General features: G+C 42.9%; 302 protein-coding genes, 3 tRNA genes, 10 pseudogenes and 2 riboswitches (1 of these 317 only partly in view). Of the genes and pseudogenes, 125 read left to right on the top strand and 190 right to left on the bottom strand.

Translation table 11 applies throughout. From position 1 onward, the window contains the following. The 8 genes from FDF36_RS12375 to FDF36_RS12340 all read left to right on the top strand — a co-directional run. Positions 1-276: hypothetical protein (locus FDF36_RS12375; RefSeq protein WP_409013155.1), on the top strand; the 276-nt coding region annotated here is incomplete at its 5' end. Positions 277-1,245: 969 nt separating this feature from the next. After that, positions 1,246-1,758, top strand: coding sequence for a ferritin-like domain-containing protein (locus tag FDF36_RS12370; RefSeq protein ID WP_005782541.1), 513 nt, complete (start codon positions 1,246-1,248; stop codon positions 1,756-1,758). A 238-nt stretch (positions 1,759-1,996) separates the two neighbouring features. Next, entirely contained in the window at positions 1,997-3,775 is a 1,779-nt protein-coding gene (gene sppA, locus FDF36_RS12365) for a signal peptide peptidase SppA (RefSeq protein ID WP_220391517.1), read from the top strand. An 8-nt stretch (positions 3,776-3,783) separates the two neighbouring features. Continuing rightward, positions 3,784-4,914 (top strand): tetraacyldisaccharide 4'-kinase, encoded by a 1,131-nt coding sequence (gene lpxK, locus FDF36_RS12360; RefSeq protein WP_220391516.1) that lies wholly within the window; start codon positions 3,784-3,786, stop codon positions 4,912-4,914. Then, a complete protein-coding gene (locus FDF36_RS12355; protein ID WP_005789915.1) occupies positions 4,853-5,662 on the top strand; it encodes a purine-nucleoside phosphorylase in 810 nt (269 codons plus the stop codon). The genes lpxK and FDF36_RS12355 overlap by 62 nt, the downstream gene beginning before the upstream one ends. A gap of 27 nt (positions 5,663-5,689) precedes the next feature. After that, entirely contained in the window at positions 5,690-6,724 is a 1,035-nt protein-coding gene (thiL, locus tag FDF36_RS12350; RefSeq protein WP_005789917.1) for a thiamine-phosphate kinase, read from the top strand. A gap of 118 nt (positions 6,725-6,842) precedes the next feature. Further along, positions 6,843-6,915, top strand: a tRNA-Phe gene (locus tag FDF36_RS12345). A gap of 237 nt (positions 6,916-7,152) precedes the next feature. Further along, positions 7,153-8,379, top strand: a complete 1,227-nt coding sequence (locus tag FDF36_RS12340; protein WP_220391515.1) for a site-specific integrase — start codon at positions 7,153-7,155, stop codon at positions 8,377-8,379. A gap of 65 nt (positions 8,380-8,444) precedes the next feature. On the opposite strand, the gene FDF36_RS12335 is transcribed toward FDF36_RS12340, so the two are convergent. The 5 genes from FDF36_RS12335 to FDF36_RS12315 form a co-directional block, all read right to left on the bottom strand. After that, positions 8,445-8,747 carry a helix-turn-helix domain-containing protein gene (locus FDF36_RS12335; protein WP_220391514.1) on the bottom strand — a complete coding sequence of 101 codons (303 nt, stop codon included), beginning with the start codon at positions 8,745-8,747 and terminating at the stop codon, positions 8,445-8,447. 6 nt (positions 8,748-8,753) lie between these two features. After that, a complete protein-coding gene (locus FDF36_RS12330) occupies positions 8,754-9,050 on the bottom strand; it encodes a helix-turn-helix domain-containing protein (protein ID WP_220391513.1) in 297 nt (98 codons plus the stop codon). A gap of 260 nt (positions 9,051-9,310) precedes the next feature. Further along, complete coding sequence (locus tag FDF36_RS12325) at positions 9,311-9,604, bottom strand: helix-turn-helix domain-containing protein (RefSeq protein ID WP_065762710.1); 294 nt, start codon at positions 9,602-9,604, stop codon at positions 9,311-9,313. Positions 9,605-9,685: 81 nt separating this feature from the next. Continuing rightward, entirely contained in the window at positions 9,686-9,979 is a 294-nt protein-coding gene (locus tag FDF36_RS12320) for a DUF3876 domain-containing protein (protein ID WP_065762709.1), read from the bottom strand. Then, positions 9,966-10,280 (bottom strand): helix-turn-helix domain-containing protein, encoded by a 315-nt coding sequence (locus FDF36_RS12315; protein ID WP_065762708.1) that lies wholly within the window; start codon positions 10,278-10,280, stop codon positions 9,966-9,968. Before FDF36_RS12315 ends, FDF36_RS12320 begins: the two co-directional genes overlap by 14 nt. 216 nt (positions 10,281-10,496) lie before the next feature. On the opposite strand from FDF36_RS12315, the gene FDF36_RS12310 reads away from it, so the two are divergent. From FDF36_RS12310 to FDF36_RS12265, 10 genes are all read left to right on the top strand, one after another. Then, positions 10,497-11,042 carry a TetR/AcrR family transcriptional regulator gene (locus FDF36_RS12310; RefSeq protein WP_065762707.1) on the top strand — a complete coding sequence of 182 codons (546 nt, stop codon included), beginning with the start codon at positions 10,497-10,499 and terminating at the stop codon, positions 11,040-11,042. A 52-nt stretch (positions 11,043-11,094) separates the two neighbouring features. Continuing rightward, positions 11,095-11,613 (top strand): DinB family protein, encoded by a 519-nt coding sequence (locus tag FDF36_RS12305; RefSeq protein WP_065762706.1) that lies wholly within the window; start codon positions 11,095-11,097, stop codon positions 11,611-11,613. Between the two features lie 112 nt (positions 11,614-11,725). After that, entirely contained in the window at positions 11,726-12,262 is a 537-nt protein-coding gene (locus tag FDF36_RS12300; protein WP_065762705.1) for a TetR/AcrR family transcriptional regulator, read from the top strand. 1 nt (position 12,263) lies between these two features. Next, positions 12,264-12,722: a DUF2867 domain-containing protein gene (locus tag FDF36_RS12295; RefSeq protein ID WP_220391512.1), complete on the top strand. Its 459-nt coding sequence runs from the start codon at positions 12,264-12,266 to the stop codon at positions 12,720-12,722. Between the two features lie 30 nt (positions 12,723-12,752). Beyond that, positions 12,753-13,388 (top strand): RteC domain-containing protein, encoded by a 636-nt coding sequence (locus FDF36_RS12290; protein ID WP_065762703.1) that lies wholly within the window; start codon positions 12,753-12,755, stop codon positions 13,386-13,388. Positions 13,389-13,533: 145 nt separating this feature from the next. Further along, complete coding sequence (locus FDF36_RS12285; protein WP_065762702.1) at positions 13,534-13,866, top strand: helix-turn-helix domain-containing protein; 333 nt, start codon at positions 13,534-13,536, stop codon at positions 13,864-13,866. A 284-nt stretch (positions 13,867-14,150) separates the two neighbouring features. Then, positions 14,151-14,735, top strand: coding sequence for a BfmA/BtgA family mobilization protein (locus tag FDF36_RS12280; RefSeq protein WP_220391511.1), 585 nt, complete (start codon positions 14,151-14,153; stop codon positions 14,733-14,735). Positions 14,736-14,739: 4 nt separating this feature from the next. Further along, positions 14,740-15,711, top strand: a complete 972-nt coding sequence (locus tag FDF36_RS12275; RefSeq protein ID WP_220391510.1) for a DUF5712 family protein — start codon at positions 14,740-14,742, stop codon at positions 15,709-15,711. A 152-nt stretch (positions 15,712-15,863) separates the two neighbouring features. Next, the gene (locus FDF36_RS12270) at positions 15,864-16,706 is read left to right on the top strand and encodes a hypothetical protein (RefSeq protein WP_217491295.1); all 843 of its coding nucleotides are present in this window, start codon (positions 15,864-15,866) and stop codon (positions 16,704-16,706) included. Positions 16,707-16,714: 8 nt separating this feature from the next. Further along, positions 16,715-17,977, top strand: a complete 1,263-nt coding sequence (locus FDF36_RS12265) for an AAA family ATPase (protein ID WP_065762699.1) — start codon at positions 16,715-16,717, stop codon at positions 17,975-17,977. A 268-nt stretch (positions 17,978-18,245) separates the two neighbouring features. Here FDF36_RS12265 and FDF36_RS12260 read toward each other — a convergent pair whose 3' ends face one another. Genes FDF36_RS12260 through FDF36_RS12250 form a run of 3 tightly spaced genes read right to left on the bottom strand, consistent with a single transcriptional unit; the run spans position 18,246 to position 20,015 of the window. Further along, entirely contained in the window at positions 18,246-18,884 is a 639-nt protein-coding gene (locus tag FDF36_RS12260; protein ID WP_005814750.1) for an HAD family hydrolase, read from the bottom strand. Further along, a complete protein-coding gene (locus FDF36_RS12255; RefSeq protein WP_017142035.1) occupies positions 18,862-19,485 on the bottom strand; it encodes a sugar O-acetyltransferase in 624 nt (207 codons plus the stop codon). The genes FDF36_RS12260 and FDF36_RS12255 overlap by 23 nt, the downstream gene beginning before the upstream one ends. A gap of 20 nt (positions 19,486-19,505) precedes the next feature. Continuing rightward, positions 19,506-20,015 (bottom strand): nitroreductase family protein, encoded by a 510-nt coding sequence (locus FDF36_RS12250; RefSeq protein ID WP_005797736.1) that lies wholly within the window; start codon positions 20,013-20,015, stop codon positions 19,506-19,508. Between the two features lie 112 nt (positions 20,016-20,127). On the opposite strand from FDF36_RS12250, the gene FDF36_RS12245 reads away from it, so the two are divergent. After that, positions 20,128-20,967 (top strand): AraC family transcriptional regulator, encoded by an 840-nt coding sequence (locus FDF36_RS12245; protein WP_032601237.1) that lies wholly within the window; start codon positions 20,128-20,130, stop codon positions 20,965-20,967. 33 nt (positions 20,968-21,000) lie between these two features. Here the strand turns inward: FDF36_RS12245 and FDF36_RS12240 are convergent, their stop codons facing one another. Together FDF36_RS12240 and FDF36_RS12235 are read right to left on the bottom strand one after the other, a co-directional pair. Then, positions 21,001-25,068, bottom strand: a complete 4,068-nt coding sequence (locus FDF36_RS12240) for a hybrid sensor histidine kinase/response regulator transcription factor (RefSeq protein ID WP_220391509.1) — start codon at positions 25,066-25,068, stop codon at positions 21,001-21,003. 217 nt (positions 25,069-25,285) lie between these two features. Next, a complete protein-coding gene (locus tag FDF36_RS12235; protein ID WP_220391508.1) occupies positions 25,286-27,235 on the bottom strand; it encodes a glycoside hydrolase family 97 protein in 1,950 nt (649 codons plus the stop codon). A gap of 219 nt (positions 27,236-27,454) precedes the next feature. Between FDF36_RS12235 and FDF36_RS12230 the strand changes: the two genes are divergently transcribed. Next, entirely contained in the window at positions 27,455-29,419 is a 1,965-nt protein-coding gene (locus FDF36_RS12230) for a sialate O-acetylesterase (RefSeq protein WP_220391507.1), read from the top strand. A 113-nt stretch (positions 29,420-29,532) separates the two neighbouring features. Here the strand turns inward: FDF36_RS12230 and FDF36_RS12225 are convergent, their stop codons facing one another. The 5 genes and pseudogenes from FDF36_RS12225 to FDF36_RS12205 all read right to left on the bottom strand — a co-directional run bounded on the left by FDF36_RS12225 (position 29,533) and on the right by FDF36_RS12205 (position 38,575). Further along, positions 29,533-31,125 (bottom strand): MGH1-like glycoside hydrolase domain-containing protein, encoded by a 1,593-nt coding sequence (locus tag FDF36_RS12225; RefSeq protein ID WP_220391506.1) that lies wholly within the window; start codon positions 31,123-31,125, stop codon positions 29,533-29,535. A gap of 5 nt (positions 31,126-31,130) precedes the next feature. Continuing rightward, positions 31,131-32,117 (bottom strand): glycoside hydrolase family protein, encoded by a 987-nt coding sequence (locus FDF36_RS12220; protein WP_220391505.1) that lies wholly within the window; start codon positions 32,115-32,117, stop codon positions 31,131-31,133. A gap of 86 nt (positions 32,118-32,203) precedes the next feature. Beyond that, positions 32,204-34,069 carry a RagB/SusD family nutrient uptake outer membrane protein gene (locus FDF36_RS12215; RefSeq protein WP_220391504.1) on the bottom strand — a complete coding sequence of 622 codons (1,866 nt, stop codon included), beginning with the start codon at positions 34,067-34,069 and terminating at the stop codon, positions 32,204-32,206. Positions 34,070-34,089: 20 nt separating this feature from the next. Further along, positions 34,090-37,157, bottom strand: a pseudogene (locus tag FDF36_RS21470) (SusC/RagA family TonB-linked outer membrane protein). 217 nt (positions 37,158-37,374) lie between these two features. Next, positions 37,375-38,575, bottom strand: a pseudogene (locus FDF36_RS12205) (glycoside hydrolase family 76 protein). Positions 38,576-38,956: 381 nt separating this feature from the next. Between FDF36_RS12205 and FDF36_RS12200 the strand changes: the two are divergent. From FDF36_RS12200 to FDF36_RS12180, 5 genes are all read left to right on the top strand, one after another. Then, positions 38,957-39,493 carry a GNAT family N-acetyltransferase gene (locus FDF36_RS12200; RefSeq protein WP_220391503.1) on the top strand — a complete coding sequence of 179 codons (537 nt, stop codon included), beginning with the start codon at positions 38,957-38,959 and terminating at the stop codon, positions 39,491-39,493. A 285-nt stretch (positions 39,494-39,778) separates the two neighbouring features. Beyond that, entirely contained in the window at positions 39,779-40,105 is a 327-nt protein-coding gene (locus tag FDF36_RS12195; protein WP_220391502.1) for a cupin domain-containing protein, read from the top strand. A 261-nt stretch (positions 40,106-40,366) separates the two neighbouring features. Next, a complete protein-coding gene (locus FDF36_RS12190) occupies positions 40,367-41,224 on the top strand; it encodes an AraC family transcriptional regulator (RefSeq protein WP_220391501.1) in 858 nt (285 codons plus the stop codon). 302 nt (positions 41,225-41,526) lie between these two features. Beyond that, positions 41,527-43,422: a fimbrillin family protein gene (locus FDF36_RS12185; RefSeq protein WP_220391500.1), complete on the top strand. Its 1,896-nt coding sequence runs from the start codon at positions 41,527-41,529 to the stop codon at positions 43,420-43,422. Between the two features lie 172 nt (positions 43,423-43,594). Further along, the gene (locus tag FDF36_RS12180) at positions 43,595-44,194 is read left to right on the top strand and encodes a hypothetical protein (protein ID WP_220391499.1); all 600 of its coding nucleotides are present in this window, start codon (positions 43,595-43,597) and stop codon (positions 44,192-44,194) included. Positions 44,195-44,430: 236 nt separating this feature from the next. Here FDF36_RS12180 and ric read toward each other — a convergent pair whose 3' ends face one another. The 4 genes from ric to FDF36_RS12160 form a co-directional block, all read right to left on the bottom strand. After that, positions 44,431-45,159 (bottom strand): iron-sulfur cluster repair di-iron protein, encoded by a 729-nt coding sequence (gene ric / locus FDF36_RS12175; protein ID WP_220391498.1) that lies wholly within the window; start codon positions 45,157-45,159, stop codon positions 44,431-44,433. A gap of 161 nt (positions 45,160-45,320) precedes the next feature. After that, positions 45,321-45,785 carry a MaoC family dehydratase gene (locus FDF36_RS12170; protein WP_005775901.1) on the bottom strand — a complete coding sequence of 155 codons (465 nt, stop codon included), beginning with the start codon at positions 45,783-45,785 and terminating at the stop codon, positions 45,321-45,323. A 63-nt stretch (positions 45,786-45,848) separates the two neighbouring features. Continuing rightward, positions 45,849-46,244 carry a thiol-disulfide oxidoreductase DCC family protein gene (locus FDF36_RS12165; RefSeq protein WP_220391497.1) on the bottom strand — a complete coding sequence of 132 codons (396 nt, stop codon included), beginning with the start codon at positions 46,242-46,244 and terminating at the stop codon, positions 45,849-45,851. Between the two features lie 9 nt (positions 46,245-46,253). Further along, positions 46,254-47,114, bottom strand: a complete 861-nt coding sequence (locus FDF36_RS12160) for a DUF6845 domain-containing protein (protein WP_220391496.1) — start codon at positions 47,112-47,114, stop codon at positions 46,254-46,256. A 657-nt stretch (positions 47,115-47,771) separates the two neighbouring features. Between FDF36_RS12160 and hdhA the strand changes: the two genes are divergently transcribed. After that, positions 47,772-48,551, top strand: coding sequence for a 7alpha-hydroxysteroid dehydrogenase (gene hdhA / locus FDF36_RS12155; RefSeq protein WP_220391495.1), 780 nt, complete (start codon positions 47,772-47,774; stop codon positions 48,549-48,551). A gap of 454 nt (positions 48,552-49,005) precedes the next feature. Next, entirely contained in the window at positions 49,006-50,172 is a 1,167-nt protein-coding gene (gene pncB, locus FDF36_RS12150) for a nicotinate phosphoribosyltransferase (RefSeq protein WP_220391494.1), read from the top strand. Positions 50,173-50,195: 23 nt separating this feature from the next. Here the strand turns inward: pncB and FDF36_RS12145 are convergent, their stop codons facing one another. Then, entirely contained in the window at positions 50,196-51,407 is a 1,212-nt protein-coding gene (locus FDF36_RS12145; RefSeq protein WP_220391493.1) for a TlpA family protein disulfide reductase, read from the bottom strand. A 748-nt stretch (positions 51,408-52,155) separates the two neighbouring features. Beyond that, positions 52,156-54,420, bottom strand: a complete 2,265-nt coding sequence (locus FDF36_RS12140) for a monovalent cation:proton antiporter family protein (protein ID WP_220391492.1) — start codon at positions 54,418-54,420, stop codon at positions 52,156-52,158. A gap of 177 nt (positions 54,421-54,597) precedes the next feature. Next, positions 54,598-54,815, top strand: a riboswitch (cobalamin riboswitch). Positions 54,816-54,953: 138 nt separating this feature from the next. Here FDF36_RS12140 and accC point away from each other — a divergent pair. The 4 genes from accC to FDF36_RS12120 all read left to right on the top strand — a co-directional run bounded on the left by accC (position 54,954) and on the right by FDF36_RS12120 (position 60,379). After that, positions 54,954-56,468, top strand: a complete 1,515-nt coding sequence (accC, locus tag FDF36_RS12135) for an acetyl-CoA carboxylase biotin carboxylase subunit (RefSeq protein ID WP_220391491.1) — start codon at positions 54,954-54,956, stop codon at positions 56,466-56,468. Between the two features lie 6 nt (positions 56,469-56,474). After that, positions 56,475-56,975, top strand: coding sequence for an acyl-CoA carboxylase biotin carboxyl carrier protein subunit (locus tag FDF36_RS12130; protein ID WP_220391490.1), 501 nt, complete (start codon positions 56,475-56,477; stop codon positions 56,973-56,975). A gap of 17 nt (positions 56,976-56,992) precedes the next feature. Next, entirely contained in the window at positions 56,993-58,528 is a 1,536-nt protein-coding gene (locus FDF36_RS12125) for an acyl-CoA carboxylase subunit beta (protein WP_220391489.1), read from the top strand. Between the two features lie 237 nt (positions 58,529-58,765). Beyond that, a complete protein-coding gene (locus FDF36_RS12120; RefSeq protein ID WP_220391488.1) occupies positions 58,766-60,379 on the top strand; it encodes a serine hydrolase in 1,614 nt (537 codons plus the stop codon). Between the two features lie 395 nt (positions 60,380-60,774). Here FDF36_RS12120 and FDF36_RS12115 read toward each other — a convergent pair whose 3' ends face one another. The 3 genes and pseudogenes from FDF36_RS12115 to FDF36_RS12105 form a co-directional block, all read right to left on the bottom strand. Then, positions 60,775-62,268, bottom strand: coding sequence for an IMP dehydrogenase (locus FDF36_RS12115; protein ID WP_005802512.1), 1,494 nt, complete (start codon positions 62,266-62,268; stop codon positions 60,775-60,777). Positions 62,269-62,498: 230 nt separating this feature from the next. Beyond that, positions 62,499-62,785: pseudogene (locus tag FDF36_RS12110) on the bottom strand (YciI family protein). Positions 62,786-62,808: 23 nt separating this feature from the next. Beyond that, positions 62,809-63,654: an AraC family transcriptional regulator gene (locus tag FDF36_RS12105; protein WP_005802510.1), complete on the bottom strand. Its 846-nt coding sequence runs from the start codon at positions 63,652-63,654 to the stop codon at positions 62,809-62,811. A 150-nt stretch (positions 63,655-63,804) separates the two neighbouring features. On the opposite strand from FDF36_RS12105, the gene FDF36_RS12100 reads away from it, so the two are divergent. The 3 genes from FDF36_RS12100 (at position 63,805) to FDF36_RS12090 (ending at position 69,647) form a co-directional block, all read left to right on the top strand. After that, positions 63,805-64,920, top strand: a complete 1,116-nt coding sequence (locus FDF36_RS12100) for an efflux RND transporter periplasmic adaptor subunit (RefSeq protein WP_149919444.1) — start codon at positions 63,805-63,807, stop codon at positions 64,918-64,920. 82 nt (positions 64,921-65,002) lie between these two features. After that, positions 65,003-68,209, top strand: a complete 3,207-nt coding sequence (locus tag FDF36_RS12095; protein ID WP_005790313.1) for an efflux RND transporter permease subunit — start codon at positions 65,003-65,005, stop codon at positions 68,207-68,209. A gap of 10 nt (positions 68,210-68,219) precedes the next feature. Continuing rightward, positions 68,220-69,647 carry a TolC family protein gene (locus FDF36_RS12090; RefSeq protein WP_220391487.1) on the top strand — a complete coding sequence of 476 codons (1,428 nt, stop codon included), beginning with the start codon at positions 68,220-68,222 and terminating at the stop codon, positions 69,645-69,647. 148 nt (positions 69,648-69,795) lie between these two features. Here the strand turns inward: FDF36_RS12090 and FDF36_RS12085 are convergent, their stop codons facing one another. Next, on the bottom strand, positions 69,796-71,076 hold the full coding sequence (locus tag FDF36_RS12085; protein WP_005790318.1) for an O-acetylhomoserine aminocarboxypropyltransferase/cysteine synthase family protein: 1,281 nt from the start codon (positions 71,074-71,076) through the stop codon (positions 69,796-69,798). Between the two features lie 169 nt (positions 71,077-71,245). Between FDF36_RS12085 and FDF36_RS12080 the strand changes: the two genes are divergently transcribed. Beyond that, positions 71,246-72,286: an N-acetylmuramoyl-L-alanine amidase family protein gene (locus FDF36_RS12080; protein ID WP_220391486.1), complete on the top strand. Its 1,041-nt coding sequence runs from the start codon at positions 71,246-71,248 to the stop codon at positions 72,284-72,286. Between the two features lie 181 nt (positions 72,287-72,467). Continuing rightward, complete coding sequence (locus tag FDF36_RS12075) at positions 72,468-73,424, top strand: homocysteine S-methyltransferase family protein (RefSeq protein WP_220391485.1); 957 nt, start codon at positions 72,468-72,470, stop codon at positions 73,422-73,424. 35 nt (positions 73,425-73,459) lie between these two features. Here FDF36_RS12075 and FDF36_RS21465 read toward each other — a convergent pair. Then, positions 73,460-73,631 (bottom strand): annotated as a pseudogene (locus FDF36_RS21465) (HPP family protein); the annotation flags it as partial. A gap of 156 nt (positions 73,632-73,787) precedes the next feature. On the opposite strand from FDF36_RS21465, the gene FDF36_RS12070 reads away from it, so the two are divergent. The 4 genes from FDF36_RS12070 (at position 73,788) to FDF36_RS12055 (ending at position 75,680) form a co-directional block, all read left to right on the top strand. Beyond that, the gene (locus FDF36_RS12070) at positions 73,788-74,051 is read left to right on the top strand and encodes a hypothetical protein (RefSeq protein ID WP_220391484.1); all 264 of its coding nucleotides are present in this window, start codon (positions 73,788-73,790) and stop codon (positions 74,049-74,051) included. Positions 74,052-74,202: 151 nt separating this feature from the next. Continuing rightward, the gene (locus FDF36_RS12065) at positions 74,203-74,343 is read left to right on the top strand and encodes a hypothetical protein (RefSeq protein WP_220391526.1); all 141 of its coding nucleotides are present in this window, start codon (positions 74,203-74,205) and stop codon (positions 74,341-74,343) included. A gap of 35 nt (positions 74,344-74,378) precedes the next feature. Beyond that, entirely contained in the window at positions 74,379-75,128 is a 750-nt protein-coding gene (cfiA, locus tag FDF36_RS12060) for a CfiA family subclass B1 metallo-beta-lactamase (RefSeq protein WP_220391483.1), read from the top strand. 225 nt (positions 75,129-75,353) lie between these two features. Further along, complete coding sequence (locus FDF36_RS12055; RefSeq protein WP_220391482.1) at positions 75,354-75,680, top strand: DMT family transporter; 327 nt, start codon at positions 75,354-75,356, stop codon at positions 75,678-75,680. A 9-nt stretch (positions 75,681-75,689) separates the two neighbouring features. On the opposite strand, the gene FDF36_RS12050 is transcribed toward FDF36_RS12055, so the two are convergent. Next, positions 75,690-76,376, bottom strand: coding sequence for an HAD family hydrolase (locus FDF36_RS12050; RefSeq protein WP_220391481.1), 687 nt, complete (start codon positions 76,374-76,376; stop codon positions 75,690-75,692). A gap of 71 nt (positions 76,377-76,447) precedes the next feature. Next, on the bottom strand, positions 76,448-77,239 hold the full coding sequence (locus FDF36_RS12045; protein WP_220391480.1) for a histidine kinase: 792 nt from the start codon (positions 77,237-77,239) through the stop codon (positions 76,448-76,450). Positions 77,240-77,622: 383 nt separating this feature from the next. Here FDF36_RS12045 and FDF36_RS12040 point away from each other — a divergent pair, with 383 nt between their 5' ends. Next, positions 77,623-78,600 (top strand): lytic transglycosylase domain-containing protein, encoded by a 978-nt coding sequence (locus tag FDF36_RS12040; protein WP_220391479.1) that lies wholly within the window; start codon positions 77,623-77,625, stop codon positions 78,598-78,600. A gap of 44 nt (positions 78,601-78,644) precedes the next feature. Beyond that, positions 78,645-79,538 (top strand): ion transporter, encoded by an 894-nt coding sequence (locus FDF36_RS12035; RefSeq protein WP_220391478.1) that lies wholly within the window; start codon positions 78,645-78,647, stop codon positions 79,536-79,538. Here the strand turns inward: FDF36_RS12035 and FDF36_RS12030 are convergent. Then, positions 79,528-85,368, bottom strand: a complete 5,841-nt coding sequence (locus tag FDF36_RS12030) for a DUF4011 domain-containing protein (protein WP_220391477.1) — start codon at positions 85,366-85,368, stop codon at positions 79,528-79,530. The genes FDF36_RS12035 and FDF36_RS12030 overlap by 11 nt on opposite strands. A 118-nt stretch (positions 85,369-85,486) precedes the next feature. Beyond that, positions 85,487-85,858 carry a ribosomal maturation YjgA family protein gene (locus FDF36_RS12025; RefSeq protein ID WP_220391476.1) on the bottom strand — a complete coding sequence of 124 codons (372 nt, stop codon included), beginning with the start codon at positions 85,856-85,858 and terminating at the stop codon, positions 85,487-85,489. Between the two features lie 225 nt (positions 85,859-86,083). Here FDF36_RS12025 and FDF36_RS12020 point away from each other — a divergent pair, with 225 nt between their 5' ends. Then, positions 86,084-86,752, top strand: coding sequence for an MgtC/SapB family protein (locus FDF36_RS12020; protein ID WP_220391475.1), 669 nt, complete (start codon positions 86,084-86,086; stop codon positions 86,750-86,752). A gap of 1 nt (position 86,753) precedes the next feature. Here the strand turns inward: FDF36_RS12020 and FDF36_RS12015 are convergent, their stop codons facing one another. Genes FDF36_RS12015 through FDF36_RS12005 form a run of 3 tightly spaced genes read right to left on the bottom strand, consistent with a single transcriptional unit; the run spans position 86,754 to position 89,696 of the window. Further along, positions 86,754-87,527 (bottom strand): TIGR03915 family putative DNA repair protein, encoded by a 774-nt coding sequence (locus FDF36_RS12015; protein WP_220391474.1) that lies wholly within the window; start codon positions 87,525-87,527, stop codon positions 86,754-86,756. A gap of 7 nt (positions 87,528-87,534) precedes the next feature. Then, entirely contained in the window at positions 87,535-88,800 is a 1,266-nt protein-coding gene (locus tag FDF36_RS12010; RefSeq protein WP_220391473.1) for a putative DNA modification/repair radical SAM protein, read from the bottom strand. After that, complete coding sequence (locus FDF36_RS12005) at positions 88,797-89,696, bottom strand: helix-turn-helix transcriptional regulator (protein WP_220391472.1); 900 nt, start codon at positions 89,694-89,696, stop codon at positions 88,797-88,799. Before FDF36_RS12005 ends, FDF36_RS12010 begins: the two co-directional genes overlap by 4 nt. A gap of 171 nt (positions 89,697-89,867) precedes the next feature. Here FDF36_RS12005 and msrB point away from each other — a divergent pair, with 171 nt between their 5' ends. Beyond that, positions 89,868-90,953, top strand: coding sequence for a peptide-methionine (R)-S-oxide reductase MsrB (gene msrB, locus FDF36_RS12000; RefSeq protein ID WP_220391471.1), 1,086 nt, complete (start codon positions 89,868-89,870; stop codon positions 90,951-90,953). A gap of 333 nt (positions 90,954-91,286) precedes the next feature. Here msrB and FDF36_RS11995 read toward each other — a convergent pair whose 3' ends face one another. Beyond that, positions 91,287-92,645 carry a transposase gene (locus FDF36_RS11995; RefSeq protein WP_220390143.1) on the bottom strand — a complete coding sequence of 453 codons (1,359 nt, stop codon included), beginning with the start codon at positions 92,643-92,645 and terminating at the stop codon, positions 91,287-91,289. Positions 92,646-92,837: 192 nt separating this feature from the next. Continuing rightward, complete coding sequence (locus tag FDF36_RS11990; protein ID WP_005780999.1) at positions 92,838-93,014, bottom strand: histone H1; 177 nt, start codon at positions 93,012-93,014, stop codon at positions 92,838-92,840. A 148-nt stretch (positions 93,015-93,162) separates the two neighbouring features. Between FDF36_RS11990 and FDF36_RS11985 the strand changes: the two genes are divergently transcribed. The 4 genes from FDF36_RS11985 (at position 93,163) to FDF36_RS11970 (ending at position 98,191) form a co-directional block, all read left to right on the top strand. Further along, positions 93,163-93,804 carry an AlbA family DNA-binding domain-containing protein gene (locus FDF36_RS11985; RefSeq protein WP_220391470.1) on the top strand — a complete coding sequence of 214 codons (642 nt, stop codon included), beginning with the start codon at positions 93,163-93,165 and terminating at the stop codon, positions 93,802-93,804. A gap of 35 nt (positions 93,805-93,839) precedes the next feature. After that, positions 93,840-95,219, top strand: coding sequence for an alanine/glycine:cation symporter family protein (locus FDF36_RS11980; RefSeq protein ID WP_220391469.1), 1,380 nt, complete (start codon positions 93,840-93,842; stop codon positions 95,217-95,219). A gap of 100 nt (positions 95,220-95,319) precedes the next feature. Further along, complete coding sequence (locus FDF36_RS11975; protein ID WP_005790373.1) at positions 95,320-95,958, top strand: hypothetical protein; 639 nt, start codon at positions 95,320-95,322, stop codon at positions 95,956-95,958. A 133-nt stretch (positions 95,959-96,091) separates the two neighbouring features. Next, positions 96,092-98,191 (top strand): KamA family radical SAM protein, encoded by a 2,100-nt coding sequence (locus tag FDF36_RS11970; protein WP_220391468.1) that lies wholly within the window; start codon positions 96,092-96,094, stop codon positions 98,189-98,191. Positions 98,192-98,281: 90 nt separating this feature from the next. Here FDF36_RS11970 and FDF36_RS11965 read toward each other — a convergent pair whose 3' ends face one another. Beyond that, complete coding sequence (locus FDF36_RS11965; protein WP_005790376.1) at positions 98,282-99,607, bottom strand: nucleobase:cation symporter-2 family protein; 1,326 nt, start codon at positions 99,605-99,607, stop codon at positions 98,282-98,284. A 6-nt stretch (positions 99,608-99,613) separates the two neighbouring features. After that, positions 99,614-100,321 carry a nucleoside-specific channel-forming Tsx family protein gene (locus tag FDF36_RS11960; RefSeq protein ID WP_220391467.1) on the bottom strand — a complete coding sequence of 236 codons (708 nt, stop codon included), beginning with the start codon at positions 100,319-100,321 and terminating at the stop codon, positions 99,614-99,616. 106 nt (positions 100,322-100,427) lie between these two features. Here FDF36_RS11960 and FDF36_RS11955 point away from each other — a divergent pair, with 106 nt between their 5' ends. The 3 genes from FDF36_RS11955 to FDF36_RS11945 all read left to right on the top strand — a co-directional run bounded on the left by FDF36_RS11955 (position 100,428) and on the right by FDF36_RS11945 (position 101,512). Continuing rightward, the gene (locus tag FDF36_RS11955; protein WP_220391466.1) at positions 100,428-101,018 is read left to right on the top strand and encodes a uracil-DNA glycosylase family protein; all 591 of its coding nucleotides are present in this window, start codon (positions 100,428-100,430) and stop codon (positions 101,016-101,018) included. 2 nt (positions 101,019-101,020) lie between these two features. Continuing rightward, a complete protein-coding gene (locus tag FDF36_RS11950; protein ID WP_005790381.1) occupies positions 101,021-101,374 on the top strand; it encodes an arsenate reductase family protein in 354 nt (117 codons plus the stop codon). A 65-nt stretch (positions 101,375-101,439) separates the two neighbouring features. After that, positions 101,440-101,512: transfer RNA gene (locus FDF36_RS11945), tRNA-Trp, on the top strand. 124 nt (positions 101,513-101,636) lie between these two features. Here the strand turns inward: FDF36_RS11945 and FDF36_RS11940 are convergent. The 12 genes from FDF36_RS11940 to FDF36_RS11885 form a co-directional block, all read right to left on the bottom strand. Beyond that, positions 101,637-102,053, bottom strand: a complete 417-nt coding sequence (locus tag FDF36_RS11940) for a hypothetical protein (protein ID WP_220391465.1) — start codon at positions 102,051-102,053, stop codon at positions 101,637-101,639. A 134-nt stretch (positions 102,054-102,187) separates the two neighbouring features. Beyond that, a complete protein-coding gene (locus FDF36_RS11935) occupies positions 102,188-102,460 on the bottom strand; it encodes a 5-formyltetrahydrofolate cyclo-ligase (RefSeq protein ID WP_220391464.1) in 273 nt (90 codons plus the stop codon). Continuing rightward, positions 102,453-102,695 carry a hypothetical protein gene (locus FDF36_RS11930; protein WP_220391463.1) on the bottom strand — a complete coding sequence of 81 codons (243 nt, stop codon included), beginning with the start codon at positions 102,693-102,695 and terminating at the stop codon, positions 102,453-102,455. The genes FDF36_RS11935 and FDF36_RS11930 overlap by 8 nt, the downstream gene beginning before the upstream one ends. Continuing rightward, positions 102,685-102,873 carry a hypothetical protein gene (locus FDF36_RS11925; RefSeq protein ID WP_220391462.1) on the bottom strand — a complete coding sequence of 63 codons (189 nt, stop codon included), beginning with the start codon at positions 102,871-102,873 and terminating at the stop codon, positions 102,685-102,687. Before FDF36_RS11925 ends, FDF36_RS11930 begins: the two co-directional genes overlap by 11 nt. Next, positions 102,870-103,238, bottom strand: a complete 369-nt coding sequence (locus FDF36_RS11920; RefSeq protein ID WP_220391461.1) for a hypothetical protein — start codon at positions 103,236-103,238, stop codon at positions 102,870-102,872. Before FDF36_RS11920 ends, FDF36_RS11925 begins: the two co-directional genes overlap by 4 nt. Then, positions 103,235-103,426, bottom strand: coding sequence for a hypothetical protein (locus FDF36_RS11915; RefSeq protein ID WP_259281424.1), 192 nt, complete (start codon positions 103,424-103,426; stop codon positions 103,235-103,237). Before FDF36_RS11915 ends, FDF36_RS11920 begins: the two co-directional genes overlap by 4 nt. A gap of 310 nt (positions 103,427-103,736) precedes the next feature. Continuing rightward, positions 103,737-104,813: a type I restriction endonuclease gene (locus tag FDF36_RS11910; RefSeq protein ID WP_220391459.1), complete on the bottom strand. Its 1,077-nt coding sequence runs from the start codon at positions 104,811-104,813 to the stop codon at positions 103,737-103,739. A gap of 159 nt (positions 104,814-104,972) precedes the next feature. Beyond that, the gene (locus FDF36_RS11905) at positions 104,973-105,395 is read right to left on the bottom strand and encodes a hypothetical protein (protein WP_220391458.1); all 423 of its coding nucleotides are present in this window, start codon (positions 105,393-105,395) and stop codon (positions 104,973-104,975) included. A gap of 15 nt (positions 105,396-105,410) precedes the next feature. Further along, positions 105,411-105,899 carry a hypothetical protein gene (locus FDF36_RS11900; RefSeq protein WP_259281423.1) on the bottom strand — a complete coding sequence of 163 codons (489 nt, stop codon included), beginning with the start codon at positions 105,897-105,899 and terminating at the stop codon, positions 105,411-105,413. A 47-nt stretch (positions 105,900-105,946) separates the two neighbouring features. Next, complete coding sequence (locus FDF36_RS11895) at positions 105,947-106,882, bottom strand: hypothetical protein (protein ID WP_220391457.1); 936 nt, start codon at positions 106,880-106,882, stop codon at positions 105,947-105,949. 189 nt (positions 106,883-107,071) lie between these two features. After that, positions 107,072-107,485 (bottom strand): DUF5053 domain-containing protein, encoded by a 414-nt coding sequence (locus tag FDF36_RS11890; RefSeq protein WP_220391456.1) that lies wholly within the window; start codon positions 107,483-107,485, stop codon positions 107,072-107,074. Between the two features lie 77 nt (positions 107,486-107,562). Then, a complete protein-coding gene (locus tag FDF36_RS11885; protein ID WP_220391455.1) occupies positions 107,563-107,733 on the bottom strand; it encodes a hypothetical protein in 171 nt (56 codons plus the stop codon). A 764-nt stretch (positions 107,734-108,497) separates the two neighbouring features. Here FDF36_RS11885 and FDF36_RS11880 point away from each other — a divergent pair. Continuing rightward, a complete protein-coding gene (locus FDF36_RS11880; RefSeq protein ID WP_170817521.1) occupies positions 108,498-108,650 on the top strand; it encodes a hypothetical protein in 153 nt (50 codons plus the stop codon). A gap of 232 nt (positions 108,651-108,882) precedes the next feature. Here the strand turns inward: FDF36_RS11880 and FDF36_RS11875 are convergent, their stop codons facing one another. Together FDF36_RS11875 and FDF36_RS11870 are read right to left on the bottom strand one after the other, a co-directional pair. Continuing rightward, a complete protein-coding gene (locus FDF36_RS11875; RefSeq protein WP_220391454.1) occupies positions 108,883-110,052 on the bottom strand; it encodes an energy transducer TonB in 1,170 nt (389 codons plus the stop codon). Then, entirely contained in the window at positions 110,049-110,672 is a 624-nt protein-coding gene (locus tag FDF36_RS11870; RefSeq protein WP_220391453.1) for an RNA polymerase sigma factor, read from the bottom strand. The genes FDF36_RS11875 and FDF36_RS11870 overlap by 4 nt, the downstream gene beginning before the upstream one ends. Before the next feature lie 63 nt (positions 110,673-110,735). Here FDF36_RS11870 and FDF36_RS11865 point away from each other — a divergent pair, with 63 nt between their 5' ends. After that, positions 110,736-112,562 carry a vWA domain-containing protein gene (locus FDF36_RS11865; RefSeq protein ID WP_220391452.1) on the top strand — a complete coding sequence of 609 codons (1,827 nt, stop codon included), beginning with the start codon at positions 110,736-110,738 and terminating at the stop codon, positions 112,560-112,562. A gap of 203 nt (positions 112,563-112,765) precedes the next feature. After that, positions 112,766-113,080, top strand: coding sequence for a hypothetical protein (locus FDF36_RS11860; protein WP_220391451.1), 315 nt, complete (start codon positions 112,766-112,768; stop codon positions 113,078-113,080). 78 nt (positions 113,081-113,158) lie between these two features. On the opposite strand, the gene FDF36_RS11855 is transcribed toward FDF36_RS11860, so the two are convergent. From FDF36_RS11855 to queD, 6 genes are all read right to left on the bottom strand, one after another. Continuing rightward, positions 113,159-114,031 carry a pyridoxamine kinase gene (locus FDF36_RS11855; protein WP_220391450.1) on the bottom strand — a complete coding sequence of 291 codons (873 nt, stop codon included), beginning with the start codon at positions 114,029-114,031 and terminating at the stop codon, positions 113,159-113,161. A 70-nt stretch (positions 114,032-114,101) separates the two neighbouring features. After that, positions 114,102-114,680 (bottom strand): LutC/YkgG family protein, encoded by a 579-nt coding sequence (locus FDF36_RS11850; protein ID WP_220391449.1) that lies wholly within the window; start codon positions 114,678-114,680, stop codon positions 114,102-114,104. Further along, positions 114,677-116,062, bottom strand: a complete 1,386-nt coding sequence (locus tag FDF36_RS11845) for a lactate utilization protein B (RefSeq protein WP_220391448.1) — start codon at positions 116,060-116,062, stop codon at positions 114,677-114,679. Before FDF36_RS11845 ends, FDF36_RS11850 begins: the two co-directional genes overlap by 4 nt. Next, a complete protein-coding gene (locus tag FDF36_RS11840) occupies positions 116,059-116,799 on the bottom strand; it encodes a (Fe-S)-binding protein (protein WP_220391447.1) in 741 nt (246 codons plus the stop codon). The genes FDF36_RS11845 and FDF36_RS11840 overlap by 4 nt, the downstream gene beginning before the upstream one ends. Before the next feature lie 132 nt (positions 116,800-116,931). Next, the gene (locus FDF36_RS11835) at positions 116,932-117,477 is read right to left on the bottom strand and encodes a 7-carboxy-7-deazaguanine synthase QueE (protein WP_220391446.1); all 546 of its coding nucleotides are present in this window, start codon (positions 117,475-117,477) and stop codon (positions 116,932-116,934) included. Further along, entirely contained in the window at positions 117,464-117,796 is a 333-nt protein-coding gene (queD, locus tag FDF36_RS11830; protein ID WP_195666055.1) for a 6-carboxytetrahydropterin synthase QueD, read from the bottom strand. The genes FDF36_RS11835 and queD overlap by 14 nt, the downstream gene beginning before the upstream one ends. Before the next feature lie 116 nt (positions 117,797-117,912). On the opposite strand from queD, the gene FDF36_RS11825 reads away from it, so the two are divergent. Then, positions 117,913-118,275: a YbaN family protein gene (locus FDF36_RS11825; RefSeq protein ID WP_005790413.1), complete on the top strand. Its 363-nt coding sequence runs from the start codon at positions 117,913-117,915 to the stop codon at positions 118,273-118,275. Here FDF36_RS11825 and FDF36_RS11820 read toward each other — a convergent pair. After that, complete coding sequence (locus FDF36_RS11820) at positions 118,242-118,808, bottom strand: 5'-methylthioadenosine/S-adenosylhomocysteine nucleosidase family protein (protein ID WP_005790416.1); 567 nt, start codon at positions 118,806-118,808, stop codon at positions 118,242-118,244. The two genes, FDF36_RS11825 and FDF36_RS11820, sit on opposite strands and share 34 nt — an antisense overlap. A 119-nt stretch (positions 118,809-118,927) precedes the next feature. On the opposite strand from FDF36_RS11820, the pseudogene FDF36_RS11815 reads away from it, so the two are divergent. After that, a pseudogene (locus FDF36_RS11815) lies at positions 118,928-119,188 on the top strand (acyltransferase); the annotation flags it as partial. A 77-nt stretch (positions 119,189-119,265) separates the two neighbouring features. On the opposite strand, the gene FDF36_RS11810 reads toward FDF36_RS11815, so the two are convergent. The 5 genes from FDF36_RS11810 to FDF36_RS11790 form a co-directional block, all read right to left on the bottom strand. Beyond that, positions 119,266-119,748 (bottom strand): PepSY-like domain-containing protein, encoded by a 483-nt coding sequence (locus FDF36_RS11810; protein ID WP_220391445.1) that lies wholly within the window; start codon positions 119,746-119,748, stop codon positions 119,266-119,268. 109 nt (positions 119,749-119,857) lie between these two features. After that, the gene (locus tag FDF36_RS11805) at positions 119,858-120,613 is read right to left on the bottom strand and encodes a copper homeostasis protein CutC (protein WP_005797842.1); all 756 of its coding nucleotides are present in this window, start codon (positions 120,611-120,613) and stop codon (positions 119,858-119,860) included. A gap of 91 nt (positions 120,614-120,704) precedes the next feature. Beyond that, positions 120,705-122,240 carry a ribonuclease Y gene (gene rny / locus FDF36_RS11800; protein WP_005808123.1) on the bottom strand — a complete coding sequence of 512 codons (1,536 nt, stop codon included), beginning with the start codon at positions 122,238-122,240 and terminating at the stop codon, positions 120,705-120,707. Between the two features lie 109 nt (positions 122,241-122,349). Beyond that, a complete protein-coding gene (locus FDF36_RS11795; RefSeq protein ID WP_005781039.1) occupies positions 122,350-122,643 on the bottom strand; it encodes a cell division protein ZapA in 294 nt (97 codons plus the stop codon). A gap of 15 nt (positions 122,644-122,658) precedes the next feature. Beyond that, positions 122,659-122,952 (bottom strand): hypothetical protein, encoded by a 294-nt coding sequence (locus tag FDF36_RS11790; RefSeq protein WP_032537687.1) that lies wholly within the window; start codon positions 122,950-122,952, stop codon positions 122,659-122,661. Positions 122,953-123,291: 339 nt separating this feature from the next. Here FDF36_RS11790 and FDF36_RS11785 point away from each other — a divergent pair, with 339 nt between their 5' ends. The 6 genes from FDF36_RS11785 (at position 123,292) to FDF36_RS21260 (ending at position 129,466) form a co-directional block, all read left to right on the top strand. Next, positions 123,292-125,580, top strand: coding sequence for an NADP-dependent malic enzyme (locus tag FDF36_RS11785; protein WP_193683796.1), 2,289 nt, complete (start codon positions 123,292-123,294; stop codon positions 125,578-125,580). Then, complete coding sequence (locus tag FDF36_RS11780; protein WP_002562412.1) at positions 125,577-125,753, top strand: hypothetical protein; 177 nt, start codon at positions 125,577-125,579, stop codon at positions 125,751-125,753. The genes FDF36_RS11785 and FDF36_RS11780 overlap by 4 nt, the downstream gene beginning before the upstream one ends. Before the next feature lie 164 nt (positions 125,754-125,917). Beyond that, positions 125,918-127,252, top strand: a complete 1,335-nt coding sequence (locus FDF36_RS11775) for an NADP-specific glutamate dehydrogenase (protein WP_122130318.1) — start codon at positions 125,918-125,920, stop codon at positions 127,250-127,252. Positions 127,253-127,476: 224 nt separating this feature from the next. Continuing rightward, complete coding sequence (yhdJ, locus tag FDF36_RS11770; RefSeq protein WP_220391444.1) at positions 127,477-128,337, top strand: adenine-specific DNA-methyltransferase; 861 nt, start codon at positions 127,477-127,479, stop codon at positions 128,335-128,337. Positions 128,338-128,340: 3 nt separating this feature from the next. Then, the gene (locus FDF36_RS21265) at positions 128,341-129,030 is read left to right on the top strand and encodes a hypothetical protein (protein WP_259281422.1); all 690 of its coding nucleotides are present in this window, start codon (positions 128,341-128,343) and stop codon (positions 129,028-129,030) included. A 1-nt stretch (position 129,031) separates the two neighbouring features. Next, complete coding sequence (locus tag FDF36_RS21260) at positions 129,032-129,466, top strand: hypothetical protein (RefSeq protein ID WP_259281421.1); 435 nt, start codon at positions 129,032-129,034, stop codon at positions 129,464-129,466. A 260-nt stretch (positions 129,467-129,726) separates the two neighbouring features. On the opposite strand, the gene FDF36_RS11760 is transcribed toward FDF36_RS21260, so the two are convergent. Beyond that, complete coding sequence (locus FDF36_RS11760; RefSeq protein WP_122130324.1) at positions 129,727-130,047, bottom strand: hypothetical protein; 321 nt, start codon at positions 130,045-130,047, stop codon at positions 129,727-129,729. A gap of 199 nt (positions 130,048-130,246) precedes the next feature. On the opposite strand from FDF36_RS11760, the gene FDF36_RS11755 reads away from it, so the two are divergent. Next, the gene (locus tag FDF36_RS11755) at positions 130,247-130,705 is read left to right on the top strand and encodes a helix-turn-helix domain-containing protein (RefSeq protein WP_005808133.1); all 459 of its coding nucleotides are present in this window, start codon (positions 130,247-130,249) and stop codon (positions 130,703-130,705) included. A 1,390-nt stretch (positions 130,706-132,095) separates the two neighbouring features. Here the strand turns inward: FDF36_RS11755 and FDF36_RS11750 are convergent. The 5 genes from FDF36_RS11750 to FDF36_RS11730 form a co-directional block, all read right to left on the bottom strand. Then, entirely contained in the window at positions 132,096-132,998 is a 903-nt protein-coding gene (locus FDF36_RS11750; protein WP_220391443.1) for a DNA cytosine methyltransferase, read from the bottom strand. 2 nt (positions 132,999-133,000) lie between these two features. Further along, positions 133,001-134,068: a HindVP family restriction endonuclease gene (locus tag FDF36_RS11745; protein ID WP_220391442.1), complete on the bottom strand. Its 1,068-nt coding sequence runs from the start codon at positions 134,066-134,068 to the stop codon at positions 133,001-133,003. Positions 134,069-134,286: 218 nt separating this feature from the next. Continuing rightward, positions 134,287-134,493: a hypothetical protein gene (locus FDF36_RS11740; protein WP_220391441.1), complete on the bottom strand. Its 207-nt coding sequence runs from the start codon at positions 134,491-134,493 to the stop codon at positions 134,287-134,289. A 32-nt stretch (positions 134,494-134,525) separates the two neighbouring features. After that, on the bottom strand, positions 134,526-134,864 hold the full coding sequence (locus tag FDF36_RS11735) for a hypothetical protein (RefSeq protein WP_220391525.1): 339 nt from the start codon (positions 134,862-134,864) through the stop codon (positions 134,526-134,528). Positions 134,865-135,082: 218 nt separating this feature from the next. Next, a complete protein-coding gene (locus FDF36_RS11730) occupies positions 135,083-138,052 on the bottom strand; it encodes a PEP/pyruvate-binding domain-containing protein (protein ID WP_220391440.1) in 2,970 nt (989 codons plus the stop codon). Positions 138,053-138,410: 358 nt separating this feature from the next. Here FDF36_RS11730 and gdhA point away from each other — a divergent pair, with 358 nt between their 5' ends. Both gdhA and FDF36_RS11720 read left to right on the top strand, forming a co-directional pair. Beyond that, complete coding sequence (gene gdhA / locus FDF36_RS11725) at positions 138,411-139,748, top strand: NADP-specific glutamate dehydrogenase (protein ID WP_220391439.1); 1,338 nt, start codon at positions 138,411-138,413, stop codon at positions 139,746-139,748. A 170-nt stretch (positions 139,749-139,918) separates the two neighbouring features. Further along, positions 139,919-141,082, top strand: coding sequence for a M24 family metallopeptidase (locus tag FDF36_RS11720; protein ID WP_220391438.1), 1,164 nt, complete (start codon positions 139,919-139,921; stop codon positions 141,080-141,082). Between the two features lie 83 nt (positions 141,083-141,165). On the opposite strand, the gene FDF36_RS11715 is transcribed toward FDF36_RS11720, so the two are convergent. The 3 genes from FDF36_RS11715 to FDF36_RS11705 form a co-directional block, all read right to left on the bottom strand. Next, positions 141,166-143,931 (bottom strand): caspase family protein, encoded by a 2,766-nt coding sequence (locus FDF36_RS11715; RefSeq protein WP_220391437.1) that lies wholly within the window; start codon positions 143,929-143,931, stop codon positions 141,166-141,168. 3 nt (positions 143,932-143,934) lie between these two features. After that, positions 143,935-146,037 carry a WD40 repeat domain-containing protein gene (locus FDF36_RS11710; protein WP_220391436.1) on the bottom strand — a complete coding sequence of 701 codons (2,103 nt, stop codon included), beginning with the start codon at positions 146,035-146,037 and terminating at the stop codon, positions 143,935-143,937. 263 nt (positions 146,038-146,300) lie between these two features. After that, a complete protein-coding gene (locus FDF36_RS11705; RefSeq protein ID WP_220391435.1) occupies positions 146,301-147,746 on the bottom strand; it encodes a CCA tRNA nucleotidyltransferase in 1,446 nt (481 codons plus the stop codon). A gap of 172 nt (positions 147,747-147,918) precedes the next feature. Between FDF36_RS11705 and FDF36_RS11700 the strand changes: the two genes are divergently transcribed. From FDF36_RS11700 to FDF36_RS11690, 3 genes are all read left to right on the top strand, one after another. Further along, positions 147,919-148,761, top strand: a complete 843-nt coding sequence (locus FDF36_RS11700) for an outer membrane protein assembly factor BamD (protein ID WP_193683808.1) — start codon at positions 147,919-147,921, stop codon at positions 148,759-148,761. Between the two features lie 149 nt (positions 148,762-148,910). Then, positions 148,911-149,738, top strand: a complete 828-nt coding sequence (locus tag FDF36_RS11695; RefSeq protein WP_022010979.1) for an AAA family ATPase — start codon at positions 148,911-148,913, stop codon at positions 149,736-149,738. A gap of 8 nt (positions 149,739-149,746) precedes the next feature. Further along, the gene (locus FDF36_RS11690) at positions 149,747-150,697 is read left to right on the top strand and encodes a DUF4435 domain-containing protein (protein WP_220391434.1); all 951 of its coding nucleotides are present in this window, start codon (positions 149,747-149,749) and stop codon (positions 150,695-150,697) included. Positions 150,698-150,831: 134 nt separating this feature from the next. On the opposite strand, the gene FDF36_RS11685 is transcribed toward FDF36_RS11690, so the two are convergent. From FDF36_RS11685 to FDF36_RS11605, 18 genes are all read right to left on the bottom strand, one after another. Beyond that, the gene (locus FDF36_RS11685; RefSeq protein WP_220391433.1) at positions 150,832-151,272 is read right to left on the bottom strand and encodes a cold-shock protein; all 441 of its coding nucleotides are present in this window, start codon (positions 151,270-151,272) and stop codon (positions 150,832-150,834) included. 480 nt (positions 151,273-151,752) lie between these two features. After that, entirely contained in the window at positions 151,753-152,622 is an 870-nt protein-coding gene (locus FDF36_RS11680) for a nucleotidyl transferase AbiEii/AbiGii toxin family protein (protein ID WP_005821574.1), read from the bottom strand. Next, entirely contained in the window at positions 152,613-153,182 is a 570-nt protein-coding gene (locus tag FDF36_RS11675) for a type IV toxin-antitoxin system AbiEi family antitoxin domain-containing protein (protein WP_005781128.1), read from the bottom strand. Before FDF36_RS11675 ends, FDF36_RS11680 begins: the two co-directional genes overlap by 10 nt. Before the next feature lie 81 nt (positions 153,183-153,263). Beyond that, entirely contained in the window at positions 153,264-153,383 is a 120-nt protein-coding gene (locus FDF36_RS21540; RefSeq protein WP_350338497.1) for a DUF6804 family protein, read from the bottom strand. 111 nt (positions 153,384-153,494) lie between these two features. Beyond that, positions 153,495-154,217, bottom strand: coding sequence for a CpsB/CapC family capsule biosynthesis tyrosine phosphatase (locus tag FDF36_RS11670; RefSeq protein WP_220391432.1), 723 nt, complete (start codon positions 154,215-154,217; stop codon positions 153,495-153,497). A gap of 19 nt (positions 154,218-154,236) precedes the next feature. Beyond that, positions 154,237-155,001, bottom strand: coding sequence for a glycosyltransferase family 2 protein (locus FDF36_RS11665; protein WP_220391431.1), 765 nt, complete (start codon positions 154,999-155,001; stop codon positions 154,237-154,239). Then, complete coding sequence (locus tag FDF36_RS11660; RefSeq protein ID WP_259281420.1) at positions 154,988-155,971, bottom strand: glycosyltransferase family 4 protein; 984 nt, start codon at positions 155,969-155,971, stop codon at positions 154,988-154,990. Before FDF36_RS11660 ends, FDF36_RS11665 begins: the two co-directional genes overlap by 14 nt. A gap of 58 nt (positions 155,972-156,029) precedes the next feature. Next, the gene (locus tag FDF36_RS11655; protein ID WP_220391429.1) at positions 156,030-156,869 is read right to left on the bottom strand and encodes a glycosyltransferase family 2 protein; all 840 of its coding nucleotides are present in this window, start codon (positions 156,867-156,869) and stop codon (positions 156,030-156,032) included. A gap of 11 nt (positions 156,870-156,880) precedes the next feature. Further along, positions 156,881-157,957, bottom strand: a complete 1,077-nt coding sequence (locus FDF36_RS11650; protein ID WP_220391428.1) for an EpsG family protein — start codon at positions 157,955-157,957, stop codon at positions 156,881-156,883. Continuing rightward, positions 157,954-158,670: a glycosyltransferase family 32 protein gene (locus tag FDF36_RS11645; protein WP_220391427.1), complete on the bottom strand. Its 717-nt coding sequence runs from the start codon at positions 158,668-158,670 to the stop codon at positions 157,954-157,956. The genes FDF36_RS11650 and FDF36_RS11645 overlap by 4 nt, the downstream gene beginning before the upstream one ends. After that, the gene (locus FDF36_RS11640; RefSeq protein WP_032543698.1) at positions 158,667-159,287 is read right to left on the bottom strand and encodes a CatB-related O-acetyltransferase; all 621 of its coding nucleotides are present in this window, start codon (positions 159,285-159,287) and stop codon (positions 158,667-158,669) included. Before FDF36_RS11640 ends, FDF36_RS11645 begins: the two co-directional genes overlap by 4 nt. Positions 159,288-159,289: 2 nt before the next feature. Further along, positions 159,290-160,342, bottom strand: coding sequence for a glycosyltransferase family 2 protein (locus FDF36_RS11635; protein ID WP_220391426.1), 1,053 nt, complete (start codon positions 160,340-160,342; stop codon positions 159,290-159,292). A 79-nt stretch (positions 160,343-160,421) separates the two neighbouring features. Continuing rightward, positions 160,422-161,594: a glycosyltransferase family 4 protein gene (locus FDF36_RS11630; protein WP_259281419.1), complete on the bottom strand. Its 1,173-nt coding sequence runs from the start codon at positions 161,592-161,594 to the stop codon at positions 160,422-160,424. A gap of 4 nt (positions 161,595-161,598) precedes the next feature. Continuing rightward, complete coding sequence (gene wecB, locus FDF36_RS11625) at positions 161,599-162,753, bottom strand: non-hydrolyzing UDP-N-acetylglucosamine 2-epimerase (protein WP_220391424.1); 1,155 nt, start codon at positions 162,751-162,753, stop codon at positions 161,599-161,601. 228 nt (positions 162,754-162,981) lie between these two features. Then, positions 162,982-164,451 carry an O-antigen translocase gene (locus FDF36_RS11620; RefSeq protein WP_044302021.1) on the bottom strand — a complete coding sequence of 490 codons (1,470 nt, stop codon included), beginning with the start codon at positions 164,449-164,451 and terminating at the stop codon, positions 162,982-162,984. Positions 164,452-164,700: 249 nt separating this feature from the next. Then, complete coding sequence (locus FDF36_RS11615; protein ID WP_220391423.1) at positions 164,701-165,795, bottom strand: MraY family glycosyltransferase; 1,095 nt, start codon at positions 165,793-165,795, stop codon at positions 164,701-164,703. Positions 165,796-165,846: 51 nt separating this feature from the next. Beyond that, the gene (locus tag FDF36_RS11610) at positions 165,847-166,332 is read right to left on the bottom strand and encodes a UpxZ family transcription anti-terminator antagonist (protein WP_005808198.1); all 486 of its coding nucleotides are present in this window, start codon (positions 166,330-166,332) and stop codon (positions 165,847-165,849) included. Positions 166,333-166,376: 44 nt separating this feature from the next. Next, on the bottom strand, positions 166,377-166,916 hold the full coding sequence (locus FDF36_RS11605) for a UpxY family transcription antiterminator (protein WP_005781154.1): 540 nt from the start codon (positions 166,914-166,916) through the stop codon (positions 166,377-166,379). 731 nt (positions 166,917-167,647) lie between these two features. Between FDF36_RS11605 and FDF36_RS11600 the strand changes: the two genes are divergently transcribed. The 4 genes from FDF36_RS11600 to FDF36_RS11585 all read left to right on the top strand — a co-directional run bounded on the left by FDF36_RS11600 (position 167,648) and on the right by FDF36_RS11585 (position 170,972). Further along, positions 167,648-168,040 carry a hypothetical protein gene (locus tag FDF36_RS11600; RefSeq protein ID WP_005781156.1) on the top strand — a complete coding sequence of 131 codons (393 nt, stop codon included), beginning with the start codon at positions 167,648-167,650 and terminating at the stop codon, positions 168,038-168,040. Positions 168,041-168,111: 71 nt separating this feature from the next. Then, a complete protein-coding gene (locus FDF36_RS11595) occupies positions 168,112-170,271 on the top strand; it encodes a VapE domain-containing protein (RefSeq protein ID WP_220391422.1) in 2,160 nt (719 codons plus the stop codon). 223 nt (positions 170,272-170,494) lie between these two features. After that, the gene (locus FDF36_RS11590; RefSeq protein WP_252734245.1) at positions 170,495-170,689 is read left to right on the top strand and encodes a hypothetical protein; all 195 of its coding nucleotides are present in this window, start codon (positions 170,495-170,497) and stop codon (positions 170,687-170,689) included. Then, entirely contained in the window at positions 170,667-170,972 is a 306-nt protein-coding gene (locus tag FDF36_RS11585; RefSeq protein ID WP_005797912.1) for a helix-turn-helix domain-containing protein, read from the top strand. Before FDF36_RS11590 ends, FDF36_RS11585 begins: the two co-directional genes overlap by 23 nt. A 54-nt stretch (positions 170,973-171,026) precedes the next feature. Here the strand turns inward: FDF36_RS11585 and FDF36_RS21255 are convergent, their stop codons facing one another. Both FDF36_RS21255 and FDF36_RS11580 read right to left on the bottom strand, forming a co-directional pair. Beyond that, on the bottom strand, positions 171,027-171,155 hold the full coding sequence (locus FDF36_RS21255) for a hypothetical protein (RefSeq protein WP_259281418.1): 129 nt from the start codon (positions 171,153-171,155) through the stop codon (positions 171,027-171,029). 61 nt (positions 171,156-171,216) lie between these two features. Beyond that, complete coding sequence (locus FDF36_RS11580) at positions 171,217-171,462, bottom strand: DUF4248 domain-containing protein (RefSeq protein WP_032541817.1); 246 nt, start codon at positions 171,460-171,462, stop codon at positions 171,217-171,219. A 267-nt stretch (positions 171,463-171,729) separates the two neighbouring features. Here FDF36_RS11580 and FDF36_RS11575 point away from each other — a divergent pair, with 267 nt between their 5' ends. After that, positions 171,730-172,200, top strand: a complete 471-nt coding sequence (locus tag FDF36_RS11575; protein WP_005781170.1) for an HU family DNA-binding protein — start codon at positions 171,730-171,732, stop codon at positions 172,198-172,200. Between the two features lie 31 nt (positions 172,201-172,231). After that, a complete protein-coding gene (locus FDF36_RS11570; protein ID WP_220391421.1) occupies positions 172,232-172,327 on the top strand; it encodes a smalltalk protein in 96 nt (31 codons plus the stop codon). Between the two features lie 169 nt (positions 172,328-172,496). Here the strand turns inward: FDF36_RS11570 and rpiA are convergent, their stop codons facing one another. The 3 genes from rpiA to FDF36_RS11555 are packed head-to-tail and all read right to left on the bottom strand — an operon-like array spanning position 172,497 to position 174,353. Continuing rightward, complete coding sequence (gene rpiA, locus FDF36_RS11565; RefSeq protein WP_220391420.1) at positions 172,497-173,198, bottom strand: ribose 5-phosphate isomerase A; 702 nt, start codon at positions 173,196-173,198, stop codon at positions 172,497-172,499. A gap of 29 nt (positions 173,199-173,227) precedes the next feature. Beyond that, positions 173,228-173,368 carry a hypothetical protein gene (locus FDF36_RS11560; RefSeq protein WP_005808208.1) on the bottom strand — a complete coding sequence of 47 codons (141 nt, stop codon included), beginning with the start codon at positions 173,366-173,368 and terminating at the stop codon, positions 173,228-173,230. Beyond that, entirely contained in the window at positions 173,349-174,353 is a 1,005-nt protein-coding gene (locus FDF36_RS11555) for a DUF3843 family protein (protein WP_220391419.1), read from the bottom strand. Before FDF36_RS11555 ends, FDF36_RS11560 begins: the two co-directional genes overlap by 20 nt. A 72-nt stretch (positions 174,354-174,425) precedes the next feature. Here FDF36_RS11555 and FDF36_RS11550 point away from each other — a divergent pair, with 72 nt between their 5' ends. Further along, complete coding sequence (locus FDF36_RS11550; protein WP_220391418.1) at positions 174,426-174,935, top strand: GNAT family N-acetyltransferase; 510 nt, start codon at positions 174,426-174,428, stop codon at positions 174,933-174,935. A 25-nt stretch (positions 174,936-174,960) separates the two neighbouring features. On the opposite strand, the gene ruvA is transcribed toward FDF36_RS11550, so the two are convergent. Continuing rightward, positions 174,961-175,563, bottom strand: coding sequence for a Holliday junction branch migration protein RuvA (gene ruvA, locus FDF36_RS11545; protein ID WP_005821598.1), 603 nt, complete (start codon positions 175,561-175,563; stop codon positions 174,961-174,963). Between the two features lie 158 nt (positions 175,564-175,721). On the opposite strand from ruvA, the gene FDF36_RS11540 reads away from it, so the two are divergent. The 5 genes from FDF36_RS11540 (at position 175,722) to FDF36_RS11520 (ending at position 182,247) form a co-directional block, all read left to right on the top strand. Continuing rightward, complete coding sequence (locus FDF36_RS11540; RefSeq protein WP_005821599.1) at positions 175,722-176,621, top strand: diaminopimelate dehydrogenase; 900 nt, start codon at positions 175,722-175,724, stop codon at positions 176,619-176,621. Between the two features lie 128 nt (positions 176,622-176,749). Next, complete coding sequence (trhA, locus tag FDF36_RS11535) at positions 176,750-177,400, top strand: PAQR family membrane homeostasis protein TrhA (RefSeq protein WP_220391417.1); 651 nt, start codon at positions 176,750-176,752, stop codon at positions 177,398-177,400. Positions 177,401-177,523: 123 nt separating this feature from the next. Then, positions 177,524-177,706, top strand: a riboswitch (cobalamin riboswitch). A 33-nt stretch (positions 177,707-177,739) separates the two neighbouring features. Beyond that, positions 177,740-180,133, top strand: a complete 2,394-nt coding sequence (locus FDF36_RS11530) for an anaerobic ribonucleoside triphosphate reductase (protein WP_220391416.1) — start codon at positions 177,740-177,742, stop codon at positions 180,131-180,133. Between the two features lie 7 nt (positions 180,134-180,140). Continuing rightward, entirely contained in the window at positions 180,141-180,605 is a 465-nt protein-coding gene (gene nrdG, locus FDF36_RS11525) for an anaerobic ribonucleoside-triphosphate reductase activating protein (RefSeq protein WP_005781186.1), read from the top strand. Positions 180,606-180,840: 235 nt separating this feature from the next. Continuing rightward, positions 180,841-182,247, top strand: coding sequence for an MFS transporter (locus FDF36_RS11520; RefSeq protein WP_005808227.1), 1,407 nt, complete (start codon positions 180,841-180,843; stop codon positions 182,245-182,247). Between the two features lie 7 nt (positions 182,248-182,254). Here FDF36_RS11520 and phnW read toward each other — a convergent pair whose 3' ends face one another. Together phnW and phnX are read right to left on the bottom strand one after the other, a co-directional pair. Further along, positions 182,255-183,343, bottom strand: a complete 1,089-nt coding sequence (gene phnW, locus FDF36_RS11515; RefSeq protein WP_005808229.1) for a 2-aminoethylphosphonate--pyruvate transaminase — start codon at positions 183,341-183,343, stop codon at positions 182,255-182,257. Between the two features lie 6 nt (positions 183,344-183,349). Continuing rightward, positions 183,350-184,141, bottom strand: coding sequence for a phosphonoacetaldehyde hydrolase (gene phnX, locus FDF36_RS11510; protein ID WP_188521189.1), 792 nt, complete (start codon positions 184,139-184,141; stop codon positions 183,350-183,352). A gap of 193 nt (positions 184,142-184,334) precedes the next feature. On the opposite strand from phnX, the gene FDF36_RS11505 reads away from it, so the two are divergent. After that, a complete protein-coding gene (locus FDF36_RS11505; protein ID WP_005808233.1) occupies positions 184,335-185,213 on the top strand; it encodes a hypothetical protein in 879 nt (292 codons plus the stop codon). 103 nt (positions 185,214-185,316) lie between these two features. Here the strand turns inward: FDF36_RS11505 and rseP are convergent, their stop codons facing one another. The 7 genes from rseP to tsaB form a co-directional block, all read right to left on the bottom strand. After that, the gene (rseP, locus tag FDF36_RS11500) at positions 185,317-186,672 is read right to left on the bottom strand and encodes an RIP metalloprotease RseP (RefSeq protein ID WP_220391415.1); all 1,356 of its coding nucleotides are present in this window, start codon (positions 186,670-186,672) and stop codon (positions 185,317-185,319) included. 19 nt (positions 186,673-186,691) lie between these two features. Next, positions 186,692-187,858 carry a 1-deoxy-D-xylulose-5-phosphate reductoisomerase gene (locus tag FDF36_RS11495; protein WP_220391414.1) on the bottom strand — a complete coding sequence of 389 codons (1,167 nt, stop codon included), beginning with the start codon at positions 187,856-187,858 and terminating at the stop codon, positions 186,692-186,694. Between the two features lie 2 nt (positions 187,859-187,860). After that, positions 187,861-188,721 (bottom strand): M23 family metallopeptidase, encoded by an 861-nt coding sequence (locus tag FDF36_RS11490; protein ID WP_005821606.1) that lies wholly within the window; start codon positions 188,719-188,721, stop codon positions 187,861-187,863. A 66-nt stretch (positions 188,722-188,787) separates the two neighbouring features. Then, entirely contained in the window at positions 188,788-189,330 is a 543-nt protein-coding gene (rimM, locus tag FDF36_RS11485; RefSeq protein ID WP_220391413.1) for a ribosome maturation factor RimM, read from the bottom strand. Then, positions 189,327-190,631: a UDP-N-acetylglucosamine 1-carboxyvinyltransferase gene (gene murA / locus FDF36_RS11480; RefSeq protein ID WP_005808243.1), complete on the bottom strand. Its 1,305-nt coding sequence runs from the start codon at positions 190,629-190,631 to the stop codon at positions 189,327-189,329. The genes rimM and murA overlap by 4 nt, the downstream gene beginning before the upstream one ends. A gap of 47 nt (positions 190,632-190,678) precedes the next feature. Beyond that, complete coding sequence (locus FDF36_RS11475) at positions 190,679-191,296, bottom strand: DUF4290 domain-containing protein (RefSeq protein ID WP_005781202.1); 618 nt, start codon at positions 191,294-191,296, stop codon at positions 190,679-190,681. 49 nt (positions 191,297-191,345) lie between these two features. Further along, positions 191,346-192,035: a tRNA (adenosine(37)-N6)-threonylcarbamoyltransferase complex dimerization subunit type 1 TsaB gene (gene tsaB, locus FDF36_RS11470; RefSeq protein WP_005808245.1), complete on the bottom strand. Its 690-nt coding sequence runs from the start codon at positions 192,033-192,035 to the stop codon at positions 191,346-191,348. A 200-nt stretch (positions 192,036-192,235) separates the two neighbouring features. On the opposite strand from tsaB, the gene FDF36_RS11465 reads away from it, so the two are divergent. From FDF36_RS11465 to nadD, 5 genes are all read left to right on the top strand, one after another. Beyond that, positions 192,236-193,519, top strand: a complete 1,284-nt coding sequence (locus tag FDF36_RS11465; RefSeq protein ID WP_259281417.1) for a sensor histidine kinase — start codon at positions 192,236-192,238, stop codon at positions 193,517-193,519. Next, a complete protein-coding gene (locus tag FDF36_RS11460) occupies positions 193,516-195,144 on the top strand; it encodes a histidine kinase (protein WP_220391411.1) in 1,629 nt (542 codons plus the stop codon). The genes FDF36_RS11465 and FDF36_RS11460 overlap by 4 nt, the downstream gene beginning before the upstream one ends. Before the next feature lie 587 nt (positions 195,145-195,731). Next, on the top strand, positions 195,732-196,610 hold the full coding sequence (locus tag FDF36_RS11455) for a YicC/YloC family endoribonuclease (RefSeq protein ID WP_005781209.1): 879 nt from the start codon (positions 195,732-195,734) through the stop codon (positions 196,608-196,610). A gap of 12 nt (positions 196,611-196,622) precedes the next feature. Beyond that, positions 196,623-197,237, top strand: a complete 615-nt coding sequence (gene gmk / locus FDF36_RS11450; RefSeq protein ID WP_195316841.1) for a guanylate kinase — start codon at positions 196,623-196,625, stop codon at positions 197,235-197,237. Between the two features lie 32 nt (positions 197,238-197,269). After that, on the top strand, positions 197,270-197,860 hold the full coding sequence (gene nadD / locus FDF36_RS11445; protein ID WP_005821613.1) for a nicotinate (nicotinamide) nucleotide adenylyltransferase: 591 nt from the start codon (positions 197,270-197,272) through the stop codon (positions 197,858-197,860). Here nadD and FDF36_RS11440 read toward each other — a convergent pair. Then, entirely contained in the window at positions 197,832-198,887 is a 1,056-nt protein-coding gene (locus FDF36_RS11440; RefSeq protein ID WP_005781214.1) for a metallophosphoesterase, read from the bottom strand. The two genes, nadD and FDF36_RS11440, sit on opposite strands and share 29 nt — an antisense overlap. Before the next feature lie 101 nt (positions 198,888-198,988). Between FDF36_RS11440 and FDF36_RS11435 the strand changes: the two genes are divergently transcribed. Next, positions 198,989-199,885, top strand: coding sequence for a 1,4-dihydroxy-2-naphthoate polyprenyltransferase (locus tag FDF36_RS11435; protein ID WP_005781215.1), 897 nt, complete (start codon positions 198,989-198,991; stop codon positions 199,883-199,885). On the opposite strand, the gene rfbB is transcribed toward FDF36_RS11435, so the two are convergent. From rfbB to FDF36_RS11420, 3 genes are all read right to left on the bottom strand, one after another. Then, positions 199,882-201,021 carry a dTDP-glucose 4,6-dehydratase gene (gene rfbB, locus FDF36_RS11430; RefSeq protein ID WP_005821615.1) on the bottom strand — a complete coding sequence of 380 codons (1,140 nt, stop codon included), beginning with the start codon at positions 201,019-201,021 and terminating at the stop codon, positions 199,882-199,884. The genes FDF36_RS11435 and rfbB overlap by 4 nt on opposite strands. A 19-nt stretch (positions 201,022-201,040) precedes the next feature. Beyond that, positions 201,041-201,904 carry a glucose-1-phosphate thymidylyltransferase RfbA gene (rfbA, locus tag FDF36_RS11425; RefSeq protein ID WP_005781220.1) on the bottom strand — a complete coding sequence of 288 codons (864 nt, stop codon included), beginning with the start codon at positions 201,902-201,904 and terminating at the stop codon, positions 201,041-201,043. Between the two features lie 176 nt (positions 201,905-202,080). Then, complete coding sequence (locus FDF36_RS11420; protein ID WP_005808255.1) at positions 202,081-202,572, bottom strand: metallophosphoesterase family protein; 492 nt, start codon at positions 202,570-202,572, stop codon at positions 202,081-202,083. 56 nt (positions 202,573-202,628) lie between these two features. Between FDF36_RS11420 and FDF36_RS11415 the strand changes: the two genes are divergently transcribed. Both FDF36_RS11415 and FDF36_RS11410 read left to right on the top strand, forming a co-directional pair. After that, positions 202,629-204,704, top strand: coding sequence for an RNA degradosome polyphosphate kinase (locus FDF36_RS11415; RefSeq protein ID WP_220391410.1), 2,076 nt, complete (start codon positions 202,629-202,631; stop codon positions 204,702-204,704). Positions 204,705-204,769: 65 nt separating this feature from the next. Further along, complete coding sequence (locus FDF36_RS11410) at positions 204,770-207,019, top strand: inorganic phosphate transporter (protein WP_220391409.1); 2,250 nt, start codon at positions 204,770-204,772, stop codon at positions 207,017-207,019. A gap of 68 nt (positions 207,020-207,087) precedes the next feature. Here the strand turns inward: FDF36_RS11410 and FDF36_RS11405 are convergent, their stop codons facing one another. After that, entirely contained in the window at positions 207,088-207,486 is a 399-nt protein-coding gene (locus FDF36_RS11405) for a response regulator (RefSeq protein WP_220391408.1), read from the bottom strand. Positions 207,487-207,594: 108 nt separating this feature from the next. On the opposite strand from FDF36_RS11405, the gene FDF36_RS11400 reads away from it, so the two are divergent. The 6 genes from FDF36_RS11400 to FDF36_RS11375 all read left to right on the top strand — a co-directional run bounded on the left by FDF36_RS11400 (position 207,595) and on the right by FDF36_RS11375 (position 216,028). Next, positions 207,595-209,229 (top strand): ABC-F family ATP-binding cassette domain-containing protein, encoded by a 1,635-nt coding sequence (locus FDF36_RS11400; protein WP_220391407.1) that lies wholly within the window; start codon positions 207,595-207,597, stop codon positions 209,227-209,229. Positions 209,230-209,347: 118 nt separating this feature from the next. After that, positions 209,348-209,623 carry a hypothetical protein gene (locus tag FDF36_RS11395; RefSeq protein WP_122130366.1) on the top strand — a complete coding sequence of 92 codons (276 nt, stop codon included), beginning with the start codon at positions 209,348-209,350 and terminating at the stop codon, positions 209,621-209,623. A gap of 124 nt (positions 209,624-209,747) precedes the next feature. Then, positions 209,748-210,152, top strand: a complete 405-nt coding sequence (locus tag FDF36_RS11390) for a DUF6769 family protein (RefSeq protein ID WP_220391406.1) — start codon at positions 209,748-209,750, stop codon at positions 210,150-210,152. A gap of 170 nt (positions 210,153-210,322) precedes the next feature. After that, positions 210,323-211,561, top strand: a complete 1,239-nt coding sequence (locus FDF36_RS11385) for an efflux RND transporter periplasmic adaptor subunit (RefSeq protein ID WP_220391405.1) — start codon at positions 210,323-210,325, stop codon at positions 211,559-211,561. Between the two features lie 76 nt (positions 211,562-211,637). After that, a complete protein-coding gene (locus FDF36_RS11380; protein ID WP_220391404.1) occupies positions 211,638-214,724 on the top strand; it encodes an efflux RND transporter permease subunit in 3,087 nt (1,028 codons plus the stop codon). Positions 214,725-214,849: 125 nt separating this feature from the next. Next, on the top strand, positions 214,850-216,028 hold the full coding sequence (locus FDF36_RS11375; protein WP_220391403.1) for a TolC family protein: 1,179 nt from the start codon (positions 214,850-214,852) through the stop codon (positions 216,026-216,028). 145 nt (positions 216,029-216,173) lie between these two features. Here FDF36_RS11375 and FDF36_RS11370 read toward each other — a convergent pair whose 3' ends face one another. The 3 genes from FDF36_RS11370 to FDF36_RS11360 are packed head-to-tail and all read right to left on the bottom strand — an operon-like array spanning position 216,174 to position 218,943. Then, complete coding sequence (locus FDF36_RS11370; RefSeq protein ID WP_005821622.1) at positions 216,174-216,920, bottom strand: hypothetical protein; 747 nt, start codon at positions 216,918-216,920, stop codon at positions 216,174-216,176. A gap of 35 nt (positions 216,921-216,955) precedes the next feature. Then, a complete protein-coding gene (locus FDF36_RS11365; protein ID WP_220391402.1) occupies positions 216,956-218,374 on the bottom strand; it encodes a methyltransferase RsmF C-terminal domain-like protein in 1,419 nt (472 codons plus the stop codon). Beyond that, a complete protein-coding gene (locus FDF36_RS11360) occupies positions 218,371-218,943 on the bottom strand; it encodes an ORF6N domain-containing protein (RefSeq protein WP_080720228.1) in 573 nt (190 codons plus the stop codon). The genes FDF36_RS11365 and FDF36_RS11360 overlap by 4 nt, the downstream gene beginning before the upstream one ends. A 119-nt stretch (positions 218,944-219,062) precedes the next feature. On the opposite strand from FDF36_RS11360, the gene FDF36_RS11355 reads away from it, so the two are divergent. The 6 genes from FDF36_RS11355 to FDF36_RS11330 all read left to right on the top strand — a co-directional run bounded on the left by FDF36_RS11355 (position 219,063) and on the right by FDF36_RS11330 (position 223,663). Then, complete coding sequence (locus FDF36_RS11355; protein WP_220391401.1) at positions 219,063-219,683, top strand: DUF6249 domain-containing protein; 621 nt, start codon at positions 219,063-219,065, stop codon at positions 219,681-219,683. Next, entirely contained in the window at positions 219,680-220,228 is a 549-nt protein-coding gene (locus tag FDF36_RS11350; protein WP_005808274.1) for an RNA polymerase sigma factor, read from the top strand. Before FDF36_RS11355 ends, FDF36_RS11350 begins: the two co-directional genes overlap by 4 nt. Then, entirely contained in the window at positions 220,212-220,541 is a 330-nt protein-coding gene (locus tag FDF36_RS11345; protein ID WP_220391400.1) for a DUF5056 domain-containing protein, read from the top strand. Before FDF36_RS11350 ends, FDF36_RS11345 begins: the two co-directional genes overlap by 17 nt. Before the next feature lie 474 nt (positions 220,542-221,015). Beyond that, positions 221,016-222,290, top strand: a complete 1,275-nt coding sequence (gene cls, locus FDF36_RS11340; protein ID WP_005821631.1) for a cardiolipin synthase — start codon at positions 221,016-221,018, stop codon at positions 222,288-222,290. Between the two features lie 66 nt (positions 222,291-222,356). After that, the gene (locus FDF36_RS11335) at positions 222,357-223,151 is read left to right on the top strand and encodes a thymidylate synthase (protein ID WP_220391399.1); all 795 of its coding nucleotides are present in this window, start codon (positions 222,357-222,359) and stop codon (positions 223,149-223,151) included. A 17-nt stretch (positions 223,152-223,168) separates the two neighbouring features. Beyond that, positions 223,169-223,663, top strand: coding sequence for a dihydrofolate reductase (locus tag FDF36_RS11330; RefSeq protein ID WP_032531964.1), 495 nt, complete (start codon positions 223,169-223,171; stop codon positions 223,661-223,663). A 2-nt stretch (positions 223,664-223,665) separates the two neighbouring features. Here FDF36_RS11330 and FDF36_RS11325 read toward each other — a convergent pair whose 3' ends face one another. Beyond that, positions 223,666-224,142 carry an Lrp/AsnC family transcriptional regulator gene (locus FDF36_RS11325; RefSeq protein ID WP_005781250.1) on the bottom strand — a complete coding sequence of 159 codons (477 nt, stop codon included), beginning with the start codon at positions 224,140-224,142 and terminating at the stop codon, positions 223,666-223,668. 150 nt (positions 224,143-224,292) lie between these two features. Between FDF36_RS11325 and FDF36_RS11320 the strand changes: the two genes are divergently transcribed. Beyond that, a complete protein-coding gene (locus FDF36_RS11320) occupies positions 224,293-225,573 on the top strand; it encodes an IgA Peptidase M64 (RefSeq protein WP_220391398.1) in 1,281 nt (426 codons plus the stop codon). Positions 225,574-225,966: 393 nt separating this feature from the next. Here FDF36_RS11320 and FDF36_RS11315 read toward each other — a convergent pair whose 3' ends face one another. From FDF36_RS11315 to FDF36_RS11275, 9 genes are all read right to left on the bottom strand, one after another. Then, complete coding sequence (locus tag FDF36_RS11315) at positions 225,967-226,431, bottom strand: ExbD/TolR family protein (RefSeq protein ID WP_005781259.1); 465 nt, start codon at positions 226,429-226,431, stop codon at positions 225,967-225,969. Beyond that, a complete protein-coding gene (locus FDF36_RS11310) occupies positions 226,431-227,021 on the bottom strand; it encodes an ExbD/TolR family protein (protein ID WP_220391397.1) in 591 nt (196 codons plus the stop codon). Before FDF36_RS11310 ends, FDF36_RS11315 begins: the two co-directional genes overlap by 1 nt. Positions 227,022-227,057: 36 nt before the next feature. Beyond that, on the bottom strand, positions 227,058-227,528 hold the full coding sequence (locus tag FDF36_RS11305; RefSeq protein ID WP_220391396.1) for a hypothetical protein: 471 nt from the start codon (positions 227,526-227,528) through the stop codon (positions 227,058-227,060). Positions 227,529-227,534: 6 nt separating this feature from the next. Then, positions 227,535-228,359, bottom strand: a complete 825-nt coding sequence (locus FDF36_RS11300; RefSeq protein WP_005808294.1) for a MotA/TolQ/ExbB proton channel family protein — start codon at positions 228,357-228,359, stop codon at positions 227,535-227,537. 78 nt (positions 228,360-228,437) lie between these two features. Continuing rightward, positions 228,438-228,525: transfer RNA gene (locus FDF36_RS11295), tRNA-Ser, on the bottom strand. A 161-nt stretch (positions 228,526-228,686) separates the two neighbouring features. Next, complete coding sequence (locus FDF36_RS11290) at positions 228,687-229,463, bottom strand: TatD family hydrolase (protein WP_220391395.1); 777 nt, start codon at positions 229,461-229,463, stop codon at positions 228,687-228,689. Between the two features lie 3 nt (positions 229,464-229,466). Then, positions 229,467-230,177, bottom strand: a complete 711-nt coding sequence (locus tag FDF36_RS11285) for a hypothetical protein (RefSeq protein WP_220391394.1) — start codon at positions 230,175-230,177, stop codon at positions 229,467-229,469. 7 nt (positions 230,178-230,184) lie between these two features. Continuing rightward, positions 230,185-231,159, bottom strand: a complete 975-nt coding sequence (locus tag FDF36_RS11280) for a polyprenyl synthetase family protein (RefSeq protein WP_220391393.1) — start codon at positions 231,157-231,159, stop codon at positions 230,185-230,187. Between the two features lie 80 nt (positions 231,160-231,239). Next, positions 231,240-231,923: an energy transducer TonB gene (locus FDF36_RS11275; protein WP_220391392.1), complete on the bottom strand. Its 684-nt coding sequence runs from the start codon at positions 231,921-231,923 to the stop codon at positions 231,240-231,242. A gap of 155 nt (positions 231,924-232,078) precedes the next feature. On the opposite strand from FDF36_RS11275, the gene cmk reads away from it, so the two are divergent. The 3 genes from cmk to pfkA all read left to right on the top strand — a co-directional run bounded on the left by cmk (position 232,079) and on the right by pfkA (position 234,807). Next, complete coding sequence (gene cmk, locus FDF36_RS11270) at positions 232,079-232,768, top strand: (d)CMP kinase (protein WP_220391391.1); 690 nt, start codon at positions 232,079-232,081, stop codon at positions 232,766-232,768. Positions 232,769-232,880: 112 nt separating this feature from the next. Beyond that, entirely contained in the window at positions 232,881-233,753 is an 873-nt protein-coding gene (locus FDF36_RS11265; protein WP_220391390.1) for a 4-hydroxy-3-methylbut-2-enyl diphosphate reductase, read from the top strand. Positions 233,754-233,826: 73 nt separating this feature from the next. Then, positions 233,827-234,807: a 6-phosphofructokinase gene (pfkA, locus tag FDF36_RS11260; protein ID WP_220391389.1), complete on the top strand. Its 981-nt coding sequence runs from the start codon at positions 233,827-233,829 to the stop codon at positions 234,805-234,807. Between the two features lie 57 nt (positions 234,808-234,864). Here pfkA and FDF36_RS11255 read toward each other — a convergent pair whose 3' ends face one another. The 6 genes and pseudogenes from FDF36_RS11255 to FDF36_RS11230 form a co-directional block, all read right to left on the bottom strand. Beyond that, on the bottom strand, positions 234,865-235,734 hold the full coding sequence (locus FDF36_RS11255; RefSeq protein WP_220391523.1) for an SDR family NAD(P)-dependent oxidoreductase: 870 nt from the start codon (positions 235,732-235,734) through the stop codon (positions 234,865-234,867). After that, positions 235,734-236,961: pseudogene (locus FDF36_RS11250) on the bottom strand (NADH:flavin oxidoreductase). Before FDF36_RS11250 ends, FDF36_RS11255 begins: the two are co-directional and overlap by 1 nt. 14 nt (positions 236,962-236,975) lie before the next feature. Beyond that, positions 236,976-237,737: a DUF1295 domain-containing protein gene (locus tag FDF36_RS11245; RefSeq protein ID WP_220391388.1), complete on the bottom strand. Its 762-nt coding sequence runs from the start codon at positions 237,735-237,737 to the stop codon at positions 236,976-236,978. A 201-nt stretch (positions 237,738-237,938) separates the two neighbouring features. Beyond that, on the bottom strand, positions 237,939-239,282 hold the full coding sequence (locus tag FDF36_RS11240) for a citrate/2-methylcitrate synthase (RefSeq protein WP_005790680.1): 1,344 nt from the start codon (positions 239,280-239,282) through the stop codon (positions 237,939-237,941). Between the two features lie 12 nt (positions 239,283-239,294). Then, on the bottom strand, positions 239,295-240,485 hold the full coding sequence (icd, locus tag FDF36_RS11235) for an NADP-dependent isocitrate dehydrogenase (RefSeq protein WP_220391387.1): 1,191 nt from the start codon (positions 240,483-240,485) through the stop codon (positions 239,295-239,297). A 162-nt stretch (positions 240,486-240,647) separates the two neighbouring features. Next, entirely contained in the window at positions 240,648-242,891 is a 2,244-nt protein-coding gene (locus tag FDF36_RS11230) for an aconitate hydratase (protein ID WP_220391386.1), read from the bottom strand. Between the two features lie 258 nt (positions 242,892-243,149). On the opposite strand from FDF36_RS11230, the gene FDF36_RS11225 reads away from it, so the two are divergent. After that, a complete protein-coding gene (locus FDF36_RS11225; protein WP_220391385.1) occupies positions 243,150-245,054 on the top strand; it encodes an AAA domain-containing protein in 1,905 nt (634 codons plus the stop codon). Between the two features lie 113 nt (positions 245,055-245,167). Here the strand turns inward: FDF36_RS11225 and FDF36_RS11220 are convergent, their stop codons facing one another. The 10 genes and pseudogenes from FDF36_RS11220 to FDF36_RS11180 form a co-directional block, all read right to left on the bottom strand. Continuing rightward, positions 245,168-247,090 carry an LruC domain-containing protein gene (locus tag FDF36_RS11220; protein ID WP_220391384.1) on the bottom strand — a complete coding sequence of 641 codons (1,923 nt, stop codon included), beginning with the start codon at positions 247,088-247,090 and terminating at the stop codon, positions 245,168-245,170. Between the two features lie 200 nt (positions 247,091-247,290). Continuing rightward, the gene (gene ilvC, locus FDF36_RS11215) at positions 247,291-248,334 is read right to left on the bottom strand and encodes a ketol-acid reductoisomerase (RefSeq protein ID WP_005808312.1); all 1,044 of its coding nucleotides are present in this window, start codon (positions 248,332-248,334) and stop codon (positions 247,291-247,293) included. An 86-nt stretch (positions 248,335-248,420) separates the two neighbouring features. Beyond that, positions 248,421-249,005 (bottom strand): porin family protein, encoded by a 585-nt coding sequence (locus FDF36_RS11210; protein ID WP_195316827.1) that lies wholly within the window; start codon positions 249,003-249,005, stop codon positions 248,421-248,423. Between the two features lie 16 nt (positions 249,006-249,021). Next, positions 249,022-249,765 carry an acyl-[acyl-carrier-protein] thioesterase gene (locus FDF36_RS11205; protein WP_220391383.1) on the bottom strand — a complete coding sequence of 248 codons (744 nt, stop codon included), beginning with the start codon at positions 249,763-249,765 and terminating at the stop codon, positions 249,022-249,024. Then, the gene (gene ilvN / locus FDF36_RS11200; RefSeq protein WP_195316825.1) at positions 249,762-250,328 is read right to left on the bottom strand and encodes an acetolactate synthase small subunit; all 567 of its coding nucleotides are present in this window, start codon (positions 250,326-250,328) and stop codon (positions 249,762-249,764) included. Before ilvN ends, FDF36_RS11205 begins: the two co-directional genes overlap by 4 nt. A gap of 13 nt (positions 250,329-250,341) precedes the next feature. Continuing rightward, positions 250,342-252,039 carry a biosynthetic-type acetolactate synthase large subunit gene (ilvB, locus tag FDF36_RS11195; protein WP_005821655.1) on the bottom strand — a complete coding sequence of 566 codons (1,698 nt, stop codon included), beginning with the start codon at positions 252,037-252,039 and terminating at the stop codon, positions 250,342-250,344. Between the two features lie 55 nt (positions 252,040-252,094). Next, positions 252,095-253,897: a dihydroxy-acid dehydratase gene (gene ilvD, locus FDF36_RS11190; RefSeq protein ID WP_032543952.1), complete on the bottom strand. Its 1,803-nt coding sequence runs from the start codon at positions 253,895-253,897 to the stop codon at positions 252,095-252,097. Positions 253,898-254,510: 613 nt separating this feature from the next. Then, positions 254,511-256,586: an FISUMP domain-containing protein gene (locus FDF36_RS11185; protein WP_220391382.1), complete on the bottom strand. Its 2,076-nt coding sequence runs from the start codon at positions 256,584-256,586 to the stop codon at positions 254,511-254,513. Positions 256,587-256,602: 16 nt separating this feature from the next. Next, positions 256,603-256,791, bottom strand: a pseudogene (locus FDF36_RS21535) (hypothetical protein); the annotation flags it as partial. A gap of 159 nt (positions 256,792-256,950) precedes the next feature. Next, positions 256,951-257,976, bottom strand: coding sequence for an AraC family transcriptional regulator (locus FDF36_RS11180; protein WP_220391381.1), 1,026 nt, complete (start codon positions 257,974-257,976; stop codon positions 256,951-256,953). Positions 257,977-258,097: 121 nt separating this feature from the next. Between FDF36_RS11180 and FDF36_RS11175 the strand changes: the two genes are divergently transcribed. The 7 genes from FDF36_RS11175 (at position 258,098) to FDF36_RS11145 (ending at position 262,178) form a co-directional block, all read left to right on the top strand. Beyond that, positions 258,098-258,778 (top strand): MBL fold metallo-hydrolase, encoded by a 681-nt coding sequence (locus tag FDF36_RS11175; protein WP_220391380.1) that lies wholly within the window; start codon positions 258,098-258,100, stop codon positions 258,776-258,778. Between the two features lie 121 nt (positions 258,779-258,899). Next, positions 258,900-259,139 carry a hypothetical protein gene (locus tag FDF36_RS11170; RefSeq protein WP_220391379.1) on the top strand — a complete coding sequence of 80 codons (240 nt, stop codon included), beginning with the start codon at positions 258,900-258,902 and terminating at the stop codon, positions 259,137-259,139. Then, a complete protein-coding gene (locus FDF36_RS11165; protein ID WP_409013156.1) occupies positions 259,102-259,512 on the top strand; it encodes an RteC domain-containing protein in 411 nt (136 codons plus the stop codon). Before FDF36_RS11170 ends, FDF36_RS11165 begins: the two co-directional genes overlap by 38 nt. A gap of 129 nt (positions 259,513-259,641) precedes the next feature. After that, on the top strand, positions 259,642-259,992 hold the full coding sequence (locus FDF36_RS11160; protein WP_220391377.1) for a helix-turn-helix domain-containing protein: 351 nt from the start codon (positions 259,642-259,644) through the stop codon (positions 259,990-259,992). Between the two features lie 254 nt (positions 259,993-260,246). Beyond that, positions 260,247-260,831 carry a BfmA/BtgA family mobilization protein gene (locus tag FDF36_RS11155; RefSeq protein ID WP_220391376.1) on the top strand — a complete coding sequence of 195 codons (585 nt, stop codon included), beginning with the start codon at positions 260,247-260,249 and terminating at the stop codon, positions 260,829-260,831. Between the two features lie 4 nt (positions 260,832-260,835). Next, positions 260,836-261,777, top strand: a complete 942-nt coding sequence (locus FDF36_RS11150; protein WP_220391375.1) for a DUF5712 family protein — start codon at positions 260,836-260,838, stop codon at positions 261,775-261,777. Further along, entirely contained in the window at positions 261,774-262,178 is a 405-nt protein-coding gene (locus FDF36_RS11145) for a GNAT family N-acetyltransferase (protein ID WP_220391374.1), read from the top strand. The genes FDF36_RS11150 and FDF36_RS11145 overlap by 4 nt, the downstream gene beginning before the upstream one ends. A gap of 205 nt (positions 262,179-262,383) precedes the next feature. Here FDF36_RS11145 and FDF36_RS11140 read toward each other — a convergent pair whose 3' ends face one another. From FDF36_RS11140 to FDF36_RS11115, 6 genes and pseudogenes are all read right to left on the bottom strand, one after another. Next, the gene (locus FDF36_RS11140) at positions 262,384-263,625 is read right to left on the bottom strand and encodes a site-specific integrase (RefSeq protein WP_220391373.1); all 1,242 of its coding nucleotides are present in this window, start codon (positions 263,623-263,625) and stop codon (positions 262,384-262,386) included. Between the two features lie 3 nt (positions 263,626-263,628). Further along, complete coding sequence (locus tag FDF36_RS11135; protein WP_220391372.1) at positions 263,629-264,873, bottom strand: site-specific integrase; 1,245 nt, start codon at positions 264,871-264,873, stop codon at positions 263,629-263,631. Positions 264,874-265,151: 278 nt separating this feature from the next. Further along, positions 265,152-267,122 (bottom strand): annotated as a pseudogene (locus FDF36_RS11130) (FISUMP domain-containing protein); the annotation flags it as partial. 18 nt (positions 267,123-267,140) lie between these two features. Further along, positions 267,141-269,297 (bottom strand): FISUMP domain-containing protein, encoded by a 2,157-nt coding sequence (locus tag FDF36_RS11125; protein ID WP_220391371.1) that lies wholly within the window; start codon positions 269,295-269,297, stop codon positions 267,141-267,143. 5 nt (positions 269,298-269,302) lie between these two features. Then, the gene (locus FDF36_RS11120; RefSeq protein ID WP_220391370.1) at positions 269,303-270,610 is read right to left on the bottom strand and encodes an OmpA family protein; all 1,308 of its coding nucleotides are present in this window, start codon (positions 270,608-270,610) and stop codon (positions 269,303-269,305) included. Positions 270,611-270,641: 31 nt separating this feature from the next. Next, the gene (locus FDF36_RS11115) at positions 270,642-271,490 is read right to left on the bottom strand and encodes a helix-turn-helix domain-containing protein (RefSeq protein WP_005781301.1); all 849 of its coding nucleotides are present in this window, start codon (positions 271,488-271,490) and stop codon (positions 270,642-270,644) included. 327 nt (positions 271,491-271,817) lie between these two features. Here FDF36_RS11115 and FDF36_RS11110 point away from each other — a divergent pair, with 327 nt between their 5' ends. Further along, positions 271,818-272,408, top strand: a complete 591-nt coding sequence (locus FDF36_RS11110; RefSeq protein ID WP_032539742.1) for an FKBP-type peptidyl-prolyl cis-trans isomerase — start codon at positions 271,818-271,820, stop codon at positions 272,406-272,408. A 93-nt stretch (positions 272,409-272,501) separates the two neighbouring features. Here the strand turns inward: FDF36_RS11110 and FDF36_RS11105 are convergent, their stop codons facing one another. Together FDF36_RS11105 and FDF36_RS11100 are read right to left on the bottom strand one after the other, a co-directional pair. Continuing rightward, on the bottom strand, positions 272,502-273,020 hold the full coding sequence (locus tag FDF36_RS11105) for a hypothetical protein (protein ID WP_005781307.1): 519 nt from the start codon (positions 273,018-273,020) through the stop codon (positions 272,502-272,504). A gap of 108 nt (positions 273,021-273,128) precedes the next feature. After that, positions 273,129-274,415 (bottom strand): L-cysteine desulfidase family protein, encoded by a 1,287-nt coding sequence (locus FDF36_RS11100; RefSeq protein WP_005808324.1) that lies wholly within the window; start codon positions 274,413-274,415, stop codon positions 273,129-273,131. 175 nt (positions 274,416-274,590) lie between these two features. On the opposite strand from FDF36_RS11100, the gene FDF36_RS11095 reads away from it, so the two are divergent. From FDF36_RS11095 to FDF36_RS11085, 3 genes are all read left to right on the top strand, one after another. Beyond that, positions 274,591-275,718 carry a glycoside hydrolase family 43 protein gene (locus FDF36_RS11095; RefSeq protein WP_220391369.1) on the top strand — a complete coding sequence of 376 codons (1,128 nt, stop codon included), beginning with the start codon at positions 274,591-274,593 and terminating at the stop codon, positions 275,716-275,718. Positions 275,719-275,868: 150 nt separating this feature from the next. Beyond that, positions 275,869-276,963, top strand: a complete 1,095-nt coding sequence (locus FDF36_RS11090) for a PCMD domain-containing protein (RefSeq protein ID WP_005821667.1) — start codon at positions 275,869-275,871, stop codon at positions 276,961-276,963. A gap of 10 nt (positions 276,964-276,973) precedes the next feature. Then, complete coding sequence (locus tag FDF36_RS11085) at positions 276,974-277,756, top strand: porin family protein (RefSeq protein ID WP_005781314.1); 783 nt, start codon at positions 276,974-276,976, stop codon at positions 277,754-277,756. A 426-nt stretch (positions 277,757-278,182) separates the two neighbouring features. Here FDF36_RS11085 and FDF36_RS11080 read toward each other — a convergent pair. From FDF36_RS11080 to FDF36_RS10995, 19 genes and pseudogenes are all read right to left on the bottom strand, one after another. Beyond that, a pseudogene (locus FDF36_RS11080) lies at positions 278,183-279,064 on the bottom strand (transposase); the annotation flags it as partial. Continuing rightward, positions 279,063-279,200 carry a hypothetical protein gene (locus FDF36_RS21530; RefSeq protein ID WP_005821669.1) on the bottom strand — a complete coding sequence of 46 codons (138 nt, stop codon included), beginning with the start codon at positions 279,198-279,200 and terminating at the stop codon, positions 279,063-279,065. The gene FDF36_RS21530 and the pseudogene FDF36_RS11080, both read right to left, overlap by 2 nt. Before the next feature lie 147 nt (positions 279,201-279,347). Continuing rightward, positions 279,348-279,743, bottom strand: coding sequence for a calycin-like domain-containing protein (locus FDF36_RS11075; RefSeq protein ID WP_005781318.1), 396 nt, complete (start codon positions 279,741-279,743; stop codon positions 279,348-279,350). 35 nt (positions 279,744-279,778) lie between these two features. Further along, positions 279,779-281,350 carry a DUF4925 domain-containing protein gene (locus FDF36_RS11070; RefSeq protein ID WP_122330222.1) on the bottom strand — a complete coding sequence of 524 codons (1,572 nt, stop codon included), beginning with the start codon at positions 281,348-281,350 and terminating at the stop codon, positions 279,779-279,781. A 394-nt stretch (positions 281,351-281,744) separates the two neighbouring features. Further along, positions 281,745-283,292, bottom strand: coding sequence for an arylsulfatase (locus tag FDF36_RS11065; RefSeq protein ID WP_259281415.1), 1,548 nt, complete (start codon positions 283,290-283,292; stop codon positions 281,745-281,747). A gap of 27 nt (positions 283,293-283,319) precedes the next feature. Next, complete coding sequence (locus FDF36_RS11060; protein WP_220391368.1) at positions 283,320-284,261, bottom strand: endonuclease/exonuclease/phosphatase family protein; 942 nt, start codon at positions 284,259-284,261, stop codon at positions 283,320-283,322. A gap of 64 nt (positions 284,262-284,325) precedes the next feature. Then, a complete protein-coding gene (locus FDF36_RS11055) occupies positions 284,326-285,249 on the bottom strand; it encodes an alkaline phosphatase family protein (protein ID WP_220391367.1) in 924 nt (307 codons plus the stop codon). 13 nt (positions 285,250-285,262) lie between these two features. Further along, positions 285,263-287,719 carry an outer membrane protein assembly factor BamB family protein gene (locus tag FDF36_RS11050; RefSeq protein ID WP_220391366.1) on the bottom strand — a complete coding sequence of 819 codons (2,457 nt, stop codon included), beginning with the start codon at positions 287,717-287,719 and terminating at the stop codon, positions 285,263-285,265. 101 nt (positions 287,720-287,820) lie between these two features. Then, positions 287,821-289,614 (bottom strand): RagB/SusD family nutrient uptake outer membrane protein, encoded by a 1,794-nt coding sequence (locus tag FDF36_RS11045; RefSeq protein ID WP_220391365.1) that lies wholly within the window; start codon positions 289,612-289,614, stop codon positions 287,821-287,823. Positions 289,615-289,626: 12 nt separating this feature from the next. Further along, positions 289,627-293,073, bottom strand: a complete 3,447-nt coding sequence (locus FDF36_RS11040) for a SusC/RagA family TonB-linked outer membrane protein (RefSeq protein WP_220391364.1) — start codon at positions 293,071-293,073, stop codon at positions 289,627-289,629. A 161-nt stretch (positions 293,074-293,234) separates the two neighbouring features. Further along, complete coding sequence (locus FDF36_RS11035) at positions 293,235-294,260, bottom strand: FecR family protein (protein WP_220391363.1); 1,026 nt, start codon at positions 294,258-294,260, stop codon at positions 293,235-293,237. Positions 294,261-294,334: 74 nt separating this feature from the next. Next, entirely contained in the window at positions 294,335-294,907 is a 573-nt protein-coding gene (locus tag FDF36_RS11030) for an RNA polymerase sigma-70 factor (RefSeq protein WP_165016189.1), read from the bottom strand. 941 nt (positions 294,908-295,848) lie between these two features. After that, positions 295,849-297,690 carry a RagB/SusD family nutrient uptake outer membrane protein gene (locus tag FDF36_RS11025; RefSeq protein WP_220391362.1) on the bottom strand — a complete coding sequence of 614 codons (1,842 nt, stop codon included), beginning with the start codon at positions 297,688-297,690 and terminating at the stop codon, positions 295,849-295,851. A 20-nt stretch (positions 297,691-297,710) separates the two neighbouring features. Further along, entirely contained in the window at positions 297,711-300,926 is a 3,216-nt protein-coding gene (locus FDF36_RS11020; RefSeq protein WP_032541827.1) for a SusC/RagA family TonB-linked outer membrane protein, read from the bottom strand. An 877-nt stretch (positions 300,927-301,803) separates the two neighbouring features. Further along, entirely contained in the window at positions 301,804-303,126 is a 1,323-nt protein-coding gene (locus tag FDF36_RS11015; RefSeq protein WP_220391361.1) for a BT_3987 domain-containing protein, read from the bottom strand. 26 nt (positions 303,127-303,152) lie between these two features. Further along, positions 303,153-305,039 (bottom strand): RagB/SusD family nutrient uptake outer membrane protein, encoded by a 1,887-nt coding sequence (locus tag FDF36_RS11010; RefSeq protein WP_005781348.1) that lies wholly within the window; start codon positions 305,037-305,039, stop codon positions 303,153-303,155. A gap of 29 nt (positions 305,040-305,068) precedes the next feature. Further along, the gene (locus FDF36_RS11005; RefSeq protein WP_220391360.1) at positions 305,069-308,521 is read right to left on the bottom strand and encodes a SusC/RagA family TonB-linked outer membrane protein; all 3,453 of its coding nucleotides are present in this window, start codon (positions 308,519-308,521) and stop codon (positions 305,069-305,071) included. 128 nt (positions 308,522-308,649) lie between these two features. Continuing rightward, a complete protein-coding gene (locus FDF36_RS11000) occupies positions 308,650-309,849 on the bottom strand; it encodes a FecR family protein (protein ID WP_220391359.1) in 1,200 nt (399 codons plus the stop codon). 98 nt (positions 309,850-309,947) lie between these two features. After that, entirely contained in the window at positions 309,948-310,526 is a 579-nt protein-coding gene (locus FDF36_RS10995; protein WP_005781354.1) for an RNA polymerase sigma factor, read from the bottom strand. A gap of 260 nt (positions 310,527-310,786) precedes the next feature. On the opposite strand from FDF36_RS10995, the gene aroC reads away from it, so the two are divergent. Both aroC and FDF36_RS10985 read left to right on the top strand, forming a co-directional pair. Continuing rightward, a complete protein-coding gene (gene aroC, locus FDF36_RS10990) occupies positions 310,787-311,863 on the top strand; it encodes a chorismate synthase (protein WP_005808404.1) in 1,077 nt (358 codons plus the stop codon). Positions 311,864-311,875: 12 nt separating this feature from the next. Beyond that, entirely contained in the window at positions 311,876-313,240 is a 1,365-nt protein-coding gene (locus FDF36_RS10985) for a dipeptidase (protein ID WP_220391358.1), read from the top strand. Positions 313,241-313,347: 107 nt separating this feature from the next. Here the strand turns inward: FDF36_RS10985 and FDF36_RS10980 are convergent, their stop codons facing one another. From FDF36_RS10980 to FDF36_RS10965, 4 genes are all read right to left on the bottom strand, one after another. Next, on the bottom strand, positions 313,348-314,400 hold the full coding sequence (locus FDF36_RS10980; RefSeq protein WP_005781360.1) for a linear amide C-N hydrolase: 1,053 nt from the start codon (positions 314,398-314,400) through the stop codon (positions 313,348-313,350). A gap of 67 nt (positions 314,401-314,467) precedes the next feature. After that, positions 314,468-317,899 carry a proline dehydrogenase family protein gene (locus tag FDF36_RS10975; protein WP_220391357.1) on the bottom strand — a complete coding sequence of 1,144 codons (3,432 nt, stop codon included), beginning with the start codon at positions 317,897-317,899 and terminating at the stop codon, positions 314,468-314,470. 245 nt (positions 317,900-318,144) lie between these two features. Further along, entirely contained in the window at positions 318,145-318,867 is a 723-nt protein-coding gene (locus FDF36_RS10970) for a DUF4396 domain-containing protein (protein WP_005821700.1), read from the bottom strand. Between the two features lie 89 nt (positions 318,868-318,956). Beyond that, the gene (locus FDF36_RS10965; protein WP_220391356.1) at positions 318,957-321,107 is read right to left on the bottom strand and encodes a DNA topoisomerase 3; all 2,151 of its coding nucleotides are present in this window, start codon (positions 321,105-321,107) and stop codon (positions 318,957-318,959) included. 124 nt (positions 321,108-321,231) lie between these two features. Between FDF36_RS10965 and FDF36_RS10960 the strand changes: the two genes are divergently transcribed. Then, a complete protein-coding gene (locus FDF36_RS10960) occupies positions 321,232-322,623 on the top strand; it encodes an alpha-L-fucosidase (protein WP_005808417.1) in 1,392 nt (463 codons plus the stop codon). A 139-nt stretch (positions 322,624-322,762) separates the two neighbouring features. Here the strand turns inward: FDF36_RS10960 and FDF36_RS10955 are convergent, their stop codons facing one another. Next, complete coding sequence (locus FDF36_RS10955; protein WP_220391355.1) at positions 322,763-324,424, bottom strand: IS1182 family transposase; 1,662 nt, start codon at positions 324,422-324,424, stop codon at positions 322,763-322,765. Positions 324,425-324,767: 343 nt separating this feature from the next. On the opposite strand from FDF36_RS10955, the gene FDF36_RS10950 reads away from it, so the two are divergent. After that, on the top strand, positions 324,768-325,415 hold the full coding sequence (locus FDF36_RS10950; RefSeq protein ID WP_101603710.1) for an RNA polymerase sigma-70 factor: 648 nt from the start codon (positions 324,768-324,770) through the stop codon (positions 325,413-325,415). Between the two features lie 21 nt (positions 325,416-325,436). Here FDF36_RS10950 and FDF36_RS10945 read toward each other — a convergent pair whose 3' ends face one another. The 15 genes and pseudogenes from FDF36_RS10945 to FDF36_RS10875 all read right to left on the bottom strand — a co-directional run bounded on the left by FDF36_RS10945 (position 325,437) and on the right by FDF36_RS10875 (position 358,291). Next, complete coding sequence (locus FDF36_RS10945) at positions 325,437-327,107, bottom strand: RagB/SusD family nutrient uptake outer membrane protein (RefSeq protein WP_220391354.1); 1,671 nt, start codon at positions 327,105-327,107, stop codon at positions 325,437-325,439. 28 nt (positions 327,108-327,135) lie between these two features. Continuing rightward, positions 327,136-330,423: a TonB-dependent receptor gene (locus FDF36_RS10940; RefSeq protein WP_220391353.1), complete on the bottom strand. Its 3,288-nt coding sequence runs from the start codon at positions 330,421-330,423 to the stop codon at positions 327,136-327,138. Positions 330,424-330,454: 31 nt separating this feature from the next. Continuing rightward, positions 330,455-331,504 (bottom strand): FecR family protein, encoded by a 1,050-nt coding sequence (locus FDF36_RS10935; protein ID WP_259281414.1) that lies wholly within the window; start codon positions 331,502-331,504, stop codon positions 330,455-330,457. A gap of 318 nt (positions 331,505-331,822) precedes the next feature. Further along, on the bottom strand, positions 331,823-333,928 hold the full coding sequence (locus tag FDF36_RS10930; protein ID WP_220391351.1) for a glycoside hydrolase family 2 protein: 2,106 nt from the start codon (positions 333,926-333,928) through the stop codon (positions 331,823-331,825). Positions 333,929-333,997: 69 nt separating this feature from the next. Next, on the bottom strand, positions 333,998-334,783 hold the full coding sequence (locus FDF36_RS10925; protein WP_220391350.1) for a beta galactosidase jelly roll domain-containing protein: 786 nt from the start codon (positions 334,781-334,783) through the stop codon (positions 333,998-334,000). Between the two features lie 6 nt (positions 334,784-334,789). Beyond that, on the bottom strand, positions 334,790-337,576 hold the full coding sequence (locus FDF36_RS10920; protein WP_220391349.1) for a glycoside hydrolase family 2 protein: 2,787 nt from the start codon (positions 337,574-337,576) through the stop codon (positions 334,790-334,792). 157 nt (positions 337,577-337,733) lie between these two features. Further along, positions 337,734-340,643, bottom strand: coding sequence for a glycoside hydrolase family 2 TIM barrel-domain containing protein (locus tag FDF36_RS10915; protein WP_220391348.1), 2,910 nt, complete (start codon positions 340,641-340,643; stop codon positions 337,734-337,736). Positions 340,644-340,657: 14 nt separating this feature from the next. Further along, complete coding sequence (locus FDF36_RS10910) at positions 340,658-342,106, bottom strand: TolB family protein (RefSeq protein WP_220391347.1); 1,449 nt, start codon at positions 342,104-342,106, stop codon at positions 340,658-340,660. Between the two features lie 12 nt (positions 342,107-342,118). Next, positions 342,119-343,900 (bottom strand): annotated as a pseudogene (locus tag FDF36_RS10905) (DUF6057 family protein). A gap of 134 nt (positions 343,901-344,034) precedes the next feature. Continuing rightward, a complete protein-coding gene (locus tag FDF36_RS10900) occupies positions 344,035-345,702 on the bottom strand; it encodes a RagB/SusD family nutrient uptake outer membrane protein (RefSeq protein ID WP_101603728.1) in 1,668 nt (555 codons plus the stop codon). A 30-nt stretch (positions 345,703-345,732) separates the two neighbouring features. Next, on the bottom strand, positions 345,733-348,810 hold the full coding sequence (locus tag FDF36_RS10895) for a SusC/RagA family TonB-linked outer membrane protein (RefSeq protein ID WP_220391346.1): 3,078 nt from the start codon (positions 348,808-348,810) through the stop codon (positions 345,733-345,735). Between the two features lie 363 nt (positions 348,811-349,173). Further along, entirely contained in the window at positions 349,174-350,760 is a 1,587-nt protein-coding gene (locus tag FDF36_RS10890) for a glycoside hydrolase family 43 protein (RefSeq protein ID WP_220391345.1), read from the bottom strand. 154 nt (positions 350,761-350,914) lie between these two features. Next, positions 350,915-353,407 (bottom strand): beta-galactosidase, encoded by a 2,493-nt coding sequence (locus FDF36_RS10885; RefSeq protein WP_220391344.1) that lies wholly within the window; start codon positions 353,405-353,407, stop codon positions 350,915-350,917. A gap of 44 nt (positions 353,408-353,451) precedes the next feature. Further along, on the bottom strand, positions 353,452-355,647 hold the full coding sequence (locus FDF36_RS10880; protein WP_220391343.1) for a GH92 family glycosyl hydrolase: 2,196 nt from the start codon (positions 355,645-355,647) through the stop codon (positions 353,452-353,454). Between the two features lie 322 nt (positions 355,648-355,969). After that, on the bottom strand, positions 355,970-358,291 hold the full coding sequence (locus FDF36_RS10875; RefSeq protein ID WP_101603739.1) for a beta-galactosidase: 2,322 nt from the start codon (positions 358,289-358,291) through the stop codon (positions 355,970-355,972). Positions 358,292-358,508: 217 nt separating this feature from the next. Here FDF36_RS10875 and FDF36_RS21250 point away from each other — a divergent pair, with 217 nt between their 5' ends. Beyond that, positions 358,509-358,763, top strand: coding sequence for a hypothetical protein (locus FDF36_RS21250; RefSeq protein ID WP_259281413.1), 255 nt, complete (start codon positions 358,509-358,511; stop codon positions 358,761-358,763). A 5-nt stretch (positions 358,764-358,768) separates the two neighbouring features. Further along, the gene (locus FDF36_RS21245; protein ID WP_259281412.1) at positions 358,769-359,011 is read left to right on the top strand and encodes a hypothetical protein; all 243 of its coding nucleotides are present in this window, start codon (positions 358,769-358,771) and stop codon (positions 359,009-359,011) included. Here FDF36_RS21245 and FDF36_RS21240 read toward each other — a convergent pair. Beyond that, the gene (locus tag FDF36_RS21240) at positions 358,968-359,327 is read right to left on the bottom strand and encodes a hypothetical protein (RefSeq protein WP_259281433.1); all 360 of its coding nucleotides are present in this window, start codon (positions 359,325-359,327) and stop codon (positions 358,968-358,970) included. The genes FDF36_RS21245 and FDF36_RS21240 overlap by 44 nt on opposite strands. On the opposite strand from FDF36_RS21240, the gene FDF36_RS21235 reads away from it, so the two are divergent. After that, a complete protein-coding gene (locus FDF36_RS21235; protein ID WP_259281411.1) occupies positions 359,254-359,700 on the top strand; it encodes a polysaccharide lyase family 8 super-sandwich domain-containing protein in 447 nt (148 codons plus the stop codon). The genes FDF36_RS21240 and FDF36_RS21235 overlap by 74 nt on opposite strands. Before the next feature lie 174 nt (positions 359,701-359,874). Here FDF36_RS21235 and FDF36_RS10865 read toward each other — a convergent pair whose 3' ends face one another. From FDF36_RS10865 to mutA, 3 genes are read right to left on the bottom strand one after another with little or no spacing between them, the layout of a single operon-like run. Next, complete coding sequence (locus FDF36_RS10865) at positions 359,875-360,075, bottom strand: hypothetical protein (protein WP_220391524.1); 201 nt, start codon at positions 360,073-360,075, stop codon at positions 359,875-359,877. 18 nt (positions 360,076-360,093) lie between these two features. Continuing rightward, positions 360,094-362,241, bottom strand: coding sequence for a methylmalonyl-CoA mutase (scpA, locus tag FDF36_RS10860; RefSeq protein WP_005781369.1), 2,148 nt, complete (start codon positions 362,239-362,241; stop codon positions 360,094-360,096). 1 nt (position 362,242) lies between these two features. Next, positions 362,243-364,141 (bottom strand): methylmalonyl-CoA mutase small subunit, encoded by a 1,899-nt coding sequence (mutA, locus tag FDF36_RS10855; protein ID WP_220391342.1) that lies wholly within the window; start codon positions 364,139-364,141, stop codon positions 362,243-362,245. Between the two features lie 248 nt (positions 364,142-364,389). On the opposite strand from mutA, the gene FDF36_RS10850 reads away from it, so the two are divergent. Then, a protein-coding gene (locus FDF36_RS10850) for a putative transporter (protein ID WP_122200534.1) crosses the window boundary here: on the top strand, positions 364,390-365,616 show its 5' portion. 438 nt of this gene lie beyond the right edge of the window; the window shows 1,227 of its 1,665 coding nt (coding positions 1-1,227); the start codon lies at positions 364,390-364,392; its stop codon lies off the right edge, out of view.

Below are 365,616 nucleotides of genomic sequence, written 5' to 3'. Positions count from 1 at the left end.
TTGTACTACTTGTATTGTTTATCAATGTTTCAAAGAACTCTTCTTTTTAAATTCTGCTTCGTTTCAAAAGCGGGTGCAAAGGTAAAAGGTTTATTTCAAACTACCAAATGTTTTGGGAAGTTTTTTTCAATGCCCGCCTTTTATTTCCAAGCCTCTCTGTGCGAAAGGGAAAGAAGTGTCGGACAAAGACCCTCACTCTGCGAATCGGACTGCAAAGATAACGACTTTTATAATAATGATCCAAATAAAAAGGAAATTATTTTTGTTATCCGTTAAGGCAGGTCCTACGCCGTTGCAACATGTCAAAATATAAATGCTTTCCGTCTCCTGGAAAGCGGGTGCAAAAGTACGGCATTGGGAGATATAAGCCAAATATAAAAGGGTATTTTTTTGAAAAAATTTTGATTCGGAACATAAAGGGCTGAGGGAGAGGAGATTGTAAAAAAGGATTATGGGGGACGCGAAGAAAAAGAGGGAAAGGGACACATTATTATATTATATAAGGGGGAGTTTGCAGGGGACGGAAGGAAAGGATGTGTGCTGCGAAAGGGAGGGAAAGGGACGTTTCGGGGAGGAAATTGAGGAGAAAATAGGGGGTTAACGGGAGCTTGACGGGAGTTAAACAGAAAATACGACGGGGTTAAACAAAAAACCTGGTGGGAACCTTGGCGGGAGTTGAACGGAAATCAAACAGGAATCAAACAAAAATTGAACGGAAGCACGCGTTAACATTGTTAATGCGGTTGGGGAGAGATTTATTTCGAGGGCGGAAAGAACAAAGCTTTTACTTCGAAAAGACTTGTTATTTGAAAACAAAAGGCTTGATTTAACAGAGGGTTAAATCAAGTAATAGGAAGAGGAAAAACAAAAGGGGGAAAAGAATTGAGAATGAAGGAAATAGAGAGATAAGAGGGTGTTTCCTGGAAAAAGGGATAAGGGGCGGACGGAAAGGGATAGTTGCGATTAGAGCAAGTACAGAGGCAGCGGATTTTCAAAGATAAGGTTTGGAGCGGAAGCGGGAGGAATACAATTACAAAAGACAGGAGAACAGCAGGACAAGCACAAGTTCAGGAGAAAACGGTATCAAGGATTGGATCATAGATCTAAGAATCGGATATAAAAAACACGTCTTCAAATACCCCTAAAGCAAATGCCTTCCTGTTAAAATCACCCTTTCAGAAAACAAAATCCCCTACCCCATGTTACATAACCAACTTAATTTTTATAACCTAAACCAAAAGAATTATGGCTAAAGAAAGTGTAAAAATCCTGCAAGGAAAGCTCGATGTAAAAAGTTTAATTGATCAGCTGAATGCTGCATTATCTGAAGAATGGTTGGCATACTATCAATATTGGGTAGGTGCATTGGTAGTAGAAGGTGCTATGCGCGCTGATGTACAAGGGGAATTTGAAGAACATGCTGAAGAGGAGCGTCATCACGCACAATTGATTGCTGACCGAATCATCGAATTGGAAGGAGTTCCGGTACTCGATCCGAAAAAATGGTTTGAACTGGCTCGTTGTAAATACGATTCTCCAACAGCATTCGATTCTGTCAGCCTGCTAAATCAGAACGTCTCTTCCGAACGTTGCGCTATTCTCCGTTATCAGGAGATTGCTAACTTTACAAACGGTAAAGACTATACTACATGCGACATCGCAAAGCATATTTTAGCTGAAGAAGAAGAGCATGAACAAGACCTACAGGATTATCTGACTGACATTGCCAGAATGAAAGAATCGTTTCTTAAGAAATAAATATTAGTTTCTTCAGAAATAGAAAGAGGAAATATCCCATCTGAGGCTGTTTCCTCTTTTTATTGTTTATTCTCCATACAATAATCTCTTCTTTACTCTCCAGTTATACTCAAATATTCACATTTTATATGCCGCAACCGTGACAAAACAAAAAACTATGCGACTTATGGGATGAATTTCAACTCAATTATTTATCTTTGTTAGCTTTAAAAAAGCTGGCATAAAAACAATATGTACAATGAAAGATTTCTTTAAATTTACGCTTGCTACAGTGACCGGCATCGTGTTGTCGGGCATTGTTTTATTCATCATCGGAGTCGTAACGCTTGTCGGAATCATTTCGTCATCGGATACAGAAACTGTGGTAAAGAAGAATTCTGTGATGATGCTCGACTTGAAAGGTACACTGGTTGAGCGCACTCAGGAGAGTTTAGAAGGTTTACTGGGTAAATTTACCGGTGAAACGGCCGATACATACGGACTGGACGACATACTGGCTTCGATCAAAAAAGCCAAAGAAAATGATAACATAAAGGGCATTTATATACAAGCCTCATGGCTGGATGCTTCGTACGCTTCGCTACAGGCGATACGTAAAGCATTGGATGACTTTAAGGAGAGTGGCAAATTTGTCGTAGCATATAGCGACAATTATACGCAAGGACTTTATTATCTTTCGAGTGTTGCCGACAAGGTGATGCTCAACCCCAAAGGCATGATCGAATGGCGCGGACTCGCTTCAGCACCTATTTTCTATAAAGATCTATTACAGAAACTGGGAATTGAGATGCAGGTATTCAAGGTAGGTACTTACAAGTCGGCAGTGGAGCCTTTCACCGCCACAGAGATGTCTCCAGCCAACCGAGAGCAGGTTACAGCTTTCATCGGTTCTATCTGGAATCAAATATTGGATGGTGTTTCCGCTTCACGTAAAATAGGAAAAGATTCACTGAATATGTATGCTGACCGCATGCTGATGTTCTATCCGTCAGACGAAAGCGTAAAATGTGGACTGGCCGACACGCTGATTTATCAAAATGACGTACGCGACTATTTGAAAACACTTGTGAAAATCGACGAGGACGATCGCCTGCCCATCTTAGGACTCGAAGAGATGGTTAACATTAAAAAGAATGTTCCTAAAGACAAGGGTGGGAATATTCTGGCTGTATATTATGCTTCCGGTGAGATAACCGATTATGCCGGATCAGCAGCGTCTGATGAAGGTATTATAGGTAGCAAAATGATTCGTGACCTGCGTAAACTGAAAGAAGATGACGATGTAAAAGCTGTTGTATTACGCGTAAACTCTCCGGGAGGAAGTGCTTTTGCGTCCGAACAGATCTGGCATGCCGTAAAAGAGCTGAAGGCTAAGAAACCGGTCATCGTCTCGATGGGCGACTATGCCGCATCCGGTGGATATTATATCTCTTGTGCTGCCGACAGTATCATAGCCGAGCCAACCACTCTGACGGGTTCTATTGGAATCTTCGGCATGATTCCGAACGTTAAAGGATTAACCGAAAAAATCGGATTGACATATGACGTAGTAAAAACCAATCAATTCTCAGACTTCGGCAATCTGATGCGCCCGGTAAACAGCGATGAAAGAGCTTTGCTACAGATGATGATCGGCCAAGGATATGATTTATTTGTAAGTCGTTGTGCCGAAGGACGCCATATGTCTAAAGATAAAATTGAGAAAATAGCTGAAGGACGTGTATGGACCGGAGAGATGGCTAAAAAAATCGGATTGGTAGACGAATTGGGTGGAATAGGTAAAGCACTGGAGATAGCTGCACAAAAAGCCGATTTAAAAGGATACACCATTATATCCTATCCTGCCAAAAAGGATATTCTGTCTACGTTGCTTGATGTCCAACCCGGTAATTATGTAGAATCCCAAGTGCTGAAAAATCAACTGGGAGACTATTATAAAGATTTCAGCCTGCTGAAAAATATAAAAGAACGCGCCATGATTCAAGCACGCGTTCCGTTTGAACTGAATGTGAAATAGCAAACTGCATGGAAGAAAACTCTATCAAGATACATAAATGGCTATATCCTGCTTCATGGTTATATGGAGCAGGAGTAGCATTACGAAATAAACTCTTTGACTGGGGAAAACTTCAGTCAAAGAGTTTTAATGTTCCTATAATTTGTATCGGGAACATCGCAGTGGGCGGTACGGGTAAAACGCCGCACACAGAGTATCTGATAAAGTTGCTTCATGATGAATTCCAAGTGGCTGTATTAAGCCGGGGGTACAAGCGCCATACCAAAGGATTCGTACTATCAACAGCAGAAAGTGACGCCCGCAGTATTGGCGACGAGCCTTATCAAATACAATCGAAATTCTCCGATATCCGGGTAGCAGTTGACGAAGACCGCTGCCATGGCATCGAAAGGTTACTCACACTTAAAGAGCCTCCGGTCGAAGTTATCTTGTTGGACGATGCGTTTCAACATCGATACGTGAAAGCAGGACTAAATATTCTTCTGACAGATTATCACCGTCTGTTCTGCGATGACACCTTGATGCCTGCGGGACGCTTACGGGAATCTGCACAAGGCAAAAATCGGGCACAGATAGTCATCGTAACCAAATGTCCGCCGGATATCAAACCTATTGACTACAATATTATTACGAAAAGGTTGAATCTGTTCCCCTACCAGCAGTTATATTTCTCGTCTTTCCGATACGGAAACCTGTGGGCAGTCTTTCCCGACTGTGCCACTGTACAAGAGAGAAAATTATCCTCTTTACAGACAGAGGAACAGATACTGCTAATTACCGGTATTGCATCTCCCGACACGATCATCCGTGAATTGGAAATACATACACGGAACATCGACTTACTCGCTTTTAGCGACCATCATAACTTCAACCAGCGAGACTTGGCGCAAATAAAAGAGAGATTTGGTAAATTAAGAAAAGGGCAACGCCTGATTGTCACAACCGAAAAAGACGCTACACGCCTGATGTGCCATCAGGAGCTGGATGAAGGGCTGAAACCATTTATTTATGCCCTACCCATTGAAGTAGAAATATTACAAAATCAACAAGATAATTTTAACCAACACATTATTGGCTATGTTAGAGAAAATACAAGAAACGGCAGCCTTCCTGAAAGGAAAGATGCACACAAGTCCTGAAACAGCAATCATTCTGGGAACCGGACTTGGCAGTCTGGCAAACGAAATTACCGAAAAGTATGAAATAAAGTACGAAGATATTCCCAACTTTCCCGTGTCTACCGTAGAAGGGCACAGCGGTAAGCTCATTTTCGGTAAATTGGGTAATAAAGAGATTATGGCAATGCAGGGACGCTTCCATTACTACGAAGGTTACTCTATGAAAGAAGTGACTTTCCCGGTACGCGTGATGCGTGAACTGGGTATCAAAACATTGTTTGTGTCCAATGCCAGTGGTGGCACCAATCCTGAATTCGAAATCGGTGATCTGATGATTATCACTGATCATATCAACTATTTCCCCGAACATCCGTTACGTGGTAAAAACATCCCGTACGGCCCCCGTTTCCCGGATATGAGCGAGGCATACGATAAGGAACTGATCCGCAAGGCAGATGCCATTGCAGCAGAAAAAGGCATTAAAGTACAGCACGGAATATACATCGGTACACAGGGACCCACATTCGAAACACCTGCAGAATACAAACTGTTCCATATCTTAGGAGCTGATGCGGTAGGAATGTCTACTGTCCCCGAAGTGATTGTAGCCAACCACTGCGGCATCAAAGTTTTCGGCATTTCTGTCGTAACAGATCTTGGGGTAGAAGGAAAGATTGTAGAAGTATCACACGAAGAAGTTCAGAAAGCAGCCGATGCTGCCCAACCGAAGATGACCACCATCATGCGCGAACTGATAAACCGTGCATAGATACTTCCTTATCATAAAATAAGATATATGAGAACAGAGATAGCAACCTTAGGTGAATTCGGACTGATCAAGCATCTCACCGAAGGAATTAAATTAGAAAATGAATCAAGCAAATATGGAGTAGGCGACGATGCAGCCGTCCTCTCCTATCCTGCCGACAAGCAAGTATTGGTGACTACCGACCTCTTGATGGAAGGTGTACATTTCGACCTAACCTACACGCCGTTAAAGCATTTGGGATACAAATCTGCTGTGGTTAACTTCTCCGACATCTATGCGATGAATGGAACGCCCAAACAGATCACAGTTTCACTTGCTCTCTCCAAACGCTTCAGTGTGGAAGATATGGATGAATTTTACTCCGGACTCCGTCTGGCATGCCAACAATATAAAGTCGATATTGTAGGTGGTGACACCACCTCTTCTTTGACAGGGTTTGCCATCAGTATCACTTGTATTGGTGAAGCCGACAAAGATAAAGTAGTTTACCGTAATGGCGCCAAAGATACCGACTTGATCTGTGTCAGTGGCGACTTAGGTGCCGCCTATATGGGGCTGCAACTGTTAGAACGCGAAAAAGCAGTCTTTAAAGGCGAACAGGATGCTCAGCCGGATTTCTCCGGAAAAGAGTATTTGTTGGAACGACAGCTCAAACCGGAAGCCCGCAAAGACATTATTGAGAAACTGTCCGCCGCAAATATCGTTCCGACTTCTATGATGGATATCTCTGACGGACTTTCTTCGGAGCTATTGCATATATGTACTCAAAGTAAAGCAGGTTGCCGTGTCTACGAAGAGCATATCCCTATCGATTATCAAACTGCAGTTATGGCAGAAGAGTTCAATATGAACCTCACCACCTGTGCCATGAACGGTGGTGAAGATTATGAACTTCTTTTCACTGTTCCCATTGCCGATCACGAAAAAGTATCGGAAATGGAAGGTGTCCGCCTGATCGGACATATTACAAAGCCCGAATTAGGCTGCGCACTGATCACACGCGATGGTCAGGAATTCGAGTTAAAAGCTCAGGGATGGAATCCACTACAGGAAAATAAATAAAAAATTCCGAAAGAAAAGCACTGATAATAAACAGAATAGCTTTTTATCAGTGTTTTTTATTACCCTAAGGTTTGCAAAATCAAAAACTTTCACTACCTTTGCAACCGCAAACAAGAAAGGTGCCATAGCTCAGTTGGTAGAGCAAAGGACTGAAAATCCTTGTGTCCCCGGTTCGATTCCTGGTGGCACCACTTTTAAAAGACTTCAAATTTGGTAAATCCCTGAAAATTAAACATTTCAGGGATTTTCTTTTTCCTAAAACTCCCACATTTTTAGCAAAATTATGCAGTTCCGTTGGTCTAAATCGTGACCAATTTGGGTCTTGAAGAAATTGACCACGAATTGTATCATAAGTCATTGATTGTCTTATCGTTTGATTCTTGCTATTCTGCACGATTCAGTAACTTTAAACCATTAATTTTTAGAGTATGAAACGACAGACTTTTAATGTGCTTTTCTTTATTAGGAAAACCAAATTAAAGAAATCAGGTGAAACGCCCATCATGTTGCGCATTACTATTGAGGGGCAACTCACCGAATTGCAACTCAAACGGGATGTAATGCCTACACAATGGAATCAAGCCAAAGAACGTTGTACCGGTAGGGATGCTACATCAATGGAGATTAACCGCTATCTCGAATCGGTTAAACTACGATTGTTAGACATTCATAGGGAAATGGAAGATGCAGGAAAACTTATCAATCCGATGGAAGTAAAACGTAGATTTCTTGGGCTGAATGAAAAGCACATGATGTTCTTTGAAGTTTTTCAAGAGCATAACGACAAATGCCGTGAACTGATTGGCAAGGATTATGCCAAAGTAACTATCTCCCGATTTGATACTTGTTTACGGTATTTCAAAGAGATGGCTTTGAAAAAGTACCATCTAAAGGATATTCCCATGAAAGAAATAAGTCATGCCATCATTCAAGATTATATTCACTTCCTGAAAGCTCAAAAAGACTTGCAAGAAAATACGGTAATCCGTTATATGAAAGTAGTGAAGAAAATCACCAACATGGCATTGGCTAATGATTGGATGGAGAAAGACCCGTTTATCAATATCCGTTTCCACGAGCAGGAAGTACACAAAGAGTTTTTAACCAAAGAAGAATTAGAAACTATGCAAAACAAAGTTTTTGACGTTCCTCGTTTAGATTTAGTACGTGATATTTTTCTATTTCAATGCTTCACGGGTTTAGCTTTCATAGATGTATCTGAATTAAAAGCAGAACATCTTGTAACTGATAATCAGGGGAATTTATGGATTAGGAAAGCAAGACAGAAAACGAAAGTCATGTGCAACATTCCTCTTTTGGATATACCTTTAGCCATATTGGAGAAATACAAGGGGCATCCACTGGCGAAAAAGAAAGGAACATTGTTACCCGTTCCATGCAACCAAAAGCTAAACAGTTATTTGAAAGAAATTGCTGATTTATGCGGTATCAAGAAAAATTTAACCACGCATACCGGACGACATACATTTTCGACCGTTGTCGCTTTAGCTAATAATGTATCATTAGAAAATGTAGCAAAAATGCTCGGTCATACCAATACAAAAATGACGCAGCGATACGCAAAAGTATTAGACCAAAGTATTCTTCGAGATATGCAGAATGTGCGGGAGAGCTTCTCTACTAAAACCACCTAAAGATGAAAACGGCTACCTAATCCATTAGAACGGTAGCCGTTTCTCTATCTTCATTCTATTAAAAACTAAAGAGGATAATCTTCTATATTATAGGCTGAACGAAACCTATCTTCTAAAACCTTCCTGATATCCGATTCACGGAACAGCACTTTGCCCGGAAGTTGAATAAAAGGGAAAATGCCATCATCCCGATAATACTGCAAAGTTCTACGGCTGATTTTGAGGATAGAACAAAGTTCTTCACTTGTCAAATACCGTTCACCCTCAAACATAGGCTTATTATTCTTCAATGCATATTCTATATAAGGTAAAGCCCTATCTAACGATTGCAATAATTCTTGGCTATCCTCATTCCTATATAAGTCCATAAGCAATTATTCTTTAGTGGTTACTTTTATTCTACCTGAATCCAATAGTTTTTGTACTTCGGCAACCTTATAATATACCTTCTTGCCAACAGTCGAAAAAGAAAGTTTGCCACTCTCACGTAAAGACTGTAATGTTCGTAAAGGAATATTTAAGGAAGCTGCCAATGTCCTACCCTCTATCCATTCTTTCTCAATACACATATTAGAGGAAGATAAAGAAGTATTATCTGCCAATGATATAATCTGTTCCAACTTCTTTCTAAAAGAATCGAAGGAAACTCTTTCTATTGCTACTATATCCATATATAAATTACTTTTTAAAATTCATTATCTCAATTTTTTTTAAAGTAAGTTTTCCAGCACTCAATATGAAGCATTGACAAAGGTAAGTTCCGTATTTAGCCTGTTCAAGTCCAAGCCTTCGGTTTAGATAAAAATCTTCCTCTCATTGCATTCGAGCGTATTTTTATCTAAAGACTTGCACAGACTAAATACTTCACTGGAAAAGTCAATGATTCAAATTAAATTCCGAAAAACAATGTTTTCGAAGATGGCAGATTAGGTTATTCCTTCCAGCTTTCAAAGTAATACTTTTGCAGTAGTTTGTCAATATCACTTTGCCGATAGATGATTTTACCTTTTATCTGGATGAAGGGGATTAGCCCTGTATCTCTCCACTCTTGCAGGGTTCGCAAACTGACATTCAGTTTTTTAGAAACCTCATGATTGGAAAGAAAACGTTCTCCGTTCAGGTGAGGTTTATAGTGCTTGACAATTGATTCAATACCGTTCAGCATTGAATCGAGCGAAGAAATAAATTCTTTGATTTGCGGTGTATCTTTATTTATTAATTCCATGATTGAAAGATTGTTTTATTGAAATATTGATTTCAAGATTGCTGGATGGCTAATCAGTTGAATGACTAGCTGGTTGATTGATTAGTTACGCAGATAGTCACCTAACGATGAAAGGTTAAGCACATCTTTCACTGGATCATAATCTATGTAAATCCGTTTAGGAGCAGGAGCAATAAAATACAAGCTACCTTCTTTCTGTATTTCATATGTGGCGGGTGAAGCCTGTTTGGTAGTTTCCGATACATAAATAATAGAGAGAAGATAATCTTTATCGTTCCGGTAGATGATAACCGTAGGATTCAGATTTACGCTTTCCCACGTGCCAACAATGGAAAACAGGTTGAAAGACGGATAATCTTCTTTAGTTCTTTTCATAAAGCGTAATTTGTTTGGGTGATTGATTTTGTGTTTCACTGTCCGCAATAATTCTTTCAATATCGGAAGACTTATAATAAATCTTGCTCCCGATTTGTGAATAAGCCAATCTTCCACTACTTCGGTAATATTGCAGTGTACGTTTACTAAAGCCCAACAACAGACACACTTCCTGACTATCCAGCCAGTTTTCTACTTTTTGAGTATGAGTGCTGCATAAACTTTCTATCCGTTTGGCAAACTCCGTGAACCCCTCGCAGACAAACGAGAATGTTCTTTTTTCAATGGTTACTACTTCCATACTTTTAATTTTAAATGGTTTATAAAACGTGTTGATTCTATTTCACCAGCAAATGAAAGAAGAATCAAGAGCCGTTTTCTAAACTGTCTGAAAGTGGTATGAAGTGGTTATAACTGGCTGGATAAATGAAGATAGAAATTATACACTGTGAACATACAAGATGTTAAAATCGCAGATTTTATACTTACTACTAAGTAAATTGCATATATTTACGTCATGAATGATACAAGAAGTGAAATAATACGGTTAGGAAGTGAATTAATTCGCTCTATTGGCTACAATTCTTTTAGCTATGCAGACATATCTAAAGCATTGAATATAAAGAATGCAGCTATTCATTATTATTTCCCTTCAAAGTCGGATTTGGGAGTAGAGATAATAAGAGAAAATCTGAATGCTTTCAACGAATTAACTAAGGCATGGGAAAGTTTGGATTATAAATCGCAGTTTTCCAATTACATTCATATGCATGATAGTTTTATCAATAATCATTGGGTTTGTATAGTTGGCTCACTTTCACCATCTTATGATACTTTACCTGAAAACATGCAAAAAGAGTTGCAGGAATTAGTAAACACGATTCTGAAATGGCTTACAGCTTTATTAGATAATGGTTTAAAAAACAATGCTTTTTCATTTGTGGAAACACCAAGAACAAAGGCTTTTATGGTTCATTCTGTATTACTATCTTCTTTGCAAATGAATAAAGTATTAAGAAATGATGTGTATAAATCAATACAGGAAGGATTATTAAATATCTAATATTTTTTTGCCTCAAAGACTTACTTACTAATAAGTATATAAATTTATAGAAATGAAAAGAATTGATTTTTTAAGAGAACAGATTATCGAATCGAGGAATTTTGTAAATCGTTTGATTTCCGAAATACCACAAGATTTATGGTACACAATTCCTCAAAACACAGATTCAAATTTTGCTTGGCAAGTTGGTCATTTAATGATTAGTCAAAACTTCCATGCTATCACATGTATCACAGGAAGAAATACTAAAATCGCAGAATTGATACCTATTGTTGATTATGTGAAAATCTTCAATGGTATGGGAACCCTACATAGGTCAGTAGAAAAAAACTTGATACCAGCATATGAGCTAAAGGATCAGTTTGATGCCATTCACAAAATATGCATAGATAATTTATCCCAATTAAACGATGATATATTATTTGAGCAATTAGAACCTATTCCGTTTAAGCATCCAGTAGCTAATAATAAATATGAAGCATTATCTTGGTGTTTCAAACATGAAATGTGGCATAGTGCAGAAATGGAAGACCTAAAGCGTATGCTCGGCTATCCTATCAAATGGCTTTAAAGATAGTTGCATCTTAAATACAGGAAATGATAATAAAAGAGACAAACAAGCTATTGTTTATTCTAATAAAGTGATTACATTTGCATACCATACTACATGGTATGTTTAAATTATGAAGAAAGTAGATAGAAATCAATGGTTCGTAATAGGACTAAACATTTTAGAAAATGAGGGATTTTCTAAGATTACAATAGACAATTTATGTACCTTACTGGAAATTACAAAGGGAGCATTCTATCATCATTTTAAGAATATTGATGGGTATGTTGATGCTCTCATGAAGTATTGGTTGGAGGTAAATACATTTGGGTTTATTCGTGAAGTGGACAAATTGAACACTCCCAAAGAGCAACAGCAGAAATTAGCTGATATGGCAGCATACGCTTCTATCCGAAACGAAAGTGTAATACGGGCGTGGGGGTATTCTAGTCCAATTGTGCGAAATTATGTAGCGCAAGCGGACAGTATCAGGTTGGAATATGCAAGCAAGCTGAATAAAGCAACCGGATTAGATGCTAAACAAGCAATGGATTTGGCAATAATACAATACTCCATGCTGATTGGCATGCAGCAAGTTTGTTCAGCTCTACCAGCGGAACAGTTCAAAGAGTTGCAGGATATGGTTATTAATAAATTTAAAGAGCAGTAAAATGAAAAACATACCAACAAATGGCTTGATTGAAAAGTATCTTCCTGCCGATTATGTGGATTACTATTCAAGAGAAATAGTTTGTAATCAGAAAATAACACCTGAAAAATTTCGTAATCTTGCTTTTAACCAACTTCCTAAATGGATAGATTGGTTAATGAATTTACGAAACACTATTGTAAAACCATTGGAATTGGATACAAAGAGTAAATTTACAGATATGGTGTCTGATAAAAATGAGCATGAAGAGATTTTTGGAATGACTGACAGCCACTTGGATTTTCATGTTTCAATGTGGTGTGGTGAGTATAAAAATCGCAAACAGGAACTTAGGATTACAACTATTGTCAAATATAACAATAGGCTTGGACGAATATATTTTTTCTTTATTAGACCATTTCACAAAATTATCATTTACTTTCTATTGAAACGAATAAAGAATAAATATAAAAGGCAATAAACAAGAAATATAACGCGTGTTCGATTACTTATGCCAAAATGGAATCTTTCAGATCAGAATATATATAGTCTTCTCAACTCTTCTTGCACAAAAGAGAATTTTGATGAAGCCCAATTACTTATGGCATATAGAGAATTTGTAGAATCCGTGATTACCTTTTTGAATAATGAATCAGATTACAAAACTTTAATTAGAGAACTAAATCTTACCTACATAGAATTTGAAGCACTAAAAAATAGTTTAGAAATCAGAAGAGATTTCTGTTACGAAGCAAAAAGTATAACATGTAATAAGATACTTTCATTTATTAATAAAGAACTAGATCTACTTCATCATCAAATGGAATTTCGCAAATTCTTTATTAACATTGAAGCTGGATGGAAATCTACCTTACACCTAAATAAAGATATTGCAAAGTACATCGACATAATGGAAATCGTATGTGGACTTTATTATCTAAAATGTATTACAACAGTTGATGGGAAGGAAATACATTTTAGTGATTTAGCCAATGCTTTTGAAAAGCTGTTTAACATAAAATTCAGTGATATTTATAAAAAAGAAGAAGAAGTAATCAAACGCAAGCCAGATAAACGGACAGCCTTTTTGGATAAACTGAGAGCTGCAATCATTGAAAAGTGTAAGGAAGAGGGATATTTTCCATAGGAATTCAATACAGATATTCAGGGTATTAAGTATTATTTATCGGGGAATAGGTGATCTATGCCCCGAATTTATTTGCATCCATTTTCAGAACTTTGCTTCATCAATCGATTGAAAATCATGAATGTTCAACTTAAAATGAAGCAAAATGTATATAGACAACGAAAACTTTGAGAAATGGATGGAGAAGCTATCCAAAAAACTCACTGAAATAGGGCAAGACTTAAAATCCCTAATCAATACCGATAAAGTATTAGATGATAATGAAAAGATACTCGATAATCAGGATTTAGCCTTTCTTCTGAAAGTATCTTTCCGAACGCTTCAACGTTACAGGGTAAGCGGACAACTACCCTACTTTACCATCGGAAAGAAAACCTACTATCGAGCGAATGATATTCGGGCTTTCGTTCGTGAACGTGCCGACTTTCAAACCTACAAACAGTTTGAAAAAGCTAATCAATTAGAGAATCAACCGTGAAAGCAAAAGGTAGCAAATTTAGGAATGAAGCAGTGCTGTTCCTTCCTTGTGCTACCACCCTAATTTAGCTGAAACAGCTACGCCTTTCGGCTTTGCTCGTTTCGCAAAATTGAGCAAGAGGGAACTGGACAAGTCCTGTTCTTCCCTCTTGCCCTGCGGGGCAAAGCCTTCGGCTTTAGCGTGTTACAAGAACACGCTGTAATGACACCTGTAATAAGCATTTTCTTTGCGACGCTTATTATCAGGTATTTATCTATTCATATTTCTATAAAAAAGTAATTATCATGCCCAATAGCAGTCGAAAAACGATATTCACTACCATTTCCATAGACAAGGAAACGGCAGCTTTGGTAGAGAAGATATGCAAACGCTATTCACTGAAAAAGAGCGAAGTTGTAAAGTTGGCGTTCGGGTATATAGATAAGGCGCATATCAACCCATCCGAAGCACCTGAATCCGTAAAATCGGAACTGGCGAAAATAAATAAGAGGCAGGATGATATTATCCGTTTCATTCGTCACTATGAGGAAGAGCAACTGAATCCGATGATACGGGCAACAAATTCTATCGCTTTGCGTTTTGATGTTATCGGCAAAACTTTAGAAACCCTTATTCTCTCTCAACTGGAAGCCAGTCAGGAGAGACAAACAGCCGTACTAAAAAAGTTAAGTGAGCAGTTCTGTAATCATGCAGATGTGATAAACAACCAGTCGAAACAGATTAATGCACTTTACCAAATACATCAACGGAATTATAAAAAGCTACTTCAACTGATACAACTCTATTCGGAACTGTCCGCTTGTGGTGTGATGGATAGCAAAAGGAAAGAAAACCTGAAAGCTGAAATCAGCAATCTGATAAATATATAGGATTATGCACATAGACTTTGCTCCACCATCAAACGGAACATATAATAACTCAGGGAGTAGCCGACAGCTTACTAACTACCTCGAACATGAAGATTTAGAAAGAATGGAGAAAGGTATTTATACCGAAGGCTTTTTCAATCTGGAAGATGATAACATCTACAAATCAACCGTTATAAAAGATATAGATAGCAATATCGGGCAACTCTTAAAGACAGATGCTAAGTTTTTTGCTATTCATGTTAGCCCATCGAAAAATGAACTTCGAGAGATGGGTAATACAGAACAAGAACAAGCCGAAGCTATGAAACTGTATATCCGTAAGGTGTTTATCCCTGAATATGCCAAGAATTTTAATAAAGGGCTATCCGATACGGATATAAAGTTTTATGGGAAGATACATTTTGACCGTAGCCGTTCAGATAACGAACTGAATATGCACTGCCATTTGATAGTAAGTCGTAAAAACCAAGCGAATAAAAAGAAATTATCACCGCTAACCAACCATAAGAGCACCAAGAAAGGGACGGTAACAGGTGGCTTTGACCGTGTGAACTTATTCCAAAAGGTGGAACAAGGTTTTGATAAACTATTCAAATACAGCCGCCAACAGACAGAATCATTCAATTACCACAACATGATGCAGAATGGCTCTATATTCGAACAACTTAAACTACAGGAATATGAACTTCAATCCAACGAAAGAAAAACAGAAATCAATGAGAATAGCAATCAAAAGAACTTGTTTTCTATCAATATTGAAAACAAAAAAGCAAATAATCAAGCTTTCTACACAGATACCCATATCGCTATTCCCCCTCAAAGCAAGGCTACTATCAATCCATCTTTCGATCAGAAAAGTGACGAAATATCTGGTTCGTTCATATCTATAGTATCACAAGGAGCAAACTTTCCATTAAAATCAGAAGAAAAAATAGTAAAATCGAAAAAGAAAAAAAAGAAAGGTCGAAAAATGTAATATTCTATCAATCTACATATAAATCTGTACGTCTAAGTTTCCATCAAATAAATAAAGAAGAAAATATTGGCAAATTAGAGTTTAATAGCTAAATTTGTATACCTTTACCTATACAGGTTAAGCGATTAATTAATCAACAAAGAACACTGTTTATGATTTTCAACATTTACTACATCAATTTTCCTAAAGTATATGAAATAAAAATGATGCTTAGCAACATTATATCTAAAGCAAGAGAAGTAACAAAGGGAGAAGGTAAAGAAAGCGAGGATGAATTAAAAGCAAAATTTGGATTTAAAATCCTTGATTTCTTTAACACCGGGATTGAAGGTGGAGAAAAAGCAAAAAGTTCTGATTCTAGAAAAGTATTAGAAACCTTTGAAATTAAAACAACTAAGTCTATCATTTTAAATGAAGTTGTTGAAAAAAGCAATAATATTACATCTTTTGATAATATTAATGAAGGAGAACTTATAATGGTAGATAATGTTCACTTATCATTAGAGAATGAAGCAGAACTTAGAACTATAAAACTATTCACTAGTGGAGCATTTAAAGATATGGCTTTACCGGGAGCTAATGGTTTTGACATAACAAATCTTTTTAATTCTATGTTTAAAGATTATGCTTACAAAATTAAAGGTTCTATTCCTGAAGAATCTGAGAAGTTATTGATAAAAATACCTTTAACTTTTGAAAATGAATTTGAAAGTTCATATAGTGTCGATGACTTATTTGTAGGAAAAGTATCCATACTAGGATTATATAAAGGGAAAATAAAAATTGATAATTTAAGAAATTCTTTTCAGTTCTTTCAAGAAATAGGTAGCTTACAAAATATAGCTAAAACAAACTCTGAAGATGATGAAATACAAGAGAGCCAATACCCCCTTAAAAATCCTGAAATTAACTATTTTATAAGTTCAGGAGATGGATTAGATTATCATTATATTGATTTGCTTGCTATTGTTCAAAATGTGAACATACTTCACTAATTGAAAAGATGAAAGAATTATTGCTTTTTTTTGAAAAAGATGTTTTTTATGAATATAAAAAGCACAAGTTAGAAGAAGGTTATACTATAATTAGTATAGGTGAATTTCTTAAAGATATCGCAAATAGTGCTTTATATAATGAGTTTGATTATACAACACAAATTATTGATATATCTGCACTTGCCTCAGGTTATAAAGAATTTCAACTACTCGGCGAACAACTTTTAAATCAATTTACTAATCCAGAAACAATCTTCATAGCAGATAAAAGACATGAAGATATTCTCAAACATGAATTAAGATATTGTTTTTTAAATTTTGACGACATTAAAATTCAAGGAAGAACTAGAGACCAAGTAGATGACGGGAACTCTAAATGCAATTTTATTTCATCCAAACATAAAAAAATAATAGATCTGAACGAAAATGAGTTAGAGGTTTTCTTTGAAAAATTTAGAGAGAGTCTATATGGTCATGAGAAATTCAAAGATGATTTCTATGACCTTGTAAAAAACTTCAGGATCTTCAACAAATTAGGGGAACATAAGATTCTATCTTTATTTCTTATGGGAGAGTCAGGAGTTGGAAAAACCGAAGTTGCTAGAACTATCTACAAATGCTTAGGCGGAAAGAAGAAACTAGCCAAAGTTAACTTTGGAAACTATAGTAGTGAATTTTCTCTAAGTTCTTTAATTGGAAGCGCAAGAGGATATATTGGTAGCGAAGATGGAGAAATCTTTATTAGAGTAAGAGACACTGATATGGGTATTATCTTAATCGATGAATTTGAAAAATCAAATGCTGCCCTTTTTAATTACTTCCTAGATGTATTAGAGAGTGGAAAAATAGTGAGTTCTCTTGCAGATGAAATTGATCTCAATGGATTCATTATAATTTTTACATCAAATATAAGCAAAGAGAACTTTCAAAATAAAATATCTCCAGAATTGCGTTCCAGATTTGATTACAAAGGATTATTCACTTTATTATATAATAAAGACAAACAAAAGTTTGTTGAATTTAGAGTGAAAAGTATTATAAGAAAATTCAACTTAGAATTTGAACACAAATTAAATGAAAACTTATATGAATATTTTCAATCACAGATAAATGTAAGCAAATATAATAACATGAGAGATCTAAACAAAAGAATTAAACGTATATTTGTTGAGTATGTTTCCAAAGAGCTTTATCAAGATGCAATTATAATAGAAAATCCTTCCACTAAGAAGAAATTTCTAAGAAAAATATTAGGTTTATCCTCTGAATAATATGCAATAGTTACAATAAAATGTATACATTTGTTTCGTAATCGTTCTTATAGCGAGCAAAACGATAAAAGATAATCGTGTGCTAAATCATGTGGATTTCCAAATGGAAGAAACTATAAAACGGTGATAATCAGCAGAGAGAAGATAATAGTTCTCTTGCTGGTGGCACCACTTCAAAATAAAAAACGTTGTGAATCATCTTTCGCAACGTTTTTTATTTATCTCCACAAACTATATTAGTAACCTTTTTATGGTTCAAACTAGTACTTCAACAAAGTAGAAAATCCCGTAATAACCGAACTGAACTAAAGACATAACCTGAATTATATTTTTCTAACTGCTCACAGTCTGTCGATGCAGCCCATGCCGCTGACAAACACTGTATCTTTACGGAATTGCATGCCTCGATATCAGAAACCGCATCTCCTACATATATCATTTCATTCGACTTAAAGCCATAATATAATGATATGGCCTTCATTGCTTCTGATTTTCTGTTCTTTTCAGAAGAGCCGGTTTCTATTCGGTCAAAACACCCATCCATACCAAATTGTTTCAATGTAATATCACAACTTCTTATACCTTTCCCCGTAATAAGAACTACTATTACATTTCTTTCATGTAATTGCCCGATCAATGTTTTCATCCCTTCAAATGGCTTGGGACATAAAATGGCATGCATTTCTTCATAAATTACATAGAAATCATTTAATGCCTTCTCCCGACTATCACCGGAAACCACTTGATTGATCATACCTTCTTCATTTAATCCGAAGGTCCGCGCTATCTCGTCATCTGATAATTCATGATCTACATAAGGAGTAGTCGCCTCTCTGAATGCTGCTAAACATAGCGGAATAGTATCTCCTATCGTACCATCCAGATCAAAAGCTACCAGCCGGATCATAATTTTCAGATTTATTGATTTGACGAATCACCCTACATGGGTTTCCAACAGCCAGACTGTTTGCAGGAACATTTGTGGTAACAACACTTCCGGCACCAATAACACTTCCCTTACCAATAGTAACCCCGGGCAATATAATAACTCCACCACCGATCCAGCAACCATCTTCAACAGTGACTGGAAGGGCAAATGTATGACGGACATATCGAACTCCCTCCGGTGCCTCAACAGGTGTTAACCGTTCATTCAAATCAATGGGATGCGTTGCCGTATAAATCTGGACATTAGGAGCAATCAGTACATTATTACCAACTGTAATCTTATTGCAATCGACAAACACACAGCCTATATTTACCGTAACATTATCACCAATATGAATATTACATCCATAATCGCAGAGAAAAGAATGTCCTACGGAAACCTCTGTTCCGATACTACCGAACATTTCTTTCAGAATCGCATATTTTTCTTCTTTTTGTTCATAAGACAGTGAATTGTATCTCATCAACAAACGGTGAGTTTTTCCTTTTAGTTCTAGAAAAACCGGAGCATGGCAATCATACCATTCACCAGCCAAGCATTTCTCCATCTCTGTTTTCATTCGTTCCCTCCCATGCGGATTTATAAGAAAGTAACAATTTCATCCTTGTCCTTTCGGGTAGTAAAGTGATCAGGTTGCTCTTGGATATATCCCAATGATACAATAGCTACCGGATATCTTTCGGACGACAACCCGAAATTAGCTTTAAACAATTCCGGATCAAAGTTGCACACCCAACAACTTCCCAGCCCTATTTCGGCTGCGGCTAAACAGATATGCTCTGTAGCAATAGCAGCATCGATATCCGCATGATTTTTGTTATCGGATTTACGTACCCATGCTATCGATTTATCGGCACAAACAACAATGTATACCGGTGCCCGTGCGAACCATTCTCTATTATAACATTGCCGTAAATTCTGTTTTTGTTCTTCACTGACCACCACCATGAAATGCCAAGGCTGATAATTAACTGCAGAAGGAGCTAAACGGGCACATTCAATGATATAGTCGATTTTATCCTGTTCGACCCTGTCTGACTTATAATTTCTTACCGAGAAACGTTTTTTTGTAAGTTCTAAAAAGTTCATATCCTATCAATTTTTAATATTTAAAGCAAAGTTATACCATTTTCAGGTCTATTATTATGTATTACTTTTCGTTATATCGGTAAAATTACGTTTTTTAGACTATATTTGTCTTATGAAAAGAGAAAACTTACATCAACCGTTTGAGATTAGTTTCAGTGAGTTTGACGAGTCAATGCTAAAAGAACACGACCATACTTTTTTTGAGTTGGTCTACATCTTATCGGGTACAGGTATCCAATGGATTAACAATAATAAATTTTCTTATCACGACGGACACCTATTTATGATAACTCCCGGAGACTCACATTCATTTGAAATACATTCCACTACTAAGTTTATCAATATTAAGTTCAATGATATCTACATTCATTCCGCTGTTTTCGGTACAGAAAACATAAAACGATTAGAATTTATCTTACAGCATGCCAACCACCAACCTGGCTGTATTTTACGAAATCGAACAGACAAACTACTCGTAAAACCTATGATTGAAGCCATCATCAGGGAATACGTCAATAGAAACTTATATAGCAAAGAAATCATAACGCAACTGATAAACACCATAATAATAGTCGTTGCACGCAATATCGCCATGTTTCTGCCTGAACAAGTAAATGAATGCTCCGAAGAGAAATCACTCGGTATACTGCAATATATCCAGACCTACATTTATCAATCCGAGAAAATCAAAACGAAAGCTATCAGTCAACATTTCGGCATTTCAGAGAATTATTTGGGACGTTACTTTAAAAAACACACAAACGAAACAATGCAACAGTACATACTGAATTATAAACTGAAACTGGTAGAAAACAGATTATTGCATAGTGAAATGAGAATCAGTGAGATTGTAGCAGAATTAGGTTTCACCGATGAAAGCCATTTAAATAAACTATTAAAAAAATACAGAGGTTGCAGCCCCACAAATTTCAGAAAGAATAATGCAGTATAGCCCCAATAATAAGTTATACAAGTTTCAGACGCCCTATTCGTCTGATATGCCCGATATCTTCTCCTTCTTTACATTTTCCTTTTGTTGCTCTCTATACTGTCGCGGAGGCATGCCATACCTTTTCGAGAACAGTTTATAGAATGTTCCGCGGTTGTTGAATCCGGTCTGGTCCATAATCTCTTCAATAGTAAGATTCTTGGCTATTAACAGTCGTTCTGCCATTGTTAGACGGTATTCCTTAATGATATCAGCAGGAGACTGTTCAGTTATCGGTTTTAGTTTCCGGTAGAACTGGCGGGTACTATACCCCATCTCACTACTTAGCAATTCCACTTGTAAATCGGGATTTGCAATATTCTTCTCTATAATCTCGAGCATTTTATCCAGGAACTCCTGATCTTCTTTATGTATACAATTGCCATGTTCCATAGTGAAGGAACTGAAAATAGAGCTATAATATTCTTTCAAGTCTGCCTCCCGTTTGATGAGACGATAAACGATTTTCTCCAGATACTTCACGTTAAAAGGTTTGGTAACATAGGCTTCTGCTCCTGACTCGATGCCCTTTACCTGATCGTCTTCGTGATGTAGGGCGGAAAGGAGGATCAGTGGAATGTGACTCCATAATTTGTGTTGCTTTATCTTCTGAGCAAACGACAGTCCATCGATACCGGGCATCATGACGTCTGAAATAATTAAGTCGGGTTGCTTCTGCTCCAGACTGCTCAATGCATCTTTTGCATTATCAAAAGAGCACACATTGTATTTGTCTGCAAAAAGTTCTGAAACGAACCATAACATGGAATTATCATCATCAATAACCATGATGGTCCGTTTACCCGTATCAAACTCTATGGCAGTCTTTTCTAAAACAATAGGTTCCTCCGTAGCCGTATGTAATAGTCCGGTTTCATAAGTAGTTTGTGTAGTTTCCCGTTCAGTTATGGGAAGATTGGGCAAGGTAACGGTGAATGTTGTCATTTCATAGAGAACACTATTTACGCTGATTTCCCCATTCAACTGCGTAATCATGCTCTTACAAATAGCTAATCCAAGTCCTGTACGAGAATTCTTACCGTTCATCTCAACAGAATCCAATATTTTATAACGATCGAATATTTTGGATAAATTTTCTTTGGCTATCCCTTTTCCAGAATTGGATATACAAAAAATTAACGACTGGTTTTCCACTTTCAACTCTATTGTGATAATTCCTTTGTCAGGCGTGTACTTAAAAGCGTTGGATATTAAATTGCTGACAATCTTATTAAAGCAACTGATATCCGTATTCCATTCAATGTCCGGAGAAATATGCAACTGATAATTCATTTCTTTATTTTCAGCCAGTTCTTCGAAAGATTCCGCTATGCTTCTAACCTTTTCCGACACGGATAACTGTTGAATAGAAAGTACTTTATTGCCGGTTTCCAATCTGCGAAATTCAAGTAACTCTAAAATCAGATTATTCAGTTTTTCAGTATTTTGTTGTATCATCTTTGCATACTTCTGAGTGTATGCGTCAATCTCCGGATTGGCAAGTATCTTCTCACAAGGACCATAAATCAAGGTCAGTGGCGTACAGAATTCATGAGTGATATTAGTGAAAAAACGCAATTTTGATTCGTAGATTTCTTCTTTCTTCTCTCGGTTCATCTTGTCCAACATACGGTGTTGTTTGCGACGGTATATATAAATGAGCCTATATATCCCTGCAGTGCACAACAGTGCAAATAGAATGAAATATACCATATAGGCCAGCGGACTGAGATACCACGGCGGAGTGATATGGATAATGACGGATTGTGTTTGGCTTTCTTGCCCGTTTATATTGTTTTTGTATTTTACTAATAAAGAATATTCACCCGGAGCAAGATTAGAGAAAATAGCGCTGGTGGATATTCCGTTTTCTATCCATTGGTTGCTCATTTCTTCAAGCTTATAATAAAAAGAATAGTTGTTGCCATTGATGTAATCAATAGCCATAAAATTTAGCTGAAAGAAGTTTTGACTGTAATCCAGTTGAAGGATTGTTTTACCCTCCTTTTCATAAAGAAACTTATGAATATTGTGTTCTTTGCCAAAGATAGACAGTCCTTTCAGGGCGATTTGCGGCATATACTCTTCGGTGATACAGTCATTTGTCTGAATGGAAATAAAACCATTTGTACCTCCAAAAAACAGTGTTTCCGAAACGACATCTTTATAGAAAGCACCATCACTGAACTCGGTGATTTCCAATCCATTTCCACTGTTATAGGTTTGCCCTGTACGAGTCTCGGGGTTGAAGCGTATCAATCCCTGGTTGGTACTCAACCAAAGATCGCCTTGGTGGTCCTCTAAAACTCCGTGTACAGTGTTATTTAAAAATAAGTCCGCTTTCGTATATAAGGAATCATCTTGTTCAAGATGCAATAACCCCGAGCTAGTTCCTAACCAATAACCTTTTGCGTTTTTGTAAATAGCAAAAATGTCGTTAGCTGTCTGACTGCTTACAATACTGTCAAAACGATGCGGAATCATTTCCCCTGTCTCTACATTCATGCGGTATGCACCGCAACCACGATTACCAAACCAAAGTATGGAGTCGTTTTCCTGGTAAGAAGTAAAGAAATAGTTCGAAGCCATACGCCCGTTATCAATAACAGTACGGGAAGCAGATTTTACAGTAGGAGTAGCAGTAGAAGCATCAAAGATAACTTTTACAATGCCTTCACCTACCGTAGATACCCATAAGGTCGTATCATTCGGTTGTTTTATAGAATGCACATACTTCACTTTTTCTCCATTGGCAATGATAGGCAGTTCTTTTAATTGCCTGCTTAAGTACGAATAATAATTAATTCCATTTTCGGTTCCGATCCACAATTTATCTTTGCATCCGGGAGCAAAACAATAGACGGAATTATCTGCCAGCGCACTATTATATGGTGTAATCCGATCAGACGACATAGGCATACTGTTATCCGGAGTATACTTTTTAATGCGGAGTATCCCACTTCCTTTGGTTCCTATCCAAAGCGTTTGCTCCTGATCGTAGTAAAGAGCCCTAACCGGATTACTTATTTGATATACAGGAGTGTCTAAAAGAGTATTGGTAATAGAAAAGGTGTCATTATAATACATGTATACACCTTGTCCGTCTGTTCCTATCCATACAATATCTTGAAATTTATCTTTCATCAGACAGAAAATACCGGAATGTATTTCTGTTTTCTGTATCTGATATTTCATCTTTTGAGAGGACATATATTTTAGAACAATGAGACCACTGTTTTTGAAACCGATGTAGTAATCGTTTTTTTGCTTGATGATGGAAGATACTTCCCCATGCACTTCAATCTGACCTTTCAGATCGGCTATATAATATGCTTGCCGGTTATTAAAATCATATTCGTAAAGAGCGTAGGTTTCGTCAATAAAGTAGGCCATATCTTTCTCGGAAAAGGCATGATATAATTTACACGAATGCGTAAAAAGATTCTTACGGGTTAATGTTACTCCCTGTTTTGTATTCTCAATACGATAACTTTGAGTCTCTTCATTGGAGGTAAATATCCATAAAATATCGTTCGAATCTACAGTCATAGAGAGTACATGACTAAATTCAAGATTGGGAATTTCCAATCGCCTGAAAGATTGTGCTTCTCGTTGATAATAATAAAGATAGCCATCATCTTTCAGAATGAAAAGCATGTCATCTTTATTGTTAGCCATGAAGTATTGCCCTTTGAATTCAGTGAAACTCTGACTGGTCTGTTGCTTGGTATCTAAACGATTCAATCCATAATTAGTCTGTACCCATAATATGTCCTTCTCTGATTCAATGATTTGATTTATCAAGTTTCCGGAAAGTAGGGTTTTGGAAGAGTTTATTGGGGTATACAAATGTATGTCGGTTCCATCAAAGATATTCAGTCCATCGCAAGAACCAATCCAAATGATGCCCCGATCATCTTGATAAAGAGAGAGAATAGCACTATTTGAAAGTCCATTTCTATTAGAAAATTGTCTCAAACTGTATGCATGAACCTCCAAAGGCAGGCAAAATAGTAAGCAAAGAAAATACAGTAGTAACAAGTATGTTCGATAAATGTATTTCATGTTAGATATAATGCATTAGTTAGGTTCACAAAGATAATACATGCCGGATAAATAATTCTCAAGTGCATGATAAATGTTTTCTCTCAAAGAGATTGCCATTTCTATCAAAATAGTATCCGAATCCGAACTTGCTCCATTACTTCTCCCTGCAAAGCAACATGAAAGGAGAGAAATGATGCAGCCAGTCCGGATCGGATAAAAGATCGAGATAGAATTATTACTCAATAACAGAGGCAAATCCTCCGTTACGTGCCAGACGCACTATTATTTTATCTCCTTTTTTAAGAGTATATTCTTTTTTTCTGTAATCCATAGCTTGTCGGTTAGCATTAACCCCATCCTCAAAAGAAGTCATCCGATAAGATTGCCCTTCTTTCAGGAAGTCAAAATCCAATTCAAAGGTTCTCTCTTGCTGTCGGTTGTTAGTCATGCCACCGATATACCACTTATCTCCTTTACGTTTTGCCACAATCACATATTCCCCAGCCTTAGCTTTCAAAGCAATGGTTTCATCCCATGTCTGCGGGACTTGAGTAATATATCGGGTACATTCGTCATTGCGATAGTAAAGTGTAGGATTGTCCGCCATCATCTGCAACCCACTTTCGAAAATGACAAATAAAGCCATTTGGTAAGCTCGTGTACCTATACTGGCTGAATTAGGGCGTTCGGAACAATAAATTTCCGGTTGCATGCTAAGCATGGCACCCGGCGTATAGTCCATTGCACCAACCGCATTTCTCATAAAAGGCAGATATATGCTGTTGTCCGGTCGGCATCCCCCCATTTGTTCCATTCCTCTTACGCCTTCATAAGACAATACATTCGGATATTTATATTCCAATCCGGCAGGCTTAAATGCCCCGTGGAAATCGACAAACAGATGGTGCTTGGCAGCCTCTCGGGCTACTCTTTCATAATAGTTCACCATCCACTGGTCACTTCTATCCATAAAGTCGATTTTGACTCCTATTACACCCCATTTCTCGAAAGTCTCAAACAGCCCGAAATTGTTTTCTACAGTGAGCCATGTCAACCAGAGCACAATACCTACATTTTTTTCTTTGCCATAGCGGATGAGTTCATGCACATCTACCGCAGGATTTGGTGTATAGGGATCACGGGTACTCATAGCCCAGCCTTCGTCCATAACAATATATGATATACCGTAATTAGCGGCAAAATCAATAAAATATTTGTAAGTATCGAGATTGCAGCCTGCTACAAAATTAACATCCGGTCCGTAGGGAGTAGCACCGTTCCACCATTCCCAGCTTGCCAATCCGGGCTTAATCCAGGAAGTATCTTCCAATATGTTCTTTTCGGCCAATCTATAAGACATCGTGTTTTCAATGAGTTGACCATCATCTGTACTAATGACAAAATAGCGCCAAGGAAAATTACGCTTTCCACTGGTTTGTGCTATATAGTCGGCTTCCTTCAGTATTTTAACACTCCGATCACCGTCTTCTCCAAATTCAAGAGGTACTTTAGGAAATACAGAAACCATACCATTGCTGCCATTACTTTTCAGAAAAACAGCCGGATAATCGGTTAGTGATGTTTCACTGATTAATATCTTACTTCCTTTTTGAGTATCAATCAGAATTGGCAATAAAGCCATTGAGGCAGATGATTTCCATTCTTTGCTATACAAATGGGTGTATTCTTCTTCATAAGCCGTTTTAAAACTTCCGGACTGTTGCATGTGTAGCAGATAATTATCAGGGAAGTTCACTTGCAGGGTCTCATTCTTCACATTGATCATTCCTTTTTTATTGGTTATAAAACGGTAGGCAATTCCATCATTAAAGGCACGAAACTCTACGGAATACCCTCCTTTGAAGTCTAGAAGAAGTTGGTTGTACCGGTTACTTACAGACGAAAATTTCAATGGAATAACAGGCTTTAAAGACTCGTCTATATTCTTATGGCTTACTTTAGTGAATTTAGGATTCGTTCCCAATCTCTGGTCACCGATTTCCATTGCAAGGTGACACTGCTTTAACAATGTCTCATTCCGGCAGATGACATCGTAGTAGATTTTATCTGAAAGATTCACTGAAATCTGAATATTCCCATCCGGCGAAGCCAGCTTGTGTATGTTCTGTCCCTGGACATACAAAGAAATACTGAAAATTAATAGTAGCAGTAATTGTTTTTTCATACTAAATGATGTGTTTTATAGTTTTATTGTTTGCAAAATTAGCACATAAATAGAATTTTCTGTTCTGCATTTGTGACATATATGTATCCATTTATGTCATTATGGGTTCTATATACTTTAATGTCATGTATTTGGGTGCGTTTTTAAGTATAGATTTCTATCTTTGTACAAATGAATAAAACTAAAATAGTGTGTATATCAAAGTAAGAACTAAAGGGTATGAAAAACAAATGTATGCTAGTTGTAATTTTACTGATCTTGTCAGGTACAGCATTTGCAAAAATTGTGTTACCACCTATTTTCTCTGATAATATGGTGTTACAACAACAGACGAATGCTCCCATTTGGGGTGAAACGCAGCCTATGAAAACCGTAAAAGTAACCACCTCATGGGATGGGAAGACGTATGTGGTTCAGGCTGATAAAACAGGAAAATGGAAAGTAACTGTTCACACGCCTGTTGCCGGAGGACCATACGAGATTGCCTTGACAGATGGTAAGAAAGTAAGTTTAAAAAATGTGATGATTGGCGAAGTATGGATATGTTCAGGACAATCGAATATGGAGATGCCATTAGGGGGATGGGGAAAGATTAAGGATTACCAGAAAGAAATCGCTGAAGCCCGACACTCTAATATACGACTCCTGCAAATAGAACAGATCAACAGTACCCAACCGGAAACGAATATTAAAGTCCGTAATGACAGTTGGCAGGTTTGTTCACCGATAACCATCCCAGAGTTTTCTGCTACGGCTTATTTCTTTGGCAGAGAAATCTCAGAGAAACAAAATGTTCCGGTTGGCTTGATACATACTTCTTGGGGAGGCACAAACGTTGAATCCTGGATAAGTGGAGAAGTCTTGAAGGAGATGCCGGAATTTGTGGAAACAGTGGAGTCCATTCAGAAGATGCCGGGTGATAAGAAAATACTCAAAGCAGAATATTTAAAGGAGCTCACTGCCTGGAATAACCGTGTGGACGAAGGTTTTGCTGAAGGAAAACCGGTGAGAGCTGCTGCATCATTAGATGACAAAGGTTGGGAAAGTATGAATTTTCCGGGTGAAGTAGGCCCACAATTGGCCGGCTTTGATGGAGTTATGTGGGTTAGAAAAGATATCGAAATTCCCGCTAATTGGGCAAGTAAAGATGTACAACTATCCCTGGGGGCTATTGATGATAATGATATTACTTATTGGAATGGAATAGAAATAGGCCGTACAGATGGGCCGACTCTTCAACGCAAATACATCATTCCGGGGAAAATGGTAAAGGCGGGAAGAGCGATATTAGCCATTCGGGTATTGGATACAGGTGGTAACTGTGGCATTTGGGGAGACCTCTATCTTCGCTCTACGAATGATGAACAGATTAGTTTGTCCGGTGATTGGAAATATCAGGTTGCTGCGGATACTCATAAGGTAGGGGCACTTCCGGTAGACAGATCTGTAGATCCCAATTTACCGACTTCCCTTTATAATGCAATGATTCATCCACTGATATCCTACGGTATTCGAGGAGTAATTTGGTATCAGGGGGAGAATAATTCTTCCAGAGCCTATCAGTATCGGGAACTTTTCCCATTGGTAATAGAGAATTGGCGCCGGGATTGGAAACAGGATTTTCCATTCTATTTTGTGCAACTGGCCAATTTTATGCATGAAGTTTCCCAACCGGCAGAATCAGAGTGGGCAGAGCTTCGTGAAGCACAAATGCGTGCATTGGCAGTAGGCAATACCGGTATGGCTGTAATAATAGACAGAGGTGACGCCAACGACATTCACCCTAAAGATAAACAAACCGTAGGACATCGACTGGCTTTGATTGCCCGTGCCAAAACATATGGGGAAAAACTGCCTTATTCCGGCCCGATCTATCGCTCCCATCAGATTGTAGGAAATAAGATAATTCTTTCTTTTGATCATACCGATGGTGGATTGAAAAGTAGCGATGGCAAGGAGTTGAAAGGCTTTGCTATAGCCGGGCGCAATCATGAATTCCATTGGGCCAAAGCTGAGATAGACGGAGACAAAATTATAGTCAGTGCACCTGAAGCGGTACCTTATCCGGTTGCTGTGCGATATGCTTGGGCCAATAATCCGGTCTGCAATTTGTATAATGGAGCAGGGCTTCCGGCTTCACCTTTCCGAACAGATGACTGGAGAGGAATTACACAAAAGGATTAATTGTTCTCCTAAAATACCCTCATCTTTTGTCACTGTTAAACGAAAGGTATGAGGGTATTTTGTAAATGATGATATATGGTCTCCAAGAGTATCCTGAATGCTACATAAATAAATTACCGGATTACTACTTTCTGCACCGTTGTCGTGTGAGATAAACATTTATCGTCCACGTAAACCATAAAACCTTTTCCCCTACCATATTTTTTTCCTTTCTTATCAAAAATAATGGTAATGGCTTTACCTTGGCAATATACATTGTCCAAGCAGAAATAGTCCCAACACCCATCAGGAACAAGAGGGTTTATGATAATACTTCCATCTTCCTGCGGACGAACTCCCATTAATCCTGAAATAATCAAATTACAAAAAGAAGAGTGGTTATAATCTTTCCCTCTTTCTACACCACCTTTAGAATCATCCCAAGTTCCGTTTTTCCATGATTTCAGGCGAGTCCTCGATATCCAGTCTCCCGTATAGGGATTGATATTTTCATCAATCCAACAAATCGTATCGTTATTGACTGATAAAACACGATGACTATTACTGTATATGCTCAAAAGACTTAAATAATCTTTTTTAGTGATGATAGGAGAATCATAACTATTGAAATAGTTAGCCATTGCTGTCAGTGTCATGGAAGTCAGATAGGGCCAGCTGGGACCATTCCATTGACATTCGTGTCCTTCGTATGAAATCTTGAAATCAGGGCAACGCTGTTCTACAGTAGTTGGGCCATAGGCTGCTTCAAATCCCTTGGAATCAAATAGTTGTTTCCATGCTATGGAATAGTCATCCGGCGGTATATTATAGAACCAGGGAATGTATCCAAGAAGTTCACGTGCATAAGAGAATTCCATCTTGCCATTTAGAGGTATAACCTTGTAGAAATCAGCCTGTTTATCCCATAGCCTCCGGTTTATCATTCCTTTTAACTTATCAGCCTTCTTCTGATAGGTCCGGGCTTCCATGTCACGATCTACTATTGAAGCTATTTTTGCCAACGCAACGGCCTCACCGTACATATAACTGTTAATGGTAGGGCGATAACCACGTCCACCTTCTGACAAATGTCCGGAAACAGACATCTCCATTCCATCCCTGTCGTCAACCTGCCAGAACATTCCAGTCGAATCCCGCTTCTCTTCTTCCCACTTTGCAAAGTTATCTTTTAGCTTGGGATACAAATCGGCCAGTAGCATTTTATCATTGTGAATTAAATAGTAATTGTAGATAGCGTCTGCAGCCCCAAAGCTGTATAACCTCGGATTCCCGTTACCAGAAAACCAGAAAGAAGCATAATCAGATAAAATTTCAGCGTTTCTCAGCCACCGCCCCTCGTAGAAATGATGGTTAGCCGCACAACTGATGGTATTATACTTTCCGGCCCAAGGAACATCCGGCAAGAATTCAGTAATAACGAACCCGTCAGGAGTCTTCTTTATATGCTTTCTATAGGTCCACCATCGAAAATAATATGTTTTCTCCAGCTCCTTATCCGGACACTCAAAAAATGGAATATTCTTTCTTAAAAAATCAGATGCGCCACAGTTAGGGATATCTTGTTTATACAATTCATTATCTTCACGATTGAATCGATTAACGTAAGACTCGATTACTTCCGGAGCATCTTTAATGAGGAAGTTTTGCCCCTGCATGTGCAGGGGCAAAACTATACCTAAAGCTATAAATAACTTCTTTATTTGCATATAGTTTAGAAATTTAAGTCATGATTGTCATAAATAGCCAAACCAATCTGTTCCAAATGTTCATTCCGCCCATTGTACCAAAGCATCCAGCAGTCTTTCTCTTGAATGGCAAATGGCTTGTAAGTGGCACTGGCATCCCACCCACCTTCCGTAGGAGAAATGATCGGGTTTTCGGAATATCTTTCCCAATCATTGATTCCGTCTTTGGAACGTGCCATTCCTATCTGCGCAAAATTAATGTCATAGAAACCGATATAAAACATTAAATAATCACTTTCGCGTTCTATCACCTGACATGCGGTAACCTTATGCTGTTCCCAGCTTTGTGCAGGATCGGCTTTAAATATCGGATTTTTGTCCCATTTAGTCCAATGTAACCCGTCTTTACTCGTTGCATAACCGATAGCATCGGGTTCATATTGTTCTCCTCCGGAATACCACATTTTAAAAATATTCTCGTGTTTATCCCAAATTACATGAGGACACATGACCGCAACTTTCTCCCAAGGCTGTTCCGCTGACAAGACCGGTTCTTTGCTTTGCCGTTCAAAGTTATAGCCGTCTTTACTTATAGCATATCCAATCCATGACTTACCGTCATTCTGTCCCGTATACCACATGTGATACAGTCCGTCTTTGTAAACAACAACCGGACGATTCATGTCAGCCTCCCAACTACTGCCTTCAACAGGTGGCAAAACTATTTGCGGCGCACTCCAGTTTTTCCCATCTTTACTTGTGGACAATGCAATACTTTTTTGGGGGCGCCAAGAACTGTACATCTTATAAGAGTCACTATCTTTCAGTACACAAATATCGAATACCGTACCTAACTCGCCACCACCCAAAACAGGGTTATTTTCGTATTTTACCCATTTTCCTGTGGCCTCCTCTTTTTGCGTCGTTTTCTTTGGGGTTGTAGTACAACTACAAATTCCGATGATGACGGTGAAGCTAATCAATGTCTGAATTACATTTTTCTTCATGTTCATTCTCTGTTTTTTAACTTTGCTTTTCCCCCTCCCTACAGAAAGGGAAAAACAAAGGTATGGATATTACATTAAATTTTTAACTATTACTATTTTTCCCAGCCGGGATTCTGTTTCAGGTCAGGATTCAACACCAATTGTTCAGTAGGAATCGGCTGAAGATATGCTTTTGTTGGGTCGAAATGAAAATGTCCGTCCGGAATATGGCGTTGATAAGGTTCAAAATAACCTTCACCGTCCACCCAGTAGTTGTCCTGATTACGTTCGGGACTCCAACGCCCCACCTTTTCCATGAAATCTGCCTTATTGATTGCGGCGGGAATGTGGAAGTCGTTTTGGAAATACTTCACTAACCAATCCAGTTTTTCAAACTGAGCAGCGTTTGCCCCCTGTATTCTATCGTGATTCCATAAATGGTGGGCACGCCAACGCTTTAAGTCATCGTGGCGGTAACCTTCACATGCTAATTCTATACGGCGTTCACGTCGAATCTCCTGTAGCAGATTGGAAACCGGTACTCCCTCATAACCTCTTGCTGCCGTAAAGTCTCCCTTCGGATCGATATAGCCTACGGAAAGTGTGAGATGTGGCATACCTACCCTGTCACGCAGTTTATTGATGGTAATGTCTAAATCATTCTGTGTGATGTTACCCAGTTCGGCTCTTGCCTCTGCATAAATCAACAGTGCTTCAGCATAGCGAAAAATGATACTTCCTTTGATACTTCCCGAAATGGTCTCCTGCTCGTTGGCATCGGGATCAGCGCCTTTGGCCAGTTCATATCCAGTGGAACACTTTTCCACACCGGAAAGGGTAATATTCGGCTTTATGAACACAACCGTCGTATCTTTCCCGTTGATAGTTCTCGGACGTCCGGGAGTAAACATTGTTTGTGCCAAGCGTGGGTCACGGTTGGCAACCACGTTCAATAAATTAGTATCCCCTGCATAATTTTCGGCCAAGCTTATGGGCAATGCCTGTGTACCGTCTTCGCTGATGCAGAGATAAGAATCAACCAATGCTCTGGTCAATCCTACACCGGCACCATTACGTCCAGGATTACGGTTATCATTGTGCCAAAATCCCAGTGAACGATCAAATTTCTTCCATAGCATAATCTCCTTGCTGCTTGAATAGTCCCAACGGTTGAACAATGTGTGATAGCCGTCTTCCACGCCCATGTTGTCCAAGTCGAACAACTGGCTGTCAATGACCAGCTTCGCCATTCTGGCTGCTTCTTCCATATAAGCCTGTACATTACCCTCTCCGGCGAAAGGAGTACCGGCATGATACTTCTCCCAAGTGGCCTCAAACAGGGCGATTCGGGCCTTATATAACATAGCTGCCTCTTTTGAAACACGTCCGGTCTCCTGCTGACTGTATGTCGGCAATCTGTCTATGGTGTCATCCATGTCATTCAGAATCTTATCTGCCAACTCGTGTCGCTTCAGGCGAGGACCGTACAGTTCTCCTGATTCAAGATCTAATGTTTTATCAATCCAGGGAGCACCGCCAAACTTCCGCAGAAACTGTTCGTAGTAGAGCATAGCCCTGAAAAAGTAAGCTTCACCAATGTATTTGCGAGCTTTTTCCGGTTCAGGAGACTTGTCACAGTTATCCAACAAAAAGTTGACACTGCGTATTTTTCCCCATTCAGTAGTTCCCCAGCCTTCGCCACTGGAAGGAACCTGATGTAAACCTTCGATCAAGTCTTTGTTATCTTGATAATTGTCACTAAGCAGGTTATCCGAACCTCGGTCAATATGGTAAATATAGTTGTTAGGCGAGCCCCAAAATGAGGTATAAAACTGATTTACGTACAGTTTGCATTCATCTGCCGTATAGGTCAGATTGACATCTGCAATCTGATCCAGTGGGTCTCTTACCAACCAGTCTTCACAAGAAGAGATTGCCATGCCGGTAAATAGGCAAAGTGTATAGATTAACTTTTTCATATCTTTGTATTTTTAGAGTTTTAGAATGTAACGTTAACACCAAAGGAAATGGACTTGGAGATTGGATATGCACCGCCCCACGGAGCTTCGGGATCGAAGTTCTCGTTGATACCGGAGAAAGTCAGCAGGTTATCTCCACTGAAGTAAATGCGTACTTTTTCCAGTCCTATCTTACTAATAATAGCTCCCGGTAACGAATATCCCAACTGAATATTCTTCAGGCGGCAATAAGCACCGGTATCCATGTAACGGGTCTGTTTCTGCAAATTCTTACTGGTGCTCCACAAATAGAGTCTTGGTAACCATGGATCCGGATTACTTCCATCCTCACGCCAGCAGTCCAGTGTGTTTTTCCATACATTGGAACCCCATTGCCCGCCTCCGAGTCCAAAAGCGACGGGACCTTCCAGCCATAAGTCACGTTTCATGGTTCCCTGCAAGAACATTGAGAAGTCGATGCCGTTCCAGTCTGCATTGAAACCGAAACCGAAGTTATAACGGGGAGTATCATTACCAATAATAGAGAGGTCTCCATGGTCTTCCAGCGTCTGATTTCCGTCGTTAATGTTAGGATCATCATCCAGATTCACATACTTGATGTCACCTACAACCCAGTCACCACCAAACTTGTTCTGTACACCAGAATCGTTAATGGCTTTCGCTTCAGCAGGATCGGTCATTATATGATCGGTGGTATACCCCCATATAGTCCCCATCTTCTTACCTACGTAGTAGTCATATATCAACCCTTTGGGATTTGAATATTTCAAAACAGTTCCTTGGTAATCAGAGAGATTGAACGATACACTGTAGTTGAATGATTTAGATGCGAGCGAGAACTGGTCTCTCCATCCGAGTGTCAGTTCCCAACCCTCATTACGTATATCGGCATTGTTCGTATCAGGAGAATTTACACCCAACACGGCTGGCAAGGTGACACCCTTTGTAATAAGTCCGATAATATCTCTTCTGTACCAGTCGAACGACATAGTAAGCCGATTGTTCAGTGCGGCGATGTCAACGCCAAAGTCCAATGTACGATTCTTCTCCCATGTGTTATAGGCAATCATATTAGGAGCACCAAAAGCCCTGATTCGCTTGTCACCCATAATATAATCGGTCGTAGCGTTATAAGGTACAGTAGAGATATACTAGTAATTTTTTCCCCGCATATTGCCCAGTTCTCCCCAAGATCCTCTTAAACGTAATTCGGAAAGTATCGAAGTATAAGGTTCGAAGAAAGCTTCCTTAGCTATATTCCAACCGGCGGAAAAAGCAGGGAAAGTCCCCCACTGGTGTCCTTCGGCATAACGTGAAGAACCGTCTCTGCGCAAGTCGAACTCAAAGAGATAGCGGCTCTTGTAGTCATAGTTGAAACGACCGAAGAAACCGAGAGTAGCATAATGATCCAGAGAGTCCCAAGCCTCTATCTTTCCTGTACTGGTAGAGATGGATGGTTGGCCCGGTAATACCATCCCCATTTTATTGGCGTAAAGACCAAAGTTCTTTTTATATTCCGACTGCATACCGGCCTTATCTTGAAATTGTGTCCTTTGAACTCTTTTTCATACGTAGTATAAGCGTTCATTGATGTGAAGTCATCATTGTTAGATTCCTGCCATACACGCGTATCTTCAGATCCAAATCCACCTTCAAGGTAAGGCTCGTTGCTCACCGAGTAGGAATAAATGAGGCCTTTGGAGTAACTACGTTTGTTCATCCATTTGTTGTAGGTGAAGTCGGCATTGATAGTCCAACCTTTCAGGGGCTTGATGACTACGTTAGCAGTGCCCCAGAAGTTATCGGTGTATGAGGTCTGGGGATTGGCATCGGCAATGAATACCATACGTCCGGCCGGAGAGAAATGTCCATTAGGATCACGTACAGGAATAGTAGGCCACACTACTTGTGTCCAACCAATCATGTCGTTGACACTGCCCCCCGGATTCATGCCGTAAGCGGGAGATACACTCTTTTCGTGTGAATAACGCACATTTAAGCCCACGGTCAGCCACTTCGTCACGTCAGTCGTGATTTTGGCCAACGCATTGTAACGTTGATAATGATCATCGTAATATCTCAGTTTGCCTTCGTCTTTCAAATATCCCAGAGACATGACGTATGTAGTCTTGTCGCTACCACCCCGAATTGAGATGTTGTGTTGTTGGTTGAGCTGGTTATTTTTGAACATAGCTTTTTGCCAGTCTTCGTTGGCATTTGAACGTCCGTCTCCCCAATCAGCCCAACGGTCCGGATTATCCTCGTTGCGGCACGTTGTTGGGAATACTGGTCGGATCATAATAATATTGTTCAATACGTTCCATCGTCTCCAGATCAATAATACCACTACCGCCTCCATTGATGTCAGCTTCTCTAAAAAGTCTGGAAAACTCTAATGAACCGGCTGTTTTAGGCAGTACCGTTGGACTGTTGAACGAGAAATTATTGTTATAGTTGATGACAGTCTTTTCATTCTTCTTACCTGACTTAGTGGTAACCAGTATGACACCGTAGGCAGCCTGTGCACCGTAGATAGCACTTGCAGCAGATCTTTCAATACAGTCAACGTCTCTATGTCATTGGGATTCAAATCATCGAAATAACCCGTTACACCATCTATGATAACCAGTGGACTGTAGGCTGCACCCAGTCCGGCATAACCTCGGATATTGAACGATGCCTTCTTACCAGGACCACCGTCTCCATTGGAAATATTCAAGTTGGCTATCTTGCCCTGAAGCGCAGCAGCAGCATTTGTCACGGGACGGTCTTCAAGTTCCTTCGCCCCCACTGTGGCAATAGCGCCCGTGAGGTTGGCTTTCTTTTGTACACCATAGCCCACTACCACTACTTCATCCAGCAATTCCGCATTGTTTTCTAATGTAATATTTAAAAAGTTACCAGTTACTTTCACTTCCTTAGATAAATAACCGATAAAAGATACTGCAATAGTAGAACCTTTTACAGCATCAATGGCAAAACTGCCGTCTATACCAGTAATCACTCCAGTTATGGTCCCTTTTACAACCACATTGGCACCGATTATGGGTTCGCCAATATTGTCTATAACCTTACCTTTTACTTGTATGACCTACTCTATAGCAGCCATCGCTTCCATACTTCCAAGAAGTAGCAATACCATTAGAGGTATTAAAATGTGTTTTTTTATTTTCATAATACTAACTTTGATTAAAAAGACATTTATTTTTCAACATCTGACATTTCCTTGTTTATGTAAACAGGAGGAATAGAGTTAAGAAGAGTTTTCTTTTATCATACAAATTCTTTTTAATAAATGTTTATATTTATTTAATTATTGCCAACCGAGCATACATCTCCACCATAGCAGCTTGCGTTAACAGCCACTTACGGTCATCATGTGTTCTACCGCTGAAATCAGTATCGAAAAATCCCTTTTTATCACGTACATGTCTCCAAGCGTAATCCATGTTCTGATTGAAAGTGTTGATATACTTCTCATTATGGTCAATTAGATAAAGTTCAATAAATCCCCTCAGCATAATAGCGGTGAACCATACATCTCCTTTTTTGAGGAGTTTGAAAGCTTCTCCTTCTTCCGGTATAAAATTTATAAAAAAAATAGTTACAACATGCTTCTGCTATATTTTGAGCATCCTTCAAAAAACTTCTATAACCGGTAAATTGATATAACAAAGTGGCAGACTGCATCATTTGTCCACTATTGTAGGCATATTTAGATCTATCAATTTTCCCATCCAGAAAGATGTTATCAAAGTATAAATAATCCGTTGAATCTTGCAGCCTTTTTTTTGTCCATTCATATAGTCTCCGCCCTTTTATCAGATAAGAACTGTCTTGGGTAGCTTTGAACATTTTTAATGCAAAGACTGATGCCGGTGCGTTAGAACATGTATTTTTAGATATTTTTTTTTGTTCACACCAATAGATACCTCCACCTAATTTGTCATCAGCTCCACTCTCTACAAATTTCCAGATAAGCTGTGCTTTCTTTAGGTATTTTTCTTCTTTTGTATTTAGATAAGCATCTGTAAAGTCAATACCTAACCAGATATTATCATCATAGAAACGATCGGATTGAGGAGCTGTACTTATGTAGGAAGCATAACCCGTAGGATTTCTACTGGTATCTAAATATTCTTCAAGTCCAGGCAGCACTTTGTTGTCGAGCAATGTCTTATAGCTTTTATCTCCGGTTACTGACAATAGTGCATTTACAGCGGAAAACATCCCGGAATAAGGCCACAAGTAAGAATATTGATTGGGGATTTCCTTTTGTTCTTCAGAAGCCAAATACATAGCTGTGTAGTCGCTCACATTGGAAGGATAATTCTCTCGCAATAAACATGTTCCTGATACTGAATAATTTGCATATATGGAGTCAAGTGTTTGTATAGCCCGTTTCAAAGTTAAGCCACCATCTATAGTAGTTTGTTCTTGTGTATCGCATCCGGTCATTGTCAATGCACAAATGAAAATAATAAAAAATGTTTTTCTTGAATTCATCATTGTTTCTCTGTTAGATTATTATTGTGTATAGCTACTTTCTTTTAAAGAGGATATTTTTTAGTAGATATCCTCTTTTCCTTAGTTTATAAAACCTCTTTTACCTATTAATTTCTTTAATAACTATTGAAATCTGCCTGCAAAAGTATGAGATGTATTGAAAGATGTTTTATAAATCCATGACATAAAAGTATGCCTATATCTAATGACATAAATTTGGATAATTATGTCCCAAAATCATAAAAGAAAGAATGAAGAAATAGTAAAAAAAGGGGGTGAAGAGAGAGGATAATAACACAAACCGTGCAAGATTAGAAATAAAAAGACCATCTTTGCAGAAGAATCCAATTTTATTGTTCTCCAGATACAAATTATAATCTAATGGAAACCAAAATTTTAGAAACAAAACGCCTCCTTCTCCGCCCTTTCCGGGAAACGGACTTACAGGAACTCTTTGAATGCTGCCAGAACCCGAATTTGGGAAATAACGCTGGTTGGGAACCTCACAAAAGTATCGAAGACTCCAAAGAAATCCTGCATACGGTATTTATGGGAAATGAAGGAGTCTTTGCTGTGATTCTGAAAGAAAACAATTCCCTGGTGGGTTCTATCGGCATTATTCCTGATCCCAAACGGGAGAATCCCCGGACACGCATGTTAGGATACTGGCTGAAGGAGTGCCATTGGGGAAAAGGAATAGCTTCGGAAGCAACACACGTCGTATTGGATTATGGATTTAACGTACTGGGGCTGCATTTGATCTCGGCAAACTGCTATCCGCATAATACCCGCTCCCGACATTTGCTGGAACGGCACGGATTTGTATACGAAGGTATCCTTCACGAAGCGGAAACGACTTATGACGGACATGTATACGATCATTTATGCTTCTACCTGAAAAAGACAATGTTACGATGACACCCGCAAATAAAGGACGGACTGGATAGTCCGGTTGTACCTATATGTACGTAACGGGTAAATAAACGGATATAAAAAACTCGGGGAAAGACACCGGAGCATCTGTCCGATAGCTAAATAGCTTTATAAATCGGGAGCTATTCGTTGGGCGTAGCTATATGCAGAGTTTCATTCGGAAAATCAATGACTTAATAATGAATATGCGGCAAAGGTAAAAAAAACAGATAAACAATCTTTTTCTTCAAACGTTCTATCTTCGTATCTACTCAAAAAACAATATTGAATATGGAACAGTCTTTTAAAAAGGGAGCCGTACTCCATCTACCTTCATTAGTGGAATATTCCGAAGGAGGAATTATCAGTAAACAGTTGATCAAGAGTCCTGCGGGGAATATCACTCTATTCTCGTTCGACAAAGGAGAAGGACTTAGCGAGCATCGTGCCCCGTTCGATGCTTTGGTACAAATATTGGAAGGAAGTGCGAATATGATAGTAAACGGTCAGGAATTTACGGTAAAAACCGGAGAAAGTATCGTGTTTCCAGCCAACGCACCGCATGCACTGACAGCTATTGAAAGGTTTAAGATGTTGCTGACAATGATTAAAGAGTAGGATCCTCTGATAAAACATTCAGAATTGAGACAGAAGAATAATGTATCCGGAAGTTTATTCCTGATTTTTTAATCTCTTTGTAGAGATCAAATCTTACCTCAATGCGATGAATGTCAAAATAGAATAAAGCTAATGCTTTTTTACGAAGCAGAGGCGTAGAAGAAATTGATTGGTAGCATTTATATTTGTATTCAGCAACATCGGACAAGTGTTCTCTTTCTTTTCGTCCTATCTTTGCAACATTGAAATACCAATTGAATCATGGAAGGAAAAAAGACAACGCAAGAAGAATATCAGAAATGTGTAAATGCAGTAGTAGATTATATCAATCTCCACTTAGGTGAAGAAATTGATCTGAAATCATTGGCCAGGATTTCCCATTTCTCCCCTTTCTACTTTCACCGCATCATGAAAGCGTTTTTGGGTGAACCTATCGGTACCTTTATTGTCCGGACACGAACTGAAGCGGCAGCACGCTTATTACGTTATTCATCAACTTCTATATCCGATATTGCCTATCGGATCGGATATGCTTCTCCGTCGTCTTTCTCCAAAATATTCAAGCAGATGTATGGTATTTCACCAACAGAATATCGTAATAATAAAAACTTTGTAATTATGAAACCAGCCATTATCAAACCGGATCTGGAATTGAAAAAGGAAATCAGAGAACTCCCGCAACGAAATGCAATTTATATCCGCCTCTTCGGTGATTATAAACTAAATGACTATTCAGGTACATGGATGCGTCTGATTCAGTTTGTGAAAGAACAAAATCTTCCGATGGGAGATCCTTCCCCTCTTTGTATTTACCATGATGACCCTAAAGTGACCCCAACTGATAAGCTTCGTACCGATGTATGTATGTTGTTACCAATAAGTGCAACTCCCAAAGGAAATGTCGGATTCAAACAATTACCTGCCGGACGCTATGCAACCTTCCTATACAAGGGTTCATACGATCAGTTACAAGCTGTATATGATACAATTTACGGCAAATATTTACCCGAAATGGAGTGTACCCTGAGAGATGAACCCAGTGCCGAAAGATACCTTAATGATCCTTCATCTACCCCTCCCGAAGAGTTATTAACCGAAATCTACATTCCAATCAAGTAAATCTTTGAAAAAATATAGGCTGGCAAGGTATTCTCGCATCTTGCCAGCTTATAGGTATCACTACAATAAGCATGTTCAATACAAATAATACATACCAATCTGAACTCCCCCAACTATAATGTCTTTTATACTTTCATTTTTTTCTCATATAATAATGTAACAATCTTACCTAATTAAACAATTATTATATAAATACAAAATATTATCATAATTCATAGTGATAATTATATTAATAATATTAGTTTTGCTGCTACATAAACCAAAACGAACCCCAATTAAATAAATAAACCAAAAACTAAATCATGAAAAACAAATCAATTACATCTATTATGATGAAATTCATAATCATTCCTCTTTTGTTTACTACTTCCTGCGTAAATGAAATTTCAGAAGATCCTGTGGATATTCCTGGAGAGATCCCCATCCGTCTTTCTACACAAATTTTATGCAACCACACGCGCGCTATTAATAATGAATTTCAAGAAAAAGATGCCATTGGTCTGTATGTATTGACACAATCATCAGCCATTAACCAGAAACGATACATTGATAATATGCGTTTCACATGTTCCCAAGCAACCGGTTTCCAACCAGAGGAAACTATCTATTATCCCAAAGGAGACGGTAAATGTGATTTTATAAGCTATTACCCTTTTCAAGAAACAGGTATTAATCAAGACCAAAGTATAATGCAAGTCCAAATACATGCCGACCAAAGTTCTATAAGCAACCACTCACTCTCGGACTTTATGATCGCAACAAATAGCGACATCACCCCCAGCCAAAACATGGTATCCATGGAGTATAAGCACAAACTCTGCAAACTGAGAATCACCATAAAACCAGCTCCGGGAGAAGATATAGATGAACTTTTAAACGACAATCCAACCCTATCATTAAATGGATTCCATTCGGACGCATCATATGATTTTATTACCAATCAATTCGAGCCATCGGGACAAACAGTTAGTGTCACACCTCATGGTAAATGGGAAATAGAGAATAATGCTCTGACAGGAAAAGAAGTTATACTAATACCTGAAAAAATAGAGGCTGACAACCATTATATAAATATAGACATAGACGGCAAAAGCTATAGTTGTCCTTTTCCTGACAATTTTCAATTAGCCAGTGAAAAAAATTGTTCCATAGCCATTATTTATAAATCGTCCGAGGGTATCCAAATTAACAATTTCGATCATAGTATCAAAGACTGGACAGAAGGAGATTCAGGTGAAACCTCTGCTCAGGAAACATCAGGCGTAATTCACCTGTCGGTTCTAAAATTTAGCAAAAGTAATGTTTATAAAGCAATTAGTGAAGGAACCCAGGTAGCCGAAATCTGTAAAGAGTATCTATTGGCAGATAATATAGACTCACAAGCCATTGTTGCCTATCCTGTTCTGAATGGAGAAACAGATTTAAACAACGGAATAGTAATTTGTTTACTTGACGAAACAGCAGCCGTTCATGGAGGCAAAGTTTCTTGGAACAAAGATAATAATGTATTAGCCTACACGCCCGGAAATCAAAGCATTATCAATGATTTCTATATAGCCAAAGATAATTCAATATCAATATCCAAACCGGAAAATCCGCTATCTGTACGATTGCAAGAAGATGTCTTGACTGATACCCGAAGTACAGAAACTAAAAGCTACACAATCGTAAAGATAGGTACACAATATTGGATGGGACGTAGTTTGGAAGCGACACGCTATACAGACGGTAAAGCAATAACCTTAAAAAAGGATTTTGCAACAACAGAAGCCGGGTATTATACCGGTAAATACACTGATGCCACCCAAAGTTTTTATTTCTATAATAATACCGCTGTTATTTCAGGTAAATTATCGCCCCAAGGATGGAACATTCCTACCGAAACCGATTGGGAACTATTAAAGCAATATATAAAGAATGATGCTTCTAAACTGAAATCCGGGCCATGGGTTAGTGACAATAGTGGTAAAAAATTTCCCATACTTAACACTACGGGATTCAATGGAATGCCGGAAGGATACGCATATAAAGATGATGATGGATTTTATGCAATGGGAACCAGAGCTGTTGTATATTGGTCTACCAATTCATCTGGAAATCAAACAAATAAAGCAATCTATTTACTGCATACTACTAATGAAATAAAAGAAGGTAACATAGTAGACAGAGCTCTGTCCGTCAGGTGTATTCGCAAATAATAAATACCATACAGAATCTAAAGTTTAGGTCAGTAACGGTGATAGCGATCTACCTAAACTTTAGATTCTGTATTTTATCGTTAAATTATTCTCTTCATCGAATAGGGAATCTTCGTATTGTTTCTGTCTTTATAATCAAGAAATCAACTATAAAACCAAAAACAGAAAACATATGCAGAAAGTACTATTTATCACCACAATCCTACTTACATTATTCGCCCTCTCTATCCGTGCTGAGCACAATCCTCGAAAAAGACCAGACGCATCTGCCCAATTCCAAACCGTCTCTGGTCACAGCATCAGTTTAAATGGCATCGGACTGGCCTATAGTTATGAATATGCTTTTGCTCCCAAAGGTACTGTTATTTTTAGCGCAGGAGCTTCTTATGCTTTTGGAAGAGTATTGCAGCTCAAAATGGAATCACTTCGAGAATTTCATATTGATACCAAAGACTATCATTTAGTGACCGGAGATTTAGCCATAGAACCACGTTTTTATTATAACCTGAAGAAAAGGCATCGCAATGGCAAACGTACTTGGGGCAATTCCGGCGGGTATTTATCTGCCAATTTTGGATATTCTTTTCCAATAGCTATTACCAACGGAGTGAAAGTAGCCCATATATATGTTATCACCCCTTATTGGGGATTCCGTCGCGTATGGAAGCATTTTCTATTCGATCTATCAGGTGGAGTCGGCTATATCGGATCTTCAAATGGAACTTCTGCCATTTATCCGGCTTTAAGAATCGGCTTAGGATACAGATTCTGACCCTCCTATTTTAATTGCAGAATAAGTAACCAAAGTGCCTTATACAAAAAATGGCTACTCATCCCGAGCAACCAATCTTTTGTTAACCTTAAATCTAATACTTATGAAAAAAACACAATACAAATATACCGAATTTCAATCAATTAGCAAATATCAGATCAAAAATATTCCGTATTATAACACCGTTTAATATTCACTCCTATTTTGTTAATACTTTGTGCCAAAAGCGTTAACAATTAACACATTCGTTCACAATTCTCTTGTAACTCTATAGCCTTGGGGAAAACAATATTGTTCTCCAAATGAATGTGATGGTGCAGATTATCTTCAAACGTCTTCAACATCTCAAGTAGCAGCCTATAACTACCACAAGCATCACCGGGGACTAAATATCCATGAGTTAACCCGGAAATCCTGCGAAAACGTTCTCCTTCGGCATCATGTTCACTCATCATTACCGAAATAGGACTACTTACACTACCACAATGGAAAGCCGGAATAGGATGATGTTGAGCCACCGCATCAAATAAATCATATATATAAGGAAACAAAACCATCTCCTCCTTGGTAAGATGATTGTTCAGATCTATCCAAGATTCCTGAAACAGTTCACGTACTTCATTAAGTTCCGGGTGCCTTCCGGCATGTGCATCACAAACCCGATCAAGCAACTGGAGAATTTGCGGTCCCTGATAACGGATATTGCGATGATGAAACTTCAATATGTAGTCTACTAATAAATCTATAGGCCAACTTTTAAAATCAAGAGTTAAAGACTGTTCCGATTCTATTTGCTTCAATTCTTCAAGCAAACAATCTGTATCTATCCCCGTCTTCCCGCAAGCATCAGTCAAGGAGACATCCCCATTACAACAGAAATCAATGCCATACTTATTGAATACCTTTGCGTGGTCAAAACGATCGGCTACAATCTGGCCGACTGTCATAAGTTTATAATCTTTCATATTTTCCTCTTTTATTATTCAGAGGACAAAGGTCGGGAACAGAAAACAAATAATTTGTAACCAATGTTACAGGAAAGATTTTTTTGTCTTTCGAAGCAATATGAAGTATAAAACAATGGCATACACAGTCTTCTATAACTTGTGTATGCCATATTCTTTTCTTAATTAAAATAATACAGAAAGATAGCGATACCTTCGAGTGCTTTCTTAGGCTGATCTTTAATCTCAATCGCAAATTTAATTTCAGCTTTAGCCACACCACGCAAGTTAGTAAGAGAATGCAGACTTGCTTTCAGTCTCACACTTTGACCTGACAGTACCGCTTGCCCAAACTTCATCTTGTCCATACCATAATTAATCATCATCTTCAAATTATTTACTTCAATAATCTGGTTCCACAAATGAGGAAGTAATGACAATGTCAGATATCCGTGAACGATGGTGCTATGATAAGGGCTCTCCACCTTAGCACGCTCCGTATCCACATGAATCCACTGATGATCTAATGTTGCATCAGCAAAAAGGTTGATACGTTCCTGAGAAACTTCCAGATAGTCAGAGACTCCAATCTGCTGTCCCACTAATTTCTCAAAATCTTCATAAGAATTAATAATTACTTTATCCATATTTCTTCATTTAAAAATGTACATTTTTGCTACAAAGATATATTTTTTTTAGATAAGTTAAAATTAATCCGGTCTTTTAGATTCTTCATCTGAAAAACTTGCCGGCTTTGCACATGAATCCACTTTCCCAAATATCCGATACCGGTATTTGGAAACCAATAGATACAATGCATCCCTTACTTTTACCGGAATCAGGATCAATGGATAAAAACACTGCCAGAATCCTCCCAGATCTTTTAATATATAAAGTATAGCCGTAGATTTGGAATAACGATCACCTTTCCGGAAATAATAGAGAGTCTTATTGCTACTTTCAACAGCATGCCGGCCCAACAAAATTTTACCCGCTTCAGATTGCATTGAAACAAAACGGAACAGCTTTCTTTTATCCCTCTTTACAATAAAAGCAACTGTCCCGTTACAGAGATTACATATACCATCGAAAAGTATAATATTCATTCTATATTTCTAAATAATGGAAGTCTCGTATGCACTGGTCAACATATCATAATCGGCATCACTGTATTCTCCTTTTTCCCGAGCCTTCTGCACCTGTTTGATAAATGTTTCTACCTGTGAAAGGAAAGTCTGATAAGACTTCATCTCACTTTCATGACCATTCACGGCAGGAAGTTTTTTGGCAGCATCGAGTTGCCTGGTAAGTTCAGCTACTTTCAGGTCGATGCGGGGTCCATCCATCCTATGCTTACGTGCATACAGGTTCAAAATGCTCTGCATCGTAGCAGACATCTTCCGTACAGACATAATCTGTTCTTTCAGCGGGCTGTCCGCCAGAAGCACCTGTTCAGCCTGTTCGGTAAACGGACTCAGAATATCAAAAACATTCTGCTTGTATTCAGACATCTGTGTGCTCAACTGATAATTCGCATCCAACAGTTGCTTTGCTTTGGTTACATCTTTCTTTTTCAAGTAAGAAAGATAGGTATCGAAATTAGCGTAAAACTCTGCTCTCGCCTTAAACAATCCGGTATAGTTCTGCACCAGATTCTGGCGGGTTTCTTCATTGAAGCAATCTCCGGGATTCATCACCGTTACCGAATCTTTTGCAACAACTATCGGAGGAGCGATGGCAGTAAGAGCCGGTACTTTTCCTTTTTGTTCCATATAATCTAAAACGGCATTTACATCTTTTTCCTTCACCATATCTTTCAATACTCCGAGAGAAGTATTATAATACTTGATTACTTCTGTCGCATTTTCGATATCTGCCGTACTGGCAATAGGAGCTTTGCTCTTGCTTCCACCCGAACAAGAGGCCAACAGAAAAGCACTCACAAGTGCTCCAAAAAACAATAGATTCTTTTTCATAATGTTTCCTTTAATAATTAGTAAATAGAACAAGCCTATAGATAGCTGATATTGCACTAATAACAATATAAAAGCCGTTTTGCTCTTAAAATCATCTATAAATTACCAAGGGAACAGAGAAACTTAAGAAATAAATATCATCGAAAGAAAAACCACATTACTGCATAAAACAAAAAATGGCTACTCATCCCGAGCAACCAATCTTTTGTTAACCTTAAATCTAATACTTATGAAAAAACACAATACAAATATACCGATTTCCAACTAATTAGCAAATTTACGAGTAATATCTACCTCTATTATAACATGGTTTAATGTTATCGGCATCTTATTAACATTTCACACTTACATCGTTAACTATTAACAAGTTTCATTATTCATTTTCAGACATTGCCGTCCACTAAAAAAGCAGACGGTAAGAATTAAATAAGCTCGGTTCACCAGAACCGCATTATCCTTTGTCATTATTAAAATCGGTTGTGTTAAAGAGATAGCTAAGTATGGTTTTCTTCTTCAACATTTAACAGACTTATAAAGATTTAGTAAAAACATATAGATGCTAAAGTCAGGCAAATGGTGCTAAAGAGGGTTTATTCGGATAACAAATTCTCCAACAAACTGTTTTTGAGGATAATAATCCTCAAAAATAATCCTATTATGAACAGATTTGAAAATAAAACAGTTGTTATCACAGGTGCTGCCGGTGGAATTGGCGAAGCAACCACACGCCGCATTGTATCCGAAGGAGGGAAAGCTGTTATAGCCGACCATTCAAAAGAAAGAGCAGAACGACTTGCAGCCGAACTTAATGCTTTAGGAGCAGATGTACGCCCGATCTATTTTTCTGCAACAGAATTGCAGAGTTGCAAAGAGTTGATCGCCTTTGCCATGAAAGAATACGGACAGGTAGATGTATTGGTTAACAACGTAGGAGGCACAAATCCTAAACGGGATACTGACATTGAGACACTTGATATGGATTACTTCGACGAAGCCTTCCACCTTAATTTATCTTGTACCATGTACCTGTCCCAACTGGTTATCCCCATAATGAGCACACATGGCGGTGGCAATATTGTAAACGTAGCCTCAGTCAGTGGAATTACAGCTGACGCAAACGGTACTCTTTATGGAGCAAGTAAAGCAGGGGTTATCAATCTGACCAAATACATTGCAACACAAACAGGAAAGAAAAACATACGATGCAATGCTGTAGCCCCGGGACTGGTTCTCACACCTGCAGCATTAAACAACCTGAATGAAGATATACGGAATGTATTTCTCGGACAATGTGCGACACCATATTTGGGAGAGCCGCAAGACATCGCAGCAACAATTGCTTTTCTGGCTTCCGAAGACGCACGATACATTACCGGACAAACAATAATAGTAGACGGCGGACTGACCATACACAATCCAACGGTAAACCTAACATAAAAGATTCTCCTTTTTACCACACACATATTATAGGGACTGTGTCAAAACTCACCACAGAGTACACAGAGTAACACAGAGACGATTTTAGGTTGTTGATTATCAATAAAAAGACTCTGTGATACTCTGTGTTACTCCGTGGTGAAAGAAGTTTCGACACCCCCTCAAAAGATGATAACGATTGGAATTTGCATACTGGCAATATTACTCAACGGATGCAATAAAGATATATTATAGAAATGCAACGAGAACCGCTAAACAAAAAAAACTGAAATAACGGGCGTTTTACTCCGTATAGAATATAGCAGGCTAATGTCCTACTCGCCAAGAAAAAAATTCATAAAGTGCTGATACCCTAAAAACTTCCTTTTATAAAACCTAAACCTTTGGACAATTGTTAGTATCTTCGCCCTACAATTTAAATCTGAAATATCGTTTTACCAATTAAAAGAATCCAATGATTATTCGTACCATACTCGATACAGACCTTTATAAATTCACCACCTCGTATGCTTATATCAAACTATTCCCGTATGCAATGGGCACTTTCAGCTTCAAAGATAGGGATGGAACCAAATACAGTGATGAGTTTGTAGAAAGACTGAAGACAGAAATCAGTCATTTATCTCGCGTAGCACTGACCGGCAAAGAACTGGAATACATGGTGAAGAACTGCCGTTTTCTCCCCAGAGTCTATTGGGAATGGCTTTCCTCTTTCCGTTTCCAACCGGAAAAAATAGAAGTCCGTTTGGACGAGGATCGACACCTAAACATTGAAATCAGTGATTACCTTTATAAAGCAACGCTTTATGAAGTACCTTTACTTGCCATCGTTTCCGAAATAAAGAATCAATCGTCCGGCAATATCGCCAGCATGGAAGACATCTTGTACAAACTGTCCGAAAAGACAGAGCTATCCAACGAGCATCAGCTGCTTTTCTCTGAATTCGGAACCCGAAGGCGCTTCTCATTCGACGTGCAGGATCAAGTCATCGGACACTTGAAACAAACAGCACGCTATTGCATCGGTACTTCCAACTGCCATTTCGCCATGAAATATGGCATGAAGCCCATGGGCACGCATCCCCATGAGTGGTTCATGTTTCATGGAGCACAATTCGGTTATAAACATGCCAATTACATGGCCCTTGAAAATTGGGTGAATGTATACGACGGAGACCTTGGCATCGCCTTGTCCGACACTTATACATCTGCCATCTTTCTAAGTAACCTAAGCCGTAAACAGGCTAAGTTGTTTGATGGCGTGAGGTGTGATTCCGGTGATGAATTCCGGTTCATCAATCAGCTGACCGCACGTTATAAAGAGTTAGGCATCGATCCGACTACCAAGACAATCGTGTTCAGCAACGCACTTGACTTTGACAAAGCACTGGATATCCAGAAGTATTGCCGGGGAAAGATCCGTTGCTCTTTCGGCATCGGTACAAACCTGACCAATGATACGGGATTCAAGCCATCGAACATCGTCATGAAGTTATCGCAATGCAAGATGAACCTGAATCAGGAATGGCGCGAATGCGTGAAACTATCAGATGACATAGGAAAACATATCGGCAGCCCGGAAGAAGTGCGTGCCTGTTTATACGATTTGCGGTTGAAGTAACCCTCAACCGCAAATACATTTTATCATAACAATGCTTTGATAGCATCTATAATCTCTTTATCGGTCCGCTCCATTCCATATCCTTGGATGACCTTTCTGATCACCCGATCCTGATCTAATATAAAGAAGAAAGGTGCCGCACCATAAGTCCGGTATGACTTGACAATGCCTTCATCGCCACATAAGAATCTATAGTTTATTTGATTCTTATCCGCATAGGTTCGCAGCGAATGCGGTTTACGTCCCCAGGTTTCTATAGAAACCACTTCAAATTCACCGGCGTCGAACTTCCCTTTCAATCCGTTCAGAAAAGGAATGGATGCATGGCAAGCACCGCAGCCGATACCGGTGAGGTTCACCAACAGCACTTTACTTTTAAACTCGGATAACGCCACCGGCTTCTCGTACATGTCTTTCAACATCCAGTCAGGAGCTTTCTGTCCGACAAGATCTGTCGCCATAAGTTGAGTGGTCTTTTTTTTCTCACCAGACTTGCGGATCTCATAGTCTTGAGGCAAATAATCATATAAGTTAAAATCGGCTATCGACAATTGATTCAACACTACATCCGAACAAGTAGTAGCAGCAATCTGATGCGACATTTCCCTGCGTACTTTATAAGGCAAACCGTTCGTCTTACTAATCCACAATTCGTAAATCGAGGTCGGGTCTCCAAAGTCAAAAGGAGGCTTCGGTATGTAGTACGCTTTTCCAAAAAATTCAACCTGTCTGTCTTCATGTATCACCAACTTGAAGTAATACGCTTCTCCTAAATCCTTCCATTCGGTTGTGATGCTATCCCCCGTACTCAAAGCATATCCGATGATATTCCGGCTGTAACAGAAAAACGGAGGACCCACCAACCTGAAAGGAAGTTTTCTGGTCGTGAAATCATCTATCATAATCCCTTTATGCTCATGAAAACTTATCATTTTCACTTTTCCATCATAACCAAATTCAAATCGCGTCGTATCTTTGGCGTTAAGAGCCACATAACTTGCACCGATAGTCGAATCAGAAGGATTAGTGTATTCTTTAATAAACCGAAAAGAATTAGTTATAGCAATCGTATCACCGGGTTGCCAGGACTGAGATTGTTCATGGTAAGAAGCTGATTCTATCTTATCAAGATTACTTAGAACTTTTTTCAAATAGGTTCTCATATCCACATCATTCTTACCACAGACATTCATGACTAATAAGAATGAAATAACAGATAACAAAATGGACTTCATAGTATTTTATATTTTAGATATACGCAAATATAGCCAATGAAAACAGAAATCAACAAACGGTATCTCAACTTTTACATTTAATAATAATATTATAATATCTACTAACTTTTCATAGAAAAGAAAGACTTCAATCATCCAAACACAAATAGACGCAGATCTTTCTATTTTAAGATCAGAAAGAAATTATTTATCTCTTTTTAATAACACACCCTCTATTCAAAACTTATATAATAGAAGGATACAACGCATAGATATGACATTTACATACAGAAATTTGTATCATATTGAGTAAATATACTATTTTACGTACCAAAAGACTTAACTCTTTCCGAAAAAGAAGTTAATGTTTTCCCGGTAAGAAGTTAGTCTTTTCTTCAGAAGAAGTTAGTCTTTTGTCCGGAAGAAATTAATAAAGCAAAAGAAGAGGTAAAATGCATGCTTTCTGAAGTTATCAGAGACCTCAGAGGGAGCATTTAGTAACTATCATTTTAGAGAACAGAGTTGAGTTACATCAACAGAATGTTCTTATACCGAAAGATTATCAATCCATAATATCAGATAAAAAGCCAAGATCACATCATTTTAATTTTGACTGATGGTAAAATAACAGCTTTTTCGGGAGCAATCGCAAAGAAGCCCGGAAAGAAACGAATACAGCCCGTATTAAAAATACAAAATGACAGTTCGCTGTGTATCTGTCAAAATGAAAATTTTTATCTAAGCTGTTTTTGTTTCCTCCCGTCTTTATTTACACATGCTTTTTCCGCATCAGGAGCTGTCTGATCTTCTCCCTGTCACCCACTATCCATACCAGGTCCCCCAAACGGAAAACCGTACTTTGATTCATGGAAATCAACACGTCCTCCCGTTCAATGGCAACGATAAGACTATCATACTGTTCCACCAACCGGGACTGGGCAATACTTTTATTCAGGAGCGGAGATTCTTCATCTACCGTGAAAGAGTGAAGCGTCACCTCTTGCCGCACATGCTTTTCGTCCGGAAAATCCTGCCGGATATCGAGTTCCGAACGAAATTTCTGTAACTGGCCGTCTGTACCGACCACGATCAACTTATCCTGCGGATAAATGCACTCGTCGCTTTGCGGAATGTATATCCTCCGTTCTCCCCTGACAATCCCCACTACATTGACACCAAACTCACGCCTGAAAGGAAGTTCCCCTAACGACCTCCCTATATAAGATGAATAAGGAGATACCCAAACGGAGGTCAACTCGATATCTTTATCACTAAACTCATTGTTGAAACGACTCTTCAGCGGATAGCGATTCCGGGCTGCCTCCTCCCTTCCGTTCAGATTGGTCAGGAAGTGGTTCTCCAAATGCGAATATTGAGTGAGGTTCTCCCTGAGAAGAAGTATCAGTCCCAACACGGCAACAGCTATGACAATACCTATCCCGTAATTGAGACTAAAATAACTGATGACGACTCCCGCTATGAAAAAAACGGCTACCGAGACACGGAACAGAATCAACGCTACCAGCCTCCCGTGATTGTAATTGTCGTCATTCCACAACTTCAGAAATACGTCCGGAGAATTATACTTATCTGAAACAAGAGCCCACAAAAAAGGAGTCATCAGCAAAAGGGTGAGCAGGCACATCACTACACTCAGCCACCGTCCCGGAGAATCAAACATTCCGTTTATCGTCGGGTATACGGTCTGAACGGACAACAGCCAAATAGCAGTAAGGAGGACACTGTAAATAATCACTCTCCCGACAATCGTTTTCAGTAACCGTTTCCAGTCACTGTCATGATTGACAGTCTTCTTGCCGGAAGCATAGCGGTCCAGAAATTCACGGGTCTGAGGGGGAAGTACTTTATAAAGCCATTCGGAAAACGGATTTGCCAACCGGATAAAATAGGGAGTGGTAAAGGTAGTGATAACGGATACCGCAACGATAATCGGAGGAACAAACGGGTCCAGCACCTTGAGTGAGGCTCCCAATCCTGCGATAATAAAAGCAAATTCTCCTATCTGGGCCAGACTAAACCCGGACTTGACGGAGACCTTCAGAGGTTCGCCGGATAACAAGACTCCCAATGAAGAGAAAATCGATTTACCCACAAGAGTCACCAATGTAATGATAACCACCGGCCAGGCATACTGAAGCAGAACAGACGGATTGACCAGCATACCGACAGATACAAAGAAAATAGCTCCGAAAAGATCTTTCACCGGCTGTATGATGTGTTCTATATGTTCGGCCTCAACCGTCTCAGCAAGAATAGATCCCATAATGAAAGCACCCAGCGCAGCCGAAAAACCGGTACGGGTAGCCAGCACGACCATTGCCAGGCAAAGCCCGAGAGAGACAATCAACAGAGTTTCATTATTCATCAACCGCTTTGCTTTTTTCAAGAAGAACGGAAGGATGAATATACCGACCAGAAACCACAAAATCAGGAAAAAAGCAACTTTCAGGACACTCATCAAGAGTTCTTCACCCACAAACTCTTTGCTCACTGCCATAGTAGAAAGGATGACCATCATCAGGATAGCGATCAGGTCTTCGACCACCAAGGTTCCGAATACAATGCCTGTAAACCGTTGGCTGCGTAAACCAAGATCATCAAAAGCCTTAATAATAATCGTGGTAGACGACATGGACAGCATCCCACCCAGAAACACAGAGTTCATCGTACTCCACCCCAACAGATGTCCTACCATAAAACCGATCAGTAACATACTGATCACTTCGGTTGTTGCCGTAATAAACGCTGCCGATCCGACATTCATCAATTTTTTAAAGCTAAATTCGAGTCCGAGAGCAAAAAGCAAAAAGACAACTCCTATCTCAGCCCAGGTATTGATGTTCTCCATATCGCCAACAGTCGGGAAGATACGGACATAAGGCCCGGCCAGCAATCCGGCAACGATATATCCCAGAACCAGAGGCTGCTTCAGCCATTTAAATAAAAGAGTAATGATACTTGCGGACATCAGTATTAGGGCAAGGTCAGCAATCAAGGTAGGCAAATGTGACATAGTATGTATATTTCGTTAGTACTTCATTCCGTTTTATGCTCGTTTATTGTACTCAAAGAACAATTGGCAGTCCGTTTGTGTTCCGTCTATATGACATTTATTTTGAAAAAGCTATAAAGGAATTGCACAAAACCGAACTTTTCGTGCAAAAAGTATCCATCTTATTCAATATTTCTCTATATTTGTCGCCGAATTGGTTCGGAATCCGTGGTCAACGGATGAAGATTAAAAGGGAATCGGGTGTAAATCCCGGACAGTCCCGCTGCTGTGAAACTCTGTATAGCATCTTATCAATCAGCCAATTTCGTACCACTGACAGAAAAAGCAAACTCTGTCGGGAAGGTCCGGTAAGATGTAGAGTCAGTCAGAAGACCTGCCATTCATGAATAAGAGCATTCTCTCCTCGTGGGTTAGGAAAGAGAGCATCGTTGTTAAGCCCCAAATCGTAGAAATACTGTGTTTTCACCGGGTGGATGTATGTCCGCAGGGTGGAAAAGCACAAATATGTGTATGCATTTAATTGAGAAATGAGTATGATTAAAAGAATCTTAGTCGCCAACCGCGGCGAAATAGCCGTGAGAGTGATGCGCTCCTGCCGGGAGATGGAAATAACGAGCATTGCCGTTTTCTCGGAAGCGGACCGAACAGCGAAACATGTGCTCTATGCCGATGAAGCTTACTGCATCGGTCCGGCAGCATCGAAAGAAAGTTATCTGAATATAGAAAAGATTATCGAAGTGGCAAAGTCGTGCCGCGCAGACGCCATCCACCCGGGATACGGGTTCTTGTCCGAAAATGCAACCTTTGCCCGTCGTTGCCGTGAAGAGAGGATCATCTTCATCGGTCCGGACCCGGAAACCATGGAGGCGATGGGAGATAAAATCTCGGCACGTATCAAGATGATAGAAGCCGGGGTACCGGTAGTTCCGGGCACTCAAGACAACCTGAAGAGTGTTGAGGAAGCAGTAGAACTCTGCAACCAAATCGGCTATCCGGTAATGCTGAAAGCCTCGATGGGCGGTGGCGGAAAAGGAATGCGACTGATTCATCATGCAGACGAAGTGGCCGAAGCCTATACAACAGCCAAGAGCGAATCGCTTTCCTCGTTCGGAGACGACACGGTCTATCTGGAGAAGTTTGTGGAAGAACCCCATCACATCGAGTTCCAGATTCTGGGCGACAAGCATGGAAACGTGATTCATCTGTGCGAACGTGAATGTTCGGTGCAACGCCGCAACCAGAAGATTGTGGAAGAGAGCCCTTCGGTGTTCGTCACTCCTGAACTACGCCGGGATATGGGCGAAAAGGCAGTAGCCGCTGCCAAGGCCGTGAACTACATCGGCGCAGGAACCATTGAATTCCTGGTGGACAAGCACCGCAATTATTACTTTCTGGAGATGAACACCCGCCTGCAAGTGGAACATCCCATCACAGAAGAAGTAGTCGGCGTAGATCTGGTAAAAGAACAAATTAAGGTAGCCGATGGACAGGTGCTGCAACTGAGACAGGAGGACATCCAGCAACGGGGGCACGCCATCGAATGCCGCATCTGTGCAGAAGATACGGAAATGAACTTCATGCCCAGCCCGGGTGTCATCAAACAGATTACGGAGCCAAACGGCATCGGGGTGCGCATCGACAGCTATGTATACGAAGGTTACGAGATCCCGATCTATTATGACCCAATGATCGGCAAACTGATTGTATGGGCAACCACACGCGAATACGCCATCGAACGGATGCGCCGTGTGCTTCACGAATATAAACTGACAGGAGTAAAGAACAACATCAGTTACCTGCGCGCCATCATGGATACTCCCGACTTTGTGGAAGGACATTACGATACGGGATTCATCAGCAAAAACGGAGAAGTGCTCCAACACTGCATCACCCGTACCAGCGAACGTGCAGAGAACATCGCACTGATTGCCGCTTACATGGATTACCTGATGAACCTGGAGGAGAATAACAGCGGACTGGCTGCGGACAACCGCCCGATCAGCAAATGGAAAGAATTCGGATTGCACAAAGGGGTATTAAGAATATAGAAGAGTATGGAAATACATATAGGAAATCGCGTGGCCGAGATAGAACTGGTCAGCAAAGAAGATAACAAAGTGGTACTCACCATCGACGGAAAAACGTTCGAAGCGGACGTTGTCATGGCAGAGAACGGGAATTGCAACATCCTGATGGATGGGCGAAGCTCCAACGCCCAACTGATTCGCAAAGAGAACGGAAAGAGTTACAAAGTGAATACACACTACAGTAGTTTCAACGTCGAGATTGTGGACAGTCAGGCAAAATATCTGCGGATGCGCAAGAAAGGTGAAGAAATACAGAACGACCGCATCATTTCGCCCATGCCGGGCAAGGTAGTGAAAATTCCCGTCAGCGCAGGACAGGAGATGAAAGCCGGAGAAACTGTCATTGTCATCGAAGCGATGAAGATGCAGAGTAACTACAAGGTGACTTCGGACTGCCGGATTAAAGAGATTCTGGTACAGGAAGGTGATAATATCACCGGAGACCAGACGCTGATAACGTTAGAATAACGAATAATAGAAAGACAATGGAAGAAGTAAATAAAGCCTATACCACGTTCGAAGAGCGTGACCGTATCGCTTCCCAAGGCGGAGGCGCTGCCAAAATTGAAATACAACATGCGAGCGGAAAGATGACTGCCCGCGAACGCATCGATATGTTGCTGGACAAGGGCACATTTGTGGAACTCGACAAACTGATGGTGCACCGCTGCACCAACTATGGCATGGACCGTAACAAGGTTCCGGGCGATGGTGTGGTGTCGGGTTACGGAAAGATCGACGGCCGTCAAGTGTTTATCTACGCTTACGACTTCACCGTTTACGGCGGTTCGCTCTCGGCATCGAATGCTAAGAAGATAGTCAAGGTACAACAACTGGCTTTGAAGAACGGCGCGCCTATCATCGCGCTGAACGACTCGGGCGGCGCACGTATCCAGGAAGGAATCGAAAGCCTGTCGGGCTATGCCGACATCTTTTACCAGAACACGATGGCAAGCGGCGTGATTCCGCAGATTTCGGCTATCCTCGGTCCATGCGCCGGAGGTGCCTGCTACTCTCCGGCACTGACGGATTTCATTTTTATGGTGAAGGAGAAAAGCCACATGTTCGTCACCGGACCGGATGTGGTAAAGACGGTGATCCACGAAGAAGTCAGCAAAGAAGAACTGGGCGGTGCCATGACGCACAGCAGCAAGAGTGGTGTGACGCATTTCATGGCAAACACCGAGGAAGAATTGCTGATGTCGATCCGCGAACTGCTATCCTTCCTCCCGCAAAACAATATGGACGAAACGCGCAAACAAAACTGCACCGATGACATCAACCGCGAAGACGCATCACTCGGCAGCATCGTCCCCGCCGACCCGAACGTACCGTATGATATGAAAGAGATCATCGAACGGGTTGTTGACGAAGGCTACTTCTTTGAAGTGATGCAGAACTTTGCCAAGAACATCATCATCGGTTTTGCCCGCTTAGCCGGACGCTCGGTAGGTATCGTGGCCAACCAGCCGGCATACCTGGCGGGTGTGCTCGACATCGATGCCAGCGACAAGGCAAGCCGTTTCATCCGCTTCTGTGACTGTTTCAACATTCCTCTGATTACGTTCGAAGACGTTCCGGGCTTCCTGCCGGGATATACGCAGGAGAACAACGGCATCATCCGCCACGGTGCCAAAATAGTGTATGCCTTTGCCGAGGCCACAGTGCCCAAGCTGACTGTGATCACCCGCAAGGCCTATGGTGGCGCTTACATCGTGATGAACTCCAAGCAGACGGGAGCAGACGTGAACTTTGCCTACCCGAGTGCGGAAATTGCCGTGATGGGTGCCGAGGGAGCCGTAAACATCCTGTTCCGCAAGGCGGACGCAGAGACCAAAGCCAAAGAACTGGATGCCTACAAAGAGAAGTTCGCCACTCCGTACCAGGCTGCCGAACTGGGATTCATCGACGAGATCATCCTGCCGAAGCAGACCCGTAAACGCCTGATACAGGCATTGGAGATGACGGAAAACAAAATGCAGACGAATCCGCCGAAGAAACACGGAAACATGCCGCTGTAAACGGCTGGCGGATAAAGCAATCATGAGAGAGAGGAGGGTGAATACGAGTTTCGACACCTCCCCTCTCTCTTTTTAAATACCTATGTTATACGGCGTTAGACAGAAACTATCGAGAGTTTTTTTCGCATTCGGGAATAATCGCCTATTCAACATGTGATATCGCTATTTCCCGTTAGCTGAAAGCCGTCTATCTTTGCGACATCAGATTGAGACAACTAAAAGAAGACCCAAAACGTTATGAAAAAGAATTTATTAATTTTAGTCGTACTGCTGACATCGGCAACGATATCGGCACAGAACGGAGGAACCATTATGAAGAAGTATGAGAACCAACTACCGCAAGCCGGCAGAGGAAACGTGCATGTTGCCTACCAAGGCAAAGCCATCGACCAAATGATTTACGATTTTATGGAAGAACAGGGAATACCGGGCATGACACTTGCCATCGTACAGGCACCTTATATTCCGCGTGTAGCAGGCTACGGAGTGACGGACCTTGAAAAAGGAAACCTTGCCGCTGCCAAGAATCTTTGGCCCATCGGTCCCATCTCACAAGGATATGCAGCCGTGGCAGTGATGCAGCTCTACGAAAAAGGAAAACTAGACCTGAACGCCCCGATCGGCAAGTACCTGAAAGATATACCTGAAAACTGGAAACCGATCAGTATCCTTCAGTTGATGCAACACAGTTCGGGCATTGCGGACTATCGTAATGAAAAGGGATTCGATGTATCGGCCGATTATCGCCCGGAACAACTGATCGAAACGGTAGCCGCCATTCCGCTCACCTTCGAACCGGGGACAGACGTGAAACAGAGCGCCACAAACTTTCTGCTACTGACTTCTATCATCGAAAAGGCCGGCAAGATGCCGTATCACGACTTTGTGAAAAAGTATCAGATCGACTACCTGGGACTGAAACAGACATTCTTCGGCGAAGACCTGGCGAAAGTAAAACAGGAGGACGTGACCCTCACCGGCAACGTGCATCAGACATTCAAAAAAGATAAAGACTACATCAATCCCTCGGAAACGACTACCGGATATGTGGAAAAAGAGGGTCGCCTTGTCGCCGCACCGGCTGTCAGCCCGACGGCACTGAAAGGATTCTCCGACATCTGGGCATCAGCCGAGAATGTGAGCCACTGGGACATCGGATTGGCGGGAAGTGCATTGATCGAAAAGCCCGAAAACCGTGACATGGTGTACAAGCCAACCCGGCTGGCCAACGGCAAGGTAGTACCTGCCATGGCAGGATGGCAGTTCTATAACCACAACGGCCTGATGGACATCAAAGGCAACGTATCGGGCCATTCGGCTTTCCTGAGTCGATTTACGGACGCCTCGGAACTAGTGTGCGTTACCCTACTGGCCAATAAAGAGGGGGTAGACCTGACAAATCTGGGACGCCGTATCGCAGCCGCTTTCGACAGTGATAAGATGGGTACGGGAGCCAACGACAACCTGCTCTATACTTATGAAAGCCAGTTCAGCGTGCCCGAAACCATGACGCGCATCGAGCAGACCCTCCACACGATGGGCGTTCCCGTCTTTGCCAAGTTCGATCACGGGAAAAACGCCGAAGAAGTGGGATTACAACTCCGCCCCAACCAGGTCATCGTTTTCGGTTCACCGAAAGTTGGCACAAAACTGATGCAGGACAACCCGAGTATCTCGATCGAACTGCCGCTGAAGATCTCCGTTTGGGAGGACAAGAACGGAAGCGTATGGATCACTTTTCCACAGATGAGGACGATGGCGGCCGAATACGGGCTGGAAGCCGAACCAGTAATCGGAAAGATGCAAGAACTACTGGAGAAAATCGTAATTAAAGGGGCAAGCGTATACTAACTTCCTGCTGTAGGGATAAACGCTTTTCCTGCAGAAAATTATTTATAAAATATTTGGAGGAAACACACAGTAAAAGTCACAAGCGGCTATAGAACAACGCAGCATGACTTCTCCCGTACTTTTTCACTGTACTCAGGCATACAAAACAGGTTTCATTCTTTTGAGTAGGTTTGTTTATCCGAAAAGATAATATTTTTGTCTTCCGGGAACAATCGTTGAGAAATAAAACAACCGACATTTTGCGTTCAGTGAACATCTGATACGGAACAGGCGGATTGAAACGGACCTCCGGAGGGTATGTACCCCACCTGGAATCCGCATCAGTCCGCCTGTTCTACATTTATCTGTATATCCGTATTCTTAACTCGCTATTGCGAGAAACGGAATGACCGTCATTATCCTTTTTCCTTCAGGATCACATCGTGCGCTCCACCCTCTACGATACTTGTGGATGAGACCAGCGTGATCTTGGCATTTTGTTGCAAATCGGGAATGGTAACAGCACCGCAACTGCACATCGTAGCCTTGATCTTACTCAGAGTGGCCGCCAGATTGTCTTTCATCTTGCCGGCATAAGGCACGTAACTGTCTACACCTTCTTCAAACTTAAGCGATTCCGTTCCACCCATATCGTAACGTTGCCAGTTCTGGGCACGATTTGAACCTTCGCCCCAATACTCTTTCACGTAGTTGTTCTTGATGCAGAGCTTCTTGGTAGGCGATTCGTCAAAACGTGCGAAATAACGACCCATCATCAGGAAATCGGCTCCCATGGCAAGGGCAAGCACCATGTGATAGTCGTGCACCAATCCGCCATCACTACAAATAGGTACATAAATACCCGTCCGTGCCTGATATTCGTCGCGGGCACGAGCCACATCTTGCAGGGCAGTCGCCTGCCCGCGTCCGATACCTTTCTGCTCACGGGTGATACAGATAGATCCACCTCCGATACCCACCTTCACAAAGTCGGCACCAGCCTCTGCCAGATAGAGGAAACCTTCTTTATCTACCACATTGCCGGCACCTACCAGCACTTTATCTCCATATTGTTGCTTGATCCATTGCAGGGTCTCATACTGCCATTCCGAGTAACCATCCGAAGAATCGATACAGAGCACATCTACTCCGGCTTCTACCAAGGCAGGGACACGCTCCTGATAGTCACGGGTATTGATACCGGCACCTACCAACAATTTCTTGTCGGGACTCGACACCTCGTTCGGATTCTCCTTGTGGCTGTCGTAGTCCTTGCGGAAAACAAAGTAAGCCAGACGTCCTTCTTTGTCGATAATAGGAAGTGTATTGAGTTTATGATCCCAGATAATCTGGTTGGCCTCGCTCAGTGTCAGTCCCACTTCACCCACAATCAGCTTCTCAAAAGGAGTCATGAAGTCTTTGATCTTTTTATCCAGCGGGTCTCTGGAGATACGATAGTCACGGCTGGTTACCAATCCCAGAAGATGTCCGTTTGGCGAACCGTCATCCGTTATTCCGATAGTAGAGTGACCGGTCTGGCGCAACAGCCGGAGTACGTCTTCCAACGTATGTTCCGGCGTCAGATTCGAATCACTGGTCACAAAACCGGCTTTAAATTTCTTCACTTTCCGCACCATTTCTGCCTGACTGGCGATGGGTTGCGAACCGAAGATAAACGAGAGTCCTCCGTTACGCGCCAACTCGATGGCCAGTTCGGGACCGGAAACCGATTGCATAATTGCCGAAACGAAAGGGATGTTCAATTCGATTGCTGCTTGTGTGCCTGCCGCATGTTTCACCAGCGGGGTGCGCAAAGAGACATTGGAGGGTACACACTGTTTGGTGGTAAGACCGGGAATAAGTAGATATTCACCGAAAGTTCTTGAAACTTCTTCTACGTAAACTGCCATAAGATAAGTTATTTTTTGGCATGCAAAATTACATCTTTCTTTTTAATTATGTGACTGGGGAAGGGAGATTTTTTCAATAATCCTCTCAAAAGCTTGTTTTTAATCACATCGGGGCAATAAAGAGGAGACTCACTCCTGAAAGCACGCCATGTAAACCACCTCCTTACAATATCACATTCTCCTGATGTCTGTCCATTCAACTACGGATATTATTGAACACAATCTTCATATCAACCTATTTTTAAAAGTTCCTTGAATCCTTCTACCGACTTATTCGGTTCAAACTCTATCACCCGATAGTCTGCCACAGCATTAAAAGGGTCCTCCCCGATAATCTTTTCTACTTCTGCCCGGCTCTGAGCACGGCAAAGAATCACTCCCCCGTCCGGGGCACCTGCGGCCCGGAAGCAAGAAAGACTCCGGCAGCATAATACTTGTCCAGATAGCAACAGTGTGCTTCCAACAATTCGATCACCTTTTCGATAGATGCTTTATAAGTCAATATTAATAACATAATGCCAGTTTGACCTGACAGAAACCTTATCCTGCCAATTCCGCCCTGTACTCCATCGGCGAAACCCCTTCGTGCCGCTTAAAATACCTACCCAGATACGACTGGTCGGGAAAATTCAGCCGGTCTGCTATCTCCTGAATACTGAGATCGGTCGATTGGAGGAGTACCTTTATTTCAAGTGCCGTAAAATCATCAATCACTTTTTTGGCCGAATGACCTGTCAGCGAACGACAGATGCTCGTCAGGTACTTAGTAGAAATACAGAGTTTGCCTGCATAGAAAACGACATCCCGTTGCGAACAGCAATATTCGTGCACCAGAGCAACGAACTTATGAAAAAGTTCGTTCGGACGACTGCCGCCCTCAATCTCTTTATGGGTGAAAAGGCGGTGTACTTTGTCGTATACATCAAGCAGGAAACTTTGCAGGTGATTACGCGCTATCTGGTTGCGGAAACGATGATCGGTATCGGCATAAATAGCAGACGTAGCATGCAGGAGACCGTTAATGGGGGCGGTAAATTCGGAAGGAAGTGTGTAACAGGGCTTCTCTTTTATAAAATGAAAGAAGGAGGGTTCAAAACGGATACAGGCCTCACGAAACATTTCAATATGTGAAGCAAAAAAGGAGACCCGAAAATCATCGCTCTTCTCATCAAGGCTGATAACAGCACCCGGAAGGAGTACAACCTGGGTATTTACCGTTATCTCGTATTTCTTCAGATCGATGGCCATTGTACCACGGCCGGCACGGCAATAAAGGATAATGGCACAATTGAGTTTATGCAAACGGTTGTAAAAGGGAGAAAAATCATCGGTCCCTGCCACAAACGGCTGGTCGAGCGTGAGAGTAAGCGGATTTCTTTTTTCCATATCATGTTCTTTATTTTGCCTACAAAAGTAGGTCTTTTTAGTGAATTAGCCCGCATACTGTTCCGATAATGAACAATACTGGGGCGGGTATGAAAAGCAGTCGACAGTGAAAACGCTCTACCTTTGCCGCGACAAAATTAAATAGGAATTATGATTGAAAAGGTTAGTAAAGTAAAGCAGGCTATATTATTCGCCTGCTGTTTGGCCGCCACCGGATGCAAACAAGCACCGCAGGCAACTGTAGAATCGGGATACAAAGTAATAACCCTTGCGCCTACCGACCGGACGCTATCGAGTACGTACTCAGCAACAATACGCGGACGCCAAGACATCGAAATCTATCCACAAGTGAGCGGTACACTGACACAGGTGTGTGTCAGCGAAGGAGAACGGGTAAAACGGGGACAGTCGTTGTTCATCATCGACCAAGTGCCTTACGAAGCTGCCCTGCAGACAGCATTGGCAAACGTGGAAGCAGCCAAAGCCTCACTGGCTACAGCACAACTGACATATGACAGCAAACAGGAATTATATAAGCAGAATGTGGTTTCGGCCTTCGACCTGAGTACGGCCAAAAACTCTCTTTTGGCAGCACAAGCGCAATTGGCACAGATGAAGGCTCAGGAGGTGAACGCCCGGAACAACTTATCGTACACATTGGTAAAAAGTCCGGCGGACGGAGTGGTGGGAACACTGCCTTATCGGGTAGGAACGTTGGTGAGTGCCAGTCTGCCTGAACCGCTGACTACCGTTTCGGACAACTCGGACATGTACGTCTACTTCTCGATGACGGAAAACCAACTCTTAGGACTGATCCGACGCTACGGATCGAAGGAAGAAGCACTGAAACAAATGCCGGAAATCGGCCTCCAACTGAATGACCGATCGGACTATCCGCAACAAGGACGAATCGAGACAATCAGCGGAGTGATAGACCGGAACACCGGAACAGTCAGCCTGAGAGCAGTGTTTCCCAACCGGGAAGGATTGTTGCACAGCGGCGGCGCGGGCAATGTGATTGTACCGACAGAAAAAGCGGGTGCATTGGTCATTCCGCAAGCCGCCACATTTGAGGTACAGGATAAAGTATTTGTATATAAGGTTGTGGACGGAAAAGCGCAATCCGCTCCGGTACAGGTGACACGTGTGAACGGCGGGCAGGAGTACATTGTGGAGAGCGGTTTGCAGCCCGGCGACGTGATTGTGGCAGAAGGTGTAGGATTGCTTCGCGAAGGAACAGAGATAAAAACAATAAATGGTGAATGATGAACCGAACTGCCACAGCCGCCCATCCAAGTAAGCCGGCTTTTAATATCCACTTATTAAACGTATTACTAACAAGAATATTATGAATTTACGAACTTTCATTGAACGGCCTGTCCTATCGGCTGTTATATCCATAACCATTGTCGTGGTCGGGATTATCGGATTGTTTACGCTACCCGTAGAACAATATCCGGACATTGCCCCGCCCACCATCATGGTGAGCACCAGCTACTTCGGTGCCAGCGCAGAAACTCTGCAAAAGAGTGTTATCGCACCACTCGAAGAGGCCATCAACGGTGTGGAAGACATGACCTACATGACCTCCAGCGCTACCAATGCCGGAACAGTCTCTATCACCGTCTACTTTAAACAGGGGACTGACCCGGACATGGCGGCGGTGAATGTACAGAACCGAGTTTCCAAAGCTACCGGACAGCTCCCCTCGGAGGTAAACCAAGTAGGTGTCACCACTTCGAAGCGGCAGACGAGTATCCTGCAAATGTTCTCGCTCCACAGCCCGGACGACTCGTACGACGAAGCCTTCCTGGCCAACTATATCAGCATCAACCTCAAACCTGAGATTCTCCGTATCTCGGGCGTCGGAGACATGATGATTATGGGAGGAGATTATAGCTTGCGTATCTGGATGAAACCGGACGTAATGGCACAATACCGGCTGATCCCTTCGGACGTATCGACTGTCCTGGCGGAACAGAACATTGAGTCGGCCACCGGATCGTTCGGTGAAAATTCCGATGAAACGTATCAATATACCATGAAATACAAAGGACGCCGAATCACACCGGAAGAATTCGGTGAGATCGTGATCCGTTCCACCGACGACGGACAGGTGCTGAAACTAAAAGATATCGCCACAATCGAACTGGGACAGGAAAGTTATGCTTACAGTGGTACGACGGACGGGCATAACGGTGTCTCGTGTATGCTCTTCCAGACAGCCGGCTCCAATGCCACAGAGGTGAACAACCAAATCAACCGATTCCTTGAAGAGGCAAGGAAAGAACTTCCCCAAGGAGTGGAACTGACACAACTGATGTCGTCCAACGACTTCCTGTATGCCTCCATCCACGAAGTGGTGAAGACACTGTTGGAAGCCATTCTGTTGGTTATCCTTGTCGTGTATGTCTTTTTGCAGGATATCCGCTCAACACTGATTCCACTGGTGGGGATCATTGTATCACTTATCGGTACGTTCGCTTTCATGGCGATAGCCGGATTCAGTATCAACCTGATTACGTTGTTTGCCCTGGTACTGGTCATCGGTACGGTAGTGGACGATGCCATTGTGGTGGTCGAAGCCGTGCAAGCACGGTTTGACGTGGGATACAAATCATCCTATATGGCAAGTGTCGATGCCATGAAAGGAATCAGTAATGCCGTCATCACCTCCTCATTGGTGTTCATGGCAGTTTTTATCCCCGTATCGTTCATGTCCGGCACATCGGGTACGTTCTATACTCAATTCGGACTGACAATGGCCGTTGCGGTAGGTATCTCGGCAGTAAACGCCCTGACACTGAGTCCGGCACTTTGCGCCCTGCTACTGAAACCGTACATCAATGAAGACGGTACCCAGAAACAGAACTTCGCCGCCCGTTTCCGTAAAGCATTCAATGCAGCTTTCGATGTTGTGGTAGAAAAATACAAAGGCATCGTTCTCTTCTTCATCAAGCGCCGGTGGCTGACAGGATCACTCCTGATAGCTTCCATCGCCTTACTGGTAGTACTGATGAATACAACAAAAACCAGTCTTGTGCCCGATGAAGACCAGGGCGTCGTATTCGTCAACGTCAGTACGGCCGCAGGCAGTTCGCTACGGACGACAGACGATGTAATGAAACGTATCGAGGAACGCATGGAACAGATTCCACAAGTGAAGCATGTGCAAAAGGTGGCAGGATACGGATTGCTGGCCGGACAAGGAAGCTCCTTCGGTATGCTGATCTTGAAACTGAAACCATGGGACGAACGCCCCGGAAAAGAAGATGATGTGCAGGCAGTGATCGGACAAGTGTACGGACGGACGGCAGACATCAAGGATGCCAGTGTATTCGCCATCTCACCGGGTATGATTCCGGGCTACGGAATGGGTAACGCACTTGAACTTCACATGCAGGATAAGACCGGAGGAGACGTCAATGAATTCTTCCAGACCACACAGCAGTATCTGGGAGCCCTCAACCAACGTCCGGAAATCGCCATGGCCTACTCTACATTCGACGTGCGCTATCCGCAGTGGCTGGTCGAAGTCGATCCGTCGAAATGCAAGCGTGCCGGTATCACACCGGACCAGGTATTGAGTACTCTTTCCGGATACTATGGCGGACAGTATGTGTCCAACTTCAACCGATTCTCAAAGGTGTACAAGGTGATGATCCAGTCCGACCCGCAGTACCGGCTTGACGAAGCGTCACTGAACAATACATTCGTACGCATGTCTAACGGAGAGATGGCTCCCCTCAGCCAATTCCTCACACTGACCCGTACGTATGGCGCCGAATCACTGAGCCGTTTCAATATGTACAACTCTATTGCCGTAAATGCCATGCCGGCCGATGGCTACAGTACGGGTGACGCCATCCGTGCCGTTCAGGAGACAGCTTCCACTTCCCTGCCCAAAGGTTATGGATACGATTACGGAGGCATCACCCGCGAAGAGAATCAGCAAAGCGGTACGACGGCCATCATCTTCGGCATCTGTTTTCTGATGATCTACCTGATCCTGAGTGCACTCTACGAAAGCTTCCTGATCCCGTTTGCCGTCCTCCTGAGCGTACCCTGCGGTCTGATGGGTTCATTCCTTTTCGCACGCATGTTCGGGCTGGAGAATAACATCTACCTGCAAACGGGACTGATCATGCTCATCGGATTGCTTGCCAAAACCGCCATCTTGCTGACGGAATATGCCGCCGAACGCCGTAAGGCAGGCATGGGACTGATTGCTTCTGCATTGAGTGCCGCCAAAGCCCGCCTGCGCCCGATATTAATGACGGCATTGACCATGATCTTCGGTCTACTCCCGCTGATGGTAGCCAGCGGCGTAGGTGCAAACGGTAACCGCTCGTTGGGAACAGGTGCTGTAGGTGGCATGGTCATCGGTACACTGGCACTGCTGTTCATCGTACCGTCGCTGTTCATTGCCTTCCAATGGCTACAGGAACGGATACGTCCCGTACAGATAGAACCAAGTCATGACTGGCAGATTCAGACAGAGCAGGAAGTGAGTGAACACGAAAAAGAAGAAGCTAAGAATCGCCCTCTAAAATAAATAAACAAGCATGAAAAAGTTAATCATATCCCTTGCCGCTATCCTCGCCCTAAGCAGTTGCGGCATCTACTCCAAATACAAACCCGTCACGGAGATTCCCGACGGACTTTACGGACACGAAGGAACAGACACCCCCGGGTTGACTTCCGCCGATCCGGAAATCCAACGAAGTGATACTGCCGCCAACTTCGGCAACCTCAGCTGGCGGGAGGTTTTCACCGACCCGTATCTGCGCGTACTGATCGACTCTGCCCTCGTGCGCAACACCGATCTGCGCACTGCCCACTTACGGGTGAAAGAGGCTGAAGCTACCTTGCTTTCCGCACGCCTCTCCTATCTGCCGGCTTTTTCACTTTCTCCGCAAGGTACGGCAAGCAGCTTCGATGGCGGAAAAGCTACTCAGACCTATTCACTGCCCGTCAGTGCCAGTTGGGAGATCGATATCTTTGGCCGACTGACCAATGCCAAACGTCGTGCCCAAGCTGTCGTGGCCCAAAGCCGAGATTATGAACAGGCGGTGCAGACCCAACTGATTGCCGCCGTGGCCAACAACTATTTTACCTTGTTGATGCTCGACGCCCAGATCGAAATCTCCACCGCTACGGAAGCTGCCTGGAAAGAGAGCGTCGCCACCACCCGTGCCATGAAAGCAGCGGGAATGGTGACCGAAGCTGCCTTGTCGCAAACCGAAGCTACCTATTATAATATATGTACGACTCTGCTCGATCTGCAAGAACAGCTCAACCAAGCCGAGAACGCCCTTTCTTTGCTGCTGGCGGATGTCCCCCACCGTATCCCCCGCGGACGTCTGGCCGACCAACAGCTCCCGGAGAATCTATCGGTAGGCGTACCCCTGCAGATACTCTCCAACCGGCCCGACGTACGCAGTGCCGAACAGTCGCTGGCACAGGCATTCTACACTACCAATGCCGCCCGTTCCGCCTTCTACCCCTCGATCACACTGAGTGGCAGTGCGGGATGGACCAATTCGGCAGGTGCCATGATTGTCAACCCCGGTAAGTTTCTTGCCACAGCAGTAGCCTCTCTTACCCAGCCCTTGTTTAACCGCGGAGCAAACATCGCCCAACTCCGCATAGCCAAGGCTCAGCAGGAAGAGGCACGCCTCAGCTTTGAGCAGACCTTACTCAATGCCGGGAGTGAAGTCAACAATGCTCTGGTACAATATCAGACGGCACGAGACAAATCGGCCTATTTCAACCGTCAGGTAGCCTCTCTGGAGAATGCTGCACGCAGCACGCAACTACTGATGAAGCATGGTAACACGACTTACCTGGAAGTGCTCACCGCACAGCAGACACTGCTTAATGCGCAACTCTCCCAGGTGGCCAACCACTTTACCGAAATCCAGGGAGTCATCACCTTGTATCAGGCATTGGGAGGAGGCAGGGAAACTGCCTCCGGAGAAAGAAATTCTTAACAGAAGAATACAGCCTAACTTTTCAACCTTTCTTAAATGATGACGACTGTCTGTCCGGTACCTTGTGTACCGGGCTGCACAGAAAAAGCCCGTACTACCTCTTCTCTAACAAAAAGGATGTACGGGCTTTCCTGTTTTAAACGGTATCTTATGCGTTCAGCGCCTGTTCGATGTCCGCGATAATATCATCCGCATTTTCGATTCCCACCGACAAGCGGATCAGATCCGGACGAACACCGGCTTCTATTAATTGTTCGTCTGTCAGCTGGCGATGCGTATGACTGGCGGGATGAAGCACACATGTGCGTGCATCGGCTACATGGGTAACGATGGCCGCCAGCTTCAGCGAATCCATAAACTTGATGGACAACTCACGACCGCCTTTCAAGCCGAAAGAGATCACACCGCACGAGCCATTCGGCATATACTTCTGCGCCAGTTCGTAGTATTTGTTGCCCGGCAGACCGCAATAGTTTACCCATGCCACCTTGTCGTTCTGCGCAAGATATTCGGCTACCTTCTGTGCATTGCCACAGTGCTGAGGCATGCGCAAATGCAACGTCTCCAAGCCCAGATTCAACAAGAAAGCGTTTTGCGGACTTTGAATACTGCCCAGGTCACGCATCAATTGCGCGGTTGCCTTTGTCATATAAGCGCCCTTGCCGAAAGCCTTGGTATAGGTCAGTCCGTGATACGATTCATCCGGTGTGCAGAGTCCCGGGAACTTGTCCGCATGGGCTTCCCAATCGAAGTTTCCGCTGTCTACGATGCAGCCGCCTACACTGGTGGCATGCCCGTCCATGTATTTAGTAGTGGAGTGAACCACGATATCGGCTCCCCACTCAAACGGACGACAGTTGATCGGTGTCGGGAATGTATTATCAACAATCAAAGGCACACCATGACTATGGGCAATGCGGGCGAATTTCTCAATGTCGAGCACTTCAAGTGACGGATTGGAGATGGTCTCGCCGAACAGTGCTTTCGTATTCGGACGGAAAGCCGCCGAAATCTCTTCTTCACCAGCATCGGGGCTGACGAAAGTGACATCGATACCCAATTTCTTCATCGTTACGCCAAAAAGGTTAAACGTTCCACCGTAGATGGCCGACGAACAAACAAAATGATCGCCCGCCTGGCAAATGTTGAATATGGCATAGAAATTGGCAGCCTGTCCACTGGAAGTCAACATAGCTCCCACACCTCCTTCGAGAGCGGCAATCTTGGCGGCTACAGCGTCGTTCGTCGGATTTTGCAGACGGGTATAAAAGTAACCGCTGTCTTCAAGATCGAACAAGCGGGCCATCTGCTCACTGGTTTCGTATTTAAAAGTAGTACTTTGATAGATGGGCAGCACGCGCGGCTCGCCCTTTTTCGGAGTCCATCCTGCTTGTACGCACAGGGTTTCGGGCTTGAATTGTTTTGCCATAATGATATTGAGTTTACGATTATATTGCCTTAAAAAAGTTATATCGACGCAAAAGTAGAGAAAATTATTGGTTTAAAAGGCTATCTTTGCGAGCGAAAAAGCAAAAATTCACCTTAGAAGTCAAACAATAGCACAGCAGCCCGAGCCTGCATCTTTTATACGTAGCGATATGAAAAGAAAACTCTGTCTTCTCCTGTTCTTCTGTCTTTTATTGACTGCCCCGGCTTTGCGGGCACAGCAGAAAGCCACTCCCAGATCCGGTGAAGGTATCTCTACCTTCCTCCTGCGCCACAACCGCGCCCCGAAGAAATACTACAATGATTTCATCGAACTCAACAAAGCCAAACTAGGGAAGAGCAGAACTCTTAAAATGGGTGTCACTTACCTGATTCCCCCTGTCAAGGAAGCGTCAGCCGCCATTTCCGGAAAAACGACGGAGGCAGCAGCCGAAAAGACATCCGCACATCACCCGCGCCGTACGGAAGTCAACGAGCCGCTCTTCGGGAAGTGGCTTTCAAATGTCAAGGTCACTTCCAATCGCCTTGCCGGTACCTGCTTCTATGTTGTCAGCGGACATGGCGGTCCCGATCCGGGCGCCATCGGACGCGTTGGCAAACACGAACTCCACGAAGACGAATATGCCTACGACATCGCCCTTCGCCTTGCCCGCAATCTGATGCAGGAGGGTGCCGAAGTCCGTATCATCATTCAAGATGCCAAAGACGGCATCCGTGACGAGGCTTATCTCTCGAACAGTAAACGTGAAACCTGCATGGGCTCTCCCATCCCGCTGAACCAGGTACAGCGCCTTCAGCAGCGTTGCGACAAAATCAATGCCCTTTATCGTAAAGACCGCAAGAAGTATAAATACTGCCGCGCCATCTTCATTCATGTGGACAGTCGCAGCAAAGGTACCCAGACCGACGTCTTCTTTTACCACTCCAACCGCAAAGCCGAGAGTAAGCGCCTCGCCAAAAACATGAAGGAAACCTTCGAGTCCAAATACGGCAAGCATCAACCTAACCGGGGGTTTTCGGGCACCGTAAGCGGACGCAACCTCTATGTTCTGGCCCACACCACGCCCGCCTCTGTTTTTGTTGAGTTGGGTAACATCCAGAATACCTTCGACCAGCGTCGCCTGGTGATCCCCTCCAACCGGCAGGCACTTGCCAAATGGTTAATGGAAGGATTTAGGAGGGACTGTAGATGAATGCTTTGAACGATCAACGATGAAGAGAGAGGTTTTATAAAGAACTATAAATAAACGAAACCTCTTGTTTTTCTGAAAGATTACAAAAGGATGTGAATCTACTGAGGACAGATGACCAGGGTGAGCCGATAAATCCTATATTTGTTGCCGGATGTAAAGTAAAACTTCTAAAGTCATTTTTATGGAACAGCTATCTTTTATAGAATTATTCCGGACTTCTCCTTTTATTCTCACCGAAGGTGCTATCGTAGAACGTTTGCGTCACGAGTTTCACATTCCATTGGACAAATATATTATGCACGCCGCACTGATCTACAACGACTCCCATCGTGAGGTTCTGGCATCCGTCTACCGACAATACCTGCAAATAGCCACTGAATTCCGCCTGCCACTGATGCTAATGACTCCCACCCGCAGAGCGAACATCGAGCAAATAGCTGAGTCCGACTACCGACATAAAAATGTACTGGCAGATAATATGACCTTTCTTTCCCGCTTTCGTGACAAGGCCTCCACTCCCGTATATATCGGTGGATTGGCCGGATGCCGCGGCAATGCGTATGACGGCCGCTACTATCTGTCGGTAGAAGAAGCTATGGAGTTTCATTTCCCGACAGTCCGCACGTTGGCACAGTCGGGAGCGGACTATCTGTTTGCCGGCATCATGCCGCAATTGACAGAAGCCATCGGGATGGCCAATGCCATGGCTGCAACAGGACTACCTTACATCATCAGTTTCATGGTATGTCGTGACGGGCGTCTGATAGACGGTACTTTCATTCACGATGCTATCGATGCCATCGAAAAGGAAACTTCTACCCGTCCCCTTTGCTATATGGCCAACTGCATACATCCCGATGTACTGCATCAGGCATTGCGACATCCTAGAAATGATACCCCCTTGGTACGACAACGTTTTCAGGGTATCCAAGCTAATGCCTCTAACCTCAGTCCGGAGGAACTGGATGGATGCGATCATCTGATTTCTTCTTCACCGGAAGAGTTGGCAAGCAGGCTGATGACACTACTGTGGGACTTTCCGTTAAAAATCTGCGGAGGCTGTTGCGGAACCAACCAACAGCACATGCACCGCTTCGCAGAAATGCTGGCTTACCACCGTGACAACAGATTATGGTAATTACCCGCCTCAGCAAGTAGAAATTATCTGCTAACGCCAGACTTCCAAACTCGCTTATCAATCACCCACAAGCCGACAGTGGGCGCTACCATCTCCAGAAAGATAATCTCTTTCTCACCCGTCCATTCCCATTCGGTCATAACGACCATCAAGCATCACTACGAAAACAGAGAATACATCATATCTGACTTTTTTCGTTTTGTCTATCATGAAGTCTAATAAAGATCCGCAGAGATAGCCATTTCTCAAGATCCATTCCTCCTTAACAACTATCGAATGGAAATTTAACCATAAAAATTCGACTATCATTCAATCATAATCGTCCCCAATTTGTTATTACACTAAGTTTAACATTAAATTCTTATGATCATGTCCGATTTTACTCCAAAACCGTCCGACAAACTGACAGCAAGTGAACGTAAAGAACTGGATACCTCCGAATTCGGTATTCCTGAATTAAGAGAGTTCCCCATCCACGATGCCGCCCATGTACGCGCGGCAGAAGCCTACTTCAGGTATGCGCCCGAAAAGTATAAAGCGCAGTTGGCACGAAACATCCTGGCCAAAGCACATCTTTTGGGAGTGAATGTAAAGAGCTCCACAATTTTGGAGTGGGCGGAAAAATAACAGGGGACAAAAGAGATAGGGGTATTAGTAGTAAAAGCAGAAAGTTTTAGAAGGCCTAAAAAGCAATAGGTTACGGATAAGCAAAGAGAATCCCGAATTATTTTCTATTTTTATATTCGTTATGCTACTTCACTGATAAAAACTACTGTATATGAGTTTCTCGGGATTTGTTTTTGATATGATCAGGCGCAATAAGGAAAACAGGGATCTGCTTACTTTGCGCCGGGAACGGATGAAGGACCTTCAAGGTACTAAACTTTCCCAACATCGGGAAAACAACCATAAGATGTAGATGTTAGTTTGAATAAAGCATATAAAAAGAATAAAATGAAAACAGTATTTATCCTTATCTCCATGCTTTTCCCTGTTGCAGTTATGGCACAGAAAAGCGTAAAAATATCCGATGACATCAGTATCACCCAACTCTCTGACAAAGTGTACACTTATGTATCCCTCGCCGAAATCGAAGGATGGGGCATGGTACCTTCCAACGGAATGATTGTTATCAACAACCATCAGGCAGCGTTGCTGGACACACCGATCAATGACGCACAAACGGAAACGCTGGTCAACTGGGTGGCGGACTCTTTGCATGCCAAAGTCACCACGTTTATCCCGAACCACTGGCACGGCGATTGTATTGGAGGACTGGGTTACCTGCAAAAGAAAGGTGTCCAATCATACGCGAACCAAATGACGATAGACCTCGCCAAGGAAAAAGGATTGCCCGTACCGGAACATGGATTCACCGATTCACTGACCGTCAGCCTGGACGGCATGCCTCTCCAATGTTATTATTTAGGAGGCGGACATGCGACCGACAATATCGTGGTTTGGCTGCCGACAGAGAATATCCTTTTTGGCGGATGTATGCTTAAAGACAATCAGTCGACAAGCATCGGCAACATCTCGGACGCGGACGTGACGGCATGGCCGAAAACTCTCGATAAGGTAAAAGCCAAGTTCCCCTCAGCCCGCTACGTCGTGCCCGGACATGGCGACTATGGAGGAACCGAACTGATAGAGCATACCAAGCAGATCGTGAACCAATATATAGAAAGCACCTCAAAGCCATAGCCCGAATTGTAGGCATCTACCCGGTATTCTATGAACGAAGAGGCAAGAACTTTTATCCCGTCCACAGAGTATAGCACCGGCCACAAACGAGACATAAAAATATCAATTGAACAACACAACAGATCCTTGTTTCATCTACGGCGTAGCACGGATAAGTCTTTTTTTATCAATTATTAAGCGTTTCTTCCCGATTATTAGCGATCTTTGCCATCAAAAATAAACGATATGAATTGGATTATCCTAACGATTGCCGGATGCTTTGAGGTACTGTTCACTTTCTGTATGGGGAAAGTGAAAGAAACAACTGGAACGGAAATGTACCTGTGGTTCACCGGATTTCTGATCTCGACCCTGATCAGCATGCTACTACTGGTGAAAGCCACCCAGAATCTACCTATCGGCACAGCTTATGCCGTATGGACAGGGATAGGCGCTGTGGGCACGGTGCTCGTAGGTATCCTTGTGTTCAGGGAACCCGCCAGTTTTTGGAGGCTCTTCTTTATAGTGATGCTGATCAGTTCAATAATCGGGCTGAAGATGGTTTCGCATTGAGGGGGAAGTTCATCCCCTCAGCACCTCCGGTAATTCCGCCAACGAACGGATCATCAAATATTCCTGTTCCGTTTCGGAGATCTCCTCATGTTTCCACATTGCCTCAGCCGGCACATGGATAGCATGCCCGCCCAACGATAACACCGGAAGCACATCTGATTTCAGCGAGTTGCCAACCATCAAAAAAGATTGCGGAGCAACATCCAGTGAAGAGATCAGTCGCTGATAATCCTGCGGCGCTTTGTCTGTCATAATCTCCGTATGATCGAAATAATGCGCAATCCCCGAACGGCGTAGTTTTCGTTCCTGATCCAGCAAGTCACCTTTGGTCGCTACAACCAGTTTATAATCATCCTTCAGAGTCTCAAGTGCTTCCGGCACTCCGCTGAGCAGACGGATAGGCATCTCTAACAGTTCTTTTCCCATCTCTACAATGCGTCCGATAACTTCTGCCGACACGCGGTTACGACTAATCTTTACGGCAGTTTCTATCATAGAGAGCGTGAACGGCTTAGCTCCATATTTATAGATTTCCATATTCTCCATCTCTATGCCAAACAGGCGGGATGAAATCTCTTCTGCTGTTCCGTATTCGCCAAGCAACCGGCAAAATTCACTCTCAATCTTGTCGTAAAACACCTGATTGTCCCATAACGTATCGTCTGCGTCGAATGCGATCACTTTTATTTGCTGCATGTCTCTTTCTTTTTAACTTTGCAAAGGTACGTTTATAGATTGATATTGACAACGGAAATATTAGCCTTTGATTATGAAAAGAGTAATGACATGAAATTTGCATTCTCCTCCTGTTCTCCATCTTCTTTATTATGGGTACCACAACTGTTCTCCATCAACAAATCACGATATATCAGACAGAGCCGCATAGGCGAATGATAAGGTTCATATGTGCTGACCGGAAGTTGTGACACCGTATGTAGGGCATCTGCTATTTTCATCGCCATCCGTTTATTCTCCTGCATCCGACGAAAACAGTCTTCCCGTTCCTCAAGGCTCTCAGCACGTACCATTTGCGACGCAAGCTCCTCCATAGTATTGAGGGGTTTCCGGAGTTCTTTACTGACATGAGCAAAAAAGGCTGCGCGCAAACGGTCTGCCTGTTCGACACGCTCCTTTTCGATATGCAGACGGTTGCCCTCCATCACCTGTGCAGTAATATTCTTAACGTATCCTTTCAGATAGTAAAATCCATTACCCAATGGTTGACAAGTTACAACATGATTTTCAAGATAAAAGTCTTCTCCGTTACCATGAATCTTATACCGTATTCCCTCCTGAGGAGGACGCCCGGCATGAATATCAGCCATGAACCGAGTAACAGTTTGCGCATCTTCACTGTTCATCAATTTCAGATAATCCAACGGATCGACATACTGTAATTCATCATGCCGATGAATGGTATCGGCAAATCCGATATAACGCAATTTTCCCGTTTCGGTACTGTATGTCCACATACCAACTCCTGCAATTTTCAGCATTTCCAGCAATACCTTTTCCCTGAAAAGGGCATCAAGGCTCTCTTTACGATGTTTTTTCGTCATTCTATAATGATTATGTATACTTAGATGGTCCTGAGTCGTTTTTATAGCTAAATCTATCTTATAAGCCGATAGTCTATTTAATTGCATAGTACATCTCCGAAAGATGTTTGTTAAAATACAACAATTGGGAAAAGAAAAGGTTCGGTAAAGAACCGGTACTTTCCAAGTGAAAGACGATCATAAAAAAAATCATGCAGATTATCTCCTGCCAATATTAGAAAACAACCAACATAAATTGATATCTTATACTATGGAAACGACAACAAAAACAAGTATAGGTACCACTACAGTCGACATCCGTTACATATAATTAACGTATGAACATCTTCCTGGGTTTAATCCTTTTGTTTATCTTTACCCCACTAATTAACAAAAGAATTGTCATGAAACATATATCTATTAACTATATTCTCACTACTACACTTACTTTAGGTATCGGCATCAGCATCCCTTTTCTCGTAAGCAGCACTTGTATCAACGAACAACACTCCGTACAGTCCGAAGTCCCTTATTGCGTCACCCCTCCCACTGTTCCCGAACTGGCCGTATTTGATGGTGACACAATCGACCTGCATCGTTACGACCGCCGGGAACGTATGGACCGTGAACTGATGTCCTTCACTTACATGCACTCCAGTACTATGCAGATGATTAAACGAGCTAACCGCTACTTTCCTGTCATCGAACCATTGCTGAAAGCCAACGGCATCCCAGACGATTTCAAATATTTGATGGTAATAGAAAGTAGTCTCAATCCGATAGCACGTTCTCCGGCCGGTGCTGCCGGTTTATGGCAATTTATGCCCGCTACTGCCCGCGAATTCGGGCTTGAAGTAAACGAAAATGTAGACGAACGCTATCACATTGAGAAAGCTACCAATGCCGCCTGCCGCTATTTCAAACAAGCTTATGCCAAATATGGGGATTGGATGGCTGTCTCCGCTTCTTACAATGCCGGACAAGGGCGTATCTCCTCCCAACTCGACAAACAATTGGCCGATCATGCCATGGACCTCTGGCTTACCGAGGAAACCTCACGCTATATGTTCCGCCTACTGGCTGCCAAAGAAGTATTCGGCAATCCACAACGTTTCGGTTTTCTACTGAAACGGGAACATCTCTACCCTGCCATTCCTTACAAAGAAGTGGCGGTATATACAGAGATAAGCGACTTGAGCGACTTTGCACAGAAACAAGGCATCACCTATGCACAACTTCGCGATGCCAACCCTTGGCTTCGCGGTTCATCACTAAAAAACAAAACCGGGAAGAAATACGTTTTACATATACCCACGCAAGAGGGCATGAATTATGATCCTCGTAAAACAGTTCCTCACGAACAGAAATGGGTGATTGACTAATGGTTAATCAAACGAGTACATTGGTATATTAATATATTGGCACATTGAAACGTGATTCTTGGCTCCATCGTTTTTTGCACAATCAGCCGCTAAAGCATAAGCTGTATGTCATTATCTTCGAATCCGATACACCCGCAGGGAAAGCATTCGACGTAACCCTTATCATATGTATTCTGCTGAGTATCCTACTTGCCATAATCGAAAGCCTGCAAGGTCTGCCTTCCTGGCTTTCCACTCCCTTCATCGTGCTTGAATATCTTTTTACAGGCTTCTTCACATTTGAATATATCACCCGCATCTATTGCTCGCCCCAGCCACGGAGATATATCTTCAGCTTTTTCGGTATCATCGACCTTCTGGCAACATTGCCGCTCTACCTTGCCTTCTTCTTACCCGGCGCACGCTATCTGCTGATTATCCGTGCTTTCCGGATTATCCGGGTATTCCGAATATTCAAGCTTTTCAATTTCTGGCTTGAAGGTGAACGCCTGCTCACTTCCCTCCGCGAAAGCAGCAAAAAAATCGCTGTCTTTTTTCTCTTCGTTGTCATCCTCGTCATTGCTATCGGTACTCTGATGTATATGATTGAAGGAACTCAACCTAATACACAATTTAATAATATTCCCAACAGCATATACTGGGCCATCGTCACTATGACTACCGTAGGCTATGGAGATATCACTCCTGCCACTGCCCTCGGCAAATTTCTTTCTGCTTGCGTGATGCTGATCGGTTATACTATCATCGCTGTTCCTACAGGCATAGTCTCTGTATCCATGATGAAAGAATATAAGAAGTTAAAAGACTTACAATGTCCTAACTGTCACAAAACGGGCCACGAAGAAAATGCAACTTATTGTAAATACTGCGGACATAAATTGAATAACTATAAAACTCACCGACAAGAAAATTCGACAAATAACCAGACTATTTCATAAGTATCTTATCCCCTTCGATCTTTACCTCTTCTCCGTCCAACAGAATTTGCACTCCCCTGCGCATAGCAGTTTCCACATTCAGTCCGAAACGAGAAAATCCCAGTAACCGGGCAGTTACCCTCATCAGATCGGCTAAAGGTAAAGCAACCTGTTGTTCCAATATACTTCGAACCGCATTGGCCACCTCGCGAGGAGGTAAATCTACAGCCTCACGCTTGGAATCCACACGGAATCCGGTATATGACTCTGCATCTTCTTTGGTATTCCAGTAGAAAATCAATCCATCAATATCCTGCTTGTAATAAGGAGTCTTATCCAATATACTATCCATCCAAACAATCAAACGGGCTGTCTTCCGAAGAACGCCATAAGCGTCAAAGATTCTGTTAATTAGTAATGAACGGCTAATCGGAGCTTCCGTACACATGACCTCTTCCAATTGTTTTATGATGCGGGACTCCCGACGTGGCATCATCAATTCCCAAGCGGACAGATTTACAGAGCTTAAAGGAGTCTTTTCATAAATCTCCGGTTTCACAGACTTCACTAAACAACGTTGTGCGCTACATAGTAATCCTGCTTTCTGCACTTCACCCGATACCGGAGCCAAAGCAGTTACCTGAGCGGGAAGTCCCAATCTACCACACTGGGCACTCTTCAGCTTCTCCTCTATATAATCAATAACTTTCTGCGAATCTTCCCACCAATCCATAGTCCATACTTTACAAATGTTCCATCCCAACATTTTCAGCACACTACCTTGTACAATCTCCCTATCACGAGCTGTCTTCGCAGTTCGATAATTCTCTCCGTCACACAAGACTCCGAGCAGATAACGAGAGGGATCATCGGGATCGATAATACCTACATCTACTCTGAATCCGGAACATCCGATTCTGGTTTTTACCTGATGCCCTTTCTCCCGAAGTGCCGTAGCAATGAGTGTGCTTATTTCGGAATCTTCGGATGCAGTTGCGTAAGAATGATTCAAAACTCCGGTACCCTTACCGGCATATTCGAGGAAATATTTCAAACCTGCCACTCCTATAGAGGATGTCTTTTTCAGATCAATCTGATCGGCTCTTAACGTAGAAAAGACCTTCATCTCGTATCGGGCACGCGACACCGCTACATTCAAACGACGTTCACCACCATCCCTGTTCAACGGCCCGAAATTGAGACTTACCCTTCCGTTAACATCCGGACCATAGCCTACAGAAAAAAGAATAACGTCCCGTTCATCTCCTTGCACATTCTCCAAATTCTTAATAAAAACAGGCTCTTCACGATTGAAAGCAAGATTCTCTAAATCCGCATCCTGCAAAACGGCATCTGATAACATATCTTCTATCAAAGTCTGCTGTACGGAGCTAAAGGTTACAACACCAATACTCTGATTTCTCAATTCCGGATCGGAAAGTCTGCGAACAATTTCATCTACTACCGCCTGTGCTTCAGCTTGATTCTGACGACTTTTACCCTTATCGTAATAACCCTCAATGGGTACTAAAGTAACTTTAGCAGCCAGATCATCCGGAGACGGAAAAGTCAGCAACTTATTATCATAATACTGAGAGTTACTGAAAGCAATCAAACTTTCATGTTTACTTCGATAGTGCCACAACAAATACTTAGAAGGCATGGATAGAGCCAAACAATCATCCAAGATACTCTCCAGATCTTCTATCTCTATGTGTTCTTCATCAACTGAATTACTGGTAAAGAAATTGGTCGGAGGCATTTGTTTCGGATCGCCTACAACAACTACATGATTTCCACGGGCAATGGCACCTACAGCTTCGCAAGTGGGCATCTGTGAAGCCTCATCAAATACAACCAAATCAAATTTATCATGGTTTACATCGATATACTGTGCTACTGACATAGGACTCATCAGCATACACGGACACATGCGTGATAGCAGATTGGAAATCGAGTCAAATAACTTACGAATAGACATTCCACGTCCGTTACTGCGAATACACTTCTGCAAAATCCCTACTTCGGAACTTTGAGCAGCTGCAAGTACAAACGATGGGATGTTAGAAGCCAGTTTCGTATAAAGTTCTTTTTTTATCAATTCTTGATACCGCGTGTTCAATTCACGAAAACGCCGGATACTATCATTAAATAGCTCCCCGTTAAAAAACTGCAGTACCTGCTCCTTTCCAATAGCATATTCAGTAAAACTACGATAAAATCCTTTCAGATAAATATTCATCATCCGTTCAGTAGGCAGATTACGTTCTGTATATGCTGCAAATACAGAGTTCAGGCCACACGCTTCGAACCGACGGGATACATTCAACCAACGATACCAATCTTTCAATTTCTCTGTGTTTTTCACCCAAATCCCACATTGTCGTAACGCTCCTGCCAACCAGTCGTCTTCACCAGTATGAAGCACTTCTGTGGAAACACCCAACAATTGTAACATCGATTTTTCCAATTGCTTTATGCACCCCCAATCATGCACCAAACCTTCCAACAACTCCCGGTTCATTTGCCGGAACAAGGAATAACCCTCAGAGAGTTGTTCCGCCAACTTCTCCTTAACTCGCCGTACGGACACAGTATCATCTACTACTCCCATCAGAAGCCTGTTTAACTGGAGTATAGCTTCACTCATCACTTCTATATCGTCCCATCGTTCCTCACCGGGATGGGCTTTATTTCCAAATAAGTCCTGAAACCAACGACTATTGTTATCTACTTCCTGTTTTTGCTGCTGATAAAAGAGCAATTGTTGCAAAGCGGGAAGAACATGTTTTTTGCCGACACGGCCCTGAGACGAAAAGAGAGACAGCTCCTTACAAAAACTTCGTTGCTTCAACAAACGAGGAAGAAACCAACTTTGTGTGATTTCTTTCCATTCCTCAAGTTTTTGCTGTGCCGGAAAAGTGAGAAAAGTGTCTTCAAATGTTTGTTTTAACAAACCACAGAGCTCATCTCTTTTTCGTCCATGCTCAATGATCCGCCGTATCTTATCAACATTCTCATCAAGATCGGTTAACAATATCAAATTACCGGTCATGCCGGGAAGTTGCATCAAGGTTTGAATGAACAGAATGAAGTTATCCAATAGTTTCTCCGTACATTTATTCTCTATTCCATAATTAAAAAAGCATTTGTTCATCTTCCCTTGCATCTCCTGCAACAGAATCATATAGTCCTTTAAAAGTTTATCCGCTTCTTCTTTCAGTTGAGAAGAATACTCCATTATATTAATTCCTGTGAGGGGATGATTATGGGAATGTCCACTCACTTTTCCAACTCCGATCAACTCTTCCACAGCATGATTCCATTCGTTAAGTTGTTCTTTAGTCAACGAAGCAAGCAAAGAAGCAGGTATCATTATTTCTTCTGTTTCGTCAATGGAACTATAACGAGTGATGGCCTCGTAGACAGATATACCACAAGGATATATCCAGTGTAATGCCTCTACATATCTATTAATCTGTTGACGCATTTTAAACAGCCTTTCCGCCTCTTCCTTAAACTCTTCCGGCTCCTTATAACGAAAGATTTCAGTTGACTCTTTCAACTGACCCAGTACATCTGTTTTTCGTGCTTTATTAGAATGCAATTCCAAGCAAAATGGGGCTAAGCCTATATTCGTAAGCCTTTTCTGAACAACGGAGAGTGCAGCCATTTTTTCAGCCACGAACAATACTCGTTTGCCCTGATACAGTGCATTTGCTATAATATTCGTAATAGTTTGCGACTTACCGGTTCCCGGAGGTCCATGTAAAATAAAACTTTTCTCATTCACGGCTTCATAAACCGCCTCGAGCTGCGAGGAATCGGCACTGACAGGCAAGGCGATATCAGCAGGTGTTAAAGTACGATCCAGTTCTATGGCATTGGCATCAACCTCTGCAACCTCCCATTCCATTTTGCCACTTATTAAACTGCCGACAATCTTATTTTTACTCAACTCTTCAGCATTTGAATGAATATCATTCCACATGATGAACTTACTGAATGAAAAAGTACCCAGAATCGCCTGTTCTTCTATGTCCCAGCGTTTTTCGTTCATCACCGCTTTCCGAAAGATTGAGAAAATACGTTTCACATCGGCCCCATTTTCATCTTTCGGCAATGAATCGAGCCCAGAGATAGTGATGCCAAAATTTTGTCTCAACATCTCTAATAAAGTGATGTTAAGCATAGTCTCTTCTTCACGGGCACGGATAATATATCCTTTGGACACCGACTTACGAATCATCTCAACGGGCAGCAACAATATTGGAGCATAGCGAGGACGCTCACTATGTTCGGTTTCATACCACCTCAGCAGCCCCAAGGCAAGGTATAAAGTATTCGCACCGTTTTCTTCCAGTGCTATCCTGGAAGAACGATATAAATAAGTAAGCGATTTCTTCAGATCCTGTTCGGTAAGATAAGTTCTCAACCTTTTTTGAGTCAACTCCTGCTTAATCAGACCGGTCATCGGATCAGACTCCGTCAAACCGCCATAAAGCCCGAAGTCGTACAATGGATTATCCCAGTCAGCGGGTTTACCTAAAATCTGAAATTCCATTCCGTCCGAGAAGGCATCTTCCATCTTATCTATGTCCACAGAAATCACTTGAAGAGCATTACGGGTAATACGCAAGTTTAGAAAATTATTACGTAGACTCAGATCAAGTAGCTTGCGTTCCCATAAAAGTTGTTTGGTAAATTCCACATTACAATCCTGATTATCCAAATCGTATTGCTTAATCTCTTCCGGCGCACAAGCGGAGCTAATGTGCAACCCACCTTCAGGAACCTGAGCCACATCTGGACTCGCAGTCCATGCTTTCCCATGCATAACCCGTTGAGGTAAAGGTAGAATATGAACAAAACGGCTGCGAGCAACATCTATAAAACAAGTAAAATCATTCACTGCTAACATTTTGTCATTAGCCAACCCGACCGCAGTATCAAAAGTCACATTGTTTCCATCGTTCATACAAGTAGCTTCTAACAGAATAACTTCGTTGATACCGTCTGCCGTTCGTTTGGTCAACAACGAAGGGTCATCATTTACCGCATCAGGAAATGTTACGTCAATTAGCCAGCACCCTACAAAAGCATGTCCCTTAATGATCACTAGTAACGGATGCAGCCCCATGGCTTCGACACATGAAGCATACAACAGCGACATATCCAGACAAGTCGCTAACTTACCGGAAAGCACATTGTCCGAAAGCCTGACTCGCTGACCGGCATCACCAAAACTGGGCGGAGGCGTACAGTAAGCAATATGCTGTTCTTTAATGGACTCGTACAAAGCAGCCAACTGTAACTTTATCCGATTGGGATTACAACTCTGATAAGCATCTAATGAAGAATTACCAGACCACTCTTTCAATATAGATGATGCCCGTAAAATGATTCCTGTGAGTATAGGGTGATTGGGAACCACAAATGCAGACAAAAGTTCGGGCAACACCTGAATGCCTCCCCATTGATCAAAAGCCAAGATATCAATAGGATATTTCTCCCGAAAAAATTCGTCCGCCCCATTAGAGACTACCAGAACGATACTACCGGACAGACGTTCGGTTTGCTGAATAAAAAAAGAAGGATCCAACGTCAGATGTAATCCGGTTATTTTGATAATCTCACCGGAAGCTAATTTTTCTACCATTACCGGTGAGACTGATGCAAATTCAGGTTCCAGAGTCAGAGATACCTTTAAATCCGTAAGCGGACGTTCTGTATTATTTTTAATAGAAAGCAACCGGATGACAGGTATCCGATTTTGCTGCATGGAATAATTGATAACAGGTAAATAAATAAATTCCACATCCAATTGTGAAGAAGGATTCTCTTGACTCATAATAAACGAGATTAATTAATTCACATTCAAACAATAACACGTGGCAAAATTACATATTTATTTATAAAAGAGGCTCCTTTAATTTAAAGAATTTACAAAACATGCAGAAATATATGTATCATTTTCTTTTCTTATCCAAAAAATGTTCTGCTATCAGAATAAATACATACCCAACGACATAACTGATTATATCTTTCAAATCGAAAGTGGAACCTATAATTATACGGATTATATGATTCGATATTCCCAACACATCCACCAACTGAAAATACTGAAGTATCTCTATAAAACAAGCAAAAGAAAGCACATAGAAAGGCAATCTCAGCAGTCCTTTCGGAATAAAAATCCGTACAAAGCAATAAATCAACACGACAACCAATGCGTCACCCATATAAGGACGTACAAAGCTATCGCGAACATATATACCAATTATAATTTCAACCGCCAGTATGACGACAAAACAAATCGCATAGAAAACCCTTTTATTCATAATGTCTCTTTTGAGCTTTATCTATCACAGGATATACTAAGAACACAAAAATCGATTGTTGTTTATCAATCTACAAAAACCTTGTGCACTTTACCTGCTTTATGATGTCAGTTTTTCCGATAGAAATAATCTTTTGACTGCGAATATACGTTATTTCTAAAAAACAATTGTATCTTTAGGTGATGAATAAACAATTGAAATAAAGTATAGAAAGGAAATTTAAGTATGATGTTGAACCTTGACTTTGTATTAAGACTATTAGTCGCCGGAATCTTGGGTGCCATCATTGGCCTGGACAGAGAATACCGTGCTAAAGAAGCCGGCTATCGCACCCACTTTCTGGTGTCATTGGGTAGTGCACTGATTATGATTGTTTCCCAATACGGCTTTCAGGAAATAATAAAAGAGGATAGCGTTACACTTGATCCGAGCCGTGTAGCAGCACAGGTAGTCAGCGGTATCGGATTTATCGGTGCCGGAACAATTATCTTTCAAAAACAGATAGTCAGGGGACTGACCACAGCAGCAGGAATCTGGGCAACAGCAGGAATTGGTCTGGCAGTAGGGGCAGGCATGTACGTCATAGGTATTGCTGCCATGGTACTGACCCTGATTGGTCTTGAAGTATTAAGTTATCTATTCAAAAGCATAGGGATGAAAAGTTCAATGATAACCTTTTCGACCGACAACAAACAAGTGCTAAAAGGAGTAGCCGACCGTTTTAACTCTAAAGATTACCTCATAGTGTCGTATCAGATGGATACACAGAAGCATGGAGGCATAGAAACCTATCAGGTAACAATGGTCATCAAATCCAAACGGAACAATGACGAAGGACATTTACTATCTTTAATACAAGAATTTCCCGAAGTGACTGTAGAACGAATTGAGTAAATTACTGCTGTTTTTCAGTGATGTATTTCCAATAACGTACCGGCATGTCCTGTTTATGTTTGCGTGGATTCAGTCTTTCTTTGATTGTGATAGATTTAAAATAAGTCTTCCAGAGTTGCTGGAAAAGTTTTTCATCTTTATCCATCAAACTTTCGTCCAGCATGCCGGTAATCAGGTGTGCCGCTTGGGTATCATCATCAAATGTCACCTCCTCTACCGTATACAAGTCATAATAAAATCCATATCGACGTTTCATGTCATAAATCAGCCACCGTTGATCGGCAAAACGATCTTTAAAGTGACCTATCGTCAATGGTAAAGCATTGTGCTGAGGTTCGAAAGCAGCAAAAAAAGTACCATCCACCGCTTTTTGGAAACGTACGAATTGTAACATGCGCAAACGTTCCCAATCTACCCGCTTCCATATTTTGGAAAGGGCAAGAACGTCCGGATCACCGAAATTAGTTTCAATGGAGACAGGAGAGTCAATGGCTTTTCGGATGTATTGGAACAGAAGCATGCCTACCTCCGGTAACTCTGAAAGCCAACACCAGGTAATGGCCGAAAGAGCCGATGCCGATATTTTCTTCTGTAATCCTCGCCAGACACGTCCTGCCTTTTCGTCATCAGTAACAACTGTAAAAATTTCATCAAAGAAGAGAGGCAAAGCGTCTCCTTCCGAGAGTAAAACATCGGGAAAGGTCTTGCGATTATAAGCATCGAATACTGCTGTCAGCAAACCATCAAGCGTTTTATCGTAAATAAAAAGAATCATAACAATCTCAATCGTTAAAAACGAATGACAACTGATTTTCATCCGCCTTTTTCTTAGCAGATTTAGGCAGCAACAAGCTACGTACGGTCTGTGGCGTCATTTCATTTACAGTCCGCATGGGTAATTCGCTGCAAGTAATAAAATATTGTGCTTTTTTCATAACCACACCTATTTTTTTAAGTTGATAATATCCCAACTTCGAATAACGACGGGAAGCTATAATTAATTTTGCCGACTTTACCCCAATCCCCGGAACACGGAGTATCATTTCATAATCCGCCTTGTTGATATCGACAGGAAACTGCTCGGGATGACGTAATGCCCACGATAACTTGGGATCTATTTCCAGATCAAGATCAGGATAGGTGTCATCAACAATCTCATTGACTTTGAACTGATAGAACCTCATCAGCCAATCTGCCTGATAAAGACGATTCTCACGCACCAAAGGAGGCTGTTTAAGTGCAGGTAAACGAGTATCGTATGTATTTACTGATACGTAACCGGAATAATAGACACGCTTCATCGTGGGACGCTGGTAAAGAGCGGAAGAAAGAAAGAGAATATCCTTGTCACTTTCAGCCGTAGCACCGACAATCATCTGTGTACTCTGCCCCGCAGGAGCAAAGCGGGGCGCATACCGGAACTTTTTTCGTTCTTCACTACTTTCCAGTACGCCCTGTTGAATATAAAGCATCGGTGCAAATACACTTTTATGATCTTTTTCGGGAGCCAGCAGTTTCAAGTTCTCTTCTTTGGGAATCTCCACGTTCACGCTAAGCCGATCGGCATAACGACCGGCTTCGTTCACCAATTCCCGGCTGGCTCCCGGAATACTTTTCAAATGAATGTACCCGTTAAAGCGATGCACTTCACGCAAATCTTTCGCCACACGTACCAAACGCTCCATTGTATAATCGGGGTTTCGCACCACACCGGAACTCAAAAACAACCCCTCAATGTAATTTCGACGATAAAACTCAATCGTCAAATCTACCAGTTCGGACACAGATAACGTAGCTCTGGGCAAATCATTACTTCTCCGATTAATACAATAGGCACAATCGTATATACAATAATTGGTAAGCATCACCTTCAGTAACGAAATACAACGTCCGTCTTCCGCAAAACTATGGCAAATTCCCCATCCACCCACTGTATTACCCAATGTACCGGGCTTGTTGGCACGCACCGTGCCACTTGAGGCACAGGAAACATCGTACTTGGCCGACTCTGCCAGTATCTTCAATTTTTCGAGAACATTTGCATTCATAAGCGGTAAAGAGTTTGCATGTTTTGTATCTCGGCTTTTATTTTATCCCGCAGCGACTGAGGTTCCAGCACCTCTACTGCCGCTCCTTTGGATAATAACTCCTGAATAAAATCATAAGTATGCGAAATATAAAGTTCAAAATCGACATAGCTCTCTGTAACGGCAATCTCCTTTTGGCTAAAATGCAAAGGAAGATTTCTCAAGTATGGAGCCTGCAAAATGGTAGTTCTGAGTACTGTACGCTGAGGAACCAGATTTTCGTCACGGATAATACCAAAACTATCCCTAAAATGATCCTGAGGAGTAAATTTACGTGGAAAATTGAACGTCTCTCCCGAAAGAGCGACTTTCTTGACCCGATCGAGTGAATAAGAACGGAAAGCTTTATATTCCCGGTTTATTCCTATCAAATACCAGCGATGACGAAACAATTTCAGGAAATAAGGTTCAAGCAGCACATCTTTGGAATGCTCCCAGTTGTACGCCTGATATTCCATAGCAAGCACATGGCCGCTACGCATAGCATCAATAACAATATCCATGAGTTGCACCCCTGAAGGTACTTCCTCAAATACAATCCGGTTCTTCATATCCACATTTTCCTGCAATACATTGTTCAACGAAAAACTATTCAGTAACCACATCTTCAACTTATCACCCAACATTCCTTCGGCGTCTGCTATATAATAGGTGTTGTTCCGTTTATCACATTCAATGTTAATGTCGAACATTTCTTCAATGGCCTGTCGATGGTTATGAAAAGTCCGCAAAGGTATGTCAGAACGATTATCATCTCCCGCTCTCCAACGACGATTGATTTCGGCAAATGTCACAGGAGCATTCCGGAAGATAGTATCCACCAGCCAGATTAGTTTATTGAATTGTTGTTTTGCCATACTAAACTTGATTTCTACTGCAAAGCAAGGAAATGTTTATGCCAAAAATAAGCACAATCCTCCAAAAGATCAAAAGATAATCTCTTTTTAACCACTTCATTGCAGGATACAACAGTTCTTAATAATCCGAAAACGATCTTCGTTTGTTATTTATAAAAGAGACTGAAAATTATGAATAAGAAGTTTACTATATTTGTCGTGCTATTGGCCGGTATCATTTACACCAGCCATGCACAAGGCGTACAATGGATTTATCAACAAAAACAGGAGAAAAAAAATATGAAGAATCTGAGTGAAATATATTTTGCAGGCGGTTGTTTTTGGGGAACGGACCATTTCCTGAAACAGATTAGGGGAGTAAAATCAACCCAGGTCGGATATGCCAATGGAAACATAGCTAACCCGACTTACCAACAGGTATGTACAGGAAAGACCAATTTTGCAGAAACCGTTAAGGTGGAGTATAATCCACAAGAAGTTCCCCTAAAACTATTGATCGACCTCTTTTTTAAGACAATAGATCCTACAAGCCTGAATCGACAGGGAAATGACAAAGGTTCGCAATATCGTACCGGTATTTATTATACTGATGAAGCTGACTTGCCGACTATCCGGACAGCCATCGACGAATTGGCTAAAGAGTATTCCAAACCTATAGTCATAGAAGTGAAACCCTTATCCAATTTTTACAAAGCCGAGGAATATCATCAGGATTACCTGGATAAGAATCCCGGAGGATACTGCCATATTAACCCTGCACTATTCGAGTTGGCAAAAAAAGCAAATGCACAGGCTGAGCAGCCCCAGACAAATTACAAAAAACCGGATGATGCCACACTTCGTAGTAAATTGACGACCGAGCAGTATGCTGTCACACAAAAGAATGCAACCGAACCAGCTTTTCATAACGAATACTGGAATGAAAAACGAGATGGCATCTATGTAGACATCACTACCGGTGAGCCTCTTTTTGTATCAACAGATAAGTTTGATTCGGGTTGTGGTTGGCCCAGTTTCACCAAACCGATAGAAAAAGAAGTGATAAAAGAGAAGATGGATACATCATACGGAATGATACGCACAGAAGTACGGAGTAAAACGGGAGATGCACATTTAGGACACGTCTTCACGGATGGACCTAAAGAGAAAGGAGGATTACGTTATTGCATCAACAGTGCATCCTTACGCTTCATTCCAAAAGAGAAAATGAAAGAAGAAGGATATGGAGAGTACTTGAAACTTCTGCCTCAAAAATAAGTCACCAATAGACATCAAAATCATTGTCGGAATCCCAGTACACACCCAAAGAGGATATCCACAAGATTATCGTTTCTGAAATATAGACGGATTAAGATTCTGTAAAATAGGGATATTCAGTAAATGTCCGTATTTCTTATAAATTAAGAGAACAGTTTTACTTTACGTGAGCTTTTCTCTTAATTTTTTCCTGTAAAGTCTCCAGTCTTCTATCTTTTTTATAGAATATTATTTACATATTCTTATATTTTCTCCCCAACGGTACATTATGTATATGTCTTTTTAGGGGAAGTTAAAAACCTCTCCTGTTTTCCTTTTGTTATTTTAGTCTGATTATGCAGCCGCTCTTTTTTTCTTTTCAACCTTTTCTATCATGCATACTGCATTGGCCGTATGTATTCCAAAGAAAATCCAAAGCATTTCCGTTTTCCTGTTTCTAGCTTTAATTCTGGCCAGTGAGTAATGTTGTTTCTGCGTTCCAAAACTTCCTTCCAGGCGGGTCGCTCTTTCACGGCTGAGTTCCGACCGTAAGATCTTCCGAAGTGGCTCATCTTTGGACGCTCTGCCCTTACGCTTAAAGGAAGTACTTATATGATATTTAGTACAAAATTTCCGGTTGGCATTATTAGCATAGATTGAATCCGCTGCAAGCGCCTTAACCCTAACCCCGGTCAGTTGTTGTTGCAGATGAATACAGTCTTTCAAATGTACTCCTTCGTTAAAAGCCTTAAAGGAGATATGTTCAATAAAGGAGATTCCATCTATCTGTATATTGTTGACTTTGGCTCCGAATTCAACGGATTTGGTTTCCTTGCCTCTGATAATGGGGCGAAGGTAATGCCGGTCGATACTCACAATACGGTTGGGCACTTTTTTGCCTGCAAATAAATTCTTCCCTTGCTCAAGGACCGTCCGTATGACCGAGAAACGTCTTTGGTAATCAGAGGATAGTGTAAGCCTGTGCCTGTAGGATAAATGAAGCTGCTCCAGCTGGTCCAGTAACTTTTCCAATAACTGAAGTAGTCTGCGTTTAATCATACGGGTCTGTGATTTCCTGCGTTTACGCAGTTTGCTAGAAGCAAGGTAGGCACGGCTTACATCAAGATACTTGTTACGGGGACGTTGCATGTGCAATGTCCGGCAATGTTTGCACAGATGACGATGAAGCCATACAATACCTTCCCATAAGAGTTTGACATCAGTAGGAAAGCGCAGATGACTTTCATAACAGGTGGCATCGGTCATACAGACATGAAGGTTCTCAAGATAAGGTTTCCAATGCTCTGCCAAAATAAGCTGGAGGGACTCAATATCAAGGCGAGCCGCTAGTTCCTGACGAATCGCACTAACGATTTTAGGATTGGTTAGCGGATGAAGCGGATCGATCTGAACACCACAAAATAACTGGTAATGAATATTACCGTTTAAATGGTCAATCAGTTGTGAATCGGAAAAGTTGGTATAAGACTTCAAGACCATCAAGGCTATTTTACCTTCGGGAGAAAAATAACTTTTACGCCCCAAAGCAGAGGACTTCAAATGCATTTGTCGGGCCAGTTCCGAGAAAGGGAATAAAGAATGGAGGCGACCTAATTCACTCGTTGCAAAACTTTGACGATATTTTTTAAGCATATCGAACTCACTAAAACCTAAACAAGGTTCGATTTCTGATATTTTTTGTATCTTTACCATGTGTTTTTATTTTAGATTACCCCCGTTTTGGCCGTCAAACCGTTTTTTAGGGGGAATGCTTAAAGATACAAAAAAGGCAACTAACTCGCAATGAATTAGTTGCCTTAAATTTTCTTATTTTAGGAATATCCCAAAATAAAAAAGCCGGTTTCAAAATTGAGACCGACTTTTCCATTTTTTCTATTCGTAAGATTACTTCTTTGATTCTTCCAAAGATACTTTACGGAATTCTTTCATTGCTTTTTCGATTTCCAATGAAGCTTTACGGGCACGAGTTCCTGCAGCTTTGTTACCATTTTCAATCTGAGCATTTGCATCTTTGTTGAACTCAGCTACCAAAGTAGCAATCTTTTCTACTAATTCTTTCATAATCCTTATTTATTTCTTCGTTAATAATGATGGGCAAAAATACATCCTTTCCCGAAATAAACGCATAAAAACGATATTTTTTTTGAAATTATCAGCTAAAAATCAGCAAAAAAATAAGGTTTAGTCTTTTTTATCTACTTTTGCAGGCATGAAACCGCTTACAGATACTGATTACATACACGCATTGATAGCCGAAGGGGAACACCAACAGCAAGACTTTAAGTTTGAAATATCCGATGCCCGTAAAATCGCCAAAACACTGTCAGCTTTTGCTAATACCGATGGAGGACGACTGTTGATAGGCGTTAAAGACAATGGAAAAATAGCCGGTGTGCGTTCGGATGAAGAAAAATATATGATAGAAGCAGCTGCCCAACTTTATTGCCGGCCGGAAGTTGATTATTCCATGCAAACATTTCACGCCGAAGGACGTTCTGTATTAGTCGTACAAATAGATGAAAGTGAACACAAGCCCGTTTTTGCAAAAGACGAAAACGGCAAATCACTGGCATATATCCGGATCAAAGATGAAAATATCCTGGCTACTCCGGTACATTTGCGCGTCTGGCAGCAGAGCGGCAGTCCGGCAGGAGAATTGATCCGCTATACCGAACGGGAACAACTGTTGCTGGACTTACTGGAAGAAAATACTTCGCTTTCTCTTAACCGCTATTGTCGGCAAGCAGGTATTTCCAGACGGGCTGCAGAGAATTTACTGGCTAAGTTTATCCGGTTTGATATCGTAGAACCGATATTCGAGAACCATAAATTCTACTTCAGGCTAAAATAAAAAAATTTGCCCCTGATACCAATTAACTAATAGATATGAATCTAATTAACGATATATTATGGACCTACATCCTGATTGCAATGCTGTTGGGATGCGCCATTTGGTTCACGATTAAAACCCGTTTTGTGCAATTCCGCATGATCGGCGAAATGCTACGTCTGTTGAAAGACTCCGCCGGAAAAGGAAAACACGGAGAGAAACATATTTCTTCGTTCCAGGCCTTTGCCATATCACTGGCAAGCCGTGTCGGTACAGGAAATCTGGCTGGCGTAGCTACGGCAATTGCTATCGGCGGACCGGGTGCCATATTTTGGATGTGGATCATTGCCCTTTTAGGGGCATCGAGCGCTTTTGTAGAATCTACCCTCGCACAATTGTATAAGGAAAAAGGGAAGGAGTCTTTTATCGGAGGTCCTGCCTACTACATGAAAAAAGGGTTGAAAAAGCCATGGATGGGAATTCTGTTTGCCATACTGATTACTGTCACTTTCGGATTTGCCTTCAACTCAGTACAAAGTAATACCATTTGTGCAGCTGTAGAACATGCGTTTGGCATCAGCCATGTGCCTATGGGCATCATCCTGACCGGACTGACTCTATTGATTATTTTCGGAGGTATCCAGCGTATTGCTAAAGTAAGCAGCATCATCGTCCCTGTCATGGCACTGGGATATGTAGGATTGGCACTGGTCATTGTACTCATCAATATCACACATCTGCCGGATGTTATCGGAACCATTGTCAGTCATGCTTTTGGCTGGCAACAGGCTTTAGGAGGAGGTGTAGGAGCTGCATTGATGCAAGGCATCAAACGCGGGCTGTTCAGCAATGAAGCCGGTATGGGTTCGGCACCGAACGTAGCTGCAACCGCATTCGTATCACACCCGGTGAAACAAGGACTGATCCAGACCTTAGGAGTTTTCACAGATACTCTTATTATCTGTTCATGCACAGCATTCATCATTCTTTTCAGTGGTGCTCCGCTCGATGGTTCGACCAATGGAGTACAACTCACTCAACATGCATTGAACAACGAAATAGGAAGCATAGGAGGTATATTTGTGGCAGTTGCCCTTTTCTTCTTTGCGTTTAGCAGCATCATCGGCAATTACTATTATGGAGAAGCAAATATCCGATACCTCACCCACAAACGATGGATAGTTTACCTTTACCGTTTATTGGTAGGGGGGATGGTATGGGTGGGAGCCATGTCCACTCTCGATTTTGTATGGGGACTGGCAGATATCACCATGGGGTTAATGGCCATCTGTAACCTGATAGCGATCGCCTTTCTGGGAAAATATGCTTTCCGATTGCTGCAGGACTATCGTGAACAGAAAAAGTCAGGCATCAAAAGCCCGGTATTCACCAAAAACAAGATGAAGGATATTGAAAAAGATATTGAGTGTTGGTAAAGCGCCTCAAAAAGAATAGATGTTATCCGTGTAATCTGTAGTAATTTAACAACTTATTTAGTAAATTTGCAACCTCAATCTATAATTGACAAAATGACTTATGAGCATATTCGCTAACTTATTTAAAAAACAGGCCGACGCTGACGCAAAAGTAGTAGGCAATGTAGAAGATTTCGTATCACTGACACGTGTATATTTTCAATCTGTAATCGCAGTAAATTTAGGTATCACGAACATCCGTTTTCTGCCGGATGTAGCCAACTTCAAACGTTTATTCAAAGTAGCCACACAAGGTGGCAAATTAGGACTTGCCGAGAAATCGGCTTCCCGCAAGATGCTGATGCAGGATTACGGCATCAGTGAATCGTTTTTTAAAGAGATAGACACCTCTATCAAGAAAAACTGCCGCACGCAAAATGACGTACAGGCATATCTTTTCATGTACCAAGGATTCTCAAGTGACCTGATGATGCTGATGGGTAACCTGATGCAATGGAAGTTCCGTATGCCGGCGATATTCAAAAAGGCTTTGCGCTCCATGACAGAAAAAACGGTACACGATGTATGTACCAAAACAGTATGGAAAGCTGATGACGTACACAAAACGGCTGCCGCAGTACGCCAGTACAAAGAACGTCTCGGATTTTCGGAACAATGGATGTCAGAGTACGTATACAACATTGTTTTACTGGCTAAAAAAGAGCCGAAACATAAGGACGAAGAAGCGAAAGCAAAATGAAAAGCGGAATGTTATTAAACAAAAAAGAATCGTAAAGAATAGCATGAATAGCAAAGCGGAGGTTTTCTACCTCCGCTTTTTTTGTTATATTTATGCAAATATTTCAATTTTAACAATCTAAAAACAATCGCGTATGAAACAAAAGAAAATGCTTTCACTCACACTTTCCCAAATACGGCAACTATACTGTCAGGAGTTACCTGAACTCACAGCAATGGCTCAACAAAGTCTTGACGACACCGACTTTAAAAACCACCTGCAAGAGTTCCTCACTTCTTACATATCGGAAGGGAACAAGGCGGGTGAGCAAATTCGACTCCTTATCAACTACGACGGAAAAACAGTTCATGAACTGTCTAACGAACAGGATATGCAAATACAAACCTTATCCCTTCTCCGACGCTTCTTGACCGGGAATTTGGAAAATGCAGAAATACCTACTGACTTGTTCCTGGACCTATACTATCTCTTTAAAAGACTGGAAGAGCCGGAATCCCCACTCCCCTCTCCACAACGAATCAAAAATCGAACCGAACGTTGGGCTACCGGACTGGACGAAGATGTGATAGAGTTACGTTCCGAGAATCAGGAACGAATGTTGCATCTGCTGATACAAAAAATAGAAAACCGGAAGTCCAAACCATCTTCACGTTTTCACTTTGAAGAAGGAATGAGCTATGAAGAGAAATATCAACAGGTTTGTCAGTGGTGGAACGACTTTCGCTTCCATCTTTCAATGGCTATCAAAACTCCTACTGAGTTGAACCGTTTTCTCGGGAACTCCCTTTCCAGCGAAACAATGTATTTGTTGTCACGAGCCCGCAAAAAAGGAATGCCTTTCTTTGCCACTCCTTACTATCTTTCTTTACTCAATACCAGTGGAGAAGGTTATAATGATGAAGCCATCCGCAGCTACATTCTTTACTCCCCCCGTCTGGTAGAGACCTATGGTAACATTCGTGCCTGGGAACGTGAAGACATTGTAGAAGCCGGTAAACCGAATGCCGCCGGATGGTTATTGCCGGATGGACATAACATCCACCGTCGTTATCCGGAAGTAGCTATCTTGATCCCCGACACAATGGGACGGGCTTGTGGAGGATTGTGCGCTTCATGTCAACGCATGTACGACTTCCAGAGCGAACGATTGAATTTTGAGTTCGACGCACTTCGTCCTAAGGAAAGCTGGGACAAAAAGCTACGCAGGTTAATGTCTTATTTTGAAGAAGATACCCAATTACGAGATATATTGATTACCGGAGGAGATGCTCTGATGAGCCAGAACAAAACCCTGAAAAATATTCTTGAGGCTGTTTACCGCATGGCCGCACGTAAAAGAAAAGCAAACCAGGAACGCCCGGAAGGAGAAAAATACGCAGAATTGCAGCGTGTCCGTTTGGGATCAAGATTATTGGCTTATCTACCTATGCGTATTAACGATGAATTAATAGAGATTCTGAGAGAATTTAAAGAAAAGGCTTCTGCCATCGGAGTGAAACAATTTATTATTCAAACTCATTTCCAAAGTCCTTTAGAGGTTACTCCCGACACCCGGGAAGCTATCCGGAAAATTCTTTCTGCCGGATGGCTGATCACGAATCAGCTGGTATATACCGTAGCTGCATCCCGACGGGGACACACCACAAGGCTGAGACAAGTACTCAATTCACTGGGAGTAGTTTGTTATTATACCTTCTCCGTCAAAGGATTCAATGAAAATTATGCCGTATTCACTCCCAACAGCCGATCGATGCAAGAGCAACATGAAGAAAAAGTATTTGGCAAGTTGACGCAGGAACAGGCTGACGAACTGTACTCTCTTCTCGAAACAGGTGAGGACATCGCCATTCGAATACGTCGTTTCATGAAGAAACACCATTTGCCCTTCATGGCAACAGACCGAAGCGTACTTAATCTGCCCGCTATCGGCAAGAGCATGACATTCAATCTCGTGGGAATAACAGAGGAAGGCAAACGTATCCTTCGTTTCGACCACGACAGTACCCGCCGTCATAGCTCTATCATTGACAAACTGGGAAAAATATATATCGTAGAAAATAAATCACTCGCAGCTTATCTAAGGCAATTAAACAAAATGGGGGAAGATCCGGAAGATTATGCCAGCATTTGGAGCTATACGGAAGGAGAAACAGAACCTCGTTTCAAGTTATATGAATACCCTGAATTTGAATTCCACACAACAGAACGGATGAGCAATCTGGAAGTATTATAAACAATAAACAGTGAACAATAAACAGCCTCCTAATATATAATGTGTATCCTGTTTATTATTCACTGTTCATCACTCTTTGCCGAGCGTCCGTTATTCCTCGTTTTCCTCTTTCACCCGAATTACGATATTCGCTATGATAGCAGTCAAACCACCGGTCGTGATGCCAGACGAAAAGATACTACGAATGGCTTCCGGAGCCTGGCTTAACACATCGGGCATCAATTCCACTCCAAGTCCCAATGAAAGACTGACAGCCAATACTAATGTTTCCTTCCGTCCGATATTTTGTGATGCAACAATGCGGATTCCGGCTGCTGCCACAGTTCCGAACATTAACAAAGTAGCTCCGCCTAACACAGGGTCCGGCATCAGTGAGAAAACAGCTCCCACAATCGGAAATAGCCCCAAAAGAATCAACATTGCAGCTATATAGTAACCCACATACCGGCTGGCCACTCCTGTCAATTGAATGATTCCATTGTTCTGAGCAAAAATAGAATTAGGGAAAGAGTTAAATATACCTGCCAGAAAAGAGTTAAAACCATCGGCCATCACACCCCCCGAAACTCGTTTGAGATAGTCGTCACCCTCGATCTTCAAACCGGAAATCATCGAATTGGCCGTTACGTCTCCGGTTGCTTCGATAGCTGTAATCATATATACGAGCCCGATGGCAATGAAAGAAGACACATTAAAATCGAGTCCGTATTTAAAAGGCTGGGGAATATTGAAACTCATCAGCATCTCTACATTCAAAGCACTCATATCTACTTTTCCCAAAACAAAAGCAAGGCCATATCCCAGGCAGAGTCCCAACACAATGGAACTCATGCGCAAATACTTATTCTTGCAACGGTTAAAAAACAGCACGCTGAGCAAAACCGCACCTGCAATCGAAAGATTCTCCCAAGAAGCAAACGTACCATTATCCATCGCAGTATAACCACCTCCACAAGAGATAATGCCTACTTTTATCAAACTTAACCCGATAAGCAGCACCACGATACCCGAAACCAACGGGGTAATGATATTACGCATATATTTGAAAGTGCGGCTGATAATCATTTCAATGGGAGCAGCCGCCATACAGACACCAAAAATAAGAGGAAGTCCACCGACAAGTCCCGTAGCAATGATAGGACCGATAAACGAAAAACTTGTTCCCTGAATACAAAGCAGCTTTGCCCCTATAGGGCCAAAACGGCGGCACTGGATAAAAGTAGATACCCCCGAAGCAAAGAGAGACATCGAAACCAAGAAACCGGTTTTCTCCACATCCAGTTTCAAGGCACTGGCGATAATCAACGGTGGAGTAATAATAGCTACAAAAATAGCAAGCAGATGTTGCAATGCCGCAAATAATGCATCTTTAAAAGGCGGACGGTCTTCAATACCGTATATCAAGTCTGTTTTCATCAGGTTTTAGTTTATTGTCCATTTCAGTGCCAGTGTAGGGATGACATAAAAACCATCACGTCCACCGAAATTATTACTCAGCTCAATTTCTGAGCCCACACTCAGCTTAAATTTATCACTGATACCTTTTATACGGTTCAGATTCACCCAAAACTGGGGCTCGGTAAGAAAAATAGTCTTCCCATAAGCAGTCTCCTCACGCCACCAGTCAGCAAAACCGGAGAAAGTAAGCAAGTTATTGCTGAAATTCATATACCAGGTTCCGGTCAGCTGAAAGTTATTGGGAGAACGGTGTTTCTGAATGTACTTATACATGGCCGACAATGAAAAGCCACGTGAGAAAGCAGTATTATTATAAGTATAGGTAACTCCACCCAAGTAAGCGTTCTTATAAGAAAAACCTTTGGCAAGACCTCCATTATACTCCACATGTACCGAGAACGGATTCTTCCAGAATTTCAATTCACGGGCTATTTCCCAATAAGCAGCCGCTACTCCGTCAGAAGTATAGTCCATGTCCACAAAGAAATAAGTACTACCCCACTTATCGGGATGAAACTTCTCCACGGTAGAGGTTAATACAGGACGGTCTTTTAAATCTTTATCATACAAAGAACGTCCGAAATCATAGTGCAACTGAATGTTTTGTGCCCTTAATCCGATGCCAACGGATAACAAAAACAGGCAAAAAAGAGCAATAGCAGTCCTTCTCATGTTGAATGTTTTTTTATTAAGGCGCAAAAGTAATTAAAAATCGTGGGAGTACGTTTCTATCAAATAGATATTATCACTATTTTTGCTCCCGATCAAATAGTAAACAATGGACATAGAAATAGAAAATCATCCGTTAGAGCCCTTTCTCCCCGCCAATGCCCGATTGCTGATGCTGGGAAGTTTTCCACCTCAAAAGAAACGATGGTCGATGGATTTTTACTATCCGAACCTGAACAATGATATGTGGAGAATCGTGGGATTGCTGTTCTTTAACAACAAAGACTACTTCCTTAACGAAACCCGGAAAGCTTTCTGCCGCGAACGCATTATCAGCTTTCTCAACGATAAAGGAATAGCTTTATTCGATACCGCTTCGGCCATCCGACGCCTACAGGACAATGCCTCAGACAAGTTCCTGGAAGTGGTGCAGCCCACTGATATAAGCCGACTTCTCGGACAACTCCCGGAATGCAAAGCCATTGTCACAACAGGACAAAAGGCGACAGATACACTCCGGACACAATTCGAAGTGGAAGAACCCAAGGTGGGCGATTTCTCTGAGTTCGTCTTTGATGGACGCCCGATGCGCTTATACCGCATGCCTTCTTCTTCACGAGCCTATCCGTTGGCACTCGACAAAAAAGCGGCAGCATACCGTACCATGTATCAGAATTTACAAATGCTTAATATAGAATAAATATGAAAACTCTCTTTTTGCAATATCCCGCATGCAGCACTTGCCAGAAAGCTAAAAAGTGGCTGACAGAAAACAACATTGAGTATACTAACCGCCTTATTGTGGACGATAATCCCACAGTAGAAGAATTGAAAGCTTGGATTCCACTAAGCGGACTACCCGTTAAGAAGTTTTTCAACACCAGTGGTGTAGTATATAAAGAGCTGAAACTCAGCAGCAAGCTTCCTACAATGACTGAAGAAGAACAGATCGCCCTTTTAGCTACCAATGGCAAATTAGTGAAACGCCCGCTGGTAGTGACCGAGCGCTTCGTATTGGTAGGATTTAAACCCGAAGAATGGGAAAAATTAAAATAATTAGCAACTTCTTTGCATAAAAGCTTGCAAATTCAGAAGTTTATTCTACCTTTGCAGCCGCAAACACGGGAGTAGCTCAGTTGGTAGAGCACCGGTCTCCAAAACCGGGTGTCGGGAGTTCGAGCCTCTCCTCCCGTGCAAGGATAAATAGCTGTAAATAAATGATTTACAGCTATTTTGTTTTAGAAGTGGGACAAAATCAGGACACTTTAAAAACAATTGATTTTCAAACATTTACGTTCTTCACACTTAGCCATGGGAATTAACTATTTGGTGTTTCATATTGAAGTGCCTGCTCCAGTTCCTGCCGGATAGAGTTCCGGATCTCGTCATTGAAACCATATCGGATTTGCGGAAAAGTCTCGTGATAAAGAACTCCCCAGATTGCACGATTGTAGAGAGCCAGGTTACTACGGATGTGACGGGAAATACAATCGGAACCACGGCGATAGTTAATGTCAAGGAAGCGAAGGTAGGGGAAGATGCGAATGAAGAACTCTTCCCTGGAATCGGACTCAGTAAAACTAAAAGGTCGCCGGCTGAGATGTGCTTTGAGCTGTCCGGATTGAGTCTTTAGGTTGTCCTGAACAACATTCTCCTGAATGGCATAAATTTGGTTTATACCTTTGGAAATGGTGTCATGAATAAAACGTTTTCTGATTAAATCGTCAGTAATCATAATGCGCTGAAGTTATTTTTCAGCGAATGTAGGAAGGAATACAGGAGGGGAAAGGACACAAAAAAGCCGGGAACTACCGACCGGCTAATCTTTTGTGTAACGGAACTCAAACGATGGTAGTTCCCAGGCTACTTCTATTTATTACTACGTTCCTGAAGCATCCAGCGAAAATCGCATCCGGATGCTCCCGGACGGTTTTGGAATTTGAAGCCGGCAGCAGTCATTGCCTGGAAGAGTTGCTCCTTCGTAATATTGGCTGAAGGATCCAGACGTTTGATAGCGGTATAAACTTCATCGGTAGAAAACCAATGCGTGGTGTGACGAGGGTCCGGAGCCGGACGATAGATTGCTTGCAATCCAGCTATATAGATGCTGATATCGGTGATTTTCTGTTCTTGATTATCCATGATTAATAGGTTTTTTAAAAGATGATATATGTTGTGCAAGATGACGAAGGTTGCGCACAATACGGAGACAATCCTTATCTGAATCTAAAACGGCTGGAATATCTTCAGCAATGACGATATCTATAACCTCGTTGATTTGATTCAAAGTTTCATCGACATAATTTTCTTGCTGAAGAAACTTAACGGTTTGAATGGCTTCGGGAGTAATAATTGCTCCATCAACATTAGTGTTCATGGTCAACCTCCTTTTCTTTTTTAAGCGCACCCTGTAATAGAAATATTACTTCTTCAGATTCTTCACGATTGAACGCTACAATTTCGTTTCCATCAATTTTGATTAAAAATAATTCAGATTTGCCATTGATCCGATAGGTTGCAATCTTATCGACAGCTAATTCCTTGCCTGAAGTCATGATTGGCCTCCTTTCTGACTATCAAGTAAAATGGTTTCTTTAGAATTATCTTCTGAAAATGCGTATGTACTTTTTACGACGCAATAATTGAGATTAAATACAGTATCAGGGCATCCGCACGACATTACCCTCGCAGAGATACAACCGAAAATTTGACTGTTATCGCCACTAAAAATGATTGGTTTAAGTTTGGGATGTTCAGCATTAATTTCATTTACCTTAGCTTCAATTTCCATTTTCAAAGCATCGAGGGAACATTCATCCAAGATAAGAATGTGTTCGAACCGCCGGATCCAGTCAATGAGTTTCTTCCAAGCCCGGTTTTTAGGTGATATGATAGAAAGACTGTTTGTAAAGTACATCATGACTGACCTCCTTTCTGCATGGAAATGGTTAAATACTGACCTCGAGCGAGGCGGATGGAGGTGGTACCGTCATCGGAACGGTTAACGAAGAACTCGCTACCTTCTTGAGATAGCATGCCTGAAAGCTCACTTAAGAATGCTTGGAGCTTAGACACCGGAACTTTTCCGGATTGGGATTTCTTTTTCATATTCATTGTACTGTTTAGCTTTTTAGTCGAGAACCGCTCGACTTCGGAAACGCAGAACGGCTGCGCTTTCCCGTGTCGCTAAACAGTACAATGACACTCCTTGGCAAGAGCTATCTAATGTAAATTGGGAAAGGCAGCCGTATACTTATAAGTATCGGATATGGGCATAAAAAAGCCCATAGTCAAAATGAGCAAATCTCGTGCTCTATTCAAGGAATCAGTCCTTGCACTGTTTAGCATTGCAAAGATGGAAAGAATATTTAAGAATACAAAAAGAAAAGCGGAGTTTTTTAAACCCCGCTCAAGAAATTCATTTTCCATCATATACATTAATAATATCTGCCAATTCTTTAGAGAAATTATATATATCATTTAACGAAGTGATTTCATGTTTAGTCTCTTTTTTATTTTCATCAAACGTAGAGATATATTTTTTTGAGATACCATTAAAATACATACGGCAAATTGGTTTTCGGTTGTTATCATCCAACAAGATAGCGAAGTACGTTTGTGCATCTCTATAAACGATCCTTGATATATCAACAAAAGGTCGCAGAATAGATTTAACTACTAAATAACTTTCTATTTCTTCTTCTGTAGTAATTATTTTGTCATCTTTGCTCTCCGCCGTAAATGGCTCAGTCTCAGAATGCATTTCTTGCTGTTCTTGAGCTACTTCAGTTTTAAGAGCAGATTTTAAACGGTCGGATATAAGATCATTAATATAAGTACTTATTGACTTTTTTGTAAGCATAGTAAACTGCTCAAGCAGTTTAGACGTGATCATTCCATCATAAACCTGCTTTGCGAAGAATTTTACAAAATCAGCAGATGGATTCGCAAATTCATTCGCAATAATAGCCTTCAGTTCCCCAGTATACTTCAACTCACTGGCAGAACTTAATACATTTTCTACGTCAAAATAAGATTTGTGAAACTTCTTCAATTCTTCAATCTGAGCATCCTTTATGTCTGTTATATCAACCTCAAGGAAAGGTTTACTATCCATCTTATTAGGTTCTATTAAATCGGTATAAAAACGGTAGATTATACCATTTGTCAATAGTCCAAACTTTGCTTCTGAAACATTAAAGTATCGAATCAATTGATTATCATGCAAGCTAAGATCTTGTGCCCAATGCTTACATTCAATCAGCAATATTGGCGTTCCATCCTTCATAACAGCATAATCAATCTTCTCACCTTTCTTCATCGCAATATCACAAGTCATTTCAGGAACGACTTCCAAAGGGTTAAACACATCGTAACCAAGTGCATTTATAAAAGGCATAATAAATGCATTTTTAGTAGCTTCTTCTGTTTGTATACTATCTTTAAGTTTTAAAACTCTATCAGATAGTTGCTTAATACTGTCTTTAAAATCCATAGTATGAGATAATTAAAAATCCTCTGCCAGCGTGCGCCCACTGGAAGTTACTCCAAAATCTGGTTAAATGCAGATTACACGCTGGCAGAAGACCTAAACAAAACTTTTATTGGGCAATGCAATATGGGAATAATATCTGAAAAGGCAAAAAGAATATGACTATTTTTCCATACCATTCCAATTAGATAGTTCTTTTGCTTGATTATCCAAAGACTGAAACAGTTCTTCATCAATACTTTCTTTCACAAGTGTCCGGAATGTCTTTAGATATTTTATGTACTCCTTAGCCTTATACTTAGTTGGAATCTCTTTTTTAACTATTGTCCCCCTAATCTGGCGTATTTGCTGATTTATGATATCAACAAAAGCAAGATTATAACTCCGAGCATCAGAGGTTCTAATGTATCTTGACTTCAATTCTTCTGAGTGGTTTTTATCTAAATCTGCGTGCAAAACACACAACCGATCTTTCATTTCCCTTGCAGCCTGAAGTAGAATCCTTCTCCAATCCAATAATATTGTTATATCGGTTTGTTTGAGTACATCATCCGATGTTATATTTAAAATTTTGTTTTCAACCATATCATAAACAAGCAATTAGTAGTAAAGATCGTCACTTCCTTTTTCATCTCTCACCCTTTCTTTATGCTTTTTTTCTTTTTTAGATTGATCATCGACCTGATCATCTTTAAAATTTCTACGAGTATAGATACCAGAATCCATCTCAGTATCTCCACTGAGTTCCTTACTTAACAAGTAATGATAAACATTTTGTTTGGACACACTGGAATTCTCTGTTACCACGTATGCTTGCTCAAATCGCCACCCAAACTGAGACATATAATTGAGAGCATCAACCATCGAGTTGAACTTGATTTCTTTCCCTGATTTGTCAACCAGAAACTTATCAGTACTACCAGTCCAGAAATGTTTGGCCTGACCAAAATCAATTTCAATTTTCACTTTGGTACCAGTGAGGTTACCAGTGCCCACAATTTCACAATAAGCACGTGCAGGATTCCAAGGATCCTGGGCAAACGAACTGATGCTAAAGAGTAGTATCGAAATAAATAGTAGTTTTCTCATAATAATTATTTTTATTTATATATCATAGCAATAATCTATAGATATATTTATACCTCTTTTTTTTCTTTATCATCTGAATGTTGCTGTTTCAATAAGCTTAATGCTCCAGTGTAATATTCCAATATTTTATCTAATTCTTCGGAAGCTTGAAGTTCTTCATGTAATCCACTAAGATATCCATATTCCTCATCTATCTCAGTTGTAAGAACCTCACATTGAATAGGTTCTTCAGATATCTCATTACAGAAGTCTATATATTCATCTATAATTGCACTTACCTGATTTATTTTAGTACCTTTCTCTTTTTTGCTTCTACTTTCTTGTTCTAAAGCTTCCATTCGCAAACGTTCCTTTTCAGCTTGTTCCCTCCGCTCAACAGCTTCTTGTTCATCACGTCGTTCTTTATTAGTCATAAAATTAACAGGGACACGACTAATTGCATCCGCCTTGGGTTTGTCGGTACTCTTGTCAATCCATTGCTGACACGTTAAACAATACTCTGCCTTTTTACCATCGTTAGGCTTATATACATCATCAGCATCATAATACCATTGTACATTACTCCAAGTGATTGTATTCAATTCTTCACGTGTCAAATTGTTTAAGGAATTAAAAGACAGAACTCTATATAAGGACTTTGGTTCTGCACACTGATACAGAGGATTGCCTGTTGGAGACACACCTTCATTCATATTCCGCAAAATAAAACTTCTTCCTGCATCATATGGACTTTGAGAAGTAACAGTAGCATCCAATTTTCCTTTATCAGCAGTAGTTATGCTACAAGTAGCTCTCACATGCGCTGCTCTTTGCAAAATATTCCCTTTTGAATATACATTATTATTCATCTTCTGAATCAATTCTGCCTGCCGAATTGAAAAAATGCGATTATCTTCAAAAGTAACACCTTGTTTCTTCAATTGAGAACCTAATAATGATGATTGTCTCTGCCGATCACCTCTTCTGGGAATAATTGTTTTCATATCAAAATAGTACTGATAAATATACATCAAAGATAATCATAAAACTGTCTTACAATACAAAAATTAGACTAAAAAATAAATATGAAAAAGGAGCTTCCAACTCGTGAAAGCTCCTTTGCTTTTGAAAGAAGATATTAGAATACCCTCTTCCACTGTCATCAAGGTCTCGCGATCGACCGAGAAGTATCGTTAATAAGATAAATGCAATGAACTGATTCTTGATCCGATATCTTTTAAAGCATTATTCAGTATTTCAAGTTCTTCTTGAGTAAAACGAACAACTTTACCATGTACTTCATTCCCATTCAGACGCTGGTAAAACCATGATGTTGATTTTCCAAAATAGTGCTTTGCCAGATAAGATACGGAAATAGCCGGAAGCACTTCTTTCATCTGATTACGAATAATCGTCTCCTTTATGTCAGCAGCTTCACGATGCAAACGTTCAAAATCTTCTGAAATGGCTTTCTGAAGTTCAGTATTATCATCCTCAGAAAGCGAATTCCAAAAAGCATCCATAGCACGTTCAGCTTTTTCACGCTCTTCACCACGACTGTTAATCCAAGCTTGCTTTAGCTCTAAAAATGTTTCTTTTACTCCCATAACTTCACCTTTCTTTATAAAAGAGTCCCTAAATAATGAAGATGGGCTCCCTACCCCGTCGAGTGGGGAACCCTTTTCTACAACAATGCAGATAAACGCTGAATCTCCAAGCGGAGAAGTTCGATTTCTGCATCCAGTACCGACTTCCTAAAACCTATCTGAATAAGACGGTTGTAGTTTCGGAGGTAGTAGTTAAGATTCTCTATTAACTCTTCTACCCGCGCTTTTAGCGCTTCTCCATCAGTCATTCAAAGAGCTCTTTTGTTTGACATGACAAAGATAACAAATTTATTATCGACAGCAAAATAATATGATAATATTTTTATTATCAGGCTATTTTTTAACACTTATATAACCTGATGCTAATAAATCATAGAAAAGGTCTGAAAGATGAATATTCCAGACCAAATTATAATCCAATCTATTAGTTAGCACACAGGTATATTATCTCCGTTATCCATCAACATGGTATTACCGTAAATACATACAACTTTTGAAGTACATACAGTCCGTTCATAACCATTACAAGTGTATATTTTCTTTTGGTAAATCACTTTTTATCCTTTTTTGTAATTTTTCTTTTCAAACATGGTTCATTATCTTTTTATTATTGTACAGCTAAGATAACACTATAAATGCGGACATCGAAGCAGCTATCCATTTATTATCAGATATTTAGCTTTGTTTAGCTGAAGCTAAACAGGATAGAAAAAAGCTCCGAATCTCACGATCCAGAGCTAATAAATATACTTCGTTTTCATTATTAATAATGAAAAAACTGTTATTGATGCACAAATATACTATTTACTTCTTGACTTAAATATCAGCCAACAGACAATAATAATAGCCATTATCAGACCACCGAATGCCCAGCCACCAAGTTCCATCTTCATGGACTCCCAACGAGTTAACTTCCTTTCAACGGGATAAGGCACCTGAACTGAATCAACTTTAACGAATGAATCCACCCGATTAATGAATAGGTACTTATAGGGTGATTAATGATATATCTATGAATGTGGGACATCATGTCAATGGTAATGGAAATAATGTATCTGGAGATATTGCATTAAGTGAATGCCAGAGAGAATTATCGCACTTGAAGCAACTGCTTGAAGAGAAAGAAAGAACTATCCAAATTCTGCTGAAACAGATCAATGACTAAGCTCACAATAAAAGATATTGAATATAATATTCTAATAATAAACATATTAATTCAATTTCGCAGGGACAAAATCGGGACATCCAATAACAAAACGAGTATTAATCGAAGTACGTATCTTTTTGATTATCAACAGTTATAAAGTATTGAGAGAGTAGAAAGAAAGTTCGAGCCTCTCCTCCCGTGCAGAAAAATCCCGCTTAGGTCACATGATTTAGGCGGGATTTTTCATTTATCAAAAACGGATACTGATTTCTACCGGTTCCTCACCTATTGTCCAGTCAGGTCCTTCCTCGATCAAGCGAATGGCTTCCTCATCAGCCGAAGCACAAAGTCCCTTTTTAACAGTAATATCTTGTGGACGTCCTTCCTTATCGACCCGAAAAGTAAGAATAACTTTTCCCTTGGCACGCGCGCAGTCTTTATCGGACGGATGAACCAGACTCTCTTTCAGATACTTCCGAAATGCCTTTCTACCTATGGTAGGTTGGGGAGTACCGGACATTTTCAGACTCGCTACAGCTCCCGTTATACTCCCTTTCGGCTGCGAACCGTACCCTACCACTACCACCTCATCAAGCGTGGCTTGATCTTCGTTCATCGCTATTAATAAGCTTTTAGTCGTATCAACCGGAAGCGTAACGGATTCATAACCAATATAATCGACTGCGAGCTCCCGATTTCCACCTGTCTTCAATGCAAAATTACCATTTACGTCTGAGATAGTTCCCTGATTAGTCCCTTTCAGCTTAACGGTAGCACCGACAATAGGATAACCGTTGGAGTCTGTCACTGTGCCATGTACTTTGCCTACAACCGCTACCTGAGCAGTAAGGCTGCTGTCATTAACCGGAATAGATTTCATAGCCGAACTTGTAGTAGCAGCCAAAGGTTCTTCGGCAATAGTGGTTTCCAATGCCTCATCGATCCATTCCCGTGTCATGGCCTGAGGCACTTCTGTGTGGGGAGATACAACAACTTTCTTCTCTCTATTCCCGGTAATCAATCCTTTCTGAATAGTTGCAGAATCTTTTCTCACCGTCGCCACCAAATCCTCTTTCCTTTCTTCCTTTTGTACAGACAAAGGTTCCAACTGAGATACTTCTTCCATCGCTATCCGTGCTTCATCCGGTAAAGAATCCTCCTGAAGCAGGAAATAAGAACCGATACAAACTCCGATCAGAAGGCTGGCAGCCACACTCCAAGCAATGGTATGCCTGCGTTTTTGCGTTGTACGCATATTCACCCGGCGACGCAACAACTCTATTTGCTCATCGGCTCCACTCTCCATCCGGCTATACCCTTCCAATGCATCGGCCAAAAAAGGATCACGCATCGCTTCTTTCTCCAATCGATGTGCTTCTTTCCCCTTACGGAATCCCCGTATGTAATCCGATAGTTTCATCCCTTAAGCTGATTTTTAATGCAAATCTTTAAATTCCGTTTTCCATTTTGGATATAGCTCTTCACGTTATTTAACGTAAAGCCGGTTTGTTCAACGATATCGGCATAAGACATCTCTTCCATAAAGAAGTGCCTGATGCTGATGCGTTGAGGTTCGGAAAGTTTCTTAAGGCAATGGTACAAAGCTTCCAATTGCGCTTCTTCACCTTCCTCTTCACATAACAGATGCAGAAATTCGTCAGATTCCACAATATGGACCGTATAATCCAGCGGAATCTCTTTGTTTTCTCTCCGCAATATTTGCAGGCAATGATTCTTTACTACCCGGTATACCCAAGCCCGAAAGGTCTTTATTTCATAATTGGCTACTTTAGGAAGTAGTTCTTCGAAAAGCTCCATCACGGCATCTTGCGCCCGGGGTTCATCCCTGAGATATTTCAAACACACGCCATATAACAAAGGAATATAACGATTATAAAGTTCACCGAAATACTCTTTCCTACCGGACTTCACATAGTATTGTAGCAGTTCGTCGTCCGTATGTTGCGATATGTTCTTTTTGAAAAACAGGACTTTTTTTTGCAAAGTTAAAAAAAAGAGGAATCTGTTTATGGAATCCATGAAAGAATTGCATCCATTGAGTAAAACAAGAAATTAAATTCATTCACTTAAAACAATAAAAGTATGAAAACGAATCGATTCGGAGCTTTTATGCTCGTAATGTTAGCAGCAATTATTTCATGGAATACAGCCAATGCACAGCCTTTCACAGTGAAAGGTATCGTGACAGATGCCGAAAGCGGAGAAGCGATAATAGGCTGCTCTATAGCGATAGACGGAACCCGGAACGGAACTGTCACCGGAACGGATGGCACGTATTCCATACATGTAAGTAAAGGGGCAACACTGGTATTCTCTTTCGTAGGATATCGCACTCAAAAAATAAAAGTAGCCTCTGCCCGGATAGATGTCGCTTTGAAAGCGGATACGCAGACACTGGAAGAATGCATAGTAGTAGGTTACGCAAACGAAGCACGGAAAATGGTTTGTGGTGCCACTCCTCTCTCTATGGTCCGAAGCATGCCATGCTACGGAAAAATCTCTTCCGAAGAATATAAAGAGATACAGGAAAACGGATTTAAACAAGTTTTGGACACTCCGTTATCTACTTTCTCAATCGATGTGGATGCAGCTTCATACAGCAACATGCGTCGTTTCCTTAATAAAGGAGAACTTCCTCCGACAAATGCCATTCGCACGGAAGAATTGATAAATTACTTCTCTTACAATTATGCCCGCCCAACCGGAAACGATCCGGTGAGAATTACAACAGAAGTAGGCACATGTCCCTGGAACGAGCAACATCGGTTAGTCCGCATCGGACTGAAAGCCAAAGAGATACCGACCAAGAACTTACCGGCATCGAACTTGGTCTTCCTGATCGACGTATCCGGTTCCATGTATGGTCCCGAACGCTTGGATCTGGTAAAGTCGTCTTTAAAACTACTGGTCAACAATCTGCGTGAAAAAGATAAAGTATCCATTGTAATATACTCGGGTGCTGCCGGAGAGAAGCTGGCTTCTACACCGGGAAGCGACAAACAAAAAATACGTGAAGCCATTGACGAACTGGAAGCAAGTGGTTCTACCGCAGGAGGTGAAGGGATCATGCTGGCTTATAAAATAGCCCAAAAGAACTTTATATCCGGAGGTAACAATCGTATCATACTCTGCACCGATGGTGATTTCAATGTGGGCGTATCATCGGACAAGGAACTTGAAAAGCTGATTGAACAAAAGCGTAAAAGCGGTATATTCCTCACCGTATTGGGATACGGAATGGGCAACTACAAAGACAGCAAGATGCAGACTCTCGCCGAAAAAGGCAACGGAAACCATGCCTACATCGATAACTTACAAGAAGCCAACCGAGTATTGGTGAACGAATTCGGAGCAACTTTACACACTGTTGCCAAAGACGTAAAGTTACAGGTAGAGTTCAATCCGGCACAAGTGCAGGCCTACCGACTGATAGGCTACGAGAGCCGTTTGCTTGCAGATGAGGATTTTAATAACGATACAAAAGATGCCGGAGAAATGGGAGCCGGACATACAGTGACAGCTTTCTACGAAGTAATTCCCACGGGAGTAAAGAGTGATTTTGCAGGAAAAATAGACGATCTCAAATATCAGAAAAAACAAAAACCATCTACGCCTCTCAATGGATCTGACGAGTTATTAACCATTAAGCTACGTTACAAAGCTCCGGACAGTAACACCAGCAAGAAGATAGAATTGCCGTTGATTGACCATAAAAGCAACTGGGTCTCTGCCGATTTCCGCTTTGCAGCCGCAGTAGCCATGTTCGGACAACTACTGAGAGACTCGGGATTCAAAGGAAACGCCACTTATGACAAAGTGATCTCTTTGGCAAAAACCGGATTAGAAAATGATGAAAAAGGATACAAAAGAGAATTCATACGGCTTGCAGAAACTGCCAAAAGTCTCTGAAACTGTGGAAGTTTTCCACGGTATCCACACCTCAAAGTACTATTTTTCCACAGATTGAGCTTTGAGGAACGACCAATAAACATCTATTTATCAACACAATAACACATCAATCATTGCTTTGGCATGAAGCTTGTACTATTATTATCGTAAGCAAGTTGCTTACAGAAAAACAAACTTCATTTATTAACTCAAAATTTACAATTATGAAAAAGGTATTAGTAGCAATAGCATTGGTTATGGGATTAGGTAGCTCAGTAGCATTCGCACAGAACGTAGAAAACGCTAACGCAGTGGTAACAACCGCACAGGCTCCTCAAGACGAATATACAAAGATTGAAGTCAAGGATCTGCCTGCAGCAGTAACCGAAGCTCTCGGAAAAGCTTATCCTGAATCGACTGTCAAAGAAGCGTCAGTAGCAACTAAAGAAGACGGCAAGCTTTACAAAGTAGTCGTTACCCAGCAAGACGGAACAGACGTGACTGTGGTAATGAATGAAAAAGGGGAAGAAATTAAATAAAAACGCACGTTTAAAAAACAAAAAGCACTGTTTCCAATCAGGGAGCAGTGCTTTCCCCGTTTAGAGAGAAGCGTAGGGTTAAATCAACTCGTAACTACTGCTCTGGATAGGCATATCAAGATTATGAAGTACTTTCTCCAACAAAATACCTTCACGATTGTCGTACTCGTAACCGAAAGTAGCACGAATGCCCTGCAAAATAAACTGTGTAGCACGGTCCAAAGCAATGGGAAGGCTGTCACCCTGCAACAAGGCTCCGGTAATGACACTTGTAAACGTATCTCCCGTACCCGGATAATGGGCGGGCAAATAGGGACATGTGATTTTCCAGTAACGGTTTCCTGTCCGGTTATAAGCATAGACCGAAGTTTTGTGAGGTTCATCCAACACAGGTACACTGGTGATAATAACCACTTCCGGTCCTTTGTCCGACAAACAACGCAAATACCCTTTCAGTTCCTGATCGGTATTACTCTCTTTATACGGCCGGCCGAGCAGATAGAAAAGTTCCGTCAGATTGGGGGTGATCACATCGGCATGTGTGACTAAATGCTGCATTTCCACCACCATCGATTCATTGAAATTGGAATAGAGCTTACCATTGTCTCCCAAAACGGGATCTATTACAGTCAGACTATCTTTTCTGCGAAAATCACGAATAAAATCAGATACAATCTGAATCTGTCGGGGCGATCCCAGATAACCGGTATAAATAGCATCAAACTCCACTTCCAACCGTTTCCACTCAGCAATGATACGAGGCATCTCGTCCGTCAGATCAAGAAAAGTAAAATCAGGATACTGCGTGTGGTTAGACAGGATGGCCGTAGGCAACGGACATACCTGAAACCCCATCGATGACAGAATGGGAATGACGACCGTCAGAGAGACCCTTCCCATACCGGAAAGATCGTGAATGGCCGCCACCTTCTTTACTTTATTTGCAAACATACACTTGTATCAATCAAAACCAATATTCATCCAAGTAACCCGCAGTCGTATCTTCTCTGACACTACTTCGTTACTTTAATATTACCAATACATCTCTCGCTCCATGAGCTCCCATCACCAATGCCTGTTCAATGTCGGCAGTCTTTGAGGGTCCCGAGATAAATGTACCGAATTTATATTTTTCATCTTTTATCCGTTCGTAAGCCTGGTGCATATTGCTCACAATACGATTTTTGTCCAGAACAATCACCAGCTTCTCGGCAATAAAATAGAGTGCCTTGTATTTCACTGTTTGAGGAATCCAGACAGCCGCATTCTCGGCTACTCCGATTTCACCTTTGACAACGGCTATATCGGTTCCGTTCAGATCCTGCGCACGACCTAACAAATCAGGATTGAACGTAGCACACGTGATTTCGTCCAAATCGGAAGCAATACTGGCGGCATCAGGGTAAGTACGGCGAATGACAGCATTGATATCTTCTCCCTCACCGAGCACAATAGCCTCACCACCGACGGCAAAACTCATTTCACAGAATTTGGCGACCACGTCCGGATAAACAGTTGCATTGATCTGCCAATCGGGATATTCGTAGCGGCTCTTCGTATTTTTACGGATACTCGCTAATATGTCTTCTTTACTACTCATTTGTTTTCCTCCTTTCCCTGCACTTTATTTTTCTTCCACATCTCGTTAAACGATTCACTGGCGAATTTAGGAAGTTCTCGTCCTTTCCCCCACGCATCCAAATCGTTATACTTCATAAAACGTGGCAAATGGTTAACTGCCGGAGCAGCCCAAAGCGCCGCATTGAAAAGTGTAGGATGATCCATCAATACCTTCATGCCACCGGACATTATTTTCTTACCCGTATTAGCTTTTCCAATCTTATCCAGATCCTGCCGCCATTTATAAATCTGTTCGGCCAAGTCCACCTTTGCCGGACAAACATCCGAACAAGACATACAGAGAGAACAGGCTGACAGATTATCGTAATACTTTTCCGGATCATGTGCCATTCCCAGATTGATACCGATAGGTCCGGGAATAAAGTAAGTGTAGGAATATCCCCCGCTCCGGCGATACACCGGACAAGTATTCATACAAGCACCACATCGGATACAGTTCAAAGTCTTGATATGGTCGGGATGGGCCAGCAGGGCACTCCGTCCATTATCTACAATAATAATATGATATTCACCTCCTTCACGGGGATTCCGGTATTGAGAGGTATAAGTAGTGATCGGCTGTCCCGTTGCCGAACGTGCCAACAGACGGGTAAACACTCCCAGAGCCTCCATGTCCGGCACAATCTTTTCCATGCCGAAAGCAGCAATATTCAGTGTCGGGCACGATGTACCCATATCGGCATTTCCTTCATTGGTACAAACCACAATATCTCCGGTAGACGCCACAGCAAAGTTGGCTCCCGTCATAGCGGCTTCTGCATTCAGAAAGATATTTCGTAAGTTCTTTCGGGCGGCATGGGTCAGATAAGTGGGATCAAAATTCCCTTTCTCCGTTCCCATTTCTTTCTCAAAAAGTTCTCCTACCTGCTCACGCTTGATGTGGATAGCCGGAAGTACAATATGACTCGGTGCCAGATTCATCAATTGCAGGATACGCTCACCGAGATCGGATTCCACCACATCGATTCCTTTCTCTATCAGAAACGGGTTCAGTTCGCACTCTTCTGCCAACATCGATTTGCTTTTCACAAAATGCTTTACCCCGTGACTGCTCAATATTTCATAAACGATGGCACGATACTCTTCCGCATCTTTTGCCCAGTGAACGATGGCTCCATTGGCTGTAGCATTCTTCTCAAACTCCAGCAAGAGTTCCTCAAGGTGGCTGTTGGAGTAGAGTTTCAACGCACATGCCTTATCACGCAATTCTTCCCACTCGGGTACTTCCTTACTCATCTTGTCTCTCTTGGCACGAACCATCCAAAGGGTCTCGTTGTGCCATGCTGCCATCACCGGATTTTCCAGGAATTTTTCGGCAGCTTTTGCATGCTTGGTACTCATAATTGTGATGCTAATATTTCTACAACATGAATCATTCGGATAGGCAGGTGCTCACGTTCGATGATACCCTGCATATGCATCAGGCAGGAGCTATCCGCTCCGGTGATGTATTCGGCACCGGTCTCCATGTGATGCCGTATCTTATCGCGTCCCATACAGACTGAAACAGCCTGCTCCTCGACTGCAAACATACCTCCGAAACCACAACATTCGTCCACATGGGAGGGCTCAAAAACTTCAATTCCTTCGACCATCTGAAGTAAATCACGCAATTTATTAAAATAAGGTATATTCAGTTCGCTCGGAGCTGAAAGGAAAAGTTCACGTACACCGTGACAACTGTTATGGATGCTGACTTTATGGGGAAAGCGGGCAGGAATTTTCGTAGGTTTTATCACATCATGAATGAAAGCGCAAAGGTCATATATCTTATCCGCACTCTGGCACTGATGGCCTTCTTTGGCCAGAATTCCGGGATGATTTTCTTTCACAAAAGCCACACAACTGGCGGAGGGACCGACAATGTAATCGTACTTTCGGAATAAATCATCGAAACGGATAGCCATTTTTAAAGATTCATCTTGAAAACCGGCGTTCGCCATGGGCTGTCCGCAACAAGTCTGGTCAAGAGGATAATCGACATCCACCCCTAAGCTCTTCAATAATTTATATGATGCCACCCCTACCTGCGGATAAATGGCATTGATATAACAGGGGATAAATAAACCTACTTTCATAATATATCATTAATTAGTTACAAGTCACGAGTCATAAGCTACGAGTCACACACGATCAATAACACACAAGACACAACGTAGCTGCCTATATCTTGCAGCTTATCACATGTAGCCTGAATCAGATCCCACAGCTCATAGAATATTTATCAGTTTGTGCGTTTGCAGGCTAAGTCTCCATTTAGGATGTCGCATCACGCAATCCACCGTTTCCGCGGTGTTATTACAAGAACAAGGCTGAAGGAAAAAATGTTCGGCAGGAAGTTGTTCATAAACGTCAATATTTTGTCCTTCGTAAACAACTTTAACTTCATCCATCCGGTTTAAAGCTAAATTGACACCCTGCTTGGGAGAGCAAGTCACCCAATCGATAGCAGCAGGCAAGGGTTTCGTACCATTGGTTTCGATACATACATACTTGCCTGCACGGTGCAAGAGGTCTATAAAAGCATCGTCAATCCATAAAGAGGGCTCTCCTCCGGTAAGAATCACCATGACAGCCGGATACTTCCCGATTTCATTTACAATATCTTCGTCTGTCATCATTTCACCCTCTTCGTGCCGGGTATCACAGAAGTCACATTTCAGATTACAGCCCGAGAAACGTATAAAAACAGCAGGGATACCCGTATGATACCCCTCTCCCTGTAAACTATAAAAAATTTCGTTAATCTTTCTCATAAATCACCGTATTTGCTTCCGATTCCTGCACTTCAACCTTATAACATTGAGGTATTTGCTTGCATACCCAACGGGCAATATTTTCTGCTGTGGGATTAAAAGGAAGTACCTCATTCAGATTCCGGTGGTCCAGTTTTTCCTTAACGACCTGCTTAATCTGGGTAAAATCCACTACCATTCCATCTGCATTGAGCCGCTCAGAACGGCAGTAGACAGTGATAATCCAGTTGTGACCATGAAGACTGGCGCATTTGCTCCGGTACGGAAGAATCAGCTTATGTGCAGCCGATATCTCCATTCTTTTGATTACTGTAAACATTGTTATAGATATTATTAATGGTTACTGCACCTAATGTCACCTCGGTGCGGGCACAAAGATAATACAAAAGATAGTTTTCATTCAGCGAGAAAAGTTATTTTTCCTATTTTTGCCGAATGAAAACTATCTGTATTATATTAGGTACCATTTCGCTGGGGCTCGGCATTCTTGGCATTTTTCTGCCATTATTGCCCACTACCCCGTTTCTGCTACTCACTGCCGCCCTCTATTTCAAAGGGTCTCCCCGGTTATACCAATGGCTTCTGAATCACAAATACTTTGGTACTTATATACGCAACTTCCGGGAAAATAAAGCGATCCCGTTACGCGCCAAAATCATCTCACTGCTGCTCATGTGGGGCACAATGCTTTATTGCATTTTCTTCCTGATCCCACTGGTCTGGGTCAAGATACTCCTCTTCCTGATAGCCGCAGGCGTGACTTATCATATACTTTCTTTTAAAACATTGAAAAAGTGAGATAAGCCTGCACGGGCATCTTCCAAACGGTCTTCCCAGTGCTTCACAGAATTCTGTCCTATCACATCCGAAACATACTTAACCGAAATAAAAGGAATTTCTTTGGCTCTGCATACAAAAGCCTGCGCATAAGCCTCCATATCAACCACATCTCCCTCAATATCCGTCAGCTCGGTCAGGAAGCTATCACCGGTATTGCAGGTTGCCGATTCGGTCCAGTGTTGGCAAAAGCCCCTGGCAGCAAGCAATTCCGACGAATCAATACGGTATTCCATTCCCAATCCGGTCATCTTATGCATGTCCCGATCGACAAAATGACGGCAGACAAAAACATCCCCTACCTGATGATTAATAGTTCCGGCTGTTCCCTGATTGATCACAATATCGGGCTTCACTTGCTGGATAGCCTCGGACAAATGAAAAGCCGATTTCACTTTTCCAATACCGGTCCGCACATAATATACCTCCACGTCGGGCCACTTGATTTCTGTAAATTCGCCTTGTACGGCATAAGTCACCAATATCTTTAACATGATTACTTTTTTTGAATTTCATACATTTATATCGCTGCAAAAGTAATCAATTAAAGCCAAATTGACCAGATATTATCTTTAATTGGTCAGAATCTACATATACCCGGCTCCTTATGAAAACATTCATACTATTACAAAAGGTTGTCATCACCAACTCTACTGTCATTAAAGTATTGGCCAATATGACCCAGTGTGGTTTCGGCATCTACATGGTACACTATTTTGTCGTAGGTCCCTTCTTCCTTTTAATAGGACCTTCGTCATTGCCCATCCCTTTGCAGGTTCCACTGATGGCTATCTGCATATTCCTTTGCAGTTGGGCATTTACTGCACTAATTTATAAGCTGATGCCACGAAAAGCCGTTTGGTTTATGGGATAAAGAACAAGCATTTACGGGTGAATGGAAAGATATTCGGACTCCTTCCATCCACCCGTAAATCCATAATATGAAGAAAGCTACAAAAAAGTACCGGGTCCCAATATATCATCCATATAACTCACATTGCGAGTACGCAGCAATGTCCCATTCGGACTATAGAACAGTTGATACTGGATGTCTACATTTTGCTGTCCCACCTTAATGACAATAATCGGTTGCCATTTCGGAAATTCTACGTAAGTGACGTCCTCTACCTGCCAGCCGGAATAGGGTCCGGAAGCATATGCATTATATACCGTGGCAGAAAGTTCATCGGTATCTCCCCACTCTGTCTGCGTCATCTGCCATTGTCCCTGTACATTGAACCAGACATTCTTTTCATAACCATTCATCATAAAATCGGCACAATAGTAACCACCGTCCTGCGACCAGGCGATTCCATCAGCCTTGGGATACATTTTTTTCAGGGCTGTCTGCACTTTGGCAGGTGCATTATCCGCAAAAACCGACACAGCCACTACCAACAAAGCCATCAACAAGCTGAATCTCAATTTTATCATAGCTAAAGCATTTTAATCGGGTGAATACCTTTCGCTAACTAACAGTTTGCAGGGATGGTTTGTTTCGAAAAAACGGCCGACACCCATTCGAACCGGCTCAAATACTCTTTTAAAGAGAAGAAGTAATACTCTCAATCGTATCTTTCACGCGTTTCACTGTCGTCACGTTCCGCTCATACTCACTGATGTGGACAGTTCCTCCCATGGATACCGCCTCATTCTTATACTCCATTCCGCTCTTAATGCTTTCACGAGCCGAGAAATGGAATTCTTGAATACCGGTCTCTTTTGCAATCCGGCAGATATTCTTTTCGTTCACCCCACAACCTGCAAGGAGAGTAATTCTGCCGTTCGCCCTTTCACGGAGTTCCTTCAACAAAGGTATTCCAAGTTCCGCCGTTGCCTGTTGCCCCGAAGTCAGGATACGGTCGCATCCCAGATCAATTATCTGTTCCAAAGCTTCAGACGCATCACGGCAGACATCAAATGCCCGATGGAAAGTGACAGATAAGCCTTTCGAGGCCTCCATCAATTGTTTCATCACCGGTACGTCTATCCCGCCATTTGTAGTCAGGCAGCCAAACACCACCCCGTCGGCTCCAAGTTGACGAGCCATTTCTATATCCTTCAGCATGGTCTTTACCTCGACAGGAGAATAAAGAAAATCGCCGCCGCGCGGACGTATGATGACATGCAGCCGGGTGGTCGTCAGTACCTCGCGTGCCATTGCTATCTCGCCATACGACGGAGTAGTTCCGCCTTCGGGGATACCGGCACAAAGTTCCACACGGTTTGCTCCACCTTCCTGTGCAGCAATGCAACTCTCTACAGAGTTGGTACAAACCTCAAATAAGTAATTCTTCATATTTTATCCATATTAAAAACAACTGTTGAACGGAGAATTAAAAAAGGGCGAATTGCTTCGCCCTTATCCTAAACATTTTCTTTTTCAATCTTTACTTTGCAAAGCTCACCGCACGTGTTTCGCGGATAACGGTTATCTTCACCTGTCCCGGGTAGGTCATCTCATCCTGAATCTTCTTCGCAATTTCACCCGACAGATTCTCCGTCTGCTTATCGTCTATCTTATCCGCTCCGACAATGACGCGAAGTTCACGTCCTGCCTGAATGGCATAAGTCTTGGTCACACCCGGATAAGACATAGCCAATTGTTCCAGATCGTTCAGACGCTTGATATAAGCTTCAACAATTTCGCGGCGTGCACCCGGACGTGCTCCGGAGATGGCATCACACACCTGTACGATAGGCGCAAGCAGGCTGGTCATCTCTACTTCATCGTGGTGGGCACCGATAGCGTTACAAATATCCGGTTTTTCCTTGAATTTCTCAGCAAGTTTCATACCCAGCAAAGCGTGTGGCAATTCCGGTTCTTCATCGGGCACCTTACCAATATCATGCAACAATCCGGCACGTTTTGCTTTCTTCGGATTCAAGCCCAGTTCAGAGGCCATCACAGCACAAAGGTTGGCAGTCTCACGTGCATGCTGCAACAGGTTCTGTCCATAAGATGAACGATATTTCATCTTACCGATGATTCGAATCAGTTCCGGATGCAATCCGTGGATACCTAAGTCGATAGTAGTACGTTTACCTGTTTCAATAATTTCTTCTTCCACTTGTTTACGCACTTTGGCAACCACCTCTTCGATGCGTGCCGGGTGGATACGTCCGTCAGTAACCAACTGGTGCAATGCCAGACGGGCTATTTCACGACGAACGGGGTCGAATGCGGAAAGAACAATTGCTTCAGGAGTATCGTCTACTACGATTTCAACTCCGGTAGCAGCTTCAAGAGCACGGATATTACGGCCTTCACGTCCGATGATACGTCCCTTGATTTCATCCGATTCAATATGGAATACAGTTACAGAATTCTCGATGGCAGTTTCCGTAGCCACACGTTGTATCGACTGTATCACGATGCGTTTAGCCTCTTTACTTGCGGTCAACTTGGCATCGTCCATGATATCATTGATATAAGACTGCGCCTGAGTCTTTGCCTCTTCTTTCAACGACTCTACCAAGCGTTCTTTTGCCTCTTCGGCCGACAAACCGGAAAGTGCTTCCAGTTTTTCAATTTCCTGATGCTGGAGTTTGTCCAGTTCCTCTTTCTTTTTATCCACGATTCCCAACTGTGCTTCCAGATTCTCTCTGACAGCATCGGCTTCGGCTCTTTTACGCTGAATCTCTTCCTGACGCTGGCTCAGCACCATTTCACGTTGTTTCAGCTTATTTTCGGCCTGTTGGATCTTTTGGTTACGCAGGGCTACCTCCTTCTCCAAATCTGCTTTCTTATTGAGAAACTTCTCTTTTACTTCCAGCAGTTTGTTCTTCTTAATCACTTCTGCTTCTGTCTCTGCTTCTTTCAGGACATTATCATATTTGGCCTTCAGTCCGTATTTAAACAATACGTACGATAAGATTCCTCCTACGATGAAGCATGCAATGGATGCTACTATTGTTACTAACATTGTAATTTAATTTAAATATAAATAAAAACGCACTGCCAAATACTCGAAAGCTTCTTCTTCCGGGCATCTTTAGCAGTGCGTGGATTTTCTTTTATAAAAATGGAAACAGTTATTCCTCGTTCCTGAAATACTCTTCCAGCATTTCTGTAAGTTCTTCTATCTTGGCCGTATACGGTTGGGTATCATTACGTTGCAGCAGATGCAGCTTTTCCAGTGAAAACTGATATGCCACCATAGCTATAATCTTTTCCGGAGCTATGTTCCTGTAGTGCTCCCGATACGCATTGAGCCTGATATTTACCTGCTTTGCCGCTTCTCTTACGGTCTCTTCCTCGTCACGGTTGATGGTGAGGGGATAATAAGAATCTGCTATTTGCAGGTTTATTTTTATTTTATCGTTCATACATCCTTTTTTATGTTATTCATTCAACAAAGCGATGCATTTATCGACTTCACGCACTAATTTGGACAATCGCAGCTTCGTCTCTTTTACGTCGCTGCCGTTAAGGCTGATTGTCGTAGCTGTTTTTAGGTCTGTGTAGCTTGATTCTAACGCTTTGTACTCAGCTCTCACCTTTTCGAGTTCGGACTTCTCATCTTCGAGAAGTTGCTTTAACTCAGCATTTTCGCGCTTTAATTCATCATGCAGATAGATTAAATGCCGCAGCCTTGCTTCAAAGGTACTTAATAGCTTCTTTTCTTCTTCTGTCATCACTACACCAAAATTGTACACAAAAATACGATTAACTCTGATATTACAAAAACTTTTCGGCGGAAAATAGTCATTTATAGTGAAAATAGTTATCCGGGGGTACTTCCTTTGCCTCCCCCGACTCCTACTTATATAAAATCCGCTACGAGCACAATTATCCAAAACCAACAGCCTATTTGTTATAAATATGCAATAAGAGCGCAAAAAACCGGATACATTTTCATCTTTTTGTGGCTTTTTGTTATTAATTTAATAGAATTTATATCAGATAGACTACAATTTCAAACTTTTATTCCTACATTTGCGGACAAATGATAACCTTTATTAAAACGCATAATCATGGCTAAAATAACCAAAGAAGCCGCATTGCTCTATCACTCACAGGGCAAACCCGGTAAAATTGAGGTGGTACCTACCAAACCCTACAGTACACAAACCGACTTATCTCTCGCTTACTCTCCCGGCGTGGCAGAACCATGCCTCGAAATAGAAAAGAACCCACAAGATGCTTATAAATATACAGCCAAAGGCAATCTGGTAGCTGTTATCTCAAACGGTACGGCTGTTCTGGGATTGGGCGATATCGGCGCTCTTAGCGGCAAACCGGTAATGGAAGGTAAAGGTTTGCTTTTCAAAATCTATGCAGGTATCGATGTATTCGATATCGAAGTCAATGAAAAAGACCCCGACAAATTTATCGAAGCCGTCAAAGCCATCGCCCCTACTTTCGGAGGTATCAACCTGGAAGATATCAAAGCACCCGAATGCTTTGAAATAGAACGCCGCCTGAAAGAAGAACTCGACATTCCCGTAATGCATGACGACCAGCACGGAACGGCCATCATCTCCAGTGCGGGATTGGTAAATGCCTTGCAAGTAGCCGGTAAAAAGATTGAAGATGTAAAAATCGTAGTAAACGGTGCAGGTGCTTCAGCCGTATCGTGCACAAAGCTCTATGTATCATTGGGTGCACGCCTTGAAAACATTGTCATGCTCGATAGCAAAGGTGTTATCAGCAAGGCACGCACCGACCTGAACGAACAGAAGCGTTATTTCGCAACCGACCGTACCGACATTCATACACTGGCCGAAGCGATCAAAGGGGCAGACGTATTCCTCGGCCTGTCAAAAGGGAATGTATTATCTCAGGATATGGTGCGCAGCATGGCTCCGATGCCTATCGTCTTTGCCTTGGCAAACCCGACCCCGGAAATCTCTTACGAAGATGCCATGGCTGCCCGTCCCGACGTGTTGATGGCAACCGGACGTTCGGACTATCCGAACCAGATTAATAATGTAATCGGTTTCCCATATATCTTCCGCGGAGCGCTCGACACTCAGGCAAAAGCAATCAACGAAGAGATGAAGATTGCCGCCGTACACGCCATTGCCAATCTGGCCAAACAACCCGTGCCCGATGTGGTGAACGAAGCTTACCATGTGAACAACTTCACTTTCGGTCCGGAATACTTTATCCCGAAACCGGTAGATCCGCGTCTGATTACGGAAGTATCTATCGCCGTGGCCCGTGCCGCTATGGAGAGTGGTGTGGCCCGCAAGAATATCGAGAACTGGGATGAATATAAAACGCATCTCCGCGAATTGATGGGACAGGAATCCCAGTTGACCCGCCAGCTCTACGATACCGCCCGCCGCAACCCGCAACGTGTGGTATTTGCCGAAGGCGGACACCCCAACATGCTGAAAGCCGCTGTCGAAGCTAAATCGGAAGGAATCTGCCACCCTATTATATTAGGTAACGAAGAACGCATCGAGAAACTGGCCAAGGAACTCGACCTGAGCCTGGACGGAATCGAAATCATCAATCTTCGCCACGACCGTGAAGCGGAACGACGCGAGCGTTATGCACACATCCTCTCTCAGAAACGTGCCCGCGAAGGCGCTACGTACGAAGAGGCCAACGACAAGATGTTCGAGCGCAACTACTTCGGTATGATGATGGTTGAAACCGGAGACGCAGATGCTTTCATCACCGGATTATACACCAAATACAGCAATACCATCAAAGTAGCGAAAGAAGTTATCGGCATCCGTTCGGAATACAAGCATTTCGGAACCATGCACATCCTGAATTCTAAAAAAGGAACTTACTTCCTGGCTGACACTTTGATCAACCGTCATCCGGATACTTCCACTTTGATAGATATAGCCAAGCTGGCCGATCAAACTGTCAGATTCTTCAATCATACCCCGGTGATCTCCATGCTGAGCTATTCCAATTTCGGTTCCGACCAGGCAGGAAGCCCGCTGAAGGTGCACGAAGCAGTAGCTTATATGCAGAAAGAATATCCCGAACTGGCAATTGACGGTGAAATGCAGGTGAACTTCGCCATGAACCGCGAACTCCGTGACTCCAAGTACCCCTTCACCCGCCTCAACGGCAAAGATGTCAATACATTGGTATTCCCCAACCTCAGCTCTGCCAATGCAGGATATCAGCTGCTGCAAGCCATGGACCCGGATACCGAATTCATCGGCCCGATCCAGATGGGACTGAACAAGCCTATCCACTTTACGGATATCGAAAGCTCGGTACGCGACATCGTGAACATCACAGCCGTGGCTGTGATCGACGCTATTGTAGAAAAGAAAAAAGCTAATAAATGAAACGGCCATTATCCAAATCACAAATAGTTTGTATCATTCTGCTTTGGGTGGCGCTTTGTTACATAGTATTGGTATATGCCGAACGTATTGACGGCCCTACCATACTTATGCTTATCATTTCGGCAGCATTAGTATTTATTCCCGTCTACAAATCACTTAAAAAGAATAAATAATATCTTTTTATTCCTTTTTTGCGGCATAAAATATCAATTTTGATGTTTTATGCCGTTTTTCTTTATAAAATGCTTGTTAGTTCGATTTTTATGTTTACTTTTGCAACGTCATCAACAGAGACGATAGAATTTAAAAACAATCATATTAAAAAGAAAAAAGAATTATGAATGCAGCTAAGGTATTAGAAGATTTGAAGAGAAGGTTCCCCAACGAACCGGAGTATCATCAGGCAGTAGAAGAAGTTCTTTCTACGATTGAAGAAGAATACAACCAACATCCAGAATTCGACAAGGCCAATCTGATTGAACGTCTTTGCATTCCAGACAGAGTATACCAGTTCCGTGTGACTTGGGTAGACGATAAAGGCAACGTGCAGACCAACATGGGTTACCGTGTTCAGCACAACAACGCCATCGGCCCATACAAGGGAGGTATCCGCTTCCATGCTTCTGTAAACCTTGGTATTCTTAAATTCCTTGCTTTCGAGCAAACCTTTAAAAACTCACTGACTACCCTGCCGATGGGTGGCGGTAAAGGTGGTTCGGACTTCTCTCCGCGCGGAAAGTCAAATGCCGAAGTAATGCGTTTCACTCAAGCCTTCATGCTCGAACTGTGGCGTCACATCGGTCCTGAAACCGACGTACCTGCCGGTGACATCGGTGTAGGTGGCCGCGAAGTAGGTTTCATGTTCGGTATGTACAAAAAGCTATCTCACGAATTTACCGGAACATTCACCGGTAAGGGACGCGAATTCGGCGGTTCACTGATCCGTCCGGAAGCTACAGGTTACGGTAACATCTACTTCCTGATGGAAATGCTGAAGACCAAAGGAACCGACCTGAAAGGTAAAGTATGCCTGATCTCCGGTTCGGGTAACGTGGCTCAGTACACTGCCGAAAAAGTATTGGAACTGGGTGGTAAAGTAGTTACCATGTCCGACTCCGACGGTTACATCTACGATCCGGACGGAATCGACCGTGCCAAACTGGACTACATCATGGAGTTGAAGAACCTCTATCGTGGACGTATCCGCGAATATGCCGAAACTTATGGTTGTAAATATGTTGAAGGAGCCCGTCCCTGGAGTGAAAAAGGTGATATCGCACTGCCTTCAGCCACTCAGAACGAACTTAACGGCGACGATGCACGCAAGTTGGTTGCCAACGGGGTGATAGCCGTATCGGAAGGTGCTAACATGCCTTCTACACCTGAAGCCATCAAAGTGTTCCAGGATGCTAAGATCCTGTACGCTCCGGGTAAAGCAGCCAATGCGGGCGGTGTATCTGTTTCAGGATTGGAAATGACTCAAAACTCTATCAAACTGAGTTGGAGTTCTGAAGAGGTAGACGAAAAGCTGAAGAGTATCATGAAGAACATTCACGAAGCTTGTGTACAATACGGTACCGAACCGGACGGATACGTAAACTATGTGAAGGGTGCTAACGTTGCCGGATTCATGAAAGTAGCCAAAGCAATGATGGCACAGGGAATCTTATAATCAGCAAAGCATTCGAATAGTGTCATAGTAAAAGTCCCCGTATCTCTGTAATAGGAGTACGGGGATTTTCATTTCAAACTGTCAATGCAAGTGCTTGAAGAGAAATAACACAAACATGGGATACTAAAAAAATCTATTTTGTTAGATTTCAGTAAAAAAGTCAAGTTCAATGCTGCATTGAATTTGGCTTTTTGTATTTTTGCATAAAATAGAATGTTACACAAATGAATTTACTGGGAACTAATAGTTATAAGATTATACATGGGGATGCCATTGAAGCATTGAAAAATGAAATAGAAGATAATTCTGTAGATTTGATTTTTGCAGATCCTCCATACAATATAGGCAAGAACTTTGCTGGTTGTATAGATAAATGGGAGACTGATGATAAATATTTATCATGGTGTTATCAATGGTTAGATTTATGTATTCGTAAATTGAAGCCATCAGGTGCTTTTTATGTAATGACCTCTACTCAGTTTATGCCTTTTTTTGATCTTTATCTTAGAGAAAAGTTAACGATCCTGTCACGTCTGATATGGTATTATGATAGTTCCGGAGTTCAAGCAAAGAATTATTTTGGTTCGATGTATGAACCTATACTTTTTTGTGTGAAAGATAAGAATAACTATACATTCAATTCTGAAGCAATTTTAGTAGAAGCTAAAACTGGTGCTAAAAGAGGTTTGATCGATTATAGGAAAAATCCACCTCAGCCATATAGTACTGAGAAAGTACCAGGTAATGTCTGGGAATTTGCTAGAGTACGATATCGGATGGATGAATATGAAAATCATCCAACACAGAAACCTGTTGCATTGTTAGAACGTATCATTAAAGCCAGTTCAAATGAAGGTGACTTAATATTAGATCCTTTCTCAGGAACATTTACTACAGCTTTTGTTGCAAAAACTTTAAACAGAAGGGCCGTAGGTATAGAGCTACAAGAAGATTATGTAAAAATAGGATTGAGAAGGCTCGAATTAGCATCTGAATATAACGGGGAAGCTATCCAGAAAGAGTTAAAGACCTATCAAAGACAAGCTATAGATGCAGGCAAACAAACAACATTAAATTTTATGTAATATATGGAGCACAATTTTACACCTGTAATAAAATCAGTTCTTGATAAATATTTTGGGGAGCATGGAGCCGATATATTTGAGAATAGTATGCTGATAAAATATATCAATCAGAAGACAAAATCAGCTAATAAAGGTTCTAAATCGCGAGGTAGTTTTGCAAATCTGTATGCTATTTATGTTATTGTTGAAGATTATATTCAACAAGGATTTGTTGATACCGACGGGTATTCCACATATGAGGGTGCGCAGTATACGAATTTATTTCGTAGACAAAGAGAGTTACCATTTGGTGGTAAATTGCAGAATCATGCTTTAAATAATCGTACCAATGCAGAATTCCAAAAGTTTTTTCCCACAGCTGATTTTGTTCCAATAATTAGAAACCTAACTAATAACAGATATTGGATTAATGAAAATCTACTTAAGATAAAAGTTCATGACTCAATCGTTAATATTTCCAATGCCGTAATAGAAATTATTGACGAGTATGTAAAAGCAAAACAAGATTCTTTTCAACGTTTTATTGAACAATGCAAGATTCTTCAGGACATAGTTTCTACAGGTTCAGAACAAATTCATGATTTTGTATCCAGTTTACTAGCTCCTAATGCCGATGCTCGTCTTTTCGAAATTGTGAGCTATGCTATATTGAAGCATTATTATAAAGAGCAAAATATTTATTTGGGGATATGATATGGAAAACCTGAATACTGAAACTCTGAAATTGTATAAAACAGGAAGAACAAATGCAAATGATGGTGGTATTGATTTTGTCATGAAGCCTTTAGGACGTTTCTTTCAGGTAACAGAAACTTTAGATTTTAAAAAATATTTTCTAGATATAGAGAAAATTGAAAAGTTTCCTATAACCTTTGTGATTAAGACACTTGAAGATAATGAATGTATTATATCGCAATTGAGGGCAAATGCCACTAAGACTTATGTCATAAAGTCTATTGTGGATAAATATATGGAGTGCATTGAGGAAATAATAAATATCCATCGATTGAAAGAATGTTTTGCCGAAATTGAAAAGAATGGCTGCTTGAATGCAGTACTCGATGAAATTGTTATTCAGAGTAAAGTTGAATTTAATTACGATGACGAGGAAGAAGGCGAAGAGGATTAGTTTTCTATTCTCTATATTGCTTTTCTGTCTATATATTCAAAACGGACTAAACTTATGAGTGCTGGTAAGCAAATAGATGCCGGGGAAAGGAAGAAATAATATCTCTTTCTTTTCGTCAACATTTATTTTAGTTAGTCTATAAATGAAGGTATTAAGTAAATTAATGGCATTATCATTATTCCACATTAATATACAAACAGGTGAAGCAGTACCCTTCTCCATATTATGCCTCTGAACGCATTTCATATTCCTTACTATCTTTAGTGAAAATGATCTGCCATTGATCCGGCCTGATCGTCCGGCCGAGACAGTTCACCTCCAGAAACAGCCTCAGCTACTTCACGTTCGATAATCTCCCCGATCCGTTTTCTGTTTTTGCGCAACAGATCATAAATCTCATTTTCATCGAAGCTGTCCTCAAATATGATGGGATATTTTTCCGCATCTTCGTTGCCACCGTGATAAGCAAGAATATGCACTTCATCACACTGGCCGTGGGAAATTACGGCACTGTATTCTTTCAAAAGTTCAGCCAGTTTGGTAAGGAAATCAATTTCTTTAGTTGTCAGTAGTCCGATCATAGTGTGTAATAGTATTGTTGTTATTTCAATAGCCGTAAAATAAGCGCAAAACAGTTGATTCTGCAAGCATATACACATTCCTTATATTCTATTTTTGAGCAAAGTAATATTCATTTTATTCATCTTATTCCATTTTTTCGTATATTTGCTTCGAACGGAACATTTTAACGGAAATCGTTGTTCAAAAAGCAAAAAGAACATGGAAACAGAAGAAGAAATACAGAATGTAAATGTCCATCACGGACATAACATAAGGCGTACCCGGATTGAGAAAAACATCAAGCAGGACGCATTGGCAGCACTCGTAAACATGACACAACCGAATGTATCCAAATACGAGAAGATGCGGGTGATTGAGGATGAAATGCTAAATAGATTCGCAAGGGCGCTGAATGTGCCGGTGGAATATCTGAAAACGCTGGAAGAGGATGCACCTTCTGTGGTATTTGAGAATATCACAAACAATGTGCATGACAATAAAGATAGCTCAGTGCCCATTACGGGTTATAAAGGACAGGATGCCACAACTAACAGCTTCAATCCGATTGATAAAATCACCGAACTCTACGAGCGTCTTCTCAAAGAGAAAGATGAAAAATATGCCGCGCTTGAAAAACGGATTCAAAGTCTGGAACAGCAAAATAACAGCGGAAAGTAATTCCGCAAACATATCTCTCCATATAAATGGGTGTAGCCATCCGACGCTTAGGGTGTAGCCATACCGGGGTTAGGGTGTAGCTATCCGTCCCGGATGGCTACACCCTAATTATTATGTGCAAGTTCCATCGGGGCGGGTATCCCTCACCCGTTTCTCCGGACAATTCTTCGATCCGGATGCATTCCACATGACATTGCATACATATATCTGTTTCCGCTAACCTATCATTAAATAAAAAAAACATCATATTTGCATATTATATGATACGTTGAGTATATTGACAAAGAAGTATCCGAAGGGGGAAAGCAAAATGTCAAAATGATAATCCAATGGCTCTATATCCCGTTCTTTCGGACACGTCTCTGATGAAGTTCGGAAAAACGGCTCACAGACGATTTCCCGATTATCGTTTTAACAGGTCGTTCAACTACTTCCTTATCAAATAGAAACAATAAAGGAGAATTATCCGCCGTAATCTCCTTGTTAGAGTAAAATACCATTCCTTTACACACTTCGGACAGGATACTTCCCGGCAAGCAACGGGAAGAAAACACGTCCTCTTATCGCCCGATTTGCATAACAATATATGTAATCTGCCAAAACATTAGGAGATATTTAAAAAAGAAGTAAGCAAATTGGGAAAATGTAACCGTCTTTCGAAGCAAATGCTTACTTGTTTTGGGGTAAATGCTTACTTGTTTTCCGGAAAAGCAAGGCTCTACCGACTCAAAAGAGCGGTTCTTCGCCTCCGGAAGTTACTTGATATGCTTCTTTTCCCTCCGGTTCATCCGGGAAAAAAATTGGGAGAGTCAGAGGAAAGAGGTATTTCACACCTTTTTGATAGTTGAATAGGATAATAGAGAACAAAACGTTTTACCTGCCACAAAGCATACAAAGGGCACAAAGGCTTATTTATAAATAAAACCTCCATGCCCTCTGCGTACTCTGTAGTGATTATAAACATTATATTAGCTTTATCAAGTCGCTTGTGATCGCTTAAACTTGTCTTCGCTAAAATGTCATAGTTGACGAGTCTTAATAAATTTCAAGAACTTAAACCATCTAAATTTTTTCACTAAAAATCTTCAAGCAATAGTCAACTTTAGTACTTGACGACAGATAACTTAATAATACCTCGGAAATGACTCCAAGTAAATCATCGGTCTTTACTTTACGATCGTTAAACACAGCCATTACATCTTGATTATCAATAAATTGAAACAATCAAAACATTTCATATCAACAAACTTATTTATCTGTAAACCAATAGTATAACTATTACATCTATTATAAATACAAATTATAAGGAAGAACTAAAGACTGGATAGTGAAGAAAAAAACAGAAAAATAATCTTCCGACCATAACCAGAACTTGCTTCTTCTTTATTATTTATTCAGGGTGTTCATCAACATAAGATTGAATGCAGTTACCTATATATTCTCCCAAATTGACAGGAACAGCATTCCCAATCATTTGTTCTTTAGCCGTTTTAGTACCTCCTAATTGAAAATCAGCAGGGAATGTCTGAATAAGTCCTCTCTCTTCAGTTGTTAATGGGCGTATTCCATCCAAACTACTGACTGGATCATTAGGATGAATAACATAACCACTAGGTAAAGGTCTATTAACTCCTCGTATTGTTGGACTAGGCTCGTGTACGCTGAAAATACCACGTCTCGCATAGCTTCTTGGATGCCTATAATAATACTCAAAATCTATTTGATCACCCAAAGCTTCCGCAACAGTCATATCATGGTCAGCCAGATTCCTTAATATATAATCATCCATGAAACCGTCATTTGCATTTAGTTTGCCAATCAGGATAAATCTTTTTCGTTTTTGCGGAACTCCACATCTACTTGCATCTAACACAGCTTGGGTTAGTCCATATCCTGCATTATGGAATATATTCTTTGCATCTAACAATTTTTGAGTTTTGGTTATACGAGCCACATTTTCCATAACGAACCACCTCGGGTGAATATGAGCGATAATTTGAGAATAATAAACAGTTAAGTCTCCCCTTCCATTATCCTCGTTTCTAGCTCCAGCGGAAGAAAAATCCTGGCATGGAGGACCGCCTATGATCATTTCAGGATGGAATGGCTCTATTGCATGACAAGCCTCTTCAACATTGCTTAAATCCATTTGAATAACAGGATGACGGAAATTCATCTGATACACTTGAATTGCCGCTTTCCAATTATCAAAGGCTGCTAATATTTCATGACCTGCATGCATGAATCCTAAACTTAATCCACCACAACCGCAGAATAAATCAACGCAATTCATATTTAAAATATTTCGGGACTATATACTAATACTGCATCAAATCTTCGTTCTGGACTAAGTAAGTTTTGTCCACCACCTAAAATGATATTTTTAATTTCATATTTTGAAATCCTAGGTTTGAGAATTTCATTTCCCGCTAGAAATACATGTGATTTATTCCCGGGCAATGAAAACGCTTTATCGTTAGCCAAATTATAGGATTGTAATCGAATGATACGTTTATAGTCAAATGTATCATAAGTTACAAAATCTAACAACATTTTATAGAGCCATATAATTGTTCTATTGAATCGATTGATTCTGACAACATTAGAAGTGTCTCCGGTTTTACACATTTGTATAATCGACAAATCAGACCATATAAACGCGTCAAGACAATCGTCTTTAAGAACCATCCTGTTGCCTTCAGTTTTCCAAATAGGCTGTAGAATGAGAGGCTTCTGCTTATCGCACATATCCGTGGATACAGCTAAAATCGATTCCTCAATGGCTTGATAATGTTCTAACACCTCTTCTATCTCCTCCCAATGGTTAATTTGAGGAACATTTTTTAATAGCTTACGAAGTTGATTCTTTCCTTCAAGGCTATTATAATTAGAGCATATACTACAAGCTAAGAAGTTGATTGTGGGAGGGCGCATTACTATTTCACAACCCCATTTCGATTCATCTAATTTTTTGGTTGTATTATCAGGTAAAGCTGTTAACTTGACTTCTAATCCTGACAAGACATCATTGGTTTTATTATTAAGCATCACAAGATCTATTTTTTCTCTATCCCCTTGATAGAATTTTTCATACGGAGAATAGCCTGCTTCAAAATTGTAGTAAGCATCATCGCTTAGTGGATCTATACCAAATAGGTCCTTGCAATCAATGTATTCATGCTTAATGATATTTTCCTTTGTTGTCTTTATGTATATAGGCTTTAGACCTTTTGAATGCATATATGCAATTAGAGATGCAGGGAAAGAACTGTTAAATTGATTCTTACCCCAACAATCGGCTTTCGAATAATCTCTGCTAGAATGCTTTTGCCCAAACAAACTAGGCTTTATATTATTTGACATGATCTTTTTTTTTATTTGTTCAAAATATATAAATGCAAGAAACGCAGATTCTAAGTATTTATACTCCGCATAACACACCTGATAAAGCGCAAAGATACATCTTTAATCCAATAAATACGAGCGTTTAACATTTGAGAATTTGCAAACATCAATATATCCTTATATAGTTTCAAGAATTGATATAATATTAAATTCTCATTTTATTATTCCAAGATAAATCATGAATGAACCAGACCGATATAAGCATCACCATCTGGCAATTTCGGGCTTCCCCGTTTCTTTAAATGGACTTCGCCATACGACTTGATAAGGGTGAGGGGCAAAACGGTATATCCGGAACTATCTCCGGTAGCTCTGTCGCTTTCGTTGTAAGCTGCCAAAGCCCGGGTATTGGCATAGCCTTGCATCTTATCCTGTTGTTTCAAAGTGGTAATGCCGTAGGTGTCATCTTGCTTGCTTAGCCAATTTTCGGTAATATCTTCATAACGTGAACTCCATATTGTAAAGGACTTGGACAGATGTCGCCATTGGAGTAGTAGAAGTCGCCTACGACAAGGGCACGTACTATAGGAGTAGAAGCACCGTTGTATGTTACGTTCAGACGCTTGTAATGGCCGGCTGACAAGGAAAGTTTAAATCTGGCATCAACGGCACGGATGATGGAGAGCGTTTCGGTATCACAAGTGAGGGTGATGTTTTCTACGCGGAGATAACCGACGGAGTTATCGGGAGCAATTTGCTTGCTACAGGAGGCTGTAGCAAGCAAAAGGAGAAAGAGGTATATACAGGTTTTCATATTTATTTGTCGTAATCATGAAGTAATTGTACTTTTATCAAAGAGACATCATTTCCTTTATTTGAAATACATTTATACCAAATGCCTAAGGCTGTAGGACGGGAATTGAAACGAATGCCATACTCTCTATTTCCGTCATCATCAGCATTTGTACCGTAAAACAAGAAAGTCCTGCATTTCTTATGAAAAACAGGACTTTTTTATACAACGTTATTCAATTATTTATCGGGCATAAGGACTACTCCAAGTTTCTTTTTGCCATCCATTTTCACAACAATCGGCCTCTCAAAGCGTACATGACGGAGATATTCGGTTTCAAATACGGCGGGTTGCGCATTCAGGAATTCCTGATTGTATACTCCATCATTCATAAACGCGTTAATCGTGAAATATCCCACACCAAAAGAAGTCAGGTTCTGGAAGAAATGTGTTCCCTGACTGGGATCTACCCGATAGTTAGTAAGTCCGGCCTCCACAATGACACGCGCGGCAGAAATATGCGGCCACTTCACCGGGATACCCAACCAAGTATCACTGCTTCCCCATCGTCCGGGGCCGACAAGTACATAGTTCTTGCCTTCATTCAGGAACTGCTGGTTAAGTTTCTCTATTTCCCAAGCTATATTCTGATTGTTCGATGCACTGTAATGATCAGTCTTGACATATACGATATCATGTATTTCGTTCATAATGCCATGCCCCAAAGAGTTGTTGGAACGAAGCAACACGTCTTCGTCAGGAATAGTCGTAAGATCCTCGTCCAACATATCTTTACTGTCTACAATGGGACGTACCTGAAGCAGATAGAACGTACCGGTCTTATCACGGTCATGATTGAGTGTCACTGCAAATTCGATCTCTACCGGACGGCGCATCTCCTGCTGCCCATAACGAAGTACCCAGCGCAGGATGCGTGCCAACGGAAATACATCGTGCTGCAAGATGTTGGCAAACGTAATCACTTTACGCCCACCGGGATATAAACCGTCACGAATCACCTGGTCATACGGATCATAAGTAGAAGCTATATACCGTAACGAACCGTCTTTTTCGGCTTCTTTCACATGCAACTTCAGAAGATTGAAGCCATCGTCAATCGAGAAGTTATCACCGGCATTCTTCAGGTCGAGGGCATAAAAACGAGTTTGCGTCTCTTTCAAGGCAATATCCAATTCACTGGTCTGTAGCACTTTCGAAGGATGGGCAGGCGAGAAACGCAAAGTCATGCCCCCATCTACGATATACTTGCCCAAACCGAGAGCCAGATTTACCGTACCTTCTTCAGCCTTTTCGTCACCAATGGGATAATAATTGAGAGAGCGGGCTACACCGGACATGGAAGGATAATAACGGTCTCCGTACTGATTGCCGACCACTTGTTGCAGAATAACAGCCATCTTTTCCTGATCGATCACATTCGAAGTAGCTTGCATATATGCCTTACTGTCACGAAAATAGACTGATGCATATACTCCCTTAATAGCATCGGACAACATGCGAAGCATCTCATATTTATCGTCCAGATAAGGAATCATATAAGTATTATAGATTCCTGCAAAAGGCTGATAGTGGGAGTCCTCAAGCAAGGAAGAAGAACGAATGGCGATAGGAGACTTCACCACATCGAAGAAAGTAAAAAAGTCCTCAACCAGACGGTCGGGCAATTTCGCTTTCAGGAAGTATTTCAGAATCGTATCGTCATCAGCATCGGAAAGGGCAATCTGATACAGATTATTCGTATCCATAAACTCGTCGAATACATCAGTACAAAGCACCACTGTTTTCGGGATAGCCACACGGGCATTCTCGAATTCTTCAAATTCCGGATGGCGCTTCACCATATTGTCTATAAACGCCAGTCCGCGCCCTTTTCCTCCCAACGAACCGTCTCCGATACGGGCAAAGTTTGAATAACGGTCGAAGCGGTCGCGTTTGAATACAGCTACCACTCCCTGGTTTTTCATCTTTCGATATTTTACGATGGCCTCAAAGATGATTTTACGATGCGCATCGACATCCTGCAGACTATGCCAGGTGATGGGACGAAGAAATTCGGCTACCGGAAACATGGCACGTGAATACAGCCAACGTGAAACATGATTGCGACTGATGTGATAAAGGAACGATTCGGCAGGAACGGCAAAAAGAATATTCTGCAACTCTTTCAGGTTCCGTACGCGGGCTATCTCGACTCCCGTCTCAGGATTACGGAACACAAAGTCACCAAAACCGAAATTATCGGAAACAATCCGGCGAAGATCGACATCCATCTTCTTAGAATTCTTATCGATAAACGTAGCCCCGTATTTTGTCGCATAGGCAGCGTTCTCTGTCTCGGACGACTGGATGATCAAGGGTACGAACGGATCTTTCTTCCTGACTTCCGCACAAAGCTTGATTCCTGCCATGCCGTCCTTCTCTCCTTTCTCCACACGGGGAAAGCGGACATCGGTGATGACTCCCAATATATTATTGGTATACTTATCGTATATATCCATTGCCTCATCATAAGTACGGGCCAATACAATTTTGGGACGCCCGCGCATACGGAGTGTACGTTGATGGGCATTCAAAGCCTCGGTAGAGAACTCCTGACTCTGCTTCAACACAAATTTATAAAGATTAGGAAGCACGGATGAATAGAAACGGATACTGTCTTCTACCAGCAGAATCAACTGCACGCCCACCTCTTTCACGTCATGCTCCAGATTCATCTTGTCTTCGATCAGCTTGATGATGGACACCAGCAAATCAGTATTTCCCAACCAACAAAACACATAATCGAATGCACTCAGGTCCTCGTTCGCTATCCGTTTGGTAATGCCGTGACTGAACGGTGTCAGGATAACGATCGGTATCTGTTCGTACTTCTCCTTGATATGACGTCCGATATCAAAACTATCGTTGTCTCCCGTACCCGGCATGCAAATCACCAAATCGAACGATACACTCCCAAGCTGTCTCAACGCCTCTTCCTCGGTAGAAACTTGCGAAAAACGAGGGGGATAACGGAGAGAAAGCGAGGTATATTCATTGAAAATCTTTTCATCGATACGTCCGTCATCCTCCAGCATAAAAGCATCGTAAGGATTGGCTATCAATAAAACATTAAAGATTCGCCTTGTCATCAGATTGGCAAACTGAGTATCTTTAAAATAGAGCTGGTTTAATTTAAATTTGCTGAGCATGGGTTTCCCGTAGTTTTAAAATTCAACAGACAAAAGTCGCTGTTTTTATTGGGAAAAGCAAGAAAAAGCAATTCACTTTATTGCCAACGTTCAATATAGGCACAGATTATCTTCCCATTTACGATTTGAAAACAAACCGAAACATCAAAGTCGAGAAATCCGAAATTACTAACTAAAAGACATAATCCGAAGGTAAAAACGAAGATTTGACATATTTACCCTCAATGCTCTTTCTATCATTTTATCATTATTTAATCAAAATATTCCATACAATCAAATAACATTAGAAAAGTTTTCCTATATTTGCGATACGATAAAGTGACATTTTATCAGAATCAACCTATTAAAACATACTATTATGAACATCGAAAAAATCATGTCCTCTTTAGAGGCTAAACATCCCGGCGAATCAGAATATCTTCAAGCTGTAAAAGAAGTGCTTCTCTCCATCGAAGATATATACAATCAGCACCCTGAGTTTGAAAAAGCCAAAATCATCGAAAGACTGGTAGAGCCGGACCGTATCTTTACGTTCCGCGTGACATGGGTAGATGATAAAGGTGAAGTACAAACCAACCTGGGATATCGTGTTCAGTTCAACAACGCTATCGGCCCGTATAAAGGCGGTATCCGTTTCCACGCTTCTGTCAACCTGTCTATCCTGAAATTCCTCGGATTTGAACAGACCTTTAAGAATGCCTTGACTACTCTGCCGATGGGTGGTGGTAAGGGCGGCTCCGACTTCTCTCCACGTGGCAAGAGTGATGCCGAAATCATGCGTTTCTGCCAGGCATTTATGCTTGAGTTGTGGCGCCATCTGGGTCCGGACATGGACGTACCGGCCGGTGACATCGGTGTAGGAGGACGTGAAGTAGGCTACATGTTCGGTATGTATAAGAAACTAACCCGTGAATTTACAGGAACCTTCACCGGCAAAGGACTTGAGTTTGGCGGTTCACTGATCCGTCCGGAAGCTACCGGATTCGGAGGTTTGTACTTCGTCAACCAAATGTTGCAGACCAAAGGTATCGATATAAAAGGCAAGACTGTAGCTATCTCCGGATTCGGAAATGTTGCCTGGGGAGCTGCTACCAAAGCTACCGAATTGGGAGCAAAGGTTGTTACAATCTCCGGCCCGGATGGTTACATCTATGATCCGAATGGCATCAGTGGAGAAAAGATCGATTATATGCTTGAACTTCGTGCTTCGGGCAACGATATTGTGGCTCCGTATGCTGACGAATTCCCTGGATCTACTTTCGTAGCCGATAAACGTCCTTGGGAAGTGAAAGCCGACATAGCCCTTCCTTGTGCTACTCAAAACGAATTAAATGGCGAAGATGCCAAAAAACTTATTAACAACAATGTGCTTTGTGTCGGAGAGATCTCCAACATGGGTTGTACACCCGAAGCCATCGATCTTTTCATCGAACACAAAACGATGTATGCACCGGGTAAAGCAGTCAATGCAGGTGGTGTAGCAACGTCCGGACTGGAGATGTCACAAAATGCCATGCACCTGAGTTGGAGTGCAGCTGAGGTAGACGAGAAGTTGCATTCTATCATGCACGGCATTCATGCACAGTGTGTGAAGTACGGTACAGAATCTGACGGATATATCAATTATGTAAAAGGTGCCAATATTGCAGGTTTCATGAAAGTAGCTCATGCAATGATGGGACAAGGAATCATCTGATTATTACTTGTCCGCTAACATAAAAACTTTGTTTAGTTGTATTTGTATTTATGGTTTGCGTTATCCATCTCCTGAGACAGGACATGGGTAACGCTACTTTTTTATAAAAAGGTTTCATTTTCAACTAAAATCGCCTAACTTTGCATCTCGAAACCAAATAATAATACAAAATGTTACAACCCGAATTAAAGATGCGCCGCGATAAAATTCGTGTGCTTATGGCTCAGCAAAATATTGAAGCCGCACTTATCACTTGTAATGTAAATTTGCTCTATACTTACGGCCGTATCGTCAGCGGATACCTCTACTTACCTCTCCATTCACCGGCTTTGTTATTCATCAAACGCCCCAACAATATCACCGGTGAACATGTATTTCCCATTCGTAAACCGGAACAGATTCCAGACTTGATCAAAGAAAATAATCTGCCGATACCACAAAAGTTGATGTTGGAAGGTGACGAACTTTCGTTTACAGAATACAATCGCCTTGCTGCTATTTTCCCTGAATCGGAGATTGTAAACGGTACTCCTCTGATCCGTGAAGCACGCAGTGTTAAGACTCCTGTAGAAGTGGAATTATTCCGCCGTTCGGGTGTAGCTCATGCCAAAGCTTACGAACAGATTCCTTCGGTATATCGCCCGGGAATGACAGATCTGGAATTTTCCATCGAAATAGAAAGACTGATGCGTTTGCAAGGTAACTTAGGTATCTTCCGCGTATTCGGTCAAAGCATGGAAATTTTTATGGGTAGCGTCCTGACGGGTGACAATGCAGCGTATCCTTCACCTTACGATTTCGCTTTGGGAGGCGAAGGGTTGGATCCGGCTCTGCCAGGCGGACTGAATAGGACTCCTTTAAAAGAAGGACAAAGTGTTATGGTAGATTTAGGCGGAAATTTCAATGGATATATGGGAGATATGAGTCGTGTATTCTCTGTCGGAAAGCTAAGCGACGAGGCTTATACAGCTCATCAGGTCTGTCTTGACATTCAGGAAGCCGTTTCATCGATGGCTCAACCTGGTGTTATATGTGAAGACTTATATAATGCAGCGATCGACATAGTAACCAAAGCCGGTTTTGCCGACAAATTTATGGGTATCAGTCAACAAGCCAAATTCATTGGCCACGGTATCGGCCTGGAAATCAACGAGGCCCCTGTACTTGCTCCCCGTATGAAACAAGAATTGGAACCGGGAATGGTTTTCGCTCTCGAACCGAAAATCGTCATTCCGGGTATAGGTCCCGTAGGTATCGAAAACTCTTGGGCAGTAACACAAGAGGGTGTTGAGAAACTGACTATTTGCAACGAAGAGATTATTGAGTTGCAATAAAAACAAATCCCAATAGATACCAAAAAGACGACTGTTGTGCTTTCCACACCACAGCCGTCTTTTTCATATCACTATTAACTTTACTAAGGAATTTCTGTTACCGGAGTCTCCAACTTAATATTTTCCCATCCCACCCATGTAGGAGAAACCATACATTGCGGCTCCTGAATTTTATCGATCAAGGCAGTAGCACGTTTCACTGCAGCACTGGTTCTTTCGAACAGCTCTTTCATGGAAAGGTTACCTTTAGCGTCACGGATCGTCTTTATCAGGAAATACGTATAATATCCCTGCTTCTTTTCATGGTAAACACTTGAAGTCTGATCGCCACTGCTGGACGAAAAGCTCAATGTGTTACCTTGCGGCAATCCCACTTTCGGAACAACACGCACGCCCTTCTGTGCCAATAGCGGAGCAGCACTCTTATAACCACCGCTAAAGCAAGCATCGAGGAATACATAAGCCCCCTTTACCGGATAAGTAGCCAATTTTTTATACAGTCCGGACAATGAAATACCCAGACGGATATTCTTACCTGTAATATCCACCGGAAGTAAATAAGGCTCCTTAGTAGCCTCGTCGTTATTTCCATGTCCTGAATAGTAGAATATCAATTCCGCCTGCGGATCCGTACTTGCCATATTCACCAGCCAGTCGAGTTGCTCGTGCATCATACCGGCTGTGGCATTTGGCACTACCTTGATTTGTCCGTCGGGTACCCCGAAAGTACGCACACAATACTCACGGAACAACACAGCGTCATTGACCGCATAAGGTACATTTATTTCCGCATTCGCCCCTGTCATACTATAATCCTCGTTACCGATAATCAATGCATACCGATGGCGATTGACAGCTCCCACAGGCACATCCTCCATCAGTTCACTCTTAAAGCCGAGTGAGAAGTCTTTCACATTCACTTTACGTGCAGCTACATTTCCACTCAGGTTCATCGAAGCGGAAGCACTCAGGTACTCTCCGACTTTCACCTTATAAGCTTCATTCAGAGAAGCTGAACGAGTAGATTCCGTGACAGCCAGCATAACTGCAATCGAATCTCCATCAAAACGTTTATTCACCAAAAAGCCATAGTCGAGTATAGCTACATCTCCCGGAGCAATGCTATCAACAATAATTTCCGGCGTATCAGTCGTATACACATTCTTCGGTAAAGTAAAGTTGACTTTCACCTTACGTGCAGTCTGCGTACCGAAATTCTGTAAGGCAACAGTCAGCTTACCGTTCTTACCCAAAGTGATGGAAGAACCCTCGGAAGCGAAGAATTGGTGATCGGCGACACGCAGACGAGGCATTGCATATTCCTGGGTATTCACAATCAGCTCGGAGGGATCCGCATCAAAACCATTCGCCTCGAACGCATAAATATTAATCTTGGCCAGACTTGTCGGCAACTCCTTCTTGGCTATATAACGGAAAGTGTATTCCTTAGACTTTCCGGCAGCAATATTACCACCGTCCAGTTCACGAGGACCGTCAAAATACTGATCATAGCCCTGCTGTTCAGCCAGGCGGAGACGTACATTGTAGGCATCTCCCTTACCCTGATTCTCTATGGTAAACCGTATAGCAAAACTTTCACCGGCATCGATTACCTTATTGTTATTAGCATCCGTAAACTGGTCTACTTTGATAACCAGCATAGCCGGTTCAATAGGCACGGGAACCGCTTGTTGCTCTTGAGCCACATTCTCCGTTTTTTTCAATACCTCTTTATAGGCCGCAAGACGAGACGGAAAGGCGGTATAGGAAGCCCCATCCTGAACGATTTTGTTCAGCACCTCATATTCCGGTTTCATATCCATATACTGATACACCCCGGCCAGTCCCTGCATATACATTTTGGAAGAAGGATCTTTCTGCAAAATTTTCAGGAAGAGGTCTTTGGCATCCATCAGATAACCCGATGCACGTTGACGTACCAAAGCATATTCCGTATCGTTGGCAATAGTGGCACCATTGTTCACAATCTCCGTAGCACAGTTAAAGTTGGCACGTGCCACACCGGTCATCAATTCAAAACTCTCAGGGTGCAGTGCATAGAGACGTTTATAAATATCCAATGCCTCCACATTCTTTCCCTGACGCTCCAGGATGCGTGCCTTGATAGGCAACACTTTATCATTATTCGGGTCGACAGCCAGAATACGGTCTATTGCTCCAATCAGCTTCTCCATATTATTGGTAGCAATATGCACATTCACCAGATTGTATAGGAAATCAAGCGAAACGGGATACTTGGCAATGGCCTGTTCCAGCACACGTTCCTGGTCCGCATACTTCTTCTGCTTCTGATAAATCATATTCATATAAACATAGCAGTCTTTCTGCTGGGCCTCCGTACCGGTATTGAGATATTCCTGAAAATATCTCAAAGCTTTTTCGTTCTTCTCCAGATTGAAAGCCGCTACAGCTGCGTAATACACCACCGAAGCATATCGGTTATCTTTCGGCAGCAATTCGCTGCGGAACAACTGCATCTGCGGCATATCGATATAAGCAGCAGCAAAATCCAATGCTTTGGACGGTTGTTTCTGTTCCGAATAGTACACTGCCCCGTTCAACAGATAAGGATACAACACTTTCAGTCGGTTCTTGGCTCCTCCAATATACTGACTGTTATCCGGTGCCTCTACAACTTTCATGAAATTTTCGTAACTATCCATCAAATAATCATACATGGCCGTTACGTTCGTTCCCTTATCCCGCTCACTTTCAAAAAGCACATACTGTTGATTGGCACGTTTTGAAGCGGAGGCAGCTTCCTGTGCCCCCACTTCACCTGCTACAACAACAGTAAGAATGATTGTCAGTAAAAAAAATTTCTTCATTATTTATTGTTGAAATGCATCCATAATTACAAACTCTACGTTGATCTTGCGGAATTCTCCACCACGCTCTTTGGCTACTTCCACATGATATTCGTATTCGTTCTTTGTATTACCCAATGTTGTCACGTTCTTCTCAATATAAGTCTTTACGCCTGCTGCACGCATCAGAGCCAACTGTTCATTCTGAGTGATTCCTCCGACCTTGGTGACTGTGATATTATCGAGGTTGCCGTCTTTGTAATAAGGTTCATCCACAAATTCTCCATAACGTCCGTCATAAGCCAGACGTCCGCGAATCGGAGCTGCGTCTGCCGATCCCGTAATAATCACCTTCACCTGCTTACCTTCAGAAAGATATTTGGCAAAGTCACCTTCAAACGCATTCTTGATAATCTTCATCAATGACATGGCTGCATTCGAACGTTCGATATTATAACCTCCCGACGGGAAGTCTTCCTTGGCCGAAAACTCTTTATTGATCACTTCATATTGGTAACCCACCTTGTAGTTCAGAATCTTTTTACCATTCGCATCCACTCCCGGGATTACCTCTGTCTTCACATTGATCTGCGTATTATCAGTGATCAGTTTATCTTGTTTTTTCTCCTCGATGACCTGTTCTTTGATCTCGGCCAATTGTGCTTCCTCACGGGTAGCCTGCTGCATAATTTCCAGAGGGACAAAGTTTTCATCTGCTTCCAAAGCAGTCAACTTTGTTCGTCCGATATTGTCATAGATATAAACCTTGTTGGTCGTTTCGTTGGTAACTTCAACATAGGCCAACTCAAATTCATCTTTATCATTCAGCACATATACGGCATTCGAGAATTTCATCTTACCGTCTTTAAAGTCGCCCGCTTCACTGGAGGGAACTTCCAGTCCGATAGACGGCAAACCCTTAAAACCGATATTCAGCATATTATTCGAAGCATCATAACCATCTATAAAAGGATTGTCTATAGAGATACGGTCACCCGCCAATGCCGTAGCAACTTCCTGAGCAAACAGCTGTTGCTGTTTGATACGGGTTTCATCGTTTACACGAATCGCATAGTCTTCCATCGATTCCCCCTGCATCATCTTCACCCATTCGTTCATCTTGGCATCCACTTCCCTACCCATAATCTTACCATAGAACGGGTTCAGTCCGTTTGCATCCAAGAAGACCATTTGCTTCGTACGATTGGTCAGCAGAAATACCTCGCTGTTCTGGTTGTTCTTAAAGAAACGCCCGCCGGTAACACCGCCTGTAGGATCAACGATATCTTGTTCCACAACACCATTCTTCAGGTTGATGATCTCTATATTCTTTCCATCTTTCACCACACTGATATATTTTCCTTCCGGATGGAATGACGGAGAACTGAGTGTTCCTCCCAGCTTATCAAATATATCTACCTTATCCCAGTTTTTCGTATCGATAATGGTCAAGTGATTGTCATCTGTGGTTACAGCCAGCAATGCAGCATCCGGAGAGAAAGTCACCTCTTTAACGACCGCCGGCATAGGAATCGCTTTTCTCAACTCCTTTGTCTGGAAATTCCAGATATTAATGTTCTGTCCTACCGCTGCGGCAATAAAATAATTATTCGAACTCATAGCCAAAGCAGTAGCCGGAGCCTCCCCCTGAATATAAGCTAACGGCATATATTCTTTCGTATCATAAATCACAATTTCTCCCAACGAATTACCCACAATAAAACTACGGGCATCAGAAGAATAGCACATCGATACCGGCATTGGCTTATCTTTCAACTTTTTACGTTTTTCCTTCAGTTCAAAAAGCTTCTTATTCCTATCGCGAAAAGAGTAAATACTTATCGGATTCTTCGCTCTCAACAGAGCGATAGAACTTCCCGTCGGATTAAATACAATACGCTCAATTTTGCGCACATCATTAATCGCGATATCACGCATGGTATACAGTGCTCCATCAGACAAATAAGCAGTACAAAAAGTCGTGTTATCAAACGCATTAATTTTTTTCTGAGAATCGAACCCCCTTTTTTCTACAACCTGTGCCATTGTTTGCCCGCAGAACATTGCGGCTACAAAACAAAAAGCAATTCCTCTGTAAGTGTAAAATCTACATTTCATCCTATTCATACCTTAAAATGATTTAGTTTATGTTTAATAGTGTTTTGCAAAATAAGCATTTATTCCGCAATCTATCACCAACAGAAACTCCTTTTTTTTTATTTTCTCCAAAGTTTGCTTGTTTATACACAGAAATGAAAAAAGAATAAACAGAAACAGTAAATAAAAAAACAGGCTTGTAACGGTTTTCCGTTACAAGCCTACTCTATAGCATATATAAGTCTTCCTGGAATGATTATCCGATAATCAGTAAAAACAAAAACTTATTGCATTTATTCCTCTTTGTTTTGTACGGAATTCAATCCCATTTTCTTAGCTTTTTGAAGCATAAATGCATAAGCTGCCTCATATTCATTGGGAATCACTCCGTCCAAAATAGCATCTTTTATAGCACTTTTTAACGCCCCCACTTCCTTGCAGGGTCCCAGATTAAACACCTCCATAATCTCTTCCCCACTCACAGGCGGCTGGAAGTTACGGACACGGTCTTTCTCTTCCAGATCTTTCAACTTCCGCCTAACCAGCTGGAAATTATTTAGAAAACGTTGTTTACGTTCCGTATTCTTTGAAGTAATATCCGCTTCACAAAGCGTCATCAGATCGTCTATATCATCGCCGGCTTCGAAAAGCAGACGCCGTACAGCCGAATCCGTCACCACATCATCCGCTATCACGATGGGACGCATGTGCAGACTCACCATCTTTTGCACATACTTCATTTTCTCGTTCATCGGCAGCTTCATCCTCCGGAAGATATTCGGAATCATCTTTTCGCCTATGAAATTATGATTATGAAAAGTCCATCCCGCCTTCGGTTCCCAACGTTTAGTCACCGGTTTGGCGATATCATGCAACAAGGCAGCCCAACGTAACCAAAGGTTATCTGTCACCTTGCTGATATTGTCGAGCACTTCCAGCGTATGATAGAAATTATCCTTATGGGCACGCCCGTTCCGGGTCTCCACCCCTTGTAAAGCCACTAATTCCGGAAAAATCAACTCTAACAGCCCGCTCCTGTCCAGATCGATAAAACCCTTCGAAGGAATAGGTGAAAGCATTATTTTATTCAGCTCGTCCGCAATGCGCTCACGTGAAATAATCTCGATCCGTTCCCGGTTACGGCAAAGAGACTCAAATGTATCGTCATCGATGTAAAAATTCAGTTGGGTAGCAAAACGGATACAACGCATCATACGCAAAGGGTCGTCACTGAACGTTATGTCCGGATCGAGAGGAGTACGAATGGTCTTCTCCTTCAAATCATTCATGCCTCCGAACGGATCGACCAGTTCCCCAAACCGCTCCTTATTCAGGCAGACAGCCAGTGCATTGATCGTAAAGTCCCGGCGATTCTGATCGTCTTCCAACGTCCCGTCCTCCACGATTGGTTTACGGGAATCCCGTTGATACGACTCCTTCCGGGCACCTACAAACTCCACCTCCGTACCATGATACTTCACTTGGGCTGTACCGAAATTCTTAAAAACAGCGACATGCGCACCGCGTCCCAAACGTTTTCCCAACGCTTCGGCCATCGCAATGCCACTCCCCACCACCACTACATCTATATCTTTAGAAGGACGTTGCAGAAAAATGTCACGGACATAACCGCCCACCACATAACACTCCAATCCCAACACATCGGCCGTCTCTGAGATCTGACCGAAAATGGGTTCACTGAAATGCTGCTTCAGTTCCTCCTGAGTCAACTCTATCATCTTTTATTTATCTTTTTTACAGTTATTGAAAAAGGCCTGCCTAAGCCCTCTGACACTTTTGGCATACCCTCTTTATAGCTAATCAGTCTGCAAAGGTACAACTTTTCGCTCTTCACTTTCCACTCTTCACTCTAAATTTGTATTTTTGCCCTCTATAACAAAGAACAACAAAATGAAAAAACTGATTGTCCTGGCATGTACATTGTCACTACTGACAGCTTGTGGTGACAGCATCGAAAAGAAAGCGGGTGAAAAGCTTGCCGCTGCCCGTGCAGCCTTTGAGCGTAACGACTACAACGAAGCCAAGTTGCAGATCGACAGTATTAAAATTCTCTATCCTAAAGCTTTCGACACCCGTAAGGAGGGCATCAAGCTGATGCAACAAGTCGAACTGAAAGAGCAACAGGAAAGCCTGGTTTATCTCGACAGCATGCTTCAGGTCAAACAGAAAGAATTCGAAGCGATCAAGAACAAATATACTTTCGAGAAAAACGAAGAATACCAAAAAATCGGTAACTACTTCTGGCCCACCCAGACCGTAGAGAAGAACCTGCACCGCTCTTTCCTCCGTTTTCAGGTGAATGAACAGGGAGTAATGACACTGACGTCTATCTACTGCGGACCAAGCAACATCCACCATGTAGCCGTCAAAGTGATAGCACCGGACGGAAGTTTTGCCGAAACCCCAGCCTCCAACGACAGCTACGAGACTACCGATCTGGGAGAAAAAATCGAAAAAGCCGACTACAAAATGGGAGAAGACGGCAACGTCCTCAGTTTCCTCTACATGAACCGCGATAAGAAAAATATCCGTGTCGAGTATCTCGGCGAACGGAAATTCTCCACTACCATGACTCCTTCCGACCGTGAAGCACTCGTCGGTACTTACGAGTTGGCCAAATTACTTTCATCCATACGTCAGATTCAGCAAGAGAAAGAAGAAGCCAACCTGAAAATCGAATTTGTGAAAAGAAAAATGGAACAGAAAGCCCAAGAAGAGGCTGCGGAAAAATAAATTTTCCTTTTTTCATAAGTCGCTCAGTGGGGCGACTTATGAAAAAAAGTTTCTACTGAACAAATATTAAAAGAGATTGGTTATCTTTGCAATGACAGCCTTTATTAAAATCAAGCTGATAAACAGTAAGTAATTATAAAACAGAAGCAATGAAGATTTCGCAGATACAAATTAAAAAGATGTGGGGAAAACAGGACATCGAATGGAATCACGTAGATCCCAAAGTCAATATCCTCGTCGGTCCCAATGGAAGTGGCAAATCTACCTTTCTCCGATTTATCTACTTGCTACTTACAAGTGATATCAAAGAGCTCAATAAGCTTAAAACAGATATCTTTATTCGGTTTGATGCAGGAGGTAGCATATTATATCATGCAGACAAAAAAGATTTTAGCATAGAATTTCAAAAAGACTGGCTTTTAGACATCGAATACATCAATACATTCGACATACCGACAGCTAAGAAAAGTACTCAATCTTCTCTTATGCAAGAATTGGATATGACTATTTATCCGCTAAATAAAAACGTTTTCAATTTCATCGACTATCGTTCAAAAATCCTCAACTACCCAGAACAGTCGGAAGAGATACAAGAACGAATCTCGATGTTATTTAAAATAATCAATAGTTTTTTTGCAAGTACCCAAAAACAGATCAGTATCAATTCAAAAAACAAAATGGTTTTCACGTTTTTAAACCAAGAAGAGGAAATAGAACCGGAACAGCTATCCTCAGGAGAAAAACAATTGTTACTCATATTGCTCAAGGTATTTTTAAAGGAAGACAAACCGTTCATTCTGTTAATGGACGAACCGGAACTATCCCTTCACATCGAATGGCAAAGACAATTAATTGAAGCTATACAAATTCTAAATAAAAATTGCCAGATCATTCTTTCAACTCATTCACCGAGTATCTTTGCCGATGGATGGGGAGATAAATTAGTATTTATGGAGGATATCGTCAAACCGATATAAAAAGAGAAATGACACCAAGCAAAAAAGCTTATTATGCAACTGTAGCACAAAACTACAAAGCCTCACTGTTGTTGAATGGATGTAAAGCTGTCATCCATCTGGAAGATAAAAACGATATTATATTTTGGAATAAAATATTTAAAGAGGCATGTCCTCAATACAATTTTTATTTTATTCCCTACAGCCGCTCCCAATCTGGAAATAAAGCTACGGGAAGTTCCACTTGTCTTATTTTCAAAGATTTCCTCGACAGTAAGATGGCGATTGCCATAGACAGTGATTTACACTATTTAATGCAAGAACCAGATATAGATGCCAAGCATTACATACTACAGACTTATACTTATTCTTTCGAAAATCATCTTTGTTTCACAGATCGTTTAGCTGCGTTACCTATATTGACCTGCGGATTTACAAATAGCATTTTTGACTTTAATAAGTTTTTGTTGGCATACTCAAAAGAGATTTATCCGTTATTTCTTCTTTTCTTATATGATCACAGACAAAAGGAAAGGAAATTATCCAATACTGACTTTTTCAAATTACTATCATTCCCCTACAGCAACAATAGAATAAATGACAATGGAGACTATATTATTACCACTCTTCATAAAAGAGTCACTCTCCCAATATCCTATTTAAAAAGTATTTATCCCAACTATGATGAAGCAGTAGAGAAAGCCAAATACGAACGTCTGGGACTTACAGAAGAAAATACCTACTTATATATTCGTGGACATAATCTATACGATTTGATTACAAAATTAGGAGAAGAAATATGCAATATATTGAAAAGAAACGAAAAAAAACGTCTGTCAGAAGCGGGCGAATATGACAAAATAGCAACTATTTATCAAAGAAAAGATACATTTAAAAAGAAGCTCCTAAATGCCGATCTTTATTTCACCTATCCTGAGATAAAAAGATGTGTTCAAGATATTCGATCAATATGGCCTTAAATATACAAAAGCAGAAATAAAAACGAAAAGTAACAATCACTTACCAATATGGCCCCAATAATTGAGTTATCAATTATTGGGGCCATATCCATTATTATTATCCGTGATAATTACTTATTTCGGAAGCCACTTTGCTATTCAGTCACTATTGATATTCGTACAGCGTTCATTCCACGCATACCGCGCTCTATTTCAAATGTCACTCTATCACCTTCAGCAATTGTCGCAGGGGCAGAAGAGATATGGAAGAAATACTTTTCGCCATTATCCGTATCTTTCACAAAACCATAGCCTTTCGCAGCATTAAAATACTCGATACGCCCCATGTGAGGAGTCACTTCCACATTCTCTTGTTTGGGTACAGAAACCTCGATATGAGATGCATCGACTTCTTCCTCAATCCGTTCCTGCGGCACTGAATGCAAAACACCGAACTGGTCGACATAAGCAATCATATCCTCAAAAGAACTTGGGCCGCTGCTTTGGCGTTCCTCTTTACGTTGTTGCTTCTCCTTACGTTTCTGCTCCTTTAGCTTCTCCCGGTCACGTTTACTTGTTGTTATTTTTTTTACCATTCAATAATTTTATGTCTGAATCAATACTGCCTGTTCTTTTACATGTTGATTGCCGGATAGACAGTTTTATGTCACACACACCAATAAACAAACGATTTCATCATTATATCCAGATCATACGCTACGCCGAATGCCAGCAGCACATAGGCGCGATGCTTTTATCCTGAACAAAGCAGCAAATAATGATGTCGATTGGGGAATGCCATAAGCCGCAGAATGAAGCGGAAAACAATCACGCACAAAGAAGATTTCAGTATAAACCCAATGTTAGTAACTGCAAATATACACATATTATTCGGTTATTCCTAATTCTCCGGTCCCAATCGTGATGGAACCGGAATTGCCGGATAGCACAATCACTGAACGGCACTATCCAAATCGACCTTCTCTATCAGTTCCTGATCCTGCCAATAAGATATTACTTTTAGATGTTGCAGCCTTCCTACTATTATGGCAGGGTGAGTACAGAACTTCTCAATATTATTTCAAATTTTCCCAATAAGGTTTTAGTTTGACTTGGAGGTAATCCATTACTTCAAAAAAAGTAAGTTGAGTTGGAATCTTAAGTTTCTTCATGAATGCATTCCACCTTATGTTCAAATTCGAGTTCTTTGCAAAGGCAAGACTAAATGCAACGTGATTTTCCATGTAGTTAGTTTGGCGATTCTTGAATGTTGCCTTTATAGCTTCATCTAATATTTCCGCATTATATTTTCCTCCTTGCAAGATCGTATAGAGATCATAAAAATCTTTCATTCGACTATTTGTTTCTGCTCTTGAAATCATAGTCTGAAATTTCTCTGCCACAACTGTCTCCAAAGAATAAGCCATGATGTCAGTATTGGGGAATCCGTCAAGTAAGTTCGGATAATCCAATTCAGATGGACTGGGAGTTATCACATCTCCAAATCCTATATCCATAGAAACATACTGGCGAATCGTATCAAGAGAGGCTGTCAACGTCAATCTTACACCCGGATATTTCTTCTCAATTGCAATCTCATCAGTACGCAGTGTATCAATGTAAAATATTACACCATCTTGTTCGTAAGAGATGGAGCAAATTTCTGCAAATATCTTTTTTATATTTTCTTTGTTATTGTCGATGTGATACCCCATGAAGTCAATATCCAATGTTGGCCTCGCCAAAAAACGCTCATGAGCATATAGCAATGCTCCACCTTTCAAAAAGAAATGGTCATAAAAACGGCTGATTGATAAACGATAGAGCAAACGCTCTTGGAGGTATCGGGTTACAAGCATTTGATAGCTTTGTCCATTTCTCCGTGAAATATTCAACAACCTAGCTTTCACTGAGTCCCCATAGTTATATATTTCTTTTATAGCCATGCCTCAAGATAATGATTAAGTGTATTACGTATTCTTAGTTTAGAGGCATAATCCATCAATAGAGATATATTCTTATCGGGACGTTTCAGATAGGCTTGAAGGACTTCTGCCATCACATCAATTCCCACTTTATTTCGATACTTGACCACATCACAAACCGAACGTTCCACATCAAAGATCGGCACATCGTATCCTTGTATTTCTTTCCGAGTAGCACCGATAGATAGTAATTTGTCAGATTGATATATCAGTTGAAATTCGGGATATTCAGGCAGAACTACTTTTCGACTACGCTTAATGGCCACATAGTAAGCATTCGGAATCTGAGTAGTGAGATTATAAACCGACCATGCCGACCAAAGACAGAGAATGCCATTAGGAACAATCAGGCGAATATCCACCATTGTACCTGCCAATGCGTCAATATGAGCGTATACGCCATTTTTTAAGCGCATAGCCTCTCCTTTGCGAACTGAGGCCTGCAATTGCTGTTCCTGCCAGTCAGTCAAACCTTGTGTAGAGACAAAGCCATTTTTTTTAAGTTGGTCTTCAATGCACATATTCCCTATAACTATTCCTTGCAAATATACTGCAAATATTCAAATATGCAGTATACTTTAAAGGGAAAAATACAGAAGTTATCACAATCTTTTATTTTTATACGGATATACAATCAGAATTATCAAACTAACCGCCATTAAAACATCAATAATATTCCAAAGTAGTCGTCCTAAAGTAACTTTCATAAATGCTTGGAACATTACATATCAGTAATATTGACTTCTCAACAGATTCAAAGATATTATATAAAAACAGCCGGAATCACCTGTTACGGTAATCCCGGCTGCCGCCTAAAACACGAATAACCGCCGTTACCCGTTTTCCGTAGCAGACCACAACAGCCTGCTGTTTCTTTCTATCTCCTGCAATTTCATCGCCAAATCGTCATCATCCTCCATCGAAAACGATTCACTATATCGCATCACCTTTGTATCCTCCCTGCCCGAACAGAGATATGTATACCACTCCTTTTTCAACAACATACGGCTGTAATTCAACGCTCCGTCACCATTGTAACCGAACAAGGAATATAGATTCAGCATCAGCCTGCATCCCGATTCCCGCAAGTGCAGATAGTCTTCCGTTCCCCAATAAAGCGAACGTTCCGGTTGCATCAGAACAGGGATATAACCCGACCGGCAGATGGCATGAATCATCTCACTGAGTCCTTCCGGCTGTTTTAAAGGAGACACATCTACCAGTAACTCCTTTCCCCCTCCTATCGCCAACAAATCTCCCTTCTCCAACAAAGCCGGAAATCCTTCATCCAAACGATATCTTGCCGACAAACGCAGAGAGATATTACCGGAGTATTGCTGCTGTAAATATTGAAAGGCATCTTTCAGAAAAGAAGAAGCATTCCCTTCATTTTCCACCTTTACCGGAGGTACACAGTAGATCTGCCTGACACCTTGCTGTTCAAGATAAGCCAATAAATCCAACGCTTTATCCTCAGGCAAAGCCCATGCATCCGTATTAGGAAGTAAATAAGGCTGAAAATCGGTATGTACCAAAGAAAAAAATCCAAAAATCATAAAAGAGTAAAGTTCTTTCCTATTTAATAAATTCTGTTACTTTATAAAAGTATCTAATAGCCAGTAAGAAAAGATTAGCCCTTATTCCATTTTCCTTAAACGCACGTAAATGCTCTCTCAATATTTTAATATGACTCTTTAGACCATTAGTACTAACACCACCTACGCGCATAGTCACCATGTCCATAGGGATGTATTTAGTGACTATTTTATGAACATAAATAAAGCGTAACAAGAGTTCAAAATCAGCACAAATACTATAATCAATCTTATAAAAGCCATATTTCAGAAAACAATCTTTCCAACAATAAAAACTTGGATGAGCCGGCATAAAACCTAATCTCATTAGTTTAGGTTTAAATATTCTAGAAGAATAATAACGAATAGATTTATGCAAATTATTAGATCTCACAAAATGAACATCACCGTATACTGCATCAAGAGAATATCTGTCAAATTCAGCAATAATAGCAGCTAAAACATTATCAGAAGTAAAAAAATCATCTGAGTTCAATATCCCAACAATATCTCCTGAAGCCATCTGTATTCCCTTATTCATAGCATCATAAATACCATCATCTTTTTCACTAATCCACTTCAATCGTCCATTAAACAGAGGTTCGTATTCTTTTATTATTGAAATCGTTTCATCGCTTGAACCACCGTCAACAATTATATACTCTATATTTGAATATGATTGAAACAAAACGGAAGACAATGTATCACTAATGGTAGTCTCACTATTATAAGAAGTCGTTATTAAAGATATCTTAAGATTTTGCATGGTATTCACCTATAATTTTCCGAAAATCAGAAAGCCTTTTATTATAACTAAAATTATCGGCAATGTATTTTATTCCTTTTTTTGTAAACTCAACATCAATATCATGTTCACATATATTTAATAATGTGTTCAAAACCTGCTCTTTATCTTCAATATCAACTTTATACCCATATACCCCAAGAGCATCTTTAAGACCTCCATTTCCACTATGAATCACTTGATCTCCTGCTGCTAAAGCCTCAATCGCAGCTATGCCGAATCCTTCGTACTTTGACAATTGCAAATAACATCGGCTATCTTTTAATAACTCAATCTTTTCGTCCTCTGAAATAGCCCCTTTATAGATAACCACATTCTCCAATTCAAGTTGCTTTATCATATTTAGAATATATTCGCTCCCAGCCCCTGGAGGGCCAGCTATCACCAACCTATACTCAGGAAATACCTTTATAAAATCAGAAAAAACCAAGATAGATTTATCAACTCCTTTTCTAAACACGTTATCAAGATTAACCATCCAAGCTATAGTAGAAATAATTTTCTTTTTACTTGAAAAGTTTTCTGTATATTCAAATTTAGAATAATCAATTGAGTGAAAACTTAGACTACATTTATTCGGTATTTTATCATAATAAATTTCTCTAATATTTTCCCAATCAGTTGATGAAACAATTATGTTTCTATCCGACAAAAGATTACATAATTTAAAAAAAATAATTTGAAGAAATCTTTGCTTTGCAGTTGCAAATGTTTTTTCCAAATAGTCGATACCTCCAGTATAATATACTTTTTTCCTAAATAATTTGGCAAAGAATGCAGCAAAAAAACTATATTTATAAAAGTATAAAAAAGCAATATCATATTTCCAAAAACATAGAAAATCCCATATAGAGTTACTTAAATGAACATTATACCCTAAATTTCTTAAGATACAGATATCATTTCTATAATAACTCTGAATTGAAAACATTTTTTTAGTACGTACACTAGAGTAAAAAAATACGTTCATAAAATATAATTAGCATCTATTATTTCTTTATAGTATATTTAATATATCCCAATAATCTATATTTAAAAGAATACCAATAAAGTTTCCTCTTTTCTATAGGCAAACATGCAGCAACAATTCTCCCCAGCAAGTCAAAGATTAATTTTACTAACATATAATATTTGTGTCTGTAAATTATTTCTTTCTTCATTAACGCACCATAGCCTAAACTATATTTTATATACCGGTCTTTAAGAGCTACAACAGGCACTTCTGATGGATGATATACAAACATACTTCCATCATATATACCATCATAGCCCAATGTTAATAAATTAGAAACGAAATCACTTTCTTCTCCCGCACCAAAATAACATCCAACACCCAATTGTTCATCAAACGACAAGTCTGATAAGCTTCTATATCTTACAAAAATCCCCATACTAATAGCATACCGATAATAATTTCTATTATTCAATTGCACTTTACTTCGCTGGCTATTATACCATATATTACTTGTTTTACTAACTGTATTGATCGTAAAGAGCCTATAACATTCATTATGAGAAAAGAAAGAAACAACCTGTTCTAATGTTATAGACAAATATTCGCAATCATCATCTGGAAATGCAACTATACTACCTAAAGCATAAGTTAAACCTAAGTTTCTATTTAAGCTAAGTCCTTTTTTTATAGATTTAATATGTTTTATTGTAATTTTATCAGAATATTCTTTTATAATAGAATCCAGTCTATCATCTTCATTTTGATCAACAACAATACATTCAAAATCTTTAAATGTTTGAATTACTAATGATTGAAAAAACTCAGCGACCTCCTCAACTCGATTCAAAGTACAAAGTATTAATGAACAAGTCATATTACAATATATTAAAAAAAGATATTATTATATATAAATAATCCACCATCAGGAACAGAGACTAATTTATAAGTCAAATAAAAATAATAGCAACAAAAAAAGGTCAACAACATTATACGATTATTCTTATTTAAAATTTGAGATATACCTAATGGAAGTAATAGTATTTCAAAACAAAAAAAATAATATGAAATCCGATATGCTACCTCCAAACTTGACGCAAAAAGAAAATAAAGAAAAAAAGAGAACAAAAGACAATTCTTATAAAAATATACATTTTTATCTTTTATATTTCTTGTTAAATATAAAATAGCCCCCCATAAAACAATACGTCTGAGAGTACTTACAGAAAAAAAAGAAACCTTTGATACATAATAATTTCCAGAAGAATAATATTCAAACTTATCCGCTATATTTGAATCTGATATACCCAACACTAATATATCACTAATAAAAGCAGAAATATAATATCCTAATACAGAAAGAACTAATGTATAAATAACGTACTTTTTATTAGATAGTCGAAAATTCGTAAAAAAGTAAGCTAATAAAAAAACAACAGCGGAAGAGTGAAACAAAGTAGCCAAAAGAATTAATAAAAAAAAGATCAAATAATTTTTCTTAAAAATAAAAGTACAGCTTAACAACGTAAATCCCAAGGCGACTCCCTGCCTCAATGCATTAATATCAAATATCAAAAAGACCCCACTTAGATATATAAGAAAAGAAAAAAATACATTTGATGAATTATCTATAATGAATCTATATTTCAAAAAGAACGATAGTAAAAACAGAGAAAAAATAAAGACATTAAACGAACTTGAAAATTTGGCTATAAATCCCGTAAATCCATAAAATAACACTTCAAAACTCCCATGCACATAATTATAATCTATCACATAAGTGTCAAAAACTTCTTTGTATTGCCACCAATCAGTACCTACATTATTCCTTCCGCCTGCTATAATTAAAAACAAACAGAACACACAAAAGTGTAAATAGGCAGTCTGAGCAAATGGATACTTTTTCCCACTATAATAAATCAAGGATAGAAAAAACAGTATCCCAAAAAGGATATAAAATATCATCTAAAAAGATTGATCAACAATTTTAATCTATGGACTGTCTTTACTCCAATTAAATGAACTATACGCCTTTTCAATCGGTCAGAACTGCTCTTCCATGAACCTGCAAAGTGATGAATTGTATAAGTATTTTCGGTTAATTCTATTTTACCTGTGGTATGTGATTTAGGACAAAAATAATCTTTTGGGAAAATAGTTATTATATTCTGAAAGTTATATAATCCATTCTTCAGGATGAATCCTTTTTCTTCCATTAATCCACCTATAATATCTACGTTAGTGGTTAAATCCAATGTACCATCAGGTAACAAAAAATGTCTATCGCTATAATATTCTAATTGCCATTTAGCCCATATGCTTCCTTTTTCAGCAGCCATTATCCCTGTAGGTATATGCACATTATCTTCAAAGCCCGAAAAAGCAGGAAGACCTAAAAAAGAATCAAGATTTTTTAACACTTCCACATCAGTATCCATATAAATTCCCCCTTCTGTATACAATGCATATAGGCGCACGTAATCCGTCACAAAGGCAAACTTTCTCGACTCGTAAGCTTCTTTTACATAAAAATTAGAATTGATATCAAAAGAATTTTCGTTCCATTCCTTCAATTCATAATCAGGGAGATTCACTCTCCATGATTCAATACATTTCAAAGCTAATTCTGGCATTTTACCTTTACCAAACCAGCAATAATGAATTTTTTTAGGTATCATTTATTACTCTCTATAAATTTTTTTATATCAGACATGTTTTCAGCTTTCTCTTTTAACCATACCTCTGATTGATCCCACCATTGTATTTTATTCAAATGATTAATTTCCATGTCGGTAAACCGTTGTCTTATAACACGCGCAGGCACTCCTCCAACAATAGCATAGCTAGGTACATCCCTAATAACTACAGAATTGGCACCAATTATCGCTCCATCCCCAATTGTGACTCCATTAATAATTGTAACATGAGCACCAATCCAAACATCATTCCCTATTTTAACATTTTGTTTCTCTTTATAAAGAGATGCAGACAAAAAATCTCCTTTAACATACAAATAAGGAGAAGTACTTACAAAGGAGTGAGAGGGATGATTTCCCATACCAATAACACAAAATGGACCAACAGAGCAAAATTTCCCAATAGAAGTATGGCTTACAAAAGAATTATAATTAATATATGAAAAGTCTCCAATTATTGAATAAGAAAGCTGGACACCTTTTTCCAACAAGACGTTTTTGCCAAATTTCACTTTCACGACACAAACGTCTTTTGCTAATCTCAAATTCACATTACTAAATATCAGAATTTTACGAATCAAGAATTGTTTTATCCACATAATCATCTTATAAAATTTCGCCTATATTGAGAAGTTAAATATGCCACCAGAAGAACCGTTTTCTTGTGCATATATATATACACATATACAAATACAAATGAATTAAACAGTTTAGAATTTAAAATTAGCTGTAGAATCTTAGTAGAATAATTCTCAGTTCCTACCTCAAACAACTTCTTATTACTTTTCAAATAGGCAATATACTTTTTATATTCCATTTTCTTTTCAGACCAACTCCATTCACTTCTAAATACACGCATAAGAGAATCTAATACAATAAATATAAAAGCTCTTTTCCAAGGAATTAAGAACGAAGTATTGATAATTCCTAGATTAGCAAATATCTTATTTCTAAAAAAATCAATTTGGTCTGAATAATATAATATGTTTTCTAAAGACACATATCTATTAGTCAAATGTTGTTCACTACCATGATAAATATAATTATAAAAACACCCTGTAGAAACGTACACACTTGTTACATAACAATAATAATTCAATGAGAAAAGATGATCTTCACCCAACGAAATCAATTCATCAAAAAGTATATGGTTCTCCACAACAATACTCCTCCTATATAGTTTAAAGCAAGGAGAGGCTATTATAAAATTCATTTCAGAATAAATATAAGGCTCCTTCTGATTATAATAAACAGCACTTTGAGGGAACTTTTTTTCTTCCTTTTTATTCAAACCAATCATACGATACCCTTGCATATACAAGTCTAAATCCAAGTATACATTAAAACCAAAGCACTCCAAATATTCATCTTCAACATAGTCATCAGAGTCAATAAAGCAAAGATATTCTCCACTCGACTTCGATATTCCAAAATTTCGGGCAGCGCTAACTCCACTATTAGGTATATGAAATGCTTTCACTCGAGAATATTTTGAAGCATATTGATCACAAATCTCCCCAGATAAATCAGGGCTTCCATCATCAATCAAAAGTATCTCTATGTCTTTAAAAGTTTGTGACAAGACACTATCAACACATTTTCTTAAAAATTTCTCCGATTTATAGATAGGTATAATGACAGAAATCTTAGGCATACACTTTTACATATTTCAGACAATGATAACTAAATTTGTTCCTTTTCAAAAAATTATAGATAATGATATAAAGGCCTAGTTATAAATTACGATAAAACTCAATGATATTATCGCACCATTTCTCCAAAGACAAACGTTCTTTATTGAGTTTCTTACTTTTTTTACATGCACATAATAAACAATCAGAATCCATCTTCATTACTAATTCCATTTTATCAGCTAAGTCTTTTTCATCACGACTTTTAAAAAGAAAAGCAGAGGGAGTTTTGGCATTCCAATCTGTACCTGGAATATCACTCTGAATAATAGGCAACCCAAATATACTAGCTTCGGCTATAGCAGTAGACATGGTCTCGTGTACTGAAGTACTAACATAACAAGATGACAATTTAAGAATATCTACTATTCTATCAGTCTGTTCTGTCAACACTAACCACTCTGGAATCTTTTCATGGTATATACTACGTACAACTTGCATAGTATCAACGCCCTTAGTTAATAAAATCCGGAAAGTACACCCTTTTGCCTTCAATATCTCACCTGCCATCAACAAGTAATCAATGCGCTTATGTACATTCTGTCCACCATAAGATAAAAAAGTGAATGGAACTATCACGGATGGACTACGATTTCCTATTATCCGTGTAAGGTCAATACCATTGAGAAGGACTTTTACGTGATCTATATAAGACTGATCTGATGTATTATTAAAATATCGGGGAGGAAAACTCAACTTCTGCATTTTATAATGTCCGCAAAATGCGGCCATTTCGTCACTAACAGCAATCAAAGAAGCATGTTGCCCATAAAAGCCATAATGTAAAAAAAGAGAAAAATGCCGTTTTAATTTACGCAACAGTGGCAGAGATTCTCCAGAAGTATCAAGAGTCATATAATCATGAATATGCCATACCATACGAATATCCCAATTTAGCTTTTTCACTACTTTAGCTACTACAATATCATAAGCTTCATAGTGCGTATGTACCAAATCAGGTTTCCACTTTTCAAAAATTTGTTTTATTTCAATAAATGACTTCCCGTAACTGCGGGTAGTAAATTCCACCTCATATTTTTTTTCCAATTCGTTTAACCAATCTCTATCCTCTTGTTTTGGAAAAATCCAACAAACCTTCACTTGATACTTATTAGTTAATACTTCTGCTAAAGTTCTTAGAGAAGGAATTATATTCCCACCATACGGACAATTAAGAGCAACAATTATACAAATCTTCTTATTATAAATATCCACAGCACTATACTTCTTGTAACAAGGTAACAATACGAGAACATGCACACCCATCACCATAAGGATTAACAGCCTTACTCATTGATTCATAATAAGTTTTACTCTCTAAAAGTTTACTTACTTCTTTCACAATCTTATAATAATCAGTACCCACAAGTTTAACAGTTCCTGCTTCCAATGCTTCTGGACGCTCTGTCGTATCACGCATCACCAAAACTGGTTTCCCCAGCCCAGGTGCTTCTTCTTGGATTCCACCGCTATCTGTCAACACCAAGAATGATTTATCCATCAAATAGACAAAAGAGAGATACTCCAAAGGCTCAATAAAAAATATATTAATGAATTTTTGCTCTCCAAATACATCATTAATAGGCTTACGAACATTAGGATTCAAATGCATTGGATAGATAAAATCAACATTTGGATACTTCTCTGCCAACGTTTTTATAGCGTGACACATATGAATGAAACCTTCTCCAAAATTTTCTCTACGATGTCCTGTAATTAAAACAATCTTCTTTTCGGTACCTCGATTATCAATATTATAACCAGAACTTTTCAAAGCATCTTTTATCGCCTTACTAAGGCCTTCATTTGTTTTAATCTTATTCACAACCCAATAAAGAGCATCAATCACGGTATTGCCTGTTACAAAAATAAAATCTTCCTTTACACCTTCATTTATCAGATTTTGTTTGCTTAAAATAGTAGGAGCAAAATGGTAAGTGGCTATCCTTGCAGTTATCTGACGATTCATCTCTTCGGGCCATGGACTATAAATATCATGAGTACGAAGTCCTGCTTCTATATGCCCTACAGGTATCTGTTGATAAAAAGCCGCTAATGCAGTAGCAGTTGAAGTGGTTGTATCACCATGCACTAATACAATGTCTGGCTTAATTTCCATAAATATAGTACGCATTCCTAAGAGGACACGCGAAGTTATATCATATAAATCTTGCCCTTGTCTCATTATATTCAAATCATAATCTGGACTAATATCAAAAATATGAAGCACTTGATCCAGCATTTCACGATGTTGACCTGTCACGCAAACTAATATCTCAAAACAATCCTTTTTTTCCTGCAATTCCTTTACTAATGGAGCCATCTTTATTGCTTCTGGACGTGTACCAAACGTCAACAATATTTTCTTTTTCATAACATGAATATAATTATAATATATTTATATCAAAAAATCAAAAAAACTTTATTTGATCCATTTTCATCTTCTCAAGAGCATATTTAACAAAAAAGATAGGAAAGATAATATATGGCATAAAGATCTACTAAATAAATATCTTTAATGGATTATAGTAATATTACAAACATTGATTAACAGATTTATTTTACAATATTCTATTTGTATTCCGAAAGTTTTCAAAAGAAATCATTTTTTCAATTTTATTATTTGCAATCTAACATTTAGACCATATAAACTCAATAACAAGCAAATAATAGATGCTAATATCATACAAATATATGAAAAATACACATCAGAAATAAAAGAAGTTCCAAATACTACACATAACAATATAAATAAAGGAACCAGCATCTTATAGAATGACAATGAATAATAAAAATCATAACGCCATCTAGTTATTAACACATATAGGCCACTAAATAAAAAGAACGATACTGTAAAAGAAATACCAATACCAATCAACCCCCATTTATAATAAAATATAATGTTTAATATAAGCGTCATTATATTCCCTGTTACTCCATCAAACCAAAAGAAAAATTTTTTATCTCCTTTAGCAAAAGAAATATATCCCATTGGATACGCCATAGCTTTAAAAAACAATCCGATTCCCATAAAGCGAACCACAGAAATTAAAGGTAAAAATTCCTTTGATAATAACAATCGGATCATTAAAGGAGCTGTCATTATCAATAATATAGCTAAAGGAGCAACAATTAGCATTACTATTTCCGATTGCTGATTAACTAATGCCCTAATTTTTGTGTTGTCTTTCGAAACGCCTGATAGTCGAGGAAAGAAGTCTGCTCCCATAGCAGCAAAAACAACTCCCACATACTGATTCGTTATAGAGTTTGCTGCTTGATAAAGGCCAACGTCTTGTAATGAACCAAAGTTACTGATAAATGTATTTAATAAATAATTAGAAATTGTGGTAAGCAAACCAGAGACCAAAAGTATCATTCCTAATGCAAGCATAGTTCTACCTATAGTTTTCGTTACATCCCAATTAGCTTTTAAGTGATAGTGTTGTACTTTATTTGCATAATACCGATTAAAAAGATAAGTCATAAGAGATAATACTATCATAGCAGGAACTATACCATCATAGCCATAGTAATAATAAAGTGGCACGCCTACCATTAATCCCAACAAAGATCCTATAATAGATGAATATGCCAATTGCTTCAGCATTCTAACACCTTGCAATATAGCTAACTCACCATTAGATAAGGTAGTAAAATAAATCATTATTGATAATCCAACAAAGGACCACTTATAATCAGTTGTTCCAAAAGCAAGTAAACTCAGTTGTTCTGCAAACAAAATAGAGATCAAACTACCAATTAATGATGTTAAATGCAACAATCGTCGTAATACGTGTATGACCAAACTCAAACGTTCTTGATCACCATTTTCTTTGGCATACGAAATATCTTTAACTGCAGAATAATTTAGTCCTAAGCTAGAAAACTGTTGTAACATATTTGTTGACGAGGTTAATAGAGAGGAGATACCCATACCTTCTGGTCCGAGAATAATTGCAATTAATTTACCTCTTATCAGAGAAACTAAGATATTGAAGACTTGTACTCCTCCAAATAAAGCAGTCCCTTTTACTATCTTACGATACGAAGAAGTTTTGTTATCCTCCACAACTAAAATCTAATTAACAAAATTATCATCCCGTTTAAATCCAATACACTAAATAACATTTCATTTATCCAATATTTTATCACACTGAAATATTCGTTTTTAATTGATTCTATTATTTCAAATAATTTCTATAAATACTAACTAATTTTATTTTCTGCTCCCTATACAAAATCAAGACTTATATACTTAGATAATATCTTTAGAACAAACAGTTATTAAGTATTAGAATATCTTTTATTTTAATCTATATTACTTTCGTCCATCTCTTACCCTGTCGAACCATAAATTCAGTCCCACCCACACAGCAATATCCGCCAAAAGCATCACCGTGTTGTCAATCACCGGAATCAACAGAATATTCACCGCACTAAACGCACAAGAAATCAGCAAGATCGTTATCATCGCCTTTCTTGGTGTGAAACCCATTGCCAGGAACTTATGATGAATATGGTTCTTGTCCGGTTCGAAAGGGCTCTTGCCACTGCGAACACGAACCATCACCACACGGATCACATCGAACGCAGGGACAATCAGCGTACTGAAAGCAATCACGAAAGCACCTTCGGTATACGGGGTGACATCCGGATTGTACTGGCTGTATTTGATGGCAAGGAAAGAGAGCACATAGCCCAAAGTCAGGCTGCCCGTATCACCCATAAAAATCTTACGGGCACGTTCCGCACTGCCGAAGACGTTATAGTAAAAGAAAGGGACCAGCACACCGAACGTGGCAAAGGCGAGCATGCTGTACGTCCAAAGTTCTTTCTGCATGAACAGGAAGCCGAAGACAAGCAGGGCAACGCTGCTCAGACCGGAAGCAAGACCGTCGATACCGTCAATCAGATTGATGGCATTGGTGACAAAGACAACCAGAAGAACCGTAAAAGGCATACCTATCCAGGCAGGAAGGGCATACAGGCCGAAAAGCCCGTAGAAGTTATTGATCCAAAGGCCGGCCAGGGGAAAAAACGAGGCACAGATGATCTGGATCACAAATTTCTGCCGATAACGGACTCCGACAAGGTCGTCGGCGATACCCGTCAGATAAAGCAAAGTCATCCCACAGACCAGAAACATGCACTCGGGCAGCAAGTACACCGCACGGAGGGCGGGAACATCATAACCCATCAGGATGCGAAGTGCGAACACACCGCAAGAGGATAACAGGATGGTGGGAAAGAAAGAGACACCGCCTAAACGGGGAATGGCACGTTTATGAACCTTGCGCTCACTCGGCATATCGAAAAGCTTCTTCCGCAAAGAAATAAGCAGGATGCGGGGAATGATAAGCCGGGCAATCGAAGCAGAGATGACAAAAGCCAATATGATGAAAAGGATATTCAAGACAAAGGGGATTTAGGTTATATACAGTGTTGTGTCGAAAAAGAAAAGAGTTCACTCCTCTACTTCCCAGTTGGGATAAGGATTCTCTTCAAGGCTGCGGAGTTGTTCGGCAATCTCACATTCATCGCCGGAAAGGGCACGCTCTCCCCAACTGTCGATGATGCTGTGTGCCTCACGGGAGAGATCGTCGTCAAATACTTCGCCATAGCAATAAGTCAGAAGCTGCACCTTCAGCAAAGAAGCGGGCAGGCGGTCGAGCACTTCCCAACAACGGTTCAGGATCTGCTGGATGCGGACTTCCTTGTCACCGTTATTGTAGATCGTCGCGTTATAACCCATCAGAAGCGAAAGGCACAAACGGGCTTCTTCCTCGTCGGTGGAGCCATGATGGGGATATAAAGTGTTGGCACGGCTGAGTACATCACCGTTCAACCGGCTGAAGTGGTCGCTGTAGATGGGGCTGCCATCGGAACCCAGATACAGAAGTTCGTGCGCCAAGGTGTACAAAGCGGTAATTTGAGAATCTAAAGAGTTCATGGGAATATTTACAATTTACGATTTACTGTCTGCTATTTTACTGTTTAAAGATCGAGCGGCTCGATTAGAGAAGGATGGATGTAGGTGGTGGCAACGGCCATCACTCCCTGGATGGAAACCATCACACGCCGGTCGTTTTTCACACGGATAAACTCACCCTCGACACCGGCAAAAAGACCACCCGTTACACGCACACGCTGGCCTTTACGGAAGGCAACGGCGGAAGGCTCCAGATAAACCAGTTGCTGCTCGTAACTACCGGCAACCGCCATGAAGCTGCGCATCTGGGAGTCCGGAACAACAATCGGCTGGCGGCTTTCCCGATCCATGATATAGCGGATCGGAAGGGATACGCCCATCTCTTCTTTGATGCGGTCGATACGTTCACGGCACGAACGGACGAATACCAGATTATGAACGGCGGGAACCAGTTTACGCACTCGGCGTTCGTTCTTCACGATATACTCGTAGCGCATCGGGATGAAATTCTCGATGGATTCGCTGTCAAGGTACGTTTTCAAAGAAAGTTCGCGGCTGTAGGTGACTCGCACAGCATACCAATGGATGTTGTCGGATTCCTTCACTAAAGGGTATTCTTTGGGGACACCGGAGTACGAAAGTACCTCCCGGTCAGATGATGTAATGCGAATATCAGTATTACTTGCATTCATGTGATCTCAAGACTCTCCCCTATCACAGCAGGAGAACGATGAAATGTTATGTAAGTACCCTGAAATTGACCATTTCCAGGAAACGGAAGGATTTCAGAGATAAAGCTCTATGAACGAATGAATTAGAAGTCATTGATGTTTCAAAAAACGTTCGTTTGTTTAAACACCATTTTTGACAGAATTTTAAAATCTCCAAAAAGAAAAATTCAAAAAGAGAAAAGCTAATTTAAGAATTCTAATAATTAATTGATTTACAAATAAATAAGAGCATTCAAAAAGGAACAAATGAATTTATTTATAAAAATATTTTGCTATAATAAAAATGCTGTTTACCTTTGTTCCATTGAACGAACGTTTTTTGAAACACACTCCTTTCTGTTTACACTAAAATTCCCCTATTCACCGACACCCTTTATATAATCGCGCACACGCGTACACGCATAATACTCTCTTTTTAATTTGATTTTACCCCGTTCTGAAAACAGGTCAGGTATACTTAACCTATTTTCAGGACGGGGTGAAACATCAATTAAAAGTAAACAATATACGCGTATATAACAGATAATATACTAAGAACAGTTAATTTTGCCTTCGTAATAATAAATCATATTAGACAAAATGAGCAAAAAAAACCGAATGAAGGAATGATTCTTAACATAGAAGACATTCCTTATGTAGTAATTACAAACGGAAAAACTGACGAGAGTAAGAGAATTTTAGAAACACTGGAAAAGAAACCGGAAAAACTCGACATAACTACTCACAGAGAGCTGGTTATCCTCTTTTTCTTATGGTTGAATTACCAGCAAAAAGGAACGAAAAAGCGCAAAGGAATCCGTGAATTGGCACATATCATGTACCGTATGCTATACTTCGGACAGAAACAAAACCCCACAAAGGAGATGTCAGTACAATCCATTGAAACAGAAATATTTAACACACTAAAATTTCTGAAAGAGGAGAAAAAGGGAACGGATAAAGATCTGGAAACAAACATCTTAGACGAAATAAAGACATTCTTCAAAGAAAACGTCTAACAAGGTTTATAAAATCATCCCTAATTTTACAGCCGCAGACACTTACGTCGAGCTTTAAAAAAGACAGAAAAATGGAAAACATTAGTATTACTACTTACAGGGGCTTCAGCAAAGTAAAAGGGAGATGCTCCCTGAATGAATTAATCGAAAAGGTACGCAGCAGTCGCTATGCCGTCCTGATTGAGAAAATAGGAAGGCTTATCAGTGAAGGGAAAACCAAGGAAGCGGAGAACGTAAAACGGCAGCTGGACTATTTCACCGTCACGGCAAACTACCACGAATGCAGGCTGGCGCATAGTATCGCCGCATACAATGACATCATCACCATCGACCTGGACCATCTGCCCGAAAAGGAACTGGACCGGATACGGGCCCTGATAGAAACAGACGAAGCGACACTCGCCTGCTTCCTCACCGCCAAGCAGCACGGATTCAAGGTGCTCGCCTATCCGGTAAGCCTCGAAGCGGAAGGGTGGCGAAACGCGTTCTTCCGGACACCGGCAATCACTTACAGCCGGTTGGAGCAGTATCACGCGGGAATGTACGAACTGGCCCGTAAACACTACGAGAAACTTCTGGAGACGGAAGTGGACACCAGCGGAAAGGACTTGTCGAGAGGTGTCTTCGCTTCGTATGACCCGAGGGCGTTTTACTCTCCCCGGCGGGTGGCACACATCCCGCAACGGACATTCACCATCGAAGCCCCCGAACCTGCACGGAGGGGAAGGCAGAAGGAAGAGCCCGCAACGGACCCAACAGGGGAAGTCAGCGCCTACACGTGCATGGAATTCAACAAATGCCTCAGCTCTACCCGCAGGCTGATGAAATACACAGAGGGAAACCGCAATTCGTTCCTCTTCACCCTGGGAAACAAATGTTTCCGAAAGGGACTTGAAGAGGCGGAAGTCAAGCGTCTGGCAGCAGTGAAATTAGGGGAGAACGGACAGATGGATACAGACACCCCTATCGCGAACGCCTACACATATACGGACAGAACGGAACGGGCAGAGGAGAAAAAAAAGATACCGCCCGTGGAACAGGTGATAGAGTATCTGGACAGGAATTACGCTTTCAGGAGAAATACGGTACTCGACCGACTGGAAATGTGCGACTTGTCCAAAACGAAGGAGGTAAAATCATTCTACGCCATGCGGAACAAGGATCTCAACTCCATCTTCCTGAACATCAGCAGACAGGGCATCGCCTATCCGCTCAACAGCCTGAAGTCGGTCATCGACTCGGACTATACACCGGAGTTCAATCCCTTTACCGACTACTTCGGAGGAAACGCACGGTGGGACAGGACAACCGACCACATCAGGAAACTGGCGGACACCATACAGGCGGAGGATCAGGAATTCTGGAGGGAAGGATTCCGGCGCTGGATCGTAGCCATGGTGGCCTCGGCGCTCCAACCGGGTAAAGCCAACCAGCAAGCCCTGGTGCTGCACGGGGCGCAGGGAAAAGGAAAAAGTACCTGGATACGGCACCTGCTGCCCCCGGAACTCGGAGAATATTACCGCAACGGAATGATAGACCCGGCAAACAAGGACGACCTCTTGCTGCTATCCACCCGGCTGCTGATCAACATGGAGGAGTTTGAGGGTGTGAAGACAGGAGACATCGCCGAACTCAAACGGATCATCGGACAGGAGAACGTCACCATCCGGAAGGTATACGACACTCAGGCGCAGCTTTATCCCCGGAGGGCATCGTTCATTGGCAGCACCAACAACATGCAGTTCCTCAGGGATTACGGGGGAAACCGGCGCTTCCTGGTCATTCCCGTAAAAGCCATCGACTACCGCACTCCGGTAGACCACAAAGGGATATACGCACAGGCGGTGCAACTGATAGAAGACGGTTTCCGCTATTGGTTTGAAGGAAACGAGATAGACGACATCAACACCCGAAACGAACGCCACCGCATGAAAGACCCACTGGAAGAGAACCTGTATGTTTACTTCCGTCCGGCAGGAGAAAAGGACTTTGAGGTGAAATGGAAACCCGCCGCCGCAATACTGGCTACTCTATCTGTATACGGACGGACACAAGCCAACGCGCAAACGCAACAGGTGTTGGTACAGATTCTGGAAAGGGATGCCTTCGGCAAGCGTGTAAACATCCATGGCATCACGGAGTATGCTGTAGTGGAACTCAGCCAGCAGGAGGTGAGCGAAAACTTCAGGAAAAGGGAGAAGGGAAAGGAGATGGAAGAGTTACCGTTTTAAAAGTATCGGAAAGAAGGAGATAGAAGAGAAATGCCCCGTAACAATATATGTAATCGAAATAACATATATTGTTACGGGGCAGGACATATATTGGCGTTTTATTGACAAGCGGAATGGGATACTTCCTTATGTTATTTAAATGCGTATGGTGAAGAGTATTGTAACTTACCAAAAAAGCCCTAATAAAGTTGCATCTTAATACAACCTTTATTATCTTTGCATCATGAAGAAAATAATAACGTACAAGAATTACTTTGCAGAGTTTATGGATAAACTCTCTGAGCTTGAACGGAAGAAGATACAACGCGCTCTATCTCTTTTTAAGGCAGAAGACAAGATACCGAGCCATTACATTAAATTCATTCGTGATGGAGTATATGAAAAAAAAGAATATTATGAAGCTAAAGGAAATAAGTAAAGACATCTACGATGTAGATGCGTGGCTGGACGAAGAACTTGGCAAGGAGGGAACTCCTGAACGCGAAGCGTCTATTGAAAAGGCATGGGAAGAATATAACGGGCAGATATTGCTGGATGCCCGCAAAAATGCACGTTTGACACAGGAAGAGCTTGCCAACAGAATTGGTGCGGACAAATCTTACATCTCAAAAATAGAAAGGGGATTGATTACTCCTACCGTTTCTACGCTTTACCGCATTGCGGCCGCTATGGGTTTGTCGGTAGAGTTGCGCCCACTTTAACCACGAGGGGCACGGTTCTTCACGAGTCGCGCCTCTCTTCATTTAAACTATCAGTTATGGCCGGTAGTTTATCCTATTCGCAGACAGATAGCAGTAGGATTCGTTCCCATCGTATTCATCCGCTACCTTGTCGAGCATGGACTCTATCAACCGTTTCAGGTTCGTACCCTGCTTTGCTGCCATAACCGAAAGAGGAGGGTGTGTCATAACTCACCACAGAGGACACAGCCTCTTCTCTCTAATTTTATTCTCCCGGCTCTCCCATATATCGAAAGATCAGACGAACTTCCTTGGGTGTAAATGAATGACGGTATTTATAATACCCCACCTCCTCGAGCGCAGCCATCAGGAGTTTGTTGTGCCGCATCCAACGGCTGAGATTATTGAGGGCGGCATTTTCAGACAAATGGGGTGCATAAAGCAGAGCCAACTCGACTTTTGTATATACACGGATAGGAAACTCTCTCTCGTCATCTTCTAAATCTTTCATGTTTTTCAATTTTAAATTAATAAATAATCGGAACTTTACAATAGCATAAAGATAACAAAAACAAACGACATATCATAGCAGAAGTCATACTATTTCACAAAACATTCATTGATTTTCAATCTTTTATCCATACCGCCTCAACCCACGTCAACAAGCACAAAACAGGGGTTACAAAGCGGTATCTTTGACATACCGGAAGAAAGGAAAAGAGCTCGTCCGACCTTCCGGATGCATTCTTAATTATTAACCATAAAAAATTATCGGACAATGGCAGTTCCATACAAAAAAATCGCGAGAAAGGATCCGCGAAAAGCGGATGCTATAGAGAAATTTTATCCGCAACTGGTCACTTTAGGTCAAAGCGCAAGCCTGGAAAGCATTGCGTACGAAATGAAGGAGAAAAGTTCGTTATCATTGGGAGATATCAAAAGTGTACTCACCAATTTTGTAGAGGCGATGCGTACCTCACTCTACAACGGGCAGTCGGTCAATATCCGGGATTTCGGAGTATTCAGCCTTTCGGCACGCACCAAAGGGGTGGATGCGGAAAAAGACTGTACGGCCAAAAACATAATGGCGGTGAAAATAAACTTTCGTCCGTCGTCGAGCGTACGTCCGAACCTGACATCGACCCGGGCCGGTGACAGAATCGAGTTTATCGACATCAAAGCGGCACTGGAAGGAAAGGAAACGGGAAAAGACGGTGACGGAGACATTGTGGATGACCCGACGGCATAAATCAGAATCACATGAAAGGAGGTGTAGAAAAATGAAGAAATCAAACTGGAACACAATTTTAAAAGTAATGATCGCAATGGCATCTGCCATACTGGGAGTCCTTGGAGGAAATGCGATGAACTTGTAGGCAACGAAAGCTAAAAGGGATGTGTCATAACTCTTTTCACCACGGAGTAGCACAGAGTATCACAGAGTCTTTTTATTAATAATCAACAACTTAAAATCACCTCTGTGTCACTCTGTGGTGGGTTTTGATACATCCTCTTCAGTTTTCGTACTATCAACCGTTTCCGATCTTATTTTGCTACCATCACCTCGACATCATATCCCATAAACAGTCCGTTTTCTATAACACCCGTCACCGACTTGATTTCTTTTTCAAGAGACGAATGAATATTGCTGAACCAGGCATCGAGAATCAAGTTTCCACTTTCGGTGATCACAGGGCCATCTTTACCTTTAGCCGGCCTCAGTTGGGTATGTGAAGCACCCATTGCCCGGATTTCCCTCTCTACGTAGGGCAAAGCCATCGGAAAGACTTCGACGGGGACAGGAAAACGGCTTCCCAGAAAAGAAACCTGTTTGCTTTCGTCTACCAATATGAAAGTACGGTTGCTGTTGCTTATCAGCAGCTTCTCCTTGAACAGCGCTCCGCCTCTTCCCTTGATCAGATTGCGGTCGGCATCTACTTCATCGGCGCCATCGAAAGTCCAGTCGGGACGGCACATCCATAAAGTAGTCTGCGGAATGCCCAAGCGGACACACTCCATCGATATCTCCATCGAAGCAGGGATTACGGTGACGTGCAGATTCTCCGTACGTATCCTTTCGGCAATAGCGAGCAATGCCAGATATACGGTCGATCCGGAGCCAGCCCCAATGACCTCGCCTTCTTGTACGCGCATGGCAATCATACGGGCCAACCTCTCTTTACTCTCCCGGTTGGTTATCGTGTCCGACCATTGGAGATGTTCCATCAAGCTACTTTCCCATTTCATAATAAAACCTGTTTATAACAGATAACAACTTATTTCACCCTACGGTTCAGCTGGTTATTGGCTTTTGAGGGTTTCGACTTTCCGATCCGCTTACCGGTAGGTTTCTTGCCTCCCGAAGCTTTGGGACGTCCGCTACCCGGACGGTCACTGCTATTTCCGCTCTTCTTCATAAAAATCTTCATTATAATATTTACCTAAATACCTGCGGGCTATGAAATCCCAGTTCTCGTGCAACAGCCTCCTGCCATCCCCGAAAGGAAAAGCGACCTCCGGCAATAAGCCGTGCTGCATGGCATAGTGCAACAAGTCGATGGGACAAAGTCCCGGAATATAAAACAATTCGGCCCCTTCTTGTTCGGCAATCCCGGGATTATATTCCGGATTTCGTTCGTCGCGGAAACAAGCGGCAATATTGGGAGCCAGCAAGACACCTTTCGGATTGGCAAAAAACACAAAATCTTCTTCATCGGCCAACTCGGGCATTAACGAATCGTCTTCATCGGCCCACTTCAACGCATCGACACAGAAGCGACGCAAATCAACATAGTCTTTTAAATATACAATCTGTTTTCCTCCGGAAGCACTCAGGAAGTTCGCTACATCACGGGGGAGATTCATTTCCGGCAAGACATCCAAAACAGGACCCGGAGGGGGTAACAGGGCACGGACATCCGGAAACCACTCCGTGGATTCATCACCGGTAAGGGGAGCCTGTTCAAAATGGGCATCGAGCACCGCATATACATCGGATGCGAGCTGAAGCAGAGAACTGTCAAACGGATTCCAAGGAGACGGAGAACTATCCGTGACGGGAGAAAGAAGCGTCCACAGCAGAAAAGATACATCCTCGGGATTTATTTCATCATCGGCATACGACTCTGTCAGTGTGTAAAAAGGCAGGAAACGTCCATACAACTGTTTATGCAACCGGATGAATGTATTCCAGCTACCGGAATTATTCACACAATCTTCCAGATACCAAGTGAAATAGAGAACAGCCCGGTTCTTATGAATCATCTGTCCGGCAAGCTCCGACTTCTCAAATACGGGCAACAGCCTGTTGGCAAAATCCACGTACCACTGATCGGTATCTGCCGATTGCATGCGTGGATGGGCTTCCATCCACTGTTGACGATATATTTTTTGCAATTTCATGAATTGGAGTGTTGATTTACGGAAACAAAAGTACTTCTTTTCTGATAAGATTAGCTACATTTGCGGCAATTAATGAACTTTACGGCAATGGATATTACGCTCAGAACGCTCACGGAAAACGACTTGCCTTTTGTAAAAGACATCTACGATTATTACACTCTCCACACGACAGTGGTGTACTTTGTACACTGCGCCAGCATCGACGAACTAAAAAACTACATCCCCGTAGGCGATCCCGTCTACCGGTCGTTCATCATTGAAACTCCCGAAGGAACTCCCTGTGGATTCTGCTACTTCGCACGTTTCAAGCCCCGAGGAGCCTTCCGCATTTCGGTAGAACTGACCCTCTACCTGAAGCCGGAGTTTACAGGTCAGGGGTATGGAAAACAAACCATATTCCGACTGGAAGAGATCATCCGGCAAGAAGGCTTCAGCAACATAATGGCACTGATTTCGGGAGAGAACGAAGCCAGCATCCGCCTATTTGAGAGATGTGGCTTCGAGTGTTGCGCAAACATCCGGCAGGTAGCGGAAAAGTTCGGCAAAAAACTGGATTTGAGGATGTATCAGAAAATTTTATAGCCCTCCTTATACCACATACCTGTTCTCAGAGTCTTTTTAAAGCCAGCTTAATGACTTTCTCCACCGGAGCATCGGGCTCTTCCTTCAGAATGGCAAGCACCACTTTCTGAGAAGGCGCTGCGGCAAAGCCCAGCATCGTCAAGGCGGCAACGGCTTCTTCCTGCACTTCCGCATTCATGGCCGGAAGCAATGTACCGGTCACTCCTCCGGTGGCAGCAGCCACAGCACCCGTTTTAATTTTGTCTTTCAAATCGACAATGACCCTTTGCGCTGTTTTCAGTCCGATACCCTTCACCGTCTTCAGCATATTGGCATTTTCGGTACTGATCACATTTACCAGTTCGGCCGGTGAAAGAGCGGAAAGAATCATGCGGGCCGTGTTTCCTCCAATGCCCGAAACGGAAATCAGCAGCAGGAAAAGTTCCCGTTCCTGCTTGTCGACAAAGCCATATAAAACGTAAGCATCTTCGCGGATGGCTTCGTAGATATAGAGTTTACAACTGCTCTTACCCTGAATGGCAGAATAAGTGTTGAGTGATATATTAACGGCATATCCTAATCCGTTACAATCGATAACTGCGGTTGCCGGACTCAGTTCGGCAATCTCGCCTTTGATGTATTCTATCATAATGGTTATAATCAGAACGCAAAGATAATAAATATTGTGCTTCACGAACCTTGAATAACAAAAACTAACTTTAACACCCCTAAGAGACTCAAAAACAAAGAAAATGACTAATTTTGCAACCGAAATAAAGAAATGTGTTAAACAAAACCAATAAAAAGATGAAAAAAGTAAGAGCAGCCATCGTAGGTTATGGCAATATTGGTCGTTATGTGCTGGAAGCCCTCCAAGCGGCTCCCGATTTTGAGATAGCAGGTGTGGTTCGTCGTGCAGGTGCCGAGAACAAACCGGCTGAACTGAATGATTACGCAGTAGTTAAAGATATAAAGGAACTTCAGGGAGTAGACGTGGCTATTCTTTGTACTCCGACCCGCAGCGTTGAGAAATACGCAAAAGAAATCCTCGCAATGGGAATCAATACAGTGGACAGTTTCGATATCCACACCGGAATCGTAGATCTCCGCCGTGAACTGGGTGCTTGTGCCAAAGAACACGGGGCGGTATCGATCATCTCGGCCGGATGGGATCCGGGAAGCGACTCCATCGTACGCACCATGCTCGAAGCAATCGCCCCCAAAGGCATCACTTACACCAACTTCGGTCCGGGTATGAGCATGGGCCACACGGTAGCCGTGAAAGCAATCGACGGAGTGAAAGCGGCTTTATCGATGACTATCCCTACCGGAACAGGAATCCACCGCCGCATGGTATACATCGAACTGAAAGACGGATATAAATTTGAAGACGTGGCAGCCGCAATCAAATCGGACGCTTATTTCGTGAACGACGAAACCCACGTAAAGCAAGTGCCGAGCGTGGATGCACTCTTGGACATGGGACACGGTGTAAACCTGACCCGCAAAGGTGTATCGGGAAAAACCCAGAATCAGTTGTTCGAATTCAACATGCGCATCAATAATCCCGCACTGACCGCACAGGTACTGGTATGCGTGGCACGCGCTTCGATGAAGCAGCAACCGGGATGCTACACCATGGTGGAAGTACCGGTAATCGACCTGTTGCCGGGCGACCGCGAAGAATGGATCGGACATCTGGTATAAATCTGCTGCCTGATACAAGATACTTCTAAAAAGGAAAGGATGACCGCAGATTTTAAGAGGGTGTGTCGAAACTCTCAAATCTGCGGTCATCTTATTAAATTGCTACCACATCACCTATATACACACGAATGGAGAACAAGCGATATTCACACGGCGAAGAATTATCCAACACCCTGAGTCATGGTGCAGGTATTCTGTTAGGTATCACCGCAGGATATTTTCTGTTGGAAAAAGCACTTGCCAACCCACATCCCTATTGGGCGGCAGGTTGTGTGCTGGTCTACCTGGCAGGAATGCTGGCATCCTATATCAGTTCTACCTGGTATCACGGTTCAAGACCCGGCAGCCGTAAAGAACTTCTCCGCAAATTCGACCATGGCGCCATCTACCTGCACATAGCAGGCACTTATACCCCGTTTACCTTATTGGTATTGCGCCATGCCGGTGGCTGGGGCTGGGGAATATTCGCTTTCGTATGGCTGTCGGCCATCGTAGGCTTCATACTGGCCTTTAAAAAGCTGAAAGAACACAGTAATCTTGAAACAGTCTGCTTCGTCGGAATGGGTTCTGCCATCCTGGTAGCCCTGAAACCTTTGATGGACTGCCTCTCCGCCATCGGAGCTTCTCCCGCCTTCTGGTGGCTTATCGGAGGAGGGGCTTCCTACATCATGGGAGCCGTATTTTATTCGTTGCGAAAACCTTATACACATGCTGTTTTTCACCTGTTTTGTCTGGGCGGAAGCATAGGGCATATCATAGCTATCTGGCTGATTCTTTAGCAAACTTCATTTAAATTTCATGCCCGAAAGTTTCCCGTTTTGGAAAACTTTCTGTATCAGGAAGAAAGAAAAGTTCTCCAAAAATTCTTGTTAAAACAAGAACAACTTATTGCTTTAACTGTTACCTTTGTAGCAGATTTCAGCACTAAAAAGAGGTTTAGTCACGAGGGAACGCTGTGCAAATCGGCGACAGTACCCGCTGCTGTAATTCTCTGAGAATCCGCACACTATGCCACTGCGCCCAGCGTGGGAAGGCGTTGCGAGGGAGAGATAAGTCAGAAGACCTGCTGAAAAAGTAAACATATTAAAAAAAATCTAAAGCTTTCGGGAGTTAAAGTTATGAACTACGCGGAAATTTGTATCATCAAACGAGATGGTAAAAGGGAGGACTTCTCCATCAGTAAAATCAAGAACGCTGTATCAAAAGCGTTTAGTGCCACAGGAATCAATGATGAACAGCAATTGATTGCTGACATCACGATGAACGTAATCGGACAATTTGCATCTCCTACCATTACGGTAGAAGAAATTCAGGACCTGGTAGAAAAAGAGCTGATGAAGGTTCGTCCGGAAGTAGCCAAAAAGTACATCATCTATCGGGAATGGCGAAACACCGAACGAGACAAAAAGACCCAGATGAAGCATGTGATGGACGGTATCGTAGCTATCGATAAAAACGATGTCAACCTGAGCAATGCCAATATGAGCAGTCATACCCCCGCCGGACAGATGATGACATTTGCCTCGGAAGTAACCAAAGACTATACATATAAATATCTGTTGCCGAAACGTTTTGCCGAAGCACACCAATTGGGAGACATCCACATCCATGACCTGGATTACTACCCGACAAAAACCACGACTTGCATCCAGTATGACATGGATGACCTCTTCGAACGTGGATTCCGCACCAAGAACGGCAGTATACGTACCCCGCAAAGCATTCAAAGCTATGCTACCCTGGCTACCATTATTTTCCAGACTAACCAGAACGAACAGCACGGAGGTCAGGCCATACCGGCATTCGACTTCTTTATGGCAAAAGGGGTAAGCAAATCATTCCGTAAACACCTGGCATCATTCATCAGCTTCTATGTACAGATGAACAAGGGTGAAGAAATAGAAGAAAAGGCTATCCGTACAGTGATTGCCGAACATCTGTCGTCCATCAAAGCATCGGAACTGGAACGCGAAACGCTGCGCATGGCCCTGACTGCCCTACAGATCAATATCGACAAAGAACATCTGAACCAAATTATAGAGAAAGCATTTGTGCAGACTCAGAAAGATACGCACCAGGCCATGGAAGGCTTTATCCATAACCTGAACACGATGCACTCACGCGGCGGAAACCAGGTGGTGTTCAGTTCGATCAATTATGGAACAGACACTTCGGCCGAAGGACGCATGGTGATTGAAGAATTACTGAAAGCAACCGTAGAAGGGCTGGGTACAAGGGGAGAAGTGCCGGTATTCCCAATCCAGATATTCAAGATAAAAAACGGAGTGTCGTATACGGAAGCCGATTATCAGAAGGCAATGACTAATTTCGATGCTGCCATGGAAGGGAAGATTAAGTTTGAAGCACCTAACTTCGACCTATTCCTGAAAGCCTGCCACACTACGGCCAAAGCACTCTTCCCTAACTTCATGTTCCTGGATGCCCCGTTCAACCAAAACGAAAAATGGGACGCCAACGACCCGCAACGTTACCGTTACGAACTGGCCACCATGGGATGCCGCACGCGTGTGTTTGAGAATGTAGCCGGTGAGAAATCGTCTTTGGGACGCGGAAATCTTTCGTTCACCACGCTGAATATGCCGCGCCTTGCCATTGAAGCCCGTATCAAAGCGGAAAATATGACGGAGGACGGACACAATAAAGATGCCGTCGAGAAAAAGGCTAAAGAAATTTTCATCGAATCGATACATGAAACGGCTACCTTGATAGCCGAACAACTCTACGAGCGCTATCAATATCAGCGTACAGCCCTGGCACGCCAATTCCCCTTCATGATGGGAAATGATGTATGGAAAGGAGGAGCTGCCCTGAACCCGAACGAACAAGTAGGCGACGTGCTGCGCAGTGGTACGCTGGGTATCGGCTTCCTGGGTGGACACAATGCCATGGTGGCTCTCTATGGAGAGGGACACGGACACAGCCAGAAGGCATGGGACACCCTTTATGAAGCCGTGCTGGAAATCAACAAGGTGGCTGATGAATACAAAGCCAAATACAATCTGAACTATTCGGTGCTGGCTACACCCGCCGAAGGACTTTCAGGACGTTTCACCCGTATGGACCGCCGTAAATACGGAAAAATCAAAGGAGTGACAGACAACGATTATTATGTCAATTCTTTCCATGTGGATGTAAAAGAACCGATCAGCATTGTAGAGAAAATAAAAAGAGAGGCTCCGTTCCACGCTATCACCCGCGGAGGGCACATCACTTATGTGGAACTGGACGGAGAGGCACAGAAGAACGTACGCGCCATTGCCAAGATCGTAAAAGTAATGTTTGACGAAGGCATCGGCTACGGTTCTATCAACCACCCGGTAGACACCTGCCACAACTGCGGATACAAGGGAGTGATTTACGATAAATGTCCCGTATGCCAAAGTGAGAATATCCTGCGCATGCGCCGCATCACAGGTTATCTGACGGGCGACCTGAGTTCGTGGAACTCTGCCAAACGGGCAGAAGAGAGAGATCGCGTGAAGCATCTGTAATAAAGTCATGAATATACTTTATACATATCCGGAAACGATTGTCGACGGAGAAGGTATCCGGTATTCCATCTATCTGGCAGGTTGCCGGCACGGCTGTCCGGGTTGTCATAACCCGGAAAGTTGGAATCCGCAGGCCGGAGATGAATTGACAGAAAAGCGTCTGGACTGCATCATCCGTGAAATCAATTCGAATCCGTTACTGGATGGCGTGACTTTCTCCGGCGGAGATCCCCTTTACAACCCGGAAGCGTTTCTTCCGCTTATCCGGAGGATAAAAGAAGAGACAGGACAGAATATCTGGTGCTATACAGGATATACGTACGAAGAGATTCAGGCAGATCCGGCACTGGCTGCCGTACTACCTTATATAGATGTATTGGTGGACGGACGCTTCAGACAAGAACTTTACTCTCCACATCTGGAATTCAGAGGTAGCAGTAATCAGAGGATTATCAGGCTGACATACACATGAAGGCGTATCGGAAGCAGAACTACAGATGACACAGATTTACATGGATTGCTGATTCATTTTGCTGATTATCAACAATAAGATCCAGTGTAAATCTGTGTCATCCGTATCGAAAAAGACTTCCGCTACATGCCTCGCTGAAATTCATGAATTAAAAAAACTTATATATCATTGTCCTCTCAAACCGAAGAAGCTTGACTTTGTTTACCTTTGTGACAGTTCTTTTAAAAGGTTCTTTATGGCTCAGCTTACACAAACTTCGGAAATTGACGAAACTGACGGTCTCCCCCTCCATCGCCGCATCTGGGCAGTTGTCGGCATCTCTTTCGCCTTATGTATGTCGGTGCTCGACATCAATATCATCAATGTAGTACTCCCGACCCTCTCGCACGACTTCGGAACTTCACCTGCGGTCACAACCTGGATCATCAACGGGTATCAGCTCGCCATTGTGATATCGCTGCTTTCGTTTTCGTCGTTAGGCGAAATATACGGATACCGGAAGATCTTTCTTTCAGGCATTGCCATGTTCATAGTCACTTCCTTGATATGCGCCCTCTCCCATTCGTTCTGGACTCTGACCCTTGCCCGCATTTTCCAGGGCTTCAGCGCCTCAGCCATCACGAGTGTCAACACTGCCCAGTTACGTACCATCTATCCCCGAAATCAGATAGGAAGAGGGATGGGGATCAATGCCATGGTAGTGGCCATATCGGCTGCAGCCGGACCTTCGGTGGCAAGCGGCATTCTTTCCATCGCCTCGTGGCATTGGTTGTTTGCCATCAATGTCCCTCTGGGACTTGCAGCCCTGATATTGGGATGCAAGTACCTGCCGAGAAAAGAAGAACGTTCCAACCGGAAATTCGATAAGCTCAGTGCCATAGCCAACGCTATCACCTTCGGACTGCTTATCTATACACTGGACGGATTTGCCCATCACGAGAAAAACGATTATATAGCCATCCAACTGGCTGTATTGGCCATTGTCGGCACGTATTATGTCCACAGGCAACTGAACCAGCCATCCCCTCTTTTACCGCTCGACCTGCTGGGAATACCTATCTTCAGGTTATCGATCCTGACTTCCATCTGTTCGTTCACGGCACAGATGCTGGCTATGGTTTCTCTTCCTTTTTTTCTGCAAAACTCACTGGGATACAGCGAAGTAATGACGGGATTGCTGCTGACTCCGTGGCCCATCGCCACATTGGTGACAGCACCGGCAGCCGGATACCTTGTGGAGCGCATCCATCCCGGCATACTGGGCAGTATCGGTATGGCATTATTCTGCATCGGGCTTTATTCTTTATCTACATTAACAGCAGATTCATCGGTCATCAGTATCATTCTGCGATTGATGCTTTGCGGTGCAGGTTTCGGTATTTTCCAGACGCCCAACAACAGTACAATCATCTCTTCCGCCCCTACACAACGTTCGGGGGGAGCCAGCGGAATGTTGGGTATGGCACGGCTTTTAGGACAGACATTCGGTACAACGCTGGTTGCTTTACTCTTCAGTTTCGTAGTACACGAAAAAAGTACAGCGGTCTGTCTGATAGCAGGCAGCGGATTTGCTTTTGTCGCAGCAGTGGTAAGCAGTATGCGGCTTTCACAACCTTCTACGTTAAAGACAAAAACTCAATAATCATTCATTAGTATTCAGTCTCTCTCACAACTTCTACCAAGCGGGCAAAGTCCTCCGGATGTACATCTCCGATGTTACCGATACGGAAAGTATCCGCCTTTGAGATTTTTCCGGGATAGATAACAAATCCCTTAGCTTTCAGAGCAGTATAGAAATCTTTAAAATCGAATCCTGCTTTCGGGTAAAGGAAGGAAGTGATGATAGGCGACTGGATGGCATCATCGAGCAAAGTCTTGAATCCCAGCGAACGCATACCCTCCACCAATACCCGGTGATTCTCGCAATAACGCCGGTAGCGCGCCTCTACTCCTCCCTCTTCAATCAGTTCGGTAAGAGCTTGCTTGAATGCACGCACCACATGGGTGGGCGAAGTGAAGCGCCATTTGCCATGTCCTTTCTCCATTGTCTCCCACTGGTCATAAATATCGAGTGAAAGTGAGCGGGCAACTCCTTTGCAACGCATCAACTCGGAACGACGGGCAATGATGAATCCAAAACCCGGCACACCCTGGATGCACTTATTGGCACTGCTGATCAGGAAATCGATTCCCAGTTCACTGACATCCATCGGGATACCTCCGAAGCTGCTCATAGCATCCACAATAAGCTTCTTACCATGCATTTTCACGACATGCGCCAACTCTTTCAACGGATTCAGGATACCGGTAGTCGTTTCGCAGTGAACGAAAGCCACGTGAGTAATGTCTGAGTTATTGCTCAGGTAATCGTCTACATAGTCTACCGATACCTGTTCCGTTTCTTCAAAAGCAAGGAGATCATAGTCGATATGATAATATTCGGCAATATTTCCCATACGGTCACCATAAGCACCATTACTGCAAATCAGAAGTTTATCGTTCTTTCCGATGGCAGCACCGATAACTGCTTCCACACAATAAGTGCCGCTACCTTGCAAAAGTACGGAAGTGTACTCCTCCGTATTGCGAGTGGCAATGCCTACCAGTTGTTTACGCATTTCCTCCACAATGTGCAGGTTATAATCCTCGTCCCATGTACACCAGTCGGTCATCATGGTTTCTTTTACGGTTTCTGACGTGGTAAGAGGTCCGGGAGTTAATAACAAATAAGGTTTCATATCGTTTTAAGAATTGAGTTTTGAATTAATAGTTTGAATCAACGCGGGAAGTTCTTCGATGCTACGAATGACGTAAGAGGCTCCCGCAGCCAGCATACGTTCTTTGACTTCGGAGACGCGGGCTTCGAGTTCAGTTCCGGACAGACTGCCGGCCTCCTTCTCAGTAAGTGCCATTTCATTACTGCCCAACACGATTCCCACACTCCATACTTTAGCGTTGACACCTTCTTTGATGTCAGCAATGGTATCACCTACTTTAACCACGGTATCGAGACACGGCACGCCCAGTTTTGTGAGATTCTCGAAAACCATGTACGGAGCCGGACGTCCGGCAGGCAGCAGATTCGGAGTAGCACAATAGTCTACACGATAACCTTTAGCCTCAGCCGCAGGTTGCACCACGTCCATCATTTCACGCGTATAACCGGTAGTAGAGCCTATCTTCAGTCCTTCGGCACGGAGTTTTTCCAAGGTAGGGATTACACCCGGAATAGGATCTGTGTACTCTTTCAGAGAAGCAAAAAGATATTTCTCAAACAGCCGGTTCAGTTCCACCACGTCTTCCTCCGTCCAGTCACGCTGATAGCGGGCAGTGAATTGCTCGTTCACTTCGGGCATAGTCAGCAGTTCACGAATGTGCTGAATCTTGGGCAACCCCATCGGTTTGCGGGTTTGCACGACGTCAATCGTCAGCCCTTTTTCGGCAAAGGCCTTGATGAAGGCGGCCACCGGAGCGAAACATCCGTAGTCGACCGCAGTTCCGGCCCAGTCCATAATGATACATTCAATCTTTTTCATTTTATATCTATTTTTCCTTGTTTTTGAATCCGGTGCAAATGTAGGGCATAGCGGACAGAGCAAAAATGAATTTGCAGGATTCATTTCATTTATATTCTGCAGGGTTCTGCTGAAATATTAATGTAACATTCATATCATGATTATATAATCCAAAAGTCATATATTTGCAATGCAAACAACGTGTCGATATACCATGAACGAACTTGAAGAGATATACAAAAGAATAGAATACCTCCGTAACAACGGAGTGAAAATGAAGGAAATAGCCGACTGGATCAATATGGCCCCCAGTGTGTTGTCCGCACTCTATTCGAGTGTACTTCCTGCTTACCTGAATCTGCAAAAAACCAAAACACAGGAAGAGGCACTGGACGAAGCACTGGCTTTGGTGAACAATGTGTCGAAAAAACGCCTGCTTGGCAATCTGAGCGGAATGAAGGAGCGCTTGTTCGACCTGGAACCCGATCAGGAAACAAACAACATGGGAAATACGTTCCTGAAACTCCTGGAAAAAGAAATGCAGGGGTCTGTAGAAGAGGTGTATAATTATAGCGGTACGTATCTGAGTTACAGTCTCTCTTCATCGACTGACAGTCTCAAGGCAGAACCCTATCTGATCTGCGCATCAGAGAATAATGATTATGTCAAGGTAGGCATGATCAATGCTTATAAATCGGTACATTGGGGAAGCGGCATCATCAGCAATCATCAAAACTCCTATCTGATGTTCAACGAACGGGAACTGCCACAGTTTGCCATGGTCACCATTTATCTGCAACTGCCACATTATGAATATCCCAACATGCTAAAGGGATTGTATCTATGCCTGGACTACAACCACAACCCGATAGCGCGGAGAATCGTCCTGGTGAAGCAATCGGACAGCACGGATATAGACGCATTTCTGAAAATGGAAGGCAGACTGATTCCCAAAGCGGAACTGACACCGGAAGAAGAGATCTATTATAACTATACATGCCAGGAAGGCGACTACATAAAAACCTGTACAGTACCGTCACCCAAGTTGGATGAATCGGATCTGGAGAGAGAAAAGAAGATGCTGAAAATATAAAAAAACTACCATTAGCGATAATAAATTACGAGCTGCAAGTATCCGCGGAATAATCACGCAATCACTTGCAGCTCGTAGTTTATTTATAAGATGTTACTTCCGTCTAAAAGAAGAACCTCAGTATATCATTGAAATTTGCCCAAATCAAGAGACCGAACAACAGGATCATACCCGTCATCTGTGCATATTCCATAAATTTATCACTCGGCTTGCGGCGGGCAATGATTTCATAGAACAAGAACAGTACGTGTCCACCATCCAGTGCAGGGATAGGCAGGATGTTCATAAACGCAAGGATGATAGACAGGAAAGCGGTCATGTACCAGAACTGATGCCAGTTCCAGGTTGCAGGGAAAATACTGCCGATGGTTCCGAAACCACCCAACTGTTTGGCACCCTCCTTGGAGAAGAGATATTTCATATTACCCACATAACCTTTCAACGTCTTCACCCCCAACGCCGCACCGGCAGGGAATGATTCGAAAAAGCCATACTCCTTCTTTATAACAGGAAGAAGCTGATCTGTATACTTATTGATCACTACTCCCATCTTAAAAGCAGAGTCAGTGACCACAGTCAGCATATCCGTCTTTCCGTCACGTACATAAGTCAACGTGATCTGGTGCGGATCGAGGCTATCTTTCTGTAATGCTGCTGCATTCTTTCTTCGGTCAGCCATAGCCATCAGGAAGTCCGAATAAGAAATCGACTTTCCATCGAGGGCAATGATACTGTCTCCCTGTTGGATACCGGCCATTGCCGCAGGTGAATGAGCCATTACACTGTCAACCACATAAGGAATGCGGAATTCAGCAAAACGAACACTGTCAGCCAACAGGCGTTGCATCATATCTTCGGGAATATACACAGAAGCCTTTTTACCCTCACGCAACACGGTTACCTCACGAGCATCGGCAATCTGGCTAAGCATATCCGGGTCATAACGTATAAAGTCAACTCCATCGGCTGACAACAGAACATCTCCATCCTGAAAGCCGACAGCCTTAGCTGTTTCATTAAACTCCATACCCAACGGTGCCTGCTGCACGGGAACGTACTGATCTCCCCATTTAAACAGAATCATCGAGTAGATGAACAAGGCCAGGAGGAAGTTGAACAACACGCCGCCTACCATAATCAACAGGCGTTGCCATGCAGGTTTGGAGCGGAACTCCCATGGTTGTTCGGGTTGTTTCATCTGCTCCGTATCCATTGACTCGTCAATCATACCGGCAATCTTGACATAACCTCCCAAAGGCAGCCAACCGACAGCATATTCTGTCTCACTTTTTTTAGGTTTAAATTTGAATAGTGTGAACCAAGGGTCAAAGAATAAGCAAAATTTTTCTACCCGTACTTTAAACAGGCGGGCAAAGAGAAAGTGCCCCCCTTCGTGAATGATGACGAGCAAAGATAAGCTCATAATCAATTGCAGGGCACGGATTAAAAATGTTTCCATCAGATTATTTACAATTTATTTATTTACAAATTAATTCACGGGCAATCCGGCGCGCTTCCGCATCGGTTGCCACATAGTCATCATAGGTAGGAGTCTGTACGAAAGATACCTGCCCCATGGTCTGTTCTATCACATCACTCATGCCGAGAAAGCTGATTTCATCACGAAGGAAAGCAGCCACTACCACTTCATTAGCCGCATTGACAATGCAGGGCATATTCCCTCCCCTATACATCGATTCGTAAGCCAAGGCCAGATTACGGAACCGCTTGGTATCGGGTTGCTCAAAAGTAAGGTTCGTACATTTCGAAAAGTCAAGCCGGTCAAAAGACGAGTTGACACGATCCGGATAAGAGAAAGCGTACTGGATAGGCAGACGCATATCCGGCATACCCAACTGGGCCTTTACGGCTCCATCCTCGAATTGTACCATCGAATGGATAACAGACTGCGGATGTACTACCACCTCTATCTGACTGGGATGTACTCCAAACAGCCATTTAGCTTCAATCACTTCAAAGCCTTTGTTCATCATCGAAGCAGAATCAATGGTGATCTTGGCTCCCATTTCCCAATTCGGATGCTTCAATGCCTGCACCTTCGTCACGGTTTTCAGCTGATCCATGGTACATGTACGGAAAGGACCACCGGAAGCAGTCAGAATTACTTTCTCGATCGGATTGCCCACCTCTCCGGCCAAACACTGAAACACGGCTGAATGTTCAGAATCGACAGGAAGAATCGGTGTACGGTATTGCTGTGCCAACTGATTAATCAGCTCTCCGGCAACAACCAGCGTCTCCTTGTTGGCAAGTGCAATCGCTTTTCCGGCACGAATGGCATTTATGGTCGGCTTCAGCCCTGCATAGCCTACCATAGCTGTCAGTACGACGTCGATAGGACCGGACTCTACAATCTGGCATAAAGCGGCAGCACCGGCGTAAACTTTAACAGGCAGATCGCTGAGGGCCTCTTTCAGTTGTACATATTTCTCTTCGTTAGCTATAACCACAGCCTCAGGCAGGAACTTACGTGCCTGAGCTATCAGGAGATCTACCTTATTATAGGCAGTCAGTGCATAAACTTCATACAGTTCGGGATGCTCCTCGATAACCTGTAAGGCCTGTGTACCGATAGAGCCCGTAGAACCTAAGATAGCTATTTGTTTTTTCTTTATCTCGTTCATTATTAGAATACAATGTATTTTTCAGGATTAACCGGCCGTCCTCTGTGCCAAAGTTCAAAATGGAGATGCGGACCGGTAGTGAGCGTTCCGCTATTCCCGACCAGAGCAATTGCTTCACCGCCTTTCACAGTATCTCCCTCACGCTTCAGCAACGAACCGCAATGTTTATAGACTGATACAAAATCCTGGTTATGCTGTACCTCGATCAGGTAACCGGTTTCGGCCGTATAAGTACTCAATATGACTGTACCGTCAAGGGTAGCCAGAACACTTTCATTGGGATTAGCGGCAATATCGGTTCCAAAATGTTTCTTCTCAGCATTAAAATGATCGGATATCATACCACGGGTCGGACGATAGAAAATCAATCCGTTCACATCGGGCTGAGAGGTAATAGAGGTCAGATTATATTTCTCGGTCTCTTCATATTGGCGACGGAAAGCTTCTTCGCGTTCGGAACGGGCTATCAACGAATCTTCACGCATAGTGGTCAGTGAATCCATTGACTGTACGGTATCCACCCGCACAGTTCCGCTGAAAATATCTTGTATATTCATGATATACATATTCTGACGGTCCACCAACTGTTGCAAAGAATCCACCCGTAAGGCATTCTCTACAACCTGCGCACGAATATCACTGTTCATATATCCCGGCAAATAGTTGCGTAAAGGAGTGAAAGTGATAATGGCAGCAGCAAACAGGAAAAGCAGGGTCAGAACCGAAAGTAACACGGAAAGCCCGTTCAACTTGGATACATGAAGTCCCACCACCTCTTCGAGCGTATTCTCGTTGATGATAGTGAGTTTGTACTTGAACTTAATATTGTTCCAAAAAGCTTTACTGCGTTTCTTTTTCGGCATTATTATAGGATATAGCGTACAAATGTAAGCATTTCGCTTTACTTGCCGCCTGTTTCTTTATGCTATTTAACTTTCTTCATCATCCCACTCGTCCAAAGACAGCAGGCCCTCGGGCAAATCGACTGTAATGATTTTGTGTTTCTGGTCAATACCGGCTATAAATTCTTCCTGTGCCGGAATCAGCAGTTCATCTCCATCCCGGTCCACCACAAACAAAGTGTTAACGGTAGATGTATCTACGTCTGTCACCTCACCTAAAGCACCGTGGCGAACATCTTCCACCCGAAAACCCACAAAAAAGCTCCATGACAGTTCTCCCGGTTCGGCCTCTTCTACATGCTCCACCGGGAAATAGACTTCCACATTGGTAAACATCCGGGCACGTTCGGCCGTATCCACCCCTTCAAGTTTTACCAAAGCGGTAGAGTCGGACCGAAAGCGGTACTCTTCTATAAAAAAGGGAACAAAGATATCATCCAGCCGGCAAATCAGGTAATCGCAGTCCACCCGGTCAAAAATATCATCCGTAAAGGTAAACGACAATTCGCCGTGTATGCCGTGTGGCTTATTGAACAAGCCTATCTTGTATACATCTTCTCTTTTTATCATATTCGTGTAATTCTTGCACCGATAGCGTTGAGTCGACCTTCGATATTTTGATATCCGCGGTCTATCTGCTCGATATTATGGATCCGGCTGATACCTTCGGCGCTCATCGCAGCGATAAGCAAGGCGATACCGGCACGTATATCGGGAGATGTCATATTGCCACCCCGCAAAGTAAATCCATGATTATGACCGATAACGACTGCACGGTGCGGATCGCAAAGAATGATCTGAGCCCCCATATCAATTAACTTATCCACAAAGAAGAGGCGGCTTTCGAACATCTTCTGATGAATCAGCACACTCCCTTTCGCCTGGGTAGCCACTACCAACATGACACTCAACAAGTCCGGAGTCAGCCCCGGCCAGGGAGCATCGGCAATGGTCATAATAGAACCGTCGATAAAAGATTCGATTTGATAACAGTCCTGAGCCGGTACATAAATATCATCTCCTCTCTGTTCGAGCTTAATGCCCAACCGACGGAAACTTTCAGGAATAATGCCTAAATTCTCGTAAGAGACATTCTTAATGGTTATTTCGCTACGGGTCATTGCAGCCATACCGATGAAACTGCCTACTTCAATCATATCCGGCAATACGGTATGATCCGTTCCATGGAGTTCGTCCACCCCTTCAATCGTCAGCAGGTTCGAAGCTATGCCGCTGATTTTTGCTCCCATCCGGTTCAACATTTTACAAAGCTGCTGCAAATAAGGTTCACAAGCGGCATTATAAATCGTAGTCATCCCTTTGGCAAGCACGGCAGCCATCACTATATTGGCTGTTCCGGTAACAGAGGCTTCATCGAGCAGCATATAAGTGCCTTTCAGCTCTTGTGCCGAAATCTCGTATACACCACGTTCTTCATTATAAGCAAAGTCAGCTCCCAGGTTCTGGATCCCCACAAAGTGCGTATCCAATCGCCGACGACCGATTTTATCTCCGCCCGGTTTGGATATCATTGCTTTGCCAAAACGGGCAACCATCGGTCCGATCAACATCACCGATCCCCGCAGGCTGGAACATTTCTTCAGGAATTCATCGCTCTCCAGATAAGCGAGATCTACATTTTCAGCTTTAAAGCTATATGAATCGACACCTGTCTTCGCCACCGTTACTCCCATATCCCGCATCAATTGAATCAGGTTATTGACGTCCAGAATATCCGGGATGTTATTTACTGTCACTTCTTCGGCGGTAAGCAACGTAGCGCAGATAATCTGCAACACTTCGTTTTTGGCACCTTGCGGATGAATGTCCCCACTGAGCCTGTGTCCTCCTTCGATTACAAATGAAGCCATGTTTTAGGTGATTAGTGGTTAATGATTAATGATAATAATCTCCTTGCTTAGAATTTTCTTCTCTGATTATTATTTCTCTGGTTATTGTTGTTATTCGTACGCGGACGATAATTCTGGGCAATACGTTCAGACATCAAACGCAAAATCTCGTCATCCATCTGCAATTTACCTCCTGAGAATTCAGCCAGATCTTCAGCGATCTTCCGGTCGTCCACCGTATCTTTGTTCCAAGCCATATAATCTTTCTTCATGTGATTGCAGATAAGGGCTACCAGATTCTTCTTTTCGTCCCCTTCCGGAAACTCACATGCCTTTTTAATCAACACTTCCAGTGTACGGCCATAGTGGCGATAACGGATCTTAGTGCTCGGATAAGGAATCGAATCGGGTTTCGTCACCAGATTGTCCTTGCGGATAATCTCGTAAGGATAGTCTATATCCAGCTTAAAGTCTGACATAATGGCCAGATGATCCCACAACTTATGTTTGAAATCGGGTACATCTCTCAAATGAGGAAACATGTTACCCATGATATTGATAACGGTATTGGCACAACGCTGGCGTTCGGAACGGTCTTGTATAGTCAATGCAAAATCGACCATATTCTGGATACTGCGCCCATATTCGGGCAGCGGCATTCTTTTCTGTTGAGTATTATACTGCATGTAGTTAAATTTTAATTTGAAAATAGAAAATCCAAAGGGTTGAAAAGTATCAAAGTAACTTCTTGGGTTGGGAAGCCACAAACTCTTTCAGATAGAAGGGCTCAAAATAAGCCACATCTTTATAATCATTAATAGCAATCGCTTTTTCGGCAAGTGGAAACATCATCTTTGCCAATGGATGGATGTCGTCAATAAAATGCGCGTTGGGATGCGTAATCTTTTCACGACACTTTGCTGCTCCGTTCCCAAAGAAATAAACCGGGTGCTTCTCTAAAAACTCAAGATAAGAATTTTCGTCTACAATGTCGGCTGAAATCTCACGCCTCACATTCAGCGCACGGTCGTATATAGCCGCATATACCTCCATTCTCCGGGCATCGATCATCGGACAAATCAGTGCGTCTTCGGGCAATTCGTGATAAAGCAATACCGGTACACTCAGTACCTCCAGTGTAGGGATACCGATTAACGGGACATTACGCCCGTAACAAATGCCCTTTGCCATTGAAACACCGATACGTAATCCGGTATACGATCCGGGACCGCAACTGACGGCAACCGCATCCAACGGAATAGCATGACTATCGATGAAAGACAATGCTTCATCTACAAATACTCCCAACGAAACGGCATGTGAAGGCCCCTTAAGGTCTTCTTTCACAAAAATATTCTGCCCGTCTTCACTCACAGCTACCGAACAAACGGCGGTAGAGGTTTCAATATGTAGGATACACGACATAATAATCAGATTATTAAATTGACGCAAATTTACATGATTATTTTCAGATTACCGCACCGAGATATAAATAAAGCGCATTTCCATTCAAAATCATTGCATTAAATTAAGTTTTTGCGTACTTTAGCAGACTATTTTATACAAGCAAAAGATAAATATAACAAGTTTTAAAATTAGAGATGAAACAGGCGTGCTACTATATAATGCTGTTATTATTTGTAGAGTTGGCAGGTATCCCGACGACCGTACAAGCTACAGAACCAAGCGAAACGAAGCATTTTGCCGTTTTGTCAAATGACAGCCCGGCAGAAAAGTACAGTGACTACGGTACACCTGCAAAGGGGAAGTTCCTTTCTGACAGTTATTACCTGTCACTCACCCAAGCACAAAAAGAAAAAGCACTCGCACGGCATGACTCACTAATCCGCAGCATAGAAGCAGGAAAAGCTCCGGAAAACATCAACATCGTCGAAATTTACCAGAACAGAGGGCATCTGTTGCGTTGTCTTCACCGATATAAAGAGGCTTGCGCAGCCTACGACCGATCAATGATCGTTTCCGACTCACTAATTAAGAAAGAGTATGGTGCACAGGTCGACTCCCTCCGCCAGAAACATGATGTAAATACATTATTACTTGAAAAAATAAATTTGCAGTCAGAAAAGCGTCAGGTAGCTTTCATCTTTGCTTTATGCATCTTGTTTATAGCTATCTGCATCAGCTTATATTACTACCAGACACTGGCCAAAACTCAAAAACTTCAGAAAGAGGTATTGCAACAGAGCATCAAAGCACAGGAGAGCGAAGAGGTGAAAGCATCTTTTATCAAATCCATCTGTCACGAAATACGTACACCGCTCAATTCTATCAACGGCTTCTCCGAAATATTAAGCGATGATTTCTCTACTCCCGAAGAACAAAAGGATTACCAGCTTATTATTCAGGAAAACACCCGTCTGCTCACCTCACTGCTCGATAGCCTGGTAGAAGTGGCCAATCTGGATAGCCTGACAGCAAGTCTCACGCTGAAACCGATAGAAATAAACCACTATTGCCGTCTCGAAATGCAATATCTGGAAGAAACGGAAGGAAAACCGGAAATAGATTATCAACTCAATTTACCGGAGAACGATTATAAAGTCTATGCCCACCCGCAATACCTCAGCTTATTGCTCCGGGCTTTGTTGAACAACGCCAATAAGTTTACGACTCAGGGGTTCATCAATCTCAGCTGCCGGAAAGACAGCAGACGGAAGATGCTGATGGTCAGTGTTACAGATACGGGATGTGGAGTACCGACGGACAAGCACGAATATGTTTTCCGGCGCTTCACCAAACTGGATACTTTCAGGCAAGGAAGCGGATTGGGACTTTACCTTTGCAAATTGATCATCAGGCACATGCAAGGAGATATCTACATTGACAAGACGTATACGAAAGGATCCCGCTTTATATTTACCCTACCGATGGAGGACGCCAAGAAATGAAAAAGAAATACTACATCTGGATTATATTGCTATTCATCGCAACAATATCCCAAGCCGCCCCTTCGATCAAGGACAGTTTACAAAACATACTGCAAAAGACGAAAGAGCCTACCCAACGTGCCGAATTATTAATCAATATATTAGACCTGTCCGATTCCTCAACCGATGAATTGGAAATCGCCCGGAAACTTTACACAGAAGGGAAGAAAGCGGACGATAAAATGGCCATCGGCGCATCTCTCAGCACACTCACCATTCACTATATGCAGGATCCGGAAAAGAAAGATTCACTTACCCTTCTGCTGAACGAAGCAGAAAAGCTGCTGGAAAACTCAGATGAAGAGGGACTTGCCACCTATTACAAAATGACTTATAAAGCCCGGCTCCTGCAACTTGCTCCCCGGGAAGAAAGGGTAAAAGTCTGCAACCGGATACAGCAGGAACTGAACGACCGGAAAGAGTCGGAAACGCCTTATGAAAAGGCCGAACGTCTATTTCTCACCGGAGTGATCCACTATCTGTTAATGGCTATGACCGAAAATATAGATTATAAAAATGCCCTCCCCTATTGGGAAGAAGGATGGAATTTGGCAGAGGGTTTTCCACCTACTGCCCGCAAAAACTTTACAGGCAATCTATATATCATGCTAAGCGTGAGTTACCGCAGCCTGAAAGACAGCAAACGCCTGATGGAAGTATCTAACCAGTACTTGCAAAGACTGGATGAATATTTCAGCCGGGAAGATGTAATCCGCCGGCGCCCTTACTTCTACAAAAACAATTTATATATGCTGTGCTACCAGCAACTGATGCTAAACCATCAACTGATAGGGCGACAGAAAGCACATGAATATTATCTGCGTTATTGTAACTACGTCCGTCACGGAAAAGGAGATGCCCTGTTACGCAATAAACTTTTTTTCTACGATTTAAGTCAAAGTTATTTCAGTAGTCTGGGCGAATATCCACAAGCACTCGCCTTTTGTGATTCACTGATCCAGATGGTAGAAACCGGTAAGGCTATCAATACGGCCTCGGTGACGCACTATAAGACCAAAGCCACATTACTCCGGGAAATGGGACGTGCCGAAGAATCCTGTCAGGTTTACGACCGGGCTATGTTTCTGGCCGATTCACTGACCCGTAAAGAACAACTCGGCGAACTTGGAGAAATACAGGTAAAAAATGAAGTCGCACAACTGGAACTGGAAAAAGCGGACATTATTACCCGAATCAGGAACATTGCTTTTTACAGTACCATCCTACTGACTTTCGTTGTCATCGGCTTTACTGTTTATCTTTCAATCAACCTGAAACGTACCCGCAAACTACAAACAGAGTTGCTGCGCCAGACCCAAAAGGCTCAGGAAAGCGAACGAATGCAATCGAACTTCATCCGGTCGATGTATAACGATGTACACATTCCTCTCAATCACATCAACAAACAGACTCAACTGATAGTAGGCACTTCACTTTCGTCCACCCAAAAGGCAGAATGTTCGGAACAGATAAAAGAGAGTTGCCAGCAATTGACTTCGCTATTGGATGAAATGCTCGAAAAGGCTTATCACGAAAGTTCGGCAGAAGCCAAAGATACTCCGCCGGACCACGGCTCTTTCATTTAACAACCGCCTTCCTCCCTCGTCTCCCCCCCCACAAAACCCTCCATTCGCACACAGCGATGCGGAAGCAGCGCTTCGTTGTTTCTTTTTTAAGAAAGAATCCGGCCGACTATTACCGGAGAAGTGTAGTAGATTAACCATTGTCATACAACTCTTTATCCCAGCCCGCATACCCGGGCCGATGAGCCCACATGCCCGGGCTGAGATAAAGATCCGACCATTTGCACTAAAGAGAGTAAGGGAAATGAAATGCTTTTAGAGAGATTAACGGATAAGAAATTGGACATATCCATTTGTTTTCCAAACCGTTACTACTGAAATATCCCCTAAAACAGCGGGTGGAAGATGGAAGATGGGGGTGGAAGATAAATGGCATAAAAACCGCATCTTCCACCAATATACACATCTCACAATCAACGACATGAATTCTCAAAGGTGGAAGATGGAAGATCGAAACGTGTTTTTTGTATGAGAGGAAGGCGGGGTAAATGAAAGAGCCGTGCCGCCCGATTAAACAAAATGTCTTTTTTATCCATTTACAGCGGTTATCTTAAAATTATCCCGTATTTTTGCACAAAACTTTTGGTAATATGATACAATCCATGACGGGATATGGCAAAGCAACTGCCGAACTTCCCGATAAGAAGATTAATGTAGAGATAAAATCGCTCAATAGTAAAGCGATGGATTTGTCGGCACGAATCGCACCGGCATACCGTGAAAAAGAGATGGAACTCCGCAATGAAATTGCACGTGTGCTGGAACGTGGAAAAGTTGACTTCAGCCTCTGGGTGGAAAAGAAAGAGTGCGCAGAAGCCGCCACTCCCATCAACCAGGTATTGGTAGAAGGATATTATAACCAAATCAAAGCTATCTCCGAAAACCTCCACATTGCAGTACCCACTGACTGGTTTCAGACTCTGCTCCGCATGCCGGACGTGATGACACGTACCGAAACACAGGAGTTAAGCGAGGAAGAATGGGGAATAGTATATGCAACCGTCAAGGAAGCTGTTTCACATTTAGTAGATTTCCGTAAGCAGGAGGGTGCCGCCCTTGAAAAGAAGTTCCGTGAAAAGATTGAAAACATTCATCGTTTACTTGAATCGGTAACACCTTATGAAAAAGAACGGGTGGATAAAGTTAAAGAACGAATCACAGATGCGCTGGAAAAAACACTGAGCGTAGATTATGATAAAAACCGTCTTGAACAGGAACTGATTTACTACATTGAGAAACTCGACATCAATGAAGAGAAACAACGCTTGAGCAACCACCTGAAATATTTCATCAGTACCCTTGAAAACGGTAGCGGACAAGGTAAAAAGCTGGGATTTATCGCTCAGGAGATGGGACGTGAAATCAATACGCTCGGCAGCAAATCGAATCATGCTGAAATGCAAAAGATTGTGGTACAGATGAAAGATGAGCTGGAACAGATCAAAGAACAAGTGCTGAATGTGATGTAACAACGACAGATTATGAATTTAACCGAAAGAATAACTACCCCACCTCAAAAGGGTGAAGCCAAAATCATCATCTTTTCTGCTCCTTCCGGATCGGGCAAGTCGACAATTATAAACTATTTGTTGAGCCAGCAGCTGAATCTTGCATTCTCCATTTCAGCTACCAGCCGTCCGCCACGAGGAAATGAAAAGCATGGAGTAGAATATTTTTTCCTCACTCCCGACGAATTCCGCCAACGCATTGCAAACAATGAATTTCTGGAATACGAGGAAGTTTATACCGATCGATTTTACGGAACTTTAAAAGAACAGGTAGAGAAACAGCTTGCTGCCGGCCAGAACGTAGTGTTCGATGTAGATGTGGTGGGCGGTTGCAATATAAAAAAATTCTATGGTGACCGTGCACTTTCACTTTTTATCCAGCCCCCTTGTATCGAGGAGTTACGTCGCCGCCTGATCGGGCGTGGCACAGATGCTCCCGAGGTCATTGAGAGTAGAATAGCCAAAGCCGAATATGAACTAAGTTTCGCTCCGAAATTTGACAAAGTAATCATCAATGATGACCTGGCAACAGCCAAGGCACAGGCATTAAAAGTGATTAAAGAGTTTCTGGGTATCGATGCGGAATAAGATCTGTGTTCTCTTATTTGTGATTATAGCATATGAAAAAAACTAAAACCGGAATCTTCAGCGGCTCTTTCAACCCGATACACATCGGACACTTGGCACTTGCCAACTATCTGTGCGAGTTTGAAGGGCTGGATGAAGTTTGGTTTATGGTCACTCCGCACAGCCCCTTCAAAAAGCAGGCAGATTTATGGTCTGACGAGCTGCGCCTGCAACTGGTACAGCTCGCTATTGAAGGATATCCACGATTCCGTGCATCCGATTTTGAATTTCATTTACCTCGTCCCTCCTATACTGTCCACACACTCAACCGTCTGAAAGAAGTATATCCCGAAAGGGAATTCCAACTGATTATAGGCTCTGACAACTGGAAAGTATTTGACCAATGGTTCGAATCGGAACGTATTGTCTCAGAAAATAAAATACTCGTTTATCCTCGTCCCGGTTTTCCGGTAGATGCCTCACAACTACCCCCGAACGTACACTTAGCGCATTCTCCGATATTCGAAATCAGTTCCACCTTTATCCGTCAAGCTCTGGCTGCCGGAAAAGATGTGCGCTATTTCCTTCACCCGGCTGTGTACACGAAAATCAAAGCTATTCATTCCGCAAACGATGCAATGTAATCATCACAATTTCGGCCGGTGCTCCAATACGGATATTCTTGTTTGAAGTACCGATCCCATTGGTTACAATCATCGGAATTTTAGCTGAATTATATTTCAACCCTGTCAGGAACCGACTGCCATAATGCGAAGGAATGATGGGAGCATAGCCAAAAATACGTACCTGCCCTCCATGCGTGTGTCCGGCCAGCACCAGATCTGAATTAGCGACAGACACATCTTCGGCATAATCAGGAGTGTGTACCAACAGAATCACAAAATCGGCCGGAGAGAGGGACAGAGTAGGAGAAACACCGTTATTGGCAAGATCAAACGGGTTACGTACACCGGCCAGAATAATCTGCTCACCATTGCGCCTCAACGTGTCAAGCTGATGTTCAAGAGGGCGCATGCCATAACGTTTCATTTCACGGATAATTTCATCATGACAACGTTCATAGTCGTTATTTCCCATCACACCATAAGTACCTAACGGCGTTTTCACTTTAGCCAATGCCGCAAAAAGTTCGGGCACAAACTGACACCCTTCCTGGTAATCACCTCCCATCAACAATACATCGGCATGCTGTGCGTTAAGCAAACGTACCAGACTCTCCAGCCCTTTCTCCTTGAAAAGGCTTTTATAATGCAAGTCCGAAATAAAGGCGATACGGAAACCATCAAAGGCTTCGGGAACATCACGATGGGTGAACTCGTATCTTTTCACCCGGTCGATCCCCGGATAAACAGAAGATACACTGACAGCAGAACTGGTGATATTTGTTCCCCGGGCTACAACAGGCGGAATCGAACGCGTTATCCCGGAAGAGGCAACCTGCCCCTTTTCTGCTGCTTTCCGTCTGGCAGAAAGTTTTTTGAGTCCGGAAGTATCAGGAGCAAACAACCGGGCCACTACATCGGAGCTGTCCGGACGAATGGAATCGGTATTCAATACCGGACGGGCAATCGGAGAAACCAGGTTTTTCTTTGATTTACAGGACGAAAGCAGCAATAAAAGTGCCGCCAATAAGTATATTGTTTTCTTCATATTCTCTAATATCAGGAGCGCAAAGATAGGCAAAAAAGCAAAAATATACATTTTTTTGCCCTATCTTTGTTCTCTTGAAACGAATTATATAGAAAAAGAGAATGGAAGAAGTAAGACGGAACTCGTTACAGGCATGGATACTTGCTGCCCGTCCCAAAACATTGGCAGGTGCCATTACCCCGGTAATGATTGGTTGTGCATTGGCTTATGCCGACGGAAAGTTCAGTTGGATACCGGCATTAATCTGTTGTTTGTTTGCCGGCTTAATGCAGATTGCCGCCAATTTTATCAACGACTTATTTGACTTTCTGAAAGGCACCGACCGGGAAGACCGCCTCGGTCCGGAACGTGCTTGTGCACAAGGCTGGATTTCGGCGAACGCCATGAAGAAGGGCATATTCATAACAGTAGCCCTCGCCTGCCTGATCGGTTGTAGCCTCCTATTATATGGCGGCTGGGAATTGATCCTTGTAGGTGCGCTATGTGTATTATTTGCTTTCCTGTATACCACAGGTCCTTACCCGTTATCCTACAAAGGATGGGGAGACGTATTAGTCATTGTGTTTTTTGGTTTTGTCCCGGTAGGAGGTACTTATTATGTACAGGCCCTCAACTGGACACCGGACGTTACGGTTGCTTCATTGGTGTGCGGACTGATTGTAGATACATTACTGGTAGTTAATAATTACAGGGACCGGGATGCCGACCGGAAAAGCGGGAAAAAGACGGTTGTAGTTCGTTTCGGTGAACCTTTCGGAAGATATTTCTATCTGTTGCTCGGCATCATAGCCGCCTGGCTCTGTTTCTGGTTTTTATTCAGCGGACATTTATATGCGACTCTCCTGCCTCAGTTTTACCTGTTTTTTCATATCCGGACCTGGAGAAAGATGGTACAGATACACAGCGGTAAAAAGCTAAACAGCATATTGGGCGAAACTTCGCGAAATATGCTGCTTATGGGGATCCTACTATCAATAGGACTGATTATAAACGGTTAACGTTTGCTATACATCCGTTCGTAATATTTCTGATAATCACCGCTGGTAACTTCTTCTACCCATTCCTGATTATTCAGATACCATTCAATTGTTTTCACAATGCCCACCTCGAATTTCGTTTCGGGATACCATCCCAAGGCATTGGTGATTTTCGTCGGATCAATGGCATAGCGCTGGTCATGACCCAGACGGTCCTTGACAAACGTAATCAAGTCTTCATTGATCCAGTCAACCGAGATTTCACCATCGGCATTCTTTTCTTTCTTCTTCAATACTTCACGATATTCGGGATGTTCCGACATCAGGCGGTGAATCGTTGCAATGGTCAACTTCACTATCTCAAGATTTGTCTTTTCGTTATGTCCACCCACATTGTACACTTCACCTTCCAGTCCCTCACGAACTACCAAATCAATAGCCTTGCAATGATCTTCTACGTACAGCCAGTCGCGCACATTGCTGCCATCACCGTACACCGGAAGTTTCTTGCCCTCAAGAATATTCTTGATAATAAGCGGAATCAATTTCTCCGGGAAATGATAAGGACCGTAATTATTTGAACAGCGGGTGATGGTCACCGGCATCTTATACGTATCATGATAAGCCATAACCACCATATCGGCACTGGTCTTCGATGCACTGTAAGGGCTATGCGGACAGAGTGGAGTTGTTTCATGGAAATACCCCTCAGCCCCCAGCGAACCGTAAACTTCGTCGGTAGATACCTGATGATAGCGTACTCCTTTACGCCAGGTAGGATACCCGTATTCATCCTTACCGGTCACCCATGCACGACGTGCCGCATCCAACAGGTTTTGTGTTCCCAAAATATTGGTCATCAGGAACAGTTGCGGATTCTCAATGCTACGGTCTACATGACTTTCGGCGGCAAAGTTCACTACATAGTCAAATTTATACTCACCAAAAAGACGGTCAGCCAGTTCACGATCACAAATATCACCTTTTACAAAAAAGCAACGTTCGTTATCAATGTCGTTTGCAATTGTTCCGAGATTTCCGGCATAAGTCAGTGCATCGAGCACCACCACTTTGATATCGCTGTGTTTAGCCAGAATATACTTCAGATAATTGGCACCGATAAATCCGGCAGCACCGGTTACAAGATAAGTTTTCATATTCTTTATGATTGATTTATTAATTTGCTAAGTCTATCAGATATTTACCATATTCGGTTTTTCCCAACTTCTCGCCCAGAGCTTTCAATTGGGATGAAGAAATCCATCCGTTACGCCAAGCTATTTCTTCAATACAGCTCACATAAAACCCCTGGCGGTTCTGAATAGTGGCTACAAAGTTGGATGCCTCAAGCAGGCTGTTGCAGTTTCCCGTATCCAACCAGGCAAAACCGCGCCCGAAAAGTTCCACTTTCAGCGTTCCCTCACCGAGATATAATTTATTCAAATCAGTTATTTCATATTCCCCCCGGACAGAAGGCTCCAGAGCAAGTGCCTTTTCCGTCACCGTGGCATCATAAAAATAAAGTCCGGGTACCGCATAGTTACTTTTAGGTACAGCCGGCTTTTCTTCTAACGAAATCACCTTTCCACTTTCATCGAACTCCACTACTCCGTAAGCACGAGGATCTTTCACATAATATCCAAAGATACAAGCTCCCTTCTCAAGAGTAGCCGCCCGGCGAAGCATGGCTGAGAAACCCTGCCCATAAAACAAATTATCTCCCAATATCAGGCAACCCGGTTCGCCATCCAGAAAGTCAGCTCCCAATACAAAAGCCTGAGCAAGTCCATTCGGCTGTTCTTGCACCCGATATGAAAAGGACATTCCAAACTCCTCACCGGTACCCAGAAGTTCACGGAACAACGGCAGGTCACGGGGAGTAGAGATAACCAGCACTTCCCGTATTCCGGCCAACATCAATGTAGAAAGCGGATAGTATATCATCGGCTTGTCATACACCGGCATCATTTGCTTCGATATGGCTTTTGACAGCGGATAGAGTCGGGTGGCACTGCCACCGGCAAGAATAATTCCTTTCATATTTTGAACATTATGAGTTACGGGCTACATACAGGTTACATGCTGTAATAAACAATACATAAGTATCTCGCACAGTTACTTGTAATTTGTAGCACATTGCTTATGGCTTACATCTCTCAAACCTGTGACAAAGAACGGAAAGAAATCTGACGTGACAAAATAAAAATACAAATTTATTAACCGGCCAGTTCAATCACTTCCAAATCCTTGAACACACCATTATCTATGGCAAAACGGACCATTGTACGCACTTTATGAAATCCGGACATTCCCGCAGCACCGGGATTGATATGAAGCATGTCCAGTGTCTTATCATATTTTACCTTTAATATATGCGAGTGTCCGCTGATAAACAACTTAGGTGGATGCACCAATAAGCTTCCCTTGACAGACGGGTCATAATTTCCAGGATATCCCCCGATGTGCTTCATCAGCACTTCGGCACCGTCCACCGTAAAACGATTCACCTGAGGAAACATCCGGCGAATTTCCTGCCCGTCAATATTACCATACACAGCACGGAAAGGGCGGAAAGCCGCCAATTTCTGCGCTACCTCCACTGAACCAATATCTCCGGCATGCCAGATTTCATCGCAAGTTTCAAAATATTGCAAGTATTTTTCGTCCCACCAGCCATGTGTATCGGACAATAAACCAACTTTTGTCATACTTTCTTTGTTTATCTCTGCAAAGGTAACTATATTTGGGCAAACCTTATATGCAAATGGGAAACAAATACCAATACTTTAAGAGAGATATCAGTTGGCTGTCATTCAACTACCGGGTACTTCTGGAAGCTGATAACGATCGATTGCCACTCTACGAACGTATCAATTTTATCTCTATTTATTCTTCCAACCTGGAAGAATTCTATAAAATCAGAGTAGCCGACCACAAAGCTGTTGCCTCCGGCGTAACAGAAGGATCAGAAGAATCCCAGCAGTCAGCCAAGGTTTTGCTGGAAGAAATCAACAGGGAAGTGAACCGACAACTGGAAGACCGTATCCACATTTATGAAAAGAAGATTATACCTGCATTACGCAAAAACCATGTCATCTTTTACCAAAGCCGTAACGTTGAGCCTTTTCACCAGCAGTTCGTAAAAGACTTTTTCCGCGAAGAGATATTTCCCTACTTGCAACCGGTACCGGTGTCCAAAGACAAAGTAATCTCTTTCCTGCGCGACAACCGGCTCTACCTGGCTGTCCGCCTGTTTCTGAAAGGCACAAAGAAAGAAGATGCCAACCATTTGCAATACTTTGTAATGAAACTGCCATATAGTAAAGTGCCCCGTTTCATCGAACTGCCCAAACATGGAAAAGATTATTACCTGATGTTTATAGAAGATATTATCAAAGCCAATATTGGTGTGATCTTCCCGGGCTACGAAGTGGATTGTAGTTATTGCATCAAAATATCGAGAGATGCCGACATCATGATAGATGATACCATCAACAGTGTCGACCTGGTGGAGCAAGTAAAGAAAAAGATTAAAAAACGCAAGATAGGTGCCGTGTGCCGTTTTGTATATGACCGGGCCATGCCTGACGATTTTCTGGATTTTTTGGTGGATGCCTTCCGAATCCAGCGTGAAGAGTTGGTACCGGGAGACAAACACCTCAATCTGGAAGATCTGCGTCACTTGCCAAACCCTAATAACTCCATTCCCCGGATTGAGAGACCGATCCCTATGAAACTAAATCGCCTGAACGACAAGGAGTCTATTTTCAGTTATGTCGAAAAGAAAGATTTATTATTGTACTACCCTTACCATTCTTTCGACCATTTTATCCACTTCCTTTACGAAGCAGTGCATAATCCCGAAACCCGTGAAATCATGGTAACCCAATATCGGGTAGCAGAAAACTCGGCTGTCATTAACACCTTGATTGCCGCTGCACAAAACGGTAAAAAAGTCACGGTATTCGTGGAACTCAAAGCCCGTTTCGATGAAGAGAACAACCTCGCCACTGCCGAAATGATGAAAGCAGCCGGCATCAATATCATATATAGCATACCGGGACTGAAAGTTCACGCTAAAGTAGCCCTTATACGTCGTCGCAGTTTCAACGGTGAAAAGATTCACAGTTACGCTTATATCAGTACCGGTAACTTCAACGAGAAGACAGCCACACTGTATGCAGACTGCGGACTGTTTACCAGTAATCCGGTCATCGTACATGACCTCACCAACCTGTTCCGTACCTTGCGCGGTAAAGAAAATCCCAAGTTCACCCGGCTACTTGTGGCACGTTTCAACCTGATTCCCGAACTGAACAGGCTGATCGACAAAGAAATAGAACTGGCCGAGAAAGGAAGAGGCGGAAGAATCATCTTGAAGATGAACGCTTTGCAAGATCCGATAATGATAGACCGGCTCTACGAGGCATCACAAAGGGGTGTGAAAATAGACCTGATTGTGCGGGGCATTTGTTGCCTGATACCCGGACAAGAATATAGCCGTAACATACGTGTCACCCGTATTGTAGACAGCTTCCTGGAACATGCCCGCATCTGGTATTTCGGTAATGCCGGACATCCCAAAGTATACATGGGATCACCCGACTGGATGCGCCGTAACTTATATCGACGAATCGAAGCGGTGGTACCCATTCTCGATCACGAACTACGGGAAGAAGTCGTCGATATGCTTCACATCCAGTTATCGGATAATCAAAAGGCTTGCTTCGTCGATGATAAATTGAATAATATATTTAAATTCAAAACAAATGCTGCGCCCGTCAGGGCTCAATATACTTTCTATAATTACCTAAAAGAAAAGAATGAAACATTTCTGTAACATGTATGACATTTCTCTGCAATACGAAAATCCGTCCTTTGCAGGCAGAAATAACATACACATTTATGGAGACAATTTATCTATGTATCATTATTTTCCTATTCGTACTTGCCGTATTCGACTTGATGGTCGGTGTAAGTAACGATGCGGTAAATTTCCTCAACTCAGCTGTCGGAGCAAAGGCGGCATCTTTCAAAACAATATTGTTTATAGCCGGTGCCGGCATCTTCATCGGGGCCTCCTTATCAAACGGCATGATGGACATTGCAAGGCACGGCATCTACCAACCGGAGCATTTCTACTTTGCCGAGATCATGTGCATCCTACTTGCTGTAATGCTGACAGATGTCGTTCTGCTCGATGTATTCAACTCAATGGGAATGCCTACCTCAACCACTGTTTCAATGGTATTCGAACTTCTTGGAGGTACTTTTGCCCTGGCACTTATCAAAGTGCACAACAGTGATACGTTGGGATTGGGTGATCTCATCAACACCGACAAAGCCTTGTCTGTCATCATGGCCATCTTTGTCTCCGTTGCCATTGCCTTCTTTTTCGGTATGCTTGTACAATGGCTGGCGCGCATGGTATTTACATTTAACTACAAAAACAAGATAAAATACAGCATTGCACTATTCGGTGGTATCGCTTCTACTGCCATCGTTTACTTCATGGTGATAAAAGGATTGAAGGACAGTTCATTCATGACTCCTGAAAACAAGCATTGGATACAAGAAAACACGATGATGCTGGTAGGTTGTTTTTTTGTCATCTCTACCATCCTGATGCAGATATTACACTGGTTGAAAGTAAATGTATTTAAGGTAGTTGTTCTACTGGGTACATTTGCGTTGGCGTTGGCATTTGCCGGTAATGACCTTGTCAACTTTATTGGTATACCTTTAGCTGGTTACTCTTCGTTCATGGACTATACGGCCAACGGAACCGCTGTCGGACCGGATGGCTTCCTGATGACCTCACTGATGGGATCAGCCAAAACACCGTGGTACTTCCTGATAGGTGCCGGAGCCATCATGGTATACGCCTTATGTACTTCTAAAAAGGCACATGCGGTGATCAAGACCTCGGTAGACCTCTCCCGCCAGGATGAAGGAGAAGAAAACTTCGGAAGCACACCGATCGCCCGTACATTGGTACGTTTCAGCCTCACACTGGCCAATGGCATCTCCCGGATAACTCCGCCGAGTACCAAACGCTGGATAGATACCCGCTTCCGTAAAGACGAAGCTATCATTGCCGACGGGGCGGCATTCGACCTGGTTCGTGCCTCTGTCAATCTGGTATTGGCAGGTCTGTTGATCGCTGTGGGTACTTCGCTAAAACTTCCTCTCTCTACAACCTATGTCACTTTCATGGTGGCTATGGGTACCTCACTTGCCGATCGTGCCTGGGGACGTGATTCAGCCGTTTACCGCATCACAGGTGTGCTAAGTGTCATTGGCGGATGGTTTATCACTGCCGGAGCTGCATTCACGATCTGTTTCTTTGTTGCCATGGTCATCCACTTCGGAGGAAGTATAGCTATCATAGCCCTGATCGGCCTGGCAGCATTCACACTGATCCGCAGCCAGTTGATGTATAAAAAGAAAAAAGAGAAGGAGAAAGGCAACGAAACTTTAAAACAGTTGATGCAAGCGACAAACAGCCACGAAGCCTTGGATTTAATGCGTAAGCATACACGTGAAGAGTTAGGTAAGGTACTGGAATATGCAGAACAAAACTTTGAACTTACCGTGACTTCATTTTTGCACGAAAATCTCCGCGGACTGCGCCGGGCAATGGGATCTACCAAGTTTGAAAAACAGATGATCAAGCAGATGAAACGTACCGGAACCGTAGCAATGTGTAAATTGGATAATCACACTGTACTTGAAAAAGGGCTTTATTATTATCAGGGAAACGACTTTGCAAGTGAATTAGTATATAGTATCAGCCGCCTGTGCGAACCTTGTCTGGAGCACATTGACAACAACTTCAATCCGCTGGACGCTATCCAAAAAGGCGAATTCGGAGATGTAGCCGAAGATATTACCTATCTGATCCAGCAATGCCGCCTGAAGTTGGAAACCAACAATTACAGTAATCTTGAAGAAGACCTGCACCGAGCCAATGACCTGAATTCACAACTCTCACACTTGAAGCGTCAGGAGTTACAGCGTATCCAAAGTCAGACCGGAAGTATTAAAGTAAGTATGGTTTATCTGACCATGATTCAGGAGGCACAAAACGTAGTAACTTACACGATCAACCTGATGAAAGTAAGCCGAAAATTCCAGATAGAAACAGATATTTAATAATTCTCCCTTACAATAAATAAGGCTGACTTCTAAAGTCAGCCTTATTTATTGTAATTAACATCATCTCACCACTTGATTTCCGGAAAATAGCTGCTTAAACAGCTACGAAGCGCACTTACCGTAATGGGCTTTACCAATACTTCGGATGCACCGGCTTGCATAGCATTCTCCCGGTCTGAACTGAAAGCATAGGCAGTCTGCATAATAATGGGAAGGGTTGCTCCTTCTTCGCGAATAATCCGGGTTGCTTCCAATCCGTTCATAATCGGCATTTTAATATCCATAAGAATAGCATGTGCATCTTGATTGTGTTCACGGTATAAGTTCAGCATTTCTTCACCGTTCTTAGCCCAAAGAATGTCGCATTTTTTACCAATAATAGCTTTAATCAATTTGAAATTGCTATCATCATCTTCGGCCACAAGAATAAGAGGACGAAAATCTTTAATTTCTTCAATATCCATTTTATATATAGGTTTACTTTTTATTTCATCTTATTCGATTCAGCCCGCAAGGTATAAAAAAAAATCATAGATTTGATTATCTTTGCGGCTAAAATTTAAAGAAGCAATATGATTTCAGTAGACGGACTGGCCGTGGAATTCGGCGGAACCACATTATTTAGCGATATTTCATTTGTTATTAACGAAAAAGACCGCATCGCGCTTATGGGAAAGAACGGCGCAGGCAAGAGTACCCTACTCAAGATTTTGGCAGGAGTACGCCAGCCTACCCGTGGCAGGATATCTGCTCCCAAAGAGTGTGTCATAGCCTACCTGCCTCAACATTTGATGACAGAAGACGGACGAACGGTTTTCGAGGAGACTGCCCAGGCCTTTGCCCATCTGCACGAAATGGAAGCCGAGATAGAACGCATGAACAAAGAACTGGAAACACGCACAGACTATGAAAGCGACAGCTACATGGAACTGATAGAAAACGTGTCGACCCTTAGCGAAAAGTTCTATGCCATTGATGCCACTAACTACGAGGAAGACGTAGAAAAGGCACTTCTCGGATTAGGCTTCATGCGTGAAGATTTCCACCGGCAAACCAGTGACTTCAGTGGTGGATGGCGGATGCGTATCGAACTGGCTAAACTGTTATTGCAAAAACCGGATGTGCTTTTATTGGACGAACCGACCAACCACCTGGACATAGAGTCCATTCAATGGCTGGAAGACTTCCTGATCAATAACGGAAAGGCAGTAATCGTCATTAGTCACGACCGCAAATTTGTAGATAATATCACTACCCGCACCATCGAAGTGACTATGGGACGCATTTACGATTATAAAGTGAATTACTCCAAATATCTGGAATTACGCAAAGAACGCCGTGAGCAGCAACAGAAAGCCTACGAAGAGCAACAAAAGTTCATTGCTGAAACAAAAGAATTCATTGAACGTTTCAAGGGTACCTATTCAAAAACACTTCAGGTGCAAAGCCGGGTAAAAATGCTCGAAAAACTGGAAATACTGGAGGTGGACGAAGAAGACACATCGGCATTGCGTCTGAAGTTCCCGCCTTCACCCCGTTCGGGCAACTATCCTGTCATTATGGACGGTGTCGGCAAAACCTATGGCGACCATGTTGTTTTCCGTAACGCCACTCTGACAGTTGAACGCGGCGATAAAGTAGCATTTGTCGGCAAAAACGGTGAAGGTAAATCGACATTGGTAAAATGTATCATGAACGAAATAGAACATGACGGAACACTGACCCTGGGACACAATGTCCAAATAGGATACTTCGCTCAAAATCAGGCATCATTGTTGGACGAGAACCTAACTGTGTTCCAGACAATCGATGATGTGGCCAAAGGAGAAATACGTAATAAAATACGCGACCTGCTGGGAGCGTTCATGTTTGGCGGACCGGAAGAGTCGATGAAAAAAGTAAAAGTACTTTCAGGAGGTGAACGTACACGCCTGGCCATGATCAAGCTGTTGCTGGAACCTGTGAATCTGCTGATTCTTGACGAACCTACCAATCACCTCGACCTGAAAACCAAAGACATCCTGAAGCAGGCACTGAAAGATTTCGATGGTACACTGATTGTGGTATCACACGACCGCGATTTTCTGGACGGACTGGTGACCAAGGTATATGAGTTTGGCAACAAAAAAGTAACAGAACACTTATGCGGCATCTATGAATTCCTTGATAAAAAGAAAATGGATTCGCTACGGGAGTTGGAAAGATAATACTTCCATGATTTATTCGCATGAATTTAATATTTGATAACTAACATACGGCAACCTTTACCTGTTAAATTATAAAGAAAGGTACAAAACCCGTTTAATCAACTAAAAAAGAAACCGTATGAAGAAATTAGTTTTCTGTGCTGCTTTCGTTGCAGCAATGTGCATGGTGGGCACTACTGCCCAAGCTCAGGACGCAAAGAAGAAAGAAGTCAAGAAAGAGCAATGTGATAAAAAAGACAGCAAAGCATGCTGTAAAAAGGAAGAAAAAGCATGTTGCAAGAAAGAAGCAGGTAAGAAAACAACTGACGGATGCAAACAAAAAGCTGATTGTAAAGCCAAAACCGGATGTAAAGACGCCCAATGCACCAAAGACAAAGGAGGAAAGAAAAAATAAACGTTTCTGACGTTCTCTTCTGAAAAGACAAGTAGTTATCTGCTTGTCTTTTTGTTTTTTAAGTAACACTGTTTGTTTTTTACCCGATGATAGACTATCTTTGTCGCTCAATATAAAAATAAGAATGAGGAATAAACGGTACATACTCTCTTTTCTCCTTTTTATCAGCATGATCATGTTGGTCGTACCCGTTATTCCACATCATCATCATGCCAATGGCATGATATGTATGAAAAATGATGTGACACCAGAGCCTCAGTGCACCAAACATCATCATTATCCAAGCAATGATTCGTGCTGCAATGACGGATGTATGACACGTCTCAATTCGCCAACCCCATCCGTACAGGCAGACAACAGCCCTCACTATTTGTTTACTGCCATCTTATTTACGGACCTTATCATAGAGAATTTATTCAAGCCCCAAGAGCGGCGTATTAAGAATTATTACGCCTACCGGGAATCTCTTCACAGCACGGTTATCAACTGTGCCTTCGGCCTTCGTGCCCCTCCATACCCTGTTGTATAGGCTTATAAGCCCTATTTCGTAAGGTTAGGAATCTACTGACCGTTGGTTTAAAATCAATGGGATATTCCTTTAAAACCAACGATGCCTTGTTTTTAAACCAAAGGTATTTGGTTTAAAACCTACACAGATCTACTTCCCAGAATCATCAAAAGTAAAGAATTTATATCATCATGAAGAAACTTATCTTTATGGGAATCCTCGGATTGTTTATCCTGGGTTCCTGCAACAGTAAATCGGGTGGCAACCACGAAGGCCACGACCATGGAACAGAAGCACATGACCACGACCATGAAGGTGAAAACCACAATCACGAAGGCGAAGATCATGAAGGACATGATCACGAGGGTGAAGAACACAGCCAAAGTACCGAACCGGTAGCCGGGCACAGTGACGAAATCATCCTGCCGAAAGCAAAAGCTGAAGCAGCCGGAGTGAAAATAAGCGTCATCGCACCGGAAGCTTTTGAACAAGTGATAAAAACGAGCGGGCAAGTGCTGGCTGCACAGGGAGATGAATCCGTAGCGGTAGCTACTGTGGCCGGTGTCGTTAGTTTTCGCAGTAAAGTGACCGAGGGCATGAGTGTGGGCAAAGGCACTGCATTGGTGACCATTTCATCCAGCAACATTGCCGATGGCGACCCGGTACAACGTGCCCGCATCGCCTACGAAATATCCAAGAAAGAGTACGAGCGTATGCAAGCACTTGTAAAAAACAAAATCGTATCCGACAAAGAGTTTGCACAAGCAGAACAAAATTATGAAAATGCACGTATCAGTTATGAAGCACTTGCCAAGAATCATTCGGCAAGCGGACAAGCTGTGGTTTCCCCTATTGCCGGGTTCGTAAAGAATATCCTGGTGAAAGAAGGAGATTACGTGACCATCGGCCAGCCATTGGTCAGCGTTACACAGAACCGCCGTCTCTTCCTGCGAGCCGAAGTTTCGGAGAAATACTATCCGTCTCTGCGCACCATCGGTTCGGCCAATTTCAAGACACCATATGATGATAAAGTATACGAACTGAAAGGATTGAACGGCCGCCTTTTGTCATTCGGCAAATCGGCCGGCGACAATTCATTTTACGTGCCGGTCACTTTCGAATTCGACAATAAGGGTGACATCATTCCGGGTTCGTTCGTTGAAGTATACCTGCTGTCGTCACCCATGGAAAACGTGATATCGCTTCCACGCACCGCACTAACCGAAGAACAGGGCCTATTCTTCATCTATCTGCAACTGGATGAAGAAGGATATAAGAAACAGGAAGTCACCCTCGGAGCCGATAACGGTAAGAGCGTACAGATACTTTCGGGTGTTAAAGCCGGTGACCGGGTAGTGACCCAAGGTGCTTATCAAGTAAAACTGGCTTCAGCAAGCAACGCAATACCTGCACACAGTCACGAACATTAAAAGATTTACGATTGGAAGATTTACAATCGAAGTAAATCCGGCAATCATAGGTTACAAACTATAAACAAAGAATATTGTGTTAAATAAAATCATACATTTCTCTCTTCAGAACCGTATCCTGGTGCTTGTAGCCTCGGTACTGTTGCTGATTGGCGGAACTTATACCGCCATGCATACCGAAGTAGACGTGTTCCCCGATCTCAATGCCCCGACGGTGGTCATTATGACCGAAGCCAACGGTATGGCAGCCGAAGAGGTGGAACAACTCGTGACTTTTCCCGTAGAAACAGCCGTAAACGGTGCCACCGGTGTGCGCCGTGTACGTTCATCTTCGACCAACGGATTCTCTGTCGTATGGGTAGAATTCGACTGGGGAACCGACATATACCTTGCCCGCCAGATTGTAAGCGAAAAGCTGGCCATCGTAGGCGAAGAACTTCCTTCGAATGTAGGTAAACCGACACTGGGACCACAGTCGTCTATTCTGGGTGAAGTCCTGATTATCGGATTAACAGCCGACTCGACTTCCATGCTCGACCTGCGCACCATTGCCGACTGGACCATCCGTCCGCGCCTGCTCTCTACCGGAGGTGTAGCACAGGTAGCCGTATTGGGAGGTGAATTGAAAGAATATCAGATTCAACTCGATCCGGAACGTATGCGTCATTACGGTGTATCGATGAACGAGGTGATGACCGTCACCCGGGGAATGAACCTGAATGCAAACGGAGGAGTACTTTACGAGTATGGCAACGAGTACATTGTACGCGGCGTACTTTCTACCGCCAAAGTAGATCAGTTGGGCAAAGCAGTGGTAAAAAGCATCAATAGCGTACCCGTACTGCTGGAAGACATAGCCGATGTCCGGATTGGCCCGAAAGCTCCCAAACTGGGTACCGCCTCGGAAAGAGGAAAACCCGCAGTACTGATGACCGTCACCAAACAACCTTCCACCAGTACGTTGGAACTGACCGATAAACTGGAAGCTTCACTGAAAGACCTGCAAAAGAATCTGCCACCGGATGTAAAGGTATCTACCGACATTTTCCGCCAGAGCCGTTTCATCGAGAACTCCATCAGCAATGTAAAGAAGTCACTCTTTGAGGGCGGCATCTTTGTAGTCATCGTCTTGTTCCTGTTCCTTGCCAATGTTCGGACTACGGTCATTTCACTGGTAACACTGCCTCTCTCACTGCTTGTCTCCATACTTACCTTACACTTCATGGGACTGACCATCAATACCATGAGTCTGGGAGGTATGGCCATCGCCATCGGTTCGCTGGTGGACGACGCCATTGTCGATGTAGAAAACGTATACAAACGGTTGCGTGAGAACCGCCTCCTGCCCGAGAGTGAACGCCTTTCAGTTATCCAGGTGGTATTCAACGCTTCCAAAGAGGTTCGTATGCCTATCCTGAACTCTACGCTGATTATTGTCGTCAGCTTTGTGCCTCTCTTCTTCCTTTCCGGTATGGAAGGACGCATGCTGGTTCCGCTGGGCATTGCCTTCATCGTAGCATTATTCGCATCGACGATAGTGGCATTGACACTGACCCCGGTACTTTGCTCGTATCTGCTGGGTAAAGACAAAGGGGACAAACTTCCGAAAGAGGCCCTCGTAGCGCGCTGGATGAAAGGAGGGTATGAAAAAGCACTGACTTGGGTATTATCCCACAAACGCGTAACTTTGGGAAGTACCATCGGGCTATTCATCATCGCTCTGGGATTCTTCTTCACTTTGGGACGCTCGTTCCTTCCGCCGTTCAACGAGGGGTCGTTCACTATCAACATCAGTTCGTTGCCGGGTATCTCACTCGAAGAGAGCGATAAGATGGGACACCGTGCCGAGGAACTTCTGCTATCCATCCCCGAGATACAGACAGTGGCCCGCAAGACCGGACGTGCCGAACTGGACGAACATGCCTTAGGTGTGAACGTATCGGAAATAGAAGCGCCATTCGAACTGAAAGACCGCTCGCGTACCGAACTGATGGCGGATGTACGAGAGAAATTAGGTACCATCACCGGAGCAAATATCGAAATAGGACAGCCCATCAGCCATCGTATCGACGCTATGCTCAGTGGTACCAAAGCCAATATCGCCATCAAACTGTTCGGTGACGACCTGAACAAGATGTTCTCTCTGGGCAACCAGATAAAAGGGGCTATCGACAACATTCCGGGCATCGCCGACCTGAACGTAGAACAACAGATCGAACGTCCGCAATTGAAGATCACCCCCAAACGGGAAATGCTGGCTAAATATGGCATTACTCTGCCGGAATTCTCTGAATATATCAATGTGGCATTGGCCGGTGAAGTGATTTCGCAAGTATACGAACAGGGTAAGAGCTTCGACCTGATTGTGAAAGTGGAAAACAGTTTCCGTGACGAAGCCGAAAAGATACGCAACCTGATGGTAGACACACAGGACGGAAAGAAAGTGCCGTTGAGTTACATTGCCGACGTAGTTTCGGCTATGGGGCCGAATACCATCAACCGCGAAAACGTAAAACGCAAAATCGTCATCTCTGCCAATGTAGCCGATCGTGACTTGCGAAGTGTGGTAAATGATATTCAAAAGCAGGTGGACGAACAAATCAAGCTCCCCGAAGGTTATCACATCGAATACGGCGGACAATTTGAAAGCGAGCAGGCAGCCAGCCGCACTCTGGCACTGACCTCATTCATGTCCATTGTAGTGATCTTCTTGCTGCTGTATCATGAGTTCCGCAGCGTGAAGGAGTCGGCGGTCATCCTGATAAACCTGCCTCTGGCACTGATCGGAGGTGTGTTTGCCTTGCTGATCACAACGGGAGAAATCAGCATCCCGGCCATCATCGGTTTCATTTCGCTGTTTGGTATCGCCACGCGTAACGGTATGTTGCTTATCAGCCATTACAACCACCTGCAACAGGTAGAAGAATTGGGAGTATACGACAGCGTTATCCGTGGATCACTCGACCGTCTGAACCCGATTGTAATGACAGCCCTCTCGTCCGCTCTGGCACTGATACCGCTGGCATTAAGCGGAAGTCTGCCCGGTAACGAAATTCAAAGTCCGATGGCAAAGGTAATCCTGGGCGGTCTGTTGACGTCGACTTTCCTGAACGGATTTATTATCCCGATTGTTTATCTGATGATGAACGGAAAAAGAAAATAATAAAAGGCCTCACTCCTGAGAGTGTGTCATCATGCACCACAGATGTGGAACTCTGTGATACTTTGTGATGAATACGAATTTCGATATACCCTCAGAGATGTGAAGCCATAAACCCCAATAATCATATGAAACGAATAACCATACTTGCCGCCACCCTCTTTGCGCTATCCGGATTGCAGGCACAAACCGGTATAGACGGGGTACTGCGCAACATCGAAACCAATAATAAAGAGTTGCAAGCCAACGCACAATTGATTGCCTCACAGAAGCTGGAAGCCCGGACGGACAATAATCTGCCTGACCCTACCCTTTCGTATGCCCATTTGTGGAACAACAAAGATAAGAATAATACGATCGGTGAGCTTGTAGTCTCCCAAAGTTTCGACTTTCCGAGCCTGTATGCCACCCGCAATCAACTGAACCGACTGAAGTCCGGTGCTTTTGACGGGCAAAAAAGTGTATTCCGCCAAAGTATCCTGTTACAGGCTAAAGATGTTTGTCTGGATATCATCATGTTGCGCAAGCAACAACAGATACTGGCAGAACGTTTGCGAAACGCCGAGGAGCTATCTGCCATGTATGCCAAACGTCTGCAAACAGGAGATGCCAACGTGATCGAAACCAATAAGATCAATCTGGAACTGCTGAACGTGAAAACAGAAGCATCGTTAAACGAAACGGCCCTTCGGAATAAAATACAGGAGCTGACGGCACTGAACGGAAACATACCGGTCGTGTTTGAAGACTCCGACTATCCGGCTGTTATCTTTCCTACCAATTACGAAGAACTGAAAACGGAAGTTCTGGCATCGGACTACACACTGCAGGCTCTCAACAGTGAAAGTGCCGCTGCCCGCAAACAAATCACAGTCAACAAATCGCAATGGCTTCCGAAGCTGGAACTGGGATACCGTCGGAATACCGAATCGGGCGAGCCTTTCAACGGAGTTGTCGTAGGTTTCTCTTTCCCCCTGTTCGAGAACCGCAACAAAGTGAAGATAGCCAAAGCACAGTCACTGAACATCGACTTGCAACGGGCCAATACTTCGGTACAGGTGGAATCGGAACTGACACAACTTTACCGCGAAGCCCACACACTACGTACTTCAATGGAAGAATACGAGAAAACCTTTCAGGCGCAACAGGATTTATCTTTGCTGAAACAAGCACTGACAGGCGGACAAATCAGTATGATAGAATATTTTGTAGAAGTATCGGTAGTATATCAGAGCAAACAGAACTATCTACAACTGGAGAACCAGTATCAGAAGGCCATGGCAAAGATATATAAGAATAAACTATAAGAGTTGGGTTGCCCCCCTTTTCACCACAGATTACGCAGATTAACATAGATTGAATTGCAAGCTGTTGATTATCAAAATGAATTATCTATGAGAATCTGTGTGGTCCGTGGTAAAAAAGGCTTTTGACACCTCAACTGAAAGTCCGTCAGAATATCCGATAAGATAACTGGAAGTTCAGTACGGGATAAGCCTTAAAGTTTTTCAGGAATTTATTGAAACGGCTCAGTTCCTGGTCAACCGCATCTTCCACGATCTTTCCGGTAGTTGCTTCAATCTTCGGATTGCCATGAAACATAGCTCCCAATTCGAACTTGAAACCTACGCGTGAGTGAGCCACCGAACGCCCGAATCCGAGTCCGACGTAAGGCTTCACGGCATTGGTTTTCAGAGCAGCTTCCACACGTCCGTCAGCCCCCGGCTCGATGATGATATCTCCCACCTCAATCCGTTCGTCTGTCTCACCCGACACTTTCAGGATGGACGATGTTCCGAAAAGCAGTCCGGCAGTCACATGGAAGACTGATCTTCTGAACGGGAAATAATCAAGCAACACCATTCCGTTTGCCATATTCGCTTTAGCCTTCAAAGGAACCGTATAATATCTATCCGGATCCTCATAACCGACACGGGCATTTGCCGGCAACGGACCTTCATAGGTTCCGTCATAATCATAATTATAATTGAACTTCAACAAAGAGAATCCGGCACGAAGTCCCAGATAATCGTTCAACGGAGCGGCCACCTGCAATCCTCCTCCCAGTGTTCCCGCATTCAGCGAAACAGATAAATGACTGAAAGGCTTTACCCTTTCCGTACCAGTCTGAGCCATAGCCGGGACACCTATACTAAAAGCAACCAGCCAGACCAAAAGATGATAAAAGTTTGTTTTCATTAATAAGCTTGTTTGTGTGAATATTGAGTGAACTATCATAATGTCCGTATGTCCTCGGGCAAATATCCGCTTCGGATACGCCACTCTTGCGGATAAAGATTATTGGCGCGATTGCCGATGTTCTTCACAAATCCTAAAGGTATCTTTTTATAAGTGACCAGCACGTATCCTCTGGGAGCAGAGGGCGAGAGAGTGATGGCTTCTTTCCGCAGATAGGCAATGGCTTGTTCGTAAGTCAGCTCTTCGGCCGGGAAAAGCGATGTTTCCAGCAGACGGCTCATGGCAAGCCCATGTGCCGGAATCAGATCTTTTCCTTTGACTTCGGCTACTTCCGTGCCCGCCTGGACAATGCGGAGAGACGAACGAAGCATAGCTAAATCATCCAGAAAAAGTGCAGGAAAAGCAGTAATCACAGCACCGTTCACCAACAAATCATACTTGTCGGAAGTTGTCAACCAGCCTCTGGCAACGGCCAAATTCTCTTTGGATACCGATGAAGCAGCCGTTTCACCTTTCGATTTCTTTTTTTTCGGAAAATGGAAGCCTCCATCCGTTTCTTCTGCTTCTTCCGGCTTGCGAAGCACGGCGAGGAAAAAACCTTCTCCCTGTGTTTTATGAGGCAGGAAGCGGTAGACAGGCGCATCGGCCCCGACGAGCAAACCACCGGTAATGTTCCATTCTTCGGGAACGGTAAGCGGCAGCGGTTCTGCTCCGAATTCCTGCCTGATCCAGGCAATGTTCTCTTCGTCTTCCCGGGTATTATAGGTACAGGTACTGTAGATCAGGATTCCTCCCGGTTTCAGACAAGGCCAGATGTCGGTGATAATCCTGCGTTGGCGTTGCCAGCAGATTTCCACGTTCTCAGGGCTCCACTCTTCTATGGCACCGGGATCTTTACGAAACATTCCTTCACCCGAACAGGGCACATCAGCCAATATGACATCGAAGAAGGAACCGACCCGCGAAAAATCAGAAGGGTCATTATTGGTAACCACAACATCGGGATGTCCCCATTTCGTCAGATTCTCTGCTAATATCTGCGAGCGGTTACGGATGACCTCGTTGGCCACTAACAGGCTCCCGTCCGGCAACAGGCTGCGGGCATGAGTAGACTTCCCCCCGGGAGCGGCGCAGAGATCGAGCATCTTCACCGGAGCCGTGACATACCGGCGCAACACCTGTTCCACAAACATCGACGAGGCCTCCTGCACGTAATAGCATCCGGCATGAAAAAGAGGATCGAAGGTGAACGTCAGCCGCTGATTGAGATAATATCCTCCTGACGCCCAGGGAATGCACCCTGAAATGGAAGAACAGGACAGCGAATCAGTAAACTTGCTGTTCAGCCGGACACTAACAGGCGGCTCTTGCTCCAATGCAACGGATAATTTCTGATACTCTTCATCCCCCATCAGCGCACGGGTCGATTCGATAAATGATATAGGTAATTTCATTCTCCTTTATTATAAGATATAAAACCGATCGGATTACGGGATTTCCCGTCCGGTCGTTTGTCGTTGACCTGCAACTCGGCAATTGCCTGATTAATCAATTCTAATTGCATCCTCGTATCTTCATTGATGTCATTGTAATCGGCAAATGCCTCTTCTACATATTCTTTTAATTCTTTGATTTCATTTTGCAACCTGGTGATATCATTCACCGGAAGGGCCGAAACCAATTGGCGGACAGCCACAAAAGCGCGCATGATGGAGATATTCACTTCGATGGCAATATCACTGTTCAACACCCCGGAAAGCATGGCCAGCCCCTGTTCGGTAAAAGCAAAAGGAAGCTTGCGGGTACCTCCCCAACTTGATATCACAATTTGTGACTTCAAGATTTCCCATTCTTCCGCATTCAATTGGAACATAAAATCGACAGGAAACCTTTTACTATTCCTCTTTACTGCCTGATTCAGAACACGGGTTTCTACCTGATACAATCCTGCCAGATCAAAATCCAGCATCACTTTCTGCCCCCGTATCTCGTAAATCTTGCTCTGTATGATTTGTAGCTCCATCACTTTTGTGTATTAATAGCTGCAAATATCAAAAATATTTCGTCTCTTTGCAACTTTCTGCGCTATGAACTACGTCTAACAGACAAATAAACAAAAACAATTAAAAAAACAACAGTAATATGAAACGTATCTTTATCGCTTTGATGGTAGCTATGACTTTCTGTTCGCTGGCAATGGCACAGAACCAAACCATCACCCAAAACAACAATGACTCTTCAGACTCTACCTTCGTTGCTGAATACACGGACATTGTGGACAGCAGTACCGTAGACACCGACTACCAGAGCAGCAGCTTCGATTTCGGAAACGAATTTCCGTTCAATATGGGCAAAGGAGCTATTAACGGAGGTATACTGACAGGTTTAATAGTCGTCATACTGATATTCGGATTCCCTTTCTTTATCGTATTCGTTGCTTTCTACTTCCGATACAAAAACCGGAAAGCAAAGTACAAACTGATGGAACAGGCACTGGCAACCGGACAACCCCTGCCGGAAGGAATTTTCAAAGATAGCCTGCCACAGGACTACCGGACGAAAGGCATCAAGAACATCTGTACCGGAATCGGACTGTTCATCTTCCTTTGGGCCATCACAGACGAATTCAGCATAGGATGTATCGGATTGCTGGTGTTGTTCACCGGAATCGGGCAGTGGATCATCTCACGCAACCAGCAGCACGGACGCCCGGAAGACCCTTTCACTACACACAGAGACGAAACCCAGAATGAACAGAAATGAGCCAGCTCAATGATATATCGTTAGTCGCACAGGTCGTGGTGTTCAGAAACACCAGGGCCTTCGACCAATTGGTACAGAAGTATCAGTCGCCCGTCCGGCGCTTCTTCCTGAACCTGACCTGCGGCGACAGCGAACTGAGCGACGACCTGGCACAAGATACGTTTATAAAAGCCTACACAAACATCGCAAACTTTAAAAACCTTTCAAGTTTCTCAACATGGCTTTACAGAATTGCTTATAACGTATTTTATGATTATATTCGCAGCCGAAAGGAAACAACGGATCTGGATGCCCGTGAAGTGGATGCTGTCAACAGCACCGAACAAGTGAATGTGGGCGAACAGATGGATGTTTACCAATCACTCAGAACGCTGAAAGAAATAGAACGCACCTGCATCACTTTGTTCTATATGGAAGATGTCAGTATAGAAAAGATTGCGGGAATAACGGGATGCCCGGTAGGAACGGTCAAATCGCACCTGTCGAGGGCTAAAGACAAATTGGCAATTTACTTAAAACAAAACGGTTATGACGGAAACAGATGATAAACTCCTGAAGCAATTCTTCAGCGAGCAAAAACAAGAAGTAAAAGATGATGGGTTCAGCCGCCGCGTCATGCGTAACCTACCGGGACGAAACCACCGGTTGATCCAGATATGGGGAACGGTCTGCACAGTATTGTGCGTCATCCTGTTCTTCGCCTTCGGAGGTCTGCAAGCCACTATCAGTACGCTGCGCGAAGTTTTTGTATCCATGGTACAACACGGGCTTACAACAGGATTCGATCCGAAATCTCTCTATATCGCCATTCTGGTACTCGCTTTCTTCGGAGCACGCAAGGCATGGTCTATGGCTTGATGCGGAGATAATCCGGAAGCCGTACAGAGATTTGTGCGCAACAGCCCTAAAAAACAAGTGAAAAACTTGCTTTCAGGATCAGGATGCGTTATCTTTGTAAACAAGATACATACAATATATTCAATTTAATATGAGGTAAAAGGGAAGAGTTGCAACTCTTCCCTTTTTTTATGGTATCACCGGCAGATCTTCCGGAAGACGGTGCGTCCGGAGGAAACAGACGGTGTCTTTCGGTCCGGAAGACGGTGTATTCCTGCCAAAAGCAGTAAGCTTTCGCCCCCGAAGCCCGGCTCTTCCACCCGATAACATCAGGAGTAAATCAATTATCTCCTGATGTTATCAAGCATTACTCCTATTCTTTCCCGAAAAAGCGCCACACTGTTAATATACATTAAATCTGCTCTTGACAAAAAGAAGCCAAGAACAGAGATGTTGTATCTTTGTTTCCTTGTAAACTAAATAAAGACTGAGGTTTTGAAATTATACGTTTTAATAATAGCGATCATTCTCTCTATAGGCACTGCCCGAACACAGAATATTGACAGCCTGCTGATGCAGCGGGAGGACACTACACAATTTATTCGAAGCGACTCTCTCGTCATGCAGTTCCTCGAGTACTCTAACATCCCTATCACTGACAATAATAAGGTGAAACTTATCAAAAGCGGGCGGGAGAAATTTGAAGACTTGTTCGAAGCCATCCGCGGAGCAAAGCATCACATTCATCTGGAATATTTCAATTTCCGTAACGACTCCATAGCCAATGCACTGTTCGACCTGCTCGGCGAAAAAGTGAAAGAGGGTGTCAAGGTACGGGCATTGTTCGATGCATTCGGTAACTGGTCGAACAACAAGCCACTCAAAAAGAAGCATCTGAAAGCAATCCGGGAGAAAGGAATCGAAATCGTAAAATTCGATCCGTTCAAGTTCCCGTATATCAACCATGCAGCCCATCGTGACCATCGGAAGATTGCGGTCATCGACGGAAAAATAGGGTATACGGGTGGAATGAATATTGCGGATTACTACATCAACGGGCTACCCAAGATAGGTACCTGGCGCGATATGCACATCCGGATCGAAGGTGACGCGGTGAATATTCTGCAAGAAATCTTCCTCGACATCTGGAACAAGACTACCAAACAAAACATCGTGGGCGAAGAATATTTCCCGAATCATCCGCAACGTGCAGACAGTTGCAACACAATCATCGCAATCGTAGACCGCACTCCCAAACGGAACTCCCGAATGCTGAGCCACACGTATGCCATGTCTATCTATGCCGCGCAACACGATGTACGCATCGTGAATCCATACTTCGTTCCGACTTCCTCCATCCGCAAGGCCCTCAAGAGGGCACTGAACCGGGGAACGAAAGTAGAAATCATGATTTCTTCCAAATCGGATATCCCTTTCACACCGGATGCCTCGCTCTATGCCGTGCAGAAACTGATGAAAAAAGGGGCAAATATCTATCTGTACAACGGTGGATTCCACCACTCAAAGATCATGATGGTGGACGATCTGTTCTGCACCGTAGGTACAGCTAACCTGAACAGCCGGAGCCTGCGATACGATTATGAAACGAATGCCTTCATTTTCGACAAAAACATCACTCAGCAGTTAAATGACGTTTTTGAAGCCGACACCCTGCATTGCACCCGTCTGACCCCGGAAATGTGGAGACAGAAATCGGCTTGGAAGAAGTTTAAATGTTGGTTTGCGAACTTATTCACACCGTTCTTGTAAGTTATTCGGGCTGTTTTTGTAACTTTGGCAGGAATTTTTAGTAACTCAAGAAGTATAACCATCCATATGAAACAATATTTAGATCTGCTCAACCGGGTGTTGGCAGAAGGAACAGAAAAAGGTGACCGCACCGGAACGGGAACCATCAGTGTCTTCGGACACCAGATGCGTTTCGACCTGGACGAAGGCTTCCCTTGCCTCACTACCAAGAAACTTCATCTGAAATCGATCATTTACGAACTGTTGTGGTTCCTGAAAGGAGACACAAATGTGAAATATCTGCAGGACCACGGTGTACGCATCTGGAACGAATGGGCGGACGAGAAGGGCGACCTGGGACATATTTATGGTTATCAGTGGCGTTCGTGGCCCAACTATGACGGCGGATTCATCGACCAGATCAGTGAAGCGGTGGATGCCATCAAACACAATCCGGATTCACGCCGCATCATCGTCAGTGCCTGGAACGTCGGTGACCTGGATCACATGAACCTCCCTCCCTGCCACGCGTTCTTTCAGTTTTACGTAGCGAACGGACGATTGAGCCTGCAACTCTACCAGCGCAGCGCCGATATCTTCCTGGGTGTACCGTTCAACATAGCCTCCTATGCACTGCTGCTACAGATGATGGCACAAGTCACCGGTTTGAAAGCGGGAGAGTTCATCCACACGCTGGGTGATGCGCATATCTACCTGAATCATCTGGAACAGGTGAAACTGCAACTTAGCCGGGAGCCCCGTACACTGCCGCAGATGAAAATAAATCCGGATGTGAAAAGTATCTTCGACTTCCGGTTTGAGGATTTTGAATTAGTAAACTACAATCCGCACCCGCACATTGCAGGGAAAGTTGCGGTATAACATAACTCCACCAGACTATGAGTAGAATTAGCATTATTGCCGCTGTAGACCACCGAATGGCCATAGGATTTCAAAACAAGCTTTTATTCTGGCTGCCCAACGACCTGAAACGTTTCAAGGCGCTGACCACAGGAAACACAATCATAATGGGACGAAAAACTTTCGAATCGCTTCCTAAAGGAGCGTTACCCAATCGACGGAATGTGGTACTCTCTTCCAATCCGGCAACCGAATGTCCCGGAGCAGAGGTGTTCACTTCGCTGGAAGCCGCTTTGAAGAGTTGTCAGGAAGAAGAGAAAGTATACATCATCGGAGGAGCAAGTGTCTACCGCCAAGCCATGCCTTTGGCCGACGAACTATGCCTGACCGAAGTTGATGACACAGCTCCGGAAGCAGATGCCTTTTTCCCGGCTGTAGATACGACTATATGGCACGAAAAAAGCAGAGAAGTCCATCCTGCGGATGAGAAACATCTCTGCTCATATGCTTTCGTAGATTACGTTCGGGGATAAACTTAATCCTCGTCCGTTTCTACCATGATCGGCATTTGCCGCTTGATAGCTTCATGGAATGAAATAAGCGTCTCCGTACGAGCCAATCCCAACGGTTGAAGTTTATCATGGATCACACTCAGAAGGTGATGGTTGTTCCTTGCGTATATCTTGATAAACATATCGTATTTCCCGGTGGTGAAATGACATTCCACTACTTCCGGAATCGCTTCCAAAGCTTTGGTCACAGAATCGAACGACTCAGGATCTTTCAGATAAATCCCAATATAAGCACATGTCTCATATCCAATCTTCTCCGGGTCGATAACATACTCCGAACCTTTCAATATACCCAGATTAGTCAACTTCTGTATGCGTTGATGAATAGCCGCACCCGAAACGTTGCACGCTCTTGCCACTTCCAGAAACGGAATGCGGGCATTGTCGGCAATCAACTTCAGAATCTGCTCGTCTAAAGTATCTAATTGATGATGTCCCATTTTAAATCAATTTGTTTTAATATATCAATCTCTAATGCAAAGTTAGTTATTTCCCCGGCAATAAATACTATAGTTTATTACTTTTATTTGTAAAAATAGAATAAATCGGCAATAGTTCGTACCTTTGTAAAAACAATAAATTCACACGATATGAAGCTAATATTGACCTTATTCACCTGTCTTTTCGTGACAGGATGTGCATACGCACAAAACTTTTCGGACTACTTTACGAACAAAACACTGCGCGTCGATTATCTTTTCACCGGAAATGCGGAAAAGCAATCAATTTGTCTCGACGAACTTTCGGAACTGCCTACATGGGCGGGCAGACGGCATCATCTTGCAGAATTACCACTGGAAGGAAACGGGCAAATTGTCATGCGTGATGTGGAAAGCGGAAAAGTTATCTATGCCACTTCGTTTTCCTCACTATTCCAGGAATGGCTGGAGACAGACGAAGCTAAAGAAGTAACCAAAGGATTTGAGAATACTTATCTCCTGCCCTACCCTGTAAAACCAGCGGAAGTAGAAATCACGCTGCGCAACAACAAACACGAAGTAAGCGCAAACCTGAAGCATATCGTCAGGCCCAATGATATTCTGATACATAAAAAAGGACTCACACACATCACCCCACACAAATATTTGCTGAAAAGCGGAAACGAAGAACAATGTATCGATGTGGCAATCCTGGCCGAAGGATATACGAAAGCCGAAATGGAAACTTTCTATAAAGATGCAGCCGTGGCATGCGAAGCACTATTTTCGCACGAACCGTTCCAGTCTATGAAGAACCGTTTCAATATCATAGCCGTAGCCAGTCCTTCCGCAGACAGCGGAGTCAGCGCTCCGAAACAGGGAGCATGGAAACATACCGCCTTCGGCTCGCACTTCGATACTTTCTACTCTGACCGCTATCTGACTACCAGCCGTGTAAAAGCAATTAACGACGCATTGGCAGGCATTCCCTATGAACATATCATAATCCTCGCCAATACAGAACAATATGGCGGAGGCGGCATCTACAATGCTTTCACATTAACCACCGCACATCACCCCAACTTCCGTCCGGTAGTGGTACATGAATTCGGACATAGTTTCGGTGGTCTGGCCGATGAATACTTCTATGACGAAGATGTGATGAACGGCCTCTATCCACTCAGTATCGAACCATGGGAACAAAACATAACCACACGTGTCAACTTCGCTTCCAAATGGGAAGATATGCTCACCAAAGGTACCCCGGTTCCGACTCCGGTAGCAGATAGGGGCCAATACCCCACAGGTGTATACGAAGGGGGAGGTTACTCGGCTAAAGGTATCTATCGCCCGGCATTCGATTGCCGCATGCGCACAAATGAATATCCCACATTTTGTCCGGTTTGCCAGAGATCCATCAAACGAATCATAGAATTCTATACAGGTCAATAACCTGAATTCAATATAGGAGTAGTGATGATGTTATTGCCTTGTAGTCAGGCAAAATTAAAATAGCCAGCTTTCAACCGATCAACAGAGATATTGAACTTTAGTTCTCAAGGTCGTAAGACTGATCACTACTTCTATACCTTCACCATTGACCTGCCCCACAATGACTCACCCTGTATCAAGCAGACTAAAAAGAAGAAAACATTGACAACAGTAAAAAACTGTATTATCGTACAAAAGCAATAGATCGCTCGCCTTTTGGTCTACACAATAATGCACCACAATCTTGAATAACATAAATCTATGGGTAAGCAATCACAGAAACCCAGACATACTCATAAGAAAAAAGGCCGTCTGGGAATTAATCAGACGACCTTTTCTATGTATGGAATCAACTTATTCGCGAGCTCTCGCAGAATAGTTAATTTTCAGTGCATAAGCTTGACGAAGAGCCTGTTTAATATCGGTAACGATACCCATTTTAGTATCCTGGTCAATTTTCAAAGACACAGTCATAAAGGGTTGGTCTTCCTCTTTCATACTTGAACGCTCGTTAGTTACATAAGCCTGAATCTCGTCAACTTCAGCATATGCATCATTCAACTGGATACGGCTTTCAGACCCCAGTTTTTTACGAAATTCTGCTGTCGGTTTACCTACGTAGATAAACGTAACCAAAGATTTCTTTTCAAGCTTTTCCAACTCAGTACCTTGCGGAATCTTAAACTCAACCTTCAATGAAACTTCACGCATTGTTGTTACAATCATAAAGAAGAACAACAATGTAAAGATCAAGTCAGGTAGTGAAGAAGTATTCAGCGTAGGCATCCCGCGCTTACCTGTTTTATTAAATTTTCCCATTAATTATTCTTTTTTACTCCTTTAGGTTCAGCCTCAGATATTTTCTGAGGAAAAATTTCACGAATAGCTTTCTGCTGATCTTCATTCAAATCAGCATAGTTTTTCTGCCACTTTTCCTGAGCCAATTCATCTCTCAACTCATTATAAGCAGCAACCAGCTCATTCTGAACATCAAAATAGACCTGATAAGAAGATCCACGGTCACTCTGCAAAGAGATTACATGATTCTCCGTAACCATGACATTACCAAAGAAAGGCACATCTTTAGCGTGTTTTTCCGGTAATTTTTCATCGTTATATGGATTGGCAATGAACTCTTTGGCTTTTTCCCTCAATTGCTTCACATCAACATATTCACCACCGCACATCAACTGATTCTGATAGTTCAATAGAATCTGTAAAACGTTACGGTCCTTAACAATTACGTCATTATCAACCTGATCCTTATCGGGAGGGGGAGGCAATTGTCTTGCCAGACCACGGTCAGTATCCATAGATGTCGTAATCAAGAAGAAGATAAGCAATAAGAATGCAATATCTGCTGTTGAACTTGAATTAATCTCAGGAACTTTTCTATTTCCTTTTGCCATTGTAGTTACTGTATTTTATTGAGTTTCCTCAATTAGTTATGATAATTTCTTTTTGATACTACTTCCGATGATAGCAAGAACTGTTACCAACATTAAGAAATAGATACTATAAAGGAACATATCAGTCAGCTTTAACCAGAAAGGAACGTTATCAGTTCCCTCATATCCTTGAATTGTCAGTGCTTCACCACTACCCATAGACCATGCTACGACCAACACAAGAACCAGAAGAATAAGTCCGAGCAATGATCTGATAGCACCTTTTGGATTATCTTTCAAAGCAGAACCGAACTGGAAGATAGCAGCAACCACAGTTGCAACTACAGCAATGCCAAACAGACCATACATCAAGTACAGCAAGGCATCTGTGTTTGCGGGATTATCCATGTCGTATACAATTGGAGTTTCCATTTGTCCACCAAAATAGAATAAACCTAATACGATCACGATAAGAGCAAACATCGCGTACAGTACGTAATACGATACTTTATATGTTAACTTACTCATCTCAGATTATTTTTTGTATTTCAAGTTATATTTGATTACCATGTCAAGCAAAGAGATAGAAGAATCTTCCATTTCGCTTGTAAGAGCTTCAATTTTAGCAAGGATGTAGTTATAGAATACCTGAAGGATCAAAGCTACAACCAAACCGAAGATAGTAGTAATCAAGGCAACCTTCATACCACCGGCAACAACTGTCGGAGAGATATCACCCTGCTGTTGAATCTTATCGAACGCCATAACCATACCTACTACAGTACCCAAGAATCCTAATGACGGAGCCATTGCGATAAACAATGTGATCCAAGAACATCCTTTTTCAAGGTAACCAGCCTGAACACCACCATAAGATACTACTGATTTTTCAACAACATCGATACCCTGGTCAATTCTCATCAGACCCTGATAATAGATAGAAGCAACAGGACCTCTTGTGTTACGAGCGATGTCTTTTGCAGCTTCAACATCACCTTTTTCCAAAGCTGCTTCAATAGAAGACATAAATTTCTTAGTGTTGATTTCAGCCAAGCTCAGGTAAATGATACGTTCAATACAGAAAGCCAAACCAATAACCAATGCGATAGCAACCAAACTCATGAAAGATGCAGTACCTTCGATGAATTTTACTTTAATTTCTTTGTGGATACCACCTTCTTCTTCAGCACCAGCAAGAGGAGCAGAAGCTTCAGCAGCCTCAGCTACAGCGTCAGCAACCGGTTTGTCTGCTGCAGGAGCAGCTTGTTCGGTGGCAGCAGCATCCTGAGCCTGAACGAGTTGAGTTGAGCCAAATGTTAAGACTCCCATCACAGCAACAATTGCAAATAACTTTTTCATTGTGTGTCTAATTTTTAAGATTAATTAATTAAATTATTATTATTGTATTTACTTATCGTCTCTTGTTTATACTTCTTGCGGAGAGAGCGGGATTCGAACCCGCGATACACTTTTGGCGTATACACGCTTTCCAGGCGTGCCTCTTCAACCACTCGAGCATCTCTCCAATCGGTGCTTCCCTCAAATCGGGTGCAAATTACAAAAAAAATGCGAACCACAAGCGTTTTCAGCTACAAATGTATTCTTTTTTTTCTTCTTCTGCAGCATTATCCTTCTTTTATCTTTAATAAATCAACTAAATTAATAAAATTTAAAATCTTGTGAAGCTTATTTGAGCATTCCAAACACTTTTAATGCGCTAACAGCGGTCAATTCCGCAACTTTTTCCGGATCTTCGTTATATATTTCGGCAACTTTTATTAATGTATCTTTCACATTCGCACTCTCATTTCTCTTTCCACGATTAGGAACCGGAGTGAGGTAAGGCGAATCGGTTTCCAATACGATACGCTCCAAAGGGACAGACCTCAATGTTTCCGGCAACGTTGACTTTTTGAAAGTCACTACACCGTTTATACCAATCTTAAATCCCGGAAACTCCATCATCCGGGCAGCTTCACCGGGGGTTCCCGTAAAACTATGAAAGATTCCGGTCAATCCACTATTTTTATAAGGTTGCAATACCTTATATATATAATCGAAAGCTTCGCGACAATGAATCACGATGGGCAATTGGTAATGAAGAGCCCATTGCACTTGTTTTTCAAAAGCAATCAACTGTTCTTTCAGCCAGGTTTTATCCCAATAAAGATCGATTCCAATCTCGCCCACAGCAACGAACCGACCGGAAGTTTCCAGATTACTGGCAACGATTTCAAGCTCTTTTTCATAGGACTCGTTCACGGAAGTAGGATGCAATCCGATCATCGGAAAGCAAAAGTCCCGATAAGTATCACAAACCGAAAGCATAGGTTCAATCGTCGTACTATCTATATTAGGCATAAAGATATGCGTAACACCGGCAGCACGGGCGCGTTGCATGACCAAAGGCAAATCTTCGGTAAATTCATCCAGAAAAAGATGGGAATGTGAATCAACAAGCATATTTTAAAGAATCTCCTTATTCTGCATTTCTCCGGTCCGGTAATAATATATCAGACCATAATCACGACATTTTTCCAGGCGTTTCTCATTGGGCGATACATCCTGAAATTTGGCTTCCACCTGATTCCAGATATCCAGAATCAGCCGGTCGGCTTGCATGCGCATGGCTGCAAGTTGTTCTAAACTACGATTAGTGAGAGACTGAAGGTTTTTCTGTTTTTCATATCCTTCCATGAATATATCATAATGCACTTTCACTTTAGCAACCGTAGGATTATAAATCGGAATACCGCCTTGAGAGGTACGCCTCCGTTCTCCTTCTATGATTTTTTGTCCCCATTCGGCCAGGGAAGCTTCACTACTTAAATCGGGGACACTGAAGTTATCCACAGGCAAACCATACAAAGCCTTATGAATCTCCTTGATTTCCATACGAATCACGGCCAAATTCAAGACTTGTATAAAGTGAGAAATATAAAGCCGGGCTGTTTTTACATTCGCCTGGTGTTTCTTACTGTTCCTGCTTTGCTCGGCGTAACAGTGTACATAATAAGAATGCGCCGTTTCAAATTTAGACAGAAATATACGGGCTTCTCCCAATGTCTTGAGTGAGACAGGCAAATCATAGACATCACACATATCACCCTTCACGACCGCTGTTTTCAGCGCCCGTATCCTGGCTTGATCTGTATTTGGCAAACGTCTATAGGGCATCGCAATATTACATCTCGCGGTACATTAAATGCTTCATCAACTTTTTCAGCTCACTCTTCTTATCCTCAATGACAGACACGGCACCCAGGCTTGTCATCGCACGAGTGTAATACTCACGCATCTTGTTTTCGCAAACAGCCTTGATGCCAATCTGAGTGTACAATTCGGTCACAGCACTGATTTTTTCTTCGGGACAGAATGAAGTTGCACTCAACCAATGATTTAATTCCTCCAACTGATCCCGGTCGGCACGTTCCAATGCTTTAATCAGCATATACGTTTTTTTATTGCATAGAATGTCTCCACCGATGTTTTTACCAAACACAGCAGGATCACCATATACATCCAGCAAATCATCCTGCAATTGGAAGGCGACTCCGATTTGCATGCCAAAATCGTATAGATTTTCGGCATCTTCAGGAGAAGCTCCACCCAATACAGCTCCGATTTTCAAACTGGCAGCCAATAAAACCGCCGTTTTCAAACGGATCATTTCAAGATACTCCTCTTCTTTTACATTCTCCCGAGATTCAAAATCCATATCCATTTGTTGCCCCTCACAAATTTCAAGAGCTGTCAGGCTGAACAAATCCAGCACCTCTTTGAGATGTTGCGATGAACAGGAAGCCATATACTGATAGGCGAGCACCAACATAGCATCTCCTGACAAAATCGCAGTATTGTCACCCCATAGTTTATGAACAGTTTTCTTGCCACGGCGCATATCAGCCCGATCCATCAGGTCGTCATGCAAAAGAGTGTAATTATGATAAACTTCAATAGCCGTAGCAGGGTCATAAACAGGGGTCACATCCTCCTTATAGAGGTTATATGCCATTAGCATAAGAACCGGACGAATGCGCTTCCCCCCCATGGAAAGAACGTATTTAATAGGGTCATACAAACCGGCCGGCATACGTGTAAACTGGATATCTGAAATGTGGGAATTGATCTTATCAAGAAGCTGAAATGCTGTATACATAATAAATAAATTATAAAAAGAGAGATTGAATGAAAAGAGGCTGCTTGGACGGCAGCCTCTCTTATTATACTATACAATGATTATTGCAGTCTGAATCGTACAGGTAATGTAAATCTACAACGAACAGGTTTACCTCTCTGTTTACCCGGCTTCCATTTTGGCATGGTTTTAACCACACGAAGAGCTTCTTTATCAAGGTAAGGGTCAACGCTCTTTACAACCTTAATGTCGGTGATGCTACCATCACGTTCAACAACGAACTGGAGAACAACCTGTCCCTGAGTTCCGTTTTCCTGAGCGATCGGCGGGTATTTGATATTCTTATACAGGAACTGCAAACATGCAGGCATACCACCCGGAAACTCAGCTGGCTCTTCTACCACTTCAAAAATCTCTTGTTCCGCAGGTTCTTCTTCTTTTACCTCAACCGGTACATATTTTACTTCCACTTTCTGTCCGGTATCCTCAGTTGAAGCAATAGCTGTTTCTTGTACATCAGCCTCGTCATCAACAATCTTCAGGATTTCAGCCTGTTTGGGAACCTCAACGGGAGGTGGGGCCGGTTTTTCTTCCTGTTGTGTGATAGGAATCATTTCCTCTTCAAACTCAATCTGGGCTACCGCCTGGCTTGTATCGATCTTTATATCACGCTCCGTCCATTCGAACGCAACGAATATAAAGGCGAGCACCACCACGTAACCGATCAGCAGCCACTGGGTTTTCTTACCTTCGAGGTCTGCTTTGGGCGATTTTTTTACTTCCATAAAATTATTATATAAAAATTGGTGTTCTTCTGGTTTTTAAGCTGTTATTGCTTTTGTGGCACAAATATAACGCAGATATTTTAAAAATACAGTATATTTGGCGAAAAAATTTAGATAATACGTTAAAAAAGGGAGTAAACCTGCTGCATAACATAATGAAAAAGATAACAATTGCAATTGATGGCTTTTCCTCATGCGGGAAAAGTACCATGGCTAAAGATTTAGCCAAAGAAATAGGATACATCTACATCGATAGTGGAGCTATGTATCGTGCCGTTACATTATATAGTATAGAAAATGGCATCTTCCACGGTGATGCAATCAATGCGGATGAATTAAAACGACGTATCGGCAACATCCACATCTCTTTCCGGATCGATCCGGAAACAGGACTCCCCAACACTTACTTAAATGGAGTGAATGTAGAGAACAAAATCCGCACAATGGAGGTTTCTTCTAAAGTAAGCCCGATCAGCGCACTCGGTTTTGTCCGGGAAGCAATGGTGGCTCAGCAACAAGAAATGGGAAAAGCCAAAGGTATTGTTATGGATGGTCGGGACATCGGGACGACCGTATTTCCGGATGCGGAATTAAAAATATTCGTAACCGCCTCCGCCGAAATTCGTGCCCAACGCCGCTATGACGAACTGAAAGCCAAGGGTCAGGAAACCGGCTTCGAAGAGATACTGGAAAATGTGAAGCAACGTGACCACATCGATCAGACACGTGAAGTCAGCCCATTGAAGAAAGCCGACGACGCTTTGCTATTAGATAACAGCCATCTCACCATCGCCGAGCAAAAAGAGTGGCTGATGGCAGAATATCAGAAAGCGATAAAAGCATAAAAACAAAAGGGTGTAACCATCCGCCTGTTAGGGTGTAGCCATCCTAAAGAAAGGGTGTAGCCATCCGGTCAGTATGGCTACACCCTTTTTTAATCATACATTTGTAATCATTATGGTAAAAGTAGAAATAGATGAAGGTTCCGGTTTTTGCTTTGGAGTGGTCACAGCTATCCACAAAGCCGAAGAGGAACTCGCAAAAGGGGTAACGCTCTATTGCCTGGGAGACATTGTACACAACAGCCGTGAAGTGGAACGCCTGAAAGAGATGGGGCTGATTACCATCAATCATGAAGAGTTCAAACAGCTCCATAACGCCAAAGTTCTTTTGCGTGCACATGGCGAACCACCTGAAACCTATATCATTGCCAAAGAAAATAATATCGAAATCATCGATGCCACGTGTCCGGTGGTACTCCGCCTGCAAAAACGGATCAAACAGGAGTACATACAGGAGGACCTCGGTGAAAAGCAAATCGTAATTTATGGAAAGAACGGGCATGCGGAGGTCTTAGGTCTGGTCGGGCAGACAACCGGCAAGGCTATTGTGATAGAAAAGCTCGATGAGGCCCGCCGGCTGGATTTCAGCAAAAGCATACGCCTGTACTCGCAGACAACCAAATCACTGGATGAATTCTGGGAAATCGTGGAATATATCAAAGAACACATCTCTCCCGACGTAACTTTTGAGTACTACGATACCATTTGCCGCCAGGTGGCCAACCGTATGCCCAACCTGCGAAAATTTGCCGCATCACACGATTTGGTCTTCTTCGTCAGTGGTAAAAAAAGTTCAAATGGCAAAATGTTATTCGAAGAATGCAAAAAAGTCAACCCGAACTCACATTTAATAGACAGTGCCGACGAAATCGACGACTCTTTGTTGCCCGGTGTCAATTCTATCGGTGTATGCGGAGCTACATCGACTCCTAAATGGCTGATGGAAGAAATCTCTGATGCCATAAAGGCACAGATTAAAAGACGATGAATTAACGTTATTTAATCATACAGGGCACTCCTTTTTGTTATCTTTGCAACGTCAATTAAAAAACATGATTGTTATGGGAACAGTTAAGTGTGTTGGTATTTTAACTTCCGGTGGTGATGCACCGGGGATGAACGCTGCTATTCGTGCAGTAACGCGTGCAGCAATCTACAACGGACTGCAAGTAAAAGGTATATATAGAGGATACAGAGGTTTGGTAACAGGAGAGATCAAGGAATTTAAAAGCCAGAATGTAAGTAACATCATTCAACTGGGAGGAACGATCCTGAAAACAGCACGTTGTAAAGAGTTTACAACTCCCGAAGGACGTAAAATGGCATACGACAATATGGTGAAAGAGGGAATTGATGCCCTTGTGGTGATCGGTGGTGACGGTTCACTGACCGGAGCACGCATATTTGCGCAAGAGTATGATGTTCCATGCATCGGACTTCCGGGAACTATCGACAATGACCTTTACGGCACCGACACGACCATCGGATACGATACGGCGCTGAACACTATTTTGGATGCTGTCGACAAAATCCGTGACACGGCCACTTCTCACGAACGTCTGTTCTTCGTTGAAGTGATGGGACGTGATGCCGGTTTCCTGGCATTGAACGGTGCGATTGCTTCCGGAGCAGAAGCTGCCATCATCCCCGAATTCAGTACAGAAGTCGACCAATTGGAAGAATTTATAAAGAGCGGTTTCCGCAAATCAAAGAACAGCAGTATCGTACTGGTAGCCGAAAGCGAACTCACCGGAGGAGCTATGCATTATGCCGAACGCGTGAAAAACGAATACCCTCAATACGACGTCCGTGTCACCATTTTAGGGCACTTGCAGCGCGGGGGTAGTCCGACGGCACACGACCGTATTTTGGCCAGCCGCTTAGGCGCAGCCGCTATCGACGCTATTATGGAAGATCAACGAAATGTCATGATTGGCATTGAACACGACGAGATTGTATACGTTCCGTTCAGTAAAGCCATCAAGAATGATAAACCTGTCAAGAGAGATCTCGTCAATGTATTGAGAGAACTGTCTATTTGATAACAGTACAACAGTAATAAGATAAACGGTGGATGGTAAACAATACATGTTTATGGTTCATCGTTTATCATTTATTGGCAAGAAGCCCTTTTCCGACAAGATCCGTTCCGTCTCTTCCCATAGTTGTGTCCTTCGGTCAGGACAGGTATATTTTTCCGGCAAAGGACGACAATGATTATTCAAATTAAACGTTGCAGTCCGCCCCTCAACTTCCGCATCAAGCAATAATCCGATTGCAGTGGCCGCTCCTTGGAGGGGCGTGCGTATAAAAGGACGGAAAAAAATGTCTGTCAGCGGATCGAACCATTGGTCCATCCGTATGATATTGGTAGACACAATGCCCGGATCGGCCGCATTGGCAGTAATCCCGCGCGCCCGAAGACGTTCAGCCAGTTCAATGGTAAAAAGCAACAAAGCAAGCTTGGTATTGCTATAGATAGGAATACGCCAGAAACGTCCCTTTCTCTCCCGAAGAAAAAAATCCGGGAAATCCAGTTGACCGATCGCATAGGTACAAGACACCATATTGACAATGCGGGTTCCCTCTCCCATCAAGGGAAGCAAAAGCCGCGTCAAGAGATAAGGACCTACATAATTCACACTGACCGTCCGCTCCAAGCCATCTTCTGTAATGTGTAATCCGGTTTCCATCGTCCCGGCATTATTCATCAACAAAGCGACAGGAGCCTTTTGCCGTAACATCCGGTCAGCAAAGGCCCTTACCGAAGCCAGTGAGGCAAGGTCGATCTGCCATACCTCTATCTTTTCATTTCCCGTTTCTTTCACCAACTCCCGGCATTTCGTTTCAGCCTTTGATGATGAATAGCAAGCCATAATTACATCATAACCCTCACAAGCGACGGCACGGGTAATCTCCATTCCCATCCCGCCGTCGGCACCGGTAATAACAGCAAGTTTACGTTCCATCATTTATTCTCCAACTGTTCTATTTCTTTTTTCAGGCAAAGAGGAAGTTCTTCTGTCAGATGCTGATGGCAAGCCATTTCGATCGTGTACATCCTCCCAATGCAATAATTACTATGACCGCAATTACAGCGTGCGCTCTCTTCCCGACGCATCCGATTGACAAACTCCGGTTCGTTGAGTAAAGCACGTGCCATCTGCACGGCTTCGAACCCTTCGTTCAGCACTTCATCTATTTTCTCACGGGAAACAAGTCCGCCGACATAGATCAAAGGAATTTTAATTTCCGAACGAAACTTCAGAGCATCTTCCAAAAAATAGGCTTCTCTGAAAGGAACAGTCGGTATCATCATCCTCCCCGCCAATTTGACGCCGAATTTCAACCACCAACAATCCATATAATGTGTCAGGGTCTTGATAGGCATCGCCCCACGCATAACGTACATAGGGGCTTTACTGACAAATCCTCCGCTCAGAACCAACGCATGAGCGCCCAAAAATTCGAGCCGCCTGGCTACCTCGAGTGTCTCTTCTATTTCCATTCCACCCCGAAAGCCATCACGCATATTCATCTTCACAAATACTGCCATATCATTGCCGGCCGCCTTCATCACCTCTTCCATTACCATCGTCATGAAACGCATCCTATTCTCCAACGATCCTCCGTATTCATCTTTCCGATGATTGGTATAAGGCGACAGAAACTGACTAATCAGATAGCCGTGTCCCGCATGTAACTCGACAGCATCAAAGCCGGCTTCGCGGGCCAGGCAGACAGCACGCCCGTAAGCTTTTGCCATCTCCGGCAACTCTTCGCGTTTCATCCCCCGCACCCAAGTAGGCGAATAAATATTGAAACCTGATGAAGCAGAAATTGGGGTAACTCCGCAAATACTCTTATGAGACATATTGCCGCAATGACCTATCTGTATGCTGGCGGCGGCACCTTCGGCATGAATAGCAGCAGTCACTTCACGCAAACCGGGAATAATTTCCGGACGGAGCCACAATTGCCGTGGAAACGACAGTCCACTGCGTGTTACCGAAGCATAGGCAATGGTAGTCATTCCCACGCCTCCGGCGGCCACAGAACGATGGTAATCGAGTAACATGGGAGACATTTCCTGGACACATGCCTTCAAAAGCCGCCGAACGGATGGTACGGTTACGCAAAGTGAGCGGTCCGATGGTAACCGGTGTGAAAAGCTTAGAAGCAGAATGTGTGTTCATAAGTACTGTGTGTTTTAATATAGGAAAGGGAAAATTCGTTTCTTCGATCCGACCTGCGTCCCAAACTCTTCCCGATAGCGATGCCAGATAGCATCTGCTCTCGGAACAAGATTGGCAACAGTCCACCAGGCGAAAATACAGCCGGACAAAGACCAAGTGAGAACAGCCCAGCCTACCCACTCTACAATTTCACCCAAATAATTGGCAGAGGTCACATATCGATACATGCCTCTTTGAGGAAGGTAATGACGGGTATCTCCGGGAGCACGCAGATGACGGATAACTGAATCCGAATGCCAGTTGATCCCCATTCCGGCAAAAAATAAAAGGGTTCCTACCCAAAAGCAAGGAGTCAGCAGCCATCCGGTTGCATAATAGTCCGAGGGAGCAAGATAGAATATCCATTCTCCCTGCATCAGTCCGTTGAGAATATTAAAGATCACTCCCATCAAAAGAATGAGTACCGGCATCTTACTCTTTCCTTTCATCAGGAAAGGAAAAACAAAAGCCCTTTGGAAGTAATGTAATTGGAAAAAAAGAAAGAAAGTGAGTTCGACAGGTAAAAAACGTCGGTCGGAATGCCACCACAACCATCCCATAACCAGAAAGACAGGAGCTTCCATCAGAATCCAGGCTATCTTATTATTCACCGAGATTCCCCAGGAACGGCTGCGAAACATGCCATATCCCGCCCTGACAAAATAAAGGGCTATGAATACGACCAAAGCCATCAGGCCCATTACTAAAAGAAGCAGATTAAAGCTTTCTATACTCATATCCAAGATTTTATACAAGGACAAAGTTAAAAGAAAAACTTTAAAGGGACAAATAGTTTACGAAAATAAAGCAAGCGTATCACAAAAGTCTGTTCTACCACAGATTGGCAGACGGTACAAACATACAACTGACAGATAATCAATCAATGCCGGTGCCAGTCTGTGCAATCTGCGGTGAACTTCTGACTTCAAGCTTCTCTTTTACCGTTTCTTTAACGGTACATATTGTTCTTCTTCCAACACATTCTTATAAGCCGGACGAATGATACGTTTGCCTTCAAAATTCAACTCTTCGTTGCGATGGGCACACCAACCCACGATACGCGCCATGGCAAACAGGGGGGTATAGATTTCCTGCGGCAGGCCAATCATCTCATAAACAAAACCAGAATAAAAATCAACGTTGCTGGATACTGTTTTCCCATTATTCTTAATCTTACCGAAAGTAGCGATAGCACGTTCCTCCAAAAGTTCAAGAAAAGCAAACTCACGTTCACGGCCTTTCTCGTGTGCCAAGTCGCGTGCGAGTTCCTTCAGCAATACAGCTCGCGGATCGGAAATGGTATACACAGCATGCCCGATGCCATATATCAATCCGGTCTTATTGTAAACCTCCTTATTCAACATACGGGTAAAGTAGGTATCGATTTCATCTACATTGGTCCAGTCCTGAATATTTTCCTGTAAATGATGGAACATATCGGCTACCTGAATATTGGCTCCTCCGTGAAGCGGGCCTTTCAGCGAACCGATACCTGCAGCAATGGCCGAGTATGTATCTGTACCGGTAGACGAAGTTACCCGGACAGTAAACGTAGAGTTGTTACCTCCTCCGTGCTCTGCCTGAAGCACCAGCAAAAGGTCGAGTGTACGCGCATCCAGTTCGGTATAATCGCGTTTCAGCATATAGAGAAAGTTTTCGGCAATCGACAGATTCTCCTGCGGATGACGAATGTGCAACGAACGCCCGAAGGTGGCATGACGCAACATGTTAAAAGCATAAGCAATAATAGTCGGGAATTTCGAGATCAGATCGATGCTCTGACGCATCAGGTTGTCACGTGAAGTATCATCCGGATTAGGGTCGAAACGATACATCTCAAGTACGCTGCGCGCCAGAATATTCATAATATTGTTTCCTTCAAGTTCAATGATATTCATCTTGGTCTTCTGCTCCAAAGGCATATTATCATTGATCAGCTCGCGAAACGAAGCCAGTTCTTCCTTATCGGGCAAACTGCCGGATAACAGCAGGTAGGCCACCTCTTCAAATCCGAAACGTTTTTCTTTTAAAATGGCGTGGGCTAAATCTTCCAGGTCATATCCACGGTAAAACAACTTTCCTGGGATCGGCTTCAGACCACCTCCGGGGATTCGTTCGTATCCTACGACATTACCAATCTTAGTCAATCCGACCAATACACCTGTACCGTCTTCATTGCGAAGCCCCCGTTTAACGTCAAATTTTGGAAACAATTCGTTATCAATCCGGGTACAATCCTTCATTGCCTCGGAGAGTTTATAAATCAAATATTCTTTTTTCATGTCCTGAAGGTATTAATTTTTAATTCGGTTAATGATTTCCCGGGTAAATTCTGAAGTAGAGAGTGGCTGGCCTTTGTGCATGAAACGTGCCAGGTCATTAGTGGCTTTCCCTTCGGCAAAACTGGCTTCAAGCGCCTCGACAATAAGATCGGCAGGTTCTTGCCAGCCTATATATTCAAGCATCATAACGGCCGAAAGTATCAGTGAACAGGGATTCACCACATTCTTTCCGGCAATGTTGGGAGCCGTCCCATGAGTGGCCTCAAAGATGGCATGTCCGGAATCATAATTGATATTGGCTCCCGGTGCAATACCAATGCCTCCTACCATTGCTGCCAGTTGGTCGGAAATATAATCTCCGTTCAGATTCAAGGTGGCAATGACTGAATATTCTTCAGGAATCAAAAGAGTGTTCTGCAAAAAGGCATCGGCTATACAATCTTTGATCACCAGTTTACCTGAAGCAAGAGCATCTGCAAACTCCCGCTCAGCCAATTCGTATCCCCACTTCTTAAAACCTCCTTCAGTGAATTTCATGATGTTGCCTTTGTGTACCAAGGTGACCGAAGGCAATTCATGCTGCAACGCATAACGGCAGGCAGCACGTACCAGACGCTCCGTTCCCTCACGCGAAACCGGTTTCACGCCAAAAGAAGAGGTTTCGGGGAAACGTACTTTACTGACTCCCATCTCTTCGTGCAAGAACCGGTAGAACTTCTTAGCTTCCGGAGTGCCTGCTTCCCATTCGATACCGGCATAGATATCTTCCGTATTCTCACGAAAGATGTGCATATTCACCTTTTCGGGCTCTTTGACCGGAGACACCACTCCACGGAACCAGCGTACCGGACGCAGGCAAACATATAAATCGAGTGTCTGGCGCAAAGCCACGTTTAACGAACGTATTCCTCCTCCTACCGGAGTAGTCAACGGTCCTTTGATGCCTATCAGATACTCCTTGAAAACCTCCATCGTTTCGTCTGGCAACCACGAACCGGTGGCCCGGAAAGCACGTTCACCGGCCAATACTTCTTTCCATTCGATACGCCGGGTACCACCATACGACAAGTCTACCGCCGCATCTACTATCGCCTGCATGGCCGGAGTTATTTCCACTCCTACTCCGTCACCCGTTATAAAAGGTATTGTCGGTACATCCGGCACTGACAATCCTCCATTTTGCTGTTTGGTAATTTTACTCATCTATTTATCTTTTTATATACTCCTCCAATCGTGTTCCGAAGTAAAGGTTCGTTGGTTTAACACCAACACTCCTTACCCTCTAAACTAAAGGCCCATTGGTTTAAAACCTAAGTCCTATTGATTTTAAAACCTAAAAGCGAGCCCCTGAAAGCCCTCTGAAGGCTATTTTGCATTCAAAGCAGAACCGGCACGGAACCAGCCGATCTGTTGTTCATTGTAAGTATGTTGTACTTCGAACCGTTCTTCCGTACCATCTTCGTGGTGCAATATCACCTCCAGATTGCGTCCGGGTGAAAACTCTTTCAGTCCGACTACCGAAATCAAATCGTGCTCACGAATCCGGTCATAATCGGCCTTGTCTGCAAATGTAACAGCCAGCATACCTTGCTTTTTCAGATTAGTCTCATGGATACGGGCAAAACTCTTAGCCAAGATCACCTTTACATGAAGGAAACGCGGTTCCATAGCGGCATGCTCACGACTGGAACCTTCACCGTAATTTTCTTCGGCCACAACAATGGAAGAGATACCGTTCGCCTTATACTGTTTAGCCGTGCCCGAAACAGTTTCATAGGTATTGGTCAAACGATTCCATACCTTATTCGTTTCGCCACTGAAAGCATTCACCGCTCCCATCAGCATATTATCAGATATATTCTCCAGATGCCCCCGGAACCGAAGCCAGGGACCCGCCATCGAAATATGGTCTGTCGTACACTTGCCCTGTGCTTTGATAAGTAGTGGCATATTGAGAAAATCATTGCCATCCCATGCGGGGAAAGGAGTCAACAACTGCAAACGTTGAGAATCGGGAGCCACTCTGATCTCGTTTTTCTCACCGCCGGGAGCCTGATATCCCTGATTACCGGCTACAAATCCGGCTGATGGAAGTTCGTCACCTTGAGGTTCACTGAGTTTCACCTTTTCACCGTCATGATTCACCAAACGGTCTTTCAGCGGATTGAAACAAAGGTCTCCGGCAATAGTCAATGCCAAAACAATTTCAGGAGAAGCCACAAAAGCAAAAGTATTCGGGTTACCGTCGGCACGTTTGGCAAAATTACGGTTAAAAGAAGTCACTATCGAATTTTTACGGGTCGGATCGTCCGTATGGCGTTTCCACTGTCCGATACAGGGACCGCAGGCGTTAGCCATAATCGTAGCTCCCATCTTTTCGAACACATCCATCATGCCGTCACGCTCGGCCGTAGCACGAATCTGTTCGGATCCCGGATTCACAATCAGCGGTGCCGCTACTCCCAGATTCTTTTCATTCACCTGCCGGGCAACAGAAGCGGCACGGCTGATATCCTGATAAGAAGAGTTGGTACAAGACCCTATCAATCCCACTTCCATCTTCCGAGGATAACCGTTTGTTATCACTTTCTCCGCAAACTCTGAAATAGGAGTAGCAGCGTCCGGAGTAAACGGACCATTAATATAAGGTTCCAGTTCGGAAAGGTTTATCTCAATAACCCGGTCATAAAAATCGTCCGGTCGTGCCATCACTTCGTCATCTGCACGCAAGTCGGTAGCTACACCGTCAGCCATCGCAGCTACTTCTTCACGTCCGGTTGCCTTCAGATAAACAGCCATCCGTTCATCATACGGGAATAGTGAAGTAGTTGCCCCCACTTCGGCACCCATATTGCAGATGGTGGCCTTTCCTGTAGCCGATAGCGAAGCTGTACCCGGGCCAAAATATTCGATAATGGCATTCGTTCCACCCTTCACGGTCAAGATGCCCGCCAGCTTCAGTATCACGTCTTTCGGAGCTGTCCATCCGTTCAACTCGCCTGTCAAACGGACTCCAATCAGTTTTGGCATCTTAAGTTCCCACTCCATACCTGTCATTACATCCACAGCATCGGCTCCGCCTACACCGATAGCTACCATTCCGAGACCTCCTGCATTGGGAGTATGTGAGTCTGTACCGACCATCATCCCACCCGGAAAAGCATAATTTTCAAGTACTACCTGGTGAATGATACCCGCTCCCGGTTTCCAGAAACCGATGCCATAACGGGAAGAGACATCACGCAGAAAATCGTACACCTCCCGATTGGTTTGTGTAGCAGTTTCAATATCGCGTTCAGCCCCCCGATAAGCTTGTATCAGGTGGTCGCAATGAACCGTGGAAGGTACTGCCACCGCTTCTTTACCCGCATTCATAAATTGCAACAAGGCCATTTGAGCCGTTGCATCCTGCATTGCAACGCGGTCTGGGCGGAAGTTGACATAGTCTTCACCCCTTTCATAATTTTTTAAATCCGCCACATTATACAAATGTGCATACAAAATCTTTTCAGCCAACGTCAAAGGACGCTTCAGTGCTGCACGAACATGCTCCATTTTCCCTTTATAGGAAGCATAGAAGCTCTTCAACATATTCAAATCATATACCATAACAATTTCGGTTTTATCTGTTCTTCTATTTATTATAACCAATTATACGAAAGAAAGGTTTAACAAATTGAAATGTTTATTCCAATCCGGAAACAGAATTGTTATCTTTGCGGGAAATTTTGTGAGAAGCTATAAGTATAGCTGCTACAAATCAGATGCTACAAGCTACAAGTGACTGTGACAGGTTCTGCATAATTTTCGTAATTTGTAGTCATTCCATAACTATAGTTCTTAGCATATAACTTACAGCTAATCAAGATGAATGATAATAAAATAAAATCTTCTTCTCCACTCAGCGATCTCCAGCATCAGCAACTTTTGCTACGCATGGAATATGAATACGAGAAAGAAGAGTTCCGTCGGCAAACAGAGACGATGGGCATTGCACGGAAAGTAAAACGAGGACTCTGCTGGTATCCGGTCGGGACGGGACGGAGTTTCTACAATTCACTGAACCAATTGGTCATCGAAATAGAACGGAAAGAAGATAAAGACATCGAACATGTATTCGAATTCGGACGTCCGGTTTGCTTTTTCGAACAGGGATATGACGGAAAAATACATTATTTCAATTCCATCTGTACAGTCAGTTATGCCGACGAGGAGCGTATGGTAGTAGCCGTACCCGGTGCCGGATCTCTACTTGAAATACAAGGAGCAGAACGTCTGGGAGTACAACTCTATTTTGATGAAACCTCCTATCGCACCATGTTCGAAGCACTGGAAGATGTGATTCGCGCCAAAGGCAACCGCCTTGCCGAACTGCGTGATATATTGCTAAGCAAGCAACCCTCCCGCTGGAGGGAAACCTATCCGGTCCGTTTCCCTTGGTTGAACATCACTCAGGAAGCAGCAGTCAACAAAGTACTTTGCGCCAAAGACGTAGCCATCGTTCACGGTCCTCCGGGGACCGGAAAGACCACCACCCTTGTAGAAGCCATCTACGAGACCCTGCACCGCGAAAATCAAGTCCTGGTCTGTGCACAAAGCAACACGGCCGTCGACTGGATTGCCGAGAAACTGGTGGACCGCGGAGTGCCTGTATTGCGTATCGGCAATCCGAGCCGGGTGAATGACAAGATGCTTTCATTTACTTACGAACGCCGTTTCGAGGGGCATCCGGCCTATACCGAACTCTGGGGAATACGTAAGTCGATCCGGGAAATGGGAAACCGGATGCGCAAAAGCAGTTACTCGGAACGGGAAGCTGCACGTAGCCGCATCAATCATCTGAGGGAGCGTGCCACGGAACTGGAAATACAAATCAATGAAGATCTGTTTTCGGGGGCACGGGTCATCGCTTCCACATTGGTCAGCAGTAACCACCGCATCCTGACCGGCCGGCGATTTACCACACTCTTTATCGACGAGGCCGCACAAGCCCTTGAGGCTGCCTGTTGGATAGCCATCCGAAAAGCAGACCGCGTCATCTTTGCCGGAGACCATTGTCAGTTGCCTCCCACAATAAAATGCATAGAAGCGGCCCGGAACGGGTTGGAACAAACATTAATGGAAAAAGTAACAGCCAACAAGCAGGAAACGGTCTCACTCCTGAAAGTTCAGTACCGCATGCATCAGTCTATCATGCAATTCTCCTCCGAATGGTTCTACCAAGGCGAACTACAAGCCGCCCCCGAAGTGACCAACCGGGGCATACTCGATCTGGACCTGCCCATGAGTTGGATTGACACCTCCGAAATGGAGTTCCACGAAGAATTTGTAGGAGAAAGCTTCGGCCGCATCAATAAACCGGAAGCAAACTTATTGTTGCAAGAACTTGAAGCATACATCCGCAAAATCGGCGAGAAGCGTGTATTGGAAGAGCGTATAGATTTCGGCCTTATCTCCCCTTACAAAGCGCAGGTGCAGTATCTGAAAGGAAAACTCAAAGGCTGTTCATTCTTCCGCCCCTTCCGTAGCCAGATCACCATCCATACAGTAGATGGTTTTCAGGGACAGGAGCGTGATGTCATTTTCATCAGTCTCGTCCGCGCTAACGAAGATGGACAAATCGGTTTTCTCAACGACTTGCGCCGAATGAACGTAGCCATCACCCGTGCCCGAATGAAACTGGTTATATTGGGAGATGCAGTCACGATGAGTAAACATGCTTTCTATAAAAAGTTGATCGGATATATCCGCCACATCAGCCAAGGAGCCTGATGCCGATATCCTTATTCCGTCGGTAACTTCTGTTTCTATTTAAGACCCAATAATAAGGGGAGAATGGTTTGGAACATTCTCCCCTTATTATTTAAGATAAAAACGACATCAGCTTATTTCTTCAAATACCAATCCTTATCTGTCGTTCCACCGGATTGTGCCCATGAAGCAAAACGGGGATACGACTTATCAATAGGCTCTTTCTCTGCTGTATTGAATGACTCGACATCTGCCAGATGAATGGCAAAAGGATAATTCTGGTCGGACACATAATAGATGTTTTTATCTTTATCCGACAAATCCTGCTGAGTATTGAATAGATCCATATTTTCCTTAGAGGTCGGCTCATGATTTACCAAATGCACCTCTGTACGGTTCTTGTCTGTATTCTGATGCAAGAAGATGAAAGGATTATAAGGAGCTACCCCGAAAGCCTCATGGTCGACAGGCTGTTTAAATATATTCTGAATCTTAAAAGTAGAGGTTTTGGTGTTCTCTCCCGTCTCTTCAATCGCATTGGCAAACACCGAAATGGTGGCCTGCTCCAGATCTTTATCCAATCCTTGTTTGTCCCATCCCGATTTTCCTTCCAATATACTGCATTCCACATTGCTTCTATCAGTATTCAGTTGATAGCCAAAGCCATTCTTAAAGAGAGCTCCGGACCACATTGCCGTGAACGTATCTTCAGCGGAAAGCACCTGATTTTTGGTATTGAACTTTAACACAGAGCTATATTTCACAATTACATCGTTCAAATCGTAATCACCCTTAGAAGGCCAATTATCTTCAAAAGCTAAAATACCTTTATAAGTCATGCTATAAGCAACTGACGCATCATCCGGATCTATCGGATCTACCGAAGGTACATCCGGAGCAATAGCTTCAATCGGATTAGACCAGATATTGAACATCACGTCATTGTAATCCCGACTATCCCAATCTTCAAACGATAAAACAATAAAATTATTGATCTTAAATGCAGCCGTATGTGTACGCTTATCTGAATTCAAGGCAGTGGTTGAATAAAACATTCCGCCTCCTTTACCCACATTGCCGGTAGGAGTCGTACCCTTTCTCGTAAAGGCATTGTTACTGATAAACCAGCCAATCTTTGTTCCTTTTGGAAAAACAGTTCCCTGATCTTCGCCATTTACATCAATATAATGTAACTTCACACACTCTCCGCCTTTTATGCCGACTCCGGTTTTCGTATTGGGAAATACTACATACTTCTTAGCATTCCGTATCTGTCCTACATCCGCCCCTTCCGGATAACAATAATATCCGAAAGCACTGTACGCCGAACTTGTACCTCCGACAAAACGTACCTTTATTTCGGCTCCCAATTCGTCATTGACAACAATATCAACAGATTGGCGATATTTCTGAGAACAATTTCCACCTTCCGGAATTGTTTGATTAATCGTCTGATAAAACGAAGGAGTCAATTCTATTACCCCTTCACTATCCAGATAATTAGGCCGTCCCTTCACGTTCCAACTGCCTAAAGTATAAAATCCCTGAGGCACTGTCTGATACTCGCCTTCGGCACGTGTCTGAACAGACTCCTCTGCCGCCGTATCCCAATTTATATCGGCTGTAATCGTATTCCCTACTATTTTAGTCTTATACAACATCGGCACTCCGATATAAGAAGTATAGATATAAACCTCCTCCCCATAGGCCGGTACCGTCTCCTTGGCACGATATTTTCCGGTTCCATCAGTCATTCTCACAACCTTGGGAGTGATATCAGTACGTTTCACCACCTGTCCTTCGGCATCTGTCGTCAACGGATTTTCAAAATAGAGTTCAAACAAAACCTGATAATCTTTCACAGGAATATCATACTTTAGATCCAATTGCACATCCTGAGTAGTCGCAAAATCAAAAGAGTTAGGCACTCCTGATGTTTTATCGTCCGGTTTATAATGATCTTTTTCATCAATACAACCTGTTAGTGCATACCCTAGTAAAAAAGCACCCAGTAATGTAACCAGCATCCCTTTCATTGTATAAATACGATTTTTCATATTGATAATATTGTTTGTTGTTTGATCAGGCCACAAAGATATATATTAAACTTGACTTATCTATCCAAACATTCCATTATTTTTCATACTCTACAACATAGCATTCTAACAATACAGATTTAAAACACTGATTACAAGCAAAATAAAAGGAGAAAACAGCAGTTTCCTCCTTTTACCACAAGTTGCATAATCTATTCAGATCAATTATTCTCCGGACGAAGTTTACGAACAGTTACAGCCGTCTGCCACATTTCGCTTTCACGCAATGCCTTCAGTTCGGCCTCCAACTTCTCGCGATAATCCGGTTTTGAATTAGAGTCGATAGAGATCTGTGCTTCGTTACCGGTCTTTACACTATTATATAGTTTCTGAACAACAGGTTTAATAGCATCATGGAACGGGCCCATCCAATCAAGAGCACCACGCTGAGCTGTCGTAGAACAGTTGGCATACATCCAATCCATACCATTCTTAGCAAACAAAGGCATCAATGACTGAGTCAGCTCTTCTACAGTTTCGTTAAATGCTTCAGATGGAGTATGACCGTTTTCACGCAAAACCTCATACTGAGCCAGCAGCAGTCCTTGTATAGCTCCCATCAGTGAACCGCGTTCGCCTGTAAGGTCAGAAGTAGCTTCACGAACGAAAGTAGTCTCAAACAAATATCCTGAACCAACCCCAATACCTAATGCAATGGTTCTCTCCATAGCTCTTCCGGTAGCATCCTGATAGATAGCGTATGAAGAGTTCAGTCCACGGCCTTCAAGGAACATCGTACGAAGTGAAGTGCCCGATCCCTTGGGAGCAACCATGATCACATCGATATCTTTCGGTGGAACGACACCGGTACGGTCACTCCAGGTAATTGCAAAACCATGAGAGAAGTAGAGCGCTTTTCCGGCAGTCAGGTAAGGTTTGATAGTAGGCCATACAGACATTACGGCAGCATCTGACAACAGACACATCACAATAGTACCTTTCTCGCAAGCCTCTTCGATGCCGAACAGTGTTTCACCCGGAACCCAGCCGTCTGCCACTGCTTTTTCATATGTTTTTCCCGGACGCTGACCAACGATCACATTGAAACCGTTATCACGCAAATTCAGTGACTGACCCGGTCCCTGCACACCGTAACCGATAACAGCGATTGTTTCATTTTTCAATACTTCACGAGCTTTTTCCAAAGGAAATTCTTCACGGGTTACTACATTCTCCGTAACACCGCCAAAATTCAATTGTGCCATTTTTCTTTTTTGTTTTAAAAGTCCTGCTTCATCTTGTTCAGGAAGCAAAACCGATTATTAATAATTAAACTTATATTCTTTATTTATTATAGTGCAAACCGCCAGCCTACATTAAGCTGCACCACACTATTGTTTGCTTTCGGATTAGAATTACTTGCCCACGCTTTGTTTACATTAATCAATCCGATATTATAGTTAAGAGAAACCAGCAAGCCACGCTCAAACTGATATCCGGCACCAAGTCCCACACCACAATCAAACGTACGAATCACGTTCATACCTATGACTGTGGTCGCATGATCGGAAGATGCTTTATTCTCAGAGTTCACATTAAAACTAAACTGCGGACCTCCGAATAAATACAATCCTTTATATATGAATTCTTTCGCATATACCGGGATGTTTATATAATCCAACTTGTCCGTATAAGAAACCCCATTACCGTTATATTTACTTCCCTGCATTGAGTAGTACACTCCTGCTTCTATTCCGAACCGTTCAGTCAGCATCACATCGCCACCCAATCCCACATTAAGTCCGGGACGTACTTTAGAATCCACTTCTCCGGTAGTGTTGGCCAAATTCAAACCAACTTTAGGAATCAAATGAAACTGCTGGGCACCTATCCGGCAAGAAACAAAAAGCAGTGAAAGAAAAACTATTTTTTTCATCCTATTATATTTTAAACTATACAAACTTCACTTTTGCGCGGCAAACCACTTCACAATCGTTTTTCTTTATCTCTACGTGATACTCATCTTCGTTCACTTCCTCTTCAAAGAAAGAAAGTTCGTCACCGTAATAACTCTCTGCCACATAGGCCATTTCAAACCTCTGAATTTGTTTCCTCATATATAATTGAATGGGGAATAAATCCAAGATATGCTCTATATAACGAATACTGTTCACATGGCCATTGATATCAATATCACTATACTTAGCGGTCAACTTAGCAGAAGGCTTGTCTGTTGTCACTTTGATGCGCGAAGGTTTCTCAATGGGGCAAGGTTCGTCACATACATAATCCACGATACTGCCGCCATGCAATGTCAGCAAATCGGCAGGTTTACGGGTATTCAGATTAATCATCGCCCATACCGAACGGGCATACCCGATCTTCTTGCCATCTTTGTTCAGAATAGCAAAATTACGGTCTGTAAAAAGACGGTATACATTCTCCACCCACGTCTGTACGGTAAACTCTTCATATTGATAAGGCATCTCTTCCAGATCGATGGCCAGACGAGACAGTACCCAGGTATAATTGTCCTCATTCAATGTAGCAATTCCAAAGCCGCGTTCACTGGCATGAAAGCCGGCGCAATTTAACAGATGATTACCGAGCACCCCCATTGTCAAACGCCCCTTGAAGTCAACATGAAAAGGTTCCGCAATAAACTTATAACTTCCTATCTTATTTGTATCACTCATCTACTTTTTTCCTCTCCTTTGCTTAAGTTATATTTAGTCTCACGATCTGCCAGAAATTCGTTCACGCGTTCAAAACAACTGGTGGTGATGGCCACCCGCCCCGAACGTACAAACTGCAACACACAGTTCAATGCGCTCAATTCTTCGTAGAGGGAAGTAATTTCCTCACTGATTCCATTTTTCTCGACAATGGCAAATACCGGATTTACTTCTACAATCCGTGCGTTATAACGACGGATCACTTTCGACGCCTCCGGTTGTGACTGAAATTCCGGCATAGACACTTTGTAAAGTGCTATTTCATGGAAATAAATTTCATCTTCAGTGAAATAATGCGCCTGAAGCACGTCTATTTTCTTCTCAATCTGCTTGACAACCTTCTCAATCGTATCCTTGTCAGTCCAGGCTGTAATGGTGTACTTATGTACCCCCTTGATGGAAGAAGCCGAAACATTCAGACTTTCTATATTAATCTGTCGACGGGTAAATACCGCCGTAACCTGATTCAACAATCCGGCAAAGTTCTCTGAATGAACAATTAACGTATATAATGTTTTATCCATAACCTCTAAATTATTAGCATTCCAACAACATCTGATTAACCGAACCTCCCGGAGGAGTCATCGGCAATACATTTCCCTCTTCAATCACACAGGCTTCCAACAGGAACGGACCCTCTGTCGCAATCATTTCCTCTATCGCATCAGCCAGTTCTTCACGGGTGAAAACCCTTTTGGCCGGTATATCGTAAGCAGAAGCAATCTTGATATAATCAGGATTCAACATGGGTGTAAACGAATATTTACGGTTAAAGAACATTGCCTGCCATTGGCGTACATTTCCCAGAAAATTATTATTCAATACGATGATTTTAACCGGTGCCTTCTGTTCCATAATGGTTCCCAGCTCCTGAATGTTCATTTGCAAACCACCGTCACCCATAAATACACAAACCGTACGGTCCGGTCGGCCAAAAGTAGCACCGATAGCGGCAGGAAGCCCGAATCCCATAGTGCCGAGCCCTCCGGAGGTAATAATGCTACGATCCTTTGAGTATTTAAAGTATCGGGCAGACATCATCTGGTTCTGCCCTACATCAGTTACCAATACTGCTTCATGATTCGTTGCATCGCTTACTGCACGCACCACTTCTCCCATTGAAAGCGTATCGCCCATCGGGTGCAATTCCGGACGGATCACCTTTTCTTCTTCCACCTGTTCATAAGGCAAGAAACTATCCAGCCACTCTTTATGCTCACTGGGTTGAAGCAATGCCGTTACCGCGGCAAGTGTTTCTTTACAGTCACCCAGTACTGCCACATCCGCATGTACATTCTTATTCACCTCAGCCGGATCAATATCAAAATGAATCACTTTAGCCTGTTTAGCATAGGTGGCTAAATTGCCGGTCACACGGTCGTCAAAACGCATACCGACAGCGATCAAGACATCACATTTATTGGTGTTCATGTTCGGTCCGAGATTACCATGCATTCCCAACATACCTTTATTCAGAGGGTGTTCAGTCGGCAAGGCCGACAGTCCCAGCAGCGTACATCCGGCGGGCATGCCTGCTTTTTCGATAAAAGCACGCAGTTCCTGCTGGGCATTGCCCAACTCCACACCCTGACCTACCAATACCAAGGGCCGTTCCGCACCGTTAATTAATTCGGCAGCTACTTTCACAGCCTCCGGATCGGTCTCGGGTACAGGCACATAGCTGCGTATAAAATCAAGCTTTGTAGGAGAATATTCCGCCTTCTCCACCTGAGCATTTTTCGCGAAGTCAAGCACTACCGGTCCCGGGCGTCCGCTTTTGGCAATATAAAAAGCACGGGCCACTGCCCACGGAACATCTTCGGCACGGCGAATCTGATAACTCCACTTTGTGATCGGTTGTGTAATACCTACCAGGTCGACTTCCTGAAAAGCATCCGTACCGAGAAAAGCCGTTCCCACCTGTCCGGCAATCACCACAATCGGTGTACTGTCAATCATCGCATCCGCAATACCGGTAATGGTATTAGTAGCTCCGGGGCCACTTGTCACCAGACAAACCCCTACTTCACCCGAAGCACGGGCAAACCCCTGAGCAGCATGTGCCGCTCCCTGTTCATGGCGAACCAGAATGTGATTCAAAGTCTCCCTATGGTCATATAAGGCATCGAATACCGGCATGATGGAACCTCCGGGATAACCAAAGATCGTCTTTACACCATGATATTCCAAAGAACGCATTAATGCTTCACCGCCTGAAATTATATCTTTACTCATGTACTAAAATTTACGATTTTACGATTTACAATTTACGATTGAAACAACTCCGTGGTTAATCAATCAGTCTCACCGCTCCTTTATCGGCAGAGCTTACCATGCTGGCATACGCTTTAAGACTTTTAGGCACATAGCGTTCACGAGTGACCGGAGTCATCGGACGTGCTGCCAATTCTTCATCGGTCAGTCGCACGTTGATAGTCCGTTCGGGGATATTGATTTCGATGATATCACCATCCTTGATCTTCCCGATATTACCTCCGGCGGCCGCTTCGGGAGAGATATGACCGATGCTGAGTCCCGATGTACCGCCACTGAAACGGCCGTCGGTAATCAGCGCACACTCCTTGCCTAAATGGCGCGATTTAATATAAGAGGTGGGATAAAGCATCTCCTGCATACCGGGACCTCCTTTCGGACCCTCGTGCGTGATGACGACTACATCTCCGCTGACAACTTTTCCTCCGAGTATCCCATTGCAGGCGGCTTCCTGTGAATCGAAGACCTTTGCCGGACCGGTAAACTTCCAGATACTTTCGTCCACACCGGCTGTTTTCACCACACAACCATCCTGAGCTATATTTCCTTTCAGTACGGCCAGTCCTCCGTCTTTGCTATATGCATGTTCCATATCGCGAATGCACCCTTCGGCACGATCCGTATCCAGTTCTTTGTAATAGACGTCCTGAGAGCCGAGCACCAGATTGAACTTTCCGGCAGCCGCACTCTTATACTTCTTAATAGCCTCTTCACATACGTTCGGGCTTGTTATATCATATTTATCAATTGCTTCACCCAATGTCATCCCATCGATACGGGCCACGGATGTATCTATCAATCCGGCTTTGGCAAGTTGTCCCATAATCCCCATAATACCCCCGGCACGATTCACATCCTGAATGTGATACTTCTGAGTGTTCGGCGCCACCTTACACAAGCACGGGCTTTTGCGCGACAGCATATCGATATCATCCATTTTAAAGTCCGCTCCTGCTTCATGGGCTACCGCCAGCAGATGGAGTACCGTATTGGTAGATCCCCCCATCGCAATATCCAGTGTCATGGCATTCAAGAAAGCTTCACGGGTAGCAATGCTCCGGGGAAGCACACTCTCATCACCGTCCCGATAATATTTATAGGTATTTTCCACAATCAGTTTCGCAGCATCTTTGAACAATTGGGTACGGTTGGCATGAGTCGCCACAATCGTTCCGTTTCCGGGGAGTGCCAGACCAATCGCTTCGTTGAGGCAGTTCATCGAGTTGGCAGTAAACATCCCCGAACAGCACCCGCAAGTGGGGCAGGCCCGGTTCTCAATTTTGGAAACTTCTTCATCGCTCACACTTTCGTCGGCCGACTTAATCATCGCGTCAATCAGGTCCAAATGCTGCCCGTCCAATTCACCGGCTTCCATCGGGCCTCCGGATACAAATACAGTAGGAATATTCAGCCTCATAGCCGCCATCAACATTCCCGGAGTGATTTTGTCACAATTGCTGATACATACCATGGCATCCGCTTTATGGGCATTCACCATATATTCCACACTATCGGCAATGATATCCCGGGAAGGAAGCGAATAGAGCATTCCGTCGTGCCCCATAGCAATGCCATCATCAATGGCAATCGTATTGAACTCTGCAGCAAAGCATCCCAGCTTCTCAATTTCTTTTTTCACCAGCTGGCCTATTTCATGTAGATGTACATGTCCCGGAACAAACTGAGTGAACGAATTGACGATGGCAATGATAGGTTTGCCTAATTGCTCTTTTTTCATACCGTTGGCTGCCCAAAGTGCCCGGGCACCCGCCATGCGACGGCCTTGTGTGCTGAACGAACTGCGTAACTGCTTTTTCATTTCAATATTCCTTTTAAGTAAAGAGCCTTCCCCACTGTAGTGAGAAAGGCTCTAAATCATATCTTCTATCTGTACGAATACATACATAACCTTTCTCACGCTCTTGATGGAATCACCACGACGCGAATAATATGCAGGACTGCCAGGTTAATTGATGTATGATTATTCATAACTTCTGTTTTTCTTTCTTTATGTGCTGCAAAGGTAAGTGCTTTTTTATAAACTCCAAACAAATTGAAGAAAAAAATCACCTAAAACAAAATAATTGTAAGCAAAGCCCATCTTTAAGTACGTATTTATCATTCAGAATCCTATATTTCGAACTATTCCTTATAAAATCCGCTTTCAGAATATATACAAATTTAATATAAACAGCACAAACATACCAATTTTACGATAAGCCTTCAAGGAAGAAAGCAAAGAAACATCAATAAAAATCAGGGAAAGAAGAAAAGAGCAGAAAGATTGAATTAAGATTGGGCCAATAAAACATGGGGATGTTGTGCGTTAAAACATCCCCATGTTCTAACACAAAACATCCGGATGTTGTGACGTAAAACATCCGGATGTTTTTCTACAGAGAGTTTAAAGTTTTAGAGTAGACAATAAGGTGTTACTGACGAATAAAACGTATGCTAAACCCGTAACCACGACTATATGTATCCGTGCATTGCGGTACGGACACATCCGATGGATTGACGGAAAGCGCCCAGCAATTACTCCCATCAACACTGTTAAACCACCAATACCCAACTTCATCTTTTTCCTGGAAAGCAAAAGGTTCATCTGCATTACGCCGCCCCCCGGGTTTTCCGACAAACCCTGCAATCTTCAATGCCTCGGCCACTTTAGGGTCTCCACCCAAGAAATCCCGCAATGTATCCCAGTCTCCCAAATGATTCGGTATCTTCCAGCCTTTAGAGACCAAGGACGTACCACCGGAAAATACACCTGCATTGTACAGCAGTCCATATTGATTGCGAATAGCCCGACTATCCTGCGTAATGCCGGCAGGGAAACCATATACAGCATATCGCGGATTAGCATCTTTTTTCCACTCCGGAGAAATAGCTCCTACACTGTTTGTTATCGTCCGCAAATTATCCGCCATCCAATACTGTGTACCGATTTTCATCACCCGATACGAGTTGCCTTCATTATCAGTAGCCAAATAAGGGCGAAGTCCGTTTACCTGATTGTCCAAATAACCCACATAATCACCGGTTATAAAATTTACTCCGTCTTCTGTAAACAGAGAGGTGAATGGTTCTGTATTGGTACCCGGCGTATAAACGGTAGTCAAATAGTCTATTCTTCCTCCGTTATCCAATACTATTCCTTCGCCAAACGCTTTATTATAAACATTATAAGGATAAAAGACCGAGGCACTTTTACCCGATCCAAATGAATAATCGGGAATAAACTCATGACATAGTTCTCCTACTTTCACTCCCTCGATATAAAGTTCGTATACAAACGAACGGACAGAATCGGGCACTTTAAATTCAAGCAATAAAGTGGCTCCCAATGTTGCCGACAACTTCTTCCCGTCCTTGGCTGTCAGTTCAAGGACAGCAGTGCCGGACAATGCTCCATCAGCCGTACCTTTATCAGGGGCAATCACTGTTATTTCACCATCGGTGGCCGATGTATACCTTGCCGTAACTGTCCAACCGCGTGGAGCCGTACATACCGGAGCAATATCTTTATTCACGCCACTGCAAGTAAATGCAAAGGTACGGGATTCACTCCGATGAAAATATGCCACTTCCGAAATCTCCAGTCCAACCTGTGATCCTTGCCATTCCGGCACTTTAAGAGTTTTTCCATCACTCAGATGAAAGACAATATAACCGTCTTCACTGACCACCTTCCGGAACATAGAATCACCGGATGCACCTTTCGCTTTCATCGGATTACCCGCAGCATCTTCCAACTCAACAGGACCGCTCCCATAGTCAAGCGTCCAGTATCCTGCCGCATTGACTCCAACGACCGGAACAATGCCATCGGCTCCCGAAGCTCTGACTTTCTGCCCGTTGTTATCCAAAAGAAAAGAAGAAGTTCCATCCGGAGCCTTGTTAGCCCAGTACAGATGCCCGTCCGTATCCATTTTCATGGTGATGACGGGAGCTACACCATTTTTTCCCTTATCTCCTTCCGCACCGTCTTTGCCATCAGTACCATCAACTCCGTCTTTACCATCGGTACCATCCTGACCATCTTTGCCGTCGGTACCGTCCTGACCATCTTTGCCATCAGTACCATCCTGACCATCCTGGCCGTCCTGACCGTCAACTCCGTCTTTGCCATCAGTACCGTCCTGACCATCTTTGCCGTCGGTGCCGTCCTGACCATTCTGACCATCTTTACCGTCCTCCCCTTTCTTACCGTCGTCTCCTTTCTCACCATTCTTGATGACAATGGTGCCACTCTTAAAGAAACTGATCGTATAGCCGCTTCCATCCGCAAGTTCGTTGAATCCGGTAATGTAATCACCGGATTCAGACGAGTCTATGATCAGCTTTAAGGCAACAATATCCCTATTCATATTTTTACATAACTCTTCAATAGAGTTTGCCTGTTCCTCCATTTCCGCGTGATTCTTCAGCACTTCGTTTATCTCTTCCTGACTACAGGAAGCGACGAGGAACAAACAAAGGAGCAATAGTTTGATTATATGATTCATATTCATTAGAGTTAAATTAATAATTTGCATTACGGACACAACGGATACTGTTACCTTCGCCCACCCCGGCAGCACCGGGAGTCAGTTGCTCTACAGAATTGGACTTATAAGTCATCCGGATGCGATAATCCGTTTCCGTCGACCACCATTGCCCTGTTGTTTCCGAAGCTCCGGTACTGCCATTACTACCCTCGACCGTATTAGCAGTAGAAGATTTTTATTTTATCTATTGATTAATAGATATTTAGAAGAAAGAAGAATAACAATGGGTAACGATATAGAAAGGAGCGAAACTCTTTAGTCTGCTATGCTTTTCCATTGCTTCAAACAACTCATTACAAAGGTAATACTTAATTTTAAATAATCAACTTTTCTTTGTTTGATTGTTCATTTTCTGCCTTTTGAATATTGACGGTTGCTCTTTAAAATGTTTTTGAAAAAACTTATTAAAAGCACTTTGAGAATCAAATCCTAACAAAAACGCAATTTCAACAAATGAAATATCTTCCTTTATGTATCTTTCGGATAACTCAATACGAACATTATTTAGTATCTCTCGAAATGAAGTGTTTTCGTTTCGTAGTCTTCGCTGTAACGTTCTCTCACCTAAGTTTAATTTTCGAGCAACAGTCTTTATATCAACATCAATTGTTGGAAGGCATTGCAAAAGATATTTGCGAATCGTGACAGATAAGTGTAAACCTTGTTCACACTCCTTTATTTCATTTATTAATTTCTCGACAATGCCCAACAGTTGATTATTTGCTGTCAAAATTGGCAAGTCAAGAATAGAGCTATCAAATAATAGTGCAAATTCATTTGTTGAATATTGTATAGGGCATCTAAAATACTCACTCAACTTATCATCATTACCCTCTTGCTCATAAATGGTATGAATTTGAATTGGCTTTATGCGTTTCCCTGTAAGGGAATATAGTATTTGTAACGAAATCCCTAATTGACTTTCATACAATTGTCTTGTAGCTAAAGGATATTTTTCCGCAAATTCCTTATCAACAGAAATGCTATGAACAAATATATCTTCATCAATTCTATTTATGTACCTATATAGCGGATTAATTGTTGGCGTATGTACATCTGATTTTTCAAAAACCTCTTTTAAAGTAGCACAATTCTCATATAGCTTATACAACATACCAGCAATTGTCACTGGTACATTAAATCCTTTTTCAAGCCCCAGTCTATGATTACAACTGCTATTGATAATCAACTCTATATAAGAGCCTAAAATATCACTGGAAATTGTAGCCGTAGGTTGATTTAGTATTTCTAAATCAACATTCAGCATTGAAGATATATCAAGATTATCGAATCCCATATCTTCAAACTGTTTTCTAATAATATTAAAAACGCTACCTGTAATATACATGATGCTTAATTGTCGTATTTGGACAAAAGTATGACTTATTTTTCAATTATGCAAATTTAAGTTTCGCTAATTTTGCACTTAAATTTAGCAAACTTAGATATTCACATAAAGCAACTGTAAAATGAAAATCACCTATAATTCTACTAATTATTATTTAGAACCATGTAATAATGGTTTTCTTCTCATTGATGCAGGTTGGCATGGTAAAGGCGAAGTATTCAAGAAAGAATTAAACTTGCTTGGTATTAAGCCTGAACAAATCAAATATATACTTTTGACACACCATCATCATGACCATGTAGCCATTGTTCAAGAATTAAAGACATTAGCAAACGCAAAATTAATAGTACATGAAAGTCAAATACCATACTTAAAAACAGGCGTAACTAATGATAGATATATAAGACAATATAATTGGGTGTTATGGCTAATAGACAAACTGACAAAGCCATTTATAAAATATAAATACCCTCCTATATCTATTGATAATTCCGATATTATTATAGATACTGATATTAACGACAGTATGTTACGAAGTATTGGCGTTTCTGGAAAAATTATTTTAACTCCGGGACATAGTAGTGATTCTATTTCTGTTTTACTGGATAATGGAACTGCTTATGTTGGCGATGTGGCTATGAATATGAGCAGCATGAAACTAATAGGGAAAATACCATTTCCCATTGAAGCAGAGGATTTTGAACAAGTAAAATTAAGCATGAAGAAACTAATAAATTTAGGTGCGATTAAATTTTACCCGTCACATGGAGATGTGATTGATAAAGAAATGATTGATATGTAATGTACTCCAGTACATCCGCTTCAAGATGTTTCAAGACATTTTACTCTTGATTGAAATTATCTCCAAAGAAAAGAATCCATTAAATAGTTTTTTGCTTACCTAATTTAAACAAATAAAGTAAATGAAAGAATTATCCGACCAGAGATTTTTCCGACTATTGTCGGAATACTCACAGAAAGAGTTTGCCGTAAACGATTTTACGGCAGCATTGCAAGAACTTGCCAGTCATTTGGCAAATATTGCCATAGATGAACAGGACTACGCTGTATTGTTACGTTATTTTTCTTTTGGACTTAATAGGCTCAAATCGTATCGCTCACAATTTGGGCAGGGGGAAAAATGCCTTGCTATTGCTTGTTGATGAAGCAATAGGACTTGTTAATACAGAAATCCGCATACTCAATATGCGGATTAAATATCCGGTTCAGTTCCAAAATCGAAAAAACAACTTTTTACCCTCACCGCTCCACCTAACAGACGAAACCTATCTTATTGAAATAATGGAGATGGTTAGTGGATTGTTCCTATCTAAAAGAGTAGTAACCCGTGCCGGAAAAGAATCACCACTTACAGAAATTGGAAGAGCATTTGAATATCTTTTCAATATCAAATTGGGGGACATCCACAAAAAGCACGAAAGCGTTATTAAGCGCAAGCCATCCAAAGTAACCGAGTTTTTGGATATACTTCGCAAAGCCATTACCGAAGAAAGTAAAAACAAAGGCTATTTGTAAATCAACAACTTACCAACTATTTATGGGGGTGTACCAATGGTACACCCCTAACTTATTTACATCCATTTGCCGAACTTTGCTTCATCAATCGATTGAAAGCAATAATGTTAAACTAAAAAATGAAGCAAAATGTATATAGACAATGAAAACTTCGACAAGTGGATGGAGAAGCTATCGAAGAAGCTGGGCGAGATAGGTCAGAACCTGCAATCTCTTATCAATACCGACAACGTATTGGGCGAAAATGATAAGATTCTCGATAATCAGGATTTAGCTTTCCTGCTGAAAGTATCTCCCCGAACTCTGCAACGGTATCGGACAAGTGGCAAACTACCCTACTTTATGATAGGACACAAAACCTACTACCGAGCATCCGACATTCGGGCATTTGTTCAAGAAAATGCCGATTGTAAGACCTACAAGCGGTTCAAAAGAGAAAATCTGCTCGATAAGCAAACCAATGCAAAGCAAGGTGAGTAATGTTACCGCCTGATGAAGTGCCATCGCTCCACATTTAGCAGAAACCGCCTCGCCCTGTGGCTCGGCTCGTTTTGCTAAATGAAGCAAGAGGGAACTGGACAAGTCCTGTTCTTCCCTCTTGCCCTGCGGGGCAAAGCCTTCGGCTTTAATGGGTTACATTCGTAACCGTTTATAACCGTGATTATAACCTGAAAACGTATTTCGCTTATAATCAACTGAATGAATCTTACTTTCTTTATAAAAAAGTTATAATCATGGATAAGACTAGTAATATATCCACTCTTACCACCATCGGCATAGACCGACAGACGGGAAAGCTAATAGATAAGCTATGCAAACGCTATTCACTGAAAAAAGGGGAAATAGTCAGGCTTGCATTTGTCTATATTGATAAAGCGTGTATCAATCCATCGGAAGCACCCGAATCCGTAAAATCGGAACTGGCGAAAATAAACAAACGGCAGGACGATATAATCCGCTTCATCCGACACTACGAGGAAGAACAACTAAATCCCATGATAAGAACCACCAATTCTATTGCAGTTCGGTTTGATACCATTGGCAAGGCATTGGAAACGCTTATTCTTTCACAGATGGAAGCCAGTAGGGAGAAACAAATAGCCGTACTCAAAAATATAAGTGAACAGTTTGGTAAACATGCTGATGTGATAAACAACCAGTCCAAACAGATTAACGCCTTGTACCAAATACACCAACGAGATTACAAAAAGCTATTGAACCTGATACAACTCTATTCGGAACTATCCGCTTGTGGTGTAATGGATAGCAAGCGAAAAGAAAACCTAAAGGCTGAAATTACCAATCTGATAAAGACATAGAGCCATGCACATAGATTTTGCTCCACCATCGGGTGGAACATACAACAATGCCGGTAGTAGCCGACAGTTAGCGTCATACATGGAGCATGAAGATATGGAACGGATGCAGCAGGGTATCTATACCGATGGCTTTTTCAACCTGACAGATGATAATATCTACAAATCAAAGGTTATTAAGGATATAGACAGTAATATCGGGCAACTCCTAAAAACAGATGCTAAGTTTTTCGCTATCCATGTCAGCCCATCGGAAAATGAACTTCGGGCAATGGGTAACACCGAACAGGAGCAAGCCGAAGCCATGAAACGGTATATCCGAGAGGTATTTATTCCCGAATATGCCAAGAACTTCAACAAGGAGTTATCCGCAGCAGATATAAAGTTTTACGGAAAGATACATTTCAGCCGTAGCCGTTCCGATAACGAACTGAATATGCATTGCCATTTGATTGTGAGCCGGAAAGACCAAGCCAATAAAAAGAAGCTATCACCGCTTACCAATCATAAGGACACCAAGAAAGGAACGGTTACCGGCGGTTTTGACCGTATGAACCTATTCCAACAGGCAGAACAGGGCTTTGATAAGTTATTTGGCTACAATCGCCAATTATCAGAATCATTTGAGTATGCCAATACCATGAAGAACGGTAGTATAGACGATAGACTGAAAATGCAGGAGCAGGAGTTAAAAGAGTCAAAACTATATTTTACTGACGAAAAGAAAAAAGAAGTATTCCAATCCAGTGAAAAAGAAAACATGATTTCTTGCAATCTTGATAGCAAACAAGATAATAAACATGCTTACAATCAGCAAAATAACAGTGGTGGCGATTCTCTGTTATCTATCTTTTCATTGGGAGATGGCAATAATTACGATGCAACACTGGCAGAAGAATTACAGGCACAGAAACTTAAAAAGAAAAAGAAGAAAGGAATCAGGCGATGATTGAATATGAAGAACTAAGAGCCGATATAGACCGCTACCTGATGGAGCGTTTCAAATATCGTAAATCGCTTGTACGACTAACAGTGGATAACATCATTACCACCCGAAGAAACAGCCGAGTAGATTTGTATTTGCGTATCAGAAAGGTTGAAAGCAAATTTCCACCTGATTGCCTGATTATCGCCCGATTGGGTTTCAGCAAGGAACGGACAGGACACGGAACGCACTTTTTCCGATTTCTGACCGAAGTAGCCCGAATGTATGGTTTCAATCATATCGGAATTGAATGTGCCAATACCAAAAGTAGTGCATTTGCCCAAAAGTTGGGTTTTTACTCCATTGATGGTGAGAATTACGCAATAGCTGTAACTAATCTAATCTCTTATTTTTCAATGGAATAATTTAATTAATCCTTTCTTTCTCTGAACACAAAGGTATATTCCAAGACTGAAACGTCAATGCCAAGCCCTACGGGTTTGGGGGAATTTCTTCCTTTTTGCTCCACAAAAAGAGTAAATTCCCCCAAAGCATTGCCTTATTCATTCTTTCCATATAGTTAATGCTTATCAGAGAAAAAAAGGAAAAAATATGTTGGTTGGGGTGTGGCTACTTTGCCAATTCATATTTCCCCCCAATCCGTTCCGCAAGGTTCGTCATGTCCTCGTTAATTTTAGTACGGGTAACCTCCGCATAAATTTGAGTGGTCTTAATAGAAAGGTGTCCCATCATTTGGCTAAGACTCTCAATCGGAACACCTTGCGTCAGGCAAACGGTCGTTGCAAACGAGAAACGACTCATGTGGAATGTCAGCCGTCTATCAATATCGGCAGCTTTGGCAATACGCTTTAGTTGCCAATTCATACAAACATGATGCTGCAATTTGAAAACTTTTCCATCCATTCCTGAAAACTCCGAATCTCTGTATCTTTCAAGAATCCTTTTGGGAATATCTAACAGAGGAATATAAGAAGTCGTTCCGGTCTTTTGCCTATCAAGAATAATCCACTGGCTACCGTCTTCCATTTCCTGAATGTTGGAATGTTTTAGATTACGTAGGTCAATAATCGCTATGCCCGTGAATGTCGAAAAAATAAACATATCACGAGTGAAACGCCATGTGGCAAGTTTCAATTTAGCTTGCATAATTCGCTGTATCTCATCATTCGAGAGCCATGGACGTTTTGGAATCACCCGTTCGGAAACAAAGTCAAAGAACGGGTTTTGCCGTAATACGCCTTTATTACAAGCCCTTACGACAGCCTGCCGAAAAGGATTCATATTGGTTTTAACCGTTCGTGCCGTCATTTTCAAATCAATTTTCAGATAATGAAAATAGGCTTCCACAAATGGAGTATCAATTTCACCAAATGGAATATCGGTAAGGTTATACTTCTCTTGTAGGAACTCTTTCATGTGACGGTAAGAGGTGGCATACACTGGAAATGTACTTTCAGTTATGCGTATACCAATACTTTTCCGTTTCTCCTCCAATAGTTCCGCAAATTCTTGCATCAAGGTATTACGGTTTACTCCGATACCACGTAACGCATTTTTAAGGGCTTCGGCAGTAACATAGCCGTTATTAGTTACCATTTCTTTGTAATAAGTGGAGATTTCATTGCGAAACCTCTCTATCTGCTTGTTTACGGATAAAGATTCTTGGGATTTACCTTTTGCTGTCCCTGTTTCACCATCCCAAGCATCGGGCATTATTTCTAATCCAGTGCTGAATGTAGTATTCTTGCCGTCCACCGTTATACGCCCAACAATCGGACAAGCTCCTGATTTCTTGGTTTTACTTGTGTTCGGATAGAAAAATATAGCAAATGTACTTCTGTTCGTTTTCATGGCTTACTGTTCGTTATAGGTGAATTTATTGGAGATACGGAGAGATAGTTGCTTCATGTCATTACCAATCTTCTCATTATTGACACGGGCGTACCGTTGGGTAGTCTGAATATTTTTATGCCCCATCATTCGGCTAACGCTTTCAATAGGAACACCTTGAGATAGACACAATTCGGAAGCAAATACATGGCGTGCAACATGGAAGCTGAGAGGGGTGGTAATATCGCAGTGCTTGGCTATTATTTTCAAAGCATAATTAGTACGCCCATGCCCCAACATCGAAAATACATTTTCTCCTTTCGCCAGCCCTTTGTATTTCTCTATAATCTGCATCGGAATATCTAATAATTTGACATGAAACGGTATTCCTGTTTTTTGTCTATCTGTAGAAATCCACAAACTGCCGTCTTCTTCGGTAATAATCTCTTTCCACGTAAGTTGCTTCAAATCAACATACGGAAGACCTGTAAATGCTGCGAACACAAACATATCACGGATGAAGCATTGGCTTTTGGACTCTATCGGAGTGGATATAAGCCGTTGAAATTCATCTTTCGTAAGTGAGCGTATTTTGAAATTTGGCTTTTTCAGTTTGAAGCCAAAGAATGGAGGATGGACAATCAGTTTACGATGCAGGGCAAGACGAACCACTTTGAAAAGTACCAACATGGTAGATGATACAGATTCATCCGTCATTTTTCGTTCCACTCTCAAATGATAATCAAAGGCTTCGATAAGGGGTAGGTCTAATTGGTTCAGGGGAATATCCTGAACATTGTACTTGACTTTCAGAAAGCGTTTTACCTGTTTGCGAATGGTGATGTATTTGCGATAGGTGCTTTCTGCTCTGTCTATTCCGATGCGTGTTTGAAAATCTTGCATCATTTCGCCAAAGAGGACGATCAGTGTTTTCTGTGCCGATGCTATTCCTTGAAATGCTGTCTTAACTTGTTGGGCGGTAACTGTTCCTGTACGCTCTACAATGTCCCTGTAATGCGTGTGTATGGAGAGATTAATTTTATTAATCTCTCTGTTGAGTTCAACGGCTACACGACTTTTGCCGATTGCCCGACCTGATTTTACATTCCAAAGCCGTTCTTCGATTTTCAGTTTTGAACCGAATTGGGCGATGGTGTTGCCAATGATAATTTTTCCGACAATCGAGTAAGCGACATCGGGATTTACTTCTGTTTTTTCACTGTTCCCCTCTCGTTTTAGGTAGAAAGATACCTTTAGTTCGTTGTTCATAACGCTCACATTTTAAGTTCATAAAATTACTTCCAATATGAGTTATTTGAACAATGTAAACCGCAGACAAACAGTGCTATAATAAGACATATAACGTCATCGTTTTGCTCTGCTTTTCGCTAACGGCAACGGGTAACGATTTAGAAATGGAAAGTTTGCCTAAATCTGCTTTTCCCTGCAATTTCACCATCGGACACCCTATGACACTAAAAGACATACATTTCTATCGTTCAGTCAATTACCTTGCTTTTCTCTTTCTTGCTTCTAATGTTATAGGTTGGTATAGCAGGTAAAGCAGTAAAACCGGTCAGATTGTCTCCCCCTATTCCGGCACTCTCCGTCCAACTTCCGAGCCCTTTCCCAATAGCTGTCGATTTCAGTTTACGTGCATCTGCCCCCACAAAGTCTACCAATGCTTGCAGTTCTGCTTTAGAAGGAACATGCCATCCTTGGGGAGCTATGTTTCCTTTCATCGCAAACCGATTGTAAAGCACACCGTACAAGTTGCGATATTGCATAGCACTCGTTGCATTGGCATTAGCCGCCCGGTCGACCTGACATGCCGGAAGATCTGACCCGCACTGAATCATCCAATCCAGAGACGTGGCAAAACCGGTAGGAATAGGAGTACCATCATTAAACTGGGTTGTCTTCAGATTTTCTCCCATCCAGTAGAGACTGCCTATTTTCACAACCCGGTAAGCATATCCCTGCACATCGACAGCCAAGGAAGCTTTCAGCCCGCAAACAGTCCCGTTCACCAGCCCGTCTGTTCCATCTGCCGGCATTACATACTGACTGCCGTCTTCCGTCAGTATGGCGGTAGATGAAGGATTACCCGTAACGGGAGTATACCCTGTTCCGTCATGCTGTATCGACGCTCCGTTCTCCAGAATAATCCCCGGACCAAAAACACGCGAAGCAGCATTATAAGAATAGACTACAGTAGCCCGGTCCGTCGTGGAATAAGCCGGCACATACTCCCGGCATATTTCTCCTACTTTAAGCCCCTCCATCAAAATATCATAAACCAGGGAACTATTGAACTTCGGAAGCTCAATACGATAATACAACGTTACCAAGATGTCTGCACTGACAGTATTTCCCAAAGCATCTGTGCCTTCTATCGTTATTCTTTCCGAAGCCGGCAGAGCCGAACCGGCAGCAGGCGCTTTCACAGTCAGCACCCCTTGCAAAGCTTTCGGCTGATAATTAATCGTAGCATCCCATGTTCCTGCCACCTTTACTATCTGCCGGAAACTACTACAATCAAACGGAATGTCCAGTGCTATCCCACGACGAAAGAAAAGAGGTCCCGTTTCATTGAATATCAGTTTATTATCTGCAGATTTGGCCACCTTATAGATACTTCCATCGGTCATTGTGAAAATGACATACTCCGGATCTCCCGGATTCACAGACGTAAAGATGGACTGGCTGCCATCTGTCACGGTGGCTACAATTTTCTCTCCGCTTGCTCCTGTCATCCACTTCGTAACAGTTCCGACAGTAACCTGCCAGTAATATTCTCCGTCCGTATCTTTAGCTATGCCGACAGATGGAGTAATACCATTTACCGGAGTCATAATCACTTTATTACCCTCTCCGTCCGTCAGCCACTCTACCGCTCCGGCACCTATCTGTACTGTCCAGTAATAATTACCATCCGTATCCTGTTTAGCACCCATCAACGGAGTATCTCCGTCCGGACCTTTCACACCATCTTTACCGTCAGTACCGTCAACTCCGTCTTTGCCATCCGTACCATCTACGCCGTCCTGACCATCATTGCCATTACTGCCGTCGGTTCCGTCAGTTCCGTTCGAACCATTCTGGCCATCTGCTCCATCTTCACCGTCCACACCATCATTGCCATCCGTACCATCTGCACCATTCTGACCATCATTGCCATTACTGCCATCGGTTCCGTCATTACCGTTTTCCCCTTTATTCCCTACCAGGCCATTCTTTACAAGCATGTCTCCCCCTTTATGAAAAACGATCAGTGTACCGCTCCCATCGGGCAACTCAGTCACACTTTCAATGTAATCATGAGTCGGTATCGTATTCACTATCGTGGCAAGCAGCCGTACTTCATTATTGGTATCGGATATCCATTCCCGGAGCTTTCCCATCCGGACATTCAACTCGACTTCCCGGCGCAAGGCTTCGTTAATGTCCTCCTGAACACATCCTCCTGCCAACAAAACCGACAAAATGATAAATATATATTTTTTATATCTCTTCATGATTTCCTGTTTTAAAGATTAGTCTTCTCTCAAAATCCGTATGCTGTAACCCATCGAATTATTATCTCCACTATTAAACTCAAGCGTGGAAGAAGTCGCAGACAATCTGAATACAGCACCGACACTTTCCAGGCTGGCGCTACTCCACCAGATACCGGCTTGCTGAAGGTCCTTAAATAAAACACCCTCAGTATCCCTATACCCGCCTCCAACACCGGCAAAGCCTGTGAGGTCTGTTCCACCACCGACCTGCCAATGTTTCGTCCCGGATTCTTTCAATAATGTCCCGGCATTAGTGCCCAGAAAAGCCCGCAATGTAGATATGATATCTGATTCCGTTGGAAGCTTCCATCCGGCAGGTATTACTTTCTTTGCTGCCACCCTATTGTATAAAACACCATAAGATATTTTATTGGCAAAAGCTCCTGTAGCGGAGGCATCCTGATAATCATACACAGCACAAGCACCTGAACCCGTATCTTCAAATCCACTTTCTTTCCAAGCACGCCCCGATAAATTAGTTTCGACAGGACTTCCGTCAGGATAACTAAGCGCCCGTAGATTTTCCATGGTCCAATACTGTTTACCTATTTTCACGATGCGATAAGTGTTACCATCCACATCAGTCAGTTTTTCCGCTTGCAGGCCATCTCCGAAATCCGGTTCCCGCCCTTTCAACGAACTGTCGGTATAGAACTCAGACCCGTCTTCAGTATAGATATACATGACTGCCGGCCGGTCGGCAGCAGGAGCATGATAGCCCGTACCATCGTGCTGTACCGTACCTCCTGTATTCGTGATAAGCCCCGACCCATAAATTCCTCCTGTCAGGTAAGGATAGACAATCGTTACAGACTGCCTTAAATCCCGCTGATATTCCCGGCAAAGCTCTCCCACCTTTTTGCCCCAAAGACGGATGTTATAGACATAAGAACCTTTGAAATCCGGAAGCATTATCTTATAAAGCATACTCACGGCGAAAGAGCTCCGTGCTGCTTCTTCTGTGGTATTCGTACTCCTCAGTACTACATCTCCGGATAATGCTACGCCCGCTGCTCCTGCCAAAGGAGCTTCAAGGGTCAGTGTACCTGCATCAAAATCAACCGTTGCCTTCCATCCCTCCGGAACATCTACCGATAGCCGTTCCTTGGAGATACCTTTACAACTGAAAGCAATCACCCGGGACTCGCCACGACTGAAGAAGAGCAGTTTGCGTCCCTCCGGCACCTCAATAGAGGGTTTTCCCACCGGTATTTTAAATTGGGTTGCTCCCCCACTTAAAGTAAACTCTACATAATCCGGATCTTTATATTCCACTTTCTCAAACACAGACACGGCATCTTTTGCGTTGGCAATTATTTTCTTTCCACCCGTCTCAATCCATGTTTCAGGATCGGACCCTATCTTCTGTGTCCAGTAATAATTATCATCACCGCCATCGGCCACCGCCCACTGTTTCACCCCTAACTGAGGAGTTTGTCCATCATGAACCGCAGAAACTGCCTTTATCCGGTTTCCGTCATTGTCCGCCAGATAATATGGTTCACCGGAGCCGACTTTTACAGTCCAGTAATATTCCGAGTCAGTGGGGTCCTGCATAATGCCAACCACCGGATTCTGTCCGGGATCACCTTGTTCTCCCTTACTTCCGTCCGTACCATTGACTCCATCTTTACCGTCTGTTCCATCCACGCCATCCTTGCCATCGGAGCCATTCGTTCCATCCACACTATCTTTACCATCGGTGCCGTTCTCTCCATCTTTACCATCCGTACCATCGGCACCGTCTACGCCATCTTTGCCGTCCGTACCATCTACACCATCCTTGCCGTCCGTACCGTCAATACCGTCTTTGCCGGCATCTCCATCGGGACCCGTATTTCCCTTCTTTCCGTTACGAATAGTGATCGGGGCACTTCTGGAAAAGGAGATGGTATATCCCATACCATCCGCCAACTCCTCAATGTGAGTGATGTTGTCTCCTATCTTGTCAATATTGACAATCACCTGAAGATTATAAATATCTTCATTCAATTTTCTGCATAACTCTGTCAGCTCCTGCAGTTCTTTCTTCTGATCGCCTTGTCTGTCAAGTAAATCGTTGAAATCGGATTCCTTACAGCCATACAGCAACGGAATCAATAACAACAACAGATATATTCTCTTTCTAATCATAGTTTTCATTTTTGAATTTCAACAATAACCCGCCTGGCAAGTACACTGTAGTTGTTAGGATCGGAAGTAAGCGTATCTATACACTCTCCTTTCACGTTGATACGTTTGCTGTCAATTCCCTTCTTTTCAAGGTAAGTTGCCAACACCTCCGCACGCTGTAAAGAGATTTTTTGATTAATATCCGGATTACCCGTATGATCGGCATAACCCAAAAGAATGACTTTCAGATCAGGATACTTTTTCAGGGTTTCCACAATGCGGGATAATTCATTTTTGTATAAAGCTACATTCAGATAAGCCGATCCCCTCTTAAAGTAGACAGGAGGCAACTCATTGAATCCCAGCACCGGATTGGATTCTACTCTCTCTTTCGCATCCGTTTGCGCTTGCTGCAACTGCATATTTAAGGAAGCTATTTCCTGTTTCATCCGGTTCTTCTCTATCGAATCCTCCGTACAGCAAACAGGTGTGGGTAAGTTCACCGCGCGCTCCTCTATATATCTTACCGCAATATCTGTCACATGCTTTGAGGCATAAAGGACATTATCTTGTTTCTTCTTACCCACTTTCCATATCAAGGAAAGCCCGGCACTCGTCATAAAATGGTCTTTTGACTTGATAAGGGTCGACACACCATCCATCTTATTATTATTGACCCATATAATTCCCGTACGCAACTGTACGTCAAAAGCGCGTGAAATCTTGTAACGCAAAGAGAGATCTCCCCCTACTCCAAAGTTCCAGTCATCAGTCTTTTTGCCTGACAACGGGCTCTTATCCGCCTTATTTACTAACTCCGTAGAGAAACGTTGTGCATAGACAGCAGGACTCAGCAATACCGTCCAACGCCGGTTGCCCCGGTTGAGCCCAAAGAAGTTATTTACATTCAGATTCATCTGTAAGCCAAGATTGGTGAAGTGTACTTTCGAAAACACATCCTTATACTTCCAGGTAGTAAAGTCCTGCTTGGTATAATAAGTCATTCCGTCAGCACTCAGGAGGTAATCGGACGCATAAGATTTTGCGCCCATTCTGGTATATCCGGTCCGTGCGGATACCTCTATACCTATCCACGAATTGATCTGATAGCCTGCAAATCCCCCAAACTGAGACCCGACATAAGTTTTATCTGCCGAAAATGAAGTAAAATCACCGAATAAAAAGGGAGTAGCATACTCTGCCCCGAAGTACCAATGGGAATACGATTTGAGAGGTTCATCGGCCCCAACCGATGTTTTTGTCTGGGCAAAGCCGTTACAAAACAGCAGAGACAAGAAAAGGAAAAGAATGACTCTTTTACATTCTGTTTCCATACAACAACGAATTTTTAACATAAGCTCCAATTTAAGAATTATTGTTTGTTTTCAGTTTCTTGCGAAGTTCGCAAGGTGTAAGTCCATATTGTGACCTACAAAATTTATTAAAGTGTGAAGGAGACGAAAACCCAAAGTCATCGATAATCTGGCTAAACTCATCACCATATACGGTAATGCGATAAATAATCCGTTGTGATTTCCGATTGAGGAGCCAACGATAAACCGATACTCCGAATTGCTCTTTAAATTTAACCCGGAAATTGGTGACCCCGTATCCTAACAGACTGGCCAACTCGCCTACATTTTTTGCACTGAGATAGTTTTCCAGTATCTGTTCTTTGAATTTGGATGACTGTTCCGTCAAAGAGCTGAATAAAATTGCAAGTTCTTGCTCATTATAAACAGAATTCAGAATATAAAACAGTTCCTGCCGTTTCGTTATATACAAAGAGACATCATCTAATTTCATCTCCAGATACAGCACCAGAAGCTGTAGAAAAGAGTTCAATGGCTCCGCGAATCTGAGTCCTGTACCTTTCAGAGCAGACTTGTCCTGAAAGGAAGCATAAGGCCTAAATGTCAGCAAATCATGTACAATTAAATCGCCGAATGCAAACAGAATGACTTGTGTATCTGAAAGCATCTCACAAACATGATCATTTTCTTTATCCCAAAAGAAGATATGCCGCTCGTCAATAATAGCTAATTCTTTCTCACCAGAAAAAACTTTCATAGTGCCACTCATGATAAAAATTAAAACATTGCTATCCATTTTCGGCAAATGGCTTCCTTTCACAATGGTTAAAAATCTAAATCCTGTTTGAAAGACCTGATTTTGCAGTAAATCAGAAGATAAATTGTCCAGTAAGGTTTTCATAGGTTTATGTATGTTGTAAAAAAACAAAAGACACACTAACATCTTATTAATAAATAATACAAAGAAAACCCTTTGACAACTCAATCCGTTTATACATTTTATTTATTTTGTTATATATAATAACGAAATAAAATACTTTTTTTCATTTAAGTAAAATTGAGACATGGCATTCCTTATTTTCATAAAATCACCGCCTATCAGCCAACAGGTATTAATTTCTACTACGAAAGAATAAACTCCATACCAGTCCACAAATCTCTGATGATTAATTCGTATCTTTGTCCCCACGGAAAATCCGAATTTTATTAATAACATTATAAAGAACAGATGGAAACAGCAGAAAACAAGTACATCACTGTAGCTTACAAACTGTATACAACAGAAGATGGCAAAAAAGATTTAGTAGAAGAAGCAACAGCCGAACATCCCTTTCAGTTCATTTCCGGTTTGGGTACTACGCTTGAAGCTTTTGAATCACAGATAGCAAACCTCAATAAAGGAGATAAGTTTGAATTTACCATTCCTTTTGCCGAAGCTTACGGTGAATATGATGAAGAACATGTGATTGATCTTCCGAAAAACATCTTTGAGATTGACGGAAAATTCGATAACGAACATATCTATCCGGGAAATATCATCCCTCTGATGAATTCAGAAGGCCAGCGCCTGAACGGTAGCGTAGTTGAGGTAAAAGCCGACACTGTGGTAATGGATATGAACCATCCGTTGGCAGGTGAAGATTTGACTTTCGCGGGTGAAGTTGTTGAAAGCCGTCCGGCTACAAACGAAGAAATCCAGGAAATGGTTAAAATGATGACCGGTGAAGGTGGTTGCAGCTGCGGAAGTTGTGGTGACGGTTGCGGTGACGACTGCGGAGATAGCTGTGGAGACAGCTGCGGTTGCGGGCATTGCCATTAATTGAGCGATTATCTATAAAATAAAAAACGGTGAACATACTGCACATGCATGGTATGTTCACCGTTTTATTATATCAAAATGTGTATAGCACACCTATTTCACGATCTCTATCAAAAAAGAGTCCTCACTGTATTCCTTACCATTCAAATAAAGTTTCTTATGTATCGTAGGATCCTGTTTCTTCCAGGTGATGTATAAGTCAAATTTCACCACGTCTTTTGTCCCGTCTCCCCAATGGATCGTAAAAGTCTCTCCCTTATATTGATGTTCCGGAGAAAACTCACCAAAAGAAAGAACACGCTTTTTCTCTTTACCCAGTAGCTCTTTTCTTAATCCTAAAGAGCGGGGCATATTAAACCGCGTATCCACAGAGTTTTCCAGCGGAAAGGTCTTACCTTCGTATTCCACCGTAATTTCATTAGCCAATAAATTTGATGAAACCTGCGGGTCCAACAGGTTAGCCCCGGCAGCATCCTTCACCGAAAAATAAATATTATAGTTTATGAAATCCCAGATATAATCCCCCGGGCCGTCCTCTTTCTCTTCTTCTCCATAACAACCGGTTGCCAGAAGCGGAAGCAATAGAAGCAACCATACAAAGTAATTTTTCATATATTCAGCATTAATAGTTCGTCATTCCGTCAAAGTTCTTTATATCAAGAAAATGAAAGAATTAGCCTTTTACTGCTTATCTTCTGGTTTTTAACACATTGTTTAACATTAGCACCCTTTATGGGTCATAATATCAAGCACCACCTTATCTGTTTCATTCATCCCCTGAGATCCAATCCGCGTCAAATTGCGGATACTTTGATCAACATCTTCATCAATAATTCCTTCTACCGAAGTTACGCAGCGATTCTCCATAGCCATTACAGCGGACAACACAGCTGTTGACACTCCTGTCGTCACCTTCAAGGCACAGCTCGGTTTCGCACCGTCACATATCATTCCGGTCAGGTTGGCTATCATGTTTTGAACAGCAAAAGCCACTTGCTCATAACTGCCTCCCATCAACCAGGTGATTCCACAACTGGAACCGGTAGCAGCTACCACACAACCGCAAAGTGCAGAAAGACGTCCCAGACTTTGCTTAATATAAATCACAGTCAAATGACTCATCATCAAAGCACGGATCAGTTCCTCTTCCGGTTTTCCGTTTTCTTCGGCATAAACCACTACAGGCAATGTAGCAGAAATACCTTGATTACCACTACCCGAGTTACTCATAACAGGAATCATCGCTCCTGCCATGCGTGCATCACAAGCAGCCGATGTATACGAAAGAATATGTGAAAACACACTGTCGCCCATAATCTTATGTTCATAGGTTCCGCGAAGCATCTTGCCCAATGCGTGACCATAATCTCCCTGAAAAGACTGTTCGGCAGCTTTCTTGTTAAGCCTTGCCGTTTCAAGAATAAAACGGATTTCATCCAGCGGAGCAGTCAGTGCAAAGTCATACACTTTCCGCAGAGTGAGTTCCAGTTCCTCTTCTTCCTCTTCTTCACCGGAAACCTGCTGTTTATTTAATAGTATTTCATCTCCTTTGGCTACATAAACAAATGTAGTATGTCCCCCGGAAATAATAGCTGTTGCCTGCTCTCCACCGGCTTCACACATCACCTCTATGTAAAGTTTCTCCGTAATGTTTTCCTTCAGCGAAATACAGATACGCTTTTCATCAATCAACTTCTTCCCTTCTTCCACAGCTTCCGGAGAGCTGTCTTTCAACACTTCAAGTTGATAATCCGACTTTCCGATCAACGCTCCCAGAGCCACTGCAATAGGCAACCCAATCATCCCCGTACCGGGAATTCCCACTCCCATCGCATTCTTCAGGATGTTAGCACTCAATAATACTTTTATTTTTTCCGGTTTAGCTCCTAAGGTTTCTGTAGCCTTTGCTACACACAGCGCAACTGCAATCGGCTCTGTACATCCGATAGCCGGAATCACTTCCCGCTGCACTAAAGCAATTATCTGTTTTCTTTCTGACTCAGTCATCTATTCAAGGTTTATATTTTGCACAAAAGTAGGAAATATCCTCTTATAAACCATTCATTTAACTAAAGAATATCCCACCCGGACAAGTTAAGAGTTTTACAATCGGTTTACTGGTTATTTAAGAATTATCATGTATCTTTGTCTCTCAATTACAAATACTTAATAAAAAAGAGCAATGAATAAAGGATTTACACTAAAAGCCCTCTTTCTGTTATGTTTTCTTTTCTCGCAAACAGCCAAAGGGCAATCCTTCACTCCCGGAAAAATATGGCCGGACAATCATCAGGTCCATATCAACGCACATGGTGGAGGTATTTTGTACGATAACGGAACCTACTATTGGTTTGGCGAACACAAAACAGAAGGTGAAACCGGCAACGTTGCCAATGTAGGAGTGCATTGCTACTCTTCCGATAACCTATATCATTGGAATGATTGTGGAATAGCACTGTCAGTGATCGAAAATAACCCCGAACATATCATTTCTAAAGGATGTATCCTTGAGCGTCCCAAAGTCATATACAACCCTCACACTAAAAAATATGTCATGTGGTTCCATCTCGAGCCCAAAGGAGCCGGATATTCGGGAGCTTTAAGCGGAATCGCCGTGAGTGACCGGGTGACAGGTCCTTACACCTTCTTAAAAGCCGTCCGCCCCAATGCAGGTTCATGGCCTGTCAACGTACTGCCGATCCATAAAACCGCCCGCAGACCTTCTATCGTAGAAGAACGTCAATGCACAGGTGGTAGTCTTCCTGCACATCCCGACAGCCTCAATATATTGGGACGCGATATGGAACGGGGACAGATGGCACGTGATATGAATCTGTTTGTCGATGATGACGGCAAAGCCTATCACATCTATTCTTCCGAAGAAAACAGCACCTTACATATTGCCGAACTTGATTCATCTTATACCGGCTATACAGGAAAGTACACCCGAATTTTTATCAACCGATTTATGGAGGCTCCCGCCATGTTTAAGAAGGATGGTAACTATTACCTTATCATGTCCGGATGCACCGGATGGAATCCTAATGCGGCACGGTCTGCAATAGCTTCTTCCATTTGGGGAGAATGGAAAGAATTAGGGAATCCCTGCGTAGGTCAGGATGCGAGTTTGACTTTCCATTCGCAAAGTACTTATATTCTTCCGGTGCGGGGTAAGAAAGACCAATTTATATACATGGGCGACCGTTGGACACCCCAAAATGCAATAGACGGACGTTATATTTGGCTTCCAATTTATTTTGAAGGCGAAAAACCTGTTATCAAATGGAAAGATTCATGGACTTTAGACTAAAAACGCACCATTCTGAACATTATGACCGTTATAAAATGTTGTATTGTAGGGGTTCAAATGTATCTTTTCAAAAAAGAAACTTAACTTTGCAGCCAAGTTTACAAAAAATCAACTAAACTAAAAAGGATTATTAATCAAAAACAGAATCGAATGAAATTAAAGAATCTGATAGCCTGTTTCTTTCTGGGCTTTATAATGGTTTCTTGCATACAAGACGAAGCACCTAATGCAGAAGCAGACATCATTGCATGCACTGTACCGGGTGATGTTCTCAATCGTGATCCCATCATCGAAAACAAGAAAGTTACATTAATTGTAAAAACAGGAACAGATATAACCGCATTAGCACCTAAGTTTACTTTGACTCCGGGAGCTTCTATTGTCCCTAATAGTGGAACTATACTTGATTTTACCACACCTCAATATTATGAAGTAACTTCTGAAGATGGAAAATGGAAGAAAAAATATGAAGTAGGAGTAACTTTCTCAGGTATTACTAACACAATGTATCACTTTGAGAATATTAAGTTCGACTCAGAGGGAAAATACCATATTTTCTACGAAACAGATGCACAAGGGAAAGAAACCATGACTTGGGCAAGTGGCAATGCCGGCTTTGCTTTTACCGGTGTAAAAGCAAAAGCAGAAGAATATCCAACAAGTCAAGCAAACAATGGCGTCGAAGGGAAATGCTTAAAACTAACAACTTGCGAAACAGGTTATTGGGGCTCGTTGCTTGGAATGCCAATTGCAGCGGGTAATCTATTCTTAGGTAGTTTTGAAGTAAAGCCTACCGATATTCTCCGTTCAACCAAATTCGGAACCCCTTTTTCAAATATTCCAACTTCAATTACCGGATATTATAAATATAAGGCAGGAAAGTCATTCCAAATAGATGGTAAACCTGTAGATAACAAAAAAGATATCTGTGATATTTATGCCGTATTTTATGAAACAGATGAAAAATTGTCTACACTTGACGGAACTAACGTATTGGCAGAAGATAATACTTATATCGTATCAGTAGCTCGGATTAAAGATGCAAAAGAAACTGATGAATGGATTAAGTTTGACCTACCATTTGAATATCGTACTGGTAAATCAATAGATATGGAGAAACTCAAAGCTGGAAAATATAATTTAGCTATCGTATTTTCTTCAAGTATACGCGGAGATCATTTCGAAGGTGCTCCAGGAAGTACACTTTACATTGATGAGGTTCTATTAAATTTCACTAACAAGTAAAAATGAAAAAATGAAAAAGTATATACTTATAGGCCTGCTCGCTTTTATCGGCACAATCAACACTTTAAAAGCCCAAGAAGAACGGAATCATGGTATTATTTGGTCTGCACTACATGGGCTTGAATATGAAATAAAAGCAGGTTTCAACGTTGGAGGTGCTTCACCACTCCCATTACCTGCAGAAATACGTGCACTCACAGGGTATAGCCCTACTATATGCTTAGCTATAGAAGGCAATACAACCAAATGGTTTGGTAAAGACTCTAAATGGGGAATGACTTTAGGATTACGTCTTGAAACTAAAGGTATGGAAGCCAAAGCACGTGTAAAGAATTACAGTATGGAAATTATAGGGGATGGCGGCGAACTTTTAGCAGGCTACTGGACAGGAAAAGTAAAAACTAAATATAGAGGTTCTTATTTCTCAATTCCAGTAACAGCCGCTTATAAACTTAGCCAACGTGTTAGAATTAATGCCGGTCCTTATGTTTCATTTATGACCAGTGGTGACTTCAATGGACATGTGCATGATGGATATCTACGCAAAGACACCCCCACTGGAGAAAAAGCAGAATTCGAAGGAGATAAAATTGCTCCTTATGACTTCTCTAAGGACCTAAGCAATTTTCAATGGGGATTTCAAGCTGGTGCCGAATGGAAAGCATTCAAACATCTAAATGTATACGCAGATTTAGTCTGGGGATTAAATGATATCTTTAAAAAAGACTTCAAAACAATTACATTCAATATGTATCCCATATATCTAAATGTAGGATTTGGATATGCATTTTAATTAAAAAAGACATATTTCATTTTAGTAAGCTCGTATAAATCCTAATACCTTGGACTTTATACGAGTTTTTTATACAATAATATTCTAATACACTTCTTTGAAGACAAACTAACAACATACAGATAATATCACTTTAAAAAAGAAGCATAACAATAGATTCCACTGAATTCCAACAACCCAAACAATTAACAAAAAAGTCCTAAGCATTAATACTACATAATAAAAAAGGAGGATGGTTAAACGAGGGCACTGAAAAAGTGATCTTTTTTAGCATCCAATCCTTTTTTTAGAAATTCTTGGAAAAAGTTGCATGTCGAATGATGCATTTCATTCACATACAACTTTTTCTTATATTAAGGGTAATAACTCCACAATTTGCTTTATACAAGCCGTGTTTGTCTTCCACGGGCATGGATTACACTTACTTTAACTGAGTTTGAGTATTCTCTTGAGATTTGCTGCAAAAATAGCCATTGCTCCTTGCATTTTCATACATGACAGTCCGTAGGACTGCGCCCTGTCATATCCATATACCTGTTTCAGTTCCGCATTTTTAGCTTCAATCTTATAACGCTCGGCAGCCTTCTCTTTGAACCGTTCGGTTTGTTGAAACTCTATCTGTTGTTGCTGCTCATCGGTTTTTATGGGTACAGAATAGGTTTTAGATTTAGCTCCCGGCTTATAACATCCCTCCCGTTTTGAGCAGCATTGACACTTATGCACATCAAAATAATAAGTATACGCCTGATTCCATGCTCCATTCTTTCTCCCTTGTTTTGCCCTACGTATAGCTATATGGCCGGCAGGGCAAACAAACATGCCGGCATCCTTATTGTAATCAAACTTGCCTTCCTCCTTTCTGAAACCTTGGCTGATACTGGGATTCAATTTAGCTACCAACTCAAAGTGTTCATCACGAGCTTTCTCCAGATTATCCTTTCCCGAATAAGCTGAATCACCAATCACTGTTTGTACATCGATACCATTCTTCCGGCTTTGTTCAATCAACGCGGGCAGCTGGGGACCGTCTCCCTTTTCACCCGAAGTTATGACAGCCGCTGTTATGATACGCTCCTCGGTCATTCCGATATGCGTCTTATACCCAAAGAAAGAACTTTCTTCCGATTTGTGCCCGATACGTGCATCCTCATCTTCAGAAACAGTGTAATGGTCGATGATATCATCCAATGTCTCTTTTAAGAGGTTCAGTTTTTCCTTTATTTGGGGAATGCAGACGAAGGTTTCCTGTTCTTTTAATGTATCAATCAGTGTTTGCATATAAGTCAGTTCATGTTCCAGAACGTCGTCAGGAAACGAGCTCATTATAAACAAAGGAAAAGTCTATCAGCGAGTTGATACGTCGAAGCAGGTTATCCTGAGGGATGATCAAATCATAAAGACTTGAATAATCACTAAAAGCCAAACGTTCTTGGGGTGCTAACATGGCGGTATTCTTTTGGTGACTCGAAGATACAAAAAAACGGTATAAATCCAGATTTTCTTGGATTTATACCGCCATTTTTTATAGAAGGGAGACAGGAGGACTTTTTCAGTGCCCTCGGTTAAACCATCCTCCTTTTATCTATACAATTTATTTAGTTCCAACAAAAGTAACCTCTATTTTTTGAAGAACAGCTGAAATAGCCAAAGAGATATTACAGTTACTATCACTAACCTTTGAACCATCATCGAATTTCGCAGATAATCTCAAAAAGCCATATTTAATTGTTTTCAAAGTCAAATTTCCAGTAGCATCTTTTGAGGCCGTAATAACAACATCCGCTTTAGGATAACCAGAATAAGAAAAATCAGGAATTGTTAATGTCACAATATCACTTTCTGTCACAATTACATTCTGACCATCCTTCACAGTTGGGGTACCACCATCAACCGAAATCGTCAATCTACCAGTATAAGTACCAGCAGCATTTGCTGCAAACACACTTATCGTACAAAGTAACATTAATAAGGTAAATATCTTTTTCATTATTTATTGTTTTAACATTATATACTACAAACAATTTATTTAGCTAATAAATCCAATCCCAGATCAAAACCTGTTGTAGATGGCCAGTTCTGTGGTAATCCAATTAAAAGAATTATAGCCGCAGCTGCATCCTCTGGAATTATTTTCGCATCCATCATGATCTTCCACAACTTAAATAAATCTGATCCAGTACCAAATTCAGAAGAGTCAGCAGACATTTCTTTATCAACCATAATTGGGTCAAAAGCTGTTTTATCAAGATAAATATAAGTATGCCCCTTATCTGTGGTTTTTACATTCAAAGGTACACCATTATTCACCCAACTCAGCAACATTTCAAATGTCTCATCACTAATAGAACTCATATCAACCTTCAACATTGTACCTATTAGTTTCTTAACAGTAGCAGCATCACCATTTAAAATTTCAGAAATTATCGGAGCAAGCGATTCTGCATTACTACCCATTGCCTGAGAAATAATGGCAGGAACATTTAATTTCAAATACAGTTTATCATCTTTAGGAAACCAATAAGCTAAATTTTTAGGAGACTGCTGCCATCCATCAGTAGGAATTAATTTATTTAAAACATCAACTCCTGGTGCTCCACCACCAAAAATTAATCCCATTGCCCAACTTGGTTCAAAAGTTATAGAACCTGAAGAATATTTTGCAGAAATATTACCATCAGCTTCAAGAGTTACAGACTGCAAAACTTGAGGCAAAATTAGTCCACCAATAGTTCTGAGCACCGCAGGGAAGAAAGTAGAATAATATGCATCCTCAACCTCCCAGTTAGAATATAAAGAACTTGTTAATACAGAGTTAGGCATAGGTGTACCATCTACATCTAAGGTACCAAGAGTGTATTCTCCCAAAGTATATGTCTTAGCCCATCCTTTAGGATCATTCATTGTCACTTTCAAGTTCAAAGTCAACACTTTATCTTTGCGATAACCAGTATATTCTATAGTAGAACTATTTGTTTTGGTGCTTCCACTGAATCCTCCATTTGCTACTTGAACGCCAGTCAATGTAGTTTCTGTTTCTCCTGGGATAACGTCCTTCAAAAGGATACTTACATTATCACCATCTGTGGCATCAAACACTACTTCTTTACCTGTCAGTGCAGTTTCTCCATAAGTCAAAACTAAAGTTTCACCTTTGTAGGTTCCGATATAAAGACCGGCACCTGTTGCACTAACATTCAAGGCAACCTTACCTTCAGGTGTAATTGTACCATCAACTGTAACCTTTAACAATGGAGTCGGTTTAGCCGTTTCTCTTGTTACAGGTTTAGTCATAATATCTTTCGTCCCATTGAATTTGAAAGAGCCGTCAGCTTGTTTTTCCATTGCAACATCAACAGTTACATCACTATAACCATCAATCACATTTTTAAAACCTACTGTTGCAGACTGAAGACTTGTAGCTTCAAAGTTTACAGTTCCCGTGGTACTTGCTCCATTCAACTGGAAATCTACATTTTCTGCCTTAATTTCACCTTTAGGAAGTTCTTGCCAACTGTTATCATCATCGTCACTACAAGCAGTGAACAAGCTCACTGAACAAATCAGTGCGAAGAGATACAATAAATTTTTCTTCATAAATTAATCACGTTTAGTTAGTAATTTTTAATCTTTATTCTAAAACGGAGCAAAGTAACTGCTTTATTTCCATCCAAACAAGGTCTATCTTACGTATTTTATGTTCTAAATTTAAGATTAAGTTGCTTATTGGCCGAAATCGTATCATAAAAAATTCAATCTATGATTCTAATCCATCAGATATAACATCTCTCAATCATCATCTTTAATAATATAATGGCAGAATAGTTTTCTTATGCTAATTACTTATATTACACTGGTTATAAAAAGACAGGGGTAAGAGTCCCTTTCTATCAAAAAAGATCTCTTACTCCCTTTCAGTCTTTATACATAATAATATAATCGTATATATACATTCTAAGTTGCCACTACCGACTATCCTATTTTTTAAGAATCAATATAATTCGTCCAATACTTTCACCCGAAATGCAGGATATACGGGAACAGTATGCTCTTTTTTCATAATCTCACCAATCTTTTTGACGATTTCAGGATGCTTAGGGGCAACATCCCTCTGTTCACAAGAATCTGTTTCCAGATCGTATAGCTCGATCTTCATATTTCCTCTTTTCAGTCCATTACGCAATCCTTTCCATTTGCCCATACGTACAGCCTGCTGTCCTTCTATGTCCATAAACTCCCAATAGAGATAAGAATGCTTCATTTGATCTCCACTCTCCATTAAAGTCGGATAAAAACTGATTCCATCGGTCTCTGTGGCCGGATTCACACCTGCCAGTTCACATATCGTTGAGTAAAAATCATAAGATGTACATGGTAATGTAGTGGGTGCTCCTGTCCGGATATGTCCTTTCCATGTTACAATCAGCGGTACACGGATTCCTCCTTCACGCAAAAAGCACTTTCCCCATCCATATTCCGAACGGAAAGGACCTCCACTCCGGAACCAGGGCGAATCGACTCCACCATTAAAGGTCGGGCCATTATCACTTGAAATGATAATGACTGTATTTTCATACAATCCCTTCTTCTTTAAAAAATCTACAATCTCACCTACCTTCTCATCGATGTAAGTCACCATTGCCGCATATCCGGCATGTGGATAACGTGCCGGAAAGTAATCGGCCTGTCCTAAATAAGGGGACTCGTCACCAAATTTCCTGACATAATGATCAATCAAACGTTGAGGGGCCTGAATTGGAACATGTGGCAAAGGAGTAGCGTAGTAAAGAAAAAAGGGTTGTGTTTTGTTCTCCTCCATAAAACGCAATGCTTCTTCCTGAATTTTATCGGGCGAATAAACATGTGAGATTAACTTATCATAGCTGCTCAGGCTCAAAGGATCGGCTCCGGGGTCAAGTTTGGTATGCGGTATCACCGTATCATTTGCCAAATACTCCCTCTGTTCATTCCGATACAAATGCAATGGAAAGTAAGTGTGTGCCTGACGCTGACAATTATAACCATAGAAGAAGTCAAAACCATGATTCAAAGGCAGGCTTTCAGTACCCGGAGCACCCAATCCCCACTTTCCTACTATCCCTGTACGATATCCTCCTTCCTTCAAAATTGACACAAATGTTTTCGTACCGGATGGCAATCCGCGTTGACCTTCTAAGGTTGAATCGCGCTCAGCCGCAAGAAAATCCCATACTCTACCACGTTCCGGAGCTTCATCATTCCCCCTGATGCCACAATGACCACTGTGTTTTCCTGTCAAAAGAACACAACGGGCAGCAGCCGAAACCGGAGATCCGGTATAATAATTACTGAATACCATTCCTTCGGCAGCCAAACGGTCTATATGGGGAGTTTCGATCCGCTTCTGTCCGAAACATCCCAGATCTCCATAACCCAAATCATCCGCAAGCACAAAAATAATATTGGGACGAGCAGAATCGGTAACCTTATTCCCCGCATACACCATCTGGAGTCCTGCTGTTTGTACCAACAATGCAGAACATACAAATCTAATATTCATAAAAATTCAATATATGATAATCCGACACTATTTTTCCAACGATGACACTTTAAAAGTAGTCAATACAAAACCGTGATCGGAAGGATAAAAGAATTTTTCTCCCATAAACTCCAGAGGTTTAGTCAGCTCCTGGTTATAAGATTCAGACGTCACCGCACGAATAGTCCTACCTTGATAATAGATAAAATCAATACGGTCGGACCGGACAGGCTTATCTTCATTATCGTAGATCCAGGTAGCTCCTATATTCTTTTCGGGTTGGGGATGAATTTCACGAAAGCTGTCCTTGAAACCTGCGTTTTGCATCTCTTTAGAAACAGTCCATCCCACAACGGCACCACCATGGCTATACATATCTTTCGTGGTATCTGTCCAGTCAAGATGGGAATGTACATTGAAATCTCCACCCATAATCATAGGAATACTGTCAGTCTGACGAATCATCGGTTGCAAAACAGAAAGTATGCGGCGTATTTCATCATCTCGTGTCCCGGCATCGTCCCAAGCCAAAATATCGGCTTCTGATTGCTCTGTAGGCACTAATCGCATATCGGGTAAATAATGCAGCCAGGTATCGAATAAACGGACCGGCGTACCATCCATATCTATTTCGACTCCTCCAAAATTGAATGCAGAAATGGAATCAGGAAAAAGATACGTTTTCTTTATCGGATAGCGACTATAAATGCACAGATTGTCTGATAACAATACGTAATCATATCCCAAAGAGTCCGCCACCATTGGAGCCGCACCATAAGTCTCAATCATCAAAATAACATCCGCCTGACTCTTTTTCAGAATCCCTATAGTTCCTTCACAGCCCTTTTCGGGATAGTTTTTAGCATGCCCTGCATGCCATACATTCCATGACAAAACTTTTAATTCCTTCTCCTTGGCACGTTCCACAGGTGTGCAAGAAACAAAGCTAATTGCCAAAGACGCAATTAGCATATATATAAATCTTTTCATATCAATCTTTTATACAAGTATCATCCAATGGGGCTATTTCCCCCATTGGATAAGTACATTTTAATTATTTAGTAAAGAATGCTGTCGTTACCGGATTGCCCAACCAGGCTTCGTGAGGCTCAACCCCCAGCAACCAAGCTTCCGTTGCAGCCACATCAATCACCATTGTACTCTCAGTTATCTTATAGTTCTTTTTCACACCCTTTCCATAAAATACAAGCGGGGTCTCCATTTCATTGAGAGTTTTTCCGCCATGATTAGTACCGATTCCGCCATGATCCGCAGTCAGTATAATTACAGTATCATCCATCATACCGGCTTCTTCAATGGCTGCTACTATTTCACCTAAATAACCGTCCAATTCATCGAGCTTTTCATAATACTCTTTGGATTCCCACTTGTAGCTGTGTCCGGTGTGATCAGGATATTCAAATATAACGGCACAATACATAGGCTTTTTCTCTTTCAGATAATTCACGGCGAATTGTGTCGCTCCCTTAGGATGTTCCTTTGTTTGCGGAGCATGTACGAAGTAGTTAATAGCAAGCGAATCAACCAGATATCTCATTCCATCCCATTCATAAATATAGCCTACCTCCGCTTTAGGATATGTATCGCGTATCAATCCGTAAAGTCCCGGAAAACGACCGTATTGATTGGTTATAAAAGGAGGAATCTCGGGTGTCTTGCTTCCCCAGGTCGTATATCCATGAAGTTCCGGTCCGGCTCCGGAAAACATAGAGGCCCAGTTTGGAGCACTCGATGATGGCAGAATCGAACGGTTGTTCAATGTATAAGCCCCTTCTTCCATCAACCGGTTGAAATTGGGCATGGGATGATTGCGGATAGCAACGGCACTTAAACCGTCAAAAGCAATTAATACTACATGCTTCGGATGTTTCTTCAAACGGGGACCGGCTGCATTTACTTCACCGGCAAATAAACTAAAAATCACAGAAAATATGAATAATATCGAAATCTTTTTCATTTTGTATATACAATTAATCGTGTAACCTAAAATTATAAATATTACCTCCAAAATCGGCAACGAACAGACAGTTACCGCTTACTGCCACACTCGAGAATACCGGAGCTCCCAAAGCACGTTTTCCACGATAGGCGCCTGTATCCAAGTCAACGGCATGCAAATACCCGTCACTGGCCCCAAAGAAAACGGTTGCTCCCACAAGTACAGGCGAAACTTCGACTGTGCATTCATGGCTATGAGAATAAGGGACAGTATAGAAAAGGCTTGTTCCGGTACGATAGTTCCAGACCTCTTTAAAAGTGAGTCGGTCAAATGCAACCACTCCTTTATTGGAAGTGGAAACAACCAGATATTTATCCGTTACAAGCGGAGCGCAGGCCGAATTAAAATCATAAGAAGTTTCCGCCATTTTCAGAATATCTCCGGAGCGTGGGTTGATCACATATAAATTCTCACATGAGGCCAGATAGAAATTACCATCGTAAAAAGTTGCCGATCCGTCACGGAAACGAATTTTACTGTCACGCTTCTTCCACAGTAAAGTACCGTCATTGATGTCATGTCCGAAGAGTCCGTTCCAATGTGCGGACGCCACTAATACTCCTGCACCTACAGTCAAAGTAGAAGTGGTTCCCTCACCTCCATCCCAGGATTTGTTCTGCCACAAGATCCTTCCATCGGCGGTCCGTACGGCACAAGTTCCTTTTGCATGCCCGGCATACACCACACCATCGACAACCGCCAAGCCTTCATCAAGAAGTGGCAATAGAGAAACCGGCAACTGTGTTTGCCAACAAACCGTTCCTTTTTCTGCATCTATGGCGTAAAGCATCCCCGAAGCATCCGAAGCAAACACGCGCCCGTCTTCATAAGCAATGGTATTCTTTATCGAATTAGAAGCACTGAAAGTCCAGCAAAGACCTCCTGTTGCAGCATCATAGGCTTTTATAAAGCATTTCTCTGCCCTATCATCGTCAATGGTTCCTATAAACACTTTATTCTGTGCCACTATGGGCGAACACATATAAATATTGCTGCCTGCATTTCGGACCCAGTTGGTTTGCAGGGGCAAAGACACTGTGTCATTCACCAGTTGATTGTGGGCGGCATTTCCACGAAGTCCCGCCCAAATGGCGGATGTCACAGCCGAAGCAGCCGGCTGCCCGGTTACGGTGTAATCCACCCTTTTCGTCAAACGGGTTCCATCCTCAAACTCGGCAGCCACCAACAAGCGTTGCTTGCCATCGGACACACGGATTGTTCCACTCCATTCCCAGTCTGTTTCGGGTAACAATGTGACAGACGATATGATTTTCCCGTTCCGTTCAACAGAAGCCGTTACTTTTTTTGCGTACGACACCGTACGATAAGCATTAATCCGAACTGTCATTTTACCATCAGAGACAGAAACCATTTCACCTTCTGCCGGATAAGCAGAAGTCAAGATTCCATCGATATAAGTATAACGGGTTTCCGAACTGAGTTTACCTTTGGTATCAGCATGATAAATCCTGAAACAGGACGTTCCGTGATCGATTCCTCCTTTATCCGGAGTGGATGAGCAGTAGGTCTGAAGTCCCGACTTCAACTGCTTATAATAATGATTGTGCCAGTGTCCGTAAATCATGGCGTCCAGATTATAATCCGCAAAGTCTATCTGTTCGCCGTTTTTATCCTTGAAGAGCAAATCGTCTCCCCAAAACCATAAGTCGTGATTAAATAAAACGACCCTTTTATCTCTATTTATTTGTGCAAGGTCATTCTTCAACCAACGGATGATATCAGCACGCCTGTACGAGGGTGCATGATCACCACCCAGCATCGGAGTAACCACATAATGCACATTACCAACGTCGAACGAATACCATGAAGGACCGAAATGACTCTGCCATAACTCTTCACCATACCTTCCGGCACGCAAATCATGATTACCCACACAATAATAAGTCGGAACCCCTAAATCCTCAGAACGAAGATAACGTCCGTGAAAATCCTGATGGGCTTCATAACAAATATCACCCGTATGGATGATAAAAGCAGTCGGATTTGTTTTCACATACTCTTTCAGATTGTCTATCCAGTCACCATACAGGGATGTCTCTGTATCTGTGATTTGTACAAACGAATATCCATTTCCTGTCCTTACCGGACTCTTGCAAATTCCCAGTTCATACTTTTTCCCGGTCCCGTCGAAAGGTAAATAATGGGAAGCAGATGCCTGAAATCCATCGGGCACGGTCAAAGTGATAAACCGGGTGTCTTTATGTCCCGGAAGTGTAAAGCTACCATCTTCCGCCGTTTGCACCACATGGAGCCCATCTTGCACACAGATCCCCTTGATCCCTTTCTCTCCGGCATCACGAATGCCGTTTCTGTTTATGTCGATATAAACCCCGCCTTCTATCTGTGCGAAAGCAGAACTGCCAACTCCCAGGAATAAAGCCGCTATACCTACAAATAATTTCAACATATTTATTGTTTTACTATATTAATCAGTTTTGTCTCTTAACGAAAACAGCAGGCTTCTCCCGCTACTGCCGGAGTAGCCTTTCTGTTTTCGATATGATAAACCTATTCCCAGAATGGATTCTGATAGAGGTTTTCGTTAACAGTAATATCTTTGGTAGCAACCGGATAATAATAATATTTCGGAGATACAAAAGTATACTTACCATGTTGGGCTATCAGGTAGATATGGCCTTTTGTCCCTTCGGTGAGCCCAATCGTATTACCTTCCAAAGCATAAACCGTCAATTTATACTTTTGCTTGTCCTCCTCAGGTATCTTATCTACATCCACTTTCTTTTCCACTACCGCAATGTCCGGTGTACCATCACCTGTTACATCATAATAGCCCATTCCCGGAATATACGCCCCTTCCGGAGCAGTCTCAAACAACTTTCCACATCCCCAACGCATTAAATCACCATATCTGAACCCTTCGCATGCCAATTCGATTCTGCGTTCACGGCGCACTTCCAGCACAGCACCTTTTTGTGAAGACTGTACATTGGAATAACGTTCTTCCTGTACCGGATCAATATTAGCCAGCCAGTCGTCCAACGAAGCATCCGGCATACCGGCACGCTGCCTGATCAGATTGATTGTATTATTGACATCATCTTGTGTCAGCGTACCCAATTCGGCCTTTGCCTCAGCATATATCAGCAAAATTTCAGCGTAACGAATAATAGGTAAATCAGTATAAGATTTTCCCCAATCCATCTGATCGAATGTCAACGGACGGAATTTGATCTGCGGATATCCACCCAGATTCAGTTTAGCCCGGTGAGGCTCGGTAGTACCCACGTTCAGGACACCCGGTTTCATAAAAGTCTGCTCCAGACGAGGGTCCCGATTCTCAAAGATCTCCAGTACCGTCTTGGTCCGGTAACCTTCCACTTCATGAAAATATTTGGTTTGTCCGTCCTCAACGACTAAATAATCTTCCATCAGACTACGAGAAAGTCCCGTATTATAGTCAAACTGAGCCTGGGCATTGTGCAGGTGTCCTAATGCTTTATCGTAATCAGCCACCAGAATCATTTCCGGGTTTTGCGTAAGATCCGCACTACAGAAAAGTGACTGATAGGCAGGCAGGCCACTCTCTTTGGAAGTCGACAGACTGTAATGTTTTGTGTCCATAATCTTCCGGCAGGCCTCCACCGCTATTTTCAGGAAACGGTCGCCATCATTCAGTTTCAACTCGGGATGATATTTACGGAATGTCCCTTCATGCAAAGCAATCCGCGCCTGTATAGCCAAAGCAGCATTCCGGTAAATACGGGTCGTACTATTGTTTGTTTTCATGTGGGTCACGGCAAAATCAAGATCGGCCATTATGGAATCTACGACCAGGGAACGAGGATCCTGTGACTTATATAGTAACTCGGTGTCCGTCGTTTGCAGGTCATGGCTATACCATGGCACATCCGAATAGTCTTTCACCTTTGAATAATAGATTAATGCACGAAACATACGTGCCAGCCCGATGTAGTGATTAATCTCACCGCGGTCACCCTCCACACGGTCTGTCCTCGCTAACATAAAATTGACCGTACGAATATTCTTCCAACTCCATTTACCTATGTTATCGGGTCTATATTCACCACGCATCATTTTATAAATATCAGTATCTTCCGTGTAAAGCATATTGTCGGAAGGAGTATCCGAATAGCTTGCATCAATGTATCCGTACATGCCATTGGTATAGGTTTCCAAATCGGCAGGAGAAGAGAAAAAGACCTTCTCCGTGATACTGGTCTCAGGGAAACGATCCATGAATCCGTCATTGCAACTTGTCATCAGACCTGCGCCTGTCAGACAGCACGCAGTCAGTAATATATGTTTTATTTTTGAACACATAACTTATCTTAATTAGAATGTGAGATTTAAACCAAATGAATAAGAACGCTGAAGAGGATAAACAATATTACCTAAACTTTCCGGATCTACCTTATAATGTTTGTATAAGCCTGAAAACTCACACAGATTATCACCGGAAAAGAAAATACGCAAACGTTCAATTCCTATCTTATTCAACAGTACTTTAGGAAGAGTATAACCTACGGTGAGGTTTTTCAGACGGACATAAGCCGCATTTTGCAGGTATCTGGTCTGAACAACTCCACACTCCCTGTCTGTATTTTCCGCCACATAAGCTTTCATACGCGGGAAATACGCGTCTGGATTTTCCTCTGTCCAATGGTCGTACATATTACCCACGGTAATATTTGTCCAAGGCTGTGCATAAATACCCCAGAAATAAAGGTCGCCTGTACCCGGATAATAATCTTTCTTACCTACCCCCTGGGCAAACAGGCTAAGATCGAATCCATTCCACTGTGCATTGGCCGATAGACCAAATGTATAGCGTGCACGGCTGTTACCAATGACTTTATAATCACCATGGTCTTCCAGTGTCCATGCTCCATCGGTTATTTTACCGTCTTTATTTTCATCTTTAAATTTCAGATCACCGGGAGCCAGCGGACGGGTACCCGGATAGGAAGTACACCATGACTGGTCTGCATGATTCTTTATATCTTCCTCGGAAGTGAAAAAGCCTAAAGTCTCTACCCCCCATATCTCACCAATCTCTTTTCCTACATAGTAATCACCCAACAATCCTTTCGGATTTTCGTACTTCGTAATATAGGCACGGCTATCTGCCAGATTAAAGTTCACATCATAATAAAATGGTCTTCCGGCCAATTTGAACTGATCTTTCCAACCTACGGTCAATTCCCAACCCTCTGTCTTCAAGTCGGCTGCATTTTGCTTGGGAACATCCGTTCCCAAAACACTTGGCAGTGTCACTCCTGCCGTCAACATATCTTTTGTTCGGCGTACATATACTTCACCCGTTATGCTTAAACGGTTATTGAAAAAATTAGCGTCTACAGCAATATTGGTGGTAGTTACCTTTTCCCAAGTCAAGTTACCGGCTACCAATCCGGGAGCTCCCACATATACCGGCTGTTGTTTCTCCAGTATCTGGCTGATTTTTCCCGATCCCATCGTGGCAAGATATGCATACGCATCCACATCCTGATTTCCCAGACTACCATAAGAACCTCTCAACTTCAAGAAACTAACCACATCACTCAAAGGCTCAAAGAACTTTTCACGCGAGATGACCCAGCCCAATGATACGGAAGGATTAAATACAAAACGATCATTCTTCGGGAAACGCGAAGTACCGTCATAACGTCCGTTAAATTCGAAGATATATTTATCGTCGTAGATATAGCCCAAACGCGCGAATGCACCTCTTAAAGCCCAAGTCGTTATGCTTTGAGACATATTCATATCTCCCGTGGCCAGGTTAATGGTGGGAAGTGAACTTGAAATCAGCTCTTTACGATTCGCTTTCACATAATCATATTTATACTCTTCCTGATTGAAACCTGCAACAGCAGTAATGGCGTGTTTCTTCGCAAATGTTTTCTGGAAAGTACCATAAACATCAAACAAGATGTGCTTTGTATCGGAATTACTGCTCGAAGCATCCGATACGGTAGAAATAGGATTAAACGTCAGGACAGGCAATTCGGGTCCATTGCGATAAGTGACAGGCAGGTTATACCAGTTACTTCTGGTCTTGGTATTTGCAAAAGCAAAAGTTCCTTGTACCCAAAAGACATCTTTGACTATATCCATCTTAGTAGACAGGTTGATATTTGTATTTGTTTTCCAGTCTGTAGCACGTCCGCCTTCGGCCAATGCCCCCAATGTACCCACACTGGCATCTGTCCAGGTTCCATCAGGATTCTTAACCATATCCATCGGATTTTTACGGTACATCTGTTTATAGGTGTTGGTCATGGCATTCGCATAGTCATAATCGGAAGTGGTCAGGCTCACATTGCTGCTCAGACTCCACCAATCCGTCAGTTTAAACTGTAACTTGGTACGCAGGTTATACCGGTTATAAATGTCGTTTCCATACCTTAACATACCGTTCTGACGATTGTATCCTCCCGAAAAGTAATAAGAGATACGGTCTGTTTTCCCGGAAATATCAATATTATGGATCGTAGAGAAACCTACATCATTGTAAGCCTCGTCCACCCAGTTTGTACGTCCAAAATAAGTATAAGAACCATCCGGATTCAGGAAGTAGGGAGAAGTGGAAGGATCTTCGGAACATTTTTTCGCATAGGCCAGTTGTTCCTCGTTATAAAGGTTATACCACGGATATGACATTGTATTTCTCGTAGTTGCCACCAGATAAGGGTCTGTTATAATTTCCGGCATACGAGTGTTGGTACGCAATACAAAATTGTTGTTATAGTTAACAGTAAGTTTTTCATTGCTGCCATTTTTAGTTGTAACCAAAATAACACCGAACGCAGCACGCGACCCATATATAGCAGAGGATGCGGCATCTTTCAGCACAGAAATATTGGCTATATCAACAGGATTCATGCGATTCAACTGATCACTGGTGGAAACAACCCCGTCAATGACTACCAACGGAGAACCTCCGTTCAGAGAAGTAGTACCACGAATGTTATAGGAAGGGGAGTCATCTGCCTCACCATCACCGACAGATACATTAAGGTTGGCAACGGCACCTTGCAAAGCCTGCCCCATGTTCAGTACCGGACGGTCTTCGATTGTTTTAGTAGATACGGTCGCTACCGAACCCGAAAGGTTGACTTTCTTCTGTACAGCATACCCCACTACCACAACTTCGTCAAGTGCTTTACTGTTTTCCTGCATTACAATGTCCATCACCGTTTTATCGCCTACCTTCACCGTCTGGGTGATATAGCCGACATACGAATACTGAAGCGACTTGCCTACCGGAACTTTCAATGAGTATTTGCCGTCGATATTGGTTATGACACCGGTAGTTGTTCCCAATATCGTTACATTTACCCCGATCAAGGTTTCCCCCCTTGCGTCTGTAACGGTACCGGTTATCTCTTTCATTTTTACAATGTGGTCATTCCGGACATTTTGTTTCTCCACACCGGGAATCAGGATAATCTTTCTATTCTCCACTACGCATTTGCAGTCCGGCAGAATTTGGGATAAAATTACATCAATACGTTCATTATCAGCCTCAACCGTTACTTTACGGTTCATGTCAATTTCCACATCATTGTAGAAGAAAGTGTATTCACTCTTCGATTCAATCGATTTAAGAACCTGCTTCAGGGGAACTTGTTTCACATGGAGATTAATACGTGTCTGCTGAGCATAAACTCCCTGAAAAACAAACAGGAACATAATAAAAGACATAAGTCTTGCTAAACGAATGTTTCTTTCTGTTAAGAAAAAGCTCAAAAAGCTCCTCCATTTAAATTTATTCATATCTTTGTAAAAGATTTAAAGTAAATAATTGCGTCTCCTGCAAGAGACGTGATTAAAAGAAATCTGAGATAGGTAAATGCTGCAACATTTACCTATTTTTTTGTCTGGTTGTGTGTTTCTACATATTTTCATTCAATTTTTAAGGTTAATACTTGTGTTTTCTATCGCTTTCGGGGAAGAATGTGTAAAACACCATTTTCCCAATTATATTTTATAGGAGCGACCAAAGTCATCGCTTTCAGGATTTCTTCCAACTCTTCCCCGCTTCGAACAGAGAATGACATAAAAACTTTCTCAGCAAAGTCTGACGGACATTCAATATCCACCCCATACCATTTATTCAAATTAATGATAATATCGGCCAATTTATCATTGTCGAAAGTCAGCTCATTCTGAATCCAACTGATATAATCATCCGTATTGACCATCTGTACCTTGGTCCGCTCACTCTTCTTATCATAATTTATCAACTGCCCCGGAGTCAGTACCACCGAATGGTTCATCTTGCAACCGGCAATCTTCACACTACCTTCTACCAATACTGCCTCGACTCCGGATTTCCGCTGATAATTGTCGACAATAAAGCGTGTACCCAACACTTCCACTTTCATTTCTCCGGCTTGCACCCGGAATGGAAGTTGCTCATTTCTCCGCACTTCAAAATAGGCTTCACCGGACAAACTGACTTCACGGACTGATGCACTGAACGTTTCCGGATACTCCAACAAACTATTTGAATTGAGCCATACAACCGTACTATCCGGTAATACAAAACGGCCTTTACTTCCATTGGCAGTCAGCAAACGGTTCATGACTTCCTTCTGCCCCGGAACCGAACTGCTACCCCAATAATAAGAAGCAGAACCGACAGCAAACAGTATCAGAAAGACGGCTGCCACCCGCAGGAACAGACTGAAATGTTCCGGAAAAACAAATCTGCTTTTACGGGAACCGGATTCCGGTATTTGTATCCGTGACCTAAACCGGTCGAGTGCTACTTCCGTTTCAACATCATCAGTAGCCAGCGTATTGCCTAAAAGCCATAAATCACGAACTTCGGCAAACTCGTTCCGGTTCTTTTCCGATTGTTTCAGCCAGTTCAAAAGAAAAACTTTCTCTTCACAGGTAGCTGTACCATCCAGAAAACGTATAATCACTTCGTTTATGTCTCCTATTTCATTCTTCATTTTTAGCTCCTCTATTAAGTAATACAAGTGAAATTTAAAAAACCCTCCTCCAAAACATACTTTTTTTAAAAATATTATTTTGAGCAGAGATAGAGTAGGAATAAAAGGCTCATTAAACCTTTATTTTTAAGATGGGTACGCAACTCCAACAGAGCACGGGTCAAATACTTTTCTACAGTCTTGGGTGACAGATCGAGTTGAACAGCAATCTCCTTTACCTTCAGGCCGTAGCTTCTGCTTAGTATAAATACCTTCTTTACCTGTACAGGCAGTGTTTCGACAAAAGCTTCGATTTCACCCCGAAGTTCCTTCATGAATAATGAGTTCTCCTGATTATCTTCCTGAATCTGCAACGCATCGATCTGATCTGAAAAACATTCCATGGACTCTTCTTCAGTATATTTCTTACTGGTGAGAAAGTTGAGAGATTTATTATAGACGGCCTTAAAAAGATAGGCCTTTACTGCTCCATCGAATTCAATATCTGTACGCTTATTCCATAAAGCAACAAAAACATCCTGAACGATGTCTTCTGCAACATCCCAATCATTCACAAAGCGAAACGCATACACCCGCAACACTTTATAATATTGCCGAAACAGTTGCTCTACCGACTCAAGGTTCGAATACATTGCGTTTTTCTTCATTTAAAGCATTAGTTAATAAAAAGACATTGACAAAGTAACAAATAATAATAATAATCTCAAAATTTTAAGAAACTGTTTTAGTAATCGTAAGGAATAAGTTGTGACGGTTTTCAAACGAACCGTTTTTCTCATCTCCATAAAAACAGGTATCTGAACAGGGTCTTAGATAACCATAGCCATTGAAAGCACTGCCCGCACCCATACTTACCGATTGACATTATGAAAGCAATATTCCAAAATCCGTATTAAAAAATTACAATAAATAATTTTAGGCTAACTATTCATTTTACCAAAAACAGTGAAACAGGAGCGAATCGGCAAACAAAATGCAAATATTTGGTCTGTTTATACCCTAAAATCCGGAAACAGAAAACAGGAAGTTAACATCGTAAAGATAAAAAACAAACTTTTTGCCAAGAGAGAGTTAACATCGTGAAAGCAGGAAGTTAACTTCTTGCTTACAAGATGTTTGTCTTCCAGAAAAAAAAGTAAGATCACGTCGTAGAAAATAGAATAAATCGCCCCCCAAAAAAGAGCATTTTCTTCCACAATCTAATCACAAACGGACATCATAGAAATAGCCTTTTGAAACATTTACAACACTTTCACTTTCATTTTATTACAATATCCACCAACAGCCCTTTATTACAATCAACATATCGTCCAAACACAAGACGCATGAATTATGCTATCTCAAAATCCATGGGTTTTTATTCAGCCCATCTTCCTTCGAACCATAAAAAGCATTTCTACGCATTTTTAAAATACAAAATGACAGATTGTAAGTGATCATAAAAACATGTTATATCACCTCTTCAAGTCGATATAATGCATACCAACTGAAATCATGATCACAAAAACCGGGTTGTAAACAAATGTAAAGTCCATCTGTCTACAACCCGGTTTCATCTATATCGGATACCTATTATACGTACGTTTCCTTACCAGCCGGGGTTTTGTACCAATTTCTTCGACTTTTGTATCTCTGCCAACGGAATGGGGTACAAATACATACGCTTCTCAAAAATACGGGTCTCAAAAGCAGTGCGTTTCATAAAGCCCTCAAGATCGGTGGCATTCATATCCATACCATGAACAGGGCCGCCTTGTTTATATCCCTCTTCTTCGGCACACATCCAACGACGTACATCAAAATAACGCTGTCCTTCGGCAAACAATTCAATGCGGCGCTCGTGACGTATGGCTTTCTCCTGCAACTCCCGGTTACCGATAATTTCCGGTTTAATGTCTTTCAGTAAGGGAATACCGGCTCTATAACGAATGCTGTCCACATACTGGATGATACGCGCATCACCCGGATTCACATGATTCAGGGCCTCTGCATACAACAAATAAAAATCGGCCAGACGGAACAACATACTTGCACGATATTTGGATTTCGGATTGTTGCCCTGATTCAGCAAATCACGGTTCATACCTTTATAAAGTAAATATCCCGAATAACTCATATCCGCCTTCGAGTTGTCATCCGGCATTCCTTTATAAAAATAAATCTTCTTATCGGTCTTTTGCCATATTTTGCCGGAATAAGTAATGTCCTGGTAGAAACGCGGTTCACGATTCTTATACATATTGGGTATACCGTCTTCACCGATGCCCTCTTCTTTATACAAACCCGATTCTTCAATGCTTTTACCATCACTCATCAAGAAGTCATCAATAGCTTCCTGAAGAACTCCGACGCAACTGAACCCACTGAAAATAGCACGCGGAGTACATCTACGTTCACGGCCTTCACCATTTACTCCTCCCCAGGAGTTCTTACTGCTTTGCCAAACCGCCTCCGAATTGTTAACGCTTACCTGAAACAGCTGATAAAGCGATTCTGCCGGATCAATCTCATCATCCTTTATCACTTGGTATAACGAGTAGCGCCCCTTTGAATAATCAATAAAGCGTTGTAGAGCATCCAAAGCGGTTTTCCATTTCGTGTCATCCTTTGCCGGAAAGAGTTGTTTGCCCTGATTATCCTTCAAAGCAACAGCCTCGGAATAACCACCATTGAACAACGGACTTGCCGCATACACATGCAATTTGGCCAAGATAGCTAACGCTGCCCCCTTGGTCGGTGCCGCCGCACGCTCATTGTTAATAGTACCATCCGGATTCAGTTCTTTCTCCGGTAGCAAGTCGTAGCATTCATTGAGTTCTTTATCAATAAAGGCAACTACTTCATCTACCGAATTTCTGTAATAATCCAAGTCAGCGGCCGAAGGATCGGCTATTTCGGTCATAATAGGAATGGGCCCATATAACTCGAACAACAGATAATGATAATAAGCACGTAGGAAGCGTGCTTCGTTCTTCAGAAGAGCCAGTTCTTTTTCATCAATGAAGTCGGCTACATCTCCGTTCTGCGGAATGACATGGGCGTATGCGATGAATTCGTTTGCCTGCCGGATCTGCTTGTAGAGACTCCAACGTGACAAATCGGCCGATCCGGCATGATAGCCTATCGTTGGAATCGTTTTCACATTGTTTTGTGCTGACTTCAATTCGTCTGAAACAGCCGGCCAGGGATTATCCAAACCGGTCAGGCTGGCATAGGCATCCGTTATGATGATATTCGACATATCGGGGATACCGGTATAGATGTAACGATGAAACCGGCGTGTGTAACTTGTGTTATTAAATACTTCTTCCATAGTCATTTCGGCAGCCAGATCGTCAGATACATTTAAATAATCTTTACAGCTGGAAAGAAGGGTCGCACTCAATCCAAGTGCAAGTATGAAGGTCGGTAAATTTTTAAATACTTTCATATATACTATTATTAATTTAGTTAGAATGTAAAGTCAAGACCAAAAGTAAACGTACGGTTCAGCGGATAAGGGAAACCTCCATTGTTGTTTCCTTGCTCGGGATCCCACATCTTAATACGATCCCATACGTACAAATTATTTCCCTGTACATAAAAGCGCAATGCTTCTATATTTAACTTTTTCAATAACTTCTTATCAACATTATAACCGAATTCTATATTTTTCAGTCTCAGGAAACTGGCATCACGCAGCCACCACGTACTGGCTGCCGTATTGTTTTGGAAATTATTACTATGCATACGGGGAAACATCACATTCTGACTCGGATTCTGTTCAGTCCAGCGATCGGCTACCACCGAACGCACCGCAGATTCTTCAATTCCCCACTGGAAAGGAAAGAAGGTCGCATCGGCTCCGGTTCCCAATACAGTTGAAGTATTGCCAGCCCCCTGAAAGAAGATACCGGCATAAAAACCTTTCCATTCGGCATTAAATCCGAAACCATAGACAATTTCGGGAACAGTGGGATTTCCTACATCTTCCATTTGGTCATTGCTGTCAATCTTACCGTCACCGTTCAGGTCCTTGTATTTGATATCACCCGGACGAACACCGCTCGAAAGACCGGAAACGACTCCAGGTTTTAATTCATAGGTGCGATTAAGTCCTTCACCGTTGATGATAAAGTCATCATAGGTATACAAACCGTCGGCGATATAGAGCTTGTTCGAGTTGAGACGGGTGCCCTTCTTTTCCAACCAGGGATATACCTGCGGTACCTGATCGTACTCGATAATTTCATTACGGGCAAACGTGAAGTTTCCGCGTGCACTCAGGTTGACTTGCCCTATTTTCTGATTAAGGGTGAGGCTGGCATCTACTCCATGATTCTTCACAATACCGAAGTTCTGCCAAGGCATCTGCTGGAAACCGGTTACGTTGGACACCGTGTTGCGTTGCAACAAAATGCTTTTACGTTTATTATTAAAATAGTCTACCTGCAAATCAATGCGGTTGTCGAATAACCCGAGATCAATACCGTAATTCTTCTTTTCCTCAATTTCCCATGAAAGGTAAGGAGCCTCAAACCGGGCCTCGGTAATTCCATTACCAATACCGCCCATGCCTCCCGTATCGCTGAAGCCGAGATTATACCCTCCATTATCCTGTTTCATCGTGCCACGGTACAAGAAACGGTCACCACCGGTGTCATCATTTCCCGTACGTCCGATAGAAAACCTGAATTTCAACTTATTAACCACCTTCTTCAACGCCTCCGGATAATAAGGTTCGTTGCTGACATACCATGCCAATCCCATTGCCGGGAAAAATCCGAAGCGAAATCCTTTTGCAAAGGTCTCAGAACCTGTATAACCGAAATTACCCTCTACGAAATAACGTCCGTCATAACCGTAAGTGGCACGTCCCACAAGGCCCTGCTTTCTGTAAGGCAAAGCATTGTCGTGGTATTGGGTCTCTTTTTGCATATAAAGGACCATAGCGGTCACATCATGCTTCTGCGCAAAAGTCCGGTTATAGTTAAACGACGTTTCGAAATAGATTTTTTTATTCGAAGAGTTTTCCAGTTTCTCGGTCAACACATCGCTACCCTCCACAACTTTCTTAAATTGCAGTGCCCCGTTTTCATCACGTCCGGTTGCCAGATACTGAGTAGGTGTCTTGGTTCGTTTTGCCGTATATTTCATATCAGCGTCAAAACTGATCAGACCTTTCCAATTCAGCCCCTTGGTGATAAAATCCAACTTCTGGTTTACTTCCAATTTCGACTGGATAGACGTTCTCCACTCTTTGGCATATCCGGAATTCACTAATAAGTTATATGGATTGACGCGGTTACCGGAAGGGCGCGGATGTCCGGCAATCGTTCCGTCCGAGTATTCAGCAGGCATCAGGTAAGAGGGAGTGCGACACATCGAATTGAAAATTGTATTTGTGCCTGTACCCGGATAATTCGTTTGCAGGTATTGTCCGCTAATATCTACTTTCACCAATGTTGTTTTCGTCGCGTCAAAATCAATATTGCTACGTAAATTATAACGTTTCAGCCCGATGTTATTGTCATACTCGTTTTTCTTGCCTTCTTTAAAAATACCGTTCTCCTGATAAAACGCTCCGGAGACAAAGTAACGTGCACGTTCGGACCCGCCTCTTACATTGAGTGTATAACGCATATTATAGGTATGCTCTCTCAGCATCTCCTTCAACCAGTCGGTGTCGGGATAAAGATCACGATCGGCTCCCGGACCGTATTTGGCAATTTCTTCCGCTGTACGTATACTGGCTGTTCCTTCATTGTTCAAAGCTTCATTATACAGTTCCAGCGTCTCTACCGAATTCATAAATTTAGGCAAACGAGTCGGAGTAAGCAGGGTAGATTCCGCACGAAGGGATATTTTGGGCTTCTGCGAATTACCACGTTTAGATGTGATCAGAATAACTCCGTTAGCACCCTCGGCACCATACACAGCAGTTGCCGCGGCATCTTTCAGCAAAGTAAACGATTCGATCTCATCGGGTTCTATATCCTGCATATTACGGGGCACGCCGTCGACCAAAACCAGCGGATTCGTACCTCCTTTGAAGGAACTTACACCTCTGATCCAGAACTCAGAGTTGTCATATCCCGGTTCACCCGAACGCTGAACGGCAATTAAACCCGGCACTTGTCCGGCCAGAGTATTAGTCAGATTTCTATTGGAAGATACTGCCAGTTCCTTAGGTCCGATGGCATTAATAGAACTTACAACACTGTTTTTTTTCTGTTTACCGTAACCAATAACCACTACTTCATCCAACAATTCGGTATTGGGAAGCATCTTTATGGCCAGAATTTTTTCACCTTTGTAGGTGATCCGTTGCGACTCGTAGCCCACATACGAGAAAAGAAGTATATCTCCTTTCTTGGCACTTATCGAGAAGTTGCCATCTACGTCAGTAATAACTCCTGTAGTGGTTCCTTCCAGCTTAATTTGTACTCCGATCAAAGGCTGACCGTTCTCATCCACCACAAGTCCGGTGGTATTATGAACCTGGGCGAAGACTGAATTCAGCCCGAAAGACAATAAAAACAGAATAAAGCAGATCGATCTCAATACTTTATTCTTAAACGCATATTCTTCTGGTATCCTCCCGGTACGATCACCGGCAGTATCGGCATCATTACTAATATGAGCATTCATCGGCAAAACTGATATTAGCATAAAAAGGTTTTTCATAAGCTTAAATCTTTTTTGTTGTGTAGGTTTTAAATTAATTTTCAGGAAAAAGTGATACTATCCATCTATCGATGCATAGTCCTGTTTGAAATTCGGTCTTTCTTATGTTTTCATAGGCGTAATAAATATGGTTAACACATCATCTATACTGAACCATGCTGATTTTAATTTGCACAAAACGCCTGATTTTATCAGAGTTCCAGTAGAACTTAAAAAAGAAGAAAGACAACTGAACTTAAAGGTAAATGATGTAGACGAAAAGGAGTATTTGTAAAATGTAGTTTAAAACGAGAAAGAGATATACTTATTTTCCACCTCTGTATACTTCAATATATACCACAAGAAAAAATGCACAATCGGGAAAGAAGAAATCAAATAATTGATATTAAATAGTATAGAAAACCATCTTATAAGAAAGAAATTTCAGAGTTACAATTACGATATTTTAAAAAAAACATGCTTAAATAAGAGTTTTATTAAAGTTATTGCTATATTTGCCACGAAAATAGATCATTTATTACGTATTTTTAAAACAGTTAACTCGACAATCTAAAAAGTAGCATCTGCATGTATTGCGCATAAAACTTTCCAAGTTCTACTGGAACTTTTCTCAAGTACTTTTGAATTTATTTATTTCCAAACAGAACTGCATATTAATAACATTTTTATAGAAAATCATTGTAAAATAATTACTAAACCAAAGAACGTAGACGGTATATCTTTGGTAGCATAAAAACAGCCCGACAGTATATTATTATCATCATATCAAGATCTTTACCCATTCTGTTTATCCTTATCAGGCTGTCGTTCTCTTGAATGCGAATCAATAATTGGATGAATTCTCCCAACTATTGATTCGCATGATTACTTATTTATATCAGCTGATTACCGTACCTCTTACGTCCAGCTCACGGATAGCAGCCACCGTACCGTTGCCTACCCCATCAGGAATGACAAGTTTGATATAGCGTGCCGTTGATGATTTTACATAATATTTCAATGCGGCATCCTGATTGGTGAAGCCAAACTGACCAATCGACTCCCAGTTGTTTCCATCCTCACTGGCTTCAAAACGTACCACTTTAATCGGATTATTACTTCCCCGCCCACGTGGCAAGAGTTCCACTTGAGCTATCTTAACGCGGTGATTCATATCAATGATTATCTCGTAGGGGAGAGGATCGGAACCTCCTTGCCAGCGAGAATGCCAGAAGGTCTCGGCGTTTCCGTCGATCAGGTGTTTGGCATGTCCGTTATTGCTACCTTCACCCGAAGGTTCCTCGGTAGTGAACGACACGATTTTCCAGTCCGTTTTAGAAAGTTTATCTCCTTCTTTTATGATACTATAAGCAGCATAAGTATCCTTATCCGCCCGTATAGTGGCGTCAGAAGTTACCTCTGCTATCTGTACGGGTAACATATAATTTCCCGGCAAGATGTCATTCTTCAGTTTATAAGTTGCTGTTACCTGATTTACTCCGTTCTGAAGAACCGGGGTCTCGGGTGCTACATAAGCATCAGACGGAAGCATACTGAAATAAGTGCCGTTGGCTGTGTTATAAGCATCTATCACCGACTGGCGGTTTTCCAGACGGCAGGTTATTTCCCATTTATTGGTAAACGGAACGCCGATCTGTACAGGTAACTCTTTTACGTCTGCCAGATTGATTTCTTCGACTCCGGCATTCATAATGGTTACAATCGGTTCTGAGACCTTAAATCCCAATAACAAAGCAGAACGTCCCGGAACCAAAGGCATCCCGTTGGATGTGGCACGCAAAGGCAACACATATTTCAAATGATCGTATCCGGAAAGCTGTTGTATCTTAGCCGGATCGTAAGTAAGTTCACCTTTCAGCAGTCTTTCGTCTGCCGGAATATCGACTGTCCCTTTTGTCAGTTGATAACAATCGGCGGGCAGAAGTTCGTACGAAGTTCCATCAGCAGCATTCATCGAATCGAGCAGAGCTTTGTCCACCGAGAAACTCACCACACTGGCGGTTGATTTCAATCCTCCCTGTTGTATCCATAAATCTGCCGTATACTTTTCACCTACATTATAGGATTGCAATGTGTTGAATCCTTCCTGAGATACAGCCAAAACTCCATCGGCTTTGGAACTTACATCAAAACTGTCATCGCAACTGCTTACCGACAGTGCAACGCAAGCTGACAGTGCTATATAATTAAATCTATTCATAAGTTAGTCTTTTTATTCGTTCAAAATCACCATCCCGGATTCTGTACCAGATTCTTGGTCTTCCGCATTTCTGAGTCAGGCATCGGATATAAATACATTTTCCGGTTAAATACAATCTGACTTGCTTCCACTACACGATTGAAATCGTCAATATCATTCGGTTCGCCACGCACATTCATTCCATGTGCATAACCGTTCTGACGACCTTCTCCGTTTTTATCGGCAATCATCCATCTTCTTACATCAAAATAACGTTGCCCTTCTGTAGCCAGTTCCACCTGACGTTCGCGCTGAATAGCAGCCCGCTGCAACTCCTGATTACCACGAATAGCAGGATTCAAGGTCTCTACACCGGGCAATCCTGCACGCTCACGCACGAGATTGAGGTATTTCAAAACTCTCACATCGTTAGGATTGACTTCATTGGCTGCCTCGGCATACATCAAATAAAAATCTGCCAAACGGAATATAATAGAAGGACGGAACTGAGAGGCTACCCCCGGATTGGTCAAACTGACTGAACGGTTGAAACGTTTGAAAAGCATATAACCGGTCAGCGTGGCCTGTCCTTCTTGTACACCGGAGTTTCCACCATTGTAAAACAACACTTGATTACAGCTCACAGGCCATTGACGTCCATTGAAAAAAACGGTGTTATAAAAACGAGGTTCACGATTGAGGTAACGGTTGCTGACAGACACGTTGGTATACTTCTTGGAGAAGTTATCATTCTGATCTTTGTAAGTTCCGTATCCCTCTTCCTGATAAAGTGTGGATTGCGGCAAATAAGCCGTAGCCGAAATGGGAAGCCCGTCTTTCATATAAAAAGCATCTACCAATTCCTGCGTAACTCCGGTGGAACCCAAACCATTTTTTTCACAGCGCGGAGCGATACGGCGATCAAAAGCATCGCCATTCATTCCTCCCCAATCATTATTTGCCGTGGCCCAGATAATTTCGTGTGTATACTTCTGAAACAGATTATATACAGACTTGTCCGGATCAATGACAGCACCGTTGTCGTCTTTATATTCTTTATACAATTCATATCTTCCGGCCTCGGCATAATCGATAAAGTCTTTGCAAGCGGCAAGAGCTTTCTCCCACTTACCGGCATCATAATCGGGAAACAGGCGGGTACCATCCGGATTTGTCACCGCCAAAGCCTCTCTGTATCCTCCGTTTAAAAGAGGACTTGCAGCATACAGCCACAACTTGGCACGAACGGCCAGAGCAACTCCTTTGGTCGGCCAGGCACGATGGTCCTTATCTTCAAAAATGGGCTCCTGAGTCAATTCTGAAGCAACTGCTGTCAGTTCGGAATCAATATACGCTACCACTTCGTCCACCGTGTTCCGGGGTACGTCCTGATCTTCAGTTGCATCGTATATCTTGTCCTTCACCAAAATGATCGGACCGTACTGTTCAAACAACAAATAATGATAAAATGCCCGCATAAAACGTACGTTGGCCTTCATCTGCGTCAGCTCGTCTTCCAGCAACTGGTCACCCTGAGTACCTGTAGTCACGATCGGATGGGCCTTCTGCAAAAAGATATTGGCCTGACGGATGTATTTGTAGCAGTCGCCATAACGATGAAATCCCATATTGGAAGCATTTCTATCCGAATTATTGTACTTGGAAGAGTTTCCATATCCTACGACCAGTTCATCACACATACCTGTCCAGGGATTCTTGAAAGCTCCCACATTCAAGCTGTTTATTCCCGAATAGTCGGGGATACCGGCAAAAACATTGGCATACCATCTTTTTGTATACGATACGTTATCAAATACCTGTTCGGTATTCTGCAAACCTCCCGCAAGTTGTTCGGAAACTCCCAGATAGTCGCAGGAACTAACACAGCACAATAGCGCTATCAGCAAAGTATATATAGAATTTTGCTTTTTCATCTTTCTATTTATTAATCTGTTTTTTCTTTTTAGAATGTAAAGTCTAAACCGAGTGTAAAAGTACGTGGCAGAGGATAATTAAAACCTGCGTTGGCATTACCGGCTTCCGGATCGAAATACTTAATCTTGTCCCACACAGCAAGATTATATCCCATAATATAAATACGGGCAGCCTCAAAGCCAATCTTATCCATAAACTTCTTAGGAAGCTGATAACCGAACTCTATGTTTTTCAGTCGTAAGAAGGAACCATCGCACAGCCACCAGGTGCTTGCCACCCGGTTGTTGGCATTATTGACATTGTTTCTATGCAAACGCGGAATAATGACATCCTGGCTGGGATTGCTCTCGGTCCAACGGTCTAAAGCAAACGTACGGTAATTGGACTGGTCGACACCCCAGGAGAACGGGTACCATCCTTCTGAAGTACTTCCTCCCAAAAGAACAGATGTATTGCCTGCCCCCTGAAAAAATATACTTGCATAGAACCCCTTGTACTCCGCATTAAGGCCAAATCCATAAATAATTTCAGGGGTACTCGGGTTCCCCACTCCTCTTACCTGGTCGTAAGAGTCAATCACACCATCACCATTTACATCGACGTATTTGATATCACCCGGACCAACCAATCCTCCCAAAGTAGGACGCGGAAGTTCCGAACGAAGTTTATAGGTTTTCAATCCGTTGGCATTGGTACTGACTATAAAATCATCCTCGGTATAAAGCCGGTCGGCTATATAAAGAGTATTTTCGCTAACCCGGGTACCGGTAACTGCTTGATAATCGTATTTCTGCGGTAGCTCATCATATTCAAGAATTTTGTTGCGCGTAAAGGTAAATGTCCCGCGGGCGCTAAGTTTCAGCTTACCTATCTGCTGATTGAGGTTCATTGACATATCCACGCCCTGATTACGTACCTTACCAAAATTCTGCCATGGGTCTTGACGAAGTCCGCCCAACTGGGGGACAGTACGGCGTTGCAGCAAGATATCTCTACGTTCGGAACGGAAATAATCGAAAATAATATCAATACGGTTATCGAACAATCCAAGATCAAAACCATAATTCTGCTTATCTTCAATTTCCCAAGCCAGATAGGGGGCTGCAAACCGTCCCTCAACAATACCGTTACCTATCCCGTTAGTTCCACCAGTATCTCCGATACCCTGTGTAAATCCACCGGCATTGGTCGTGAAAGTAGGACGGTACAAAAAGCGTTCCTGCCCTGTTTTATCATTACCCGTACGTCCGACAGATGCTCTCAACTTTAGTTTATTAACTATCTTTTTTACCGCTTCCGTATAGAATGATTCGTTGGAAAGATAGTAAGCGGCACCAATTGCCGGAAAAAAGCCAAAACGATTGCCTTCGGCAAATGCTTCGGAACCGGTATAACCAAAGTTACCTTCGACGAAATAGCGCCCGTCATAGCCATAAGTAGCACGACCCACAAACCCTTGCTTACGGAAAGGGAGAGGAACATCATGCTGTTGTGTCTCTTTCTGCATATAAAGTAACATAGCCCCCACATCATGCTTTCCAAACGTACGTTTATAGTTGACAGACGCATCGATATAGATTTTCTTCGCAGCAGACGTCGCACTGTTTTTGGGATCCTGAATATCCGGATTACCCGATACAACCGTAGAGAAAATCAATTGCCCTAATTCATCACGACCAGTGGCATGATATCGTGTCGGATTATATTCCCGACGGATAGTCATCTCGCTGTCATAGTCATAACTTATATTCAGGTTGGCAGACAAACCTTTGGTAATGAAATCGAGTTTTTGATTGACATTTACTTTTGACTGGATACCGGTTCTGTATTCTTTTGCATAACCGGAGTTCATCAATAAGTTATAAGGGTTACGCATATTCGCATCTCTTTCCTGAGCATAAGTAGCGACTGTTCCGTCACTGTACACAGCCGGGAATGTATAGGGAGGAGTGATCAACATGGAACGGAAAATGGTGGAGGTACCTGTTCCCGGATAATTGTTAATAAGATATTGCATGGCAAGATCCACTCCTACTGTAGTAGTAGAAGATACAGCCATATCAATATTCGAACGCAAGTTAAACCGGTCAATACCGATATTGGTATCATAAATCCCATTCGGTCTGTTCTTGAACAATCCGCTTTCATTGTAATAGGCACCTGATACGAAATACTTGGCCTTTTCCGTACCACCGCGTACATTGAGTGTATAACGGTGGCTGAAGGTATTCTTACGAAGAAGTTCGTCAATCCAATTGGTATTAGGGTACAGATCCGGATCATCGTTGTTACGGTAATGAGCTATCAGTTCATCAGAAAATTGAGGTCCCTCTCCATCATTGCGCAATGCTTCGTTATACAGGCTCAGATAATCGGCAGAACCAACAAATTCCGGAAGACGAGTAGGTGACGAAATCGTATGTTCTGTCTTAAAAGATATTTTAGCCTTCTCAACCCGTCCGCGCTTAGTAGTCACCAGTACTACACCGTTAGCTCCTTCCGCACCATAAATGGCAGTAGCGGCCGCATCTTTCAGTACAGAAAATGTTTCTATTTCATCCGGTTCAATATCACTCATATTTCTGGGAACTCCATCGACAAGTACAAGCGGAGAAGTTCCTCCGGCAAAAGTACTGACTCCGCGAATCCAGAATTCGGCATTATCATAACCGGGCTCTCCGGAACGCTGGACCGCAATCAGACCTGCCACCTGACCGGCAAGGCTGTTATTCAGGCTTCGGGAAGGAACGACAATGTCTTTGGGTTTTATCGAACTCATGGATACCACCACACTCTCTTTTTTCTGTTTACCGTAACCGACTATCACTACCTCATCAAGCGCTTTTGAGTCTTCGTGCAATACGACATTGATGTTACGACGTCCTTTCACCTTGATTTCTTCGGTATTATATCCCAGGTATGAGACCAGTAAAATCACATCATCCGACGGAAGCATGACTTCATAACGTCCTTCCATATTGGTTATGGCACCGATAGCAGGATTTCCTTTTACCACTACGTTTGCACCGATGACTGACTCTCCTTTTGCATCGGTAACGACTCCGGTAACTTTGATTTTAGCCTTCTGCTGAGGGGCAGAGGCGGATTCGGAAGTTTCTTTTTTATAAATAATGATCTGACGGTCTTTAATGGTAAATCCATTATCGGTATGTGCCAATAATTGCTCTAATATTTTTTCGACCGACTGATTAACCACATTTACACTGACTTTCCGGTTCAAGTCAATAACACCATCCCTGTAAAAGATGATAAACTCACTATTCTTCTCTATCTCCTTAAAAACCTGTAGTACGGTTTTTCCGGCAGATTGCATAGTAAAGACTTTGGTTTGCGAGTAAACACTTGAAGCATAAGCTATTTCGAATGCAAAAGTGAATAACAAAAATAAAAAAACACTTTTTATTGATAATAAAGTTCCTACTTTAGTCCTATTGGGACTAAATATTCCATGATTATTCATACATTTGTACGATTTGATTAACAAATTTGTTTTTACGTAGTTTAATCTAATCAGGGGTTGGATGATATGAGGGTATTATCCAACCCTTTCTTAAAAAATTTAAGGTCCTTGTTTCATACTATTAGAAATTACTTGGTTAATAAAAAATGATTCTCTCTGATCTCTACTTTCGCAGGTATGGTTTTACTTAACATTTCCAAAACATCCCATAAATCTTCCCGTAAATCAAGCTTACCACTACAGGTTAACCCGATCAGCCCCGAATCAGCTGTGATGTGTTTTCCATAATATTGAGATAACTTTTCGATGATTACTTCAATCTTTTCATGTTCAAAGCAATAATAGCCTTCTACCCAACTGATATATTCAGACACATCCACTGTATTTATCCGCAACTCGTTCCCTTGGTCATCATAAGTTAACATATCATTGGGGTTAAGAACTTTCTCGGGATGCTTATGTGTATCCACTTTCACTTTACCGGATACCAAAACCACCGATTGTTCCTCTGCAGAATCATAAGCACTCACATTAAATTTCGTGCCCAGCACCTCTACTTCCATCCGATTGGTCTTTACGATGAAAGGCCGGGTTTTATCAGGAGATACCTGAAGGTAGACTTCTCCATTCACATAAATCTCCCGCCTATGTGCCGCAAACTCTGTCGGATATACCACACGGGTATTAGCATTCACGGCTATTCGTGTCCCGTCGGAAAATGTTATAAAAGAACGTTTTCCGGAAGGAACTATTAACTGATTATAACCTGCGCCCCCTTCTTCATCTGCCTGAGCCGTTCCGGAATTGATGGCTATTTTACCACCCTTCTTATAGTGTAATTTACTTTCTTTCCCATCCATAACCACCTTCTGCCCTTTCGACAAGACTAACTGTATGTCATCGCTATGATCCGGTTGGGAGATACTGGCCAAACTGTAAAATGAACTTTCTTCATAAAAAGCAATCAGGGAAAAAACAAAATAACTGCTCAAGACCAACATTGATATACAGGCAGCAATACTCGCTACACGCAGGAAAATTAATCGTTTTTTTCCTCTTCTCGCTTTTTTCTCAACCGCTACCTGATAGCTGATTCGTTCCCAAAGTATTCCCACTTCATCGTCTGTCATCTGCTTTTGAGGACTTACGGCTACAATCTTTAAAAAACTTCGAGCCATATGTAACTCTTTGGCAAAATCGCCGTCTTCTTTCTCCAATCTCGCCCAAAAATCTTCACTTTGTTCCGTAGGATGCTGCATTGAGTCCAGAAAAGGTCCGTCGTCCAACAAATCAGCTGCGGTATAGTGTATATAGTGATTTCGCTCCATTTTCTTCTTTTTATAAAAAGACAGACAGAGCTCTGAAATCTACTCAGTGAAAAGCGGATTTTTTATTGAATTTCTATTACCAGCTGAAAAACAAGGAATTAGAATAGAAAGAAAAATGGCAATATACCATACATTTCACGCAATCGAGTGAGAGATCGCTGAAGTAAATTATAGGCTGACTGATAATTAAGCCCCATCAGCTCACAAATAGAACTGTAATCCAGCCCTTCAAAAAAACGATAATAGATGATTTCACGCTGTCGGGGAGAAAGCGTATTCAACAAATGGGCAACAGTATGTTTCTGAGATGTTTCATCTTCGGTCTCAATAATTTTTTCTTCTACCGACAAATCGAACTCATAATTTATATTAGAGATATAAGTGTCATGTAAACTCCCTTTATTAAAGACATTAAAGATAGAATTCCTTAACGAAGACATTAAGTAGATTTTAATATTGGCAGGGGGAGAAGAGTATTTACCTTTCTGTCTGTAGATATTCACAAAAACATCCTGGACACAGTCTTTCACCATCTCTGTATCTGTAGTAAAACGACACCCATATTGATAGAGTTGCTGAACGTATTGAGAATACAGCCATGCATAAGCATTGTCATCTCCTTCCAGAAATGACTGCCACTTCGCATTACTACTCTCAACGGGATCATTATTATACATATCGCATGACTTCTGACAACATCAGTTGCGCAAAATAAGCAAAAATTCATTAAAGGTAGTCAAGGAACCTCTCTTTTTAACTATAAAATTCCTTTATAATTGCTAATCTTCTTCCTTGTACTAATTAGAGGACAAACAAAAGCCGGCATCTATTACAGCGAAATTCAATCTCTCCTTATGAAGGAAAACCGAAGAGAACAACTCTTTCCTGAAATTTATTGTTATATTTGCATATACTAAACTTTAAAGCCTTATTCAATATGTTCAATTCATTTGGCAATATTTTCAGACTAACCAGCTTTGGCGAATCTCATGGTAAAGGAATCGGAGGAGTGATTGATGGATTTCCAGCAGGTATCACTATCGACGAGGAGTTCGTTCAGCAAGAACTGAACCGCCGTCGCCCGGGGCAGTCGGTCATTACCACTGCACGCAAAGAAGCTGATAAGGTAGAATTTCTTTCGGGCATTTTCGAAGGAAAATCTACAGGATGCCCCATTGGGTTTATCGTATGGAACGAAAACCAACATTCAAACGACTATAATAACCTGGAAAAAGTATATCGTCCGTCACATGCTGATTATACATACACTGTAAAGTATGGAATCCGTGATCACCGTGGTGGAGGACGTTCTTCTGCACGTGAAACCATTTCAAGGGTAGTGGGTGGTGCTTTGGCAAAGCTCGCATTGCGTCAATTGGGAATTCACATCACAGCTTATACTTCACAGGTAGGTCCAATTAAATTGGAGGGCAATTATACAGATTACGACCTTGACCTGATTGAAAGCAATCCGGTGCGTTGTCCGGACCCCGAAAAAGCAAAAGAAATGCAGGATTTGATTTATAAAATCAAGGGTGAAGGAGATACCATTGGAGGCGTATTGACTTGTGTCATCAAAGGATGTCCTATCGGACTTGGACAGCCTGTATACGGTAAGCTACATGCCGCATTGGGAAATGCCATGCTGAGTATCAATGCTGCAAAGGCTTTTGAGTATGGAGACGGTTTCAAAGGACTCAAACAAAAAGGATCAGAGCAAAACGATGTGTTCTACAACAATAATGGGCGGATAGAAACACGAACCAACCACTCCGGAGGAATCCAAGGGGGGATCAGTAACGGGCAAGATATCTTCTTCCGGGTAGCATTCAAACCGGTAGCCACGGTACTGATGGAACAGGAAACTGTTAATATCGACGGCATCGATACCACATTGAAAGCCAGGGGACGCCACGACCCATGTGTATTGCCACGTGCAGTACCAATTGTAGAAGCTATGGCAGCAATGACCATACTCGACTATTATTTATTGGATAGAATGACGCAACTTTAATAATTATTCAACGTGAACGAAATTCAGAAATATATTGCAGAGAACGAACCGATGATGATGGAGGATTTATTCAGCCTCATCCGTATTCCCAGCATCAGCGCACTACCGGAACATCATGATGATATGCTGGCATGTGCACAACGCTGGACACAATTATTACTCGAAGCCGGAGCAGATGAAGCCATCGTTATGCCTTCAAAAGGAAATCCTATCGTATTCGGACAAAAGATAGTAGACCCTAACGCTAAAACGGTATTGATATATGCGCATTATGACGTGATGCCTGCCGAACCTCTCGATTTGTGGAAAAGCCGACCTTTTGAACCGGAAATACGTGACGGACATATTTGGGCGCGAGGTGCCGATGACGACAAAGGACAAGCATTTATTCAAGTAAAAGCTTTTGAGTATCTCGTAAAATACAATCTGCTGAAAAACAATGTGAAATTTATTTTCGAAGGAGAAGAAGAAATCGGTTCACCAAGCCTGGAGGCCTTCTGTGAAGAGCATAAGGAACTACTAAAGGCCGATATCATACTGGTATCAGATACCAGTATGTTGGGTGCCGATCTTCCTTCATTAACTACCGGGCTGCGCGGTTTGGCCTATTGGGAAATCGAAATAACAGGTCCAAATCGCGACTTGCATTCAGGGCACTTCGGTGGGGCTGTAGCTAATCCGATTAATGTGCTTTGCGGCATGTTGAGTAAAGTAATTGACGCTGACGGACGCATCACGATCCCCGGATTTTATGATGCCGTGAAAGAAGTTCCGCAAGCAGAACGTGAAATGATCGCCCATATTCCTTTTAATGAGGAAAAATACAAAGCAGCCATCGGTGTAAAAGAGCTTTTTGGTGAAAAGGGGTACAGTACCCTGGAAAGAAACAGTTGCCGCCCCTCATTCGATATTTGTGGCATTTGGGGTGGCTATACCGGTGAAGGTTCTAAAACCGTACTCCCGTCAAAAGCCTATGCCAAGGTATCGTGTCGGCTGGTTCCGCACCAAGACCATCATGTGATCTCAGAGCTTTTTGCAGACTACTTCCGCCGAATCGCTCCGGCTACAGTGGATGTAAAAGTGACACCGATGCATGGAGGACAAGGATATGTATGCCCTATATCACTACCGGCCTATCAGGCAGCAGAAAAAGGATTTGAAATAGCCTTCGGTAAAAAACCATTGGCCGTACGTCGCGGAGGGAGTATCCCTATTATATCAACCTTCGAACAGGTGTTAGGAATAAAAACCGTACTTATGGGATTCGGACTGGAATCGGATGCTATCCATTCGCCTAATGAAAACTTCTCTCTGGATATATTCAGAAAAGGGATCGAGGCAGTTGTAGAATTTCATCTGACATACAGTAAAAAGTAAGCTTCTTATCACAAATAATAACACGGATTAAAACAGATATCAATCAGGTTCCGTTGCGACCTAAAATTGAATGCTGTTTTAATCCGTGTTATTTGTGGTAAGACTTATCATGGCAACTCAAACATAAATGTGAACGATTTACTGTCTTTGAAATCTTTCACTGCGTCTCCTGTATAAATTTCCCCGTGTGTCAAAGATAATTTCCTGATATTTGCACTCGGACTAAAATCAACCTTATTCAAATCTACCCAGAACAGGTTGGGAGTCAAAGTCGACTCAAAGTAGTATACCCGATTTTTCTGATCAGAAACCGAACGCCAACGTGTGGAAGAAATATACGGCTTGTCCGGAGTTGTGATTCCGAAAGGAACAGATACATTCCGCATCACGCTCAATACACTCGGTACAGCAATATTCGCATCCGATGTCTGCGGAATAGCATGAATATAGAAAGAAGCACGCACAAAACGGTCACTTGAACGATTGGTTCCCGGCAACATATTCAAACCGCCTACCTCTTTCCAATAATCATTCACAGCCAATTGAAGATCGTAACGGGGAGAGTTTGTCATTACTTGATATTCTTTACCTTCATGGATGATCAGGTCTCCATTGATATACTCCAGAATTGCGGAATTACCCGTTTCATCAGTGATAGCCATATGCAATGTAGATGCAGAGCCATTAGGCATGTTCGGAGCATCAATGCGGAAGGTTTGTTTACTTAGCTCTTCAACAGCTTCACGTACTGTTGCAAAGTTATCAAGCACATACTGTGTCCAAATACTGATCCCCATTACAGGGCGGGTGTCATTGGGACGGGTATAGACAGACTCCGGTAGAAACAGGAGACTGGCAACCAACCCCTTTTCATTCATGCCGTCGCAAGTACCGATATCATACCCGGTAGCCACAATGCTACCATACTTCGAAGTCCATTCTACCGTATTTCCTTTATCGTATCCTGCACGTTTGATACCACGGGGAAAAAGATATAAATTAGACTGAATATCCTCTTTCCAATCCATCGTACGTCCGGTAATCACCATATTATCCGGTCCAATGTAAACTGCACGTGTACATGCTTTCGCAGGCTGTCCACCCCAGATCAAATTGACAGCTATAGTAACCAAAGCTGCCATCATAATTTTCTTTCTCATACTCTTTTTATTAATTAAAATGGTTTTGTTATCTGCATTTAGATAACAAAACCATGGAGTATTAGTTTTATTCACAGGCAGGTACTTCCGAAATGCTTCCGTACCGATGGTACTCAAAAGCAATGCTTTGCTCTTTAATATAATGTATCAACTCTACTCTTCCGTCTTTCACCGGAGGTGCTGTAGCAATATACTTGTCAGTCTGTACAGCTGCTTCGTATATTTTCACAGGTATTTCCGGTGAGCAGGTACGGATACGTTCATATTCGGAGATACTACTGATAAATGAATCCATTGTCTCCTTCCTCAACCGACAACCTGTGTCTGCCAAAGCTTCGGTACGATCGTCCGATGGGTCATAACTAATGGTAAGTGGAGTTCCACACAACCGGGCAGCATATACTATCATCTCTGCTGTTTCATTCCTGTCATCCGGGAAAAGCCTCAATACCATACTCTTCAGTGGCAAATAACGGAACAAATTCTGTTCACCATAAAGATCATTTATATCCCTCGGCTTTGAAAATTCCTCCTGAAAGGCTTTAGTATAGCTCTGACGATAGTCGGTTTTACTATCAGGTTTATCGGCTATTTTCACAAAGCAACTGCAATAGTTCGGGCCACCTGCTTTCACTCCTCCACCGAAAGCCGAAAGTTTCATCCCGCCAAATGGCTGCCGGTTGACAATAGCCCCTGTTATACCCCGATTGATATACAGATTTCCGGCCATTAACGAATTTTTCCAGATCTTTTGTTCGGTTTCATCCAGACTCTGAAGGCCGGATGTCAAGCCATAATCCAATCCATTCACCAAATCAATTCCTTCCTGTAAATCTTCAATACAAGCCACACTCAACAACGGACCGAACAACTCGGTGCGAAAAGAGTAACTACCCGGCTTCACTCCCCACTTTACAGTAGGAGCCAGTATATATTGCTTCTTATCAATGAATCTTGGCGGCACTAACCAAGTCTCCCCGGGTTCCAACACTAATGCTTGCAGTAATTTTTCATTTTTATTTGTTATCATAGGCCCCACCACATTGCCCGGATCCCAGACACTCCCTACTTTCAGACTGGTAGCCGCATCAATCAGTTTCTCACGGAAACTCTTATCTTCATAGACCGAACGTTCCACTAACAGCAACGAACAGGCAGAACATTTCTGTCCTGCATTGCCAAAAGCAGAAGAAACAATATTCATAATAGCATGGTCACGATCACCGGAAGCGGTAAGTATAATGGCATTCTTTCCTCCGGTCTCTGCCGAAAGTGGAGTAACCGGAGCTGATTTTGCTATACTACGGGCTGTATCTGTACCACCGGTCAAAATAATATGTTTCACTATCGGAGAAGTGGTAAGCAGCTTCAAAGCCTCCCGATCAGTTATGATCACTTGCAATGCTTCTTTGGGTACTCCCGCATCCCAAAAAGCTTTGGCAAACAACCAAGCCACCGGAGCTGCCACCGTAGCGGGTTTCAGTATAACAGTATTTCCCCCGGCCAGGCCGGCAACAATGCCACCTATGGGAATGGCACAAGGAAAATTCCATGGAGAAATAACCAGTACAGTCCCCTTTGCTGTTAAACTAACATCACCCAACTCCGAAAAAGTTCTCATCGTTGTAGTATAAAAACGTGCATAGTCGATTCCTTCGGATACTTCTACATCTCCTTCAACAACTGTTTTTCCGGTTACTGCACACATACAGCCTATCAAATCTCCCCTCATCTCCGCCAGATTATTGGCAGCAGCATACATCATCTTATGCCGGTCTTCCAATTTGGTTTTTCTCCATCCGGCAGGATCGGCTTCGGCTATAGAAAGTATCCGTTCCACCTGCTCCGCATTGGCCTGTGACATCTCACATATACAAACATCCTCTTCCTGGCAACGATCCAGATATTTATAACGTTTCTCCGTAATTATATTTTCAGTTCCAATTTGCAATGGAATAATTTCGGGCACATCCTCTTTCGACTTTTTCCATTTGGCAAATATCTTCTCCACCCACTCCTGGTTTTGCTTCAGGTCGAAATCTGTATCCGGCTCATTTTCCATCCGGTCTGAAGGCATAGCCGGCGTATAAGGTTTATTCCGATCCTGTACTCGTGGCGAAGTATGAGCCAGATGATCTTTCATCGCATAAGCATCTTCAAACTGTTGAGCCAGAAAGTTCCAGGTATCGGTATTCGGCTTCAAATTGAACGAATGGGTCAGAAAATTATCAGGAGCCGTATTTTCATCCATACGCCGTACCAGATAAGACACTGCATTGAGGAAATGTTCGTCTTTCACAACCGGAGTATAGAGAATCACCCGATTACCTAACATAGACTGTGCACGCCACAAATGATTGGCCATTCCTTCAAGCATCTCAAACGTCATATAGTCTGATGTACCCAATTTCCGGCTCAACAAATAGGCATATGCTATAGAGAACAGATTATGCGAAGCAACTCCCAAATGAAGCACTTCAGCATTTTCGGGTTGTAAGCCACGCTCCAACAAATGCAAATAATTGGCATCTACTTCCGTCTTTGACGGGCGTACCGGATTAGGCCATCCACGAAGTGAAGAAATAACGGTTTCCATTTCCAGATTACAGCCTTTCACCAGACGCATCTTGATAGGTGCCCCCCCGGATTCGACCCGTGCTTTGGCAAACTCAAGCAACTCTGTCTGAAAATCATAGGCGTCGGGCAAGTATGCCTGAACGACAATACCGGCCGAATAATTTTTAAACTCGGGTTTGCTCAGCACCTCTTTAAACAGGCGCATAGTGAAATGTGCATCTTTATACTCCTCCATATCAAGGTTGATAAACTTAGCACGTTTCAGCCCGTCTTCGTCTACATATGGATTATCGATCGCCTTTTGATAAAGAGCAGACATGCGTCTGACCAATTCAGGAAAACTCTCCCGATAATTCAATGCATGCGTCTGAGCATAAATACCGGAGATTTTAACCGATATATAATTTATATCCGGAGATTCCAAAGCTTCCAGATAATGATGATACCGATGATCAGCCTCTCCATTACCCAAAACCACTTCCCCCAACAAATTGACGTTTTGTCCGATCTTCTCTTTAAAACGGGTCGCTAAATGTTCTGTCAGGTTCGGACGCGATTCGTCAATAATCACTTTAGAGGTATCCGTACGCAATCGCTTCTTGATAATAGGGATAGCAATAAAGTCAAAATGATGTCCGAAAGCCTGATACATCTTAAAAAGAAAAGTATCCCTTTTATTTAGAAATTCAGGAACTCCATATTCATCTATCAGTGTTTTGATTCGTTTGGCAAGTTTCTTCCGGTCACGTATCTGGGAAGATTCGTCCAGCATTTTCACCAGGAATTTTTTATCTTGAGGACGTTGCACCATTACGGCATATTTATGTTGCTCACGACGCTCTTCACTTGTAATGGTTGCTTCACAGGTATTGTAGAGTTTCAGTACCCATTCGTTTACTTCAGCAATAGTTGGTCTGTCCATAAGAAATCAATGTTAAAGTAATGTATTGAATCAGAAAATAATCTTAACTTACAATTACAGAAACATGGTAGGGCTGAACATAACGGCACGATAGCGATGCAAATTCTGCAACGCTTGCTGTGAAAACCGGTCAAAAAGCAGATATCGGTCCATAATAGTATAATTTAAGGAGGTGTGTATCTGCAAATATATAGATATTTTCTAAAAATCAATGCTCTTTGGGCTATTTTTCCGGAATCAGAAAATTACATTCCTTTTTTGATACCCGCTTTGATTAGCAATGCGTTCACCGGATAGGACAAGATAAAACCAAAAAGCATGGCAATCTGCATCATAAACCAAAATGTCCAGGATGTTTTCTCAAGAGGTGCATCTGTAAAAAGTACAAAAGTAACAACAGCCATCCAACCATACATACCCACCTGCCAAGCTAACAATGAAAAGAAATCGGCCTTAAAGGCACGCGAAACAGCTTTACTAAAAGAGATTTTCTCCATTTCGCGAATTGCGGCAAATTGAAAGAAAACGCCTATAACCAATGCTAAAACAAAATCAAGTACCCAGCTGCCTGCTATCAGGCTCCCCCCTATCCGTAAAGGTACCCAGTAAGTAAACCATTCTCCAATAAGATCTGCCAGCGTACAACCCGCCCCGCAATGAAAAGCAGACAAAGTGATAGACTGCCATTTGGGACGCATATCAGGCATGTCCATCTCCATCGGCATTTTCATATCCGTCTTCATACTCTCTACGGGAACCACTTCTACCATACTATCTTTCCGGATACCAAAAGTATAATAGGCAAACAACGCAAAATAATGTCCCCACAGCCCGGTAAGCACCCAGACTATATTCATTATCTTCATAGATTGTCTGTGAAATATTACATTAATTGCCAGAATAAGGGCTATGATAAGACCGGCACATACGAAAAAGCAAGATACTGCATTGAAGAACATTGTATTCATAAGGCTCATTATTAATTGATAAGTGGTATTAATAACGAGCCTTTTACAAAATAGTTCAGTTAAAATTATGTATTAACAAAACAACAAGACTACTCGAAGGCTTTCCGATAAGTGCATCCATTTCTCCATTCGGAACAACCATAAGCAGTTTTACCTTTAATAATCGTTCCTTTTCCGCAAAGCGGACAAAGTTGTCCAACCAAAGAGTCTGCCCCTGCCAGCACATCCGGTTGAGCCGATCCGGTGGCAGGAGACGCATTCTCAGTTGCAGAAATGACTTTCATCTTTTTCTCTTTCGGAGCAGTGGGTTTACGTTCTCGTTTCTTCGGTTCTTTCTTCTTCTTTTCTTCTTCCGCCGTTGCCGCTTCCTGAATAGTGATACGGCGGTTTGTATTATCAGACAGAACACTGTTGACTATTTCGGCTACCATCAACTTTAACTCTTCAAGAAACTGCCGTGCATCATAAGTCTTCCTCTCTATCTCACGTAACTTTTTCTCCCAAATACCCGTCAACTCAGCTGATTTCAACAACTCTTCATGAATCAACTGGATCAATTCCACTCCTGTAGGGGTAGCTATCAGGTTCTTTTTCTCCTTACGGATATAATTACGCTTAAAAAGGGTCTCGATAATAGCTGCACGGGTAGATGGCCGACCAATACCATTTTCTTTTAACGCATCTCGAAGTTCATCGTTGTCAACCAATTTACCGGCAGTTTCCATCGCACGAAGCAGAGTGGCTTCGGTATAAGGTTTAGGTGGCTGAGTCCATTTCTCATTCAAGTCGGGTAGATGCGGGCCACTTTCTCCTTTCACGAAAACAGGAAGTACATTCTCCTCTTCACTTTCTTTTTCTTCATTCGGATCTTTCACATCTTTGGAAAAGACCACACGCCATCCCGGTTCCAGAATCTGCTTTCCAGTCACCTTGAATTCAATGCCATCTACCTCCCCCATTACAGTCGTGGTAGAGACTTTACAATCAGGATAAAAAACGGCTATAAACCGACGGGCTATCAGATCGAAAACCTTACGTTCCATATCCGTCAGATTTTGCGGATGAACCCCTGTGGGAATAATGGCATGGTGATCGGTTACTTTCGAACTATCAAAAACTTTTTTTGACTTAGGCAATGAAGTTCCGGACAACGGTGCAGTCAGTACTTCGTAATCTTTCAGCCCTTTTAAGATATTCGGACATTTGGGATAAATATCATCACTGAGGAAAGTAGTATCTACACGCGGATAAGTAGTCACTTTCTTTTCATAAAGCGACTGAATCAGTTTCAGGGTCTCGTCAGCAGAATAGGCAAATTTCTTATTGCACTCCACCTGAAGAGAGGTCAGGTCGAACAAACGGGGAGCATACTCTTTCCCGTCTTTCTTAACCACAGAAGTTACTACGAAAGGCAGGTTTTTAATACGTTCTACCAATGCCATTCCCTCATCACGGTTAGCTATCGGGTCAATGCCCCGGTTCTCTGTTCTCTTAGCCTTGCCACCGGCCTTTTCTTCTTCAGCAGCCAACTCTTCATCACTCTTACGAATAAGGGCAGAAAAAGTTGTATCACGGTACATTGTTTTCAGTTCCCAATATTGTTTTGGCTGAAAATTTTCAATATCAAGCTGCCGATTGACAATAAGGGCAAGAGTAGGTGTCTGAACACGTCCGATAGAAAGCACTTGTCGGTTCTGCCCATATTTTACGGTATAAAGTCGCGTAGCATTCATCCCAAGCAGCCAGTCGCCAATGGCTCTGGACATACCTGCCTCGTAAAGCGGTTGAAAATCATCCTGATCTTTTAACTTTGCAAATCCCTCTTTAATAGCCTCCTCGGTCAGCGAAGAAATCCACAAACGTTTTACCGGACACCGCGCTCCGGCTTTCTGCATCACCCACCGCTGAATCAGCTCTCCTTCTTGCCCGGCATCACCACAGTTGATAATCTCATCGGCCTGTTGCATCAACCTTTCAATAATATGGAATTGCTTTTCGTAAGTAGGGTTCTCTATCAGTTTAATGCCAAAACGAGGAGGAATCATAGGCAGGCTGCCCAAACTCCATGATTTCCATCCGGGAGTATATTCATGGGGTTCTTTCAGGGTACAAAGATGGCCGAACGTCCAGGTTACCTGGTATCCGTTCCCCTCAATATACCCCTCTTTCCGTTCGCGGGCTCCTAATATATCAGCAATATCACGTGCCACAGAGGGCTTTTCGGCAATGCAAACTATCATTTGTTTTTTATTATAATGAGAATTGAGCAGACAAAGATACAAAAAAATAGAAAGGGGGAAGTAGTAATCCATCGCCATTTATTTTGTAGCTTTGCTCTGTACAACCTTTAAAAATTAAAAAGACATGAAAAGCTACAAATTATTATTTGCACTTACCTTACTCTTTGTATTTGCTTTCAATGCGAAAGCACAATATGTCCATGAACGCTCTGACCAATATACACCGCCCGAAGATTCTCTGGTGGTCAGGAAACTCCATCACTGGCAGGACCAGAAGTTCGGAATGCTGATTCACTGGGGATTATATTCCGTTGCCGGAATTGTAGAATCATGGTCCATCTGTTCGGAAGAAGCGGATTGGATACCGCGTGATAGTACCATTGCCTATGAAGATTATAAAAAATGGTATTGGGGATTGAAAGATTCATTCAATCCTACCCGTTTCAACCCGGAACAGTGGGCACAGGCTGCCAAAGCGGCAGGTATGCGTTATGCCATCTTCACCACCAAACATCACGATGGATTCAATATGTTCAACACGGCTTACTCCGATTTTTCAATTTCAAAGGGTCCTTTCAAAACAAATCCCCGGGCAGATGTAGCCAAATATGTGTTTGAAGCTTTTCGCAACAACGACTTAATGGTAGGAGCCTATTTTTCTAAACCGGACTGGCACTCGGAATATTATTGGTGGCCCCGCTACGCTACTCCCCGCCGTACACAGAATTACAATATAGAAAAGAACCCCTGGCGCTGGAATCAATTCAAAGAGTTCACTTACAACCAAATCAGCGAGTTGATGCACAACTACGGTTCTATCGACATTTTATGGTTAGACGGAGGATGGGTAAATAACCCCGGAACCAAATCGGTATTGGACATGGACCGTATATCGCAAATGGCACGAAAAGCACAACCGGGTATTTTATTCGTAGACCGCACCATCCATGGTAAATACGAAAATTATCAGACCCCTGAACAACAAATCCCGGACAAACAACTTCCCTACCCATGGGAGACTTGCATGACACTGGGAGTAGACTGGGGATACACTCCACATGCGGTATTCAAATCACCCACTACAGTGATAGCAAAGTTAATGGAAATCGTAGCTAAAGGCGGAAGTTTACTACTCGGCGTCGGCCCTACCCCTGAAGGAATATTACAAGAAGAAATTGTCAGCCGGTTGGACACTATAGGCGAATGGATGACGAAAAACGGCCCGGCTATCTACAATACCGTTACGACTCCTGACTATCATAGTGAAGGCATTTGGTTTACCATGAACAAAAACAAAAAAACAATGTATGCATTATACAGTGATCCGAAAGCCCGGACTCTTCCTAACTACATAGAATGGGAAAATAATATTCCTGCTAAAGGAAGTGCTGTTTACTGCCTTCAAAACGGTAAAAAAGTAAGATGGGAAATAAAGAACAATCGGGTACGTGTCTATTTACCTCAGAATCTGAAAACAGAGGTGAACGCGCTTGCATTCTCCTTCACCCCCCAATAATAGTCATGCAACCATTTATTCCATAAATAATCCGTAGATGATATTGACCGGAATAGAACTAAAATCATAAAGGGGGTTGTGTCAAAATGCTGGCACAACCTTTTTTTACGTTTTACAGTCCTGCTATCTTTTCTTTTGGCTATGCCGCTTTTTTCTCATTCATTTGGTAACAAGTTGCTATCTTCCACTTGTAGCGGTTTATAAATAGCCCAATAAGCATAGATTTAACAAATGTAATAAGTCCCTTTCCTGCTTTTCGCATTTTTGCACACATCTTTTTGATATTAAACGCTATAGCAAAGAAAGCAAAGTCCATTGTCACCTTGTCTTCTCCCACATGCCGGAACCTTCTGTATGCCATGTTGTATTTCATCTGTCCGAAAACAGCTTCCGGTTCTATGCACCGCCTGCCTCTATGTCTGACTCCTTCTTCTGAGAGCAACCTTTCCCGTGCCTGCCGTTTGTATTGGTTTAACCGGTGGTTGACTTCTATAATACGGTTTCCCCGTGCTTTAAAACAACTTCCATGCAAAGGACAGCCTTCGCATCTTTGTGCTTTATACCGGGCACTTTCGGTGCTGTATCCGCTCGCTGTTTTATCACGTTTGGTTCCTATACGGTTCATGTGCTGTCCCATAGGGCAAACGTAATAATCCTCCCCTGGATTGTAATGGAGACTTTCCGCATGGAACGGGTTAGGGATATAACGAGAACGCTGCTCTTTATGGAAGTAGTTGTACTTGACAAAGGCTTCCATCCCGTTCTCCTGCATGAATCGGTAATTTTCTTCCGAGCCGTAACCGGAGTCTGCCGCACCGATACTCGGTAAGCGGTTATAGCGGTGCTGGAAGGAGGGGAAGAAAGGGATTAGGGTCAGCGTATCGGTAGGGTTGGGAAACAACCGGAAGTCTATGATGAATTGGTTTTCAGTACCTGTTTGTAAATTATACCCGGGCTTGGTCTGCCCGTTCTTCATGGCGTCTTCTTTCATGCGCATGAATGTGGCACCGGGATCGGTCTTGGAATAGGAGTTACGTTCTCCAAGGACATCAAGGTGATTGTCGTATTCCATCAGCTTGTCACGATACCATTCAAGTTCCCTAACCTGTTTCTTTTTCTCCCGCAGGGTTTTCTTTTCTTCCTTGTCCTGTGTTGCAGGCCGGTGTTCCAGGACTTCTTTAAGTTCATCCACTATGCCCGAGAGCATGAAGGGAGTCAACTCCACGGATGTGTCTTTTACAGAGTTCTCCTGTACAATGGCTTCATCCACCTGCTCCAGAAGGATGCGAATCTTATTCAGCAACCTTGTGCGGTTCTTTTCGACGCTCTTACGCCAGACAAAAGTATATTTGTTGGCCTTGGATTCAATCTTGGTACCATCGATATATTCCACGTCAAGACTGATGAACCCCTTGTCGGCAAGGACAAGGACCAACTGCGTGAAGACGTTGCTTATCTTTTCCTTTACACGGTTACGAAAACGGTTGATGGTTATGAAATCCGGATGCTCATGACCGGCAAACCAGATATAATGGATGTCACGCAAAAGAAGCTTCTCTATTTTACGGCAGGAATAGATATTGTTCATGTAAGCGTAGATAATTACCTTGAGCATCATTTTAGGATGATAAGCTGAGCGGCCCGTTTTTTTATAAAGCTTCTTGAAATTATCAGGATTGAGATTATCAACAACTGCGTTGACTATGCGGACCGGGCCGTCCGCAGCTATGTTTTCATCAATTCTTTGTGGAAAAAGAACGGTTTGGTTGGGAATGTAAGGACGAAAATGTAACTTTGCCATAACGAAAAACTTTATGCCTAAAGTTACATAAACTTTGGGTAATAACAAAGCCCAGACTTTCCCAAGTCCGGGCTTTGCGCATAAAAAAAGGTTGTGCCAACGTTTTGAGACACAACCCCATGGAATAGTGTTGCTTTATAATCAGATATGACCTGGAAAACATGTAATTTACTCTAATAGTATATTATTGGTTTTCAACAGCTTCCCACTGCAAAATTTCTGTGCATCTTTTGCAGTGGCGCTGCAAACAACATGCAGCAACTTTGCAGTAAACACACATGTAGTTGCATCAAAGAAAAACTCATCTGGAAAAAAAGAACAGGTCCATTAGCAATACTATTTGATGTTATTTGATAAGAATTTCTCAAATTCTCAAATAATTTATAACTTTACCGCCCAATTATTGTCAATCTCTACTAAAAAGAATGATTTTATCCTTTGTACCGATATGATTGCAGACGACATTTTATTGTTAAAACTTATACAATCTAAAGATGAGCACGCTTTCAAATATTTATTTGATTTGTATTTCGTGCCCCTCTGTCGCTATGCGCATTTATATCTGACCGATACACAAGAAGAGGAAGAACTCGTTCTTGACATCTACATGCATCTATGGGAACATAGTGCCCAAATCAACCTGACCTTATCATTGAAAGCCTATCTATTCCAAGCAGTACGCAACCGATGCCTCAACTTCTTGCGGGATAAAAAGTCTACACTTTCACTTGACGAAGCAGGTGACATCGCCAACAATGAAACTACCTCTACGCTTGAAATGGAAGAATTGACTTTTCTGATACAGGAAGCTATTTGTGCATTACCCGACAAATGCCAGCAGGTATTCCGACTGAGTCGCGAAGGGAACAAAACCAATCAAGAAATAGCTGATGAACTGAACATATCAGTAAAAACCGTAGAGGCACAAATCACTAAATCCCTTAAACGTATAAAAAGCTTTCTTGACAGTAAATATGCTTATTTGTTTTAAGAAACGAGCAAACATGCCTTATCAATACCCTTCATTCTGTTCCAGCTTATCATTTAAATCCCTGTATTTCTGCGGAATAGGCAGATATCGATTATAAGGAGCAAAGCTGCGTGGTTCTATCAAGACCTTTCTGTTCGGATTTACCACCGCCCGCTTATAAGGATTAGCTTCAGCATAATCAATAGTTCCCATAGGACGCAACAAATCGCCATTCAGCAGGGTTTCTGCCAACATCTTCCCCGCAGCGTCCCTCCAACGGAGGATATCGGCACGACGAAGCCCTTCACCGGCCATTTCTATGGAACGCTCTCGTCGAATCAGCTCACGCAGCTTATCCTGAGTATTGTACTTAGCCACATCCACATGGGGCATGCCCACACGATTACGAATAAGATTCAACTTATCATATACATCATCGGACGGACCATTCAGTTCATTCTCTGCCTCAGCATAGCACAACAGTACTTCGGCATAACGAAAAAGGACAGTATTGGTACCCGTATCCCATATATTGTAATATTGGGACATGGGAAACAGATACTTACCCCACGTCAAGGCTGTCTTGGAAGAGTTATTGGCAGCAATAGGATGATTCTTGTTCTTATCGTTCTCATCTACCTTTCCATCTCCATTCACATCCCAAGGCAGGAACTCATCCATGGTATTCAGCACCTCAACCGTACCATTCTCCCTTACCCAGTCCATGCCGGGAAAGGCTATGGTCATTGCCAAGCGGGGATCTCGGTTGGCAAACGGATGCTCGGGATCATAATAATTACCTGCCTCTTCTTTGGTCAAGCCGTTGTCCATTTCGTAGCAATCCACCAAGTTCCATGAAGGAACCATAGACGACCATCCCCCGTCCATATTGTTATACATGGAGCCTATCCATCCATTACCATCAAAATTCTCAATGTGATGAACGGCTGCAATCACCTCCTTGGAATCTTTTCCTTCCAATCTGAACAGGCGCGCATAATCTTTTTCCAATTCAAACTTACCCATGTCAATAATGGCTTGTGCCGCCTCCTTAGCCCGATTGTACTTAGCATAATAGAGGGCATGACGCATTTTCACAGCCAATGCCGTGGCGCGGTCGATATAACCCGGACCACTCGCTTTGTCCTCCATAAACATAGGGATAGCCGCATCCAGTTCATCCTCAATGAATTTATTCACTTCTGCCTCCGTATTGCGAGGAACCATCGCTTCCTCTCGCGAAGTATAAGAATCGATGATGGGCACTCCGCCATAATGCCAATTCTTGTTGAAATAATCGTACGCACGGATTACTTTCACTTGTGCCATCATGTCCCTCTTCCTGGCTTCGTCGGCAAACGTCACAGCTTCCATGTTTTTCAGGAAATCATTGCAACTGCGAATCTTTCCAAAAGTATAATAATCGGCAACCTCTTTCAGTCCGGCAGCCATCGAACCGTTGCCTATGCTCTGGTAGTGGTCCCACAGGAAATTGCTGTATCCGAAATCAGAGGCGCAATCCCAATAGTAGATACCTTTTTCGTCAATCCAATCATCATAACAACCCACCAAGAACTTCTCGGCATCCTGTTCCGTTTTCCAAGTATTGGATGGATCTAGCGCATCGTTAGGGGCAGTATCCAGGAATCCCGAGCAGGAGGAGATGAGTATCCCCCAAACACCTGCCAACATATATATCCATATTCTTTTCATATATCCGTTAAGTATTGACTATCCATTTTCAAAACGTAATGTTCACTCCAAAGGCGTGACTTCGGTTGATGGGGAATCCGTAAAGGTTGCCAAGCTCCGGATCGGCTTCAACCATCATCTTATGAAATGTCAGTAAGTTTTCACTGGAATAGTAAACGCGCAGATTTTCAACACCCATCGATTTCAATATCTTCTTGGGAAGCGTATATCCTAATTGCAGGTTCTTCAACCGGAGATAGCTGCCGTCTTGCAACCAAAAGTCAGAATACTCCAGATTGTTCGAGGTCTTACCCACCGCGATGCGCGGCATCTTGGCATCCCTGTTATCGGGAGTCCAGGCATCCAGCCAAATGTTATTAGGATGACAATCATCACCGCTCCATTCACCACCAAATCCGTTGATATCAATCATACGCTTCACTTCAGCCACTCCCGTCAACATGACGGAGCAGTCAATACTCTTATAACCGGCACTCAGATTCAAGCCAAATGTATAAGAGGGATTGGAAGAACCGCACAGCACACGGTCGTCAGCATTAATCAAGCCATCTTCATTGGTATCCATATAAATCAAGTCGCCCGCCTTAAAATCTCTCTTGAAAGGGTAGCCTGCATCGTTCTTATGCTTCTCTTGCCACCTCTTGGCTTCTTCGTCGGATTGGAAGAAACCGCCAGTCTTATACAGACGATACGTACCGTATGCCGCACCAACCTGCTTCACTTTTAAATCTCCATCCGCCAACGATTGTACCCCATCCAAATACAAGACCTTATTCTTATTATAAGCTAAGTTGGCAGACACTCCAAACGACCAGTCGTCCCAGCTTTCATTGTAGTTCAGGATCAGTTCTACCCCGCGGTTCACCATGGCACCCACGTTGTCCTTGTAAGCTCCTAAACCGAATTCGGCAGGAACCGGCACATCCATGATGATACCCGTAGTCTTGCGGTCGTAATAGTCAAGCCCCACAGTCAGCTTACCAAAAAGAGTGGCATCAATCCCCACTCCCCATGTACGGGCCTTCTCCCAAGAGATGGTAGCTATTTTATAATTCTTCTGATGATAGCCCGTCTGCAAACTTCCGTTGAGGGAATAATGTGCATCCAAGTCGTAGCTATTCATCCAAGGATAAAAGTCACTCAAAGCCGACTGGTTGCCTAAATTTCCGTAAGATCCTCTGATTTTCAAATCGGTCAGCCATCCTACAGCCTCCTCCATAAACGACTCCTCACTGATGCGCCATGCAGCAGAGAAAGAGGGGAAATATCCCCAACGGTGCCCTTTAGCAAAACGGGAAGAGGCATCAGCACGGATATTTGCCTCGAACAGGTACTTGCCTGCATAATCGTAGTTAACGCGCCCAAACCAGGAAATCATCGCCAACTCGCGGGAATAACCGCTATTTTTCACAGTAGCAGCATCACCGGCATTCATATCCGTCAGGTCGTTGTTCGGAAAGTTGCTGCGCTCTGCCTTGCTTTCATTATAGGTATATTTCTCCGTATGCCAACCTGCCAAGGTCTTCAGTCCGTGCCGCGCGAAGCGTTTGTCGTAGTTCAGCAGGACATCGAATGTGGCGCGATGCCAGCCATAATAGTTTTCATTCAATCGATTGGGATCGCTCTTTTTGTTAGGGTTGTATTGGATAAACTTTCTGAAAGCCTTGTAGTGCTGCCGGTTGTTGACGTATGCACCGGTCAAAGTAGCCACCAATCCATTAAACAGCGTATAGTCAGCCGACAAGATACCGGAGAAATTCTGATTCTCGCGCCTCACCGTCTGGTCCACATCCAACCATGCAATAGGGCTTCCGTCCGAAATAGTTCCCCAAGTACCGTCTTCGTAGCGTGCCACAACCCAAGGAGCCATTTTGCCCAAACGCATCACAATCTGCCCGGAACCGTCTTCACCATACGAAGAGTTAGGGTCGGTATAATCATTGTTGATGTATGCCATGTTGACATGTACGTTCAGACGGGAATTCAGTTTAACGTCCAGATTGGTGCGTCCGTTGAATTGCTGGCGGGCAGCATTGGGCAACGTGCCCTCTTGCTTCAGGTAGCCTATGGACATCAGGTATTTCAAATAATCCGTACCACCACTCACGTTCATGTTGTGAGAATGCTGGATACCAGTACGGTAAGCCAAATCATACCAGTCAGTATTAGGATAATTGTAAGGATCGGAACCATCTTTGAACTTTTCATACACTTTTCCATCTCCCACCGTATCAAAGTGAGGCGGTCTTCCATACTCCACGAGCGCCTTATCATAGAAGCGTGCATAGTCGTAAGAGCTCATGAGGTCTTGCAACATAGTAGGATTTTGCAGGCTGACATAGCCGTTGTAGATGATGCGCGGCTTCCCCGTCTTTCCGCGCTTGGTGGTGATAAGGATAACGCCGTTGGAGGCTTTTGAACCATAAATGGCTGCCGAAGCAGCGTCTTTCAATACAGAGACACTCTCAACGTCGTTGGGATCGATGGAATTCAGCGTGCCGGTCTCCAGCCCGTCCACCAGGATATAAGGGTTGGCATCATTTAACGTGCCGATACCTCGCACACGGATAACTCCCCCATCCTGTCCCGGACGACCTTCACCGGAAACAATGGTCACTCCCGGCATCCAGCCTTGAATGCCGATGGAAACATTCTGTATCGGACGGTTTTCCAGCACTTGCCCCTCTACCTGGCTCACAGCTCCGGTCAAATTGATTTTCTTCTGTGTGCCATAGCCCACCACGACTATTTCTTGCAATGCTATCGCATCTACTTCCATCTTGACCGAAAGCAGACTTCCACCCTTTACCTTAATTTTCTGTTGTTTATATCCGATGAAAGAAACCACGATGCTTGCGTCGGGAGGGGCTTCCAAAGCAAAATATCCCTCTATGTCGGTGACGGTTCCCTTCGTTGTGCCCTCCACCATCACGTTGGCACCGATGATTGCCGCACCCTCCTCGTCCAGCACCTTGCCACGTACCCTGATACCCAGCGGAGGCAGGAAATCGTCTTGATTGAAAATAGCTATCTGGGTATTGATAATATCGAATGACAAACGAATGGGTCTCAGCATCTTGTCTAAGGCTACGGACAATTTCTCGTCTTTACACTCCAAGCTTACCTTCTGCTCCACCCTCACCTGGGTAGCGTCGTAAAAGAATGTATAACCGATGGACTGTTCGATGCGCCACATCGCCTCCGACAACGAAATGTCCAAAAAAGAAGCTGTAATCCTTTTCTCTTGCGCCTGTGCCGAAAGATTCAGCATGCAGAGCAACAATAGGAATAGCACAATGCAGTTTCTTTGAATCATATAGTATGTTTAAGGTCAATGGTTCGTTTCCCTATTTCTTTCCTTTCCCCTCCTTATTTTCCCATTTCTGATTGATAACCAACACATTATTATCATCAAAGTGATAGGTTATGGGATTGATGCGCGCCATAATCTGAACAATCTCCTCCAACGTCTCATTACGCAACGTAAAAGTATATCGATACTTGTCCTCTAACTCGTCATCCACCTTTATCTCTACATCGTATCGTTTGCTCAAAATCCGGCAAACCTCTCCTAAAGTCTTGTTCGATACGAAGAATTCATCTTGTATCCACATCTTCTCGAGCGCCACATCGCCTGCATCTATCGCCAGCCGATTGTTTTTCTTGTCATATACCGCAATCTCTCCGGGCTTTAGGAAGACCAGTCCCGCACGGGTCTCCAACGAAACCGAACCTTCCATCAGGCTGACTCTGCTCTCGGCAGCTCCATCCGGAGATGCCACATTGAACTTAGTGCCGTGCACCCTCACCTGCATGCCCTCGGTACGCACAATGAAAGGCTTCCGTTTATCCTTCGCCACTTCAAAATAGGCTTCACCCGACAGCCTCACCGAGCGGTCACGATCCCTGAAATCGTTACCGTATGCCAGTGTTGTATTAGCCTGGAGCCATACTCCAGTGCCATCCGGCAGAAATATTTTCGACTTGCCGTCCATGCTGGTATATACCTGCTCGCCCATCGGCTGCCTGCCCATAGAGACACCCCAATAATAGCTCATGCCTACGGACAACACCAGTACAACACAAGCTACGGCTATATAGCGATAGAGACTGCGGAGTGTGAATGTCTTTCCCGAAGCCTTCTCTTGCAATACTTCCACCTGCGGTTTCCCAGCCTTGCCTATCCGTGCCGAAAGCACTTTCCAATAATACTCCTTATCGGGTGTATAATCGCTCGTCTTCTCCTGTACCCTCTTCCACACGACATTCAAATCTTCCATGACCGACCGGCACTCTGGCCGTTCCGCCCAACTCATCAAGCGTGCGTCGTCTTTCTCCGAAATTTCTTGTTTGAATTTAGAGATTATCAGTTCCCAAGGAATATTTTCCTGCTTCATAATTGAATACGTAATTACCTGTCTATACTTAGACGACACAAAAATAGACATTAACCCTTATTCCCGCAACATTTTTTAGGATATATCTGTCCGTCAAGGGCCATTATTTGCATTTGCCGGGCTTTCCAAAGAGATATGACCACCCGTTTATCCTATTACATCCTATCATTCAGTTCGTTCAGCCTACATCTCCATGCGCCTGTTCAAGATATCTTCCCAACATACTTCAAAAAGCAGAAGTTTCAGCCCGACAACCGATGGATAACAACCAAGTAGCCAAAGCTGAAACTTCTGCTATAGTATAAATACAAATCCTGTTTACAACCCTACGTGTTCTTTCTCGTTGAGATAGTGTTCGGGACTACGATCGCGCTCACCGTTGTAGTTCCATTCTATTTCATCCACGTACTCTTTGCCATTCTTCATGGCAACGGCTTTGAGCGTATTCTTGCCATCGGCAAGGGTGACGTTATTGAAGACAAAATGTACGACAGTGTATCCTTGGCGGATGCCGGTAAGTTCTTTGCCATTGAGGTACACTTTCGGCGTTCCGATGTTGGAGTAAACGGTAACGGTGGTGTTTTTGCGTTCACGCTGCGTGTTGCGACGTTGCGTCAGATATACCGTCGGTTCTTTGCTCCAGTTGGCTTTATACCAATAATAAGAGTCTTTCTTTATCTTACGGTCGAAAGTTATCAGGCCTTTTGTGTTTTGTGCAGGGATGTCGGTGCGGTCGTTCATCGGTGTGCAGAAGTCGAACATGTTCCAAAGATAGGAAGCAAGAATCACCGGATGGTTGGCAATTATGCTCCACTGATATTCGTGAAACTTTGTCTGATATTCTTCAGGGTAATAGTTGCCCCAAGCGTTGAGCGATTCGCCCAAGATTTCCGTATGATGCTCGACATTAGCTTCCGCACCATATTCAGAGAAAATAAGACGGAGGTCGGAATAATTCTTTGTCAGTCCGTCCACCCACTTGTCTATGTCCTTGATGCGACCTTCATACCAACCGTAGTAACGGTTCATCGCTTGAATGTCAGCATTCAAGTTGACAGAATGTTCCACGTGTCCATATCCGTTCACAGACACCGTATATCGGTACGGGTCTTCTGTCTTTGCAAGGTCGTGTAGTTCGGCAGTGAGTTGTGCAGTGTAGGGCGTAGGACTATACACCTCGTTGTGAAGCCCCCATACATAGATGGAAGGATGGTTGTAACTCTGGCGAATCATTTCACGCAACTGGCTTTTGGCATTTTCGGCTTCCTCTCCTGTCACTTGGTTGACAAATGGAATCTCTGCCCAAATCACCAAACCAAGTGAGTCGCAACGCGAGTAAAGGTAGTCGCTCTGTTGGTAGTGGGCAAAGCGCACGGTAGTGGCACCAATCTCCATGATGTCCGCAAGGTCGTTATCGTGGTGTTTGTTGGTCAGTGCACTGCCCAGTCCCAGGTAATCTTGGTGGCGACATACACCATACATCGGATACTTTTCTCCGTTAAGGTAAAAGCCTTTGCCTGCTACCATTTCATAATGACGAACACCGAGCGGCTGCACCACTTCATCGATGGTTTTGCCATCCTTCACAAGACGGGCTACTACCTTATAAAGATACGGGTCTTCGCGTCCCTGCCAAAGATGTGGATTTTTTAAGCGGAAGTCGGCGGTAAAGGGTTGTGAGCCTTGCGGAGTAAGGTTGATTTCTTTTACATTCTTTGCCACTTGCTTGCCTTCCTGTGTATAGATGACAGTTTCGAGCGATACGCTTGTAGCGTGCAAATCGGCATTATCAAGCTTTACGTTGACACTGATGTCGGCACTTTTCTTCGTAACATTTGTTTGCGACACATACACGCCGGGCGAAGCATTATCGGTCACGGTGATGTTGCTTTTCTCGGTCACAATGAGCTGCACGGGACGGTAGATGCCGCCGTACACGCCAAAGAGCCGGTGATTGACAGGGATGACATCCGGACGTTGCTCATTATTAGCAAGCACAACAATCTCATTCACCTCACCATACTTCAATGCTTCGCTTATCTCAATAGCAAAGGCAGAATATGCCCCCTTATGGGTACCAAGCACACGCTTGTTGACATAAACTTTCGCACACGCTCCCACGCCCTCAAAGCGAAGGAACACACGTTTACTCTTCAGCTCGGTGGGGCAGTCGAATTGTTTGCGATAGTAGGCTTCGCCTTGGTAAAAGCGGTCATAGCCACTCTGCATATCTTTATTGTTCCAAGTATGGGGAATGCTTACCGGTTGCCACTTTCCGTCCCATTTGGCCGTGGCAATAATCGTTTCATCAGGATATTTGCCTCGCTGAAACTCCCACCCGTCGCAAAACGACTTTACTTCGCGGGCATTTGTGCCCACTGTTGCGAGCAACCCCAAACAGATTGACAAAATTTTTCTCTTCATTTCCTTATTCTTCTTTAGTATCATTAGTAATTGATGGTGAAGGTTCACCACACAGGGTGATTCACTCCTCTATTTAAACACTATCTTATCGGAAAGCGACAACGATGAATTACCATTGTTTTTCAGTTCAAACACAACCACTGTGTTTTCGCCTTCCTTCAAGTTACCGGCAGGTACTTGAAGGGACTGCTGCAGATTGTTTTCCCAATAGGTTCCCACAAATTCATTGTTCACCCATACTTCGCCCATTCCCCAACCGGACATATTGAGGTGCACTTCGCGGGAAGCGTCCAACGAAAAAGTCCCTTTAAAGAAACCAGGCATTTCGGTAGGCTTGAATGCTTCGTAAATGAGTTCGCCCACTACACATTCTTTCACCTCAATGGGAGTCATCGTCCAACCGTCCAGTTCATTGTCGGCATACGTGATTACTCCCCAAAGTCCGCGTGTATTGTCAAGAATTTCCGGTCCGTACGTAATACGTCCGATGTTCTCCACGTAGAGTTGCAGTTTATGCGTTCCTTCGGGCAACGCAAGTGTCAGCTCTTTATGTGTGTCCGAGAGTTCACCGTAGCGTTTTTCGCCCACATACACTGCGGCATAGTCACGTATGTTCTCCACAGCCAGTACCGCTTCTTCCCCGTTGGCTTCCACCTCTGTCTCGTAAAGTAAATATCCACCGGATACCATGTCCATATCGTTCATTGAAAGGGGAACATCATTGTTTTGTGCTTCACCGAATATCTGCGCGAGACCGGCCATTTCGGTTATCTCGATTTGCTGCGCACGTACCGGTGCGGCAAAAGCCAATGCCGCACCGAGCAGAAGTACACAAACTATTGCTTGTTTCCTCATAAAATTTTATTTTGTCTTGTTACTTTTCTTGTTGTTTTTCTTCAGTATCGTCTCCATGAATGATTCGTCAAGTTCCACTGTGGGATTGAAAGCATCACTCTTCACGTAGTTATCAATACTCTTCAGCAATTGATGGGCAGCAATGCGCTTCTCCCAGTCTTTCTTCGTGTCCATGGTCAACACAAGGAGCTTACCGCCATTCATCTTGGCTTCGAAAGCGATGCCCAGTTTCTTATTGCTGTCGTAAGAGTCGATGGTTTGGATGAAAGGACGCAATTCGCGCGGCGTATCCTGCATCTCCATTACCCTGCAATAATTAATTATGTCCCACCACTGCCAGTCAAGGTTACTGTCGGTAACAAACTCCTTGAGTGCAGGATGGTCTTTATGAATGAGGCAACCGAGAGTCATCGGATCCCACTTGAACATCAGCGGATTCCAGAAATGATTATGAAAATCGCCTTTGCGACCGCCCACCTTATTGAAAGGAGGTATATAAACCACCTTCTTGCCTTCCTTGAGATAGGTTCGAACGCTGTCGTTCCACTCACTGGCATAATATACTTCATTGGAAGATTGCATCAAGTTCTCCTGCTTAGGGTAGAGCCACAAGCTCCAGTCGTTTACCACTTCGCCTACACGCAACGAGACGGTAAGATGCTTCGGAGAGTCAGTTTCCGGCATTTGGAAGCTGAATTCGCCCACGGGGAAAACACCATGATTACCGAGCGTATTGCCTTTGAGTGAACCGGATTTCACCACCTTGCCAGTATCATCGGTCACCGTCCATTTCACTTTTGCCCCTTTCAGCGATTTGTCGCTGTAGTTATACACCTCGGCTTTGCCTGTAAAGGTCTCACCCGGTACGAAAGTACGTTTGCCGAAACGAAGCAGTGCCACAGTAGGTGCACAAAATTTACGGAACTCATCGGGCGTTACAGCTCCTTTCGAATTCCAAAAGGGGTCGAGTACGCCTACGCAAGAATAGCCTTGTTCGGGAAGGTCGGTGATAGAAAGCAATTGGAAACCACCAGAGGTGGAAGTACGAAGCTGTGCCTCTATACAATCCTTATATTCAATGGCAGTTTGCTTGCTCGACACGCGGAAGAAGTCGTCAGCGAGGTCAAGCATGCCATTTTCCTCCAGTTGGTCGCGGAATATCTCAAAATTGCGGGCTTCAACGGGGCAATCCTTATAGAGTTCTATCTCCTTAAAATTAGGATAAGCGCAACGTTGTCCTACTTCGTGCGAAAGTACGGGCACATCGATTTCCGTTCCTTTCCGGATGTCCCAGTCCGTGTAAGGCCTTCCGCTGTAAGTGGTGGCACTACCCTTATCGGTGGCATGCGTGGTATAGAACTGGTCACTCTTCACGCGTTTGCGGGCCGTAGAGCCGCTGTATAGATGGCGGCTGTCCATGGCACGACCGGTAGCCGTAAGTTCTTCCACAAAATCGAAGTCACCGCTGATTTCGTTTCCGTTACAATAGAGTATAAACGACGGATGATTACCATATTCCTTCAGGATGGCTTTGATTTCGCGGCGGAAGAAGTCAAAACGTTTTTCCCAGTCATCCTTACGTTCGCAGTCGGCACCCCAAAGCGGCATTTCCACTTCGAAGTAGACACCGAGCTTGTCTGCTGCACGGAAAGCTGCTTTCGTAGGACACCAAGAGTGGAAGCGGACGTGATTCATGCCGTGTTGCTTAAGGATGCCGAGCATGCGCTCCCACGAAGCATCGTCCACAGGGCAGTAGCCGGTTTTGGGAAATACGGCGTTGTCCACCGTACCTCGCAAGTGAATGGGATTACCATTCACCAGCACATGATGCTTGCCTTGTGCCACTTCACGCATACCGAAGGTCACTTCCCTTTCGTGCCGATAGTTGTCTTTATCGTCCTTCGTTTCGAGAGAACAGGTCATCTTATAGAGGTTAGGGTGAAATTCATCCCAAAGGCGAATGTCCTTACCCAGCGGAATAATACTTTCAAACTCTATTTCCTCCTCTTTTCCACTTACAGGAATGGCCTTTGTCAACTCATAATTCTCACCGGCAATATTGAATACAGCCTGTCCGCCTATAACCTTCTTCGTGTGATTCTTGATTTTCATCTTGACCGTTACTTGCTTGTTGGTCACATCAGGATACACTTGCATGTCGTCTACGTAAACCGGATCAACCGCCACAAGCTTGATGTCACCCAGAATTCCGTTCCAGTTAATCTGAGTAAATTCGGTATGGGCGTGGTTCCATTTATGCGTTTGATATTGAAAGCGGTTATCCACACATACCGTGAGCAGATGCTTCTCACCAGGCTTTACGTGCTTGGTGATGTCATGGTTGTGTGGCACACTGATGTAGTCCTTTTGACTGGCAGCTTCTCCACCGAAATAGGTGAGGTCGGCTTTACATATATATACAGAACTAAGCCAATGTGTACGTTCAAAGTACAGGAAAATTTGCTTTCCTTTCCATTCTTTCGGAATATCAATTTCACGTTGATACCAAGCAGGCCCCATATACTCGTACTTTCGGGTCAGACGGTCAATGTACCGGTAGGGGCACTTCCATCCTATTTGGTAATCGTCCGTGATACCCGGAAGTTCTATTTTGTCTTGCAGGCGGTGCAGATAACGATAGTCCAGCGAAGCAACTTTTGTACGGAAGTCCATCAAGTCCGCTTGGAATCCCCAGGTTCCGGAGAGATCCATTTCTTCTGTTTGGGCTGAAGCATTAAATGACATAGCCATGCCAAATACTACGAGCAATGAACGTTTTAAAAAAGGAATCATAATAATAATCAATTAGGTTAGTTAACAATTTAAATTTCGCCATTTCCTGTGCTATATCTGTATGACACAGAAACGAACGTTATCCCTTATCCCTACCCCTGTTTTTTTATAATTTCTCACATTTGCATGGTTGAAGTAGATACTCAACATCACATCATCAATACAGCGAAATCTCTCCCAATCCAGCACGTCCTTCGGAAACACCTTCAATGGTGAGGCGCAGATATTTGACATAACGGTCCACGGTCATCGGCTTAAATTCCCAACCGGTACACTCCCGTTCGTACAAAGTCACCCATTCTTTTCCATCCTTGGAAGTCTCCACCTTGTGTTTATACGAGGAGCTGTCTTTCTGAAATACGATACGGCTTGCCGTTACCCACGTCGTTTTCTCCAATTCCACCACGATGATGTGAGGCAGATGTCCGTCGCCCGCAATCCACCAGGAGCGGTCGTCATTGTCCGTGATGTTCGATACGGGATAACCTTCCTGAGTGCTTTCCGTCTTGACAGATGCAATCTTCAAGCGTGGTTTCTTCAGCACGCGTTGCTGCCAGGACGAGGGTTTCACCACCACGTTGTCCTCTTCCTTGCCCAGGAAAGGAGCGTGTTCACCATCCCTCAGGCTGTTGCCTTCAAAGGCTTTGGTCTGCACTTCCGCCTTTCCAGCCATCAGCCCGTCTGCCGTGGCTTCCACCACAATCTTGCCCGCCTTACCGGTAGTGCGCACAAAGGCAAAGCCCACACCACCTTCCACCTCCTGCGGATTGATGCCGATGCGGCGGATGGTATCGCCTACCAACACTCCCTCACCGGAAACGCGGATGGCGACCTTCTGACGTGAGTTGGAGACCAGCGTACCGTTCTTGTCACACACCTTGAAGTAAACAGGAATCATGTCCGAACCGTCTGCCACCGGCACAATGCCATCCGTCTTGATATCCACCACCAAACGGTCGGCAGCTTCGGGAGTACGCACACTGTGCGTGGCCACTACCTTGCCATCAATCAAAGCTTCTGCCTTCAACGTGCCTTTCTCATATCCTCCGGCATCGAAGATGAAAAGCGGACTGCCGCCTTTCTCCACGATAGAGCGATAAAGCAGCGTCCGTTCCTCACGGGTCTGCGTGCCTATCAGCTTGTCATTGCGGTAGAGGCGTACTTCGTCGCAATTAGAAAAGACGGTTATCTGATTCGTCGAAGAAAAGAACTCTTCCGCCATATTATAAGAGGCAACGAACACCATCGGTCCCTCATACAGTCCCGACTGGGAAATAGACTTGTCACGCATACTCTGCAACATATAATAACTGAACTTGGGGTAGCGATTCATATCCACCACGCCACAATACATTGTTTCGTCCTCGCTGCCGCGGGCATAGTCGTTGTAGCTCCACAAGAAGTGGCCGCCCATATTAGGATTGGCATCCAACATACACCAGTCGAAGTAACCATTGCCATTTAACTGCTCGATGCGACTGAAGCATTGACGCAGTTGTTCCTGTTCGTTCTCTTTGAGACTGACACGGGGTTTAGGACCGGCACCGTCGCCCCACTCGCGGGTAAACACCGGCTTGATGGCAATAAAGTCTTCGCGGAAGTTACTCATCACGTCACCATTCTTGGGATAGCCCTTCACCTGTTTGTAGAAGACATCATAGCAGTGTTCCATATCGGCATGTCCCAAATAGTCGCCAGCTGTGTACATCTGGTCACCGGGCATTTCGGCATGCGCCATCTTCTGCAAATCTTCGGCCAAAGAGACGGGATAGCGCGACTCGTTCAAAGCCGTCTCCCACAACACCACAGAGGGATGGTTGCGGTCGCGGCGAATCATTTTCCTGCCCACATCGAAAAGGCGGTTTACAAAAGTGGTATCAGGATTGAAGAATTGCCAGCCCGGTATGCACTCCACCACCAAGAGGCCATAACGGTCGCATGCATCCAGGAAAGCCGGATCCGACGGATAGTGGGCTGCACGCACGGCGTTATACCCTCCACGCTTCAAGTTGAGCACATCGCGCACCTGCATGGAGTTGGAGGCAGCATCGCCCACGTTGGGGAAAGCTTGATGGCGGTTGGCACCGCGCATATAGAGGTGCTTACCGTTGATGAAGAATCCCTCTTCGGCGGTATAGCGGATGGTGCGGATGCCCACTTGCTTCGTAGTCTCATCTACGACTTGAGTGCCTTTCAGCACCTGCGTGCGCAAGGTGTAGAGGGAGGGATGATAGGGATGCCAAAGAGCCGGAGACGCTACTGCGAAATCCTGTTCCGCAGTCTGTCCCCTCTGTGCTTTCACGGCAAGTGGGGTCGTTGCCTCCGCTACCACCTTGCCGGTAGAATCGCACAATTGAGACAGCAGTTGAAGCTCCGCATCCTCTTCTGTCAAGTTGCGCACATGGGTAGCCACGTGCACCGTTGCCTTTTCTTCGGAAACTTTCGGGAAAGTAACAAACTGTCCTCCACCAGCTACAATATCTTCCTGCAACGGGTCTGTGATATAGATTTTATCGGTAATCACCATCCGCACATCGCGATAGATGCCGCTGTAGTAATAGAAGTCCATCCGCTCCTGCGGTTTCCCCGGAGGAGTCAGTTTATCATATTCTGCCGACACTCGGACAGCAAGGACATTGGTACCTTTACGGTCGATACGGTCGGTGATATCTGCTACAAATCCCATGTAGCCTCCATGGTGTTCGGTTATCTTCTCACCGTTGAGATAAACCTCACAATTAGTCATTACACCTTCAAACTCCACCACTACGCGCTTGTCTCTTGCCTGCGCAGGCATCTTGAAGTAGCGGTGATACCAGCCCACCCCATCGTAAATGGAGTTTCCACCACAATGCTTGGTTTCCAACTGCATGATATGGGGCAGGTTGACAGGCATCCAAGCCGTAACATCGGCATCAGCCGCCGCACCATTTTCCACATCTCCCCGGAAGAATGCCCATCCGGTGTTCATGTCAATCACTTGACGAGTGTCCTTATCTGTGGTGCAAGCTGTGCAACACAAACAGACTAAAACAAATAGAAATAACAATAATTTTGAGTGATTCATACTAATATAACAGGTTAATTGTTTTTAGAAAAGCGCGCAAATTCCCGTGCGTCCAAATCCACCTCCTCTACAATAAATTCCGGTAGATTGTACGAAAACGGCAAATCATCATAGAAATTCGGAGTGCGTTGTGGCAGCACAAACGGTTTCGACGGTCTGCCTTCCGCATCCACATAAACCAGATAGGGACGTGTATAAAGCCCATCCATACGTCGACTGCTGAATACCGTCCATCGTCCGTTATCACTCCATGAATGGTAACTTTCCACGTCATCACTATTTGCCGGCTGCATATCGATAAACTCGCCCTTGTGCAAATCAAACATCTGCAAGTCGGCATCTTTATGCCAGATAGAGAAGTTGCCATAAGAAGAAGTGGTGAACATCAAGAAGCGACCATCCGGCGAAACGCGCGGAAAAGAGACACTACTACCCATGGAGCGACTGTGATAGATAGTGTCCACACGAGTGCCGAAACTGAGCGTCTCTATATCGAAGTCGATAGCACACAAGTTGTACTTCACCGACTTAAAATCTTCTGGCATACGCTCTACGGCATGAGCGGAACAAAAATAGAGCCGCTTACCGTCGGGCGAGAAGTGCGGAAAAGTCTCGAATGCCGACGAAGAGAACAACACAGAGTCTACCAATACCTTTTTCTGAAGAACATCATACAACACTATGTCCGACTCTCTGTCATACACCTCTACCCGATTAGGGTTGTTACGATGAAACTCCTGGCGGGTCTTATTCACAGAAAAAGCCACCACGCGACCGGACGGATGCCACGAAGGATAAACCAGCGACTTTACGTGTGGGTCATCTCCTAATTTCACCTTTTCCGGTATGCCATTGTCTATCAGGTAAGTTCCTCCGAGGTCTGCCCTCATGTGAAACAACATCTTCTGCGGCTTGCGATTCAAGAAAGTATGGCAGTTCATGCAGTTATGCTGGGTAAGGTTGTTTTCGATGATGCTTTTCTGCTGATAAGTAGTGATATCCCGCTGATAAATGCCCATTTTGTTCCACAACACATATCCAGGTTCTATCAACCGGTAAGCCAGATAGCGGTCAGCCGGTTCTACAGCCACCTGCCAATGGAAAGGAGCATAGCACTGCCACAAGCCTTCTACTTTCCGATAGACCAGAACTTCTATTTGTTTGCCTGTCACCGTGTCAAGCAGTTCTTTCCAGTCCTCTTCGTCAAAGAGGAAGTTGCCTTTGCGGTCTGCACGGGTCACCATATTTTTCTCTCCACACTTCAACACGGCCAATGCTTCGACACCCGGCTCATAGTCTGCCAACTGAAAACGTAGAGGAGCTATTTGCGGAGGAATGGTCACATCTACATAATCTGGAGTAATGGTTGGCAAAGCATCCAACGGCTGCGCCTCCCGAGGTTCTTTACTGCCGGAGCAAGCAGCAAGTACAAATAATAAAACGGATAAAAGAACAATACGCATCTTATTTCTTATTTATGACAATGATACAAACAGGTAGTAATACCAAAATGTATTTCCAAACTCAGCCCGGAGTGTAGCCGATGAAGCCTTGTTCTCTTTCAGCCGCTCCATTTGATGTTTGAAAGCTTTAAACTGCCCGGCTACAGCCTGCGATACAAGATTTTGCGACGAACATACTTGCGGATTCGTCTCTTGTATCAACACAATGGCCTGTTGCAACAACAACGGTACGGGAGTCAGCCCCGGACCACCGCCATACGTCTCGCCCAGGTAGGCTTAGGTATTCAAGTCTTTGGAAAGCAGTGCATAGCCCAATAAGTATTGGAAAGAGGTGGGATAATCGGGGTTAGACTCCACAATGTCCAATAAGTTCCTTACCGGATGAACACTGCATAACCCATCAAGCGCTGCCACACAACGGTATCGGGGACCCAATTCGGCATCGGCACGCACCGCTTCATCATTGCCAACCAATCGCTTCAGCCTCTCCGCTTCCGCACGATAGCCGTAGCTCTGCAACAACGGACGCAGATACTTGGCAGCCACCCGGTGATGTCCCAATATCAAATTGGTCTTGACCAAACGCAACAATAGGCGAGGATTGACCGCCCATTCCGAAGCAACCATTCCCTCGAACGCCATCCGTTGTGCCTGCGCCACATTGCCCATTGCCCAATACACATCACTAAGCAATGACGAAGTATCTATAGTGCGGTTCCAATCCATGCAAAGACCTTTACTGCCTGGCTGTTTACTATCGAAAAGGTAATCGCCCAGTAGTTTCTTTTCTGCCAAAGCTAAGTTCTTGTAACCGGCATGCAGTGGATATCTGCCCGTATTGAGCGGAGTTACTACAATCTTGCCCCAAGCACCGTCGCGGCTGTATGTATTTACTTGTTCTGTGATGTATTGTGCATAGGTGATGCCGGTTCTGAACCCGACATAGAGCACACCGAACGCCAATGCTGTTTGCAGCAGCACGCTGACTGTTTGCAAGCGGTGTGACATATTTTTTATATAATAACCCGACAAGGTTGTTATCAATACTACCGTCGGTAAAGCTGCCCACACATAGTAGGAAACAGCTTGCGCCTGCAGTCGCGACGAATAGTAGGCATCGGGTGTAAAAAGCACTCTTGCCTCGCCTCCCTTGCCGGCCCAATAATAGAGTATGGCGGGCAATAGGCTTACCGGGAGTAGCAGGTAGTATTTCCGTAAGGATGAACGGGCGACACACTCGTAAACCAGCGCCGACAAAACGGTCATCTCATACATGGGACCTGCCAAATAGAAACCCAGCCAGCTCACCGCCAACAAGTAAACTACCCTTACCACACTACGCGGCAGGCAGAGATAGAGATAAAAAGAGTAAATGGAAAGCAGAAATGCCAACGTTTCTTCCAAATGATGATTGGAGTCAAGCTCGGCAACCAACGGCAACATACCGACAACCAACCAAAGAAGAGGGAAACTGCGCCGGGGAGCCAAATGACGGCATATCCTCCGAAGACCCATGCAAGCAAGCAGTGCCAACAGAGCTGAAATCAATGCCCCCGCATGCGGATGTATATAATACTGTATGAGGAAAGAAGCCACATAGAAAGCCGGACCACCGGGATAAGAGAAATGTTCTTGAGCGTATTCAGCACTGAAGCGGAACAACCGGAATTGCTCTATAAAGCGAAAATGATACGCAAAGACCGAATCTAAAAACAAAAACAGCCCCACACCGATACAAAGCCATATCACGGATAGGCATAACCGAGGACTCTCCTGCAAATAGTTTTTCTTCATACTCGATTTAATAGTAGTGGAATAAAAAAGGCAAGGGTATATAAAGTGATATATTCAATTCCACTCCACACACTCCTCACCTTATTCTTTTTGATTGGAGAATCCCCATTCAAAGAATTCTCCAATTTTAATCATTAATAACCCGGATTCTGTTCCAGCTTATCGTTCACATCTCTATACTTCTGCGGAATAGGCAAATATCTGTTATGGGGCGCAAAGCCGCGTGGCTCAATCAGTTCCTTTTTATTGCCAATTACAGCACGTTTATAAGGGTCGTTCTCAGCATAGTCTATTTTACCAGCAGGACGCTCCATAGCAACATTCAACAACGTCTCGGCCAGCATCTTGCCGGAGGCATCTTTCCAACGGAGGATGTCGGCGCGACGGAACCCCTCACCAGCCAGCTCTATCGAACGCTCGCGGCGAATCAGATTGCGAAGTGTCTCACGGTTGCCATATTTGCTCTCGTCAACAGAAGGCATACCCACACGCTTACGGATAAGGTTCAGCTTATCATAGACATCCGAAGAGGGACCGTTCAATTCATTCTCGGCCTCGGCATAGCTCAACAGAACCTCGGCATAACGGAAAAGAATCGTATTGGTGTTGGTATCCCACATGTTATTGTACTGGGTCATGGGGAAAAGATACTTGCCCCACGTCAGACCGGTCTTGGAAGAGTTGTTAGCGGCGGTAGGATAGTTCTTGTTCTTGTCATTTTCGTCAATCTTTCCGTCTTTGTTCACGTCCCAAGGAAGAACCTCGTCAAGAGTGTTGAGAATTTCCGTATCACCGTTGTCCTTTACCCAGTCCATACCCGGGAAAGCGATGCTCATGGCAAGACGAGGGTCACGGTTGGCAAACGGATGGGAAGGATCGTAATACGCGCCAGCCTCTTCTTTGGTCAAACCGTTATCCATCTCATAGGCATCCACCAGATTCCATGAAGGGACCATGGATGACCAGCCGCCATCAGCATTGTTGTACATGGTACCTATCCAGCCGTTACCGTAATAATTTTCAATATGCTGAACGGACGCGATAATCTCTTTGGAGTCTCTACCCTCCAACTTGAACAGGCGCGCATAATCTTCTTCCAAGTCAAACTTATCCATGGAGATAATAGCCTGCGCAGCCTCTTTCGCACGCTCGTAATTGCCGTAATAAAGAGCATGACGCATCTTTACGGCCAAGGCCGTGGCACGGTCGATGTAGCCAGAGGTGCTTGCCTTGTCTTCCAAAAACATGGGAATAGCAGCATCCAGTTCGTCTTCGATAAATTTATTGACTTCTGCTTCCGTATTACGCGGAACAATAGCCTCCTCACGCGAAGTATAAGAATCGATGATAGGCACTCCACCATATTGCCAGTTCTTATTAAAATAGTCGTAAGCACGAATCACTTTTACCTGAGCCATCATGTCTTTCTTTTTTGCTTCATCAGCAAACTGTACATCTTCAATATTGATCAAAAAGTCATTACAGCTACGGATCTTTCCAAAGTTATAATAATCGGCTACCTCCTTCAAACCGGCAGCCATCGTACCGTTACCGATGCTCTGGTAGTTGTCCCACAAAAAGTTACTATAACCGAAGTCGGAGGCACAATCCCAATAGAAGATACCTTTTTCGTCAATCCAGCCATCGTAACAGCCTGTCAGGAACTTCGCTGCATCATCTTCCGTCTTCCAGGTGTTGGAAGGAGCCAATGCGTCATAGGGTACGGTATCTAAAAAATCCGAACAGGAGGAAGTGGCAAGCAAGGAAACACCTGCCATCATGTATGTAATTATTCGTTTCATATTTTTCTATGCTTATTTAAGTTCAACATTTTAGAATGTAATGTTCACACCGATGGCATGAGTCTGGTTTATCGGGAAACTATAGAGGCTGCCAAGTTCGGGGTCGGCATCAATCATCATTTTATGGAACGTCAGGAGATTCTCGCCCGAATAATAGACACGGATGTTTTCAATACCCCATGACTTCACTGTATTCTTGGGAAGTGTATAGCCGAACTGAACATTCTTCAAACGTACATAACTGCCGTCCTGCAACCAAAAATCGGAATTCTCAAGATTGTTTGAAGTTTTACTCACGGCAATGCGAGGCATCTTGGCGTTCTTGTTATCCGGAGTCCAGGCATCCAACCAGATGTTGTTGGGATGAACATCGTCACCGCTCCATTCCCCGCCAAATCCGTTCGTATCAATCATACGCTTGACACCAGCTACTCCCGTGAACATCATAGAAAGGTCAAAATTCTTATAGCCTGCATTCAAGTTCAGTCCGAACGTATAGGAAGGGTCGGAAGAACCGCACAATACACGGTCGTCGGTATTAAACAAGCCATCACCGTTTGCATCGGAATAAATCAAGTCGCCTGCCTTGAAGTTCTTTTTGAAAGGATAACCAGGATCATTTTTATGCTTATCCTGCCATGCTTTAGCTTCCGCATCGGACTGGAAGAAACCCTCCGTCTTATACAGACGATACGTATTGAAGGCCTCGCCTACCTGACGTATTTTCAAGTCACCGTCCACCAACGAAGGTACACCGTCCAAATCCAGAATCTTATTCTTGTTGTAAGCCAGGTTGGCAGTAGCGCCAAATGACCAGTCGCCCCATTTATCATTATAGCTTACGGTCAATTCCATACCACGGTTCACCATAGAGCCCACATTGTCCTTGTAAGCACCTAAACCGAATTCGGGGGGAACCGGCACGTCCATAATGATACCCGTAGTTTTGCGGTCGTAGTAATCGAAAGCCACAGTCACTTTGTCCAAAAGAGTAGCATCGAAACCTACTCCCCATGTGCGGGCCTTTTCCCAAGAAATAGTAGCAATCTTATAATTCTTTTGATAATAGCCTGGCTGCAAACTTCCACCGAACGGATACTTAGCGGACAAGTCATAATTGTTCATCCAGGGGTAGTAATCGTTCAAGGCCGACTGATTACCCAAGTTACCATAAGAAGCACGGAGCTTCAAGTTGGTCAACCACTCTCTTGCATCTTTCATAAACTCTTCTTCGCTGATACGCCATGCACCGGAGAAAGAGGGGAAATAGCCCCAACGATGGCCTTCGGCAAAACGGGAGGAGGCATCGGCACGAATATTTGCCTCAAACAGATACTTGCCTGCATAGTCGTAATTGATACGACCAAACCAGGAAATCATGGCCAATTCGCGAGAAAGCCCACTGTTCTTTTGCGTGGAGGCATCACCGGCATTCATATCCGTAAGGTCATTGTTCGGGAAATTCTTACGTTCAGCCTTTGTTTCATTATAGGTATATTTCTCCGTATGCCAACCTGCCATCGCCTTCAAACCGTGAAGTCCGAATTGTTTGTCATAGTTCAGCAAAGCGTCGAAAGTGGCGCGATGCCAGCCATAGTAGTCTTCATTCAGCTTGTTAGGGTCACTCTTCTTATTGGCATTGTATTGGATAAACTTTTGGAAAGCCTTGTAGTGTTGTTGGTTGTTGACATAAGAACCGGTCAGTGTGGCTACCAATCCATCTACAATCTTGTAGTCAGCCGACAGCGTACCTGAGAAGTTCTGATTTTCACGTCTCACCGTTTGGTCCACATCCAACCAAGCCAACGGGCTACCGTCCGAGAACGTGCCCCAAGTGCCATCTTCGTAACGACCCACAATCCAGGGAGCCATCTTGCCCAGACGCATCACAATCTGTCCGGAACCACTGCCACCGTATGAAGAGTTCGGTTCAGAATAATCATTGTTGATATAAGCCATGTTGACACGTACATTCAGACGGGAGTTCAACTTCACATCCAAGTTCATACGTCCATTGAACTGTTGGCGTTCAGCGTTGGGCAACGTACCATCCTGATGCAAATAGCCCACAGAGGCCATGTATTTCAGGTTATCCGTACCTCCACTCACATTCACGTTATGATTGTGCTGGAATCCGGTGCGGTAAGCCAAGTCATACCAATCTGTATTGGGATAGTTGTAAGGATCCGATCCGTCTCTAAACTTCTCATAAATCTTTCCGTCACCCACTTTGTCAAAACGAGGTTCCAAACCATACTCCACACGGGCCTTGTCATACAGGCGAGCATAATCGTATGAACTCATCAGGTCTTGCAACATAGTTGGATTCTGTATGCTGACATAACCGTTATAGTTGATACGCGGCTTACCGCTCTTACCACGTTTGGTCGTAATCAAGATTACACCATTAGACGCTTTTGAACCGTAAATGGCAGCCGAAGCGGCATCTTTCAACACAGAGATACTCTCAATATCGTTAGGATCCACGGAGTTCAATGTACCGGTTTCCAAACCATCTACCAGGATATAAGGGTCGGCAGAGTTCAGCGTACCCACACCACGCACACGGATGGTACCTCCATCTTGTCCGGGCAGACCGCTACCAGCCACTACCGTAACCCCCGGCATCAAGCCTTGAATGCCGGTAGAAAGATTCTGTATCGGGCGACTTTCCAACATTTTGCTATCCACTTGTGCCACCGAACCGGTCATGTTGACTTTCTTCTGTGTGCCATAGCCCACTACTACAACTTCTTCCAATAATTGTGTGTCTTCCTGCAGTTTCACAGTTAGTGAAGGCTGTCCGGTATACTTAATTTCCTGTGTTGCATATCCTATAAAAGAAATCTGAAGAATGTCACCCTCATTTACATTCAAGGTGAAATTACCATCCAAATCCGTTACGACACCGTTTGTTGTACCTTTTACTACTACCGACACACCTACCAATGGGCCAAGTGCATCATTAACGGTTCCTTTCAAAGTTTTTTGTTGCTGAGAGGTTGCGGTCACAGAAGTTACTGCATTGTCTGCCGCATACACCGTTCCACCGGAACAAAGAGCTGCTGTCAATAGCAAGGAACTGACCGTTCTTACGATTTTAAACATACTTATTAGATTTTAATTAATTAAAGATTTAAGGCCGTGCAACCCCGTTTAAAAGGATGCACAAAACCTTGTTTCAACTATATGACACAAAAAAGAGGAGTAACCCTTACTCTACTCTGAAAAATATTTTATTCATATCCATTGGCGGAATGAAATTCAGACTTTATTACTCAATTCCGCCACCGGGTAAAAGAAGATGCAGATGGGGAAAGAAAAAGCGGAAAAAAAAATACCCAACAAGATGGGAAAGAATTCCCTCCTTATTGGGAAAAAGTTCCCATTACGATGGGAAAAAACTCCCACCATAGTAGGAACAGGTGGGACTCCTTATACACTATCAACCAGACATTGAGAATCGGTTTACTATTTCCCATGAAAACGGAACCAATTGAAGTCGGCAAATCCTCCCTCGCCCTCGGCACTTGTGGAGAAGTTGAACAGTGCAAAGCGATTTGCCGTCCAGTACAAGCCCAAATTCATCTTCAGCACATCGCCGATGGGACGGAAAGTGACACCGTCCAAGCTATAATAGAAGCGGGCGGTGAAATCCTTGTCGGTGACACGTGCCTTTATCCACACTTTGTCTTGCTTGAGATTCTCAATGGCAGTTTCTATAATCTTACCGTCGTTGCACATCACCAGTTTGCGATTGCCGCTTTCCTGCTGCACGGCTACGTAGGCGTATGGGAACTGAAATACACCGAAGCCCGCTACGTTTCCGTCTTTCAGTCCGGCAAGTTCCATCTCTACCACTCCTTCAGAGCTGGGTCCCTGGACGCGTTGTGTCAGTGTGTTGCGCGCACTCTTGAGGTCGGTTGCCAGCGAAGCTTTCAGACGCATGTAGCCCGGACGCTCGGTCAACGACCACTTGGCGTTGTCCGGGTTGTGGTTCCACTGCCATTGCAAACCCAAACGTTTGGCGCTGAACTCATCCGTAGTGGCAGGCGACTGTATCTTGTATGTCTTTCCCACTTCCGGTTTCTTGTAAGTGATGGCGTCTTTGCCATCGACACCCAGCATGGGCCAACCATCTTTCCACGTCACCGGCACTAAGTAAGGAACACGTCCTATCGCTCCTCTGTCTTGCATGATGATGAACCACCAGTCACCGTTCTTCAGCTGCACCATTCCTCCCTGGTGCAAGCCATTGGGCGGGTAGGAGCTGTCGTCCTGCATGATGACCTTATGCTCGTAAGGCCCATAGATATTCTTGGAACGAAGGCAAACCTGCCATCCTTCAGTGCCACCTGCCGGACAAGTGATATAGTACATACCGTTTATCTTATAGACATGCGAACCCTCCATGCCGGCGCTTTTACCCGAACCATGGCTATCGTCCACTCCTTTGTTCCAGATTTCAACAGCCTCATTCTTTACAGAGCGAGCATCGGCATTCAGTTCGGTCACGTACAATTTGCGCTGTCCGTGCACTACATATACCTTGCCGTCATCATCGAAAAACAATCCCGGGTCGTAAAGATATTCCGGAAAGATGGTTCGCTTCCACGGTCCTTCCGGTTTCTCGGCTTCGCAGACGGAGAAGTGTCCGGTCTCCCTGCCCCAACCGTAAGGGGTGCAGAAAGCCACATAGAACTTCCCGTTATGATAGCGCAGGGAATTTGCCCACGAACCGTTCAAGTAGAGATTTCCTCCCTGCATGTCATAGCGCGGGTCTTCATCATAACGGTCCACGGCATAACCCACAATTTCCCAATTCACCAGATCCTTCGATTTGGCTACCGGAGAACCCGGCACATAGTGCATACTGGTGGACACTAAATAAAAATCATCGCCCACGCGGATTACATCCGGGTCGGGCCAGTCGCCCCACATCAGGGGATTGGTAAATGTACCGTCACCGTTGTCCGGTGTCCATACTTGTTGTGCTTCCAGCGGAAGCATTGATATGCCGCAAAGGCACATAGCCAACAGGGTATTCTTAATATTCATAACCAATTATTATTTATTAAAAATGTTCTATCTTTCAGTTTTCCTCCTATCTACCCCATAGCATCTCCGTATCATCTCCCTACTTATACAAACGGGGTAGATAGGGAGAAGGTAGGAAGAAGATAGATTTTTCTCTATTTTTCAGATTTTACTTCTATTTCCTTATTTCTGCCATATTCCGGTAAGGAGCTATCTCCATGGCTTTCAATACAGCTCCATTGGCAGTCTGGCGCAATCCTATTACCAGCACGTTCTTCTTTCCTCCACCGAAATTAAGCCAGCATTCAGGCAAGAAGAACTCACGTTGCGGACCGGCTTCCCAGTGGCGTCCAATGTTGTTTCCGTTCAGCCACATATAGCCATTGCCCGAGGCATTGATGCGTGCCAGCCAGGGAATCCGTTCGCCTTTCTTCTGACCAGGCAGTTCAAACTCTATCCGGTACCAAGTGAACAATCCGTCCGGCTCGGCTTTCGGCTGTACACCGTTTCCTTTGGCAGGAATCTCACAGGTCACATCCAACGATACGTTTTGCCAATCCTGCGGTGCGAATTGCGGCAGGTTCCATCCTTGGGCCACTCCGGCTGCATCTGCCGCATACTCCCACTCCAGGGGATGAGTCAAGGCTGTTTCGGTCAGTGACAAACCAGCCTCTCTGATACCGGACAATTCTTCCATAGGCACGTAACCATGAGCATGACCCAGGTTTTCATAGACAACCAGGATTTCATTGTCACCCTCCTTCAGTAAGCCCGACACGTCGAAACGGTTGTCGTACTCGTCCGGACGGATGTGTTCGAAGCAGTCGCGTGTGGTCCAGGACTGCGCATCGGCTTTGTCGGGGAAGAGGCGTTTCGCCTGCTTTCCGTTCACCGCTACCGATACAATGTCACGAGTAAACATATTGAATAAGAGGAAACGTTCTTCGGCAACTTGACGGGAGGTCAGACTGACTTGCGCACGGTACAGGCTGTAACGGAAATCATTGACACCCAAGTCGGGTAATGATACCAAGCGAGGGAGTTGCTTCCAGTCTGCCTTGGCAAAGGCATCTTCCTTTTTCAAGGCAGAAGCAATGCGTACCGGTTGGGGAAGTTTGGCAGGGCGCAAGGGGCGTATCTGCTCCTGCGGCCACCATTCGCCTTTCGTTTCCGGCTTTCCGGCAGGAATCACCAACACTTTCGTACCCAACGCAGGCAGGTCGTAGGAAACGTTGATGGGAGAAACGGTGACAGAGTCGGTATCCGCAGCTTCCGAAGCTGCTATCAACACCTTCTCGCCATGCTGGTTGATGTTATACATCGGTGTGGCAGGGCGATTCATCTTACCCGGCAACAAGCGTACCTTTCCACGAATGGCATTTTTGGGGTCTGTGTTGTGCAGAAAGACAAAGCGTGTTCCGTCCACCGCTACGCGTACACCGCCGAAGAGCGACTTCGCTCCACCCTCCATGGCACAAGGACCGCCTTCGGAACGGACCAATTGCGGCCCGAATGCCTGGATGAACTGCCCGATGGCCTTTGCCTCAAAGTATTTGTCGCTCCGCGCACCATTCTCGCGTATGGCTGCATTGTAGTCATAGCTGGTCGTCATGCCTCGTGCTCCCCAACCGGCAAAATGGGTACCGCCAAAGAACATGTAATAGTTGATGCCACCTGCACCTCCTAATAAGGACATCAAGCCCACCGCCTTGAAGTGGCGGGCATCGGAATAATGGTCTTCGCTCAATCTACCGGTCACCAACGAGAACCATCCGCCTTGGAGTTCCGTCACAAATCCAGGTGCATCCGGTTGCTCCTTCCTAAGGTTCGCCATGCGATACGCGCAGTCGGGAGCTGAAGAAAGCCCTACATAATAGTTGTCGCTGTCAAAAACCTGAGACAATTCCACATCTTCGCTGCTACGGCACTCATTGGTCAGACAGGTAAAGATAGGAATATCCATCCCACTTTTCCGTACAGACTGGTACAGTGCTTTCAACAGTTTTTCCTTACCGTAACATCCATGATGGTTATACTCGTTTTCAATCTGAATCAGGATAATTCCCTTTTCGCCCACCGGCTTGCGCGTGATTTGCTCGTCGGCCAACGCTTTGCAAACGGCATCAAACCAATGTTGCGACCAGCTGATGTGGCGATGGTCCGCACTTCTCAACCAGAAGTCGTCCATTCCGCCCGGACAGAACTTTGCCAACCAACGCGGATATCCTCCTCCCGAATACTCAGCGCAAATGAAAGGCCCCGGACGAACGATGGTATAGAGTCCAAACTCCTCTTGCGCCATCTTCAGCCAACGCTTCACATCGGAGAAGTCAAAGTGGCTATTATCGTTTAAGCCGGACGGCATGATTCTCTCATGCCAGTTCCAAGGCACGTATGTCTCCACCGTATTGAATCCGGCTTCCTTGATTTGACGGAAACGGTCTCTCCATAATTCTTCCGGACAACGGAAGTAATGGAAAGCTGCACTATAAATAAAAATGTCTTTTCCCTCAATGGTCATGCACGAACCATCATACCGAACCCTTTCGGGTTGGAGGAATTTCTTTTCTGGCTTTGCAGCCTGTTGCGTAGTCTGTGCCATGATTGCCAAGCTGTTAAAAGCGACTAAAGCAAACAGCACACACTTCAAGATACACTTGTTTTTCATGTTCTTAGTATAAAATAATTAATATAATATCATATTTCACGACCTCAACGTTTCGGACAGAACTCCAATACACCACCCTCCAACAAATCACTGATTTTCACAAAGGGAGAATCGAGCGCTTTACCATTCAAACGCACATCATCCAATGTATGATACGACTCCAAACCTTTGGCACGTATTTTCAATACTCGCTTATTGGGAAGTTGAAGACGTATCTCCTCAAAATGAGGAATACCCAACGCGTACATACCCGATGCCGGAGTGACGGGATAAAAGCCCAATACACTAAAAAGATACCACGCTGACATCTGCCCGCAATCATCGTTACCGGACAGGCCGTCGGGAGCGTTCTTATAGTTATCTTTCATAATGGTCCGAAGGCGGGACTGGGTCTTGTCCAACCGATTGCAATAGTTATACAAATAGGCATAATGATGCCCCGGTTCATTGTCGTGACGATAATGCTTTTCATCAAAATTCCGGTCCAAGAGCTGCATGAAAGCGTCACTGCCTCCCATCAAGTCAATCATTCCGGGCACATCTTGCATCACACAGAAGCGGTAGGTCCAATTGGCCCCTTCGGTAAATCCCACATGGGCTTGGTCCCACGTACCATCTGCCTTACGGGCTTGGAAGAATTTCAGCTCCGGGTTGTACAGATGTTTATAGTTGGCAGCGCGCTTCATCAAATCGACATAATCATCCGTATGTCCCAACCCTTTTGCCATTTGGGCAATACAATAATCATCCAAAGCAAACTCCAGGGTACGCGCCACGGACTCGTATGTACAATCGGAAGCTACGTATCCTTTGTGCAAATAGTTGGTCAGTCCACCACGTGCTTCGTATTGCCCGTTCCAAAGTGCTCTGTCGCCCCATTTGCTCTTATCGTCATAGAGTGGAGATACGTAGGCATCCTTGCGGATGGCTTTGTAGGCCTGCTCCACGTCATAGTTACGGAAACCGTTCACGTAGGCATCAGCAATGACTGCATCCGCATGGGTACCAATCATGATATTGGTGTAAGTGGGGTTGGGCCATTTAGGAATCCAGCCGCCTTCCTCGTACATTTGTACCAACGAGGTTATCATGTCATCAACACGTTCCGAAGCTACTAATTGCAGCCAAGGATGTTCGGCTCTGAAGGTGTCCCACAAGGAATAGGCATTGTAGGAAACTCCCTCATGCACTTTCCCGTCGAACGGGCTATAGTATCTGCCATATTCCGAGAACTCACGGGGATATTGAAGCGTATGGAAGAAAGCAGTATAGAAAACAACGCGGTCGTCTTCCGTACCGCCTTTCAGCTTAATCTTGGAAAGGGAGCGATTCCAGGCTGTACGGACTTTCTTTACTGTCTGCCCGAAAGAGGCTGTTTTCTGAATCTCTTTGGCAAGATTTTCTCCGGCTTGTTCAAAACTGATGAAAGAGCTGCCAATTCGCAGCTCCATCATTTCCGTACCGGCAGGAAATGCCACATATCCGCCTGCGGAGGTTCCTGCTTCCTGAGTTTTCCCTGCGGTCACAAGAGAGTCCTTCCAAACGCCATAGTCGGCAAAATCAGCAGAAAACTTCAATACATAGTACCCTCTTAAATCAGGAGTTTCCGGTCCTAAATGGGCATCATGCCTGTCTTCGTTGTAGATGTGTATTTCTCTCTTTTCAGGAAATATCTCAATGCCGCCTCCCCGCTTGCCTCGTCCGGCTTCGAGGTACAAGAGAGCTTTCTCCTGCTTGGGATATCTGAAACGGAAGAACGAGGCACGCGAAGTGGCTGTCAGTTCGGTGGCAATCTGCTGCTGCTCTCCACCTTCCGAAGTGGTCACTTTATAATAATAAGGAGTAAGCACTTCTTGGGTACGGTCCAGTCTGACTCCCCGTTCCGATGGTTTCAGTTTGAGCGAGCCGCATTGGGGCATCAGGGTCATATAGCCATAATCGCCCATCCAGACAGCGGGTTGGTGGGTAGCCATAAAACCCAACAACAGAGAATCCTTGTTGTGATACATCGTCCGTGAAATACCGTTGATACGGGTGACGGGACACCATTGTGTCATGCCAAAAGGGGTAGTGACGGCAGGCACGGTTCCTCCATATTCGGTGCGATGCTCACCATCTGTACCAATACGCATGTTGACGTAATCTATCGGTTGCTGCGCATACATGTCCGAGAGGCCGAACAAGCAGACAACCAGGAGTGAAAGTAAATAATACATGTATTTCATATTTGCAAAGGTCATAGTTATGTGAAGTGATTCTTTTGATTTGCCGATGGAATCATCGTGCCGTGTTTCCACAACACACCGATTCCGCACGCTCGACAAACCCTTACAGTAATATAACAAATCTCATTCTGTTGAACTTTCATTTTGTGTTATATTCATACGTTTTAAAGGTTAGAAGAATTGAAGACCAGTTTTCGATTTCAATCATTATATATAAACTACCTATTGATTTTAAAAAACACTTTACCTTCAAGAGACTTTGTTTTTACTGATATTATTGATATTTGATGTGCAGGAGGCAAGAGTTTATCAACTCCTGCCATACAACACTTACTATTTAATAACGGAACGCCTGTTTATTGACATATACCGAGAAATCTTTAATCATCCCCGGATTACCTTTCTCAAACGATGGCAAGTAACGCAATCCCGTCACCGTTTTCACCTCACCCAAATCAATTACCACCTGATGCGGATAAGGGATTCTTCTTTGGGTCATCCAGCAGGTGGATTCTTGCTGGTCGTATATCTTGTCGGCAGTAGCGTTGACCCCGTAAGTTTCTTCGCTATCGGCATAGCGTATTCTCCATTGTTCGCGGGGAATGGGCTTGCCATCAGCTCCTAATATCTCCAACTCGGCAAGGGTGGCCTCTGTCTTACCATCTTGCGCCGACAAGGCTTCCAAACAGAAATATTGCCCTTGTGCTGATTGGGCGAACTTCACCTCCTGCCATCCGGCAACGGGTGCAAAAGCTCCTTTATAGACCGGCGTTTCCTGAGATAAATCCAACGTATCTCCCTTCTGGCGATTCTTTCTCTCCTTCTCACGCAGTATATCCAGCACTGGGGTCTTCAGACCTTTGACAACAGCCTCCGACGGTCCTTTCAAATCGAGTACGATGATTTCATTCTTTCCTTTCTTCAACCAGCATCCAGGCAAGAACAACGTTTGTTGGGGACCGATTTCCCAAAAACGGCCTAAAGCATGTCCATTTACCCAAACCATACCTTTCCCCCAAGTACTCATGTCAATAAACGTATCTCCGGTCTTTGTCAGGTTGAAAGTCGCCTTGTAGTAAGCAGGGCCTTCCGGACGGCTATTAGACGAATACTTTTTGCGGGCGGCAAATTTATAATCCACGGGAATGCTGTATACTTTCCAGTTCTTGAGGGTAACAGCCTGTTTGTCCGGCTTAATAAGCTCCACCTTCTCAGTGATGCCTTTCCGGTCGTGAACGGTGCTTCCAAAGTTGACCCGTCCCATGGCTTCAACCCATATATCCAATTGCGTGCCTTCCGGCAGTTGCGGCAGAATCACTTGATTGTCGTCCTTCCGGCGGTCCAGATAACCGAGCAATTTGCCATCAGCATATATCTGTGCCCAGTCGTGTGCTTCGGTAATGCGGAGAAGCGTATTGGCTTCTGTAGCAGGCAACGTGGTACGGTATAGAATGCTTCCCCATCCTTGGTTGAAGTCTTCCATCGGCTCCACCTGTTCGCTTTGAACAAAATCGGGCAGTTGCTCAAAAAGGGGAGCTGCCGCATTCAGTTCCACGGCGGGTATTTCGATGACGGGGAACGGTTCGGGAACGGGACACGCCTTTTCCTCAGGACTACGGTATTTGCCAAGAAGCTCCTGCAAAAGGTAATACTTGGGAGTGGTCCACCCGGCTTCGCTAATGGGAGCATCATAATCGTATGAAGAACACATGGCAGAATAGGTAGGAGAATTGGCACCTCCCCAATGACCGAAGGTGGTACCTCCATGTGTCATATAAAGACTAAAAGAGATGTTCCGGTCGAGCATATCCTTGATACCTTCCACCATTTTCTCGGCCGGACGGGTCTCGTGCTTCCTGCCCCAATGGTCAAACCAACCCGACCAGAACTCACTGCACATGAGTGGAGTATCAGGACGTACGGTAGAGAGTTTCTTGAATTCCTTATCGATATTGGCACCTGTGCCGAAGTTCAGCGTCCAAAGCAAATCGTCCAAAGCATTCAGCTCAAACGTAGAGTCCCAATCGCACTGGAAAAGTACGGACTTGTCGAAACCTGCACGACGCACAATGTCACGGATGGCTGTCATATAAGGTTTGTCAACCCCATATCCGCCAAACTCATTCTCTACCTGCACCATGATGATATTACCACCGTTGGCCAACTGGAGGGGAGCCAATTGCTTACCCAATTCCTTCATAAAGATTTCCGTACGCTCCATGAAATAAGGGTTCAACGAACGCACTTTCATATCTTTCTCTTTGAGCAACCACCAAGGCAGTCCGCCCATCTCCCATTCCGCACACACATACGGACCAGGACGCAGGATGATATACATGCCATGTTTCTGAGCCAATTTACAAAACTTAGCCACATTCTTTTCACCGGAAAAGTCGAATTTCCCTTCCTGTTGTTCATGGTAGTTCCAAAACATATACAAACAGATAGTATTCATACCGAGCGCCTTGCACATCAAGATTCGGTGTTCCCAATAGGGTTCCGGAATGCGTGCATAGTGCAACTCCGCAGCTTTTACTACAAAGGGATTGCCATTCAGCAAGAATGTACGTTTACCTACCTCGAAGGTTTCTTTGGGAGTGACCGCATACATCGGCCAACTCATCAACAACAGAAGAAAAAGAAGAATTTTGTTTTTCATAAGTCTGCATTTATATGTTCACATAACCTATGACACAAAAAAACAACCCAACCCTTACTGCTTTAAGTCTTTTTATATTCTTCTTGAGGAATGTTTGAAAACAATAGTTGATTGAGAAAAGAGAACAGACATGGTTATAGAAAGAAAATCAAAATAATTTCTCAGATTCCATTTTTTATATCTTTCTTTGCATTTGGAAAGTTATTTCATACAGAATATGAAAAACATTATCCACAACTTATACTTACCTGTGCTTTGTTACCTAATAAGCTACTCATCAGTCAATGGGCAGAAAACCTATAATGACTCTATCCACATCATCAAGAAGAACTATATTGACATCACTATCGGAGGCGACCCAAACAAAGAATCACTCCTCAAACAATTGTCAACCATTCCCCCCGAAAAGGAAGTGTCCGACCAAAATATCATCGAACTACAACAGTTCTATCCATTTCCTCCAAAGAGATAAAACAGTTGATAAGCACTCTACGCTCAGACGGCTCATGGCAGGACATCAACTATGACGACACCAAACGTTCCGGCTGGGAACCCAAAATACATGCGGAACAAATACTGAAACTCACCAAATACTATTACCGAGAACAACAGAAACTTCAGCCTTCCGAAAAAACACGCCTGACAGATGCCATCCACCAAACAATGAACTTCTGGTTCACCAAGGATTGGTGTGCAAGAACTGGTGGTACAACCCAATAGGCGTACCACGCACCCTCGGACCGGCATTCTTGCTCTTCGAACAGGAAATAAACAAACTGGAAAAGCAGCAAGCAATCAAAGTAATGGAAAAAGCAGCTTTCAGCATGACCGGACAAAACAAAGTTTGGCTGGCAGGCAATGTACTCATCAGAGCCTGATTACAGAATGACTGGGAACTAACGCGGAAAGCACAGGAAATCATCACCTCCATCGACCAGCGGTTCAGTAAAGGCAAAGTATGGTTGAAAGACCACAAGCGATTCTTCCATGACAACACCGGATACATCATCTTGCAGGCAGACACCTGCATCGTCATAACCGAAGAAAAAGAAGGGCAATGGAAAGATTTTATGGGAATGTACAAGCCTGAGACATTAAAAAGCAAGATGTTTTCCATTTATCTCAAACACTGTCAGAACATGCCTGCATCATATATTTATCTGATACTTCCTGCCACGACACAACAGAAAGTCCGTAGCTTTAATAGCAAATCTATTCACATTATACGCAATGACGAAGCTGCACAAGCGGTTGTTATCAAAGATTTATGTTACGTAAGCATTTATCAGCCGACGGAAATACAAATAGACGGTCTGAAACCAATTACCCTATCAGAACCGAGGACTTACATTATCCATAAAAAGGGGGAATTTGTTGCAGCAAGTCCTTTTATAATTGCTGACAAATAAGCTATCACACTAAATTCTATTTCTATTTACACAAAATATTTATAGTACCATAGTAAGTACAAAAAAACGGGGGTGTGTCAAAATGCCAGCACAACCTTTTTTTTACGTTTTACAGTCCTGCTATCTTTTCTTTTGGCTATGCCGCTTTTTTCTCATTCATTTGGTAACAAGTTGCTATCCAGTACCTATTTGTAAATTATACCCGGGCTTGTTCTGCCCGTTCTTCATGGTGTCTTCTTTCATGCGCATGAATGTGGCACCGGGATCGGTCTTGGAATAGGAGTTACGTTCTCCAAGGACATCAAGGTGATTGTCGTATTCCATCAATAAAAAAAGGTTGTGCCAACGTTTTGACACAACCTCTTCGTTTATCATTTCTCAAAGACTGTTTTTTTATTCTTCATCCATCAGGATTTCCAGAATCTGACAAGCAGCCTTAGCCACCGGAGTACCCGGACCAAAGATCGCAGCTACACCGGCCTTATACAAGAAGTCATAATCCTGGGCAGGAATTACACCACCGGCTATTACTACGATATCTTCACGTCCCAACTTCTTCAATTCTTCAATAATCTGCGGAACCAATGTCTTGTGCCCTGCAGCCAACGAAGAAACTCCGACTACGTGAACATCATTCTCTACCGCTTCACGAGCTGCTTCCGCAGGAGTCTGGAACAACGGTCCCATATCCACGTCGAAACCACAGTCGGCATAACCGGTAGCTACTACCTTGGCACCACGATCGTGACCGTCCTGGCCCATCTTTGCAACCATAATACGAGGTTGACGTCCCTCTTTCTTTGCAAACTTCTCAGTGAGTTCGCAAGCACGCTTAAAGTCAGCGTCGCCTTTGCTTTCTGATGAATACACGCCTGATATAGTTCTAATTATTGCTTTATAACGTCCTACTACTTGTTCGCAAGCATACGAGATTTCACCCAATGTTGCACGAACATGAGCAGCTTCTACAGCTAACTCAAGTAAATTGCCCTTACCGGTTTTGACACATTCGGTAATGGCAGCCAATGCTTTGTCCACCTCAGCTTGGTTACGGCCTTCTTTCAAACGCTTCAGGTTCTCAATCTGCTCTTTACGAACAGCGGTATTGTCAACTTCAAGAATATCAATCGGGTCTTCTTTCTCAAGACGATACTTATTTACACCGACGATAGTCTGTGAACCACTGTCGATACGAGCTTGTGCCCGGGCAGCAGCCTCTTCAATACGCATCTTCGGAATACCGGTTTCGATAGCTTTCGCCATACCACCCAACTTCTCAATTTCCTGAATATGTTCCCAAGCACTGTGAGCCAGTTCATTAGTTAATGACTCTACATAGTAAGAACCACCCCATGGATCTACGTTCTTGCAAATATAAGTTTCTTCCTGAATATAAATCTGAGTATTACGGGCAATACGGGCAGAAAAGTCTGTCGGCAAAGCAATAGCTTCATCAAGCGCATTGGTGTGCAACGACTGAGTATGTCCCAGCGCAGCAGCCATAGCCTCGATACAAGTACGTCCTACATTGTTAAACGGATCTTGCTCAGTCAATGACCAACCGGAAGTCTGCGAGTGAGTACGCAATGCAAGCGACTTCGGATTCTTCGGATTAAACTGTTTCACGATCTTTGCCCATAACATACGTGCAGCACGCATTTTGGCAATTTCCATAAAATGGTTTGTTCCGATAGCCCAGAAGAAAGAGAGGCGCGGAGCAAAAGCATCGATATCGATACCTGCAGCAACACCGGCACGAAGATACTCCAGACCATCAGCCAACGTATAAGCCAACTCAATATCAGCTGTGGCACCTGCTTCCTGCATGTGATAACCAGAAATGGAGATAGAGTTGAATTTCGGCATCTTCTGTGAAGTATATTCAAAAATATCAGAGATGATCTTCATAGAGAATGCAGGCGGATAAATATAGGTATTACGCACCATAAATTCTTTCAGAATATCATTCTGGATCGTTCCGGCCATCTCTTCCAGTTTGGCTCCCTGTTCTAATCCGGCATTGATATAAAATGCCATAATCGGAAGTACGGCACCATTCATTGTCATAGATACAGACATCTTGTTCAAAGGAATGCCATCAAACAAGACCTTCATATTTTCAAGCGAACAGATAGACACGCCGGCCTTACCAACGTCACCTACCACACGTTCATGGTCAGGGTCATAACCGCGGTGTGTAGCCAAGTCAAAAGCAACCGACAGCCCTTTCTGTCCGGAAGCTAAGTTACGACGATAGAAAGCATTCGACTCTTCAGCTGTAGAGAATCCTGCATACTGGCGGATAGTCCATGGACGAAGGGTATACATCACCGAATACGGACCACGCAAATAAGGAGGAAGACCGGCAGCATAGTCCAGATGTTCCATTCCTTCAAGGTCTTCTTTTGTGTAAACAGGCTTTACGCAGATGTGTTCCGGAGTCTTCCAGTTGGCCTCGATTCCGTTAGCCTTTTGCCATTCTGCACCATTAGCGGGCTGGAATGCTGCGTAGATATCTAAGTTTTTAAAATCTTTTCTCATCTTACTTCAATAATTTAGCGTTGAACTCTTTAAGTGTCTCCAGGACATTTACACGTACATGGATGAAGTTCTCAATACCGGCTGCTTTCAGTTCTTCGGCGCATTCCGGATTTCCGGCAACGATGAACATGGCGCGGCCATTCAAAGCCTGGAAAGCCGGAACAGCGTATTGTGCATACTCATCATCGCTTGAACAAAGCACCACAATATCGGCTTTTGCAGCCATCGCAGCTTCTACGCCTGCTTCAACCGTTTCAAAACCAAGATTATCAACCACCTCATATCCGGCACAAGCCAGGAAATTACAAGAGTATTGTGCGCGTGCCTGGCGCATAGCCAGATTACCGATCGTCAGCATAAATGCTTTCGGACGTTTTCCACTGGCTTCGGTTTCAAGACGCAACGCCTCAAATTGACTTGCCGCACGATCGAAGTTCAATGTAGTAACATCTTTTTCACAAGTATCGTGTCCACCACAACAGCATGTGGCTTCTACCGGCTTCTTATCGCCCGCTTTTTCATTGAAATTTGGGAACTGGTTAGTACCCAGCAGGATCTCGCGACGCTGAGCCACAGCTTTATGGCGTGCTTTATTGCTTTCATTCACAGCAGCCTGAACAGTACCGGCTTTCAATGCTGCATAGAAGCCTCCTTCTTCTTCAATGGCAAGGAAGGTTTCCCATGCCTGCTTAGCAATAGAGACTGTCAGATTTTCAATGTAGTAAGAACCGGCAGCCGGGTCAATTACTTTATCAAAATGTGATTCTTCTTTCAACAGCAGTTGCTGGTTACGGGCCAGACGTTCGGAAAACTCATCCGGAGTTTCATAGGTCTTGTCAAAAGGAACCACCGTCATTGAATCTACACCACCCAGAGCAGCCGACATTGCCTCAGTTTGTGTACGAAGCAAGTTTACATGAGCATCAAACAGAGTCAGATTAAAAGTAGATGTTTCAGCATGTACCTTCATTTTAGCAGCGCAACGGCATTCTCCGTTGGGTCCTTTATTTTCGCAATCACGCAGACATTTCGGGTTGTAAGAAGCCACTATGTTAGCCCATAACATACGGGCAGCACGGAACTTTGCAATTTCAAGGAAGTAATTAGAACTGATACCGAAATTAAACTTAATCTTTTTTGCTACGATGGCAGCAGGAAGTTCAGCTTCGGTCAACTGACTCATATATTCATTACCCCATGCCAATGCATATCCCAATTCCTGAGAAATATAAGCACCTGCATTGTTCAGTGTCAGGGCATTCACATTCAGTACACGGTATTTAGGCAATTGGGCAGTAGCTTCGATCAGCGCTTTGGCTGTTTGTACCATATCCCCTTTCTCTTTGCCTTTTGTCAGCATTTTATTGAAGAAATCGTAATTGATAGAGCCTTGCAGCTTTGTCAAATCATAGTCTTTCTTTTGAAAATAAGCTACCAGCAAATCAGCCAGTTCTACCACGTGCCCCTGACAAGTAGAAAAATTCAACTCAACACATTCTGCACAAATATCGTTCAACAAAGTCTCAATGTATTCCGCATTGAGTTCCTTAGCCTTCACATGGAAAGAAAGAGAATCGATACCTTTATTCAGAATATCCAGAGCCTTGGCGTTGGCTTCCTTCGGACATTCCACCTTAATCTCCTGGCGAACCAACCACTCATTACTGTTCTTCTTTGTACCTCTTAAATAAGGGAATTCTCCGGGAAGCGCATCGGTTGTTTTCAGTCCTTCCAGGTCTTCCATCCGGTAGAAAGGTTTTACCTTGAATCCTTCGTTTGTCTTCCAAACGAGTTTCTTCTCAAAATCAGCTCCTTTCAGGTCGGCTGTGACCTTCTCCATCCACTTCTCGGTGGAAACAGGAGAAAAATCTGAGAAGAGTTTTTCTTTACTGTCTGCCATAGTTTATTTATTTAAAATTAAAATAAGATTGTTATCTCAATTTATTTCTCTGAATCCTTTATCAAAATGTAAGATTGCGACTTGCAAATATACTGAAATAGTCTAAACCCTACGCTTTTTTTAGGGAAAATTCGCACTACCCACTGCCCCCATGCTTTCCTAAAATAAAAGGCAGGCAAATATTTGATTACCTCCGAGGTTATAGCTAATTTTGCACCCGTTTACAAAAAATTATAAACTACTATATTATGGATTGGTTACAAGATTTATTATGGAACCCCAGCTCCGTAGCCCACATCGTCTTCCTCTACGCTTTCGTAGTGGCAGCAGGTGTCTATTTGGGAAAGATCAAGATTTTCGGAGTCTCTTTAGGGGTTACCTTTGTTTTGTTTGCCGGCATCCTAATGGGACATTTTGGCTTCACAGGCGATACCCATATCCTACATTTCATCCGTGAATTCGGATTGATATTGTTCGTATTCTGTATCGGTCTCCAAGTGGGGCCTTCTTTCTTTTCTTCATTCAAGAAAGGCGGAATGACCCTGAACATGCTGGCTGTAGGAATTGTAGTCTTAAACATCGCTGTAGCAATGGCACTTTATTTCATTCTGGGAGGCAGAATCGAGCTCCCTATGATGGTGGGTATCCTATACGGCGCAGTCACAAACACCCCGGGGCTCGGTGCCGCACAAGAAGCACTGAATCAATTGAGCTACTCCGGGCCACAGATCGCATTAGGCTATGCCTGTGCTTATCCGTTAGGAGTAGTGGGTATTATAGGCTCCATCATTGCTGTCCGCTACATCTTCCGTATCAACTTCGCCAAAGAAGAAGAAAACTGGAATCAAGAAACTGACGGTACACACCACAAACCACACCTGATGAGCCTGGAAGTGCATAATGAAGCCATCTACGGAAAAACTCTGGGCACAATCAGCAGCTTCCTCGGACGTCCGTTTGTTTGTTCACGCATCCGTAAAGACGGACATGTCAGCATTCCGAATCACAGTACTATTCTGGAACAGAACGACCAATTATTTGTGGTCTGTTCAGAAGAAGACTCAGATGCCATTGTAGCCTTTATCGGACGTGAAGTGCAAGTAGACTGGGAAAAGCAAGACATGCCGATGGTATCACGTCGTATTTTGGTAACCAAACCGGAAATTAATGGAAAGAAACTTGGTATGTTGAACTTCCGCAGCATGTACAATGTCAACATCACGCGTGTTAACCGTTCGGGTGTCGATCTTTTTGCCAACCCGAACCTGGTACTTCAGGTAGGTGACCGTGTCATGGTGGTAGGCTCCGAAGATGCTGTAGAACGAGTAGCCAGTGTACTGGGAAATTCACTGAAGCGCCTCAACGAACCGAACATTATCACATTGTTCGTAGGTATTTTCCTGGGTATCCTTTGCGGTAGCCTTCCCATTGCATTCCCGGGTATGCCGACTCCGGTAAAACTCGGTCTTGCCGGC

Origin of the sequence: Bacteroides fragilis (assembly GCF_019583405.1) — a bacterium.
Taxonomy (GTDB): Bacteria; Bacteroidota; Bacteroidia; order Bacteroidales; family Bacteroidaceae; genus Bacteroides; species Bacteroides fragilis_B.
This window is presented reverse-complemented; position numbering and strand designations above follow the sequence as displayed.

What these genes read in the sequence shown, in the direction of transcription:
- FDF36_RS11175 (WP_220391380.1), top strand. Translation starts at nt 258,098, where the DNA reads ATGAAAATCACCTATAATTCTACTAATTATTATTTAGAACCATGTAAT.
- FDF36_RS11100 (WP_005808324.1), bottom strand. Translation starts at nt 274,415, where the DNA reads ATGACTGAGTCAGAAAGAAAACAGATAATTGCTTTAGTGCAGCGGGAA.
- FDF36_RS11475 (WP_005781202.1), bottom strand. Translation starts at nt 191,296, where the DNA reads ATGCAGTATAATACTCAACAGAAAAGAATGCCGCTGCCCGAATATGGG.
- FDF36_RS11185 (WP_220391382.1), bottom strand. Translation starts at nt 256,586, where the DNA reads ATGAATCATATAATCAAACTATTGCTCCTTTGTTTGTTCCTCGTCGCT.
- FDF36_RS12115 (WP_005802512.1), bottom strand. Translation starts at nt 62,268, where the DNA reads ATGGCAGTTTACGTAGAAGAAGTTTCAAGAACTTTCGGTGAATATCTA.
- FDF36_RS11275 (WP_220391392.1), bottom strand. Translation starts at nt 231,923, where the DNA reads ATGGAAGTAAAAAAATCGCCCAAAGCAGACCTCGAAGGTAAGAAAACC.
- FDF36_RS12265 (WP_065762699.1), top strand. Translation starts at nt 16,715, where the DNA reads ATGAAAGAATTATTGCTTTTTTTTGAAAAAGATGTTTTTTATGAATAT.
- FDF36_RS11505 (WP_005808233.1), top strand. Translation starts at nt 184,335, where the DNA reads ATGAACGAACTTGAAGAGATATACAAAAGAATAGAATACCTCCGTAAC.
- wecB (WP_220391424.1), bottom strand. Translation starts at nt 162,753, where the DNA reads ATGAAAAAGAAAATATTGTTGACGTTTGGTACACGTCCAGAAGCAATA.
- hdhA (WP_220391495.1), top strand. Translation starts at nt 47,772, where the DNA reads ATGAACAGATTTGAAAATAAAACAGTTGTTATCACAGGTGCTGCCGGT.
- FDF36_RS11760 (WP_122130324.1), bottom strand. Translation starts at nt 130,047, where the DNA reads ATGATCGGACTACTGACAACTAAAGAAATTGATTTCCTTACCAAACTG.
- FDF36_RS11025 (WP_220391362.1), bottom strand. Translation starts at nt 297,690, where the DNA reads ATGAAAGTATTTAAAAATTTACCGACCTTCATACTTGCACTTGGATTG.
- FDF36_RS11345 (WP_220391400.1), top strand. Translation starts at nt 220,212, where the DNA reads ATGACGGAAACAGATGATAAACTCCTGAAGCAATTCTTCAGCGAGCAA.
- FDF36_RS10995 (WP_005781354.1), bottom strand. Translation starts at nt 310,526, where the DNA reads ATGTATAATAATGATCCCGTTGAGAGTAGTAATGCGAAGTGGCAGTCA.
- FDF36_RS12260 (WP_005814750.1), bottom strand. Translation starts at nt 18,884, where the DNA reads ATGATCCGGCTGGTAGCTTTTGATCTGGATGGTACGATAGGAGATACT.
- FDF36_RS11060 (WP_220391368.1), bottom strand. Translation starts at nt 284,261, where the DNA reads ATGAAAAGATTTATATATATGCTAATTGCGTCTTTGGCAATTAGCTTT.
- FDF36_RS12090 (WP_220391487.1), top strand. Translation starts at nt 68,220, where the DNA reads ATGAAAAAGTTAATCATATCCCTTGCCGCTATCCTCGCCCTAAGCAGT.
- rpiA (WP_220391420.1), bottom strand. Translation starts at nt 173,198, where the DNA reads ATGAAATGGGAAAGTAGCTTGATGGAACATCTCCAATGGTCGGACACG.
- FDF36_RS11035 (WP_220391363.1), bottom strand. Translation starts at nt 294,260, where the DNA reads ATGAAGAATGAAATAGGAGACATAAACGAAGTGATTATACGTTTTCTG.
- FDF36_RS10950 (WP_101603710.1), top strand. Translation starts at nt 324,768, where the DNA reads ATGTTATTTGATAAGAATTTCTCAAATTCTCAAATAATTTATAACTTT.
- FDF36_RS12285 (WP_065762702.1), top strand. Translation starts at nt 13,534, where the DNA reads ATGTATATAGACAACGAAAACTTTGAGAAATGGATGGAGAAGCTATCC.
- FDF36_RS12240 (WP_220391509.1), bottom strand. Translation starts at nt 25,068, where the DNA reads ATGAAATACATTTATCGAACATACTTGTTACTACTGTATTTTCTTTGC.
- FDF36_RS11750 (WP_220391443.1), bottom strand. Translation starts at nt 132,998, where the DNA reads ATGAATTGCGTTGATTTATTCTGCGGTTGTGGTGGATTAAGTTTAGGA.
- nadD (WP_005821613.1), top strand. Translation starts at nt 197,270, where the DNA reads ATGAAAAAAACTAAAACCGGAATCTTCAGCGGCTCTTTCAACCCGATA.
- FDF36_RS11400 (WP_220391407.1), top strand. Translation starts at nt 207,595, where the DNA reads ATGATTTCAGTAGACGGACTGGCCGTGGAATTCGGCGGAACCACATTA.
- FDF36_RS11230 (WP_220391386.1), bottom strand. Translation starts at nt 242,891, where the DNA reads ATGGTATATGATTTGAATATGTTGAAGAGCTTCTATGCTTCCTATAAA.
- FDF36_RS11440 (WP_005781214.1), bottom strand. Translation starts at nt 198,887, where the DNA reads ATGAAGAAAACAATATACTTATTGGCGGCACTTTTATTGCTGCTTTCG.
- FDF36_RS12100 (WP_149919444.1), top strand. Translation starts at nt 63,805, where the DNA reads ATGATTGAAAAGGTTAGTAAAGTAAAGCAGGCTATATTATTCGCCTGC.
- FDF36_RS12165 (WP_220391497.1), bottom strand. Translation starts at nt 46,244, where the DNA reads ATGAATATTATACTTTTCGATGGTATATGTAATCTCTGTAACGGGACA.
- FDF36_RS11095 (WP_220391369.1), top strand. Translation starts at nt 274,591, where the DNA reads ATGAATAAAGGATTTACACTAAAAGCCCTCTTTCTGTTATGTTTTCTT.
- FDF36_RS11075 (WP_005781318.1), bottom strand. Translation starts at nt 279,743, where the DNA reads ATGAAAAAGATATTTACCTTATTAATGTTACTTTGTACGATAAGTGTG.
- FDF36_RS11315 (WP_005781259.1), bottom strand. Translation starts at nt 226,431, where the DNA reads ATGGGAAAATTTAATAAAACAGGTAAGCGCGGGATGCCTACGCTGAAT.
- FDF36_RS21540 (WP_350338497.1), bottom strand. Translation starts at nt 153,383, where the DNA reads ATGTTCCAAGCATTTATGAAAGTTACTTTAGGACGACTACTTTGGAAT.
- FDF36_RS11105 (WP_005781307.1), bottom strand. Translation starts at nt 273,020, where the DNA reads ATGAAAAATTACTTTGTATGGTTGCTTCTATTGCTTCCGCTTCTGGCA.
- FDF36_RS12130 (WP_220391490.1), top strand. Translation starts at nt 56,475, where the DNA reads ATGGAAATACATATAGGAAATCGCGTGGCCGAGATAGAACTGGTCAGC.
- FDF36_RS11915 (WP_259281424.1), bottom strand. Translation starts at nt 103,426, where the DNA reads ATGAAAAAGAAATCCCAATCCGGAAAAGTTCCGGTGTCTAAGCTCCAA.
- FDF36_RS10920 (WP_220391349.1), bottom strand. Translation starts at nt 337,576, where the DNA reads ATGATTCCTTTTTTAAAACGTTCATTGCTCGTAGTATTTGGCATGGCT.
- FDF36_RS21530 (WP_005821669.1), bottom strand. Translation starts at nt 279,200, where the DNA reads ATGTTAGCACCCCAAGAACGTTTGGCTTTTAGTGATTATTCAAGTCTT.
- FDF36_RS12065 (WP_220391526.1), top strand. Translation starts at nt 74,203, where the DNA reads ATGAGTTTCTCGGGATTTGTTTTTGATATGATCAGGCGCAATAAGGAA.
- FDF36_RS10945 (WP_220391354.1), bottom strand. Translation starts at nt 327,107, where the DNA reads ATGAAAAGAATATGGATATATATGTTGGCAGGTGTTTGGGGGATACTC.
- FDF36_RS11940 (WP_220391465.1), bottom strand. Translation starts at nt 102,053, where the DNA reads ATGATTACTGACGATTTAATCAGAAAACGTTTTATTCATGACACCATT.
- FDF36_RS11350 (WP_005808274.1), top strand. Translation starts at nt 219,680, where the DNA reads ATGAGCCAGCTCAATGATATATCGTTAGTCGCACAGGTCGTGGTGTTC.
- FDF36_RS11170 (WP_220391379.1), top strand. Translation starts at nt 258,900, where the DNA reads ATGAAAGAATTATCCGACCAGAGATTTTTCCGACTATTGTCGGAATAC.
- FDF36_RS11925 (WP_220391462.1), bottom strand. Translation starts at nt 102,873, where the DNA reads ATGACTTCAGGCAAGGAATTAGCTGTCGATAAGATTGCAACCTATCGG.
- FDF36_RS11355 (WP_220391401.1), top strand. Translation starts at nt 219,063, where the DNA reads ATGAAACGTATCTTTATCGCTTTGATGGTAGCTATGACTTTCTGTTCG.
- FDF36_RS11495 (WP_220391414.1), bottom strand. Translation starts at nt 187,858, where the DNA reads ATGAACGAGATAAAGAAAAAACAAATAGCTATCTTAGGTTCTACGGGC.
- FDF36_RS12185 (WP_220391500.1), top strand. Translation starts at nt 41,527, where the DNA reads ATGAAAAACAAATCAATTACATCTATTATGATGAAATTCATAATCATT.
- FDF36_RS11015 (WP_220391361.1), bottom strand. Translation starts at nt 303,126, where the DNA reads ATGAATAGATTTAATTATATAGCACTGTCAGCTTGCGTTGCACTGTCG.
- FDF36_RS21250 (WP_259281413.1), top strand. Translation starts at nt 358,509, where the DNA reads ATGAAAAACATTATCCACAACTTATACTTACCTGTGCTTTGTTACCTA.
- FDF36_RS12270 (WP_217491295.1), top strand. Translation starts at nt 15,864, where the DNA reads ATGATTTTCAACATTTACTACATCAATTTTCCTAAAGTATATGAAATA.
- FDF36_RS11885 (WP_220391455.1), bottom strand. Translation starts at nt 107,733, where the DNA reads ATGACTGATGGAGAAGCGCTAAAAGCGCGGGTAGAAGAGTTAATAGAG.
- FDF36_RS11905 (WP_220391458.1), bottom strand. Translation starts at nt 105,395, where the DNA reads ATGGTTGAAAACAAAATTTTAAATATAACATCGGATGATGTACTCAAA.
- FDF36_RS11640 (WP_032543698.1), bottom strand. Translation starts at nt 159,287, where the DNA reads ATGTGGATAAAACAATTCTTGATTCGTAAAATTCTGATATTTAGTAAT.
- FDF36_RS11140 (WP_220391373.1), bottom strand. Translation starts at nt 263,625, where the DNA reads ATGAAAACGAACAGAAGTACATTTGCTATATTTTTCTATCCGAACACA.
- FDF36_RS11465 (WP_259281417.1), top strand. Translation starts at nt 192,236, where the DNA reads ATGCTGTTATTATTTGTAGAGTTGGCAGGTATCCCGACGACCGTACAA.
- FDF36_RS11975 (WP_005790373.1), top strand. Translation starts at nt 95,320, where the DNA reads ATGAGCATATTCGCTAACTTATTTAAAAAACAGGCCGACGCTGACGCA.
- FDF36_RS11820 (WP_005790416.1), bottom strand. Translation starts at nt 118,808, where the DNA reads ATGTTAAAGATATTGGTGACTTATGCCGTACAAGGCGAATTTACAGAA.
- FDF36_RS11860 (WP_220391451.1), top strand. Translation starts at nt 112,766, where the DNA reads ATGAAAAAGGTATTAGTAGCAATAGCATTGGTTATGGGATTAGGTAGC.
- FDF36_RS11715 (WP_220391437.1), bottom strand. Translation starts at nt 143,931, where the DNA reads ATGAAGAAATTTTTTTTACTGACAATCATTCTTACTGTTGTTGTAGCA.
- FDF36_RS11530 (WP_220391416.1), top strand. Translation starts at nt 177,740, where the DNA reads ATGAACTACGCGGAAATTTGTATCATCAAACGAGATGGTAAAAGGGAG.
- FDF36_RS11030 (WP_165016189.1), bottom strand. Translation starts at nt 294,907, where the DNA reads ATGAAGAAAAACGCAATGTATTCGAACCTTGAGTCGGTAGAGCAACTG.
- FDF36_RS12075 (WP_220391485.1), top strand. Translation starts at nt 72,468, where the DNA reads ATGGAACAGCTATCTTTTATAGAATTATTCCGGACTTCTCCTTTTATT.
- murA (WP_005808243.1), bottom strand. Translation starts at nt 190,631, where the DNA reads ATGGCTTCATTTGTAATCGAAGGAGGACACAGGCTCAGTGGGGACATT.
- FDF36_RS12120 (WP_220391488.1), top strand. Translation starts at nt 58,766, where the DNA reads ATGAAAAAGAATTTATTAATTTTAGTCGTACTGCTGACATCGGCAACG.
- FDF36_RS11090 (WP_005821667.1), top strand. Translation starts at nt 275,869, where the DNA reads ATGAAATTAAAGAATCTGATAGCCTGTTTCTTTCTGGGCTTTATAATG.
- nrdG (WP_005781186.1), top strand. Translation starts at nt 180,141, where the DNA reads ATGAATATACTTTATACATATCCGGAAACGATTGTCGACGGAGAAGGT.
- FDF36_RS10915 (WP_220391348.1), bottom strand. Translation starts at nt 340,643, where the DNA reads ATGAATCACTCAAAATTATTGTTATTTCTATTTGTTTTAGTCTGTTTG.
- FDF36_RS11795 (WP_005781039.1), bottom strand. Translation starts at nt 122,643, where the DNA reads ATGAACGATAAAATAAAAATAAACCTGCAAATAGCAGATTCTTATTAT.
- FDF36_RS11650 (WP_220391428.1), bottom strand. Translation starts at nt 157,957, where the DNA reads ATGATATTTTATATCCTTTTTGGGATACTGTTTTTTCTATCCTTGATT.
- queD (WP_195666055.1), bottom strand. Translation starts at nt 117,796, where the DNA reads ATGTTTACAGTAATCAAAAGAATGGAGATATCGGCTGCACATAAGCTG.
- FDF36_RS11385 (WP_220391405.1), top strand. Translation starts at nt 210,323, where the DNA reads ATGAAGAAACTTATCTTTATGGGAATCCTCGGATTGTTTATCCTGGGT.
- FDF36_RS11575 (WP_005781170.1), top strand. Translation starts at nt 171,730, where the DNA reads ATGGCAGTTCCATACAAAAAAATCGCGAGAAAGGATCCGCGAAAAGCG.
- FDF36_RS11370 (WP_005821622.1), bottom strand. Translation starts at nt 216,920, where the DNA reads ATGAAAACAAACTTTTATCATCTTTTGGTCTGGCTGGTTGCTTTTAGT.
- FDF36_RS11675 (WP_005781128.1), bottom strand. Translation starts at nt 153,182, where the DNA reads ATGTGCATTGAAGACCAACTTAAAAAAAATGGCTTTGTCTCTACACAA.
- FDF36_RS11840 (WP_220391447.1), bottom strand. Translation starts at nt 116,799, where the DNA reads ATGAAAGTAGGTTTATTTATCCCCTGTTATATCAATGCCATTTATCCG.
- FDF36_RS11585 (WP_005797912.1), top strand. Translation starts at nt 170,667, where the DNA reads ATGAAGCTAAAGGAAATAAGTAAAGACATCTACGATGTAGATGCGTGG.
- FDF36_RS11965 (WP_005790376.1), bottom strand. Translation starts at nt 99,607, where the DNA reads ATGAAAACAGACTTGATATACGGTATTGAAGACCGTCCGCCTTTTAAA.
- FDF36_RS12330 (WP_220391513.1), bottom strand. Translation starts at nt 9,050, where the DNA reads ATGGATATAGTAGCAATAGAAAGAGTTTCCTTCGATTCTTTTAGAAAG.
- FDF36_RS10880 (WP_220391343.1), bottom strand. Translation starts at nt 355,647, where the DNA reads ATGACCTTTGCAAATATGAAATACATGTATTATTTACTTTCACTCCTG.
- rfbA (WP_005781220.1), bottom strand. Translation starts at nt 201,904, where the DNA reads ATGAAAGGAATTATTCTTGCCGGTGGCAGTGCCACCCGACTCTATCCG.
- FDF36_RS10875 (WP_101603739.1), bottom strand. Translation starts at nt 358,291, where the DNA reads ATGAAAAACAAAATTCTTCTTTTTCTTCTGTTGTTGATGAGTTGGCCG.
- FDF36_RS11660 (WP_259281420.1), bottom strand. Translation starts at nt 155,971, where the DNA reads ATGTTTTCAATTCAGAGTTATTATAGAAATGATATCTGTATCTTAAGA.
- FDF36_RS11735 (WP_220391525.1), bottom strand. Translation starts at nt 134,864, where the DNA reads ATGAAAACCTGTATATACCTCTTTCTCCTTTTGCTTGCTACAGCCTCC.
- scpA (WP_005781369.1), bottom strand. Translation starts at nt 362,241, where the DNA reads ATGAGAAAAGATTTTAAAAACTTAGATATCTACGCAGCATTCCAGCCC.
- FDF36_RS11880 (WP_170817521.1), top strand. Translation starts at nt 108,498, where the DNA reads ATGAATGTGGGACATCATGTCAATGGTAATGGAAATAATGTATCTGGA.
- FDF36_RS12200 (WP_220391503.1), top strand. Translation starts at nt 38,957, where the DNA reads ATGGAAACCAAAATTTTAGAAACAAAACGCCTCCTTCTCCGCCCTTTC.
- FDF36_RS11870 (WP_220391453.1), bottom strand. Translation starts at nt 110,672, where the DNA reads ATGGATTCCATAAACAGATTCCTCTTTTTTTTAACTTTGCAAAAAAAA.
- thiL (WP_005789917.1), top strand. Translation starts at nt 5,690, where the DNA reads ATGAGAACAGAGATAGCAACCTTAGGTGAATTCGGACTGATCAAGCAT.
- FDF36_RS11280 (WP_220391393.1), bottom strand. Translation starts at nt 231,159, where the DNA reads ATGTATACAGCATTTCAGCTTCTTGATAAGATCAATTCCCACATTTCA.
- FDF36_RS11110 (WP_032539742.1), top strand. Translation starts at nt 271,818, where the DNA reads ATGGAAACAGCAGAAAACAAGTACATCACTGTAGCTTACAAACTGTAT.
- FDF36_RS12280 (WP_220391511.1), top strand. Translation starts at nt 14,151, where the DNA reads ATGCCCAATAGCAGTCGAAAAACGATATTCACTACCATTTCCATAGAC.
- FDF36_RS11395 (WP_122130366.1), top strand. Translation starts at nt 209,348, where the DNA reads ATGAAGAAATTAGTTTTCTGTGCTGCTTTCGTTGCAGCAATGTGCATG.
- FDF36_RS11875 (WP_220391454.1), bottom strand. Translation starts at nt 110,052, where the DNA reads ATGAAACTATCGGATTACATACGGGGATTCCGTAAGGGGAAAGAAGCA.
- FDF36_RS12355 (WP_005789915.1), top strand. Translation starts at nt 4,853, where the DNA reads ATGTTAGAGAAAATACAAGAAACGGCAGCCTTCCTGAAAGGAAAGATG.
- FDF36_RS11010 (WP_005781348.1), bottom strand. Translation starts at nt 305,039, where the DNA reads ATGAAAAAGCAAAATTCTATATATACTTTGCTGATAGCGCTATTGTGC.
- FDF36_RS12005 (WP_220391472.1), bottom strand. Translation starts at nt 89,696, where the DNA reads ATGGCAAAACAACAATTCAATAAACTAATCTGGCTGGTGGATACTATC.
- FDF36_RS11435 (WP_005781215.1), top strand. Translation starts at nt 198,989, where the DNA reads ATGGAAGAAGTAAGACGGAACTCGTTACAGGCATGGATACTTGCTGCC.
- FDF36_RS11855 (WP_220391450.1), bottom strand. Translation starts at nt 114,031, where the DNA reads ATGTTTGCAAATAAAGTAAAGAAGGTGGCGGCCATTCACGATCTTTCC.
- FDF36_RS11955 (WP_220391466.1), top strand. Translation starts at nt 100,428, where the DNA reads ATGGACATAGAAATAGAAAATCATCCGTTAGAGCCCTTTCTCCCCGCC.
- FDF36_RS11375 (WP_220391403.1), top strand. Translation starts at nt 214,850, where the DNA reads ATGAAACGAATAACCATACTTGCCGCCACCCTCTTTGCGCTATCCGGA.
- FDF36_RS11265 (WP_220391390.1), top strand. Translation starts at nt 232,881, where the DNA reads ATGGTAAAAGTAGAAATAGATGAAGGTTCCGGTTTTTGCTTTGGAGTG.
- lpxK (WP_220391516.1), top strand. Translation starts at nt 3,784, where the DNA reads ATGGAAGAAAACTCTATCAAGATACATAAATGGCTATATCCTGCTTCA.
- FDF36_RS11460 (WP_220391411.1), top strand. Translation starts at nt 193,516, where the DNA reads ATGAAAAAGAAATACTACATCTGGATTATATTGCTATTCATCGCAACA.
- FDF36_RS12105 (WP_005802510.1), bottom strand. Translation starts at nt 63,654, where the DNA reads ATGGAAAAAAGAAATCCGCTTACTCTCACGCTCGACCAGCCGTTTGTG.
- FDF36_RS11065 (WP_259281415.1), bottom strand. Translation starts at nt 283,292, where the DNA reads ATGAATATTAGATTTGTATGTTCTGCATTGTTGGTACAAACAGCAGGA.
- FDF36_RS11040 (WP_220391364.1), bottom strand. Translation starts at nt 293,073, where the DNA reads ATGAATAAATTTAAATGGAGGAGCTTTTTGAGCTTTTTCTTAACAGAA.
- FDF36_RS10925 (WP_220391350.1), bottom strand. Translation starts at nt 334,783, where the DNA reads ATGAGGAAACAAGCAATAGTTTGTGTACTTCTGCTCGGTGCGGCATTG.
- FDF36_RS12160 (WP_220391496.1), bottom strand. Translation starts at nt 47,114, where the DNA reads ATGAAAAAGAATCTATTGTTTTTTGGAGCACTTGTGAGTGCTTTTCTG.
- ilvC (WP_005808312.1), bottom strand. Translation starts at nt 248,334, where the DNA reads ATGGCACAATTGAATTTTGGCGGTGTTACGGAGAATGTAGTAACCCGT.
- FDF36_RS11720 (WP_220391438.1), top strand. Translation starts at nt 139,919, where the DNA reads ATGTTACAACCCGAATTAAAGATGCGCCGCGATAAAATTCGTGTGCTT.
- FDF36_RS11415 (WP_220391410.1), top strand. Translation starts at nt 202,629, where the DNA reads ATGGGAAACAAATACCAATACTTTAAGAGAGATATCAGTTGGCTGTCA.
- ilvB (WP_005821655.1), bottom strand. Translation starts at nt 252,039, where the DNA reads ATGAGTAAAGATATAATTTCAGGCGGTGAAGCATTAATGCGTTCTTTG.
- FDF36_RS11070 (WP_122330222.1), bottom strand. Translation starts at nt 281,350, where the DNA reads ATGAAGAAAAATTTATTGTATCTCTTCGCACTGATTTGTTCAGTGAGC.
- FDF36_RS11890 (WP_220391456.1), bottom strand. Translation starts at nt 107,485, where the DNA reads ATGGGAGTAAAAGAAACATTTTTAGAGCTAAAGCAAGCTTGGATTAAC.
- FDF36_RS10975 (WP_220391357.1), bottom strand. Translation starts at nt 317,899, where the DNA reads ATGGACAGACCAACTATTGCTGAAGTAAACGAATGGGTACTGAAACTC.
- FDF36_RS10910 (WP_220391347.1), bottom strand. Translation starts at nt 342,106, where the DNA reads ATGCGTATTGTTCTTTTATCCGTTTTATTATTTGTACTTGCTGCTTGC.
- FDF36_RS10940 (WP_220391353.1), bottom strand. Translation starts at nt 330,423, where the DNA reads ATGATTCAAAGAAACTGCATTGTGCTATTCCTATTGTTGCTCTGCATG.
- FDF36_RS11595 (WP_220391422.1), top strand. Translation starts at nt 168,112, where the DNA reads ATGGAAAACATTAGTATTACTACTTACAGGGGCTTCAGCAAAGTAAAA.
- ilvD (WP_032543952.1), bottom strand. Translation starts at nt 253,897, where the DNA reads ATGAAAAAGCAGTTACGCAGTTCGTTCAGCACACAAGGCCGTCGCATG.
- FDF36_RS12145 (WP_220391493.1), bottom strand. Translation starts at nt 51,407, where the DNA reads ATGAAGTCCATTTTGTTATCTGTTATTTCATTCTTATTAGTCATGAAT.
- FDF36_RS11865 (WP_220391452.1), top strand. Translation starts at nt 110,736, where the DNA reads ATGAAAACGAATCGATTCGGAGCTTTTATGCTCGTAATGTTAGCAGCA.
- mutA (WP_220391342.1), bottom strand. Translation starts at nt 364,141, where the DNA reads ATGGCAGACAGTAAAGAAAAACTCTTCTCAGATTTTTCTCCTGTTTCC.
- FDF36_RS11780 (WP_002562412.1), top strand. Translation starts at nt 125,577, where the DNA reads ATGAAACGGCCATTATCCAAATCACAAATAGTTTGTATCATTCTGCTT.
- ilvN (WP_195316825.1), bottom strand. Translation starts at nt 250,328, where the DNA reads ATGGATAAAACATTATATACGTTAATTGTTCATTCAGAGAACTTTGCC.
- FDF36_RS11825 (WP_005790413.1), top strand. Translation starts at nt 117,913, where the DNA reads ATGAAAACTATCTGTATTATATTAGGTACCATTTCGCTGGGGCTCGGC.
- FDF36_RS11120 (WP_220391370.1), bottom strand. Translation starts at nt 270,610, where the DNA reads ATGGAAACAGAATGTAAAAGAGTCATTCTTTTCCTTTTCTTGTCTCTG.
- gmk (WP_195316841.1), top strand. Translation starts at nt 196,623, where the DNA reads ATGAATTTAACCGAAAGAATAACTACCCCACCTCAAAAGGGTGAAGCC.
- FDF36_RS11455 (WP_005781209.1), top strand. Translation starts at nt 195,732, where the DNA reads ATGATACAATCCATGACGGGATATGGCAAAGCAACTGCCGAACTTCCC.
- FDF36_RS12080 (WP_220391486.1), top strand. Translation starts at nt 71,246, where the DNA reads ATGAAAAGAAAACTCTGTCTTCTCCTGTTCTTCTGTCTTTTATTGACT.
- FDF36_RS11335 (WP_220391399.1), top strand. Translation starts at nt 222,357, where the DNA reads ATGAAACAATATTTAGATCTGCTCAACCGGGTGTTGGCAGAAGGAACA.
- FDF36_RS11645 (WP_220391427.1), bottom strand. Translation starts at nt 158,670, where the DNA reads ATGATACCTAAAAAAATTCATTATTGCTGGTTTGGTAAAGGTAAAATG.
- FDF36_RS12325 (WP_065762710.1), bottom strand. Translation starts at nt 9,604, where the DNA reads ATGGAATTAATAAATAAAGATACACCGCAAATCAAAGAATTTATTTCT.
- FDF36_RS12025 (WP_220391476.1), bottom strand. Translation starts at nt 85,858, where the DNA reads ATGAATAAAAGGGTTTTCTATGCGATTTGTTTTGTCGTCATACTGGCG.
- FDF36_RS11600 (WP_005781156.1), top strand. Translation starts at nt 167,648, where the DNA reads ATGATTCTTAACATAGAAGACATTCCTTATGTAGTAATTACAAACGGA.
- FDF36_RS12370 (WP_005782541.1), top strand. Translation starts at nt 1,246, where the DNA reads ATGGCTAAAGAAAGTGTAAAAATCCTGCAAGGAAAGCTCGATGTAAAA.
- FDF36_RS11365 (WP_220391402.1), bottom strand. Translation starts at nt 218,374, where the DNA reads ATGAAATTACCTATATCATTTATCGAATCGACCCGTGCGCTGATGGGG.
- FDF36_RS11325 (WP_005781250.1), bottom strand. Translation starts at nt 224,142, where the DNA reads ATGGGACATCATCAATTAGATACTTTAGACGAGCAGATTCTGAAGTTG.
- FDF36_RS11405 (WP_220391408.1), bottom strand. Translation starts at nt 207,486, where the DNA reads ATGGATATTGAAGAAATTAAAGATTTTCGTCCTCTTATTCTTGTGGCC.
- FDF36_RS11205 (WP_220391383.1), bottom strand. Translation starts at nt 249,765, where the DNA reads ATGAGTGATACAAATAAGATAGGAAGTTATAAGTTTATTGCGGAACCT.
- FDF36_RS12320 (WP_065762709.1), bottom strand. Translation starts at nt 9,979, where the DNA reads ATGAAAAGAACTAAAGAAGATTATCCGTCTTTCAACCTGTTTTCCATT.
- FDF36_RS11225 (WP_220391385.1), top strand. Translation starts at nt 243,150, where the DNA reads ATGAATGATAATAAAATAAAATCTTCTTCTCCACTCAGCGATCTCCAG.
- FDF36_RS12055 (WP_220391482.1), top strand. Translation starts at nt 75,354, where the DNA reads ATGAATTGGATTATCCTAACGATTGCCGGATGCTTTGAGGTACTGTTC.
- rseP (WP_220391415.1), bottom strand. Translation starts at nt 186,672, where the DNA reads ATGGAAACATTTTTAATCCGTGCCCTGCAATTGATTATGAGCTTATCT.
- FDF36_RS10935 (WP_259281414.1), bottom strand. Translation starts at nt 331,504, where the DNA reads ATGAAGCAGGAAAATATTCCTTGGGAACTGATAATCTCTAAATTCAAA.
- FDF36_RS10960 (WP_005808417.1), top strand. Translation starts at nt 321,232, where the DNA reads ATGAAAAGCTACAAATTATTATTTGCACTTACCTTACTCTTTGTATTT.
- FDF36_RS12340 (WP_220391515.1), top strand. Translation starts at nt 7,153, where the DNA reads ATGAAACGACAGACTTTTAATGTGCTTTTCTTTATTAGGAAAACCAAA.
- FDF36_RS11785 (WP_193683796.1), top strand. Translation starts at nt 123,292, where the DNA reads ATGGCTAAAATAACCAAAGAAGCCGCATTGCTCTATCACTCACAGGGC.
- FDF36_RS11085 (WP_005781314.1), top strand. Translation starts at nt 276,974, where the DNA reads ATGAAAAAGTATATACTTATAGGCCTGCTCGCTTTTATCGGCACAATC.
- FDF36_RS11310 (WP_220391397.1), bottom strand. Translation starts at nt 227,021, where the DNA reads ATGGCAAAAGGAAATAGAAAAGTTCCTGAGATTAATTCAAGTTCAACA.
- FDF36_RS11690 (WP_220391434.1), top strand. Translation starts at nt 149,747, where the DNA reads ATGACACCAAGCAAAAAAGCTTATTATGCAACTGTAGCACAAAACTAC.
- pncB (WP_220391494.1), top strand. Translation starts at nt 49,006, where the DNA reads ATGATTATTCGTACCATACTCGATACAGACCTTTATAAATTCACCACC.
- FDF36_RS10895 (WP_220391346.1), bottom strand. Translation starts at nt 348,810, where the DNA reads ATGTTTAAAATCGTAAGAACGGTCAGTTCCTTGCTATTGACAGCAGCT.
- FDF36_RS11805 (WP_005797842.1), bottom strand. Translation starts at nt 120,613, where the DNA reads ATGAAGAATTACTTATTTGAGGTTTGTACCAACTCTGTAGAGAGTTGC.
- FDF36_RS11240 (WP_005790680.1), bottom strand. Translation starts at nt 239,282, where the DNA reads ATGAAAAAAGAATATTTGATTTATAAACTCTCCGAGGCAATGAAGGAT.
- FDF36_RS12180 (WP_220391499.1), top strand. Translation starts at nt 43,595, where the DNA reads ATGCAGAAAGTACTATTTATCACCACAATCCTACTTACATTATTCGCC.
- FDF36_RS11700 (WP_193683808.1), top strand. Translation starts at nt 147,919, where the DNA reads ATGAAAAAACTGATTGTCCTGGCATGTACATTGTCACTACTGACAGCT.
- FDF36_RS11695 (WP_022010979.1), top strand. Translation starts at nt 148,911, where the DNA reads ATGAAGATTTCGCAGATACAAATTAAAAAGATGTGGGGAAAACAGGAC.
- FDF36_RS11320 (WP_220391398.1), top strand. Translation starts at nt 224,293, where the DNA reads ATGAAGCTAATATTGACCTTATTCACCTGTCTTTTCGTGACAGGATGT.
- FDF36_RS11560 (WP_005808208.1), bottom strand. Translation starts at nt 173,368, where the DNA reads ATGAAGAAGAGCGGAAATAGCAGTGACCGTCCGGGTAGCGGACGTCCC.
- FDF36_RS12300 (WP_065762705.1), top strand. Translation starts at nt 11,726, where the DNA reads ATGAAGAAAGTAGATAGAAATCAATGGTTCGTAATAGGACTAAACATT.
- tsaB (WP_005808245.1), bottom strand. Translation starts at nt 192,035, where the DNA reads ATGTCGTGTATCCTACATATTGAAACCTCTACCGCCGTTTGTTCGGTA.
- FDF36_RS12335 (WP_220391514.1), bottom strand. Translation starts at nt 8,747, where the DNA reads ATGGACTTATATAGGAATGAGGATAGCCAAGAATTATTGCAATCGTTA.
- FDF36_RS12275 (WP_220391510.1), top strand. Translation starts at nt 14,740, where the DNA reads ATGCACATAGACTTTGCTCCACCATCAAACGGAACATATAATAACTCA.
- FDF36_RS11115 (WP_005781301.1), bottom strand. Translation starts at nt 271,490, where the DNA reads ATGAAAACCTTACTGGACAATTTATCTTCTGATTTACTGCAAAATCAG.
- FDF36_RS12225 (WP_220391506.1), bottom strand. Translation starts at nt 31,125, where the DNA reads ATGCAAATAAAGAAGTTATTTATAGCTTTAGGTATAGTTTTGCCCCTG.
- FDF36_RS11710 (WP_220391436.1), bottom strand. Translation starts at nt 146,037, where the DNA reads ATGAATAGGATGAAATGTAGATTTTACACTTACAGAGGAATTGCTTTT.
- cmk (WP_220391391.1), top strand. Translation starts at nt 232,079, where the DNA reads ATGAAAAAGATAACAATTGCAATTGATGGCTTTTCCTCATGCGGGAAA.
- FDF36_RS11160 (WP_220391377.1), top strand. Translation starts at nt 259,642, where the DNA reads ATGTATATAGACAATGAAAACTTCGACAAGTGGATGGAGAAGCTATCG.
- FDF36_RS12310 (WP_065762707.1), top strand. Translation starts at nt 10,497, where the DNA reads ATGAATGATACAAGAAGTGAAATAATACGGTTAGGAAGTGAATTAATT.
- icd (WP_220391387.1), bottom strand. Translation starts at nt 240,485, where the DNA reads ATGAGTAAAATTACCAAACAGCAAAATGGAGGATTGTCAGTGCCGGAT.
- FDF36_RS10980 (WP_005781360.1), bottom strand. Translation starts at nt 314,400, where the DNA reads ATGAGAAAGAAAATTATGATGGCAGCTTTGGTTACTATAGCTGTCAAT.
- FDF36_RS12245 (WP_032601237.1), top strand. Translation starts at nt 20,128, where the DNA reads ATGAAAAGAGAAAACTTACATCAACCGTTTGAGATTAGTTTCAGTGAG.
- FDF36_RS11930 (WP_220391463.1), bottom strand. Translation starts at nt 102,695, where the DNA reads ATGAACACTAATGTTGATGGAGCAATTATTACTCCCGAAGCCATTCAA.
- FDF36_RS12220 (WP_220391505.1), bottom strand. Translation starts at nt 32,117, where the DNA reads ATGAACATGAAGAAAAATGTAATTCAGACATTGATTAGCTTCACCGTC.
- cfiA (WP_220391483.1), top strand. Translation starts at nt 74,379, where the DNA reads ATGAAAACAGTATTTATCCTTATCTCCATGCTTTTCCCTGTTGCAGTT.
- FDF36_RS10900 (WP_101603728.1), bottom strand. Translation starts at nt 345,702, where the DNA reads ATGAAACGAATAATTACATACATGATGGCAGGTGTTTCCTTGCTTGCC.
- FDF36_RS11910 (WP_220391459.1), bottom strand. Translation starts at nt 104,813, where the DNA reads ATGGATTTTAAAGACAGTATTAAGCAACTATCTGATAGAGTTTTAAAA.
- FDF36_RS12250 (WP_005797736.1), bottom strand. Translation starts at nt 20,015, where the DNA reads ATGAACTTTTTAGAACTTACAAAAAAACGTTTCTCGGTAAGAAATTAT.
- FDF36_RS11420 (WP_005808255.1), bottom strand. Translation starts at nt 202,572, where the DNA reads ATGACAAAAGTTGGTTTATTGTCCGATACACATGGCTGGTGGGACGAA.
- FDF36_RS11055 (WP_220391367.1), bottom strand. Translation starts at nt 285,249, where the DNA reads ATGAAAAAGATTTCGATATTATTCATATTTTCTGTGATTTTTAGTTTA.
- FDF36_RS11045 (WP_220391365.1), bottom strand. Translation starts at nt 289,614, where the DNA reads ATGTGTTCAAAAATAAAACATATATTACTGACTGCGTGCTGTCTGACA.
- FDF36_RS12030 (WP_220391477.1), bottom strand. Translation starts at nt 85,368, where the DNA reads ATGAGTCAAGAGAATCCTTCTTCACAATTGGATGTGGAATTTATTTAT.
- FDF36_RS11730 (WP_220391440.1), bottom strand. Translation starts at nt 138,052, where the DNA reads ATGCTCAGCAAATTTAAATTAAACCAGCTCTATTTTAAAGATACTCAG.
- FDF36_RS11360 (WP_080720228.1), bottom strand. Translation starts at nt 218,943, where the DNA reads ATGGAGCTACAAATCATACAGAGCAAGATTTACGAGATACGGGGGCAG.
- FDF36_RS11300 (WP_005808294.1), bottom strand. Translation starts at nt 228,359, where the DNA reads ATGAAAAAGTTATTTGCAATTGTTGCTGTGATGGGAGTCTTAACATTT.
- FDF36_RS11895 (WP_220391457.1), bottom strand. Translation starts at nt 106,882, where the DNA reads ATGAAAACAATTATTCCCAGAAGAGGTGATCGGCAGAGACAATCATCA.
- FDF36_RS11755 (WP_005808133.1), top strand. Translation starts at nt 130,247, where the DNA reads ATGGAAACAGAAGAAGAAATACAGAATGTAAATGTCCATCACGGACAT.
- FDF36_RS10865 (WP_220391524.1), bottom strand. Translation starts at nt 360,075, where the DNA reads ATGATAAACGAAGAGGTTGTGTCAAAACGTTGGCACAACCTTTTTTTA.
- FDF36_RS11680 (WP_005821574.1), bottom strand. Translation starts at nt 152,622, where the DNA reads ATGGCTATAAAAGAAATATATAACTATGGGGACTCAGTGAAAGCTAGG.
- gdhA (WP_220391439.1), top strand. Translation starts at nt 138,411, where the DNA reads ATGAACATCGAAAAAATCATGTCCTCTTTAGAGGCTAAACATCCCGGC.
- FDF36_RS21255 (WP_259281418.1), bottom strand. Translation starts at nt 171,155, where the DNA reads ATGGCAGCAAAGCAGGGTACGAACCTGAAACGGTTGATAGAGTCCATG.
- FDF36_RS11835 (WP_220391446.1), bottom strand. Translation starts at nt 117,477, where the DNA reads ATGAGAAAGATTAACGAAATTTTTTATAGTTTACAGGGAGAGGGGTAT.
- FDF36_RS11950 (WP_005790381.1), top strand. Translation starts at nt 101,021, where the DNA reads ATGAAAACTCTCTTTTTGCAATATCCCGCATGCAGCACTTGCCAGAAA.
- FDF36_RS11490 (WP_005821606.1), bottom strand. Translation starts at nt 188,721, where the DNA reads ATGCCGAAAAAGAAACGCAGTAAAGCTTTTTGGAACAATATTAAGTTC.
- FDF36_RS12010 (WP_220391473.1), bottom strand. Translation starts at nt 88,800, where the DNA reads ATGAATGCAAATGTTCTCGAAAAATTGAAGATACTGGCAGAGTCGGCC.
- FDF36_RS12315 (WP_065762708.1), bottom strand. Translation starts at nt 10,280, where the DNA reads ATGGAAGTAGTAACCATTGAAAAAAGAACATTCTCGTTTGTCTGCGAG.
- FDF36_RS11000 (WP_220391359.1), bottom strand. Translation starts at nt 309,849, where the DNA reads ATGGAGCGAAATCACTATATACACTATACCGCAGCTGATTTGTTGGAC.
- FDF36_RS11305 (WP_220391396.1), bottom strand. Translation starts at nt 227,528, where the DNA reads ATGAGTAAGTTAACATATAAAGTATCGTATTACGTACTGTACGCGATG.
- FDF36_RS11935 (WP_220391464.1), bottom strand. Translation starts at nt 102,460, where the DNA reads ATGGATAATCAAGAACAGAAAATCACCGATATCAGCATCTATATAGCT.
- FDF36_RS12230 (WP_220391507.1), top strand. Translation starts at nt 27,455, where the DNA reads ATGAAAAACAAATGTATGCTAGTTGTAATTTTACTGATCTTGTCAGGT.
- FDF36_RS11665 (WP_220391431.1), bottom strand. Translation starts at nt 155,001, where the DNA reads ATGCAAAATCTTAAGATATCTTTAATAACGACTTCTTATAATAGTGAG.
- FDF36_RS11020 (WP_032541827.1), bottom strand. Translation starts at nt 300,926, where the DNA reads ATGAAAAACCTTTTTATGCTAATATCAGTTTTGCCGATGAATGCTCAT.
- rny (WP_005808123.1), bottom strand. Translation starts at nt 122,240, where the DNA reads ATGTTAGTAACAATAGTAGCATCCATTGCATGCTTCATCGTAGGAGGA.
- FDF36_RS12235 (WP_220391508.1), bottom strand. Translation starts at nt 27,235, where the DNA reads ATGAAAAAACAATTACTGCTACTATTAATTTTCAGTATTTCTTTGTAT.
- FDF36_RS11330 (WP_032531964.1), top strand. Translation starts at nt 223,169, where the DNA reads ATGAGTAGAATTAGCATTATTGCCGCTGTAGACCACCGAATGGCCATA.
- phnW (WP_005808229.1), bottom strand. Translation starts at nt 183,343, where the DNA reads ATGAAACCTTATTTGTTATTAACTCCCGGACCTCTTACCACGTCAGAA.
- FDF36_RS11685 (WP_220391433.1), bottom strand. Translation starts at nt 151,272, where the DNA reads ATGGTAAAAAAAATAACAACAAGTAAACGTGACCGGGAGAAGCTAAAG.
- FDF36_RS12215 (WP_220391504.1), bottom strand. Translation starts at nt 34,069, where the DNA reads ATGAAAAAGTTAATCTATACACTTTGCCTATTTACCGGCATGGCAATC.
- FDF36_RS21260 (WP_259281421.1), top strand. Translation starts at nt 129,032, where the DNA reads ATGGAAAACCTGAATACTGAAACTCTGAAATTGTATAAAACAGGAAGA.
- FDF36_RS12195 (WP_220391502.1), top strand. Translation starts at nt 39,779, where the DNA reads ATGGAACAGTCTTTTAAAAAGGGAGCCGTACTCCATCTACCTTCATTA.
- FDF36_RS11290 (WP_220391395.1), bottom strand. Translation starts at nt 229,463, where the DNA reads ATGCTTGTTGATTCACATTCCCATCTTTTTCTGGATGAATTTACCGAA.
- FDF36_RS11845 (WP_220391448.1), bottom strand. Translation starts at nt 116,062, where the DNA reads ATGAGTACCAAGCATGCAAAAGCTGCCGAAAAATTCCTGGAAAATCCG.
- sppA (WP_220391517.1), top strand. Translation starts at nt 1,997, where the DNA reads ATGAAAGATTTCTTTAAATTTACGCTTGCTACAGTGACCGGCATCGTG.
- FDF36_RS10970 (WP_005821700.1), bottom strand. Translation starts at nt 318,867, where the DNA reads ATGAATACAATGTTCTTCAATGCAGTATCTTGCTTTTTCGTATGTGCC.
- accC (WP_220391491.1), top strand. Translation starts at nt 54,954, where the DNA reads ATGATTAAAAGAATCTTAGTCGCCAACCGCGGCGAAATAGCCGTGAGA.
- msrB (WP_220391471.1), top strand. Translation starts at nt 89,868, where the DNA reads ATGAATAAGAAGTTTACTATATTTGTCGTGCTATTGGCCGGTATCATT.
- FDF36_RS11670 (WP_220391432.1), bottom strand. Translation starts at nt 154,217, where the DNA reads ATGATTTTTGGATTTTTTTCTTTGGTACATACCGATTTTCAGCCTTAT.
- FDF36_RS11540 (WP_005821599.1), top strand. Translation starts at nt 175,722, where the DNA reads ATGAAAAAAGTAAGAGCAGCCATCGTAGGTTATGGCAATATTGGTCGT.
- phnX (WP_188521189.1), bottom strand. Translation starts at nt 184,141, where the DNA reads ATGAAAAAGATTGAATGTATCATTATGGACTGGGCCGGAACTGCGGTC.
- FDF36_RS11285 (WP_220391394.1), bottom strand. Translation starts at nt 230,177, where the DNA reads ATGCCCTATAGACGTTTGCCAAATACAGATCAAGCCAGGATACGGGCG.
- FDF36_RS11005 (WP_220391360.1), bottom strand. Translation starts at nt 308,521, where the DNA reads ATGAATAATCATGGAATATTTAGTCCCAATAGGACTAAAGTAGGAACT.
- FDF36_RS11810 (WP_220391445.1), bottom strand. Translation starts at nt 119,748, where the DNA reads ATGATAAAATTGAGATTCAGCTTGTTGATGGCTTTGTTGGTAGTGGCT.
- FDF36_RS11570 (WP_220391421.1), top strand. Translation starts at nt 172,232, where the DNA reads ATGAAGAAATCAAACTGGAACACAATTTTAAAAGTAATGATCGCAATG.
- FDF36_RS11610 (WP_005808198.1), bottom strand. Translation starts at nt 166,332, where the DNA reads ATGAACTCTTTAGATTCTCAAATTACCGCTTTGTACACCTTGGCGCAC.
- FDF36_RS12190 (WP_220391501.1), top strand. Translation starts at nt 40,367, where the DNA reads ATGGAAGGAAAAAAGACAACGCAAGAAGAATATCAGAAATGTGTAAAT.
- FDF36_RS11150 (WP_220391375.1), top strand. Translation starts at nt 260,836, where the DNA reads ATGCACATAGATTTTGCTCCACCATCGGGTGGAACATACAACAATGCC.
- FDF36_RS11210 (WP_195316827.1), bottom strand. Translation starts at nt 249,005, where the DNA reads ATGAAAAAAATAGTTTTTCTTTCACTGCTTTTTGTTTCTTGCCGGATA.
- FDF36_RS12170 (WP_005775901.1), bottom strand. Translation starts at nt 45,785, where the DNA reads ATGGATAAAGTAATTATTAATTCTTATGAAGATTTTGAGAAATTAGTG.
- rimM (WP_220391413.1), bottom strand. Translation starts at nt 189,330, where the DNA reads ATGATAAAAAGAGAAGATGTATACAAGATAGGCTTGTTCAATAAGCCA.
- FDF36_RS10890 (WP_220391345.1), bottom strand. Translation starts at nt 350,760, where the DNA reads ATGAATATTAAGAATACCCTGTTGGCTATGTGCCTTTGCGGCATATCA.
- ric (WP_220391498.1), bottom strand. Translation starts at nt 45,159, where the DNA reads ATGAAAGATTATAAACTTATGACAGTCGGCCAGATTGTAGCCGATCGT.
- FDF36_RS12020 (WP_220391475.1), top strand. Translation starts at nt 86,084, where the DNA reads ATGATGTTGAACCTTGACTTTGTATTAAGACTATTAGTCGCCGGAATC.
- FDF36_RS11555 (WP_220391419.1), bottom strand. Translation starts at nt 174,353, where the DNA reads ATGAAATTGCAAAAAATATATCGTCAACAGTGGATGGAAGCCCATCCA.
- FDF36_RS12140 (WP_220391492.1), bottom strand. Translation starts at nt 54,420, where the DNA reads ATGTCACATTTGCCTACCTTGATTGCTGACCTTGCCCTAATACTGATG.
- FDF36_RS11990 (WP_005780999.1), bottom strand. Translation starts at nt 93,014, where the DNA reads ATGAAAGAATTAGTAGAAAAGATTGCTACTTTGGTAGCTGAGTTCAAC.
- FDF36_RS11145 (WP_220391374.1), top strand. Translation starts at nt 261,774, where the DNA reads ATGATTGAATATGAAGAACTAAGAGCCGATATAGACCGCTACCTGATG.
- FDF36_RS11390 (WP_220391406.1), top strand. Translation starts at nt 209,748, where the DNA reads ATGAGGAATAAACGGTACATACTCTCTTTTCTCCTTTTTATCAGCATG.
- FDF36_RS12015 (WP_220391474.1), bottom strand. Translation starts at nt 87,527, where the DNA reads ATGATTCTTTTTATTTACGATAAAACGCTTGATGGTTTGCTGACAGCA.
- FDF36_RS11550 (WP_220391418.1), top strand. Translation starts at nt 174,426, where the DNA reads ATGAACTTTACGGCAATGGATATTACGCTCAGAACGCTCACGGAAAAC.
- FDF36_RS11985 (WP_220391470.1), top strand. Translation starts at nt 93,163, where the DNA reads ATGAAACCGCTTACAGATACTGATTACATACACGCATTGATAGCCGAA.
- trhA (WP_220391417.1), top strand. Translation starts at nt 176,750, where the DNA reads ATGGAGAACAAGCGATATTCACACGGCGAAGAATTATCCAACACCCTG.
- ruvA (WP_005821598.1), bottom strand. Translation starts at nt 175,563, where the DNA reads ATGATAGAATACATCAAAGGCGAGATTGCCGAACTGAGTCCGGCAACC.
- FDF36_RS11580 (WP_032541817.1), bottom strand. Translation starts at nt 171,462, where the DNA reads ATGAAAGATTTAGAAGATGACGAGAGAGAGTTTCCTATCCGTGTATAT.
- FDF36_RS11220 (WP_220391384.1), bottom strand. Translation starts at nt 247,090, where the DNA reads ATGAAAAATCGTATTTATACAATGAAAGGGATGCTGGTTACATTACTG.
- FDF36_RS11255 (WP_220391523.1), bottom strand. Translation starts at nt 235,734, where the DNA reads ATGGAACGTAAACTTGCTGTTATTACCGGTGCCGACGGCGGGATGGGA.
- FDF36_RS11850 (WP_220391449.1), bottom strand. Translation starts at nt 114,680, where the DNA reads ATGAGTAGTAAAGAAGACATATTAGCGAGTATCCGTAAAAATACGAAG.
- FDF36_RS12040 (WP_220391479.1), top strand. Translation starts at nt 77,623, where the DNA reads ATGAAACATATATCTATTAACTATATTCTCACTACTACACTTACTTTA.
- FDF36_RS11590 (WP_252734245.1), top strand. Translation starts at nt 170,495, where the DNA reads ATGAAGAAAATAATAACGTACAAGAATTACTTTGCAGAGTTTATGGAT.
- FDF36_RS11635 (WP_220391426.1), bottom strand. Translation starts at nt 160,342, where the DNA reads ATGCCTAAGATTTCTGTCATTATACCTATCTATAAATCGGAGAAATTT.
- FDF36_RS21265 (WP_259281422.1), top strand. Translation starts at nt 128,341, where the DNA reads ATGGAGCACAATTTTACACCTGTAATAAAATCAGTTCTTGATAAATAT.
- FDF36_RS21240 (WP_259281433.1), bottom strand. Translation starts at nt 359,327, where the DNA reads ATGACGATGCAGGTGTCTGCCTGCAAGATGATGTATCCGGTGTTGTCA.
- FDF36_RS10930 (WP_220391351.1), bottom strand. Translation starts at nt 333,928, where the DNA reads ATGAAGAGAAAAATTTTGTCAATCTGTTTGGGGTTGCTCGCAACAGTG.
- aroC (WP_005808404.1), top strand. Translation starts at nt 310,787, where the DNA reads ATGTTCAATTCATTTGGCAATATTTTCAGACTAACCAGCTTTGGCGAA.
- FDF36_RS11125 (WP_220391371.1), bottom strand. Translation starts at nt 269,297, where the DNA reads ATGATTAGAAAGAGAATATATCTGTTGTTGTTATTGATTCCGTTGCTG.
- FDF36_RS12085 (WP_005790318.1), bottom strand. Translation starts at nt 71,076, where the DNA reads ATGGCAAAACAATTCAAGCCCGAAACCCTGTGCGTACAAGCAGGATGG.
- FDF36_RS11655 (WP_220391429.1), bottom strand. Translation starts at nt 156,869, where the DNA reads ATGACTTGTTCATTAATACTTTGTACTTTGAATCGAGTTGAGGAGGTC.
- FDF36_RS11790 (WP_032537687.1), bottom strand. Translation starts at nt 122,952, where the DNA reads ATGACAGAAGAAGAAAAGAAGCTATTAAGTACCTTTGAAGCAAGGCTG.
- FDF36_RS12095 (WP_005790313.1), top strand. Translation starts at nt 65,003, where the DNA reads ATGAATTTACGAACTTTCATTGAACGGCCTGTCCTATCGGCTGTTATA.
- FDF36_RS12295 (WP_220391512.1), top strand. Translation starts at nt 12,264, where the DNA reads ATGAAAAACATACCAACAAATGGCTTGATTGAAAAGTATCTTCCTGCC.
- FDF36_RS11410 (WP_220391409.1), top strand. Translation starts at nt 204,770, where the DNA reads ATGGAGACAATTTATCTATGTATCATTATTTTCCTATTCGTACTTGCC.
- FDF36_RS11960 (WP_220391467.1), bottom strand. Translation starts at nt 100,321, where the DNA reads ATGAGAAGGACTGCTATTGCTCTTTTTTGCCTGTTTTTGTTATCCGTT.
- FDF36_RS12305 (WP_065762706.1), top strand. Translation starts at nt 11,095, where the DNA reads ATGAAAAGAATTGATTTTTTAAGAGAACAGATTATCGAATCGAGGAAT.
- FDF36_RS11995 (WP_220390143.1), bottom strand. Translation starts at nt 92,645, where the DNA reads ATGGTAAAGATACAAAAAATATCAGAAATCGAACCTTGTTTAGGTTTT.
- FDF36_RS11155 (WP_220391376.1), top strand. Translation starts at nt 260,247, where the DNA reads ATGGATAAGACTAGTAATATATCCACTCTTACCACCATCGGCATAGAC.
- FDF36_RS10885 (WP_220391344.1), bottom strand. Translation starts at nt 353,407, where the DNA reads ATGAAAAACAAGTGTATCTTGAAGTGTGTGCTGTTTGCTTTAGTCGCT.
- FDF36_RS12125 (WP_220391489.1), top strand. Translation starts at nt 56,993, where the DNA reads ATGGAAGAAGTAAATAAAGCCTATACCACGTTCGAAGAGCGTGACCGT.
- FDF36_RS10965 (WP_220391356.1), bottom strand. Translation starts at nt 321,107, where the DNA reads ATGATAGTTTGCATTGCCGAAAAGCCCTCTGTGGCACGTGATATTGCT.
- FDF36_RS12045 (WP_220391480.1), bottom strand. Translation starts at nt 77,239, where the DNA reads ATGACGAAAAAACATCGTAAAGAGAGCCTTGATGCCCTTTTCAGGGAA.
- FDF36_RS12290 (WP_065762703.1), top strand. Translation starts at nt 12,753, where the DNA reads ATGCCAAAATGGAATCTTTCAGATCAGAATATATATAGTCTTCTCAAC.
- FDF36_RS10955 (WP_220391355.1), bottom strand. Translation starts at nt 324,424, where the DNA reads ATGGCAAAGTTACATTTTCGTCCTTACATTCCCAACCAAACCGTTCTT.
- FDF36_RS11520 (WP_005808227.1), top strand. Translation starts at nt 180,841, where the DNA reads ATGGCTCAGCTTACACAAACTTCGGAAATTGACGAAACTGACGGTCTC.
- FDF36_RS12255 (WP_017142035.1), bottom strand. Translation starts at nt 19,485, where the DNA reads ATGAAAACAGAGATGGAGAAATGCTTGGCTGGTGAATGGTATGATTGC.
- FDF36_RS11970 (WP_220391468.1), top strand. Translation starts at nt 96,092, where the DNA reads ATGAAACAAAAGAAAATGCTTTCACTCACACTTTCCCAAATACGGCAA.
- FDF36_RS11180 (WP_220391381.1), bottom strand. Translation starts at nt 257,976, where the DNA reads ATGTATATTACAGGTAGCGTTTTTAATATTATTAGAAAACAGTTTGAA.
- pfkA (WP_220391389.1), top strand. Translation starts at nt 233,827, where the DNA reads ATGGGAACAGTTAAGTGTGTTGGTATTTTAACTTCCGGTGGTGATGCA.
- FDF36_RS11245 (WP_220391388.1), bottom strand. Translation starts at nt 237,737, where the DNA reads ATGAGTATAGAAAGCTTTAATCTGCTTCTTTTAGTAATGGGCCTGATG.
- FDF36_RS12050 (WP_220391481.1), bottom strand. Translation starts at nt 76,376, where the DNA reads ATGCAGCAAATAAAAGTGATCGCATTCGACGCAGACGATACGTTATGG.
- rfbB (WP_005821615.1), bottom strand. Translation starts at nt 201,021, where the DNA reads ATGAAAACTTATCTTGTAACCGGTGCTGCCGGATTTATCGGTGCCAAT.
- FDF36_RS12070 (WP_220391484.1), top strand. Translation starts at nt 73,788, where the DNA reads ATGATCATGTCCGATTTTACTCCAAAACCGTCCGACAAACTGACAGCA.
- FDF36_RS11920 (WP_220391461.1), bottom strand. Translation starts at nt 103,238, where the DNA reads ATGATGTACTTTACAAACAGTCTTTCTATCATATCACCTAAAAACCGG.
- FDF36_RS11050 (WP_220391366.1), bottom strand. Translation starts at nt 287,719, where the DNA reads ATGTTGAAATTATTTGTAGGTATAGCGGCTTTATTCCTGGGAGTTGGC.
- FDF36_RS11775 (WP_122130318.1), top strand. Translation starts at nt 125,918, where the DNA reads ATGAATGCAGCTAAGGTATTAGAAGATTTGAAGAGAAGGTTCCCCAAC.
- FDF36_RS11745 (WP_220391442.1), bottom strand. Translation starts at nt 134,068, where the DNA reads ATGTCAAATAATATAAAGCCTAGTTTGTTTGGGCAAAAGCATTCTAGC.
- yhdJ (WP_220391444.1), top strand. Translation starts at nt 127,477, where the DNA reads ATGAATTTACTGGGAACTAATAGTTATAAGATTATACATGGGGATGCC.
- FDF36_RS11705 (WP_220391435.1), bottom strand. Translation starts at nt 147,746, where the DNA reads ATGATAGAGTTGACTCAGGAGGAACTGAAGCAGCATTTCAGTGAACCC.
- FDF36_RS11900 (WP_259281423.1), bottom strand. Translation starts at nt 105,899, where the DNA reads ATGAGAAAACTACTATTTATTTCGATACTACTCTTTAGCATCAGTTCG.
- FDF36_RS11135 (WP_220391372.1), bottom strand. Translation starts at nt 264,873, where the DNA reads ATGAACAACGAACTAAAGGTATCTTTCTACCTAAAACGAGAGGGGAAC.
- FDF36_RS11980 (WP_220391469.1), top strand. Translation starts at nt 93,840, where the DNA reads ATGAATCTAATTAACGATATATTATGGACCTACATCCTGATTGCAATG.